The sequence below is a fragment of the Pseudomonas sp. GW821-FHT09D08 genome (assembly GCF_059416305.1).
This window is the reverse complement of record NZ_JBWKOX010000001.1, coordinates 172,252-632,160: the sequence shown is the minus strand read 5'-3', so window position 1 is coordinate 632,160 and position 459,909 is coordinate 172,252. Positions and strand designations below refer to the sequence as shown.

General features: G+C 61.9%; 381 protein-coding genes, 1 tRNA gene, 9 pseudogenes and 2 riboswitches (2 of these 393 cut by a window edge). Of the genes and pseudogenes, 181 read left to right on the top strand and 210 right to left on the bottom strand.

The genetic code is table 11. The features are described from left to right. The 4 genes from AC07OP_RS02625 to metE form a co-directional block, all read left to right on the top strand. Positions 1–430, top strand: the 3' portion of a protein-coding gene (locus AC07OP_RS02625; protein ID WP_495101660.1) for a phosphodiesterase. The gene continues 404 nt to the left of window position 1, outside the view; 430 of the gene's 834 nt are visible here — the last part of the coding sequence; its start codon lies beyond the left edge, outside the window; its stop codon occupies positions 428–430. Positions 431–580: 150 nt separating this feature from the next. Beyond that, on the top strand, positions 581–1,900 hold the full coding sequence (locus AC07OP_RS02620; RefSeq protein WP_495101659.1) for an OprD family porin: 1,320 nt from the start codon (positions 581–583) through the stop codon (positions 1,898–1,900). A 314-nt stretch (positions 1,901–2,214) separates the two neighbouring features. After that, on the top strand, positions 2,215–3,003 hold the full coding sequence (locus tag AC07OP_RS02615) for a M12 family metallopeptidase (RefSeq protein WP_495101658.1): 789 nt from the start codon (positions 2,215–2,217) through the stop codon (positions 3,001–3,003). Between the two features lie 165 nt (positions 3,004–3,168). Further along, entirely contained in the window at positions 3,169–5,457 is a 2,289-nt protein-coding gene (gene metE, locus AC07OP_RS02610) for a 5-methyltetrahydropteroyltriglutamate--homocysteine S-methyltransferase (protein WP_495101657.1), read from the top strand. A gap of 87 nt (positions 5,458–5,544) precedes the next feature. Here the strand turns inward: metE and AC07OP_RS02605 are convergent, their stop codons facing one another. After that, on the bottom strand, positions 5,545–7,404 hold the full coding sequence (locus AC07OP_RS02605) for a sigma-54-dependent Fis family transcriptional regulator (protein ID WP_495101656.1): 1,860 nt from the start codon (positions 7,402–7,404) through the stop codon (positions 5,545–5,547). A 309-nt stretch (positions 7,405–7,713) separates the two neighbouring features. On the opposite strand from AC07OP_RS02605, the gene AC07OP_RS02600 reads away from it, so the two are divergent. Genes AC07OP_RS02600 through AC07OP_RS02590 form a run of 3 tightly spaced genes read left to right on the top strand, consistent with a single transcriptional unit; the run spans position 7,714 to position 10,837 of the window. After that, positions 7,714–8,691 carry a thiamine pyrophosphate-dependent dehydrogenase E1 component subunit alpha gene (locus tag AC07OP_RS02600; RefSeq protein WP_027606545.1) on the top strand — a complete coding sequence of 326 codons (978 nt, stop codon included), beginning with the start codon at positions 7,714–7,716 and terminating at the stop codon, positions 8,689–8,691. A 26-nt stretch (positions 8,692–8,717) separates the two neighbouring features. Next, positions 8,718–9,737, top strand: a complete 1,020-nt coding sequence (locus tag AC07OP_RS02595; RefSeq protein ID WP_495101655.1) for an alpha-ketoacid dehydrogenase subunit beta — start codon at positions 8,718–8,720, stop codon at positions 9,735–9,737. After that, positions 9,734–10,837, top strand: a complete 1,104-nt coding sequence (locus AC07OP_RS02590; protein ID WP_495101654.1) for an acetoin dehydrogenase dihydrolipoyllysine-residue acetyltransferase subunit — start codon at positions 9,734–9,736, stop codon at positions 10,835–10,837. The genes AC07OP_RS02595 and AC07OP_RS02590 overlap by 4 nt, the downstream gene beginning before the upstream one ends. Positions 10,838–10,889: 52 nt before the next feature. Here AC07OP_RS02590 and AC07OP_RS02585 read toward each other — a convergent pair whose 3' ends face one another. Further along, positions 10,890–11,777: a helix-turn-helix domain-containing protein gene (locus AC07OP_RS02585; RefSeq protein ID WP_495101653.1), complete on the bottom strand. Its 888-nt coding sequence runs from the start codon at positions 11,775–11,777 to the stop codon at positions 10,890–10,892. A gap of 138 nt (positions 11,778–11,915) precedes the next feature. On the opposite strand from AC07OP_RS02585, the gene AC07OP_RS02580 reads away from it, so the two are divergent. Genes AC07OP_RS02580 through AC07OP_RS02565 form a run of 4 tightly spaced genes read left to right on the top strand, consistent with a single transcriptional unit; the run spans position 11,916 to position 16,151 of the window. Then, complete coding sequence (locus AC07OP_RS02580; RefSeq protein ID WP_495101652.1) at positions 11,916–13,274, top strand: glutamine synthetase family protein; 1,359 nt, start codon at positions 11,916–11,918, stop codon at positions 13,272–13,274. A gap of 22 nt (positions 13,275–13,296) precedes the next feature. Beyond that, complete coding sequence (locus AC07OP_RS02575; protein WP_027606540.1) at positions 13,297–14,385, top strand: polyamine ABC transporter substrate-binding protein; 1,089 nt, start codon at positions 13,297–13,299, stop codon at positions 14,383–14,385. Beyond that, positions 14,382–15,677, top strand: coding sequence for an NAD(P)/FAD-dependent oxidoreductase (locus AC07OP_RS02570; RefSeq protein WP_495101651.1), 1,296 nt, complete (start codon positions 14,382–14,384; stop codon positions 15,675–15,677). Before AC07OP_RS02575 ends, AC07OP_RS02570 begins: the two co-directional genes overlap by 4 nt. 57 nt (positions 15,678–15,734) lie before the next feature. After that, positions 15,735–16,151, top strand: coding sequence for an SRPBCC family protein (locus tag AC07OP_RS02565; RefSeq protein WP_495101650.1), 417 nt, complete (start codon positions 15,735–15,737; stop codon positions 16,149–16,151). Positions 16,152–16,427: 276 nt separating this feature from the next. Here the strand turns inward: AC07OP_RS02565 and AC07OP_RS02560 are convergent, their stop codons facing one another. Beyond that, positions 16,428–17,822, bottom strand: coding sequence for a sensor histidine kinase (locus tag AC07OP_RS02560; protein ID WP_115486281.1), 1,395 nt, complete (start codon positions 17,820–17,822; stop codon positions 16,428–16,430). Further along, positions 17,800–18,483, bottom strand: a complete 684-nt coding sequence (locus AC07OP_RS02555; RefSeq protein WP_027606536.1) for a response regulator transcription factor — start codon at positions 18,481–18,483, stop codon at positions 17,800–17,802. The genes AC07OP_RS02560 and AC07OP_RS02555 overlap by 23 nt, the downstream gene beginning before the upstream one ends. Before the next feature lie 324 nt (positions 18,484–18,807). Between AC07OP_RS02555 and AC07OP_RS02550 the strand changes: the two genes are divergently transcribed. Continuing rightward, positions 18,808–19,713 carry a hypothetical protein gene (locus AC07OP_RS02550; RefSeq protein WP_495101649.1) on the top strand — a complete coding sequence of 302 codons (906 nt, stop codon included), beginning with the start codon at positions 18,808–18,810 and terminating at the stop codon, positions 19,711–19,713. A 98-nt stretch (positions 19,714–19,811) separates the two neighbouring features. Here the strand turns inward: AC07OP_RS02550 and AC07OP_RS02545 are convergent, their stop codons facing one another. Next, positions 19,812–21,035, bottom strand: a complete 1,224-nt coding sequence (locus tag AC07OP_RS02545) for a multidrug effflux MFS transporter (protein WP_043293615.1) — start codon at positions 21,033–21,035, stop codon at positions 19,812–19,814. Between the two features lie 92 nt (positions 21,036–21,127). Here AC07OP_RS02545 and pdxR point away from each other — a divergent pair, with 92 nt between their 5' ends. Then, on the top strand, positions 21,128–22,612 hold the full coding sequence (gene pdxR, locus AC07OP_RS02540; protein ID WP_495101648.1) for a MocR-like pyridoxine biosynthesis transcription factor PdxR: 1,485 nt from the start codon (positions 21,128–21,130) through the stop codon (positions 22,610–22,612). Here the strand turns inward: pdxR and AC07OP_RS02535 are convergent. Continuing rightward, on the bottom strand, positions 22,542–23,450 hold the full coding sequence (locus tag AC07OP_RS02535; RefSeq protein WP_010211026.1) for a MurR/RpiR family transcriptional regulator: 909 nt from the start codon (positions 23,448–23,450) through the stop codon (positions 22,542–22,544). The genes pdxR and AC07OP_RS02535 overlap by 71 nt on opposite strands. A 284-nt stretch (positions 23,451–23,734) precedes the next feature. Between AC07OP_RS02535 and AC07OP_RS02530 the strand changes: the two genes are divergently transcribed. The 13 genes from AC07OP_RS02530 (at position 23,735) to AC07OP_RS02470 (ending at position 39,028) form a co-directional block, all read left to right on the top strand. Then, positions 23,735–25,672 carry a bifunctional 5-dehydro-2-deoxygluconokinase/5-dehydro-2-deoxyphosphogluconate aldolase gene (locus AC07OP_RS02530; protein WP_495101647.1) on the top strand — a complete coding sequence of 646 codons (1,938 nt, stop codon included), beginning with the start codon at positions 23,735–23,737 and terminating at the stop codon, positions 25,670–25,672. A 101-nt stretch (positions 25,673–25,773) separates the two neighbouring features. Further along, positions 25,774–26,667: a myo-inosose-2 dehydratase gene (gene iolE, locus AC07OP_RS02525; protein WP_141157497.1), complete on the top strand. Its 894-nt coding sequence runs from the start codon at positions 25,774–25,776 to the stop codon at positions 26,665–26,667. Then, on the top strand, positions 26,664–27,452 hold the full coding sequence (gene iolB, locus AC07OP_RS02520; RefSeq protein WP_065927950.1) for a 5-deoxy-glucuronate isomerase: 789 nt from the start codon (positions 26,664–26,666) through the stop codon (positions 27,450–27,452). The genes iolE and iolB overlap by 4 nt, the downstream gene beginning before the upstream one ends. 23 nt (positions 27,453–27,475) lie before the next feature. After that, a complete protein-coding gene (locus AC07OP_RS02515; RefSeq protein WP_495101646.1) occupies positions 27,476–28,291 on the top strand; it encodes a TIM barrel protein in 816 nt (271 codons plus the stop codon). A 10-nt stretch (positions 28,292–28,301) separates the two neighbouring features. Then, complete coding sequence (gene iolD / locus AC07OP_RS02510) at positions 28,302–30,233, top strand: 3D-(3,5/4)-trihydroxycyclohexane-1,2-dione acylhydrolase (decyclizing) (RefSeq protein WP_495101645.1); 1,932 nt, start codon at positions 28,302–28,304, stop codon at positions 30,231–30,233. A 19-nt stretch (positions 30,234–30,252) separates the two neighbouring features. Beyond that, positions 30,253–31,263 (top strand): bifunctional inositol 2-dehydrogenase/D-chiro-inositol 1-dehydrogenase, encoded by a 1,011-nt coding sequence (gene iolG / locus AC07OP_RS02505; protein ID WP_027606528.1) that lies wholly within the window; start codon positions 30,253–30,255, stop codon positions 31,261–31,263. 239 nt (positions 31,264–31,502) lie between these two features. Then, positions 31,503–32,531: a Gfo/Idh/MocA family protein gene (locus AC07OP_RS02500; protein WP_495101644.1), complete on the top strand. Its 1,029-nt coding sequence runs from the start codon at positions 31,503–31,505 to the stop codon at positions 32,529–32,531. A gap of 127 nt (positions 32,532–32,658) precedes the next feature. Further along, on the top strand, positions 32,659–32,835 hold the full coding sequence (locus AC07OP_RS02495; RefSeq protein WP_162844258.1) for a hypothetical protein: 177 nt from the start codon (positions 32,659–32,661) through the stop codon (positions 32,833–32,835). 48 nt (positions 32,836–32,883) lie between these two features. Further along, a complete protein-coding gene (locus AC07OP_RS02490; RefSeq protein ID WP_027606526.1) occupies positions 32,884–33,819 on the top strand; it encodes a sugar ABC transporter substrate-binding protein in 936 nt (311 codons plus the stop codon). Between the two features lie 65 nt (positions 33,820–33,884). Then, on the top strand, positions 33,885–35,438 hold the full coding sequence (locus AC07OP_RS02485; protein WP_495101643.1) for a sugar ABC transporter ATP-binding protein: 1,554 nt from the start codon (positions 33,885–33,887) through the stop codon (positions 35,436–35,438). A gap of 58 nt (positions 35,439–35,496) precedes the next feature. Further along, positions 35,497–36,519, top strand: a complete 1,023-nt coding sequence (locus tag AC07OP_RS02480) for an ABC transporter permease (protein WP_024076018.1) — start codon at positions 35,497–35,499, stop codon at positions 36,517–36,519. A gap of 325 nt (positions 36,520–36,844) precedes the next feature. Further along, positions 36,845–37,249, top strand: a complete 405-nt coding sequence (locus tag AC07OP_RS02475; protein ID WP_003191666.1) for a TraR/DksA family transcriptional regulator — start codon at positions 36,845–36,847, stop codon at positions 37,247–37,249. Between the two features lie 96 nt (positions 37,250–37,345). Beyond that, on the top strand, positions 37,346–39,028 hold the full coding sequence (locus AC07OP_RS02470; RefSeq protein WP_495101642.1) for a methyl-accepting chemotaxis protein: 1,683 nt from the start codon (positions 37,346–37,348) through the stop codon (positions 39,026–39,028). A gap of 81 nt (positions 39,029–39,109) precedes the next feature. Here the strand turns inward: AC07OP_RS02470 and AC07OP_RS02465 are convergent, their stop codons facing one another. The 3 genes from AC07OP_RS02465 to AC07OP_RS02455 form a co-directional block, all read right to left on the bottom strand. Further along, positions 39,110–39,346 (bottom strand): DUF2789 domain-containing protein, encoded by a 237-nt coding sequence (locus tag AC07OP_RS02465; RefSeq protein WP_027606523.1) that lies wholly within the window; start codon positions 39,344–39,346, stop codon positions 39,110–39,112. A gap of 72 nt (positions 39,347–39,418) precedes the next feature. Beyond that, positions 39,419–39,649: a hypothetical protein gene (locus AC07OP_RS02460; RefSeq protein ID WP_065927941.1), complete on the bottom strand. Its 231-nt coding sequence runs from the start codon at positions 39,647–39,649 to the stop codon at positions 39,419–39,421. A gap of 115 nt (positions 39,650–39,764) precedes the next feature. Continuing rightward, positions 39,765–40,031: a hypothetical protein gene (locus tag AC07OP_RS02455; RefSeq protein WP_115486272.1), complete on the bottom strand. Its 267-nt coding sequence runs from the start codon at positions 40,029–40,031 to the stop codon at positions 39,765–39,767. A 416-nt stretch (positions 40,032–40,447) separates the two neighbouring features. Here AC07OP_RS02455 and AC07OP_RS02450 point away from each other — a divergent pair, with 416 nt between their 5' ends. Beyond that, entirely contained in the window at positions 40,448–40,897 is a 450-nt protein-coding gene (locus AC07OP_RS02450; protein ID WP_065941180.1) for a hypothetical protein, read from the top strand. Between the two features lie 133 nt (positions 40,898–41,030). Next, on the top strand, positions 41,031–42,047 hold the full coding sequence (locus tag AC07OP_RS02445; protein ID WP_495101641.1) for an ABC transporter substrate-binding protein: 1,017 nt from the start codon (positions 41,031–41,033) through the stop codon (positions 42,045–42,047). A gap of 83 nt (positions 42,048–42,130) precedes the next feature. Here the strand turns inward: AC07OP_RS02445 and AC07OP_RS02440 are convergent, their stop codons facing one another. Together AC07OP_RS02440 and AC07OP_RS02435 are read right to left on the bottom strand one after the other, a co-directional pair. Then, positions 42,131–44,257, bottom strand: coding sequence for a TonB-dependent receptor (locus AC07OP_RS02440; protein WP_495101640.1), 2,127 nt, complete (start codon positions 44,255–44,257; stop codon positions 42,131–42,133). Between the two features lie 95 nt (positions 44,258–44,352). Then, positions 44,353–44,742: a DUF2946 domain-containing protein gene (locus AC07OP_RS02435; protein ID WP_495101639.1), complete on the bottom strand. Its 390-nt coding sequence runs from the start codon at positions 44,740–44,742 to the stop codon at positions 44,353–44,355. Positions 44,743–44,835: 93 nt separating this feature from the next. On the opposite strand from AC07OP_RS02435, the gene AC07OP_RS02430 reads away from it, so the two are divergent. The 4 genes from AC07OP_RS02430 (at position 44,836) to AC07OP_RS02415 (ending at position 48,751) form a co-directional block, all read left to right on the top strand. Then, positions 44,836–45,273, top strand: a complete 438-nt coding sequence (locus tag AC07OP_RS02430; protein WP_027606517.1) for a DUF3995 domain-containing protein — start codon at positions 44,836–44,838, stop codon at positions 45,271–45,273. A gap of 116 nt (positions 45,274–45,389) precedes the next feature. After that, positions 45,390–47,891, top strand: a complete 2,502-nt coding sequence (locus AC07OP_RS02425) for a TonB-dependent siderophore receptor (RefSeq protein ID WP_495101638.1) — start codon at positions 45,390–45,392, stop codon at positions 47,889–47,891. Between the two features lie 91 nt (positions 47,892–47,982). Further along, entirely contained in the window at positions 47,983–48,312 is a 330-nt protein-coding gene (locus tag AC07OP_RS02420) for a hypothetical protein (protein WP_065941186.1), read from the top strand. Between the two features lie 178 nt (positions 48,313–48,490). Next, positions 48,491–48,751, top strand: coding sequence for a hypothetical protein (locus AC07OP_RS02415; RefSeq protein ID WP_495101637.1), 261 nt, complete (start codon positions 48,491–48,493; stop codon positions 48,749–48,751). A gap of 267 nt (positions 48,752–49,018) precedes the next feature. Here AC07OP_RS02415 and AC07OP_RS02410 read toward each other — a convergent pair whose 3' ends face one another. Further along, positions 49,019–49,963 (bottom strand): GGDEF domain-containing protein, encoded by a 945-nt coding sequence (locus AC07OP_RS02410; protein ID WP_115486266.1) that lies wholly within the window; start codon positions 49,961–49,963, stop codon positions 49,019–49,021. 116 nt (positions 49,964–50,079) lie between these two features. Then, the gene (locus AC07OP_RS02405; RefSeq protein WP_166655323.1) at positions 50,080–50,220 is read right to left on the bottom strand and encodes a hypothetical protein; all 141 of its coding nucleotides are present in this window, start codon (positions 50,218–50,220) and stop codon (positions 50,080–50,082) included. Positions 50,221–50,442: 222 nt separating this feature from the next. Here AC07OP_RS02405 and AC07OP_RS02400 point away from each other — a divergent pair, with 222 nt between their 5' ends. The 4 genes from AC07OP_RS02400 to AC07OP_RS02385 are packed head-to-tail and all read left to right on the top strand — an operon-like array spanning position 50,443 to position 52,275. Then, the gene (locus AC07OP_RS02400; RefSeq protein ID WP_141157508.1) at positions 50,443–50,754 is read left to right on the top strand and encodes a YXWGXW repeat-containing protein; all 312 of its coding nucleotides are present in this window, start codon (positions 50,443–50,445) and stop codon (positions 50,752–50,754) included. Between the two features lie 38 nt (positions 50,755–50,792). Then, positions 50,793–51,371: an RNA polymerase sigma factor gene (locus AC07OP_RS02395; protein ID WP_495101636.1), complete on the top strand. Its 579-nt coding sequence runs from the start codon at positions 50,793–50,795 to the stop codon at positions 51,369–51,371. Then, on the top strand, positions 51,368–51,793 hold the full coding sequence (locus tag AC07OP_RS02390) for a hypothetical protein (protein WP_065941190.1): 426 nt from the start codon (positions 51,368–51,370) through the stop codon (positions 51,791–51,793). The genes AC07OP_RS02395 and AC07OP_RS02390 overlap by 4 nt, the downstream gene beginning before the upstream one ends. Then, complete coding sequence (locus tag AC07OP_RS02385) at positions 51,790–52,275, top strand: periplasmic heavy metal sensor (protein ID WP_495101635.1); 486 nt, start codon at positions 51,790–51,792, stop codon at positions 52,273–52,275. Before AC07OP_RS02390 ends, AC07OP_RS02385 begins: the two co-directional genes overlap by 4 nt. A 22-nt stretch (positions 52,276–52,297) precedes the next feature. Here AC07OP_RS02385 and AC07OP_RS02380 read toward each other — a convergent pair whose 3' ends face one another. Next, positions 52,298–52,660: an NUDIX hydrolase gene (locus AC07OP_RS02380; RefSeq protein ID WP_495101634.1), complete on the bottom strand. Its 363-nt coding sequence runs from the start codon at positions 52,658–52,660 to the stop codon at positions 52,298–52,300. A 127-nt stretch (positions 52,661–52,787) separates the two neighbouring features. Here AC07OP_RS02380 and AC07OP_RS02375 point away from each other — a divergent pair, with 127 nt between their 5' ends. The 3 genes from AC07OP_RS02375 to AC07OP_RS02365 all read left to right on the top strand — a co-directional run bounded on the left by AC07OP_RS02375 (position 52,788) and on the right by AC07OP_RS02365 (position 55,191). Next, complete coding sequence (locus tag AC07OP_RS02375; RefSeq protein ID WP_495101633.1) at positions 52,788–53,768, top strand: Gfo/Idh/MocA family protein; 981 nt, start codon at positions 52,788–52,790, stop codon at positions 53,766–53,768. A gap of 19 nt (positions 53,769–53,787) precedes the next feature. Beyond that, on the top strand, positions 53,788–54,417 hold the full coding sequence (locus tag AC07OP_RS02370) for a ribonuclease T2 family protein (RefSeq protein WP_495101632.1): 630 nt from the start codon (positions 53,788–53,790) through the stop codon (positions 54,415–54,417). Positions 54,418–54,603: 186 nt separating this feature from the next. Beyond that, positions 54,604–55,191 carry a LysE family translocator gene (locus tag AC07OP_RS02365; RefSeq protein ID WP_495101631.1) on the top strand — a complete coding sequence of 196 codons (588 nt, stop codon included), beginning with the start codon at positions 54,604–54,606 and terminating at the stop codon, positions 55,189–55,191. Here AC07OP_RS02365 and AC07OP_RS02360 read toward each other — a convergent pair. From AC07OP_RS02360 to gloB, 9 genes are all read right to left on the bottom strand, one after another. Beyond that, positions 55,133–56,020, bottom strand: a complete 888-nt coding sequence (locus AC07OP_RS02360; protein ID WP_495101630.1) for an AraC family ligand binding domain-containing protein — start codon at positions 56,018–56,020, stop codon at positions 55,133–55,135. The genes AC07OP_RS02365 and AC07OP_RS02360 overlap by 59 nt on opposite strands. A gap of 73 nt (positions 56,021–56,093) precedes the next feature. Then, a complete protein-coding gene (locus tag AC07OP_RS02355; protein WP_495101629.1) occupies positions 56,094–59,540 on the bottom strand; it encodes a hypothetical protein in 3,447 nt (1,148 codons plus the stop codon). A 177-nt stretch (positions 59,541–59,717) separates the two neighbouring features. After that, positions 59,718–61,331: an ABC transporter ATP-binding protein gene (locus AC07OP_RS02350; protein WP_495101628.1), complete on the bottom strand. Its 1,614-nt coding sequence runs from the start codon at positions 61,329–61,331 to the stop codon at positions 59,718–59,720. A gap of 1 nt (position 61,332) precedes the next feature. Continuing rightward, a complete protein-coding gene (locus AC07OP_RS02345) occupies positions 61,333–62,352 on the bottom strand; it encodes an ABC transporter permease (RefSeq protein WP_027606501.1) in 1,020 nt (339 codons plus the stop codon). Between the two features lies 1 nt (position 62,353). Continuing rightward, a complete protein-coding gene (locus AC07OP_RS02340; protein ID WP_027606500.1) occupies positions 62,354–63,430 on the bottom strand; it encodes a microcin C ABC transporter permease YejB in 1,077 nt (358 codons plus the stop codon). Then, entirely contained in the window at positions 63,431–65,275 is a 1,845-nt protein-coding gene (locus AC07OP_RS02335) for an extracellular solute-binding protein (RefSeq protein ID WP_108574350.1), read from the bottom strand. It lies immediately after the preceding gene. Beyond that, on the bottom strand, positions 65,272–67,101 hold the full coding sequence (locus tag AC07OP_RS02330; protein ID WP_115486255.1) for an extracellular solute-binding protein: 1,830 nt from the start codon (positions 67,099–67,101) through the stop codon (positions 65,272–65,274). The genes AC07OP_RS02335 and AC07OP_RS02330 overlap by 4 nt, the downstream gene beginning before the upstream one ends. 144 nt (positions 67,102–67,245) lie before the next feature. Continuing rightward, positions 67,246–68,661, bottom strand: a complete 1,416-nt coding sequence (locus tag AC07OP_RS02325; RefSeq protein WP_027606497.1) for a lytic transglycosylase domain-containing protein — start codon at positions 68,659–68,661, stop codon at positions 67,246–67,248. A 98-nt stretch (positions 68,662–68,759) separates the two neighbouring features. Then, positions 68,760–69,527, bottom strand: a complete 768-nt coding sequence (gene gloB / locus AC07OP_RS02320; protein ID WP_495101627.1) for a hydroxyacylglutathione hydrolase — start codon at positions 69,525–69,527, stop codon at positions 68,760–68,762. Positions 69,528–69,592: 65 nt separating this feature from the next. On the opposite strand from gloB, the gene AC07OP_RS02315 reads away from it, so the two are divergent. The 5 genes from AC07OP_RS02315 (at position 69,593) to AC07OP_RS02295 (ending at position 74,720) form a co-directional block, all read left to right on the top strand. After that, positions 69,593–70,351: a class I SAM-dependent methyltransferase gene (locus AC07OP_RS02315; protein ID WP_115486254.1), complete on the top strand. Its 759-nt coding sequence runs from the start codon at positions 69,593–69,595 to the stop codon at positions 70,349–70,351. A 45-nt stretch (positions 70,352–70,396) separates the two neighbouring features. Further along, a complete protein-coding gene (gene rnhA / locus AC07OP_RS02310) occupies positions 70,397–70,849 on the top strand; it encodes a ribonuclease HI (protein WP_003173571.1) in 453 nt (150 codons plus the stop codon). 82 nt (positions 70,850–70,931) lie between these two features. Continuing rightward, positions 70,932–71,672: a DNA polymerase III subunit epsilon gene (dnaQ, locus tag AC07OP_RS02305; protein WP_193603541.1), complete on the top strand. Its 741-nt coding sequence runs from the start codon at positions 70,932–70,934 to the stop codon at positions 71,670–71,672. Positions 71,673–71,874: 202 nt separating this feature from the next. Next, positions 71,875–74,130, top strand: coding sequence for an Orn/Lys/Arg family decarboxylase (locus AC07OP_RS02300; protein ID WP_098479715.1), 2,256 nt, complete (start codon positions 71,875–71,877; stop codon positions 74,128–74,130). A gap of 20 nt (positions 74,131–74,150) precedes the next feature. Then, positions 74,151–74,720, top strand: coding sequence for a GNAT family N-acetyltransferase (locus AC07OP_RS02295; protein ID WP_027606492.1), 570 nt, complete (start codon positions 74,151–74,153; stop codon positions 74,718–74,720). Here AC07OP_RS02295 and AC07OP_RS02290 read toward each other — a convergent pair. Then, the gene (locus AC07OP_RS02290; RefSeq protein ID WP_495101626.1) at positions 74,717–75,610 is read right to left on the bottom strand and encodes a LysR substrate-binding domain-containing protein; all 894 of its coding nucleotides are present in this window, start codon (positions 75,608–75,610) and stop codon (positions 74,717–74,719) included. The two genes, AC07OP_RS02295 and AC07OP_RS02290, sit on opposite strands and share 4 nt — an antisense overlap. Positions 75,611–75,791: 181 nt before the next feature. Between AC07OP_RS02290 and AC07OP_RS02285 the strand changes: the two genes are divergently transcribed. Next, on the top strand, positions 75,792–76,136 hold the full coding sequence (locus AC07OP_RS02285) for a hypothetical protein (protein WP_074846394.1): 345 nt from the start codon (positions 75,792–75,794) through the stop codon (positions 76,134–76,136). 63 nt (positions 76,137–76,199) lie between these two features. On the opposite strand, the gene AC07OP_RS02280 is transcribed toward AC07OP_RS02285, so the two are convergent. Then, positions 76,200–76,436 carry a hypothetical protein gene (locus AC07OP_RS02280; RefSeq protein ID WP_065927911.1) on the bottom strand — a complete coding sequence of 79 codons (237 nt, stop codon included), beginning with the start codon at positions 76,434–76,436 and terminating at the stop codon, positions 76,200–76,202. A 226-nt stretch (positions 76,437–76,662) separates the two neighbouring features. Between AC07OP_RS02280 and AC07OP_RS02275 the strand changes: the two genes are divergently transcribed. Then, a complete protein-coding gene (locus AC07OP_RS02275; protein WP_495101625.1) occupies positions 76,663–77,220 on the top strand; it encodes an NADPH-dependent FMN reductase in 558 nt (185 codons plus the stop codon). A 116-nt stretch (positions 77,221–77,336) separates the two neighbouring features. Here AC07OP_RS02275 and poxB read toward each other — a convergent pair whose 3' ends face one another. Together poxB and AC07OP_RS02265 are read right to left on the bottom strand one after the other, a co-directional pair. Next, positions 77,337–79,061: a ubiquinone-dependent pyruvate dehydrogenase gene (gene poxB, locus AC07OP_RS02270; RefSeq protein WP_115486249.1), complete on the bottom strand. Its 1,725-nt coding sequence runs from the start codon at positions 79,059–79,061 to the stop codon at positions 77,337–77,339. Positions 79,062–79,138: 77 nt separating this feature from the next. Beyond that, on the bottom strand, positions 79,139–80,371 hold the full coding sequence (locus AC07OP_RS02265) for an NADH:flavin oxidoreductase/NADH oxidase family protein (protein WP_368962119.1): 1,233 nt from the start codon (positions 80,369–80,371) through the stop codon (positions 79,139–79,141). Between the two features lie 71 nt (positions 80,372–80,442). Between AC07OP_RS02265 and AC07OP_RS02260 the strand changes: the two genes are divergently transcribed. Next, on the top strand, positions 80,443–80,847 hold the full coding sequence (locus tag AC07OP_RS02260; protein ID WP_027606485.1) for a MerR family transcriptional regulator: 405 nt from the start codon (positions 80,443–80,445) through the stop codon (positions 80,845–80,847). 40 nt (positions 80,848–80,887) lie between these two features. Here the strand turns inward: AC07OP_RS02260 and AC07OP_RS02255 are convergent, their stop codons facing one another. Both AC07OP_RS02255 and AC07OP_RS02250 read right to left on the bottom strand, forming a co-directional pair. Next, on the bottom strand, positions 80,888–81,382 hold the full coding sequence (locus AC07OP_RS02255; protein ID WP_003235539.1) for a DUF934 domain-containing protein: 495 nt from the start codon (positions 81,380–81,382) through the stop codon (positions 80,888–80,890). Further along, positions 81,366–83,024: a nitrite/sulfite reductase gene (locus tag AC07OP_RS02250; RefSeq protein ID WP_495101624.1), complete on the bottom strand. Its 1,659-nt coding sequence runs from the start codon at positions 83,022–83,024 to the stop codon at positions 81,366–81,368. The genes AC07OP_RS02255 and AC07OP_RS02250 overlap by 17 nt, the downstream gene beginning before the upstream one ends. Positions 83,025–83,446: 422 nt before the next feature. Between AC07OP_RS02250 and AC07OP_RS02245 the strand changes: the two genes are divergently transcribed. Beyond that, positions 83,447–84,514 carry an ABC transporter substrate-binding protein gene (locus AC07OP_RS02245; RefSeq protein WP_495101623.1) on the top strand — a complete coding sequence of 356 codons (1,068 nt, stop codon included), beginning with the start codon at positions 83,447–83,449 and terminating at the stop codon, positions 84,512–84,514. Here AC07OP_RS02245 and AC07OP_RS02240 read toward each other — a convergent pair. Together AC07OP_RS02240 and metH are read right to left on the bottom strand one after the other, a co-directional pair. After that, entirely contained in the window at positions 84,511–84,729 is a 219-nt protein-coding gene (locus tag AC07OP_RS02240; RefSeq protein ID WP_027606482.1) for a DUF2970 domain-containing protein, read from the bottom strand. The genes AC07OP_RS02245 and AC07OP_RS02240 overlap by 4 nt on opposite strands. Before the next feature lie 52 nt (positions 84,730–84,781). Continuing rightward, on the bottom strand, positions 84,782–88,492 hold the full coding sequence (gene metH, locus AC07OP_RS02235) for a methionine synthase (RefSeq protein ID WP_495101622.1): 3,711 nt from the start codon (positions 88,490–88,492) through the stop codon (positions 84,782–84,784). A 165-nt stretch (positions 88,493–88,657) separates the two neighbouring features. Between metH and AC07OP_RS02230 the strand changes: the two genes are divergently transcribed. Both AC07OP_RS02230 and nfuA read left to right on the top strand, forming a co-directional pair. Next, positions 88,658–90,949 (top strand): fatty acid cis/trans isomerase, encoded by a 2,292-nt coding sequence (locus AC07OP_RS02230; protein ID WP_495101621.1) that lies wholly within the window; start codon positions 88,658–88,660, stop codon positions 90,947–90,949. Between the two features lie 93 nt (positions 90,950–91,042). Continuing rightward, positions 91,043–91,627: a Fe-S biogenesis protein NfuA gene (nfuA, locus tag AC07OP_RS02225; protein WP_017136914.1), complete on the top strand. Its 585-nt coding sequence runs from the start codon at positions 91,043–91,045 to the stop codon at positions 91,625–91,627. A gap of 250 nt (positions 91,628–91,877) precedes the next feature. On the opposite strand, the gene cobM is transcribed toward nfuA, so the two are convergent. The 4 genes from cobM to AC07OP_RS02205 all read right to left on the bottom strand — a co-directional run bounded on the left by cobM (position 91,878) and on the right by AC07OP_RS02205 (position 93,988). Then, a complete protein-coding gene (cobM, locus tag AC07OP_RS02220; RefSeq protein ID WP_495101620.1) occupies positions 91,878–92,624 on the bottom strand; it encodes a precorrin-4 C(11)-methyltransferase in 747 nt (248 codons plus the stop codon). A 70-nt stretch (positions 92,625–92,694) separates the two neighbouring features. Further along, complete coding sequence (locus tag AC07OP_RS02215; RefSeq protein WP_495101619.1) at positions 92,695–93,087, bottom strand: cobalamin biosynthesis protein; 393 nt, start codon at positions 93,085–93,087, stop codon at positions 92,695–92,697. After that, positions 93,084–93,788: a CbtA family protein gene (locus tag AC07OP_RS02210; RefSeq protein WP_027606476.1), complete on the bottom strand. Its 705-nt coding sequence runs from the start codon at positions 93,786–93,788 to the stop codon at positions 93,084–93,086. The genes AC07OP_RS02215 and AC07OP_RS02210 overlap by 4 nt, the downstream gene beginning before the upstream one ends. Positions 93,789–93,799: 11 nt before the next feature. Further along, a complete protein-coding gene (locus AC07OP_RS02205) occupies positions 93,800–93,988 on the bottom strand; it encodes a CbtB domain-containing protein (RefSeq protein ID WP_027606475.1) in 189 nt (62 codons plus the stop codon). Positions 93,989–94,085: 97 nt separating this feature from the next. Then, positions 94,086–94,290: riboswitch (cobalamin riboswitch) on the bottom strand. A 42-nt stretch (positions 94,291–94,332) separates the two neighbouring features. Continuing rightward, positions 94,333–94,532, top strand: a riboswitch (cobalamin riboswitch). A gap of 90 nt (positions 94,533–94,622) precedes the next feature. Here AC07OP_RS02205 and cobW point away from each other — a divergent pair. The 4 genes from cobW to AC07OP_RS02185 all read left to right on the top strand — a co-directional run bounded on the left by cobW (position 94,623) and on the right by AC07OP_RS02185 (position 101,332). Further along, positions 94,623–95,684, top strand: coding sequence for a cobalamin biosynthesis protein CobW (gene cobW / locus AC07OP_RS02200; protein WP_065941219.1), 1,062 nt, complete (start codon positions 94,623–94,625; stop codon positions 95,682–95,684). 3 nt (positions 95,685–95,687) lie between these two features. After that, entirely contained in the window at positions 95,688–99,449 is a 3,762-nt protein-coding gene (cobN, locus tag AC07OP_RS02195; RefSeq protein WP_495101618.1) for a cobaltochelatase subunit CobN, read from the top strand. Between the two features lie 228 nt (positions 99,450–99,677). Beyond that, positions 99,678–100,676, top strand: a complete 999-nt coding sequence (locus tag AC07OP_RS02190; protein ID WP_495101617.1) for a magnesium chelatase ATPase subunit I — start codon at positions 99,678–99,680, stop codon at positions 100,674–100,676. Positions 100,677–100,729: 53 nt separating this feature from the next. Continuing rightward, positions 100,730–101,332: a vWA domain-containing protein gene (locus tag AC07OP_RS02185; protein WP_495101691.1), complete on the top strand. Its 603-nt coding sequence runs from the start codon at positions 100,730–100,732 to the stop codon at positions 101,330–101,332. A 125-nt stretch (positions 101,333–101,457) separates the two neighbouring features. On the opposite strand, the gene AC07OP_RS02180 is transcribed toward AC07OP_RS02185, so the two are convergent. Then, the gene (locus AC07OP_RS02180) at positions 101,458–102,405 is read right to left on the bottom strand and encodes a DUF1853 family protein (protein ID WP_495101616.1); all 948 of its coding nucleotides are present in this window, start codon (positions 102,403–102,405) and stop codon (positions 101,458–101,460) included. Positions 102,406–102,551: 146 nt separating this feature from the next. Here AC07OP_RS02180 and AC07OP_RS02175 point away from each other — a divergent pair, with 146 nt between their 5' ends. From AC07OP_RS02175 to AC07OP_RS02130, 10 genes are all read left to right on the top strand, one after another. Then, positions 102,552–103,442, top strand: a complete 891-nt coding sequence (locus tag AC07OP_RS02175) for an NAD(+) kinase (protein WP_003217892.1) — start codon at positions 102,552–102,554, stop codon at positions 103,440–103,442. Beyond that, complete coding sequence (locus AC07OP_RS02170) at positions 103,439–104,413, top strand: metallophosphoesterase (RefSeq protein WP_495101690.1); 975 nt, start codon at positions 103,439–103,441, stop codon at positions 104,411–104,413. The genes AC07OP_RS02175 and AC07OP_RS02170 overlap by 4 nt, the downstream gene beginning before the upstream one ends. After that, entirely contained in the window at positions 104,410–105,279 is an 870-nt protein-coding gene (locus tag AC07OP_RS02165; protein WP_495101615.1) for a rhomboid family intramembrane serine protease, read from the top strand. The genes AC07OP_RS02170 and AC07OP_RS02165 overlap by 4 nt, the downstream gene beginning before the upstream one ends. Before the next feature lie 14 nt (positions 105,280–105,293). Beyond that, positions 105,294–105,554, top strand: coding sequence for a YeaC family protein (locus AC07OP_RS02160; protein WP_027606465.1), 261 nt, complete (start codon positions 105,294–105,296; stop codon positions 105,552–105,554). After that, positions 105,551–106,381, top strand: a complete 831-nt coding sequence (locus AC07OP_RS02155) for a DUF2797 domain-containing protein (RefSeq protein ID WP_495101614.1) — start codon at positions 105,551–105,553, stop codon at positions 106,379–106,381. The genes AC07OP_RS02160 and AC07OP_RS02155 overlap by 4 nt, the downstream gene beginning before the upstream one ends. Positions 106,382–106,394: 13 nt before the next feature. Further along, entirely contained in the window at positions 106,395–109,052 is a 2,658-nt protein-coding gene (pepN, locus tag AC07OP_RS02150) for an aminopeptidase N (RefSeq protein WP_169898220.1), read from the top strand. Positions 109,053–109,200: 148 nt separating this feature from the next. Further along, complete coding sequence (locus tag AC07OP_RS02145) at positions 109,201–109,917, top strand: helix-turn-helix transcriptional regulator (RefSeq protein WP_495101613.1); 717 nt, start codon at positions 109,201–109,203, stop codon at positions 109,915–109,917. A 51-nt stretch (positions 109,918–109,968) separates the two neighbouring features. Beyond that, complete coding sequence (locus tag AC07OP_RS02140; protein ID WP_495101612.1) at positions 109,969–110,304, top strand: nuclear transport factor 2 family protein; 336 nt, start codon at positions 109,969–109,971, stop codon at positions 110,302–110,304. A gap of 15 nt (positions 110,305–110,319) precedes the next feature. Beyond that, entirely contained in the window at positions 110,320–111,423 is a 1,104-nt protein-coding gene (gene zapE / locus AC07OP_RS02135; RefSeq protein ID WP_495101611.1) for a cell division protein ZapE, read from the top strand. Positions 111,424–111,596: 173 nt separating this feature from the next. Then, complete coding sequence (locus AC07OP_RS02130; protein ID WP_027606459.1) at positions 111,597–112,088, top strand: GNAT family N-acetyltransferase; 492 nt, start codon at positions 111,597–111,599, stop codon at positions 112,086–112,088. Between the two features lie 102 nt (positions 112,089–112,190). On the opposite strand, the gene AC07OP_RS02125 is transcribed toward AC07OP_RS02130, so the two are convergent. From AC07OP_RS02125 to AC07OP_RS02110, 4 genes and pseudogenes are all read right to left on the bottom strand, one after another. Next, positions 112,191–112,400, bottom strand: a complete 210-nt coding sequence (locus AC07OP_RS02125) for a hypothetical protein (RefSeq protein WP_092488644.1) — start codon at positions 112,398–112,400, stop codon at positions 112,191–112,193. A 144-nt stretch (positions 112,401–112,544) separates the two neighbouring features. Further along, positions 112,545–114,756: pseudogene (locus AC07OP_RS02120) on the bottom strand (TonB-dependent siderophore receptor). Positions 114,757–114,870: 114 nt separating this feature from the next. Next, the gene (locus tag AC07OP_RS02115) at positions 114,871–116,628 is read right to left on the bottom strand and encodes a phosphoethanolamine transferase CptA (protein ID WP_495101610.1); all 1,758 of its coding nucleotides are present in this window, start codon (positions 116,626–116,628) and stop codon (positions 114,871–114,873) included. Positions 116,629–116,788: 160 nt separating this feature from the next. Further along, positions 116,789–116,968 (bottom strand): DUF6026 family protein, encoded by a 180-nt coding sequence (locus AC07OP_RS02110; RefSeq protein ID WP_256097793.1) that lies wholly within the window; start codon positions 116,966–116,968, stop codon positions 116,789–116,791. 226 nt (positions 116,969–117,194) lie between these two features. Between AC07OP_RS02110 and gnd the strand changes: the two genes are divergently transcribed. From gnd to AC07OP_RS02095, 3 genes are read left to right on the top strand one after another with little or no spacing between them, the layout of a single operon-like run. Beyond that, positions 117,195–118,223: a phosphogluconate dehydrogenase (NAD(+)-dependent, decarboxylating) gene (gene gnd / locus AC07OP_RS02105; protein ID WP_223841635.1), complete on the top strand. Its 1,029-nt coding sequence runs from the start codon at positions 117,195–117,197 to the stop codon at positions 118,221–118,223. Continuing rightward, positions 118,220–119,743, top strand: a complete 1,524-nt coding sequence (gene zwf / locus AC07OP_RS02100; protein ID WP_495101609.1) for a glucose-6-phosphate dehydrogenase — start codon at positions 118,220–118,222, stop codon at positions 119,741–119,743. The genes gnd and zwf overlap by 4 nt, the downstream gene beginning before the upstream one ends. Continuing rightward, positions 119,740–120,564: an HAD family hydrolase gene (locus tag AC07OP_RS02095; RefSeq protein ID WP_495101608.1), complete on the top strand. Its 825-nt coding sequence runs from the start codon at positions 119,740–119,742 to the stop codon at positions 120,562–120,564. Before zwf ends, AC07OP_RS02095 begins: the two co-directional genes overlap by 4 nt. A gap of 65 nt (positions 120,565–120,629) precedes the next feature. Here the strand turns inward: AC07OP_RS02095 and AC07OP_RS02090 are convergent, their stop codons facing one another. Further along, entirely contained in the window at positions 120,630–120,890 is a 261-nt protein-coding gene (locus tag AC07OP_RS02090) for a hypothetical protein (RefSeq protein ID WP_032887053.1), read from the bottom strand. 343 nt (positions 120,891–121,233) lie between these two features. Between AC07OP_RS02090 and AC07OP_RS02085 the strand changes: the two genes are divergently transcribed. After that, the gene (locus AC07OP_RS02085) at positions 121,234–122,559 is read left to right on the top strand and encodes a sigma-54 dependent transcriptional regulator (protein WP_115486227.1); all 1,326 of its coding nucleotides are present in this window, start codon (positions 121,234–121,236) and stop codon (positions 122,557–122,559) included. A 75-nt stretch (positions 122,560–122,634) separates the two neighbouring features. Here AC07OP_RS02085 and fapF read toward each other — a convergent pair whose 3' ends face one another. The 7 genes from fapF to AC07OP_RS02050 all read right to left on the bottom strand — a co-directional run bounded on the left by fapF (position 122,635) and on the right by AC07OP_RS02050 (position 128,650). Further along, entirely contained in the window at positions 122,635–123,939 is a 1,305-nt protein-coding gene (gene fapF, locus AC07OP_RS02080; RefSeq protein ID WP_115486226.1) for a fibril amyloid transporter FapF, read from the bottom strand. Positions 123,940–123,988: 49 nt separating this feature from the next. Further along, on the bottom strand, positions 123,989–124,732 hold the full coding sequence (fapE, locus tag AC07OP_RS02075; RefSeq protein WP_115486225.1) for a fibril amyloid subunit FapE: 744 nt from the start codon (positions 124,730–124,732) through the stop codon (positions 123,989–123,991). A gap of 38 nt (positions 124,733–124,770) precedes the next feature. Next, on the bottom strand, positions 124,771–125,451 hold the full coding sequence (fapD, locus tag AC07OP_RS02070; protein ID WP_495101607.1) for a fibril amyloid maturation endopeptidase FapD: 681 nt from the start codon (positions 125,449–125,451) through the stop codon (positions 124,771–124,773). 61 nt (positions 125,452–125,512) lie between these two features. After that, positions 125,513–126,259, bottom strand: coding sequence for an amyloid-like fimbrin subunit FapC (gene fapC, locus AC07OP_RS02065; protein ID WP_495101606.1), 747 nt, complete (start codon positions 126,257–126,259; stop codon positions 125,513–125,515). A gap of 67 nt (positions 126,260–126,326) precedes the next feature. Beyond that, a complete protein-coding gene (gene fapB / locus AC07OP_RS02060) occupies positions 126,327–126,878 on the bottom strand; it encodes a fibril amyloid subunit FapB (RefSeq protein WP_495101605.1) in 552 nt (183 codons plus the stop codon). Continuing rightward, positions 126,878–127,327: a fibril amyloid chaperone protein FapA gene (gene fapA, locus AC07OP_RS02055; RefSeq protein WP_495101604.1), complete on the bottom strand. Its 450-nt coding sequence runs from the start codon at positions 127,325–127,327 to the stop codon at positions 126,878–126,880. The genes fapB and fapA overlap by 1 nt, the downstream gene beginning before the upstream one ends. Positions 127,328–127,654: 327 nt before the next feature. Continuing rightward, a complete protein-coding gene (locus tag AC07OP_RS02050) occupies positions 127,655–128,650 on the bottom strand; it encodes a FecR family protein (RefSeq protein WP_495101603.1) in 996 nt (331 codons plus the stop codon). Positions 128,651–128,792: 142 nt separating this feature from the next. Here AC07OP_RS02050 and AC07OP_RS02045 point away from each other — a divergent pair, with 142 nt between their 5' ends. Further along, positions 128,793–129,062, top strand: a complete 270-nt coding sequence (locus AC07OP_RS02045; protein ID WP_495101602.1) for a PepSY domain-containing protein — start codon at positions 128,793–128,795, stop codon at positions 129,060–129,062. Positions 129,063–129,082: 20 nt separating this feature from the next. On the opposite strand, the gene AC07OP_RS02040 is transcribed toward AC07OP_RS02045, so the two are convergent. Further along, positions 129,083–134,242: a dermonecrotic toxin domain-containing protein gene (locus AC07OP_RS02040; RefSeq protein ID WP_495101601.1), complete on the bottom strand. Its 5,160-nt coding sequence runs from the start codon at positions 134,240–134,242 to the stop codon at positions 129,083–129,085. A 180-nt stretch (positions 134,243–134,422) separates the two neighbouring features. On the opposite strand from AC07OP_RS02040, the gene AC07OP_RS02035 reads away from it, so the two are divergent. Further along, the gene (locus AC07OP_RS02035; RefSeq protein ID WP_065941243.1) at positions 134,423–135,457 is read left to right on the top strand and encodes an Ldh family oxidoreductase; all 1,035 of its coding nucleotides are present in this window, start codon (positions 134,423–134,425) and stop codon (positions 135,455–135,457) included. 40 nt (positions 135,458–135,497) lie between these two features. Here AC07OP_RS02035 and AC07OP_RS02030 read toward each other — a convergent pair whose 3' ends face one another. Next, a complete protein-coding gene (locus AC07OP_RS02030; RefSeq protein ID WP_032887039.1) occupies positions 135,498–135,818 on the bottom strand; it encodes an ElaB/YgaM/YqjD family protein in 321 nt (106 codons plus the stop codon). 165 nt (positions 135,819–135,983) lie between these two features. Between AC07OP_RS02030 and AC07OP_RS02025 the strand changes: the two genes are divergently transcribed. Beyond that, positions 135,984–136,238 (top strand): hypothetical protein, encoded by a 255-nt coding sequence (locus AC07OP_RS02025; protein ID WP_003190904.1) that lies wholly within the window; start codon positions 135,984–135,986, stop codon positions 136,236–136,238. Here the strand turns inward: AC07OP_RS02025 and AC07OP_RS02020 are convergent. Then, a complete protein-coding gene (locus AC07OP_RS02020; protein WP_495101689.1) occupies positions 136,210–137,130 on the bottom strand; it encodes a LysR family transcriptional regulator in 921 nt (306 codons plus the stop codon). The two genes, AC07OP_RS02025 and AC07OP_RS02020, sit on opposite strands and share 29 nt — an antisense overlap. A 91-nt stretch (positions 137,131–137,221) precedes the next feature. On the opposite strand from AC07OP_RS02020, the gene AC07OP_RS02015 reads away from it, so the two are divergent. Further along, positions 137,222–138,148 carry a carbon-nitrogen hydrolase family protein gene (locus tag AC07OP_RS02015; protein WP_495101600.1) on the top strand — a complete coding sequence of 309 codons (927 nt, stop codon included), beginning with the start codon at positions 137,222–137,224 and terminating at the stop codon, positions 138,146–138,148. A 27-nt stretch (positions 138,149–138,175) separates the two neighbouring features. Here the strand turns inward: AC07OP_RS02015 and AC07OP_RS02010 are convergent, their stop codons facing one another. From AC07OP_RS02010 to AC07OP_RS02000, 3 genes are read right to left on the bottom strand one after another with little or no spacing between them, the layout of a single operon-like run. Continuing rightward, positions 138,176–138,727 carry a GNAT family N-acetyltransferase gene (locus AC07OP_RS02010; RefSeq protein ID WP_495101599.1) on the bottom strand — a complete coding sequence of 184 codons (552 nt, stop codon included), beginning with the start codon at positions 138,725–138,727 and terminating at the stop codon, positions 138,176–138,178. Positions 138,728–138,734: 7 nt separating this feature from the next. Further along, positions 138,735–139,196 carry an LEA/WHy family protein gene (locus AC07OP_RS02005; RefSeq protein ID WP_065927877.1) on the bottom strand — a complete coding sequence of 154 codons (462 nt, stop codon included), beginning with the start codon at positions 139,194–139,196 and terminating at the stop codon, positions 138,735–138,737. A 13-nt stretch (positions 139,197–139,209) separates the two neighbouring features. After that, positions 139,210–140,637, bottom strand: coding sequence for a nucleobase:cation symporter-2 family protein (locus AC07OP_RS02000; protein ID WP_027606435.1), 1,428 nt, complete (start codon positions 140,635–140,637; stop codon positions 139,210–139,212). Between the two features lie 233 nt (positions 140,638–140,870). Here AC07OP_RS02000 and AC07OP_RS01995 point away from each other — a divergent pair, with 233 nt between their 5' ends. After that, entirely contained in the window at positions 140,871–142,496 is a 1,626-nt protein-coding gene (locus tag AC07OP_RS01995; protein ID WP_027606434.1) for a methyl-accepting chemotaxis protein, read from the top strand. 75 nt (positions 142,497–142,571) lie between these two features. On the opposite strand, the gene AC07OP_RS01990 is transcribed toward AC07OP_RS01995, so the two are convergent. The 5 genes from AC07OP_RS01990 to AC07OP_RS01970 are packed head-to-tail and all read right to left on the bottom strand — an operon-like array spanning position 142,572 to position 147,686. Continuing rightward, positions 142,572–143,549, bottom strand: coding sequence for a 2-hydroxyacid dehydrogenase (locus AC07OP_RS01990; RefSeq protein WP_115486217.1), 978 nt, complete (start codon positions 143,547–143,549; stop codon positions 142,572–142,574). Beyond that, positions 143,546–144,844, bottom strand: coding sequence for an MFS transporter (locus tag AC07OP_RS01985; protein WP_065927874.1), 1,299 nt, complete (start codon positions 144,842–144,844; stop codon positions 143,546–143,548). Before AC07OP_RS01985 ends, AC07OP_RS01990 begins: the two co-directional genes overlap by 4 nt. Positions 144,845–144,889: 45 nt before the next feature. Further along, positions 144,890–145,831, bottom strand: a complete 942-nt coding sequence (locus tag AC07OP_RS01980) for a sugar kinase (protein WP_495101598.1) — start codon at positions 145,829–145,831, stop codon at positions 144,890–144,892. Continuing rightward, positions 145,824–146,606, bottom strand: a complete 783-nt coding sequence (locus AC07OP_RS01975) for a sugar phosphate isomerase/epimerase family protein (protein WP_495101597.1) — start codon at positions 146,604–146,606, stop codon at positions 145,824–145,826. Before AC07OP_RS01975 ends, AC07OP_RS01980 begins: the two co-directional genes overlap by 8 nt. A gap of 60 nt (positions 146,607–146,666) precedes the next feature. Then, entirely contained in the window at positions 146,667–147,686 is a 1,020-nt protein-coding gene (locus AC07OP_RS01970) for a LacI family DNA-binding transcriptional regulator (RefSeq protein WP_495101596.1), read from the bottom strand. Positions 147,687–147,921: 235 nt separating this feature from the next. Between AC07OP_RS01970 and AC07OP_RS01965 the strand changes: the two genes are divergently transcribed. From AC07OP_RS01965 to AC07OP_RS01955, 3 genes are all read left to right on the top strand, one after another. Further along, the gene (locus tag AC07OP_RS01965) at positions 147,922–149,901 is read left to right on the top strand and encodes a hypothetical protein (RefSeq protein WP_495101595.1); all 1,980 of its coding nucleotides are present in this window, start codon (positions 147,922–147,924) and stop codon (positions 149,899–149,901) included. Positions 149,902–150,110: 209 nt separating this feature from the next. Next, positions 150,111–152,111 (top strand): carbohydrate-binding protein, encoded by a 2,001-nt coding sequence (locus AC07OP_RS01960; protein ID WP_495101594.1) that lies wholly within the window; start codon positions 150,111–150,113, stop codon positions 152,109–152,111. Positions 152,112–152,325: 214 nt separating this feature from the next. Further along, a complete protein-coding gene (locus AC07OP_RS01955) occupies positions 152,326–154,599 on the top strand; it encodes an autotransporter outer membrane beta-barrel domain-containing protein (RefSeq protein WP_495101593.1) in 2,274 nt (757 codons plus the stop codon). A 52-nt stretch (positions 154,600–154,651) separates the two neighbouring features. Here AC07OP_RS01955 and AC07OP_RS01950 read toward each other — a convergent pair whose 3' ends face one another. The 5 genes from AC07OP_RS01950 to AC07OP_RS01930 form a co-directional block, all read right to left on the bottom strand. Then, entirely contained in the window at positions 154,652–155,251 is a 600-nt protein-coding gene (locus AC07OP_RS01950; protein WP_115486211.1) for a LysE family translocator, read from the bottom strand. Between the two features lie 39 nt (positions 155,252–155,290). Further along, entirely contained in the window at positions 155,291–156,145 is an 855-nt protein-coding gene (locus tag AC07OP_RS01945) for an AraC family transcriptional regulator (RefSeq protein WP_495101592.1), read from the bottom strand. Between the two features lie 71 nt (positions 156,146–156,216). Further along, positions 156,217–156,858: a DUF1345 domain-containing protein gene (locus AC07OP_RS01940; RefSeq protein WP_053135146.1), complete on the bottom strand. Its 642-nt coding sequence runs from the start codon at positions 156,856–156,858 to the stop codon at positions 156,217–156,219. A 91-nt stretch (positions 156,859–156,949) separates the two neighbouring features. Next, positions 156,950–160,039, bottom strand: coding sequence for a multidrug efflux RND transporter permease subunit (locus AC07OP_RS01935; RefSeq protein ID WP_495101591.1), 3,090 nt, complete (start codon positions 160,037–160,039; stop codon positions 156,950–156,952). 12 nt (positions 160,040–160,051) lie between these two features. Then, complete coding sequence (locus tag AC07OP_RS01930; protein WP_405125912.1) at positions 160,052–161,209, bottom strand: efflux RND transporter periplasmic adaptor subunit; 1,158 nt, start codon at positions 161,207–161,209, stop codon at positions 160,052–160,054. Between the two features lie 171 nt (positions 161,210–161,380). Here AC07OP_RS01930 and AC07OP_RS01925 point away from each other — a divergent pair, with 171 nt between their 5' ends. The 4 genes from AC07OP_RS01925 (at position 161,381) to AC07OP_RS01910 (ending at position 165,096) form a co-directional block, all read left to right on the top strand. Next, entirely contained in the window at positions 161,381–162,082 is a 702-nt protein-coding gene (locus AC07OP_RS01925; RefSeq protein WP_065906561.1) for a response regulator, read from the top strand. Between the two features lie 3 nt (positions 162,083–162,085). Continuing rightward, the gene (locus tag AC07OP_RS01920) at positions 162,086–163,390 is read left to right on the top strand and encodes an ATP-binding protein (protein ID WP_495101590.1); all 1,305 of its coding nucleotides are present in this window, start codon (positions 162,086–162,088) and stop codon (positions 163,388–163,390) included. Positions 163,391–163,448: 58 nt separating this feature from the next. After that, a complete protein-coding gene (locus tag AC07OP_RS01915) occupies positions 163,449–164,219 on the top strand; it encodes a class I SAM-dependent methyltransferase (protein ID WP_495101589.1) in 771 nt (256 codons plus the stop codon). A gap of 91 nt (positions 164,220–164,310) precedes the next feature. Then, positions 164,311–165,096, top strand: coding sequence for a sulfite exporter TauE/SafE family protein (locus tag AC07OP_RS01910; protein WP_027606416.1), 786 nt, complete (start codon positions 164,311–164,313; stop codon positions 165,094–165,096). A 12-nt stretch (positions 165,097–165,108) separates the two neighbouring features. Here AC07OP_RS01910 and AC07OP_RS01905 read toward each other — a convergent pair whose 3' ends face one another. Next, positions 165,109–166,347, bottom strand: a complete 1,239-nt coding sequence (locus AC07OP_RS01905; RefSeq protein WP_495101588.1) for an acyl-CoA dehydrogenase family protein — start codon at positions 166,345–166,347, stop codon at positions 165,109–165,111. A 268-nt stretch (positions 166,348–166,615) separates the two neighbouring features. On the opposite strand from AC07OP_RS01905, the gene sfnG reads away from it, so the two are divergent. Then, a complete protein-coding gene (gene sfnG, locus AC07OP_RS01900; RefSeq protein WP_027606414.1) occupies positions 166,616–167,701 on the top strand; it encodes a dimethylsulfone monooxygenase SfnG in 1,086 nt (361 codons plus the stop codon). Here sfnG and AC07OP_RS01895 read toward each other — a convergent pair. Next, positions 167,697–168,146, bottom strand: a pseudogene (locus AC07OP_RS01895) (GNAT family N-acetyltransferase); the annotation flags it as partial. The gene sfnG and the pseudogene AC07OP_RS01895 sit on opposite strands and share 5 nt — an antisense overlap. 94 nt (positions 168,147–168,240) lie before the next feature. On the opposite strand from AC07OP_RS01895, the gene AC07OP_RS01890 reads away from it, so the two are divergent. Continuing rightward, positions 168,241–169,827, top strand: coding sequence for a RimK family ATP-grasp domain-containing protein (locus tag AC07OP_RS01890; RefSeq protein WP_495101587.1), 1,587 nt, complete (start codon positions 168,241–168,243; stop codon positions 169,825–169,827). Between the two features lie 32 nt (positions 169,828–169,859). Here AC07OP_RS01890 and map read toward each other — a convergent pair whose 3' ends face one another. Next, positions 169,860–170,615: a type I methionyl aminopeptidase gene (map, locus tag AC07OP_RS01885; RefSeq protein WP_092357841.1), complete on the bottom strand. Its 756-nt coding sequence runs from the start codon at positions 170,613–170,615 to the stop codon at positions 169,860–169,862. After that, positions 170,615–170,815 carry a ParD-like family protein gene (locus tag AC07OP_RS01880; protein WP_027606410.1) on the bottom strand — a complete coding sequence of 67 codons (201 nt, stop codon included), beginning with the start codon at positions 170,813–170,815 and terminating at the stop codon, positions 170,615–170,617. The genes map and AC07OP_RS01880 overlap by 1 nt, the downstream gene beginning before the upstream one ends. A gap of 248 nt (positions 170,816–171,063) precedes the next feature. Between AC07OP_RS01880 and ilvA the strand changes: the two genes are divergently transcribed. Together ilvA and AC07OP_RS01870 are read left to right on the top strand one after the other, a co-directional pair. Further along, complete coding sequence (gene ilvA / locus AC07OP_RS01875; RefSeq protein WP_108574331.1) at positions 171,064–172,086, top strand: threonine ammonia-lyase, biosynthetic; 1,023 nt, start codon at positions 171,064–171,066, stop codon at positions 172,084–172,086. A 233-nt stretch (positions 172,087–172,319) separates the two neighbouring features. Beyond that, positions 172,320–172,589 (top strand): DUF1652 domain-containing protein, encoded by a 270-nt coding sequence (locus AC07OP_RS01870; RefSeq protein ID WP_027606409.1) that lies wholly within the window; start codon positions 172,320–172,322, stop codon positions 172,587–172,589. Positions 172,590–172,650: 61 nt separating this feature from the next. Here AC07OP_RS01870 and AC07OP_RS01865 read toward each other — a convergent pair whose 3' ends face one another. From AC07OP_RS01865 to AC07OP_RS01820, 10 genes are all read right to left on the bottom strand, one after another. Continuing rightward, complete coding sequence (locus AC07OP_RS01865) at positions 172,651–172,920, bottom strand: DUF2790 domain-containing protein (protein ID WP_495101586.1); 270 nt, start codon at positions 172,918–172,920, stop codon at positions 172,651–172,653. 84 nt (positions 172,921–173,004) lie between these two features. Beyond that, positions 173,005–173,943 (bottom strand): carbohydrate kinase family protein, encoded by a 939-nt coding sequence (locus AC07OP_RS01860; RefSeq protein WP_495101585.1) that lies wholly within the window; start codon positions 173,941–173,943, stop codon positions 173,005–173,007. 12 nt (positions 173,944–173,955) lie between these two features. Next, entirely contained in the window at positions 173,956–175,437 is a 1,482-nt protein-coding gene (gene xylB / locus AC07OP_RS01855) for a xylulokinase (protein ID WP_495101584.1), read from the bottom strand. Positions 175,438–175,569: 132 nt separating this feature from the next. Continuing rightward, complete coding sequence (locus AC07OP_RS01850) at positions 175,570–177,051, bottom strand: mannitol dehydrogenase family protein (RefSeq protein ID WP_495101583.1); 1,482 nt, start codon at positions 177,049–177,051, stop codon at positions 175,570–175,572. A 15-nt stretch (positions 177,052–177,066) separates the two neighbouring features. Beyond that, positions 177,067–178,170: an ABC transporter ATP-binding protein gene (locus AC07OP_RS01845; RefSeq protein WP_495101582.1), complete on the bottom strand. Its 1,104-nt coding sequence runs from the start codon at positions 178,168–178,170 to the stop codon at positions 177,067–177,069. A gap of 23 nt (positions 178,171–178,193) precedes the next feature. Next, complete coding sequence (locus AC07OP_RS01840; protein WP_115486197.1) at positions 178,194–179,024, bottom strand: carbohydrate ABC transporter permease; 831 nt, start codon at positions 179,022–179,024, stop codon at positions 178,194–178,196. A 10-nt stretch (positions 179,025–179,034) separates the two neighbouring features. Then, positions 179,035–179,925 (bottom strand): carbohydrate ABC transporter permease, encoded by an 891-nt coding sequence (locus tag AC07OP_RS01835; RefSeq protein ID WP_051429369.1) that lies wholly within the window; start codon positions 179,923–179,925, stop codon positions 179,035–179,037. Between the two features lie 134 nt (positions 179,926–180,059). Next, positions 180,060–181,370: an ABC transporter substrate-binding protein gene (locus AC07OP_RS01830; protein WP_495101581.1), complete on the bottom strand. Its 1,311-nt coding sequence runs from the start codon at positions 181,368–181,370 to the stop codon at positions 180,060–180,062. Between the two features lie 193 nt (positions 181,371–181,563). Continuing rightward, on the bottom strand, positions 181,564–182,469 hold the full coding sequence (locus AC07OP_RS01825) for an AraC family transcriptional regulator (RefSeq protein ID WP_065941271.1): 906 nt from the start codon (positions 182,467–182,469) through the stop codon (positions 181,564–181,566). Between the two features lie 72 nt (positions 182,470–182,541). Continuing rightward, a complete protein-coding gene (locus tag AC07OP_RS01820) occupies positions 182,542–183,831 on the bottom strand; it encodes a glycosyltransferase (protein WP_495101580.1) in 1,290 nt (429 codons plus the stop codon). Between the two features lie 159 nt (positions 183,832–183,990). On the opposite strand from AC07OP_RS01820, the gene tpx reads away from it, so the two are divergent. The 7 genes from tpx (at position 183,991) to AC07OP_RS01785 (ending at position 196,865) form a co-directional block, all read left to right on the top strand. After that, the gene (tpx, locus tag AC07OP_RS01815) at positions 183,991–184,491 is read left to right on the top strand and encodes a thiol peroxidase (RefSeq protein ID WP_027606397.1); all 501 of its coding nucleotides are present in this window, start codon (positions 183,991–183,993) and stop codon (positions 184,489–184,491) included. 232 nt (positions 184,492–184,723) lie between these two features. Beyond that, positions 184,724–186,022 carry an MdtA/MuxA family multidrug efflux RND transporter periplasmic adaptor subunit gene (locus tag AC07OP_RS01810; protein WP_495101579.1) on the top strand — a complete coding sequence of 433 codons (1,299 nt, stop codon included), beginning with the start codon at positions 184,724–184,726 and terminating at the stop codon, positions 186,020–186,022. After that, a complete protein-coding gene (locus AC07OP_RS01805) occupies positions 186,019–189,120 on the top strand; it encodes an MdtB/MuxB family multidrug efflux RND transporter permease subunit (protein WP_495101578.1) in 3,102 nt (1,033 codons plus the stop codon). The genes AC07OP_RS01810 and AC07OP_RS01805 overlap by 4 nt, the downstream gene beginning before the upstream one ends. Continuing rightward, positions 189,117–192,224 carry an efflux RND transporter permease subunit gene (locus AC07OP_RS01800; protein ID WP_108574322.1) on the top strand — a complete coding sequence of 1,036 codons (3,108 nt, stop codon included), beginning with the start codon at positions 189,117–189,119 and terminating at the stop codon, positions 192,222–192,224. The genes AC07OP_RS01805 and AC07OP_RS01800 overlap by 4 nt, the downstream gene beginning before the upstream one ends. Further along, entirely contained in the window at positions 192,221–193,786 is a 1,566-nt protein-coding gene (locus AC07OP_RS01795; RefSeq protein ID WP_495101577.1) for an efflux transporter outer membrane subunit, read from the top strand. The genes AC07OP_RS01800 and AC07OP_RS01795 overlap by 4 nt, the downstream gene beginning before the upstream one ends. 181 nt (positions 193,787–193,967) lie before the next feature. Further along, complete coding sequence (locus tag AC07OP_RS01790) at positions 193,968–196,064, top strand: putative bifunctional diguanylate cyclase/phosphodiesterase (protein ID WP_495101576.1); 2,097 nt, start codon at positions 193,968–193,970, stop codon at positions 196,062–196,064. A 54-nt stretch (positions 196,065–196,118) separates the two neighbouring features. Further along, positions 196,119–196,865: an SDR family oxidoreductase gene (locus AC07OP_RS01785; protein ID WP_065941277.1), complete on the top strand. Its 747-nt coding sequence runs from the start codon at positions 196,119–196,121 to the stop codon at positions 196,863–196,865. A 123-nt stretch (positions 196,866–196,988) separates the two neighbouring features. Here the strand turns inward: AC07OP_RS01785 and mapR are convergent, their stop codons facing one another. The 3 genes from mapR to AC07OP_RS01770 all read right to left on the bottom strand — a co-directional run bounded on the left by mapR (position 196,989) and on the right by AC07OP_RS01770 (position 200,308). After that, a complete protein-coding gene (gene mapR / locus AC07OP_RS01780) occupies positions 196,989–198,398 on the bottom strand; it encodes a GntR family transcriptional regulator MpaR (protein ID WP_065941278.1) in 1,410 nt (469 codons plus the stop codon). Between the two features lie 76 nt (positions 198,399–198,474). Further along, positions 198,475–199,884: a cytochrome c oxidase accessory protein CcoG gene (gene ccoG / locus AC07OP_RS01775; RefSeq protein ID WP_495101575.1), complete on the bottom strand. Its 1,410-nt coding sequence runs from the start codon at positions 199,882–199,884 to the stop codon at positions 198,475–198,477. A gap of 184 nt (positions 199,885–200,068) precedes the next feature. Next, the gene (locus tag AC07OP_RS01770) at positions 200,069–200,308 is read right to left on the bottom strand and encodes a DUF3203 family protein (protein WP_495101574.1); all 240 of its coding nucleotides are present in this window, start codon (positions 200,306–200,308) and stop codon (positions 200,069–200,071) included. A 120-nt stretch (positions 200,309–200,428) separates the two neighbouring features. On the opposite strand from AC07OP_RS01770, the gene AC07OP_RS01765 reads away from it, so the two are divergent. Further along, positions 200,429–200,920 (top strand): MgtC/SapB family protein, encoded by a 492-nt coding sequence (locus AC07OP_RS01765; protein WP_495101573.1) that lies wholly within the window; start codon positions 200,429–200,431, stop codon positions 200,918–200,920. On the opposite strand, the gene AC07OP_RS01760 is transcribed toward AC07OP_RS01765, so the two are convergent. Beyond that, the gene (locus AC07OP_RS01760) at positions 200,898–201,074 is read right to left on the bottom strand and encodes a hypothetical protein (protein WP_168209022.1); all 177 of its coding nucleotides are present in this window, start codon (positions 201,072–201,074) and stop codon (positions 200,898–200,900) included. The two genes, AC07OP_RS01765 and AC07OP_RS01760, sit on opposite strands and share 23 nt — an antisense overlap. A gap of 204 nt (positions 201,075–201,278) precedes the next feature. Here AC07OP_RS01760 and AC07OP_RS01755 point away from each other — a divergent pair, with 204 nt between their 5' ends. The 4 genes from AC07OP_RS01755 (at position 201,279) to AC07OP_RS01740 (ending at position 210,162) form a co-directional block, all read left to right on the top strand. Next, positions 201,279–203,267, top strand: a complete 1,989-nt coding sequence (locus AC07OP_RS01755) for an alpha-1,4-glucan--maltose-1-phosphate maltosyltransferase (protein ID WP_495101572.1) — start codon at positions 201,279–201,281, stop codon at positions 203,265–203,267. A 95-nt stretch (positions 203,268–203,362) separates the two neighbouring features. After that, the gene (treS, locus tag AC07OP_RS01750) at positions 203,363–206,710 is read left to right on the top strand and encodes a maltose alpha-D-glucosyltransferase (RefSeq protein WP_495101571.1); all 3,348 of its coding nucleotides are present in this window, start codon (positions 203,363–203,365) and stop codon (positions 206,708–206,710) included. After that, the gene (gene glgB / locus AC07OP_RS01745; protein WP_495101570.1) at positions 206,707–208,944 is read left to right on the top strand and encodes a 1,4-alpha-glucan branching protein GlgB; all 2,238 of its coding nucleotides are present in this window, start codon (positions 206,707–206,709) and stop codon (positions 208,942–208,944) included. Before treS (AC07OP_RS01750) ends, glgB begins: the two co-directional genes overlap by 4 nt. A gap of 51 nt (positions 208,945–208,995) precedes the next feature. Continuing rightward, positions 208,996–210,162: a GGDEF domain-containing protein gene (locus AC07OP_RS01740; RefSeq protein ID WP_495101569.1), complete on the top strand. Its 1,167-nt coding sequence runs from the start codon at positions 208,996–208,998 to the stop codon at positions 210,160–210,162. An 8-nt stretch (positions 210,163–210,170) separates the two neighbouring features. On the opposite strand, the gene AC07OP_RS01735 is transcribed toward AC07OP_RS01740, so the two are convergent. From AC07OP_RS01735 to AC07OP_RS01710, 6 genes are all read right to left on the bottom strand, one after another. Beyond that, the gene (locus AC07OP_RS01735) at positions 210,171–212,357 is read right to left on the bottom strand and encodes a hybrid sensor histidine kinase/response regulator (protein WP_495101568.1); all 2,187 of its coding nucleotides are present in this window, start codon (positions 212,355–212,357) and stop codon (positions 210,171–210,173) included. Between the two features lie 172 nt (positions 212,358–212,529). Further along, entirely contained in the window at positions 212,530–213,381 is an 852-nt protein-coding gene (locus tag AC07OP_RS01730; protein ID WP_092488588.1) for a CAP domain-containing protein, read from the bottom strand. Between the two features lie 81 nt (positions 213,382–213,462). Next, on the bottom strand, positions 213,463–214,788 hold the full coding sequence (locus AC07OP_RS01725; RefSeq protein ID WP_141157580.1) for an MFS transporter: 1,326 nt from the start codon (positions 214,786–214,788) through the stop codon (positions 213,463–213,465). Between the two features lie 57 nt (positions 214,789–214,845). After that, entirely contained in the window at positions 214,846–216,039 is a 1,194-nt protein-coding gene (gene lhgO / locus AC07OP_RS01720) for an L-2-hydroxyglutarate oxidase (RefSeq protein ID WP_115486179.1), read from the bottom strand. A gap of 108 nt (positions 216,040–216,147) precedes the next feature. Next, a complete protein-coding gene (locus tag AC07OP_RS01715) occupies positions 216,148–216,858 on the bottom strand; it encodes a FadR/GntR family transcriptional regulator (RefSeq protein WP_115486178.1) in 711 nt (236 codons plus the stop codon). Between the two features lie 38 nt (positions 216,859–216,896). Further along, entirely contained in the window at positions 216,897–218,120 is a 1,224-nt protein-coding gene (locus AC07OP_RS01710; protein ID WP_495101567.1) for an MFS transporter, read from the bottom strand. A gap of 113 nt (positions 218,121–218,233) precedes the next feature. On the opposite strand from AC07OP_RS01710, the gene AC07OP_RS01705 reads away from it, so the two are divergent. Further along, a complete protein-coding gene (locus AC07OP_RS01705) occupies positions 218,234–219,118 on the top strand; it encodes a LysR family transcriptional regulator (protein WP_495101566.1) in 885 nt (294 codons plus the stop codon). Positions 219,119–219,173: 55 nt separating this feature from the next. Further along, on the top strand, positions 219,174–219,839 hold the full coding sequence (locus AC07OP_RS01700; protein ID WP_092488582.1) for a GNAT family N-acetyltransferase: 666 nt from the start codon (positions 219,174–219,176) through the stop codon (positions 219,837–219,839). A gap of 221 nt (positions 219,840–220,060) precedes the next feature. On the opposite strand, the gene AC07OP_RS01695 is transcribed toward AC07OP_RS01700, so the two are convergent. Then, complete coding sequence (locus tag AC07OP_RS01695) at positions 220,061–220,654, bottom strand: TetR/AcrR family transcriptional regulator (RefSeq protein WP_065941291.1); 594 nt, start codon at positions 220,652–220,654, stop codon at positions 220,061–220,063. 72 nt (positions 220,655–220,726) lie between these two features. Between AC07OP_RS01695 and AC07OP_RS01690 the strand changes: the two genes are divergently transcribed. Further along, positions 220,727–221,326: an NAD(P)H-dependent oxidoreductase gene (locus AC07OP_RS01690; protein ID WP_495101565.1), complete on the top strand. Its 600-nt coding sequence runs from the start codon at positions 220,727–220,729 to the stop codon at positions 221,324–221,326. Between the two features lies 1 nt (position 221,327). On the opposite strand, the gene AC07OP_RS01685 is transcribed toward AC07OP_RS01690, so the two are convergent. Both AC07OP_RS01685 and AC07OP_RS01680 read right to left on the bottom strand, forming a co-directional pair. Continuing rightward, a complete protein-coding gene (locus AC07OP_RS01685) occupies positions 221,328–221,717 on the bottom strand; it encodes a hypothetical protein (protein WP_065941293.1) in 390 nt (129 codons plus the stop codon). Between the two features lie 32 nt (positions 221,718–221,749). Further along, complete coding sequence (locus AC07OP_RS01680; protein WP_495101564.1) at positions 221,750–223,006, bottom strand: 3-phosphoshikimate 1-carboxyvinyltransferase; 1,257 nt, start codon at positions 223,004–223,006, stop codon at positions 221,750–221,752. 313 nt (positions 223,007–223,319) lie between these two features. Between AC07OP_RS01680 and AC07OP_RS01675 the strand changes: the two genes are divergently transcribed. Continuing rightward, on the top strand, positions 223,320–223,949 hold the full coding sequence (locus tag AC07OP_RS01675; RefSeq protein ID WP_065941295.1) for a lytic polysaccharide monooxygenase auxiliary activity family 9 protein: 630 nt from the start codon (positions 223,320–223,322) through the stop codon (positions 223,947–223,949). A 7-nt stretch (positions 223,950–223,956) separates the two neighbouring features. Here AC07OP_RS01675 and AC07OP_RS01670 read toward each other — a convergent pair whose 3' ends face one another. After that, complete coding sequence (locus tag AC07OP_RS01670) at positions 223,957–224,511, bottom strand: UPF0149 family protein (protein WP_495101563.1); 555 nt, start codon at positions 224,509–224,511, stop codon at positions 223,957–223,959. A gap of 185 nt (positions 224,512–224,696) precedes the next feature. Here AC07OP_RS01670 and AC07OP_RS01665 point away from each other — a divergent pair, with 185 nt between their 5' ends. Continuing rightward, entirely contained in the window at positions 224,697–225,509 is an 813-nt protein-coding gene (locus AC07OP_RS01665) for a crotonase/enoyl-CoA hydratase family protein (RefSeq protein ID WP_495101562.1), read from the top strand. A gap of 5 nt (positions 225,510–225,514) precedes the next feature. Further along, the gene (nudC, locus tag AC07OP_RS01660; protein ID WP_495101561.1) at positions 225,515–226,348 is read left to right on the top strand and encodes an NAD(+) diphosphatase; all 834 of its coding nucleotides are present in this window, start codon (positions 225,515–225,517) and stop codon (positions 226,346–226,348) included. Here the strand turns inward: nudC and AC07OP_RS01655 are convergent. The 3 genes from AC07OP_RS01655 to AC07OP_RS01645 form a co-directional block, all read right to left on the bottom strand. Beyond that, the gene (locus tag AC07OP_RS01655) at positions 226,316–227,095 is read right to left on the bottom strand and encodes a TSUP family transporter (RefSeq protein ID WP_115486169.1); all 780 of its coding nucleotides are present in this window, start codon (positions 227,093–227,095) and stop codon (positions 226,316–226,318) included. The genes nudC and AC07OP_RS01655 overlap by 33 nt on opposite strands. Before the next feature lie 117 nt (positions 227,096–227,212). Next, positions 227,213–227,929, bottom strand: a complete 717-nt coding sequence (gene pcsA, locus AC07OP_RS01650; protein WP_027606368.1) for a phosphatidylcholine synthase — start codon at positions 227,927–227,929, stop codon at positions 227,213–227,215. A gap of 148 nt (positions 227,930–228,077) precedes the next feature. After that, a complete protein-coding gene (locus AC07OP_RS01645; RefSeq protein WP_495101560.1) occupies positions 228,078–229,004 on the bottom strand; it encodes a class I SAM-dependent methyltransferase in 927 nt (308 codons plus the stop codon). Between the two features lie 191 nt (positions 229,005–229,195). On the opposite strand from AC07OP_RS01645, the gene mdeB reads away from it, so the two are divergent. Beyond that, a complete protein-coding gene (gene mdeB / locus AC07OP_RS01640) occupies positions 229,196–231,874 on the top strand; it encodes an alpha-ketoglutarate dehydrogenase (protein WP_495101559.1) in 2,679 nt (892 codons plus the stop codon). A gap of 56 nt (positions 231,875–231,930) precedes the next feature. Here the strand turns inward: mdeB and AC07OP_RS01635 are convergent, their stop codons facing one another. The 5 genes and pseudogenes from AC07OP_RS01635 to AC07OP_RS01615 form a co-directional block, all read right to left on the bottom strand. Beyond that, positions 231,931–233,268, bottom strand: coding sequence for an MFS transporter (locus AC07OP_RS01635; RefSeq protein WP_495101558.1), 1,338 nt, complete (start codon positions 233,266–233,268; stop codon positions 231,931–231,933). Between the two features lie 148 nt (positions 233,269–233,416). Beyond that, the gene (locus AC07OP_RS01630; RefSeq protein ID WP_495101557.1) at positions 233,417–234,352 is read right to left on the bottom strand and encodes an EamA family transporter; all 936 of its coding nucleotides are present in this window, start codon (positions 234,350–234,352) and stop codon (positions 233,417–233,419) included. A 133-nt stretch (positions 234,353–234,485) separates the two neighbouring features. Then, entirely contained in the window at positions 234,486–235,106 is a 621-nt protein-coding gene (locus tag AC07OP_RS01625; protein WP_495101556.1) for a LysE family translocator, read from the bottom strand. A 339-nt stretch (positions 235,107–235,445) separates the two neighbouring features. After that, positions 235,446–236,543, bottom strand: coding sequence for a methyl-accepting chemotaxis protein (locus tag AC07OP_RS01620; RefSeq protein ID WP_495102645.1), 1,098 nt, complete (start codon positions 236,541–236,543; stop codon positions 235,446–235,448). A gap of 195 nt (positions 236,544–236,738) precedes the next feature. Then, positions 236,739–236,927, bottom strand: a pseudogene (locus tag AC07OP_RS01615) (PAS domain-containing protein); the annotation flags it as partial. Between the two features lie 247 nt (positions 236,928–237,174). Between AC07OP_RS01615 and AC07OP_RS01610 the strand changes: the two are divergent. Next, positions 237,175–239,373, top strand: a complete 2,199-nt coding sequence (locus AC07OP_RS01610; RefSeq protein ID WP_495102592.1) for an OsmC domain/YcaO domain-containing protein — start codon at positions 237,175–237,177, stop codon at positions 239,371–239,373. A gap of 65 nt (positions 239,374–239,438) precedes the next feature. Here AC07OP_RS01610 and AC07OP_RS01605 read toward each other — a convergent pair whose 3' ends face one another. Then, entirely contained in the window at positions 239,439–240,605 is a 1,167-nt protein-coding gene (locus AC07OP_RS01605; RefSeq protein WP_495102593.1) for a cystathionine gamma-synthase, read from the bottom strand. Then, on the bottom strand, positions 240,602–241,978 hold the full coding sequence (locus AC07OP_RS01600; RefSeq protein ID WP_141157597.1) for a pyridoxal-phosphate dependent enzyme: 1,377 nt from the start codon (positions 241,976–241,978) through the stop codon (positions 240,602–240,604). Before AC07OP_RS01600 ends, AC07OP_RS01605 begins: the two co-directional genes overlap by 4 nt. A 246-nt stretch (positions 241,979–242,224) precedes the next feature. Here AC07OP_RS01600 and atzF point away from each other — a divergent pair, with 246 nt between their 5' ends. The 3 genes from atzF (at position 242,225) to AC07OP_RS01585 (ending at position 245,346) form a co-directional block, all read left to right on the top strand. Beyond that, the gene (gene atzF / locus AC07OP_RS01595; RefSeq protein WP_495102594.1) at positions 242,225–244,021 is read left to right on the top strand and encodes an allophanate hydrolase; all 1,797 of its coding nucleotides are present in this window, start codon (positions 242,225–242,227) and stop codon (positions 244,019–244,021) included. Positions 244,022–244,023: 2 nt separating this feature from the next. Further along, positions 244,024–244,725 (top strand): GntR family transcriptional regulator, encoded by a 702-nt coding sequence (locus tag AC07OP_RS01590; protein ID WP_495102595.1) that lies wholly within the window; start codon positions 244,024–244,026, stop codon positions 244,723–244,725. A 405-nt stretch (positions 244,726–245,130) separates the two neighbouring features. Continuing rightward, a complete protein-coding gene (locus AC07OP_RS01585; RefSeq protein WP_003173733.1) occupies positions 245,131–245,346 on the top strand; it encodes a TOBE domain-containing protein in 216 nt (71 codons plus the stop codon). Between the two features lie 54 nt (positions 245,347–245,400). Here AC07OP_RS01585 and AC07OP_RS01580 read toward each other — a convergent pair whose 3' ends face one another. Next, positions 245,401–246,546 (bottom strand): MalY/PatB family protein, encoded by a 1,146-nt coding sequence (locus AC07OP_RS01580; RefSeq protein ID WP_495102596.1) that lies wholly within the window; start codon positions 246,544–246,546, stop codon positions 245,401–245,403. A gap of 78 nt (positions 246,547–246,624) precedes the next feature. After that, on the bottom strand, positions 246,625–247,476 hold the full coding sequence (locus AC07OP_RS01575; protein ID WP_370671275.1) for a LysR substrate-binding domain-containing protein: 852 nt from the start codon (positions 247,474–247,476) through the stop codon (positions 246,625–246,627). A 243-nt stretch (positions 247,477–247,719) separates the two neighbouring features. On the opposite strand from AC07OP_RS01575, the gene AC07OP_RS01570 reads away from it, so the two are divergent. From AC07OP_RS01570 to ggt, 7 genes are all read left to right on the top strand, one after another. After that, entirely contained in the window at positions 247,720–248,541 is an 822-nt protein-coding gene (locus tag AC07OP_RS01570; RefSeq protein ID WP_495102597.1) for a transporter substrate-binding domain-containing protein, read from the top strand. 13 nt (positions 248,542–248,554) lie between these two features. Further along, positions 248,555–249,289 (top strand): amino acid ABC transporter permease, encoded by a 735-nt coding sequence (locus tag AC07OP_RS01565; protein ID WP_495102598.1) that lies wholly within the window; start codon positions 248,555–248,557, stop codon positions 249,287–249,289. Then, a complete protein-coding gene (locus AC07OP_RS01560) occupies positions 249,279–249,962 on the top strand; it encodes an amino acid ABC transporter permease (RefSeq protein ID WP_115486151.1) in 684 nt (227 codons plus the stop codon). The genes AC07OP_RS01565 and AC07OP_RS01560 overlap by 11 nt, the downstream gene beginning before the upstream one ends. Then, positions 249,949–250,773, top strand: coding sequence for an amino acid ABC transporter ATP-binding protein (locus tag AC07OP_RS01555; protein WP_141155080.1), 825 nt, complete (start codon positions 249,949–249,951; stop codon positions 250,771–250,773). Before AC07OP_RS01560 ends, AC07OP_RS01555 begins: the two co-directional genes overlap by 14 nt. A gap of 16 nt (positions 250,774–250,789) precedes the next feature. After that, a complete protein-coding gene (locus tag AC07OP_RS01550) occupies positions 250,790–251,386 on the top strand; it encodes a cysteine dioxygenase family protein (protein WP_065941315.1) in 597 nt (198 codons plus the stop codon). A 39-nt stretch (positions 251,387–251,425) separates the two neighbouring features. Continuing rightward, the gene (gene metC / locus AC07OP_RS01545; RefSeq protein WP_495102599.1) at positions 251,426–254,128 is read left to right on the top strand and encodes a cystathionine beta-lyase; all 2,703 of its coding nucleotides are present in this window, start codon (positions 251,426–251,428) and stop codon (positions 254,126–254,128) included. A gap of 92 nt (positions 254,129–254,220) precedes the next feature. Then, the gene (gene ggt, locus AC07OP_RS01540; protein ID WP_414887254.1) at positions 254,221–255,945 is read left to right on the top strand and encodes a gamma-glutamyltransferase; all 1,725 of its coding nucleotides are present in this window, start codon (positions 254,221–254,223) and stop codon (positions 255,943–255,945) included. A 90-nt stretch (positions 255,946–256,035) separates the two neighbouring features. On the opposite strand, the gene AC07OP_RS01535 is transcribed toward ggt, so the two are convergent. The 3 genes from AC07OP_RS01535 to AC07OP_RS01525 all read right to left on the bottom strand — a co-directional run bounded on the left by AC07OP_RS01535 (position 256,036) and on the right by AC07OP_RS01525 (position 258,929). Continuing rightward, entirely contained in the window at positions 256,036–256,557 is a 522-nt protein-coding gene (locus tag AC07OP_RS01535; RefSeq protein ID WP_495102646.1) for an AAA family ATPase, read from the bottom strand. After that, positions 256,554–257,117 carry a nicotinamide riboside transporter PnuC gene (gene pnuC, locus AC07OP_RS01530; protein ID WP_065941319.1) on the bottom strand — a complete coding sequence of 188 codons (564 nt, stop codon included), beginning with the start codon at positions 257,115–257,117 and terminating at the stop codon, positions 256,554–256,556. Before pnuC ends, AC07OP_RS01535 begins: the two co-directional genes overlap by 4 nt. 177 nt (positions 257,118–257,294) lie before the next feature. Beyond that, complete coding sequence (locus AC07OP_RS01525) at positions 257,295–258,929, bottom strand: methyl-accepting chemotaxis protein (RefSeq protein WP_495102600.1); 1,635 nt, start codon at positions 258,927–258,929, stop codon at positions 257,295–257,297. Between the two features lie 229 nt (positions 258,930–259,158). Here AC07OP_RS01525 and AC07OP_RS01520 point away from each other — a divergent pair, with 229 nt between their 5' ends. Continuing rightward, a complete protein-coding gene (locus AC07OP_RS01520; protein WP_065941752.1) occupies positions 259,159–259,989 on the top strand; it encodes an undecaprenyl-diphosphate phosphatase in 831 nt (276 codons plus the stop codon). Continuing rightward, positions 259,986–260,369, top strand: coding sequence for a DUF1294 domain-containing protein (locus AC07OP_RS01515; RefSeq protein WP_092359431.1), 384 nt, complete (start codon positions 259,986–259,988; stop codon positions 260,367–260,369). Before AC07OP_RS01520 ends, AC07OP_RS01515 begins: the two co-directional genes overlap by 4 nt. Here the strand turns inward: AC07OP_RS01515 and AC07OP_RS01510 are convergent. Further along, positions 260,352–260,714 carry an MmcQ/YjbR family DNA-binding protein gene (locus tag AC07OP_RS01510; protein ID WP_027607908.1) on the bottom strand — a complete coding sequence of 121 codons (363 nt, stop codon included), beginning with the start codon at positions 260,712–260,714 and terminating at the stop codon, positions 260,352–260,354. The genes AC07OP_RS01515 and AC07OP_RS01510 overlap by 18 nt on opposite strands. Continuing rightward, on the bottom strand, positions 260,711–261,619 hold the full coding sequence (locus tag AC07OP_RS01505; RefSeq protein ID WP_027607907.1) for a LysR substrate-binding domain-containing protein: 909 nt from the start codon (positions 261,617–261,619) through the stop codon (positions 260,711–260,713). Before AC07OP_RS01505 ends, AC07OP_RS01510 begins: the two co-directional genes overlap by 4 nt. A gap of 126 nt (positions 261,620–261,745) precedes the next feature. Here AC07OP_RS01505 and AC07OP_RS01500 point away from each other — a divergent pair, with 126 nt between their 5' ends. Then, on the top strand, positions 261,746–262,357 hold the full coding sequence (locus AC07OP_RS01500; RefSeq protein ID WP_115486145.1) for an FMN-dependent NADH-azoreductase: 612 nt from the start codon (positions 261,746–261,748) through the stop codon (positions 262,355–262,357). Positions 262,358–262,597: 240 nt separating this feature from the next. After that, the gene (locus AC07OP_RS01495) at positions 262,598–263,635 is read left to right on the top strand and encodes an alpha/beta hydrolase family protein (RefSeq protein ID WP_108574471.1); all 1,038 of its coding nucleotides are present in this window, start codon (positions 262,598–262,600) and stop codon (positions 263,633–263,635) included. Here the strand turns inward: AC07OP_RS01495 and AC07OP_RS01490 are convergent. Together AC07OP_RS01490 and AC07OP_RS01485 are read right to left on the bottom strand one after the other, a co-directional pair. Further along, positions 263,629–264,804, bottom strand: a complete 1,176-nt coding sequence (locus AC07OP_RS01490; protein ID WP_495102601.1) for an MFS transporter — start codon at positions 264,802–264,804, stop codon at positions 263,629–263,631. The two genes, AC07OP_RS01495 and AC07OP_RS01490, sit on opposite strands and share 7 nt — an antisense overlap. 300 nt (positions 264,805–265,104) lie before the next feature. Beyond that, positions 265,105–266,691, bottom strand: coding sequence for an ABC-F family ATPase (locus AC07OP_RS01485; RefSeq protein ID WP_027607903.1), 1,587 nt, complete (start codon positions 266,689–266,691; stop codon positions 265,105–265,107). Between the two features lie 512 nt (positions 266,692–267,203). On the opposite strand from AC07OP_RS01485, the gene AC07OP_RS01480 reads away from it, so the two are divergent. From AC07OP_RS01480 to AC07OP_RS01470, 3 genes are read left to right on the top strand one after another with little or no spacing between them, the layout of a single operon-like run. Continuing rightward, the gene (locus AC07OP_RS01480; RefSeq protein WP_495102649.1) at positions 267,204–267,488 is read left to right on the top strand and encodes a hypothetical protein; all 285 of its coding nucleotides are present in this window, start codon (positions 267,204–267,206) and stop codon (positions 267,486–267,488) included. After that, complete coding sequence (locus AC07OP_RS01475) at positions 267,478–268,809, top strand: ABC transporter ATP-binding protein (protein WP_115486142.1); 1,332 nt, start codon at positions 267,478–267,480, stop codon at positions 268,807–268,809. Before AC07OP_RS01480 ends, AC07OP_RS01475 begins: the two co-directional genes overlap by 11 nt. Positions 268,810–268,813: 4 nt before the next feature. Beyond that, positions 268,814–269,524 (top strand): sulfotransferase family protein, encoded by a 711-nt coding sequence (locus tag AC07OP_RS01470; RefSeq protein ID WP_115486141.1) that lies wholly within the window; start codon positions 268,814–268,816, stop codon positions 269,522–269,524. 263 nt (positions 269,525–269,787) lie between these two features. Here the strand turns inward: AC07OP_RS01470 and AC07OP_RS01465 are convergent, their stop codons facing one another. Continuing rightward, positions 269,788–270,363 carry a hypothetical protein gene (locus AC07OP_RS01465; RefSeq protein WP_495102602.1) on the bottom strand — a complete coding sequence of 192 codons (576 nt, stop codon included), beginning with the start codon at positions 270,361–270,363 and terminating at the stop codon, positions 269,788–269,790. Positions 270,364–270,412: 49 nt separating this feature from the next. After that, positions 270,413–271,651, bottom strand: coding sequence for an MFS transporter (locus AC07OP_RS01460; RefSeq protein ID WP_495102603.1), 1,239 nt, complete (start codon positions 271,649–271,651; stop codon positions 270,413–270,415). A gap of 155 nt (positions 271,652–271,806) precedes the next feature. Between AC07OP_RS01460 and AC07OP_RS01455 the strand changes: the two genes are divergently transcribed. After that, complete coding sequence (locus AC07OP_RS01455) at positions 271,807–272,619, top strand: class I SAM-dependent methyltransferase (RefSeq protein WP_027607899.1); 813 nt, start codon at positions 271,807–271,809, stop codon at positions 272,617–272,619. Between the two features lie 137 nt (positions 272,620–272,756). Here the strand turns inward: AC07OP_RS01455 and AC07OP_RS01450 are convergent, their stop codons facing one another. Further along, on the bottom strand, positions 272,757–273,143 hold the full coding sequence (locus AC07OP_RS01450; RefSeq protein WP_115486138.1) for a TIGR03067 domain-containing protein: 387 nt from the start codon (positions 273,141–273,143) through the stop codon (positions 272,757–272,759). Between the two features lie 333 nt (positions 273,144–273,476). On the opposite strand from AC07OP_RS01450, the gene lpxO reads away from it, so the two are divergent. Next, entirely contained in the window at positions 273,477–274,376 is a 900-nt protein-coding gene (gene lpxO, locus AC07OP_RS01445; RefSeq protein ID WP_253489828.1) for a lipid A hydroxylase LpxO, read from the top strand. 18 nt (positions 274,377–274,394) lie between these two features. On the opposite strand, the gene ligD is transcribed toward lpxO, so the two are convergent. Then, positions 274,395–276,869 carry a DNA ligase D gene (gene ligD / locus AC07OP_RS01440; protein WP_495102604.1) on the bottom strand — a complete coding sequence of 825 codons (2,475 nt, stop codon included), beginning with the start codon at positions 276,867–276,869 and terminating at the stop codon, positions 274,395–274,397. Positions 276,870–276,893: 24 nt separating this feature from the next. Beyond that, complete coding sequence (gene ku, locus AC07OP_RS01435) at positions 276,894–277,733, bottom strand: non-homologous end joining protein Ku (protein WP_495102605.1); 840 nt, start codon at positions 277,731–277,733, stop codon at positions 276,894–276,896. Positions 277,734–277,917: 184 nt separating this feature from the next. On the opposite strand from ku, the gene AC07OP_RS01430 reads away from it, so the two are divergent. Then, positions 277,918–278,232, top strand: coding sequence for a hypothetical protein (locus tag AC07OP_RS01430; RefSeq protein WP_495102606.1), 315 nt, complete (start codon positions 277,918–277,920; stop codon positions 278,230–278,232). Positions 278,233–278,244: 12 nt separating this feature from the next. Then, positions 278,245–279,402, top strand: a complete 1,158-nt coding sequence (locus tag AC07OP_RS01425; RefSeq protein ID WP_495102607.1) for a PQQ-dependent sugar dehydrogenase — start codon at positions 278,245–278,247, stop codon at positions 279,400–279,402. Positions 279,403–279,444: 42 nt separating this feature from the next. Here AC07OP_RS01425 and AC07OP_RS01420 read toward each other — a convergent pair whose 3' ends face one another. Both AC07OP_RS01420 and AC07OP_RS01415 read right to left on the bottom strand, forming a co-directional pair. After that, positions 279,445–279,924, bottom strand: coding sequence for a nuclear transport factor 2 family protein (locus AC07OP_RS01420; protein WP_495102608.1), 480 nt, complete (start codon positions 279,922–279,924; stop codon positions 279,445–279,447). 54 nt (positions 279,925–279,978) lie between these two features. Continuing rightward, a complete protein-coding gene (locus AC07OP_RS01415; RefSeq protein ID WP_495102609.1) occupies positions 279,979–280,542 on the bottom strand; it encodes a TetR/AcrR family transcriptional regulator in 564 nt (187 codons plus the stop codon). Between the two features lie 125 nt (positions 280,543–280,667). On the opposite strand from AC07OP_RS01415, the gene pssA reads away from it, so the two are divergent. Next, positions 280,668–282,011, top strand: a complete 1,344-nt coding sequence (pssA, locus tag AC07OP_RS01410) for a CDP-diacylglycerol--serine O-phosphatidyltransferase (RefSeq protein WP_281112724.1) — start codon at positions 280,668–280,670, stop codon at positions 282,009–282,011. A 136-nt stretch (positions 282,012–282,147) separates the two neighbouring features. Further along, positions 282,148–285,888 (top strand): hypothetical protein, encoded by a 3,741-nt coding sequence (locus AC07OP_RS01405; protein WP_495102610.1) that lies wholly within the window; start codon positions 282,148–282,150, stop codon positions 285,886–285,888. Positions 285,889–285,930: 42 nt separating this feature from the next. On the opposite strand, the gene efeO (AC07OP_RS01400) is transcribed toward AC07OP_RS01405, so the two are convergent. From efeO (AC07OP_RS01400) to efeU, 4 genes are read right to left on the bottom strand one after another with little or no spacing between them, the layout of a single operon-like run. Next, the gene (efeO, locus tag AC07OP_RS01400) at positions 285,931–286,749 is read right to left on the bottom strand and encodes an iron uptake system protein EfeO (RefSeq protein ID WP_065941337.1); all 819 of its coding nucleotides are present in this window, start codon (positions 286,747–286,749) and stop codon (positions 285,931–285,933) included. A 25-nt stretch (positions 286,750–286,774) separates the two neighbouring features. Continuing rightward, positions 286,775–288,079, bottom strand: coding sequence for an iron uptake transporter deferrochelatase/peroxidase subunit (gene efeB, locus AC07OP_RS01395; RefSeq protein WP_405125887.1), 1,305 nt, complete (start codon positions 288,077–288,079; stop codon positions 286,775–286,777). A gap of 14 nt (positions 288,080–288,093) precedes the next feature. Beyond that, a complete protein-coding gene (efeO, locus tag AC07OP_RS01390) occupies positions 288,094–289,296 on the bottom strand; it encodes an iron uptake system protein EfeO (protein WP_495102611.1) in 1,203 nt (400 codons plus the stop codon). A 10-nt stretch (positions 289,297–289,306) separates the two neighbouring features. Next, positions 289,307–290,152 carry an iron uptake transporter permease EfeU gene (gene efeU / locus AC07OP_RS01385; RefSeq protein ID WP_368960879.1) on the bottom strand — a complete coding sequence of 282 codons (846 nt, stop codon included), beginning with the start codon at positions 290,150–290,152 and terminating at the stop codon, positions 289,307–289,309. A gap of 168 nt (positions 290,153–290,320) precedes the next feature. Here efeU and AC07OP_RS01380 point away from each other — a divergent pair, with 168 nt between their 5' ends. Next, positions 290,321–291,337, top strand: a complete 1,017-nt coding sequence (locus tag AC07OP_RS01380) for an AraC family transcriptional regulator (protein WP_495102612.1) — start codon at positions 290,321–290,323, stop codon at positions 291,335–291,337. Positions 291,338–291,364: 27 nt separating this feature from the next. Here AC07OP_RS01380 and AC07OP_RS01375 read toward each other — a convergent pair whose 3' ends face one another. From AC07OP_RS01375 to mexE, 4 genes are all read right to left on the bottom strand, one after another. Further along, positions 291,365–292,612, bottom strand: coding sequence for an MFS transporter (locus AC07OP_RS01375; RefSeq protein ID WP_495102613.1), 1,248 nt, complete (start codon positions 292,610–292,612; stop codon positions 291,365–291,367). A 298-nt stretch (positions 292,613–292,910) separates the two neighbouring features. Continuing rightward, entirely contained in the window at positions 292,911–294,326 is a 1,416-nt protein-coding gene (locus AC07OP_RS01370; RefSeq protein WP_065941342.1) for an efflux transporter outer membrane subunit, read from the bottom strand. Continuing rightward, positions 294,323–297,502 (bottom strand): efflux RND transporter permease subunit, encoded by a 3,180-nt coding sequence (locus tag AC07OP_RS01365; protein WP_065927735.1) that lies wholly within the window; start codon positions 297,500–297,502, stop codon positions 294,323–294,325. The genes AC07OP_RS01370 and AC07OP_RS01365 overlap by 4 nt, the downstream gene beginning before the upstream one ends. 15 nt (positions 297,503–297,517) lie before the next feature. Continuing rightward, on the bottom strand, positions 297,518–298,759 hold the full coding sequence (mexE, locus tag AC07OP_RS01360) for a multidrug efflux RND transporter periplasmic adaptor subunit MexE (protein ID WP_027605656.1): 1,242 nt from the start codon (positions 298,757–298,759) through the stop codon (positions 297,518–297,520). 257 nt (positions 298,760–299,016) lie between these two features. Between mexE and AC07OP_RS01355 the strand changes: the two genes are divergently transcribed. Next, the gene (locus AC07OP_RS01355) at positions 299,017–300,714 is read left to right on the top strand and encodes a hypothetical protein (RefSeq protein ID WP_495102614.1); all 1,698 of its coding nucleotides are present in this window, start codon (positions 299,017–299,019) and stop codon (positions 300,712–300,714) included. Between the two features lie 75 nt (positions 300,715–300,789). Here AC07OP_RS01355 and AC07OP_RS01350 read toward each other — a convergent pair whose 3' ends face one another. Genes AC07OP_RS01350 through AC07OP_RS01340 form a run of 3 tightly spaced genes read right to left on the bottom strand, consistent with a single transcriptional unit; the run spans position 300,790 to position 304,873 of the window. Continuing rightward, positions 300,790–303,000, bottom strand: a complete 2,211-nt coding sequence (locus tag AC07OP_RS01350; protein WP_495102615.1) for a GMC family oxidoreductase — start codon at positions 302,998–303,000, stop codon at positions 300,790–300,792. After that, positions 302,997–303,509: a sorbitol dehydrogenase gene (locus AC07OP_RS01345; RefSeq protein WP_495102616.1), complete on the bottom strand. Its 513-nt coding sequence runs from the start codon at positions 303,507–303,509 to the stop codon at positions 302,997–302,999. Before AC07OP_RS01345 ends, AC07OP_RS01350 begins: the two co-directional genes overlap by 4 nt. Further along, positions 303,506–304,873, bottom strand: coding sequence for a cytochrome C (locus AC07OP_RS01340; protein WP_495102617.1), 1,368 nt, complete (start codon positions 304,871–304,873; stop codon positions 303,506–303,508). The genes AC07OP_RS01345 and AC07OP_RS01340 overlap by 4 nt, the downstream gene beginning before the upstream one ends. Before the next feature lie 263 nt (positions 304,874–305,136). Here AC07OP_RS01340 and AC07OP_RS01335 point away from each other — a divergent pair, with 263 nt between their 5' ends. Beyond that, positions 305,137–307,149 (top strand): McrB family protein, encoded by a 2,013-nt coding sequence (locus AC07OP_RS01335; protein WP_495102618.1) that lies wholly within the window; start codon positions 305,137–305,139, stop codon positions 307,147–307,149. Next, entirely contained in the window at positions 307,146–308,477 is a 1,332-nt protein-coding gene (locus AC07OP_RS01330; RefSeq protein ID WP_495102619.1) for an McrC family protein, read from the top strand. The genes AC07OP_RS01335 and AC07OP_RS01330 overlap by 4 nt, the downstream gene beginning before the upstream one ends. On the opposite strand, the gene AC07OP_RS01325 is transcribed toward AC07OP_RS01330, so the two are convergent. After that, positions 308,441–308,968, bottom strand: coding sequence for a sterol desaturase family protein (locus AC07OP_RS01325; RefSeq protein WP_495102620.1), 528 nt, complete (start codon positions 308,966–308,968; stop codon positions 308,441–308,443). The two genes, AC07OP_RS01330 and AC07OP_RS01325, sit on opposite strands and share 37 nt — an antisense overlap. Positions 308,969–309,087: 119 nt before the next feature. Beyond that, positions 309,088–310,002, bottom strand: a complete 915-nt coding sequence (locus AC07OP_RS01320) for a LysR substrate-binding domain-containing protein (RefSeq protein WP_495102621.1) — start codon at positions 310,000–310,002, stop codon at positions 309,088–309,090. 105 nt (positions 310,003–310,107) lie between these two features. Between AC07OP_RS01320 and AC07OP_RS01315 the strand changes: the two genes are divergently transcribed. Beyond that, a complete protein-coding gene (locus tag AC07OP_RS01315) occupies positions 310,108–310,920 on the top strand; it encodes a phytanoyl-CoA dioxygenase family protein (protein ID WP_495102622.1) in 813 nt (270 codons plus the stop codon). Positions 310,921–310,999: 79 nt separating this feature from the next. Next, entirely contained in the window at positions 311,000–311,968 is a 969-nt protein-coding gene (locus tag AC07OP_RS01310) for an ABC transporter substrate-binding protein (RefSeq protein WP_495102623.1), read from the top strand. Between the two features lie 47 nt (positions 311,969–312,015). Here AC07OP_RS01310 and AC07OP_RS01305 read toward each other — a convergent pair whose 3' ends face one another. Genes AC07OP_RS01305 through AC07OP_RS01290 form a run of 4 tightly spaced genes read right to left on the bottom strand, consistent with a single transcriptional unit; the run spans position 312,016 to position 316,637 of the window. Continuing rightward, positions 312,016–312,486: a response regulator gene (locus tag AC07OP_RS01305; RefSeq protein ID WP_495102624.1), complete on the bottom strand. Its 471-nt coding sequence runs from the start codon at positions 312,484–312,486 to the stop codon at positions 312,016–312,018. After that, positions 312,483–314,798, bottom strand: a complete 2,316-nt coding sequence (locus AC07OP_RS01300) for an ATP-binding protein (protein ID WP_495102625.1) — start codon at positions 314,796–314,798, stop codon at positions 312,483–312,485. Before AC07OP_RS01300 ends, AC07OP_RS01305 begins: the two co-directional genes overlap by 4 nt. Before the next feature lie 10 nt (positions 314,799–314,808). Then, complete coding sequence (locus AC07OP_RS01295; RefSeq protein ID WP_495102626.1) at positions 314,809–315,462, bottom strand: response regulator; 654 nt, start codon at positions 315,460–315,462, stop codon at positions 314,809–314,811. Beyond that, positions 315,459–316,637, bottom strand: coding sequence for a sensor histidine kinase (locus AC07OP_RS01290; protein ID WP_495102627.1), 1,179 nt, complete (start codon positions 316,635–316,637; stop codon positions 315,459–315,461). Before AC07OP_RS01290 ends, AC07OP_RS01295 begins: the two co-directional genes overlap by 4 nt. A 167-nt stretch (positions 316,638–316,804) precedes the next feature. Between AC07OP_RS01290 and AC07OP_RS01285 the strand changes: the two genes are divergently transcribed. Next, complete coding sequence (locus tag AC07OP_RS01285; RefSeq protein WP_495102628.1) at positions 316,805–317,323, top strand: SgcJ/EcaC family oxidoreductase; 519 nt, start codon at positions 316,805–316,807, stop codon at positions 317,321–317,323. 598 nt (positions 317,324–317,921) lie between these two features. Further along, positions 317,922–319,253 carry an ABC transporter substrate-binding protein gene (locus tag AC07OP_RS01280; protein ID WP_495102629.1) on the top strand — a complete coding sequence of 444 codons (1,332 nt, stop codon included), beginning with the start codon at positions 317,922–317,924 and terminating at the stop codon, positions 319,251–319,253. A 10-nt stretch (positions 319,254–319,263) separates the two neighbouring features. On the opposite strand, the gene AC07OP_RS01275 is transcribed toward AC07OP_RS01280, so the two are convergent. The 6 genes from AC07OP_RS01275 to AC07OP_RS01250 form a co-directional block, all read right to left on the bottom strand. Further along, positions 319,264–323,190: a hypothetical protein gene (locus AC07OP_RS01275; RefSeq protein WP_495102630.1), complete on the bottom strand. Its 3,927-nt coding sequence runs from the start codon at positions 323,188–323,190 to the stop codon at positions 319,264–319,266. Positions 323,191–323,342: 152 nt separating this feature from the next. Then, positions 323,343–324,974 (bottom strand): dipeptide ABC transporter ATP-binding protein, encoded by a 1,632-nt coding sequence (locus AC07OP_RS01270; protein WP_495102631.1) that lies wholly within the window; start codon positions 324,972–324,974, stop codon positions 323,343–323,345. Then, positions 324,971–325,855 carry an ABC transporter permease gene (locus tag AC07OP_RS01265; RefSeq protein WP_141606339.1) on the bottom strand — a complete coding sequence of 295 codons (885 nt, stop codon included), beginning with the start codon at positions 325,853–325,855 and terminating at the stop codon, positions 324,971–324,973. Before AC07OP_RS01265 ends, AC07OP_RS01270 begins: the two co-directional genes overlap by 4 nt. A gap of 3 nt (positions 325,856–325,858) precedes the next feature. Then, entirely contained in the window at positions 325,859–326,809 is a 951-nt protein-coding gene (locus tag AC07OP_RS01260; RefSeq protein WP_495102632.1) for an ABC transporter permease, read from the bottom strand. After that, positions 326,806–328,419 carry an ABC transporter substrate-binding protein gene (locus tag AC07OP_RS01255; protein WP_495102647.1) on the bottom strand — a complete coding sequence of 538 codons (1,614 nt, stop codon included), beginning with the start codon at positions 328,417–328,419 and terminating at the stop codon, positions 326,806–326,808. The genes AC07OP_RS01260 and AC07OP_RS01255 overlap by 4 nt, the downstream gene beginning before the upstream one ends. A gap of 44 nt (positions 328,420–328,463) precedes the next feature. Then, the gene (locus AC07OP_RS01250) at positions 328,464–330,896 is read right to left on the bottom strand and encodes a TonB-dependent receptor plug domain-containing protein (protein ID WP_495102633.1); all 2,433 of its coding nucleotides are present in this window, start codon (positions 330,894–330,896) and stop codon (positions 328,464–328,466) included. Positions 330,897–331,401: 505 nt separating this feature from the next. Between AC07OP_RS01250 and AC07OP_RS01245 the strand changes: the two genes are divergently transcribed. From AC07OP_RS01245 to AC07OP_RS01185, 13 genes and pseudogenes are all read left to right on the top strand, one after another. After that, positions 331,402–334,272: a PAS domain-containing sensor histidine kinase gene (locus tag AC07OP_RS01245; RefSeq protein ID WP_495102634.1), complete on the top strand. Its 2,871-nt coding sequence runs from the start codon at positions 331,402–331,404 to the stop codon at positions 334,270–334,272. Between the two features lie 2 nt (positions 334,273–334,274). Continuing rightward, positions 334,275–334,904 (top strand): response regulator, encoded by a 630-nt coding sequence (locus tag AC07OP_RS01240; protein WP_027605683.1) that lies wholly within the window; start codon positions 334,275–334,277, stop codon positions 334,902–334,904. A gap of 268 nt (positions 334,905–335,172) precedes the next feature. Continuing rightward, positions 335,173–336,252 carry a methyl-accepting chemotaxis protein gene (locus AC07OP_RS01235; protein WP_495109902.1) on the top strand — a complete coding sequence of 360 codons (1,080 nt, stop codon included), beginning with the start codon at positions 335,173–335,175 and terminating at the stop codon, positions 336,250–336,252. A 13-nt stretch (positions 336,253–336,265) separates the two neighbouring features. After that, entirely contained in the window at positions 336,266–336,634 is a 369-nt protein-coding gene (locus AC07OP_RS01230) for a response regulator (protein ID WP_027605685.1), read from the top strand. Between the two features lie 33 nt (positions 336,635–336,667). Continuing rightward, positions 336,668–336,985 (top strand): STAS domain-containing protein, encoded by a 318-nt coding sequence (locus AC07OP_RS01225; protein WP_027605686.1) that lies wholly within the window; start codon positions 336,668–336,670, stop codon positions 336,983–336,985. Positions 336,986–336,989: 4 nt separating this feature from the next. Continuing rightward, positions 336,990–339,122, top strand: coding sequence for a chemotaxis protein CheA (locus AC07OP_RS01220; protein WP_495102635.1), 2,133 nt, complete (start codon positions 336,990–336,992; stop codon positions 339,120–339,122). A 23-nt stretch (positions 339,123–339,145) separates the two neighbouring features. Continuing rightward, positions 339,146–340,666: pseudogene (locus AC07OP_RS01215) on the top strand (MCP four helix bundle domain-containing protein); the annotation flags it as partial. Positions 340,667–340,726: 60 nt separating this feature from the next. Further along, positions 340,727–341,443 (top strand): annotated as a pseudogene (locus AC07OP_RS01210) (methyl-accepting chemotaxis protein); the annotation flags it as partial. A 123-nt stretch (positions 341,444–341,566) separates the two neighbouring features. Next, complete coding sequence (locus AC07OP_RS01205; RefSeq protein ID WP_405125875.1) at positions 341,567–342,079, top strand: chemotaxis protein CheW; 513 nt, start codon at positions 341,567–341,569, stop codon at positions 342,077–342,079. A gap of 105 nt (positions 342,080–342,184) precedes the next feature. Continuing rightward, positions 342,185–342,709: a chemotaxis protein CheW gene (locus AC07OP_RS01200; RefSeq protein WP_495102636.1), complete on the top strand. Its 525-nt coding sequence runs from the start codon at positions 342,185–342,187 to the stop codon at positions 342,707–342,709. Positions 342,710–342,731: 22 nt separating this feature from the next. Next, positions 342,732–343,535, top strand: coding sequence for a CheR family methyltransferase (locus tag AC07OP_RS01195; RefSeq protein ID WP_495102637.1), 804 nt, complete (start codon positions 342,732–342,734; stop codon positions 343,533–343,535). After that, a complete protein-coding gene (locus AC07OP_RS01190; RefSeq protein WP_065941360.1) occupies positions 343,528–344,013 on the top strand; it encodes a chemotaxis protein CheD in 486 nt (161 codons plus the stop codon). Before AC07OP_RS01195 ends, AC07OP_RS01190 begins: the two co-directional genes overlap by 8 nt. 32 nt (positions 344,014–344,045) lie before the next feature. Beyond that, positions 344,046–345,116, top strand: a complete 1,071-nt coding sequence (locus AC07OP_RS01185; RefSeq protein WP_495102638.1) for a protein-glutamate methylesterase/protein-glutamine glutaminase — start codon at positions 344,046–344,048, stop codon at positions 345,114–345,116. An 86-nt stretch (positions 345,117–345,202) separates the two neighbouring features. Here AC07OP_RS01185 and AC07OP_RS01180 read toward each other — a convergent pair whose 3' ends face one another. The 9 genes and pseudogenes from AC07OP_RS01180 to oxdA form a co-directional block, all read right to left on the bottom strand. Then, on the bottom strand, positions 345,203–345,766 hold the full coding sequence (locus AC07OP_RS01180; protein WP_115486301.1) for a TetR/AcrR family transcriptional regulator: 564 nt from the start codon (positions 345,764–345,766) through the stop codon (positions 345,203–345,205). 58 nt (positions 345,767–345,824) lie between these two features. Continuing rightward, on the bottom strand, positions 345,825–347,465 hold the full coding sequence (locus tag AC07OP_RS01175) for an AMP-binding protein (protein ID WP_495102639.1): 1,641 nt from the start codon (positions 347,463–347,465) through the stop codon (positions 345,825–345,827). 95 nt (positions 347,466–347,560) lie between these two features. Further along, positions 347,561–347,800 (bottom strand): annotated as a pseudogene (locus AC07OP_RS01170) (methyl-accepting chemotaxis protein); the annotation flags it as partial. A gap of 15 nt (positions 347,801–347,815) precedes the next feature. Further along, a pseudogene (locus tag AC07OP_RS01165) lies at positions 347,816–348,493 on the bottom strand (PAS domain-containing protein); the annotation flags it as partial. A gap of 355 nt (positions 348,494–348,848) precedes the next feature. Further along, positions 348,849–350,108 (bottom strand): GTP-binding protein, encoded by a 1,260-nt coding sequence (locus AC07OP_RS01160; protein ID WP_495102640.1) that lies wholly within the window; start codon positions 350,106–350,108, stop codon positions 348,849–348,851. Then, the gene (gene nthB / locus AC07OP_RS01155) at positions 350,105–350,767 is read right to left on the bottom strand and encodes a nitrile hydratase subunit beta (RefSeq protein WP_027605698.1); all 663 of its coding nucleotides are present in this window, start codon (positions 350,765–350,767) and stop codon (positions 350,105–350,107) included. The genes AC07OP_RS01160 and nthB overlap by 4 nt, the downstream gene beginning before the upstream one ends. A gap of 40 nt (positions 350,768–350,807) precedes the next feature. Then, positions 350,808–351,392: a nitrile hydratase subunit alpha gene (nthA, locus tag AC07OP_RS01150; RefSeq protein ID WP_495102641.1), complete on the bottom strand. Its 585-nt coding sequence runs from the start codon at positions 351,390–351,392 to the stop codon at positions 350,808–350,810. Positions 351,393–351,476: 84 nt separating this feature from the next. Beyond that, positions 351,477–352,991: an amidase gene (locus tag AC07OP_RS01145; protein ID WP_495102642.1), complete on the bottom strand. Its 1,515-nt coding sequence runs from the start codon at positions 352,989–352,991 to the stop codon at positions 351,477–351,479. A gap of 277 nt (positions 352,992–353,268) precedes the next feature. Next, a complete protein-coding gene (gene oxdA / locus AC07OP_RS01140) occupies positions 353,269–354,327 on the bottom strand; it encodes an aliphatic aldoxime dehydratase (protein WP_495102643.1) in 1,059 nt (352 codons plus the stop codon). 241 nt (positions 354,328–354,568) lie between these two features. Here oxdA and AC07OP_RS01135 point away from each other — a divergent pair, with 241 nt between their 5' ends. Beyond that, positions 354,569–355,504: an AraC-like ligand-binding domain-containing protein gene (locus AC07OP_RS01135; RefSeq protein WP_027605702.1), complete on the top strand. Its 936-nt coding sequence runs from the start codon at positions 354,569–354,571 to the stop codon at positions 355,502–355,504. 173 nt (positions 355,505–355,677) lie between these two features. Here AC07OP_RS01135 and AC07OP_RS01130 read toward each other — a convergent pair whose 3' ends face one another. Further along, complete coding sequence (locus tag AC07OP_RS01130; protein ID WP_495102644.1) at positions 355,678–356,259, bottom strand: helix-turn-helix domain-containing protein; 582 nt, start codon at positions 356,257–356,259, stop codon at positions 355,678–355,680. A gap of 156 nt (positions 356,260–356,415) precedes the next feature. On the opposite strand from AC07OP_RS01130, the gene AC07OP_RS01125 reads away from it, so the two are divergent. Then, positions 356,416–357,309 carry a DMT family transporter gene (locus AC07OP_RS01125; RefSeq protein ID WP_115486097.1) on the top strand — a complete coding sequence of 298 codons (894 nt, stop codon included), beginning with the start codon at positions 356,416–356,418 and terminating at the stop codon, positions 357,307–357,309. 224 nt (positions 357,310–357,533) lie between these two features. After that, positions 357,534–359,342 (top strand): ABC transporter ATP-binding protein, encoded by a 1,809-nt coding sequence (locus AC07OP_RS01120; protein WP_108574451.1) that lies wholly within the window; start codon positions 357,534–357,536, stop codon positions 359,340–359,342. Between the two features lie 452 nt (positions 359,343–359,794). Here AC07OP_RS01120 and dapA read toward each other — a convergent pair whose 3' ends face one another. The 4 genes from dapA to AC07OP_RS01100 all read right to left on the bottom strand — a co-directional run bounded on the left by dapA (position 359,795) and on the right by AC07OP_RS01100 (position 362,517). Then, complete coding sequence (gene dapA, locus AC07OP_RS01115; protein ID WP_495101535.1) at positions 359,795–360,658, bottom strand: 4-hydroxy-tetrahydrodipicolinate synthase; 864 nt, start codon at positions 360,656–360,658, stop codon at positions 359,795–359,797. Positions 360,659–360,980: 322 nt separating this feature from the next. Beyond that, a complete protein-coding gene (locus AC07OP_RS01110; RefSeq protein WP_495101534.1) occupies positions 360,981–361,460 on the bottom strand; it encodes a VOC family protein in 480 nt (159 codons plus the stop codon). 33 nt (positions 361,461–361,493) lie between these two features. Next, positions 361,494–361,886, bottom strand: coding sequence for an ester cyclase (locus AC07OP_RS01105; protein WP_495101533.1), 393 nt, complete (start codon positions 361,884–361,886; stop codon positions 361,494–361,496). A 10-nt stretch (positions 361,887–361,896) separates the two neighbouring features. Next, positions 361,897–362,517, bottom strand: a complete 621-nt coding sequence (locus AC07OP_RS01100) for a LysE family translocator (protein ID WP_141606513.1) — start codon at positions 362,515–362,517, stop codon at positions 361,897–361,899. A 300-nt stretch (positions 362,518–362,817) separates the two neighbouring features. Between AC07OP_RS01100 and AC07OP_RS01095 the strand changes: the two genes are divergently transcribed. After that, entirely contained in the window at positions 362,818–363,186 is a 369-nt protein-coding gene (locus tag AC07OP_RS01095; RefSeq protein ID WP_115487452.1) for a hypothetical protein, read from the top strand. A 414-nt stretch (positions 363,187–363,600) separates the two neighbouring features. On the opposite strand, the pseudogene AC07OP_RS01090 reads toward AC07OP_RS01095, so the two are convergent. The 3 genes and pseudogenes from AC07OP_RS01090 to AC07OP_RS01080 all read right to left on the bottom strand — a co-directional run. Then, positions 363,601–364,035, bottom strand: a pseudogene (locus tag AC07OP_RS01090) (methyl-accepting chemotaxis protein); the annotation flags it as partial. A 105-nt stretch (positions 364,036–364,140) separates the two neighbouring features. Next, a pseudogene (locus AC07OP_RS01085) lies at positions 364,141–364,824 on the bottom strand (PAS domain-containing protein); the annotation flags it as partial. Positions 364,825–364,955: 131 nt separating this feature from the next. Next, entirely contained in the window at positions 364,956–365,810 is an 855-nt protein-coding gene (locus tag AC07OP_RS01080; protein ID WP_495101532.1) for an AraC family transcriptional regulator, read from the bottom strand. Between the two features lie 117 nt (positions 365,811–365,927). Between AC07OP_RS01080 and AC07OP_RS01075 the strand changes: the two genes are divergently transcribed. The 4 genes from AC07OP_RS01075 to AC07OP_RS01060 are packed head-to-tail and all read left to right on the top strand — an operon-like array spanning position 365,928 to position 369,184. Then, a complete protein-coding gene (locus AC07OP_RS01075) occupies positions 365,928–366,116 on the top strand; it encodes a DUF1656 domain-containing protein (RefSeq protein ID WP_027608439.1) in 189 nt (62 codons plus the stop codon). A 10-nt stretch (positions 366,117–366,126) separates the two neighbouring features. Beyond that, on the top strand, positions 366,127–367,035 hold the full coding sequence (locus AC07OP_RS01070; protein ID WP_495101531.1) for an efflux RND transporter periplasmic adaptor subunit: 909 nt from the start codon (positions 366,127–366,129) through the stop codon (positions 367,033–367,035). Continuing rightward, positions 367,035–368,990 carry an FUSC family protein gene (locus AC07OP_RS01065; protein WP_495101530.1) on the top strand — a complete coding sequence of 652 codons (1,956 nt, stop codon included), beginning with the start codon at positions 367,035–367,037 and terminating at the stop codon, positions 368,988–368,990. The genes AC07OP_RS01070 and AC07OP_RS01065 overlap by 1 nt, the downstream gene beginning before the upstream one ends. Then, entirely contained in the window at positions 368,987–369,184 is a 198-nt protein-coding gene (locus AC07OP_RS01060; protein ID WP_495101529.1) for a hypothetical protein, read from the top strand. Before AC07OP_RS01065 ends, AC07OP_RS01060 begins: the two co-directional genes overlap by 4 nt. Positions 369,185–369,269: 85 nt before the next feature. Here AC07OP_RS01060 and AC07OP_RS01055 read toward each other — a convergent pair whose 3' ends face one another. Both AC07OP_RS01055 and AC07OP_RS01050 read right to left on the bottom strand, forming a co-directional pair. Further along, entirely contained in the window at positions 369,270–369,491 is a 222-nt protein-coding gene (locus tag AC07OP_RS01055) for a DUF6630 family protein (RefSeq protein WP_065941720.1), read from the bottom strand. 74 nt (positions 369,492–369,565) lie between these two features. Then, a complete protein-coding gene (locus AC07OP_RS01050; RefSeq protein WP_495101528.1) occupies positions 369,566–370,204 on the bottom strand; it encodes a hypothetical protein in 639 nt (212 codons plus the stop codon). A gap of 199 nt (positions 370,205–370,403) precedes the next feature. On the opposite strand from AC07OP_RS01050, the gene AC07OP_RS01045 reads away from it, so the two are divergent. Next, positions 370,404–370,886: a DUF2867 domain-containing protein gene (locus tag AC07OP_RS01045; RefSeq protein WP_495101527.1), complete on the top strand. Its 483-nt coding sequence runs from the start codon at positions 370,404–370,406 to the stop codon at positions 370,884–370,886. Positions 370,887–370,929: 43 nt separating this feature from the next. Here AC07OP_RS01045 and AC07OP_RS01040 read toward each other — a convergent pair whose 3' ends face one another. Next, positions 370,930–371,859, bottom strand: coding sequence for a LysR family transcriptional regulator (locus AC07OP_RS01040; protein WP_065941782.1), 930 nt, complete (start codon positions 371,857–371,859; stop codon positions 370,930–370,932). Positions 371,860–371,995: 136 nt separating this feature from the next. On the opposite strand from AC07OP_RS01040, the gene AC07OP_RS01035 reads away from it, so the two are divergent. Further along, entirely contained in the window at positions 371,996–372,388 is a 393-nt protein-coding gene (locus AC07OP_RS01035) for a RidA family protein (protein ID WP_065941717.1), read from the top strand. A 98-nt stretch (positions 372,389–372,486) separates the two neighbouring features. After that, positions 372,487–373,356: an AraC family transcriptional regulator gene (locus AC07OP_RS01030; protein WP_141157612.1), complete on the top strand. Its 870-nt coding sequence runs from the start codon at positions 372,487–372,489 to the stop codon at positions 373,354–373,356. 44 nt (positions 373,357–373,400) lie between these two features. Here AC07OP_RS01030 and AC07OP_RS01025 read toward each other — a convergent pair whose 3' ends face one another. The 6 genes from AC07OP_RS01025 to AC07OP_RS01000 all read right to left on the bottom strand — a co-directional run bounded on the left by AC07OP_RS01025 (position 373,401) and on the right by AC07OP_RS01000 (position 379,201). Further along, positions 373,401–374,294 carry a LysR family transcriptional regulator gene (locus AC07OP_RS01025; RefSeq protein WP_495101526.1) on the bottom strand — a complete coding sequence of 298 codons (894 nt, stop codon included), beginning with the start codon at positions 374,292–374,294 and terminating at the stop codon, positions 373,401–373,403. 42 nt (positions 374,295–374,336) lie between these two features. Further along, entirely contained in the window at positions 374,337–375,362 is a 1,026-nt protein-coding gene (locus AC07OP_RS01020) for an alpha/beta hydrolase (protein ID WP_495101555.1), read from the bottom strand. A gap of 77 nt (positions 375,363–375,439) precedes the next feature. Next, positions 375,440–376,510 carry an alpha/beta hydrolase gene (locus AC07OP_RS01015; protein ID WP_495101525.1) on the bottom strand — a complete coding sequence of 357 codons (1,071 nt, stop codon included), beginning with the start codon at positions 376,508–376,510 and terminating at the stop codon, positions 375,440–375,442. A 1-nt stretch (position 376,511) separates the two neighbouring features. Then, positions 376,512–377,606, bottom strand: a complete 1,095-nt coding sequence (locus tag AC07OP_RS01010) for a (R)-mandelonitrile lyase (protein ID WP_495101554.1) — start codon at positions 377,604–377,606, stop codon at positions 376,512–376,514. Between the two features lie 89 nt (positions 377,607–377,695). Then, positions 377,696–378,685 (bottom strand): aldo/keto reductase, encoded by a 990-nt coding sequence (locus tag AC07OP_RS01005; protein ID WP_495101524.1) that lies wholly within the window; start codon positions 378,683–378,685, stop codon positions 377,696–377,698. A gap of 159 nt (positions 378,686–378,844) precedes the next feature. Continuing rightward, positions 378,845–379,201 (bottom strand): VOC family protein, encoded by a 357-nt coding sequence (locus AC07OP_RS01000; RefSeq protein WP_098479378.1) that lies wholly within the window; start codon positions 379,199–379,201, stop codon positions 378,845–378,847. 103 nt (positions 379,202–379,304) lie between these two features. Between AC07OP_RS01000 and AC07OP_RS00995 the strand changes: the two genes are divergently transcribed. Continuing rightward, positions 379,305–380,048, top strand: coding sequence for a class I SAM-dependent DNA methyltransferase (locus AC07OP_RS00995; RefSeq protein WP_495101523.1), 744 nt, complete (start codon positions 379,305–379,307; stop codon positions 380,046–380,048). Positions 380,049–380,087: 39 nt separating this feature from the next. Here AC07OP_RS00995 and AC07OP_RS00990 read toward each other — a convergent pair whose 3' ends face one another. The 4 genes from AC07OP_RS00990 to AC07OP_RS00975 all read right to left on the bottom strand — a co-directional run bounded on the left by AC07OP_RS00990 (position 380,088) and on the right by AC07OP_RS00975 (position 385,576). After that, the gene (locus AC07OP_RS00990) at positions 380,088–380,813 is read right to left on the bottom strand and encodes a hypothetical protein (RefSeq protein ID WP_495101522.1); all 726 of its coding nucleotides are present in this window, start codon (positions 380,811–380,813) and stop codon (positions 380,088–380,090) included. Positions 380,814–381,065: 252 nt separating this feature from the next. Beyond that, positions 381,066–381,758 (bottom strand): methyl-accepting chemotaxis protein, encoded by a 693-nt coding sequence (locus AC07OP_RS00985; RefSeq protein WP_262382219.1) that lies wholly within the window; start codon positions 381,756–381,758, stop codon positions 381,066–381,068. A gap of 978 nt (positions 381,759–382,736) precedes the next feature. Continuing rightward, complete coding sequence (locus AC07OP_RS00980; RefSeq protein ID WP_495101521.1) at positions 382,737–384,899, bottom strand: TonB-dependent siderophore receptor; 2,163 nt, start codon at positions 384,897–384,899, stop codon at positions 382,737–382,739. 185 nt (positions 384,900–385,084) lie between these two features. Then, positions 385,085–385,576, bottom strand: a complete 492-nt coding sequence (locus AC07OP_RS00975) for an Lrp/AsnC family transcriptional regulator (RefSeq protein WP_027606753.1) — start codon at positions 385,574–385,576, stop codon at positions 385,085–385,087. A 121-nt stretch (positions 385,577–385,697) separates the two neighbouring features. Between AC07OP_RS00975 and AC07OP_RS00970 the strand changes: the two genes are divergently transcribed. Continuing rightward, a complete protein-coding gene (locus tag AC07OP_RS00970) occupies positions 385,698–386,732 on the top strand; it encodes a histone deacetylase family protein (RefSeq protein WP_495101520.1) in 1,035 nt (344 codons plus the stop codon). Positions 386,733–386,799: 67 nt separating this feature from the next. Next, complete coding sequence (locus tag AC07OP_RS00965; RefSeq protein WP_495101519.1) at positions 386,800–388,206, top strand: amino acid permease; 1,407 nt, start codon at positions 386,800–386,802, stop codon at positions 388,204–388,206. A gap of 12 nt (positions 388,207–388,218) precedes the next feature. On the opposite strand, the gene AC07OP_RS00960 is transcribed toward AC07OP_RS00965, so the two are convergent. From AC07OP_RS00960 to AC07OP_RS00865, 20 genes are all read right to left on the bottom strand, one after another. After that, entirely contained in the window at positions 388,219–390,762 is a 2,544-nt protein-coding gene (locus tag AC07OP_RS00960) for an autotransporter family protein (protein WP_495101518.1), read from the bottom strand. 245 nt (positions 390,763–391,007) lie between these two features. Then, entirely contained in the window at positions 391,008–391,769 is a 762-nt protein-coding gene (locus AC07OP_RS00955; protein WP_065941701.1) for a PIG-L deacetylase family protein, read from the bottom strand. Positions 391,770–391,946: 177 nt separating this feature from the next. Continuing rightward, positions 391,947–392,606, bottom strand: a complete 660-nt coding sequence (locus AC07OP_RS00950) for a glycosyltransferase family 2 protein (protein WP_141157623.1) — start codon at positions 392,604–392,606, stop codon at positions 391,947–391,949. Then, a complete protein-coding gene (locus AC07OP_RS00945; RefSeq protein WP_495101517.1) occupies positions 392,603–393,202 on the bottom strand; it encodes an SAM-dependent methyltransferase in 600 nt (199 codons plus the stop codon). Before AC07OP_RS00945 ends, AC07OP_RS00950 begins: the two co-directional genes overlap by 4 nt. Further along, the gene (locus AC07OP_RS00940) at positions 393,199–393,957 is read right to left on the bottom strand and encodes a PIG-L deacetylase family protein (RefSeq protein ID WP_141157625.1); all 759 of its coding nucleotides are present in this window, start codon (positions 393,955–393,957) and stop codon (positions 393,199–393,201) included. The genes AC07OP_RS00945 and AC07OP_RS00940 overlap by 4 nt, the downstream gene beginning before the upstream one ends. Beyond that, a complete protein-coding gene (locus tag AC07OP_RS00935; RefSeq protein ID WP_495101516.1) occupies positions 393,954–394,952 on the bottom strand; it encodes an acyl-CoA dehydrogenase family protein in 999 nt (332 codons plus the stop codon). Before AC07OP_RS00935 ends, AC07OP_RS00940 begins: the two co-directional genes overlap by 4 nt. Position 394,953: 1 nt before the next feature. Next, positions 394,954–397,113, bottom strand: coding sequence for a glycogen debranching protein GlgX (gene glgX / locus AC07OP_RS00930; RefSeq protein ID WP_098479386.1), 2,160 nt, complete (start codon positions 397,111–397,113; stop codon positions 394,954–394,956). A gap of 130 nt (positions 397,114–397,243) precedes the next feature. Continuing rightward, positions 397,244–397,513 (bottom strand): DUF2934 domain-containing protein, encoded by a 270-nt coding sequence (locus AC07OP_RS00925; protein ID WP_065941695.1) that lies wholly within the window; start codon positions 397,511–397,513, stop codon positions 397,244–397,246. Positions 397,514–397,537: 24 nt separating this feature from the next. Then, positions 397,538–400,288: a malto-oligosyltrehalose synthase gene (locus AC07OP_RS00920; protein WP_495101515.1), complete on the bottom strand. Its 2,751-nt coding sequence runs from the start codon at positions 400,286–400,288 to the stop codon at positions 397,538–397,540. Beyond that, on the bottom strand, positions 400,285–402,369 hold the full coding sequence (gene malQ, locus AC07OP_RS00915; protein ID WP_495101514.1) for a 4-alpha-glucanotransferase: 2,085 nt from the start codon (positions 402,367–402,369) through the stop codon (positions 400,285–400,287). The genes AC07OP_RS00920 and malQ overlap by 4 nt, the downstream gene beginning before the upstream one ends. After that, a complete protein-coding gene (gene treZ, locus AC07OP_RS00910; RefSeq protein WP_495101513.1) occupies positions 402,366–404,111 on the bottom strand; it encodes a malto-oligosyltrehalose trehalohydrolase in 1,746 nt (581 codons plus the stop codon). The genes malQ and treZ overlap by 4 nt, the downstream gene beginning before the upstream one ends. Positions 404,112–404,130: 19 nt before the next feature. Next, on the bottom strand, positions 404,131–405,687 hold the full coding sequence (glgA, locus tag AC07OP_RS00905; protein ID WP_115487426.1) for a glycogen synthase GlgA: 1,557 nt from the start codon (positions 405,685–405,687) through the stop codon (positions 404,131–404,133). A 523-nt stretch (positions 405,688–406,210) separates the two neighbouring features. Then, entirely contained in the window at positions 406,211–407,164 is a 954-nt protein-coding gene (locus AC07OP_RS00900; RefSeq protein WP_495101512.1) for a D-2-hydroxyacid dehydrogenase family protein, read from the bottom strand. Positions 407,165–407,190: 26 nt separating this feature from the next. Beyond that, positions 407,191–408,192 (bottom strand): alpha/beta fold hydrolase, encoded by a 1,002-nt coding sequence (locus AC07OP_RS00895; RefSeq protein ID WP_027606737.1) that lies wholly within the window; start codon positions 408,190–408,192, stop codon positions 407,191–407,193. Between the two features lie 44 nt (positions 408,193–408,236). Continuing rightward, complete coding sequence (locus tag AC07OP_RS00890; RefSeq protein ID WP_495101553.1) at positions 408,237–408,674, bottom strand: YqaA family protein; 438 nt, start codon at positions 408,672–408,674, stop codon at positions 408,237–408,239. A gap of 9 nt (positions 408,675–408,683) precedes the next feature. Next, positions 408,684–409,130, bottom strand: coding sequence for a DUF411 domain-containing protein (locus tag AC07OP_RS00885; protein WP_115487423.1), 447 nt, complete (start codon positions 409,128–409,130; stop codon positions 408,684–408,686). 81 nt (positions 409,131–409,211) lie between these two features. Next, positions 409,212–409,670: an SRPBCC family protein gene (locus tag AC07OP_RS00880; RefSeq protein ID WP_065927329.1), complete on the bottom strand. Its 459-nt coding sequence runs from the start codon at positions 409,668–409,670 to the stop codon at positions 409,212–409,214. Positions 409,671–409,748: 78 nt separating this feature from the next. After that, positions 409,749–411,743 (bottom strand): methyl-accepting chemotaxis protein, encoded by a 1,995-nt coding sequence (locus AC07OP_RS00875; RefSeq protein ID WP_092484838.1) that lies wholly within the window; start codon positions 411,741–411,743, stop codon positions 409,749–409,751. A 156-nt stretch (positions 411,744–411,899) separates the two neighbouring features. After that, positions 411,900–413,432, bottom strand: coding sequence for a M91 family zinc metallopeptidase (locus AC07OP_RS00870; protein WP_495101511.1), 1,533 nt, complete (start codon positions 413,430–413,432; stop codon positions 411,900–411,902). A 157-nt stretch (positions 413,433–413,589) separates the two neighbouring features. After that, the gene (locus tag AC07OP_RS00865; protein ID WP_495101510.1) at positions 413,590–414,585 is read right to left on the bottom strand and encodes an aldo/keto reductase; all 996 of its coding nucleotides are present in this window, start codon (positions 414,583–414,585) and stop codon (positions 413,590–413,592) included. Positions 414,586–414,701: 116 nt separating this feature from the next. On the opposite strand from AC07OP_RS00865, the gene AC07OP_RS00860 reads away from it, so the two are divergent. After that, positions 414,702–415,613: a LysR family transcriptional regulator gene (locus tag AC07OP_RS00860; protein WP_495101509.1), complete on the top strand. Its 912-nt coding sequence runs from the start codon at positions 414,702–414,704 to the stop codon at positions 415,611–415,613. On the opposite strand, the gene AC07OP_RS00855 is transcribed toward AC07OP_RS00860, so the two are convergent. Continuing rightward, positions 415,610–416,515 carry an AraC family transcriptional regulator gene (locus AC07OP_RS00855; RefSeq protein ID WP_169899559.1) on the bottom strand — a complete coding sequence of 302 codons (906 nt, stop codon included), beginning with the start codon at positions 416,513–416,515 and terminating at the stop codon, positions 415,610–415,612. The genes AC07OP_RS00860 and AC07OP_RS00855 overlap by 4 nt on opposite strands. A gap of 101 nt (positions 416,516–416,616) precedes the next feature. Here AC07OP_RS00855 and AC07OP_RS00850 point away from each other — a divergent pair, with 101 nt between their 5' ends. From AC07OP_RS00850 to AC07OP_RS00830, 5 genes are read left to right on the top strand one after another with little or no spacing between them, the layout of a single operon-like run. Continuing rightward, positions 416,617–417,177 carry a carboxymuconolactone decarboxylase family protein gene (locus tag AC07OP_RS00850; protein ID WP_065927334.1) on the top strand — a complete coding sequence of 187 codons (561 nt, stop codon included), beginning with the start codon at positions 416,617–416,619 and terminating at the stop codon, positions 417,175–417,177. 40 nt (positions 417,178–417,217) lie between these two features. Then, positions 417,218–418,279 (top strand): acyl-CoA dehydrogenase family protein, encoded by a 1,062-nt coding sequence (locus AC07OP_RS00845; RefSeq protein WP_495101508.1) that lies wholly within the window; start codon positions 417,218–417,220, stop codon positions 418,277–418,279. Further along, entirely contained in the window at positions 418,276–419,079 is an 804-nt protein-coding gene (locus AC07OP_RS00840) for an ABC transporter ATP-binding protein (RefSeq protein WP_495101507.1), read from the top strand. The genes AC07OP_RS00845 and AC07OP_RS00840 overlap by 4 nt, the downstream gene beginning before the upstream one ends. Next, positions 419,066–420,265: an ABC transporter substrate-binding protein gene (locus AC07OP_RS00835; protein WP_495101506.1), complete on the top strand. Its 1,200-nt coding sequence runs from the start codon at positions 419,066–419,068 to the stop codon at positions 420,263–420,265. Before AC07OP_RS00840 ends, AC07OP_RS00835 begins: the two co-directional genes overlap by 14 nt. After that, positions 420,262–421,023: an ABC transporter permease gene (locus tag AC07OP_RS00830; protein ID WP_115487416.1), complete on the top strand. Its 762-nt coding sequence runs from the start codon at positions 420,262–420,264 to the stop codon at positions 421,021–421,023. Before AC07OP_RS00835 ends, AC07OP_RS00830 begins: the two co-directional genes overlap by 4 nt. A 56-nt stretch (positions 421,024–421,079) precedes the next feature. On the opposite strand, the gene AC07OP_RS00825 is transcribed toward AC07OP_RS00830, so the two are convergent. Continuing rightward, entirely contained in the window at positions 421,080–424,613 is a 3,534-nt protein-coding gene (locus AC07OP_RS00825) for a TraB/GumN family protein (protein WP_495101505.1), read from the bottom strand. Positions 424,614–424,955: 342 nt separating this feature from the next. Here AC07OP_RS00825 and AC07OP_RS00820 point away from each other — a divergent pair, with 342 nt between their 5' ends. Further along, a complete protein-coding gene (locus AC07OP_RS00820; protein ID WP_027606724.1) occupies positions 424,956–425,144 on the top strand; it encodes a hypothetical protein in 189 nt (62 codons plus the stop codon). Between the two features lie 8 nt (positions 425,145–425,152). Here AC07OP_RS00820 and AC07OP_RS00815 read toward each other — a convergent pair whose 3' ends face one another. Next, positions 425,153–425,533: a fe2+ zn2+ uptake regulation protein gene (locus AC07OP_RS00815; RefSeq protein WP_495101504.1), complete on the bottom strand. Its 381-nt coding sequence runs from the start codon at positions 425,531–425,533 to the stop codon at positions 425,153–425,155. Between the two features lie 236 nt (positions 425,534–425,769). Here AC07OP_RS00815 and pvdQ point away from each other — a divergent pair, with 236 nt between their 5' ends. The 3 genes from pvdQ (at position 425,770) to AC07OP_RS00800 (ending at position 429,563) form a co-directional block, all read left to right on the top strand. Next, positions 425,770–428,058, top strand: a complete 2,289-nt coding sequence (gene pvdQ, locus AC07OP_RS00810; protein ID WP_495101503.1) for a bifunctional acylase PvdQ — start codon at positions 425,770–425,772, stop codon at positions 428,056–428,058. Positions 428,059–428,270: 212 nt separating this feature from the next. Next, positions 428,271–428,344: transfer RNA gene (locus AC07OP_RS00805), tRNA-Cys, on the top strand. A 166-nt stretch (positions 428,345–428,510) separates the two neighbouring features. Further along, on the top strand, positions 428,511–429,563 hold the full coding sequence (locus AC07OP_RS00800; RefSeq protein WP_495101502.1) for a putative phage abortive infection protein: 1,053 nt from the start codon (positions 428,511–428,513) through the stop codon (positions 429,561–429,563). Positions 429,564–429,658: 95 nt separating this feature from the next. Here AC07OP_RS00800 and AC07OP_RS00795 read toward each other — a convergent pair whose 3' ends face one another. The 3 genes from AC07OP_RS00795 to AC07OP_RS00785 form a co-directional block, all read right to left on the bottom strand. Further along, positions 429,659–429,907 (bottom strand): DUF6124 family protein, encoded by a 249-nt coding sequence (locus AC07OP_RS00795; protein WP_495101501.1) that lies wholly within the window; start codon positions 429,905–429,907, stop codon positions 429,659–429,661. 552 nt (positions 429,908–430,459) lie between these two features. Then, positions 430,460–430,717, bottom strand: coding sequence for a hypothetical protein (locus tag AC07OP_RS00790; protein ID WP_495101500.1), 258 nt, complete (start codon positions 430,715–430,717; stop codon positions 430,460–430,462). Then, a complete protein-coding gene (locus AC07OP_RS00785) occupies positions 430,718–431,254 on the bottom strand; it encodes a GNAT family N-acetyltransferase (RefSeq protein ID WP_495101499.1) in 537 nt (178 codons plus the stop codon). Positions 431,255–431,407: 153 nt separating this feature from the next. Between AC07OP_RS00785 and AC07OP_RS00780 the strand changes: the two genes are divergently transcribed. The 4 genes from AC07OP_RS00780 to AC07OP_RS00765 all read left to right on the top strand — a co-directional run bounded on the left by AC07OP_RS00780 (position 431,408) and on the right by AC07OP_RS00765 (position 434,748). Then, complete coding sequence (locus AC07OP_RS00780) at positions 431,408–431,566, top strand: hypothetical protein (RefSeq protein WP_167361111.1); 159 nt, start codon at positions 431,408–431,410, stop codon at positions 431,564–431,566. Positions 431,567–431,847: 281 nt separating this feature from the next. After that, positions 431,848–432,456, top strand: coding sequence for a LysE family translocator (locus tag AC07OP_RS00775; protein WP_065941675.1), 609 nt, complete (start codon positions 431,848–431,850; stop codon positions 432,454–432,456). A 315-nt stretch (positions 432,457–432,771) separates the two neighbouring features. Then, entirely contained in the window at positions 432,772–433,779 is a 1,008-nt protein-coding gene (locus tag AC07OP_RS00770) for a GlxA family transcriptional regulator (RefSeq protein ID WP_421148126.1), read from the top strand. 48 nt (positions 433,780–433,827) lie between these two features. After that, a complete protein-coding gene (locus AC07OP_RS00765; RefSeq protein WP_495101498.1) occupies positions 433,828–434,748 on the top strand; it encodes an ADP-ribosylglycohydrolase family protein in 921 nt (306 codons plus the stop codon). Positions 434,749–434,853: 105 nt separating this feature from the next. Here the strand turns inward: AC07OP_RS00765 and AC07OP_RS00760 are convergent, their stop codons facing one another. From AC07OP_RS00760 to AC07OP_RS00750, 3 genes are read right to left on the bottom strand one after another with little or no spacing between them, the layout of a single operon-like run. Then, on the bottom strand, positions 434,854–436,113 hold the full coding sequence (locus tag AC07OP_RS00760; protein ID WP_495101497.1) for an NAD(P)/FAD-dependent oxidoreductase: 1,260 nt from the start codon (positions 436,111–436,113) through the stop codon (positions 434,854–434,856). A gap of 3 nt (positions 436,114–436,116) precedes the next feature. Then, entirely contained in the window at positions 436,117–437,055 is a 939-nt protein-coding gene (locus AC07OP_RS00755; protein ID WP_065927386.1) for a dihydrodipicolinate synthase family protein, read from the bottom strand. Between the two features lie 40 nt (positions 437,056–437,095). After that, the gene (locus tag AC07OP_RS00750; RefSeq protein WP_495101496.1) at positions 437,096–438,022 is read right to left on the bottom strand and encodes a 4-hydroxyproline epimerase; all 927 of its coding nucleotides are present in this window, start codon (positions 438,020–438,022) and stop codon (positions 437,096–437,098) included. Positions 438,023–438,233: 211 nt separating this feature from the next. Between AC07OP_RS00750 and AC07OP_RS00745 the strand changes: the two genes are divergently transcribed. After that, positions 438,234–438,995 carry a PAS domain-containing protein gene (locus AC07OP_RS00745; protein WP_495101495.1) on the top strand — a complete coding sequence of 254 codons (762 nt, stop codon included), beginning with the start codon at positions 438,234–438,236 and terminating at the stop codon, positions 438,993–438,995. A 105-nt stretch (positions 438,996–439,100) separates the two neighbouring features. Continuing rightward, positions 439,101–441,164 carry a maltose alpha-D-glucosyltransferase gene (gene treS / locus AC07OP_RS00740; protein ID WP_027606711.1) on the top strand — a complete coding sequence of 688 codons (2,064 nt, stop codon included), beginning with the start codon at positions 439,101–439,103 and terminating at the stop codon, positions 441,162–441,164. A gap of 47 nt (positions 441,165–441,211) precedes the next feature. Here the strand turns inward: treS (AC07OP_RS00740) and AC07OP_RS00735 are convergent, their stop codons facing one another. Then, a complete protein-coding gene (locus tag AC07OP_RS00735) occupies positions 441,212–441,907 on the bottom strand; it encodes a response regulator (RefSeq protein ID WP_495101494.1) in 696 nt (231 codons plus the stop codon). Between the two features lie 3 nt (positions 441,908–441,910). Continuing rightward, on the bottom strand, positions 441,911–443,329 hold the full coding sequence (locus AC07OP_RS00730) for an ATP-binding protein (RefSeq protein WP_495101493.1): 1,419 nt from the start codon (positions 443,327–443,329) through the stop codon (positions 441,911–441,913). 114 nt (positions 443,330–443,443) lie between these two features. Here AC07OP_RS00730 and AC07OP_RS00725 point away from each other — a divergent pair, with 114 nt between their 5' ends. The 3 genes from AC07OP_RS00725 to AC07OP_RS00715 are packed head-to-tail and all read left to right on the top strand — an operon-like array spanning position 443,444 to position 449,111. Next, positions 443,444–444,613: an efflux RND transporter periplasmic adaptor subunit gene (locus AC07OP_RS00725; RefSeq protein WP_495101492.1), complete on the top strand. Its 1,170-nt coding sequence runs from the start codon at positions 443,444–443,446 to the stop codon at positions 444,611–444,613. Positions 444,614–444,615: 2 nt separating this feature from the next. Then, positions 444,616–447,729, top strand: coding sequence for an efflux RND transporter permease subunit (locus AC07OP_RS00720; RefSeq protein WP_495101491.1), 3,114 nt, complete (start codon positions 444,616–444,618; stop codon positions 447,727–447,729). Then, the gene (locus AC07OP_RS00715; protein ID WP_065941664.1) at positions 447,726–449,111 is read left to right on the top strand and encodes an efflux transporter outer membrane subunit; all 1,386 of its coding nucleotides are present in this window, start codon (positions 447,726–447,728) and stop codon (positions 449,109–449,111) included. The genes AC07OP_RS00720 and AC07OP_RS00715 overlap by 4 nt, the downstream gene beginning before the upstream one ends. A 21-nt stretch (positions 449,112–449,132) precedes the next feature. Here the strand turns inward: AC07OP_RS00715 and AC07OP_RS00710 are convergent, their stop codons facing one another. From AC07OP_RS00710 to AC07OP_RS00675, 8 genes are all read right to left on the bottom strand, one after another. Beyond that, positions 449,133–452,456 (bottom strand): SMEK domain-containing protein, encoded by a 3,324-nt coding sequence (locus tag AC07OP_RS00710; protein ID WP_495101490.1) that lies wholly within the window; start codon positions 452,454–452,456, stop codon positions 449,133–449,135. A gap of 158 nt (positions 452,457–452,614) precedes the next feature. Then, complete coding sequence (locus AC07OP_RS00705) at positions 452,615–453,817, bottom strand: dipeptidase (protein WP_495101489.1); 1,203 nt, start codon at positions 453,815–453,817, stop codon at positions 452,615–452,617. Positions 453,818–453,819: 2 nt separating this feature from the next. Next, on the bottom strand, positions 453,820–456,108 hold the full coding sequence (locus AC07OP_RS00700) for a TonB-dependent receptor (protein WP_495101488.1): 2,289 nt from the start codon (positions 456,106–456,108) through the stop codon (positions 453,820–453,822). A gap of 26 nt (positions 456,109–456,134) precedes the next feature. Then, positions 456,135–457,169 (bottom strand): ABC transporter substrate-binding protein, encoded by a 1,035-nt coding sequence (locus AC07OP_RS00695; protein WP_495101487.1) that lies wholly within the window; start codon positions 457,167–457,169, stop codon positions 456,135–456,137. Continuing rightward, the gene (gene metC, locus AC07OP_RS00690) at positions 457,166–458,368 is read right to left on the bottom strand and encodes a cystathionine beta-lyase (protein ID WP_495101486.1); all 1,203 of its coding nucleotides are present in this window, start codon (positions 458,366–458,368) and stop codon (positions 457,166–457,168) included. Before metC (AC07OP_RS00690) ends, AC07OP_RS00695 begins: the two co-directional genes overlap by 4 nt. Further along, the gene (locus AC07OP_RS00685; protein ID WP_495101485.1) at positions 458,365–459,042 is read right to left on the bottom strand and encodes an amino acid ABC transporter permease; all 678 of its coding nucleotides are present in this window, start codon (positions 459,040–459,042) and stop codon (positions 458,365–458,367) included. Before AC07OP_RS00685 ends, metC (AC07OP_RS00690) begins: the two co-directional genes overlap by 4 nt. Continuing rightward, on the bottom strand, positions 459,032–459,775 hold the full coding sequence (locus AC07OP_RS00680) for an amino acid ABC transporter permease (RefSeq protein ID WP_495101484.1): 744 nt from the start codon (positions 459,773–459,775) through the stop codon (positions 459,032–459,034). Before AC07OP_RS00680 ends, AC07OP_RS00685 begins: the two co-directional genes overlap by 11 nt. Next, positions 459,768–459,909, bottom strand: the end of a protein-coding gene (locus AC07OP_RS00675; protein ID WP_495101483.1) for a transporter substrate-binding domain-containing protein. 656 nt of this gene lie beyond the right edge of the window; 142 of the gene's 798 nt are visible here — the last part of the coding sequence; its start codon lies off the right edge, out of view — the gene reads right to left on this strand; its stop codon occupies positions 459,768–459,770. Before AC07OP_RS00675 ends, AC07OP_RS00680 begins: the two co-directional genes overlap by 8 nt.

Here is a 459,909-nt window from a genome sequence, read left to right as displayed (position 1 = left end):
GCTGGACAGCCAATTGCACTGGTTGGACGCGCAACTGGCACGACGCCCGGACGCGCCGACGTTGCTGATCCTGCACCATCCACCGTTTATCAGCGGCATCGGCCATATGGACCGCGAACCCTTTATTAACGCTGCGGCGCTGGAAGCAGTTGTGTCTCGCCACCCGCAAGTGGAACGCCTGCTGTGCGGGCACCTGCACCGACCGATGCAACGACGCTTTGGCGGCAGCCTGAGTTGTGTGTGCCCCGGTACTTCCCATCAGATTGTGCTGGACCTGCAGGACGCCGCGCCCGCGCATTTCAACCTGGAACCGGCGGGGTATCTGTTGCATCGCTGGGATGCGCAACAGGGCCTGATCAGCCACAACGGCGTGTTCGGGGATTACCCGGGGCCGTACCCGTTTTATGACGCTCATGGATTGATTGACTGAGGTTTACGGAGGTTTCACTTCACTCAACTCGCTAACAACTAAGCAACTGAATAACCGTTAACGCCCCGGCCAACGTCACGTTTGGCCGACGGCATCCTGCTGCCCATTTTTTGCGCCCGGAACCTGGATTCCGCGCCGGAGTTCGTCCTGATGAAAGCCACGTTGAACGTATTAAGTGTATTGACCGGCGGCCTGGGCATTGCCCTGAGCCCCTTGGCGTCCGCTGACTTTTTGAGCGACAGCAAAGCCAACTTGAGCATGCGTAACTTCTACTTCAATAACGACAACCGCGACGGCACGGCGGCACCGTCGAAGACCGAAGAGTGGGGCCAGGCCTTTATCCTCAACTACCAGTCGGGCTTTACCGACGGCACCGTCGGTTTTGGCCTGGACGCCATCGGCATGCTCGGCGTGACCCTCGACAGCAGTGCCGCGCGCCATGTCGGCAGCTCGATGATCCCTACCGAAGACGGCAAGGCCACGGATAACTGGGCCCGTGGTGGCGCGACCGCCAAGGCGCGCTTTGCCAAGACCGAAGCGCGCTACGGCTACCTGCGCCCGAACCTGCCGATCCTGGTGAGCAACGACGGCCGCCTGTTGCCGCAGTCGTTCGAAGGCGGGCAGGTCACCAGCAAGGACATCGACAACCTGACCCTGGTCGGCGGCCAGCTTGAGCACACCACCGGTCGCGGCTCCAGCGACCGCAGCGGTCTGGCAGCGGCGGGCGGTACCCGGGAGAGCAATAAATTCACCTACGCCGGTGCAGACTACCAACTGACCAAGGACCTGATGGTCCAGTACTACTACGCCAACCTCGAAGACTATTACCAGCAACACTTCGCCGGGTTGATCCACGTATTGCCGCTGGGCGAATACGGCTCATTGAAAACCGACCTGCGCTACTTCAAGACCAGCGCCGACGGCAAAAACAGCAGCGCCGCCGGCCGTGCCGAAGGCTACAAGCTGGGCGGCTATACCAAGAACGGTAACGGTGAAATCGACAACAACACCTGGAGCGCCGCGTTCATCTACTCCCTGGGCCCGCACGCGATCACTGCCGGTTACCAGCAAGTCTCGGACGACAGCAACTTCGCCCAACTCAACCAGGGCGGCCTGGTGAACAAAGGCGAGGGCGGTGCCAGCCTGTACCTCTACACCGACCGTACCGTGCAGACCTTCATCCAGGCCGGCGAACGCACCGCCTTTGCCCAGTACGCCTACGACTTCGCGTCGCTGGGTGTACCCGGCCTGAAGGCCTCGGTCATGTACCTCAAGGGCGACCACATCCTCACCACCAGCGGCAACGACGCCAGCGAGTGGGAGCGGGACATCTCGTTGGATTACGTGGTGCAGAGCGGCACATTCAAGAACGTCGGGTTCGGCTGGCGGAACGGCGTGTCACGCAGTGAAGTGGCGCGGGACCAGGACCAGAATCGGGTGTTTGTGAGTTATTCGATTCCGTTGATGTAAGCGCAAGGCAGTAACCGCCCCCGCCACCTGTGGCGAGGGCGCTTGCTCCCGTTCGGTTGCACCGGTGTGCCTGCTGCACCTCGGTGTCTGGTTCTGGGGCGGCGGATCAGCAGGGTGGCAGCGTTTACCTGGCTCAACCGCAGCTGGGGCTGGCGCTGGTGGGGTGTGCGTATTTCATGTTTTACGCGTTTACCTGCACGTGATTGCGCCCTGAGATGAGGGGTTGAAATGGGCGGTTGTACTTCACGCGGAACCGTTGGCGCTCTCGGCACCAACTGTTCATTGTGGCAAAAAGCCGGACAACCACGGAGATCATGATTGTGATGACAGGAATCAATACTCAGCCATTTATACCGCCTTCTTACGCCCAGCCGAATGATGACACTGGCCAGAAACAGCCCGTCGACGCACCGGTTTTATCCAGGAGCAAGCGTGGGGTGGCCCTAAAGACTGCGTTGTGGCCACAGTTTTCGACGGTCAGGATTTCTCTGATGGGGATGACCAAGGAACAGGAAAAATTCACCAAGGACAACATCAACAAATGGGCGCCGTATATCAACCTGAAACTGGAGTTCACCAAAGAGCTCGATGGCGATATCAGAATCAAGGCAGATAATGACGTCAGCGGTGGGTATTCCTATTTCGGCACGGCAGGCAAACAAACCGTGGGCGCTGGTGAGCCTACGATGGAAATCGGCTTCAAGGGCGGGTTTAATGAATTCAACGCTGGCACGGTATTACATGAGTTCGGCCATGCATTGGGTTTAGTCCATGAGCATCAGCACCCGGACAATACACTCGACCTGGATTTTGACCGGATTCGCACAATTTACGCAGCGACAAATCAGCCTGGCTCGGTTGATGAAAACTTTGCCCCATTCGATTCGCGGGATGTTGTCAGCTCCGCCTATGATCAAGCCTCCATCATGCACTACAGCATTCCAGAGACCTATCTAAACAGCGGGCATCGTGTCGAGGAGGGGAATGAGTTGTCAGAAGGCGACAAGCAATTTGCGCGCGAGCTCTATCCCATCCCCCGGCCTCCGGTACCGCCTCGTTGGTGGAACCTTTACAACGGACACGTCCCTTCTTCGCGAGCCTGAGCTGATCCCCATTCAGACATCACCCAATGCGCCACTGTGAAAAGGGCGGGGTTGCACCTGATGATCATGAATTAAATTTGTGTTCGTATAAAATAAAATGAGTTTGTCTCACTATGATTGATTGCCGACAATGGCTCCCATCTCAACAGATTGGAGTTTTTTGTCATGGCAGTCGCTCATTCCCTCGGATTTCCGCGCATTGGACGCGATCGTGAACTGAAAAAAGCGCAGGAAGCGTTCTGGAAGGGCGAGTTGGACGAAGCCGGCCTGCGTGCCGTCGGCCGCGAACTGCGCAAGGCCCATTGGGACCTGCAAAAGCAGGCCGGTATCGAGTTGCTGCCCGCCGGTGATTTTGCCTGGTACGACCAGGTGTTGACCCACTCGCTGATGTTCGGTGTGATCCCCGAGCGTTTCCGTCCAGCTGACGGCAACGCCACCCTGCACACGTTGTTCGGCATGGCCCGTGGCGTCAGCGACAGCTGCTGCGGCGGTGCCCATGCCCAGGAAATGACCAAGTGGTTCGATACCAACTACCACTACCTGGTGCCTGAATTCAGCGCCGACCAGCAATTTCACCTGGGTTGGGAGCAGTTGTTCGAAGAGGTGCAGGAAGCCCTCGACCTGGGCCACACCGTCAAGCCGGTGGTGATCGGCCCACTGACCTACCTGTGGCTGGGCAAGGCCAAGGGCGGTGACTTCGACAAGCTCGACCTGCTTGAGCGTCTGCTGCCGTTGTACGGCCAGATCTTCCAGCGCCTGGCCGACCTCGGCGTGGAATGGGTGCAGATCGACGAGCCGATCCTGGTCCTCGACCTGCCGCAGGAATGGAAGAACGCGTTCGAGCGTGCCTACAACCTGATCCAGCGTGACCCGCTGAAAAAGCTGGTGGCGACCTACTTCGGCGGCCTGGAAGAGAACCTCGGCCTTGCCGCGAACCTGCCAGTGGATGGCCTGCACATCGACCTGGTGCGCGCGCCGGAGCAGTACCCGACCATTCTCGACCGCCTGCCGGCTTATAAAGTGCTGTCCCTGGGCGTGGTCAACGGCCGTAACGTCTGGCGTTGCGACCTGGAAAACGCCCTGGCCACCTTGCAGCACGCCCATGAAAAACTCGGTGATCGCCTGTGGGTGGCGCCATCCTGCTCGCTGTTGCACAGCCCGGTGGACCTGGGCCGTGAAGACCAGTTGGATGCCGAGCTGAAAAGCTGGCTGGCGTTCGCTGTGCAGAAGTGCGCCGAAGTGGCGGTGCTGGCGCAAGCCGTCAACCAGCCTGAAGCGCCCAACGTCCTCGCTGCCCTGGCCGAAAGCCGCGCGGTGCAGGCGGCCCGCGCGGCCTCGCCGCGTATCCACAAGCCTGCGGTACAGGCGCGGGTGGCGGCGATTACCCGCCAGGACAGCCAGCGCCAGTCGCCGTTTACCCAGCGTATCGAGAAACAACGTGCGGGCCTGAACCTGCCGCTGTTCCCGACCACCACCATCGGTTCGTTCCCGCAGACCGCGTCGATCCGCCTGGCGCGCCAGTCGTACAAGGCTGGAAAGTTGAGCGAAGCCGAATACGTCGAAGCCATGCACAGTGAGATTCGTCACGCCGTCGAGGTGCAGGAAAACCTCGGCCTGGACGTGCTGGTGCACGGTGAAGCCGAGCGCAACGACATGGTCGAGTACTTCGCCGAGCAGTTGGACGGCTACGTGTTCACCCGCTTCGGCTGGGTGCAGAGCTACGGTTCGCGTTGCGTGAAACCGGCGGTGATCTTCGGCGACCTGAGCCGCCCGAAGGCGATGACGGTGGAGTGGATCCGCTACGCCCAGGGCCTGACCCGCAAGGTGATGAAGGGCATGCTGACGGGCCCTGTGACCATGCTGATGTGGTCGTTCCCCCGCGAAGACGTGAGCCGCGAAGTGCAGGCCCGCCAACTGGCCCTGGCGATTCGCGACGAAGTGGTCGACCTGGAAGCCGCCGGCATCCAGATCGTGCAGATCGACGAAGCCGCGTTCCGCGAAGGCTTGCCGTTGCGCCAGGCGCACTGGCAGCACTACCTGGACTGGGCCACCGAAGTGTTCCGCCTGTGCGCATCGGGTGTGCGCGATGAAACCCAGATCCACACGCACATGTGCTACAGCGAATTCAACGATGTGATCGAGTCCATCGCCGCCATGGATGCCGACGTGATCACCATCGAGACCTCGCGCTCGGACATGGAGTTGCTGGACGCGTTCGAAGCCTTCGCCTACCCCAACGACATCGGCCCGGGCGTCTACGACATCCACTCGCCACGGGTGCCGGATGCCTCCGAAATGGCCAACCTTCTGCGCAAGGCTGCAAAGCGGATTCCTGCCCAGCGCCTGTGGGTGAACCCGGATTGCGGGTTGAAGACGCGGGGGTGGCCGGAGACGGAGGCGGCGTTGATTCATATGGTCACCGCGGCTCGCCAGCTACGCGCTGAGTTGGCTTGATATCGTAAAAAATGTGGGAGGGGCGTTCTATCTCTTAACTGACTGACATTAGGGCAAGCCCCCTCTCACATGGTTGACCCCGTTGTGTCAGTGCTTGCCGGGCATGTCGATGCCCAGTTGGTTGACTCGGCGGTACAGGGTGGCTCGGGAAATCCCCAGCGCCTGCGCCGTCGGCAACGGCTTCCAGCGATGCCGGATCAAGGCATCCAGCACCACCTGCCGTTCCGGGCTGACGCTGTGTTCGGCCAGCGTCTCGACCTGCTCCCCACGCACTTCCACCGGCAAGTCTGCCAGCTGGATGGTGCCGCCTTCACACACCGCACAGGCATACGCCAGCACATGGTGCAGCTGGCGCACATTGCCCGGCCAGGCATAGCCCAGCAGGCATTCCAGCGCGGCCTGGCCGATGCCCACCGAGACGCCGCTGCCGCGCGCTTGCTGCTCCACCAGCCGGTTGATCAATGCCAGTTTGTCACTGCGCTCGCGCAGCGGCGGCAGGCAGAAGCGTGCGCAGCCGAGGCGGAAGTACAGGTCTTCGCGAAAGCGCCCGTCGCTGACCAGCACGGCCAGGTCGCGGTGGCTGGCGCAGATCACCTGGATGTCCACCGTGCGGGTCTTGGCCCCCCCCAGGGGCGCGACTTCACCCTCGGCCATCACCCGCAGCAGGCGCGTCTGCAACGCCAGCGGCATATCGCCGATTTCATCGAGGAACAAGGTGCCGCCATCGGCCTGCACCAACAGCCCCGGCATGCCTTTGCTGGAGGCCCCGGTAAAGGCGCCGGCCACGTAGCCGAACAGCTCGCTTTCAATCAGGTTCTCGGGGATCGCCGCGCAGTTCACCGCGACAAAGGGCCCCGCACGCCGGGCGCTGCGTTCGTGCAGTTGGCGGGCGAAAACTTCCTTGCCGGCGCCGGTTTCCCCCTGCACCAGCACCGGCAGGTTGCGGTCCTTCACGCGCACGGCCAGGCGCAGGTGTTCTTCCACCCGTGGGTCGACCTGGGTGTGCGCAACGGGCCGTGCCGGTCTGCGGCGCGGCGCGTTGACCCGCACGTGCAGCACGCCAGGCTCGCCCAGCCATTGCAGGTGTTGGGTCGATTGATCGGTGGCCGCGCGCAATGCATCCAGATCGAACACCTCGCCGATATGCGCCGGCACCTGGCCGAAACGCCGGCGCAATGCCTGGCGCGCCTTGCTGTTCAGGGCGTGCAGGCGCCCGTCCTGATCCCAGGCCAGCAGCAGGTCGGGCTGGCTGTCCACATAGCCCGGTGTGCTGTGGGCCTGGAGCACCCAATGCTCGCGGGCGCTGTGCATGAAGAAGGCGTTTTCGATGGCCTGGGCACTCTGGGCCACCATCTGCCGCACCAGGTGCTGGCTGCGCCGGTCATCCGGGGATTTGAGCGCCGAGGCATCCATCACCCCCAGCAGGTTGCCCTGGGGGTCGAAGATCGGCGCGGCGGAGCAGGTCAAACTGATGAAGGCGGCGCGGAAGTGGTCGCGCTTGTGCACGGTCACTGCGGCTTTGCTGGTCAGCACCGTGGCCACGCCGCAGGTGCCTTCCTCGGCTTCCGACCAGCAGGTGCCGAGGTACAGGCCGGCTTTGCGGCAGTCGCTGCGAATGGTGCTGTCGACGCGGTGGTCGATGGTTTGGCCCTGGGCGTCGGTGAGCATCACGCAGTAGTCGGCGTGGCGCACCCGGTGGTGCAGTTGCCCGACTTCTTCGCCGGCGATGCGCATGAACAGCTCGGCGCGTTCGCGGCATTCCTTGAGCAAGGGTTCGGTAAGGATACGGGGCCCCTGCAGCGAGCCGGGGTCGAGGTGGTGTTGTTCCATGGAGCGCCGCCAGGAATCGAAAATCAGCGACGGCACCGGCGCCTGGGGCAGGCGATCGGCATTGCGGACCACGCGACTGACGCAGTCGACGTGCTCCCTGGAGTTCGCGGCGAGCATAAGGCCTCCGGTTCTCGATCTTTGTTGTTATGCCCGCCATTAAGCGCCCGTGGGCGCGAGGGGACAAGGGCGACCTGACCAACAGCCCCGCGTGAGACGCGGCGTCTCATTTCGGCCGAGACGCCGCCTGCACAGTGCAATGCGCCGTCTCATTCTGCACAGGCATACCGTCCCGGCACAACCGCACGGCACTGCTCTGGATCAAGGCTTTGCCAGGTTTCATCGCACCTTGGCACAGGCTGTGCTGAACCACTTGCAGCTGGCCGCAGCCAGCCTTTTGTGTGTCGAGACAACCTGGAGAACAACAAGATGTCCACCCACCTGTCCACCGATCAATTGCTGCATGCCTACACCGTGATGCGCACCATCCGTGATTTCGAAGAGCGCCTGCATGTGGAATTCGCTACCGGCGAGATCCCCGGTTTCGTGCACCTGTATGCCGGCCAGGAAGCCAGCGCAGCCGGGGTCATGGCCCACCTCAACGATGAAGATTGCATCGCCTCCAACCACCGTGGTCATGGCCATTGCATCGCCAAGGGCGTGGATGTGTTCGGCATGATGGCCGAGATCTACGGCAAGAAAACCGGCGTGTGCGGCGGCAAGGGCGGTTCCATGCACATCGCCGACCAGGAGAAGGGCATGCTCGGCGCCAACGGCATTGTCGGGGCCGGTGCGCCGTTGGCAGCAGGCGCCGCGCTGGCCTCCAAGCTCAAGGGCAGCCAGGGCGTGGCGGTCGCATTTTTCGGCGACGGCGGCTCCAACGAGGGCGCGGTGTTCGAGGCGATGAACCTGGCGTCGATCATGAAACTGCCGTGCCTGTTCGTGGCCGAGAACAACGGCTATGCCGAGGCCACCGGTTCCGGCTGGTCGGTGGCGTGCAAGGACATTGCCGAGCGGGCGGTGGGCTTCGGCATGCCGGGGGTGATTGTCGATGGCAATGACTTCTTTGCCGTGCACGCGGCGTTGGGCGTGGCGGTGGAGCGCGCGCGCCAGGGCGACGGGCCGACCTTGGTGGAAGTAAAGCTGAGTCGCTTCTACGGCCACTTCGAAGGCGATGCACAAACCTATCGTGGCCCGGACGAGGTGAAGAACCTGCGCGAATCCCACGACTGCCTCGCACTGTTTCGCCAGCGCTGCAATGCCGAAGGCTGGCTTGACGCGGCCCAATTCGAACGTATCGACGGCGAGGTCGCACAGTTGATCGACGACGCCGTGCGCCTGGCCAAGTCCGATCCCAAGCCTCAGGCCGCCGACCTGCTCAGTGATGTCTACGTCGCCTACCGCTAATAACTACAAGACTCGGAGAGAATTTCATGGCTCGCAAAATCAGCTATCAGCAGGCAATCAACGAAGCCCTGGCCCAGGAAATGCGCCGCGACCAGAGCGTGTTCATTATCGGCCAGGACGTCTCCGGCGGCACCGGCTCCCCCGGCGAGCAGGACGCCTGGGGCGGTGTGCTGGGCGTGACCAAGGGCCTCTACCCGGAGTTTCCGGACCGGGTACTCGATGCGCCGTTGTCCGAAGTCGGCTACGTCGGCATGGCCGTCGGCGCCGCCACCCGTGGCATGCGCCCGGTGTGCGAGTTGATGTTCGTCGACTTTATCGGCTGCTGCCTCGACCAGTTGCTCAACCAGGCCGCCAAGTTTCGCTACATGTTCGGCGGCAAGACCACCACGCCGCTGGTGGTGCGCGCCATGTACGGTGCCGGCCTGCGTGCCGCCGCCCAGCATTCGCAGATGCTCACCTCGATGTGGACGCACATTCCCGGGCTCAAGGTGGTATGCCCGGCCACGCCCTATGACGCCAAGGGCATGCTGATCCAGGCGATCCGCGACAACGATCCGGTGATCTTCCTTGAACACAAGATGCTCTACAGCTTGCAAGGCGAGGTGCCGGAAGAGCTGTACACCGTGCCGTTCGGCGAAGCCAACTTTGTGCGCGAAGGCCGCGACGTGACCCTGGTGACCTACGGGCGCATGGTGCATATCGCCCTGGAAGCCGCTGCCAACCTGGTACGCCAGGGCATCGACTGCGAAGTGCTGGACCTGCGCACCACCAGCCCGCTGGACGAAGACAGCATCCTCGAGAGCGTGGAGAAAACCGGGCGCCTGGTGGTGATCGATGAGTCCAACCCGCGCTGTTCCATCGCCACCGACATCAGTGCGTTGGTGGCCCAGCAGGGCTTCTCGTTCCTGCGCGCGCCGATCGAGATGGTCACCGCGCCGCACACGCCGGTGCCGTTTTCCGATGCGCTGGAAGACCTGTACATCCCCAACGCCGCGAAGATCGAGGCCGCGGTGCTGAAGATCGCCGACAAGAGGAACGCCGCATGATCCATACCTTGACCATGCCCAAGTGGGGGCTGTCGATGACCGAAGGCCGCATCGACGTCTGGCTCAAGCAGCCTGGCGACCGGGTGGAGAAGGGCGAAGAAGTGCTGGACGTCGAGACCGACAAGATCTCCAGCAGCGTCGAGGCGCCGTTCAGCGGTGTGTTGCGCCGCGTGCTGGCGCTGAGCGACGAGACCTTGCCGGTGGGCGCGCTGCTGGGGGTCGTGGTGGAAGGTGAGGCCAGCGAGGCGGAGATCGATGCGGTGATCGAAAGCTTCAACGCCGGGTTCGTCTCAAGCAGCGCCGAAGCCGAAGCCACCGGGCCGAGTGCGCAGAAGGTCGAGGTGGGCGGGCGTTTGCTGCGTTATCTCGACCTGGGCGAGGGCGGTACGCCGCTGGTGCTGGTGCATGGCTTTGGCGGCGACTTGAACAACTGGCTGTTCAACCAACCGGCCCTGGCCGCCGAGCGCCGGGTGATCGCCCTGGATTTGCCGGGACATGGCGAGTCGGGCAAGCATCTGCAAACCGGTGACGCCGAAGAGCTGAGCCAGGCGGTGCTGACCTTGCTCGATCACCTCAAGCTCGAACGCGTGCACCTGGCCGGGCACTCCATGGGCGGCTTGGTCAGCCTGACGCTTGCCGGCCAGGCACCGGCGCGCATTGCCTCGCTGACCCTGATCGCCAGCGCCGGGCTGGGGGCGGACATCAACGGCGATTACCTGCAAGGTTTCACCGAAGCCAATAACCGCAACGCGCTCAAGCCGCAACTGGTGCAACTGTTCAGCGACCCGGCGCTGGTGACGCGGCAGATGCTGGAGGACATGCTCAAGTTCAAGCGATTGGAAGGGGTGGATCAGGCGATGAGGCAACTCAATGCCCAACTGTTCGAGGGTGGGCGCCAGCGCCTGGATTTGCGCAACGTGGTGGGGCGGCAACCGAGCCTGGTGATCTGGGGCAGTGACGATGCAATCATCCCGGCCGACCATGCCCAGGGGTTGGAGGCCCAGGTGGAGATTCTGCCGGGGCAGGGGCATATGGTGCAGTTGGAAGCGGCGGAGCGGGTTAACCAACTCATGGCAGCCTTCCTCAAATCTCAGCCTTGAAATGCAATCCAATGTGGGAGGGGGCAAGCCTCTCCCACATTTTCAGATGCATTCAAAGTGAGTGCTTTAGGGTTTCGCTCGGCAGCTCTTTGAACAACGCGCGGTAGCTGTTGGAGAACCGCCCCAAATGCCAGAACGACCAGTTCATCGCCACCTCGGCCACGGTCGTTCCGGCACCGCTCAACAATTCCCGCCGTGCCCCGTTCAACCGGCGCAGGCGCAACCACTGCGCCGGGCTCATCCCGGTGTAGGTCTTGAACCCTTGCTGCAACTGGCGCAGCGGCACGCCAGCAATCCGCGCCAGTTCCAACAGGTTGACGGTTTCGTCCGGCGTATCCGCCGCCCACTCGCCTATGCGCGCCATCAAGCGGCGTTCTTCACTGCGCTTTTGCAATGAGCTGCGATCCAGGCACACGCAGGCGTTGTCGAGGATGAACAGGCAGTCGTCGAGCAACTGTCGGGTGAGGGACACCGGGTCGATGTCCGTGGACAAGCGCGTCAGGGTGCCACTGAGCCAACGGCTGAACAGCGCGTTCTGCTGGCAGGCCAGCGGCGCCATGAACAGGCCTTCCAGCGTCTCCACATCCAGGCCGTGGCGCTGCACGAATTGCGGGCCGAACACCACCGCCACTTCGCGGTAGTTTTCCGGGGTGATCCAGGTGTTGCGGCTTTCGCCATTGAGCAGATACAGCGCGTTGTCGCTGCCATCGAAACAGAACGCCAGCGCGCCCGGCGGTGCGTTGAAGTGCTGCTCCACACGGGTGTTCATGCTCTCTTCGTACACCTGCACACCGTGCAGGTCGAGGTAGCGGACGCGCCCGGCAAAATGCCCCGGGGACATCTGCTGGTACTGCTGCACCCAGCCGGGTGTCGCACGGCATTGGGTGGCTACATCAGCGGTGGTGAAGGCCTGTACGCGCAAAGCGGTTGCCTGGGTCATGGGTGATCCGTACGCACTCTATTGGTGCGTTGTGCTGCGTGCAAAGTGGATAGATGGCCTGTGAAGGCTGGCCCAAGATAGACCTCAATGCGCCGCGAGTACAAGGCGGCGCAGCACCTACCCCATGACGAGGTCCTTATGAACGCCCCCTTCGATCAGCTGCACACCTGGCTGAAAGAACACAAGATTACCGAAGTCGAATGCGTGATCAGTGATTTGACTGGCATCGCACGCGGCAAGATTGCGCCCACCAACAAGTTCCTGCATGAGCGAGGCATGCGCCTGCCGGAAAGTGTGTTGCTGCAAACGGTAACCGGGGACTTTGTCGACGACGAGATCTACTACGACCTGCTGGACCCGGCCGACATCGACATGATTTGCCGCCCGGTATCCAACGCGACCTACGTGGTGCCGTGGGCCATCGAGCCCACCGCGATTGTGATCCACGACACCTTCGACAAGCATGGCAACCCCATCGAACTGTCGCCGCGCAATGTGCTGAAGAAAGTCCTGCAGCTTTACACCGACCGGGGCTGGCAGCCGATTGTCGCGCCGGAAATGGAGTTCTACCTGACCCAGCGCTGCGAAGACCCGGACCTGCCGCTGAAAACCCCTATCGGCCGTTCCGGCCGTGCCGAAACCGGGCGCCAGTCGTTCTCCATCGATGCGGCCAACGAGTTCGACCCGCTGTTCGAAGACGTCTACGACTGGTGCGAAGCCCAGGGCCTGGACCTCGATACGCTGATCCATGAAGACGGCCCGGCGCAGATGGAAATCAACTTTCGCCACGGCGATGCCCTCGACCTGGCCGACCAGATCACAGTGTTCAAGCGCACCCTGCGCGAAGCCGCGCTCAAGCACAATGTGGCCGCCACCTTCATGGCCAAGCCGGTGGCCGACGAGCCGGGCAGCGCCATGCACCTGCACCAGAGCGTGGTGGAGATCGCCACGGGCAAACCGGTTTTTGTCGACGCCGACGGCAACATGAGCCCGCTGTTCCTGCACCATATCGGCGGCCTGCAGAAGTACATCCCCAAGTTGTTGCCGATGTTCGCGCCCAACGTGAATTCGTTCCGCCGCTTCCTGCCGGACACCTCGGCGCCGGTCAATGTGGAGTGGGGCGAAGAAAACCGCACGGTCGGCCTGCGCGTGCCCACCTCGAGCCCGGATGCGATGCGCGTGGAAAACCGCCTGCCGGGCGCCGATGCCAATCCCTACCTGGCCATTGCCGCCAGCCTGCTGTGTGGCTACCTGGGGATGATCGAACAGATCGAACCCAGCGCCCCGGTAGAAGGCCGCGCCTATGAGCGCCGTAACCTGCGCCTGCCGTTTACCCTCGAAGACGCCCTGGCGCGGATGGAGGACTGCGACACGGTCAAGCAGTACCTGGGCGACAAGTTCGTGCGCGGCTACGTCGCGGTCAAGCGCGCCGAGCACGAGAATTTCAAGCGGGTGATCAGTTCCTGGGAGCGTGAGTTCCTGCTGTTGAGCGTTTAAAAAACACAAAAGGGGTGTCGATATGCGTCTTGTGAACAAGCTTCTTCCGCTGGCCCTGGTGGCCGCGTTCAGCGGTGCCGGCCAAGCCGCGCCGACGGTGAGCGTCTACAACTGGACCGACTACATCGGCGAGACCACCCTGGCGGATTTCCAGGCCAAAACCGGGATCAAGGTGATCTACGACGTGTTCGATTCCAACGAAACCCTGGAGGGCAAGTTGCTCGCCGGTCGCACCGGCTATGACGTGGTGGTGCCGTCGAACCACTTCCTGGCGCGCCAGGTAAAGGCCGGCGCGTTCCTCAAGCTCGACCGTTCGCAGTTACCCAACTTCAAGAACCTCGACCCCAAGCTGCTCAAGCTGCTGGAGAAAAACGACCCGGGCAATGCGCACTCGGTGCCGTACCTGTGGGGCACTAACGGCATCGGCTACAACGTCGACAAGGTCAAGCAGGTGTTAGGTATCGACCATATCGACTCATGGGCGGTGCTGTTCGAACCGGAGAATCTCAAGAAACTCAACCAGTGCGGCGTGGCCTTCCTCGACTCGGCGGATGAGCTGTTCCCGGCGATCCTCAACTACATGGGCAAGGACCCGCGCAGTGAGAACCCCGAGGACTACCAGCAGGCCGAGGCCAAGCTGTTGACGCTGCGGCCGTACATCACCTACTTCCATTCCTCCAAGTACATTTCGGACCTGGCCAACGGCGATATCTGCGTGGCGTTCGGCTATTCCGGCGATGTATTCCAGGCGGCCAACCGCGCCAAGGAAGCCAGGAACGGCGTGAATATCGCCTACTCGATTCCCAAGGAAGGCTCCAACCTGTGGTTCGACCTGCTGGCGATTCCGGCCGATGCGAGTCACCCAAAAGAAGCCCATGCCTTCATTAACTACCTGCTCGACCCTGAAGTGATCGCCAAGGTCAGCGCCTCGGTCGGTTACGCCAATGCCAACCCGGCGGCGAAGGCGTTCATGGCCCCGGAACTGGTGAACAACCCCGAGGTGTACCCGTCCCAGGCCGTGCTCGACAAACTCTATATTTCCACCACGCCGACCCCGGCGACCATGCGCCTGATGACGCGCGCCTGGAGCAAAGTGAAGACCAACAAATGACCCCATCCAGCGACCACGCCCGTTCCTACTACCTTGCCTCGGCGAATGCCATGCCGGAGCGCCCGGCACTGGGCGCCGACCTGAGCGCCGATGTGTGTGTGATCGGCGCTGGTTTTACCGGGGTCAACACCGCTATCGAACTGGCCCAACGCGGGCTCTCGGTGATCCTGCTGGAGGCCCGGCGTATCGGCTGGGGCGCCAGCGGGCGCAACGGCGGGCAGTTGATTCGCGGGATTGGCCACGATGTGTCGGGGTTCGCCAAGTACCTGGGCGAGGAGGGCGTGCGTTACCTGGAACGGGCCGGGATCGAGTCGGTGGCCCTGGTGGGCGAGCGCATCCGCGAGCATGGGATCCACTGCGATTTGCGCTGGGGATTTGCCGAGCTGGCCAACACCCCGGCGCAGTTCGCTGCGTTCAAGGGCGAGCAGGACAGCCTGGCGCGCCTGGGTTATGTGCATGAAACCCGCCTGGTGGGCCCGCAGGACATCCGCGACGTGGTGGATTCGACGCAGTATGCCGGCGCCTTGGTGGACATGGGCTCCGGGCACCTGCACCCGCTGAACCTGGTGCTCGGCGAGGCGCAGGTGGCCGAGTCCCTTGGGGTGCGGATCTTTGAGCACACCGACGTGCTGGAACTGATCCACGGCGACACGGTGCAGGTGCGTTGCGCTGGCGGCACGGTACGCGCGGCCAGCCTGGTATTGGCCTGCAATGCGCACCTGGAGGAACTGGAACCGCGCCTGAGCGGCAAGGTGCTGCCGGCGGGCAGCTACATCATCGCCACCGAGTCGCTGTCGGTTGCACAGGCCAATCAGTTGATCCCGCAGAACCTGGCGCTGTGCGACCAGAAAGTCGGCCTGGATTACTACCGGTTGTCCGCCGACCGTCGCCTGTTGTTCGGCGGCGCCTGCCATTACTCGGGGCGCGATCCCAAAGACATCGCGGCCTATATGCAGCCCAAGATGCTCAAGGTGTTCCCGCAACTGGCCGACACCGCCATCGCGTTCCAGTGGGGCGGCAGGATCGGCATCACCGCCAACCGTTTCCCCCAGGTCGGGCGGCTCAAGCAATACCCGAACGTGTTCTACGCCCAAGGCTATTCCGGGCATGGGCTCAACGTGACCCACTGGTGCGCGCGGCTGTTGGCCGAAGGCATACACGCGGGCCACAGCCATGGCCTGGATGTGTTCAGCCAGGTGCCGCACATGACCTTTCCCGGCGGCAAGGCGTTGCGCTCGCCGCTGCTGGCGTTGGGAATGGCGTGGCATCGCTTGCGGGAATTGATGCATTGAAGCCCGGGGCATGGCAGGCTGTGCACGACGTTTTACTACGACTTTTGGAGATTTAGCGTGCCAACAGCATCTGCAGTGATTGAAATCCCGGTATCGGCCGAGACGGTCTGGCACTTGGTGGGTGGCTTCAACAGCCTGCCGGACTGGCTTCCGTTTATCGCCAAGAGCGAGCCCGGTGAAGGTGGCCGCGTGCGCCATCTGACGACCGCCGACGGCGGTGTGATCGTCGAGCGTTTGCAGACCTTCGATAACGTCGGGCGTACTTACAGCTACACCATTGAAGAGTCGCCGTTTCCGGTGAGTGCTTACCTGGCGACGTTGCAGGTTGAGGCGCTGACGGAGTCGTCGGCGAAGGTGACGTGGTCCGGTGTGTTTACCCCGGCGGCGGGTACTACGGAGGCGGCGGTGGAAGAGCTGTTTGCCGGCGTGTACAGCGGCGGGCTTGAGGCGCTGCGGGCCAACTTCCCGACCTGATTCGATCTACCCGGCAATGCAAGGTATCTACACAACTTTCAGCGACTGGCGAGTTCCCCTGTGGCGAGCGGGCTTGCCCTAATGCCCGTCAGTTAAGGCTTTTTGTAGGAGCGAGCTTGCTCGCGAAAAACTCACAGGCGCCGCGTTTATTCAGGAGGCACGCGTTATCGTTGACGTTTTTCGCGAGCAAGCTCGCTCCTACAGGAGGCGATGTACGCTTACTGACTGGCATTTGGGCAAGCCCCCTCCCACAGTTTGACCTCACTGGCTTATGGATCAGGCTTCGGGCATCAGTTGCTGGCGGCACTCCAGCACCAGGCGCGCGCCGCCTTGCTCGCTGGTGCCCACTTCCAGCTTGAACCCATGCAAGTTGATGATTGCGGCCACAATCGACAGGCCCAACCCAAACCCGCCTTGCTGGTCGCCTTCATCCACCCGATAAAAGCGTTGGAACACCGCATCGCGTTCCGCCGCCGGTATGCCGGGCCCGGAGTCGTGCACTTCGATGCGCGTGCTGCCGGCATCGTTGAGCCCCCGCAGGATCACTGCGCCGCCCGCTGGGGAGAACTTGATGGAGTTGCTCAGCAGGTTGGCCAGGGCTTCGAACAACAGGGCGCGGTCGCCGGTGATCCATGGCAGGGACTCGGGGACTTCGAGTCGCAACTGCAATTCGCCTTCCTCGGCCAGGGGCAGGTAGAAGTCATGTAACTCGCGCAGCAGCGGCAGCGGGTCCATCACCAGGAAACCGGAACGGCGCTGGTGGTCTTCCAGCTCGGAGATACGCAGCAGCCCGCGAAAGCGCGCCATCAGGGTGTCGGTCTCGGCGATGGCATCGTCCAGTTTCACCGCGTAGCCGGAGTCCTGCTCGGCCTCCTGGCGGATGCGGTAGAGCTGCGCGCGCAGGCGGGTCAATGGGGTGCGCAGGTCGTGGGCGATGTTGTCGCACACGCCCTTGACCTCGTTCATCAGTTTCTCGATGCGGTCGAGCATGGCGTTGACGATGGCCGCGAGCATGTCCAGTTCGTCACGCCGGTTGGACAGCGGCAAGCGGTGGGTGAGGTCGCCGGCGACGATGGCTTCGGCGCTGGCCTGGATCCCGCGGATCCGGCGCAGCGGGCGGCGGCGCAACAGATGCCAGCCGGCGGCGCCGGGGATAATGGTCAGGGACAGCGCCCACAGCAGGGCATGCCAGATGATCCGTGTCACACCGAACAGCGAGCCATTGGCGCGCACCAGTACCAGCCAGCGGCCGTCGTCGGTATGGGTGGCGACGGCGTCGCAGCTGTCCTTGGGCAGTTTGGGGTCGTCGGAGTCGACGCAATTGGCCAGGGTGTGGATCTTGCCGTCCAGCGGCAGGTCGGAGGGAATCGCGCGGATCGGCCCGCTCAAGGGGCGGAACTGCTCATCGAACAGGCCGTAGGCGTCCACGCCCTTCATGTCGAAGGTCATGCTGGTGGTCAACGCTTCCACCAGTTCTTCGCCGTCGAAGCGCTGGAACAGGTGCTGGCGTTGCATCAGCGAATGGCGCGACAGGTCACTCAGGTAACCCGAGACCTCGTAATACAGCACCCCCATGAGGATGCAGCTCCAGGCCACGAACAACGAACTGTAGAGCGCCAGCAAGCGGCTGCTGGATGAACGCCAGCCCTTAGAGGGGTTCAGCAATGACATAACCGGAACCTCGTACCGTGCGGATCAGCGGCGGGAGGCCCGGTGGATCGATTTTCTTGCGCAGGCGGCCGATGTGCACGTCGATCAGGTTGGTGCCCGGGTCGAAGTGATAACCCCAGACTTCCTCGAAGATCATCATCCGCGACAGGATCTGGCCGGTGTTGCGCATCAGGAATTCCAGCAGTTTGTATTCGGTGGGCAGCAGGCTCAGGGGCTGGTCGGCGCGGCTGGCTTCGCGGCTGATCAGGTTCAGTTCCAGGTCGGCCACGCGCAGGGCGGTTTCGAATTCCTTGACCGTGCTTTTGCGGCGCAGCAGCACTTCGACACGAGCGGCCATTTCGTCCGAGGCGAAAGGCTTGGTCAGGTAGTCATCACCGCCGGCGCGCAGGCCACGCACGCGCTCGTCGACGTCGGAGAGGGCACTGATCATCAGGATCGGCGTCGATACGCCGATGGTGCGCAGGGTGGTGACGATGGCCAGGCCATCGAGTTCCGGCAGCATGCGGTCGAGGGTGATCAGATCGTAATCACCACTCACGGCGCGGACCAGGCCTTCGCGGCCGTTGTCCACCCAATCTACGTCCAGTCCATGGCTACTCAGCTCGGCGACGATCTCGCGGGCCGTTACGGCGTCATCCTCGATGGTCAAAATGCGGGTCATAGGATTACCTGGTGAGCGATTCACACTAGAAGTGGGGGCATTTTGCCAAGAAATGGCTGAACGCTTCCTAAATAAAACTTCATGTTGGCAAAACTGACACAACTTTCATGGCGGGTACCGGCCGGGGAGCAATCTCCTTCCACAGGGAATGCATTACGCCCGCCTGCAACAGCCATTTCTTGCAAGTTGCATGGTTCAGGCAAGTTCAATTTACTTAACCTGTTGAAATGCAACGGATTTAATTTTCAGCGCGACTGGCATGCTGCCTGCACTGTCTCTTTTGAGACTTGTAACACTATTTTTCCTGCCGGGAGCAAAACAACAATGATCACATCGTCATCCACGCTGCAAGAGTCGAGCGCGCGCTCCGGGGTTTCCTGGGGGGCTATCTTTGCCGGGGCCGCTGCGGCGGCTGCGTTATCCCTGATTCTGGTATTGCTGGGCTTCGGCCTGGGTTTCTCGGCGGTGTCGCCGTGGGCCGACAGCGGCATCAGCGCCAAGGGGCTTGGCATTTCCACGATTGTCTGGCTGGCCTTTACCCAGATCGTTGCCTCGGGCCTGGGCGGTTATATCGCCGGCCGGTTGCGGGTGAAGTGGGCCAATATGCATGGCGATGAGGTGTACTTTCGCGACACCGCCCATGGTTTCCTGGCCTGGGCAGTCGCCACGCTGATCACTGCCGTGCTGGTGGTCGGTTCGGTCAGCAGTGTCGTCACCGGCGGCGTGAAAGCCGGTGCCAGCGTGGCAGCCGGTGCGGTCAGCGGTATCACCCAGGCCGCAGGCAGCGCAGCCAAAGGCGTCAACGGCGGCGATTTTGACTACTACGTCGACAGCCTGTTTCGTGACGATCGCCCGGTTGCCGTCAGTGATGACGCTGCCCATGGCGTGGTTGCGCGCATTTTCACCCGTACCCTGAGCAATGACGGCCAACTCGCCCCTGAAGACCGTGCCTACCTGGCCCAGTTGATCAGCCAGCGCACCAACCTCAGCCAGGCCGATGCCGAAGCGCGTATCGACAAAGTCTACGGCGACGCGCGTAAAGCGGTGGAAGACGCCAAGCTCAAGGCCAAGCAAGCCGCTGAAACGGCCGCCAAAGTCGCCGCCTATACCTCGCTGTGGACCTTTGTCGCCCTGTTGATCGGCGCTTTCTTTGCCAGTTTCGCTGCAACCTTTGGTGGCCGTCGCCGCGATGCCGTGGTGTACGTCGAAACCGAAACCTACGTTCGTTAATTCAAGGAGAACACCATGCGCTCATTACTTCTGTGGTTCCTCGGCGTGCCGATCCCGGTGATCATCCTGATCGCAATTTTCATGCACTGATCCCGGGCTCAGCTCGGCCTGATGTGGGAGGGGACAAGTTCCTTCCCACATTTGGGTTTGTGGAGTGTCAGCCAGGTTGCTGCCAACAGTGCGCTGGCAACGGCGGTCATGATCACCAGCGGCTGCGACGTACCGTCGGACAGCAGCCCGGTGGCCCAACTGCTCACGGCAGTGAGGAACATCTGGGTAAAGAAGAACAACCCCGATGCGGTTCCCGCAATCGCACCGTACGGCTGCAACACCGACAGTTGGCACGCCGGAATCACCATCCCCACCGACACCATGATCACCACCATCGGCAGCACGATCGCCAGCCATTGCCCCGGCATGGCGGTAGTGGCCGCCGCAAGTATCACACTGCCCAGCACGTTCAAGCCGATAGCGGCATGGATCAAACGGTCCGGCTCGAAGCGCCGCACCAGCCTGCGGAACAGGTTCGCGCCGAGCATGTAGCCGCTGATGGTCGCCGCGAACACCAGTGCATAGGCCGTGGCCGACAGGTGAAAGCCCCGCTGCAGCAGCGCCGACGACTCACTGATAAACGGGAAATAGGTGCTGTACACGCAGCCGATCGCCAGGGAATAGCGCAGGAAATAGCGGTCGCGCAGTAACTGGCCGTAGAGGCGCAGCAGGTTGCCCGGCGGCGCGGCGGCGACATCGGCCGGGCGGGTTTCGGGCAGGCGACGGTACACCACGAGGTAGAGCACTGCACCGATCACGCCGAGCAGTACAAACAGGCCGCGCCAGTCGATGAAGGGCAACATCAGGCTGCCCAGCACCGGTGCGGCCATCGGGGACACGGCCATGGCCATGGAAATCAGGCCGAGCAAGCGTGCCTGTTCATCGCGATCGAAATAATCGCGCACGATCACCCGGCCGATCACGGTGGTGCAGCATCCGCCCAGGGCCTGGAACAGGCGGGCGATGATCAGCACACCGATGCTGTCGGCCAGGGCGCAGGCCACGGTAGCCAGCACGTACAGAAACAGCCCCGCCAACAATACGGGACGGCGGCCGAAACGGTCGGTCAACGGGCCGCTGATCAGCAGGGAGATCGCCGAACCGAAGGTGTACAGCGTCAGGGTCAGTTGCAACTGGCTGTCGCTGGTCTGGAAGTAGTCGGCCATGGCGGGCAGGGCAGGCAGGTGCATGTCCAGGGTGATACGTGGCAGGCCGATCAGCACGGTCAGCAGTATCAGCCAGAACCACGGGGAGAGGGCGCGTTGCGTCATGGGAGGCTTCTGTGCAAGGAGTAGAGCCCGGACTCTAGCGGCTTTGTGGTTTAATCCTCAGGGCCGCTTATGGCAAAAATGATTGGACCACTATGAGCCGAGGAAAAACCCCTTCCGCCCTGGACCTGCCGCGCCCCGACAGCTTGGACATGGGAAAGCAGCAAGGGGCCTACGAGGCCCTGCGCGCAGCGATCCTGAGCCGACAGCTGCCGGCGGGCAGTCGCTTGCCGTCCACCCGCAGCCTCGCCGAACGCTGGCAATTATCCCGTGGCACCCTGGAGGCGGCATTCGACCGCCTGCACAGCGAAGGCTATGTGCAACGCGTGGCCGGCTCCGGTACGCGTGTGTGTGCGGTGATCCCCGAGCAATTCATTGCGGCACCCGCGCCCCGTGCCATGCCGCGTCGCGAAGTGGTCGTCGATCGCCCGGACGCCGGCGTGCAGAGCCATGTGCCTTTTGTCGCGCGACGACCGGACGCCAGCCTGTTTGATCTGAAGGCCTGGGCCCGCTGTGTTTCCCGGGGACTGCTATCGGCAGGGCCGGGGGCGCTGGAGGCGGGCCATCCCGCCGGGCTGCCGGAACTGCGCGCGCACATCGCCGACTACCTGCGCAGCTATCGCGGCATGCACTGCGAGGCGGATGAAGTGATCGTCACCAGCGGCATTCGTCACGCCCTTGACCTGATCGCGCGCACGCTGCTCAAGCCCGGTGACACGGCCTGCGTCGAAGACCCCGGCTATCCACCTGCGCGCCGCCTGTTCGGGCTGGCGGGGGCAGAGGTCCAGGCGATTGCGGTCACGGCCGAAGGGCTGGATACCGCGCAACTCCCCGACACGGCGCGCCTGGCCTACGTCACCCCGGCCCATCAGGCACCGCTGGGCATGACCCTGTCGGTGTCGCGCCGCCTGGCGCTGCTGGACTGGGCTGCCCGTGCCGAGGCCTGGGTGGTGGAAGACGACTACGACAGCGAATACAACTACCACAGCGCACCGCTGGCGGCGCTCAAATCCCTGGACGCCCATGACCGCGTGATCTACTGCGGCAGCTTCAACAAAAACCTGTTCCCCGGTTTGCGCGTCGGCTTCATGGTGGTGCCCAAGGCACTGCGCCCGGCCTTGCTGCGCACCCTGCAACTCACCGGGCAGTCGGTGGGCGTCAGTGATCAGTCGGGGTTGCTGGAGTTTCTCGGCAGCGGCGCTTTCGTGCGCCACTTGCGGGCTTCGCGCCAGGCCTATCAGGCGCGGCGCGATGTGTTGCTCGACTGCCTTGGGTCGCACTGTACGATCAGTGGGCAGCAGGCCGGATTGCATTTTGTGTTGTGGTTGCCGAGCGGTGTCGAGGAAGGCGAATTCTGTGCGCGTGCCGCGCAAGCCGGGCTGACGTTACAGCCTCTGGGCACGTTCTGCGTCGAGGCGATCCTGCCGCCGGCGGTCATCATCGGCTACACCGCGTTGACCCTGGCGCAGATCCGCTTTCACGGGCGTGCGTTAGCCCAATTACTGCCGGTCAGTCATCAAACCCGACCTGCTCGTGAATCTCATCCACCTTCAACTCCAGCCGGTACGCCACGGCAATAAACAACGCCTGGCACAGGCACAAGGTGGCGCTCAATGAACGGAAGGCAAACGACGAGCCTTCATTCACCAGCAGCACCGCGTTGGCCCGCTTGGCCAGGGGCGACAGGTTGCTGTCGGTGATGATCAGGGTCTTGGCCTGATGGTGCTGGGCGATCCGCAGGCAGTGCTGGGTCTCTTTGCCGTAGGGCGTGAAGCTGATGGCGATTACCAGGTCATTGGCTCGCACGCTGCGCATCTGCTCGCGATAGCTGCCGCCCAAACCGGAAATCAGGTGAATGCGCTTGTTGGTGTGCTGCAGGTTGTAGACCAGGTAGTCGGCCACCGCGAACGACCGGCGCACGCCGACCACGTAGATGTTGTCGGCGTTGACCACCAGGTCGACGGCCTTGTCGAAGGCCACGTCATCGAGCTCCAGCCCCAGGCGCTCGATACCCGACAGGGTCGCGTTGACGCACTCGCGGGCCAGGTCGCCGCCGCTGGCTTTCTGCGACTTGTTGGCGATCATGCTGCGGATGCGCTGCTGGTAGTTCTGCACCGGTGTGGTCTTGTGGGTGTAGGCCTCGCGAAACAGCGCCTGCATCTCACTGAACCCACTGAAGCCGAAACGCTGGGAAAACCGCACGATCGCCGAGGGGTGCACTTCGCATTCGCGGGCGATGTCGCTGATGCGGTCGACCATGATCCGGTCGCTCTGCTGGCTCATGTAGCTGGCGATGCGCTTGAGCTGGCGCGGCAGGCTTTCGTATTCGTCGGTGATCAGCTGCAACAGGCGTTCGGCGTTGATCGGAGGGCTGGCGATGGTGTCTTCCAGGGTGGTCTCGGGATCGGTGCGGGACATGGGCAATCCTTCTGGCGTGTTCTTCTGATGCGCTGATGGGTGGCGCAAGTCTACAGGGTAGGCGCAAAAAAATACCCCGGCATCACGGCCCGCGTGGCCTGCTGAAACGATGCACGGCGGCTGGCGTGCCCCTATGCTGACGTATTGGAAAAAATATTCCACTAAAAATAATTCTGGAATAAATATTGATTGCTGCCGCCGGACGTTCTAGTCTGCTCCCACCAAGAGCGTTTGCCGTCGCCACGGCGGCACAACGCAGGCTGATAAAAATAACAGGAGCCAGCATGGGCCAGACTCGTTTTGCCAGTGGGCGTCAATTGGATCTGATTTGCCTCGGGCGCCTGGGCGTCGACCTCTACGCACAGCAAGTAGGTGCGCGGCTTGAGGACGTGTCCAGCTTCGCCAAATACCTCGGCGGTTCCTCCGCCAATATCGCGTTCGGCACTGCCCGGCTGGGGCTCAAGTCGGCGATGTTGAGCCGGGTGGGGGACGACCATATGGGCCGTTTCCTGGTGGAATCCCTGGCCCGCGAAGGGTGCGATGTCAGCGGCATCAAGGTCGACCCGGAACGCCTCACCGCCATGGTGCTGCTGGGCCTCAAGGACCGCGAAACCTTCCCGCTGGTGTTCTACCGCGAAAACTGCGCCGACATGGCCCTGCGCGCCGAAGACGTCAACGAAGCCTTTATTGCCTCGAGCAAAGCCTTGCTGATCACCGGCACGCATTTCTCCACCGACGGCGTGTACAAGGCCAGCCTCCAGGCCCTGGACTATGCGGCCAAGCACAACGTCAAGCGCGTGCTGGATATCGACTACCGCCCTGTGTTGTGGGGCCTGGCGGGTAAGGCTGACGGTGAAACCCGGTTTGTCGCCGACCAGAACGTCAGCCAGCATGTGCAGAAAATCCTGCCGCGTTTCGACCTGATCGTCGGCACCGAAGAAGAATTCCTGATCGCCGGCGGCAGCGAAGATCTGCTCACCGCCCTGCGCACCGTGCGTGACCTGACCCCGGCGACCCTGGTGGTCAAGCTCGGCCCGCAAGGCTGCACGGTGATCCACGGTGCAATTCCGGCGCGCCTGGAAGAGGGCGCCATCTACCCTGGCGTGCGGGTTGAAGTGCTTAACGTGCTGGGCGCCGGCGATGCCTTTATGTCGGGCTTCCTCAGCGGCTGGATCAATGACGCCAGCGATGAGCGTTGCAGCCAGTTGGCCAATGCCTGTGGCGGTCTCGTAGTCTCGCGCCACGCCTGTGCGCCGGCCATGCCGACCCCGGCCGAACTGGATTACCTGTTCAACAGCCCGGTGCCGATCACCCGGCCTGACCAGGACGCGACCCTGCAACGCCTGCACCGCGTCACTGTGCCGCGCAAAGCCTGGAAACAGCTGTTCATCTTTGCCTTCGATCACCGCTGGCAACTGGTCGACCTGGCGCAACGCGGCGGCCAGGACCTGACCCGCATCAGCGAGATCAAGCAGCTGTTTATCCAGGCCATCGAACGCGTGGAGAAAAAGCTCGCCGAGCAGGGCGTCGAAGCCGATGTGGGCCTGTTGGCCGACCAGCGCTTCGGCCAGGACGCGCTCAATGCCGCCAGCGGGCGCGGCTGGTGGATCGCGCGTCCGGTGGAGGTGCAGAACTCGCGGCCCCTGGCGTTCGAACATGGCCGCTCGATCGGCAGCAACCTGATTGCCTGGCCCCAGGAGCAGGTCATCAAGTGCCTGGTGCAATACCACCCCGACGACGAGCCCATGCTGCGCCTGGAACAGGAAGCGCAGCTCAAGGCGGTGTACGAGGCGTCGGTGACCAGCGGCCATGAACTGCTGCTGGAGGTCATCCCGCCCAAGGATCATCCGTCCACTTACCCGGACGTGCTCTACCGCAGCCTCAAGCGCCTGTACAACCTGGGCATCTACCCGGCGTGGTGGAAGATCGAGGCACAGTCGGCCGAGGACTGGAAAAAGCTCGACGAACTGATCCAGGAACGCGACCCGTACTGCCGTGGCTTGGTGTTGCTGGGCCTGAATGCCTCGGCCGAATGCCTGGCCGCCGGCTTCCAGCAAGCCAGTCAGAGCAGCACCTGCCGTGGGTTTGCCGTGGGCCGCACGATCTTCCAGGAACCGAGCCGTTTGTGGATGGCGGGGGAGATCGATGATGAGACGTTGATCCAGCAGGTCCAAGCGACCTTTGAGCAGTTGATCAACGCCTGGCGCAGTGCCCGAGGCTGAACCAAGTTCTTAATTTGAAATGCAATCCAATGTGGGAGGGGCTTGCCCCCTCCCACAGAAAGCAGATCTCAGTGATACCAGAAAATAATAAAGGTGCAGCCATGCCCGCAATCCGAATTGGCATCAACCCGATCTCCTGGAGCAACGACGACCTTCCGGCCCTCGGTGGTGAAACCCCGCTGAGCACCGCCCTGAGCGAAGGCAAGGAAATCGGCTACGAAGGTTTCGAGCTCAACGGCAAATTCCCCAAGGACGCCAAGGGCGTCGGCGACGTCCTGCGCCCCTATGACCTGGCGCTGGTCTCCGGCTGGTACTCCAGTCGCCTGGCCCGTCGTTCGGTGGCCGAAGAAATCGAGGCCATCGCCGGCCACGTTGAACTGCTGAAACAAAACGGCGCCAAGGTGCTGGTGTACGGCGAGGTGGCCGATTCGATCCAGGGCTCGCGCATTCGCCTGATCGAACGTCCTCGGTTCCACAGTGAACAGGCCTGGCAAGACTACGCCGACAAACTTACCGAGCTGGCGCGTTTTACCCTGTCCCAGGGCGTGCGCCTGGCCTACCACCACCATATGGGCGCGTACGTCGAATCGCCTGAAGACATCGATCAGTTGATGGGCCGTACCGGGCCGGAAGTCGGCCTGCTGTTCGATTCGGGCCACTGCTACATGGGCGGCGGCGAACCCATCGAGGTGCTGCGCAAGCATATCGACCGCGTCTGCCACGTGCATTTCAAGGACGTGCGCAAAGCCGTGGTGCAACTGGCACGCAACCAGATGTGGAGCTTCCCCGATTGCATCGTCAACGGCACCTTCACCGTGCCCGGTGACGGCGATATCGACTTTGCAGAGTTGCTCGATGTGCTGCTGGCCGCGAAATACGCGGGCTGGCTGGTGGTGGAAGCCGAGCAGGATCCGGCCGTGGCGCCCAGCTATGTCTATGCAAAAAAGGGTTATGACACGTTGCGTACGCTTCTCAACGAGAGGACCAAACCATGAGCTTGCTGGTAAAGAGCAGCAAACGCGGACAAACCATGGTTGCCCTGGAAGAGGGCCGCCTGGAGTACGTAGGCTTTGCCGCCTACCGCCTGAGCCTGGGTGAAACCCTGCCGGTCACCGCCGGTGATCAGGAGTTGTGCCTGGTGCTGCTCAGCGGTCGGGTCAATATCGAAGGCGAGGGCTTCAACTGGCAGAACCTCGGTGATCGCCAGTCGGTGTTCGAGGACAAATCGCCGTTCGCCGCGTACCTGCCGCCGGGTACCGACGCCCAGGTCACCGCGTTGAGCGACGTGCAGATTGCCGTGTGCGCCGCGCCGGGTGCGCCGGGTTTCGAGCCACGCCTGATCCGTCCTGAACAGTGCAAGCGCAGCGTACGCGGCAAAGGCGCCAATACCCGTTACGTGTGCGACATCCTGCCGGATACCGACCCGGCCCATTCGCTGCTGGTGGTGGAAGTGCGCACGCCGTCCGGGCATTCGTCGAGCTACCCGCCGCACAAGCACGACACCGACGACCTGCCGCACCAGAGCTTTCTCGAAGAGACCTACTACCACCAGATCAATCCGCCCCAGGGCTTCGTGTTCCAGCGGGTGTACACCGACGACCGCAGCATCGACCAGGCCATGGCCGTGGAAAACAGCGACTTGGTGGTGGTGCCCAAGGGCTATCACCCGGTCAGCGTGCCGTATGGCTACGAGTCTTACTACCTGAACGTGATGGCCGGCCCCAAGCGTGCCTGGCATTTCCACAACGACCCGCAGCACAGCTGGCTGCTGGACCTTTAAACGGTGTTGGACGGAGAACAACAATGAAGTCGCTTCTACGCTTTGCCCTCAACCGTATGGTCGCGCCCAACCTGTCCCTGCCGGATTTCATCCAGCTGGCCGTGGCCTTGAAATGCGATGCCATCGAGATTCGCAACGACCTCAAGGATCGCCAGATCGAATACGGCGCCCCGGCCGGCCGCGTGCGCGAATTGTGCGCGGCCCAGGGCATCACGGTGCTGTCGATCAACGCGCTGTACCCCTTTGATGTGTGGAATGACGAGCGCCGCGCCCAGGCGATAGCGCTCGCCACCTATGCCCGCGAATGTGGTGCGCAAGGCTTGGTGATGTGCCCGTTCAATGAACCCGGCGACACCCGCAACGAAGCCCAGCGCGCCGCCGGTTTGCGCACCGCGTTGAGCCAGCTGGCGCCGATCCTGCGCGAGTACGGGATTCTCGGGTTTATCGAGCCCCTGGGCTTTGAAGAATGTGCCATGCGCCGCAAGCGCGTGGCGGTGGATGCGATCCAGTCCATCGGCGGCCTGGATGTATTCCGCCTGGTGCACGACACCTTCCACCACCACCTGGCCAGCGAGCATGAGTTCTTCCCGGAACTGACCGGGCTGGTGCATATCTCCGGCGTGGAAGACGCCCAGGCGCCGCTCAATTCGATCCGCGACGGCCACCGCGTGCTGGTGGGCGAGGGCGATATCCTCGGCAATGCCGCGCAGATCGACACCTTGCTCAGCAGCGGTTACAGCGGCTACCTGTCGTTCGAACCGTTTGCGACAAGCGTGCACGAGCTGGCGGATATCCAGCAGGCCTTGGGGGCAAGCATCGCCCACCTGCAGAAACGATAAGGGGCGCGACATGACCACCACCCGACTGACCATGGCCCAGGCCCTGGTAAAGTTTTTGGACAACCAGTACATCGAAGTCGATGGCGTGCAGAGCAAGTTCGTCGCCGGCGTGTTCACCATTTTCGGCCACGGCAATGTGCTGGGCCTGGGCCAGGCCCTGGAGCAGGACAGCGGCGACCTGGTGGTGCATCAGGGTCGTAACGAGCAGGGCATGGCCCATGCCGCCATCGGTTTTGCCAAGCAGCACCTGCGCCGCAAGATCTACGCCTGCACCGCCTCCGTCGGCCCAGGTGCGGCGAATATGCTCACCGCTGCGGCGACCGCCACCGCCAACCGTATCCCGTTGCTGTTGCTGCCCGGCGATGTCTACGCCAGCCGCCAGCCCGACCCGGTGCTGCAACAGATCGAGCAGTTTCACGACCTGAGCATCAGCACCAACGATGCCTTCCGTTCCGTGAGCAAGTACTGGGACCGCATCAACCGCCCCGAGCAACTGATGACGGCGGCGATTCATGCCATGCGCGTGCTCACCGACCCCGCCGAAACCGGCGCGGTGACCCTGGCGCTGCCCCAGGACGTGCAGGCCGAGGCCTGGGACTACCCCGATTACTTCCTGCAAAAACGGGTGCACCGTATCGACCGCCGCCCGGCCACCGACGCAATGATCGGCGATGGGGTGGCGGCTTTCCGGGGCAAGCGCAAGCCGCTGATCATCTGCGGTGGCGGCGTGAAGTACTCTGGTGCGAATGCTGCCTTGCAAGCCTTTGCCGAGCGCTTTGATATTCCTTTCGCCGAAACCCAGGCGGGCAAGAGCGCGGTGGTCTCCAGCCATCCACTGAACGTGGGCGGTATCGGCGAAACCGGCTGCCTGGCCGCCAACCTGCTGGCGCCCGAGGCCGACCTGATCATCGGCATCGGCACCCGTTACACCGACTTCACCACCTCGTCGAAATCGCTGTTCAAGCATGCCGAGGTGAAGTTTCTCAACCTCAATATCAGCCCCTGCGACGCCTTGAAACTCGACGGCGTGCAGGTGCTGGCCGACGCCAAGGTCGCCCTCGAAGCGCTGGCCGATGCCCTTGGTGATTACCGTTCCGGCTGGGGCGAGCAGATCGCCGACGCCAAGGCGCAGCTGGACGCCGAAGTGGACCGTGTGCATCAGGTCGAGTACCACGGCGATGATTTCGTACCGGAAGTCGACGACCACCTGGACCGCGCCGTGCTGCGTGAATTTATCGAACTGACCGGCTCGTGCCTGACCCAGAGCCGGGTGCTCGGCGTCCTCAACCAGAGCCTGGCCGACGACGCGATCATCGTCGCCGCGGCCGGTAGCCTGCCCGGCGACTTGCAGCGTGCCTGGCGCAGCAAGGGCGTCAACACCTACCACGTCGAGTACGGTTATTCGTGCATGGGCTATGAGATCAACGCCGCCCTCGGCGTGAAGCTCGCCGAGCCGACCAAGGAGGTCTATGCGCTGGTCGGCGATGGCTCCTACATGATGCTGCACTCGGAGCTGGCCACCTCGATCCAGGAGCGCCGCAAGATCAACGTGGTACTGCTCGACAACATGGCCTTCGGTTGCATCAACAACCTGCAGATCGGCAACGGCATGGACAGCTTCGGCACCGAGTTCCGCTACCGCAACCCCGAGAGCGGCAAGCTCGACGGCGGCCTGGTGCCGGTGGATTTCGCCATGAGTGCGGCGGCCTATGGCTGCAAGACCTACAAGGTCAGCACGGTGGAGCAGCTGGAAGCGGCCCTGGCCGATGCGCGCACGCAAAGCGTCTCGACCCTGATCGACATCAAGGTGCTGCCCAAGACCATGGTCCACGGCTACCTGTCGTGGTGGCGGGTGGGGGTGGCGCAGGTGTCCACCAGCGAACGCACCAACGCGGCGGCAAAAAAACTCAATGAACACCTGGCCAAGGCCCGGCAGTACTAATAACAAGAGGAGCGTTTGTATGTCTTTGAAGCTTGGTGTAATCGGTACCGGCGCCATCGGCCGTGATCATATTCGTCGTTGCAGCCAGACCCTGCTCAACAGCCAGGTGGTGGCGGTGACCGACATCAACCTTGAGCAGGCCGCCAAGGTGGTCGCGGAGTTGAAGCTGGATGCCGAGGTGTACGCGGATGGCCATGGGCTGATCAACTCGCCGCAGGTCGAGGCGATCCTGGTCACGTCCTGGGGCCCGAGCCACGAGGAGTTCGTGCTCGCCGCCATCGCCGCCGGCAAACCGGTGTTCTGTGAGAAGCCCCTGGCGGTGACGGCTGAAGGCTGCCGCAGGATCGTCGACGCCGAAGTGGCCTACGGCAAGCGCCTGGTGCAAGTGGGCTTTATGCGCCCCTATGACGAAGGTTATCGCGCCCTCAAGGCGGTGATCGACAGCGGCCAGATCGGCGAGCCGTTGATGCTGCACTGCGCGCACCGCAACCCGACGGTGGGCGAGAACTACAAGACCGACATGGCGATTACCGACACCCTGATTCACGAGCTGGATGTCCTGCGCTGGCTGCTCAACGACGACTACGTGTCGGTGCAGGTGGTGTTCCCGCGCAAGACCAGCAAGGCCCTGGCCCATCTGCGCGACCCGCAGATCGTGCTGCTGGAAACCGCCAAGGGCACCCGTATCGATGTGGAAGTGTTTGTGAACTGCCAGTACGGCTACGACATCCAGTGCGAAGTGGTGGGGGAGACCGGCATCGCCAAATTGCCGGAGCCGTCCCAGGTACAGCTGCGCAGCGGTGCCAAGCTGTCGAATGCGATCCTGATGGATTGGAAGGACCGTTTTATCGGGGCCTATGACGTGGAGTTGCAGGCCTTCATCGATAGCGTGCGTGCTGGTCAAGTCGGTGGGCCGTCGGCGTGGGATGGCTTTGCAGCGGCGGTGGCGGCGGATGCGTGTATCGAGGCCCAGGGCAGTGAGCAGATCGTCAAGGTCAGCCTGCCGGATCGCCCGCACTTCTACGGTTAACACTCGGTCAATGTGGGAGGGGCAAGCCCTAATGCCAGTCATTTAAGGCTTTTTGTAGGAGCGAGCTTGCTCGCGAAAAACTCACAGGCGCCGCGTTCATTCAGGAAGCACGCGTCATCGTTGACGTTTTTCGCGAGCAAGCTCGCTCCTACAGGAGGCGATGTACGCTTAACTGACTGGCATTAGGGCAAGCCCCCTCCCACAGTTGATTGGTTTCCAATTCAATTCAGGAGTTGATCATGAGAATCGGACTTGTCGGCTATGGCCACGGAGGGCGCTTCTTTCATGCGCCGCTGATTGCAACTTTGCCGGGGGCGACGTTTGTCGGTGTCGTCACCCGCTCACCCGAACGTCGCCAGCAACTGGCAACCGACCACCCCGGCGTCCAGGCCTTTGACAGCATCGGCCAGATTGTCGAAGCCGGTGTCGATGCCCTGGTGATTTCCACCACCCTCAAGGGCCGTCCGGCGTTGGTGCTGGAAGCCATCGAGCACGGCGTGGCGGTGGTCAGCGACAAACCCTTTGCCGCCAACGCCGAACAGGCCCAGGCGCTGATCACGGCCGCCGAGCGCCATGAGGTGTTGCTCAGCGTCTACCAGAACCGGCGCTGGGACTCGGACTACCTGACCCTGCGCAAATTGATCGACGCCGGTGCCCTGGGCGAGATCACCCGCTTTGAATCCCGCGTCGAGCGCTACAGCCCGCAGGCCGTGGGCAATGCCAGCGGCGGCGGCTGGCTGCGCGACCTGGGCAGCCACCTGGTGGACCAGGCGCTGCAACTGTTCGGTCCGGTGGACCGGGTCTTTGCGCAGTTACAGTTCACCCCTGAATACCCCACTGTCGACCACGGCTTCTTTGTCTCCCTGACCCACGCCAACGGGGTGGTTTCCCATTTGTGGGGCAACGCCCTGCAGAACAGCCAGGCCCCGCGTTTTCGCGTCAGTGGCACCTCGGGTTGCTACACCGTGGACGGGCTGGATGGCCAGGAAGAGGCGCTGATGGCCGGCAAGTCGCCGAAAACCGAGGGCGAGCACTGGGGCGCAGAAGAACATCGCCGTTGGGGCTGGTTCGAACAGGGGCCGGAACGTGAGCGAGTGCCGTCGGAGAAGGGCTGCTGGACCCAGTTCCATCGCCAGTTGCAAGCGGCGGTAAACGGGCAGGGCCCGTTGCCCGTGGACGCTTATGACGCGCTGGAAACCACGCGTATATTGGACGCCGCACGCCTCAGCGCCGAGCGCCAGCAGGTGGTTTCAACAAAAATAGAATAAAATTCTAAAACAGGTTGATATGGAAATTATTTTCCAATAAAGTCTTTTCCAGGTTGCATAAAGTACGTTCGGACTCGATTCGCACGACTCAACAAAAACAAGATCAAAAACAACCAGGTACCGTCAGATGAAAATCTTCAACGCTGTACTGCGAGTTTTACGCCCTGCCCACACGCCCCGCGGCCTGCCCCGCGCCCGGCCGTTCTACTTCTCCTTCCTTAATGTGCTGTGCGTCGAAAACCAGGGCGCCCTGGTCTGCTGCATTCCAGGCGCACCGGTCGTACGCGTGCCTGCCGAGCTCTGATAAACGCAACGTCCAAAAAACCAACAAGAAAGTGGAGACAGACCGTTCATGAAGACCCCGATCCGTTTTACCGCGCTGGCTTTATCCATGCTGCTGGCCAGCGGTGTTGCCAGTGCCGCCGACATCAAGGTCGGCGTGAGCATGTCCGCCTTCGATGACACCTTCCTCACTTACCTGCGCGAAGACATGGACAAGCAGGCCAAGTCCTATCCCAAGGGTGACGGCGTGCAGCTGCAGTTCGAAGACGCCCGTGCCGATGTGGTCAAGCAACTGAGCCAGGTGGAGAACTTCATCAGCCAGAAAGTCGACGCCATTATCGTCAACCCGGTCGACACGGCTTCTACCAAGAACATCATCAATGCCGCGACCAAGGCCGGCATCCCGCTGGTGTTCGTCAACCGCCGTCCCGACCAGAAGGACTTGCCCAAGGACGTGGTGGCTGTGACCTCCGATGACGTCGAGGCCGGCAAGCTGCAAATGCAATACATCGCTGAGAAACTTGGCGGCAAGGGCAAGATCGTGATCCTGCTGGGCGACCTGGCGAACAACTCCACCACCAACCGCACCAAGGGCGTGAAGGAAGTGTTGGCCAAGTACCCGGACATCAAGATCGAACAGGAACAGACCGGTATCTGGCTGCGGGACAAGGGCATGACCCTGGTCAACGATTGGCTGACCCAGGGCCGCGAGTTCAATGCGGTGCTGGCCAACAACGATGAGATGGCCATCGGTGCGTCCATGGCGCTGAAATCGGCCGGCAAGGAAAAGGGCAGTGTGCTGATCGCGGGGGTCGACGGTACGCCGGATGGCTTGAATGCGATCACCAAGGGTGACATGGCCGCGTCCGCGTTCCAGGACGCCAAGGGCCAGGCGGTGGGCTCGGTGGAAGCGGCGCGCAAGATGGCCAGGAAGGAACCGGTCGAGCAGAACGTGATCATCCCGTTCCAGCTGATCACCCCGGAAAACGTCGCCACGTTCAAGTAGCCCTGACATAACAACAATGAACCGGCAGGGCGGTCGTGCCCGCCCTGCTGATGGAGTACCGTCTTATGCTCGCTCAAGCCACTGTCTCGCAGCCTCCCGGGATCCAGCCGTTGCCGCTGGACGAACCCTACCTGTTGGAAATCGTCAACATCAGCAAAGGCTTTCCCGGCGTCGTGGCCCTGGCCGACGTACAACTGCGTGTTCGCCCCGGTACGGTGCTGGCGCTGATGGGCGAGAACGGTGCGGGCAAGTCGACCTTGATGAAAATCATCGCCGGCATCTACCAGCCCGACGCCGGTGAAATCCGCCTGCGCGGCAAGCCCATCGTGTTTGACACGCCGCTGGCGGCGCAGAAAGCCGGGATCGCGATGATCCACCAGGAGCTCAACCTGATGCCGCACATGAGCATCGCCGAGAATATCTGGATCGGCCGCGAGCAGCTCAACAGCCTGCACATGGTCAACCACCGCGAAATGCACCGCTGCACCGCCGAGTTGCTGGCGCGCCTGCGCATCAACCTGGACCCCGAGGAACACGTGGGCAACCTGAGCATCGCCGAGCGGCAGATGGTCGAGATTGCCAAGGCTGTGTCCTATGACTCCGACATCCTGATCATGGATGAACCGACATCGGCCATTACCGAGAAGGAAGTGGCCCACCTGTTTTCGATCATTGCCGACCTCAAGGCCCAGGGCAAAGGCATCGTCTACATCACGCACAAAATGAACGAAGTGTTCGCCATTGCCGATGAAGTGGCGGTGTTCCGCGACGGCCAGTACATCGGCCTGCAACGCGCCGACAGCATGAACAGTGACAGCCTGATCTCGATGATGGTGGGGCGTGAGCTGAGCCAGTTGTTCCCGGTGCGCGAGACGCCCATTGGCGAGCTGCTGCTGTCGGTGCGCGACCTGCGCCTGGACGGGGTATTCAAGGGCGTGTCGTTCGACCTGCATGCCGGTGAGATCCTCGGCATCGCCGGGCTGATGGGCTCGGGGCGTACCAATGTGGCGGAAACCATTTTCGGCATCACCCCCAGCAGCGGTGGGCAGATCACCCTGGATGGCGAGGCGGTGCGCATCAGCGACCCGCACATGGCCATCGAAAAAGGCTTTGCGCTGTTGACCGAGGACCGCAAGCTCAGTGGCCTGTTCCCCTGCCTGTCGGTGCTGGAAAACATGGAAATGGCCGTGCTGCCGCACTATTCGGGCAACGGTTTTATCCAGCAGAAAGCCTTGCGCGCCCTGTGCGAGGACATGTGCAAGAAACTGCGGGTGAAGACGCCGTCCCTGGAGCAGTGCATCGACACCCTGTCCGGCGGCAACCAGCAGAAAGCCTTGCTGGCGCGCTGGTTGATGACCAACCCACGCTTGCTGATCCTCGATGAACCGACCCGGGGCATCGACGTAGGGGCCAAGGCCGAGATCTATCGCTTGATCGCCTTCCTCGCCAGCGAAGGCATGGCGGTGATCATGATTTCCTCCGAGCTGCCTGAAGTGCTGGGCATGAGCGACCGGGTGATGGTGATGCACGAAGGCGAACTGATGGGCACCCTGGACCGCGCCGATGCGACCCAGGAAAAAGTCATGCAGCTGGCCTCCGGTATGACCGCGGTCCACTGACGAACAGCCGCGCGGGCCTGCGGTTGGCCCGCGCCATAGAATAAGAAGGTGATTGGCTATGAACGCAATAACGGACAACAAGCCTGCCACGGCCCCGGTCAAGCACCGTCGGCGCTTGCCCACCGAGCTGAGCATCTTCCTGGTGCTGATCGGCATCGGCCTGGTGTTTGAGCTGTTTGGCTGGATCGTGCGGGACCAGAGCTTCCTGATGAACTCCCAGCGCCTGGTGCTGATGATCCTGCAGGTGTCCATCATCGGCCTGCTGGCCATCGGGGTGACCCAGGTGATCATCACCACGGGGATCGACTTGTCGTCGGGCTCGGTGCTGGCGCTGTCGGCGATGATCGCCGCCAGTTTGGCGCAAACCTCCGACTTTTCCCGGGCGGTGTTCCCTTCGCTGACGGACTTGCCGGTGTGGATTCCGGTGGCGATGGGGTTGGGTGTGGGGCTGCTGGCGGGGGCGATCAACGGCAGCATCATCGCCGTCACCGGTATTCCGCCGTTTATCGCGACCCTGGGCATGATGGTCTCGGCTCGTGGCCTGGCGCGCTACTACACCGAAGGCCAGCCGGTGAGCATGCTCTCGGATTCGTACACGGCCATCGGTCATGGCGCGATGCCGGTGATCATTTTCCTGGTGGTGGCGGTGATCTTCCATATCGCCCTGCGCTACACCAAGTACGGCAAGTACACCTACGCCATCGGCGGCAATATGCAGGCGGCGCGGACCTCGGGGATCAACGTCAAGCGCCACCTGATCATCGTCTACAGCATCGCCGGGTTGCTCGCCGGTCTGGCCGGCGTGGTGGCCTCGGCACGCGCCGCCACCGGCCAGGCGGGCATGGGTATGTCCTATGAGCTGGATGCGATTGCCGCCGCGGTGATCGGCGGCACCAGCCTGGCGGGCGGGGTAGGGCGTATCACCGGTACCGTGATCGGCGCACTGATCCTTGGGGTGATGGCCAGCGGGTTTACCTTTGTCGGGGTGGATGCGTATATCCAGGACATCATCAAGGGCCTGATCATTGTGGTGGCGGTGGTGATCGACCAGTACCGCAACAAGCGCAAGCTCAAGCGCTGAGTTGCAAGCTGCAAGCTGCAAGTTCGATGAGCTCTACAGCTTGTCGCTTGCAGCCTGCGGCTTATAGCTGCTGTACGAACTTTCCTGCTATAAACGCACTCCGATGACCATTCGCCAAGCCCGTCCTGGTGCCTTTGGGGGTTATATCGGAAAAAATGCCTGTCATTTCAGTTGCTGTGCCCTCAAGTCGGCCTTAGACTGCCGCCCCTCGTAAATTGAGTGCCGGGTGGCGCTTGGAATGGATGGCGCCTTTCCGAGACCTGCAGGGGTCGACCGGAACGCTCCCTTATTCGCCTTAATGCACGTATTTTTTATAGAGAAATCAATGACAAAGGAAAAGTTGCTGGCCATGCCGGCGGATGACTACATGAATGCCGAACAGCACGCTTTTTTCGAGAAGTTGCTGCAGGACATGAAGGTGGAACACCACGAGCGCATTGAGCAGAACCGCATCGCCATTGAAAGCCTGGACACCCCGGCCGACCCGGCCGACGCCGCGTCCGTTGAAGAAGAACGCACCTGGCTGGTCAACGCCATCGACCGCGACCAGCGCATGCTGCCGCAGCTCGAGCGTGCACTGGAACGCATCAAGGAAGACTCCTTCGGCTGGTGCGATGACAGCGGCGAGCCTATCGGCCTCAAGCGCCTGCTGATCAGCCCGACCACCAAGTACTGCATCGAAGCGCAAGAGCGCCACGAGCAGATCGACAAGCACCAGCGCCAAGCCTGATGCGCTGAAGCTGGGGGATCGCCTGGGCGGTTCCCCGGAGAAAGACCCGTTACGCCCCGTCTATTGATCTGCTGCAAGCTACCCCACTAAAGGCCCATGGATAATGGCTGGATAGTGGCGTTTAATGCAGGGACAAAAATGACAAACAGTGGGGTAAAGACAATGGCTGGAGATGGATCTCTGATGGGCGCAGCAGTGCCACCGCAACCGGTGGTGCGCGGTTTGCCCGGCTGGTTGATGCCGCTCCTGCAGAGCGCCGCCCTGGTGCTGGTACTGCTGGGCCTGACGTTTGCCAGCCTGCCGATCTACCTCTGCCTGCCCATTGCCTTGCTGGTGATCTGGCTGCCACGCCTTATGAACCGCACCTCCCGCACGGCACCGCCCGCTACTGCCGATGCCATTGGCGAGCTGACCCGCGATCTGTCGTATACCACCAGCCACAACGCACTGTCCGCTGCCGGCGTCGCCTATTCGGTCAAGCAACTGGCGGCTCGTGTGCAATCGCAATTGGGCGCGGCCAAGCAGATCGTCAGCAGTGCGGAGGTGATGATCAGCACTGAAAAGGTCACCTCCCAACTCAGTCGCGAGGCCCTGCAGGCGGCCAGCCAGGCCCATCAGCGCAGCACTGAAGGCCGTGAAGTGCTGGCCCAGTCGATCATTCGTATGCATCAGCTCAGCCAGCGCGCCAATGCCAGTCGGGAGTTGATTGAAGCCCTGAGCCAACGCAGTGAAGAAATCCAGCGGGTGACCCTGGTGATTCAGTCCATCGCCAGCCAGACCAACCTGTTGGCGCTCAACGCCGCGATTGAAGCGGCGCGGGCTGGTGAGCACGGTCGCGGGTTCGCCGTGGTGGCGGATGAAGTGCGTGGGCTGGCGGGCCGCACGGCCACGGCCACCGATGAAGTCGGGGTGATGGTGGCGGATATCCAGCAACGCACTGCCCAGGTAGTTGAGCAGATTCGCCAGCTCTCGGCAGACTTGCACACCGGTGTCGAGCAGGTGGAGCACGCGGGCGAGCACCTGGAGAACATTGCCGGCCTGGCGGCGGGCGTGGAAGGCCAGGTCAATGAAATCGCCCAGGGCACCGACACCAACCGCGCCCAACTCGACAGCCTGTTCCATGCCGTGGAGCAAATGCGCAGCGATCTTATCGTGAGCGACCAGCAGACCCGCCAGTTGGCCGATGCCGCTGTGCAGATGGAAGGGCAGGCCGAAACGATCAGTGAGCGCCTGGCGGAAGTCGGGCTGGATGACTATCACCAGCGCATCTACGACCTGGCGCGCGAAGGCGCGAGCCGGATTGCCGCGCAATTCGAAGCCGATGTACAGCAGAACCGCATCAGCCTGGATGACTTGTTCGACCGCAGCTACACCTTGATCCCCAACACCAGCCCGAGCAAGTACCACAGCCGTTTCGATGGTTACACCGACCAAGTGCTGCCGGCCATCCAGGAAGCGCTGTTGCCACGCCATGAAGGTTTGGTGTTTGCCATTGCCTGCACGCCCCAGGGCTATGTGCCGACGCACAACAAGGCGTTTTCCCAGGCGCTGACCGGCGATGCTCAGGTCGACGCGGTGCAGAACCGCACCAAGCGCAAGTTCGAAGACCGCACCGGGATCCGCTGCGGCAGCCACCAGCAAGCGATGCTATTGCAGACCTACACCCGCGATACCGGCGAGTTGATGCACGACTTGTCGGTGCCGATCATGGTCCGGGGGCGGCATTGGGGTGGCCTGCGCCTGGGGTATAAGCCGGAGGGAGCGAAGGCTGCGGGCTAGGGCGTGTTGTTGTCTGTGAGGCGGGGAAATACCAGCTGCCTGGCTAGCGCTATTGCGCCCAGGCAGCCGGCATTGTGTGGATTACTGCGGTTGATGCAGGCGCTGGTTCAGCTCATCCACCGCCATGGCCCAATCGGCGTCTTCACGCAGTTCTTCCTTGAGGAACTGTGCCTGCTGCGGCGTCCAGAACGGCGCGTCGATCAACTTGACGTCGTCACTCAGCGGGTGCGCGACAATGAAGGCGTCGATAGCTTCGGGGGTTGAGTCCAGGCCCAGTTGTTCAAATAACGTTTCGAGTGTCGGTATTGGCGCGTCCATGTCAGTCTCCGTGCGGGTTTCGGGATCGTTATGCATGGGAGGCTTGTGGCGCGGTAGAGTTCGATCGGATTGTCAGGAGGTCAGTGCCCCTGAATCCACTGCAGCCTTGAGTGCCTGGGCGGATTCTTTTCCGGCGCTGGCGGCAGTATCGAGGGTCTTGAACCAACGGTCTTTTTCGACCTGGTGCGTGGTGACGGTGGTCAACGGCGGCTTGGCGCGCATCACGATCACTGCTTGAAACTCACCGTCTACTTCCCTTGCGTCGCCATGGATGAAAAATTCGCCAATATCAAATTCCGTCACGTATCGCCTTCCCTTCGAGGTAACCAACAGCACTGATGAAACCTGGCCCGTGCGGGGGCAAATTCCAATGGACAGGCCAGTATGGCAGTTGTTGAAGGGCGGCGGCGCAGTAAAGTCATCCGGGTGACGAAACGATTCCGCCGTGCAGTGAGGCCTCCAGCCGCTTGGCCAGTTCGCAGGCCTCGATGTGGTCGCTGCGAAAGCCTTTGATCCTGCCACTGGTGACTTCGCGGATATGGAAGAAGTTTCTTCCGGCGGGTACAACTTGGTAAAGAACCGAATTGGGGTACCCGTTGGGACTGCGTAAGCAGTAGTATTGCTGTTCGTCCTGACATGATGAGCGAGTGCGGGAAGACGTAGCGTCGTATTGGCGTCGTTGCATGGTCAGCTCCTGTCGATCGATCTTGTTGACCCACCAGCAGCGTTACAGGTGGTTTTGACCCGTGTCGCTGTTTTAGTATTGTTGTCGGCAGTCGGCGTCTGGTTCCACGCCGAGATGTTTTTGTTTATATGAGCTGTCGGAAACTGCGTTTTTAATAGTGTTATTCTCTGAAGCGGGTCGACCGGTATTCTCCGGTTATTGAACCTGTGATTTCCTGCGATGCCTGATGTCCCTGCACAAGGTCAATCGTGCATGCCTGTCCGGGGCTTTGGGCGCAGCAACGGGGTCTTCTTCAGTTTTTCAATGAATGTGTTGTGTGATCGTGCCGAGATGGCCGTTTCTTTGTGCTGCCCGCTCTGGCGGTCAGTGCTTTATTTCGATGTGGGGGCGTTTCCTTGGCAGTCAGTAATCTGGATATGCACGCGTTGTTCGTGCTGGGTGATTTGCGCGCAAAGTTGGTCAAGCAGTTTCAATCCCGTTTTGTTTACATCACCGAGCAGACGCCGGAAGGTATCTATATCGCCGAAATCGATACCGAAGCGGCAATGGTTGTGGATGACAAACCCCGTCTGGAGCTCAAGGTGGGCGACCACTTCCGTGCTGCGGTATTGCCCAGTCGCGAAGGTGGCAAGTTCGAACTCAAGTTCCGCGACATCAAGTTGACGGTGTATGGCTTGGGCGACTATGCCTTTGTGTCCTCGCCCGAGGGCCAGGGCATCGTTTTCAAGGAAGGCCACAGTGTGATGCTGGTGTTTGCCGCCAATGAACAACTGCAGGAAGGCCTGACCAAGACCCTCAAGGCCGTGACCGGCAAGGCCGCCAAATGGCGCAAGGGTGAGCTGGTGACGTTCAAGGCCAGTGAATAATCGGTAAATACTGCGAACATCTCCTATCTCCCGGAACCTCTACTACAGTTGAGTTGACTTAACTATTCAGAGGCTTCGCGCATAGGCAGCAAAGCCGTTCGTTGTTTGCTGCGACATCGCGAGGTGCAAGGGCATGAAAGGATTGAGAACGCTGTTGGCTGCATCGCTGACGACCCTGGGTCTAGCAGTGGCTTCGCTGCCCGTTTCGGCCGCGCCAGCGCCGGTGCACTTTGCCGACCTGAACTGGGAAAGCGGCAGCCTGATCACCGAAATACTGCGGGTCATCGTCGAGAAGGGCTACGACTTGCCCACCGACACCTTGCCCGGTACCACCATCACCCTGGAAACCGCCCTGGCCAAGAACGACATCCAGGTCATCGGTGAAGAGTGGGCCGGCCGCAGCCCGGTGTGGGTCAAGGCCGAGGCCGAAGGCAAGGTCGTGGGCCTGGGGGATACGGTCAAGGGGGCCACCGAAGGGTGGTGGGTGCCCGAATACGTGGTCAAGGGTGATCCGTCCAAAGGTATCAAGCCCCTGGCACCGGACCTCAAGAGCGTGAAGGACCTTGCGCGCTACAAGGACGTGTTCAAGGACCCCGAATCCCCAGGCAAGGGGCGCTTCCTCAACAGCCCCATCGGCTGGACCTCGGAAGTGGTCAACAAGCAGAAGCTCAAGGCCTATGGCCTGGATGACAGCTACGTGAACTTCCGCAGCGGTTCGGGAGCTGCACTGGATGCCGAAATTGCCTCGTCCATCCGTCGTGGCAAACCGGTGTTGTTCTACTACTGGTCGCCGACGCCGTTGATGGGGCGCTACAAGCTGATCCAGCTGGAAGAGCCACCGTTCGATGCCGAGGCCTGGAAGACCCTGACGGATGCGGATAACCCCGATCCGAAGCCCACTCGGTCGTTGGCATCCAAGCTGAGTATTGGCGTGTCCACGCCGTTCCAGAAGGAACATCCGCAGATTGCCGGGTTTTTCGAGAAGGTCGAGTTTCCGATCGAGCCGCTGAATAAAGCCCTGGCGACCATGAGCGAGAACCACACCGCGCCCCGGGAGGTGGCCCAGGCGTTTCTCAAGGAGCATCCTGAGGTGTGGAAGGCCTGGTTGACCGAGGATGTGGCGCAGAAGGTCGAAGCCAGCTTGAAGTAAGCACGGCGCTTATTGCTGAGCGGAGATCAAAAATAATGTGGGAGAGGGCTTGCCCCCTCCCACATGTTGTTTGCAGTGTCGCTTCAGAATCTGGTTTGCACCGCCAGCTCGAATGTCCGTGGCGCTCCCAGGTAATACGCCGGGGACACATGGGCAAACTCGGCATACACCTCATTGGTCAGGTTGCGCACCCGGCCGGTCACCGAGGTGTGTGAATCCACCTGATAGCGCAGGAACGTCCCGAACAGCGTGTAGGCCGGCACCGTCTGGGTGTTGGCATTGTCCGCATACACCTCGGCGACGTAGCGCGCATCCACGCCGCCTTGCCAGTCCTCGGCAAAGTCATAGGTCAACCACAGGTTGCCGACGCGCCTGGGCACGTTGGTCGGTGTATTGCCCTTGCGCGAGACCACCTCGCCACTGGCGATTTTCTCGTTGAACTCATCGTATTCGGCATCCACCCAGGCGACGTTGCCTTCCGCCAGCAGCCTGGGCGTGATGCGCAATGAACTGGCCAGCTCGATGCCCTTCGATGACTGCGCGCCGACCGGGATGCTCGTGGTCGGGTCCTGCGGGTCGGTTACGGCAAAGTCCTTGCGTTCGATCTTATAGACAGCAACGGTGGCCGAACCACGGCCGTCCAGATAGTCGAACTTGCTGCCCATCTCCCATTGTTTGCCGGTCGACACATCGAACACCTGGGTGGTTGTACTCGGTTGTTCAGCGGCGGTGCTGTATTGCACGTAGACATTGGCCGATGGGATGAACTGGTAAGTCAGGCCGACGCGACCGGTCACCGGTTCCCAATGGCGCTTGACGTGCCGTGGGTTGGTGGCCGTGATCGCGCGGTGGTTGGTCACATCCAGGTCGATGGCGTCGTAACGCAGGCCGCTCAGCAGCGAGAGTTTTTCGGTAAGGCCCAGGCGGTTTTCCACGAAAAGCGCCTTGGTGGTGACCTCATTGGTCTTGTCCTTGCCAAAATTCTCCCGGGTACGCGGGATGTCGTAGAAGTGCCCGGGGTTGAAGCCGTTCGGGTCCACGGTGCTGTTACCCGGCACATTCAGCGGCGTGTTGGTGGTGCTGTTGACCTTGTACTCAAAACCGCCGGACCAGGTGGTCGACAGGCCGAACAGACGGTCGTCATGGCGCAGTTCGAACTGGTTGCCGTGCTGTTCGCCCTGGTGGCGCACCTGGTAGGCGGTCGAGCGGTTTACCGCACTGTTGCTGGCGTTGTATTGGTAGGTTTCCAGGTTGCGGTAATCGCGCTGGCTGTCGAGGTGGTAGAGCGTATTTTTCAGCGTCGTGCTGTCGTTGATCCGGTAGTCGATGATCGAGCGCGCCCAGATCGTGCGCTGCTCGTAGCGGCCGTCGGCGACGTTGTAGTTGTTGAAACGGTTGTGTTTGTCGATCTTCAGCTCGCCGGCCTTGGGATTGAGCACCGGCGTGCCCCAGTAAGGGCTGTCTTCCTGTTCATCCTGGTATTCCAGGGCCAGGGTATGGGACAGGTCGGGGGTGAGGTCGCTGAGCAGGGAAAACGCCAGGCTCCAGGCCTCACGCTGGTCGCGGTCGATGTAGCTGTGGTTGGTGTTGCGGCTCACATCCAGGCGCGCGTAATGCTGCACTTCGGCGCCGGGCTCGGTCAGCGCGTGATTGACGCCGAATGCCATGCCGGTGGTGTCGTAGCTGCCATAGGTGAGCTGACCTTCGGCGGCCTGCTCCTCACGGGTGGCCAGCTTCGTCACATAGTTGAGCGAGCCGCCGACGGAGCCGGCGCCGTTGATCAGGGAGGAGGGGCCGCCCACCAGTTCCACGCGGTCATAGATCCAGGCATCCACGGGGCGGGCCAGGCCGGTGGCGACATTGATACCGTTGAACATCTGGGTGATCTGGCTGCTGGTAAACCCACGGTAAGAGACAAACCCGCCAAAACCCGGCGGCGCGCTGGCGTTGACGCCGGGCAGGGTGTTGGCGGCATCGCGGAACGTCTTGGCGCCATGGCGTTCGATGTCGTTGCGATTGGCGATGGCCACTGATGCCGGGGTTTCCCGCACGCTCAGTCCCAGCCGCGACGCCACGCCGCTGGATTGATCCAGGGTGAGGCCGGGTTCGGCAGTTGATTCGCCATCAATGGTGGTCGGAGCCAATTCGAGGGCCCAGGCGCAGACAGGCAGGCAGCCGAAAAGGCCCGCCAACAGGGGTAGATGTTTCATGGTTGAATCCTGAAAAACTTGGCTTGAAAACAACGCACGGCCGTCCGTCATTCCGTGTGGAACCGGTGGTCAGTGCAGATTGGAAAGCAAAGGGATCAGGCGAAGGCGGGCGGCGCGCGCGGGTTAGCCGTGGGCCAGGTGAAGCAGGCAGGGAGGTCAGCAGCCAGCACGACGGCCGGCGGTGGCGCATGGGGTTGTGGCAACACCGCCACATTCACGCTGGAACTGAGCGCCGGGCCCATGCCGCCGGTGGAGCACAGCGGGCAACCGAACGCCTTGGCCAGCGTCGGCAGGTTCTCATCGCTGGAGTTGGACGGCGTGGGCGCCTGGGTACGCGGGTCGACGGTACAGAACTGCCCGCCGATGCCATTGAGCTGCATCCCCACCATCTGCCCGTGACCGATACTGCAGGCGAACACATTGAACAGGACGCAGCAATAGAGCATCCAGGCAATGAGCGAGCGGTCGGCGCGGGCGAGTTTCATGGGGCGGCACTTTACCATCAGCCGCCGACGAAATGCCTGCAAAAAATCCCAGGGCGACTATCCTGTTTCGCACCTTTTCTGGGAGCGCCCGCCATGAGCTTTGTCATCGCACGCTGGATCGTCGGCATTTTTACCTGCATCAGCATGGTGCACCTGTACTGGGCTGCCGGCGGCAAACTCGGCAGCCTCGCCGCCATCCCCCAACTGCCCGGCGAATTCGCCAGCGGGCCTCGCCTTGCATTCAGGCCCTCGGCGCTGGGTACCTTTCTGGTGGCGATGGGCTTGGTCGGCATTGCGCTGCTGGTGTGCCTGCGGGCCGGGCTGTACTTTTCGGCGGTCTCCCATGCGGCGTTGCAATGGGGAATCAGCGCGATTGCCCTGCTGATGTTTGCCCGCGCGATTGGGGATTCGGAGTTGGTGGGGTTTTTCAAGAAAGTCGGCGGGTCACGGTTTGCGCGGTGGGATACGTGGTTCTATTCGCCGTTGTGCCTGGCGTTGGGGGTGGGGTTGTTGGTGGTGGCGTGGGGTTAATGAGGGAAACACAACACACCGATCTACGCCGCTCAAATAAAAACTGCTCTCATCCTTGCCCGATTTGCCGACCTGGCCGTCATGGTTAATAGAACCTCTATTACCCAGGATTTCCCATGTCGCGCCTTGCTCGCCCCTTGCACCCACTGGCCCTGTCAGTGGCGTTGGCTTTCGCCGCCGTGCCGTTGCTGAACGTCCAATCCGCCTTCGCCGAAGAAAGCCGCAGCGCTGTACGCAGTTTCCAGATTCCGGCCGGTGACTTGAGCCAGGCGCTCAACAGCCTGGCCGAGCAGGCGGGCCTGGTATTGGCGTTTGATGCGAGCCTGGCACGCGGCAAACGCAGCAACGGCTTGAGCGGGCAGTACGCCACCGACGTGGCGCTGACCCAGTTGCTCGCCGGCAGCGGCCTGCAGGCGCTGAAGCTCTCGGCCGACCGCTACCGCCTGGAAGCCATCCCGGATAACGGCGGTGCCATGGAGTTGCAGGCCACCACCATCAGCGGCGCGTACCAGGCCGAAAGCCCTACCGGGCCGGTGTCCGGTTATGTGGCTACGCGCAGTTTGTCGGGCACCAAGACCGATACCGCGCTGATCGAGACTCCGCAGTCGATTTCCATCGTCACCAAAGACCAGATGCGTGCGCAGAACGCCGAGAGCCTCAACCAGATCCTGCGCTACAGCGCCGCGGTCATCCCGGAAACCCGCGGTGCCACGGCGTCGCGTCTCGACCAATTGACCATTCGTGGGTTTGCCCCGGCCACTTACCTCGACGGCCTGCGCATGCCGTCGAGCCGTGATGCCTTGCCGCAAAAGGATGCCTTTGACCTGGAGCGCGTCGAAGTGCTGCGCGGCCCGGCGTCGGTGCTGTACGGGCAGGGCACGCCGAGCGGAGTGATCAATATGGTCAGCAAGCGCCCGCTGGATACGCCCTTCCATGAAGTGGGCGTCGAATACGGCACCTTTAACAAAAAGCGCACCACCTTCGATTTGAGCGGGCCGCTTGACGATCAGGGCGTGTACTCCTACCGGGTGGCGGGGCTGTTCGACGATGCCGATGGCCAGGTCGAACACACCGAAACCCGTCGCCAATCGTTGTCCAGCGCGTTCACCTGGCGGCCGGACGAAGACACCTCGCTGACCTTGCTCGGGCATTTCCAGAAGGACCCCAAGGGCGCGTCCTACGGTTCGGTGCCGGCCTGGGGCTCGGTATTGCACAGCCCGACCGGGCGCAGCATCGACGTGGACTTCTACGACGGCGAAAAGAACTTCGAGAAAAGCGATCGCGAGTACTACTCCATCGGCTGGGCCTTCGAGCATCACCTCAACGATGTCTGGACAGTGCGCCAGAACGCGCGTTACCTGCGCAGCGAAGGGCGTTATCGCAGCCTCTACAGCAACTACCTGATGGCGGATTACCGCACCATTCGACGTTCCACCATTGCCAGTGACGTCGACATGGATGCCTACACCCTCGATAACCAGGTGCAGGCCAAATTCGACACGGGCCCACTGCAACACACCCTGCTGATGGGGCTCGACTACCAGAACACCAGCACCGACACCCTGTTGGGCTCAGGGACGTATACCGCCGGGCCGACCCTGGATATTTTCAACCCGGTCTATGGCGCGGCGGTGCCGGTACCGGCGTACACCACCGACGGTACGTCGCGCAGCGAACAGACCGGGGTCTATCTGCAAGAGCAGATGAAGTGGGACAAATGGGTGTTGTTGCTCGGCGGTCGTTATGACTGGGCCAGCACCGACAGCACCACCAAGACCTTGCGCACCGGGACCAAGAGCCAGTCCTCCCTGGACAGCAAGGCCTTTACCGGGCGTATTGGCCTGGTCTATCTCTTCGATAACGGCCTGGCGCCGTATGCCAGCTATGCGGAGTCGTTCAACCCGCAGTCGGGCACCGGTTACGGCGGTTCGGTGTTCAAGCCGACCGAAGGCAAGCAGTATGAAATCGGCATCAAGTACCAGCCGCCGGGCAGCAACAGCTTTATCACGGCGGCGATCTTCGACCTGCGCCAGACCAACGTCCTCACCACCGACCCGGACCCCACCCACCTGTGCGGCAGCGGTCGCTGCCAGAGCCAGGACGGCGAAGTGCAATCCCGTGGTTTTGAACTGGAAGGCAAGGCCAGCCTTAATGACAACCTGGACATCACGGCGGCCTATGCCTACCTGGATAACCGCATCAGCAAGTCCAATAACACCGTGCGTTACGCCCCCATCAGCGATATCGGCGTAGGCCCGGCCATCAACGCCGAGGGCACCACCACCTACGCGGTACCGCGCCACACGGCGTCGGCGTGGGCCGACTACACCTTCCATGATGGCAACCTCAAGGGCTTCGGTGCCGGCGCGGGTGCGCGGTATGTCGGTTCGTCCTGGGGCGATACCGCCAACACCTTGAAGGTGCCGGGCTACACCCTGTTCGATGCGGCGGTGCACTACGACATTCCGAACATCGCCAACCTCAAGGACAACCTGCGCCTGGCCCTGAACGCCACCAACCTGGCGAATAAAGAGTACGTCGCGTCGTGCTATTCCTACTCGTGGTGCTGGTACGGCTCGCAGCGCACCGTGCAGGCGAGTGCGACCTACCAATGGTGATGGCACGACGATAAGGCAATTTAATGGCCCCTCTGTAACAAAATTCTCGCCAGAATCGCTTTTATTTTCAGGTGGTTAGGTGAGGAAGCAAATGCGCACTGTTGGAATCATGCTGATCGCCTGCTCCCTGGCCGGCGGCGCGGCTGCCGTGCAGGCACGGGAGCTGCGCGAGGGTGACAAGTACATGTGCAGTTGGGGCGCCGGCACGGCCGCCAGGGCCCAGGAACTCAAGCTGTCGGGGGTGTCGCTGTACGCGGCGCGGCAGAAGATCCAGACCATCAAGTTCAGTAAATCCTGGATGCGCATGATGGCCATGGGCATCACCGAACAGACCTATGACAGTCGTTCACGGCTCAAGCCTGAAGCGATTCGCCAGAGTTTCTATCAGGATTGCGTGCGTTACAAAGTGGCACGCAAGTAATCGAGTGCAGGCTTTACAAAACCACGACAAACCGATGTTTCTATTTGCATACAATTGCTCCCTTGGTAGAGGAGGCAGGTATGCACACGCTTATTCGCGCCGCGACGCCGGTCCCGGGAGGGGGCTGCCCGAGGCGCTCCAGGTTTGCTGTCAAAACAGAGCCGGGCAGGGTAAGCCCGTGACCCCGGCAACCCCCCCTTCATCCAACAGCCTGCGCTATTTTGCGCTTGGCGTGCTCTGCGTGGCGGGGTTGCTCGGGGGCTATTTCATGCAGCTCAATGCCAAGGCGGATCGCCAGCGCGAAGAAGCGGCCGAGCGTTTGGCACTTTGCCGGCAGGTTGAGCGGGTCGCCAGTGTGGCCACCTCCGCGGGTCTGGAACTTCGCGATACCTGCAAGCAATTGGGGGAGAGCGGGTCGAAGAGTGTCACGCCGCCTTAACTAATAACCCTTTTTTATAAGTGGAAATATTGGCGGTAGTTGCACCAAAAAGTGGCACTTATATGCGTCGCTACCTTAAAAAACATGTGGTTATTTAAGGACTTACAATGCTTTTAATCCGACGAAAGGATATAAAATTTTCTTGTTACAGCTTTTTACACTGGTTACTATAGCCGGGCGTTCACCTCCCACGGTTTATGCATTTTTAAATCCCAAGTTTCCATCAGCTACTTGGGATTTTTTTTGCCTGGAATTTAACCCCCGGCGTCAAACTTCACCTTCTGCAAACTCCGCACGCATCCGCCCGTTGCGTTTGGCCCGGTAGAGCAACTTGTCGACATCTTCGACAAAACCCAGCATCGGGCTGTCGGGTTTGACGATGCGCGTACCTACGCCCAGGCTCAGGGTCAGCAGGTTCGACACCGCTGAAAAGCCATGATCGATCTGTTGTTGGCGGATCAGGTGCAGGCAACGTCCGGCGACCTGTTTGGCCGACGCCGCGTCGGTTTCCGGCAACAACCACACAAACTCCTCACCGCCGATGCGAGCGATGAAGTCCCGCGGCCGGTTGGCGGCCAGTGACAGGGTATGCGCGACCTGGCGCAGGCATTCGTCGCCCTTGATGTGGCCATAGTGGTCGTTGTACTGCTTGAAAAAATCGATATCCAGGATGATCAACGACAGCGGCAACTGGCTGCGCTGGGCGCTGGCCCATTCGCGTTCGAGCACGGTGTCGAACATGCGTCGGTTGGCGATGCCGGTCAGGCCATCCTGGTAGGAATATTCCTCGAGTTGCTTTTGCAGGCGCACCAGGTGTTCTTCGGTCTTCTTGCGTTCGCTGATATCGAACATAAAGCCGATCAGCGCCTCGACTTCACCGTCCTTGCGCACCACATGCACCACGTCGCGGATCCATACGTAGTCGCCGTTCACCGTCAGGGCCCGGTAATCCGCTTCATGGTCCACCCCGGCACGGGATTGCGACACGCAGAAATTCACCACGTATTCGCGGTCATCGGGGTGCATGCGCGAGACCCAGTCGTCGACGCTGACCCAGCTTTGCGGGGTCCAGCCCAACAGCGTTTCGATCTGCGGGCCGATATAGCTGAAGGTCATGCTCTGCCAGTCGATACGCCACGGGATGGCCTTGGTCGATTCCAGCAGCGTGCGGTATACGTCGCTGTCGGGCTGGCTCGGAGGGGCAATGCTCATGGTGGACGGCTCGAATGATGGCTAAGTGCCCAGAGCGTCGTGTGATCGACGGTGGGAGTCAAGCGCTTGCCGAGGCAGCAGACGAGAGGTCGTGTGACGGGCATGGCGGCGGCCAGCTAGCCAATGACAGCATGGCTGGGCGCATCCACTGCGCCGTAATAACGCCAGCAGCAATGACGGTGCTCCGGCACGATCACGCAGCCGCTGAGGCTGACGATCAGCACAGCGGCAACCAGCAGGGTAAGTCGACGGTACATGGTGTTTCCTCTTGGGTTGGCCGGGGTTAATCCTTCAACGCGGCAACCGGCGAAAATCCGTCGCACGCCTTTCAAACATTTCATCAAGCCCCGCCAGCCCCTGAGCAATACTGGTCTCGCCCCCTGCTGAAAAAATCTGCGCAGCCCGCGACGGATTTTTGCGCACGCGCCGTTCAACCCATCAGCAACCTGCACTTTCGCGGGTTGCATGGAGGAGTTGCCATGAGAGCCCTGGCCACATTGCGTTTAACCGTGCTTGTTCCGCTGGCCTTCGCCGCGTTTGTCAGCACCCCGACGTTTGCCCAGACCGACATCATCATTCAGCAGGCGCCGCCGCCTCCACGTGTGGAAATGATCCCGGCCGAGCGCCCCGGCTATGCCTGGGACCGGGGCCACTGGCGTTGGGAAGGGCGCGGTTACGGCTGGGTGCCGGGCCACTGGCAGCCGGTAATGCGCCATGCGCGCTGGGAGCCTGGCCATTGGGAAGCCCATGGCCCGAACTGGTACTGGCGCGAAGGGCATTGGATCCGCTGACCCCTGACCCCTGACCCTTGGCCCTGAGAACTGCCCGATTGAACGAGACTGATCCGGACGTTGAGCTGCTGGCGCGTATCGGCAATAACGAACCTGCCGCCGTCAACGAAATGGTGACGCGCAAGCTCCCGCGTTTGCTGGCGCTCGCCAGTCGGATCCTGGGGGACGCCGACGAGGCCAAGGACGTGGCCCAGGAAAGTTTCCTGCGCATCTGGCGCCAGGCCGCCCACTGGCGCAGTGGCGAGGCGCGTTTCGACACCTGGTTGCATCGGGTCGCGCTGAACCTGTGCCACGACCGCTTGCGGCGACGCAAGGAGCGCCCGCTGAGCGATGAGGCGGCGGTGGAGGTGGCAGACAGCTCGCCATCGCCTGAAGAGCAACTGGAGACCCAGGACCGCAGTGCACGCATGGCCGCCGCGTTGGCGGCCTTGCCCGAACGCCAGCGCGAAGCCATCGTGTTGCAGTACTACCAGGAGCTGTCGAACATCGACGCCGCGGCCCTGATGAATATCAGCGTCGAGGCACTGGAGAGCCTGCTGTCGCGGGGCCGACGCCAGTTGCGCAGCCAACTTGCCGATACACCCGGGCTCGCCCGCCCAGGAAGGGGAACATCATGACACCCGAACGCTTTGTGTACCTGGCCGACGTCTATGGGGCGGACCTGCGTCGCTGGCCCGCGGCAGAACGGGCAACGGCCCAGGCGCTGCTCGACAACGGCAACGTCCATGCCCGTGTAGCCTTGCAGCAGGCGCGTTGGCTCGACAGCCAGTTGGACAGCCATCAACTGGCGTTCCCCGACCCGGCGTTGGTCCGGCAGATCCGCCAATCCGCCCCACGCTCATTCTGGTCACGCTATGCCAACTGGTTATCGCCCGCCGGCCTTGTCGGTGCGGGCATTGCCGGCATCGTCACCGGGATGCTGGTGGCGTCCATGAGCGTGCCGCTGCCGATGTTGTCCTCCGACGTGCTGCCCAGTGTCTTTGATCAGGGCGACGCGGAAGTCGTCTTCAGCGTCAACGCCGAGGAAACCGAACAATGACCGCCAGATCCCTGAAACCGTGGTTGTTTGTCTCGATCCTGCTCAACGTATTTTTGATCGGTGGGGTGGGCGGCGGTCTCTACCACTGGATGGCCAACGCCCGGCCTGCCGAAGTGGTGGTTAACCAACACGGCCTGCGCCAGGCGATGGTCAAGTTGCCGCCGGAGCGGCGCAGGGAACTGCGCCAACTGCTGCGCCGCAATCGCGACGACAGCCAGCCGCTGATCATGGCCGGGCGTGAGGCGCGGCTGGGGGTGATCAAGCAATTGGAAGCGCCAAGCCTGGATCGTGAGGCGTTGGTAGCGGAACTGGCCAAGGCACGGGAGGCCGATATGGCGCTGCGGGCGTTGGTGGACGGTACCTTGGCGCAGTTCGCCGGCACCTTGCCTCAGGATGAGCGACAGAAGCTGGTAGAGACCTTGTACATGCGCGGACAGGCGAAGGCTCAAGCCAAGTCGGCAGGCATCAAGCCTCGGTCGTGAGTTGCGAGCCCCTCATGCGGTTTTACAGGCGACGCAGAAAGGATTTGACGATGTGCCGCGTGGCGTCGGTGGTGTCCAGTTCGTCCACGGCGCCATAGGCGTGCCACTGGCAGTCGACGATTTCGTTCAGCGGCCGTGCATCCGCGATATTCACCACCGAGGCTTCAAACACATGGTGCACGGTGTCGCGGGCCTTCAGCTCCTGCAAGTACAGCAGCCCGTCCACGTTCAATCCGGTTTCTTCTTCCAGCTCCCGTTCGGCCGCACCGACCGGGCGCTCGTCCCGCTCCACCTTGCCGCCCGGCAAGGCCCATTTTGACCTGGCCTTGCGCACGAAGAGGATATGCCCCTCGTGTTCGCAAATGACCGTTGCGCGTATTTTCATCGTCTGTGCCCCCGCAGCGGGATGAATGTCATAAAAGTGTAATGCAATTGTCATGCTAAGTGGTTATGGCGCGCCGCGGTGGGGATGTGGATACTGCCCGATTGATGAAAACGGACGAGGAAAACAGATGAGCAGCGTACGTTGGGGCATGATCGGGTGTGGCAGTGTCACTGAATTGAAGAGTGGACCCGCTTTCTACAAAGCGCCAGGTTCGGCGCTGGTGGCCGTGATGGGGCGGCGCGAGGAGGCCGTGCGCGATTATGCATCGCGCCATGGGATTGCCCGTTACTACACCGACGCCCAGGCACTGATCAACGACCCCGAAGTGGACGCCGTGTACATCGCCACGCCGCCCGACAGCCACCTGGAATACAGCCTGATGGTGGCGGCGGCCGGCAAGCATTGCTGTGTCGAGAAGCCGATGGCGCTGAATGCCGAACAGAGCGCGCTGATGCAGCGCACTTTCGAGCGTGCCGGGCTGCACCTGTTTGTTTCCTACTACCGGCGCTCGCTGCCACGCTTCCAGCAGGTGCGCGCGTGGCTGCAGGACGGGCGCATCGGCACGTTACGCCAGCTGACCTGGACCCTGTGCAAGCCGCCGGCCGTCGAAGATGCCAGCGCCGCCAACTGGCGCACCGACCCGGCCATTGCCGGTGGCGGCTACTTTGCCGACCTGGCCAGCCACGGTTTCGACCTGTTCCAGTACCTGGCCGGGGATATTGTCGAGGTCGCGGGCTTTACCGCACGACAGGCCGGGCACTATGCCGCCGAGGATGCCGTGACGGCCTGCTGGACCTTCAGTTCGGGCGCGCTGGGCATGGGCTGCTGGAACTTCGTCGCCGACCGCCGTGAGGACCGGGTCGAGTTGATCGGCAGCCGTGGGCGCATCCAGTTCTCGGTCTTCGAAGACCAGCCGCTCCACCTGGAGGGCGAGACCAACGAGGTGCTGGAAGTGCCATGCCACCCGCATATCCAATGGCACCACGTAGTGGCCATGAACGCGCATATTCGCGGCGAAGCCGAGCATCCGTCGCTGGCCATCGAGGCGTTGAAGACCGATCGGATCCTGGACAAGGTCCTGCAACGTAATCCCAATCTGCCGGGATGATTTTCCAAGGAATAGCAGAATGAAATACTGGATGGTCCTGTGGCTGGCACTTGCCACAACGGCGATGGCGGCCCCGCGTAGCCAAGGGACGCCTGGGGAATTTGATTTTTATGTGTTGTCGCTGTCATGGTCGCCGACCTTCTGCCTGACGCACCCGGACAACGAGCAGTGTTCGGGCAAGGGCTACGGCTTTGTGCTGCACGGCTTGTGGCCGCAATACGCGCGGGGAGGGTGGCCGGCGACCTGCGCGCCGCAATCGCGCTTGAGCCGCGAAGAGATGGACAAAGGCGCGGCGCTGTTCCCGACGCGCTCACTGCTCACCCACGAATGGGCCAAGCACGGCACCTGCAGCGGGCTGGAACCCTTGGCGTACCTGGAGAAAACCGATGCGGCGCTGGGCGTGGTTGCCATCCCTGCGCAACTGCAACCGTTCAACACGCCACCGTCGTTGCCGGCCCGCGAGATCGAAGCGCTGTTTCGCGAAAGCAACCCGCGCATGGGCAACCATGGGCTGGCGGTGATCTGCAAAGGCAAGGTGCTGTCGGAGGTGCGTGTGTGCCTGACCAAGGACCTGGCCTTCGCCGGTTGCCCGCGCAGTGTGAAAACCCAATGCCGTGATGGTGAAATTCGCATCCCCACGCAGCGTTGAACGCCGGCATCCACACACCTTTGCCCAAGCCACTGCACTAGGTCGAGATCCTGGCTGAGGATGGGCGGGTGTGTGGCGTCGAAGACTGTGTGATCCACGCCCCAGGGTGATTTTGTTCAATACCGATTTGACCCGGCCTTATACCGTGGAACCCAGTTTACGCCTCATCATAAAAAGGGAACCGCAATGAGCTTGATCATTTCCATGGCCGCCTTCGCCCTGGCCACGTCCATCACGCCGGGACCGGTCAACGTGGTCGCCCTGAGTTCAGGCGCGCGCTTCGGTTTTGTCGCCAGCCAGAAGCATGTGTTTGGCGCTGCCGTTGGCTTTACCTTGCTGTTGGTGCTGATCGGCCTGGGACTGCACGAGGTGCTGGTGCGCTGGCCCATCCTGACCCAGTTGATCCAGTGGGGCGGGGTCGCGTTCCTGCTGTACATGGCCTGGAAACTGGCGGTGGATAACGGCCAGCTCGACGCGGATGGCAGCGCGACGGCGCCATCCATGCTCTACGGCGCCATCATGCAGTGGCTCAACCCCAAGGCCTGGCTGGCCTGTGTGGCGGGCATGGGCCTGTTTGTGGCCGACGGCGATGGGCGGCAAGTCTGGCTGTTTGCCAGTCTCTACCTGGTGATCTGCTACCTATCGGTGGCGTGCTGGGCCTATGCCGGGACCTTTCTACGCCGTTACCTGGACAATCCCCAAGGCGTGCGCCTGTTCAACCGCTCGATGGCCGCGTTGCTGGTGGCCAGTGTGGGTTATTTGCTGATGGCTTGAGCACCTCGCGGTATTGCCCGGGGGTGGCGGCGAAATGTTGCTTGAAGGTGCGCTGGAAGTGCGCCTGGTCGGCAAAGCCCGCAGCGAGGGCCACATCGGCGATCAACTCGCCATTGCGCAACCGGGTGCGGGCAAACTGGATGCGTTGGTTGACCAGAAACGCGTGGGGCGTGAGCCCGTAATACTGCTTGAAGGCGCGGATCAGGTACGACGGCGACAGTTCGGCCGCCAGGCAGATGTCGTCGAGCTTCAACGCCTGGGTGCAGTGCTCGCGGATGTACTCGGCGGCCCGCTCCAGCTTGTGGTTGACCTCGCGCACCGGTGTGGGTGAAGGGTTCAGGCGCTGCTGGACTTCAGTGAAGTAGCTCACCAGTGCGCTCTGCTTTTGCAGCAATTCGGCCTGCTCGTTCACCAGCATCCGGTACAACGCCAGCAAGCCGCTGTACAGCAGCGGGTCACGGGTATACGGCGTATTGAAAGCGCGATAACCCTGGTCGGTGCTGAAGCCCAGTTGGTACTGTAATTCGGTCAGCCAGGGCGTATCGAGGTAGAGCATGTGATAGGACCAGGGCTGGTCGTGGATAGGGTTGCAGGCATGCACATCGCCGGGGTTCATCAACACCACGGTGCCGGCGCTGATCTGGAATGTATCGGCGCCGTAATGGTAATAGCTGCGCCCGGTGGTGATCGCGCCGATGGAGAAATGCTCATGGGCGTGACGGGTGTAAGTGACCTTGCGCCCGTCGGCGATGGTGCGCGCTTCGATGAACGGCAGGCGCTCGTCGCGCCAGAAGCGCGGTGCGGCGGGGAAAGGGGCGGGCGGTGTCATGGGCGCGACTCCAGGGCAGTCAAGATCAGAAACGGATCGTTGCACAGACCCTGGCGTTTGGGTAGCCGATGACTTAATAGGGTTTCAGATTGTGCAAACGCTCGTTTCGGTGTTTGTTGATCAGCAGGACCTTTTCCACATTGTTGAGGTTCTGCGTGGACTCACTCAGATCCCGGTGGTTACTGAGCAGGCACTGGTCAACGACCATCCTGGCAATCGCTTCGAGTCGTGCCGATTGCCAGGACTTCGGTATGGGGGCGGGGTCACCCTGGGTATCCGTTATGAGGGTGGTGTCCAGGGGATGGAGCAGGACCTGCGAACTGGCGCCCGCCACGGGTTCGGAACCGGTGAGATAAGCACTCCAGTCGATCTGCAACTGAACAGGGCCTGGGGCGACCGGGTCATTCAGCAGGCCGGATGGCGGGTTGGCCAGCTGCGTGACCAGCATCTGCCTGGGAAGCAGTTGCAGCAGGTAGCGATCCCGCTGGTAGCGAACACGCAACAGGCATCCAAAATGTGCGGTGATCATCGTGTCCCGGGCTGTGGGGGACGGTTTGCGCAGCAGGTACAGTTCGATGTTTCCTTGCTCCAGGCTGACGCGCCTGGGCAGCGGCAGGCAGGACAGCAGGTAGGCACTGTACACGATATAGCTCTCACGGATGGATTCGAGCGCGGCGTGGAAGTTTTCATCAGCGTTGTGGTCCTTGAGTGTTCTCAAGGGCGGCGAAAACCTGTTGACACGTACCTGTGGCTGAATCGCCCTCCAGCGTTCCATGTGCTTTAACTCACCGGCCAGATACAGTTCGGCCAGGGAAAAGGAAATATCCTGGGTGCTGACTTGCGGATAGCGAATACCGGGTGGAAGGAAGGGCGCCGGCATGAACACGGTTTTGTCCAGGTGAGCGTTATCCGGATAGACCTCACGCAGGTACCTCAATGCCGCCTCCTTCTGATCCGGATAGGGGGTGTGCAGTGAGCCGAAGGCATCGTTGAGTGTGCGCTTCTGTTTCTCATAGGTGCGCACGGCGAGCTCGCCTTTAAAGGGCAGGTCCGTGTCCGTCGCATCCACCACGCCATTGGCACGCGCCCAGTCGAGGACGGGATCGACCGTAGGAGGCAGCGCCCAGAATTCCCGGTTGAGCGTCGTGGCAGGGTTATGGACCAGCGTCATGATGTTCTCAAGTGTCATGTACCGGCTGGCGCCAGGGGTTTTCAGCTCGATGAAATCGACGAACTGCTTGAACACGACCCAGTTCTGGTTACACAGGTAAGGCAAGGTTTCGGGGATGTTGCGTACGAGCAATTGTGGCGCGCTGCCACTGAGCAGCAAATGCGCGGCCAGTGGGGCCCCCTCCAGCAGCGTCTGGCGCAGGAGGGCTTCCAGATTGCTGCGCACCAGTGCGCAGTTGTCACCCCAGTAGTAATCGGTGTCGATGGCCAGCCCGCCGACCAGGTTGCGTTGTGTGCCGGCCTGTTCGTCCAGGCTCAGAATCAACGCGCTGAGCAAGAGTGTCTGCCGGCGCTGCTGCGGCGTTGTGCCATGCACTGCGGCATCGGACCAGATGACGAGGGTGTTCAGGCGCTCGACCAATAGCTGGCTGCGCGGGCTCTGCACCATCTGGTTCAGCAGCATGTCCGCTTCGGCGCGGATCCTGGGGGCGCTTTTGCCCGCCCAACAAGGTTCGCCGAGCCACTTGAACAGGGGCGCTCCATGCGCCTGTGCAAACGCCTGTTGCGCTTCGTATACCTGTCGGCGTTGTGTGCTGGATAAGGTCAGCAATGACGGCTGCGGCTGGCCCAGGCCCTGCCAGTAGTTGCCCAGCCGGGGTGTCGCAGCCCTGACGGCCCTCAGGTAGTGCGCTGCCTGTTGGGCCTGGTCCGCTGTCTTCACTTCGGGCATGCGCAGGAATTTCATCAACTGCTTGAGGGTGGCCTTCATATCGCTGCGCAGCTCGCCGCCCAAGCGTTTGGCCAGCTCCTGCAAGAGCGTGAGATAGTGCTTGAGCGCTGGACTGGAGACGATATCGTCCGTGAGGTTTCTGCGCCTGCCGTCCCTGTCGTCCGCGCCTACATACCCCTCTTCAGTCAGCAGGACCAGCGCCTTTTCGTCGTCGATACCGCGTTTCACGCAAATGGCGACAAATGATCTGTGCTTGATCATCATCAGCAGTTTTTCGGCGCTCTCCTCCAGCAACTGGTAGAACATCGAGTCAGTGTCCAGCTCGACCGTATCGTCGAGCTCAACCTTTTCATCGGCTTGTTTGCCAGCGCTGACGCGCTCCAACTCTGTCTGCAGGCGATTAAAGTTATTCAGGGCGCTCAGGCTGTTTTGTTTGCGCTTGAGCCATTGCGCATCCTGGGCCGCTTCACTGCAGTACGGCTGCCCAGGCACGGATGACTGGCGCAGGCGCGTGATCAGGGCGTGCACATCGCTGGCCTGGAGGGGGACCTCGATGGCGTAGAAGTGCATGAGCTCTGCCAGGCTCAGGCTGTTATTGGAGGCTACCTGTTCTCCCAGCAACGATGCATATTGCGCCAGTCGAATCAGCCGACCCGCCACTGGCGCACCGCCCAGGTGTGTACGCAGGCTGATGCTGATCCCCTGGAGCTCTGCGGATGAGGCACGCAGGGAATGATCCTCGCCGGAATAAATAAAGTATTCATCGGGGCCCAGCGCAGTTGGGAACGTCTGCGTGAACTCGATCGAATTGATCACGCTCTGCAGTAATTGCGCGGCTTCTTTCAAGGTGTGCGCTACGAAAGAGTCAGACCTCAGCGTGAGGCGCTGGCGGTAAGCGAGGTAGCTGTCATGGGGTTCATCCGTGGCTGCCGCGCTGGCCATGCATTGCTCGAGGTTATCGGCCAGTTGCAGCAAGTCCAGGTGCTGGGCGTGCATTTCATGGCGTGTCGCCGACTGCGCGCGGCCATTGTCACCCATCGTTGGAAAGGCATGGTAGGCCTGCAGCTCATCGACAATCATCCGTGCCTGGATCTGGTTTTTGGGCAACGTGTAGCCGTAGAACGCCAGCGTCAATTCGAGTGGCAACTCAAACGTACTGTGGCCGTTTGGCAAGTCGATATAGGGCACGCCCAGTTGGTTGGGATCAATGATCTCGCAGATGCCCAGGATCGGCGCGGACACTTCCAGCCAACCTGGGTCGTCATGAAGATGAAAGGCCCTGGAAGTCAGTTGGTCCTCGTGAATGACATTGGCGTGCAGGGAGCTTCCCATGACCTTGATGCTTCGATACTCCAGGTGCTGCGCGTCGGCCCATGCCAGGAACACGCTCTGGTTGATAGCCTTGCCGAACAGCACCATCCATTGGCCAAGCCTGGAATTGCGGTCGACCGCGATCAACGCGGGAGGCCCCAGCAGCGTCCAATTGTGCGGTACGGCAGGTGACAGCAGTGCAACCAGGCTGTTGATCAGCTTCAGATCATCCTGGGTGGCAAACAAGACGGGGCTGGCAGGCAGTGGCTCGGTCGCCGCAGCGGCAATCAGCGGGGCAAATTCGTACATGAATGAAGTTCCGTTTCAAGGTTGCCCAAGAAAACGCTCTTGAGCGGAGCTTCATGGTCGAGGGTTTTTACCTGCGCTTGATAGCCTGCGTCATCCCGAGTTGCTGTAGGTCGAGTAGGCGGCCACGGTGATCCAATGGCGAGGCATGCCCACGCAGGAGGTGGGCGTGCTCATCGCTCAGAGGCGCTCCGGGCAGGGCACCAGAAAGGCCGCTTCCAGCAGTTGACGCGTATACCCATGCTGCGGATCAGCGAAAATCGCTCGCGCATCGCCCTGTTCCACCACCTGCCCGTGCTTGACCACCATCAACTGGTGACTGAGCGCCTTCACCACCGCCAGGTCATGGCTGATAAACAGGTAGGTCAGGTTGTACTTGGCCTGCAGGCTGCGCAGCAATTCCACCACTTGCCGTTGCACGGTGCGATCCAGCGCCGAGGTCGGTTCGTCCAGCAGGATCAGGCGCGGCTTGAGCACCAGTGCGCGGGCGATGGCGATGCGTTGGCGTTGGCCGCCGGAGAACTCATGGGGGTAGCGATGACGGGATTCAGGGTCCAGGCCCACCTCCTTGAGCGCCGCGATAATCGCCGCTTCCTGCTCGGCCGCTGTGCCCATCCTGTGGATGCGCAGGCCTTCGCCGACGATCTCGCTGACGCACATGCGTGGGCTCAGGCTGCCGAACGGGTCCTGGAACACCACCTGCATTTCCCGGCGCAACGGGCGCACCTGTTGCTGGGTCAGCGTGTCCAACTGCTGGCCTTCGAAACGAATCCCGCCCTTGCTGGCAATCAAGCGCAGGATCGCCAGGCCCAGGGTGGATTTGCCCGAGCCGCTTTCGCCGACGATGCCCAGGGTCTGGCCCTGGGGCAGGCTGAAGTTGATCCCGTCCACCGCCTTGACGTAATCGACGGTGTTGCGCAAGAAGCCCTTCTTGATCGGGAACCAGACTTTCAGGTCATCGACTTCCAGCAACGGCGGGCCGACGTCGTTGCTGGCCGGGCCACCGCTGGGTTCCGCCGCCAGCAATTCCTGGGTGTAAGGGTGTCGGGGCGACTGGAACAACGTCTCGCACTCTGCCTGCTCGACGATGCAGCCTTGCTGCATCACGCAGACGCGGTGAGCAATGCGCCGCACCAGGTTCAAGTCATGGCTGATCAACAGCAAGGCCATGCCCAAACGCGCCTGCAACTCCTTGAGCAACTCCAGGATCTTCAACTGCACGGTGACGTCGAGGGCCGTGGTCGGTTCATCCGCGATCAACAACTCTGGCTCATTGGCCAGGGCCATGGCGATCATCACCCGCTGGCGCTGGCCGCCCGACAGTTCGTGGGGCAGGGCCTTGAGCCGTTTGTGCGGCTCGGGGATGCCCACCAGTTCCAGCAGTTCCAGGGTGCGCCGGGTCGCGACCTTGCCGGTCAGACCCTTGTGCAGGCCGAGCACTTCGTTGATCTGCTTCTCGATGCAGTGCAGCGGATTCAACGACGTCATCGGCTCCTGGAAGATCATCGCGATGCGGTTGCCGCGAATATGCCGCAGGGTCTTTTCCTTCAGGGTCAGCAGGTCCTGGCCGGAATAGGTGATGGTGCCGGACGGATGCCGGGCCAGCGGGTAGGGCAGCAGGCGCAGGATCGAGTGGGCGGTCACCGATTTGCCGGAGCCGCTTTCGCCGACCAGGGCCAGGGTTTCGCCGCGCTTGATATCGAAGCTGACGTTGTTGACCACACGGTGGTGATGCGCGCCCGTGACGAACTCGACGGAGAGGTCGCGGATTTCGATCAGATTGTCCTGATTCATCTCATTTCCTCGGGTCGAAGGCATCGCGAGCGGACTCGCCGATAAACACCAGCAAACTCAACATGATCGCCAGCACGGCAAACGCGCTCATGCCCAGCCAGGGTGCCTGCAGGTTGGATTTGCCCTGGGCCACCAGTTCGCCCAGGGACGGCGAACCGGCCGGGAGGCCAAAGCCGAGGAAGTCCAGGGCGGTCAGGGTGCCGATGGCGCCAGTGAGGATGAACGGCATGAAGGTCATGGTCGAGACCATGGCATTGGGCAGGATATGGCGGAACATGATCGCGCCGTTCTGCATCCCCAGTGCCCGCGCCGCACGCACGTATTCGAGGTTACGCCCGCGCAGGAACTCGGCGCGCACCACGTCCACCAGGCTCATCCAGGAAAACAGCAGCATGATCCCCAGCAGCCACCAGAAGTTCGGCTGCACGAAGCTGGCGAGGATGATCAGCAGGTACAGCACCGGCAAGCCCGACCAGATTTCCAGGAAACGCTGCCCGGCCAGGTCGACCCAGCCGCCATAGAAGCCCTGCAAGGCGCCGGCGATCACGCCGATGATCGAACTCAGCACGGTCAGGGTGAGGGCAAACAGCACCGACACACGGAAGCCATAGATCACCCGCGCGAGCACATCGCGGCCCTGGTCATCGGTACCCAGCAGGTTGACGCGCGAAGGCGGCGCCGGGGCCGGTACCTTCAGGTCGTAGTTGATGCTCTGGTAGCTGAACGGGATCGGCGCCCACAGGGTCCAGGCGTCCTTGGCCTTGAGCAGTTCCTGGATATACGGGCTCTTGTAGTTGGCTTCCAGGGGGAATTCGCCGCCGAAGGTGGTTTCCGGGTAGCGCTTGAGCGCCGGGAAATACCAGTCGCCGTCGTAGTGCACCGCCAGTGGCTTGTCGTTGGCGATCAGCTCCGCGCCCAGGCTCAGCCCGAACAGGATCAGGAACAGCCACAGCGACCACCAGCCACGCTTGTTGGCCTTGAACCGCTCGAACCGGCGGCGATTGAGGGGGGACAGGTTCATCTCAATGCTCCCGGCTGGCGAAGTCGATACGCGGATCGACCAGGGTGTAGGTGAGGTCGCCGATCAGTTTCACCACCAGCCCCAGCAGGGTGAAGATAAACAGCGTGCCGAACACCACCGGGTAGTCGCGGTTGATCGCTGCTTCAAAGCTCATCAGGCCCAGGCCGTCGAGGGAGAAGATCACTTCCACCAGCAACGAGCCGGTGAAGAAAATCCCGATGAACGCCGACGGGAAGCCGGCGATCACCAGCAGCATCGCGTTACGGAACACATGGCCGTAGAGCACGCGGTGGTTGGTCAGGCCCTTGGCCTTGGCGGTGATCACGTATTGCTTGTTGATCTCGTCGAGAAAGCTGTTCTTGGTCAGCAGGGTCATGGTCGCGAAGTTGCCGATCACCAGCGCGGTGATGGGCAGCGCCAGGTGCCAGAAATAGTCGAGCACCTTGCCGCCCCAGCTCAACTCATCGAAGTTGTTGGACGTGAGCCCACGCAAGGGGAACCAGTCGAAGTAACTGCCGCCGGCAAACACCACGATCAGCAGGATCGCAAACAGGAACGCCGGGATCGCATAACCGACGATGATTGCCGAGCTGGTCCACACATCGAAGTGGCTGCCGTGGCGCGTGGCCTTGGCGATCCCCAGCGGGATCGACACCAGGTACATGATCAGCGTGCTCCATAACCCCAGGGAGATCGATACCGGCATCTTTTCCTTGATCAGGTCGATGACCTTGGCGTCACGGAAAAAGCTGTCGCCGAAATCCAGCCGGGCGTAGTTCTTGACCATGATCCACAAGCGTTCCGGCGCCGACTTGTCGAAGCCGTACATTTTTTCGATTTCCTTGATCAGCGCCGGGTCCAGGCCCTGGGCGCCACGGTAGCTGCTGGAGCCGGCCACCGAGACTTCGGCACCGCCGCCGGCAATGCGGCTGGTGGCGCCTTCAAAGCCTTCGAGCTTGGCGATCATCTGTTCCACCGGGCCACCGGGGGCGGCCTGGATAATGATGAAGTTGATCAGCAGGATCCCGAACAACGTCGGGATGATCAGCAACAGGCGGCGAACAATATAGGCCAGCATTTAATCGCCTCCGCTCGCCGCATCGGCGCTCGTGTCGGTAGCCGTTTCCAGGGTGACGGCAGGTTTTACGTTGGGTTTTGCCCACCAGGTGGCGGTGCCCACATCATAGCGTGGCGGGGTTTTCGGATGGCCGAGGTGGTCCCAGTACGCCACGCGGAAGGTCTTGATGTGCCAATTGGGGATCACGTAGTAACCGAACTGCAGCACACGGTCCAGGGCCTTGGCATGGGCGATCAGGCTGTTGCGCGAGTCGGCGTCGATCAGTTCTTCCACCAACTGGTCGACCGCCGGATCCTTGAGGCCCATGTAGTTGCGGCTGCCGGGTTTGTCGGCACTGGAAGACTTCCAGAATTCCCGTTGTTCGTTACCCGGCGAGGTGGATTGCGGGAAGCTGCCCACCATCATGTCGAAGTCCCGGGAACGCACACGGTTGACGAACTGCGAAACGTCCACCCGGCGGATCACCAGGTCGATGCCCAGGTCCGCCAGGTTGCGCTTGAACGGCAGCAGGATGCGCTCGAACTCGGTCTGGGCCAGCAGGAACTCGATGGTCACCGGTTTGCCCGTGGTGTCGACCATCTTGTCGTCGACGATGCGCCAGCCGGCCTCCTGCAGCAGTTGGTAGGCCTCGCGTTGCTGGGTGCGGATCATGCCGCTGCCGTCGGTTTTGGCCGGCTCGAAGGCCTGGGTGAAGACTTCGGCGGGGATCTTGTCGCGCAGGGGTTCGAGGATTTTCAGCTCATCCGGGCCGGGCAGGCCGGTGGCGGCCATTTCGGAGTTTTCGAAGTAGCTGCGGGTGCGCGTGTAGGCGCCGTTGAACAGCTGTTTGTTGCTCCACTCGAAGTCCAGCAACAGGCTGATGGCCTTGCGCACGCGCACATCCTGGAACATCGGCTTGCGCGTATTGAACACAAAACCCTGCATGCCGGTGGGATTGCCGTTGGGGATTTCTTCCTTGATCAACCGGCCCTCGGTCACGGCCGGAATGTTGTAGGCATTGGCCCAGTTCTTGGCGCTGAATTCCAGCCAGTAGTCGAACTGCCCGGCCTTCAACGCTTCCAGGGACACGGTGCTGTCGCGGTAGTAGTCGGTGATGCGGTTGTCGAAATTGTAGAAACCCTTGGTGATCGGCAGGTCCTTGGCCCAGTAGTCCTTGACCCGCTCGTAGCGGATCATGCGCCCGGCCTTGACCTCGGCCACCTTGTACGGCCCGCTGCCCAGGGGCACCTCGAGGTTGCCCTTGGCAAAGTCCCGCGTGGCCCACCAATGCTTGGGCAGTACCGGCAGTTGCCCGAGGATCAGCGGCAATTCGCGGTTGTTGGTGCGCTTGAACTTGAACAGCACCCGCAATGGGTCTTCGGCGACCACTTCATCCACATCGGCGTAGTAGGTGCGGTAGATCGGCGAGCCTTCCTTCATCAGTTCCTGGAAGGTGAACACCACGTCTTCGGCGTGGATCGGGTGGCCGTCGTGGAACCGCGCTTCGGGCCGCAGGTAGAAACGCACCCAGCTGTTGTCCGGGGCTTTTTCGATCTTGCCGGCGACCAGGCCGTATTCGGTGATCGGTTCGTCCAGGCTCTGCATGGCCAGGGTGTCGTAGATCAGGCTGATGTTGTCGGCCGGCACGCCCTTGCTGATAAACGGGTTGAGGCTGTCGAAGCCGCCCATGCTCGACTCGCGGAAGGTGCCGCCCTTGGGCGCATCCGGATTGACGTAGTCGAAGTGCTTGAAGTCGGCGGGGTATTTCGGCGGCTCGTTGTACAGCGTCAGCGCGTGTTGCGGCGCGGCGTGGGCCGTGGTGCACAGCAACAGGCTGCCGAGCAGTACGTTGCGCAAATACATCATTGGGCTTTCTCCGAAGCTTTCAGCCACCACGCGCTCAGGCCCAGGCTGTAGGGCGGCGTGGTGACAAAGGCGAACCGGTTGCGGTACGCCAGGCGATGATAGTTGAGGTACCAGTTGGGAATGCTGTAGTGCTGCCACAGCAGCACCCGGTCCAGGGCGCGGCCGGCGGCCAGTTGTTCTTCGCGGGTCTGCGCCGCCAGCAGTTGTTCCAGCAGGTGATCGACAACGGGGTTGGCGATGCCCGCATAGTTCTTGCTGCCCTTGATCGCGGCCTGGCTGGAGTGGAAGTACTGCCACTGTTCGAGGCCGGGGCTCAAGGTCTGGTTGAGGGTGATCAGGATCATGTCGAAATCGAATTGATCCAGGCGTTGCTTGTACTGGGCGCGGTCGACGGTGCGCAGGCGTGCGTCGATGCCGATGCTGATCAGGTTCTCGACATAGGGCTGCAGGATGCGCTCCAGGTTCGGGTTGACCAGCAGGATCTCGAAGCGCAGCGGTTGCCCGTCCTTGTTGAGCAGGCGTTGGCCCGACAGCTTCCAGCCGGCTTCGCCCAGCAGCGCCAGGGCGTGGCGCAGGGTTTCGCGGGGGATGCCGCGCCCGTCGGTCTGGGGCAGGCTGAAGGCTTGGGTAAACAGGTTGGGCGGCAGTTGGTCGCGGTAGGGGGAGAGCATCAGCCATTCATGGCCGGTTGGCACCCCGGTAGCGGCGAATTCGCTGTTGGGGTAATAGCTGAGCGTGCGTTTGTAGGCGCTGCTGAACAGGGTGCGGTTGGTCCACTCGAAGTCGAACATCAACCCCAGGGCTTCGCGCACCTTGGTCTGGCTGAAGGTCGGGCGCCGGGTGTTCATGAACAGGCCCTGGCTTTGGGTCGGGATCTGGTGGGCGATCTGCGCCTTGATCACTTCGCCACGGTTCACCGCCGGGAAGTTGTAGCCATTGGCCCAGTTCTTGGCCTGGTGCTCGATATAAATGTCGAACTCGCCGGCCTTGAACGCTTCGAAGGCCACATCGCTGTCGCGGTAGAACTCCACCTCGACCTTGTCGTAGTTATAGAAACCCTGGTTGACCGGCAAGTCCTTGCCCCAGTAATCCTTGACCCGTTCGAACACCAGTTGGCGTCCAGGGGTGACCTTGCTGATACGGTACGGCCCGCTGCCCAGGGGCGGTTCGAAGGTGGTCGCCTTGAAGTCGCGGTTTTTCCAATAGTGCTGAGGCAATACCGGCAATTCGCCCAGGCGCAGGATCAGCAACGGGTTGCCGGCGCGCTTGAATACAAAGCGGATGCGGTGAGGGTTGAGGATGTCCACCCGCGCCACTTCCTGCAGGTTGGTGCGGTACTGGGGGTGGCCTTCGGTCAGCAGGGTGCGATAGGAAAATGCCACGTCATAGGCCGTGATCGGCTTGCCATCGTGGAAGCGCGCCTGCGGACGCAGGTTGAACACGACCCAGCTGCGGTCCTCGCTGTATTCCACCGACTGGGCAATCAGCCCGTAGCTGGAGGTGGGCTCGTCGCCGGACGGCGCGTACTGGCCGGTGCCGACCATCAACGGCTCGTTCAGCTCATTGACGCCGTATTGCAGGAAGTTGGGGGTGGAAACCGGGCTTGAACCCTTGAACGTGTAGGGGTTGAGGGTATCGAAGGTGCCAAATGCCATGACCCGCAAGGTCCCGCCTTTCGGCGCTGCAGGGTTTACCCAATCGAAGTGGGTGAATTTGGCCGGGTACTTGAGCGTGCCGAACTGCGTGTAACCGTGGCTCTCGGTTATTGTCGCGTTCGCACCAAAGCTCAAGGCCAGACTTATTAGTAGAAGGAGGGGACGCTTCAAGTCAGGGATCCGATCCAGGCGGCTTGGGCTTTATGATCGGTACAGTAACAGCTTGTTCCGGATGGAAAAAGCCAGTCGGGATGATGTAGAACCAATGTGGGAGCAAGCCCCCTCCCACATTGGTTCTCCGGGGTTCTTGAAACCTTAGCGCGGCCCGGAAACCACCAGCATCTGCCCCGGCTTCAGCGCCTGGCCAGTACGGGGGTTCCAACGCTTGAGATGTTGCATCTCGACGTTGAAGCGCTTGGCGACGATGTACAGCGAGTCGCCTTTCTTGACCTTGTACTGCACCGGCTTCTTGCTGTCGGCCTTGGCCACCAGCTTGCGGGTGTCCTGCATCACCAGGGTCTGGCCGACCTTGAGGGCCTGGCCGTTGAGTTTGTTCCAGCGCTGCAGGTCATGCACGTCGACCTTGTTCGCCTTGGCGATCAGCGTGAGGTTGTCGCCACTGCGCACCTTGTAGCTGCGGGTGCGGCCGGCCACCCGGGCGGTCTCGACTTCGTCGAACACCTGCTTTTTCGGGCGCATCGCCAGCAATTCTTCCGGCTTCATCGTCGAAAGGGTGCTGGTGAGCAATTGTGCCTTGGAGCTCGGCACCAGCAGGTGCTGCGGGCCATCCAGGGTGGTGCGTTGCTTGAGCGCCGGGTTGAGCTGGAACAGTTCGTCTTCGTCGATCTCGGCCAGCGCGGCAACCCGCGACAGGTCCATGCTTTGCTTGACCTCGACCACTTCGAAGTACGGCGTGTTGGCAATCGGGTTCAGGTTGACGCCATAGGCCTCGGGGGCCAGCACCACCTGGGACAGCGCCAGGAACTTGGGCACATAGTCCTTGGTTTCCTGGGGCAGGGGCAGGTTCCAGTAGTCGGTGGGCAGGCCGAGCTTCTCGTTGCGCTCGATGGCCCGGCTCACCGTGCCTTCGCCGGCGTTATAGGCGGCCAGGGCCAGCAGCCAGTCGCCGTTGAACATGTCGTGCAGACGGGTCAGGTAGTCCAGGGCGGCGGTGGTGGAGGCGGTGATGTCGCGGCGGCCGTCGTAGGCGCGGGTCTGGCGCAGGTTGAAGTAGCGCCCGGTGGAGGGGATGAACTGCCACAGGCCGACGGCATCGCTGCGCGAATACGCCATCGGGTTGTAGGCACTTTCGATCACCGGCAGCAGCGCCAGCTCCAGGGGCATGTTGCGTTCTTCAAGGCGTTCGACGATGTAATGAATGTAGAGGCTGCCGCGTTCACCGGCGTTCTCCAGGAAGGACGGGTTGCTGGCGAACCACAGGCGCTGTTGCTCGATGCGCGGGTTGACACCCACGTTGTCCTGCAATTGAAAGCCCCGGCGCATGCGTTCCCAGACATCCTGGGGCACTTCTGGAGCAGGTTTCTCTGAAAGCCAGATGACGGGTTTCTGTTTGATCTTGGCGGCAAGGTTGGGCTTGGGTTGCACGGTGGATTGTGCGGCGAAATTTGTCGATTGGCAGCCCGCCAGCGTGGCGGACACAGCCACCGCCACAGCTTGAGCCAGGCGGGTCAATGCGTCTGAATGGTTGGCTTTACGAATAGATGACGACATTGGCTGGAAGTAAGTTCCGGGCAAAAATGTCGGGCGATTCTAGAAAGCACTTTGGTTCCGGTCAACCATTCAGAAATTACGTATCAGATTGCATCCCTTTAGAACTTATCTTTCCACGCCCTCAAGCTAGCAAATACCTCGGCCCCAGAGCGGTTGTCACGACCATTCCGTTCGTCCGCTTTTTGTTTAACGGATGTTTCAGAGGTACGCAGGAAGGGGTTGGTGCGCTTTTCCAGGGCCAGGTTGGACGGCAGCGTCATCTCGCCGCGGGCCCGCAGCTGACGGACGTTTTCCACCCGTTCGGAGATGTCGGCATTCTGCGGTTCCACCGCCTGGGCAAACTTGAGGTTACTTTGTGTGTATTCGTGGGTGCAGTACACCAGGGTATCGGCGGGCAGGGCGGCCAGGCGCTCGAGGGAGGTGTGCATCTGTTCCGGCGTGCCTTCGAACAGGCGGCCACAACCGGCGGCGAACAGGGTGTCGCCACAGAACAGCACGCCCTGGTGGTAGAAGGCGATATGGCCCAGGGTGTGGCCGGGCACGGCATAGACGTCGAAGTCCCAGCCCAGCACGTTGATGCGGTCGTTATCCTGCAGCGCGATGTCCCGCGCCGGGATCGTCTCGTTGGCCGGACCATACACCTTGGCGTCGCTCACCCGCTTGAGTTGCTCGACACCGCCGACATGATCGTGGTGATGGTGGGTAATCAGGATGTCGCTGAGGGTCCACGTCGGGTTTTGCTCGAGCCAGGCCAGTACCGGCGCGGCATCGCCGGGATCGACCACGGCACAACGTTGGGTCTGCGGGTCCTGCAGCAACCAGATGTAGTTATCGGTGAAGGCGGGCAGGGCACTGATCTGTATCATTCTTCGATTCGCCAAGCTGAACACATTGGTGCATCTTAGAACGTCTAGGCGAGTTGGAGAATGCAATGACTGATAAAGCGTTCGCCCAGGCCGATCCTGAGTGGCTGGCCCTGATCGGCGCAGCCCGTGAATGGCTGTCCGGGCCCATCGGGCAATTTTTGCTGGATGAAGAGCGGCGCATGCTCGAAGACGAGTTGGGTCGTTTCTTTGGCGGCTACCTGGTGCATTACGGTCCGTCGGCCCAGACCCCGCCCGCCGCGCCCCAGGTGCAACGCAATGTGCGCCTGGGCGCGCCGTTGCCGGGGGTGGAGATTGTCTGCGAAGAACAGGCCTGGCCATTGAGCGAGCACGCCGCCGATGTGGTGGTGTTGCAGCATGGCCTGGATTTCTGCCTGTCGCCCCACGGTCTGCTGCGTGAAGCGGCGAGCAGCGTGCGCCCTGGCGGCCATTTGCTGATTGTCGGCATTAACCCTTGGAGCAGTTGGGGCCTGCGCCATGTATTCGCCCATGATGGCCTGCGCCAGGCGCGCTGCATCTCGCCATCACGGGTCGGGGACTGGCTGAACCTGCTGGGCTTCGCGCTGGAGAAACGCCGCTTCGGGTGCTATCGTCCGCCGCTTGCCTCGGCCAAGTGGCAAGGCCGCCTGGCCGGTTGGGAACGTCGCGCGGGCGCCTGGCAACTGTCGGGTGGCGGCTTCTATTTATTGGTGGCGCGCAAGATCGTGGTCGGGCTGCGGCCGGTGCGCCAGGTGCTGCGCCAGCCCATGGGCAAATTGGTGCCGATGCCGATGGCCAAGGTCAACCGCAAGCAAAGCGAACCGTAAAAACTTTTTTGATTTCAGACCTGCCCGTCTTGATGGATGTAACCGATGACCGATAGCGTAGAACTCTTCACCGATGGCGCCTGCAAGGGCAACCCCGGCCCCGGCGGCTGGGGCGCCTTGCTGGTGTGCAAGGGCGTAGAGAAGGAGTTGTGGGGCGGCGAAGCCAACACCACCAACAACCGCATGGAGCTGATGGGCGCCATTCGCGGCCTGGAAGAACTCAAGCGCCGCTGCAACGTGCTGCTGGTCACCGACTCGCAATACGTGATGAAAGGCATCAACGAGTGGATGGTCAACTGGAAGAAGCGCGGCTGGAAGACCGCGGCCAAGGAGCCGGTCAAGAATGCCGACCTGTGGCAATTGCTCGATGAGCAATGCAACCGCCATGACATCACCTGGAAATGGGTGCGCGGGCACATCGGCCATCCGGGGAACGAGCGCGCCGACCAGCTTGCCAATAGAGGTGTGGACGAAGTGCGGGGCTACAAGCAGAGCTGATGCTGGCTGACGTGTTAACATCGCGCTCCTTGACCCACACCACACTGCACACCACACCGTTGAGAGCTGAACCCTGATGGCGATCCGATCTGTTGTACTCGATACCGAAACCACCGGCATGCCGGTGACAGACGGCCACCGGATCATTGAAATCGGCTGTGTCGAACTCATGGGTCGGCGCCTCACCGGTCGTCACTTCCACGTCTACCTGCAACCGGACCGCGACAGTGACGAAGGCGCCATCGGCGTCCACGGCATCACCGACGAGTTCCTCAAGGGCAAGCCGCGTTTCGCCGAAGTGGCCGATGAGTTCTTCGAGTTCATCAACGGCGCCCAGTTGATCATCCATAACGCGGCGTTCGACGTCGGCTTCATCAATAACGAGTTTGCCCTGATGGGGCAGATGGATCGCGCGGACATTTCCCAGCACTGCTCGATCCTCGACACCCTGATGATGGCCCGTGAGCGTCACCCGGGCCAGCGCAACAGCCTCGATGCCTTGTGCAAGCGTTATGGCGTCGACAACTCCGGCCGTGAACTCCACGGCGCCTTGCTCGACTCCGAGATTCTCGCCGACGTTTACTTGACCATGACCGGCGGGCAGACCAGCCTGTCCCTGGCCGGCAACGCCTCCGACGGCAGTGGCTCGGCGGAAGGCTCGGGCAACCGCCCTTCGGAAATCCGCCGCCTGCCGGCCGATCGCAAGCCCACCACCATCATTCGCGCCAGCGAGCAGGATATGGCCGAGCATGCGGCGCGGTTGGAGGCGATTGCCAAGTCGGCGGGTGCGCCGGCGTTGTGGACCCAGCTAACACAACAATAGCCCTGCGTAGGTATGATCAAAATGTGGGAGGGGGCTACACCCTGATGGCGGTGTATCAGCCAATAAAATATGAGCTGGCATACCTACATCGGGAGCAAGCCCCCTCCCACAGTTGATCTCCGTTGCTTTCAGAATCTTCATTCGCGTCATCGTCCCCGAGCTTCTACCCTTGAGTGCATAGCCCTCAGGACTACACGCCCTCATGTACAAAGACCTGAAGTTCCCCGTGCTTATCGTGCACCGCGACATCAAGGCCGACACCGTTGCCGGTGACCGGGTTCGCGGCATCGCCCGGGAGTTGGAACAAGAGGGCTTCAGTATCTTTTCCGCCGTGGACTACGCCGAAGGCCGGCTGGTGGCGTCGACCCATCACGGCCTGGCGTGCATGCTGATCGCGGCCGAAGGCGCCGGTGAGAATACCCACCTGCTGCAAAACATGGTCGAGCTGATCCGCCTGGCGCGCCTGCGAGCGCCGAACCTGCCGATCTTTGCCCTGGGCGAGCAGGTCACCCTGGAAAACGCCCCGGCCGATGCCATGAGCGAACTCAACCAGCTGCGCGGCATTCTCTACCTGTTCGAAGACACCGTACCGTTTCTCGCCCGTCAGGTGGCCCGTGCTGCCCGCACTTACCTGGATGGCCTGCTGCCGCCATTCTTCAAGGCGCTGGTGCAACACACCGCCGACTCCAACTATTCCTGGCACACCCCCGGCCATGGCGGTGGCGTGGCCTATCGCAAAAGTCCGGTGGGGCAGGCGTTTCATCAGTTCTTCGGGGAGAACACCCTGCGCTCGGACTTGTCGGTCTCGGTGCCCGAACTGGGCTCGCTGCTGGATCACACCGGGCCCCTGGCCGAAGCCGAAGCCCGTGCCGCGCGCAACTTCGGCGCCGACCATACCTTTTTCGTGATCAACGGCACGTCCACCGCCAACAAGATCGTCTGGCACTCCATGGTCGGGCGCGATGACCTGGTGCTGGTGGACCGCAACTGCCACAAGTCGGTGTTGCATTCGATCATCATGACCGGTGCCATCCCGCTGTACCTGTGCCCGGAGCGCAACGAACTGGGCATCATCGGTCCGATTCCCCTGAGCGAGTTCAGCCCGGAATCGATCCGCGCCAAGATCGACGCCAGCCCCTTGACCCGTGGCCGGCCCCCCAAGGTGAAGCTGGCCGTGGTCACCAACTCCACCTACGACGGCCTGTGCTACAACGCCGAGCTGATCAAGCAGCAATTGGGCAACAGTGTCGAGGTGCTGCACTTCGACGAAGCCTGGTATGCCTACGCGGCGTTCCACGAGTTCTTTGCCGGCCGTTACGGCATGGGCACCTCCCGTACCCCGGACAGCCCGCTGGTGTTCACCACCCACTCCACCCACAAGCTGCTGGCGGCGTTCAGCCAGGCCTCGATGATCCATGTGCAGGACGGCGGCGCGCGCCAACTGGACCGCGACCGTTTCAATGAAGCCTTCATGATGCACATCTCCACGTCGCCGCAGTACAGCATCATCGCCTCCCTGGACGTCGCCTCGGCGATGATGGAGGGCCCGGCCGGGCGCTCGCTGCTGCAGGAAATGTTCGACGAGGCCCTGAGTTTTCGCCGCGCCCTGGCCAACCTGCGTCAACACATTGCCGCCGAAGACTGGTGGTTCTCCATCTGGCAGCCGCCGTCGGTGGCGGGCATCGACCGCGTCGCCACCGCGGATTGGCTGTTGCTGCCGCAGGATGACTGGCACGGCTTTGGTGACGTGGCCGAAGACTACGTGCTGCTGGACCCGATCAAAGTGACCCTGGTGATGCCCGGCCTCACCGCCGGTGGTGCCTTGAGCGAGCGCGGGATTCCCGCCGCAGTGGTCAGCAAATTCCTCTGGGAACGCGGACTGGTGGTGGAAAAGACCGGGCTGTATTCGTTCCTCGTGTTGTTTTCCATGGGCATCACCAAGGGCAAATGGAGTACCTTGCTCACCGAGTTGCTTGAGTTCAAGCGCAGTTACGACGGGAATGTCAGCCTCGCCAGTTGTTTGCCATCGGTGTTTGCCCAGGGCCCGGCTCGCTATCAGGGCCTGGGTTTGCGCGACCTGTGTGATCAATTGCACGGCTGTTACCGCAGCAACGCCACCGCCAGGCACCTCAAGCGCATGTACACGGTGTTGCCGGAAATCGCGATGAAACCCGCCGACGCCTACGACCAATTGGTAAGGGGCGAGGTAGAGGCCGTGTCCATTGATGCCTTGCCAGGACGCATTGCAGCCGTGATGCTGGTGCCTTATCCGCCGGGGATTCCGTTGATCATGCCAGGCGAGCGCTTTACCGAGTCGACCCGGTCGATCATCGACTACCTGGCGTTTGCCCGGACGTTCGATAGCAGTTTCCCCGGTTTTGTTGCCGATGTTCACGGGCTACAACACGAAGATGACGGCAGTGGTCGTTGTTACACCGTCGATTGCATCAAGGGTTAAGGATGTTTATGCAAGCTGTAATGAACCCGAAGTATCCAGGGCTCAGTGTGCGGGTCGCCGACGAGGGCTTCGACGCCTACGTGTGGGGCAATGATTTCAGCTTTGAGGTCAGTGCCTATGGCGTGCCGGAGATGGGCAGGCGGGTCGATCAATGGCCCGTGGAGCGCATCGTGCCGTACCGCAAGTGCTATGGCATCGACCCGGAAGAATTCGCCAGTTTTCGCGATGCGCCGGACAGTGCGATCTTCATGGCCTACCTGGATGATCGTGCGGTCGGGCATATCGTGGTCAGCACCAATTGGAACGGCTTTGCCCACGTTGACGAACTGGCGGTGGCCTTGCCTGCCCGTCGGCACGGGGTGGCCAAGGCGCTGCTGGATGTGGCGCAGTTCTGGAGCCGCAAGAAAAACCTGCCGGGCATGATGCTGGAGACCCAGAACAACAACCTGGGCGCCTGCCGACTGTATGAGCGTTGCGGCTACGTGATGGGCGGGATCGACCACCTGCGCTATCGCGGCATCGACCCGCAAACCCGTGAAGTGGCGATTTTCTGGTATCGGTTGTTCAAGACCGACGCCGAGCGGCGTTAACTCTCCAGCAGGCCCTGGGCCTTTTGCGTGACGATCTCCAGTAACGCATTCAGCGCAGGCGAGGTCACGCCATCCTTGAGTGTCAGCGCATACAGGCTGACCAGGATCGGCGGCGACACCGGGCATGTATCCAGGCCCGCCTCGCGTGCGCCAAACGCGGTGAACGGGTCGACAATCGCCAGGCCTTCGCCGGCTTCCACCATGCTGCGCATCATCTGGTAGGTCTGTACCCGCGTCTGCACCACCGGCAGCGGGCGCAAGGCTTGCAGCTTGGCGTCCAGCAGGCGGCTGAGCGGGTCGTGTCCTTCGAGCCCGATCATTGCTTGCCCGGCCAGGTCCTGCAGCGCAATGTACTTCTGCTTGGGCTTGAGCCAGCCGTGGGGCGCCAGCAATTGCAATTTGCCTTGGGCCAGCACCGTGCTGTGGATTTGCGGGTGTTCCGGGTCATGCAGGCTCAGGCCCACCTCGGCCTCGTGCAGCAGCAGGCTGCGCACGATTTCCCGGGTTGGCTGGCTCGACAGGTTGCACGGCGTGTCCTGGAAGCGTCGGCGCAGCAGCGCAACGCTCTGGGGCAGCAGTTGATTGGCCAGGGGCGGCGTGCACAAGGCGCGCAACGTGGGGGCGTGATGGTGTTTCAAGCGGCTGGCCAAGCGTTGCACCGGTTCCAGGGCTTCGTACACATGGGCCATTTCTGCCTGCAACTCCAGGGTTTCCCGTGTCGCTTGCAAACGCCCGCGGACACTGGCAAACAGCATGAAGCCCAATTGCCGCTCGGCCTCCTTGAGTGCCGCGTCTACATCGCCCACGGGAAGTTGCAACCATTCGGCGGCGGTGCCGAGGTGTCCGGTCTGCAGTATGGCCTGAATCACTTCGATATGACGTAAACGCATGGCCGGAGTCTATGTGCAGCGCCGTGGGGATTCAATGGTGCATGCCGTCGTGCGCAAAAAAGACGGTGTGGGTCGTGTACATCGCTGGCGTTCAGCCAGGACCTCACTAGAATGGCGAGTCTGATCATCAACGACCAATGCCGATTACCGGCACATACAACAAAAACAGGTCTGGTCTCATATGCCTCTGCCCTCGACAGTTCTCGGGGTAACGGTCAAGCAACTGCTGGTCCTGGTGACCGTAGGGTGCGTGGCTGCTTATCTCTTCAGCAATCACGATGAATCGGCCCCGGAAAACCTCACGCTTGAGGCATTTATCCGTGCCCAGGAGCAAGTCGCCGCGCAGGTCGGCACAGTGCTGGGCATGACGCAGGTCAAGCAGGTGGTGGCGTATCCGGGGTACAACTCGCCGGGCTACAGGCGGGTGATGTACGCGGTGGAAGGCGAGCGGGGCCGGTTGATGGTGACGCTCAAGCAAGTGGACGGTGAGTCGGGGCTTGAAGTGACGGAAATTCGCAGCCCGTGACCGCCCGGCCCAGTCGATGCCGTCAATGGCCGGGACTGAGCAGGTACGCCTGGGCGATCAAGCTTATGAGGCGAGGACGGTCTGCGATTCGCGGACGATAATGGTCCCCGACTGAATCAGCTTGAACTCATCGCCTTCGAGTTTTTCTACCCGGTCGCCAATGGCCAGCTTGTAGGTGGTGGTGGGTGCCGAGCCAGCCAGGTCGCCTTGCGCCGGGTTGGATTCCTGGAACTCATGCACCGAATACACGCGTCCTTCTGCGTCTCTGGCATGAAACTGTCCGACTAGTACTGCTGCCATCTGTTTAGAACCTCTGGAGATAAACACTCAATTCGCGGTGCTGTAGACCGTCATAAAGAGGGGGAGTTTACCTATTGAAAAAAAATACTATTCGCTGACATTTTCAGACAGTTCCTACGCATCAAATCGCGGGCCGAACGTCTGGAGGATTATCAAAACCTTCTGGTGAACGCACTGCGAAGCCTTTATAACTACAAGCTCCCTTAGTCAGACGTCGAGAAACCCAATGAGCAAGGTCTATACGATTGCCGTCCTGGTTGGCAGCCTGAGAAAAGACTCGATCAACCGCAAGGTCGCCCTGGCATTGGCCGAACTGGCCCCTGCCAACCTGAAGTTGAGCATTGTGGAAATTGGCGATTTGCCGCTCTACAACGAGGACATCGATGGGGCATCACCGCCCGCAGCCTACAGTACTTTCCGTCAGCAGGTACGTTCATCCGACGCGGTGTTGTTTGTGACGCCGGAGTACAACCGCTCCGTACCCGCGCCATTGAAGAATGCGATTGACGTCGGCTCCCGTCCGTATGGCCAAAGCGCCTGGAGTGGCAAGCCGGGAGCGATCATCAGCGTATCGCCGGGCGCCGTTGGCGGTTTTGGCGCCAACCACCATCTGCGTCAGTCCCTGGTGTTCCTCGATGTGCCATGCATGCAGCAGCCGGAAGCCTACTTGGGCGGAGCGGGCAGCGTGTTCGACGACGCCGGCAAGGTGTCGGAAAAGACCAGGCCGTTCCTGCAGGCATTTATTGATGCCTACGGCAAATGGGTAGAAAAACAGGCAGCTTGAATCGGCTCTCGCCGTTCAGTTAAGGCTTTTGTAGGAGCGAGCAAGCTCGCTCCTACAGGAGGCGATGTACGCTTAACTGGCTGGCATTAGGGCAAGCCCCCTCCCACAGTATTGGATCAGCGCAACCAGTTAGTCCGCGCCAACTCGATCACTTCATCTCCACGCCCACTCATCACCGCCTTGAGCATGTACAGGCTGAACCCCTTGGCCTGTTCCAGCTTGATGCTCGGCGGCATCACCAGTTCCTGGGTGGCCGTCACCACATCCACCAGCACCGGGCCATCGTGGGCCAGGGCGCGGCGCAGGGCCGGTTCCAGGTCTTCGGATTGCTCCACGCGAATGCCGAGGATGCCCATGGCGTTGGACATGGCGGCGAAGTCCGGGTTTTTCAGCTCGGTGCCCGCATCCAGGTAGCCCGCAGCCTTCATTTCCATGGCGACAAAGCCCAGGGACGAGTTATCGAACACGATGACTTTGACGGGCAGTTTCAACTGCGCCAGTGAAATGAAATCCCCCATCAACATGGCAAACCCGCCGTCGCCGGACATTGAGATCACCTGGCGCCCAGGGAAGGCCGCCTGCGCACCGATCGCCTGGGGCATGGCATTGGCCATGGAGCCGTGGTTGAACGAACCGATCAGGCGACGCTTGCCATTCATCTTCAGGTAGCGCGCCGCCCACACGGTCGGCGAGCCCACGTCGGCGGTGAAGATTGCATCGTCGTCCGCCAGTTCGCTGAGCAGGCGCGCCACGTATTGCGGGTGGATCGGCCGGTTGGCCTTTGACGGTTGCGCCAGGTCGTCCAGGCCTTGGCGGGCTTTTTCGTAGTGCTTCAGAGAGGTCTCGAGGAAGCTGCGGTCGGTCTTGCGGGTCAGGCGCGGCAGCAGCGCGTCGAGGGTCTCGCTCACATCGGCAGCGATGCCCAGGTCCAGCGTGGCGCGACGGCCCAGGGCCTGCGGGTTGCGGTCGACCTGGATGATTTTGGCAGCGGTGGGGTAGAACTGGCGGTACGGGAAGTCAGTGCCGAGCATGATCAGCGTGTCGCAGTCGAGCATGGCGTGGTAGCCGGAGCTGAAGCCGATCAGGCCGGTCATACCCACATCAAATGGGTTGTCCCATTCCACATGCTCCTTGCCGCGCAGGGCGTGCACCACCGGAGCCCCCAGCGTGTCGGCCAGGGCCACCACTTGATCGTGGGCACCGGCGCAGCCACTGCCGCACAGTAGGGTGACTTTCTCGCTGTTTTCAAGGATCTCGGTCAGGCGCTGCAGGTCCTGTTCCGCCGGCAGGGTACGCGGTGTGTGCAGGGCCGGCCAGGGCTTGAGCTTGTCTTCGACTTCCAGCAACGATACGTCCCCCGGAATCACCACCACCGCCACGCCGCGGTTGAGGATCGCCGAACGCATGGCGCGGTGCAGCACGTGCGGCATCTGTTCGGGGTTGGTGACCAGCTCGATAAAGTGGCTGCACTCCTTGAACAGTTCCTGGGGATGAGTCTCCTGGAAGTAATTCAGGCCGATCTCGGAGGAGGGGATTTGTGCGGCAATCGCCAGCACCGGCACATGGTTGCGATGGCAATCGAACAGGCCATTGATCAAGTGCAGGTTGCCCGGCCCGCAGCTGCCAGCGCATACGGTCAGTTCGCCAGTGGCTGCAGCTTCGGCACCGGCAGCGAAGGCGGCGACTTCTTCGTGACGTACATGCATCCACTCGATGCTGTCCATGGTACGCAGGGCGTCGGTGAGGCCGTTGAGGCTGTCGCCGGTCAGGCCCCAGATACGCTTGATCCCCGCCTGTTCAAGGGTGGTCGCCAATTGCTGGGCCAGGTTGATTTTCGCCATGAAGAACTCCAATCGTCAGTGAGGTTAAAAGCTGCTGATCAATAGGGGACAGTTCGATCACGGCGAATGCTCCGCTTTTAATGTGAAGATTGCGTCATGGCCGCGCGGTATTGCCGGGTGCGCCGAGCGATAAACCATTGGTCACACGCCAGCGCCAGCCATGGCACGACATTGGGTTTAGGCAGTCGGCCACGACTCAGGCGGCGCATCTGGTCCCGCACCACGGCCAGGGTGGCGAGGGCGGCCAAGGGTTTGCGTTTCCAACTGATCGGCTTGAGTTGCGGGTTGAGGTCGCGACCCTCGTGCCAGTGCTTGATCAGTTGCGGTTCCAGGGTCAGGGCGGTAGCGATGCCGGCCATGGCGATACCGCTGTCCAGCACTTGTTGCACGATGGGCAGGCGGCGAATGCCGCCGGTGACCATCAGCGGCATCTTGGCGATGGTCGCCAGTTCCTTGGCGAACTCCAGGAAATACGCTTCGCGGGCCAGGGTGCGGCCGTCCCGTGCTTCGCCTTGCATGGCCGGGGCTTCGTAGCTGCCGCCGGATAATTCCAGCAGGTCGATGGGCAGCGGGTTGAGCAGCTCGACCACGGCGCGCGCGTCGTTGGCGTCGAAGCCGCCGCGCTGGAAGTCGGCCGAGTTGAGTTTGACCGCCACACAGAATGAAGGACTGACGCTGGCACGCACGGCGTGGATCACTTCCAGCAGCAGGCGTGCGCGGTTTTCCAGGGGGCCGCCCCAACGGTCAGTGCGTTGGTTGCTGAGTGGGGAGAGAAACTGGCTGAGCAGGTAGCCGTGCGCGCCGTGGATCTGCACCCCGGTGAACCCGGCTTTCTCGGCCAGGCGTGCGCTGGTGGCGAAGCGTTTGATCACGTCTTGAATGTCGTCTTCGGTCATGGCCCTGGGCTTGGCGAACATCTTCGAAAAGCCGCCGAGGTCCAGTGCAATCGCGGAGGGCGCCAGGGCCTGCTGGCCGAGGTTGGCCATGGTCTGGCGCCCCGGATGGCTGAGCTGTACCCAAAAGTGCACGCCCTTGTCGCGGGCCACGGCGGCCCACTCGCGAAAGCTGTCCAGGTGCTGTTCGTCTTCGAGGGCAACGCCGCCGGGACCGGTCATGGCGCGGCGGTCGATCATCACATTGCCGGTCAGCAGCAGGCCGGGCTCGCCGTCCGCCCAGGTCTTGTACAACTGCTTCAATTCGCGGGAGGGCGCCTGTTGCGCATCCGCCATGTTTTCTTCCATCGCCGCCTTGGCGATACGGTTGGCGAGGACTTGGCCATTGGGCAGTTGCAAGGGTTCAAAGGGTGACATGGGTTGACTCCTGAGCAGGGGAGGCCTCAGGCTAAGCTTAAAGTTAACTTTAATGTCAAGCAGGCGTTTTGATGAATATTGGAGAGCTGGCAAAACAGAGCGGGCTGGCGGCGTCGCGTATCCGCTTCTATGAAGCCGAAGGGCTGATCAGCCAGGTGGGGCGCCAGGCCAATGGCTATCGCCGTTATGCACCGGAGGCCTTGCAGACGCTGCGCTTGATTCAGAGCGCGCAGCAGGCCGGTTTCACCTTGCAGGAACTCAAGGCGCTGATGCCGGCCCCAGGCGAGCACAAGCGCGCCGAGCTGATCGAGGCGCTCGAGCGCAAGGTCGAGCAGATTGAAGCGATGCAGGCGCAACTGGCGCACAGCAAGGCGCAGTTAGTCGGGGTGATCGACGCGGTACGCGCGCAACCGGAAGGTGTGCCGTGTTCGATGGGGCAGAAGCAGGTGCTAGCGTCGATCAAGCTCAACTCATAAAAAAGCCCTGGCATGCCAGGGCTTTTTCATGTGTGCAGACTCAGCGACGACGGAACAGCGGCAGCGGTTCATCCGTTGCAGCCTGGTACGTCACCGAGAAGTCCTTGAGGCTTTCCAGTGCTTCGTACGGGTCTTTGTCGGCGCGCAAGGCGAAGGCATCGAACCCGCAACGGCGCAGGTAGAACAACTGGTCGCGCAGCACGTCGCCAATGGCCCGCAGCTCGCCTTTGTAACCGTAGCGGTCACGCAGCAGGCGTGCGTTGGAATAGTTGCGACCGTCGGTGAAGGCCGGGAAGTTCAGGGCGATGACCTGGAAGTGCTCCACGTCAGCGCCGATCTCTTCGGCTTCTTCATCGGCGTCCAGCCACACACCCAGGCCGCCGTCGCGGGCCTTGAGCGCGTGGCCGTGTTCGCGCCACAGCGCCAGCGGCACGATCAGGTCGTCGCAGTTGGAGATGCCGTCGAAGCTCGCATCCTTGGGCAGCAGGTGCCAGGTTTCGTCGAGGACTTCGTTGTTCTTAATGATTCGCTGCATAGACGCGCTCCTTGAACAGGTCAATGCCGATGCGCTGGTAGGTGTCGATGAAACGCTCATCTTCGGTGCGCTGTTCGATGTACACGTCGATCAGCTTGCCGATCACCTCGGGCATGGCTTCCTGGGCGAAGGACGGGCCGAGGATCTTGCCCAGGCTCGCATCGCGGCTGGCGCTGCCACCCAGGGACACTTGGTAGAATTCTTCGCCTTTCTTGTCCACGCCCAGGATGCCGATGTGGCCGACATGGTGGTGACCACAGGCGTTCATGCAACCGGAGATGTTCAGGTCCAGCTCGCCGATGTCGAACAGGTAGTCCAGGTCGTCGAAACGGCGCTGGATCGATTCGGCAATCGGGATCGACTTGGCGTTGGCCAGGGAGCAGAAATCGCCGCCCGGGCAGCAGATGATGTCGGTCAGCAGGCCGATGTTCGGCGTGGCGAAACCGCCTTCGCGCAGTTCGCCCCACAGGGTGAACAGTTGGCTCTGCTCAACGTCCGCGAGGATGATGTTCTGCTCGTGGGAGGTGCGCAGCTGGCCGAAGCTGTAGCGCTCGGCCAGGTCGGCGACGGCGTCCAGCTGCTTGTCGGTGATGTCGCCCGGTGCAACACCGGTCGGTTTCAGCGACAGGGTCACGGCCACATAGCCCGGCTTTTTGTGCGCCAGGGTGTTGCGGGTGCGCCAGCGCGCAAAGCCCGGGTGCTGCTGGTCGAGCGCGGCGAGCTCGGCATCCTGATTGCTCAGGGCCTTGTACTCGGGATCGACGAAGTGCTTGGCCACACGGTGCACTTCGGCGTCGGTCAGGGTGGTCTGGCCGCCGCGCAGGTGCTCCATCTCGGCCTCGACTTTCTGGGCGAACACCTCAGGGGTCAGCGCCTTGACGAGGATCTTGATCCGCGCCTTGTATTTGTTGTCACGACGGCCGTAGCGGTTGTAGACGCGCAGGATGGCGTCGAGGTAGCTCAGCAGGTCCTGCCATGGCAGGAACTCGTTGATGAACGCACCCACCACCGGGGTACGGCCCAGGCCGCCACCCACCAGGACACGGAAACCCAGCTCGCCGGCCGCGTTGTACACCGGCTCCAGGCCGATATCGTGTACTTCGATGGCGGCACGGTCCGAGGTCGAGCCATTGATGGCGATCTTGAACTTGCGCGGCAGGTAGGCGAATTCGGGGTGGAAGGTGGTCCACTGGCGGACGATTTCACACCACGGGCGTGGGTCGATCAGCTCGTCGGCGGCAACCCCGGCGAATTGGTCGGTGGTCACGTTGCGCAGGCAGTTACCGCTGGTCTGAATGGCGTGCATCTGCACGGTGGCCAGTTCAGCCAGGATGTCCGGCACATCTTCCAGGGCCGGCCAGTTGAACTGCACGTTCTGGCGGGTACTGATGTGGGCATAGCCTTTGTCGAAGTCGCGGGCAATCTTGGCCATCATGCGGGTCTGGCGCGAAGTCAGTTGGCCATAAGGCACGGCCACCCGCAGCATCGGCGCAAAGCGCTGGACATAAAGGCCATTTTGCAGGCGCAGAGGGCGGAACTCTTCTTCGCTCAGTTCACCTGCTAGGTAGCGTCGGGTCTGATCACGGAACTGCTTGACGCGGTCCTCGATGATGCGCTGATCGTATTCGTCGTATACGTACATATAGGTCCTGTTCTCGGCAAATCTGCGCGCACGGCCGCGCACTCCCAACGGAGCCGGCGCACGATACCAGTTTGCGTTTATGCGCAAAAGTGATGTTTGAGTATATGCACATAACCAAAATGACTAATGAGAAAGGTTATCGCGATACCCACATTTGTCATGCGGGCAATCGTGAACTTTACTGTGAGCGTGTTTGAGTGCAATCACCTATAAAACCGACAAGAGGCGATGCAATGAGCAATCCGACCAAAGCCCGTAAACCTGACAGTACCGTTGATGCCTGGGCCATTCTGTTCCTGATCATTCTGGTGGTGGGAACGGCCGTATTCTGGGTCAGCCACCAATAAAGGACGTTGATTGAGCCTCGATTGGTTCAGGCATTGCCACTATCATGGCGGCCTATTTTCGAGGCTCAAGCATCCATGTTGAAGGTGTTGATTACGTGTGTCTGGTTGCTGGGATCGACGTGTGGGGCGATGGCTCATGCAACGTCGGTGGTGTTTCTCAATCCGGGCATGTCGACGGAAACCTTCTGGGTCAGCTACGCGCAATTCATGCAGGCCGCCGCCAAGGACCTCGGCCTGGACTTGCGCGTGCGTTATGGCGAGCGTGATGCCGACAACACGCTGGCCCAGGCGCGTGAGGTGCTGCAAGGCAGCCAGCGGCCCGATTACCTGGTGCTGGTGAATGAGCAGTACGTTGCTCCGCAGATCCTGCGCATGGCCGAAGGCAGCGGTGTCAAGCTGCTGCTGGTGAACAGCGCGCTGACCTCCGATCAGGCGCAATTGCTGGGAACCCGCCGTGGCATCCGTTTGATCGGCAGCCTGGTGGCTGACGATGAACAGGCTGGTTACCTGATGCTCCGTGATCTGTTGCGCCAGCACGGTCCGGTTGCGCCGGGCGAGCCCCTCGACCTGTTGGCGTTTTCCGGGACCAAGTCCACCCCGGGGGCGCAATTGCGTGAGCGCGGCATGCGTCGGGCGCTGGCCGAGCATCCCGAGGTGCGCCTGCGTCAGTTGGTCTACGGCGAATGGAACCGCGAACGCGCCTTCGAACAAGCGAAGCAACTGTTCAAGCGCTACCCGCAGACGGCGCTGGTGTGGTCGGCCAACGATCAGATGGCGCTGGGCGCCATGCAGGCGCTGCAGGGCAGTGGGCGGTTACCGGGCAGGGACGTGCTGTTCAGCGCGCTCAACAGCTCGCCGGAGATCCTGCAGGCACGCCTGGATGGACGCTTGTCGTCCCTGGTCGCCGGGCATTTCACCGTGGGCGGCTGGGCCATGGTGTTGGTCCATGACGATGCCAAGGGCCTGGACATTGGCGCCTATGGCGGACGCGACCGGCAGTTGGCGCTATTCCAATTGATCGATGCCGGCCAGGCGCGGCGCTTGTTGGGGCCGACACCCTCGGTGGATTTCCGCGCGTTGTCCGCCCAGGGCAAGCCCGTGTCCTACCGTTACCCGTTCAGCCTGCACCTGCTGTTGCGCTAGACGCCGGCCAGGTGCAGCACCAGCTTGACGATGCCGAACAGCGTCAAGGCGAACACCGCCGTGAACAGAATGCCCAGGATCACGAAGTGGCTGGGCTTGCCGTGGGTGAAGTCGCGCGCGCGATTCTTGCCGCTCTGCACGCCAAAGGCGGCGGCCATGACGCTGTGGAGCATCTGCCAGAAGGTCGGCGGCTTGTTGTTGACCGGATCGTCCATACATCCCTCGACACAAGGTGTGTGAGGGACAGCATAGACAATCCAGGCCGGCTTAGTTGTCGTAGCCCAGGTTCGGCGCCAGCCAGCGCTCGGTCACGGCCAGGTCCTGGCCCTTGCGCGCGGTGTAGTTGGTCACCTGGTCCTTGTCGACCTTGCCCACGGCAAAGTACTGCGCCTGCGGGTGGGCGAAGTACCAGCCGCTGACGGCCGCCGCCGGGAACATCGCGTAGTGCTCGGTGAGGAACACGCCGCTGCGCCCAGCGTGCATTTCGCGGGCCTCGGGGTCGAGCAGTTGGAACAACTGGGCTTTCTCGGTGTGGTCCGGGCACGCCGGGTAACCGGGGGCAGGGCGGATACCGCTGTACTGCTCCTTGATCAGCGCTTCGTTGTCCAGTTGCTCGTCCTTGGCGTAGCCCCAGTGTTCCTTGCGCACCTGCTGGTGCAGCCACTCGGCACAGGCCTCGGCCAGGCGGTCGGCCAGGGCCTTGACCATGATCGAGTTGTAGTCGTCGCCCGCGTCCTGGTAGGCCTTGGCCACTTCCTCGGCGCCGATGCCGGCGGTGGTGATGAAGCCCCCGATGTAGTCGGTCACGCCGCTGTCCTTGGGCGCGACGAAGTCGGCCAGGGAGAAGTTCGGCTTGCCGTCAGTCTTGATGATCTGCTGGCGCAGGTGGTGCAGCCTGGCAATCGGCTGGCCGTCTTCACCGTAGACTTCGAGGTCATCGTCCTGCACCTGGTTGGTCGGCCAGAAACCGAATACCGCGCGGGCGCTGATGAGTTTTTCGTCGATCAGCTTCCTGAGCATTTCCTGGGCGTCGGCATACAGCGCGGTGGCGGCTTCACCCACCACTTCATCGGTCAGGATGCGCGGGAACTTGCCGGCCAGGTCCCAGGAGATAAAGAACGGTGTCCAGTCGATGTACTCGGCCAGGACGTTGAGGTCGATATTGTCCAGCACCCTTGAGCCGGTGAAGGTGGGCTTGACCGGCGTGTAGCTGCTCCAGTCGAACTGCGGCTTCTTGGCGATGGCCGCCGGATAGCTCAGGCGCTCGGTGCGCGCGCTGCGGTTGGAGGTGCGCTCACGCACGTCGATGTATTCCAGGCGGGTCTTCTCGACGAAGCCGGCCTTCAATTCCTTGGACAGCAGCTGCGTGGCCACGCCCACCGCACGGGAGGCGTCGGTGACGTAGATCACCGCGTCGTTGCTGTACTTGGGCTCGATCTTCACCGCCGTGTGCGCCTTGGAGGTGGTCGCACCGCCGATCATCAGCGGCAGGTGAAAGTCCTGGCGCTGCATCTCGCGGGCCACATGCACCATCTCGTCCAGGGACGGCGTGATCAGGCCGGACAGCCCGATAATGTCGCACTTCTGCTCCTTGGCCACCTGCAGGATCTTCTCCGCCGGCACCATCACGCCGAGATCGACGATGTCATAGCCGTTGCAGCCGAGTACCACGCCGACGATATTTTTGCCGATGTCATGCACGTCGCCCTTCACCGTGGCCATCAGGATCTTGCCCTTGGCTTCCGGCTTGTCGCCTTTTTCCAGCTCGATGAACGGGATCAAGTGGGCCACGGCCTGCTTCATCACGCGGGCGGATTTCACCACCTGGGGCAGGAACATCTTGCCGGCGCCGAACAGGTCGCCAACGATGTTCATGCCGGACATCAGCGGGCCTTCGATCACCTCGATAGGGCGGGCGAACGACAGCCGCGATTCTTCGGTGTCTTCGACGATGTGGGTGGTGATGCCCTTGACCAGCGCGTGTTCCAGGCGCTTGTTGACCGGCCAGCCGCGCCACTCTTCGGTCTCGGCTTCTTTTACGCTGCCGTCGCCCTTGTACTTGTCGGCGATGGCGAGGAGGGCGTCGGTGCCTTCCGGGGTGCGGTTGAGCACCACGTCTTCCACGGCATCGCGCAGCTCGGCCGGGATCTGGTCGTAGATCTCCAGCTGGCCGGCGTTGACGATACCCATGGTCAGGCCGTTGCGGATCGCATACAGCAGGAACACCGAGTGGATCGCCTCCCGCACCGGGTTGTTGCCGCGGAACGAGAACGACACGTTGGACACGCCACCGGAGGTCAGCGCATACGGCAGCTCGTCGCGGATATAGGCGCAGGCGTTGATGAAATCGACGGCGTAGTTGTTGTGCTCTTCGATGCCGGTGGCGACCGCGAAGATGTTCGGGTCGAAGATGATGTCTTCGGGTGGGAAGCCGACTTCATCCACCAGGATGTCGTAGGAGCGCTTGCAGATTTCCTTCTTGCGCGCTTCGGTGTCGGCCTGGCCGGCCTCGTCGAAGGCCATCACCACCACGGCGGCGCCGTAGCGTTTGCACAGCTTGGCGTGGTGAATGAACTGCTCGACGCCTTCCTTCATGCTGATGGAGTTGACGATGCCCTTGCCCTGGATGCACTTGAGGCCGGCTTCGATCACTTCCCACTTGGAGGAGTCGATCATGATCGGTACGCGGGAGATGTCCGGCTCGCCGGCAATCAGATTGAGGAAGGTCACCATGGCCTTCTTCGAATCGAGCATGCCCTCGTCCATGTTGATGTCGATCACCTGGGCGCCGGCTTCCACCTGTTGCAGGGCGACTTCCAGGGCTTCGGTGTAGTTGTCTTCACGGATCAGGCGGGCGAAACGCGCAGAACCGGTGATATTGGTGCGCTCGCCGACGTTGACGAACAACGAGCTGCGATCAATGGTGAACGGCTCCAGGCCCGACAGGCGACAGGCCTTGGGGATGTCCGGGATGGTGCGCGGCGCGTAGCCGGCCACGGCCTTGGCGATGGCTTCGATATGGCCCGGGGTGGTGCCGCAGCAGCCGCCGACGATATTGAGGAAGCCGCTCTGGGCGAACTCTTCGATGACCTTGGCGGTTTCCGACGGCAATTCGTCGTACTCGCCGAATTCATTGGGCAGGCCGGCGTTGGGGTGCGCGGACACATGGGTGTTGGCTTTGTTGGACAGCTCTTCCAGGTACGGGCGCAGCTCGCTGGCGCCGAGGGCGCAGTTCAGGCCCACGGAAATCGGCTTGGCATGGGCCACCGAGTTCCAGAAGGCTTCGGTGGTCTGGCCCGACAGGGTGCGGCCGGAGGCGTCGGTGATGGTGCCGGAGATCATGATCGGCAATTCGATACCGAGCGTTTCGAACACACCCTGCACGGCGAAGATCGCGGCCTTGGCGTTGAGGGTGTCGAAGATGGTCTCGATCAGGATCAGGTCGGCACCGCCCTCGATCAGGCCTTGGGTGGCCTCGGTGTAGTTCTCCACCAGTTCATCGAAGGTAACGTTGCGGTAGCCGGGGTTGTTCACATCGGGCGACAGCGAGCAGGTGCGGCTGGTCGGGCCGAGGACGCCGGCAACGAAACGCGGCTTGGCCGGGTTCTCGGCGGTCTTGGCATCGGCGATCCTGCGCGCCAGGCGTGCGCCTTCGACGTTCAATTCATAGGCCAGCTCTTCCATGCCGTAGTCGGCCATGGAGATACGGGTGGCGTTGAAGGTGTTGGTTTCGAGGATGTCGGCACCGGCATCCAGGTAGGCCTTCTCGATCCCGCCGATCACGTCCGGGCGGGTGAGCACCAGCAGGTCGTTGTTGCCCTTGACGTCGCTCGGCCAGTCGGCGAAGCGTTTGCCGCGGTAGTCATGTTCTTCCAGTTTATAGCTCTGGATCATCGTGCCCATGCCGCCGTCGAGGATCAGGATGCGTTCCTTGAGGGCGTGGTGAAGGGCTTGCAGACGAGCGCTACGATCGGACATGGGACTACTCTGGTCAGGCATTACGGAGGGCGTGGATCATAACAAACCTGTGCGGATTTGCGGCATGCCGGGGTTTTGCATGAATATCGCTCATGTTGAGCGGGTGCATGGCCCGGTAGAATCACCGCCACTTTAAATCGCACGCATTGAATCGGGACTGGATACATGTCACTTCGTCTTATCGTCAGCGCCGTCCTGGCATTGATAGCCAGCAGCGCTCTGGCAGAAGGTCCCGCTCCGGCGATCTCGTATACCCGCGACATCCAGCCGATCTTCACCGAGAAATGCGTGGCCTGCCATGCGTGCTATGACTCCGCGTGCCAGCTCAACCTGGGCAGTGCCGAGGGCGCGGCGCGCGGTGCGACCAAAGTGCCGGTCTACGACGGCGAGCGCAGCCAGGCCACACCCACCACGCGCTTGTTCTATGATGCCTTCGGCAAGCAGGCCTGGCAGCAGAAGAGCTTTTATTCGGTACTCGACGCCCAGGGCAGCCAGGCCGCGTTGATGGCGCGCATGCTGGAGCTGGGGCATACCGCAGCGCTGAAGCCCAATGCCAGGTTGCCCGAAGAGATCGTATTGGGCCTGAACCGCGAAAACATGTGCGCCACACCCGGCGAGTTCAACGCCTACGCCGGTGCCCATCCCAAGGAAGGCATGCCGTTGGCGGTCACCGGCCTGAGTGACCAGCAGTACCAGACCCTGCAACGCTGGCTGGCCTCCGGTGCACCGATTGACCAGCAGGGCGTGGCCCCCAGCGCCCGTGAAGCCGCACAGGTGCTGCAATGGGAGAACCTGCTCAACGCCCCCGGCGCGCGGGAAAGCCTGGTGGCCCGCTGGTTGTTCGAGCACCTGTTCATTGCGCATCTGTATTTCGAAGACGGTGAGCCTGGGCATTTCTTCCAGTGGGTGCGCTCGCGTACCCCCAGCGGCCAGCCGATTGACCTGATCAATACCCGCCGCCCCAATGACGATCCCGGCACCCGCGTGTACTACCGTCTGTGGCCGGTGGAAGGGGTGATCGTCCACAAGACCCACATCACCTACCCCCTCAGCGCGGAGAAAATGGCGCGGGTCAAAGCCCTGTTCTACAGCGGCGACTGGCAGGTCAGCGCCTTGCCCGGCTACGGCCCTGGCCGGCGGGCCAACCCTTTCGAGACGTTCGAGGCGATTCCGGCCCAGGCGCGTTACCAGTTCATGCTGGATAACGCCGAATACTTTGTGCGCACGTTTATTCGCGGGCCGGTGTGTCGCGGGCAAATTGCCACGGACGTGATCCGCGACAATTTCTGGGCGTTGTTCCAGGCGCCCGACCACGACCTGTACATCACCGATGCCCGCTATCGCGGCCAGGCCACGCCGTTGCTGGCGATGCCAGGGCAGAATGACGACGTGGGCAGTGTGCTCAGCCTGTGGCTCGAATACCGCGATAAGCGCAACCAGTACGAAGCCCTGCGGCGAGATAGCTATGCCGAGTTGCCGGCGCCCAGTTGGTCGACCCTGTGGGCCGGCAATGACAATGCCCTGTTAAGCATCTTCCGCCACTTCGACAGCGCCTCGGTCAATAAGGGCCTGATCGGTGAAGTCCCGCAGACACTGTGGTTGTTCGACTATCCGTTGCTCGAACGCACCTATTACCAACTGGTGGTCAATTTCGATGTGTTCGGCAACGTATCGCACCAGGCCCAGACCCGGCTGTACTTCGACCTGATCCGCAACGGTGCCGAGCAGAACTTCCTGCGCCTGATGCCGGCCGATAGCCGCGATGCCTTTATGGATGATTGGTACCAGAACAGCGGCAAGATCAAGCTGTGGTTGGATTACGAAGCCATCGACGACGACACGCCTACCGCCTTGCACCTGGATAAAAAGGACCCCAAGCGCGACTTCGCCAACCAGTTGCTTGCCCGCTACGGTGACCTGAATGCCAGCCCGGATCCGATCAACCGTTGCGGGGGCGCGTTTTGTTCGCGCGACGGTATCGACCCGGCGCTGCAGGACGCCGAACAGGCGCTCAGCCGCCTGACTTCACGCCCGGCGGCGGGGCTCAAGGTGATTGACCAGTTACCCGAAGCGACGATGCTGCGCGTCGAAACCGCCAGCGGCAAGCGCGCGGTCTACAGCCTGCTGCGCAACCGCGCTCACAGTAACGTGGCATTTCTGCTGGGTGAGGCTTACCGCTATCAGCCGGGCCTGGACACGCTGACCCTTTACCCTGGAGTGCTCAGCAGTTACCCGAACTTCATGTTCAACATCCCTGCCCAGGAAGTGCCCGAATTCGTCGCCGAAATGGAGCGGGCCAAGGACGCCAATCGCTTTGAGAAAATTGTCGACCGCTGGGGCGTGCGCCGCAGCCACCCGTTGTTCTGGCAGTATTTCCACGATTTGTCCCAGTACATCCGCGAGACGACGCCGGTGGAAGAAGGGGTGCTGGATATGAACCGTTATGAAAACCTCTGACAGAGGCGAACGTCTTTTCCGACAAAATTACTAGGACTTTGTACCTGCGTAATATTTTGGCGTAAACTGCCGGCAAGCCTGTGAGGAGTTTCCATGACTGCCATAACCATTACCGACGCCGCCCACGATTACCTGGCTGACCTGCTGTCCAAGCAGAACACCCCGGGAATCGGCATCCGCGTCTTTATCACCCAGCCTGGCACCCAGTACGCCGAGACGTGCATCGCCTACTGCAAGCCCGGTGAAGAGAAACCTGAAGACACCGCCCTGGGGCTGAAAAGCTTCACTGCGTATATCGACAACTTCAGCGAAGCCTTCCTGGACGATGCCGTGGTCGATTACGCCACCGACCGCATGGGCGGCCAATTGACCATCAAGGCGCCCAACGCCAAGGTGCCTAACGTCAATGCCGACAGCCCGGTCAACGAGCGCATCAACTACTACCTGCAAACCGAGATCAACCCGGGGCTGGCCAGCCATGGCGGTCAGGTGAGCTTGATCGATGTAGTGGAAGACGGGATCGCCGTATTGAAATTCGGCGGCGGCTGCCAGGGTTGCGGCCAGGCGGACGTGACCTTGCGTGAAGGCATCGAGCGGACCCTGCTGGAGCGTATTCCGGAGCTCAAGGGCGTCCGTGACGTGACAGACCACACGCAGAAAGAAAACGCCTACTACTGAGTAAGGCGTTCACTGCGAACAAAAAACGGCGCCCGTGAGCGCCGTTTTTTATTGTTAAAATTCAAGCAGTTATGCCATCTATCTAACAAGTAGGATTAAGTGTGGGAGGGGGCTTGCTCCCGATAGCGGTGCCTCAGTCGACTCATGAGCAGGCTGACACACCGCCATCGGGGGCAAGCCCCCTCCCACATTTTGTTTTGTATTTAGCTATTTAAATCAATGGATTGCTTTGATTTTTTGAAGTAAATAATCAAGGCCGATAAAGGTGCGCATGCCCGGCCCGATACAACGACGACTCACTGAAACTGTCACTCGCCAGTACTCGACCCACCACAATCAACGCCGTACGCCGAAAGCCCTTGGCGGCGACTTTGTCGGCAATATCGCTGAGCGTGCCGACCGCCCAATCCTGATCCGGCCATGTCGCCCGGTGCACCACGGCAATCGGGCAGTCCGCGCCATAGTGCGGCAGCAGTTCGGCGACGATCTTCTCCAAATGATTGACCCCCAGGTGAATCGCCATGGTCGTGCCATGTCGGGCCAGGCTGTCGAAGTCTTCCCCGGCCGGCATGCGGGTTTTATTGGCGTAGCGGGTCAGGATCACGCTTTGGGCGATGTCCGGCAGGGTCAGTTCGGTCTCCAGCAAGGCTGCGCAGGCGGCCACCGCCGTGACGCCGGGAATGATCTGAAAGGGGATGCCCAACTCACGCAAATAACGGATCTGCTCGCCAATCGCGCCATACAGGCTCGGATCGCCGGAGTGCACCCGTGCCACGTCTTGGCCATTAGCGTGGGCGGTCTTGATCAGTTCGATAATCTGTTCCAGGTGCAGTTCAGCGCTGTTGACCACTTGTTGCGCCTGATGACCTTCCAGCACCGCCGCCGGCACCAGTGAGCCGGCATAGATGATCACCGGGCAACTGCGGATCAGGCGTTGGCCTTTGACGGTGATCAATTCCGGATCGCCGGGGCCGGCGCCGATGAAGTAGATGGTCATGGAGAATTCCTGTGGAAAAACGGGCGAGCATGAAGATTGCTCATGATCGGGAATGGCGATTATCGGGATTTTAGCCGGCGCAGGCCAATGCAAAGGTGGCCTGGGCGGTTTTCTGGCGGGTGATCATCAAGCGGGCAGGGCCGCCGCAGAGCTGTTCGGCCAGGGCTAGGGCGGCACTTTCGGCGACGCCGTAACAGCCGGTATGGGCAAACGCGACCGCCGATTTGTGGCTCAGCCGGGCTTCGTAAACGGCCAGTTGCCCGGCGCTGAAGCACTGCAAGGGCAGGTCGAGCAGTCGGGCCAGGGCGAGTAACCCTGGCTCGTTCTGTTTACGGTCGATGCTGGCCAGTGCGGTGACACGCTGGCGCTCGACCCCGCCCTCGGCCAGGGCGCTGTCGAACAGGCCCAGCAGGGTGTCTACATCACAACCCCGCTGGCAACCCAGGCCGACCACCAGGGTCATGCCGAGTATTGATCGTCGCGGTTACGGCGGAACAACCAGGCACTGATCAGGCCCAGGGCCAGCCAGAACGCCACGTTGGTCAACTGCGAAGCGATCTTGAACTGCGCTTCGAGGGCTTCCGGCGCCAGCATCGAATGGGTTTCCGGCTGCGGTGCACCGATCACATGCGGCACCACCAGGATCGCCGCGCCCAAGACTTTCAGCAGCCAGTTGCGACCAAACACGATCAGCGCAATCCCGGCCGCCGTGGAAGCAGCAGTGCCGATCCACCAGATTTGCCGTTGCGCCAGGTCGGCGGCGGCAGTGCCCGGCAGCTCCGGCGGCAGGCCCAGGGTGGGCGCCAGCACAAAAGTCGCGTAACCGGCCAGGCCCCACAGCAAGCCTTGGGCCGTGCGGGTCGGTGCGCGCAGGGTGTAGAGGCCGGCCAGCATCAGGGCGAAGCCGACGGCCACCACCAGGTTGCCGCCGGTGGTCGACAGCACGCGCTGCCAGCCGTCTTCCGGCTCCCAGGCTTCGGCGTCGTGGGAGTGTGCAGCGGCGCCAGCGGCGTGCTCATGCACGACTTCGGTCGCGGCCGGGGCTTTTTCAAAGGTTTCCGCCTGCAGAATCAGCGGAGCGACCCAGAAGCTTTGCAGCAGGGTCAGCAGCAGGGCGGCCAGCAAGCCGGTGAACCCTGCGGTTTGCGCAATACGCTTGATCATGTCGGCAGGCCTCAGTGGCACGGGAACGCGGCGCTGTGGCGGGTATCGTGGGCAGCGTTGTGCACCGCCTCGATATGGGAGAAACCGGCGAAATACACCAGGCACGCGCCAAGGATCGACGCGCCGATGGCGGCGGTCAGGCGTTGGCTGAGGGTGGCGGAGCTGCTGGCGGTGTGCGAGGTGCTGCTGATGATCGACATGGCGCGTCCCTTTCAGGTGTCAGGGTGACACGAGCGCATGCAAACCCCGCGAGCCAGGCACGCAGGGTTTTAACAGCGCCCGCCCACCGCGGGTTTGTTATTCGATGTTATTCGGGCCGGTCTCCGGGCTTGCGAGGGACACTGGGTCTATAAAACGTCGCCTTCCCATGCCGTACAGGCACAGTGGATCTGACGCTTCACTCGCTTACCGTTGCGGGGGCAGCACCGGACTCGTCATGACGCCATGACTCACCGGTTTCCCGTTTCACCCTGTGAAGGGCACCCGAAACAAGATGTGTAGGAGAGCATGGGCCGGGGACGGTAGTCAAATGCGGCGAGCCCCTGTAGCCTTGCACCCTCGAGGTTCTTCGGCCCAGGCCGAAGCTAAGAAGGGAACGCGGTCCAAGCCGCGGCTGCCCCCGCAACTGTGAAGGGTTTATCTGACTGCCACGCCACTGCCACTGCGGCGGGAAGGCGCAGTCGGCGCCGGTCGCAAGACCCGCAAGCCCCAAGCCAGGAGACCTGCCTCGCCACCGATTTTCCAATTCAACCGGGCGGGGTGATCCGGTGACGAAATCCGCTTCTGCGCGCCGCAGGGCCCATCGTCCCGTATGCCCGCCCCAAAGGGCATCCGATGAAAACACTGGCCAAACTCCCCGTCACCATCGTTACCGGCTTCCTTGGCTCGGGCAAGACCACCTTGCTGCGCCATATGCTCGACAACGCCCAGGGCCGTCGCATTGCGGTGATCGTCAACGAATTCGGCGAACTGGGCATCGACGGTGAGATCCTCAAGCAGTGCTCCATCGGTTGCACCGAAGAAGAGGCCAACGGCCGCGTGTACGAGCTGGCCAACGGCTGCCTGTGCTGCACCGTGCAGGAAGAGTTCTTCCCGGTGATGCGCGAACTGGTTGCCCGTCGCGGCGACCTCGACCATATCCTCATCGAAACCTCGGGCCTGGCCCTGCCAAAACCCTTGGTACAGGCCTTCCAGTGGCCGGAAATCCGCAGCGCCTGCACGGTTGATGCGGTCATCACCGTGGTCGACAGCCCGGCCGTGGCCGCCGGCACCTTTGCCGCGTTCCCGGATCAGGTCGACGCCCAGCGCAAGCTCGACCCGAACCTGGACCATGAATCGCCGCTGCACGAGCTGTTTGCCGACCAGTTGGCCAGCGCCGACCTGGTGATCCTCAATAAATCCGACCTGATCAGCGCCGAAGACCTGGCCCGTGTGCGCCTGGAAGTCGCCGAAGAACTGCCGCCGGCGGTGAAGATCATCGAAGCCAGCAGCGGTCGCCTGCCGTTGGACGTATTGATCGGCCTGGGCGCGGGGTCCGAAGAACATATCGACGCTCGCCATAGCCACCACGATCATCACCACGAAGGTGAGGAAGATCACGATCACGACGCCTTCGATTCCATCTCCATCGACCTGCCCCAAGCCGACGAAGCGCTGCTGCTCGACGCCCTGAACCAATTGGTGGTTCAGCACGGCATCCTGCGGGTCAAGGGCTTCGCCGCCATCCCGAACAAGCCGATGCGCCTGCTGATCCAGGGTGTGGGTACGCGTTTCGACAAGCACTTCGACCGTGCCTGGGGCGCCGACGAAGCGCGCATCACGCGGCTGGTGCTGATCGGCCAGGAGCTGGACGCGGCGGGCCTCGAAGCGCAACTGCGCGCCGCCCTCAGCGTTTAACCCATGCACCTGCTCAGGACTCAGCCCGGTGGTTTCGTCGCGGACGACAATATTGCCGACCTTGGCCAAACGCCCGCCGAACTGGTGATCCTGTGCAGCGGCGATTCCAGCCTGGCGCTGCTGGCCGAAGCGGCCCAGCAGTTGCCCGAGGATTACCCCAGCCTGCGCCTGGCCAACCCTATGCAGGTGCAGAACCACGCCTCGGTCGATTTGTATGTCGATGAGGTGCTGCGCCACGCCAAGGTCATCCTGATTTCCCTGCACGGCGGCATCGGTTATTGGCGCTACGGCATCGAGCGCCTGGTGGAGCTGGGCGAGCGCGGCGTTACGCTGATCCTGGTGCCGGGGGATGACCGCCCGGACCCGGAACTCAGCGGCCTGAGCACGGTGAGTGCCGAACAGCGCGACCGCCTGTGGCACTTCCTGCGCCAGGGCGGGCTCGCTAACGCGCTGGATTTTTTCCACTGCCTGGCCAGCGGCTACCTGGACCGCGATTACCCGTGGGCCGAGCCGCAGACCTTGCCGCGCACCGCGATCTATCACCCGCACAAAGCCAACCCTCGCCTCAATGACTGGCAGACCGATTGGCACGCGGAGTGGCCCGTGGCGGCGGTGCTCTTCTACCGCTCCCACTTGCAGGCGGCCAATACCGGTTTTATCGATGTGTTCTGCCAGCGCTTGCAGGCGGCGGGCCTTAACCCGTTGCCGATGGCGGTGGCCAGTTTGAAAGAGCCCGGCTGCCTGACGGTGGTCGAGGACCTGCTGGATGAGGTCGGCGCGGCGGTGATCTTGAACACCACCGGTTTTGCCCAATCCAGCCCCGAAGCCCCGCATCTGCGGCCGTTTCGCCGCAATATCCCGGTGATCCAGGCGATCTGCGCCCAGGATAACCAGCCGGGCTGGCAGGCCAGCGAGCAAGGCCTGGGCCCGCGCGACCTGGCGATGCACATTGCCTTACCGGAGCTGGACGGACGGATTATCAGCCGGCCGATCAGCTTCAAGGATCTGGCCTGGCGCAGCGAGCGCAGCCAGTCGGACGTGGTGTGCTACCGCGCAGCGCCCGAACGCATGGATTTCGTCGCCGAACTGGCGCGCCGTTGGGTCGAGCTGGCACGGGTGCCGAATGGGGATAAACGCATCGCCCTGATCCTTGCCAACTACCCGACCCGCGACGGCCGTATCGGCAATGGCGTGGGCCTGGACACCCCGGCTGCCGCGCTGAATATCCTGCGTGCCCTGCAGGCCGAAGGCTATCCGGTGCCGGATCAACTGCCTGAGAGCGGCACTGCGCTGATCCATGACCTGCTCGGCGGCGTCACCAACGACCTCGACAGCCTCGACCTGCGCCCCTGTCATCAAAGCCTGGGCCTGGACGACTACGAGGCGATGTTCAAGCGCTTGCCTGAACCCAACCGCCAGGCGGTGCTGGAGCGATGGGGCGCGCCGCACAACGATCCAATGTTCCGCGACGGCCGCCTGATGATCGCCGGCCTGCGCCTGGGCCAGACCTTCGTCGGTATCCAGCCTGCGCGCGGTTACCAGGTGGATGCCAGCGCGGTGTACCACGACCCGGACCTGGTGCCGCCCCATGGCTACCTGGCGTTCTACTTCTGGTTGCGCCACACCTACGGCGCCCATGGCGTGATCCATGTGGGCAAGCACGGCAACCTCGAATGGCTGCCGGGCAAGGGCGTGGGGCTCTCGGAAAACTGCTGGCCGGATGCGCTGCTGGGGCCGCTGCCGAACATCTACCCGTTTATCGTCAACGACCCGGGCGAGGGCGCCCAGGCCAAGCGGCGCACCCAGGCGGTGATCATCGACCACCTGATGCCGCCGCTGACCCGCGCCGAAACCTACGGGCCGCTGCGGGACCTTGAGCTGTTGGCGGACGAATATTACGAAGCCCAACTGCTCGACCCACGCCGGGCCCGCGAGCTGCAAAAAGACATCCTCAAGCTGGTGCGCGAAACCCGCATCGACCAGGAGCTTGAATTGGATGGCGACGCCGATGCGGCGATCTGGCTGCCGCGCCTCGACACCTACCTGTGCGACTTGAAGGAGTCGCAGATCCGCGACGGCCTGCACATCTTTGGCGAATCCCCCGTGGGCCGCTTGCGCATCGACACCTTGCTGGCCTTGCTGCGCATCCCCCGGGGCGACGGCCGTGGCCCGCAATCGAGCCTGCTGCGCGTGTTGGCCAAGGCGTTCGCGCTGGGTTTTGACCCCCTGGACTGCGCCCTGGCCGAGCCCTGGACCGGGCGACGCCCGGCGGTGTTGCAGAAGATCGATGGGCAGCAGTGGCGCACCGCCGGGGATACCCGCGAGCGCCTGGAACTGTACGCTGCGCGACTGATCGAGCAGGCGCTGGAAGGGGCGGTCGAGCAACTTGAAGAGCCTGGCTGGGAGGATGTGAAGGCAGTGATAGAAAGCCTGCGCATCGTCGTGGCGCCGCGCTTGGACGCCTGCGGCCCGGCGGAGATGCACGGCTTGCTGGAGGCCCTCGGCGGGCGCTTTGTCCCGGCCGGCCCAAGCGGTGCGCCAAGCCGTGGGCGCCTGGATGTGCTGCCTACCGGGCGCAATTTCTTCACCGTCGATGTGCGCAACCTGCCCACCACCACCGCGTGGCGCATCGGCTTCCAGTCCGCCAACCTGATACTTGAGCGGCACCTGCAGGACCACGGCGATCACCTGCGCCAGCTCGGCCTGTCGGTGTGGGGTACAGCCACCATGCGCACCGGGGGCGACGACATCGCCCAGGCCATGGCGCTGATGGGCGTGCGGCCGGTGTGGGCCACCGGCAGTCAGCGGGTGGATGATTTTGAAATCCTGCCCATCAGCCTGTTGGACCGCCCGCGCGTGGACGTCACCTTGCGCGTGTCTGGGTTTTTCCGCGATGCCTTCGCCAACCTGATCCGCCTGTTCGACGCGGCGGTACAGGCGGTGGCGGCCCTGGATGAGCCGGACGACATGAACCCGCTGGCCGCCAGGGTGCGCAGTGAGCGCGCGGCATTGCTGGCCTCCGGCCTGGATGCGGAGGCGGCGGCGAAACAGGCCGGCTGGCGCATCTTCGGGGCCAAGCCCGGTGCCTATGGCGCGGGCGTGCAGGGCGCCATTGACGGGCGCCTGTGGCAAAGCCGCGAGGACCTGGCCGAGCTCTACCTGAATTGGGGCGGCTACGCCTATGGCGGCTCCGACGAAGGCACCGCTGCCCGCGCACAGTTTGCCCAGCGCCTGAGCCAGGTGCAGGCGGTGTTGCAGAACCAGGATAACCGCGAGCACGACCTGCTCGACTCCAACGACTACTACCAATTCCAGGGCGGCATGCTCGCCGCCGTGGAAACCCTGAGCGGCGACAAGGCCGCCAGCTATCACGGCGACCATAGCCAGCCGGACCTGCCGAGGATTCGCACCTTGAAGGAAGAGCTGAACCGGGTGATCCGTTCCCGCGCCGCCAACCCCAAGTGGATCGAAGGGGTGAAGCGCCATGGCTATAAAGGCGCGTTCGAAATGGCCGCGACCGTGGACAATCTGTTCGCCTTCGACGCCACCACGGCGCTGATCGACGATCATCAATATGCATTGCTCGCCGACGCCTACCTGCTGGACCCTGACACCCGGGCCTTTGTGCAGCAGCACAACCCCGCGGCGCTGCGCGATATGACCGAGCGCATGCTCGAAGCCCAGCAGCGTGGCCTGTGGCAGGAGCCGGGGGCGTACCGCGAGGCGTTGGAAAACCTGTTGCTGGATATAGAAGAAGACAGCTAGAGCGCGAGATGTGGCTTGTTGTGGCTGGCGGGCTTGTTGTGGTGAGCGGGCTTGCCCCGCGCTGGGCTGCGAAGCGGCCCCAAAAACATAGTCCCGGAGCTACCTGGCACACTGCAGCGCTCCTATTGGGGCTGCTTCGCAGCCCAGCGCGGGGCAAGCCCGCTCACCACAAGTAGCTTGCTCATGACCGGGTGATTACTTGTACAGCAGAATTTAAAGAGAGAACGGATGACCGATATTCCCCATTTCCCGCTGTCCGCCGTGGTCGCTGCCGACGACCTGAAACTGGCGCTGTGCCTGACCGCCATCGACCCGAAGATCGGCGGTGTGCTGATCGAAGGCCCGCGTGGCATGGCCAAATCCACCTTGGCCCGTGGTTTGGCGGATCTGCTGGCCAGCGGGCAGTTCGTCACCTTGCCGTTGGGCGCCACCGAAGAGCGCCTGGTGGGTACCCTGGATCTGGATGCCGCGCTGGGCGAAGGCCGCGCGCAGTTTTCCCCTGGGGTGCTGGCCAAGGCCGACGGCGGCGTGTTGTATGTGGATGAAGTCAACCTGCTGCCCGATCACCTGGTGGACCTGTTGCTCGACGTTGCCGCCAGCGGCACCAACCTGATCGAACGCGACGGCATTTCCCATCGCCATTCGGCGCGCTTTGTGCTGATCGGCACCATGAACCCGGAGGAGGGCGAGTTGCGCCCGCAACTGCTGGACCGCTTCGGGTTCAACGTGGCGCTGAGCGGGCAGACGGTGCCGGCCGAGCGTGGGCAGATCATCCGGCGTCGCCTGGATTTCGACAGCGACCCCACCGCTTTCTGCACGCAGTGGGCCGAACAACAGGCGGCGTTGCGCGAGCGCTGCACCCAGGCGCGGGCGCAGTTGGACAGTATCGAACTGGATGATCAGGCCTTGGCGCAGATCACCGAGCGTTGCTTTGCCGCCGGTGTCGACGGCTTGCGCGCCGACCTGGTCTGGCTGCGGGGCGCCCGGGCCCATGCGGCGTGGCGGGGCGCGGATAGAATTGCCGAAGAAGACATCGAAGCGGTGGCGGAATTTGCCTTGCGCCACCGTCGCCAAGAGCAATCCCCACCGGCCAGCCCACCCCATCAAGGGCAATCGCCGGCACCCTCGGACACGTCGCCCGGCCAAGGCCAATGGGGCGACATGCCCGCGCCGGCCCTGCCCACGGGCACGCGCCGAGACGTGCCCAGCTGGCCAAAAAAGCCCTAGGCATTCGCCCCCGACCTGACGCGGGGGCGGATGCCCGGCCCAAGGCGGGGCGACTGGACAACGGCAGGCAGGGCAAGGCACGCAGCGCACAGCAGGGTTCGATCAACTGGCCGGGAACCTTGCTCGGCGGCCGGCCGCACTCCCATGGAGACCTGCGCTACCACCTGCGCAGCCGCTCGGCCCATGAGTTGTGGCTGGTGATCGTGGATGCGTCGGCGTCCACCCGGCGGCATCGTGCATTAACCGACGCCAAGGGCTTGCTCGCCCAGCTGTTTGACGACGCCTACCGGCAACGGGCGCGCATGGCGTTGTTGACCGCCAGCGGCCAGGCACCGAAGTGGCAGGTACAGGGGTTGAAAGCTGCGAAAGGCCTGGCGGGCTGGCTGGATCAGTTGGGCGCGGGCGGTGGTACGCCGTTGCTGGCGGCGCTGACCGAGGCCGCGCATTGGCTGGTGGCGCGGCGCAAGCGTTATCCGGCCGAGCAGCAGCGTGTACTGGTGATTACGGATGGGCGCCTCAAGGATATCGGCGGGTTGCCGTTACTGGCGTGTGCGGGGGTGCTGGTGGATCTCGAGCGCGGGCCGATCAGGTTGGGGCGGGCCCAGGAACTGGCGGTGGGGTTGCAGTTGGATTACCGGCATATCGATGAGGTGTAGTGGCGGTACCACCGCCATCGGGGGCAAGCCCCCTCCCACATTTGATCGAGTACACCCTTTGGAATGCGGTCAGTGTGGGAGGGGGCTTGCCCCCGATGAGGCCCTCACATACACCACACACTCCATCAGCCAGCCCCCGGCACATTCGGCCAAAGATCCGCCACCAGGAACAAGCGCTCGGCTTCCTCCCAATCCTCGCCGTTCTGCACCATGCGCACCAGCAACTGCGCAGGCGCCATCGGATCAAGGTCTGCCAGCCAGGCCTGCATCTGTGCTTCACTCCACACTTCATCCGCCGAGTAGTGCGCCGGCGCCAGCCACGCGTGCCGGGGCAATGGTTGCCAGCGACCTGGCGCGCTGGCGCTGACAAAATCCCGCCAATCACGTTGATGCAACCAGCGCCCGCGCAAATGCTGCGGATGGGCGCCGTGGGGCGGTTCGGCCAGCCCAGGCCAGGGATAGAGCAAATACCCGCCGAGCCACAGGTGCGCATCAAACCGCTGAATATCCAGGGCCGCCAACACCTCGCGGCTTTCTGCCCGCGCCGAGATCGGCAGTTGATGCTGGGCCAGGTGCGCCAGCTTGCGGTCCAGTCGGTCATGGCAGCCTGGGCCCAGCCACTGCGCGGTGTCTTGGCCGTTGCCGTCCTGCGGGCCCAGGTAGAGTTTGATCGCCAATTCCAGGTGATGCACGCCATCGCGGTCGCGCAGCAGCATGTCCAGCTCGCCCAGGGTGTGCCCGGCGCGGCGGATCGGCAGGTTGGCGGCGAGCAGTTCCACCCCCGGCGCATGCTGCACGGCGAACTGCCACAGGCGTTCGTAGTACAGGCCCAGGCGCCGGGTGCGTGACAGGCTCAACCAGTGCTGCAAGGCACGGCTGTCCCGGTCGAGTGCACGTAGCCAGTGTTCAAGGAGGTCGGGCGCCTGCACCCAGTCACTGCCCGCCAGCGGGTGGCGCTGTGGCCACGGTGTCTGCGCGAGCATCGGTGGGGCGAGCATCACCCACGCCAGGTCGCGCACCTCGGGGTGGCGCAGCTGGCGGGGCAGGTTGTGCAAATCCGGGAACACAGTCATGGTCCGAGCATAGCCTTTTAACCGTTGCGCAGGGGGCTGAGAACCGTTGTCATCCAGGCTTCACGGCGACAAAGGATTTTGCCTGAGCCAGCCTTTCGCCCATAATCGTTTCTTTTTTGCCCCACCCCCAATCCCGCAGGAGCCCCATGGAGCAATTTCGCAATATCGGCATTATCGGTCGCCTGGGCAGTACCCAGGTGTTGGACACCGTCCGCCGGCTGAAAAAATTCCTGCTGGAACGCCACCTGCATGTGATCCTCGAAGACACCATCGCCGAAATCCTCCCCGGCCACGGCCTGCAAACCTCTTCGCGCAAGATGCTCGGCGAAGTCTGCGACATGGTCATCGTGGTCGGCGGCGACGGCAGCCTGCTCGGCGCGGCCCGGGCCCTGGCGCGGCATAACGTGCCGGTGCTGGGGATCAACCGTGGCAGCCTGGGGTTTCTCACCGATATCCGCCCCGATGAGCTGGAAGTCGAAGTGGCCAAGGTGCTCGACGGCCATTACCTGGTGGAAAACCGCTTCCTGCTGCAGGCCGAAGTGCGCCGCCATGGCGAAGCCATCGGCCAGGGCGATGCGCTCAATGACGTGGTGCTGCACCCGGGCAAATCCACGCGGATGATCGAATTCGAGCTGTACATCGACGGCCAGTTCGTGTGCAGCCAGAAGGCCGACGGCCTGATCGTCGCCACCCCGACCGGCTCCACCGCCTACGCGCTGTCGGCCGGTGGCCCGATCATGCATCCCAAGCTCGATGCCATTGTGATCGTGCCGATGTACCCCCATATGTTGTCCAGCCGACCGATTGTGGTCGATGGCAACAGTGAGCTGAAAATCGTGGTGTCCAAAGACATGCAGATCTACCCGCAAGTCTCCTGCGACGGGCAGAACCATTTCACCTGCGCCCCCGGTGACACCATCACCGTGAGCAAGAAGGCACAGAAGTTGCGCTTGATCCACCCGCTGGATCACAACTACTACGAAGTGTGCCGCACCAAGTTGGGCTGGGGCAGCCGCTTGGGGGGTGGAGGCGACTGATGCTCGATCCCGCGCGTAGCTACGACCTGATTGGTGACGTGCACGGTTGCGCTCATACCCTTGAGCACTTGCTCGACCAGATGGGTTACCACAAGGAGGGCGGCACCTGGCGCCATCCTTCGCGCATGGCGGTGTTCCTCGGCGATATCATCGACCGTGGCCCACGCATTCGCGAGGCGCTGCATATCGTCCACGACATGGCCGAGGCCGGCCAGGCGCTGTGCATCATGGGCAACCACGAGTTCAATGCCCTGGGCTGGGCCACACCGGCGCCGCCGGGCAGTGGCAGGCAGTTCGTGCGCGAGCACACCCCACGGCATGAGCGGCTGATCCACGAGACCCTGACCCAGTTCGAGCAGCACCCGGCCGACTGGCACGACTTCCTCGCCTGGTTCTACGACATGCCGCTGTTTGTCGATGCCGGGCGCTTCCGCGTGGTGCATGCGTGCTGGGACGACGGCTTTATCCAGCCGCTGCGCGCGACGTTCCCGGATGGCTGCATCGACCAGCACTTCCTGCAGGCCGCCGCCGTGCCCGGCAGCTTTGCCTGCAATGCCTTCGACCGCCTGTTGCGCGGCACCGATATGCGCCTGCCGGATGGCCTGACGCTGACCGGTGGCGATGGCCTGACGCGCTCGTTCTTCCGCACCAAGTTCTGGGAAGACGACCCTAAGACCTACGGTGACATCGTATTCCAGCCCGACGCACTGCCTGAGCCGGTGGCGCGCACGCCATTGTCGCCCCATGAAAAGAATTCCCTGCTGCGCTACGGCGCCGACGAACCCTTGCTGTTCGTCGGCCATTACTGGCGCAGCGGCAAACCGGCGCCGATCCGCCCGAACCTGGCGTGCCTGGACTACAGCGCAGTGCTGTACGGCAAGCTGGTGGCGTACCGCCTGGACCAGGAAACCCGCCTGGATCCGCGTAAATTCGTATGGGTCGACGTTGAGCGACCCGAGGTGATTGTATGAGTGCCGTGCCCGTATTGCGCTTGCCGTTGAGCGTCGACCTGGGCGGTTTCGTGAAACTGCTGCAACGCATGCAAGTGCCCCATCGCGTCAGCGAGGAAGCCGGCGAGCAGGTGTTGTGGGTGCCCGAGACCCTCATTGACGACGTGCGCGTGCTGTACCAGCGCTTTCCGGCCGGTGATCCGGACCGGCAACTGGATATTCCCGAACAGGCGCCGGTCACGCGTCCCGGCTTTGCCCAGCAGGTGCGCCATAGCCCGGTCACGGCGCTGGTGCTGCTGGCGAGCATCATCGTCGGCGCCGTGACCTTGCTCGGGGAAAACCTGCAGGCCATGAGCTGGCTGACCTTCCTGCCGTTCCGGGTGGTGGGCGAGTACATCCAGTTCACGCCGTTCGCCGACATGTTGGCTTCCGGCCAATGGTGGCGGCTGTTCACGCCGATGCTGATCCACTTCGGCATCCTGCACCTGGCCATGAACGGCATGTGGTACTGGGAGCTGGGCCGGCGTATCGAAGTGCGCCAGGGCAGCATCAACCTGCTGGGCCTGACCCTGTTGTTCAGCCTGGTCTCCAACTACGCGCAATATGCCTACGGTGGCCCCGGCCTGTTCGGTGGCTTGTCCGGGGTGTTGTATGGCCTGCTCGGGCATTGCTGGATCTTTCAACTGCTCTCGCCCAACCCGGCCTATCGCTTGCCCCGTGGGGTGCTGGTGATGATGCTGGTGTGGCTGGTGTTGTGCCTGTCGGGGCTGGTGTCGATGATCGGCTTCGGCGAAATCGCCAACGCTGCCCATGTCGGCGGCCTGGTTATCGGTTGCCTTACCGGTTTGCTCGGCGGTTTGTATAACCGTCGCAAATCCTCTCTTTGATAAGGAAGAGCCTTATGTCCTCTTTTGCTGAAATGATCGAAAACATCACCCCGGACATCTACGCGAGCCTCAAGCTCGCCGTGGAAATCGGCAAGTGGTCCGATGGCCGCAAGCTCAGTGCCGAGCAGCGCGAACTGTCCCTGCAGGCCATGATCGCCTGGGAGATCCAGAACCTGCCGGAAGACCAGCGCACCGGCTACATGGGCCCGCAGGAATGCCAGTCGAAATCGACCACCGTGCCGAACATCCTGTTCAAGTCGGATGCGATCCATTGATTGAAATTGGTCGCGGTGCAGTCAGCAAAATGTCGGCGCAACTCGGTGAGCCGACCGTTCAATATGCGTTTCGCCTGGGCGATACCGAGGTGCCGGTCAACCCCCTGATCGGCACCCATGTACGCCTGGAATACCTCGGTGCCATCCATTGCAGCCATTGCGGCCGCAAGACCAAGACCAGCTTCAGCCAGGGCTATTGCTACCCGTGCATGACCAAGCTGGCCCAGTGTGACCTGTGCATCATGAGCCCCGAGCGTTGCCATTACGACGCCGGCACCTGCCGCGATCCGGGCTGGGGCGAGACATTCTGCATGACCGATCACGTGGTGTACCTGGCCAATTCGTCGGGCATCAAGGTCGGCATCACCCGTGCCACCCAATTGCCGACGCGTTGGCTGGATCAGGGCGCCAGCCAGGCGCTGCCGATCATGCGCGTGGCCACGCGCCAGCAATCCGGATTTGTCGAGGATGTATTGCGCAGCCAGGTGGCGGACAAGACCAACTGGCGTGCGTTGCTCAAGGGCGACGCGGCGGCGGTGGACCTCAAGCAGGTGCGCGACGAGTTGTTCGCCTCCTGTGCTGATGGCCTGCTGCAATTGCAGGAACGCTTCGGCCTGCTGGCCATCCAACCGGTAACCGACCTCGAACCGTTGGAAATCCGCTACCCGGTGGAGCAGTATCCAGCCAAGATCGTCAGCTTCAACCTGGACAAGAACCCGATTGCCGAAGGCACGCTGCTGGGGATCAAGGGCCAATACCTGATCTTCGACACCGGCGTTATCAATATTCGTAAGTACACGGCCTACCAGCTCGCCGTGCATCAGTAGAAGGATGCCACCCATGCGCACCGAACAACCGAAGATGATTTACCTGAAGGACTATCAGGCGCCGGACTACCTGATCGAAGAGACGCACCTGACCTTCGAGTTGTTCGAGGACCACAGCCTGGTCCACGCGCAGCTGGTGATGCGCCGTAACCCTGAGCGTGGCGCCGGCCTGCCGCCGCTGGTACTCGACGGCCAGCAACTGGAGTTGCTGACCGTCAACCTCGGCGACCAGGAACTGAGCGAGGCTGACTACCAGCTGACGGACAGCCACCTGACCCTGCATCCGACCCGCGAGACCTTCACGGTCGACACCAGCGTGCGCATCCACCCGGAAACCAACACCGCCCTGGAAGGCCTGTACAAATCCGGCAGCATGTTCTGCACCCAGTGCGAGGCCGAGGGCTTCCGCAAAATCACCTATTACCTCGACCGCCCCGACGTGATGAGCACCTTCACCACCACCGTGATCGCCGAGCAACACCGCTACCCGGTGCTGCTCTCCAACGGCAACCCGATTGCCAGCGGTCCTGGTGAAGACGGCCGCCACTGGGCAACCTGGGAAGACCCGTTCAAGAAACCCGCCTACCTGTTCGCGCTGGTGGCCGGTGACCTGTGGTGTGTCGAAGACAGCTTTACCACCATGACCCAGCGTGAAGTGGCGCTGCGCATCTACGTCGAGCCGGAAAATATCGACAAGTGCCAGCACGCCATGACCAGCCTGAAAAAATCCATGCGCTGGGACGAAGAAACCTACGGCCGCGAGTATGACCTCGACATCTTCATGATCGTGGCGGTCAACGATTTCAACATGGGCGCCATGGAGAACAAGGGCCTCAATATCTTCAACTCCAGCGCGGTGCTGGCCCGCGCCGAAACCGCCACCGACGCCGCGCACCAGCGGGTCGAGGCGATCGTCGCCCACGAATACTTCCACAACTGGTCGGGCAATCGCGTGACCTGCCGCGACTGGTTCCAGCTGTCGCTGAAGGAAGGCTTTACCGTGTTCCGTGATTCGGGCTTCTCCGCCGACATGAACTCCGCCACGGTCAAGCGCATCCAGGACGTGGCCTACCTGCGTACCCACCAGTTTGCGGAAGATGCCGGCCCCATGGCCCATGCGGTGCGCCCGGACAGCTTTATCGAGATCTCCAACTTCTACACCTTGACCGTGTACGAAAAAGGCTCGGAAGTGGTCGGCATGATCCACACCTTGCTCGGTGCCGAAGGCTTCCGCAAAGGCAGCGACCTGTACTTCGAACGCCATGACGGCCAGGCCGTGACCTGCGACGATTTCATCAAGGCCATGGAAGACGCCAACGGCGCCGACCTCAGCCAGTTCAAGCGCTGGTACAGCCAGGCCGGCACGCCACGCCTGGCGGTGAGCGAGTCCTACGACGCTGCGGCCAAAACCTACAGCCTGACCTTCCGCCAGAGCTGCCCGGAAACCCCGGACAAGGTCGAGAAACTGCCGTTCGTGATCCCGGTCGAGCTGGGCTTGCTGGACGGGCAGGGCGCGGGCATGGCCTTGCGCCTGGCCGGTGAAGCCACGGCCGGCGCCACGTCCCGTGTGATCTCGGTGACCGAAGCCGAGCAAACCTTCACCTTCGTCGATATCGCCGAACAGCCGTTGCCGTCGCTGCTGCGCGGCTTCTCGGCGCCGGTGAAACTGAGCTTCCCGTACAACCGCGACCAACTGATGTTCCTGATGCAGCACGACAGCGACGGCTTCAACCGCTGGGATGCGGGCCAGCAACTGTCGGTGCAGGTGTTGCAGGAACTGATCGGCCAGCATCAGCAGGGCCAGGCGTTGCAGATGGACCAGCGCCTGATCACGGCCTTGCGCAGTGTGTTGAGCGACGAAAGCCTGGACCAGGCCATGGTTGCGGAAATGCTGTCGTTGCCGGGCGAAGCCTACCTGACGGAAATCAGCGACGTCGCGGACGTGGATGCCATCCACGCCGCGCGTGAGTTTGCGCGCAGGCAACTGGCTGACAACCTGCATGAGCCGCTGTGGTTGCGTTACCAGGCCAACCGCGAACTGTCCAAGCAGACGCCTTATGTGGCGGCGGCCGAGCACTTCGCCCGGCGGGCCTTGCAGAACATCGCGCTGTCGTACCTGATGCTCAGCGGCAAGCCCGAAGTGCTGGCGGCGACCCTTGAGCAGTTCGATACCAGCGACAACATGACCGAGCGCCTGACCGCGCTGGCGGTGCTGGTGAACTCGCCGTTCGAAGCGGAGAAGGCCCAGGCGCTGGCGGTATTTGCCGAGAACTTCAAGGACAACCCGTTGGTCATGGACCAGTGGTTCAGCGTGCAGGCCGGCAGCCCATTGCCGGGTGGGCTGGCGCGGGTCAAGGCGTTGATGGAGCACCCGGCGTTCACGCTCAAGAACCCGAACAAAGTGCGGGCTCTGATCGGCGCGTTTGCCGGGCAGAACCTGATCAACTTCCACGCCGCCGACGGTTCGGGCTACCGCTTCCTGGCGGACCTGGTGATCCAGTTGAATGCCTTCAACCCGCAGATCGCTTCGCGCCAGTTGGCGCCGCTGACCCGCTGGCGTAAATACGACAGCGCGCGCCAGGCGTTGATGAAGGCGGAGCTGGAGCGCATTCGTGGGTCGGGTGAGTTGTCCAGCGATGTGTTCGAGGTGGTGAGCAAGAGTCTTGCTTAAATAAACCGCTTCGGTAAAAAAAAACGGCCTGTTCAGGCCGTTTTTTTTGCCTGGGAGCTTCGTTCAAGGAGCGCTTTTTTGCTGCTGACGTTTCCTGGCAGAAGGCTCTGCTAAGCTGCGGCACTTTTCCTTATTCGGTGGGATCAACGTGTCACGTACCACTCGTTTACTGACGTTGTTGCAGGCCCTGCGGGGCAAGAAACGCCCGGTGACCGCCGCCATGCTGGCGGCGCAATTGGAGGTGTCCGAGCGTACGCTGTACCGCGACATTGCCGAGTTGACCGCCCTGGGCGCGCCGATTTTCGGCGAGGCCGGGGTAGGGTATGTGCTGCGCAGCGGCCTGTTTTTGCCGCCCTTGATGCTCAACGCCGAAGAAACCGAAGCGATCGTGCTGGGCTTGCGTTATGTGGACCAGCGCGGCGATGACGTGCTCAGCCGTGCCGCCGCCAACGCCTTGGCGAAAATCGCCGATGTGCTCGACCCGGCGGCGCAGGAAGCCTTGCGCAACCCGACGTTGCTGCCCGGCCCGCCAGGGTTTGGCTACCCGGAAAACCGCGTGCCGCTGGATGTATTTCGCGAAGCGATTCGGCATCAGGACAAGTTGCAGATCGACTACGCGGATGCCAGCCAGACCCAGAGTCAGCGCCTGATCTGGCCCCTGGCCCTGGGATTTCTCAATGAGGTGCGGGTGATCGTGGCCTGGTGTGAGCTGCGCGGCGCGTATCGCACCTTTCGCACCGATCGTGTGGCGAGTGCCGAGGTCGTCGGCGAACGTTATCCGGGGCGGCGCAGCGACTGGCTGCGGGCCTGGCGCAAGCTGATGGAGCAGAATCAATCCGGGCCGTTCACTCCTGACAAAAACTGACACACCCCTGGCTTAGCATGCAGCTACAACCACCTGAACAGGAGCTTTGCCATGTCCCCGCCTGAATTGGCCCCCGCCATCGCCGCCTATATCGCGGCGACCAATACCCGCGACACCTCGGTCATTGCCCAGTGTTTTGCCGACGATGCCAATGTGTTCGATGAAGGCCAGCACCAGGTGGGCACCGCCGCTATTGCACGCTGGATGGAAGACACCGGGCGCCGCTACCAGCCGCGTGTCGAGGTGCTCAAGGTGCAGCACCGTACCGGCAAGGTGCTGGTCAGCAATGTGGTCTCCGGCAATTTTCCCGGCAGCCCGCTGGAGTTGCGCTACACCTTTCGCCTGGACGCGCAGGGCAAGATTTCACGGCTGGACATCTCCCTGTAGGTCATAATCGCGGGCATGACTTTCGACTCGCCCCTCGCTGCTTACCAACACGCCATTACCCAACAGGGTTTCGTTGCCGACGACGCCCAGCGCCGGGCGGTGGATGCCCTGCAAGCCTGTCATGCGGCCTTGCATCAAGGCCGTTCGCCCGTGACTGGCGTTTACCTGTGGGGGCCGGTGGGGCGCGGCAAGACCTGGTTGATGGATCAGTTCTACCAAAGCCTGCGGGTGCCCGCGCGGCGTCAGCATTTTCACCACTTCATGGGCTGGGTGCATCAGCGTCTGTTCCAGCTCACCGGCACCCATGACCCGTTGCAGGCCCTGGCGCGGGAGCTGAGCCGGGAGGTGCGGGTGTTGTGTTTTGACGAGCTGTTCGTCAATGACATCGGTGACGCGATCATCCTCGGCCGGCTGTTCCAGGTCATGTTCGAGGAAGGTGTGGTGATGGTCTGCACCTCCAATCAACCACCGGCCCAGCTGTATGCCGATGGCTTCAATCGGGAGCGCTTCCTGCCGGGCATTGCGGCGATTGAGCGGCATATGCACGTGGTGGCGGTCGACGGTGGCGAGGATCATCGCTTGCATCCAGGTGTGGGCCGGCAGCGCTATTGGGTGAACCAGCCCGATGCGCTGGCGAACGTGTTCGCGCAATTGGCCGAAGGGCAGGCGGTGAGTCGTGGCCCGGTCACCGTCGGCCATCGTTCCATCGTGTGCGTGCAGGCCAGTGACAGCGTACTGTGGTGCCGCTATGCCGACCTCTGCGAACAACCCCTGGCGGCAATGGATTTCATGCTGCTGTGCGACCGCTTCAAGGCGATCCTGTTGGGGGACGTGCCCAACCTGAGTGCGCAACAGCGCCCAGGCCGGATTTCCCGCGGCACCGAGGATGGGGTCGAGCGCGTGGTGGCCGGTGATCGCGAGTTGCCGCAGTTGTCGGTGTACGACGACAGTGTGCGTCGCTTCATCGCCTTGGTGGACGAGTGCTACGACCGCAAGGTGCCGTTGTTCATCGACGCCCAGGTGCCGCTGGAGCGCCTGTATACCGACGGTTACCTGGCGTTTCCTTTCCGTCGCACCCTGAGCCGGTTGCAAGAAATGCAGCTGCAGCGCTTCGGCTGAGGCCTGTACGAAAAAAGCCCTGAATGGGCACTTTGGGTTTTTTTAGTGCCAAAGCCTTCGCGCTTTCGGGCGCACATTTGTAGTTAATCTCCTTCATCTGGTGCTGACTCCACGCTTACAATCGTGCCCCTCAAAGGGAACAGATTCCCTTGTAGTCGTGATCGAGGACGGAAATGGACACCCCAGATATCCTGGTGCTGCAAGCCAGCTACACCAATCCTGTACATGCCGAAGCCATTGCCAAGGTGCTTAACCATTACGCCGAAGACCCCATGGGCGGCGGCCATAGCCTGCCAGCCGACCTGCTGGAGCAACTGCCGGCCGAGTTGGCCAAGCGCCCCCATGCGTTCAGTGTGCTGGCGTTTGTCGGCGGTGAGCCGGCGGGTCTGGTGAATTGCTTTGAAGGGTTTTCCACCTTTGCCTGCCGCCCCTTGGTCAACGTTCACGACGTGGTGGTAATGAATGAGTTTCGCGGCTTGGGGCTGAGCCAGAAGATGCTGCTGAAGGTCGAGGACATCGCCCGCCAGCGTGGTTGCTGCAAGATCACCCTGGAGGTGCTGGAAGGTAATGCCGTCGCCCAGTCGGCGTATCGCAAGTTTGGTTTTGATGATGCGAAGTTTGATCCGGCCCATGGGCGCATGTTGTTCTGGAACAAGCCGCTTTAATAAATAACCGGCGAAAAAAAGGGCGCCAGCAGAGGGCGCCCAATAAACCTTTGCCAACGGAGCGGAATGGCCCAGGGTGTTGCGGATTAACTAACGATTAACTTAACTCTTGGGTTGTTCCTGTTCGGTCGTATTGGTGTTCGGTGTCTTGCCGTCGGCGGACGCCGTTTGTTCAGTCGTGCCGTGAAGCGTTTGCTGCGTGAAGGTGAAGTTGTTGTAGAACTCCTTCGAGCGCTCCGAGCCGCCTTCGGCAAACGCGGCGGCGGAGCCCAGGGTCATCAGGCTGGCAAGCATCAAGGTCGAGAGTTTCATCTGTGTTTACTCATTAAGTGTGATCGGTTATCTGCTCTGTCCTTGATCAGAATCGTGGGGCGATTCTGGTGTGATCTTATTAAGTGGGAATTAACGCGAGAAACATCCGAAGTTAACAATATCGTTAACTTCGGATGGCGGGCTTTAAAGCTTCCAGTCCAAGGCCAGCGTAATGGCGCGTGGGTCGCCCCAATACACGCCGTTATAAAAGCCGACGCGTTCGTAATACTTTTTATCGAATAGGTTGTTGACGTTAAGCGACGCTGAGACGTGCTCGTCGAATTGATAGCGGGACATCAGGTTGACCACCGTGTAGGCCTGTTGTGTGATCTTCGCCCGTTCGGTCACCGGTGTGTTGCCGACGCGTACCCCCGTAGGTCGATCGCTCCAATCGTAAATGTCGCTCTGCCAGTTCACCGCACCGCCGACCGTGAGATTGCGCCATGCCCCCGGCAAACGGTAGGCGCTGGAGACTTTCAGCAGGTTCAGCGGCTGCCCGGTGTTGTTGCGTTTACCCGAGCCGTTGACCGAATGGGTGTAGGTATAACCGGCCGTCAGGTTCCAATCGGGCAGGACTTCCCCGGCAGCTTCCAATTCGAAGCCGTTGACCTTGTTACCTTTGCCGCCGGACTTGTAGTACTCCTCGCCGGTGGTCGGGTTTCGCGGCACCGAATCGTCCCGCTCTGCGACGTTGTCCTGGGTGCTCCAGAAATACGCCGCCGCCAGGTTCAAGCGTTCATCGAGCACGCTGCCCTTGAGGCCGACCTCATAGTTGCTGCCCACCACGGGCTCAAGGTACTTCTTGCTGGCATCCTTGAGGCTTTGTGGCTTGAAGATGTCGGTGTAGCTCGCGTAGACGGTGTACTCCGGCGTCAGGTCGTAGAGCAGGCCGGCGTAGGGCGTCCACATATCATTGTGGGTCTGGCTGTTTTTGCCGGCGGCGGTAAGCTGGTCGTTGGCATCGTATTGGGGGGCGGCGCTTTTCAGTTCCCAACTGCCATAGCGGCTGCCCAGCACCGCATGCAAGCGGTCGGTGAGGCTCAGTCGCGTGGCCAGGTAGCCGGCCTTCTGTTGCTTGCTGCTGTGCTCGCCCTTGAGGTCGGTGACGGTGTCGCCGAACTTGGCGATCCCGCCCATGTATTTCCAGTCTTCGATGGTGTAGTAGCTGGCGGGTAGGTTGCTGCGCATCACGGGGGAGACGTCCCGCTGCGTGGCCTCGCCATAGCCCATCATCAGTGCATGTTCGCGGCCCAGCAGTGCATAGCTGCCGGCGAGGTTGAGGTCGACCGCCTCCATTCTGGAGGTGCCACGCATATGGCTCGCCCAGGCGGTCATCGTTGGGGAAGCCCGCGCCGCCGTAGTACACCTTGCCGTCCGTGTCGCTCTGGCGATGGGTGTAGGCGGCCTTCACGTGCCAGTCGCCGCCCAGCCGATGGTCGAGGGTTGCGAAGGTGGTCTTGTCTGTCAGCGGCCAGGAACTCCAGTGCGCCGCCATATTGGTGGAACGCGACAGTCCGGCCTTGCCGCCCTCGCTGTTCCAGTACGGCACGGTGCCCCAGGAGGTGCCCTGGACCTGCTTGTTCTGGTAATCGAAACCTACGGCCAGCACGGTATCGTCGGAAAGATCGCCTTCCAGGATGCCGTAGCCGACCGCCCGCTGCAGGCCATAGTTGTCGCGGAACGATTGGCTGTCACGGTAGGCCAGCACCGTGCGTCCGCGCAGCTTGCCGTCGAACGCCAGCGGGCCGCCCACGTCCACGTAGCTGTAATAGTTGTCATGGCTGCCGGCGCTGACGCCGGTTTTCGCCTGCCATTGGGCCGTCGGGCGCTTGCGCACCATATTGATGGTGGCCGAGGGGTCGCCGGCGCCGGTGGTCAAGCCCGTGGCACCGCGTACCACCTCGATGTGGTCATAGATGATGGTATCGGCGTCGGACTTCATGTAGCCGAAGGTATTGAGCATCCCGTCAATCTGGAAGTTGGTGATGCCGTAGCCGCGGGAGGAATAGGACACGCGGTCGGAGTCGTTGTGCTGGACGTTGATCCCGGTGGTCTGGCGCAGCACGTCGGTCAGCGTGTTGAGATTGAAATCATCCATCTGCTGGCGAGTGATCACCGAGATCGATTGTGGGGTTTCCTTGACCGACAGGTTCAGGCGGGTGGCGGTGCTCATCGAGCCGGTGGTGTAGGCACCGGTGTGTTCGGTGGTGGCGCCCAGGCCTTCGGCGGAGATGTTGGTCGCGCCGAGTTCGAGCGGGGTGTGTTCGGGGTCGGTTTCAGCCAGCAGGTCCGGGCTCAGGGCGGCGCCGCACAGGCCGAGCGTGAGGGTCATGGAGCGGGTAAAAGGCGCGAACATCGCGGAAGACTCCTTGTCGTCTTTGCGGCCACCCCGGAAAGGGAAGGCCTTGGCTCAAAGACGAAAGGAGCGGGGGAACTTTAGGGCTAAACGAGAATGATTGTTATCTTTCTGTTACAAGGCCGGCGGTTCCTGCAGGACCACATCGGTCGGATTGGCCTTTTTCGGCTTGATCAGGCTGAAGTCGATCAACGCCTTCTGCTGGCGCATATAGGGGTTGCCGATCAGTTGCGGGCGGGGTTTGAAGCTGTCGCTCACCAGGCTTTTGCTGCGGTCGAGCTCGTTGAAACTGAGCCCGGCCAAGTCGGCCCAGGTGTGGATCAACTGCGAGCTGGTGTAAGGGCGTTGCAGGTCGCCGGCGAAACTCCAGTCGTGGGTTTCACGCCATTTCGGTGAGGCGTAGGCCATGAACGGAATGGTGTACATCGGTGCCGTCGGCTTGCCTTCGTTACGCCCCAGGGTGGCGTGGCCGGCGGAATCGAACACGTCTTCGCCGTGGTCCGACAGGTACAGCAAAAAGCCGTTGGGATCGGTCTTGGCGTAGTCCTTGATCAGGCTCGACACCACGAAATCGTTGTACAGCACCGCATTGTCGTAGCTGTTGTAGGTGGGCAGTTGATCGTCACTGATCCCGGCAGGTACACCCTGGCGGTCGGTGAATTTGTCGAAGGTCGGCGGATAGCGGTACTGGTAGCTCATGTGGGTGCCGAGCAGGTGCACCACGATGAACTTGCGCTCGGCCGGGTCGGCCAGGGCCTTGGAGAATGGCTCCAATACATCGCCGTCGTATTGGCGGGCGTTCTGGTTGCGGTTGTTGTTCAGGTACACCTGCTCGTCGGCCTGTTCGGAAAAGGTCGTGAGCATGGTGTTGCGCTTGGTCATGGTCTGCTGGTTGGTGATCCAGTAGGTCTTGTACCCGGCCTGTTTCATCACGCTGACGATCGACGGTGTCTTGAGGTAAAGGTCGGGGTTCTCCTCGTCGGCGAACGTCAGTACCTGTTGCAGGGCTTCGATGGTATAGGGGCGCGGGGTGATGACGTTGTCGAACACCGCCAGTTGGTCGCGCAGCTTGTCCAGCTCCGGCGTGGTGTTGCGCGGATAACCGTAGAGACTCATGCGCTGACGGTTGGTGGACTCGCCGATCACCAGCACCAGGGTCGACGGCTGGCCGGCCATGGTGTCCTTGAGGTTGGTCAAGGGCGCGATCTGGCTGGCGCTGTCGAGCATGCCTTGCATGTTGTCCAGTTGTTCGGTGTAGCGGCGGTAGGCAACGATCATCTGCCAGGGCACGGCCGGTTCGATGCGCGATTCGAAGCGGTCGATGGCGTCGTCCAGGGTGTCGCTGCGGGCAATCTGCTTGACCAGCGGGTAACCGATGATCGCCACCAGGATCGCCGTGGCCGCCACCAGGGCCTGGCCGCGCGGCAAATACACCGGGCGTACCCGGGTCCACAGGAAAATAGCTACGGCGGTGTGGGCAATGAACGCCAGCACGATCCACCAGGCGAAGTATTGGGTGGCGTACTCGCCGGCTTCGGAGATGTTCGACTCGAACATGATGAAGATGACGCTTTGGGAGAATTCCTGCTGGTAGATAAAGAAGTAACCCAGGCTGGCCATGGAGCAGGCCCACAGCACCACGCCGATCAGGGCAGCAAGCAAGCGCGTCCGGCGGGGGAATACCAGCAGGGGTGCGAGCCATATCGCACTCATGAAGAAGGCTTGGCGAAAACCACTGAAGCCGGAAGTGCCGCTGAGTTGGATCAGCAGTTGGGTAATGCCGGAGAAGTACCAGAAAAACACGAATAGCCAGGCAAGACCGGCCCAATCAAAGCCTTTCGCAGACGTGGTGCTGCGTTCGAACATTGCCATCCAGCGCTCCAACCCGGTAATTTTTCAGTCGACGCGCAGGGCTGCACGCAACAGAGGCCACCCTTGCATGGGATGGCCCTTGGGGGCGGGAGTATCGGGAAGGGCATGTGAAAACTTTGTGAGATTTATGTAGCCGTTATCTTACAAAGTGATGACGGGCTCAGCAGAGCGCGGGCTGCGCACCGGAAGGCTGGTCCAGCTGGGCCTGAATGATATGGGCACGCAGGCGCATGACCTCAAGCTGCAACTGATCGCGTTCGTCTTTCAACTGGCGCAATTCATCGCGACGGAGTGTGACGTAGAGGGTCTGTGGAGGACGGGTCATCTGTGCTGTGCTCATTGCTTGCCTCGCAAATAGCCGGTGTGTCGCGGTGTGCCAGAACGCTTGAGTCGAGGTTCTCGGCAACAGTCGGAAGCAATTCTGAATTCTTTTTCACATCAATGGAACTTTTTTATTTTTGGTGGTCGTGTGACTTTCGGGGGCGTGATGGTGAAACGATGGCAACTTTTTCCCATGAAACTACACGGATCTGCCCTGGACTAACCCTCATTAGCCTCATTGCGCTATAAACTATGTCACACATTTATTCAGTAGTTGGGAGCATCAGCACATGCAACTGGGGATTATCGGACTAGGCCGCATGGGCGGGAATATTGCACGGCGCCTGATGCTCAATGGGCATACCACCGTTGTTTACGACCGTAACGAAGCATTTGTCAAAGGTTTGAGCGAAGAGGGCGCCACCGGCGTTGCCGACTTGAAGGCCCTGGTGGCCGGGCTGCAGAAACCGCGTGCCGTCTGGGTGATGTTGCCGGCAGGCGACCCCACCGAAAACACCATCAATGAACTCAGTGAGCTGCTGGAAGACGGTGACGTGATCATCGACGGCGGCAACACCAACTATAAGGATGACGTACGTCGCGGCAAGGCCCTGGCGCAAAAGGGCCTGCACTATGTCGATGTCGGTACCTCCGGCGGCGTCTGGGGCCTGGAGCGTGGCTACTGCATGATGATCGGCGGCGACACCGAGACGGTGCAGCGCCTCGACCCGATCTTCGCCAGCCTGGCGCCGGGCCTGGGCAACATCCCGCGCACCAAGGACCGTTCCGCGTCGGCTGACAAGCGTGCCGAGCAGGGCTACATCCACGCCGGCCCGGCGGGCTCCGGGCATTTCGTCAAGATGATCCACAACGGCATCGAGTACGGGATGATGCAGGCGTTTGCCGAAGGTTTTGACATCCTCAAGACCAAGAACTCGGAAAACCTGCCCGAAGACCAGCGCTTCGACCTCAACGTTGCCGATATCGCCGAAGTCTGGCGCCGTGGCAGCGTGGTCTCGTCCTGGTTGCTGGACCTGACCGCCGACGCCCTGGCCACCGACCCCAAGCTGGACGGTTACTCCGGTTCCGTGGCCGACAGTGGCGAAGGCCGCTGGACCATCGAAGCCGCCATGGAACAAGCCGTGCCGGTGCCGGTACTGTCCACGTCGTTGTTCGCGCGGTTCCGCTCGCGCCAGCAGAGCACCTACGGTGACAAGATGCTGTCTGCCATGCGCTTTGGCTTTGGCGGCCACGTGGAGACTTCCAAAAAATGACCGCCAACGGCAAGAAACTCAAGGCCGAACCTGCTCCACCCACCACCCTGTTTCTGTTTGGCGCCCATGGCGACCTGGTCAAGCGCCTGCTGATGCCGGCGCTGTACAACCTCGGTCGTGATGGCTTGCTGGGCGATGGCCTGCGTATCGTTGGCGTCGATCACAACGCCATCAGCGATGCCGACTTCGCCAAGAAACTCGAGGATTTTATCCGCACCGAGGCGGCGAGCAAGGTCAAGGGCAATGGGGATAACGCCCTCGATCCGGCATTGTGGGCGCAACTGGCCAAAGGCATCAGCTACGTCGAGGGCGATTTCCTCGATGACAGCACCTACGCCGACATCGGCAAGAAGATCGCCGGCAGCGGTACCGGCAACGCGGTGTTCTACCTGGCCACCGCACCGCGCTTCTTCAGTGACGTGGTGCAGCGCCTGGGCAGTGCCGGCCTGTTGACGGAAACCGATGACAGTTTCCGGCGCGTGGTGGTCGAGAAGCCCTTCGGCTCCGACCTGGCCACCGCCGAAGCGCTGAATGCCAGCCTGCTCAAGGTGATGAGCGAGAAGCAGATCTATCGCATCGACCATTACCTGGGTAAGGAGACGGTGCAGAACATCCTCATCAGCCGTTTCTCCAACGTGCTGTTCGAAGCGTTCTGGAACAACCATTACATCGACCACGTGCAAATCACCGCCGCCGAAACCGTCGGCGTGGAGACGCGAGGCAATTTCTTCGAAAAAACCGGCACCCTGCGCGATATGGTGCCCAACCACCTGTTCCAGCTGCTGGCGATGGTGGCCATGGAGCCCCCGGCTGCCTTTGGTGCCGATGCGGTGCGTGGTGAAAAGGCCAAGGTCATCGGTGCGGTACGCCCGTGGTCCCTGGAAGACGCGCGGGCCAACTCGGTGCGCGGGCAATACACCGCGGGCGAAATCGCCGGCAAGCCGCTGCCCGGCTACCGCGAAGAAGCCAACGTCGCTCCCGACAGCAGCACCGAGACCTTCGTTGCCCTCAAGGTGATGATCGATAACTGGCGCTGGGTCGGCGTGCCGTTCTACCTGCGTACCGGCAAGCGCATGAGCGTGCGCGATACCGAGATCGTGATCTGCTTCAAGCCGGCGCCCTATGCGCAATTCCGTGACACCGAGGTGGACGAGGTCAAACCCACCTACTTGAAGATCCAGATCCAGCCCAACGAAGGCATGTGGTTCGACCTGCTGGCGAAAAAGCCCGGGCCGACCCTCGACATGGCCAACATCCAGCTGGGGTTTGCCTACAAGGACTTCTTCGAGATGCAACCGTCGACCGGGTACGAAACCCTGATCTACGACTGCATGACCGGCGACCAGACCTTGTTCCAGCGCGCCGACAACATCGAAAACGGCTGGCGTGCAGTGCAACCGTTCCTCGATGCGTGGAAGGAGGACGACGGGATCCAGACCTACAAGGCCGGTGAAGACGGGCCTGCAGCGGCTGACGAATTGCTGGCGCGCGATGGCCGCACCTGGCACTCGCTCGGATGAGTGATGCAGCGATTCATCCCATCCGTTTTATCCTCAGCGACGTGGACGGCACCTTACTGCATCCGGATCACCGTCTGAGCCAGCGCACCGCCGATGCGGTGAGCGCCCTGCGCGCGGCCGGGGTGTTTTTCAGCCTGGCCAGTGGGCGACCACCCAAGGCCATGCTGCACCTGATCGAGACATTCGGGATCGATGTGCCGGTCGCAGGCTTCAACGGTGGCACCTTGATCAACCCGGATGGCAGCATCCTGGTTGCCCACCATCTGCCGGCGGAGGCGGCGCTGGTGACCTTGGCGCTGTTCTCGGCCGAGCCGGATGTGGAAGTGTGGGTGTTTGCCGACGGTGACTGGCTGCGCCGTGGTCCGCCAGGGCCGGTGGAACCGCGCGAAGTCCATGGCCTGGGGTACGGGCCGGTAGTGGTGGAGAGTTTCGAGCCCTACCTGGAGCGTATCGACAAGATCGTCGCCGCGAGCAACAACACCCCATTGCTGGTGACGTTGGAAGCGCAATTGCAGCCCAAGGTCCAGGGCTTGGCCCAGGTGTCGCGTTCGCAGCCGATTTATTTGGATGTGACGGCCATGCTGGCCAACAAGGGCGAGGCGTTGAAGACGCTGGCGGCGCATCTTGGGGTGCCGCTGGAGCAGACGGCGGCCATCGGGGATGGGGGTAATGATCCGGCGATGTTTCAAGTGGCGGGGTTGTCGATTGCCATGGGGCAGGCGGAAGAAGCCGTCAAGCGTCAGGCCAGCGTGGTCACCGGCAGTAATGTCGAGGATGGCGCTGCCGAAGCAATCGAGCGGTTTATTCTCACGGCGCGATAAACCTCTAACGTTGTACTGCGCAACTTGCGACCACTGTTTTGCAGTGATCGCAAGTTAGCTGCTATTTACTTCGGCATGGCCCAGGACTGCAACTGGTAGCCATCTTTGTCGAGCTCGGCTCGGGCTTGCAACAGCAAGTCTTCCAATTGCGCCGGGTCGCTATAGGTGTTCGACGACAGTTGTTTGCTGCCGATACGGGTATTGGTGCGGTCGATGACACTCAGGCTCAGGGCGCCGTTGCCGTCGTGCCAGGCCACGCATTGAAAGGGCTGGAAAGCACGGTCTGCGATCAAAAGAGCTTCGTTGATGCGGAGCGGGGCGTTCATGTGGGTCTCTCTCTAAATGCCCATTCAAGTGAGTACCGGCGGTTGGGCTGACCGTGCGGCGGGTTACTTGTACTGATGCGCGATGACGGGGTGCGGGTCACATGTTAGAGCAACAAATTTCAACTTTTCCTGATTGATGTCATGTAAGCGGCTGTTTTGAAAGCTGAATGAAAGTTTTAGCGCGGCGCAACTTTTTAGCTCAATGCATTGTTTGATGGCTTTTTACCGGCTGTTATAGCGAAATGGTACAAGGCCTGCGTCAAGATCTTGCTAGTGTTAGCGCTGGTCGTCACAACACATTGTTTCTAAATAACTTTAACAATTTTGACGCCAAGGAATAGTCATGGTTGTTACACCCGTGCAGCGCCGCTTACTCGTGGTTGACCCCTGTGACGACTGCCATGGCTTATTACCCGGTTTGCGCACGGCAGGCTGGGAGGTCGACAGCTGTGCCCTGGAGGCGGTAGGTGACCGATCCTGTGATGTCGGTTTGCTGCGGCTGCAGCCTTACCATCTGGAGCGTCCGGAAGCGGTCAAGGAACTGATTGGCCGCAGCGGCACCGAATGGATTGCTGTGCTCAGCCAGGATGTATTGCGTTTGCAAAATGTCGGTGATTTTGTCTGCGAGTGGTTTTTCGATTTTCATACCTTGCCTTTCGATGTGTCTCGGGTCCAGGTCACCTTGGGCCGGGCATTCGGCATGGCACGCTTGCGCGGCAAGGGGCACACTCCGGTCGATGAGCCCGAGCATGAGCTGCTCGGTGACAGCCGCCCGATTCGCGAATTGCGCAAGTTGTTGTCCAAGCTGGCGCCCACGGAGTCCCCGGTGCTGATCCGTGGCGACAGCGGCACCGGCAAGGAGCTGGTGGCCAAGACCCTGCACCGCCAATCCCAGCGCCATGCCAGGCCCTTTGTCGCGATCAACTGCGGCGCCATTCCCGAACACCTGATCCAATCCGAACTGTTCGGCCATGAGAAGGGCGCGTTTACCGGTGCCCATCAACGCAAGGTCGGGCGCATCGAAGCGGCCCATGGCGGCACCCTGTTCCTTGATGAAATCGGCGATTTGCCCATGGAACTGCAAGCCAACCTGCTGCGCTTTCTCCAGGAAAAGCAGGTCGAGCGGGTCGGTGGCAGCCAGCCGATTCCGGTGGACGTGCGGGTGTTGGCGGCCACCCACGTCGACCTTGAAGCGGCCGTCGCCAAGGGCGCTTTCCGCGAAGACTTGTACTACCGGCTCAATGTGCTGCAGGTGGTCACCGCGCCCTTGCGCGAGCGCCATGGTGATGTGGCGATGCTGGCCAACCACTTTTCACGCTTCTACAGCCAGGAAACCGGCCGCCGCCCCCGCAGCTTCAGCGATGACGCCCTGGTGGCCATGGGGCAACACCCGTGGCCGGGCAATGTGCGCGAACTGGCCAACCGCGTGCGCCGCGGCCTGGTACTCGCCGAAGGGCGCCAGATCGAAGCCGCCGATCTGGGATTGCTGGGCGAACAGGCAATTTCGCCACCCATGGCTACACTGGAAGACTATAAGCACCGTGCTGAACGCCAGGCGCTGTGCGATGTGCTCAATCGGCACAGCGACAACCTGAGTGTCGCGGCCCGTGTGCTGGGGATTTCCCGGCCGACGTTCTACCGGTTGCTGCACAAACACCAGATCCGCTAGGGCGGGTAAACCGAAAAGCCCCGCAACGACCCTTATCGTTGCGGGGCTTTTCCTTGTGTGCCTATAGGCGTCGGCTTAGAAGTAATACGGGAATTTCAGGCTGAACGTAAAGTCCGGCGCATCGTCCGTCATGCCGATTGCCAGGTTCGGCACGATGGTCAGGTTATCCGACGCGGCAATGGTCATCCCCACGTTGAAATAACCGGCGTTGGCATCGCTGGAAACCACCGATTGCCAGTCGCCGCCGTTGGGCTTGAGCCTGCTCTTGCGTTGCACCAGGTCGGACACCGAGAACGACATACTCATCTTCTCGTTGAGGGCAAAGGCCACGCCGACCCCGACCTGGAAGCTGTCGCCCAGGCTGACCTTGCCGCCGACCTTCTGGTTGACGTCACTGCTGATGTCATCGAAGGATTCTTCGAAGTTATGGGTGTAGGACAGCGAGCCGAATAACACGGCAGGGTCGAAGGTCTTGACCAAGGAAATGCCCGGTGTGATCGACCACACGCCATTGCCCGTAGGCAGGCTTTCCGGCACGAACAGGTTGTCGTTGCCGGGTGTATTGATCAGCTTGATACCAAACGGTTCTTTGCCGGTGGGCGCCTTGACCCGCACCGACACCACGGCATCCGGCAGGGTGGGGGTTTCGTCGAGGAACTTGTAGGCCACGCCGAAGTTGACGTCGCCGATGGTCGGGTCGCGGGTGACCGACTGTTCCGATGTGGCGGTGCCGTTGTTGCCGGCACCGGCAGACTGGTAAGTCGACTCGCGGTACACCACCGGCACGTTCACGTCGAACTGCCAACGGTTATCGACGTTATAGCGCCCGGTCAGGTCCAGGGTCCAGTTATCGGACTTGATCCGGTCCAGGTTGATATTGCCGAGGAAAATCGAGTCCAGCGCCAGGAAGCCGTTGAGGGTCAGCTGACGGGCGTCGTAACGGGCATAGGTAACGCCGGTTTCGAAGCTGAACTTACCGTTGCCGAAAAAGCCGCTGGCTTCGTTGTAGAGGTTACTGACGCTTTGCGCCGGGGCCGAATCATCCTTGAGGGACTGGCCGTAGGAACTGCCGCCGCCCCCCGCCCCACCGGAAGCCGCCGCGGCCCCCGTGCCCGCGACGGTGGTGCCGTTGGCTTTTTGAAAGTCTGCCGGCGACTTGGCCAAGCGTTTGGGGGCCGGGGTGGCCGGTTGGTCTTCGACCTGACGCACGCGCTGCTCCAGCACGGCCAGCGCTTTTTGCTGCACTTCGTACCGCTGCTTGAGTTCCAGAAGTTCCTGTTTGAGGGTTTCGATGTCGCTGTCTGGCGCTGCATACAGAACGGATGCGGGCAAGAGCGTACTTAAACAGATCACAGCACGGAGCGATAACGATCGATGCATGAAATAAGCCGTCCTTTTCTAATGCGTAAGTGTCGACGGTCAGCGTAGTTCAATAACCGAGCGTGCGTAGGGCTTTGAGTTGATCCAGATTGCAGTTCAATGCACCGTTGTTCAAACCGTTATTGTTCATCACGACGTTAAGTTGGGTCATGTTGTTGACGAAGTTAGTGTTGCCGGTCAGCACCGTGCCTTGCAGCACATTCCCGCCGCCGATCTGCTGCAGGCTGTTGCCCTGGTTGTGGTTGGCCTGGATCGCCATCTGCAAGCCGCCGTTGTTGGCCGACACGCTCACGCGGCCTGCCGCGCTGTCACCGGTAACGGTGCCGCCGGCGACCAGCACTTGCCCTGATTGCACGATGTTGGAGGGCGCAAAGCCGTTCTCGACGGTGATACCCACATTGTTGTAGGCGGTGTTGCCATCGCCGGCGGTGCGCACGCTTTGTGTCACACCCTGGCCAGTGCCCAGGCCGGCGCCGCCGGTAACCGTGCCGGTGCCGGTATTCGGGTTCGTGCCGTTGCCGGTCGAGCCGGTGGTTTGTACATAGAATTGCGGGGTAACGGTCGACGAATCGATCTGCATGCTGGCCTTGCCGGTGATGCTGTCACCCACGGCGTTGGTCCAGGTGCTGCTCATGACAATGCCGAAGCTGATGATTCGCCCCGGCATCACGTAACGACCGCGCAGGTCGGCCATTTCCGAATCCTTGAGTTCGATGGGTTTGAACCCCGACGAAGCATAAGCGGGCATTGAGGCTGCCAGACACAAGACCGTCAGCCAACGGGAAGTGTTCATCTTTTGCTCCTGGAGCGTCCTGCCCCTTATTGCGCTTCTTAGAAGAAGTCGCTCTGGATAAAACCGAAATCCATCAACTCGGCATCACCTACGGGCCTGAACTGGTTCAACTGGTTCTTGGCGGTCAGTGGTGTGGGTGGGTCGAGCAGGGCATTGGCCTTGTCATAACCCTCACCCAGCACGGCGAACACGATGCCGTTCCAGCCCTTGACGAAGTCATCATGGGAATAGCGCTTATGGCCCAGTACCGGGTCGCCGATATAGACCCAGTCCTTGTCGGCCCGCTGCATCACCACGAAGTGCTTGTAGCCACGAATTTCCAGCAGCACCACCACGGGGATCTTTACGGTGACCAGTGTTTCTGGCGCGATTTTGTAGCCCCGGGCACGCATGCCGATGCTTTCGAGGTAGCGTTTCATGTCCAGCATGGAAAAGCCCTGGGTACGTACCAGGTCCTGGTCGGCATTGACCAGCATGCCTTTGATGACGTGATCTTCGTCTACATCCAGCCAATAACCCTGGCGCAGAATGGTAGCGAGTGCCGCAGCACCGCAGCTGAAGTCGGTTTTCTGTTCCACCAGGTTGGCGAACCGGCGCTCACGAATACTCTCGACCTTCTTGTAGATCACTGCACCGCCAGGCAGGGCGGAGATCGCCATGGTGCCTGCCCAGGTCGGGCCGGTGAGCAGCATCAGGAGGGTGAGGGTCGCGAGGCGCATGATCATGTGACCTGCTGGACACTGGAATAAAAAAGGGCCTTGTTGCCAAGGCCCCGCTGGATCAGAAGCGCACGCCGCTGGCGCAGACGCTGCAACCTTGACCGATCGACAGGCTGTTGCTGCCTTGGTTGCCCGAGCCGGATTGCAGGTTCACACCCACGTTGCCGGAGTTGCGGTTAACCGAGTTGTCGAGGCTGGAGTTGTTGGACACATATTGGGCTTTGCTGCCATGGCCATACCCGTAGCTGGTTGCGGCAGTGTTCAGGTAGCTGTTGGCGAGCGAGTTTTGCTCGGTGTTGGCGGCCGCTGCGATGTTTTTGCCATCAGCGGTGGTGATTGCCAGGTTGTTTTTACCCTGGTTGCCTTGACCGGCCTGGCCGTTGTAACCCAGGTTGCCGGAGTTACCGTTAAGGGAGTTATCCGCAGAGGCGTTGTTCTGGGTGCCTTTGTTGACGAAGTTGTTCAGCGCGCTGTTTTGATTGACATCGACAACCGCGAATACCGTTGCAAAGTCACCTTTGGCACTGGAGATGGCGCCGGAGTTGTCGGCCTGGTTACCACTGCCCGACTGAACGTTGACCCCAGTGTTACCGCTGTTGCCATTGACCGAGTTATCGGCAGAGGCATTGTTTTCGGTCTTGGTGTCATCGAACTTGTTGCCGCCGCTGTTTTGTACATCGGTCACCACAGAGGCAACCACACCGGTGGGTTGAGGTGCAGGGTGCCAGCCACCACCTGCTTGAGCAGCAGCAGCCATGAGTGCGGCCAGAGCGAAAACCAGTGGTTTCAGAGCCATTTGAGGTTTCATGGTGTTTCTCCTTGCTTCTAATTAGTTGGTTAAGTGTTGGTACGGTCTAACGAGGGCTACCAAGCGTTTACTTGATAGTGATGCCCAGGGTGTTAGCCACTCGGTTCCCCACCCCGGCACTCTGGTTCACCTGAATCACTCCTCGGCTGCCTGTGAAGGCCTGGTCGCTTGTAACGACAAGGCGGCTGCCAGTGGTGGGGGTGAGCCCTGAGTCGGTTGCCAGCGTCGTGGTGTTCTGTTGCAACAGGACGCTGTCATCGATGCTTTGCGGGCCAGGGTTGATGCTGATCCGCACGGCATTGATCGTTTGGTTATTGGCCCCGGCGGACTGGTTGATGCCCAGTACACCGTTGCCGTTGGTAAATGAGCTGCCCTGGATCGCCGCCTTGGCGTTCAGGGACGGGTCGACCTTGCCGTCGAGGCGCTGGATGTTGACGTTGGTGGCCTGGCCACCGAGCGCGATGGCGCGGCTGTTGGACATTTGTTGCTGGTTGCCGGCCGCCTGGTTGATCGACACGACACCTTGGTATTGTTGGCCGCTGTTGTGGATCACCGCCGTGTCGTCGGCGAATGCCGGGGCGCTGGTCAGCAGGGCGAGAACGAGCAGGGAACGATTCATCACTTGCCCCCCAGCATGCTGCCGATGTTGTTCAACGGCGCCATGCCGCGCTGGACCGAGTCGCTGATCTGCCCGCCCATGCTGCTGCCCGCACCGTGGCCCGCGGCGGAACCGGCCCCCAGGGTGGACATGCTGTTCTGTGTGGCGTGCACGCCGGTCAAGGTGCCGTTGGTCTGAACTGCGCGGACAATGCTTGAGCCGCTGCTGATGCCGCCGATATCCCTATCACTGAGCTCGCCGGTGGCGCCGATGATGTCCCGGCTGGGGTTGGCGTTGGCGGTGGTGGGGTAGGGGTCTTTACCGAAGGCGGCGCGGCCGTACATATGAGCCTGCACGTTGCGCCCTGTCACGATCACGCCATCCTCTGCAAAGCTGGGAACACTGATGCCGACGCTGAGTACACAGCTGATCAGCAGCACGTTCATCGAACTTTGAGTGAGTGTGGCCATGGCGGCATTCCTTATTCGTCGCGCTGACCCTAAACAGCGCTGCAAGGGATAGAGCAGAAGCCGTGCCGATTTTTATTTATTGTTGTTATTCAATAGGTTGTAGTTATTTGTGGGCAAAGTGATGTCAGTGCTGTTTCAGCGCTGAGACACCTGCTGCCCAGGTATACACACAGCGCCGTACCACAAACGATTCACCCCGCTGTATCAGCGCTGTAACACCGCGTATGACAAAACGATGAATCCGCATGGCACGGGCGGTCCAGAGGCGTCGAGTGTTTCAAAAATGGACACTTCAGGCGCAACGACGCCCGAGCCGGGGGGGCAAGCTCAGCCTTTGGGGGATTTACGCGGGATGGAATTGAGTACGGGGTTGCCATCCTGGTTCTGGGTCAGGTAGACCGGCAAAACCTTGGGCAAGGAGGGGATGAGGTTATTGACCTCGGTGATGTTGTAGATGCCGCCGATGCGAATTGTCCCGGTGTTGGCGTCTGCCAGCATCACCGGTTTGTTCAGGTAGCGGTTGATCAACGGCAACGCATCCACCAGCGCCAGGTTGTCGAGCACCAGCTTGCCCTGACGCCAGGCCAGGGCACGGTCATTGGCGGTGATTGCCTGTACGCGCGGCGTTGCATCGCCCTGTTGGTAGCTGGCCTGCATGCCCGGCGTCAGGGGCACGCTGCCGTGAATCCGGTCGCTGGTAATCTGCACCGAGCCTTCGAGCAACATCACCCGCACCTGGTCTTCATACTTCCAGACGTTGAACTGGGTGCCCGTGACGCGCACCTGGCCTTCGCCTGCGCGCACGATAAATGGATGGGTGCTGTCATGGCTGACTTTGAAGAACGCCTCGCCCTTGTTCAACGTGACGCGGCGCTGATCCTTGTAGTTGCTGTAGACCAGCTCGGTGCCCAGGTTGAGTTCCACCTCGCTGCCGTCGCCCAGGGTGACCTGGCGTAAGCCATTGGCGGCCTGGAAGCGCTCATAGGAACTCGGCAGCCAGCCGGCTTCCCAGCCAGTGAAGGCGGCCAGAGGCAAGGCGACCAGGCAGATCGCCGCCGCTACCGCGTAGGTGCGCAGCCGGCTGCGCGGCTTGAACGGCACCACCACCGACGGGATCTCGTGGCGCGGCAGGTGGTCGGCGACGTCCCAGATTTCCAGCATGGCCGCGTATTCAAAGGCGTGCAGCGGATGGGAGTCATGCCATTGCGCAAAAGCCTGACGTTCATCCGCGGTGCAATCACTGGCGTGCAGGCGCATGCACCAATGCGCGGCAGCGTCGGTGATGGCGTCATATTCGGCTTCTGAAACGGACTTTTCGCTCATTAACTCATCCTGATTTCGCACATTCTAACCTCCCGAGGTGGACCGCGAGAACAGGCGTCATGGCGATTGCACATCAATTGGAACTTATTCTTATTTGCCAGGACCTAAAAAATTCAGGACATTCCCACAATGGAGTACGAATATGCTGAAGAAAACCTTAGCCGCCCTGTGTGCAACCACTGCGCTGCTCAGTGCCGGCGCCGCTATGGCCGATAAGCCCGGTGCGGGCTGGATCACCATCGAAAAGGCGATTGAAATGGCCAAGACCAAGGCCGGCTACATCGAAGTCTATGCGGCCGAAGCCGATGACAACGGCTATTGGGAAGTCAAGGGCCGCAAGTCAGACGGCACCGTGTATGAAGCGCGCATCGATGGCGCTTCGGGCAATATCCTGCGTGACCAGAAAGACTGATAGACCCGCCGGGAGCCTGTTCAGGCTCCCGCATCCAGTTCCCGGCCGAGTTGGCTGATCATGTAGGTCACCGAGTCGGCATTCGCCAGAATGGTATCGATACGTTTATCGGCGTCGCTCATGAAGATGGCACGGGCATCACTGAGGGTGCGAGTGCCGGTGGTGCTCAGCACCTTGTCCTTGGCCGGTGTGGTCCCGCGATTGCTGCCGAAGTCTTCCCATGCCTGGGAAAAGTCGTCCCAAGTCTTGAACAGCAGGGCGGCGGGCGTGAGGGTGGATAAGGCGGTCTCGCGCAAGTCGGCCAGGTCGGTCTGCATCGGCCTGGCGCCGCGGATGCTGACATTGATCAGGTCGTGGAACGGCCGCATGCTGTCCAGGTAGGCCAGGTCTTCGGTCAGGGATTTCAGGTGCGTGATCTCGTGGATCAATACGGTCGCCCGCGCATGGGCCGAGATATTGAACGGCGTATTCAAACGGTTTTGATAATTGTCCAGCGGCGGGTCGAAGAAGCGGTCGAGCAGGTAGATTTTCTGCTCCGCGTCCTCAGGCAGCACGAAGGCAAAGGTGTTGTGTGCACTGTAGCGATGGGTGCCGGCGACAAAACGCTGTGAGTCGGGACCGATCAGGGTGTGATTCGTCAACTCATCGAGCAGTTCGTCGACGCGTCGCTCGACTCTTTGCACTTGATCGGAGGTCAGCGTGACCACGCCGAACAACTCGCTGAAAAACCGCCCCGCGCGGCTGTTGGGGTCCAAATGCGTGGCAAAGTGCAGGAGGTTGCGCTTGCAGTTGACCGCATAGTACGTCGCGACATTGAGCGCTTCATCGATGCACTGGGCTTTCCAACTCGACAACGCCGCAATTTCCCGCATGCCCGCCGCTTCGATATTGATGGCATCGCGCTCGGCCGCCCGTGTTTGCACCCTGCCTGTGTAGCGACTCAAGGTTTTTCCGTAGCGTGGATGATGTCGATCCAGGTCCAGTGTCCAGCCGCCCTGGGCATGGTGTTGTACATAAGGGCCGTGCAATTCGCCGTTGCTCAGGCGCCAGCGTTGCCCGGCTTTTTTCACGGGGTAGACCTTGCCCGCCACCGCCACAAAATTGCGGCTGCCAGCCTCATCCTGGTAAGGGCTGTCGGGCGAGGTTTGCTTCAAATCGGCCAAGGCCACCCCATGGTTTTCGAACGCTTGTAAATGGGTACGCCCGGGAGCGGTCAGGTCCAGGTCGGCCAAGGTGCCTGGGGCAGGCGGTGCAGCGTGCAGCCATTGCTCCAGGTCGGCCGGCCTGGCGGGTGAGGGCGGCGTAAAGGCCTTGTCCATGTCCCTGCGCAAGGAGGCCAGCTCGGCCACCCCGGCGGCAAAGGTCTTGAGCGCGTGTTGCCAGCGATGTTGCTGCAGGTCTTCAGCGGAGGCCTTGAACAATTCATAGCTGCGCCACACCACCAGCGGATAGGCGAGCTTGCCGGCGAGCAATTGCAGGCCCTTGGGGATTTCCTCGCTGAACAGGCTGGTGACCGCGTCCCATTGGGTGCTGCCCAATCGCTCGAACTGGCGGGCCAGCATCCGCAGCAGCATCTCGCTATTGTCATCGAACAACTGGTTCAGCAGGTTGCCGCCGATGGGCGATACGCCAAGACGAATCTCGGACAATCCCTGGCTCCAACGCTCGCCCAGCAAGTTGCGGTAAGTCGCTTGATGGGGCGCGTCCAGCTGCCCGACTATCCAATCCTGCAGTGCGCCCGGGGTGGTGAACTCATGGAGCAGCGCGGCTTCATCCGCGTATTCGCGCAATAGATGCCTGGGACTGTAGGGCGCGTACAGGACCAGTGGGCCGCGGGCGCCGGCGGCCGGCCCGATCAGGTAGCAGCCCAGCGCCTTGACCCGCGCCGCGCCCTCGGTGGCGATCAACTCAAGCGGACGAACGATCGCGGTCGCGCCACCCACGGCGGCCCGCGCCACTGCATCGGGCATGTCGAAGGCTTGCTGGATAAAGCCCCAGGCCGAGGCGGACAGCCGCTCATCGAGGGTTTGCCCATGGGCGTATTGCAGCAATTGCCAGGGCAATTGCCGGCAGAACAATCGACGCCGTTCGCGGGCCTCTTCGGTCTGGCCCTTGAGAAGGGGGCTGAGCCGGGTCTGGTAGAGGCGTTTCAAGTCCAGCTGGCGCACCAGTTGCACGATGGCATTGCCGTCCAATGCCGCCGGCAGCGGCGTGGCGGTACGCGAACGTGGCCGTATGGCGTCGCCACTGAGTTCGGGCAAGTGCCGCAAGGCAAAGTCCGTGAGGGTCTGGGCGTTGCCTTTCAGGTCGATACGGCCAGGTATCAATACGTTATCCGGATTGACCACTTGCCCCGGAAAACGCGCATTGAGCAGTTCCGCAAGCACTCGCCGGGCTTCATTGCGCATCGGCGTGATGCTGTGCAGGTAGTCACGTGCGTCCGGTGCGCTGATGCGGTATTGCTCCAGCAGTTCGGCGTGGAGGATTTGTTCATGGGGCGGCGCCATGCCCAGCCCTACCGGCAGCGCTTGCTGGCGGACCAGCGCATGCGCGATGGCGATGGCCCTGGGCAGGTTGCTCGGTGGCGGGCGGCGGATCAGGTTGTCCATGCCGGTCTGCAAACGCACGGCCTTCAGTCCCATCGAGAACAGATGATTGATCTCGTCACGGGTAAAGTCGCTGTAGGTCTGTTGCCGGTCATGCAGCAGGTGATCGTCGATACGCAGCAGTGGGCCGAGCTGACAGGCCTGATGGGGCACGCGCTTGGAGACGCGCAGGTTTTCCATCAGGGGCAGTCGCCGTCGGGGATCCTGCAGGCGTTGCTCCAGGTCATCGCGCAGGGCCTTGATCGATGCGAAGGCTTCATAGCCGCCATGGGGCGTCCACAACAGCGCCATGCCCGAATGCACGTTGTCCAAGCCGCCACGTTCGGTCAATACAAAACAATTGGCCAGGGCATGGGGCGTGGCATCCGAGCCGATGCGGACAGTCAGGCCGAACGCGTCCGGGATAAAGCCGTTCAAGCCATGGCGGGTGAGGCGGGTCATGCTGTCGGCCTGGAGCGTGCTGTCCAGCAACGCCAGGCCGGCGGGCGACAGGCTCTTGTTCAGCGCCCGCAGTTGCGCTTCGCCGTTCAGGCCTTGCAGCATGCCCTGGCTCAGGTGCGCCTGGTTATTCTCCAGCAGCACATTCGGCAAGCTGCGCAGGTCATTGCGGGCAAACGTGCTTAAGACCTGGTCGATGATCGCGTTGAAGGTCGCGAGGGTCAGGTTGTTCAGTTTGTACGCGGCACCGGCGCTGCGCCTGCCGTAGAACCAGGTGAGGTAGGACGCGCGCAGGGCATCGGCTTGCCTGGCCAGGCGGGCGATAAAGTGCTCGACCATGCTCGAAGACGCCTGGGGCAAGCGCTCTTCGCGCTCCTGGGCCTGGGTGGGGTAGGTATTGATGTAGACGTCTTCGGGCTGCAGGTCCAGGTTTCGTCTGCTCAACTCCACCTGCAGGGCATGGGCGGCCAGGGTGCGCAGGGTTGGAAGTTGGCTGCGCTCCCGTGCCATTGCCGCCTCGACCGCCTGCAGGCGTTGCAGGTGCAGCCTGGCTTTTTCCGCCTGGACGGTGGAGGGGCGGCCATTGCCGCTGCTAATCGGATGGACGGACCAGCGCCCGTCGCTTTCCTGCTCCAGCAACCGACTGTCGAGCATGCTGCGTATGTCCAGGGCGCTGTCGAGCAGGGCGGCCAGGTCGACGTTGCCTGCACTGCGCCGATAAAGCCCGAGCGCATGCTCAAGGTTACCGAGCTGTTTGGCGACGATGTCCTCGACCGTTTCCTGGAACACATCGCCGGCGACAGGTGTTCCGGTCACCTGGATGTGATCCATGCCGACGAACACGCTGCGCTCATCCATGGACAGGAAATTGAGCAGCTCGTCTTCGTGCCCCGCGGTCTTGAGCATGGCCAGCAGGGTGTCGTTGAGTTCCTTGAGGTCGGCGAGTACCTGCAAGCCACGGGATTGGGTGTAGAGGTACGCGTGGGCAGTGCTGATCATCAGGGTGCTGGCCAGCTCGACGTAATGCTGAAAAGGCGCATGCACCCGCACTTTTTCGATGTTCAGCTGGCTGTCAACGGCTTTGCGCGCGGCTTGGTCCGGAAGGAATACCGTGCGCAGCCGCAGGCTTTCAGCGCTGCTGAGGATCGTTGCCTGGTGCTTGAACAACAGGTCGGCGCGAAACTTGTCAGCCATGACCCGGCTGAAGAAGCGCACGCGCGACTGGCCATCCTTGAAGTCTTCGTTCCAGTAGGTTTGCAGCAGGCTGTTCAATAACTTCGAAAGAATGCTGGCGGTTTGTTCGACCACGCTGTCCCAGCGCTGTTGCTCCTGGGCCAGTTGCTCGGCGCTGAAGGCACGGGTGTCATGCCCGATGTTGAAATACGTGTGGGTCTGGTCCGTGGGCCAGGCCTGCTGCACATAGAAGCGCAACAGCGCATCCCGCAACGGCTCGGAGGCGACCCAGTGCATGTCCTCGGCCGTGGCCGCACGGCGGAAGAAGTTCACCCGGGTGTTGCTCTGGTTCACCCCTGGAAAATAGGTGCGGGCCATGATGCCGAGCAAGGTGTCGAGCATCTCGCGCAGGCTGGGGAGTTTGCGCAGCTCGGCGAACATCGCCAGCACATTTTTCTGCTGGGCCGCGAGGATCACGCGTTCCTGGTCCTCCATCACTGCGCCCTGGATCACGGCGGTGGTGACTGTCAGTCGGGTGTGTGCCGGCAGCGCATCACGTTCGCCGATCGACAGGAACCCCAGTAGATCGGCACGGTACTGCGGTTGCGCCAGGCGGTCGCCGAGTGCATCGAGCAGCCCTGCGTGGCTCGCGAACAGCTCCAGGCCGCCATAGGGCGTATAGAGCACGGCCTTGGCCTCGTCAGGTGTCGGGCTCATCATGAAGGCACCGGCCAATGGGATGGCAGCTTGGCCGGCGAGGCCCACCAGCAGCCTTTCCACCCGCATGGGATAGCCGTTTTCCGTCGGTGCCATGCGTATCGCGTCAGTGGCGTAATACAGCGTGTTCAGCCAATCAAGGTCCTTGACGGTGAACCCGAGCGCACGCTCCCGTTCCGTCGGCTCCTTGCGTCGGTCCGGGCGCAACAGCTCTTCGAAGAAATAGGGCGGGGTGACGTTTGCCATGCTGCACTCTCCATCGGTATGGCGCGTAGGAGGCTCCAAAGTAGGTGCAGGCATCACGTGGAGGGCGGTAGATAACTGGTGCAGATCGCAAGCGCCCGTTGACAGCAGGCACGGCAGGCGTTGTTTAATCATCGGCCTGGATTCTTGTTGTCTCTTCCAATTATAAAATCGGAGCTACAGATGCCTGCCCAGTCCCCGATAGTCGACAACGCCACAGCCCTCATCGGTTTCAACGACCTGGTGAGGTTGCTGAGTGCGGTATTCGTGAAGCACGGCACCGCGCCGGAAGTGGCCGAAATCCTGGCGCGCAATTGCGCCAGTGCCGAGCGCGACGGTGCCCATAGCCACGGCATTTTCCGCATCCCCGGTTATCTCAGCACGTTGGCCAGTGGCTGGGTCAATGGCAAGGCGGTGCCGGTGGTGACGGATGTGGCGTCCGGTTTCGTGCGGGTGGACGCCGGCAACGGATTTGCCCAGCCGGCCCTTGAAGCGGCGCGCGCGCTGCTGGTGGATAAGGCCCGCAGTGCCGGTATCGCACTGCTGGCGATCCACAATTCCCATCACTTCGCGGCCTTGTGGCCGGATGTCGAACCCTTCGCCGAGCAAGGATTGGTGGCGCTGAGCGTGGTCAATAGCATGACTTGCGTGGTGCCCCATGGCGCCGACCGGCCGCTGTTCGGCACCAACCCTATTGCCTTTGCCGCGCCGCGTGCCGACGGCTTGCCGATAGTGTTTGACCTGGCCACCAGCGCCATCGCCCACGGCGATGTGCAGATTGCCGCGCGCAAGGGCGAGCGCTTGCCGCCGGGCATGGGGGTCGACAGCCTCGGCCAGCCCACCACCGACCCCAAGGCTGTGCTGGAAGGCGGCGCGTTGTTGCCCTTTGGCGGGCACAAGGGCTCGGCGTTGTCGATGATGGTCGAATTGCTGGCGGCGGCCCTGACGGGAGGTAACTTTTCCTTCGAGTTCAACTGGGCCGATCACCCCGGCGCACGTACGCCCTGGACCGGGCAATTGCTGATTGTGATCGATCCGAGCAAAACCGCCGGGCAAAGCTTCGCCGAGCGCAGCCAGGAACTGGTGCGGCAGATGCATGCGGCGGGATTGCGGCGCTTGCCGGGGGATCGACGTCATCGCACACGGGCGAAGTCGTTGGAGGAGGGCGTGGTGGTGGATCTGGAAGCGCTGAACCAACTGCGGGACTGGGCTACGTAGCAGTTGACGAGGCTCGTCAGCTGCTACGGGCATGTGTCGGTCAGTTACGGCGACCCAGCAGCAGGCCAACCACCAGGCCAAAGCCCGCGGAGATGGCCACGGTCTGCCATGGATGGCCACCGATGTAGGTTTCGGTGGCATCGACCACCGGCTTGCTGCGCTCGCGCACGTTGGATACCGAGTCCAGTGCCTGCTTGAGTTTGATGGCGACCTGTTCGCGCAGGGTTTCGCCTTCTTCGCCCACCAGGGCAGCGCTGCTTTTGAGCAGCTTGTCCGATTCTTCGATCAGGGCCGTCAGTTCACTGAATGCTTGATCCTTGATTTGATCTTCAACAGCTTGGGCGGCAGTTTTGCGGGCCATGGGTGTGACTCCTTGCAGGTGAATGTGACAGTGAACAATGGAGTGCCGGGCGGTGGCAAAAGTTGCAGTTTTTTTGCCGGGTCGGCACTGGCGAACGAAATCCGAATCCGGAAAATTCGGCCTACAGTGTAAGATGTCGACTATTTGTGCAGCAGGAATTTCAACATGAGCTTCAATCTCGCCAACAAAACCCTCGCCGAGCGCGCCGAGCTGGAAGATGAAAAGTCCCGCCTCTACGACCTGTGGCAAACCAACCTGGGCAAGGCCAAGGGCGAAGCCGCGCGGTTGTTCGGTGAGCGCGCCAAGCGCAAGGGCAAGTGGGCCGAATGGGTCCGCGCCGAACTGGACGGCATGTCGCCGCCGGAGTTTTCCAACATGGTGCGCAGCGAAGTCAACAAGTTGATGGCGGCGGCGAAGTAAAACCGGCGGCAATCGCTTCGCGTACTTTAAGCAACATCGGATCAAGCTGGGCCTGGGTGCGCCAACCCAGTTCCACCGGGTAGCGCGGCAGCGCCAGCGGGCAGGGCAATACCCGCAGGCCGGTCATCTCGGCGATGGCCTGCGCCGCATGCCCGGGAATGGTCGCCACCGCCTGGCTGCCCTTGAGCAGAAACGGCAGTGCGGCAAAATGGCTGGTTGAGGCGCACACCTGACGGCTCAGGCCCTGCGCCGCTAGCCCTTCGTCGGTGATGCCGATGAACCCGCCTGACGACACCAGCACATGCTCGCGGGTGACAAATTCATCCAGGCTGAGGCTGTCCTGGCCCGGCGCCAAACTGCGTGGGTCCACGACGCAGCGATAATCCCCCTCTCCCACTACCTGCCGACTCAATCGGCTTTGCGCAAAGCCGCCCGCAGTGATTGCCAGGTCCAGGGTGCGATCGAGCAGGGCGCCGGCGACGATCTGGCTGTGGGTCTGGCGAAAGATCACCCGCAGCTTCGGCAAGCGCTGTGCGATGGCGTCCATCAAGCGGCGGCCATAGGCAATCTCGAAGTCGTCGGACAGGCCCACCACCACCGAGCGGCCTTGATAGTTCGGGTTGTCCGGATTGACCATCGCCAGGCTTTGCCGACAGCGCTCCAGCGCCTCGCTGATCACCGGTTTCAATTGGTTGGCCCGCAGCGTCGGCGCCAGGCCACGGCCGGTGCGCACGAACAGTTGGTCGCCATAGACGTCGCGCAGGCGTCGCAGGCCTGCACTGATGGCCGACTGCGTGACTCCCAGGCGCAACGCCGCGCGGCTGGCGCTGGACTCATCGTGCAGGGCTTCGAAGGTTTTCAGCAGGTTCAGGTCGACCTGGGCGATATTCATCTGGCTCATATCATTCAGCACTGAGGTGGGCTTTATTCATGATCGAGCCTGGCGAGAGAATGGGCAACCCCCCTTATCTGGAGTGATCGTGATGCCCGTTTCTACTGTGGCGGCCCTGCAAATCGGTTCCCTGCCTGGCGGCAAGGCCGACACCCTGGCGCAAATCCTCGCCTATGAAGACGAGATCCTGCGCAGCGGCGCGCAATTGGTGGTGATGCCCGAAGCGCTGCTCGGTGGCTATCCCAAAGGTGAAGGATTCGGCACCCAATTGGGCTATCGCCTGCCCGAAGGCCGCGAAGCCTTTGCCCGCTACTTTGCCAACGCCATCGATGTGCCGGGCGCCGAGACCGAGGCCCTGGCCGGCCTGTCGGCGCGTACCGGCGCCAGCCTGGTGCTGGGTGTGATCGAGCGCAGTGGCAGCAGTTTGTATTGCACGGTGTTGTATGTCGAACCCACCGGCGGCCTGGTGGCCAAGCACCGCAAACTGATGCCCACCGGCACCGAACGGCTGATTTGGGGCAAGGGCGACGGCTCGACCTTGCCGGTGATCGACGCGGCGGTAGGGCGTATCGGCGGTGCGGTGTGCTGGGAAAACATGATGCCGCTGCTGCGCACCGCGATGTACGCCAAGGGCGTCGAGGTATGGTGCGCGCCGACGGTGGATGAGCGCGAGATGTGGCAGGTGAGCATGCGCCATGTGGCGCATGAAGGGCGTTGCTTTGTGGTCAGCGCGTGCCAGGTGCAGGCCTCGCCCGAGGCACTGGGCATCGAGGTCGCCAACTGGCCTGCAGAACGCCCGTTGATCGCCGGCGGCAGCGTGATTGTCGGCCCCATGGGCGACATCCTCGCCGGGCCACTGGTGGGGGAGGCCGGGCTGCTGACGGCGCAGATCAACACCGATGACCTGGTGCGAGCGCGGTACGACTATGACGTGGTGGGGCATTACGCCCGCCCGGATGTGTTCGAGCTGGTGGTGGATGAGCGCGCCAAGCCAGGTGTGCGCTATATCACCGACTGAAAGCCGGTGGAAATGTGGCAGGGCCCCTCAGCGTTTAGAGGATTGGTTTTCCAGCCATTCCTCGCGGGTCATTTCCCAGATATCCCGTGGGAAAGTGCCTGCCACAAACTCACCTTCATCCGTCCTGATCAAACGCATGCCCGTGCGCTCGGAAATACGCCGCGAGCCCAGGTTGGGTGCGGCCTTGGGCGCCCGCAACACAGGGCGCTTGAGCACGCCGAACCAGTAGTCGGTCACCGCCGTGCTGGCTTCGGCCATCAACCCTTGCCCCTGCCATTGCGGCCCCAGCCAGAACCCGCGGTTGTTATCCTGCTCGTCCATCAAGCTGACGTTACCAATCAACTGTCCAGGCGCGCTTTTCAGGCGCAGCGACCAGTGCCATTCCTCGCCACGGGCCATGGCGGGTAAGGCGATGTGCTCCAGGTAGGTGCGCGCGCCGTCAGCCGGGTAGGGCCACGGCACCAGGGCGTTGAGGTAACGCACCACGTCCCAATGCGCGAATTGCTGCTGGATCCCTTCGGCATCGTCCAGGGTCAGCGGGCGCAGGATCAGGCGTTCGGTAAAAAGTGTCGGTTGCATGGTGTCATTACCAGGTCGCGGTATTCGGCAAGTCCAGCGTGCCACGGTCTACAAAGCGCATCGTGCCGAACAGCCCGCCCGCCAGTTTGCCCCGCAGCACGTAGGGCAGGTTGTTCAAGCTCTGGGTCTGGCTCAGGCCCAAGGTCTGGCGCAGCACGGAAAACGCCGAAACACTCACCGGCACCATCAGCACGGTCTCGGAAAAACGCGGGATGCTGCCGCGCTGGTCACTCACCCCCGACGCCAGCGGCCGACCGTTGACCTCCAGGTCGAGGGCCACGCCGTTGTAGTCGATCGCCGTTTCATTGGGGTTCTGCACCCGCAGTTTCACGGCGAAGCGCACTTCCAGGTCCTGGCTTTGCAGCGGCTCGATGCCCACCACATTGATATTCACCGGGTCGCGGTTGGGGAACAGCGCACAGGCGCTCAGGCTCAGCAGTAGCAGCGATAGAACCATGAGCTTGCGCATGCAAAGGGTGCTCCTATTTCGTGACGTCCGGGTCCTGCATCACTTTGAGGGTAGAGGACTCCGGATCAAATTCATCTTCTTCCAGCTCTATGAACGCTTCCGGCAGGAAAATGTTCAGCAGGATTGCACAGAACGCGCCCACGGTGATCGGCGATTCGAAGATGTTGTGCAGCGCCTTGGGCAGGTCGCGCAACACTTCCGGCACGGCGGCCACGCCCAGGCCCATGCCCAGGGAGATCGCCACGATCAGCACATTGCGGCGGTGCAGCCCGGCTTCGGCGAGGATCTTGATGCCGGCCACGGCGACGGTGCCGAACATGATCAGGGTCGCGCCGCCCAGCACCGGCTTGGGCATCAGTTGCAGCACCGCGCCGATCATCGGGAACAGCCCCAACAGCACCAGCAGGCCGGCAATGAAGTACGCCACGTAGCGGCTGGCCACGCCTGTCAACTGGATCACGCCGTTGTTCTGGGCGAACGTCACCATCGGCAGGCTGTTGAAGGTCGCCGCCATCGCCGAGTTGAGGCCGTCGGCCAACAGGCCCGACTTGATGCGCTTGATGTACAGCGGGCCCTTGACCGGCTGTTGGGAAATCATCGAGTTGGCCGTCAGGTCACCGGCCGCTTCCAGGGGCGAAATCAGGAAGATCACCGCCACCGGGATAAACGCCACCCAGTCGAACGAGAAACCGTACTTGAACGGCACCGGCACGCTGATCAGCGGCACCTGGGGCAATGCCGCCATATCGACGCGGCCCAGGTACCAGGCCACCACAAAGCCCAGGGCCAGGCCGATCACGATCGAACCCAGGCGCAGGAACGGGTTATTGAAGCGGTTGAGCACCACGATGGTCAGCAGCACCAGGGCCGCCAGGCCCATATTGCTCGCCGCGCCCAGGTCGCTGGCGCCAAAGCCGCCGGCCATGTCGGTAACGGCCACCTTGATCAGCGACAGGCCCATCAGGGTAATGATGGTGCCGGTCACCACCGGGGTGATCAGCTTGCGCAGCTTGCCGATGAACTGGCTGAGCACCACTTCGATAAACGCCGCGAAAAAGCAGATGCCAAAGATCGTCGAGAGGATCTCATCGGTGCCGCCACCCCGGGCCTTGACCATGAAACCCGCGCTGAGAATTACGCTGATAAACGAGAAACTGGTGCCTTGCAGGCACAGCAGCCCCGAACCGATAGGGCCGAACGTGCGCGCCTGGACAAAGGTGCCGAGCCCCGACACAAACAGCGCCATGCTCACCAGATAGGGCACTTCGCTTTCCAGGCCGAGCACACCACCGACGATCAGCGTCGGGGTGATGATGCCGACAAAACTGGCCAGCACATGCTGCAACGCGGCAAATATCGCCGCACTGAAATGCGGGCGGTCCTCGAGGCCGTAGATCAGGTCGGATTTATAGCGGGGGCGGGGGGCTTGAGCGTCAGACAAAATGAGGGCTCGGGTCAGAAAATGGAGGCGCAGGATGCCAGAAACGGCCCGGCGTCAGAAGTGTAAAAAAATATTTATAAAGACCCTGCATAAAACCCCGATTCCTGCCGATACTGCTTATAGGCCCATCTATCAAAAACAACAGTGATGGCCGGTGTCAGGCAGTGTGTTGACGCTGGCTGATCGTTTCGTGGCATGGACGCGCGCCGCCACTCCATATCGAGATCGCCCTTATGTCGCTCCGTCACCTGAATATCGCCCCTCGCGCTTCCCTCGGTTTCGCCTTCATCGCCCTGTTAGTGGTGGTGTTGGGCGGGTTTGCGGCCAACCGCATGACGTTGATCCGCCAGGCCTCGGTGGACATGAGCAGCAACCAGCTGCCCAGCGTGACGTACCTGGCCCAGATGACGGAGAACGTCCTGCGCATGCGTATCCTGTCATTTCGAGTGCTGGTCAACCGCGAGCCAGCCGGCCTGCAGGAAGCCGAAACCCGCATCGGCGTGCTGGTCGACAAGGTCAAGACGGCCCAGGCCGGCTACGCGGCATTACCCGCCGGTACTGAGGAAGCGGCGTTGTACAAGACGTTTGTCAGCACCCTGGATAACTACTTCAAGGCCCAGGCGGACATGCTGGCGCTGTCCAAGCAAGGCGACGTCGAGCAGATGCGCACCCTGATCAATACCCGGATCAAGGAAGGCACCGATCAGATGGGCGAGCAGTTGAACAAGCTGATTGCGATCAATGCCGCCAACGCCAAGCAAGCCAGCGACGCAGCAGGGCACAGTTACACCAGCGCCATCACCGGGATTATCGTGGTCTCGGTCAGTGCTGCACTGCTGACGGTGCTGCTGGCCTGGCTGCTGACCCGCAGCATTGTCACGCCGTTGCGCAAAGCCGTTCAGGTGGCTGAAACCATCGCCGGTGGCAACCTGACCAGCGTCGTTGAAGATAATGGCAACGATGAACCCGCGCGCCTGATCAACGCCCTGTCGACCATGCAAACCAACCTGCGCCAGACTATCCAGCACATTGCCGGTTCGGCCACGCAGTTGGCCTCGGCGGCGACAGAGTTGAGCGCCGTGACCGAGGAAGCGTCCCGGGGCCTGCAGCAACAGAACAATGAAATCGACCAGGCCGCCACGGCGGTCAACGAGATGACCGCGGCGGTGGAAGAAGTGGCGCGCAATGCGGTGTCCACCTCCGAGGCCTCCAACCAGTCCAACCAGGCCGCGCGGTCGGGTCGCGACCGGGTGATGGAAACCGTCGGCGCGATCCAGACCATGACCCAGGACGTCCAAAACACCGCCGCGATGATCGAAGGCCTGGCCACCCAGGGCCGTGACATCGGCAAGGTGCTGGACGTGATCCGCGCGATTGCCGAACAGACCAACCTGCTGGCGCTCAACGCCGCCATCGAAGCGGCCCGCGCCGGTGAAGCCGGCCGCGGCTTTGCGGTGGTCGCGGATGAGGTGCGGGCCCTGGCTCATCGCACGGCGCAGTCGACCCAGGAAATCGAGAAGATGGTCGCCGGCATCCAGAACGGTACCGGTGAAGCGGTGCAGTCGATGCAACAGAGCAACCAGCGCACCCAGGACACCCTGGAAATGGCCCGCGCCGCCGGCGTGGCCCTGGAGCAGATCACCCAGTCCATCAGCCTGATCAACGAACGCAACCTGGTGATCGCCAGCGCGTCGGAAGAACAGGCCCAGGTCTCCCGCGAAGTGGACCGCAACCTGGTGAACATTCGCGACCTGGCGACCCAGTCGGCGGCGGGCGCCAACCAGACCAGCGCCGCCAGCCACGAGCTGTCGCGCCTGGCGGTGGATTTGAATGGGATGGTGGCGAGGTTCGTTATCTGACCCACTTTTTGCAATGCAATCAAATGAGGGAGGGGGCTTGCCCCCTCCCTCATGTGTTCTGTGTGGTGTCAGAAGCTATTGCTTCCAGGCCCCTGGGTTCACCAGATTCTTGGGTTTTTCACCCGCCAGCGCCTGCAACAGATTATCCACCGCACATTTGGCCATCGCCTCCCGCGTCTCATGGGTCGCGGAGCCGATATGCGGCGTCGCCACCACGTTGTTCAAACGCAGCAACGGCGAGTCGTGGCTGAGCGGTTCTTTCTCGAACACATCCAACCCCGCCGCCCGTATGGTGCGTTGCTGCAATGCCTCGACCAACGCCGCCTCGTCCACCACCTTGCCCCGCGAGATATTGATAAAGATCGTCTCCGGGCCCATCAGCGCAAACTGCTCGGCGCCGATCAGCTTCTCGGTTTCAGCCGTGAGCGGCAGGGTCAGGCAGACAAAATCGGCTTGTTGCAGCAAATCGTTAAGGCTGCGGTACTGCGCACCAAAGCGCTGTTCCACCGCTGGTTTGGGCGAATGGCTGTGGTAGAGCACCGGCATGCCAAAACCGAAATGCCCGCGCTGGGCCAAGGCTTCGCCAATGCGGCCCATGCCGATGATGCCCAGGGTCTTGCCATGCACGTCGCTGCCGAAGTGTGACGGGCCGATATTCTTGTTCCACTGGCCGGCGCGCACCATGTCGGCCAGCTCCACCACACGCCGGGCGGTGGCCAGGATCAGCGCGAAGCCGGTGTCGGCGGTGGTTTCGGTGAGCACGTCCGGGGTGTTGCTGAGCAGGATGCCGCGCCGGGTCAGGTAGTCGATAGCGTAGTTGTCGACCCCCACGGACACGCTGGCCACGGCTTCCAGTTGCGGCGCGAGGTCGAGCAACCCGGCATCCAGGCGCAGGCTGGCACCCAGCAGGCCGTGGGCGGTAGGCAGGGCATCGCGCAGCTTGGCCAGGCCGGTCTCGTCCAGTGCGTCGATCAGGGTGACGTCGCACTGTTCATGCAGGCGCGCCATCAACGGTGCGGAGAGCTTCTTGTACAGAACCACAGACTTTTTCATGGGGTTTTCACCTTCAATTCGAGGGTCGAGATGGGCGCGCGTTCACGGTCACTGGCGCCGGGCTTGAGGAAAATCGTCAGCACCACCGACAGCATCAGTGCGCCGCTCATCAGCAGGTACGAGGCGCCGGGCGAGCCGGTGCTGCTATTGAGGTAACCCACCAGGTAGGAACCGCCGAACGAGCCGAGGGCGCCCATGCTGTTGATCAGCGCCATGGCGCCACCGGCGACGTTGGCGGGGAGGATTTCCGGGACGATGGCAAAAAACGGCCCGTACGGCGCATACATGCAGGCTCCGGCAATGACCAGCAGGGTGTAGGACCACCAGAAATGTTCGGCGCCCAGGGCGTAGGAGGCATAGAACGCGATGGAGGCAACCAGCAGCGGCGGCCATACGAAGCGCTTGCGCTTTTGCAGTTTGTCCGAGCCCCACGACACCGCCAGCATGGCGATCACGGCGGCGAGATAGGGCAGGGCCGAGAGCCAGCCGGCTTCGACCATGTCCATCTGCAGGCCTTTCTTGAGGATCGACGGCAGCCACAAGACGAAGCCGTACACGCCGATGCTCCAGCAGAAAAACTGCAGCGCCAGGATGATCACCTTGGGCGAACGGAACGCTTCGGCGTAATTCTTCACCGCCTTGATACCGACCTGTTCGGCGGCCAGCGCGCTTTCCAGGTCTTTTTTGTGCTGCTCGCTCAGCCACTTGGCGTCCGCGGGTTTTTCATCCGCCAGCTTCCACCAGATAAATGCCCACAGCACCGCCGGCAGGCCTTCGATGATAAACATCCAGCGCCAGCTGAAATGCTGCACCAGGTAGCCGGACACCACCGACATCCACAGCATGGTCACCGGGTTGCCGAGGATCAGGAAGGTATTGGCCCGCGAGCGCTCGGCACGGGTGAACCAGTGGCACAGGTACACCAGCATGGCCGGCATCACGGCGGCCTCGACCACGCCGAGCATGAAGCGAATGACGATCAGCATGTAGGCGTTGGACACCACGCCGGTCAGGGTGGCCAACCCGCCCCAGAGGATCAGGCTGACGAAAATCAGCTTCTTGACGCTGCGCTTTTGCGCGTAGATCGCACCCGGCACCTGGAAGAAGAAGTAGCCAAGGAAAAACAGTGCACCCAGCAATGACGACATACCGGGGGTGATCATCAGGTCCTCGGCCATCCCGGAGGCGGCGGCAAAGCCATAGTTGGCGCGGTCGAGGTAGGCCAGGCTGTAGGTGATAAAGACGATGGGCATGATGTACCACCAACGACGGGTGGCGAGTTTCACGGTGTCCATAAGGTTGCTCCTGAGCTTGTTGTAGTTGTGGCAACAGGGTGTGGGTCAAGCGACGGATCGGGTGGGTAATTCGGAGCGGGTGGGCAAGCCTTCCATATCGCCGCGGCTTTGCACGGCGCGGCTGCCGATCCAGTTGCCGCGTTGTACCGCCTCGGGGAAGCTGAGGTTTTCCAGCAGAGCGCTGATCATGCCCACGGCAAAGCCATCGCCGGCGCCGACGGTGTCCACCACCTTGTCCACGCGCACGGCGGCGACAAAGCCCTGGTCCAGCTGGGTGCGGAAGTAGGCGCCGTCCGGGCCGAGCTTGATCGCCACGGCTTCGGCGCCCTGGTCGAGGTAGAACGCGGCAATATCCGCCGGGTCGTCGAAACCGGTGAGCAGACGGCCTTCGCCCAGGCCCGGCAGGACCCAGTCGGCGAGACCGGCGAGGGCGTTGATTTCGCGGATCATCTGTTCCTGGCTGGCCCACAGCGACGGACGCAGGTTTGGGTCGAACGACACGCTGCCACCGGCTTTGCGCATCTGCGTCATCAGCTCTACGGACAGCTCGCGGGTGGCCTCGGACAACGCCGGTGGAATGCCCGTGGCGTGCAGATGGCGGGCTTGCAGCAGCGCCGGGCTGATGGCGCCGATGGACAGATGGCTGGCGGCCGAACCCTTGCGGAAGTACTCCACCTGCGGGTCATCACCGGCTTCTTCGCAGGACTTGAGCTGAAAGCCGGTGGGGTGCAACGGGTCGATCGCCACATGCCGGCAATCCAGGCCTTCTTTTTTCAGCGTGTCGACCACAAAACGCCCGAGGGAATCATTGCCCACCCGGCTCAGCCAGGCGACGTTGAAACCCAGGCGCGACAGGCCGATGGCGACATTGCTGTCGGCGCCGGCAATGCGTTTGTGAAACTGTGCCACCTGGGCCAGGTCGCCGGTCTGCTCGGCGACAAACATCGCCATGGTTTCGCCGAACGAGAGGATATCGATCTCAGACATGGGCATTCTCCCCACGGGGTTGGCCAAGGAGGGTGAGGGCTGCCACCTGTTGCGCGGTGACGTCGACCAGGTCATCGCCCTGCAACGGGAATTCCACCGCCCGTGTAATGCCTTGAGTCATGTGGGTGAGCAGTTGTTCCCACAGATGCAGGTCGGTGGCGCCGGGCGGCAGCGCCACCAGCTTGCCGTCCGCGCGACGGGCCACGGCCTTGCAGTGCAGGTAGTCGACGTGCCGGCCGAGCAGGCGTGCGGCGGTCAGGGCGGATTGGTCCTGCCATTGCCAGTTGCCGATATCGAAGGTCATCTTTACCGTCAGACCCAGGCGTTCGACCTCGGTGAAGAAGCGCTGCATCGGCTCGATCCGCCCGCCGTGCAGGGTCTGGTCGTTTTCCACCAAGAGCTTGACCGGATGGCGGGCGAGCAGGGCGTGCAGGCTTTCCAGGTCGTTGGTATCGGTGAAATAACCGAGGGAGACTTTCAGCCAGCGCGCACCAAAGGCCTGGGCACGGTCCAGGGTTGCGTTGAGGTCGGCATTCGGCTGGGCGCGGCCGGCGACCCACAATTCCAGAGGCGATGAGAACACACACTCCAGGCCTTGCTCGGCGGCAGCCTGGGCCAGTTGTGCAGGTTGCTCGCTGGTCAGCAGTTCTTCGCGCCACTCGATGCGCCGGGCACCGGCGGCGGCCAGCAACTCGACAAAACTCAATTGGCCTTGCTGGCGGACCAGGTCGGCGCCGTAGCTGGAAAGGCTGATGGAAACGGGGTATTTGTGCATTGTTGTTTACCTCTGAAACCGGTTTCATTTTTTCACGTTGTGAAGGTTGAATCGACTCTGCTACGTGTAAGGACGCTGGGTCGAACCTCGAATGATCAACTGGGGCAAAAAGTCCAGGGTGCGGGTCGGTTCGGTGTCACCGCGCAAGCGCTTGAGCAGGCAGTCGAACGCACTGGCGCCAATGGCTTCGGTGGGTTGGGCGAGGGCGGTGATGCCGTTGCCCACCAGCGGGTACCAGTCCAGGTCATCCAGGGCGATCAGCCCCACGTCGTCGAACAGCTTGCAGTCCAGCGCCTTGAGCGCACGGGTGCAGGCCAGTGTGGCGACGCCGTTGGCACAGAACACCGCCTTGGGGCCGGGTTTGGCGAGAAAGGTTTGCAGGCGTTGTTCCAGCCCGTCATCGAGCGCCAGCACCGCGCCGGTCAGCGCCGGGCGCCGGGCGATTTCGCCCTTGAAGCTGTCCAGGCGTTCCTGCCGTGAACTGGTGCCATCGCAGGCTTCGCTCACCAGCAATACATCGCGGTAACCCTGCTGTTCCAGGTGTTCCACCGCCATGCGCACCGCCGCCGGGTTATCCAGCCCCACCAGGTCGCTGTGCAGCGGCTCGACCTTGCGGTCCACCAGCACCAGGGGCATTTCCCGTTGCAGTTCCAGCAATTGGTCGAGGTGATGGCCGAGGGTGTTCACGATCAGCCCTTCGATGTTGTACGAGCGCAGCGCCGCCAAATGCTGGCGTTCCTGCTCGTCATCGCGGTCGGTGTTGCACACCACCAGGCTGTAGCCGTGCCGGCGACAGGCGGTTTCGACGCCGTGCATCACGGCAATGGAGTAGGGGTTGCGGATATCGGCCACCAGCATGCCGATCAGGCGGGTGCGGCCACGTTTCAACCCGCGGGCCATCTGATTGGGGCGATAGCCGAGTTGTTCGATGGCGTGTTCGATGCGCAGGGCGATGGCATCGGAGAGCAGGGCGCGGTCCTCGCCGATAAAGCGCGACACGCTGGCCTTGGAGACCCCGGCGTGTTGGGCGACGTCGAGCATGGTGACGCGGCTGCGCTGGGCGGCGGAAAATGGAGTCACGACGGTTGGACCTTTTTATTGGAGTCAAGGGATCCAGCGACCGTGAGACAGGTCCTGAAACCGGTTTCAGCAGACACCATCAGGGGCTGTCTCGTCAAGGGCCGGTGGCAATTGTCTTGCCCCTCGTGCTGATCGAATCCGACGAGTGGCAAGGGGTACCTGTTACTTTTGACAGTATCCGCTGCGGGTGTTTGAGCGCTTAATTCTCTCCAGGATTCTTGGGAGGGAAGAGAAAATGCCCAGCTCACTCAAAGCCGCCGCCCAACCCAGTGTACTGTCTACCCCGGGGGGGCAGGCCAGGGTATTACCGCCTTTCGACGAGGTGGTGGGGGTCGATCCTGCCGACCCGGAAGGGCTGATTCCTCTGCCGGTTTCGTTGCAGCCCCTGGAGTGCCGTATTCCCCAGTGGGTGCCAGGCCCTTCAATCGGAAGGACCCATACCCTCACGCTATTGTGGCGTGTGCGCGGTGTGGAAGTCGAAGCTGATGCGCAGTCTTTCACCGGGCCGCTGGATCCGGCGCTTTTCCCGTACTCGTTGTATGTCCCTGCCGATTTCATGCGGGAAATCGATGCGGTGGTGGAAGCTTTTTACACGGTGACAGATGAGCGCGATGACGTGACGCCATCTTTCCCGTTGACGTTGACGGTGGATAACAATCCGCCGAGGTTTCAGGATCCGGACGACAAGGCACGTTTTGTTGACCCAGCCATAGAAGCGTCCGGGATCACGGAAGCCGTGCTGGCCGCCAACCCATTTATCGAAGTCGAGGTGCCGCCCTACATCGGCCGTGCAGGTCGTGACAGCATCGGGTATTACCTGAGCAACACCACGCCACCGTTTCCGCCCATCCAGAACGGCAGGCCGGAATTCCCCCTGATCACCGACCCACTGATTCTCAGGATTCCCGCCGAACACTTTCGCGGCCTCAGTAACGGAATCGCCTATTTGCACTACCGCTTATATGATCGTGCCGGGAACTTTACGTTGGCGCTCAGTGCGCCGATGGACTTTCAGGTCAACCTCATTGCTGATCCGAGCAACTTGCCTGCGCCTGATATTCGTCCGCCGGCCTATCTTGATTTTCTGATCAAGCGTGATGATGCACGTGCGATTGTCGCAGCGCGGATTCCCCGTGAGTACGATGATTTTGCAGCGGGCGACAGTGTCGTGATGGTCTGGGACGGTCGCCCTGTTCTGCCGGCAATACCCATCACCAGGTTCCCATTTCCGGTCGAGATACCCTGGACTATCCTGCGCGGGCCCGACCCTCTGGCACGCACCGAGGTGCAAGTCCGGTATGAGATTCATCGTGCGGGGCGCCCGCCAATGCCATCGCCGTCGAGTTTTTTCTGGGTCGACCTGACTATTGCCGGACAGGACCACCCTAACGCGCCGGCGCTGCTCAATACCACGCTGGCGCTGGTGGATGTGTTCGGCAAAGGCTCCGGATTACACAATGAACTCGATTTTCGTGATGCGACTGCGGGCGCTGAGGTGTGGGTTCGTCTCTATCAGAACCCGGTGGCTGGAGAGCGGCTGGAGCTGTATTGGAACGGTACGGGGCCAGTGGCTCACTATGATGTGCAGCCAGGGGATGTGTTCGATCAGCCGGTGCAGTTCACGGATGTGCCCGGCAGGGTGATTGTCGAAGGTGGTAACTTCCCGGACTTGCCGGTGCATTACACCACCAGTAACGGAGTGAACGAACAACAGTCAGACGCTACACCCGTCAATGTTCATGCCGCACCGTTAATTAAGTTCGATGCGCCATTGATACAACATACCCTGCATGGCGGTGGTAACTATCTTACTTGTGAATCTCGACCTGCTATTTGTCATGGCGTGTATTGGTTTATACGCGATGACAGCCGATTTCAATCGGGGGATGAAATCCGGTTTTTTTGGCAGGGCTATTCAAGTAATAACTGGGAAAACCCCATTCCCGACACTGACTTCAGCGTGACGGTCAATTATGTCGCGAACGGTCAAGCGGTCAGGGTGTGGCCGTGGGAGACGAAGATTGAACCGATGCGTATCTATGCATCGGCAACCGCCGAGTTCTTTGTGATTCGACGGGGGGCGCTGATCGGCCAGTCTGCCCCGGGGCTCGTGCGTATTGATCGCGGGATCTCCGGCAGTGGAAGGATTTGCCAGCCGGGCGACGTCGGCTTTTGTGATTCGCTGGACGATGAGTATCCGGACAGTCATGGATGATTGCCGGGAAGGTGAAATCAACGGGGTTATTTGAGTGAACCTGTATCCATTACCCAGCCGTCGGCACTCTTCGGTTGTGGCATTACTTAAACTTTTTTTAGTAAGCGAGGGGTGGAGTAAAGAATAAAAAGTTGCACACGTTGTGTGGCTCTATGAGCGTCGTCGGACGCTCCGCAGAGTAATCTTTTATACTAAAGAGAGTAGCTCGCATGAAAAAAATAGTTCCCAAGTCGAAAGAAAAAGGTGTGGGGCCGGCAACGGTTCCCATTGTGCTCCCTGCACCGATTATTCACGGGCTTGTTGACCCGGACGAGTACCCGGGTCTGGTGTCCAGAGAAGCCGCCGATAGAAACTTTCTTGAAGTGGATATTGAAGTGTGGTCTCCCGCTTCGACCAATCCCGCCAGGTCCGATACCCTGGATGTTCATTTGGACGATATCGGTGATTTCCAGAGTGGGCGCATCAGCAGTGAATCGATATTTTTCACGGCGCCCATTCCGCTGACTTATACGGTCAATATTCCGCGGCGATTCCTCACTGAAGGCGCCCACACTCTCAGCTACAGGGTAATCCTGGCCTCCCTGAATGACTCAGGCTCCTTTGAAGCGCCACTGCGGATTGATCGAACCGCTCCCTACGACAGCATTCCCGACGGGCCTCGCCGTTTGACCCTGCCGCCTGGCTGGACAGGCAGCGTCACACAGGCGCTTCTGGATGCAAACCCCACGGGCGTGCCCTTCGGCATTCCGGCGTATGCCGCGGAAGGGGCTGATCCAGGTGACAGATGGCGCCTGTACTACGGCGACTCAATGGAGGTGATCGCTGAGGGGCCGGTGTTCCCTGACAGGGTGGTGCGCTTCACCCAGGCTCTGGCCGATGCGGCGGATGGCCCGCGTAAGTTGGTGTACCGTTTGCTCGATGTCGCCGGCAATATCAGCGATCCTTCGTTTGAGCTGCCTATCTCTGTGGCGTTGCGGCCTGCGCCAGTACTCGAGCCGGCAGGTGTGAGGGATGCCGTCTCCTTGACGGGCGTGGGTGACCGCCTGATTGATCGTCGCGATACCGCAGCCTCTGCCGGTATGTTTGTGATTATTCCGAGTTACGACGCTGACCGTACGCTGGACCAGCTTCTGGTGCGCCTCACCACCACCCATGGCACTCGGGACGTGGGGCCCTACGCACTGGGTGGGTCCCCACTGCCTTACAACTTCCACGTGGACTTTGCGACGCTGGTCGCCTTGTACGGTACGAGTACCGGTAGCATCAACTTGAGAGTGGAATATGCGGTGGTGCGAGGGGGGATGACGTATATGGTACCCACGCCTACCAATATCGAGCTCGAACTGCAGGTGGGCGGCCCGATCAACCCTTGGGAGCCGGAATTGATCAATCCCAACCTGCCACTGCCGATCCTGACGGGGCGCGGTTCCGGACTGACCAACGAATTGGATGAGCGCGACTCACAGATGGATGCCGACGTCGTGGTTCGCCTGTGGAGTGCAGCTCCACTGCCTTCGGCACAAGCGTTCGATATCGTGCTGTACTACCAGAACGAACAGGTCGATCGCAAGTCGGTGGACCCGTCGACGGCCATGCCAGGTGATGAGATCCCTATGGTCGTACCGTGGCCATACATCCTTAAGCATTCCAATAACCTAATCCCATTGCGCTATGAAATCGCGATCGCGGCTACCCACAACCGGGTTTCATCACCGCACCAGGACATCAACGCCAATGCCAACGTGATTGCGTTCCCTCCACCCAGGGTCACAGGGGCTTTGCCTGAGCTCCCGGGTGCGCCAGCAGAAATCGTGTGCAATACGTTGCAAGGGCCGAACCGTGAGGTGCATGTATTTGTGCCCCCTCATGAACAGTTGGCGGTCGGGATGATTGTCACGGTGAATTGGACGGGCTGCAGTGACGATGAAGGCAAGGATGCCATTACGGGTGCGACCGGGCAGTTTCCGTTCGGTCCGCTGAACTTCGAGCAGACTCGAGTGGGCTTCACGGTCCCCGTCAGGCCCTATGCGACCTACGTGAAACCCATCAATGCGGCGGCGTACGATATGGGGTCGGTCCATATCACCTACAGCGTACCCGTCATCGGTGTCCCGTCCCCCGTCGTTTCCGCCGAAGCCATCCTGTTGGTGAGAGGCGTGCGGCCAGGTCTGGTCTACTGTGACAGTTCACCTTGGCCAGGTTCCAGCTGAGCGCCGGCGTGGTGGTACTGGAAAAGAGGAGCCTGGCTCCTCTTTTTTATTGGCTACCGAAACGTCGGGCAACTCACCTGGTAATCAAAGAAAAATCCTACATACCTGTTCCCTCCTCCTCACTAATCTGCGCCCCGTCATGACCTGGGCCTATCTCGCTTGGTGCCGGTCAATTCGTTCCCTTTCGGGAAGGTTCTTCACGGGTATACATGCAATGACTATCGATGCACAGTTCAAAAAACATCCTTTGGCGCTGGCGCTCCAGGCGCCTGCTGTCGGCTTCCTGTTGCTGGGTGCCACATTCACCCATGCCACCACGACATTACATCCGGGCATGGACCGCACCATTGAGGCGGGTGCGCGTGTTGATGACTGGGTCATCAGCGAGAATGCGCACCTGACATCCAACGGTGCCGAACTGCGTCAATCCCGAGTGTCTGCCGGTACGCTGACCCTCAATGCCGGTACCAAGGCGCAGGACATTTACGCGACCCAGGGTGCGCAGATCAACCTCGATGGTGCCACGGTAGAGGCGCGCAGCTCTGCCGCCTTTGCTATCAACCTGCAAGGCAGCAGCGCCCACATCAGGGGCAGCCAGGTCATCAATAACAATGGTATCGGCCTTGTGGCTGCACGTAACTTCCTCACGGATGAGGGGTCGACAGCCACTGTTTTCGACAGCACGATCATCGGCTCCACTGAAGGTGCGCGGGCCACTGCGTTCAGCCAACTCAACTTCTTTGACTCGGATGTCATTGCTACTGATGAAAATGGCATCGGCGTGTTATTGCTGGGCGGGGCTGCGAACGCTGTCGGCAGCTTCATTACCGGTGGCGAGAATGGTGTACGCCTGAGTTATGAAAGTGCGGACTTGAACAACAGCAGCCTGGTATTGAACGGCTCTCATGTCGAGGGCCGCAATGGCGCGGCACTGTTGGTGGAGGGCGATGCATACGGCGCGACCGACGCGGATATCCATGTCCTCAACGGTTCGACCTTGAGCGGTGGCAACGGCAATATCCTGGAAGTCACCGGCGGTTCCTCCGCCAACATGAACGTTGACCGCAGCCTCCTGGTGGGTGACATCGTGGTCGAAGACGGCAGCAGCGCGAAGGTGCAGCTCAACAATGGCTCCTGGCTGACCGGCCAGTTGAAGAACGTGGCCGAGTTGAGCGTGAACACCGCGTCCAACTGGATGCTGGTGGGCGACAGCAATGTCGACGCCTTGAAGATGGGCGGCGGCACCGTACACTTTGGTGGGCCGGATGAGTTCTACCAGTTGGACGTGAAGAGCCTGGAAGGCAATGGCACCTTTGTCATGCACACCGACTTCTCCACCCACCAAACCGACTTCCTGAACGTGGAAGGCAAGGCCGAGGGTAACCATAGCCTGTTGCTGGACGCCACCGGTTCGGAACTGGCCAGCGGCCAGCCGATCAAGGTGGTGCACACCGAGGGCGGCGATGCCCACTTCTCCCTGGTGGGCGACACCGTGGACATCGGCGCCTACGCCTATGGCCTGCAGAAGGATGGCACCGACTGGCTGCTTGACCCGACGCGTCGCGGCACCAGCACCAGCGCCCATTCGGTACTGGCCTTGTTCAACAGTGCGCCGACCGTTCTGTACGGTGAGTCGTCCCTCCTGCGTACGCGGATGGGGGAATTGCGTTTCGGCGATGGCAAGGACAATGGCCTGTGGATGCGCAGCTACGGCAACAAATATGAGGTCGCCGCCAACAAGAACGGTGCCGGGTATGCGCAAACCCAGAAGGGCTTCACCCTGGGCGCCGATGCGCCGTTGTCCAGCGGCGATGGCCAGTGGCTGGCGGGTGTGATGGCCGGTCACAGCACCTCGGACCTGAATCTGAACCGCGGCAGTAAAGGCGAGGTCAAGAGCTACTACCTGGGCGCCTATGCCACGTGGCTGGATGATGAGAGCGGTCTGTATTTCGATGGTGTCGCCAAGCTCAACCGTTTGCACAACGAGGTCAATGTGACCATGAGCGACGGCAAGAAAGCCAAGGGCAGCTACACGCAAAACGCGGTGGGCGTGTCGGCGGAATTCGGTCGCCATATCCAGCTGGATGAGGATTTCTTCGTCGAGCCTTACGGCCAGTTGTCGGCAACCATCACCCAGGCACAGAGCTACGAGCTGTCCAACGGCCTGCAGGCCAAAGGTGATCGCTCCAGTTCCGTGGTCGGTAAGGTGGGCGTGACGGCTGGCAAGAACATTCAGCTGGACAGCGGCAGTGTGTTGCAGCCGTACCTGCGCACCGCGCTCGCCCATGAGTTCGACCAAAGCAACAAGGTGTTCGTCAACGATCAGAGCTTCAACAATGATCTGTCGGGCTCGCGGATCGAGCTGGCGGCTGGCGTGGCGATGTCTGTATCGAAAAACGTCAAGCTGCATGCCGACGTCGAAACCAGCAAAGGCAAGAAGATCGATCAGCCGTGGGGTGTCAATTTCGGCCTGCGTTACGACTTCTAAGGCACGCACTCACTTGAACAGGGGAAGCTTCGGCTTCCCCTTTTTTTCGCCTTCAGATCAGTGCGCCCAGCCAGGTCGACCCCAACAAGAGCAAGGCCATGCACCGGTTGAAGCGTTGCATGGCCTGCGCCGAGCGCAAGACCCGGCTGGATCCCGCGCCCAGCACGGCCCAGGCGCCGAGACAAGGCAGCGATATCAGGAAAAATACCAGGGACAGCGTGAGGACCTGGCTCTGGCGTTCAGTGCTATTGCCGGCAAACACGCTGACCACCGCCACGGCCATCATCCAGGTTTTCGGGTTGATCAGTTGCAGGCTGGCGGCACCGGTCAAACCCAGGCGTTTTTGCGTCGATTGCGCATCGACCGCCTGTGCCGGTGCGCTGAAAATCTGCCACGCCAGGCAGCTCAACCAGGCGACCCCAACCCATCGCATCGCCGTTTGCACGCCGGGCCATTGCACCAGGGATTGTCCAACGCCTGACCCCACCAGCAGCACGAGCCCCGCCGCCCCGGCGCAGGCGCCTAGAATGATCGGCATGGCAGCCTTGAGACCGTAGCGGGCGCTGTTGCTCAGCACCAGGATGTTCGTGGGGCCGGGTGTGATGGAGGCGACGAAGGCGAACAGCATGAACGGCAGCAAGGTGGACAGCATGGCGGGGGACTCCGGTAAACCAATTGATGGAGTCGATCTTTACAAGCCGGCGCCTTGCGTGTCTGGAAGGTTTGAGCAGCGCTTGCGGTACGCGGCGGGCGTGAGGCCGTAGGCGCGGACGAACCAGCGGCCCAGGTGGCTCTGGTCGGCGAAGCCCAGGGCAATCGCCACGTCTGCCGGTTGTTCGCCCTTGGCCAGCAAATACCGGGCGCGGGCCAGGCGCAGTTGCACCAGGTAGGCGTGGGGCGGCAGGCCGAAGGCGCTCTTGAAGGCGCGGGTCAGGCGAAAGCGGTCGACGCCGCACGTCAAGGCCAGTTCGTCCATGCCCACGTCTTGCTGCAGGTGAGCATGCAGATAGTCCCGCGCCCTAAAGGCCACCTGCGGCAAGCGCGGGTCTTCACGGTAGCGGGTGCGCCATTGGAGTTGGGCGGTAAGGCACTCCAGCAATTGGTCCATGGCGCGCTGGCGCACGATGCGCAGTTCGCCGCTGTGCAGGGTCTGGAACGCACGGCTGGTGGCCAGTGCCAGGCGCGGGTCGCTGGTCAAGGTGCTGGTAAACCCCAGTTGACTGTTGAGGGGCGCCTCTTCGAACACCGCACTCACTTCCCGCGCCAGCCACTGCGGGTCGAGGTACAGCATATGGTAGGTAAAGCCGTCAGCGGTGGGGGCGTCGCCGTCATGCAGTTCGCCGGGCTCCACCAGGAACACCTGGCCGGGCACGCTGTTGTGCCGGGTGCGGCGGCAGTTGAACTGCTGCACCCCTTGTTCGGTGACGCCGACCAGGTAGCTGTCATGCCAGTGGGGGTCATAGGCGTGACCCTCGAAATGCGCGCGCAGGGTCTCGATGCCGGTGTCGGCGTCCTGGGACAAGTCGATCCAATTGTGCGCGGCCATAAAACACCAGCATGCATGTGTAAGGGTATTAGCGCCTGCCGGCCCCCTGGCGTCTAGAAGGTTTGTGCAGCCTAGCCGAACAGCCCGGCGGCGATGTTGATCGAGAACCCCAGGATTGCCGTATTGAACAGAAAGCCGATCAGCGATTGCCCCAGCACCACCTTGCGCATGCCGCGGGTGGCGACGCCGACGTCAGAGGTTTGCACCGCCACGCCGATGGTGAAGGAGAAATACAGGAAGTCCCAGTAGTTCGGCGTCAGCAACCCTTCGGCAAACCGCAACGCCGGTTCCTTACCGTTCCAGGTGTAATACAGGCGCGCGTAATGCACGCTGAAAATCACCCCGATCAACAACCATGAACCGATCACCGTCAGCCCGGTAAACCCGTAGTGCAACAGGCGCTCGGAAGTGGCCAGGTCTTTGCTGCCCACCAGTTCGAAGGTGATGGTGGCCAGGCTCGCGATGGCGGCAATGCACACGGTGAAAAGCACCAGCCCGGCGTTTTCGTCCTCGATTTCGGCGATGCGCTTCACATCGTCGGCCCTGGCACGGCTGGTCAGCCACAGCATCAGCACCAGGTAAGTCCAGACCCCGGCGTTCCAGCCGATGAGGATTTTGCTGGCGAGGGTGTCGGCCGGCGCCAGGATGCCGACGGCAAGGCCGAGCACAGCGGCGGCGGAGAGGCGAGGGTGGGTACGGGCTAGAAAAGGCATGGCAGCTCACAGATGGTTACCTGTGAGCACCTTAGCGCATTTTTGTTGTGGCAAGCGGGCTCGCCACCGTTACAGTGTCCCCCCAAAAGCCTTAGCGCTTTTTGCGCACCAGCTTCATGACCACCACAAAGAACACCGGCACAAACACCACCGCCAGGGTCGCGGTGATCATCCCGCCGATTACCCCTGTACCAATCGCCTGCTGGCTCGCCGAACTGGCACCGGTGGCAATCGCCAGCGGCACCACGCCGAGGATAAACGCCAGCGAGGTCATGATGATCGGGCGCAACCGGAGCCGTGCGGCTTTCAGGGTGGCGTCGATCAGGTCTTCGCCCTGGTCATACAGGTTCTTGGCGAACTCGATGATCAGGATCGCGTTCTTCGCCGACAAGCCGATGATAGTGATCAGGCCGACCTTGAAAAACACATCGTTGGGCATGCCCCGCAAAGTCACCGCCAGCACTGCGCCGAGCACGCCCAGCGGCACCACCAGCAACACCGACGTCGGGATCGACCAGCTTTCATACAGCGCCGCCAGGCACAGGAACACGATCAGCAGCGACAGGCCCAACAGGATTGGGGCCTGGGAGCCGGACAAACGTTCCTGCAACGACAACCCGGTCCACTCCTGGCCCAGGCCTGCCGGCAATTGGCTGACCAGGCGCTGGATTTCCTCCATCGCCTCGCCGGTGCTGTGGCCGGGTGCGGCCTCGCCGGAAATGGCGATGGCAGGGTAGCCGTTATAGCGCGTCAGTTGCGCCGGGCCCTGGGTCCATTTGGCTTCGACAAACGCCGACAGCGGTACCATCTTTCCATCCTTGTTGCGCACGTGGATCTTCATCAAATCCGCCACCTGGCTGCGCTGGTCGCCTTCGGCCTGCACCACCACGCGCTGCATGCGGCCCTGGTTGGGGAAGTCGTTGACATAGGCCGAACCGATGGCCGAAGACAGCACATTGCCCACATCCGCAAACGAGACGCCCAGCGCGTTGGCCTGCTTGCGGTCGACTTCCAGCTGCACTTGCGGCGCCTCGGCCAGGGCGCTTTCGCGCACGTTGGCCAGGATCGGGCTTTTTCCGGCGGCGTCGAGCAATTCGGTACGCGCCGCCATCAAGGCTGCATGGCCTACACCGCCGCGGTCCTGCAAGCGGAACTCGAAACCGCTGGAGGTGCCCAGGCCGTCCACCGGGGGCGGCAGGATTGCATAGGCAATCGCGTCCTTGAGTTCGCTGAAGGCCATGTTGGCGCGGTCGGCAATCGAGGCGGCGGAGTCATCGCTGCCGCGTTCCGACCAGTCCTTGAGCGTAGTAAACGCCAACGCCGCGTTTTGCCCGGAGCCGGAGAAGCTGAAACCCATGATCATGGTGGTATCGCCCACCCCAGGCTCGCCGGCGTTGTGCGCCTCGATCTGTTCGGCCACCTGCACCGTGCGGTTCTTGCTCGCACCCGGCGGCAGCTGGATATCGGTGATGGTATAGCCCTGGTCTTCCACCGGCAGGAACGAGGAGGGCAGGCGGCTGAACATCAGCCCCAGGCCCACCAGCAGCACCAGGTAGATCAGCAGGTAACGGCCGCTGCGCTTGAGGGCATAGGCGACCCAGCCTTCGTAGCGGTCGGTGAGCTGCTCGAAGCGCTTGTTGAACCAGCCGAAGAACCCACCCTTGGCATGGTGCTCGCCCTTGGCGATCGGTTTGAGCAAGGTGGCGCACAGGGCGGGGGTCAAGGTCAGGGCGAGGAAGGCCGAGAACAGGATCGAGGTGGCCATCGACAGCGAGAACTGCTGGTAGATCACCCCCACCGAGCCGGCCATGAAGGCCATCGGCAGGAACACCGCCACCAGCACCAGGGTAATGCCGACGATGGCGCCGGTGATCTGGCCCATGGCTTTCTTCGTCGCGTCCTTGGGCGACAGGCCCTCGGTGGCCATGATCCGCTCGACGTTCTCCACCACCACGATGGCGTCATCCACCAGGATGCCGATGGCCAGCACCATGCCGAACATGGTCAGCACGTTGATCGAGAAGCCCAGCAACAGCATGGTGGCGAAGGTGCCCATCAGCGCGATCGGCACCACCAGCGTCGGGATCAGGGTGTAGCGCACGTTCTGCAGGAACAGGAACATCACCGCGAACACCAGGGCCATGGCTTCGAGCAGGGTGTAGACCACCTTGGTGATCGAGACCTTGACGAACGGCGAGGTGTCGTACGGGATCTTGTACTCCACATTGGCCGGGAAATAGCGCGACAGCTCGTCCATCTTCGCCCGCACCAGGGTCGCGGTGTTCAGCGCATTGGCCCCGGGCGCCAGTTGCACGCTGACGGCGGTGGACGGCTTGCCGTTCAGGCGCGTGGAAAACTGGTATTCCTGACTGCCCACTTCTACCCGCGCCACATCGCCGATGCGCACGGTGGAGCCGTCCGGGTTGGCCTTGAGCACGATATCGGCGAATTCCGCCGGCGTGGACAGCTGGCCCTTGACCAGGATCGCGGCGGTGATTTCCTGGGTCCTGGTACCCGGCAAGTCACCGATGCTGCCGGCCGAGACCTGGGCGTTCTGTGCGCTGATCGCGGCATTCACGTCGGCCGGCGTGAGGTTGAAGCCGATCAGTTTCTGCGGGTCGATCCAGATGCGCATGGCGCGTTCGGCACCGTACAGCTGGGCCTTGCCGACCCCGTCCAGGCGCTTGAGCTCGTTCATCACGTTGCGCGCCAGGTAATCGCTGAGCGCCACATCGTCGAGCTTGCCGTCGTTGGAGGTGAGGGTCACCAGCAGCAGGAACCCGGCGGAGACTTTCTCCACCTGCAAACCTTGCTGGGTCACAGCCTGGGGCAGGCGCGGCTCCACCGCCTTGAGGCGGTTTTGCACATCGACCTGGGCCATTTCCGGGTTGGTGCCGGGCTGGAACGTGGCGGTAATCGTTGCCGAGCCGAGGCTGCTCTGGGATTCGAAATACAGCAGGTGATCGGCGCCGTTGAGCTCCTGCTCGATCAGGCTGACCACGCTTTCATCCAGGGTCTGGGCCGAGGCGCCCGGGTACACCGCGTAGATTTCCACCTTCGGCGGCGCGACGTTGGGGTACTGGGCCACCGGCAACTGCGGGATGGCCAGCAAGCCGGCCAGCAGGATAAACAGGGCGACCACCCAGGCGAAGATCGGGCGGTCAATAAAGAACTGCGGCATTGTCAAAGATCCTTATTGGCCGGAAGCCTGGGCAACGGGTGTAGGGCTGTCATCGACCTCGACTTTTTCACCCGGGCGCGCGTGCTGCAGGCCTTCGACGACGATACGGTCGCCGGGCTTGAGGCCATGGCTGACCACCCAGCGGTCGTCGATCACCGCACCCAGTTCCACCGGCTGCAGGCTGACGGTCTGCTCGGCGTCGAGCAGCAGCACCATGGGGATGCCGGCGCTGTCGCGGGTGATGGCGCGTTGCGGCACGCTGATTCCCTGTTTGTCGACGGCCTGCTCCAGGCGGACCCGCACGAAGCTGCCGGGCAACAGGTCGAGGTCCGGGTTGGGGAACTCGCTGCGCAGGATGATCTGCCCGGTGCCCGGGTCTACGCTGATCTCGGCGAACAGCAACTTGCCCGGCAGCGGGTAGAGGCTGCCATCGTCCTGGATCAACGTGGCCTTGGCCTGGTCCTGGCCGACCTGCTTCAAGCTGCCGGCGCGGAAGGCGCGGCGCAGGTCGTTGAGCTCGCGGGTGGACTGGGTGAGGTCGGCGTGGATCGGGTCCAGTTGCTGGATGATCGCCAGGGGCGTGGCTTCGTTCTGGCCCACCAGTGCCCCTTCGGTCACCAGGGCGCGGCCGATGCGCCCGGAAATCGGCGCGGTCACGGTGGCATAGCCCAGGTTCAACCTGGCGCGCTCGACGGCGGCCTTGTTGGCGGCGACTTCGGCGTTGGTCTGGCGCAGGTTGGCGCGGGCGTTGTCGTAGTCCTGGCCGCTGATGGCATTGCCTTCCACCAGCTGGCTGTAGCGCTGCTCTTGCAGGCGCGCCTGGAACGCATTGGCCTCGGCCTTGCTCAGGTTGGCCTGGGCGCTGTCCAGGTCAGCCTTGAACGGTGCCGGATCGATGCGAAACAACACGTCGCCCTGTTTGACGTCATGGCCTTCCTTGAACACCCGTTGCATCACCACCCCGGCCACCCGTGCGCGCACTTCGGCGATGCGCGGCGCGGCGATGCGTCCGCTCAATTCGCTGGTGATGGAGAGGGGCTTGGCCTCAAGGGTTTCGATGCGCACTTTGGCCAGGGGCATTGGCGGCGCCTCGTCGGCCGATTGGTCACAGGCACTCAGGGCCAGCGTCAGGGCCAACAGGCAAAATGGCGCAAACAGATTCTTCGACATGCTCTTATCCCAATATTGACTGGCGCATCCTAAAGGCACCTGCGCCGTGGTGCTGTGAAGCTGTGTAGGTCGTCTGTGAAGAAATGTAAGGTGCGGCGCGCGGGGCGCCGAGGGCGTATATCCTTGCACAATCCTGCAACACACCAACAAACCGCATTATTTGGAAACACCATGCCCAACATCCTCCTGGTGGAAGACGACGCCGCACTCTCCGAGCTGATTGCCAGCTACCTGGAACGCAACGGCTACCACGTCAGTGTGCTCAGTCGTGGCGACCACGTCCGCGAGCGCGCGCGCCTCAACCCGCCGGACCTGGTGATCCTCGACCTGATGCTGCCCGGCCTCGACGGCCTGCAAGTGTGCCGCCTGCTGCGCGCCGACTCGGCGGGCCTGCCGATCCTGATGCTCACCGCCCGCGACGACAGCCACGACCAGGTGCTGGGCCTGGAAATGGGCGCCGACGACTATGTGACCAAACCCTGCGAGCCGCGTGTGCTGCTGGCGCGGGTGCGCACCTTGCTGCGGCGCAGCAGCCTGTCCGAGCCTCAGGTGGCCAACGACCAGATCCTGATGGGCAACCTGTGCATCGACCTGTCGGAGCGCACCGTGACCTGGCGCGAGCAGGCGGTGGAGTTGTCCAGCGGCGAATACAACCTGCTGGTGGTACTGGCCCGGCACGCGGGCGAGGTGCTCAGCCGCGACCAGATCCTGCAACGCCTGCGCGGTATCGAGTTCAACGGCACCGACCGCTCGGTGGACGTGGCCATTTCCAAGCTGCGGCGCAAGTTCGACGACCACGCCGGTGAAGCGCGCAAGATCAAGACCGTATGGGGCAAAGGCTACCTGTTCAGCCGTTCCGAGTGGGAATGCTGACCGATGTTTCGTGTACTGCTACGCCTTTACCTGATCACCATCATTACCTACAGCGCGGCGATCTTCCTGATTCCCAAGCTGGTGATCCAACTGTTCGAGCACCGTTACCTGGACTACAACGTCGAGCAGTCCCGAGGCATGCAGAAGCTGATCGTCAAGCAGTACCTGCGCGCGCCGGTGGAGCGCTGGTCCCAGGTGACCGAGCAACTGGGACGTGACTTCGCGCCCCTCAAAGTGCAATTGCTGTTGCGCCAGGACGCCAGCTACACCGCACAGGAAGCCAAACTGCTGGAGCAGGGTAAACCCGTGATTCACCTGGGGGAGTGGGGCTGGATGGAGGACATCAGCTCGCCGCTCAACGAGCAGTTCGTGGTCAAGCTGACTGTTCCCCCGGACCCGCTGGACATGAACCTGTTGTACTGGTCGATGAATGTGCTGATCGGCGCCGCGTTGCTGGCCTGCCTGCTGTTCTGGCTGCGTCCGCACTGGCGCGATCTCGAACGCCTGAAAAGCACCGCCACGCAACTGGGCAAAGGCAACCTGGCCGAGCGCACACACATCCCGGCCAGCTCCAACATCGGCAGCCTGGCGGCGGTGTTCGATACCATGGCCGACGACATCGAACACCTGCTCAACCAACAGCGCGACCTGCTCAACGCGGTCTCCCACGAACTGCGCACCCCCCTTACGCGCCTGGATTTCGGCCTGGCCCTGGCGCTGTCGGAAGACTTGCCGGAGGCCAGTCGCGAGCGCCTGCATGGCCTGGTTGCGCATATTCGCGAGCTGGATGAATTGGTGCTGGAGTTGTTGTCCTACAGCCGCCTGCAAAACCCGGCGCAATTGCCCGAGCGTGTGGAGGTGGTGCTCGATGAGTTTATCGACAGCGTGCTGGGCAGTGTCGATGACGAACTGGAAAACCCCGAGATCGTCATCGATGTAGCACTCGACTGCGCTGTGGAACGCTTCAGCCTCGACCCGCGCCTCACCGCCCGTGCCCTGCAGAACCTGCTGCGCAATGCCACGCGTTACTGCGACAAGCGCATTCAGGTGGGCGTCAAGGTCTGCGCCAACGGCTGTGAAATCTGGGTGGATGACGATGGCATCGGCATTCCGTTGGACCAGCGCGAGCGTATCTTCGAGCCTTTTTACCGCCTCGACCGCAGCCGCGACCGCGCCACCGGTGGCTTTGGCCTGGGGTTGGCCATCAGCCGGCGAGCCCTCGAGGCCCAAGGCGGCACCCTGAGCGCACTGGCCTCGCCGTTGGGCGGCGCACGGTTCCGGGTGTGGTTGCCCACGGCTGCCGATTAGAAAATCTCCTGGGGAAGGCGCACACTGTGCCCCCGCTTTACCCGAGGAGAGATTGGCAATGACTGGTGTCCACACGTCTGCTCAACAAGGTTTCTCTACCCAGGCCGCCACCTACGCCCAGGGCCGGCCGAATTATCCCAGGCAACTCACGGGCTGGCTCACGGATGTACTCGGCGTCGATGGGCACTCACGGGTGATCGACCTGGGCGCCGGCACCGGCAAGTTCACGCGCCTGCTCAGCACCCTGGCACCGACGTTGATCGCCGTCGAACCGGTGCAGGCCATGGGTGCGCAGTTGACCCGGCTGTTGCCGGACGTGCGCCTGGTCAACGGCACCGCCGAAGCCATCCCCCTGGAAACCGCCAGCGCCGACGCCGTGGTCTGCGCGCAAGCCTTTCACTGGTTCTCCACCCAGGCCGCGCTGGCGGAAATCCACCGCGTGCTCAAGCCCGAAGGGCGCCTCGGGCTGGTGTGGAATGTGCGCGATGAGTCGGTGGACTGGGTGGCGGCGATCACTGCGATCATTACGCCCTACGAGGGTGACACCCCGCGTTTTCACTCCGGACGCTGGCGTGAAGCCTTCGACGGCAAGTATTTTTCCGACCCCGAAATGACCTGTTTCCCGTATAGCCACGTCGGCAGCCCCCAGGAAGTGATCATGGATCGCTTCCTCTCCGTGAGCTTTATTGCTGCGTTGCCCGAGGCTGAAAAAGCCCTTGTGACCGAGCAGTTGCGTGGCTTGATCGCCAGCCATCCGGCCCTGAAGGGCCGCGACACGGTGGCGTTTCCTTATCAGACCCAGGCGTATGTCTGTCGTCGACTGTCATAAAAGGCATAAAGTCAGATCATATTGATATAAGTCGTTATAAGAAAAATCGCTATCCTGCGGCCAGAAATTTATAAGGCCGCGGGTAGCGTTGATGGAAGTGGGTAACTTTGGTTTTGTAATTGCGGGCCTGATCGTTGGTTTTATCGTCGGCATGACCGGTGTCGGCGGGGGCTCCTTGATGACCCCGATCCTGTTGTGGTTCGGCATCAACCCGGCCACGGCCGTGGGTACTGACCTGCTGTACGCGGCCATCACCAAATCCGGTGGTGTGCTGGTCCACAGCAAGAACAAAAACATCGACTGGACCATCACCGGCTGGCTGACCCTGGGCAGCGTGCCTGCGGTGTTGCTGACCCTGTGGTTCCTCGCCAGCCTGCACACCGACCCCAGCGCCATGAACGCGGTGATCAAGCAGGCCCTCGGCGTGGTGCTGCTGCTGACCGCCCTGGCGATCCTGTTCAAGCAACGCCTGCTGGCATTCGCCCAGCGCCACGCGGGCGATCATTACCATATGAACCCGCGCAACCTGAATGCCCTGACCGTGGTGACCGGGGCGGTGCTGGGGACCATGGTAGCGCTCACCTCCATCGGCGCCGGCGCCCTCGGTACGGTCGCCCTGTTTATCCTCTATCCGTTCCTGGCCACGCGCCGCCTGGTCGGCACCGAGATCGCCCACGCCGTGCCCCTGACCCTGGTGGCGGGCCTGGGCCATGCCGGCATGGGCAATATGGACTGGCACCTGCTGGGCTTTCTGTTGATGGGGTCGCTGCCGGGCATTTACTTCGGCAGCCACATGACCGGCAAGGTCCCGGACGGCGTACTGCGCCCGTGCCTGGCGATCATGTTGATGACCATCGGCTACAAATTGGCCTTTTGAACCCGCCCAGCCTCAGGCTTTCGCCGGGCCATTGCCGATCTGCCACACAAACGGCGGCTCGGTGCGATTGATCACCCAGTCCCCCACGATCCGCGCCTTGTAGATCACCGGGTTGTGCGACGACACCGTCCGCGCATTGCGCCAATGGCGGTCGAGGGACTTGCCCTGGCGCACATCCGACGCCCCCAGGGCGTTGAACAACTCACTGGTGGCGCGCTGGATCAGCTCCGACACCACCACTTGCGCGGTGGCTGACTCGATTTCGGCCGCGACGTTGGCTTCGCGCTCGGCGACTTCATCCCCACCGAACCGCGCCAGGTACGCCCGTTGTGCTGGCACCGCAGCCTTCAACGCGCTGGCTTCGGCGGCGTAGACCAACGCGGCGACTTCGCCCACCACCTGCTGGATCTGGGCATCCTGGCTGACGTGCTGGGCATTGCCATGGCTGTAGATGCGCTTGCGGCTGCGCACCTGGTGGGCCACATCGCGCAACGCGGCACGGCCGATACCGGCGAGGCTGGCCAGCAGGACAAGTTGGTAGAACGCGGTCTGGTATTTGAAGCGGGTCGCAAAGTCGATGACGTTTTCCGCCTCCACCACCGCATCGGTAAAGCGCGAGGTGCCGCTGCCGGTGGTGCGCTGGCCAAAGCCGTCCCAGTCATCGCTGTGCTCCACGCCGGGTTGGCGTGCGCGGGTGGCGGCGATCACATCGCCGCCGGTGTCGCTGCGCTGGGCGTACACGTCGATCCAGTCGGAGAAAATACTGCCGGTGCTGTAGAACTTTTCACCGTTGAGTTTCCACTGATCGCCGTCCGGGCTGACCTTGGTGACAACGTCGCCGATGGCCACGGTGCCGATTTCGGTCCAGGCGCAGCCGACGATGTCGCCGTCGACAAAGCGCTTGAACCACAGGTCGCGGCCGGCACTGGGCGGCGCATTCAGGCGGTCTTCGGCAAAGGCGAAATGCCCGCGCAGGGCCTGGGGCACGTTGGAGTCGGCCTCGGCCAGTTCAATCAGCAGTTCGAACAACTGCGGCAGCGACGCACCGCCACCGCCATATTCCACCGGCACTCGCACCGCGCCGAAGCCGGCCTCCTTGAGCCACTGGATCGGCTCATGGGGCAGGGCGCGGGTTTGTTCGCGCTCCACCGCGCCAGCGGCGATGCGCTGGAAAATCGGACGAAAGCGCGCCGCCAGCGTGGGGTAGTCGACGCCGACAGACAACGGGTTGATAACGTGGTGTTCGGTCATGAGCAAGGCTCCGGGGCAGTGATCGGTGCCGGGAGTGATTGCACACTCCGTGCCGGGTGCCAGGGCCAATGTTTACGGGGGGATGCGCGCTGTTTACTGTTGCTCCAGCAACAGCAAACCGACAAAGCGTTGCAATCCCTGACATTGGCATTCCAAGCTTCCCAGCCCCGAATTCGTGTCGCAACCCTTGTGGCGCGGGCGTTTGCCCGCGTCTGGCACGCTTGCTGCTCAACCCCTCAGTACATTCCTTAGTGCGAGGTACCGTTCGATGAGTCAGCAAGCCGTGAAATTTGCCTATTGGGTGCCCAACGTCAGCGGTGGGCTGGTGGTCAGCAAGATCGAACAACGTACCCACTGGGGCATCGACTACAACCGCAAACTGGCGCAATTGGCCGAGGAAGCCGGCTTCGAATACGGCCTGACCCAGATCCGCTTCACCGCCGGCTACGGCGCCGAGAACCAGCATGAGTCCGTGGCGTTCAGCCATGCCTTGCTGGCCGCTACCACCAGGCTCAAGGTTATCGCCGCGATCCTGCCCGGCCCATGGCAACCGGCGCTGGCGGCCAAGCAACTGGCGACCATCGACCAGCTCACCAATGGCCGCATTGCGGTGAACATCGTCAGTGGCTGGTTCAAGGGCGAGTTCCAGGCCATCGGCGAACACTGGCTGGAGCACGACGAGCGCTATCGCCGTTCCGAAGAATTCATCCGCGCCCTCAAAGGCATCTGGACCCAGGACGACTTTACCTTCAAGGGCGACTTCTACCGTTTCAACAACTACACCCTCAAGCCCAAGCCCCTGGGCCAGCCGGAAGTGTTCCAGGGCGGCAGCTCGCGGGCCGCACGAGACATGGCGGCGCGCGTGTCGGACTGGTACTTCACCAACGGCAACACCCCGGAAGGCATCAAGGCCCAGGTCGATGACATTCGCGCCAAGGCCGCCGCCAACAACCATTCGGTCAAGGTCGGCGTGAATGCGTTCATCATCGCCCGCGACACCGAGGAAGAAGCCCGCGCCGTGCTCGCAGAGATCATCGACAAGGCCGACCCGGACGCCGTGAACGCCTTTGGCGACGCGGCCAGGCAGGCCGGCAAGGCATCACCCGAAGGCGAGGGCAACTGGGCCAAGTCGAGCTTTGAAGACCTGGTGCAGTACAACGATGGCTTCAAGACCAACCTGATCGGCACCCCGCAGCAGATTGCCGAGCGCATCGTCGCACTCAAGGCAGTGGGCGTGGACCTGGTGCTGGCGGGCTTCCTGCACTTCCAGGAAGAAGTGGAGTACTTCGGCAAACGTGTATTGCCGCTGGTGCGCGAGCTGGAAGCCAAGGCCGGGATCAAGCAGGTGGCCTGACCAGGGTTTTCTCCAGGCGCAGGGCCGGGGTGTGGTCTGCGTAGTAGTCGTTGACCTGGGCGAAACGCCGGTAGCCGTTGCGTTCATACAGCGCCAGGGCGCCGCGGTTGTCGGTGCGCACCTCCAGGCGCAGGTGGGCGCACCCGTGCGTCACCCCGCAGGCCTCGACATGGCTGAGCAACTGCTTGCCCAGCCCGAGGCCGCGTGCGTGCTCGGCAATGGCGATGGAATACAGGCGCGCGAACACGCTGCCACGACGAAACAGCACCAGCGCATAACCGAGCAACTGCCCGTCCTGTTCCGCCACCAGCAACTGGCCGTGGGCGCGGCTGATCATCCAGTGAAAACTGCGCGATGAGAGCCGGTCGGTGGTGAAACACTGGTGCTCCAATGCCACTAATGCCGGTATATCACCGGGTAATGCAATGCGAGAGAAAAGAGCCATATAACCGCCGTAAAAGTTGCGTAACGAAACGGGACTTCCCTAAAAGATCGTGCTTAATAGAAAAGGTCGAGTTCTCTAAAGCGGATCAAATATTATGTCGGCGGTACAAGGTCATTGGCGTGAAGTATCCGAGCAAATCGTCGCGGCGACAATAACATCGAAGGGCTTTTTTTCTTCGCCGCCTCGAAGTAACAGTCAAGTGGTGATCATTGTTGAACGCAAGGAAGATTGGGCCTCCTACTTTCCCAGCGAAGACATCGTCACCGCTCAGGAGTACCTGGAGCAAACCCGCCAGAACGAGTCAGGCAAGCGGGTGCAGGTGATCAACCTGTGCCGCAGCTACAAGTACCTGGGGCACGGCTACTACTGCTCGTTGCTGGCCGAAGCGCGCGGACACAAGGTGATTCCTTCGGTGCGCACCATCAGTGAGCTGACCAGGAAGTCGCTGTACGGCCTGGCGCTGGACGACTTGGATAAAACCCTTGATAAAGCCTTGAGTCATCACCTCTACAGTAATACCGAAGGGTTTACCCTGACACTTTACTTCGGCAGGACCACTATAGAGCCGTTGCAGGAATTGGCCCGCCAGTTGTTTGAAACATTCCCATGTCCGATCTTGTTAGTTGAGTTCAGAAAACATAACGGTTGGCATATCGTAGGGGTCAAGTCCGGCGTATTGCACAAGTTACGCGACGACCAGGAAGATCAATTCGCCCACGCCCTCGATAACTTCAGCCGCAGGATCTGGCGCCAGCCCCGTTCACGGCGCCTGGCCCGTTATGACCTGGCGATCCTCCATGATCCCCAGGAGCAATTGCCGCCGTCCAACGCCCGTGCCTTGGAGAATTTCATCCGCGTCGGCAAGGGCCTGGGCATCGATGTGGAACTGATCGAGCGCAAGGACTACGCGCGCCTGGCCGAATACGACGCCTTGCTGATCCGCGAGACCACCAGTGTCGACAACCATACCTACCGCTTTGCCAAAAAAGCCGAAAGTGAAGGCCTGGTGGTGATGGACGACCCGGCGTCGATCCTGCGTTGTACCAACAAGGTCTACCTTACCGACCTGCTCAACAGCCATCAGTTAGGTATGCCTGCCACCGAGATTCTCTACAAGGAACGACCGCAGGACTTTGAACGGGTCGGCGAGCGCCTCGGGTTTCCGCTGGTGTTGAAGATTCCCGACGGGTGTTTCTCCCGTGGCGTGATCAAGGTCGAAAGCCAGGCAGCCTTGCTCAAGGCCACCGCCGAGTTGTTCGAGCATTCGGTGCTGCTGCTGGCCCAGGAATTCTTCTACACCGAGTATGACTGGCGCATCGGCGTACTCAACCGCAAGCCGATCTTTGCCTGCCAGTACTTCATGTCCAAGGGCCATTGGCAGATCTATAACCACAAGGCCATCGGCCAGGCCATCAACGGCGAATGCCGCACCCTGGCTGTCCATGAAGCGCCCCGGGCGGTGGTGGAACTGGCGGTGAAGACCGCCAACCTGATCGGCGACGGCCTCTATGGTGTGGACCTCAAGCAGTCCGGCGACAAGGTGGTGGTGATCGAGGTCAACGACAACCCCAACCTCGATGCCGGCATCGAAGATGCCTACCTGCAGGACGACCTGTACAGCCTGGTGTTGGAAGAGTTCGTGCGGCGCCTGGAGTTGAAACGCCAGGGCCAGGTCTGGTGAGGTTCAAGGCGGTATCTACGGCGGTGGGTGAATCAAGGGCGGGTTTGCAAGGTCAGCACTTCAAAGCCATCCGCCGTCACCGCCACCGTATGCTCCCACTGCGCCGACAGGCTGTTGTCCTTGGTCACCACCGTCCAGCCGTCTTTCAGGCTGCGCACCTTGGCGCCGCCCTGGTTGAGCATCGGTTCGATGGTGAACACCATGCCTTCACGCAGTTCCAGCCCGGTGCCAGGGCGGCCGAAGTGCAGGACCTGCGGTTCTTCATGCATCTGCTTGCCGATGCCGTGGCCGCAGTATTCACGCACCACGCTGTAGCCATTGGCCTGTGCATGGCTCTGGATCGCATGGCCGATATCACCCAGGCGCGCGCCGGGCTTGACCTGGCGGATCCCGGCCCACATCGCCTCGAAAGTCATGTCCACCAGGCGCCGCGCCTTGGGCGCGACGGTGCCGATCATGTACATCTTGCTGGAATCGGCGATAAAGCCGCCTTTTTCCAGGGTGATGTCGATGTTGACGATGTCGCCGTCCTTGAGGATTTCCTTGGCGCTGGGCATGCCATGGCACACCACCTCGTTGATCGAGGTGTTGATGGAGAAGGGGTAGTCGTATTGCCCGAGGCTGGCGGGGCGGGCTTTCAATTCGTTGCGGATAAAGGCTTCGACGGCGCTGTCCAGTTCCAGGGTGGAACGGCCGGCGGCGACAAAACCGTCGAGCATGTCGAACACTTGGGCCAGCAGGCGTCCGGACTCGCGCATCACAGCCAGTTGGGCGGCGGTCTTGATCATCAGCTGCGCCCCCGGATCAGGTCGGGCTTGTCCAGCAACAGTTTGTTGATCAGCTCGTGGTAGGGCAGGCTGGGATTGAGTTCGGCGAGCAGGCCGACCTTGATCCAGAACTCGGCCTGGGCGTTGATGGAGCGGTCCATGGCCGCACTGGCCAGCCGGAGTTGTTCGTGCAGTTGGTCGCTGATCTTGACGATGCCCATGAGGTTCACTGTAGTGGTTGGATATACGAATCGTATATGTTTCATATGTCGTCAGTAAACATGATGTTGACTTGATCCGGATGGCCGGTTAATTTCCAGGCATGACCTATCCAGCCTTCCGCAGCCAGCCAAGCATTATTACCGCCATTCCTCATTTGGCGGGATAGCACACGGCTGCACCCCAACCCGCCTTATAGGCGGGTTTTGTTTGTTCCGTCTCCAGGGCCTTTAAAAACCAGGAGACACCCATGAGCACGTGCCCCGCACCGCCTACCGCTGATACGGCATTGCTTGAACACTATGTGAAAAAGATCCTCGCCGCGCCGGTCTATGACCTCGCGGTGCGTACGCCCCTGCAAGCCGCGCCGGCACTCTCGGCAATGCTCGGCAACCAGGTGCTGCTCAAGCGCGAAGACCTGCAACCGACCTTTTCCTTCAAGATTCGCGGCGCCTACAACAAGCTGGTGCAGCTTACCGGCGCGCAGAAAGCGCGCGGTGTGGTGACGGCGTCGGCGGGTAACCATGCGCAAGGCGTGGCACTGGCGGCGAAGACGCTGGGGCTCCAGGCGCGGATCGTGATGCCGTGCAGCACGCCGGAATTGAAGGTGCTGGGCGTGCGCTCCCGGGGCGCCGAAGCGGTGCTGCACGGCGAGAGCTTCCCGTTTGCCCTGGCCCATGCGCTGCAACTGGCCGAGATGTCCGGCTGCACCTTCGTTTCGCCCTTCGATGACCCGGAAGTGATCGCCGGCCAGGGCACGGTGGCCATGGAAATCCTGCGCCAGCAACAAGGCCCCTTGGACGCGATCTTCGTGCCCGTGGGCGGCGGCGGCCTGATCGCCGGCATTGCGGCCTACGTCAAATACCTGCGGCCCGAAGTGCGCATCATCGGGGTCGAGCCCGAAGGCTCCAGTTGCCTGCTCGCCGCGCTGCGGGCCGGGGAACGGGTGGTGTTGCCGAGTGTCGACGGGTTCGCCGATGGCACCGCAGTCGCGCAGATCGGCGCCTATGGCTTTGAGATCTGCCGCGATTGGGTCGACGAAGTGATCACCGTCAGCAATGACGAACTGTGCAGCGCGATGAAGTTGATCTATGACGATACGCGTTCCATCACCGAACCTTCCGGTGCGCTGGCGGTGGCGGGGGTTCGCAAGTACGTGGCCAGTCGTGGGGTGAGTGGACAGACCTTGGTCGCGGTTAACTCAGGTGCAAATATCAACTTTGATAGTTTGCGATATGTTGCTGAAAGAGTGGCGGCACAAGCTGCAGTTTAATTCGAAGCGTGGGGTTAAACGATTAATCGAAGCGGTTCGACGATGATTTAACTGAGGTGACCTAAGCTATATAAATTCCTACATTGCTTATGAAGAAAAGTTACAACAAAAACGGAATTTGCCGAGTAGGCTGGTAAAGGTAAGCGTCTTCCAGGGCTGGCGAGACGTGGCAGGCACGCGCCTGCAGACTTATAACAATCGATTGGCAAGTCTCAAAAAAGGAGAGGTTGGCCATGCTTTCGGAATTAGAACTTCGCAGCATTATTGAAGGAAGTTTCCTGCCTAAACGGTGCGAATGCACCAAAGCCGAAGATGCTTCGCTGACGATCAAGGTCTATGACGACCGCGACCGTGACCGGGTGGATTTGGAAGTCAAAGGTATAAACGCCGACAAACTCGACAGCAGTCGAGCTATTTGCAACCTCATTACCGGGTTGCGTGAAGACCTCAAGCACAGCCATGCACCTGTCCAGCAGCGGGCCGGAGGGCGCGGTTACTACTGATTGTTAGTCATGAACGGTGGGCCTGGTAAATGCCAGGCCCAATGCTGCTTATAGTTGCCCATCAATTCTGGAAGTCGCAGGCTTCGGACATTTTGCGGTAGCTCACGTCTTCCACTTTGCCCGCCTTGTCCAGGAACTTGATATCCGCGTTGATGACTTTGCAGTCGTTGGTCGGGGTTTCGTTCATGGCCAGGACCTTGGCAATGTTCATCGGCATGCCGTAATGGTAAGGCACGGGTTTGACCGACTGGGTTTGATCGTCAGCCTGGGCCAGGCCCGACACTGCCGCCAGCGCCAGGGCGCCGCCGAGCATTAAGGTGTGCAGTTTCATGGTGGTGCTCCGCAAGTGAGTGGAATTTCACTCTCGACTTGCGGGATTAACCATCGATTAATTTTTCCCTGGCTGACAAAACCTTCATCCAAGCTGCTGGCGATACGGCAAGTCCGGCCCGGTCTTGCCGCACGTCAGTGCCGCAGCGCGGATGGCGAAGCCGAGCATGGCGTCGATCTGCGCGCGGGTGAGTTGTTGCAGGCCTTGCACCGAGTCCAGCTGGTGCTCGGTCAGCCAGGCAATCAATGCGGCCTGGAAGGTATCCCCGGCACCCACGGTATCCGCCATCACCACGCGCTGTGCCGGTTGCGACCAGGTGCCATGCTGACGGCTGAACACACTGGCGCCATCGCCGCCACGGGTGAGGAACACCAGCTGGCAACGGTGTTGCAGCCAGCCCTGCAGCACGCTTTCCGGCGACTGGCCGGGGTAGAGCAGGTGCAGGTCTTCGTCGCTGACCTTGATCAGGTCGGCATGCTGGGCCAACTCAGCGACACGGTCGCGCCACAGCTGGATATCCGGCTGCGGATTAAGGCGCACGTTGGGGTCGAGGCTGATCAGGCGCTTGCCGCTTTCGCGCTGGACCAGGTTCAGCAGAGTGTCGCCGATCGGTTGCACCACCAGGGAGAACGAGCCGACATGCAGCCCGCGCACCTCATCGCCGAGGACCGGCAAATGGGCCACTTCCAGCAGTCGGTCGGCGCAGCCTTCACCCCGGAAGTTGTACTGCGGTGAACCATCGGCGCCCACCGCGACCATCGACAAGGTGGTCGGCGCGGCAAACTCCACCAAGAACTGCTCGCTGACGCCTTCATCCCTGAGCACCTGCAACAGCCGGCGCCCGAGGAAGTCGCTGGACAGGCCGCCGAACAGCCCGGCCTCGACGCCCAGGCGGCGCAAACCCACCGCGACGTTGAACGGTGAACCACCGGCAATTGCCTTGTAAGTGACCTTGGAGGCCTGCCCGCTGGCATCTTCCTCGCTGAAAAAATCAAACAGCGCTTCACCACACACCAGATACATAGTCGTTCGCTCTTAAAGGGTTGCCACGTGCTGTTGATAGCGTTCGTAAGCCAGTTGGTAGGCGCTGACATTGGCCGCCACCGGCAGGGTACGGCTGGCGAGGTCGACGCTCACGCATTTGTCGCACAGGCTGGCCAGGGACTCGCCGGACTGGCTCCACGCCGCCTGGATCGCCGCGCCCAGGGCGGCGGCTTCGCTTTGTTCGGTGCAGATCACTTCGGTATTCATGATATCGGCGACCATCTGCCGCCACACCGGGCTCTTCGAACCACCGCCGATCAGGCGGATGCTCTGGCTTTGCAGGCCGGTGTGGCGTAGCAGGTCGAGGCCGTAGCGCAGGCCGAAGGTGGTGCCTTCGACTACGGCGCGGCACAGGTTGGCACGGGTCAGGTTGGTCATGGTCAGCCCATGCAGGCTGCCGGTGGCGTGGGGCAGGGCGGGTACGCGTTCGCCGTTGAGGAACGGCAGCATGCTGACGCCATCGGCGCCAATCGGGGCTTGCTCGACCAGTGAGTTGAAGGCGTTGAGGTCCAGCTCGAACAACTCGCGGATCACCCCGGTAGCGTTGGTCAGGTTCATGGTGCAGATCAACGGCAGCCAGCCGCCGCTGGACGAGCAGAAGGTGGCGACCGACGCCTGGGGGCTGACATTGGGCTGGTCGGCGAAGGCATACACGGTGCCGGATGAGCCCAGGCTCATGGTGATCACACCGGGGGCGATATTGCCCGTGCCGATGGCGCCCATCATGTTGTCGCCGCCGCCGCTGGACACCCTGGCATTGGGGTTGATGCCCAGGCGTTCGGCGATGGCCGGCAGGATCGTGCCTACGCTTTGATCGGCTTCGATCAATGTCGGCAGCGCAGCTTCGAGACGGCCGCTGGGGTCGATATGCTTGAGCAGCGCCATATCCCAGGTGCGGGTGCGCACGTTGAAGTAACCGGTGCCCGAGGCATCGCCGTATTCGGCGACCGCGCGGCCGGTGAGCCAGTAGTTGAGGTAGTCGTGGGGCAGCAGCACATGGGCGATGCGCGCGAACACATCCGGGTGCTGCTCGCGGGTCCACAGCAGTTTCGACACGGTGTAGCCCGGCGCAATCGCCACGCCCAGGCGCTCCAGCGAGCCACTCTCGCCGCCCAGGTAGGCCAGCAGGCGCTCGTTCTCCGGCGCGGTTTCGGTGTCGCACCACAGCTTGGCCGGGCGCAGCACCTGGCCGCTTTCATCCAGCGACACCAGGCCGTGCTGCTGGCCGGATACGCCGATGCCGAGGATGTCCTGGCCGTCCACGCCGGCCTGTTGCAAGGCGCGGTGGGTGGCTTCGGTAAAGGCGTCCAGCCATTCCTGGGTGTGCTGCTCGCGACGGCCATTGGCGCCGCTGATCAGGGTGTGCGCGGCGGCGCCCAGGCCCAGCACCTTGCCGCTGGACGCGTCGAGGACGATGGCCTTGGTGCCTTGGGTGCCGCAGTCGATGCCGAGGAACAGGTTTTGCTGGGTCATGATGGAGTGCTCTGTAGGAGCGAGCTTGCTCGCGAAAATTTCACTGACGCCGCGTGTTTCCAGAGTGCCCGCGGCCGCTTCGCAGCCTGGCGCGGGGCAAGCCCGCTCACCACAGCAAGCCCCCTCCCACATTTAAACCGGTTTCTTCAGGAGGTTTTGTAGGGTTTCGGTGACGCCGTTATCACGCAGGCTCCCATAGCACCGCTCGAACGCTGCCACAAACTCAGGCGAGTTGGGAATAGCCGTGCCAAAAATCTCTTCCACTCCCAGCAGTCGCTGGCTGATCGACGCCTCGTCACTCACCAGCCCCTGGCAGAATTCCGCACGTGGGTCGGGGATTTTATAGCTCACGCCATTCTCATCCACACCCTTCAAATACAAGGCCCAGGCCGCAACGACCAGCGCCGCACGCTCGGTCTCGCGCCCGTCGGCAATCAGGCGGTTGATGGTCGGCACGGTGAACTTGGGAAACTTCGACGAGCCGTCCGAACACACCCGTTCCAGCTGGTCGGCAATCGCCTGGTTGGAGAAGCGGTCCACCAGGGTCTGCTTGTAGTCGGTCAGGTCGATGCCCGGTACCGGCGCCAGATTTGGCGTGACGTCGAGGTCCATGTAGGCGCGCATGTAGGCCACGAACAGCGGATCGTTCATGGTCTCGTGCACAAACCGATAGCCCTTGAGAAACCCCAGGTAGGTCAGGGCCAGGTGGCTGCCGTTGAGCAGGCCGATCTTCATCTCTTCATAGGGCGTCACATCGTCGGTGAATTGCACGCCGACCTTTTCCCACGCCGGGCGGCCGTTGACGAATTTGTCTTCCAGTACCCATTGCACAAAGGGCTCGCAGACCACCGGCCAGGCATCGTCGATGCCGTGTTCATCGTGCAGTTGCAGGCGGTGGGCGGTGCTGGTCATCGGCGTGATGCGGTCGACCATGGCGTTCGGGAAGCTCACATGGGCCTTGATCCAGTCATGCAGCTCGGCATCGTGCAGGGCGGCGAAGGCCAGCAGCGCCTTGCGCGTGACGGCGCCGTTGTGGGGCAGGTTATCGCAGGACATCACGGTAAACGCCGGGACGCCGGCCGCGCGGCGCTGGGTCAATGCCGCACAGATAAAGCCGAACACGGTTTTCGGCGCGCTGGGGTGCGCCAGGTCATGCTGGATCTGCGGCAGGTGGGCCATGAACTCGCCGTTGCTGTCGTCGATGCAGTAGCCGCCTTCGGTGATGGTCAGCGAGACGATGCGAATGGCGGGGCTGGCCAGTTTGTCGATCAGCCCCTGGGCGCCGTCTTCGGCCAGCAGCATGTCGCTGATCGAGCCGATCACGCGCACTTCGGTGTCGTCCGTGTCGCCCAGTTCGTACAGGGTGAACAGGTAGTCCTGGCCGGCCAGGTCGTCGCGGGCCTTGCGGTCTTCGCTGCGCAGGCCGACGCCGCAGATGCTCCAGTCCAGGCCCTCGCCGGTATTCATCAGTGCATCGGTGTAATACGCCTGGTGCGCGCGGTGGAAGCCGCCGACGCCGATATGGGCGATGCCCTGGGAGGTACTCGCAATGGCGTAGGCCGGCAGTTTGATTTCCGGCGCCAGTTGGGTGAGGTTCTGTTTATTCAGTTTCATCGCAAATCTCGCAAATCAGGCGGCAGCGCGCAGTGGACGGGCCACGGCAACACCGTCGGTGTCGAACAGATGGCAGTGCGCCGGATCCAGGTGCAGGTGCAGCGTCTCCCCATACTGGCTGGCCATATCGCCGCGAATCCGCATGGTCAGCGGCTCGCCGTTGGCGGTGATGACATGGCAGAAAGTGTCGCTGCCCAGGCGTTCGCCGACGTCGGCGGTGACGGTCAGGGTGGTTTGCCCAGGTGACGCGATTTCCAGGTGCTCCGGACGAATGCCCAGGGTCACCGCACTGCCCACGCTCAGGCTGGCGCCGCTCAACGGCAGGCTGATCAGGGTGCCGGCGTCCAGCTGCACCTCACAGCCCTGGCCGTCGACGCGGGTGACCTTGCCCTTGAGAAAGCCCATTTTCGGCGTGCCGAGAAAACCCGCCACAAACAGGTTGGCCGGCTGGTGGTACAGCTCCAGCGGCGAGCCGACCTGCTCGATACGCCCGCTGTTCAACACGACCACCTTGTCGGCCAGGGTCATGGCTTCGACCTGGTCGTGGGTCACGTAGATCATGGTCGCTTGCAGCTCTTTGTGCAGGCGTGCCAGTTCCAGGCGCATCTGCACGCGCAGGGCGGCGTCGAGGTTGGACAGCGGTTCGTCGAACAGGAAGATCTTCGGGTTGCGCACAATCGCCCGGCCAATCGCCACACGCTGGCGCTGACCACCGGAGAGTTGCTTGGGCTTGCGCTCCAGCAGCGGGCCCAGTTCAAGAATGCGCGCCGCTTCGTTGACCTTGCTCTCCACCAGCTGCTTGTCGACGCCGGCCAGGTCCAGGGCAAACGACATGTTTTTGCGCACGCTCATATGTGGATACAGCGCGTAAGTCTGGAACACCATCGCCAGGTCGCGTTTGGCTGGGGTCACTTCGGTGATGTCGCGGCCATCGAGTTCGATGGTGCCTTCGGTGACTTCTTCCAGGCCGGCGATCAGGCGCAGCAGGGTGGACTTACCGCAGCCCGACGGGCCGACGAAGACCACGAATTCCTTGTCGTTCACTTCCAGGTCGATGCCCCTGATGATCGAGAAACCTTCGAAGCCTTTTTGCAGATTCTTGATTTTGAGGTTGGCCATGATGGGCCCTCCGCTAGAAATTATTATTTAACTGCGCCGAAGGACAAACCGCGCACCAGCTGTTTCTGGCTGATCCAGCCAAAGATCAGGATCGGCGCACAGGCCAGGGTCGAGACGGCAGACAATTTGGCCCAGAACAAGCCTTCGGGGCTGGAGTAGGAGGCAATCAGCGCGGTCAAGGGCGCGGCGGTGGACGAGGTCAGGTTCAGCGACCAGAAGGCCTCGTTCCAGCACAGGATCAGCGACAGCAACACCGTGGAGGCCAGGCCGCCCTTGGCGATCGGCAGCAGCACCCGGACCATTTCCTGCCACAGGGTGGCGCCGTCCAGGCGCGCGGCTTCGAGGATGTCCTTGGGGATGTCCTTGAAGTAGGTGTAAACCATCCAGACCACGATCGGCAGGTTGATCAGGGTGTAGATGATGATCAGCGCGATGCGCGTGTCCAGCAGGCCAAAGCTCTTGGCCAGCAGGTAGATCGGCATCAGCACGCCCACCGGCGGCAGCATCTTGGTGGAGAGCATCCACAGCAGCGTGCTCTTGGTGCGTTTGGTTTCGTAGAACGCCATGGAGTAGGCGGCCGGCACCGAAATCAGCAGGCACAGGGCGGTGGCGCTGAATGAAATCAGCACCGAGTTCCAGGCATAGCTGAAGTAGTTGCTGCGCTCGTTGATGTGCAGGTAGTTCTCCAGGGTCGGCGTGAAGATGAACTGCGGCGGCGTGGCGAACGCGTCGATTTCGGTCTTGAAGCTGGTCAGCACCATCCAGAAGATCGGGAAGAAAATCAGGATCGCGATGGCCCAGGCCAGGGTGCCGAGCAACAGGCTTTGCAGGCGACGGGATTGTTGAAGCGTCATGGCGCGGCCCTCAAGGCTTGTCAGTCAGGTTTTTGCCGATCATCCGCACCAGGATGATCGCCGCGATATTGGCGATGACCACGGCGATCAAGCCGCCGGCCGAGGCCATGCCCACGTCGAACTGCACCAGCGCCTGGTTGTAGATCAGGTAGGCGAGGTTGGTCGACGCGTAGCCGGGGCCACCGTTGGTGGTGGTGAAGATTTCGGCGAATACCGAGAGCAGGAAGATGGTCTCGATCATCACCACCACGGCAATCGGGCGGGCCAGGTGGGGCAGAGTCAAGTGCCAGAAAATCGCGATGGCGCCGGCACCGTCCAGGCGTGCGGCTTCCTTCTGTTCCTGGTCGAGGGACTGCATGGCGGTCATCAGCAGCAGGATGGCGAACGGCAGCCATTGCCACGACACAATGATGATGATCGACAGCAACGGGTAGTGCGCCAGCCAGTCCACCGGCTCGGCGCCGAAGAACTTCCACACGGCGGCGAGAATCCCCGACACCGGGTGGAAAATCAGGTTCTTCCAGATCAGCGCACCGACGGTGGGCATGATGAAGAACGGCGAAATCAACAGCACCCGGACGATGCCGCGCCCCAGAAACTCACTGGCCTCCAGCAGCGCACTGATCAACACGCCGAACACCACGCTGATCAACAGCACGCTGCCTACCAGCAACAACGTATTGGTGGCACCGGGCAGGAAACCCGAGTCGGTGATGAAGTAGGTGAAGTTCTCCAGCCCCACGAATTGGTTCTCGCCGGGGTAGAGCAGGTTGTAGCGGATCAGTGAAAAGTACAGGGTCATGCCCAGCGGCACGATCATCCACAGCAGCAGCAGGGCGACCGAGGGCGTGACGAGGAACCAGCCGGGGTTGGCCAGGCGGTTTTTGGCGGATGTATTCATGATAATCAAGGCCAGTCAGGTACAGGTGCGCAAAACCCCTGTAGGAGCGAGCTTGCTCGCGAAGGTATTTCAGGCGCATTGCGGCGTCGGATGTACCTTTTTCGCGAGCAAGCTCGCTCCTACAGGATCGGGGGTTACTTGGGGTAACCGGCCCGCTTCATTTCCCGCTCGGTGGTGGTCTGCGCGGCGGTCAGTGCAGCATCGACCGTCTGCTGACCGGTCAGCGCACCCGAGAAGAACTTACCGACCTGGGTGCCAATCGCCTGGAACTCGGGAATGGTCACCAACTGGATACCGATATACGGCACCGGCTTGAGGGTCGGCTTGGTCGGGTCGGCGACTTTCAGCGATTCCAGGGTCACCTTGGCGAACGGTGCGGCCTTCATGTACTCGTCGCTGTAGGTCGACTTGCGCGTACCTGGCGGCACGTTGGCAACGCCGTCGGTCTTGGCGACCAAGGCACCGTATTCCTTGGAGGTGGCCCAACTGGTGAACACCTTGGCGGCGTCCTTGGCCTTGGAGCTGGTCGGGATCGCCAGGCTCCAGGAATACAGCCACGATGTGCCCTTGTCGGTTTTTTCGTGGGGGGCAAAGGTGAAGCCCACATGGTCGGCCACTTTGCTTTGGGTCTTGTCGGTGACGAACGAGCCGGCGACGCTGGCATCGACCCAGATCGCGCACTTGCCGCTGTTGAACAGCGCCAGGTTTTCGTTGAAACCGTTGCTGGAAGCACCCGGCGGGCCGGATTTCTTCATGTTGTCGACGTAGAAGTTCAGCGCGTCCTTCCACTCGGGGCCGTTGAATTCAGGCTGCCACTTTTCATCGAACCAGCGCGCACCGTAGCCGTTGGCCAGGGTGGTGATCAGCGCCATGTTCTCGCCCCAACCGGCTTTGCCGCGCAGGCACAGGCCGTATTGCTCTTTGCTCTTGTCGGTGAGCTTGGCCGCGAATTCGCCGATCTGGCTCCAGGTCGGGTGCTCGGGCATACTCAGCCCGGCGTCCTTGAACAGGTCGGTGCGGTAGTAGGTGATCGAGCTTTCCGCATAGAACGGCAGGGCGTACAGCGAACCCTTGACGGACAGACCGTCACGCACGGAAGGGAATACATCGTCGAGGTCGTAGGACGCCGGCAGGTCCTTCATCGGCTCCAGCCAACCCTTGGCGCCCCAGAGTGCGGCTTCGTACATGCCGATGGTCAACACATCGAACTGCCCGCCCTGGGTGGCGATGTCAGTGGTCAGGCGCTGGCGCAGCACATTTTCTTCCAGCACCACCCAGTTCAGCTTGATCTCCGGATGCTCGGCCTCGAAGGTTTTCGAGAGCTTCTGCATGCGGATCATGTCGCTGTTGTTGACGGTGGCAATGGTCAGGGTTTGCGCGCCAAGGCTGACGGCGCTGAGGGTCATACAGGTAGAGGCAAGCAGAGCTTTTGCTGTGAACTTCATCGCGCACTCCATTTCCGCGCCCAGGGGCTACGGAAGGACAGTTATTGTTGTTGTGTCTTCCTACAGGGAGTCAGGAAGAGTGTGCGTTGATTACAGCCTTCAAATGGGGTTGTGACAAATCCTTGGGAACACTTGGACTGATACTTTTTTGCACTCGATGATCGTGCCCATGCTTACCTGGGAACGATCTCCATTAGGCCAGGTTCTGCTCGGTCAAGCGTTGTACCGCCAGGCGGCGGTAGTGAGAGGGGGTCATACCCTTGAGTTGCTGAAAGCGCCGGTTGAAGTTGGAGATGTTGTTGAAGCCCGACTCGAAACACACGTCCGTCACGGCTTTATCACCGTCAGCCAGCAATTCGCAGGATTTGCTGATGCGCAGCCGATTGACGAATTCGATAAACGTGCGCCCGGTCGCCTGCTTGAACACCCGGGAAAAGTACGTCGGCTTCATCCCCAGATGTTCCGCCACTTCCTCCAGGGGCAACTCGCGCGCGTAGTGGGCGAAAATGTAGTCCACCGCGCGGTTGGTGCGGTCGATGCTGTGTTCATCCGCCAATTGCGGCGTGGTGACGCCGGACAGCAACTGGTAGTCCTCACAGCTGCTCAACACTTCCAGCAAGATAAAGAAATGCCCCAGGCGCGCCATACCCTGGGCGTCTTCGATACGTTGCATCAGGGTCATGGCCTGGGCGATGGTTTTTTTGCAGCGAAACTCAATGCCGGACTGCGCGCGCTCCAGCAACGGTGCCAGCATTTTCAGTTCGGTAAAAATGTGGCTGCCCTGCTCGAACAGCTCATCGGTGAAGTTCACCAGCATGTCGCGCTTGGGCACCACTTCGTCTTCCTCCACCTGGCTGATCCAGTTGTGGGGCAGGTTGGGCCCTGTGAGGAACAGGCTTTCCGGATAGAAGTTGCCGATATAGTCGCCAATAAACACCTTGCCGGAACTGGCGACGATCAGGTGCAGTTCGTATTCCTTATGGAAATGCCAGCGCACCAGCGGGCAGGGGAAACCATGCTGGCGATAGATGATGGACAGACCGTTGTGATCGTCCATCAGCTCGTAGGAAGGGTCGGTGATTCGCGTTGCTCGGGTCATGCTGCCGTCGCTTTATTGTGGTTGCTGCTTGGGATAATGCCCCCTCGCGCATGACCTCGCCAGCGCCGCGGTTTACAGACTGCGGTTTTTCGCCTCGATCCACTGGGACATGTACTGCGTACTTTTATGCGCATGATGGCGCAGCATGCTGCCGGTGAAGTTGTGGCGGCGATGGGCGGCGAGGTGGTTGCGGCAGTGTTGCAGGCACTCCACCAGTGCAGGCCCGTGGACAGTGCGGTCATATCGGCCGGCAATCAGTTGGCGCCCATCCTGCTGGGCCTGGGTCCAGCGTTCGCGATCCTGATAAAGCGCCACGGCCGCCGCCGCCAGGGCTTCGGCGCATTGCTCGATAGCGCCGGGCCATGGCCGCTCATCGCCCATGGCCTCCGCGCCGATGGGGGTGGTGATGTTGGGCGTGCCGCACAGCATCGCATCGGCCAGCTTGCCCTTGATACCCGCGCCAAAGCGCAGGGGCGCCAGGCAGATGCGCGCGGCGCTCATCACTTGCAGGGCATCTTCGGCCCAGTTCATCACATGAAAGCCCTGCGCCGGGTTGTGCAGGGCAGTGGCCTTGGGCGGGGTATAGGCGCCGTAGATATGCAGTTGGGCGCCCGGCAATTGCTGGCGAATCAATGGCCAGACGCTGTTCTTCATCCACAGTACGGCGTCCCAGTTCGGCGCATGGCGGAAGTTACCGATGCTGAGGAAGTGCGCACGCTCTTCGAACGGTACGAAGGCCTCGGTTGGCGGCGTCATCATCAGCGGGTACCAGTGGAGCAGGGCGGCGGGCAGCTTGAACTGTTCGGTGAGCAGGCGAATTTCCACGTCGGAGATCATCAGGCTGATGTCGCAGCGGTAAATCGCGGCGAGTTCGCGCTTGGCCAGGTCGGTGTCGGCCATCAGTTGGAATTCCTCCTCCAGGGCCGGGGCGAACAGCGCGCTGAAGTCGTCGCTGCCCGGGTGGGCCTTGAGGTGCGCCTTGAGGCGCTGCTGACGGGCGTCACGCAGGCTTTGCAGGTCAGAGGTTTCCAGCACGCGCAGGGCGTCGGGGCAACACTTCTCCACGCGCCAGCCAAACTGTTCTTCCATCATGAAACGGTCGAACAGCACGATATCCGGGGCCAGGTCGCGGACAAAATCGTCGAAGCTGCTGTTATTGAGCTCGATCGCGCATTCGGCGATGCCCAGCGCCAGCAGGTCGGCCTTGTGCTCGCCCAGTGCTGCCGGGCTGCTGAAGGTAATATCCCAACCTTGTGTAAGAAAAGTTTCGAGAATCTGCATCATGTGCCCGCCCGCGGCCGAGGAACGGGGCTCCGGCCAGACATAACCAATGACCAGGACTTTGGTGGCGGGCTGATTCATCGACAACGGTTTCCTTGGAGGGCAGGCGCAAAGCGCGCAATTAAACCACAACCGTGTGGCATGACAATTTGTGTCTGGCGGTAGGTAGCCACGGTACTTTGTGGTTAACTTCCGCCTCTCGAATTCGTTTAACCAAAACCCAGCATAAGGATTCTGTTCATGGCTCAAGTCACTCTTCGCGGTAACCCTGTCCAGGTTGAAGGCGAATTGCCGAAAGTCGGCTCTGAAGCAGCAGACTTCACCCTGACCGCCGGCGACCTGTCGGATGCAACCCTGGCTACCTTTGCCGGCAAGCGCAAAGTGCTGAACATCTTCCCAAGCGTCGACACCCCGACCTGCGCCACGTCGGTACGCAAGTTCAACGCCCAGGCCAACGAGCTGAACAACGCCGTCGTACTGTGCATCTCCACCGACCTGCCATTCGCCCAGGCGCGTTTCTGCGGCGCCGAAGGCCTGGAAAACGTGAAGAACCTGTCGGACTTCCGTGACCCTGGTTTCGCCGTCGATTACGGCGTAGCGATTGCCGATGGCCCGCTCAAGGGCCTGACCGCCCGTGCGGTCGTGGTGCTGGACGAAAACAACACCGTGCTGCACAGCGAACTGGTTTCGGAAATCGGCCAGGAGCCGAACTACGAAGCGGCCCTGGCTGTTTTGAAGTAACTGTTGCGGCGCGTTACTGTCGTTTTGCAGTAACACCCGTAAGACATGATTGCGGCCTGGCCTAGTCCAGGCCGTTTTCATTTGTGGCTCAGACGTTTAGCGAAATAGCCTGCAGACTAAGCCGCAGAAGTTAAAAGTTGTAAGCCCAAGGTAAATAGCCGGTAAAGGCGCTTTTCTTAACGCGCTCCAGTGCTTATCTTTCAGCCTCCCGAAGAAGAAGCTCTCGCGCCCAATGGTTGATCACTCCATGCAATCCTCCCCCCGCAACTCCCGCCGCTGGCTGTTCGGCCTGCTCGTGCTGCTGGTTATCGCCGGCCTGTGCTGGAAATTCTGGCCAGGCGGCGCCGCCCACAAAGACGCACCGGCCGGGCATACCGGTAAAACCGGCATGGCGCGCCCGGGGTTCGGCGGGTCCACCGGCCCGGTGCCGGTGCGTGTAGCGCCGGCGGTGCTGGGGGAGTTCCCGGTGTACTACAAGGCCTTGGGCACGGTCACCGCGCTCAATACCATCAATGTGCGCAGCCGGGTGGGGGGCGAGTTGGTCAAGATCGCCTTTGAAGAAGGGCAGATGGTCAAGGCCGGCGACCTGCTGGCCGAGATCGACCCGCGCAGCTACCAGAATGCCTTGCTCCAGGCCCAGGGCACGCTGATGCAGAACCAGGCCCAGTTGAAAAACGCCCAGGTCGACGTGCAGCGTTATCGTGACCTGTACGCCCAGGACAGTATCGCCAAGCAGACCCTGGACACCGCCGAAGCGCTGGTCCTGCAATACCAGGGCACGGTCAAGACCAACCAGGGCGCGGTGGACGATGCCAAGCTCAACCTCGAGTTCACCAAGATCCGCGCACCGATCAGTGGCCGTGTAGGCCTGCGCCAGGTCGACGTGGGCAACCTGGTGGCCGCCAATGACACCACCTTCCTCGCGGTGATCACCCAGACCCAACCGATCAGCGTAGCCTTCACCTTGCCGGAAAACACCCTGGAAACCGTGCTCGCCCGTTATCACGCCGGTAACAAGCTGCCCGTGGAAGCCTGGGACCGTGGCGACGTCAAGCGGCAGGCCACCGGTGTGCTGCAAAGCCTGGACAACCAGATCGACGTCACCACCGGCACCCTGAAATTCAAGGCGCGTTTCGATAACAAGGACCAGGCGCTGTTCCCCAACCAGTTCGTCAACGTGCATTTGCTCGCCGATACCTTGCACAACGTGGTGCTGGCGCCGTCCGCCGCGATTCAGTTCGGCAACACCGGCACCTTTGTCTACAAGCTCGATGGCGACAAGAAGGTCAAGGTCCAGCCGCTGGTGGTGGGTGACACCGATGGCGACAACACCGTGATCAAGGAAGGCCTCGTCGCCGGCGACCGTGTGGTGCTGGAGGGCACCGACCGCCTCAAGGACGGCAGCGAGATCGAAGTGGTCAACGACAGCAGCGAAGTGCCGACCACCCCCACCGAACACCTGCAAGGCAAGCCTGCGGCTAAAGGGGAGACCGGCGCCAACGCCGGCAAGGCGCAAAAGGTCGGTTCATGAACCTGTCGCGGCTGTTTATCCTTCGCCCGGTCGCCACCACGCTGAGCATGCTGGCCATTGTCCTGGCCGGCATCATCGCGTATCGCTTGCTGCCGGTATCGGCCTTGCCCCAGGTGGACTACCCGACGATCCGGGTGATGACCCTGTACCCCGGCGCCAGCCCCGATGTGATGACCAGCGCGGTCACCGCGCCCCTTGAGCGCCAGTTCGGGCAGATGCCCGGCCTGACCCAGATGGCGTCCACCAGTTCCGGCGGCGCCTCGGTGCTGACCCTGCGTTTCAACCTCGACATCAATATGGATGTCGCCGAGCAACAGGTGCAGGCTGCAATCAATGCCGCCACCAACCTGCTGCCCAAGGATTTGCCGGCGCCGCCGGTGTACAACAAGGTCAACCCGGCGGATACCCCGGTGCTGACCCTGGCCATTACCTCCAAGACCATGCTGCTGCCCAAGCTCAATGACCTGGTCGACACGCGCATGGCGCAGAAGATCGCGCAGATCAGCGGCGTCGGCATGGTCAGTATCGCCGGTGGCCAGCGCCAGGCCGTGCGCATCAAGGTCAACCCCGAAGCCCTGGCGGCCAACGGCTTGAACCTCTCCGATGTGCGCACCCTGATCGCCGCGTCCAACGTCAACCAGCCCAAGGGTAACTTCGACGGCCCCACGCGGGTGTCGATGCTCGATGCCAACGACCAGTTGGTGTCGCCCCAGCAATACGCCGAGCTGATCCTGGCCTACAACAATGGCGCGCCTCTGCGCCTCAAGGATGTGGCACAGATCGTCGACGGTGCGGAAAACGAACGCCTTGCCGCCTGGGCCAATGAAAACCAGGCCGTGCTCCTCAATATCCAGCGCCAGCCGGGCGCCAACGTGATCGAGGTGGTCGACCGCATCAAGGCGTTGCTGCCGAGCATCACCGACAATCTGCCGGCCGGCCTCGATGTGACGGTCCTCACCGACCGCACCCAGACCATCCGCGCCTCGGTCACCGATGTGCAGCACGAATTGCTGATCGCCATCGCCCTGGTGGTGATGGTGACGTTCCTGTTCCTGCGGCGGGTCAGCGCCACGATCATTCCGTCGATTGCCGTGCCGCTGTCGCTGGTGGGCACCTTCGGGGTGATGTACCTGGCCGGGTTCTCCATCAATAACCTGACGCTGATGGCCCTGACCATTGCCACCGGTTTCGTGGTGGACGATGCCATCGTGATGCTGGAGAACATTTCCCGCTACATCGAGGAAGGCGAGACGCCGCTGGCCGCTGCGCTCAAGGGCGCCAGGCAGATCGGCTTCACCCTGATTTCCCTGACCCTGTCACTGATCGCCGTATTGATCCCGCTGCTGTTCATGGCTGACGTGGTGGGACGGCTGTTCCGCGAATTTGCCATCACCCTGGCGGTGGCGATCCTGATTTCCCTGGTGGTGTCCCTGACGCTCACGCCGATGATGTGCGCGCGTTTGCTCAAGCGCGAGCCCAAGGAAGAAGAGCAGAGCCGGTTCTACAAGGCCAGCGGCGCCTGGATCGATTGGCTGATCGAAGCCTACGGGCGCAAGTTGCAATGGGTGCTCAGGCACCAGCCGCTGACCCTGTTGGTGGCCATTGCGACCCTGGGCCTTACGGTGGTGCTGTACCTGGTGGTGCCCAAGGGCTTTTTCCCGGTGCAGGACACCGGGGTGATCCAGGGTATTTCCGAAGCGCCGCAGTCGATTTCATTCGCCGCCATGAGCCAGCGCCAGCAGGAATTGGCGCAGATCATCCTCACGGACCCGGCGGTGGAAAGCCTGTCGTCCTATATCGGCGTGGATGGCGATAACGCCACCCTCAACAGCGGCCGCTTGCTGATCAACCTCAAGCCCCACGGCCAGCGCGACTTGAGCGCGGCCCAGGTGATCACGCGCCTGCAACCGCAGATCGACAAGCTGGTGGGCATCCGCCTGTTCATGCAGCCGGTGCAGGACCTGACCATCGAAGACCGTGTCAGCCGCACCCAGTACCAGTTCAGCATGTCCTCGCCGGATGCCGACCTGTTGGCCCTGTGGAGCGGCAAGCTGGTGCACGCACTGAGCCAGATGCCGGAACTCACCGACGTCGCCAGCGACCTGCAGGACAAAGGCCTGCAGGTGTACCTGGTGATCGACCGCGATGCGGCCTCGCGCCTGGGCGTCAGTGTGTCGACCATCACCGATGCCCTGTATGACGCGTTCGGCCAGCGGCAGATTTCCACCATCTACACCCAGGCCAGCCAGTACCGCGTGGTCTTGCAGGCCCAGTCGGGGGAAACCCTGGGCCCGGCGGCGCTGAACCAGATCCATGTGAAGACCACCGACGGCGGCCAGGTGCGCCTGTCCAGCCTGGCCCATGTGGAACAGCGCCAGGCGCAGTTGGCGATTGCGCATATCGGCCAGTTCCCGGCGGTGATGATGTCGTTCAACCTGGCCCCCGGCGTTGCCCTGGGCAAAGGTGTGGAGCTGATCAACCAGGCGCAGAAGGACATCGGCATGCCGGTGGGCGTGCAGACCCAGTTCCAGGGCGCGGCCCAGGCGTTCGAAGCGTCGCTGTCGAGCACCTTGCTGCTGATCCTGGCAGCGGTGGTCACCATGTACATCGTGCTGGGTGTGCTCTACGAGAGCTATATCCACCCGATCACCATTCTCTCGACCTTGCCCTCGGCCGCGGTGGGGGCCTTGCTGGCCTTGCTGCTCAGTGGCAATGACCTGGGCATGATCGCGATCATCGGCATCATCCTGCTGATCGGTATCGTCAAGAAGAACGCGATCATGATGATCGACTTCGCCCTCGATGCCGAACGCAACCAGGGCCTGGACCCGCAGACCGCGATCTACCAGGCGGCGCTGCTGCGCTTCCGGCCGATCCTGATGACCACCCTGGCCGCCCTGTTCGGTGCAGTGCCATTGATGCTGGCCACCGGCTCCGGTGCCGAACTTCGCCAGCCCCTGGGCCTGGTGATGGTCGGCGGCCTGCTGGTGAGCCAGGTGTTGACGCTGTTCACCACGCCGGTGATCTACCTGTATTTCGATCGCCTCGGCCGCCGCTGGCGCAAAGAGCCGCAAAGCCTGGAGCCGGTTGAGTCATGAACCTGTCCGGACCTTTCATTCGCCGGCCGGTAGCGACCCTGCTGCTGAGCCTGGCGATCATGTTGCTGGGCGGGGTCAGCTTCAACCTGCTGCCGGTGTCGCCGCTGCCGCAGATCGATTTCCCGGTGATCGTGGTCTCGGCCAGCCTGCCCGGCGCCAGCCCCGAGGTGATGGCCTCCACGGTGGCCACGCCGCTGGAGCGTTCCTTCGGCGCTATTGCCGGCATCACCACCATGAGCAGTTCGTCGAGCCAGGGTTCCACCCGGGTGATCCTGGCGTTCGACTCCGACCGTGATATCAACGGCGCCGCGCGGGAAGTGCAGGCGGCGATCAACGCTTCGCGCAACCTGCTGCCCAGCGGCATGCGCAGCATGCCCACCTACAAGAAGATCAACCCGTCCCAGGCGCCGATCATGGTGCTGTCGCTGACCTCGGACGTGTTGCAGAAGGGCCAGCTGTACGACCTGGCCTCGACCATCCTCTCCCAAAGCCTGTCCCAGGTGCCGGGTGTGGGCGAAGTGCAGATCGGCGGCAGCTCCCTGCCGGCGGTGCGTATCGAGCTGGAACCCAAGGCCCTCGACCAGTACGGCGTGGCCCTGGACGACGTGCGCAACACCATCGCCAATGCCAACCAGCGCCGGCCCAAGGGCTCCCTGGAAGACAGTGAGCGCAACTGGCAGATCCAGGCCAACGACCAGTTGGAAAAGGCCAAGGACTACGAGCCGCTGCTGATTCGCTACCAGGACGGCGCCGCACTGCGCCTCAAGGATGTGGCGAAGATCAGCGACGGCGTCGAAGACCGCTACAACAGTGGCTTCTTCAACAACGATTCGGCGGTGCTGCTGGTGATCAACCGCCAGTCCGGCGCCAACATCATCGAGACCGTCAGGCAGATCAAGGCGCAACTGCCGGCGTTGCAGGCGGTGCTGCCGTCCAGCGTCAAGCTCAGCCTGGCCATGGACCGCTCGCCGGTGATCACCGCGACCCTGCATGAAGCCGAGATGACCCTGCTGATTGCGGTGGGGCTGGTGATCCTGGTGGTGTACCTGTTCCTCGGCAACTTCCGCGCCTCGCTGATTCCAACCCTGGCGGTGCCGGTCTCGCTGGTGGGCACGTTCGCGATCATGTACCTGTACGGGTTCTCGCTGAACAACTTCTCGCTGATGGCGCTGATCCTGGCCACCGGCCTGGTGGTGGACGATGCCATCGTGGTGCTGGAGAACATTTCCCGGCATATCGACGCGGGCGTGCCGCCGATGAAGGCCGCCTACCTGGGTGCCGAGGAAGTCGGGTTTACCTTACTGTCGATGAACGTATCGCTGGTGGCGGTGTTCCTCTCGATCCTGTTTATGGGAGGGATCGTCACCAACCTGTTCCGCGAGTTTTCCATCACCTTGTCGGCGGCGATCATCGTGTCGCTGATCGTGTCGCTGACGTTGACGCCGATGCTCTGCGCCCGTTGGCTCAAGCCCCACGTGAAAGGGCAGATGACCGGCCTGCAGCGCTGGAGCCAGAAGATCAACGACCGCATGGTGGCCGGCTACGCCACCAGCCTGGACTGGGTGCTGCGCCATCGCCGCCTGACCCTGCTCAGCCTGCTGCTGACCATTGGCGTGAACGTGGCGCTGTACGTGGTGGTCCCGAAGACCTTTATGCCGCAACAGGACACCGGCCAATTGATCGGCTTTGTGCGCGGGGATGACGGCCTGTCGTTCAGCGTCATGCAGCCGAAGATGGAAATCTTCCGCAAGGCGGTGCTCAACGATCCGGCGGTGCTCAGCGTGGCCGGCTTTATCGGCGGCAACAACGGTACCAACAACGCGGTGATGCTGGTCCGCCTCAAGCCCATCAGCGAACGCAAGGTGTCTGCCCAGGCGGTGATCGAGCGGCTGCGCAAGGATGTGCCGCTGGTGCCGGGCGGGCGTCTGTTCCTGATGGCCGACCAGGACCTGCAGTTCGGCGGCAGCCGTGACCAGACCAGCGCGCAGTATTCCTACATCCTGCAAAGCGGCGACCTGGCCGCGCTGCGCCTGTGGTACCCGAAAGTGGTCGCGGCGCTGCGTGAGCTGCCGGAGCTGACCGCCATCGACGCCCGCGAAGGCCGGGGCGCGGCCCAGGTCACGCTGATTGTCGACCGTGACCAGGCCAAGCGCCTGGGCATCGACATGGACATGGTCACCGCGGTGCTCAACAACGCCTACAGCCAGCGGCAGATTTCCACCATCTACGACAGCCTCAACCAGTACCAGGTGGTGATGGAGGTCAACCCCAAATATGCCCAGGACCCGATCACCCTCAACCAGATGCAGGTGATCACCTCCAGCGGCGCGCGGGTGCCGTTGTCGACCATTGCCCATTACGAGAACAGCCTGGCGGACGACCGCGTCAGCCATGAAGGCCAGTTCGCCTCGGAGAACATCGCCTTCGACATGGCCCCCGGGGTCACGGTGGAGCAGGGCACGGCGGCCATCGAGCGGGCGATTGCCAAGGTCGGCCTGCCGGAAGATGTGATCGCCAAGATGGCCGGCACCGCCGATGCCTTTGCGGCCACGCAGAAGGGCCAGCCGTTCATGATCCTCGGCGCGCTGGTGGCGGTGTACCTGGTGCTGGGCATTCTGTATGAGAGCTATATTCATCCGCTGACGATCCTCTCGACCCTGCCGTCGGCCGGTGTCGGCGCGATGCTGGCCATCTACCTGACGGGAGGGGAGTTCAGCCTGATTTCCCTGCTCGGCCTGTTCCTGTTGATCGGGGTGGTGAAGAAGAACGCGATCCTGATGATCGACCTGGCGTTGCAGCTGGAACGCAACGATGGCCTGGGCCCGCTGGAATCGATTCGCAGCGCCTGCCTGTTGCGTCTGCGACCGATCCTGATGACCACCCTGGCGGCCATCCTCGGCGCCTTGCCGCTGCTGCTGGGCACCGGCGATGGCGCGGAAATGCGCCATCCCCTGGGCCTGACCATCATTGGCGGCCTGATTTTCAGCCAGGTCCTGACCCTCTACACCACCCCGGTGGTTTACCTCTATCTCGACCGCGCGCGCCACCGCTTCAACGCTTGGCGCGGTGTGCGTACCGATGCTGCCCTGGACACTGCGCTATGACCGATTCAACTAACGCCAATGCACTGCGGGCTTCCGACACGGCACTCGTCCCTGTAGGAGCGAGCTTGCTCGCGAAAAAACGGCAGGCCCCGCGTTCATTCAGGCTCGGCGCGTTATCGTTAGCGACCTTCGCGAGCAAGCTCGCTCCTACAGTGGGGTTGGCGTTATTGCTCAGCGCCTGTGCCGTCGGCCCCGACTACCATCGCCCGGAAGTCACCGAGCCTGCGCAATTCAAGGAAGCCCAGGGCTGGCGCCAGGCCACACCTAGCGATTCCCTGGCCCGTGGCGCCTGGTGGGAGCTGTACGGCGACCGCCAACTCAACGACCTGGTGCTGCGCCTGAATAATTCCAACCAGACCGTGGCCCAGGCCGAAGCGCGTTTTCGCCAGGCCCAGGCCCTGGTGCGCAGCTCACGCGGGGCGTTTTACCCCAGCGTCGACCTGAGCGCCGGTAAAACCCGCGCCAGCCAGGGCACCGGCAGCAGCAGCGCCAGCCTCAGCAGTTCCAGCAGCGGGATCCGTGACACCCTCAATGCGCAGCTCGGCGTGAGCTGGGAAGCCGATATCTGGGGCAAGTTGCGCCGTGGCCTGGAGGCCAACGAGGCCAGTGCCGAAGCCAGCTCGGCGGATTTGGCCGCGATGCGCCTGAGCCAACAGTCGGAACTGGTGCAAAGCTACCTGCAACTGCGGGTCATGGACGAGCAGACCCGCCTGCTGCAAGCCACGCTGGACACCTACCAGCGCTCCCTGCAAATGACCGAAAACCAGTACCGCGCCGGTGTCTCCGGCAAGGACGCGGTGGCCCAGGCGCAAACCCAGCTCAAGACCACCCAGGCCAGCCTGATCGACCTGATCTGGCAACGCGCCCAACTGGAAAACGCCATCGCCGTGTTGATCGGCGAGGCACCGGCCAACTTCAACCTGGCGGTGAGCAAGGACATCCCGGCCCTGCCGCAGATTCCGGTCAGCCTGCCGTCGCAATTGCTTGAACGGCGCCCGGACATCGCTTCGGCCGAACGCTCGGTGATCGCCGCCAACGCCAATATCGGCGTAGCCAAGGCCGCCTATTACCCGGACCTGACGCTGAGCCTGGCCGGTGGCTATTCCAGCAGCACCTATGCCGACTGGATCAGCCTGCCGAACCGCTTCTGGTCGGTCGGGCCGAAACTGGCCATGACCCTGTTCGACGGCGGCCAGCGCTCGGCGGAAGTCGACCGCACCGTGGCGTCCTACGACGAAACCGTGGCCAAGTACCGCCAGACCGTGCTCGACGGCTTCCGTGAAGTGGAAAACTACATGGTCCAGCTTAAGGTGCTGGAAGACGAGGCGGTGGTCAGCAACGAAGCCCTCGAGGCCGCCCGAGAATCGCTGCGCTTGACCCAGAACCAGTACAAGGCCGGGCTGATTGCCTATCTGGATGTGGTGACGGTCCAGGCCACGGCGCTGAGTAACGAGCGCACCGTGTTGACCCTGTTGCAGAGCCGCCTGGTGGCCAGCGTGCAACTGATCGCCGCGCTGGGCGGTGGCTGGGATGGGCAGACGCCGATTGCCGAGAAGGATTGATCGATCGTTCCCATGTGCGTGGGAACGCAGTGTGTGGGTAATTTCAGTCAGTAGATTGGCGTCAAATTGCCACTAATGGCCCTCTGATAATTAATCAACTGTCCAAGAATTATTCTCGCTACAATCGCCCGCTTTGCCACTTGGCACGGGCGTTTCGGGTCCGTTGCCCACGAGAAGTCCCATGCTTATCGGTAGCTATTCCCCCTCGCTGGTCGTGATCTCGCTGTTTGTCGCGATCCTCGCTTCCTACACCGCCCTGGACCTCACCGGCCGCATCGCGACCGCTAAGGGGCGCGCCGTGTATTTATGGATAGCCGGCGGGGCCATGGCGATGGGGGTAGGCGTCTGGTCCATGCACTTTATCGGCATGCTGGCGTTGCGCCTGCCGTTTGCCTTGGGCTTTGATATCGGTATCACCGCGCTGTCGTTGTTGATCGCGGTATTGTCCTGCGGCTTTGCATTATGGCTGGTCAGCCAAGCGCGTTTGCCTGCCTGGCAACTGGCGTTTGGCGCGCTGGTCATGGGCAGCGGTATTGCCAGCATGCACTACACCGGCATGGCCGCGATGCGCATGACGCCGGGCATCGACTATGACCCCACGCTATTTGGCCTGTCGTTGCTGATCGCGGTGGTGGCGTCCGGCGCCGCGCTGTTGATTGCGTTCAACCTGCGTCGCAACACGCCTTACGTACGCCTGGCCCGTGGTGGTGCGGCGGTGGTGATGGGCTTTGCAATCGTCGGCATGCATTACACCGGCATGGCGGCCGCACGCTTTGCCGACGAGAGTTACTGCGCCGCCGTGCTGGACGGCTTGAGCGGCAAGGGCCTGGATAACCTGGTGTTGGTGACGACCCTGGCGGTACTGGCCATCGCGTTGCTGACGTCGTTGCTCGACGCGCGCCTGGAAGCCCGCACTGCGGTGCTTGCCGACTCCCTGACCCAAGCCAATCAGGAACTGACCCACCTGGCCCTGCACGATATGCTCACCGGTCTGCCCAATCGCACCTTGCTGGCCGATCGTATTCAACAGGCCATCGAGGCGGTAAAGGAGCAGGGCGGTTGCTTCGCCCTGATGTTCATCGACCTGGATGGCTTCAAGCCGGTCAACGATGCCTTTGGCCATCACATGGGCGACCAGTTGTTGCGCGAAGTCGGCCTGCGCCTGCGCGAAGACCTGCGCAGTCACGACACCCTGGCGCGCATCGGCGGCGATGAGTTTGTATTGCTGGTGCAGTTGACCCAGCCCGACGATGCCCTCGGCCTTGCCGAACGCCAGGTGGTGCTGATCAACCGCGCGTTCCAGGTGGCCGAGCATGAGCTGAAGATTTCCGCCAGCGTCGGCATCGCCATGTTTCCGGGCAATGGCAATACCCCCCAGGAACTGCTGATGAACGCCGACGCCGCCATGTACCATGCCAAGGGCATGGGCAAGAACGGCTACAGCTTCTTTGATGTGTCGATGAACACCAATGCGCGCAAGCAATTGCAGCTGCTGCAAGACCTGCGCAATGCCCTTGAGCACGAGCAGTTCCGGCTGTATTACCAGCCCAAGTTTGATGCGATCAGTGGGATCCCGGTGGGCGCCGAAGCGTTGGTGCGCTGGGAGCATCCGCAACAAGGCTTGTTGTTGCCGGCGACCTTTATCGAACTGGCGGAAAAAACCGGCCTGATCATCCCCATCGGCGAATGGGTGCTCAATGAAGCCTGTCGCCAAATGAGCCTGTGGTACGCCCAGGGTTATGAGCACTGGCGCATCGCGGTGAACTTGTCGGCGTTGCAGTTTTGCCACGCCGGGCTGGTCAACAGCGTGGCCGGCGCCCTGGCGCGGCACCGGTTGCCGGCCAACAGCCTGACCCTGGAAATTACCGAGACCACGGCGATGAGCGATGCCGATGCGAGCATGACGGTGTTGCAGCAGCTGTCGGACATGGGCGTGGACCTCTCCATCGACGATTTCGGTACCGGCTACTCCAGCCTGATGTACCTCAAGCGCCTGCCGGCCAACGAGTTGAAGATCGACCGTGGTTTTGTGCGTGACCTGGAACATGACAGCGACGACGCCGCCATCGTGTCTGCCATTGTTGCCTTGGGCCAGGCGCTGGGGCTGCGAATCGTCGCCGAAGGTGTGGAAACCGATGTGCAGCAGAGTTTTCTCACGCGGTTGGGGTGCAACTCCCTGCAAGGCTACCTGCTTGGCCACCCGTTGCCGGCGGACGGTTTCATGGACCATATCCAGCGCGGCGAAGACGCAGCCGCGCCTGACAAAAGCTGTGGGTGACGGTTAGTATCGGATCCAACCCTAAACACCAGGTTGGATCAGGAGACCGCACGCATGGACAAAGTCCTCATCATCACCGGGGGTAGCCGTGGTATCGGCGCCGAGACGGCATTGCTGGCTGCCCGCGAGGGCTATCGCCTCTGCATCAACTATCACTCCGATGAAAAAGCCGCCCACAGCGTGCTCGAGCAGGTTCGCGGCCTCGGTGCCCAGGCGATTGCGGTGCGCGCGGATGTCAGTATCGAAGATGAAGTGATTGCGCTGTTTCATCGTGTGGACGCCGAACTGGGCCGCGTCACCGCGCTGGTGAACAATGCCGGCACCGTGGGGCACAAGTCGCGGGTGGATGAGATGTCCGAGTTCCGCATCCTGAACATTCTCAAGACCAATGTGCTCGGTCCGATCCTGTGCGCCAAGCACGCGCTGCTGCGGATGTCGCCCAAGCATGGCGGGCAGGGCGGCAGTATCGTCAACGTGTCTTCGGTGGCCGCACGCCTGGGTTCGCCGGGTGAGTACGTCGACTACGCCGCATCCAAGGGCGCACTCGACACCTTCACCCTCGGCCTGTCGAAAGAAGTGGCGGGCGAGGGCATCCGCGTCAACGCGGTGCGCCCCGGCTACATCTTCACCGACTTCCACGCCCTGAGCGGCGACCCGGACCGGGTCAGCAAGCTCGAGTCCGGTATTCCCATGGCCCGTGGCGGGCGGCCGGATGAAGTGGCGGAAGCGATTATCTGGTTGCTGTCGGACAAGGCTTCGTATGCCACGGGGACTTTTCTGGATTTGGGTGGCGGTCGCTAGATCATGCAGTGCCTGCACCGGCGCCATCGGGGGCAACCCCCCTCCCACACTTGAGAGTATTCACAGCCCAAAATGTGGGAGGGGGCTTGCCCCCGATGGCGTCAGAAAGCGCAACGCCATCCCTCAAAACGACCGCACAATCCGCCCCAACGTTTCCATCGCCTTCTCCGAGGCCTCGGTCCACGGGCTGCCGTAGTTCAGGCGAATACAGTTGCGAAAGCGCTGGGTCGCCGAAAAGATCGGCCCCGGCGCAATGCTGATGCCTTGCGCCAGCGCCATCTGGAACAACTTCAACGAATCGGTCTGCTCCGGCAATTCCAGCCACAGGAAATACCCGCCGGCCGGCTGGCTCACCCGTGTCTGCGCCGGGAAGTAGCGGGCGATCGCCGCCAGCATGGCGCTTTGCTGTTCTTCCAGGGCATAGCGCAGTTTACGTAAGTGGCGGTCATAGCCGCCGTGTTGCAGGTAGTCGGCAATCGCCGCTTGCGCCGGCATCGAGGGGCACAGCGAGGTCATCAGCTTCAAGCGCTCGACCTTCTGCGCGTAGCGCCCGGCCGCCACCCAGCCGACGCGATAGCCCGGCGCCAGGCTCTTGGCGAAGGAGCCGCAGTGCATCACCAGGCCTTCGGTGTCGAAGGCCTTGGCCGGCTTGGGTGCCTGCTGCCCGTAGTACAGCTCGGCGTATACGTCGTCCTCGATCAACGGCACTTGGTGGCTACGCAGCAGTTCCACCAGTGCCTGTTTTTTCGCTTCCGGTAGCGTCGCGCCCATGGGGTTCTGGAAACTGGTCATGGTCCAGCAGGCCTTGATCGGGTAGCGCTCCAGGGTTTGCGCCAGGGCGTTGAGGTCGATGCCGTCGCGCGGGTGCACGGGGATTTCCACCGCCTTGAGCTTCAGGCGTTCCAGCACTTGCAGGCAGGCGTAGAACGCCGGGGCCTCAATGGCCACCAGGTCGCCCGGTTCGGTGACCGCTTGCAGGCACAGGTTCAACGCTTCCAGGGCGCCGTTGGTGATCAGCAGCTCCTCCATGGGCAGCATCAGGCCGCCGACCATATAGCGCAGGGCAATCTGCCGACGCAGTTGCGGGTTGCCCGGCGACATATCGGTGACCACCAGGCGCGGGTCCATCTCGCGGCTGGCGCTGGCCAGGGAGCGGGCCAGGCGCGGCAGCGGGAACAGCATCGGGCTGGGGAAGGCCGAGCCGAAGGGCACGGTGTTGGGGTCTTTGATCGAATCGAGTACCGAGAACACCAGTTCGCTGACATCGACTTCGGTGGACTCATGCACCTGCTCGCTCACCACCGGCTCCGAGAATGGGCTGGGTGCATGGGTGTTGACGAAGTAGCCGGAGCGCGGCCGTGCCCGGATCAACCCGCGCCGCTCCAACAGGTAGTAGGCCTGGAACACCGTGGACGGGCTGACGCCATAGGTCTGGCTGGCATAGCGCACCGACGGCACACGCTGGCCGGGGCCGAGCACGCCGGAGCGGATCAGTTCTGCGATGTCGTCGGCGAATTTTTCGTAGCGTTTCATGTTGGCCTTAAACAAATAGGTAATATGAGTGCAGCCCCTCTCACATTTGATCGGCATCATTTCCGACAGCGAGGTCTCAGCGGTTCAGTGGTGCCACAAAGCGGCTGTCGGCGGCGCTGTAGATCCACGGCTCGTCCACATCCGAAACCTTGAAGCGCACTGTCTGCGAACTGCTCGCCGGCTTGTCGGCCAGCAACGCCACCGACACCGGCACATCGACGATTTCCCCCGGTGCCAGGCTGATCTCGATCTTGCCTTGCAGTTGGAAACCCTCTGCATCCAGCAGTTCCACCCGGTATTCCTGGCGCTGCTGTGTCTTGTTGATGACCTTGAGGCTGTAGATGTTTTCGATCTGGCCCTGGGCGTTCTCGCGGAACATGCCACGGTCCTTGGTCACGTCCAGCGACACCATTGGCCGCTCCACCAATGCCACCACCAACGCCGCAATCATCACCAGCAGCACCGCACTGTAGCCGATCAGGCGCGGCCTGAGCAGGTGGGTCTTGCCGCCTTGGAGTTGATGCTCGGAGGTGTAGCTCACCAAGCCCCGCGCATAGCCCATCTTGTCCATGATCGAATCGCAGGCGTCGATACACGCTGCACAGCCGATGCATTCCATTTGCAGGCCGTCGCGGATGTCGATGCCGGTGGGGCAGACCTGCACGCACAGCTGGCAGTCAATACAGTCGCCCAGGCCGACAGCGGCTGGCGTGACCTCGCGTTTACGCGGGCCGCGATGCTCGCCACGGGCGCTATCGTAGGAAATGGTCAGGGTGTCTTTATCGAACATCACGCTCTGGAACCGCGCATACGGACACATGTGCATGCACACCGCTTCACGCAGCCAGCCGGCGTTGATGTAGGTGGCGGCGGTAAAAAACAGCACCCAGAACAGACTCACGCCGCCCATTTGCCAGGTCAGCAGTTCGGCGGCCAGGGGGCGGATCGGCGTGAAGTAGCCGACAAAGGTCAGCCCGGTGAGCACGCTGATGCCCAGCCACAACGTGTGTTTGGCCGAGCGTCGCGCGAGTTTGTTCAGGCTCCAGGGCGCCGCTTGCAGCTTGATACGCTGGTTGCGCTCGCCCTCGGTGACCTTTTCGCACCACATGAACAGCCAGGTAAACGAGCTTTGCGGACAGGTGTAGCCACACCACACGCGGCCGGCGAACACCGTAATCGCAAACAGGCCGAAGGCACAGATGATCAGCAACGCCGATAACAGGATGAAATCCTGGGGCCAGAAGGTGGCGCCGAAAATATGGAATTTGCTTTCGGCCAAGTCCCACAGCACGGCTTGCCGCCCACCCCAGTTCAGCCACACCGTGCCGAAAAACGCCAGGAACAGAAAGCCCGCGCCAGCCACGCGCAAGGTGCGGAACAGGCCGGTGAAACTGCGGGTATGGATCAGGTTGTCGCTGGATTTGGCCTTCACCTTCTTTGGGTGGATCGGCTCAAAGGTTTCCACGGTTGGGATTCGTTCGCTCATGGTCGTTCGCTCATCAGCCTCCATCAGGCCGATGAACTATGCGCGCCGGTCTGTTTGCGTAACAGACTCAGGTATGGCGATAAAAAGCGGATCAGATGGGCTTTGGCGATACACCTGCGTCAATGTGCTGCACCCCATGGCGCTTGAGGTGCAGCCAGCTCTGGCGCGTGCTGATACAGATCAATTAAATCAGCGAACCAGGTTCTTCAGCCTTTACATGCTGGCGCCCATCATGGGCACCTGCCACCGTCAGGGCGTCGGCCTCGGCTTCGGTGATATAGATCCGCTCGGCCGCCAGTTCCACGTACGACATGGATTTGTCGGTGTCGGTAACGATATTGACCCGGGTCGCCGGCACACTCTGTTCCTGGCCGTTCTCATCGAGCCTGAAGTAGCACAACTGGTTTTCGATACGTATTGTCATGTCGATCTCCTTTTCATGGGCTGTGTAAGGTTAGGGTTCGGCGATGCAGGCGCGTTCAAGGCAACTGACTGGCGGTCGCCGCTGTCCATCCTTCATCAATAAAGACAAAGGACAGTGTTCATGGACGCCTGGTGGAATGAAGTGTGGCAAACCCTGCAGGCCGAATTTGCCGATATCGGCGACGCCCGACAGCTCACCCAGATCACCGTGCGCCTGGTGATCGCCGCGATCCTGGGCGGCATTCTCGGGTTCGAACGCGAGAGCAAGGGCAAGGCCGCCGGCGTGCGCACCCACATGCTGGTGGCCTTGGGCGCGGCGCTGTTTGTCATGGTGCCGCAGATGTCGGGTAATCAGGCGGATGCCATGAGCCGCGTGGTACAGGGTGTGATTGCCGGGATTGGGTTCCTGGGCGCCGGCACCATCATCAAGGGCAAGGATGATGACGAGGGGCATGTGAAGGGCCTGACGACGGCTGCCGGTTTGTGGATGACCGCTGCGATTGGGGTCTCGGCCGGATTGGGTCGGGAATCGACAGCGGTACTGAGTACCTTGTTGGCCTTGGCGGTGTTCAGCGTGATGCCAAAAATCGTCAAGCGATTTGAGAAGGACTGACGATCACCGGCGGCATGGTCGTCGGCGGTTCCTCTACCGGTGGCGGTTCATTTTCCGGCGGTTCCTTCTCGGGAATCGGCTCGGGCTCCGTGGGGGGCAAGGTCGGGTTGTCGATATTCGGGTCTGGGGTTTCTGCCGGGATCGGGATATTCATCGGTGTGGCCTCCTTTGTGCTTTGCTCTGTTGGTGGACATCCGCCGGGGCCAATTGATTCCCCGCCCAATGGCGGTAGATCCAGCTGAACTTTTAACCCAGGCCCAAGCTCGGACCTATAGCGGCCCTGCTCAGGGAGAGCGCGGCCGTATCGGAATTCGGATCAAGCAAAGAGCGTCCACAGGGCGTAAGGGGAAGATGCTCGATGACTGCTGAAACACTGGCTCCAGAAGACTCCATATTGCCGCTGTCCCAGGCGCTGTTGCTGCCCAGGATCGCGATCGAAAGCACTTCACCCGTGATCGACGGCGGCGAATTTGCCGTCAAGGCTGTGGTAGGCCAACGGGTCAACGTCACCAGCAAGGTATTCGCCGATGGCCACGACAAGCTGGCCGTACTGATCCGCTGGCGCCCGCTGCATGAAGAAAGCTGGCACAGCGTGGTCATGAACGACGTGGGCAACAATGGCTGGGAAGGGGCGTTTACCGTTACCGTCCAGGGCCCTCACGAATACTGCATCGAAGCCTGGATCGATACCTTCGCCAGCTTCTGCTATGAACTGCGCAAAAAACATGAAGCCGGGGTGCCGGTCAGCCTGGAATTGCAGGAAGGCCGCAGCCTGGTGCTGCAGGCCGCCGAACGCAGCGACAACGAACTGCGCGACCGCCTGATGCTGTTGCACCACGAACTCTCCGGTTTGCTGGAAACCGAGCAGGTCGCGCTGTTTTTGCACGAAGACAGTGCACACCTGATGACCCAGGCCGACCACCGCGCCTATTTGAGCATCAGCACCGTCTACCCGATTGATGTGGAGCGCGAGGCGGCGCAGTTTGCCAGTTGGTACGAGCTGTTTCCCCGTTCGATCACCGACGATCCGGCCCGCCACGGTACCTTCAACGACGTGCACTCGCGCTTGTCGATGATCCATGACATGGGGTTCGACGTGCTGTACTTCCCGCCGATCCACCCGATCGGGCGCAGCCACCGCAAAGGCAAGAACAATTCCCTGACCGCAGGCCCCGATGATCCGGGCAGCCCCTATGCCATCGGCAGCGAGGAGGGCGGCCACGAGGCCATCCACCCGCAGTTGGGCAGCCGTGATGACTTCCGGCGCCTGGTCAAGGCCGCCGCCGAGCATGGCCTGGAGATCGCCCTGGATTTCGCCATCCAGTGCTCCCAGGACCACCCGTGGCTCAAAGAGCACCCGGGCTGGTTCAACTGGCGCCCGGACGGCACGATCAAATATGCCGAGAACCCGCCGAAGAAGTACCAGGACATCGTCAACGTCGACTTCTATGCCGCGGATGCGATCCCAGGCTTGTGGACCGAACTGCGCGACATCGTGGTGGGCTGGGTGGAAGAGGGCGTGAAGACCTTTCGCGTCGACAACCCCCACACCAAGCCGCTGCCCTTTTGGCAGTGGCTGATCGCCGATGTACGGGCAAAGTATCCCGAGGTGATCTTCCTCGCCGAAGCCTTCACCACCCCGGCGATGATGGCGCGCTTGGGCAAGGTCGGTTACTCCCAGAGCTATACCTACTTCACTTGGCGCAATACCAAGGCCGAACTGGCCGAATACCTGGCGCAATTGAACGAGTCGCCGTGGCGCGAATGCTACCGGCCGAACTTCTTCGTCAACACGCCGGATATCAACCCAGGCTTCCTGCATGAGTCCGGGCGCCCAGGTTTCTTGATCCGCGCCGCGCTGGCCACCATGGGTTCGGGTCTGTGGGGCATGTATTCGGGCTTTGAGCTGTGTGAAGCGGCTCCGGTGCCGGGCAAAGAGGAATACCTGGACTCGGAGAAATACGAGATTCGCCCTCGGGACTTCACCGCACCCGGCAATATCATCGCCGAGATCGCCCAGCTCAACCGCATCCGCCGCCAAAACCCGGCCTTGCAGACCCACCTGGGCCTGAAGCTCTACAACGCCTGGAACGACAATATCCTGTACTTCGGCAAGCGCAGCGAGGATGGCAGCAACTTCATTCTCGTAGTCGTCAACCTCGATCCGTTCAATGCCCAGGAGGCCCACTTCGAGTTGCCGTTGTGGGAATTGGGCCTGCCGGACGATGCGCACACCCAGGGTGAAGACCTGATGAACGGCCACCGCTGGACCTGGTATGGCAAGACCCAGTGGACTCGGCTGGAGCCGCAGATGCCGTTCGGGATCTGGCGCATCAGCACCTCCTGAGCCTGGTGAAGATCAACATGTGGGAGGGGGCAAGCCCCCTCCCACATTGACCCGGTTCAGTCTGCACGATTTTTCGAGTATTTCAGGAGTTTCCAATGGCGAAGAAACCCAAGGCTGCCACCTTCATCAAGGACCCGCTCTGGTACAAGGACGCGGTGATCTACCAGGTTCACGTCAAATCCTATTTCGACTCCAACAACGACGGCATCGGTGATTTTCCCGGCCTGATCGCCAAGCTCGACTACATCGCCGACCTGGGCGTCAACACCATCTGGCTGCTGCCGTTCTACCCCTCGCCACGCCGCGATGACGGCTATGACATCGCCGAATACCGAGGCGTGCACAGCGACTACGGAACCATGGCCGATGCCCGGCGCTTTATCGCCGAAGCCCACAAACGCGGGTTGCGGGTCATCACGGAGCTGGTGATCAACCACACCTCCGACCAGCACCCGTGGTTCCAGAGGGCACGCAAGGCCAAGCCGGGTTCGGCGGCGCGGGACTTCTACGTGTGGTCCGATGACGACCAGAAATACGACGGCACTCGCATCATTTTCCTCGACACCGAAAAGTCCAACTGGACCTGGGACCCGGTCGCCGGCCAGTACTTCTGGCACCGTTTTTATTCCCACCAGCCGGACCTCAATTTCGACAACCCGCAGGTGATGAAAGCCGTGCTGTCGGTGATGCGCTACTGGCTGGACATGGGCATCGACGGCCTGCGCCTGGACGCCATCCCTTACCTGATCGAGCGCGATGGCACCAACAACGAAAACCTGCCGGAAACCCACGACGTCCTTAAGCAGATCCGCGCCGAGATCGACGCCCATTACCCCGACCGCATGCTGCTCGCCGAGGCCAACCAATGGCCGGAAGACACGCAACTGTATTTCGGCGACCGCAAGGGCGATGACGGCGACGAATGCCACATGGCGTTTCACTTCCCGCTGATGCCGCGCATGTACATGGCGCTGGCCCAGGAGGATCGCTTCCCGATCACCGATATCCTGCGCCAGACGCCGGAGATCCCCGCCAATTGCCAATGGGCGATCTTCCTGCGCAACCACGATGAGCTGACCCTGGAAATGGTCACCGATAAAGAGCGCGACTACCTGTGGAACTACTACGCCGCTGACCGCCGCGCACGCATCAACCTGGGCATTCGCCGGCGCCTGGCGCCCTTGATGGAGCGCGACCGTCGCCGGGTCGAGTTGCTCAACAGCCTGCTGCTGTCGATGCCCGGCACGCCGACCCTGTATTACGGCGACGAAATCGGCATGGGCGACAATATCTACCTCGGCGACCGCGATGGCGTGCGCACGCCGATGCAATGGTCCATCGACCGCAACGGCGGTTTCTCCCGCGCCGACCCGGCCAGCCTGGTGCTGCCACCGATCATGGATCCGCAATACGGCTACCTGTCGGTCAACGTCGAAACCCAGGCCCAGGACCCGCACTCGCTGCTGAACTGGACTCGCCGCATGCTGGCGGTGCGCAAGCAGTCCAAAGCGTTTGGGCGCGGCAGCCTGAAAATGCTCTCCCCAAGCAATCGCCGCATCCTGGCGTATACCCGCGAATTCACCGGCGAAGACGGGCGCAACGAAATCATCCTGTGTGTGGCCAACGTCTCGCGCAGCGCCCAGGCGGCCGAGCTGGACCTGTCGGCCTTTGCCGGCATGGTCCCGGTGGAGATGCTCGGCGGCAATGCGTTCCCGCCCATCGGTCAATTGAATTTCCTGCTGACCCTGGCGCCGTATGGCTTCTATTGGTTCGTGCTGGCGGCGGAAAACCAGATGCCCAGCTGGCACGTGGAGCCGGCGCAAAGCATGCCGGACTTCACCACCCTGGTGCTGAAAAAACGCATGGAAGAGCTGCTCGACGAACCCTGTCGCACCGCCCTCGAACGGACCTCGCTGCCTGCCTGGCTGCCCAAGCGCCGTTGGTTTGCCGGCAAGGACACCGCCATCGACAGCGTGCGCATCGCCTACGGTGTGCGCTTTGGCGACCCGCAGCACCCGGTCTTGCTCAGCGAGCTGGAAGTGACCGCCGGTGGCCAGGTCAGCCGTTATCAGCTGCCGTTCGGTTTTCTTGGCGAAGATCAGTTCACCAGCGCCTTGCCGCAACAGTTGGCCCTGGCCCGCGTACGGCGGGTGCGTCAGGTCGGCCTGGTGACGGACGCCTTCAGCCTGGAGCATTTTATCCGCGCGGTGATCCAAGGCCTGCAGGCCGGTACCGTGTTGAACGGCAGCGACGGCGACCTGCGTTTTGAAGCCACGCCACACTTGGACACGCTGCAACTGACGGACGAGTCGCCGGTGCGTTACTTGTCTGCCGAGCAGTCCAACAGCTCGGTGGTGGTGGGCGAGAGCCTGGTGCTCAAGCTGATCCGCAAAGTCAGCGCCGGGGTGCACCCGGAGCTGGAAATGAGCGCCTACCTGACGCAGGCGGGTTACCCGAATATCTCGCCGCTGATGGGCTCGGTGATTCGCCATGATGGCGCCGGCCAGGACAACCTGCTGATGATCGCCCAGGGCTACCTGAGCAACCAGGGTGACGCCTGGAGCTGGACCCAGAACAACCTGGAACGTGCGATTCGCGATGAACTGGCCGAGGCCATCTCCGAGCAGGAACAGCATTACAACGCACTGGGCGAGCTGGCGGACTTCGCCGGGCTGCTCGGCCAGCGCCTGGGTGAAATGCACGGGGTACTGGGTGCCAAAACGACCAATAAGGACTTCAAGCCCGAATCGACCAGCGCCAAGGATACCCAGGCCTGGGCCAAGGACGTTGGCGCGCAGATCGACCGTGCATTGCAATTGCTCAAGCTGCATCAAAGCCAATTGAACCCTGCCGATCAGGCGCTGGTCAGTGAATTGCTGGCGCAGAAAAAAGCCATCGGCACGCATGTCCAGGCGCTGGCGAAAGCCACCTTGGGCGGCCTGCGCATTCGGGTTCATGGTGACTTGCACCTGGGCCAGGTGCTGGTGGTGAAGGGCGATGCCTACCTGATCGACTTTGAAGGCGAACCGGCGCGGCCGCTGCATGAACGGCGCGACAAGCACAGCCCGTATAAAGATGTGAGCGGCGTGTTGCGCTCCTTTGACTATGCGGCGGCCATGGCCTTGAACGTGCAAGGGGTGGATCACTCGCCCGCAGCGGACCAGGCGCGCAGACGCGTGACCGATCGTTACCTGAAAGAGGCCCGCCAAGCATTTATCCAGGCTTATCAGGCCGCTGCGTCTACACTGGCGCATGACTGGCAGGATGCCAAGGGCCAGGACGCAGCGCTGACGTTGTTCAGCCTGGAGAAGGCCGCGTATGAGGTAGCGTACGAAGCGGAAAACCGCCCGACCTGGTTGCCGGTGCCCCTGCAGGGCTTGCACGGGTTGTTGAGCGGGATTACATCTAAATCGAACACTGCACGCGGTGGGGAGACGTCATGAGCTTTACGAATAAAGAACCGCTGCAACCTAAGTTGACAGCCATGCCGGCGTCCAAGGACGTCGAAGCGTTGGTGCGCGCCGAGCACCACGACCCGTTTTCCATTCTCGGGCCACACGATGACGAGCAGGGCGGGCAATTTATCCGCGCGTTCCTGCCGGAAGCCTTGAGTGTCCAGGTGCTGAGCCGCGATGGCGGTGAACAGATCGGCAGCCTGGATGCGACCCAGGTGCCGGGCCTGTTCGTCGGGCAGTTCAACACCCGCCAGGCGTACTTGCTGAAAATCCAGTGGGCCGGTGGCGAGCAGATCACCGAAGACCCTTACAGCTTCCAGCAACTGTTGCTGGGGGAGATGGACCTGTACCTGTTCGCCGAAGGCAACCACCGTGACCTCAGCAGTTGCCTGGGGGCCCAGGTGACCAGCGTCGATGGCGTAGACGGCGTGCGTTTTGCCGTGTGGGCGCCGAATGCGCGGCGGGTTTCGGTGGTGGGAGACTTCAATATCTGGGACGGCCGCCGCCACCCGATGCGCCTGCGGCATCCTTCGGGCGTGTGGGAAATCTTCATTCCACGCCTGCAACCTGGCGCCGCCTACAAGTACGAAATCCTCGGTGCCCACGGGATTCTGCCGCTCAAGGCCGACCCGATGGCGCTGGCGACCCAGTTGCCACCCGATACCGCCTCGAAAGTCGCCGCGCCGTTGCAGGTGGACTGGCAGGACCATGAGTGGATGCAAGCGCGGGTCGAGCGCCAGAAGGCCACGGCGCCGCTGTCGATCTACGAGCTGCACGTGGGCTCCTGGCAGTGCGAGCTGGACGAGGCCGGCGAAGTGGCGCGCCAGTACACCTGGCGCGAGCTGGCCGAGCGGTTGGTGCCGTATGTGCAGCAACTGGGCTTCACCCACGTCGAATTGATGCCGATCATGGAACACCCGTTCGGCGGTTCGTGGGGTTACCAGGCGCTGTCGCAGTTCGCACCGACGGCGCGTTTTGGTTCGCCGGAGGATTTCGCCTATTTCGTCAACGCACTCCATCAGGCCGACATCGGCGTGATCCTCGACTGGGTGCCGGCGCATTTCCCCACCGACACCCACGGCCTGGCGCAATTCGACGGCACTGCGTTGTACGAATACGCTAACCCGCTGGAAGGCTTCCACCAGGACTGGGACACGCTGATCTACAACCTGGGCCGCACTGAGGTCCACGGCTTCATGCTGGCCTCGGCGCTGCATTGGCTCAAACACTTCCACATTGACGGGCTGCGCGTGGATGCGGTGGCGTCGATGCTGTACCGCGACTATTCGCGCAAGGCCGGCGAATGGGTGCCCAACCGCCATGGCGGGCGCGAGAACCTGGAAGCCATCGACTTCCTGCGCCACTTGAACGACGTGGTAGCACTGGAGGCGCCCGGCGCCCTGGTGATCGCCGAAGAGTCCACCGCCTGGCCCGGCGTCAGCCAGCCCACCCAACAGGGCGGCCTGGGCTTCAACTACAAGTGGAACATGGGCTGGATGCACGATTCTTTGCATTACATCCAGCAAGACCCGGTCTACCGCGCCCACCACCATAACGAGCTGAGCTTCGGCCTGGTGTATGCGTGGTCCGAGCGTTTCATCCTGCCGATTTCCCACGATGAAGTGGTGCACGGCAAGCACTCGCTGATCGACAAGATGCCCGGCGACCGTTGGCAGAAGTTTGCCAACCTGCGCGCCTACCTGGCGTTCATGTGGATGCATCCGGGCAAGAAGCTGCTGTTCATGGGCTGCGAATTCGGCCAGTGGCGCGAGTGGAACCACGACCAGCAACTGGACTGGTACTTGCTGCAGTACGCCGAGCACAAAGGCGTGCAAAAGCTGGTGGGAGACTTGAACCGCCTGTATCGCGAGGAACCGGCCCTGCACGAGCAGGACGATGCCCCCCAGGGTTTCCAATGGCTGATCGGCGACGATGCGATCAACAGCGTCTACGCCTGGCTGCGCTGGAGCAAGGATGGCAAGCCGGTGCTGGTGGTGGCCAATTTCACCCCGGTGCCCCGTGAGGCCTACAAGGTGGGCGTACCGTTCGGTGGGCGTTGGAGCGAGGTAATCAACAGCGACGCCGACACCTACGCGGGTTCCAATTATGGCAATGGCGGTGGCGTGTTCACCGAGGATGAGCCACGCCATGGGCAACCGGTGTCGCTGTCGTTGAACCTGCCGCCGTTGGGGGTGCTGATTTTGCGGCCTGAGGCGAGTTAACGGCTCTACCTTGCTGGATTCAGTTGTCCACGCTGCTGGCAGGGTGCCACAATGGCGCCTTTGTCATGGCAGTCGAATCGAGCACATTTCATGAATGGCCTTGAGCGTGAGCAGGACCAGGATTGCGTTATAGAGGAGCAGGTGCGAACCGACCGTTTGCACCAGTTGTTTCGCCAGTCATTTGCAGCCATTTTCGGCAGCTACATGGCAGCCGCCATGCTCTGCTGGCTGTGCTGGGAGCGCTTCGATCACACGTTGATGCTGGTGTGGCTGGTGCTGCTGGGTGCCTCGTCGCTGCTGCGGGTCAAGATGTTCCTGGACTGGTTCCGCTGCCCCAACAGCGAACGCACCCCGGACCGCTGGGAGCGCCGCTACTGGGTCACGCTGGTACTGTCCGCGAGCATTTGGGGGGCTGGGGCACTCGCGCTGATGCCCCCCGATGATCGGTTGTCCCAGGCGCTGGTGATGCTGTTCACCGTGGGGATGTCGGTCAGTGCGGTGTCGTGTTATTCGGCCTATCGCTATATGACTCTGGTGTCCATCGGCCTGGTGTTGCTGCCGTGCACCCTGTGGCTGTTGTTCCAGCCCACATCGATGCAAGTGGGTATCGGTATCGCGGTCCTGGTGTTTTCCACGTTTGTGGCCAGTGCCACGCGCAAGTTGTCCGATGCGCTGGAGAAAGCCTTTCGCCTGACCCGGCAAATGGAGCGCGCCCACAACATCTCGACCCGTGCCGCGCAGACCGATGAGCTGACCGGCCTGATGAACCGCCGGGCATTTTTCGAACATGCGCAATTGCTGTATGCGCAATGCCGCCATAACCAGCAGCCGCTGTGCGTGCTGATGATGGACATGGACCACTTCAAGCAAATCAACGACACCTATGGGCACCAGGCCGGTGATCAGGTGTTGCGCCAGATTGGCGGGGTGATCAGTGCGTCGTTCCGCAAGGCTGATGTGTATGGCCGCTTGGGCGGCGAAGAGTTTGCGGTGTTGTTGCCCAATACGTCGTTGGACACCGCGCGCAATATTGCCGAGGACCTGATCAAGGCTATCGCCGGTTTGGCCGCCGAGCCGGTCAAGGGGCTGTCAGCCAGCCTTGGGGTGGCGTTCACCCATGCCGTGGACGAGGACTTGCACGGCCTGATGAACAGCGCCGACAAAGCGCTGTACCGGGCCAAGGCGCTGGGCCGCAACCAGGTGGCCGTGGCGGAGTAGGGCGCGGCTCAGTCCTTGTGCATGGCCTTGATCAATACCCGCGAAACCTGCTCGGCAGAGTAAGGCTTGGGCAGGAACTCGAAGCCGTCATAGCCATTGTCTGCCAGCTCTTCGCTGTAGCCCGAGGTCAGTATCACCGGCAGGTCCGCTCGACGCTGGCGCAACAGCTTGGCCATGGCGACGCCGGTGATACCGGGCATGACCACGTCGGAGAAGATCACATCGAAGGCACTCCCATCGTGCCCGGCAAGGGTCAGGGCCTGTTCGGCATCGGTCACCCAGGTGGCCTGGTAGCCCAGGTCTTGAAGAATCTGGCTGGCAAACCGCCCGATCTCCAGGTTGTCCTCCACAATCAGCACCCGGCACTGTGATGTGTCGTGGGACGAAGCCGGTGTTTCCTCGCAGGGGGGTGGCAGCGCTGCTTCGGCTTCGACCTGGGGCAGATACAAGGTGAATACGCTGCCTTGGCCGGGCGTGCTGGTCACATCGATATTGCCCCCCGACTGCTTGGCGAAGCCGAAGACTTGCGAGAGGCCCAGGCCGGTGCCTTTACCCACCGCCTTGGTGGTGAAGAACGGCTCGAAAATGCGTTCGACGGTGTCTTCGGGAATGCCGGGGCCGGTATCGGCGAGCGAAATGGCGACATACGCCTTACCCGACCCGGCGTCGCCGCGAATATGGGGCAACGGCTGTGCCCCGAGGACTTTCAGGGTCAGGGTGCCCTGGCCCTCCATTGCGTCCCGTGCATTGAGGGCGATGTTGATCAGTGCGGTTTCAAACTGGCTGGCATCGATCCGCGCAAAACACGGCTGCGAAGGCATCTCGACACGTACATGAATGCGCGCGCCTGTGACGCTCTCCAGCATCTCGCCAATGTTCTGTACGCGCTGGCCCACGTCGAAGACTTCCGGGTTCAGCGGTTGGCGGCGGGCAAAGGCGAGCAATTGGCTGGTCAACTTGCTGGCCCGCTCTACGGTATCCGCCACTGCGCCCATATAGCGCTGGCGACGCTGTTCCGACAGGTCTGGCTGACGCAGGAAGTCCACCGATGAGCGAATGATGGTCAGCAGGTTGTTGAAGTCATGGGCCACGCCGCCGGTGAGTTGGCCGATGGCTTCGAGTTTCTGCGACTGGCGCAGCGCGGCTTCGGCCTTGGCCAGCGCCAGGGTGCGTTCTTCGACGCGCTGTTCCAGCGTGGTGTTCAGTTCGGCATAGGCCGCCAGGCCCTTGCGCACATCGGCATCGGCACGCACGCGCTCGATATGCGCCCAGGAGCGCTCGGTGACTTCCCGCAACAGGGCCAGGTCGTAGGGTGACCAGGGGCGTGGGCTTTTGTCATGGACGGCCATCAGGGCGGTCAGGCGACCGTTCTTGATCAGCGGCATGCAGATCGTCGCCGTCACCCCCAGGGCCTGGAAGGTGGCGGACTCTGCGGGCGGCAACTCGCGCAGATTGTCGTGGATCACTAGGGGCTCGCCGGCGCGCAGGCATTTGACGGCCATCTCGCCGAACGCCGCCAGGCTGTAGCGGCCAATGATGCTGGGCGAGCCGGGCGCGGTCCAATTGTCTCGAATGGTAAAGCCGTCTTCATCGGCGTCCATGTCGGCGTAGGCGCAATTGCTCACCTGCAGGTGCTCGGCCAGCAAACGGGTGGTGCTGGTCATGATGGCTTCGGCATCGACGGCGTTGACCACCGCGTTGCCGATGGCGTCCAGCACCGCCAGGCGGCGTGCCAGGAACACCGTGGCGGTGGTCTCGGTGACGGTGTCGAGCATGCCGACCACCTTGCCTTGGGGATCGCGGATCGGGCTGTAGCAGAAGGTGAAGTACGCCTGCTCCCGCCTCGGGCCGCGTTCAATCACCAGGGGGAAGTTTTCGATATAGGTGGCGTGGCCCTCGAAGGCGGCGTTGGCGATGTGGCTGACGTCATCCCACACCTCGGCCCACACTTCGTTGAACGGGCGCCCCAACGCGTAGGGCTTGCTACCCAGGATCGGGATAAACGCATCGTTGTAGAGCGTGATCAGCTGCGGACCCCAGACAATCGCCTGGGGAAAGCTGGAGGCGAAGCACAGCGCCACGGTGGTCTTTAACACGTCCGGCCACTGTTCCAGCGGTCCTAGGGGCGTACTGGCCCAATCATGCTGACGGACTTGCTCAGCCATGTCGCTGCTGCTTTGCAGCCAATTCATCATTGGGAGAACACCTTGTATTCCGGAATCTTCAACGCGCCCGCAAGGATGTGGCGTAAAGCTACAGACCTGTCTGGTCGCTGCCAGTTCAGCACGATTATCCGCTAGATGGCATTTTGATGCTGTATTCGTTTGAAAGAGCGAAGGGCCGGGGGGGTGGGCGATTGCCCAACCCTTATTGCGTGCCGAATAAAGCGGTCCAGTAGATGCCCGCGTCACTCTTCGGGTCCATGGCATAGGCTGCGCCCAATTCGCGAAATTGCGGGTTCATCAGGTTGGCGCAATGACCCGGGCTGGCGAGCCAGCCGTCGACCACCTTGCGCGGGGTGTCCAGGCCGGCGGCGATGTTTTCGCCGATGTTTTTCGCGATATACCCGGCCAGTTCCGCGCGGTCGCCAGGCGTGCGGCCGTCGTGGTCCAGGTGGTCGAAGAAATTGCCGTTGGCCATGTTGCGCGTGTGGCTGTTGGCGGCCCCGGCCAGCGCCTCGTTCCACGACAATGGCGTGGTCGCGGTAAACGCCTGGGTACCGCACTGGCGCGGTTGCGTGCGGGCGGCATTGATCAGGTCGAGCAGCTTGCGGCCTTCGGTTTGCCAATCGCCCAGGCCGCTGGACAGCAACGGGCGGGCCAGCACGATGCGCCAGTCCTGGCCGCTGTTGCTCACGCCGATGTCGACGAATTGCGGGTCCAGCACCACCCGGCAGAAACTCTCGCGTACGGCTTTCATGGCTGCCTGGGCGTCCTTGGGCCCGGACAGGCTGATGGCCTGCACATTGACCATCGGGTACGCGGCACGGGCCAGGGCCTGCTGCAGGTCGCCGACGTTACTGGCCGGCAGCACCAGCCGTGTATCGTTGGCCAGCGGTGGCAGTTCCTGGGAACCCTGGTCGCCGCAGCGCTGCACCTGGCTGCGGTACTCGTTGATCTGTTGCACCAACTGACTTTCTTCATTCGCCATCGCGCTGGCGCAGAACACCGTACTGGCGGCCAGCGTCGTAAGACCCATCATCAATGACAGAACGCGCATGGACGTTACCCTTGAGCTTGAAAGTGCCCATGATGCGCGATGTGGGTGCGTCCATGCACCCGTTGGTCCGAACTTTTTTGCTCAGTTCTTGAATGCAGAGTGTTTGCGGCCCTGGTCGCACAAGGCAAATACCACCACCAGCAGCGCGGATATACCGAGGATGATCACCACGCCATCGGTGGAGTGGGTGGCCGATGCCGCCACCATCGACAGGGCGCCCAGCGGCGCCAGGCCACCGGCGATGGCCGTGCCGATTTCGCGCCCGGTGCCGAAGCCCGAAGAGCGGGTCTGGGTCGGGAACTGGCGGCTGAGGAACGAACCCTGTGGGGCAAACATCATCGGCGCCAGGATGCCGGTACCTACGCCGATGGCGATGTAGATCATCAGGCTTTCGCCGGTATTGAGCAGGGCCAGGAACGGGTAGGCGAACAGCAGCGAGCAGACCCCACCGAGGATCAGCACCAGCTTGCTGCTCCACTTGTCGCAGAGCCAGCCGAAACACGGCACGGCGACGATGGCGATCAGGCTGGCGATGGTCACCGACAGCGAGGTGACGTGTACATCCACGCCTTTGAACTGGGTCAGGTAGGCCAGGGAGAAGGTCTTGAAGATGTAGCTCAGGGCGTTGTAGCCAATGGCAACGAAGAACACCACGGCGAGGCCCTTCAGGTCGTTCTTGAACAAGGCTTTCAGGGGCGAAGCCTTGGCCTTGGCGGCTGCTTTGGTCAGTTCCTTGAACTCGGGGGTTTCCGGAATGCTGTTACGCACCCACAGGCCGACGCCGACCAGGACGATGCTGCAGATAAACGGAATGCGCCAGCCACCGGCCAGGAGGAACTCATTACCGTTGATGGTCAGCAGGTACACGGTAAGCGACGACAGCAACAGGCCCAGGTTCAGGCCCAGTGCGGGCCACGCACCCTGGCTGCCGCGCTTGCCCTGGGCGGCGTGTTCGTAGGAGGTGACTGCCGCCCCCGACAGCTCGGCACCGGCGCCCAGGCCCTGGATGATGCGGATGAACACCAGCACGATCGGTGCCCAGATGCCGATGGAGGCGTAGCTGGGGATCAGGCCGATCAGCGTGGTGCACACGCCCATCAGGCAGAAGGTCAGCACCAGTACCTGTTTGCGCCCGAACTTGTCGCCCAGGTAGCCAAACAGGATGCCGCCGAACGGGCGTGCAATAAAGCCGATGGCGAAGGTGGAGAAGGCCATCAGCGTGGCTGCCTTCGGATCGCTGTTATCGAAGAAGATCTTCGAGAACACAATGGCCGCCATGGTGGCGTACAGGTAAAAGTCGTACCACTCCAACATCGAGCCAAAGATGGTTGCCGCTGCGACTTTGCGCAGGCGTTTGCGCGTTTGCTCGGGCGTTTCGGTGCCGGAGAGGGGGGCGGATGCCGTCATGCTGTACTTCCTTCTGGTTCTTTGTAGTTATTGTCAAATGGACGTGTGGTGCGGGGGTTACTCGGGCGTGAACAGGCGGTCGGCGATCATCGCGCCGATCGGCATGGCTGATGTGGCGGCCGGCGAGGGCGCGTTGCAGACGTGGAGCATTCGCGGGGTCTGGGCGAACAGGAAATCGTGCACCAGGCTGCCGTCGCGCATCACGGCCTGGGCGCGGATGCCGGCTTCGTAGGGCAGCAGGTCGTCGAGGTTCAGCGACGGGCAATACTTGCGGCATTGCTCCAGGTAGCCGGACTTGAACAGCGAATTCTTCATCTCGGTGGTGCCTGAACCGAGGTTTTGCCAAAGGGTTTTCCAGAAGCCGGGGAAGCTGGCGTACTGCGCCACGTCGCGCCAGTTGACCGAGAACTTGCGGTAGTTCTCGCGACCCAGGCCCAGCACGGCATTCGGGCCGACGGTCACGCTGCCGTCGATCATGCGCGTGAGGTGCACGCCGAGGAACGGCAGCTGCGGGTCTGGAATCGGGTAGATCAGGTGGTTGACGATGTTGTTCTTGGCGGCCGGCAGGCGGAAGTACTCGCCGCGAAACGGGATGATCTGGTGGTCGATCTTCACCCCGGCCAGCCGCGCCAGACGGTCCGACTGCAGCCCGGCGCAGACCACCAGGTGGCGCGCCTGCCATGTTTCGCCGTGGGTGTTGATGGTGACGTGATCGCTGTTTTCGCGGATGCCGGTGACGGTGCGCTCCAGGCAGATCTCGCCACCGCTGCGGCGGATCACTTGGGCCATGGTCTCGCACACCTGGCGATAATCGACGATGCCGGTGGCGTCCAGGAACAGCCCGCCCAGGCCGACGATGTTCGGTTCACGCTGGCGCAATTGGTCGGCATCCAGGCGTTCGACCTGCATGCCGTTGAGTTGGGCGCGGGCATACAGCGCTTCCATTCGCTGCATTTCCAGGGGGCTTGAGGCCACCAGCAGCTTGCCGCAGACCTCGAACTTGATGCCGTGCTCGGTGCAGAACTGCTTGGTGGCTTCGGCGCCGCGCTTGCACAGGTCGGCCTTGAGGCTGCCGGGTGCGTAGTAGATGCCCGCGTGGATCACACCGCTGTTGTGGCCGGTCTGGTGCCTGGCCAGCACCGGTTCTTTTTCGAGGATCACCAGGGACGCACCGGGCTGGCGCTTGAGCAGTGCCATCGCGGTGGCGAGGCCGACGATGCCGCCGCCGATAATGCAAAAGTCGTGAATCATTGCGGGTACCTAGGGTTGCCCATTTTGGTCTGCTTATCAGGTTGTCAGACTAATGGTTTTGTTAAAAAAATGGCGTGTCCGGGACACGCTTCAAACGGGTGGAATCCTTCAGTGCTTGGCCGGCAACTCCAGGCTCAGGCGCCGCGCCGCCGCACGCAGGTGGGCCTCGGCGTTGGCGGCGGCGCGCTGGGCGTCACCGTCGGCAATGGCCTGATAAAGCAGTTGGTGTTCCTGGGTGGCATCGGCAGAACCGGTCACAAAGCGTGACGCGGAGTTTTCCCAGGCGGTCTTGCGCGCGCTGGCCAGTTGGCTGCGCAGGAAGTCATGGAAGGCTACGAAGTAGTCATTCTTGCTCGCGTCAGCGATGGCCCGGTGGAACTCCACGTCGGCCAGGGCGGCGGCTTCGAAGTTGTCGCGTTTGTCCTGCATGTCCTGCAAGGCGCTTTTCATGCGTACCAGATCGGCGTCATCGCGGCGCTGGGCGGCAATCGCGGCGGCCTGGGTCTCGATCCACAGGCGCACTTCAAACATCTGCGCCAGGTCGGGGCGCCGTCCGTTCGGCAGGGGAAAGCGGAATACCGTGCCGGCAGGCGTCTGGGAAATGAACGAGCCCAAGCCCCGGCGCGCGGTGATGACACCGTCGGCCTTGAGCTGGGCAATGGCCTCGCGCACCACGGAGCGGCTGACGTTGAGCTGTTCGGCCAGTTGCTGTTCGGTGGGCAGGCGCGATTCGGGCGGTAGCTCGCCGGCGTCGATTTCTGCGCGGATCGCACTGACAACCCGCACGACAAGCGAATCGGGACGTTGAAGCTCAAGCATGGGGCAACCTTGGTGATCAGGTTGTCAGACAATAGTCGTTACGATTTTAGCTTGTCAATGTTTGCGTGCTGCGGGCTGTTCACGCGACCTCTTGCTATGGCCAGGGCGAGCAGGATCAAACCGGCGGCGACGCCAAAGGTTGTGTGCAGGCCATCTGCGACTGATTGCGGGGTGCCATGGGTGACATCAGGGGTTGCCCAGGCGAACACCGTGCCCAGTGCCGATGCGCCGCCAATCAGCCCGAGGTTGCGCGACAGGTTCAGCCAACCCGAGAGCGTGCCTCGGTTGGTGCCCTGTGCGGCCTTCATCACGGCGGTGTTGTTGGCGGTCTGGAACAGGCTGTAGCCCGCCGTCAGGATCACCAGCGAACCCAGGTAGGCCGGCAGTCCTGAGGCCAGCGCCAGCAGCAGCGCACCGCCGAGCAGGGTGCCCAGCCCCGCGAAGGTCATGTGCCGGCTGCCCAGGCGGTCGGTGAGGCGACCCGCCGGTACGCCGGTCAGCGCCGCGACACACGGCCCGACCGCCATGGCCAGGCCCATCCATTCAGGCGCGAGCCCCAGGCCTTGGGACAGATAGAACGGCCCGACCACAAAGGTGGCCATGATCACCGCGCTGACCAACGCGCTCATGACCAGGCGACTGCGCAACGAAGCGTCCTCCAGGGCGCGCCAGAACCCGGCCTGTGCAGGCAATCGCCCGTGGCGGCGATCAAGGGGCAAACAGCGCCAGGCAAGGACGAAGGCCGCTAACCCCAGGGGCGCACCCGCCAGAAACAGGGCCCGCCAACCCCATAGGCTCACTAACACCCCACCGACACTTGGCCCCAGTGCCGTGCCGACTGCCGACAGCGTGCCCAGCAGGCCCATTGCGCGGCCGGTATGCTCCGGAGGCACCGTATCACCGACCATTCCCAGGGCCATGGCCATCATCACGGCGGCACCGAGCCCTTGCAGCGCGCGTGCGGCAATCAGCCCATTCAATGTCGGCGCCGCACTGCACAGCCCGCATGCCAGCGCGAACAGCAATAACCCGGCGAGCAACAGCCGACGCCGGCCCAGGCGGTCGCCCAGGCGGCCCGCACTCACGATCACCAGCGTGATCGCCATCAGGTAGGCCAGCACCACCCACTGCACGGCATGAAACGACGCATCGAATGCCTGTACCAGGCTGGGCAGGCCGACATTGGCGATGCTGGTGCCGAGGGCGGCGAGCAACATGGACAGCGACAGGCTGGCAAGGCCGCCGCGTGAAGACGTATGCATGGAAGATTCCTTGGGTGGACGCAACTGTCACAAATCTACGGCCTGGCCTAACATGGCGGAAGACGCAGGGTTTGCAGTTAATACCTGCGTCAAACGCCTGCTAAGGAGCGCCCATGCCCGACTTTAATCTGCTGATCACCCTGGATGTCTTGCTGGCCGAAGGCAGTGTCGCCCGAGCGGCCAAGCGCTTGCAGTTGAGCCCCTCGGCCATGAGCCGGGCGCTGGCGCGCTTGCGCGAGACCACCGGCGATCCGCTGTTGGTCCGCGCCGGTCGCGGGCTGGTACCGACGCCGCGGGCGCAGGCATTGCGTGAGCAGGTCAGCCGCCTGGTGCAGGACGCCCATGCGGTGCTGCGCCCGGCACACGCCCTGGACCTGGCCCAGGTGGAGCGCACCTTCACCTTGCGCACCAGTGAAGAGTTCGTCGAAAACTTCGGTCCCGCGTTACTGGCGCGCATCGCACGGGACGCGCCTGGTGTACGCCTGCGTTTCGTCAGCAAGACCGACAAGGACAGCAGGTTGCTGCGCGAAGGCAGCGTCGACCTGGAGACCGGTGTGGTCGACCCCGACGCCAGCCCCGAAGTGCTGACCCAGGCGCTGTTTCGCGACCGTTTGATTGGCGTGGTGCGCAGCGGCCATCCCTTGAGCCAGGGCGACATCAGTGCCGAGCGGTTTGCCCAGGGGCGGCACGTCTACGTCTCGCGGCGCGGGCAGGAGCGCGGCCAGATCGACGATGGGCTTGAAGCCCTGGGCTTGACGCGGCAGATCGGCACCGTCGTCGCCGGGTTCGCCACGGCCATCGCCCTGGCCCGCGACACCGACCTGATTGCCAGCGTGCCCGAACGCTACACCGCCCATCAGCGCGAAGGCCTGTACAGCTTTGCGTTGCCGTTGACGCTGGCACCGTTCACCGTGGCGATGCTCTGGCATCCGCGGCTGGATGCCGACCTGGCCCACCGCTGGTTGCGCGGGTGTGTGCGTGAGGTGTGCGGGCACTGAACGGCCTGCAACAGGTACAATCGCCGCTGCCTTGACGCGAAACCCAGGAATCTGCATGTTCAGCCTTACCCGCTACACCACTCCGTGCCCCGAGCCCATCAATGCCCAGATCCTGCAGATGGTGGTGGACAACCTCACCGACATCAGCAGCGTCGCGCTGCCGCCGAGCAACCTGCTCTACAACATTTACCAATACGCCATCGGCTTTGAGGTGCACCTGTACCTGGAGGCAGTGGGCGGGTCGAAGGGGATTGCCGTTGAGTTGATCGTGGCGATGCTCGAGGAGCAGGTGATTGGCTTTTGCCTGTATCTGCCGGTGAAGGATGATCCTGAGGCCTGTGGCATCGCCTTCATGGCGGTGCAGGCCGGTTTCCGGCGCCAGGGTGTGGCGCGCGGGATGATGGCGGACGTGCTGGCGCGCTATCCCCATGCCGAGTTGGCCTGTGCCGTGGAGAAGGTAGCGGCCTTCGAGGCCATGGGGTTTCAAGTGCGGGGTGCGCGGGGCACCCAGGTGTTGATGAATACCCGGGACTACGGCACCGATGGCTTGATGGGCGTGTTGGATGTGGCGGCGATCTATAGTTCGCTGGAGGTACGCCAGATCCATACCTACCTGCTGCAAAAACACGGCAAGCGGGCGATGGTGGATGCCGAGAAACAGCGTGATCGGCACCTCGATCAACTGGCCCGCAAGGTCCAGCTGTTTGTGGCAGGGCGTTAGCCTGGCCTGGTTGGCTTTTTTTGTGGTGAGCGGGCTTCTGTGGTGCGCTTGCCTCTGTGGTGGGCGGGCTTGTTGTGGTGAGCGGGCTTGCCCCGCGCTGGGCTGCGAAGCGGCCCCAGAAACAGCCCCGGAGCTGCCTGGCACACTGCAGCGCTCTTATCGGGGCCGCTTCGCAGCCCAGCGCGGGGCAAGCCCGCTCACCACAGAAGCTTCTTCAGCCTTCAACGCCGTGCGCGGTTGACCATTGCCAGGATGGTCGCCAACAGCTCATCTTGCGCCTCTTCGCGGCTGATCTCGCCACTGGCCGCAGCGTAGGACAACGCTTCCGCAGCGCCCAGCATCGCCCGTAATCCCGGCTGTGAAACCTGGCCAAAGGGCCCCAGCGCGTCGCGGCATTTGTCGAGAAAAATCGCCTCGTACTTACGCTTGAGCGCTTCCAGCTCCGGCGAGCTGCTCAGTGCGGCGATCACCCCCGGAATTTCCCGGCCCTGCAATAACACGCAATCGACATAGCACGAGGCGATCACCCCGGCGCGTTCTTCCAAGGTCGCGCGGCTGGCGTCGAGGGCTTCGGCAAACACCTGGGTCTGACGCGCGTCGAAGTCTTCATACAGCGCGGCGAGCAGCCCGGCACGGGTGACGAAATGGTCGTAGACCACCGGTTTGGTGACGCCGGCCAATTCCGCCAGGCGGCCCAGGGTCAGGGCTTCGGTGCCTTCCTCGCGCACCAGCTGCCAGGCCACCTCCAATAACTGACGCAGGCGATCTTCACGGGACAGGCGACGACGTGGGGCAGGGGATTCAGGGCTTGACATGCTTATATACCAAAAGTAACTTGATGGCGTTAACTTACCAAAAGTAGCTTAAACCCAAAGGGAGTCAAAGTCATGCACGCACTCATCGTCGTTGCCCATCACGACCCACAATCCCTCACCCACGCCGTGGCCGCGCAGGTGGCTGCCGGCCTGACTGCTGCGGGCCACACCTTTGAAATCGCCGACCTCACCGCCGAAGGCTTCGACCCGCGCTACACCGCCGCCGATCACCGGGTACACCGCACCCAGGCCATGCCCCCGGCCGACGTGCTGGCGGAACAGGTGCGCATCGAGCGCGCCGATGCCCTGGTGCTGGCGTTCCCGATCTACTGGTGGTCGCTGCCGGGCCTGCTCAAGGGCTGGGTCGACCGTGTGTTTGTCAACGGCTGGGCGATCGACTACGGCCCGGATACCCCGGTGGTGAAAAAACTGCGGCATTTGCAGGTGCACTTGCTGGCCCTCGGCGGCGCGGATGACAGCGCGTTTGACCGTCATGGCTACGCCAAGGCGATGCGCACCCAAATCGACTACGGCATCTTCGATTACTGCGGGGCGAAGGTGGTGTCGTCCGAGCTGTTGCTGGATTCGGAAGGCGGCGCGGCCCCGGCGCATCTGAAGACGGCGAAAGCGATCGGGCAAAGGCTGTTCGAGGCCGAGACGGTTGCCGGTTGATTCAACCTTCGCGAAACAGGTCGTGGGCGTCCAGCAGGCGGTAGGCAATTTCCGGGTTTTTCTCCAGGCCCCGGCGAATCGCCGCCGGGATCGCTTGCCGGGTCTTGCGGCACATGCCTGGCAGCTCGTCGATAACGATCTGGATGCCGCGCATGCTCTTGACCTCGGTGTGCCCCGGCGCGATATGCACGCGGATGCCCAATAACTCGTGCATCCGCTGTTGCATGCGCTCCAGGTCTTGCAGGCTTTGCAGGTTTTCCAGGCGCTCGACCAGGCGTTTTTCTTCCTGGCGCGTCAGGCTGAGGATGCGCAGGTCGGCGCCGGGCGCCTCCAGCAGTTGTTCACGGTCGCAGACGCAGGCGCCGGGTGGGCAGGGTTGGCGAATGGTCATGATCCTTACCTCCCCATTCCGGCGCGGGCGAGTCAGTCGCTCAACGCGACCCCCAGGCTGCCCAGGGCCTTCCAGTACCCAGGATAGGTCTTGGCCACGCAGTCCGGGTCCTGGATGCGGATCCCCGCGATTTTCAACCCCGCCAGCGCAAAGCACATGGCGATGCGGTGGTCGGCATGGGTGTCGATCAAGGCGTTGCACGACGTGCCGGCCAGCCCAGGGTCGGCCGCGACCAGCAGATCATCGCCTTCAATGCTGGCGAGGCCCGGACGGATCGCGTTGAGGCCGTCATGCAGGGCCTGTACGCGATCGCATTCCTTGACCCGCAGGTTGGCCAGCTCCGTGAAGCGCACCGGGGTGTTGTTGAAGGCAGCCAGTACTGCCAGGGTCGGGATCGCGTCCTGCATCTGCGAACCCACCACGGTGGCCTGCATATTCGGGAACTGCGCGATCACCGCCTGGGCCTTGGCGTCCGGTTGGGTGAAGGCGTGGGCGGCCACGCCGATGTCGATACGGCCGCCGGTCAACACTTCGGCAGCCCACAAGTAGGTGGCGGCGGACGCGTCGGGTTCGATCAGGTAATCATGGGCGGTGTAGCCGCTGGGGGCCACGCGCCAGGTGGTGTCGTCGACCACATCGACCTGGGCACCGAAGGCCCGCATGCAGTCCAGGGTCAGGTCCACGTAGCCACGGGCGCCGATGTCCTTGCCGGTCAGTGCCACTTCAATCGGCGCTTCGCCGCACGCAGCCAGCATCAGCAGGGCCGAGACATACTGGCTGGACAAACCGCCGTCGATCTCGAAGCGCCTGGCCTGGACCTTGCCCACGCCGTGCACCGTCACCGGCGGGCAACCGGTCGGGCTGTCGACCCGGATACCGTTCTGGCCGAGGGTGGCCAGCAACGGGCCGATCGGGCGTTTTTGCATATAGTCGTCGCCGTCCAGTACCACGGTGCCTTGCACGGTAGCCACGGCGGCCGTCAGGAAGCGCATCGCGGTGCCGGCATTGCCGAGGAACAGCGGCTGCGCCGGCAATTGCAGCTTGCCGGTGCCGGTGACCACGAAGGTGGTGTCGTCCGGCTCGTCGATGGTCACGCCCATCTGGCGCAGGGCCACCGACATATGCCGGGTGTCATCGCTCTTCAAGGCGCCGCTCAGGCGGCTGGTGCCCTTGGCCAGGGCCGCCAGCAGCAGGGCGCGGTTGGTAATGGATTTGGAGCCGGGGGGCGCGACCTTGCCGTTCAGGGGGAAGTTGGGCGGTGTAACGGTCACGGTTTTCTGCGAACTCAAGGTGCAAGGCTCCTGGTCAAGGCAAGGTGGCTGGCGCGGCCAACGGGCGGACCCGAATAATCGGGCATAGATGCAGTGCTTGTCGAGCGGGGAATCAACCACCGTGGGTTGTTACAGGACAAGGCCTGTAGGCAGATGGCCCTTGCCTAGGTAGGCGTACGCCCGAACCAGGCGCAGGACAACTGCGTCCCCTTAATGAAATGCAGGAGGCGTGCAGTGTTGCCCGCATAGCCGCCTGCTGGACAAGCCTGGGTGATGGGGTAAGTTCAGAACGTTCCCCACCCGGGGCGTTTTCAATCATGGAGTGAATGAAATGAACAAACCTCAAACACAACTTCGGCACGGACGTGTCGTCACCCCCGCCAGCCGAGGCTCGGTTGCAGTAGAGCGCGGGTTGCTGGGCAATTGGCAAGTCAATGAAATGGAAGGTGGCAAGAACTTCCCCGCGCTCGCGGCCGGACCGTTTCCTGCGCCGTATGAAACCGACGATCAAAGCGTCACGCCGCCTGCCGATGGGCATATTCTCAGTGGCGGCAAGACCGACGAGCGCGACTGCATCAACTTCACCGACGAGGAAATGAGCAAGAAGCTCAACACACCATTCACCTGGCCACTCCTGAATGTAGAGGCCGGCCAAGTGTTCAAGGTGCAATGGGAATACACCGCCGCCCACGTCACCCGTGGTTATCGCTGGTTCATCACCAAGGACGGCTGGGACGCCAGACAGCGCATCAGCCGTGCCCAGCTCGAAGCCTCGCCGTTCCACGAAGACTTCTACCCCCAGGTGCCGTACTACCAGCATGCCGACGAATTGAAGGCCAAGGTCGAGCATCAAGTGACACTGCCCAAGGGCAAGAAGGGGCGGCATGTGGTGGTGTTGCTGTGGATCGTCGCCAACACCGGTAACGCGTTCTATCAGGCGTTTGACCTGGACTTCAAATAAGCCCGGATCAACGCCGGCTCAGCCAGTAATCATGTAGCGCCCGTGCAGCGGGTTCGATTTCTCGGGCTCGCTGCTGATGGGCGTCTACATCCAGGTCGGCCGGCAACTCGAAGTTGTCCTGCTCGGCGCACCAGGAGATTTTCTCCAGCTGTGCGGCCTGTTCGGCCGGCAGTTGCGGCCAGTTGCCGATCGCCGCGCCACGGATATAACCAAAGCACCATTCCTCGGCGAGGGTCACGTCCTGGCCCTGGTGTTCGGTTGCATCGAAGCGTGCCTTGAAGCCCTCGGCGTCAGTCGCCAGTTGACCGGCCAGCAGGTTGATATGACGCACGCACAGGTCCAGGAACTGCTTAGCCTCTTCGGCGTTTTCCCACTCTGGGTTCTGCCCGCCCCAGATCGCCGGGAACCACTCTGCAATATCCACCTGTGCCGGGCTGGACACCAGCGCGGTGAAATAGCCGTCGAGTTCGGCCAGGTTCAGCACCGAATGGTCGTCGCCGTATTTCAACAGGGTTTCTTCGATGAATTCGAAATCGGCGGGGGCGAGGGGTTGGGCGTGCATGGGCATATCCTTTAAACGTCGAGCGCCGCTGATGGGGCGGCTTAAAACGCGAAGGATGGCGTGTGCCGGGGCTTTTATCCAGCGTCTTTTCCATCGCCGTTGCCAGTCCCGCTTTTGGCCGATGCGCCGTCACGTACCCTTGTTATAGTTCGGGCCTTATCACTCGCCAGCCAGGGATCACTGCCATGTCCGAATACCAAGCTTTCGTCGTCGAACTCACCGACAACGTTGCCCATGTGCAGATCAACCGCCCGGAAAAGATCAACGCGATGAACGCGGCGTTCTGGACCGAGATCATCGACATCTTCCAATGGATCGAAGACACCGACGCCGTACGCGCCGTGGTGCTCAGCGGTGCCGGCAAGCATTTTTCCTCGGGCATCGACCTGATGATGCTGGCCTCGGTGGCCAACGACTTCGGCAAGGATGTGGGCCGCAATGCGCGCCTGCTGCGGCGCAAGATCCTCGAGCTGCAAGCCTCGTTCAACGCTGTCGATAACTGCCGCAAGCCGGTACTGGCGGCGATCCAGGGTTACTGCATCGGTGGCGCCATCGACCTGATCAGCGCCTGCGACATGCGCTACGCGGCTGAAGACGCGCAATTCTCGATCAAGGAAATCGACATCGGCATGGCCGCCGACGTCGGTACCCTGCAGCGCCTGCCACGCATCATCGGCGACGGTATGCTGCGTGAGCTGGCCTACACCGGCCGCCCGTTCGGTGCCGAGGAGGCTCGCAGCATCGGCCTGGTCAATCGCGTGTACGCCGACCAGGACAGCCTGTTGGCCGGGGTGTTCGAGATCGCCCATGAAATCGCCGCCAAGTCGCCGATTGCGGTCACCGGCACCAAAGCCATGATCAGCTACATGCGTGACCATACGGTCAATGACGGTCTGGAATACGTTGCCACCTGGAACTCGGCTATGTTGCAATCCAACGACCTGCGCGTGGCCATCGCGGCCCATATGAGCAAGCAGAAACCCGAATTCGTGGATTGACTGACATGACCCCAGGCTGGATTACCACAACGCTGCTGGACAACGACGCCCCCGGCGGCTGGGCCGTCGCCCGCAGCCGCGACGGCTTTTTGCATGATGCCAACGGCCCGCTGTTCCCTCGGGAATGGCTCAAGCGCCAGGAGCTATCGGTGTTTGCCGAACACGGCATCGGCCACCTCGACGGTGAGCCGGTGTACCTGCTGGAACTCGACGCGGCGGGCGAAGTGCCGGGTTGCAGCTGGCAGGGCCTGCGCGGCTTCATGCTGCAAGGTGATCATACCCTCTACAAAGTGCTGGGCTACGCCGCGCAGATCGGCACCTGGGCGCGGGAGCATCGGTTCTGCGGCAGTTGCGGCCAGGCCATGGTCCAGGTGCCACGGGAGCGGGCGATGTATTGCCAGGCCTGCGACCTGCGCAGCTACCCACGGATTTCGCCGAGCATGATCGTGCTGGTGACCCGTGGCGACGAGATCCTGCTAGCGCGCTCGCCGCGTTTTGTCACCGGGGTCTACAGCACCTTGGCCGGCTTTGCCGAGCCGGGCGAGTCGGCCGAGGACTGCCTGATCCGCGAGGTGCGCGAAGAAGTGCAGGTGGAGGTCAGGAACATCCAGTACATGGGCAGCCAGTGCTGGCCGTTCCCCCATTCGATGATGCTGGGCTTCCATGCCGAGTACGCCGGTGGTGACATCGTGCCCCAGGCCGACGAGATCGAGGACGCGCAGTGGTTCAGCATCCACGACCTGCCGCCGCTGCCGGCGTCACGCTCGATTGCGCGCTACCTGATCGACCTCTACCTGGCCCGTCGCCTAGGCCACGCTGAACCAGTGCTGCCAGGCTAGGCGCACGGTCAGGCCGAGGACCACGGTGATAAACACCGGGCGAATGAATTTGGCGCCGCCGCTGATCGCGCTGCGGGCGCCAAAGAATGCGCCACCCATCACCGACACGCCCATCGCCAGGCCGACAATCCAATCCACCGAGCCGTTGAAGATAAACACCGACAGCGCCGCCGCGTTGCTGACGAAGTTCATGCTGCGCGCCACGCCGCTGGCCTTCACCAGGTCGATGGGGTGCAACAGCAGGGTGCTCACGGTCCAGAACGCACCGGTGCCGGGGCCCGCCACGCCGTCGTAGAAGCCCAGGCCGAAACCCTGGGTGCCTTGCCATTTCTTCTTGATCGGCGCGTCGGCGTCCAGCGGTGCCTTGGGCGTGCCACCAAACAGCAAATACACGCCGCAAGCGAATACGATCACCGGCAGCATTTTGTTGAGGGTTTCGGCGGGCAGGTAGTGGGCGACCACCGCACCGGCCAGTGCGCCGATCAAGGTGCCGACGATGGCATGCACCCACTGGCGCGGGTGGAACAGCTTTCGACGGTAGAAGGTGAAACTGGCCGTGGCCGAACCGAAGGTGGAGCTGAGCTTGTTGGTGCCCAGTACCAGGTGGGGCGGCATCCCAGCGGTGAGCAGCGCCGGGGTGGTAAGCAGGCCGCCGCCGCCGGCGATGGCGTCGATAAATCCGGCGATAAAGGCCACGACGGCGAGAATGGCGAGGGTGGTGAGGTCTACGCTGAGTTCGAATGGCATGGGAGGGCTTATGGTTGGCAGGGCGCTGTGCGAAGGGGCGCCATCTTACCCGCCTGATGTGCGCAGAACCAACTGTGGGAGCAAGCCCTCTCCCACAGTTGAACGGTGTTCATCTGGCTATTTGTGGGTTCCCATCCACTCCAGCGCCGTGCGCCACACGCAAATCCCGAGGAAGTACGCGGACATCACCGACCACAACCCAAACGTCCACGGGTTGGTGTTGGGATAATCCACCACCATCAAAAAGCTGCAGAGCAACCAGATGGTGGTCACTGCGATATTGATCGGCATGAAGCGCTTGACCCGGAACGGGTGCAGGAACTTCATCGGCGTCACGGTCAGCAAGGCCAGGCCGATCACGGTCAGCAAGGTGACCCAGGCGTCCGGCTGGATGATGTATACGCACAAGGCCACCACGTTCCAGGCGGCGGGGAAGCCGACGAAGTAGTTGTCCTTGCTCTTCATGTTCACGTTGCAGAAGCAGAATAGCGATGAAACCAGGATCACCGACACCGTGAACAGGTGGGTAAAGTCCGGCAGGTCGATATAGCGGTAGATAAACAGGGCCGGAATAAACACATAGGTGAGGTAATCAATCACCAGGTCCAGTACCGAGCCGTCAAAGCTGGGCAATACCGTGCTGACATTCACCCGTCGCGCCAGGGAACCATCCACGCCGTCTACTACCAGGGCCAGGCCCAGCCAGAGCAGGCAGGCCTTGGGGGAGTTTTCCAGCAGCGCCAGGGTGGCCAGGAAGGCCAATACCACACCGGTGGCGGTAAAGCCGTGGGCGCCCCAGGCTTTGATTCTGGCTACATGCAGGGTCGATATCACGGGCGGTTCTCCAAAAGGTGAAACGGGGCAGCCGACAACGTGACGCTGTCGAGTCTGGCCGGGGAATGCAGGTATCGACCGGGAAGGGGGTCATAAGGTTCACCGCCCGGCGCATCACATAGCGTAGCAAGCGTAGGACGTTTCGGCATCAGCCTTGGCGAAACACCAGCGCCTTGAGGCCGCTTTGCGCGTCGATATCCGGAAACTCCGGCGGGTTTTCCAACCGTTCAATAAAGCGCAGGCCCGGTGCTTCGCGGGTGACGCCGTCGATCAGGAAGTCTTCGCCGAAGGCCGGGTCGTTCATGCACGCCAGGACAGTGCCCTGGGCCGTGAGCAAATCCGGCAGGCGGCGCAGTACGCGCTGGTAGTCCTTGGTCAGCAGGAAGCTGCCTTTCTGAAAGGACGGCGGGTCGATGATCACCAGATCATAGGGGCCGCTGTGGGTGACCTTGGCCCAGGATTTGAACAGGTCGTGGCCCAGGAAGGTGACCTTGCTCAGGTCATGGCCGTTCAGGCGGTGGTTATCGCGGCCACGGCTCAGGGCGCCACGGGCCATGTCCAGGTTCACCACGTGGCTGGCGCCGCCCTCGATGGCCGCGACCGAGAACCCGCAGGTGTAGGCAAACAGGTTGAGCACCCGCTGGCCCCTGGCCTGTTCGCGCACCCAGTTGCGGCCGTAGCGCATGTCGAGGAACAGCCCGCTGTTCTGCTTTTTGCCCAGGTCGATCAGGTAACGCAGGCCGCCTTCGGTGATGGTCAGCTCGTCGATGGCTGCGCCCACCAGCCATTCCGTGGTGCTTTGCGGCAGGTAGCGGTGTTGCAGCGCCACGCTGTGGGCGCCGGATTGGCCCCAGTCGAAGTCGATCAACAGCTGTTTCAACCCCTCCAGGTGGGGCGCTTCGGGCTCTTTGAACAGCGCGACCAGCACCACGCCTTGCAGCCAGTCCACAGTCAATTGCTCCAGGCCCGGCCAGCAGCGGCCACGGCCATGGAACAGGCGCCGGGTTTCAGCCGGCGGGCTGGCCAGGACGGTGAGCAGGTGGGCGTGCAGGGTAGCGAGTGCGTCTGGGTTCATCGTTGAGCGTCGGTCATTGAGCGGGCGGCATTTTAAACACACTGGTGAGGTTTCGGGTTGTTTGAGCACAACGTGCTGGGAAAAAGCCCATGGGCAGTGATTCATGCTCAAAATTCTATAAACCGCGCCTGATAACAGGCAAAAAATCCTCAAGCGCCGACATAAACTGGAAAAAAAGCCCGGAGGTGCCCATGAACGGTTTCGCGAGTGCAGTGAATCACACAGCCCTGGATCAACCAGAGCTCGACGAATGGCGTGACGCGCTGGCGTCGCTGGTAGCCAATGCCGGCCCTGAGCGCGCTCGGCAGATCCTCGACCTGCTGGCCCGCCACGCCAGCGCCCCGTACATCGACTGGAAACCCCGGCACGGCACGCCCTACATCAATAGCATCAGCGTCGAGCAGCAACCGGCGTTTCCCGGCGACCTGGCCACCGAAGAACGCCTGGCCTCGCTGGTACGCTGGAACGCCCTGGCCATGGTGGTGCGGGCCAACCAGGCCTATGGCGAACTCGGTGGCCACATTGCCAGCTACGCCAGTGCGGCGGATTTGTTCGAGGTGGGTTTCAATCACTTTTTCCGCGCCCGCAATCTCGACTTTGGCGGCGATCTGGTGTTCTACCAGCCTCATTCGGCCCCCGGCATTTATGCGCGCGCCTTCCTTGAAGGGCGTTTGAGCGAGGACGACCTGGCCCACTATCGCCAGGAACTCGGTGGCGCCAAGGCCGGGGCGCGTGGGCTGTGCAGTTACCCGCACCCATGGTTGATGCCGGACTTCTGGCAGTTCCCCACCGGTTCCATGGGCATTGGCCCCATCAGTGCTATTTTTCAGGCACGCTTCATGCGCTATCTGCAGCATCGTGGCCTGCAGGACACCGCCGAGCGCCATGTGTGGGGTGTCTTCGGCGACGGCGAAATGGACGAGCCGGAAAGCATGTCGGCCCTGACCCTGGCCGCGCGCGAAGGCCTTGACAACCTGACCTGGGTGGTCAACTGCAACCTGCAACGCCTCGACGGCCCGGTGCGTGGCAACGGGCGGATCATCGACGAGCTGGAGGCGTTGTTCGCGGGGGCGGGGTGGAACGTGATCAAGTTGGTCTGGGGTTCGGACTGGGACCCCTTGCTCGCCAAGGACGCCGACGGCTCCCTGGTCAACACGTTGTCGAGCACCGTGGACGGTCAATTCCAGACCTTCGCCGCCAAGGACGGGGCCTACAACCGCGAACACTTCTTCGGCCAGAGCGCGGCGCTGGCCAGCCTGGTCGAGGGCATGAGCGATGAGCAGATCGACCGCCTCAAGCGTGGCGGCCACGACATGGTCAAGATCCATGCCGCCTATCATGCGGCGCGCCGGGTCAAGGGCAAGCCCACGGTGATCCTGGCCCAGACCAAAAAAGGCTTCGGCATGGGCGAGGCCGGGCAGGGCAAGATGACCACCCACCAGCAGAAGAAGCTCGATCGCGAGGCGCTGCTCGCGTTCCGCAACCGCTTCCAGTTGCCGCTGAGCGATGAGCAGGCCGAGTCGCTGAGCTTCTTCAAACCCGCGGATGACAGCCTTGAGTCGCGCTACCTGCATCAACGGCGCAGGGCCCTGGGCGGCTACGTGCCCAGCCGTAGCCAGGCCGCAGAGCCAGTGAGCGTACCGCCCATGAGCGGTTATGCCGGTTTCGCCACGGCGGCCGACGGCAAGGAAATGTCCACCACCATGGTCTTCGTGCGCATGTTGAGCAACCTGCTCAAGGACAAGGCGCTCGGGCCGCGCATCGTGCCCATCGTGGCGGATGAGGCGCGCACCTTCGGCATGGCCAACCTGTTCAAGCAGATCGGCATCTATTCCAGTGTCGGCCAGCGTTATGAGCCGGAAGATATCGGCTCGATCCTCAGCTACCGCGAGGCCACCGACGGGCAGATTCTTGAAGAAGGCATCAGCGAGGCCAGTGCCATCAGTTCCTGGGTCGCGGCGGCCACGAGCTACTCGGTGCATGGCCTGCGCATGCTGCCGTTCTACATCTATTACTCGATGTTCGGCTTCCAGCGCGTCGGCGACCTGATCTGGGCCGCCGCCGACCAGCGCGCCCGTGGCTTCCTGCTCGGTGCCACGGCCGGGCGCACCACCCTCGGCGGTGAGGGCTTGCAGCACCAGGACGGCAGCAGCCACCTCACCGCCGCCACCGTGCCGAACTGCCGCGCCTACGATCCGGCGTTTGCCGGGGAATTTGCGGTGATCCTCGACCACGGCATGCGCCAGATGCTGGAACAGGATGTGGACGAGTTCTACTACGTGACCCTGATGAACGAAAACTACCCGCAGCCAAGCCTGCCCGCAGGCGTGGAGGCAGCGATCATCAAGGGCCTGTATCGCCTGGAAGGCGCCGCCGACGCCAGGGTACGCCTGCTCGGTTCGGGCACCTTGCTGCGTGAAGCCCAGGCCGCCGCGCGGTTACTGGCTGAGGATTGGCACGTGGCGAGCGAGGTGTACAGCGTGACCAGTTTCAGCGAACTGGCGCGGGAGGCGCGGGAAGTGGAGCGCTGGAACCGCCTGCATCCGCAGGCCGGCAAGCGCGTCAGTCACCTGAATGATTGCTTGCCGGCAGGTGCGCCGGTGATTGCCGTGTCCGATTACGTTCGGGCGGTCCCGCAGATGGTCGCGTCCTATCTGGACTCCAGCTACACCGTGCTCGGCACCGATGGGTTCGGCCGCAGTGATACACGAGCGGCGCTGCGGGATTTCTTTGAGGTGGATCGGCATCACATCGTGCTGGCGGCGCTTACCGCGTTGGTGGAGCAGGGCAGCCTTGAGCACCAGGTATGCCAGCAGGCCATTGAGCGGTATGGCTTGCTGGCGGATCGCGATGCCTCCTGGACCTGTTAGCCCCCCTGCGCAGCTGTAGCCCCAGCATGGCTGCGCAGGCCACGACTCGAATGTGTTTAACGCGAGAGCAGCGGTGCTGCGCTTTTTTCCTCGGTGCCCACGTCATGCAGGGAAATCCTCGACGTCTCCGGCAATGCCAGCCCGCCGGCCAACGCCAGCAACGCCACGGCAATCAGGTAGAACGCCGGTGACAAGTTGCTGCCGGTGGTGCTGATCAACCAGGTGGCCATCAACGGCGCGGTGCCGCCGAAAATCGTATACGCCATGTTGTAAGTAATCGCCGAAGCGGTATAGCGCGTGCGGGTCGGAAAGGTCTCCGACAGCAACGCCGCCGTCACCACACCGCACAATACTGCGCCCACCGCCAGCAACATCACGCCGACAATGGACGCCGTGAAGGACCCGGAACTGGCCATCAGGAACGACGGGTACACCACCACCATCAACAGTACGCACGCCGTCATCACCGTGGCCCGACGCCCCACTCGGTCTGAATACAGCCCCGCCAGCGGGCAGATCGCCGCAGCGAAAATCAACGCGATCAGCGACACCAGCAATGCCATCGCCCGACTCAGCCCGCCGGCCACTTGCAGGTACGTCGCGAAGTAGGTGGTGAACATATAAAACGACAGTGCCGTCAGTGACACAAAAGCGCCCAGGCAGCAGATCGCCGCACCATGGTTGCGCAGGGTTTCCTTGAGCGGCGAGTGGGCCACCGCATGCTCCTGCTTCACGGCCTGGAAGGCCGGCGTCTCATCCAGTTTCCAGCGCAGGTAAAGGCCCACCAGGCCCAGCGGCGCTGCGATCAGGAACGGCAGGCGCCAGCCCCAGCTGCCCATGGCCTCGGCGGACAATGACGCTTCGAGTGCGTACGCCACCACGGCGGCGGCGGCGAAGGCGGAGAACGTCGACACCGGCACGAAGCTGCCGTACCAGGCGCGTTTGTCCCGGGGCGCGTGCTCCATCAGGTAGGCACAGGCACCGGCGTATTCGCCGCCGGCGGAGAAGCCCTGGGCACAGCGGATCAGCGACAACAGGATCGGCGCCGTGACGCCGATGGCGGCGTAGGTGGGCAGCAGGCCGATCAAGGTGGTGGCGCCTGCCATCAGCAGGATGGTCATGGCCAGGGTGCGCTTGCGCCCGATACGGTCGCCGAGCATGCCGAAGAAAATCCCGCCCAGGGGCCGGAAGGCGAAGGCGACGGCGAACACCGCGAAGGTTTTGAGCAAGGCCGCGCTGGCATCCCCGCTGGGGAAGAACTGTTGGGCGATGGTGGTGGCGAGGAAGCCGTACACGGCGAAGTCAAACCATTCGACGAAGTTACCGATGCCGGCGGCAATGATGACCTTGCGCAGGGTTTGGGGGCTTACCTGTTCGGTGGAGGGGCTCGTCATGGGGAAGGCCTCGGAAGGGGTCGGGGATGCTGGATTATCCGGGGAGGGTGTTGGGCGGCCGGGCTCAAAAGAGTCGTCCGCGTAGTCAGTAGCGACCGGGTGGGATGGGGGAGGCAGGAATTGGGCCAGATCAGGCGGGGATTTATCGTTACCGGGCAGACTTGCGATAGGTCAGCAGCACAATCCCGGTCACCACGATGACGCCGCCGACTATCTGGCCGGCGCTGAGCATTTGATCGAGCACGACCCAGCCCATCAACAGCGTGGCCAGCGGTTCAATGTTCATGACCGGCGCATTGCGCGGCATGTCCAGGCGCGGGACCGACATGAACAGCACGATAAAGCCGGTGCCATACAGCACCACCAACGTCGCGAGCGCCAGCCAGCCGGTACCCGTGGCCGGCGGGTTCAGGCCGCCGGGAAGGGCGCCGCTGAGGCCGGCGAGGTTGACGCTGCTGAACACGATGAAGATCGTCAGCAGGCTGCGCACGGAGCCGCGTACCTGGGACAACTTATGGTCGGTGATCCACAGCGCGCAGGCGAACACGAAGGCGGCGCAAAAGGCCAGGCTGACGCCGAGCAGCCATTGCGGGCCGATATCGGCACTGCTCGAGAGGCGGCCGGGTACGTCCAGCACAAACACCAGGCCCACCAGGATCAAGCCCATCAGCAAGGCGGTGCGCGCCGTCGGACGTGGGCCGCCGAATGCCCAGGTGAGCAGGGCGAGCAAAATCGGGAACACGTTGCCCACCAGCAGCGCCAGTGCCACCGGCACGCGGGCGACGGCGGAGTAGAGGCACAGGCTCTGGGTGGCGATAAGCAGGCCCAGCAGCACTTGCCAGCGCCATGCACCCGCCGGCAGGCGCAGGCTTTGGCGTTGCCACAGCACCAGCACGGCCAGCACCAGCAAGGTGCCGCCCGAGCGCAGCAGAATGGCCAACAGCACACCGGCGCCATCATCGAAGGCGACCCGAGCGGCGATGTGATTGCCGGCGAAGGCACAGCCCATGCAGAGCAGAATCAACACGGCAATGGGGCGGGAGAACAGGGCGGGGGCAGTTTGCGTCGGGGCAGGCGGAGTCATGCTGGGGCTCGGGTGGTTGGCGCCATCGTCGGGGATGGCGATTTATTTTTAGGTTGTCGTACAACTTCGCGACGGGGTGATTTGTAGCGTGTTTGCGCCGAGGGAGCAAGGAGGGATTTGGTCTGGAAAAAACTCAGCGCCTGCTGAGCGCGAGCTTTGCGGCAAACAGCAAGAAGATCACACCGGTGGTGCGATCCATCCATTGGATGACCTTTTCGCGGCGCAGGAACCCGGACAGCGACTGCGTGGCGCCGATCAATACCAGCGACCACAGCAGCCCGAGCAGTACATGGATGCTCACCAGGCCGAAGGTCCAGGCAATCAGCGAATGCCCTTGGGGGATAAATTGCGGCAGGAACGACACGTAGAAAATCCCCACCTTGGGGTTCAGCACATTGCCCAGCATGCCCTTGATAAACCAGTTGCCGCCGGGCTTGCGGTCGTCTGCGGCCGGTGCCAGTGAGCGACGCGGACGCACCAGCATGTTCAGCCCCAGCCAGGCCAGGTAAGCCGCGCCGCAGTACTTGAGCAGGTTGAACGCCATCTCCGACACCGCGATCAACGCGCCCAGGCCAAAGGCAACCGCGGCGCCCCACACCAGGCAACCCGCGTTGATGCCCAGCGTGGCCTGCAGCGCCTGGCGCTTGCCTTCCACCGTGGCGGTGCGCAGGACCAGGGCGGTGTCGAGCCCGGGCGTGAGGGTCAGCAGGGTGGCGGCGAAGGTGAAGGTGATGAGGTTGTCGGCGATGGACATGAGCGGGCTTCATGCAGAGGGATGAGTGGGCGTTAACCCAAGCTTGGCATGAGTGGTTATCTTGTGGCGAGCGGGCTTGTTGTGGCAAGCCGGCTTGTAGTGGTGGGCAGGCTTACTATGGTGAGCGGGCGTGTTGTGAGTGACCGGGCTTGTTGTGGTGAGCGGGCTTGCCCCGCGCTGAGCTGCGAAGCAGCCCCAAAACCAGGCACTGCGGTTTGTCTGATGGAACGCAGTGATCTTGATCGGGGCCGCTTCGCAGCCCAGCGCGGGGCAAGCCCGCTCACCACAACAAGCCCGCTCACCACAGTAAGCGGGCTTACTAGAGAAGCTTGTCTGCCTTCAGCGGTTGAAGCGCTCAACCAACGCGTATTGGGTGGCCGCGGTATTGGTCAGTTCCTTGCTCAGGTCCGTGGATTGATGGGCTTGTATCGAGGTCTGGTCGGCCAGTTCGGCGATGGTGGTGATGTTGCGGCTGATCTCCTCGGCGACGGCGCTTTGTTCTTCGGTGGCGGCGGCGATCTGGGTGGTCATGTCGGTGATATGCGACACCGCTTCGCTGATCCCCACCAGGGCCTGGTCCGCTTCCAGCACCCAGGTCACGCCTTCCTGGGCCTGGCGTTGGCCGTTTTCCATGCTTTGCACCGCATTGCTGGAGGATGCCTGGAGCTTGGTGATCAGCCCATGGATCTGGGTGGTCGATTGTGACGTGCGCTGGGCCAGTTGGCGCACTTCGTCGGCTACCACGGCAAAGCCTCGGCCTTGTTCGCCGGCCCGCGCCGCTTCGATTGCGGCGTTGAGGGCGAGCAGGTTGGTTTGGTCGGCGATGCCTTTGATCACATCCACCACGCTGCCGATTTCGTCGCTGTCCCTGGCCAGTTGCGCCACGGTCACCCCGGTCTCGCCGACCATGGTGGACAGACGCTCGATGGCTTCACGGGTATCGCGCGCCACTTCGCGGCCGCGCCCGGTCAGCACGTTGGCCTGTTGGGTGGCGTCGGCGGTGCGTTGTACATGGCTGGCGACTTCCTGGGTGGTCGCGGCCATCTGGTTGACGGCTGCCGAGACCTGTTCGGTTTCCACGCGTTGGCGGTTCAGGCCTTTGGCACTGGCGGTAGCCAACTGGTCGGATTGCCCCGCCAGGGTACTCAGTTGTTCGGCGCTGTCCTGCAGGCGGGTGAGGCAGGTTTTCAGGCGCGCGGTCTGGCTGAGAAACGCGGTTTCCAAACGCGACTGTGGGCCGCGTGCGTCACTGTACATCTGCGCGATCAAGGCATCCGACGTCGAGGGTTCGACCCCCTCCAACAAACGCAGGGTACTGCCCTGGCGCCAGTGTGAGCACAGCAGGCCCACCGGCAGCGCGACCGCCACGGCCACTGCGACGGCCACCGGTGCACTGAGGAACAGCCCGGCGACGCTGCCAGCCACACCGGTGGCCATGTACGGCACGCAACTCAGTGCCGCCGGCAGCCAGGCATCCTGGCGCGGCACGCCCGGCTTGCCTTGGCTCAGACGCCGGTAGAGGGCCTGGGCGCGGCGGATTTCATCGGCCGTGGGCTTGACCCGCACCGACTCGAAGCCAACGACCCGGCTGCCGTCGAAGATCGGCGTGACGTAGGCATTGACCCAATAGTGATCGCCGTTTTTCGAGCGGTTCTTGACGATGCCCATCCACGGCAGGCCTTGCTTGAGCGCACTCCACATGTGCGCAAAAACGGCGGGTGGCACGTCGGGGTGACGCACGATGTTCTGGGGCGCGCCGATCAGGTCGGCGCGTTCAAAGCCGCTGATATCGACGAAGGCGTCGTTGCAGTAAGTGATCATCCCTTGAACATCGGTGGCGGAGATGAGTTTTTGCGAAGGCGCGAGTGAAATCTCGCGCTGTGTTACAGGCTGGTTGTTGCGCATTCCGACTACTCCCTGGTTGCACACAGTCCATCGGCGGCATTGTGCAGAAGATTAATGCGCATGGCTCATTTCGCCAGCCACTGGTCAAAAGCCTGAAACTTCCCGATGAAAAACCTCATAATGGCGGCCATTTTTGTTTAGCCCGTTATTCTGGTGTGCCCCCATGGAAATCAAGGTCAACTTTCTCGACAACCTCCGGCTTGAAGCCAAGTTCGACGACTTCACGGTGATTGCCGACCAGCCTATTCGCTATAAAGGCGATGGCTCGGCACCGGGGCCGTTCGATTATTTCCTGGCCTCGTCGGCGTTGTGCGCGGCGTACTTCGTCAAGTTGTACTGCAGCACGCGCAACATCCCCACGGACAATATTCGCCTGTCGCAGAACAATATTGTCGATCCGGAAAACCGCTATAACCAGATCTTCAAGATCCAGGTCGAGTTGCCGGCCGATATTTCCGATAAGGACCGCCAGGGCATCCTGCGTTCCATCGACCGTTGCACCGTGAAGAAAGTGGTGCAGGCCGGGCCGCAGTTCGTGATCGAAGAAGTGGACAACCTCGACGCCGATGCCCAGGCCCTGTTGATGCCGGGCGCGGGCAGCGAGGCGGGCACTTATATTGCCGGCAAGGACCTGCCGCTGGAGCAGACTATCGCCAACATGTCCGGGATCCTTGCCGGCCTGGGCATGAAGATCGAGATCGCCTCGTGGCGCAATATCGTGCCGAACGTGTGGTCGCTGCATATCCGCGACGCCCATTCACCGATGTGCTTTACCAACGGCAAGGGCGCGACCAAGGAGGGCGCCCTGGCGTCGGCGTTGGGCGAGTTCATCGAGCGGCTCAACTGCAACTTCTTCTACAACGACCAGTTCTGGGGTGAGGAACTGGCCAACGCGACGTTCGTGCATTACCCGGACGAACGCTGGTTCCAGCCGGGCCCGAATGACGAGCTGCCCGACGAAATCCTCGATGCCTACTGCCTGAAAGTCTACAACCGCGACGGCGAGCTGCGCGGTTCGCACCTGTTCGACACCAACTCCGGCAACGAAGCGCGCGGCATCGTTTCGCTGCCATTCGTGCGCCAGTCGGATGGCGAGGTGGTGTATTTCCCGTCCAACCTGATCGAGAACCTCTACCTCAGCAACGGCATGAGTGCCGGCAACACCCTGGCCGAGGCCCAGGTGCAGTGCCTGTCGGAGATTTTCGAGCGGGCGGTGAAGCGCGAAATCATCGAGGGCGAATTTGCCCTGCCGGACGTGCCGGCTGACGTGCTCGCGAAGTACCCGAGCATCCTGGCGGGTATTGCAGGCCTGGAAGCCCAGGGTTTCCCGGTGCTGGTCAAGGACGCGTCCCTGGGCGGCGAATTCCCGGTGATGTGCGTGACCTTGATGAACCCGCGTACCGGCGGCGTGTTCGCCTCGTTCGGTGCCCACCCGAGCCTGGAGGTGGCGCTGGAACGCAGCCTCACCGAACTGCTGCAAGGCCGCAGCTTCGAAGGCTTGAACGACCTGCCGCAGCCGACCTTCGAAGGCCAGGCGGTGACCGAGCCGAACAACTTCGTCGAGCACTTCATCGACTCCAGCGGTGTGGTGTCGTGGCGCTTCTTCAGCGCCCAATCGGACTACGAATTTGTCGAGTGGGACTTCTCAGGCGAAGGTGAGGACTCCAATGTCCAGGAAGCCGCGACCCTGTTCGGCATCCTCGAAGGCATGGGCAAGGAAGCCTATATGGCGGTGTACGAACACCTCGGTGCAACTGCCTGCCGCATCCTGGTGCCGGACTACTCGGAAATCTACTCGGTGGACGACCTGATCTGGGACAACACCAACAAGGCGCTGTTCTTCCGCGAGGACATCCTCAATCTGCATCGTCTGGACGAAGCTGAACTGCAAGGGTTGGTCGAGCGCCTGATCGAAAGCGAGCTGGACGACTACACCGACATCACCACCCTGATCGGCATCGAGTTCGACGACAACACGGCCTGGGGCCAACTGACTATCCTCGAATTGAAGCTGCTGATCTTCCTCGCCTTGCAGCAGTACGAGGAGGCCAAGGAGTGCGTGGAGATGTTCCTGCAGTACAACGACAACACCGCCGAGCGTGGCCTGTTCTACCAGGCGTTGAATGCGGTGCTGGAGATGGAACTGGACGACGACCTGGAACTGGCGGACTACGAAGCCAACTTCCGCCGCATGTTCGGCAATGAGCGGATGGACGCGGTGATCGGCTCGGTCAACGGCAGTGTGCGCTTCCATGGGCTGACGCCGACCAGCATGAAGCTGGAAGGGCTGGACCGGCATTTGCGCTTGATCGAGAGCTACAAGAAGCTGCATTCGGCGCGTGCCAACATAGTCCAGGTGTAACGCATACCCAATGTGGGAGGGGGCAAGCTCCCTCCCACAGTTGATCTATGTTTTCTGGGGGGGATTTATATCCTGGCCAAGGCCTGGGCGAGGTCCGCCCGTAGATCCTCCACGTCCTCAACCCCCACCGACAACCGCACCAGCCCGTCGCCAATCCCCAACTGCGCACGGGTCGCCGCCGGGATGCTGGCGTGGGTCATGATCGCCGGGTGTTCGATCAGGCTTTCCACACCGCCCAGGCTCTCGGCCAGGGCGAAGAGCTTGACGGTTTCCAGGAAGCGCGTGGCGCCGGCCAGGTCGCTGTTCAAGTCCACCGAGATCATCCCGCCAAACCCGCGCATCTGCCTGCGTGCCAGTTCGTGCTGCGGGTGGGACGCCAGGCCTGGGTAATAGACCCGGGATACCTGCGGTTGCCGTTCCAGCCAGGTGGCGAGGTCGAGGGCGTTGCTGCAATGGCGCTCCATGCGCAGCGCCAGGGTTTTCACGCCGCGCAGGGTGAGGAAGGCGTCGAACGGGCCGGCGATGGCGCCGACCGAGTTTTGCAAAAAGCCCACGCGCTCGGCCAGTTCGGGGTTGTCGCCGACGATGGCGATACCGCCGATCACATCGGAGTGGCCGTTGAGGTATTTGGTGGTGGAGTGCACCACGATGTCGAAACCCAACTCCAGCGGGCGCTGGATCCACGGGCTGGCGAAGGTGTTGTCGGCCACGCAGAGAATGCCGCGGCTGCGGCAGATCCGGGCGATGGCGGCGAGGTCGGTGAGGCTCAGCAGCGGGTTGCTCGGGGTTTCGACCCAGACCATGCGCGTGTCGTCCTGCAAGGACGCTTCGAACGCCGCCACATCACTCAGGTCGACAAAGCTGAAACGGTGCCCGGCACTGCGCTGGCGCACCTTGTCGAACAGGCGGAAGGTGCCGCCGTAGAGGTCGTTGCCGGACACGATATGGGCGCCGGCATCCAGCAACTCCAGCACCGTGGAGATCGCCGCCAGCCCGGACGCGAAGGCAAACGCCTGGCTGCCGCCTTCGAGGTCGGCCACGCAGCGCTCCAGGGCAAACCGCGTGGGGTTGTGGGAGCGGCCGTAGTCGAAGCCCTTGTGTACGCCGGGGCTGTCTTGCAGGTAGGTGGAGTTGGCGTAGATCGGCGGCATCAGCGCGCCCGTGGTCGGGTCGGGTGACTGCCCGGCGTGGATCACACGGGTGGCAAACGCGCTTTTATCGGGCTGGCTCATGCAAGGGATCTCCGCAGGTGGTTGAGCAGGTCGACGCGGGTGATCAGGCCGTGAAAGCCCGCCGCGTCGGCAATGATGGCGACCAGGCCGCGATCCAGTTCAGCCTGCAATTCGGCCAGGCTGGCGCCGGGGGCCAGGGTGTGGACTTTGTCGCTCATGGCGCTGGCGACCATCATGGAGAAGTCCGCCGCATCATGGTGCAGGCCCAGCAGGATGTCGGACTCATCGATCACCCCCACCAGTTCGCGGCCGTCCACCAGCACCGGCAGTTGCGACACGTCCGCCAGGCGCATGCGCTGGAAGGCGGTGAGCAGAGTGTCGTCGGGGCTTACGCTGATCACGCGGCCATCTTCGAAGCGCCGCGCGATCAAGTCGCGCAGGTCGCCGTAGTGCTTGTAGTGCAGCAGGCCCGCATCGGTCATCCATTGGTCGTTGTAGACCTTCGACAGGTAGCGGGTACCGGTGTCGCAAACGAAGGTGACCACGCGCTTGGGCACGGTTTGTTCGCGGCAATAGCGCAGCGCGGCCGCGAACAGAGTGCCGGTGGAGGAACCGCCGAGAATGCCCTCGGCCTTGAGCAGCTGGCGGGCGTGGTCGAAGCTGTCTTCATCGCTGATGGAGTAGGCGTGGCGCACGCTGGACAGGTCGGCAATCGAGGGGATGAAGTCCTCGCCGATGCCTTCCACCGCCCACGAACCGGGTGTTTCCAGCTTGCCGCTGCGGCTGTATTCGGCCATCACCGAACCCACCGGGTCGGCGAGGACCATTTCCAGGTCGGGCTGTACCCGTTTGAAGAAGCGCGTCAGGCCGGTGAGGGTGCCGGCCGAACCGACACCCACCACGATCGCGTCCACGTCGTGTTGGGTCTGTGCCCAGATCTCCGGCGCGGTGCTGGTCTCGTGGGCCAGGGGGTTGGCGGGGTTGTTGAATTGGTCGGCGAAGAAACAGCCGTCAATCTCCTTGGCCAGCCGCGCGGCCATGTCCTGGTAATACTCGGGATGGCCCTTGCCCACATCGGAACGGGTGATATGCACCTCGGCGCCCATGGCCTTGAGGTGCAGCACTTTTTCCGTGGACATCTTGTCGGGCACCACCAGCACCACCCGATAACCTTTCGCCCGGCCCACCAGCGCCAGGCCCAGGCCGGTGTTGCCGGCGGTGGCTTCAATAATGGTGCCGCCGGGGCGCAGGCGGCCGTCGCGTTCGGCAGCGTCGATCATGGCCAGGCCGATGCGGTCCTTGATGGAACCGCCGGGGTTCTGGGATTCAAGCTTGAGGAACAGCGTGCAGGGGCCGGTATCGAAACGGCTGACCCGAACCAGCGGCGTGTTGCCGATCAGTTCGAGTACGGCAGGGCGGGGGAGCGTGGGCATGTCGTCACCTGAAGGCTTAGGGTGGGGGACAGCAAATGGCAGAGCATGGTCTGGAACAGTAGGTCGGTATTGGCGCGGTCGCAACCGAGGGGTCGGTTGAATGTCTTTTTTTGGCGCATGGACGATGCCCGGGTGCGCTATCTAAGCGCACGTTGCGCGGCGATACCTGCGTAATCACTGGCAGAGTGACCTGGCGTGGGCTTTGCTTTAGATAAATCCAAACTTGGATACAAGATGGAGTTTCCCATGCACAACGTTGTTGGCTGGACCCTCGGTGAATGGCAGGCTGCTTACCGCAGCGGCACGATCACGCCGGACATTTTGCTCACCCTGGCCGCGCAATACCCCGCCGAGGACAGCGCCTGGATCGCCCGCGCTCAACCGCAGGCATTGGCCGAGCAACTGGCGCAGTTGAGCGAACGATTGGCAGCCCAGGGCGGCGATATGACCCGGCTGCCGTTGTATGGCGTGCCGTTTGCGATCAAGGACAACATCGATGCGGCCGGCTGGGATACCACTGCCGCCTGTCCCGAATTTGCCTACCGGGCGACGCAGGATGCCTCGGTCGTGCAGAAGCTGCGCGCCGCCGGCGCGATCCTGATGGGCAAGACCAACCTCGATCAGTTCGCCACCGGCCTGGTGGGCACCCGTTCGCCGTATGGCGCGGTGGGCAACAGTTTCAATGGCGATTACGTCAGCGGCGGCTCCAGCTCCGGCTCTGCGTCGGTGGTCGCCCGTGGGCTGGTGGCGTTTTCCCTGGGCACCGACACGGCGGGCTCCGGGCGCGTACCAGCGGGGTTCAACAATATCGTCGGGTTGAAGCCGACCAAGGGGCGTTTGTCCAATACTGGCCTGGTGCCGGCTTGCCGCACGGTGGATTGCGTCTCGGTGTTTGCCTTGACCGTGGAAGATGCCGAGACCGTGGCGCACGTTGCGGCGGGATACGACGCCAGCGATGCCTATTCCCGCGCCAACCCCAACACGGCGCCAGTGGCGGTGGGCGCTTCGATCAAGCTGGCCATCCCGGCGGCCCTGGAGTTTTTCGGCGATACCCAGAACCAGGCCGTGTTCGAACACGCGGTCGAACACTTCAAGGCGCTGGGCGCGGTGATCACCCCGGTGGATTTCACTGCGTTCAAGGAACTGGCGGACCAGCTGTACTTCGGCCCCTGGGTCGCCGAACGCACCGTCGCCCTGGAAAGCATGCTGGACAACCAGCCCGAGGCAATCAACCCGGTGGTGCGCGGCATTGTCGAAAATGGCCGCCAGTACAGCGCCTGCGACGCCTACAAAGCCGAATACCTGCGAGCCGAACTGAGCCGCCGCATCAATGACAGCCTGGCCGGTTTCGATGCCTTGCTGGTGCCGACTTCGCCAACCCTGCGCACCATGGCCGAGATGGCGGAAGAGCCGGTGCGCTACAACTCGCAGTTCGGCTACTACACCAACTTCACCAACCTGGCCGACCTCTCGGCCCTGGCGCTGCCGGCCGGTATCCGCGCCGATGGCTTGCCCAGCGGCATTACCTTGCTCGCACCGGCCTGGCATGACACGGCGCTGGCGCACCTGGGCAAGCGCTGGCAAGCCAGCCTGGAGCTGCCTTTGGGCGCCACCCAGCGCTATCTGCCGTCACCGTCCGCACCCGCCCAAGCCCCCGGCTGCGTGCGCGTGGCGGTGGTGGGTGCACATCTCACCGGCATGCCACTGAATGTCCAACTGACGACGCGTAACGCGGTGCTGGTGGAGCAAACCCTGACGGCCGACACTTACCGCCTGTACGCGCTGCCGGGCACGGTGCCGCCCAAGCCAGGGCTGGCCAAGGCGGACAGCGGTCGGGCGATCATCGTCGAGCTGTGGGACATGCCCCTCGCACGCTTTGGCGAGTTCGTCGCCGAGATCCCCGCGCCGCTGGGGATCGGCAACCTGCTGCTGGCCGATGGGCGCAGCGTCAAAGGCTTTATCTGCGAGCCTTGGGCCCTGGCCGATGCCCTCGACATCACCGAGTTCGGTGGCTGGCGCGCCTTTATTGCGAGCCGGGGCTGAGCATGGGGGCCAAGACACGCCCCGACAGCCTGGCCGAGCAGGTCTACGCGCAGCTCAAGGCGGATATTTTCGACTTCCGCCTGCTGCCGGGCGATCGTTTCAGCGAAGGCGAGGTGGCCGAACGCATGCGCGCCAGCCGCACGCCGGTGCGGCAGGCGCTGTATCGCTTGGAGCGGGAAGGGTATGTGGAGGTGTATTTTCGCAGTGGCTGGCAGGTGAAGCCGTTCGATTTCGCCTACTTCGAAGAGCTCTACGACGTGCGCATCGTATTGGAACTGGCGGCTGTCGGCCGGTTATGTGCGATGGATGAACCGAACCCGATGCTGCAAGCGTTGCAGGCCACCTGGCAGGTGCAGGAGGACGAGCGCCTGGAGGACGCCCAGGCGGTATCGGCGCTGGATGAGCGTTTTCATTGCGCGTTGGTGGAAGCCTCCGGCAACCGTGAAATGGCGCGCATGCACTACGCCATCACGGAGCAGATCCGCATCATCCGGCGGCTCGACTTTACCCAGGCGCCTCGCATTGCGGCGACGTACGAAGAGCATGGGCAAATACTTGCTGCCATCGTGCAACACCAGGCTGACCAGGCGCAGCGCCTGCTAAAACGGCACATCGAACTGAGCAAGCAGGCGGTGCGCGAGATCACGTTGCACCGGTTGCATACGGCCCGACAGGTGGGGGGTGCAGATGTCCTGATGCCCTGAGCTTCTGTGGTGAGCGGGCTTGCCCCGCGCTGGGCTGCGCAGCAGCCCCAATCAGGCTCCCTGTGTTCTGTCAGGTAACCGCAGCGCCTGGTTTTGGGTCTGCTTCGCAGCCCAGCGCGGGGCAAGCCCGCTCACCACGGGTTACGAGTAGTCCTCAGATCACGTGAGCACGTGGCGGTGCGCTCTCGAATGCGTTATTGGGTGAGCCTGCGCAAGCTGTCGGGGCTCGGCAGCTGCTCCTGGAGGAGCAAATCGTTGATCGGCTGTTGGTGCAGCAATAACTTGTATATTTCCATATGGAATAAATAAAGAGTTATATATTCCTTTTAATGTTCTGCGTGATAGCGCACTTTGAAGGCCTGCGCATTCGTGCGGATTGACCCAACAGCCAAAAGGAAAGCCGACATGACCATTAAAGCGATCAACGTGCGCAACCAGTTCAAGGGTGTGATCAAGGAAATCCTGCTGGGGGAGGTTGTGTCCGAAATCGACGTGCAAACCGCGTCCGGCATCGTCACTTCGGTGATCACCACCCGCTCGGTGCGTGACCTGGAGTTGAAGGTGGGCAGCGAAGTAATTGCCTTCGTGAAGTCCACCGAAGTGTCCATCGCCAAGCTGTGAAGCCCACCGGATGTGGGAGCGCTGCTCCCACATTCATAAAGCCTACGACGGCCCTCAGCGCTGTTGCAGCGCACGCTCCATACGTTGCAGACCCTCTTCCAGCAAGGCCCGTGGGCAGCCGAAGTTCAGGCGTACGAACTGTTGGCTGTCGTCACCGAATTCGATCCCCGCACTCAGCCCGACCTTGGCCTGCTCCAGGAAGAACTGCTGTGGGTCGTCCAGGCCCAGGGCGCTGCAGTCCAGCCAGGCGAGGAAGGTGCCTTGCGGCGCATGCATCACCACGCCGGGCAAGCGGGTTTGCACGGCGTCGAGCAGGTAATCGCGGTTGGCTTGCAGGTACTGCTTCAGCGCGTCGAGCCATGCGCCGCACTGGCTGTAGGCGGCGCGGGTGGCTTCCAGGCCCAGGGGGCTGACGCTGTCGACCATGCCGCAGCGGGCCTGGTTGAAGCGTTCGCGAATCTCGGTGTTCTGGATCACCGCAAAGCAGGTCTTCAAACCGGCCACGTTGTAGGCCTTGCTCGCCGACATCAGCGTGATGGTGCGCTGGGCAATCTCAGGGCTGAGGCTGGCGGTGGGGATGTGGCGGCGGCCGTCGAAGCACAGTTCGGCGTGGATTTCGTCGCTGATGATCAGCGCGCCGTTTTCCAGGCAGGCGGTGGCCAGGGCCAGCAGTTCTTCACGGGGGAAGACCTTGCCGATGGGGTTGTGCGGGTTGCTCAGCAGCAGTGCGCCAGCGCCGGTCAGGGCCTCGCGCAGGGCGGGCATTGGCGTGATGTATTCAGCGCCGCGCAATTGGAACGGTACTTCGATACGCGGCAGGTTCCAGTGGCCGGGCGCCAGGCGAATCGGCCGGTAGTTGGGGGTTTGCAGCACCACCGGCTGGCCCGGTTGGACGAAGGCGTGCAGCGCCATGTTGAAACCAGGTTCGACGCCGGGCAGGAACAGCAGGTCGTCGGGCTGCACGCGCCAGGCGTACTTGGCCCACAGGTCGGCCACGATGGCCTCGCGTACATCCGGGCCGGCCACGCTGTAGCCGAGAATCTGCTGGTCGAGGCGCGCGTGCAGGGCCTGCAGCACGGCGGGCGGCGCGGCGATGTCCATGTCGGCGATCCACATCGGCAACACATCGGCCGGGTAGCGATTCCATTTGGTGCTGCCGGTGCCGAGGCGGGGGTGGATCGTATCGAAGTCAAAGCTCATGAAGGGGCTCGTGTCAGGGAGGGCAGGCGGGAATGGCGATGATTCTAACGGGATAAAATCCAGATGCCAGCCCCGTCTTTACAGGCCCTGGCTGCCCCGAATCAAGTCATACGCCTTGCGCGCAATCGGGTTCGCCGTATTCGGCCGAATCCACAGGTAATACGTGACCTCCGGCAACCTCGGCAACCCATCCGTTTCGCCCAGCACGCGCATGTCCGGGCCGAGCATTTCCATGCTGCGCGGCGTCACCCCCAGGCCCGCGCGAGTGGCCGCTTTAATCCCGATCAGGTTCGACGCCAGGTACGCCTGGCGCCAGGGAATATTCGCCCGCTCCAGTGCTTCCAGTGCGTAACGCCGGTAGATGCTCGGCTCATCCACCAGGATCAGCGGCAGCGGCTCGCTGGGCTGGTGAATGTACTGCGCCGAACAGATCCACCACACCGGCGACGTACGCAGCGCAAAGCCTTCCAGGTTCGGGTCGGCGCGGGTGGAAATCACCATGTCCACCTTGCCCCGGTGCAGGTCGTCCATCAGGAACGGACTGCGGCCCACGTCGATCTCCAGGCGCAGGCGCGGCGCCGAGCGGGCGATATGACTGAGGATCGGCGGCAGGATGGTGTCGGCAATATCGTGGGGCGAGCCGATGCGCAGCACACCGCTCAGGCTGCTCTCGCGCAGGGAATTCAATGCATCGTCATTCAGCGCCAGCATCTGCCGCGCATGGCGCAGCAGTTGCAGGCCGGGCTCGGTCAGTTGTTTTTGCCGGCCGCGCTTTTCGAACAGGCTGACCCCCACTTGCTGCTCCAGGCGCTGCATATGCTGGGTCACGGACGACTGGGTGCGCGCCAGGTGCGTGCCGGCTTCGGCGAAACTGTGGTGGTCGACCACGGCGATAAAGGTGCGCAGGAGTTCAAGGTCGAGGGTCGACATGGCCATTTCCAGGGGCGGTTTTATATCAAGGACGTGAAGTTAAACATTACAGATATTTATGCTTTTCTGAAGATTATTTTTGCGTGGGCCAATAAATAAAGGGTTATGCCAAAAACGAAGGCGGGGCAGACACGGCAAGTTATAACGATATGAGATATTTGCATTTCCGTTGCCCCCGTACTCTCCCTAGCATGCCCCTCCATCAGGTCGGGGTACGCCGATCATTCGCCAGGGGGAAGTCCAATGATGTTGAAGAAATGGTTGCCGGTGGCCCTGGGGTCGATGATCGCCCTGGGCGGCAGTGTGGCGGCGCAGGCCGATGCGACCCTGGACAAGATCGAGCAGCGCCATGTGCTGGTGGTGGGCGTGTTGTTGTCCGGCGGGCCGTTTGGCAGCATCGATCCGGCCACGCAGCAGCCCAAGGGCTTGAACGTCGACCTGGCCAATGAGCTGGGCCGTCAACTCAAGGCCGAGGTGCAACTGGTGCCGGTATTGCCGGCCAATCGCGTGCAGTTCCTGCAGCAGGGCAAGGTCGACCTGCTCATCGCCAATATGGAATGGACCGCCGAACGCGGTGAAATTCTCGGCTTCGTGCCGACGCCGTTCTACCGCGTCGGCGGTGCGGCTGCGGTGCTCAAAGACAGCCAGATCACCCGCTGGGAAGACCTCAAGGACCAGCCCGTGTGCACCTCCCAGGGCAGCAGCTACGTCAAGCCGCTGACCGGGTTCGGCGCGCAGCTCAAGGCGTTCAAGAGCTCGTCCGAATCGCTGCTGGCCCTGCGGGGCAACAACTGCGTCGCGGCGGTGCACGACTCTACCCTGATCAACCCGTTGATCAACGACAGTGCCGAATGGAAGGACTACCGCGTCCTCGGCCCGGAACTCAACCCGGCACCGTCTGTGATCTGGAACCGTCGCGGCGAGAATGACACCCAGGCCAGGCTCGATCCGATCGTCAAGGAACTGCACCGCAGCGGCTGGCTGATCGAGGCCCAGACCCGCAACCGCATCAGTCCGGCATCGCCGGCCCTGGTGGAGTTGCAGAAACAGTTCAAGGGCGCCTGAGCCGGCAATGGAGATGAGCCATTGGCTTGAGCTGTGCGTCCATTGGGCCGCCGGCATTGGCCTGAACTACACCTTCCTGCTCGACGCCTATCAGCGCGGCAGCCTGGTCCAGGGCGCGCTGACCACCGGCCTGCTGTGCCTGTTCACCATCCTCGGCAGCCTGCTGGCGGGGATCACGCTGGCGGCGATGCTGACTTCAGGCAACCCGTGGCTGGCCAAGCCGGCGCGGGTGTTTGTGGAGGTCACGCGCAACACGCCGACGCTGGTGCAGCTGTACTGCGCGTTCCTGGTGTTGAACATGCTGCTGACCCAGGCGGTCGGCGCGGCCAACCCGCTCACGCCGTTTGCCTGGGTGGTGATCGTGATCTCGCTGCACAAGGGCGCGTTCCATGCCGAGGCCTTGCGCGCCGGCATAGAAGCGGTGCCGGCCGTGACCCTGGAGGCCGCCAGCTCCCTGGCCTTCAGCCGCCGCCAGTTGCTGTGGAATGTGCAGTTGCCCCTGGCGCTGCGCTTCGCCTTGCCATCGCTGATCAACAACCTGATCGACCTGGTGAAGATGACCGCCGTGGCCTCCGCGATTGCGGTGGGCGATATCACCTACGCAGCGATCATGATCTGGACCCAGAGTGACAACGTGCTGGAGCTGATGCTCCTGATCCTGAGCTTTTTCGGCCTGCTGAGTTTTATCGTCAATTGTGTGGGGCGCTGGCTTGAAGCGCGCCTGAGGATGCCCGGCTATGGCCATTGATTCATTTCCCGTGCTGTCGGCGTTGTGGCAGTGGTCGCCGGCGCTGGTGGCCGGTTTTGGCCAGAACATTCTGATCAGCCTGCTGGCGATCGGCATGGGTTCGGTGCTGGGCCTGTTGATCGGTGCATTGGCATTGTCGCCCCTGGGCTTTGTGGCGCGGCTGTGGGTGCAGGTGTTTCGTAATGCGCCATGGCTGGTGCTGATCTACTTCACCACCTATGTGTTCCCGTTCGAGATCCGGATCGGCAGCAGCTACGTGTCGTTCCCCGATTGGATCAAGGTCACCCTCGGCCTGGCCTTGCCGGCCAGCGCCAATGTCGCGGAAATCTTCCGGGGCGCCATCGGTTCGATCCCCAGCACCCAATGGGAAGCCGCGCGGTCCCTGGCGTTCACCCGTGGCCAGCTGTTTCGCTCGATCATCCTGCCGCAGTGCTTCAAGCGCATGTTGCCGCCGTGGATGAACCTCTACGCGGTGGTCACCATGGGCACCGCGCTGGCCTCGCTGGTGGGTGTGCATGATGTGATCGACACCGCGCAGATCGCCAGCAACACCGTGAACATGACCGGCTTTACCGTGGTGATCTACCTGAGCCTGTTGGTGCTGTTCTTTGCCTACTGCTACCCGATTTCCCGCCTGACCCAACACCTGGAGCGCCGTTATGCCTTCTACTGAACCCCTGGTGAGCCTGCGGGATGTGCACTTGTCGTTCGGCGCCAACCCGGTGCTCAAGGGCATCGACCTCGACGTGCTGCGCGGGCAGGCTGTGTCGATCATCGGCCCGTCGGGCTCGGGCAAATCCACGATCCTGCGATGCATCACCGGGCTGTTGCAGCCCCAGCGCGGCAGCATTCGCGTGGACCAGACCCAGGTCGACAGCCTGGTCCAGGAAGCCCAGCGCATCGAGCTGCGCAAGCGCGTCGGCTTTGTGTTCCAGCAATACAACCTGTTCCCGCACTTGTCGGTGCTGGAAAACCTGGTGATCGCCCCGCGCAAGGTGCTCGGTCGCAGCCGTGCCGATGCGGAAAAAGACGCGCGGGCGCTGCTGGCCAAAGTGCGTATGGAGCACAAGGCCGATGCGTACCCGGGCCAGTTGTCCGGCGGCCAGCAGCAGCGCGTGGCGATTGCCCGCGCCCTGGCGATGCGCCCGGAGCTGATCCTGTTTGACGAAGTGACCTCGGCGCTCGACCCGGAAACCGTCGGCGAAGTGCTGACGGTGATCCGCGAGTTGACCGAAGAGGGCATGACCTGCGTGCTGGTCACCCATGAAATGCGCTTCGCCGAAGAGATCAGCGACGTCGTGTACTTCACCGAAAACGGCGTGATTGTCGAGCATGGCAGCGCCACGCAGATCTTCCAGAACCCGGGCAACGAACGCACCCAGACGTTCCTGCGCCATGCCTTGGGCGATTCGGGGCGCCGTGGCCCCATCCACCATGACCCGTACCTGTTGACCCATTTGAGCCGTTACAGCCTGTCAGTCTGATAAGAGGAAAACCGTGATGAGCAACGCAAACCGTGCCGCCGTGATCGAGGCGTTTTTGCAGCAGATCCGCGTCATCAACCAGCGCGGCGTAGACCGCGCGGCCCTGGTGGACATCGTCGGCCTGCTGGAGCAATTGGCCGAGCGCCGCGACCTGTTCAACTTCGAGGCATTCCCCGCACCTGTGCCAGGGCAGGGCAGCACCGCGTTCCGCTATCGCCTGAACGACGACGGCGATACGCCGACCCTGTACCTCAACTCGCTGTTGCCGGGCAAAAGCACGCTGCCGCACAACCATGAGACCTGGGCGATCATCAGCGCGGTGGAGGGCCAGGAGATCAACTACGTCTATGCACGCAATGATGAAGGTCGCGAGCCGGGCTTCACCACCCTGAGCCTGGAGAAAGAAGTAATTGTGCAGCCGGGCACGTCGATCTCGTTCCTCGGTGAAGACCTGCATGGCATCAAGGTTGAAGGTGAGCAGGCAACGTTGCATTTCCACCTGTATGGCTTGCCGCTGGAATCCCTCAATGGCCGCTACGGCGTGGACGCGGACGGCCGCATCCTCAACTACAACGCCTCGCAGATGGCGCCGTCGATCAAGGCTTATGCCTGAAGCGTTGCAGCCACTTTTCTCTTAATTGTTGGGACTTCCATGAGCCAGACCATCACCCCACGTCAACTGCAGCAATGGCTGTTCGACGGGCAGGAAATCGCCGTGTTCGACGTGCGCGAGCACGGGCAATACGGCGAAGCCCACCTGTTCCATGGGGTGAACCTGCCCTATAGCCGCCTGGAGCTGGAGGTACGCCGCCTGGCGCCCAACCCGCAGGTGCGGCTGGTGATCTATGACCAGGATGGCGGCGAGGTGGCGGCGCTGGTTGCCGCGCGTTTGCAGGCGCTGGGCTACCGCCGCGTGCATGTGCTGGAGGGTGGTGCCGAGGGTTGGCAGGCGGCGGGGTTGCAGCTATTTGCCGGTGTGCATGTGCCGTCCAAGGCCTTTGGTGAGTTAGTGGAAGAGGCCAGTCACACGCCCCATGTCACTGCACGCCAGCTGGCGGATTGGCAGGCGCGCGGCGAGCCGCTGGTGGTGCTGGACGGACGACCGTTCGAGGAGTACCGCAAGATGACCATCCCCGGTTCCATCTGCTGCCCCAACGGTGAGCTGGGCTACCGCGTACAGGACCTGGTGCCGGATGAAAGCACGCCCATCGTGATCAACTGTGCAGGACGCACCCGCAGCATTATCGGCGCCCAGACCCTGATCAACCTGGGCCTGAAAAACCCGATCTATGCCCTGGAAAACGGCACCCAGGGCTGGTACCTGGAAGATTTCCAGCTGGAACATGGCAGTACGCGGCGCTATGCCGATCAGGTCAGCACTGACCTGGCTCGGCAGCGCCTGGCTGCGCGGCAATTGGCCGAGCGGGCAGGGGTGGTGACGGTATCGGCGGATCAGGTTCGACAATGGGCGGATGACGCGCAGCGCAGTCTGTTTTTGTGTGATGTGCGCACTGCTGAAGAGTTTGCCGCGGGCAGCTTGCCGGGCGCGCAGCATACGCCGGGCGGGCAGTTGATCCAGGCCACCGACCTGTATATCGGCGTGCGCCAGGCACGCATCGTGCTGGTGGACAGCGATGGCGTGCGTGCGCCGATTGTCGCCAGTTGGCTGCGTCAACTCGGGCACCAAGCCTATGTGCTGAGCGGCGGTATCGACAGCGGCCTGGTATTGCCGGTGTTGCCTCCAGTGGCGTATCAGCCGTTGCCGCTGATCAGCGCCCAGGCCCTGGCGCTGGAATTGAGCGATGTGAACCTGATCGACCTGCGCCCGAGCATGGCCTACCGCAAGGGCCATATTGCCGGGTCCCGCTGGTCGATTCGTGCGCGGCTCAAGACCGACCATCGTCCCTTGGTGCTGGTGGCAGATGACCCGGCATTGGCGGCCTTTGCTGCAGAAGGCCTGTCGGCCAGGTTGCTTGACGGTGGCTTCGCTGCCTGGGTCTCGGCCGGCCTGCCGGTCAACCAAGACCCGCAGACGCCGCCCGACGCCGAGTGCATCGACTTCCTGTTTTTCACCCACGACCGTCACAGCGGCAACAAGGACGCCGCGCGCCAGTACCTGGCCTGGGAAATCGGCCTGCTCGCGCAAATGAGCGAAGCGGAAATCGCCAGCCTCAAGCCATTGGCACCTGTGTCGCGGGTGCGCACGCGCTTGATCCATGCCGCGCGTACCGAAAAAGGCCACGGCGGCCGCGCCGTCAACGTACCCGTCACGCGCCTGAGCACTGTGCTGTTCGACAACCTGGCGCAGATGCGCGACGCCCGTGCCCGCCGCGACAGCGAACGGGTGCTCAGCTACGGCGCGCGTGGCAACCCGACCTCCCATGCGCTGGAAGACCTGGTCACCGAGCTGGAGGGCGGCTTTCGTACACGGCTCTACGGCACGGGCCTGGCGGCAGCGGCCCAGGTGTTCCTGGCCTACCTGCGCCCCGGCGATCATGTGCTGATCACCGACGCGGTGTATTCCCCGGTGCGCAAGCTGGCACGGGAATTCCTCCAGCCGTTCGGCATCGAGGTCGGCTACTTCGCACCCGATGGCAAGGGCCTGGAAGCGCAACTGCAAGCCAATACCCGGCTGGTCTACGCCGAAGTGCCGGGCTCACTGTTGTATGAGCTGTGCGATCTGCCGGCGATTGCCGCGTTGTGCAAGCCACGCGACATCCTGCTCGCCGTCGACAACACCTGGGGCTCGGGCTACCTGTACCGGCCACTGGCGTTGGGCGCGGATATTTCGATCATGGCCCTGACCAAATACCTCGGCGGCCACAGCGACGTGATGATGGGCAGCGTGTGCACCACACCAGCGGCCTGGCCGGCGCTGGGCAGGATGAGCGACACCTTCGGCAACGCGGTGAGTGCCGACGACGCCTACCTGATCCTGCGCGGCGCCCGCACCCTGGCCTCGCGCCTGGATGTGCACGAACGCCAGGCCGTGCACATCGCCCTGTGGTTGCAGGCGCAACCCCAGGTCAAGCGCGTGTTCCACCCGGCCTTGCCCGGGCATCCGGGGCATGAGTTGTGGCGTCGGGACTTCACCGGCAGCAATGGCTTGGTGTCGTTTGAACTGGTGAATGCCGAGGCCGCTTACGTCGAGCGGTTTATCGACGGCTTGGAGCTGTTTGGCCTGGGCTCTTCGTGGGGCGGCTATGAAAGCCTGGTCATCGTGGCCGACACCCGCGACCGCGACAGTGCGGCCGACCGTGCGTTGAACCCGGTGGTGCGCCTGCATATCGGTCTGGAAGATGTGGCCGCGCTGATCGAGGATCTGCAACGCGGCTTTGCATGTGCCGTTCTGTGACCGACAGGTTCTGTAATAAAAACGCCATTGCGCTGGGGATTAAATTCGGGACGGGCTATTTTGGTGCATCTCAATAACTAGAGTAGCCATGGATGAAATACCAACCCTTCAGCCGCACCTTAATTGCCACCGCCCTGGTGTTGACCGTCAGCGGCGTACAGGCCGCTTCCCAGGCCCCGGTGGCCGGTGAAAATGGCATGGTGGTGACCGCCCAGCATTTGGCCACGCATGTCGGCGTGGATGTACTCAAGGCCGGCGGCAACGCGGTGGATGCGGCGGTGGCGGTCGGCTATGCGCTGGCGGTGGTGTACCCGGCGGCGGGTAACCTGGGCGGCGGTGGGTTCATGACCGTGCAACTGGCGGATGGGCGCAAGACCTTCCTCGACTTCCGCGAAAAAGCCCCGTTGGCGGCCACCGCCGATATGTACCTGGACAAGGCCGGCAATGTGGTCGAAGGCTTGAGTGCCAAGGGACACCTGGCGGTCGGCGTGCCTGGCACCGTGTCCGGCATGGAGCTGGCCCTGAGCAAGTACGGCACCCTCAAGCGCGCCCAGGTGATTGCCCCGGCGATCAAGCTGGCGGAAAACGGCTTTGCCCTGGAGCAGGGCGATATCGACCTGCTGCACACCGCCACCGGCGAGTTCGAAAAAGACAAGGATATGCGCGGGATTTTCCTGCACAACGGCCAGCCGCTGCAGGTCGGCCAGAAGCTGGTGCAGAAAGACCTGGCCAGGACCCTCAAGGAAATCTCCGCCAAGGGCAGCGACGGTTTCTATAAGGGTTGGGTCGCCAAGGCCCTGGTGGATTCCAGCCAGGCCGGCAAGGGCATCATCACCCAGGCCGACTTGGACAAGTACAAGACCCGCGAACTGGCGCCCATCGAGTGCGACTACCGCGGCTACCACGTGGTCTCGGCACCGCCGCCAAGTTCGGGCGGCGTGGTGATCTGCCAGATCATGAACATCCTCGAAGGTTACCCGATGGCCGACCTGGGCTATCACTCGGCCCAGGGCCTGCACTACCAGATCGAAGCCATGCGCCACGCCTACGTGGACCGTAACAGCTACCTGGGCGATCCGGATTTTGTAAAGAACCCGATCGAGCATCTGCTGGACAAGAACTACGCGGCCAAACTGCGTGACGCCATCGAGCCGCAAAAGGCCGGGGATTCCCAGGCAATCAAGCCGGGTGTGTCGCCGCACGAAGGCAATAACACCACGCACTACTCGATCGTGGACAAGTGGGGCAACGCGGTCTCTGTCACGTACACCCTTAACGACTGGTTCGGTGCGGGCGTGATGGCGAGCAAGACCGGGGTGATCCTCAACGATGAAATGGACGACTTCACCGTCAAGGTCGGGGTGCCGAACATGTACGGCCTGGTGCAGGGGGAAGCCAACGCCATCGCACCGGGCAAGGCGCCGCTGTCGTCGATGAGCCCGACCATCGTGACCAAGGACGGCAAGGCCGTGATGGTCGTCGGTACGCCAGGTGGCAGCCGCATCATTACCGCGACCCTGCTGACCATCCTGAATGTCATCGACTACAAGATGAATATCCAGGAAGCCGTGGACGCGCCGCGTTTCCACCAGCAATGGATGCCGGAAACCACCAACCTGGAGACCTTCGCGGTCAGCCCGGACACCCAGAAGATTCTGGAAAGCTGGGGCCACAAGTTTGCCGGGCCGCAGGACGCCAACCACTTGGCGGCGATCCTGGTGGGCGCACCGTCCCTGGAGGGCAAGCCGGTGGGTAACAACCGCTTCTATGGGGCGAATGACCCGCGGCGTAATACCGGCCTGTCGCTGGGCTACTAACCCCCCCTAAAACCAAACACCGCGTCCTGTCTGGCAGGCTGCGGTGTTTTTATTGGGGCGGCTTCGCCACCCAGCGCGGGGCAAGCCCGCTCACCACAACAGCTGTTCTACCGCAGCAAACGCGGCGGTGCGGCGCTCCTCCCAACCCCCCCTGATGACCACCACCGCCTGTCGATGCGCCTGCATCCACGCCAGGCTGTCCTGGAAAAACGCCTGGCGGTCGGCCAGTTCCGGTTGGCAGCGCTGGCCGTCGGCGGTCCATTCCACATCATCCGGCGACAGCAGCAGGTGCAGGTCGTAATGCCGCGCCAGCAGTTCGTCGTCGAGCCATGCCGGGTAGTCGCCGAACAGGGTCTGGCTCCAGAGTCTGTTGGTCAGCAGGTGCGTGTCGAGGACCAGCAGGCGCGGCTGCCGGGCGCGGGCGGCATCTTCCCAGGCCAGTTGGCCGTGGGCGATGGCCGGGATATCCCCCAGGTGGGTGTCGCGCTGGTGCCGGTCGATGAAATACCGCACGTACTCACCGACCATCAGCCCACCGAAATGCGCGTGCAGCTCGGCAGCCAGCCAGCTTTTACCGCTGGACTCGGGACCGGCCAGGACCACCACCTTCATGCGCGTAACGCCGGGTCGGCGCGCCATTCACGCCAGCCTTGCACGGCGATCACGGTGAACAGGGCATAGAGCGCAGCGGTGAGGTACAAGCCTTTGTAGAGGAACAGTCCGACAAAAATCACGTCCACGGCAATCCACAGCGGCCAGCATTGCACGCGTTTCTGCGCCATCCACAGTTGCGCCACCAGGCTGAAACCGGTGAGGGCGGCATCCAGCCAGGGTTGCGCAGCGTCGGTCCAGTGCGCCATCGCAGCGCCCAGCAGCAGGCTGCCGACCGCACCGATGGCCATGCTGGTCATGATTGCCGGCCAACCCAGGCGGGTGACCTGACGCCCTTGCCTGACCTCGCCGGCGCGGGTCCACTGCCACCAGCCGTAGACTTGCAGGGCGGCGTAGACCACTTGCAGCAGCATGTCGGAATAAAGCTTCACGTCATAGAACACCCAGGTGTACAGCAACACCATCACCAGGCCGATGGGCCAGCACCAGGGGTTTTGCTTGACCGTCAGCCAGACAGCGATCACCCCCAGGGCGGCGGCGAACAGTTCAAGCCCGGACATGGCGGTTCCTTGGGAGAGTGGGAGAGGGCGGGGATTGTAACCAGAGGCCAGCAATCTTCAAAACACAGTAAGGCAAATGTGGGAGGGGGCTTGCCCCGATAGCGGAGGGTCAGCTGCACATATGCAGACTGATGTATCGCCATCGGGGGCAAGCCCCCTCCCACATTTGGAGCAGTGTTAGACCTTGAACTGGCGCAAGAGGCCGTCGAGCTGCTCGCTCAGCCCGCGTAAATGCACGCTGGCCACGTTGGACTGCTCGGCCGCCATTGCGGTGCTGTGGGACAGGCTCGCAGCCTGGGTGACGTTCTGGTTGATGTCTTCCACCACATGGGCCTGTTGCAGGGTAGCGCTGGCAATCGAGGCATTCAAACCGTTGAGGTTGTGCAGCGCCTGGCCGATGGCGGTAAGGCTGGCACCGGCCTGGCCGGCTTGTTCGATGGTCAGTTGCGAGGCGCTGTGGCTGTCGCTGATCACCTTGACCGCAGCTTCCGAGTGACCTTGCAGGCGCTCGATCATCGCCTGGATCTCGGCGGTGGATTTTTGCGTGCGCTGGGCCAGCAGGCGGACTTCATCGGCCACCACGGCAAAACCACGGCCTTGTTCCCCGGCGCGCGCCGCTTCGATGGCGGCGTTGAGGGCCAGCAGGTTGGTCTGGTCGGCGATGGAGCGGATCACTTCCAACACACCACCGATCTGCGTGCTTTCGCTGGACAAGGTGCGGATCACTTCCACGGCCTGGCTGATGGTGGTGGAGAGCTGGTCGATCTGCTGCAGGCTGCTGTCGATATTGACCTGGCCTTGCTGGGCCTGGGCCTGGGCATCGCGCATTTCGCTGGCGGCGTGTTCGGCGTTCTTGGCCACGTCCTGCACGCCGTAGGTGACTTCATTGATGGCGGTGGCCACCAGTTCCATCTGCTGGGACTGCTGCTGGCTGCGGTCGTGGGCCTGGGTCGCGTTGTTGCCCAGTTCCGTGGAGGACTGGCCCAGGGCGTTGGCGCACACCTGCAACTGGCTGACGACCTGGCGCAGCTTGGCCGTGAAACTGTTGAAGTGCTGGGACAGTTGGGTGACTTCGTCGCGGCCGTGGGTATCGAGGCTGCGGGTCAGGTCGCTTTCGCCGCTGGCGATATTGCCCATGGCGTTCACCGCATCCTGCAGGGGGCGCACGATGCTGCGGGCAATCAGCGAGACCAGCAGGGCCATCACCAGCGCGATGCCCAGGCCGATTAACGAGGTTTTCCATACCTGGCCGCTGAACTCGGCTTGCACATCGTCGACGTACACGCCGGAGCCGATGATCCAGCCCCACGGCTCGAACAACTGGATATACGAGGTTTTCGCCACCGGCGCCTCCGCACCCGGCTTCGGCCAGCGGTAGTTGATGATGCCGGCCCCCTTGGCCTTGGCCAGGATCACGAACTCGTTGAACACGGCAAACCCGTCGGGATCGCGGATGGCCGAGAGGTTCTGGCCGTCCAGCTTGGGGTTGGCCGGGTGCATGATCATCACGGGGGTGAGGTCATTGATCCAGAAATAGTCGTCGTGGTCATAGCGCAAGCCGCGCACCGCGCTCAGGGCTTGTTTTTGCGCGGCTTCGCGGGTCATCACGCCGGTGGTTTCGAGGCTGTGATAAAACGTCAGGATCCCGCTGGCGGTCTGGACCACGTGCTGGGTCTGCTGGCGCTTGGCCTGGTACAGGTCGTCGTGGATCTGCTTGAGCATCAGCAAACCCAGGGCCATCAGCATCAGCACGGCGACGATCAGGATCATCCAGAGGCGTCGGCTGATCGACATATTGCGCAAACTGTTCATCGTCCTGTCACTCCGGGCTTTTTATAATTGTGGGCGTCGCATCGACTTTTACGCCTTGTCTGATAGGCTTTCGGCCTGAAATCGCAAAACCTGAGTACTGCCTGATTTTTCACAGAATTTTTGCAGGCCGGCATTGACCATGGTCAACACCGGGCACTTGAGTGCGCTCGTCAGTGAACCATTAAAAGATTGATAAGGCATGCCACCGCGCATGACCTTTGGGGGAAGCATGGATTTTTGGACCGCCATTCAGGCATTGATTCTTGGCGTCGTGGAGGGGCTTACCGAGTTCCTGCCGATCTCCAGCACCGGACACCAGATTATCGTCGCCGATTTGCTCGACTTCGGCGGCGAACGCGCCATGGCGTTCAACATCATCATCCAGCTGGGTGCGATCCTTGCGGTGGTCTGGGAATTCCGGCGCAAGATCCTCGATGTGGTCACCGGCTTGCCGACCCAGCGCAACGCCCAGCGCTTCACGGTCAACCTGCTGATCGCGTTCCTGCCCGCCGTGGTGCTGGGGGTGATCTTTGCCGACCTGATCCACCATTACCTGTTCAACCCGATCACCGTGGCCACCGCGTTGGTGATCGGCGGCATTGTCATGCTGTGGGCCGAACGCCGCGAGCATGAAGTGCACGCCGAAAGCGTCGATGACATCACCTGGAAAGACGCGCTCAAGGTCGGTTTTGCCCAGTGCCTGGCGATGATCCCGGGTACGTCGCGCTCCGGCTCGACCATCATCGGCGGCCTGCTGTTCGGCCTGTCGCGCAAGACCGCCACCGAGTTTTCGTTCTTCCTGGCCATGCCGACCATGGTCGGTGCGGCGGTGTACTCGGGCTACAAATACCGCGACCTGTTCCAGCCGGCGGACCTGCCGGTGTTCGCCATCGGCTTCGTCACCTCGTTCATCTTCGCGATGATCGCGGTCAAGGGCCTGCTCAAGTTCATCGCCAGTCATAGCTACGCGGCGTTCGCCTGGTACCGCATTGCGTTCGGCCTGCTGATCCTGGCGACCTGGCAATTCGGCTGGATCGACTGGGCAGCGGCCAAGGCATGATGATTCAGCATCCGCGCTTGAAAGCGGCGATCTTTGTGCTGCTGTGCGCGGCGCCGCTGGTGGGGTCGGTATTGGTGTGGCAACGCGGCGAAACCGTGATCCCGCTGGTGGCCTATGGGGTGGTCAGCGTGATCGCGTTTTTCCTGTATTGGAGCGACAAGCGCAAGGCTCGCACCGACAGTTGGCGCACTCCGGAAAACATCCTCCACGCCGTGGAACTGGCGGGCGGCTGGCCGGGGGCGCTGATTGCCCAGCAGGTGTTCCGGCACAAGACGCGCAAGGTGTCTTACCAGGTGCTGTTCTGGGTGATCGTGTTGCTGCATCAGGTGTTCTGGCTGGACCAGTTGTTCCTCGGCGGCACGCTACTGTCCGTTCTCTAGCAGCAACCCGACCTGCGTGCGCTTGGGCAGTTTGCTCACCACCAACTGGTGGGAGCGCTGCAACAGGCTACGCAGTTCCTCGGCGCCCAGCGGGTAGGGCGTGTTCATGATGATCCACTGCGCGCGTGCCAGGTACGGCGCCGGGTGGATGCCGGGACGGTCCACATGGCCGAGGAACAATTCCTTGTCGACCTTGAACGCCAGCGAGTCGCCGCGCAGATTCTGCAGGGCGAACATCTTGTTGCCGGCGATCGAGAACACCCGCACGCCGCCCCATTTGTAGTCTTCCCGCGCGCCGGGCAGGCTCAGGCAGAACGTCGCGACCTGTGCTTCGGTCATTTTCATAGCAGGCGGTCTCCGCAGCTTTTGAAGCCTTCTTCCAGGTAATCGATCCAGGCGCGAATCGCCGGCAGCACGCCACGGCGATGCGGGTAGACGGCCTGCAGCCAGCCGCCCGGCAATGACCACTCCGGCAGCAACTGTACGAGCCGGCCGCTGGCCAGTTCTTCTTCGCAGTACATCATCGGCAGCACGGTAAAGCCCAGGCCCATGATGGCGCTGGCCTTGCGTACGTTGAAGTCATCGACGCCCAGGCGCGCTTCCATCACCAGGTCGTGGGGGTTGCCTTCGGGATCGAGGATGCGTTGGTGCACCATGCGGTCAGCTTCCAGCGCGCCGAGTATCGGCAGTTGCTTGAGGTCGTCGAGGCTGTTGATGTGCCGACCGTGCAAAAAGTTCGGGCTGGCGACCAGGGCCGTCTGGGCGGGGCGCAGGCGCTTGGTGACCAGCAGCGGGTCTTCATCGCCCAGTTCGCGCACGCGCAGCGCCACATCGATGCCTTCGGCTACCAGGTCGACACGGCGGTTGACCAGGGTCATCTCCAGCTGCACCTGGGGGTGGGCAGCCAGGAAACCCGCGACCACATCCGGCATCATGTTTTGCGCCAGGCCCACCGGACACGTCACCCTCAGCCGCCCACGGGGTTCGCTGGACATGCTGGCGACGGCCTCGTCGGCCATTTCCGCTTCGAGCAGCATCGCCTGGCAGTGGCGCAGGTAGCGCTCGCCGACGGCGGTCAGGGTCAGTTGCCGCGTGGTGCGTTGCAGCAGGCGCGCGCCGAGGCGTTCTTCCAGCTCGGCAATGCGCCGCGACAGCCGCGACTTGGGAATGCCCAACAGCCGCCCGGCCGCCGCAAAGCCGCCGGCTTCGACGACTTTGGCAAAATAGTAGAGGTCGTTGAGGTCTTGCATGGTCAGCCTATTGTCCTGTCAGTGGGACAAACTATCGCATTTCAGGCGTCTTATCGACTATTGGTTTCATGCGTAGCATCCCCTCCATCTGATCGCCACTGTCGATCCCACACTCGGAGATCCACCATGAAACTGTTGCACATCGATTCCAGTATCCTCGGCGACAACTCGGCTTCCCGGCAGCTCAGCGCTGGCGTGGTCAAGGCCTGGCAGGCGGCGGAGCCAGGTGTGGAAGTGACCTACCGTGACCTCGCCAGCGAAGGCATCAACCACTTCTCCGGCGCGACCCTGGGCGCCCTGGGCACCGCCGCCGAATTGCGTGACGCCGCACAACAGCACGAGGCCGACCTGAGTGCCAACAGCCTGGCCGAATTCCTCGCCGCCGACGCCGTGGTGATCGGTGCACCGATGTACAACTTCACCATTCCAACCCAGTTGAAAGCCTGGATCGACCGCATCGCCGTTGCCGGCCAGACCTTCCGTTACACCGAAGCGGGCCCTGAAGGCCTGTGCGGTAACAAGAAAGTCGTCATTGTGTCCACCTCCGGCGGCATGCATGTCGGCCAGGCAACCGGTGTGGCCCACGAGGAATACCTCAAAGTGATGCTGGGCTTCCTCGGCATTACCGACATCGAATTCGTCCGCGCCCATGGCCTGGCCTACGGTGATGAAGTGCGCAGCAAATCCCTGAGCGACGCGAACGTGCTCATCAACGAACAATTGTTCGCTGCTGCGTAAGGCTTGTGTAAATTTCGCCTCTGCTCGGTTTCAATCCGAAGCCGGGCGCCTAAACTCTGTATTCTTGTCGCCTGAAACGACCGGAGTACGGAGTTTTTTCGTTTACCCGCTGTCATTACTTTGGCCCAGGTTATGCACGCATGGGTTTATCACCCGATGCGAGTGCCTTGAACCATGGACTTTTCATATAGACATGCCGCGGGTGTTGAACGTGGTCACGCAGCAAAGGTGGACATCCTCATGATGCGTCTTTGTGCTGTTATGGTTCTTTCCCTGCTCGGCGGCCTGATTTCAGTGCACGCCGCGCCCGCGCCGCACCCCCATTGGAGTGTGGGCTTCCACCGCATGAGCTTTCTCGACCCGCTGGACCTGCAGCCGATGAAAGCCGTGGCCTTCTACCCGTCCACCGACGATGAACACAGCACGCAACTGGGTCCCTACCACGTCGCCGCCAGCGAAGATTCCAAGATCGCCATTGGCCGCTTTCCGATGTTGATGCTGTCCCATGGCAACACCGGTACGCCGCTGGCCCTGCATGACCTGGCCACCTCCCTGGCGCGCAAAGGCTTTGTGGTGGTCGCGGTGTTGCATCCCGGCGATAACTATAAGGACCACAGCCGCCTGGGCACGGTGAGTAACCTGTACGGCCGGCCGATCCAGATTTCCGAAGCGATCACCGCGACCCTGGCCGACCCGATGCTGTCGCCGTTCGTCAACGTCGATCAGGTGGGCGTTATCGGCTATTCGGCCGGTGGCGAAACCGCGTTGATCCTGGCGGGAGCCAAGCCGGACTTCGATCGCCTGCGCCGCTATTGCCAGGAACGCCCCGAAGATCGTGATGCCTGCACCACCAAGGGCGAACTGGTGGTGGACCGTGACGACCTGCAACCGCAATCCGACCCGCGCATTCATGCCTTGATGTTGATGGCGCCGTTGAGCCTGATGTTCGGCCGCCACACCCTGGCCGACGTGCATGTGCCGGTGCTGCTCTACAGCGGCGATGGCGACAAGCTGGTGGCGGTCGACAAGAATGCCGCCGCCCTGGCACGCAAACTGCCGGAGCCACCGGACTTCAAGCTGCTGGCGGGGGCAGGGCACTTCGTGTTCATGGCGCCGTGCGACAGCGACCAACTGGCCGCGATGCCGGCCATCTGCACCGATGCGGACGGCGTCGACCGTGAAGGCATCCACCGCGACCTGATCTCCGAGGCCGGGCGTTTTTTCAGCCACACCCTCGGCCAGGCTACCCGCGCCGGTTTGCAGACCGCCGATCAGTAAGCGCGGCGCTTGAGCAGCAAGGTCACGCCCAGCGCCGTGACCGATAACAGCGCTGCGCAGAAGAAAATCCAGCTGTAACCCAGGTTCAGCGCCACGGCGCCCATCAACGGCCCGGCAATCGCCAGGGCCAGGTCGAAAAACACCGCATAGGCACTCAGGCCGGCACCGCGGCTGCTGTTGGGCACCTGCTTGATGGCCTCAACGCCCAGCGCCGGGTACACCAGCGACAAGCCAAAGCCGGTCAGCCCTGCACCGATCAAGGCTACGCCGGTGGACGGTGCCAGCCATAGCAGTGTCAGGCCCAGGGTCTCGATGATCATGCAGGCAATCGCCGCCCTGAAGCCGCCAAACCGGCTGATCGCGGAGATGAACAGCAGCCGCGAGAGGATAAAACATACGCCAAACACCGTGAGGCAGTACGCCGCGCCGGCCCAGCCGCGATTGAGGTAATACAGGGTGATAAAGGTGGTCAGGGTGCCGTAGCCGATGGATGCCAGGCACAGGCTGGCACCAAAGGGTGCGATGCGCCCGAACACCGCCCAGAACGGCAGGCGCTCGCCGCGCACCACCGGCACCGAGGGTTTATTGCGGATCAGCACCAGGCCCAGCGCCGCCAATACCGACAGCGCGATACCCAGGCTGGTGTAGCCATATTCGGCGACCATCACCACTCCGAGCGGCGCGCCGATGGCGATGGCGCCGTAGGAGGCAATGCCATTCCACGAAATCGACCGCGCCGTGTGCTCCGCCCCGACCTGGCCCATGCACCAACTGATGGTGCCCACGCCGATCAGGCCCTGGGCCACGCCCAGCAACAGCCGGCCGAGGATCAGAATCCCCAGGCTCAGGCTGGGCAGGTTGTCCACCAGGGTGGCGAAGAACGTCAATACTCCGCTGATCAGGATGCCCGCCAGCCCCAGCACAATCGCGCGCTTGGTGCCGACGTTGTCGGACATGCGCCCGGCCATGGGGCGGCTGAGCAGGGTCGCGAGGTACTGCGAACCAATGGTGATCCCGGCCACCACCGCGCTGAAGCCCAGTTGCTCATGGACATAGCCCGGGATTACCGCAATCGGCAGGCCGATGCAGATAAAGGCGATGAAGGTGTAGAACACGATGGAGACGATCTGCAGGGTGATCGACAGGGAGGAGGGGGCAGCGTTGGACATGAGCACTCGTTCGCGGGCGGGCGGTGAATGCATCATGGCAAGGGCTTGGGGGAAAAGGAAGCAGGCTAACTACTTTGGCTGAGAAACCGGCTTACTGTGGCGAGCGGGCTTGTTGTGGTGAGCGGGCTTGCCCCGCGCTGGGCTGCGCAGCAGCCCTGAAAACGAACACCGCGTTTTGCCTGGCAGAATGCGGTGTTTTTTATTGGGGCTGCTGCGCAGCCCAGCGCGGGGCAAGCCCGCTCACCACAAAAGCCCGTTCACCACAACGAGCCTGTTCCCCAGGGTTTCACGTCGCTACTGTTAGAACACCACGCCCTGGCTGCGCAGGTAGTCGTCGTAGGTGCCGCTGAAGTCGATCACGCCGTTGGCGCTCAACTCGATGATGCGGGTGGCCAGGGACGATACGAACTCACGGTCATGGCTGACGAAAATCAGCGTGCCCGGGTAGTTCTCCAGCGCCAGGTTCAGCGCCTCGATGGATTCCATGTCCAAGTGGTTGGTCGGTTCGTCCATGATCAGCACGTTCGGCTTTTGCAGGATCAGCTTGCCGAACAGCATGCGGCCTTGCTCACCACCGGAGATCACCTTGACGGACTTCTGGATTTCATCGTTGGAGAACAGCATACGACCCAGGGTGCCACGGATCATTTGCTCGCCTTGGGTCCACTGGCCCATCCAGTCGAACAGTGTGACGTCGTCTTCGAAGTCGTGGGCGTGGTCCTGGGCGTAGTAGCCCAGTTCCGCGGCGTCGGTCCACTTGATGCTGCCGGCGTCCGGGGTCAGTTCGTTGACCAGGGTGCGCAGCAGGGTGGTCTTGCCGATACCGTTCGGGCCGATGATCGCCACGCGCTCGCCGGCTTCGATCTGGAAGCTGAAGTCCTTGAACAGCGGCTTGCCGTCGAAACCTTTGGCCATGCGCTCGACGATGACCGCCTGGCGATGCAGCTTCTTGTTCTGTTCGAAACGGATGAACGGGCTCACACGGCTCGAAGGCTTGACCTCGGCCAGCTGGATCTTGTCGATCGCCTTGGCGCGGGAAGTGGCCTGCTTGGCTTTCGAGGCGTTGGCCGAGAAGCGGCTGACGAAGGACTGCAGCTCGGAGATCTGCGCTTTTTTCTTGGCGTTGTCCGACAGCAGTTGCTCGCGGGACTGGGTCGCCACGGTCATGTACTCGTCGTAGTTGCCCGGGAACAGGCGCAGCTCGCCGTAGTCCAGGTCAGCCATGTGGGTGCACACGCTGTTCAGGAAGTGACGGTCGTGAGAGATGATGATCATCAGGCTGGAGCGCTGGGTCAGGATGTTTTCCAGCCAGCGGATGGTGTTGATGTCCAGGTGGTTGGTCGGTTCGTCGAGCAACAGCACTTCCGGGTCCGAGAACAGCGCCTGGGCCAGCAATACACGCAGTTTCCAGCCGGGGGAGACTTCGCTCATCGGGCCGAAATGCTGTTCCAGGGGAATACCCAGGCCCAGCAGCAGTTCACCGGCACGGGATTCGGCGGTGTAGCCGTCCATCTCGGCGAATTCGGTTTCCAGCTCGGCCACGGCCATGCCGTCGTCTTCGCTCATTTCCGGCAGCGAGTAGATACGGTCGCGCTCGGCCTTGACCTTCCACAGCTCCTCGTGGCCCATGATCACGGTGTCGAGCACGGTGAATTCTTCGTAGGCGAACTGGTCCTGGCGCAGCTTACCCAGGCGCACATTCGGCTCCAGCATGACCTGGCCACCGGACGGATCGAGGTCGCCGCCGAGGATTTTCATGAAGGTCGACTTGCCGCAACCGTTGGCACCGATCAGACCATACCGGTTGCCGGCGCCGAACTTGACCGAGACGTTCTCAAAGAGCGGCTTGGCGCCGAACTGCATGGTGATGTTAGCTGTGGAGATCAATTACTTTACCTATCAATGGGTTGCGAGCGTGGCGGCAGGAGCCTTCAGGCATGCATCAACAGCGACATCAAGGCGCGAAACCCGGTCGCTGAGCAAAAAATGGGGGATGTGTGTTGGAATTTGGCGCGCATTGTCGCATATGTCAGGCGACAGTTGTATGGCGGCCGACGACGGATGTCCAACACCTTCAGTATTGGCCCTGATAGCGCTGAGTTGGCCCTGCGCAAGCACATCGTTGCGGCCATCCAGGCGCCGGCGGCAGCCCGGTACCCGAAAGAATGAAGCTACGGCCTTGCCCTGGCACATTCTGTCGTGGCCTGAAGGGATTTAAGGACTATTACGCTACAGCACGGCGACATGATCATGATGGAGATGGGCCGCACGGCTCATCCGAACCACGCTGGGATCTCCCTGGGCGCTGACCCAGAGCTACCGGGCGAGGCGTATCAGGGCCTGGGCTCTTCGTCCTGGACGATGGCCGGGGATAAAGTGAAGTTTTCTGATGCGTTTCCTTGGCAAATGCTTTCTTTTTTACGAGTCAGACCCAGAGGACGACCATTCTGCTTTTTCTGGCGCCTGTGTTCTCTCCGGTGGAGAGCCTGCCAGCTTCCTCTCAGCCTCTGCTCATTGCCAATCCTTTAACTTTTGTGATTGAACAGGCGCGTGATGTTGTGATTTGGGGCAGAATGTCGGACTTCATCGGCTTGACAAAATACTTGGAGATCTCCTCGGTGTGTCTCTGGGCAGGATTTGCTTTCTTCCAAACCGCGTGTAAAGGTTTTGCAGATGTGTTCTGAGTTTTCAATACAGGTTAAAAGTGTCAGCAAGCATTTTCGAATATACGCCAGCCAGCGTGCGCGTCTGCTGCAGTTGTTCAGTGGGAAGAAGCACTATAAGGAGTTTGTGGCGCTAGATGATGTCTCTTTTATAATAAATAAAGGCGAGACAGTTGGTATTGTAGGTCGCAATGGGAGTGGAAAGTCTACGTTGTTGCAGATGATTTGCGGCACTCTTACCCCTACTGCCGGTGAGATAACTACACATGGCCGTATTGCCGCGTTGCTAGAGCTGGGGGCGGGTTTCAACCCCGAGTTCAGTGGGCGAGAGAATGTTTACATGAATGCTTCCGTACTTGGACTTTCCAATGCGGAAACTGCAGCACGCTTTGAGTCCATACTTGCCTTTGCAGAAATTGGAGACTTCATAGATCAGCCGGTCAAGAATTACTCCAGTGGCATGATGGTGCGGCTGGCTTTTGCTGTGGCTATTAATGTCGACCCGCAGATTCTGATTGTCGATGAGGCGCTGGCCGTGGGTGACGAGCTCTTCCAGCGCAAATGCTATGCCCGGATCGAGGCTATCAAGGCCCAAGGTGCAACCATTTTGTTTGTTTCCCATGCCAGTAATACGGTTGTGGGCCTGTGTGACCGGGCGATTCTGCTCGATGGTGGTAAAAAAATCAGTGAAGGCACACCCAAGTCAGTGGTGGGCAAGTATCAGCGGCTGCTGAACGCTCCTGCCGACAAAGCCAGAGTCATGCGCGAACAAATGTTGGCTGGTATCGAGAGTTCACCAAGTCCCGAGTTGACTGAGCCTGGAGAAGTGGAGGAGCCCTGTCAGGAAATGGCGGGATATTTCGACCCGCACCTTGTTTCCAAGACTGTGCTGTCTTACGAATCGCGTGGTGCATTGATCTCTGATCCTCAGTTACTCAACATCCAAGGGCAAAAGGTCAATTGTCTCAAGGCAGGAGAAACCTATCGCTATACCTACCGTGTGAGCTTTGATCGTGATGCTAGGAATGTCCGTTTTGGTATGCTGATCAAGACTCCGACTGGTGTGGAGTTGGGTGGTGCTACCTCAGCCAAGCAGGTCGCAGAGGGCATCGGTGCTGTTTCATCCGGTTCCGTGCTGTCGGTGGAGTACAGTTTTGTCTGCCGCCTCAATGAGGGATTGTATTTTCTCAATGCTGGCGTATCCGGGGATTGTGGTGAGGGATTCCACCATCTTCATCGTGTCGTCGATGCGTTGTGCTTTCGTGTGAGGGAGGAAAGCAAGCAGTTCGGGCTTGGCCTGGTGGATTTCTCATGTGTGCCGGAATGGTCTTTGGTAGAGTGATCGGATGTTAAGGTTTATTGGAATTGGTGCCCAGAAAAGCGGCACCAGTTGGTTATACGAGGTGTTGAGCAAGCATCCAAGTGTAAGCTTCCCAGCTGGTAAGGAAGTTCACTTCTGGGATGCTCACTACCTGAATGGTGTTGACTGGTACAGCAATTTGTTCTGTGAGGAGCGCTGCAATGGCGACATCACTCCAGCCTATGCGATTCTGCCACTCGACCGGATTCGTGAAGTGCACCAATACTTTCCAAGCTTACGTATCGTTTATCTGATGCGAAACCCGATCGAGCGAGCATGGTCTTCTGCCAGGATGGCTCTGCGCCGCGCCGAAATGGAGTTTTCTGAAGCGTCCGATCAATGGTTCATTGATCATTTCAAATCCCAGGGATCGTTGCAGCGTGGTGACTACGCCAATTGCTTGAGAAACTGGATGTCGGTCTATCCTCGTGAGAGCTTTTTGATTTCTCGCTACGAAACCATTGTGTACGACCCCGTTGGCTTCGCCAACAGGGTACTGAGTCACATTGGCCTGGGTGAGTTTTTCTCCGAGACTCATCGTCCCGAGTTATCTCGGCCGGTCTTTGAGGGCTATAAATCTGCTATCCGACCGGAATTGTTGCAAGTGTTGCATCGGCTTTATGCTGACAAGATCGATGCATTGGGCGAGCTGCTTGAGGCTGACTTCTCAGATTGGAAGAACAAGTGTTGGTGCTGATTGAAAACTGACTCACCCTGCCGATTGGTAATTGACACAGGACGGATTGCTGATTTTTGCCCCAGCAATCGGGGAAGCTGAACAGCAGTGTTCGTTGACGACGACAGGAGGCTTACATCACGCCAGATTGCTGTCTGGTGAGTGCGGCGCTTTTTTCCTACCCGATAGCCGCTCAGTCTCATTATGTCCGGCAGCGCCCTAAGAACCATCGCTAGAAACACCAGGTTCAACGCCAAAACCAAAGCGTAAACGCCTGCCGCCTCTCAGCAATTGAACACAGGCGCATAACGCTCTTCGCGTTTCTTGAAGTGAATCGGGGCCATAGGGACTTTTTCACCGTTGACGAATATGTCCGGGAAGGTGAGCGTGAAATCATCCATGTCGCCTTGGCCCAAGGCTGTCCCTTTGAACTCGCTGTGGAATGTTTTCCTGGGGTCGAAACCGGTTCTGAGTTGTTCAATGGTGACAGGATAGCTTTGCCCATTCGCCAGGGTGACCGTGACAACGGGCGACGCTGCACTGACCCAAAGCGTCGAGCCGGCCTGTTTGATGGCTGCTGTGCTATTGGATGGGTAGAGCCGTCCGAACAGGCGCAGTTCAGCCGCGGTCGAGCGCTGGTTACCCGGCCAGCTGGATGTGCCGGGTGGCGCAACATAGACCAGCACATGAACCCAGTTGAGTTCTTCTGCCAGTGGGGCATAGCTCATCGCCGCTTTCGGGCCGGGGCAGGTGCGCGAAAGCAGGGCGTTGCTGCCCACCGTCGACTCCGGATGCAGATAGGGCCCCGTGCTGCATCCTGCCAGCAGAAGCAATAGCGGATACAGGATGTAGTTCTTCATAGGGGCAACTCCATTTGCTGTTTGGGTTCGGCGCACAGTGTCGCTTATATCAGGCGGCAGATGCGTGAGGCGCGAAGAAGGGTTTGGCCAGCGTCTCCGGCATCGCCAGCCATAACAGCGCCAACGCGACGCCCGCCACCCCGGCCAGGGTGAGGAAGGCCGCATTGTAGCCGGCCTGCTGCACCACAAAACCGGCCAGGCTGCTGCTCAAGGCCGCGCCCAGCCCAAATACCGTGGACAGCGCCCCCAGGCTGACGTTGAAACGCCCGGTGCCCTGGGTCAGGTCCTTGACGATCACCGGGAACAGCGCGCCGAAGATCCCCGCGCCGATGCCGTCGAGCATCTGCACGGCCACCAGCCAGTAGGGATCGCTGGACAGGGTATAGAGCACGCCACGCAGCGGCAGGATCATGAAGCCGAACAGCAACAGCGGCTTGCGCCCCCACACGTCGGCCTTGCTGCCCACCAGCCAGGCCATCGGCACCATCACCAATTGTGCGGCGACGATACAGGCCGAGGTCAATGGCGTGGCCATCTGCAGGTTGATCTGCGAGAGCTTCTGGCTGACCAGTGGCAGCATCGCCGCATTGGCCAGGTGGAAGAGGGCGCAGCAGACGGCAAACAGCAATAACGGCCGGTTGGCCAGCAAGACCGCAATGCCGGACGGCTGCTCATGGTCGCTGTGGTGGGCAGGGTCGAAGCCCCGGGCTACCTCATGGTCGATCGCCTTGGCCGAGACGCAACTGACCGCCACGACACTGGCCACCGCCATAAAGGCCATCAGGTAGAACACCACCACGGGGCCGAACAGGTACGCCAGGCCACCGGCCAACAGCGCCGCCACAGCGTTGCCGGCGTGGTTGAAGGTTTCGTTGCGCCCGGTGCGCCGGGTGAACGCACGTGGCCCGGTAATGCCCAGGGAAATCGCGGAAATCGCCGGCGCGAACACCGAGGCGGCGATGGCACTGGCCGCCTGGGTCAAGGCAACCAGGCTGAATGAACTGACGAAGGGCAGCAACAGGCAACTGCCGGTCACCAGCAGGGCGGCAACGGCAATCACCGCGCGTTTGCTGCGCGTGCGGTCGATCAGGGCACCCGCCGGGCCCTGGGTGATCAGCGCGGCGATACCTGCCAGGGTCATGACTACGCCGATACTGGCCGGATCCCATTTGTGCACCGCCAGCAAGTAGATGGCCAGGTATGGACCGAGGCCGTCGCGCACATCCGCCAGGAAAAAATTCAGGCTGTCCAGGGACAGGGTATTACGCAGGTCGGCGTGTGTGGCCATGATCAGGACTTCGCAGGGGGGCGTTCAAAGGCTGAACACTCATTGCGCTAGTGACCTGCGCGCAGTTCATTTAGTTTCGCCTGCTGCTGGGGTTTTAATCTGCGGGCTTGTGGCTTATTTTCTTTGCCTCGCCGTATGACTTATCTGGAGACGCAATGGACATGCCCTCAGCTCAACAGGCGATTGCCTGCAACAAGGACGCCTGGGATCAATCCGCCGACCTGCACAAAACCACCGAGACCTGGAGCGCCCTGCTTAACGGGGTCCGCGACCCTGGGTTTTCGTGTCTGGACCCCACCCTTACCGGGCTGTTGCAAGACATCGGCGTTGCCGGCAAAGAGGTGGTGCAGGTGTGCTGCAATAACGGCCGCGAAAGCCTGTCGCTGTTTGGCCTGGGCGCGTGCTCGGTGGTCGGTGTGGATCAATCCCGGGCGTTCCTGCAGCAGGCCCGTGAGCTTGCCGACGTTTCGCCCCACAACCCGGAATTCATCGAAAGCGATATCCACCAGTTGCCATCCCGCTTGCACGAGCGCTTCGACATTGCCTTGGTGACCATCGGCGTGCTGGGCTGGATGCCGGATGTGGCGCTGTTCATGCGCCATGTTGCGAGGACCTTGAAACCCGGTGGCACGCTGGTGATGTATGAAACCCACCCGTTTCTGGAAATGTTCGACCCGCGCGCGCCAGACCCACTGTTGCCGGCCAGTTCGTACTTCCAGCGTGAGCCTTTTGTGCTGCAGGAGTCGATTGTCTATGAGGGGCAGGGCGAAGTGGCGGGGCCGACCTCCTATTGGTATGTGCACACCCTGGGGGATGTGGTGAGCGCGGCGATTGCTGCGCAATTGCAGATCGACCATCTGCAGGAATATGCCCACTCCAATCGCGAAGAACTTTACGACCAGTACGAGCACCAGCCTGCCCAGTTGCCCCTGTGCTTCACGCTGGCCGCCACCAAGCGTCCCGCCTGAGCCGATTCGCACCAGGCAAAAAAAAGCCCGCGCACTGGCGGGCCAAGGGATTTACTGGAGTAGGTAGGCTTCACCCTATAGGGCTGAAAGTGAAGGCTTTGTGAAAATGCTGTCGCGCGTTCGGATGGCGTACAGCATCACGCGCGGCGCACGAAAGTGCGCATGGTTTGGCCTGGGCCGGTACTGAACACGATGGGCCTGGGCATACCTTCATCCGCCGCAATGAACGCAAATGAATCCCCCTCAAGGCGATAACTGGCGGGCAAGTGCTTGCCGGCGTCATCGCCCAGGGCGTCCACCCAGGTAATGCTTTTGGGAACCGTGCTGCTGTCCAGGAAAAACCGACCCGCCAACAACACTTCGCCACTGACGGTCTTCACTTCGAAACGATCGCCGCTGATAGTGGTTAAAGCGCCCGGAGCGCTGTGGGCATCGATGGGATTGAGTACGCCACTGTCTTCAAGTGAGGTTTGCTCCCAAACGCCTTGAAGGGTTTGACTATCCGGATCTGAAAGGGCTGACATACAAATTCCTTTTTGCTGAGGGGGTAATTGCCGGACGTTGCCGGCGGTGCTGCCTTTTACCATCTTTCGCCGTTCGATGATCGGTGGTTGCCGTGCCCCAAGGCCGGCCGTCGAGGCGTTTGCCCGGCACATTCACTAGACAGGTTTTCACAATTCTTGATTAACTTTTGGTTACAAACTGTGGCTAAATAACTGCCACGGACCACGTATCGGGACATTATTCAGCCGGTCGTGCCAATTGTGTGAATTGTGATTTCAGACGCTGCTATCCATCCTCAGCCGTTGTGGGCGCGCAGGAGCAGCCTGTTTTCTTCTGACATGTGACGAAATCCCTTGAAACTCATCATTGTTGTTCTTTACGTTGCCTCCATTGCGTATGTACACCTGCGTGGTCGGGTGCGGCATAAGCTGGGCCGCCAACTCAGTGATCATTCGACCTTCCTGGCACCGATCAACTGCTTCCTTTACCTGTTCTCCAAACTGCCCGGCCGCCCTTATTTATCACCCAGCGATTTTCCCGAACTGAGCCCGCTGCAAGAGCACTGGGAAGAGATTCGCCGGGAAGGCCAGGCTCTGATGCGTGCGGGCGAAATCAAACGCTCCGACCAATACAACGACGTAGGTTTCAACTCGTTCTTCAAGTCCGGCTGGAAGCGGTTCTACCTGAAATGGTATGGCGACAGCCACCCCTCGGCGATGAAGCTGTGCCCGCGTACCACCGAGCTGGTGCAGGGCATCGGCTCGATCAAGGCGGCAATGTTCGCCGAGTTGCCGCCGGGCTCCAAGCTGGTGCGCCACCGTGACCCGTATGCCGGTTCCTACCGTTACCACCTGGGCCTGGACACGCCGAATGATCCGGGCTGCTACATCAATGTGGACGGCGAAAGTTACTACTGGCGTGATGGCGAGCCGGTGATGTTTGACGAGACGTATATTCACTACGCTGAAAACACTACACAACAGAACCGCATCATCCTGTTCTGCGATATCGAGCGCCCGATGAAATACCGTTGGGCCGCCGCCTTCAACCGCTGGTTCAGCCGCACTGTGATGGCGGCCGCAGGCTCGCCCAATGACGCCGGCGACAAGACGGGTGGGCTCAACCGCGCGTTTACTCGCCTGTACACGATCCGCCTGCGTGGCAAAGAACTGAAAAAGCGCAATCGCACGCGTTACTACTTGGAAAAGTGGGCGATCTTCGCTGCCCTGGCGGCTCTCTTCCTGCTGATCTGAAGCCGGTCCGGGCGCCACTCACTTCGGTGGCGTGGCGTCTAATTGATCCCACATCTTTCTGTTGATTTTTTGCCGATTGGCGTAGCCCGCCCACGGGTCTTCCTTCAAGCCTTGCAAGCGTTCCAGCACATTGGCCACCGTCCATTGCTGGGCGCTGCGCAAGCCTTTGAGCTCTTCACGACTTACCGGTACCGACACGGGCAGGCCCGGCCGTGCGCGTACCGAATAGGCCGCCACTGTGCTGGCGCCACGGGCATTGCGCAGGTAATCGATGAAGATCTTGCCTACGCGGTTTTTTGGCCCGGAGGTGGCGGTAAAACGCTCGGGCAACTGCCGGGCCATGAACTGGGCGATGGCTTTGGCAAAGGCTTTTAGCGTGTCCCAGCCATCCCGCCGCGCCAACGGTATGACCAGGTGCAAGCCTTTGCCGCCGCTGGTCTTGACGAAGGCTTCCAACCCCAGCTCGTCGAGTACCGACAAGGTGAGCTGAGCGGCTTCCAGCATGGTTTTCCAGGGCAGCGCCGGGTCCGGGTCAAGGTCCAGCACAAACAGGTCCGGGGTTTCGATCTTGTCCGAAGTGGCGCCCCAGGTATGCAGTTCGAGAGTGCCCATCTGCACGGCCCCAATCAGCGCTTTCGTCGTGTCGATCTCCATCAGGCGCGCATGGCCCGGGTCCAGTGCCGGGTCCAGTTGCTTGATGTTCGGAATCGCCAGGCGTTCCGAGTGCTTCTGGAAGAACTGCTCGCCCTCGATGCCTTCCGGAGCCCTGAGCAGGGACACGGGGCGATGGCGCAGGAAGGGCAGGATCCATTCGCTGATGCCTTCGTAGAACTGCGCCAATTGCTGTTTCTGCGTGCCGCTTTGCGGGTCGATGACGCGGTCGGGGTGAGTGACCTTCACCCCGCTGGCTCGCCCGGCCGCCGGTGCTTTCAGGGTTTTGGCCGCGCGGGGCTGCTCCCGGATGACCTGCGCGGCGGGTTTGTCCGTGCGCAAGCCCATGAACGCTGCCTGGCGTACCACGCCCTCTCGGGTCCATTGGGCAAACTGCACCTCACCGACCAGCGTCGGCTCTACCCAATGCACGCCGCGCGCCTGGGTGCTGGTAAGCGGTTTTGCCAGGGGCGACGCCGCGCGTTCCAAAGGCTTGAGCCGGGCATGGATATTTTTCAGTGAGGCCTGGTCGAACCCGGTACCCACGCGCCCGGCATAGACCAGCGCGCCATCGGCATGGACGGCCAGCAGCAGCGCACCAAAACCGCTGCGTGATCCCTGGGGGCGGGTGTAGCCGACGATCACGAACTCCTGGCGCAGGCGACATTTGAGCTTGATCCAATCGGTACTTCGACTGGAAACGTAGGGGCTGCCCTTACGCTTGCCGATCACGCCTTCCAACGCCAGCTCGCATGCGCTTTCGACGATATCGCGCTGGTTGGCTGCAAATGCTTCGGAAAAACGCAGCAGTTTGCTGCGGCTGCCGGACAAGGCGTCTTTGAGCGCGGCGCGTCGCTCCTCGAGTGGCGCCTGGCGTTGATCGCTGCCGTTTAAAAATGGCGCGTCGAACAGGTAGTAGACGATGTCCAAGCTGCGGCCGAGCTCAAAGGCATTTTGCAGTGCCTGGAAGTCCGGCAGGCCGTCGTCATTAAGGCTGACCATCTCGCCATCGAGCCAGCTGTCCTTGAGCTTCAGGGCCTGCAGGGCCTTGACCTGGCGTGGCAGGCGCTCGGTCCAGTCATGGCCATTGCGGGTAAACAGGCGTACCTCGCCGCCGCGGATGCGGGCGAGCATGCGGTAACCATCGAACTTGATCTCGTAGTGCCAGTCGCCTTCGGGCGCGCGGTCTACCAGGGTTGCCAGTTGCGGGGCGAATTGTTCGGGGAGGGCGGTTGCCCGCTTCTGTGGTTTGGCGCGAGGCTTGGCCTTGGGTTCACCGACCGAGGCGTTACTGAGGACGCTCTTTGGCTGGGCCTGGACAATATCGTATTCGGCGGCGGGGCGTGCCTGCTGGTCTTTTTCCTTGATCAGCAGCCACTGCTCCTTGTCGCCGCTGCCCTTGAGGCGCGTACGTACCAGCGCCCAGTCACCGGAGAGCTTTTCACCGACCAGGGTAAATTTGAGTTTGCCGGCGGCATAGGCCTTGTGCGGGTCCTCATGGGGTTGCCAGATGCCGCGGTCCCACACGATCACATCGCCGGCGCCGTACTGGCCGGCCGGGATGCTGCCCTCGAAACCGCCATAGCTCAGGGGATGATCTTCAACGTGCACGGCCAGGCGTTTCTGGCTCGGGTCCAGGCTCGGCCCCTTGGGCACTGCCCAGCTGAGCAGCACCCCGTCAAGCTCAAGACGGAAGTCATAGTGCAGGTTGCGCGCGTCGTGCTTCTGGATCACGAAGCTCAGGGCCGATGCCTTGGGCTTACGACCCGGTGCGCGGCCTGATGGCTCGGCGGTGACCTCGAAATCGCGTTTACGGTTGTATTCGCTCAGGGGCTTGGCCATGTGGTTCTCCCGCATACGTCAGGCTCAAGAGGCCTTTTTGCCGGCTTTTTTCGCGGCCGGTTTTTTCGTCGTCGGCTTGCCGGCCAGGCTGCGTTTGAGCAGCTCGGTCAGGTCGATCACATCGGCGGACTTGCGTTCCTCGCTGCCTTCCTGGGATTCGACGTCTTCGATCTTGCCGGCCTTGGCTTTCTTCGCCACCAGCGCCATGATTTTTTCCTGGAAACTGTCGCGATAGTCCTCGGGCTGCCAGTCTGCGCTCATGTCTTCCACCAGGCGCCTGGCCATGTCCAGCTCGCCCTTGGCCAGGCTGGGTTTGGTCACCTCGCTGGGCAGTTCCAGTTCATCCAGGCTGCGCACTTCAGCCGGCCAGCGCAGCATCACCAGCACCAGCGCCGACTCCAGGGGCATCAGTGCCGCCAAGTGTTGCTTGGTGTGCAACACCACGTTGGCCAGGGCGACCTTGCGGGTTTTCTTCAAGGTTTCGCGCAGCAGTGCGTAGACTTTGCCACCGCGTTTATCCGGGGCCAGGAAGTAGGGCGTGTCGATGTTCTGCAACGGAATCTGGTCGCTGGCGACAAACGCGATGATTTCGATGGTCTGGGTCGACTTGGGGTGGGCCGAGCGGATCTCATCTTCGCTGAGTACCACATAGCGGCCTTTCTCAAACGCTACGCCCTTGACGATATTCTCCTTGGTGACCTCCTTGCCGGTGGCCTTGTTGATGCGCTTGTAGCCCACCGGGTCCATGCTGCGCTTGTCCAGCCAGTCGAAGTCCACGCCCTGGGCGGACGTGGCCGAGACCAGCGATACCGGAATATGAACCAGGCCGAAACTGATGGCGCCTTTCCAGATTGCCCGTGGCATACGTACGATTCCTTAAGAAGAAGCTGTGTTCGGGTGACTCGACGGCCGCGTGAAAAGTTTCCCCGGGCAGATGCGCGGACAGATCGTGTTACACCTGATGAGAAACTATTTAGTTACGAAAGCCGAACCCAGGGCGTAGCGTGGTATCGAAAGCACGTACTCCTCGCCCCAGAGAGGCTTTGTCATGAATAGTTGTGTGCGTCATCTCGCGGTGCTGGTGTTAGGCCTGGCACTTGGGCCATTTGCCCACGCGCAAAACCTGCCCGGCAGAAGCGATTCCAATAACGGCCCGATACACCGGGCCAATCCCAACAGCATGCAGGGCACTCAACCCAATACGCCGGCGGTGCGTGGTATTCAGACCGTGCCGACGCCGCGCACACCGACCCTGGAAAACGGTGGTATCGGCAATCGCTATCCGCAACGCGATGCGGCCCCCAGCCGTCCAGCCACCGACACCAAAGCCCCCACCTATGATGCCAACGGCAATCGCCGGTAAGGACGCTGTCTTATGTTGATACGCAAAACCCTGCTCGCCACCCTGTGCGCCACCACGCTGCTTGCGCAGACGGCCGTTTATGCCGCCGATGGGCAGCAGTTCCCCAGTGAACAAGGCAGCATCACCGCGACCCCGATCGTCAAAGGCCTCGATCACCCGTGGGCCGTGGCGTTTCTACCCGACCAGCAAGGGTTCCTGGTGACCGAGCGTCCGGGCCACCTGCGCTTTGTCAGTCCGGACGGCAAGCTGTCTGCGCCGTTGACCGGCGTGCCCGAGGTGTGGGCCAAGGGGCAGGGCGGTTTGCTCGATGTGGTGCTGTCACCTGACTTCAAACAGGACCGCATGGTCTACCTGACGTATGCCGAAGGCGGCGGCAAGGGCGGCACGGCCGGCACCGCTGTGGGTCGCGGGCGCCTGGCAAAGGACATGAGTGGCTTGACCGATTTCAACGTGATCCTGCGCCAGGAGCCGAAACTCTCCACCGGCAACCACTTCGGTTCGCGCCTGGCCTTCGACCGCGATGGCTACCTGTTCGTGACCCTGGGGGAAAACAACGACCGCCCGACCGCCCAGGACCTGGACAAGCTGCAGGGCAAAGTCGTACGGATCTACCCGGATGGCCGCGTGCCCGATGACAACCCGTTTGTCGGTCAAGCCGGGGTACGTCCCGAGATCTGGTCCTACGGCCAGCGCAATCCGCAAGGGCTGGCGCTGAACCCATGGAGTGGCACGCTCTGGGAAAACGAACACGGGCCGCGCGGCGGTGATGAAATCAACATTATCGAGCGGGGCAAGAACTATGGCTGGCCGCTGGCGACTCACGGCATCAACTATTCGCTCACACCGATTCCCGAGGCCAAGGGCAAGACCGCAGAAGGCACCGTGGCGCCCCATCATGTGTGGGAGAAATCACCGGCCATCAGTGGCATGGCCTTCTACGACGCCGACCGGTTCAAGGCGTGGCAGCACAACGTGTTCATCGGTGCGCTGGCCAGCCAGGAACTGATTCGTCTGCAGTTCGATGGCGACAAGGTTATCCATGAAGAGCGCTTGCTGGGCGGCTTGAAGGCACGCATTCGCGATGTGCGGCAGGGGCCGGATGGCTTTCTATATGTGCTGACGGATGAGGACGATGGCGTGCTGTATCGAGTGGGCCTCAATCAGGATTGAGCAATGAGCCGCAAGCTTGAAGTTTCAAGCTTGCGGCTTCAGTCAAAGCCCGAGTTCGGACAACCCCGGATGCTCATCCGGGCGCCGTCCCAGCGGCCAGTGGAACTGGCGTTCGCTCTCCTTGATCGGCAGGTCGTTGATGCAGGCAAAACGATTGGCCATCAGGCCATTCTCGTCGAACTCCCAGTTCTCATTGCCATAGGAGCGGAACCAGTTACCCGAGTCGTCGTGCCATTCGTAGGCATAGCGCACGGCGATGCGGTTGTCGGTAAAGGCCCATAGCTCCTTGATCAGCCGATAATCCAGCTCCCTGGCCCATTTGCGCGTGAGAAAGCCCTTGGCCTCTTCGCGGTTATGGGCGAATTCGGCGCGGTTACGCCACTGCGTGTCCAGGGTGTAAGCCAGCGACACCCGATGCGGGTCGCGGGAATTCCAGCCGTCTTCGGCCAGGCGCACTTTTTCAATCGCCGACTCACGGGTAAACGGCGGCAAGGGCGGACGTGTTTCTGCGGTAGATGACATCAGGCGGCTCCTCAAAACCATACAGCGTTATCGAAAGTTGCCAGGCGTGTGCGTTCACAGTCCCAATAACGTTCGCGCCATGCATTGCGCATTATCAGCAGCTGTTGAATCACCCATGACCAGGGCAACGGTAATGGCGCCATCGATCAGGATCAGCAGTTGCGCGGCCTGCCGTTCGGGGTCGGGGGTACCATGTGCTTGGCACAGTTCGAGTGTGTACTCGAACAGTTTCTGTTTATGGGCCTTGGCCAGCAGGCGGACCGGGTCGTGCGGGTCGCCGGTTTCACCACTGGTGTTGATAAAGGCGCAGCCGCGAAAATCCGCCGAGCCGAACCAGGCCTTGAGCGCGTCGAACAGCGCGAGCAAGCGTGCGCCGCTGCCATCGACGCGCTCCACTTCGCCGCGCAGCCAGTGCATCCAGCGCTCGTCACGGCGCTGCAGGGCCGCGATCACCAACTCATCTTTATTGGCGAAGTAACGGTAAATGCTTTTTCGCGAGACGCCGGCGGTTTTCACCAGGAAGTCCATGCCGGTGGCGGCGATGCCGTGGCGATAGATCAACTTCTCGGTGACGTCGAGGATAATGTCGCGGGTTTCATTCTGGGTCATGTCGTTCATGGCTGCTAAAGTAGAATGATCGTTCTTCTTGGTCAACAGGAATTTTACTCTCTGCCACTGCGAGACCTGAGCACCCCCATGGTGTAAGCTCGGGACCTCTTCGGATTCGACCCATTGCGAGCCTTATGCCGTCGTTCTTCAAACGCTCCCTGTTGCCCAAACTGCGCGGTTTTCCCCTGACTCCCGACGCCATTGACGTGCTGTCCGGCGCTGACGCGTTCCGTCGCTGCCTGCTGGAGAACATCGCCACGGCCACCCGCCGCATCTACATCGTCGCGTTGTACCTGCAGCAGGACGAGGCAGGGCAGGAGATCTACGACGCCCTGCACGCCGCCAAAGCCGCTCGGCCGGAGCTGGACATCGTGGTGGTGGTCGACTGGCTGCGCGCCCAGCGCGGGCTGATCGGCGCCGGCAAGCAACCGGGCAACAGCGCCTGGTACCAGGCCATGACGCAGCGCCATGCCAGTGAAGTGCCGGTGTACGGCGTACCGGTGCAAACCCGCGAGCTGTTCGGCGTGCTGCACCTCAAGGGCTTTGTGATCGATGACAGCGTGTTGTACAGCGGTGCCAGCCTGAACAACGTGTACCTGCACAAGTTCGATAAATACCGCTTCGACCGTTACCACCTGATCCACAGCCAGCCCCTGGCGGATTCCATGCAGCACTTGGTGGAACACGGCCTGGTGGCCTCCAAGGCCGTGCACCGCCTCGACCTGCCGAACCCGCCGACCACCCGCAGCCTGCGCAACGACATCGGCGACCTGCGCAGCCGGCTCAAGCACGCGGCCTACGACACCACGGCAGGGCAGTTGCCCAACGGCCACCTGTCTGTCAGCCCGTTGCTCGGCGTGGGCAAGAACAACCCGTTGAACCGCGTGATCCTCGAACTGATCGCCAGCGCCCGGCACCAACTGACCATCTGTACGCCGTACTTCAACCTGCCGCTGCCGGTGACCCGCGAAATCAACCGCGCCCTGGCGCGTGGGGTGAAGGTCGACATCATCGTCGGCGACAAGACCGCCAACGATTTCTACATCCCGCCCAGCGAACCCTTCAAGGTGATCTCGGCACTGCCGTACCTGTATGAAATCAGCCTGCGCCGCTTTGCCAAGCGTCATCAACCGGTGATCGACAGCGGCCAGTTGAACCTGCACCTGTGGCGCGACGGCGACAACACCTACCACCTCAAGGGCATGTGGGTCGATCAGCGCTACACCTTGCTCACCGGCAACAACCTCAACCCACGGGCGTTTCGTCTCGACCTGGAAAACGCCTTGCTCGTCGATGACCCCCAAGGCCAATGGCTGGAGCCGCGACGCACGGAGCTGGCGCAGATTTTCCAGCACACCACGCGGATCGAGCGTTACCAGGATTTGCAAACCCTGGTGGATTATCCCGAGGCCGTCGGCAAGTTTTTGCGCCGGGTCAGCCGTGTACGAATCGAGCGGTTGTTGTACCGAATTCTCTAGTAACGGGTGCGTTGCGGCAGGCTCGATGTGTTGAGACTTTGCCTCTGCAGCGCCTTGGGCGTGTGCTGTACGTTGGCTATTGACTGTTCTAAGGGACGAGAACTCTCGCCGTTCAATTGGCCAGGGGTTAATAGATATGTACACCACTCGATTCAGCAGTACTGTCCCGGCGCTCGGTGAGTTCCAGGCGCCCTCCCAGGCGGCGGTGTTGCACCCTGTCGCGGTCCCTGACAGCCGGTCCAAACGTGCTGTATCCGATACCGTAACGCCACGGCGCCATTTCCCCGGCGCCGCTGTCGCCGCTGCCGCGGATACCACGTTGCACAAACGGCTGGTTCAGTGGCTGACCACGGGCAGGCCGCCCGAAAGCCTTATCCCGCCCAACGCGTCCATCGCCCCCTTTCTCCAGCTATACAACGCCGCAATCACTGAACCGGCCGTGCAAGCCTGGTTTGAAGCCAAGGGGTTGAAGCTGTCGACCGTGCGGGTGTTTCGAGATTCGATGGCAGGCATGGTGACACGTGAAGGCAAGGATACCTTTGAGCGGTTTACATTAACGGATGGTTCGGGCTGGTGGGAGGTCAGTACAAAGATCCGCGCCATCCAGCAGGTTCTTTCTCCCAATGACCTGGGGGTGCCAGTTGCTATAAGCCCCACCCAAAGCGCAGTGCCACGTGACGTGGTGCTGGATTTCTACGGCGTAAGGCCGCCGCTCAATGAGCGGGCCTCGGCGGCATTGGGCACGCAACTCAAGCGCGAGGGATGGCCCGCGATTTCGTCCTCCTTGCGTGACCAGTGGGAGAAACAGTTCAAGCACCTGCTGCAACAGAACGATGACCAGGCAGTGCGCAGGCAATTGGTTGGCCAATTGCAGCCGATGATCGAGGGCAAGGAGGGCGGGGAATCACTCAAGCTGGATGATCATACGGTCTCCATTGCGAGGGGATCGACCCTGGATCAACTCAGCCAAGAGCCACGAAAGCAGTTCAATGCCTTTTTGGCGACGCCGACCTTCCAGGATTTCCTGGCGAACGTGGGGGACGCGGGAGAGGGCCGCGCATACCGGTTGTCCGAGAGGGCCCTGCAGATGCGCAACGCTGCCGGTCAATGGCAATCGCTGCAGGCGTATTTCGACGAGGAAATCCAGAAAACCCTGGCCACCGGCAGCGAAGAAGCACAACAGTCGGCTCGCCAGATGAACGCGAATCTCGATGATTTGCTGCGGATGAGTGGCAAGACCGGGAATGCCCTGTACAGCACTCGCACCTATGACGCGCGGCAGGCGTTGGCGTTTTATGCCCCTGATGCGCCGCAGACCGTGAGTGACGTGCGTGCCACATTGAGTTGGTTCAATACGTCGTTCCCGCCGCCGCTGCCGGCAGGCGATTACGCGGTCATGCTGCCCTATGAGCAGAGCGTGGGCGCCGCGTTGTCGGCCGATGATCGCGAGGTGTTGAAAGGCATGGCGCCAGCGGTGGTGGCATTGCTTGGACGCTTTACCGGCGCCAGTGTGGTCGAGCAATCGCCCCATGATCCTGATCGCCGTCTTGCCGACTTTTTCGATTCGCCATCCTGCATCGCCAAGGCCGACGAATTGGCCAAGCGCCTGAAGCTTTACGCCGTGGCCGACGGTCAGCCCTTGAGTAAAGCCAAGCGCCATCAACTCCTGGCGGCAGCGCTGAAGCTGAGTGTGAACGCACCAGTGCCCGGGCGGCCAGGCGTAGTGGCCGGGTATTGGCTTTACCAGCCAGGCAACCTGGGCCGCACGCTCCAGGATGTGCGTCAGGACGTGGAAAAACACCTGGAAAGCAAGGGGGTCGATGCCACGCTGTCGTCCCTGTTCGCCCACCTGTTCCTGGCCCAGTCTGCACCGGAGATGCTGATCAAGGCCGATCCGGGTGTGCCGACGGAGGCCGCGCAGGCCTTCAACCGTGACCCGCAAAGCATCAAGATCGGCTCCACGGGCTGGCTGGAAATGCGCCTGGGCTGCGCAATAGCCGATGCGCTGTCCGGCGCGGGCAGTTCGCGATTGATGAACCTTACGCAAATCACGGCGCTCTCGCGCCTTGACGCGGGTGGTGCAACACAAGAGGCGCTGCTCAAGACCCTGGCGATCAGGCCCTTGTTGGACTGGGCGATCATGACCGGCATTTTCCCCATGACCCACGACAATCAATATTCTCCAGGGGATTATCAGGCCGCGACACAGGCTTTTACCGCGCGGGAGAAGCAGATCCGCGAGGCCTTCAGCACACTGACGAAAGAACCGCCGACTCAGCGCAGCTTGCTGATCGAGCGGCTGCTGTCGTTGTTCCCGGAAATGACCGCCGATGAACTGCGTGGATTCAGGCTTGAACTGGACACGGACGTGCCTTTTGAACCTCGCCAGCATGCGCATCTGGAATCCCGTCGGCCGTTGCTGACCGATGTCATTCTGACGGAGCAGGTCCGCGATGACCCGTTGCTGGCCGTCGATCATTGGCTCAATGCACGGATCAATGGGGAGCGACGCTACCGGTTCATCCATCCCAGGATTTCCCAGGCAACGTTCGAGGCGCGCATCAGGCAGGTGCCAGAGATCGCCCCATTGGTGGCGGCCGCTGTCGATCAGCACATTGCCGATACCCGCGTGGCTCAGGCTACTGCGCTGAAACTGATGATTGCCCAGTTGCCCGCGCAGGAACGTCTGGCGCTTGAGTCAGGCAACATAGAGTTTTTCACCGTACGCCAGGAAACCGGGGAAGCCCTGGAGGACGATCAGGGCCCCGACTCCAAGGTCGACGAACACTGTGGCAAACATGGCCTGCTGCTGCGCTATGAAACGGGCGCGGTCGAGCCAAGGTTCGGTTACTACGAGGTGTTCCCGCGATCAATGCAGATGGTCAAGCGCACCGATTTGCCTTATCGGTTGAAGCTCGATGGTACCGTCGAAGAAGGCCGCAAGCCCCACGGGCCATTTGCTTATGTGCGCAGGCCGTTCCGGCTGGGGACTGAGCAAGCCTTCGATGTGAAGGCCTACCGTTCAGGTTCGCCGCCGCGTACGGGGGCCAAATCGAAGGTGATTATCGAGAAAGTACCCACAGAGCTGCCGCCGACGCCGCAGCTACGCCCTGGGGATAGGGCGATCCGGCGTGTGCCCGATACCTTTGCTTCAACCAAAACCCAGCAAATTGTCAGCGCTTTGCTGGCCCACAGTTTTGACGGCAAGCGAGAGGCGCTGATTGAGTTTGCCAACCAACCCACGGGTTTACAGAGCCGACGCACCTATCCGTTTACCTCCGGCAGTCAGCTGTTCAACGCCGAGAACGCCCGTATGATGCTGAGCCTGATCCCGTTTGTGGGGGCGATTTCAGATGTTGCACACGGCAATGTAAAGGATGGACTCAAGGGCTTGCTGATTGATTTCGCGTCGTTCGCCGCCACAGGGGGGCTGAGTGGGGTGAGCCGATTTTTGCGCGGCGTAAAAAAGCTGGTGCTGTTCAATGGCAAGTCATTCAGTCTGCCAGGGCTCAAAGGCACCGCACCGTTGCTGCGTAGCCTGTTCAATCCCCTGGACGGTACGATTGACGTGTTCAAATCCGGGTCGAAAACCGTTGATGCGCTACGCAAAATCAGGAACGGTGAAGTCGCTCGCCTGGCGCCCGGTCTCTATATGCCGACCACGGCATTCGAGAAGTGTCGTTGGGCGGTGGGCGTACAAGGTTGCCTCTTCCCGGGAGGCATTCGATCGTTCAAGGCTGTGTCGGGCGCTCGAACAGGCAACGTGGGGGATCTTGAAGTCCAGGCGATCCAGAAAAACGCCGGGTGGTATGTGATCAATCCCAGCTCTGGCGAGCCTGAGGGTGCACCTTTGAAGCATTTCAGGGTTCGGGACTGATAGGGGCCGCCCAGGCTCGTTGCGAGCCTGGACAGCCACGGATCAGTTCAGGCCCAGCTTGCCACGCAGGGTCGACAGGTCTTCGGCCAGGGTGTTGACCGGACCCACCAGTGCCTTGCGGTCGTTTTCCTTGACCTTGTCATAGGTCTCGAAGCCGCCGTCCTTGGTCTTGTACTTGGCCAGGATCTTGTCCACGCTGGCGAAGTTCTTGTCGACCTTGGCCAGGAAGGCCTTGTCCTGTTTCTCGATCTGGCCACGGAACAGGTCGACGATTTTCTTCGCGCCGTCGATGTTGCCCTGGAAGTCATACAGGTCGGTGTGGCTGTAGCGGTCTTCTTCACCGGAGATCTTGGTGGCGGCAACTTCTTCCAGCAACGCAGCGGCACCGCCGACGACTTTCTCCGGCGGGAAGGTCAGGCCGTCGACACGGGTTTTCAGGTCGTTGACGTCAGTGTTGAGCTTGGCCGTCAGGGCTTCCAGGCCTTTGGTGGTGTTCTGGGAGAACAGCGCGTACTCGATGCGGTGGAAACCGGTGAAGTCTTCGGCGGTCACGCCTTTTTCGTGGTCATCGACCCGGGAGTCAATCGACGCATCCAGGTCGCTGAACAGCTCGGCGATCGGTTCGATGGACTCATAGTGCACGCGGGTCGGCGCGTAGAGCTTCTTGGCGGTGGCCAGGTCGCCTTGGTTGATGGCGTCGGTAAAGGCCTGGGTCTGAGTGACCAGCTCGCCGATTTCTTCGGTGACGTAGATCTTGTAGTCCGACACCGGGCCTACCAGGTCCAACGGCGCGGTAGCGGCAAACGCTGCCAGCGGCGAAAGGGTCATTAACAACGACAACGCGATAGTCGACTTCTTCATGGGACGTGTTCCGCTCTGGTTTGTTTTAGGTGTGGGCAGTGGTTTGAAAAGGCGTTGCAGCGAGCAGCGTGCGCCCGATGAAATCCTTAGGTCCGGTGACCCCCGGCAAGGTGAAGAAATACCCGCCGCCGACCGGTTTGAGGTATTCCTCCAGGGGCTCGCCGTTGAGCCGGGTTTGCACGCTGATAAAGCCTTTCTCCAGGTCAGCCTGGTAGCAGATGAACAACAGCCCCATGTCCAGCTGACCGTTTTTATTGACGCCGTTGGAGTAGTTGAACGGCCGACGCAGGATCAGGTTGGCCTGGGTCTGCGGGGTGCGCGGGTTGGCCAGGCGGATATGGGCATCGAGCTTGGTCAGCTTGCCTTCCGGGTCCTTGCTGTAGTCGGGCACCTGGGATTCTTTCTGGCCATCCATGGGCGCGCCGCTGGTCTTCACGCGGCCGATGATGCTTTCCTGCTCTTGCAGCGGCGTGCGGTCCCAGCGTTCGACGAAGTTGCGGATGATGCGCACCGCCTGGTAGCTGCCATGGGCGGCCCAGCTGGGTTCGTCGCTGCCGGGTTGGACCCATACAATCTGGTCCATGGCCTTGTTGTCGTTGGAGTTCGGGTTGGCCGAGCCGTCGCGGAAACCCAGGAAGTTACGCGCGCTTTGTGCCGGTTCGCCGGGCTTGGCCGGTGCCTGGGGCGGCACGCTGCCTTCCTGCTTCCAGCGCACCAGCAGCAGGTCGGGCAGGTTTTTCACGATGTCGCGCAGGGCGTGGATATTGGTGTCCGGGGTGTTGGAGCTGAATTGCAGGCTCAGGTCGCCGTGGCACTGCGCCGGTTCCAGCGCATCGTTGGGGAAGCCCACCATGCGGATCAGGCGCTTGGGTTTGACGGCGGCCAGGCCGAAGCGCTCATCGAACAACGATGCGCCGACCGACACGGTGATGGTCAGGTTATCCGGCGTGACCACCGGGCCGAGGATGCCGGAATCGGTGGGCGGCAGTTTCGGGTCGACCTGGGGCACGGTGCCACCGGTCATCAGGAAGCCGATGCGCTCGTTCAAGGTGCGGAACAGGCGCTCCAGGTCTTCGCGGTCACTGGCCAGGACGTCGAACGCCACGACCATGCCGCAGGCCGGGCGTGGGGTGACGATGCCGCTCTGGTGCTGGCCGAAAAAATCGTGGTGGTCCTGGGTCTTGTCGCTGCGCGGTGCGGTGGTGACTTGCTCGGCGGCGGCGGCCATGGCCGGACAGGTCAGGGTGCTGCCGGCGATGGCGGCACCGGTGGCGGCCATGCCCAGGAGGACACGGCGACGTTGGGCTGAAAACTGTTCTGAATCACTCATGTGTGCGGTCGTCTTCACTGCAGGCCGGAAAGGCCAAGGGCGGGGTCGATTCCATCGAGTGCGGCGGCCAGAGCCTTGGCCTTGTCGGCGATCTGCTTGCGCTGATCGGCGGTAACGCTGTCGTACGTGGCATAGCCCTTGTCGAGCTTGAAACCCTGGAGCTCGGTATCGAAGGCGGCGAGGGCGCTGTCGACTGTCGGCAGCAGGTCGGCGGCGGACTTGGTCAGCAGCGGACGCATCAGCTCGACCACCTTGTGCGCGGCCTCCAGGTTGGCGGCGAAACCATTCAGGTCGACATGGCTGTAGCGCTCTTCTTCACCGCTGATGGCGCGTACATCCGCCAGGCTGTTGAGGTTGCGCACCACGATGCTCACCAGTTGTTCCGGCGGCAGCGACTGCGCCAGCAACTGCTGTTTGAGGCGGGTGACATCGCTCACCAGGCGCTGCGCAATCGGCCCCAGGTCATCAAGGCTGCGTTGCTGGAACAGGCTGTATTCGAGGCGATGGAAACCGCTGAAGGCCGGGTCTTGCTCGCGTTTTTCAAAATAATCGGCACGGGCGTTGATGGCGTTGTCCAACTCGGCCAGTCGCTGCGAGGCCGGGGCCAGACGTTGGTAAGCCTCACGGGCCGGCACATACAGCGCTTGTGCCTGAGCCAGGTCACCGGCGTCGATCGCCTGTTGCAGGGCGGTCACGGCCTTGACCAGGGCACTGCCCTGGCTGCTCAGGTACACACGAAACTCCGACAGCGGGCCGATAAACGCCACCATCGACGGCTTGGCCTTGGCCTGGGCGTCGGATTCTGCGGTTGGCGTCACATGCAGGGTGCCGCGCGGGTTGCTCAGCAGGCCACAGGTAATTGCATAGTCGCCAGGCAGCAGGTTGGCGTTGATCACCTGGCTCAGGCCGGGGGCGATGTTTTCGCGCTCTTCGACCACCAGCACGCCGTCGAGGATTTCCCACTCCACCGCCCGGTCAGAGCGGTTGATGATGCGAAAGCTCGCCCGGCCGGCCGGCACCGTCAGTGCATTGGGCTCGCAGGCATGGCCATGGATGGTCACGGCGATTTCATCGTGGTTGGTCTGGCGCTTGCTGGCCGCCAGCTGCGAGGCGTAATAGAACAGGCCACCGGCGGCGATCATCACGACCACCGAGCCGGCCACCGCCCAGCGCAGGGCGCGGGGGGGCGAAGCGGGTTGAGGCGTTGGGTTGGACAAGAGACGGTCCTTACTGGCTGGAAACGGAAGAAGGGCTGGCGGCAGGCTTGGCCGGTGCCGCGGGCAGGAAAAACATCACCAGCGCCACCACCAGATAAACCAGATAGGCGCCCAAGGTGCTGATGGTCGGCGCTTCCTGGTAGCCGAACATGCCGGCCAGCACTGAGCCCAGGGGGCTGTCCATCGGCAATGCGGCGCTGAAATCGAACAGCACGGTCTGCCAGTGGTTCCACACGCCCGCTTCATGCAGGGCTTGCACCGAATTGGCGAGGATGCCGGCGGCGACCACGAGGATGAACAGGCCGGTCCAGCGGAAAAATGCACCGAGGTTCAGGCGCATGCTGCCGGTGTAGATCAGGAAGCCGACGATGATCGCCAGGACTAGGCCGAGCAGGGCGCCAATCGGTGCGCCTGGGCCTTCGCTCTGTTGGAACACCGCCAGCAGGAAGAACACGGTTTCCAGGCCTTCACGAGCGACGGCGAAGAACACCATGAGGATCAACGCCGTGACCTGGTGTTTGGAACCGGTCAACGCCTGATCGAGGGAGGCATGCAGCGAATGTTTGATGGAGCGCGCGACCTTGCGCATCCAGAACACCATGGAGCTGAGGATGCCCACGGCGACCAGGCCGACGATGCCTTCGAACAATTCCTGCTGTTTCTGCGGAAACTCGGCACTGACCAGTTCAAGGCCACCGCCCACCAGCAAGGCCAGGGCCGCGGCGAGGAACACGCCGATCCACACCGCCGGCATCCACTGGCCGCGGCCGGTTTGTTGCAGATAACTGGCGATGATGCCGACGATCAGCGCGGCCTCAATGCCTTCGCGCAGCATGATTAAAAAGGGAACAAGCATCGGGCACCGCAGCTTAAGTAGGTAGGAAGCTAAGTTGTAACATAATGATACTCATTGCTAAACAGGAAAACTTGACGTTTGCTGAACAATGGCTGAACGGTGGTGGCGAATCGCAACCCACCTTATGATGCACGGCATCTCGAGTGCCGCCGGATTGCCCAATCTCCCATGTCGGAAAAAGACACCATCTCCATCCACCTCGTGCGCGAAGCCTTGTTGCAGAGCTGCGCACCGGGGCCGGCCACCGTCGAAGCCTTGAGCAAGGTCGGAATCGATCCGGCATTGCTGGAACAGCCCGTGGCCCGCGTTCCGGCGACCGCCTACGCCCGTTTGTGGCGTCTGCTGGCCAGGCGCATGGACGATGAGTTCTTCGGCATGGACCCGCGCAAGCTCAAGTCCGGTAGCCTGGAGTTCCTCTGTCGCGCCGCCATTGCACAACCCAGCCTGGCAGCGGGTCTGCACACCGGCCTGGGGTTCCTCTCGCTGATGCTGGAACACCTGCCGGCCCAGTTGGTGCGCCAACAGAGCCTGGCGGAAATCGTGTTGCTCGAACCCGAGCCGGCGCCCAAGCGCGCATTCACCTATTTCACCTACTGGATGATCGTGCACGGCGTCGCCTGCTGGCTGGCAGGCCGGCGCATCCCGATCCTGGCCATCGAACTGCGCTGCCCGCAGCCGGACTTTTGCGATGACTACCAGGTGATGTTTTCCGACAACCTGCGTTTTGATCGGCCACGCACCCGCATGATCTTCTCCGCCGACTGCCTGGACCTGCCGATCAAGCGCAGCCCGGAAGAACTCAAGCGCTTCCTCGCCCACGCGCCGGCCAACATCCTGGTCAAATACCGCAACCCCGACAGCCTGGCTACGCGCATCAAGCACGACCTGCGGCAAATGCCTCCCGACACCTGGCCTGAGACCGAGGGCCTTGCGGCCACGCTGTGTATCTCCGCTTCCACGCTGCGCCGCCGCCTGGCGGAAGAAGGGCAGAGCTATCAGGGACTCAAGGACAGCGTGCGCAAGGAGTTGGCGATTGTGTGGCTGGCCGAACCGCAGATCAGCTTTGCCGAGATCGCGGCGCGGTTGGGGTTTGCCGATACCAGTTCGTTTTATAAGGCGTTTCGCAAGTGGGTGGGGTCCAATCCTGGGCATTACCGCAGTTTGATTCTTAATGATCAAACGTAGGGTGTAAGAGCGTGTATTTGGGGGGATTCAAGCTTCTTGTTTTTTTAAATGGGTTTTTCGACCACCTAACAGCAATGTTGCGCTGACACCCAATAAACCAATAAAGCAAGAGGCTGCAACTATCATCAAACTTGGTGAGAACCCATACGCATCTAATAATCCACCGAAAATAGTATAGGAGACGCCGATAATGACTGAGTTGACCAGGTTTGCAACAGAGAGGCAGGATGCTCGGATGTGTGACTCAATATTGTCATGAATATAGGTTTCGTATGAGGTTTCATATATGGCAGGGAGCGACATGATTAGAAGGAAGCTCGCGACCGAAGTGGTTGTACCGATATTCAATGAAAGAATGAAAAGAAGAAAGGTGGTAATAAGTGTGGTAGAGAAAGCAATTATGCCGAGAGAAAAGCGAGAACAAAAAAAGCCAGCAGCCATGAACATTAATGCCGATAGGGCTTCAACAGCAGCATAAATGCCAGCGATGATAGGTATCTCTAAACCCTGCATGGAAAAAAAGGGTTGGCCATAGATGAACAAGGGGATCGTTGAAAGCTCGAATAAAGCATATCCAATAAACAAAGGTATAAGAAATGCGCCTTTTTTAGACCGAAAAAAATTAATCAGCGAGGTGAGATGTCCCTCCGTTTTTTCATTACTTTTGTGAATTTTTTTATTCAAATTCAGTGAGAAGGCCGGGAGCTTCATTTCGGGAATGAATGTCACAACAACAGCTCCAATGAGCTTTGATAACGCAAAACAAATATAAACACTGTTCCAAGACCATGTGTCTTGTAATACGCCACCAAGCAGCATAGATAAGCCTAATGAAATCGCACCAATGGCACGGGCGCGTGAGAGTATTTTAGGATACTCTTCGGCGCGATGCTGGGCCAGTAAGTTATCATACAGTAATGCCCTGTCCGAACCGGAACCCATGGCAATGCTGGCGCCGAACAGACAAAATATTATGGCGAAAGGAATAAAGGAGGAAAATAGCAGAAATCCAATGCCGCTTATAAACAGCCCTAAAAAGCCGAGTATGAGAGAATATTTACGACCATATCGATCCGCGAGCAAACCGGATGGGATTTCTAACGCTACGGAAGAGAAGAATAAAAAAGATTGAAGAATGCCTATTTCTCCTTGTGTGATTCCAAGTTGCAGCAGATAAAGTACAAACAGGCTTCTTTGGACATCTATGTTCATAAAAATTGATAAGGAGTAATATAGGTTGTCGTGCTTGTCTTTGAGTGGGGTCAGGGTGCTCATTTTTATTTGAATGTCTGTCTTTCAAACTGAAGATATTTGAAGCTTAAGGTGCATGCATTTATTTTAGAAGACCTCATTTTCTGTATTGCAGAAGAAGTGGCAGCTGCAATAAAAAGCATGTACTCCTGATTGCCAGGTGTAGCGCGGTATTAGGAAACTACCTACGAAGGACTTCTTGTTTCACTTACAGAAGTAACTTTCAACATTTTAGGACGCTACAAACAAAAAAGCCCCATGACCAAACGGACCACGGGGCTAAAAATTGGCTGGATGCGACCAACCAAAGGAGCTCTTTACGTTACTTCGCAGTCGCCACGACGGTGTCCGGCTTCCAGCCACCCCCCAGCGCCTTGTAGATCGCCACAATCCCGCGATACAGGTCCACTTCGGCCTGGGCCTGGGAGTCTTCGGCGGCCAGGCGTTCGCGTTGGGCGTCGAGCAGGACGAGGAAGTCCACGGTGCCTTCGCGGTAGCGGATCGCGGCGAGGTCGGCGGCGGCGCGGCTGGATTCGCTTTGGCGGATCAGCGAGACCAGGCGTTGCTGACGCTTGCCGTAATCGCTGAAGGCATTTTCGGACTCTTCCAGCGCCAGCAGTACTTGCTGCTCGTAGGTCGCCAGGGCGCCATCGGCTTCGGCGTCTGCACCCCGCAGGCGGGCGCGGACGCTGCCCAGGTCGAAGGCGGCCCAGGTGATGCTCGGGCCCAGGGCCCAGGCATTTGCGGCGGATGAGCCGATCTGCGAACCGCGCCCGGCGGTGAAGCCGAGGAACCCGCTGAGGCTGACCCGTGGGAACAGGTCGGCCTTGGCCACGCCGATACGCGCGGTGGCGGCGGCCAGTTTGCGTTCGGCGCTGAGGATGTCCGGGCGCCGTTGCAGCAGTTGCCCCGGGTCACCGATCGGCAACGCCTTGGCAATCGCCGGCAGGTCTTTCGGGCTCAGGTCCACGGTCAGCTTGTCGGGGCGCTGGCCGAGGAGGGTGGCGATGCGGTTGCGCTCACGCACCTGTTCGGCCTGCAGTTGCGGCACGCTGGCTTCCACTGCGGCGAGGCGTGCGTCGGCGCGCTCCACGTCGAGTTGGTCACCCACACCGGCATCCCGCAGGCTGACGGTGATGGTGCGCGAGTCCTGCTGGTTCTTCAGGTTGTCGAGAGCGATGCGTTCACGCAGTTGCGCGCCGCGCAGTTGACCGTAGGCGTCCACCAGTTCGGCAATCAGGGTGACTTGCAGTTGGTACAAGTCGGCCTCGGCGGCTTGCTGGTCGGCGTCGGTGGCTTCCAGGTTGCGCTGGATGCGCCCGAACAGGTCCAGCTCCCAGGCCATGTCCAGGCCCAGGTCGTACCGCTCGGTCTTGACCCGGCTAGTAGTCTGGCCGGGGATCTGGCCCTTGCCCTGGTCGCTGCTGACGCGGCTGGTAATGGTCGGCATGGCGTCATTGCTGGCGTCATCGCGGATTGCACGGGCAGCACGCAGACGGGCAAACGCCACGCGCAGATCACGGTTACCTTGCAGCGATTGCGTGACCAGCTGGTTGAGGGTCGGGTCGTCGAACTGCTGCCACCAGATGCCTTCGAACTTGGCATGGTCATATTGCTTGGCGTCCGCGGCGGCGGTGATGTTCGCCGCCTCCGGGGTCTGGGTCTTGTAGTCCGGGCCCACGGCACAGGCGCTCAGCGCCAGGACCAGCAAGCTCGGCAGGAATACTTTCACACTCATTGCTGTGTCTCCAGCTTCAAGGCCTTGGCCGCTTTGCGCGCTTCGCTGCGCTCCACATAGCGACGGATCAGTACGTAGAACACTGGTGTCAGCAACAGACCGAAGAAGGTCACCCCGATCATCCCGGAGAACACCGCCACGCCCATGGCATGACGCATCTCGGCACCGGCGCCGCTGGACAACACCAGTGGCACCACACCCATGATGAAGGCGAACGAGGTCATCAGGATCGGCCGCAGACGCAGGCGGCAGGCTTCCAGTACCGCAGCGAGCGGGTCGAGGCCTTCCTGCTGTTTGTCCTTAGCGAACTCGACGATCAGAATCGCGTTCTTGCACGCCAGGCCCACCAGTACGATCAGGCCGATCTGGGTGAAGATGTTGTTGTCGCTACCGGAGATGATTACCCCGGTAATGGCCGACAGCAGCGTCATCGGGACGATCAGGATCACCGCCAGCGGCAGGCTCCAGCTTTCGTATTGGGCGGCCAGGACCAGGAACGCCAGCAGTACGCAGAGCGGGAACACGAACAGCGCGGTGTTGCCCGAGAGGATTTGCTGATAGGTCAGGTCGGTCCACTCGTAGGTCATGCCGTTGGGCAGTTCATCCTTCAACAGTTTTTCAATCGCCGCCTGGGCCTGGCCGGAGCTGTAGCCTGGTGCCGCGTTGCCGTTGATTTCGGCGGTGATAAAGCCGTTGTAGTGCATCACGCGGTCCGGCCCCGAGGTGTCGCTGACCTTGATGAAGGTCGCCAGCGGGATCATCTCGCCCTTGTTGTTGCGTACTTTCAGCTGGCCGATCTGGTCGGCGTCCTGGCGGAACTGTTGTTCAGCCTGCACGTTGACCTGGTAGGTACGCCCGAAGCGGTTGAAGTCGTTGGCATACAAGGAACCGAGGTAGACCTGCAGGGTGTCGAAGATGTCGCTGATCGCCACGCCGTGGGTCTTGGCCTTTTCGCGGTCGATGGCGGCATCGACCTGGGGCACGTTGACCGTGTAGCTGGTGAACAGGCCGAACAACTCGGGCACGCCACGGCTCTTGGTGATGACGTTCTGCACTTCTTTGTACAGCTCGTCATAGCCCAGGTTGCCACGGTCTTCGATCTGCAGGCGGAACCCGCCGATGGTGCCCAGGCCCTGTACCGGCGGCGGTGGGAAGATCGCCATGTAGGCTTCTTCGATGTTGGCGTACTGGCCGTTCAGCGCACCGGCAATCGCACCGGCAGACATGCTCGGGTCTTTACGCTCATCGAACGGCTTCAAGGTCACGAACACAATGCCGCTGTTCGGGCTGTTGGTGAACCCGTTGATCGACAGGCCGGGGAACGCAATCGCAGCTTCCACACCGGGCTGCTTCAGGGCGATCTCCGACATGCGCTTCATCACGTTTTCGGTGCGGTCCAGGCTCGCAGCATCGGGCAGTTGGGCGAAGGCCACCAGATATTGCTTGTCCTGGGCCGGTACGAAACCGGTCGGGGTGTGGGCAAACCCGAAGAAGGTCAGCACCATCAGGCCGGCGTACACGAACAGGGCAATGCCCGTGCCGCGAATCACCCGGCGTACGGTACTCACGTAGCCATGGCTGGACTTTTCGAAAAAGCGGTTGAAGGGACGGAACAGCCAGCCACCGAGGAGCTTGTCGAGGACCTTCGAGAAACGATCCTTCGGTGCATCGTGACCGCGCAGCAACACGGCGGCCAGGGCAGGGGACAGGGTCAGCGAGTTGAACGCCGAGATCACCGTCGAGATCGCAATGGTCAAGGCGAACTGTTTGTAGAACTGCCCGGTCAAGCCACTGATAAACGCCGCTGGAATGAACACCGCACACAGCACCAGCGCCGTGGCGATGATCGGGCCGGTCACTTCGCTCATGGCCTTTTCAGTCGCCGGGAATGGCTCCAGGCCCAGCTCGATATTACGTTCGACGTTCTCCACCACCACGATGGCGTCGTCCACCACGATGCCGATGGCCAGTACCAATCCGAACAGCGACAGCGCGTTGAGGGAGAACCCGAACAGGTGCATCACCGCAAAGGTCCCGATCAACGAGACCGGCACCGCCACCAACGGAATGATCGAGGCGCGCCAGGTCTGCAGGAACAGGATCACCACCAGCACCACAAGGATCAGCGCTTCGAACAGGGTGTGCACCACCGCTTCGATGGAACCGCGCACAAAGATCGTCGGGTCATAGGCGATGCGGTAATCCATGCCGGCCGGGAAGCTCTTTTTCAGCTCGGCCATCTTGGCGCGCACATCGTTGGAGATGTCGATGGCATTGGAGCCGGGGCGCTGGAAAATCGGAATCGCGACGGCCGGCTGGTTGTCGATCAGCGAGCGCAGTGCGTATTGGCTCGACCCCAATTCGACCCTGGCAATGTCCCTGAGGCGCGTGATTTCACCGTTGGCGCCGGCGCGGATCACAATGTTCTCGAACTCTTCCTCGGTGACCAGGCGACCCTGGGTGTTCACCGACAACTGGAAGCTGGTGTCCGACGGTGCAGGCTGGGCGCCCAGGGCACCGGCTGCCACCTGGCGGTTCTGCTCGCGGATCGCGGTGACCACATCGGTGGCGGTCAGGTTGCGCGAGGCGGTCTTGTTCGGATCCAGCCAGACACGCAGGGAGTAGTCGCCCATGCCGAACAACTGCACGTCGCCGACGCCGCCCAGGCGGGCCAGCTCATCCTTGATATTGAGGATCGCGTAGTTGGACAGGTACAGCATGTCGTAGCGCTGATCCGGGGAGGTCAAGTGCACCACCATGGTCAGGTCGGGGGAGGCCTTGTCCACGGTGATACCGATGCGCGTCACTTCCTCAGGCAGTTTTGGCTGAGTCCGCGTCACCCGGTTTTGCACCTGCACCTGCGCATTGTCCAGGTCGGTGCCCAGGGCGAAAGTGATGGTCAGGGTCAGCTTGCCGTCGGCCGTCGATTGCGAGGACATGTACAGCATGCCCTCGACGCCGGTGATGGCTTGCTCCAGCGGCGCGGCCACGGTTTCACCGATGACCTTGGGGTTGGCGCCCGGGAAGTTGGCGCGTACCACCACGGTCGGCGGAACGACTTCCGGGTATTCGCTGATCGGCAATTGGAACAGCGAGATCGCACCGGCGATCAGGATCAGCAGCGACAGCACAGCTGCGAAGATCGGTCGTGAAATGAAGAACTTGGAAAAATTCATCTTGAGTCGTATCCCTTAACCGCGTGGAGACGCAACGGCTGCGAGCTTGGGCGCGGTTTTTTCCGGCGCCACTTGCTCCAGGTTGCTGGCTTCAAGCGCTTGTCGTTGTTGGGCCAAGGCGGCGAGGGTTTCCTTGCTGGCCATCGGAATGGTTTCCGGGGCGACCGGCGAGCCGGGGCGTGCGCGTTGCAGGCCCTTGACGATAATGGTGTCGTCCTTGTTCAGGCCGCTGCGCACGATGCGCAGGCCTTCGATCTTCGGCCCCAGTTCCACCGCGCGATACGCCGGCTTGTCGCCTTCCATCACCAGCACGAACTTCTTGCCCAGGTCGGTGCCGACGGCCTCGTCGTTGATCAGTACGGCGGAGTAGGTACCGCTGCCGACCAGCTTCAGGCGCGCATACAGGCCAGGGGTGTATTCGCCCTTGCTGTTATCGAACACGGCGCGCCCACGGATGGTGCCGGTGGCCGGGTTGACCTGGTTGTCGACGAAGTTCATCTGGCCCAAGTGCGGGTTGCCGGTTTCATTCGACAGGCCCAGGTACACCGGGGTGGTCGCACCACGGCGGCCTTGGCGAGCCAGCTCGGTGTACTTGAGGTACACACGTTCATCGGCGTCGAAGTAGGCGTAGACCTTGTCGGTGGAGACCACGCTGGTCAGCGCGGTAACGTCGGCGGTCACCAGGTTGCCGGCGGTGATTTCCGCACGGCTGACGCGGCCGCTGATCGGCGAAGTCACGCGGGTGAAGCTCAGGTTCAGCTTGGCCAGGTCCAACTGCGCCTGGATCCCGGCGACGGCGGCGCGGGCTTCCTGGGCGGCGGTGGTGCGCGAGTCGGCCAGTTCGGCGGAAATCGCATTGCTCTGGCGCAGGCGTTCGCCGCGCTGGGCTTCGTTGTCGCTGCGGGTGGCGGCGGCTTTGGTTTGAGCCAGTTGGGCTTCCAGGCGGCGCACTTCGGCCTGGAACGGACGCGGGTCGATCTGGAACAGCAGGTCGCCTTTCTTGACCAAAGCGCCTTCGGTGAAAGCGACTTGGTCAATCTGGCCAGAGACCCGTGGACGAATCTGTACGGTTTCGGGCGCTTCCAGGCGACCGGTGAATTCATCCCACTCGTTGACCGGCTGCTCAAGCACCTTGGCCACGCTGACCTTTGCCGGTGGCATGGCGGCCGCTTGGTCCGGGGTCTTGCCGCACGCGCTCATCACCACCACGGCCAGGATCGCCAGGGGGAAGCGCAAATGTTTGAGTGACTGTTCCATGAGGTGCATCCGCCAATGTATTTGAGATGGGCGGATCATGCGCGGCGACGCGGTATGTCACGAATCGAATGAAGCAAAGGTAACTATCATTCGGAATGATATAAGCGCGGGATTAGCCCTCTAGCATGGGGCTTTCGTTAGGGGGCTATCAATGGGCGTGATGACAAAGGACTGTTGCACAGCGTGCAAGCAACGTCGATTTCGGCAGCCGTATGGTTACTATGACGCACGCCGTTATTTCGACCAGGAAGTCATTCATGACCATGCTCCAACCGTCGCTGCGTAAGAATCTCAGGATACAGAGCGACACCTTTTCGCTTTCGCTCAGCCAGACCCTCACAACCTTGTCCGAGCGAATCACCCAAGCTCAAGCGACAGTCACCTACATCAACGGCCTGAGTACCCGCAGCGCCGAAAGGGAACGCCTCGAGGCCCTGGCACCGACCCTGGCGCGCGTGCAGAAGTGCCTGCAGAGGTTCAAACAGCAGAAAAACAAAGGGTACGGGCTCGGTTGGCTGCTCAACCCTTTGGATACGCGTCAGGCGTCCCGTGAACTCAAGGCCGCCCGGCTCAAGCATGAGCAGGCTGTATTGGCGTTCGATGAGCCAACCGTCACTGCGAAGCGCGCCAGTGACATCGACCAGCACAACCGCGACGTCGCCGCCCAGCGCGAGGAACAGCTCAGACTCAAGGCGCTACTGGAGAAGCTGATTAAAGCCCAGCGTCAGTTGAATGACTTCAAGTTGGCGGCGACGAAGGCATTGGCCGCCGCAAGCGGGGACGGATGGCTGGCTCCTGATTTCGCCATTACCTTCGCCCGCGTCATAGACTTTGTGCGCAAGGTAGATATGCCACAGGCCCATCACTATCTGGCACAACTGGTATTTCAAAAAACACCGGATAAGGCAGCCTATGGCGCGTTGCGCACGCGGGCCGAAGCTATTCGCAAACGCGCCAATCGGGATCACTTCGGCGTCGCGGTGACGGGCGGCTTTCCCAACATTGTTGCGGCTTGCGCCAGCCTGGCGGCGGCCAACATGCACAGCGGCCCAGCCAGTGAGCTGCTGCAATGTCGTCAAACCGCCGATCAGTGGCAACTGTTGAGCCAATTGGCAACGTCACCCACTCACCTGTCCAACGATGTGCTCTGGGCGATCTACTGGGCGATGTTTCAGTGCGAACAGGAAATGGCCAGGTTCCTGAACAGCGCGGCGGCTATTGAAGATCTTTTGAATGGTCGGTTCAGTGCCTATGTCGAACACTGGCTCACTGGCTGGGCATCCAAACAGATCCCGCAGTTCGGCTACCCCATGTCCCAGTCTTTCCTCGGCACGTTACAACTGGCGGGTACCCCCGAAGAAAGCCGCTTGGGTGCCGATCTTGGCGTAATCATTTCATTGAATATTGGTGGTCTGGTCTGTCGCAAAACCGTGCTTTTGCAAGCCAAGCGGGCAAAGGACTGGGTTGCCGATGTCGGCAGTAGAAAAGGCCAGTTACCCAAGCTCTCCACGTTGCAGCGGGGAGGGTATTACCTGTTCTATCACGAGTCGGCGAACCTACAATTGGCCTGCGCTGTTCCAACGGTCAGCTCTGCCCAAGCGTTGGAGCAGTTGTTGCTCACGGCGGGTAAAAAGCCGGATGGCACTTACCTGCCCGTGGACGTGCGCGAGACGGGGTGGGATTGGGCGAGCTTTATCAGTTTTGGTCTATGTGACGCCCATTCGGACATCGGTGAACCGTTCGAAACCATTGATGAGGCGCTGCAGATTCTGGGCAGTGGCGAGACCGGTGAGCTTCCCCTGCGCCTGTTCATGATCGCTATCGAAGATGAGGAGTACGTTTATGAGCTTGCGCAGCGCGTGCGTGAGCACTATGTGGACCTGCACATGCCGCTGACTAAGAAAGAAAGGAAACAGCTGGGTGGGGACGAACTAGAGCACCATCACGGTATGTGAAATGCCGAGGACCTGCCTGGCATTCGCTTTAGAGCACCAGGGCTGCGAGCCAGCTTCACTCGCAGCCCCTGGTTTTTACACGGTACCGAACCCCACCTGTACCGTCAGCGCCCCCTGGTTATCCCCCAAGCCAATGCCATAACGCCCCTCCAGATCATCGTTGATACACAGCTGCAATTCCCCGGTCTGCCCCGCCGGAATCTCCGCCAGGTCACCCACCAGAAACGGTGTCCCGCTGCTGCTCACCCGGCCAATCAGCGCCCCCTCATTGGCGCCCGGCAAGGTGTAGCCCGCCTTGGCGATCAGCCCGGGGCTGCCGTTGCCATCGACCAGGCCGCCCACCGGGCTGGCCAGCCACTTGCCGCTGACATACCGCACCAGGCGCGGGCTCGGGCCGCTGATCTGCACGCCGGTGCCTTGCCATGGCTGGTTGGCCTGCACCTGTACCGTCGCGGCCTTGAGCTCGTTGCACAGGGTGTCGCCGGCTTGGATCGACAGGGCGGCGATGGTCAGGCTCGGGTTGGAGGTGCCGGTGGTGGGGAACACGCCATCACCCACCAGGAACAGGTTGTTGTGGTCCCAACTGCGTTGGCTCTTGTCCACCACCGAGGTCTTGGGGTCGTCCCCCATGCGGTAGGTGCCCATCAAATGCCCGGCCCCCTGGAACGAATAGGATTGCCCTTGGTAGATGAACACCCCGGGCGGGATGTCGGCAGTCAGTTCGGTAGCCCCAAGCAGTTCGGTGATGACATGGCTGGCCAGGATCCGCGCCTGTTTGAAGCCTTCCTTGGTGTAGTCGGACAGGTCGTAGTGGATTTCCGGGCGCGGGATGCCCAGGCGGTCCTTGTATTGGGCGGAAGGCACGATATAGCAGTTGGCGTTATTGGGATCTTCCTCCACTTGCTCCACCAGGAAACCTATCCGAAATTGCCGGGTAAGCAGGTTGTTCAGCTGCTGCACCAGCGCCGTGCCGAACAGCACCTGGGGCGCGCCCGGGGTGTTTGGCAGCGGGTTGGTCTTGCTGACGTTGGTGCCATCGATCAGGTCGGCGACGGTGGTATAGGGATCGCCGATCGGCCAGTTGAAGCCCTCGTTGCCGATTTCGATCCGCCAGGCCGCGCGCTGGCTGCGGAAGGCGCCGTCGCGCAGGCTTTCGATGCCGGAGGTGGACACCGGGCCGCGATACGGGAACACCGTCTTGCCCTCGGGCATCAGGCCCCAGGCCAGGTAGATCGGGTGGTCCGCCAGGCTGCGCCCGACCTGGCCGCTGCTGTTGGCCACGCCGTTGGGCCAGGCGCTGTTGGTGGAATTGAGCAGCAGCTTGGGCGTCTCGATGGCATGGGCGGCGATCACATAACGTTGCCCCACGGCCACACCGGTGCCGGTCGGTGGCCCATCGCCGAGTTGGTACTGGATGAACTCGATACCGCTGATGCTGTTGTCCGCCGCCACGGTGACCTTGCTCGCCACGGTCTTGTACAGCACCCGCACATTGCCGGTGTTGAGGGCGTTGTTCATGGTCACCGTGGCATCGTACTTGGCCTGGATCGGGCAGATCGGCGTGCAATTGGTGTTACCCGCGCACACCCGTCGCCCGGCATACGGCTGGGAGTTACGCCCGGCCGGCGTCGGGCTGACCACCAGGGGCAGGCCCTCGAACGACTGGCCCTGCACCGCGCTGACGAAGCTGCCATCGACCAGCGACAGCGGGATGCTGGTCATCGGGTATTCATAGTTGGCCGGGAAGGTAATGCCCAGGTACGCCTGGTCGGCCACGTTCGCGGCCACACCGATTTCCGCCTCCGCACGGCAATAGGCGCTTTGCAGGTCGTTGTAGCTGATCGGCCAGTCCACCCCCACGCCGTACAGGGATTTCATCCGGAAATCATTCGGCAACATACGCAGGCAGGTGGCGACCCAATGCCAGGTGGTACCGCCGCCCACGCGCTCATAGGTACTGGTGAACGGCAGCGGGCCTTTTTGTACCAGGTAGCTGATGTCGGGGTTGTTCCAGCCGTTGATCAGGTCGGCGATGGTCGCGCGCGGTGCGTTCTGTTCGGCGGGGTTGCGCGCCGGGCTCAGGGTGCTCACCGGCGGGTAGGGTGATTCGGGCGTCTTCAACGTCGCGGTATAGAAACGCTCCAGGTACTGGTTGCGATTGGGCGGAATCTCCGGCCCCGATTCCAGCACCAGCACTTGCACCCCGGCCAGGCCCAATTGATAGGCAATCAGGCTGCCCGCAAGGCCCGCACCGACAATCACCACATCTGCTTGTTCGCTACTCATGACGATGCTCCTGGCTGCGTGCTGGCGTTAACCCCGGTGAAGTCTTCCAGGCTGGGCGGCGGGCTGTTCCAGTAGCCGAAGAAGAACTCGCTGTAGCCCATGGGGTGGGCCTGGGCAATACTCCACGCCCAGCTCTGGGTGTAGGCCTCGTCACTCACCACGGTTTGCTCGTCGACCGGGAACGCGCCCTGGGTATACGGCTGGTACCACACGCCCAGCAGCCAGAGCTTCATGATCGCGCGTGCCACCTGGGCGGTTTGCGTGGGGGCTGGCTGGCCGTTCTGCATCAGGATCGCGGTACCGATTTGCTGCGGTGTCGCCTGCTCGGCCGCCAGCGCGGCGTACTGGGCCAGCAGGGCGCTGAGCACGCTTTGCCCGACACGCGGGCCGATGAAGTTGAGAAAGGTGCTGGGCAGGCCGATGGGGTCCACCGAGGGCGCCAGCAGTTCCTGGTCGATGCCGGTGAGCACCACGCTCAGGCCAGTGAAATTGTCCAGGTCGGTACTCATGGCTGACTCCTTGTCGCACCGGTGGATTGGGCGCGCTCGAGCAGGTAGGTGAAGTCCGCGAAGCTGGTGCGCGGCGACTGGGTCACGTGGGTGGCGGCATTGCCGTGACAGGCGATGCAGCTGGACGACGCCTGGGGCACGGTGCCCTGGATATAGGTCTCCAGCGTGGCATTGGCGAGGAACGACGGTGCCGGGTTGCCCAGCGGTCGGGTTGCGGAGATCTGGCACGGCGGCTGGCCGCTGAGCGTCGGCCACTGGGTGCTGATCAACTGGTAGTTGGCCCATACGCTGTTGGGATTCACCGTGCGCAGCAGAGTCTGGTAGGTGGTGTTGAGGGCCTTGGCTTCATCCGTCAACGGTATCTCGCGCACGATCTGCGAGGGCGTGGCCTTCACCGCCGGGTTCCATGGCCGGGGCGGCGGCTGGTTGACCGCGGCCTGGCTGCTGGCGTTATAGAACAGGTACGGACCTTTGCGCTCGGCGGGCGGCGTGGTCTTTTCCGGCACATTGTCGACGTGCTCGAAGGTCGACCACACCCACTGCGGCGCGCTGGTGGTCTTGTGCACGATATGCAGGCCCACCAGCCCGACCGGCTCGGCCACGCAGGACTCGGCCACCACCGGCCCCTTGCTCGGGTCGCTGTTGCCCGGCGTATACACCAGGGCATCGACACTATGGAAGCTGGCGGGATTGTCGTTGCCGTCCAGCACCTTCCACGAGGCCTTGACCATCAGCGAACCCACCTCACTGGTGTTCGGGTTACCGCAACTGAACGCCACCGCATTGGTCGGGCTGGCGGCAAAAAACGCCTGTTGGCCCTGGATGCTGTAGAGGCCGTTGTTGACGATGCCGTCGAACATGGCTTGGTTGACCACGATTTCATTGCGCGTGTACACGCCACTCTGGTCCACCAGAGGGCCGCTTTCAAACGGCTGGATAAACTCGTCGAGCACATCCGGAACCTTGCCCATCTGTTGCAGCAAGCGCCCGGAACCCTTGCCTTCACAGGCTTTCGGCACCCTGGCGGGCGCATGAAAAGGCAGCGGCTTCTGCCCTTGGGCCAGGAATATCTGATAGCTCTCCTTATAGCTTTCCCACACGGTGGCCGCGTCCTGCTGGCCGATCTGCACACCGCTATTGGGTTGACCCGTATCCAGGGCCGGCCAGTTCAACGCAATGAACGTCTGCCACGACATTTCATCGAAGTTGGCTTGCAGGCTGTCGAGAGAGAAGGGCGGGGTCGCCGTGACATCGAAGGGTATTTGCGTAGACAACGTGGGGGCCGCGACGACCAGGGGGCTCAGCAACGCGCCAAACAGCGCACAGCCGAACCCGGGCCGGGGGCGATGGGTTTCCATTCTCATCGGTATCTCCTAGGCATCAGGCGCCAGGAGACAGTGGGTCCGTCATGGACTCTTCAATGCGCCTCCTGGCACGGGCTAGAGCGTAGATAAGGTTGGCGACGCAGGTGTATGGGCGGCTAGATTTGTTCGTAATAAAAACAATCGCCAAGGAGGCTCTCGGGGGAGGGAAGCGTCTTTCTTGCAAACATTTCGTTTGGCCACTATCCAGGCCTTAAGCAGTGATGGCAGTATGAAATTACTTTCAAGGGAAGGAATTTCAGCAAGTGGTGCCAACCAATTTCACTCGTGACCAATTCGCATGCCTGAGCGAATGGCACGAAAAGGTCTTCGACAAGACCGATACCACCCACCGCGACGCTTACAGCCAACTGCGCAACGCCTATGACATCACCAAGCGGTGGGCTGAGACGTTACAGGAGCGTCTCTTCCCCCAGGGCTCCACTAAAACCATTCGCCGACCCATAGACCAGTGGAACAGAAAGTTCGTGGCCTACAACTGGTCGCGTATCTATCCGTACGCGGATGCGCCCGTGGAGCTGGCCTACACCGTAGGCATCGACGCCGTTGACGGTTTCTTCGTCAAGATCGATCTGGTCGACGCCAAAATCGACGATGCCTCCCTGCGCAGGCGATACGACGAAATCCGTGGGCCTTACCACGACTCGCCGATTGTTGCGCTCATGTCGGCCGAAGAAGGCCTGGCGATAGGCCTCTCGGGAATCATCGAGTGGAGCGCACACGCCATCAACCATTTCCCAATCGGGTACAACCAAGTGGCCGAACAACTGGGTTTGATTACAACGCCGAACGCGGCGCAACTGTTGCCACATTTTCAGTGCTGCAAGGATTTCAGAGAACGGCAGCCAAAGTGGAGCAGCGAAATGACGCAGTTGTTTGTGCGTCTTGCCATCGCGGTGCATGGGTTGGGTTTTGACTGGTGGGCCACAAAAGCCACCAACACGCAGTTGGTATTTGGCGGGAAAGAAAAAAGCGCCATTCGGGGATCGACAATGGGGGCATTGTTTGTGCGCTTTGATTGTGTCGAAGTCCGATGGTTGGCGTTTGACGGCCTGGATGCCGTTCCGCTGAACCAGAAGTTGAGCCCTGAACTGGTGGCATTGGTTGAAGCGGCCAATGCGCAGAAACAGGGCGTTTCGGCAAAACGAGGCCAGCGTTCCAGCCGCATTGGCTATTGGCCGGATCAGTACCGCATCGAAGAGGTTGTCGACATGGAAGACGACGTGTTGCTGGGTGACAGTGCGCTGTCTGAGGCCAATATCATCACCCGCAATCAAATCTATTTCGGCCCGCCCGGCACGGGTAAAACCTGGACCTTGCAACGTCTGCTCGAGGCCGACTACCCTGCGCAACGCTTCGAATTCGTCACCTTCCACCAGTCCTACGGCTACGAAGAATTTGTCGAAGGGCTGCGCCCGGTGATTTTCGACAGCACCGCTGCTCATGCGGATGCGGCCACCACCGGCGACGTTCGGTATGAGATTAAACCGGGTGCTTTCTTGCGCCTGTGCGAGCGGGCCAGGAAGGACCCTGCGCATCAATACGCGATGGTGATCGACGAAATCAACCGAGGCAACATCAGCAAGATTTTCGGCGAACTGATCACCTTGATCGAACTCGACAAGCGAGAAGGTAGGGTCAATTCGGTGACACTGACGCTGCCCTATTCAGGCAAGCCGTTCAGCGTGCCTTTGAACGTCGACGTGATCGGCACGATGAACACCGCCGACCGTTCGTTGGCGTTGGTCGATACCGCATTGCGCCGCCGCTTCGAGTTCATCGAACTGATGCCGGATCCCCGTGTATTGAAGGGTGTCACGGTGTCCAAGGACGATCACCAGATTGACCTGGAACAACTGTTGACCGCCCTGAACATGCGCATCGAAGCGTTGTATGACCGTGAGCACACCATCGGGCATGCCTATTTCACGCCATTGAAAGGCATGTCCTCGGAGCAGCGTTTCGAGGCGTTGGCCACGCTCTTCAGAACCCGGATCGTCCCGCTGCTGGAGGAGTACTTTTTCGACGATTGGCAGAAAATCAGGCTGGTACTGGGCGACAACCAAAAGAAAGCGCCTGAGCTCCAGTTTGTACGCGACGTTGAGTCGGGCAGAGGTGCCACGAACCTGTTTGGTTCGAGTTATGAGTGGGACGAGTATGCGCTGCGGCCGCGCTATAGTCTGAATGCTGACACCTTCAACACACCGCAGGCGTACATCGGTATCTATTCGACGCTATTCAAGCCTGTCGCTGAATGAGTGCCGTACAGATCTTTGAGTACGGCAGGCTGGCGGAGTCTGGCGACGGGGTGAACGCAACGGTAATCCCCAGGCGCGTATTTGCCTGGCTGGAGGAGCAATGCCTGAAAGCCGGCGAGCACGCACCTGCCTGGCTCAGACTGACCAGCCGCCGAGGGCAGCGCGTGATCCAGGTGACCAGCTACGTGGGGGTACTGCGCGCGCCTTGCGGTTTCCAGATCGAGATCCTGCCCAAGATCGGCCGCGACACATCAGCGGCCCTGGCGCGCCGGAAACTGATCGAGATGCTCAAGTGCCTGCGCGGTTTTCGGCACCTCAAGACGCTGAATGCCGATCTTCAGGCTGACCGAATGCCGTTACTCGAGGTGTTCCTGCAACAGTTTCTCGAGACGGCCAGGCATGTCGTCAGGAAAGGGCTGCGAAGCGATTACACCGCCCGGCAAGCCAACTTATCCAGCCTGCGCGGCAAACTGGTAATGGCGCGTCACCTCTCACAGAACCTGGTGCGGCGCGACCGGTTCTTTACCGAGCACGATGAGTTCACTCCGGACCGTGCTGAAAATCGCCTGATTCATGCGGCCTTGCGCAAAGCACTGGGTATGTGCAGCGCGCCCGCCAATCAGCGTCTGGCGCGCGAGTTGTGTTTTGTTTTTGCTGATGTGCCGCTGCCCACCGATGTGGCGCAGGACTTCAAACGCATCCGGCTGGATCGGGGCATGGCATATTACGAACCTGCCCTTGAATGGGCGCGGCTCATTCTGCAGGGCAACAGCCCCGTACCGGGCGCCGGCCAGCATCACGTGCCGTCGTTGTTGTTTCCGATGGAGGCGGTTTTTGAGGCCTATGTGGCCAAGCATCTGGCACGCCAGTTGGAGGACGGCTTTGGCCTGAAAACCCAGGTCAGCCGCGAGCACCTGGTGGTGCACAAGGACGAGAACTGGTTCCGCCTGAAGCCCGACCTGCTGGTTCAGGAGGGTACGCAGCCGCGAATGGTGCTCGACACCAAATGGAAATTATTGGATAGCGCCAAAGGCAACCGTTTCGAGAAGTACACGCTCAGCCAGGTCGACTTCTACCAGCTCCATGCGTACGCCCACCTCTACTTGAAGGACGCAGGGCACGCCGTTCTGATCTATCCATGGACAGAGTCGTTCCGCGAACCCTTGCCCGTGTTCGATTTCAAGAGCGCCGAGGGCTTGAAACTCTGGATCCTGCCGTTTTGCCTTGAGCGCAGTAAATTGCTGCTCCCCAAGGCATCCCCCCTGGGGAGATTTATCAGCATTGAGGGGGCTCAGGCCGGCTCTGCATCCGCCTCAACCCGAATATAAGTGCGAAACACATGGTCCCACAGCGGCGAAGACACACCGAAGTTCTTCTCGATGCCTTTGCGATGGTGCAGATCGTGATTGGCCACCAGTCCCGGAATAAATCCATAGGCCCAGTGCTGGGGGCGGTGCATCACGTAGTGCAGCGAGATGTAGACGAAATAGCCCGTCACCGCGCCGATAAACGCCGAGGTAAGGCCGGTGGACCAGGCGAGCAGCAACAGCACGGCGAAGGTCGAACTGGTTTTCCAGCTGGACACGCCGATGTAGGCCAGCACGTCGATATGGTGGGTCCAATGCTCGCGGCGATACAGTGAGTGGAACAGGAAACGGTGCGCCGAATACTCCACCAACGTCCAGGCCAGCAGGCCAGCAAGGGAGAGGGCAAGGTCAAACGGCGCAAGGTAAAGGGCAAGGACAACGAACAGCGGAACGGTAAAAAAGTCGAGGTAATAAGCGACTGACGACATCAGCCATTTATTTGAAGCAGCCATGTGCGGAATATCCCTGTAGTGCGCGATGGATGAATGGAGGCGCGAGTGTCAGCTTTCGCGGCTCTGCACACAACTGGCAGCGTGGGCACCGGTGACAGGATGAGTGTTGCGTCACATCGTCAAAACGTCGCAAACGGTTGTCGCTGTGAGAACCATGCCAACGCGTGCGCCTTGAACGCCTCGGCGGGCGGTGTCAACGGGTAGCGCTGATCGTAGGCCAGCACGATACGTTGCGCAGGCAGCTGCTGTTTGATCGGCCGGCACACCAGCGGCTGGCCGTCGTAGCTGTGGTCGCCGAAGGGGCGGGTGTAGGTGAGCGCCACGCCGAAACCATTGGCGACCAGGCTGCGCTGGAATTCGAAACTATGGGTGGGCTGAACGCTGGCGGGCACCAGGCCAAAAGCGTTGAACAGGTCGAGGATGTGCTGCCAGCTGTGGATCTGGTCCATCACCACCAGGTTGCAGGCACTGAGCGCGGCCATGTCCACCTGCCTTTCTGCCGCGAGCGGATGATCTGCCGCCAGCAGGGCGTGGGCGGTCAGTTGGCAGAGTTCGACGCGCTCCATGTTGGCCGGCAAGCCCAGGTCGTAGGTCAAGGCCAGTTCCAGGGCCCCTTCGCCGAGCCGTTTGCCCAGGTATTCAAACCCGCCTTCGCGCATATCCACCCTGACCCGAGGCGAGACTTGCTGCAGGCGCTTGAGAATTTGCGGCAAGCAATACGGCGCGAGGTCCGCATAACAGCCCAGCACCAGGTCCCCGGCGAAGTCATCGGCTTGGCTGCCGATGTCCGCGAACGTCTGCGCCTCGGCAAGCACACGCTTGGCCTGGGCCATGACGGTGCGCCCAAACGGCGTCAACGACACGCCCAGCCCGCGCTGGCGAACGAACAGCGGTTGCCCGTAAAGGGCTTCCAGCTCGGTGATCGCCGTGGAGATGGACGGCTGGGAAACATGCAACTCTTCAGCCGCCAGGGTGAGGTTGCCGTGCTTGGCCGCCGCCAGGGCATAGCGCAATTGTCGCAAGGTGAAGTTCATAGGATTTTCTTGGGTGATACATCAAGACTTATTATTTTATCTTAATTGGTCGTCATGGAATATTGGCCCTGCACACCTTTCATCTTGTTAAGGGAGTACCCGGCCATGACCCACAGCTCATACACCGTTGACCAAAAAGACATCGACGCCTTCCAGCGCGATGGCGCGGTGTGCCTGCGAGGCATCTTCAGCGATTGGACCGCGCAGATCGCTGCGGGCATCGAGCGCAACCTCGCGGAGCCTGGCGTGTACGCAAGCCGCTACATCGAGCAGGGCGGGCAGTCCGGCGGTTTTTTCGACGACTATTGCAACTGGCAACGCATCCCCGAATTTCGCGCGATCATCGAGCAGTCGCCGGCCGCCGCGATTGCCGCGCAGGTGATGCAGTCACGCACAGCACAGTTTTTTCATGACCATGTGCTGGTCAAGGAGCCCGGCACGCAAAAAGCCACGCCTTGGCACCAGGACATCCCGTACTACTTCGTCGACGGCAGCCAGTCCGTGAGTTTCTGGATTCCCGTGGACCCGGTACGCGAGTCAACCCTGCGGCTGCTGCCCGGTTCCCATCGCTGGGATAAAGGCATCCGGCCGGTGCGCTGGGCCGACCATAGCGACTTCTACCAAGGCGCGGATGACTACCGCGACGCACCGGACCCGGACGCGGAGGAGGGCATGCCGGTGTTGGAATGGGAAATGCAGCCGGGTGACGCGGTGCTGTTCGACTTTCGCACGGTGCATGGCGCCCGGGGCAATGGCTCCGCACAGCGTCGACGGGTACTTTCGTTGCGCTGGGTCGGGGATGATGTGCGCTACCTCGAACGTCCGGGGCGTACGTCCCCACCTTACCCAGGCCACGCCATGCAAACTGGCCAGCGCTTACGCGAAGACTGGTTTCCAACGATCCATACAGCTGGCTGACACATAACTTTTAGAGCGTAATTTCGCTGACATCTGCCCATCCCTGATCTGACCCTTTCACTGCATAGGTGCATCAATGATGAAGCTGAATAAAAACGTGATGGCATGGCTGCTTTCTTGCGGGCTGTTAGCGGGCAGCGCCACGACCCAGGCTGCCGGATGGTGCGAATCCGGCAAACCGGTGAAGTTCGCCGGCCTGAACTGGGAAAGCGCGATGCTGCTGACCGATGTGCTGCAAACCCTGCTCAAGGATGGCTATGGCTGCGCGGTCGACACCTTGCCGGGTAACTCCATCACCATGGAGAGCGCGCTGGGCAGCAACGACATCCAGGTGCTGGCCGAGGAGTGGATCGGGCGCAGTGAGGTGTGGAACAAGGCGGCGGCCAGCGGCAAGGTGGTGGGCGTCGGCGCCCCCATCGTGGGCGCCACTGAAGGCTGGTACGTGCCGCGTTACCTGGTGGAAGGGGATGCCAGGCGCGGGCTGAAAGCCAAGGCCCCCGAGCTGAAGAAGATTGCCGACCTGGCGCAGTACGCCCAGCTGTTCAAGGACCCGGAAGAACCCGGCAAGGGCCGCTTCTACAACTGCCCGGCGGGCTGGACGTGCGAGCTGGAAAACAGCGAGATGCTCAAGAGCTATGGCCTTGAAGCCAGCTACACCAACTTTCGCCCGGGCACCGGCCCCGCGTTGGATGCGGCGGTGTTGTCGAACTACAAGCGCGGTGAACCGATCCTGTTCTACTACTGGACGCCGACGCCGCTGATGGGGCAGGTCGACCTGGTCAAGCTGGAGGAAAAACCGGGCGTGGACAAGAAGATCAGCATTCAGGTCGGCTTGTCCAAAGCGTTCCATGAACAGGCACCGGAGCTGGTGGCGGTGCTGGAAAAGGTCAACCTGCCGATTGACCTGCTCAACCAGAACCTGGCGCGGATGACCAAGGAGCACATCGACTCTCCCAAGCTGGCCAAGCTGTTCTTCAAGCAGCACCCGGAGATCTGGCATGGCTGGGTGAGTGAAGCGGCGGCGAAGAAGATCGAAGCGACGTTGTAGGGCGTTCCCGAAGGCAAGGAAGCTTTTTTCTCCCCACAATCGGCGCCCTAGCGGCGGCGGACCGCCGTTGAACCGCTGCGTTGCAACAACTCAATCCGGTCCGCCGGCACCAGCGTGCGCAACGTCTTGTACAGCACCCGGGTTTCCAGCAGGTTCCATACCCGCAGCATGGTTTCCAGCGCGTCCAGGGGTTTGCTGATGAAGTCCCGGGCGCCCAGGGCCAGGGCGCGCAGGCGTGTGTCGCGGGTGGCGTCGGCAGTGAGCACCAGGATCGGCAGGTATTCACCCTGGGGGATGCGCCGGTTGAGTTGCTCCAGCACGGCAAAGCCGTCGAACTCCGGCATGTGCAGGTCGAGGATCACCAGGTCCGGCTCGAAGCTGTTGAACAATTCCAGGGTGCGCAGCGGCTGGGTGCTGCTCAGCACGTTGGTCAGCCCTTCGCGCGCCAGCAGTTGCTCCACCAGGTCGAGGTTCGGCCGTTGGTCGTCGATGATCAGGATACGCAGGTCGAGGTTCACGCGGGCTCCGGAAAAGCTTGGTCGAGGTGGGCGAGAAACGCCGGCACGTTGATCGGTTTGTTCAATACGGCAGTTGCACCGGCGTCCTGCAAGGCCTGGCGGGTAAGGTCGCTGGCGTCGGCGGTGATCATCAGCACTGGTGTGTCGCGGGTGATCGGTGACTGACGCAGGCGTTGCAGCACCTTCAAGCCATTGATGTCCGGCAGCGACACATCCAGCAGAATCAGCTGTGGCGCATGCTGCGCGGCGAGGTCCAGGCCCAGTTGGCCTTGCATGCTCGACAGCAGGCGTATGCCGGGCCGACGTTGCAGCAGGGTTTCGATCAGCGCCAGGCTGGAGAGGTTGTCCTCGATGCACAACACCTTGCCCTCGAAGGTGCTGACGACGGGAGCAGGGCGCTTCAATTCGGTGTCGATGCCGGGCGTGGCAATACTCTGGGCGTGGGCCACGCGCACGAAGGGCAGTTCCAGGGTGAAGCGCGAGCCGACGCCGGGCTGGCTCTGTACCTTGAGTCGGCCGTCCATGTTTTCCAGCAGGCTTTTACTCAGTGCCAGGCCCAGGCCGCTGCCTTCCACATTCGGGTCGGCCCCCAGGCGTTCGAAAGGCTTGAACAGTTGCCCCATATGATCGGCGGCGATGCCATTGCCGGTATCGCACACGGCCACACGGATCCGTTGGTCGTGGATATCGACCTCAAGGCTCACCTGGCCATCGCGCCGGTTGTATTTGATCGCATTGGACAGCAGGTTCAGCAGCACCTGGGTCAGGCGCTGGCGGTCGGCAACGATGCCCGTATCCGCCGCCAGTGCCGGCAGCGGCCGCAACTGCACGCCCGCGTCGGCGGCCATGGGCGACACCAGCGTCAGCGCCTCTTGCAAGGCGCCCGCCAGCGGGATCGGCACGATATTCAACGCCAGGCTTCCGGCCTCGATCTTGGCGATGTCCAGCACTTCGTTGATCAGCGTGAGCAGGTGCTGGCCGGCGCGCAGGATATGACCGACGTCGGCTTTTTGCGCCTTGGGCGCGTCCATGTCCAGCAGTTGCGCAAAGCCCAGGATCGAGTTGAGCGGGGTCCGCAGTTCGTGGCTCATGCGCGACAGGAATTGGCTTTTGGCGCGGCTGGCGCGTTCGGCTTCCTCGCGGGCGGTGCGCAGGGCGATCTCCGCCGCGCGGCGGTCGGTGATGTCGCGGGTGATCTTGGAAAAACCGCGCAGGGCGCCGGTGCCGTCGTACTGCGCCGTGATCACCACGCTGGCCCAGAACCGCGTGCCGTCCTTGCGGCAGCGCCAGCCTTCTTCGGTGTAATCGCCGTTGTGGGTGGCCTCGCGCAACGCCATGTCCGGGTGCTGCGGGCATTCCTGGGGCAGGTAGAACAGCGAGAAATGCTGGCCGATGATCTCCTGTTCGGTATAGCCCTTGATCCGCTCGGCGCCGTTGTTCCAGCTGGTGACATGGCCCGCCGTGTCGAGGGCGAAGATCCCGTAGTCCTTGACCCCATCGATGATCAGCCGCAAGCGTTCTTCGTTGTCGCGCAAGGCGCGTTCGCGTTCGGCCAGCAACAGTCCGGCCTCCACCAGGCTGGTGCCCAACTGGCCGATTTCGTCTTTTTCCGGCGGCTGTGGCAGCAGCGGCGAGCCCAGGGCCAGGCGCTGGGCGTTGCGCTGCACATTCTGCACCCGGGCGACGATGCCCTTGGACAGAAACAGCACCGCGACAATCGCCCCGAACAACCCGCAGATCGCCGCCAGCCAGGTCGACAGCAACAAGCGTTGGCGGGTTTCGGAGGCGGCGGCGCTGCGCTCGGCCAGCAACGACGCCTCAAGGGTAAGCATGGTGCTGATGTGTTGGCGCAGGGCGTCGAGGATGTGCTTGTTGCTGATCAGGATGGCACTGATGGACTCCGGTGTGGCGCCGCTGTCCTTGAGCATTTCCTCCAGCCCGTCGACCTTGCCGTCGATCAGCGGCTTGATCGCGCTGAGCTGCTCGCGCACCCGTGGATCGCGTACGTTGCGGTCCAGTCGGCGCAGGGCTGACTCGATCTGGGGCTTGGCGTTCAGGTAGCTGGGCAGGAAGTCTTCGCGGCGGGTGAGCAGGTAACCGCGCACACTGGCGGCGGCTTCCGCGAGCAGGGTATGCACGGCCTGGATATCGCTTTGCACGCGTAAAACCCGGCGCACATCCTCTTCGGCACGGGCGGTCTGGCGTTCCGTGGTGTAGATCAGCACCAGGGACAGCAACAGCACCACCAGTGGCAGTGAAATCACCACCAGCGCCTTGCCGCGCAGCGGCAGGTCGGCCCAGCGCTTTCTCATTTGGGCCGCCTCATGTGGGTGTCACCAGGCCCAAGGCGATGCCCCGCACGGCGGCCTGGGTACGGTCAGCCGCGCCGAGCTTGCCGATCACCCGCTCGACATGGGCCTTGGCCGTGCCGGTGGTAATGCCCAGGTGTTCGCCGATGGCGCGGTTGCTCATGCCGTTGGCGACCAAGCCGAGGACCTGGCGTTCCCGTGGGGTGAGCGGTTCGCCGGGGGCGGCACCGCTGGCCTGGCGTTCGGTCATGCGCCGCAACAGCCGCGCGCTGACCGCCGTGTTGAGCGCCTCGCCACCGGCGGCCACGTGTTGCAGCGCCTGGATCACCTCGGCGCGGCTGGCATCTTTAAGCAGATAGCCCACCGCACCGGCATTCATGGCCGCCTCCAGATACTCGGGGCTGTCGTCCATGGTGAACATCACCACCTTCACCACCGGCAGGCGTTGTTGCAGCAAGCGTGCGGCGCCCAGGCCATTGAGCCCGGGCATGCGAATGTCGAGGATGACAATATCCGGCAGCAGTTGCTCACACAACTCCACCGCTTGCAGGCCATCGCTGGCCTGGCCGACCACCTCGAACTGCGGGTGGCCGGCCAGCAGGGAGACAAAGCCGGTGCGCGTGACTTCATGGTCGTCCGCCAGCACCAGGCGCAGGACGTGGGTCATTGGGGGACTCCAATCAAGTGCGCAGGCACGCGCGCGTGCAGCCGGGTACCGCCGTCGACGGTGCTGACGCAGGTGAAGCTGCCGCCCAACAGGCTGGCGCGCTCCTGCATGGTGGCGAGGCCCAGATGCTGGGCGTCATCCGCTGATGGCTCTGCCTTGAAGCCTCGGCCATTGTCGTCCAGCCGCAGGGACGCCTGGTCGTCGTGCAGCGTCAGGGCCAGTTGCACCTGGCTTGCGCGCGCATGCTTGAGCACATTGTTGATGGCTTCCTGGCCGATCCGGAACAAGGCGATTTCCACCTGGCTGGGTAAGCGCGCCTCACAGTGCGCGTGCCACACCACGTTGATGCCGGCGTCACGCAGGCGGTCGGCCTCCTTATCGAGGGCTTTGAACAAGCCGAAATCATCCAGCACCGTAGGACGCAGGCCCGCAATCAGTTGCCGGCCCTCGCCAACCGAGTGTTGGGCCAGGGTAAGAATCGCCTCCAGGTCGGCGGCCAATGCCTCCGGCAGCGGCGGACAGCGCCCGGCAAAGCCTTGCAGCCGCTGGTGCAGGCCCGCCAGGGTTTGCGCCAGGCCATCGTGGAGGTCGTAGGCGACGCGTTTGCGTTCGTCTTCCTGGGCGCGGAGCAAGCGGTTGACCAGGTCGGACAGGGTTTTGTCGCGCAGCTTGAGGGTGCTCAGCAGCCGGTCGTTTTCCAGGTGGGCGGCCAGCAACGTGGCGAGCAGTTGCAGGGATTCGCTGTCTTCGTGCTCCGGCGCCCGCAGGCTGACGCTATTGCCCAGCACCAGTACACCAAAGGCATCGCCGTCACCGGCGCGCAACGGCACTTGCAAGACGCTGGGCACGTCCTCGGATGGCCGCTCCTGCCAACACGCCGTGCGCAGGCTGCGGTCGGCGAGGGCGGCCAGGCCGCCCAAGCGCGACGGGGTGCCATGGCGGGCGCTGGTATAGGCGATGCCTTCGGCATCCCACTCCTGCAGCAGCCCGTGGTCCATGGCCAGAAACGCGCAGGCCCGCGCGAGCACGCGTTCGCGCATGGCGTCGGGGGCGAGTTGGCGCAATTCCTGGCCGGTATCCACCAACAGCCGCAGGCGCGCCGTACGACTTTGCGATTGGCGAAAGTGCGCGCGCATGGCCAGGGCGCTGCCGGGATCATGGGGCGTGTCATGCATGGGTGATGCTCCATTTTTTGCTGCGGGCGCGAGGGTAGCTATTAAACAGGGGCGGACACCTTGGGCGCTATCTGCCAAATGGCATAGGTAAATACCTCCGGTTGGCCGATGGCGGCCGGCGGGCAGCTTGGCAAAGTGGCCGCAACGACGACCACTGGAGTATCGCCATGAAATTCAAGATCGCCCCGATTGCCCTGATATTTGCCCTGGGCGTACCGTTTGTTCACGCCGCCGAGACGGCCCCGTATGTCTACCGTGAAGTCGCCCAGGCGCCGGCCAACGTCAAAGACCGCGAGATTGCCGGTTTATTCGACCGCTGGAACAGCGCCCTGCAGACCGGCAACGTGAAATCCGTGGTCGACCTCTACGCGCCGGGCGCTGTGTTGCAGCCGACCGTGTCCAACCAGGTGCGCACGACGCCGGAGCAGATCACCGACTACTTCGACCACTTCCTGGCGCTCAAGCCGGTGGGCCAGATCAACTACCGCGAGATCCGCCAGCTGGGCAGCAACGTGGCCATGGACAGTGGCGTCTACACCTTCACCCTGACCGAGTCGGATGGCAAGGTGCGTCAGGTGCAGGCGCGCTACACCTTCGTCTATGAGCAGGTGGGTGGCCAGTGGAAAATTCTTAACCATCATTCTTCGGCGATGCCTGAAGTCCAGGCCAAGCACGCCAAGCAGTAATGGTTGGAGGGAAAATGCCCATCCCTTGCCGGGGGTGGGCATTTTTTTGTTGGGGCTGGGAGATTGTTCCTGTGACGGCTCGGGAGCCGGCGCCTATCCAACTGCTGCCCTGCGACCTAAATGTGGGAGGGCGCTTGCCCTAATGCCAGTCAGTCAAGGGCGAACACCGTACCTGTGGCGAGGGCGCTTGCTCTTATTAACTTAAAATAACTTACTGATTTTAAAGGGGTAAAATTTCACACTGAAGTCTTGAGTCCTGCATAAATAATTTCAGGCGAGCGCATGCTTGTGGTGAGCGGGCTTGTCCCGCGTTGGGCTGCGCAGCAGCCCCAAAACCAGGCGCAGAGGAGTGTCAGATACACCACATTTGTCTTCATCAGGGGCGCTTCTCACCCCAACGCTGACGACCGAGCGCAGTGTTGGTGGCGCAACAGCGGTTCAATAAAGTGTTCGATTGTCCTGGTCGTGAAGGGTGACCGGTACAGCGCCAACCCTCGAATGTGAGGGCTTCCAGGCTTGGCATGAATTGTGTTGTGACCCGATTGGCGCTGACCCGACAACGGGAGGGAAACCTCACCTTTCATAAGAAACCACACCCATGCACAACGTCTTGCAACGCACACTCATCGCCAGCCTGCTGGCACTCGGCGCCTTGGGCGGGCCGGTGGCCCAGGCCGCCAATGATCAACAGTTCATCCCGCTGGCCACCTACCGGGTCGGCGCCTATGCGTCCAGCGGCATTCCGTGGTGGGCGGGGGAGATTGATTACTTCCGCTACATCAACGAGGTCGAAGGCGGCGTGAACGGCGTCAAGCTGGTCTGGCAGGAATGCGAGACGGAGTGGAAGACCGACCGCATCATCGAATGCTACGAGCGCTACAAAGCCGGCCTGGACGGCGCCCCCACCGGGTTCTTCTTCACCCACAGCACACCGGCCTCCTATGCGCTGATGGACCGTGCCGCCATTGACCACATCCCGCTGATCGACGGCGCCGGCGGGCGTACCGAATCCACCGATGGCCGCGTGTTCCCCTACGCGTTCCCGCTGTTGCTCAACTACTACGGCCAGGCGTCGGTGGGCATCAACTACATCGCCCAGCGCGAAGGCGGCCTGGACAAGCTCAAGGGCAAGAAGATCGTCACCGTCTACCACGACTCCGCCTACGGCCGCGAAACCCAGGCGGCCATGCAGTTGCTGGCGCAAAAGTACGGGTTCGAGAACATCCAGATCCCCGTGGCCGATCCCGGCAACGAGCAGTCGACCCAGTGGCGCCAGGTGCGGCAGATCAACCCGGACTGGGTGTTCCTGCGCACGTGGGGCGTGTCCACTCCCGTCGGCATCAAGACTGCCGTGCGCTTTGGCATCCCCGTGGACCGCCTGATCGGTGATGTCTGGGCCGGCTCCGAAGCCGACGTGATACCCGCCGGCACCGCCGCCAAAGGCTACCAGGCGCTGGCGCCGTTCCCCGGTGGCGACAGTTTCGAGATCCATAAAAAGCTCAAGCAGTTCATCCTCGATCCCGGCAAGAGCAACCTCAAGGACCCCAGCTACTTCGGCAAGGTCTACTACAACATCGGCCTGATCAACGCCGCGATCGCCGTCGAAGCGCTGCGCACCGGCCAGGCCAGGTTCGGCAATCGCGCGCTGAACGGCGAAGAAACCCGCTGGGCGTTCGAGCACCTGGACATCGACGCCGCGCGCCTCAAGGCCATGGGTTTCGACGGTCTGCTGGCACCGTTGAAGCTGTCCTGCGCCGACCACGAAGGTGGTGGTTCCGCCCGGGTGCAGCAGTGGGATGGGCAAAAATGGGTGCTGGTGACCGACTGGCTGCAGGCCGACCGCGCCACCTTGCGTCCGTTGATCGAAGCCAAGTCGGCTGCGTATGCACAGGAGAAGGGCATTGTGGCGCGTGATTGTTCGGCTGAATGAACTAATGACTTTAGTGGAAATGCACCGGTTTATAAGTGATAACTCTATCGACATAATGCGCCGGTTGTCCCACTTCAGCTACGTTAATGCTCATGGTGCTACCGTGGTTTTTTTGAATTTGTGGTGTTATTTTCCCGATAAAGCGATCTCGTAATATATCGTCTGCTGTTTGCTCGATGAGTGAGTTCCTGGCGTTAGGGTACGCACTTCGTGCCGCCTGCATTACCGTATTTCGCTTGTTGGTCATAGTGGTAGATCCGAAGTCCATAGTCACTTCACCTTCAAAAGCCTTGACTGGTCGCCGGAGTTCTCGCTGAAGCAGTCGGCCAAAAGAGCGACTTCCGCCCTCGCCGGAGTAGCAAACCAATAGTCTGATGTTGTTGTAGTTGGACGGATTAACACCCTTGCTCTGTAACAAAGAAAGCAGCTCTTTAGCAGAGTAAGGCTTGTTGTCAATAACGATTTCGGTGCCGCGCGCCAATACTTTATCAACGAAACCACGAGGGCGTCCGTGCGCAACGATATTAAGACGGTCAAGTTTTTTGTACTCGTCAACATAAGTGTGTATTTCGTTAGCGATCATTCTAAGGTCTTTCATGGGGTTCACCTTAATAAGGTTGTCAGCCCCAAGGCTTTGGTCGAGCCTGTTAGGTGGCGAGGCCGCTGCTGAAGGACTGTTTGAAACCGGACTGGGTGCTTGCGCTGAAAAGTTATTTATTGCTTTGCCGTAAGCGCGGTCTTTGGCTGCGTCATAATGAAACCAGTCGCCTGTTTTTTTATCGCGTATGGCAGTCGCTTTGATCCGTTCAGCGCTCGCGCCTACCTGATAGGTGCCTTCAGCGACATCCGATCTTTTGACGAACTCTCTGAACTGCGCATTGTTCATCCCGCTTTGTTGCAGTTGGCGGGTATTCGCGAACTTTGCGCCGGCCGAAGCGGGCCCATTACTGGCGGGCAGGCTCGGGGTTTTTCCCAGCACGCCGCGGCCAAATGACTTGCTCGTCGTGCCTGCTGCCCTTGACAGTCCGGACCTGCCTGCTGCCCTGGTCAGTCCGGATGCGGCTCGTCCGGCCGCGGCTGCGCCGTTGGGGAAGGCTGCAGCTGTCAGGTAGAGGATGCCGTCAGAAAGCACATCGCCAAGTGCTTCCAGAAAGTTACCTTTGGAAAGGTTCTTGATGGGGTTGGCTCCCGGTATGAGTGCCAGGATGATCCCTTGTATTACCTCCTCCTTGGCGGTTTCTTTATCAAATGTGGTGATTTCCTTGGTCAGCTCAAATAATTCATCGAATGTGTACACGGAGATGCAATAAGCAGTAACCCGTTCGCTGATATAGTTGCTGCGTGCACTGTTGAGCGAGTCCGGTGTGATGACAGGCAAGGGGCTGGCTGCTTGTTTGGAAGCCTGCTCCGACGTCGGAGGACGCTCATGAATCATGGTGTTTTTCCAGACTTGGTCACTACTCTTAAGGTCTCTGATCCACTCGCCTTGCAAACCCTCCTTGAAGTTTTTTTTCAAGTCGTCACGTTTGGTTATTTTCCCTTCCTGAGTTGACATTTCATAAAATTCAAATTTGCCATCACGCTCGGTCTGGAAAATAAGTGATCGCTTGCCCTGTGGTTGTGTTGGTGTATTGTCTTGACTATGAATGCTTCCGCCGGGGTAGTACCTTATTGACTTTGTGACTTCGCCTTCAGTGAAAATGCGCAGTTTGCCGAACTCAAGGTTTTTCCGGTCTTCCGTAGGGAGGCTGGCAATCTGATTTTTTATAATCGTGGCGCATGCATCGAGATACTGTTTTTTGTAGGTGTTAAATAGTCTCTCATGTTTGGTCTTAGGCGCAGGCAAACTCGAAAGTTGATTGATCATGCTAGTGGAGAAGCGAGCGTCATCGGACACCCAATTTGAGTATCTACTTATCGTAGGATTGGACAGGTAAAAATCCAAGAGTGAAAAAATCGGTTGTGTAGGACTGGCGAGGTTTCCACTGTTACGTCCTCTAGGGCTGTTATCCCTGAAGCAAGGAAGGTCGTAAGGTAGTTCTACGCCGAACTTTTCCTTGAGTTCCGCCAATGCAACATCTCGCTGGGTGGGCACCTTGGCGGTAAGGTTTTCGAGCGCAGTTTGCAATACCTTTACTTTGTCCTGAAATGCTTTTTGGGTCTGCTCGATTTGCGCTTGAGGATAGTCGCCGTCTTCCCGGGGGGTGAGCTTGCCGTGTAGTTTCCCCCATTCGATCAGCGCCAGGCGCGAAGTCTCGCTCTGAATCGCCTGGCCTGAAGAGGAAATCGGGTCCTTGGCATCCTGTGCCGACACCTGAGCAAAGGTCATTTGCGCTGTGATGCCAGGGCTGTAGGCTTCGATGCGCGCTACGGCTGCCTTCAACGCCACCCACGCGGTCGACCCGTAAGTCACGTTGTTGGGAATATTTTTTACCAGCAGTTCCGGCGCTGCACGTGCCAGCAGCAGGTGCGCGGCAACAGGGGCCATTTGCGCCGATACCCGCTTGAGCTTTATCAGGTGGTCGGCGAGCCCCTGTTTGATCGTTTCAAGAGGCTTCCCATTGAAACGATCGTCTGCCAGGTTATATCCAGCCACATGGTTGAGCTGCGGACGAAACATGCTCTCCTGGTCCAGGGTTGTCGCGATAGCGGTCAAGACCCAGTCATGGGGAGAAGTGGTTTGCCATTGCTCGCCCATCTTTTCTTTCAGGGCCGATTCGAGTTCAGCGGCTTTGGGCGTTTTGAGTATTTTCTCTATGACTTTCACAGGATCGCGAAATTCTCGCGCCGAAAATTGCATATTTTTCGTCAGGTAACCCAACGCGCCTCGTTTGTCCGGCAGTGATGTTCCATCGTTGATCAGGTCTGGCAGTTTGAGGTTGTAGCCAAAGTGGCTGTAAACCGCTTTTTGTTCGTATTCCCCCAGCGGCACTGGCCAGGACAGCGCGCCGCCCAGATTGCCGAGCTTGGCCACCGGCAGCGGTGGGGCATTGATGACAGCCCTGAAATTATCGCGTTCGTCCGGTGTTTTTGGCGGGATCCAGTTGTTTGCAAGAATAAACGCCTCGAGGGTAGGCGACGAGGTGTGGCCCAATTCGCTCAGCCGGCCGTATGACGAATCCGGATCCACATTCATGGTTGTGCTTTTCAACGCGGCTTCGATTTGGCGAGATCCGCTGTTCGCCAGTTGCGTCAACTTTCCTGACAGTACGTGGATATCCGCAAGATCCCCCAATGCGGTTTTTTCCGCATCCAGTTTGTCCAGGCTGACAGCCACCGCCGCCTGACTTTCTGCAACGTTGGCGGCGTTTTTTTTGAAAGCCGGGTTCTGCTGCAACTGATTGGCTCGCGCAGCAGTGGCATTGCCATCTTCGCCATAAAAATTCGCCACGACCTCAAACGGCGCGGAGGAGGGCGCAGTGCCCGGCGTTACTTCCACAGGGTTTTTACCCGCCGCCACGACGTCTATAGCGCGCAGCAACGGCGCAACGACGGTGTCCCATAACGGGTCTTTATCAGCGGCCCTGAACGTTTGGCGCCGACCACCGGCAGTTGCGGTGAAATGACCGAAGGAACTGATCGACAGCGGCTTGGAAAGATCGATGTTCTTGTGCCAGGCCCAGTCCACGAACTGTGGATTTTTAAGCAGCTTGTGCAGGTGTGTCCACCACTGCCCGAAGGTCGATTCAGGCGGGATGTCGTCGAGTTTGTCGGTGCCGTCAAATGAAGGCCCGGTCTTCGCGATGTTATGCAGGGCCTTGGCGAAAACCAGTGCAAGGTCTTTGTCCCCCTTGGCTGCAGGTGTTTCGTAAGGGGCTTCGTCGGGCGTGTGTGCAGCAGTGCTGTCTTCTGCTGATGGGAGAGGCGTGGCGCCCTCCGGAGGAAGCGGCAGTCTGGTTTCGATATCCTGGCGTGCACCGGTTGCTGATAGGGTCATTAAGGTTTATCTCCCTGCCTTACTCAAACATGGGCGCCCGGCTCTGGTTCGATCGACCGGGCTCGTAGCCTGAGTGAGCAGTGGTGACGTTTGATTCCACACAAGAGTGTTATCGATTGCTTCCTTCCTGGGGCTGCGCGACGCAATCAGGCTCAGGCGGCGCTTGCCGTGACGTGACGGCCAGGGATGGCCGCAATCAGTTCACGGGTGTAGTCGCTGGCCGGCTGGTTGAAGATGCGTTCCACCGAGCCCTGTTCAACCACGCGGCCATTGCGCAGCACCAGCACCTCATGGGCGAAGTTGGCCACCACTGACAAGTCGTGGGACACCAGCACATAGGCGATGCCCATTTCCCGTTGCAGCTCTTCCAGCAGGTCAAGGATGCGCGCTTGCACCGACACGTCGAGGGCGCTGACCGGTTCATCCAGCAACAGCAGGTCGGGTTTCAACGCCAGGGCCCTGGCGATGGCGACCCGTTGGCACTGCCCACCCGACAGTTCACGGGGCAGACGATCGAGGAAGCTCACCGGCAGGTGCACGCGGCTGATCAACGCCCGCGCCGCCTGTTCCAGGGCGGCGCCCTTGAGCAAGCCAAACGACACCAGCGGCTCCACGATGCTGTCGAACACGGTGAAGCGCGGGTCCAGCGCCGCGAAGGGGTTTTGTTGCACCAGTTGCAGGCGTTGGCGCAACGGGCGGAAGTCGCGCCAGCTCAGGTCGGTGACGTCTTGCTGCTCGAACCGCACCCGGCCCTGGGTCGGCTTCTCCAGGCCCAGGGCGATACGCAGCGCGGTGCTCTTGCCTGAGCCGGACTCGCCGACGATGGCCAGGGTCTGGCCGGGGTAGACCTCCAGGCTCAGATCCTCCAGGGCCACGAAGGTCGAGGCTTCTCCCTTGACCTTGGGCAGGGCAAACGTCTTGCCGACATTGTGCAGGCTCAGGATCGGCTCACGTCCCAGGTCGAGGTTGAGCAACGGTTCACGCCGCCTGGCGAAGGCGGGTGCGGCGGCGATCAGCGCGCGGGTGTAATCGTGGCTGGGCTGCGCGAGGATCTGTCGTGGCGGACCTTGTTCCACCACCTCACCCTGTTGCATCACCAGGATACGGTCGGCACGGTCGAGCGCCACGCCCAGGTCATGGGTGATGATCAGCAGGGAAATGCCGCGTTCACTGACCAGGCGCTGCAAGTGGTCGAGGATCTTGCGCTGCACGGTCACGTCGAGGGCGCTGGTGGGTTCGTCGGCGATGATCAGGCGTGGGTTGCCGGCCAGGGCGATGGCGATCAGCACGCGCTGGCGCATGCCGCCGGAGAGTTCATGGGGGTACTGGCGCGCGCGCAATACCGGGTTGTCGATGCCCACCTGTTGCAGCAGCTCGACAATGTCGGCGTCGACAGCGGGGTAGCGTTTGCCCTTGGCGAGTATCAGCGCCTCGGCGATCTGCTGGCCGATGCGCAGCGTGGGGTTGAGGCTGACCATCGGGTCCTGGGGCACCAGACCGATGGTGCGCCCGCGCAGCTTGCGTTTCTGGCGTTCGCTGGCGTGGGTCAGGTGGTGGCCATCCACCCACAGTTCACCGGCGCCGATCTGCGCATTCTCGGGCAGCAGGCCTAGGATCGCATTGGCCAGTGTGGATTTGCCCGAGCCGGACTCGCCGACAATCGCCACGGTCTCGCCCTGGGCGAGTGAAAACGACAGGTTGCGCACCGCCGGAATGAGCTGGCCGCCGGAACGGTAGTCGACACTCAGTTGGCGCACATCGATTAAAAGCGGCTGGCTGCTCATCGCTGGATCTCCTCGAACGTGCGGGCGATATGGTTGAGGCTGAACACCACGGCCACCAGGAACAGGCCGGGCAGCAAGGACACCCACGGTGCAGTGATCAGAAAGTGGCGGCCGTTGGCGATCAGGGTGCCCCATTCCGCCGCCGGGGGAGCGGCGCCGAAACCGAGAAAACTCAAGCCTGCGGTGGCGAGGATCGCGGCGCCGAAATCCAGGGTTGCCAGCACCGCGACCGGGCCCCAGGCGTTGGGCAGGATGTGCCGCAACAAGGTGCGGCCCCAGCTGGCACCGCCCAGGCGTGCGGCTTCGACATAGGGCAGGGTTTTCACCCGCAGCACTTCGGCGCGGGTGGTGCGGGCAAAACCCGGAATGATGCCGATGCCCACGGCAATCGCCACCGGCACCGTACCGAAGCCGATGGCCGTGACAATCGCCAGGGCCAGCAGCAGGCCGGGCAGGGCGAGCAGCACATCGACAAAGCGCATGATCAGCGCATCGATACGGCCACCGGCAAACCCGGACAAAATGCCCAGCCCCAGCCCGCCCACCAGTGCGATGCCGACGGCCAGGGAGGCGGCCAGCACTGACAGGCTGGCGCCGTAGACCACGCGGGTAAACAGGTCGCGGCCCAGCTCATCGGTGCCGAACCAGTGGGTCAGGTTGGGGGCGCTGAGTTTGGCGGCGGGCGCGGTGGCGTAAGGGTCGAAGCTGCTCAGCAACTGCGGCGTCACGGCCGCGACCAGCGAGAACAGCACCACCAGCACCGCCAGGCTGAACCCTGGGCGGCGCAGCAATGGCAGGAGTGTCGCCGTTGCGCGTTGTAAGGGGCTGCGGCGGCGCCAGAGTGTTTCGCTGCGGATCAGTTTCCGGGTAAGCGTCGTCATGGTCTAGGACACCTTGGGCGTGTGGGAGATGCGCGGGTCGAGCCAGGGGTAAAGCAGGTCCACCAGCAGGTTCACCAGGACAAATGCCGCCGCCGAGACCGCGACGATGGCCAGCACCACCGGAATGTCCTGGCGCAGCACCGCTTCCTGGGCCAGGCGGCCGATGCCGGAGCGAGCGAAGATGGTTTCCACCAGCACCGCGCCGGACACGGTGTTACCCACCTGCAGGCCGATCAGGGTGAGGATCGGCAGCGCGGCGTTCCTGAACCCGTGGCGCGCCTGCACCTGGCCCCGGCTCAACCCCTTGGCGTAGGCGGTGACGATATAGGCCTCTTTCCACACGCCCTGGAAGCTGCGTTGCAGCACCTGGGCGTACACCGCTGCGCTGGGAATCGCCAGGGTGACCGCCGGCAGCACCAGGCTTTCAACCCCACGGCTGCCGGTGGCGGGAAACCAACCCAGGCCAAACGCAAACACCTGGATCAACAGCAGGCCCATCCAGAACACCGGCACCGAAAAGCCCAGGGACGGCAAGCGCGCGAGTGCCTTTTTCAACGGTTGCCAGCGGATATACGCGGTGAGGTAAGCCAGGCCGATACCGCCGAGCAGCGAGAGCACAATCGCCAGGCCGGCCAGGGAAAGGGTCTGGGGAAGGCGCTCGGCGAGCAATTCGGCCACCGGGCGATTGAGTGACAGCGACTGCCCGAAGTCCCCGTGCAATGCCCCCAGCAGCAGGTCGATATATTGCTCGAACAGGCCTTTGTCCAAGCCGTAGTAGGCGCGCGCCTTGGCCAGGTCTTCCACCGACAGGGTGTCGGCTTCCATGCCGGACGCGCTGAGCATGATCGACAAGGTATCGCCCGGCAGCAGATAGAGGATGAAGTAGGAGATGCTATAGGCCCCCCATAGCACCAGCAGCGCCTGGCCGACCCGGCCGATCAGGTAGCGGCTCATGGCGTGCCGACCTCGATGTCGCCCAGCAGGGCGAAGCCTTCGGCGGTCCAGCGGAAGTTTTTCACCTTGGGCGACGTCGCGGCCTGCCACACGCGCTCGTACACCGGGAACGCCGAGCCTTCGTCGATCAGCAGGTCCTGCAAGTCGCCGTAGGCTGTCGCCCTTTGAGCGCTTTGGGTGGCGGTGATGCCGGCATCGAACAGGCCCTTGGCTTTTTCCAGGGTCGGCGCTGCGTAGAGGTTGGTGGCCAGGGTCGAGCTGTTGGCGGTGCGAGGGTCGAGGATGGTCTGCAGGATGATCGGATCGGCGCGGGTCATGTAGGTGCTGGTCAGGTCATAGTTACCGGCCGAGTTGTTGGCAACCCATTCGGCGCGAGTGACCACGTTGAGCTTGACCTCGATACCGACCTTGCGCAGTTGGTCCTGGAGCAGCACATCCCCGGCAGTTTCCGCCGGGGTGATGTTGTAGCTCAGGCTCAGGCGCTTACCGTCTTTGTGCCGGTAGCCATCGGTGCCCTTGGCCCAGCCGGCCTGGTCCAACAGGCGCTCGGCACCCGCGGGGTCGTAGGCCAGCTTGGCGCCCTGGCTTTTGAAGTAGGGCGTGGTGACGTCGTAGATACCGTCCACCACCGGGAATTCGGCGTTGTACACGGTGCTGGCGTAGCTCTTGCGGTCAATGGCCTTTTGCACCGCCAGCCGTACTTGCTTGTCGGCCAGTGCCCGCTCGCCGCGGGTGTTGGGGTACAGGTTCAGCGCCGGCCCCGGCAGCGAGCGGCTCTGGATGGTGGCGCCCTTGGATTGGAACAGTTTCAGGTCGACTTCCGAGAACGGGTTGCGGGGCCACAGGATGTCGGCCTTGCCTTGCAGGAACAGGCCGTTACGCACGCTTTCCTCGGGGATGTAGGTGACGTCCACCGCCTCCAGGTGCGCTTCGCCCTGGTTTTTCATATTCGCCGACGCCCAGGCGTACCCCTTGCGCTTGGTCAGGTGCGCGCCGACTTCCGGGGTGTAGCTGGCCAATACGAACGGGCCGGTGCCGATGATCTTGCCGAGCGAACGCTCCTTGACGCTCAGTGCGTAGGAGGCCGGTGCGAGGATCGCCAGATTGGTGGTGGAGGTCGCCTGCAGGAAGCCCGCATTGGGCTTGGCGAGCACCAGCTTGACGGTCAAGTCGTCGACCACTTCGGCGCGATCAAAGCCCGCCAGGTACGTCGCGCCGAAGGTGGCCGGCAGCTCGGTCGCCAGTGCCTTGTTGCTGTCAAAGGCGGTTTTCACGGCCTTGGCATCGAAGCGCTCGCCATTGCTGAAGGTGACGTTGTCGCGCAAGTGGAAGGTGTAGGTCAACGCGTCGTCGCTGACTTCCCAGCTTTTCGCCAGCCAGGGAATGATCCTGCCGGTCTGCGGATCCTGGTCGGTGAGGGATTCGGCGATATTGCGCAGCAGCACCCGGTGTTCGAGCCAGTAGACCTGGAACGGGTCGACGCTGACCAGGGTGGTGTTGTCGCCAAAGAAGGCGATGTTCAAGGTCTTGCCGGCCTGGCTGTCAGTGCCCGCAGGCGAGCAGGCGGCCAGGCTCAACGCCAGGGCGCAAGGGGCCAATAGACGGCTCATCAAGTTGGAGGTGTTCAATGGGATGCCCTCGTATGGCGATTGGCTTAGAAGTCGTAGGCCAGCTTGGTGTACCAGTAGCCGCCGCCGGGGTAGAACGGCGGGTTACCGTAGGGCGCCAGGCCCAGGTTGCTGTAGACGGCGTGCCGGTCGGGGCGCACGTCGAAGATGTTGGTGCCGCCGATGCTGACGGTGATCTGGTCGACGAAGGTGTAGCTGACGTCCAGGTCGGTGATCCATTTCGCACCGAAGCTGCGGTCGCCGGAGGGGTTTACCGCCAGGGTCTTGACCGCGCCGTAGCGGCTGGTTTGCAGGTTCACTGCGAGGTCCTCGACCTTCCAGTTGGCGCCCAGGATCCATTTGGTCTTGGGCGAGGCCTCAGTGAGATCGCCTTCGCGGTCGCGGCCCACCAGGGTGACGCCGGAGTTGGCCAGCGCACTCGGGGTGTCTCGGGTGCCTTCGATGGTGGTCTTGTTCCAGTTGAAGCCCAGGCTCCAGCGCACATCGCCCCAGGCCTCCAGCGGCGTGGTGTGGTCGGCGACCACGTCCAGGCCACGGGTGCGGGTATCGAAGGCGTTGGTGTAATAGTTGACCCAGGTCCCCGAGGGCACGCCTTGGGCGCTGAGGATGCCGTTGATCACGCCGTTGCCCTGGTCGTAGATATTGCTGGTCAGGGCGATGCGGTCGTCGATGTCGATCAGGTAGGCGTCGGCGGTGACGCTGGTGCGCGGTGCCGGCTGCCAGGTCAAGCCCATCCCGAGGTTGCGTGACTTTTCCGGTTTGAGGTCGTCGCCACCCAAGGCCTTGGCCAGGTTGCTGCCCGACGGGGTCAGGCGGGTCACGGCGGGCACCACGTTGCCGTTCACATCGGTAGCCACCCGGTTGTCGGCCACGGTGTAGCCGATCTGGGTCAGGGACGGTGCACGGAAGCCGGTGCCGACGGTGCCGCGCACGGCGACGCTGTCGGTCAACTCGTAGCGCGAATTCACTTTGAGGCCGAAGGTGTTGCCCGAGTCATCGTCGTAATGTTCGATCCGCCCGGCGACGTCGAGAAACCAGCGCTCGGTCAGGTCGAAGCCCAGGTCCAGGTAGCCGGCGTAGTTGTTGCGGATCAGGCTGACTTCATCCTCCGGGCGAATCGTTACCGCCGCCTGTGCGCCCGACGCCGCCGGGTACGTGCCGGTGATATAGGCCTCGGGGTCACCGGCGAAGGTGCTGAAATGTTCCCAGCGATGCTCCAGGCCGGCCGACACCTGCACCGGCGAGGTCAGGTTGAACAGGCTGTCGTAGCGGCGGGTAAAGTCCAGGTTGTTCACCCACTGCTCGAAACGGAAGGTGGCCAGGTTGTCGAACCTGGTCGGCGACGCGGTGCCCAGGGACGGGTTGATATTCAGGTCGCTGGAATGGTGGACGTTGTTGCGTCCGTAGGTGGTGCTCAGGTCCCAGTTCCACTCGGCCGCCTGGCCCTTGCCGCCGAACAGCAGTTGGTAGTCGCGGTCCTTGATGTTGTTCAGCGGGTAGTAGCCGTCGGGGAACACCTCGGGCACGGCGGCCCGGCCGGTCGGCAAGCGGAAGTAGTTGGCGGCCTCGGCATCGCGCTCGCCGTAGGTGGAGAACGAGTAGAGCGTCAGGTCTTCCAGGGGCAGTTCGGCGTTGTAGGCGAGGTTGAAGGCCTTCAGGTCCGGGTCGCCGTTCTTGATTGCCACGCGGTCCCAGGCCGCTTCCCTGGCCGGGTCGTTGAAGGCGCGCACGCTGCTGTCGGCCTTGTCGTTCCAAGAGGCCTCGCCGCGTTTGCGGGCGTCGGCGGAGAGGTGGAAAAACCCGCCGTCGCCCAGCTTGAAACCCTGGTCGCCGGCCACCTTGATCGTTTCCCCCTGGCCGGAAAACAACTGGCCGTAGCTGGTTTCCAGGTGCCCGCCGCTGTGGCCGGCCTTGAGGATGATATTGATCACCCCGGCCACGGCATCCGAACCGTACTGGGCCGCCGCACTGTCTTTAAGCACCTCGATATGGTCCACCGAACTGACCGGGATCAGGTCGATGTCCACCGCATTGGCTCCGCTGTTGTCGATCGACCCGCGCTGGCCGGTGGCGCCGTTGTGCCGGCGTTTGCCGTTGACCAGCACCAGGGTATAGGCCGGGCCGAGGCTGCGGTTGCTCAGCGGACGCGTCACCGAGTTGTAGCCGGCGATATTGGTGCCGAAGTTGAACGACGGCAGCAGCTTCGCAATCGCCTCGGACAACTCGGCGCGCCCGGTCTTGAGCAGCTGTTCGCTGTTGATCACGTCAATCGGTGCCGGGCTGTCGGCCACGGTGCGTTGCTGGCCACGCAAACCGGTAGAAATCACGGTCACCGTATCGAGCTTGGCCTCGTCGGCGGCGGCTTCGGCGAAGGAGGGCGCACCGGCCAGCAGCAGGGAACTGGTCAGCAGTGACAGGTGGAATCTTTTGCGGGGTAGGGGGAAGGCGATGTCTGGCATGTCGGAAAGGGTCCATGCAAGCCTGCAGGAGGCTCCTGGTGATCGGGGGTACGTCCTCCGCCAGGCATGGGGTCGGTCTGTGGAATGAAGATATCTCTATAAAAAATCGTGGGGAAAGTCTTTTTTGGAATAAGCTAATTATTAGATATTGTTATCTTGCGAATTTATAAGATCATCTATTTTTATTATGTGCAGGGCCTTGGCGTGGGTTGAGTGTTCGACATCCAAAACATCCACGTGGGGTGGCATGCCGGAGGCCGGCGTGAGGATTCCTTGCGGCTGAACGTAAATCTTTAGTCTGGCTGGCGCCGGCTGTAAATGAGACTACGATAGTCTCCATCAAGTGCCGGGCAATGCTATCCATAGGGTGTTGTTTTTGTGGGCACCCGTTGGGCATACATTCAATTGAATGGGTTTCAGGCTTTTATGGAGCGAGCCAGCACGGACTGATGAAGTATTTACGCTGGGTTTTTCATCGTAAGCGTGAACGCATGCAGGAGCGGTAATGGCAGACAAGGATGTGCTGCAAACCCTTGAAGGTGTGCTGGATTGCCTGTCGGGCGCGGTTGTGGTCCTGGATCGATCTGCCCGGGTCGTGTTGGGCAACCCTGGGTTTTCAACGTTGCAGTGCCAGAACGGCGTCCCTCCCGAGACGACCACTGAGTTTCTCTCCTTGCTGCGCCCCCAGGACAGCCGGCTTTTTTATGCGGCACTGGAAAAGGCCGATGGGCGATCCCGGGTGTGTTTCGAGGCGACCGCGAGGCAGTCCGGCCGGTTGAACCTGTCGATGACACCGTGGCGCGACGACTATTTTATTGTTGAAATCCTTCCCCTGCCTGGGCCCCCAACCGCGCATTCCCACAGCGAGCGCTTCTCCGAGATCCCCCTTGAAGCCATTTTCGATTCCTCCGGCACCGGCTTGGCGCTTGTGTCACTGGACGGTCGTTGGCTGAGGGCCAACAGCGTCATTTGCAGGCTGCTTGGCTACAGCGAGGCACAGCTGCAAAACACCACGTTCATGGCATTGACCCACCCCGAAGACCGCGAAGTGGGCAAGCAGCTGATAGAAGAGTTGAAGGGCGGTACACGGCAGGGCGCCACCTTGCATAAACGCTACATCCACCACGACGGCCAGGTTGTCTGGGTGCGCCTGACCGTGGGGCTGGTGCGGGACGACCAGGGGCAGCCGATCTGTTTTGTCTCCCAGCTGGAAGACATCACCGAGAACTGGCAGCTTCGCGAAACCTTGCTGGGCAGCGAGCTGAAATTCCTCACCCTGGCGGAGAATTCACCCAACATCATTGTGCGCTACGATCGCAACCTGTCGCGTACGTACGTCAACCCGACGTTCCTGCTCTTGACCGGCATGTCTTATGACGAAGCCATAGGCGCCGGCCCCGAGGAGCAGCCCGGCGATTACCTCGACCATCTGCGCCATGTGGCATCCACAGGCCAGACCGCTCAATTCCTCAACAGTTGGCCGGCCGGCCCCGGTGGTGAAGCGGTGAGTTGTGTCGTCAGCCTGATGGCTGAGCGCAGCCCATCCGGTGAGGTGGCAGGCGTGCTGGCACTGGCCCACGACATCACTGAGTTGCGCAAACAGCAAGTGCTTGAGGACGCACGTCTGCGCATCTTCGAAACAATGGCCACGGGCGCCTCACTGGACGAAACCCTGGGGTTGCTGGTGAGTTATCTTCAACTGGCCTTGCCTCACTGCTCCTGTGGCGTCGTGCTTGCTGACCCGCAAAGCCCCGGCTCGGGGGAGTCCATGGCTTCTTCCCCAGGCTGGTACGAGCCCATCCTCGGCAATCAGGGGCAGGTCCTTGGGGCTTTCGCGTTGTCGCGCTCACCCGGTTCTGCGCTGGACGAGAGCGACCGGCAGCGCGTGCGCCAGACCTGTCACATTGCCGCGATTGCCATCGAGCGCTGGCGCTCCGAATCCTTGCTCAGGGAGCGCGAGCGCCGCTACCGGGATATTTTCGACCATACCCTGGACATGCTGTGCCTGCTGGAGGCTGCGCCACGGGGTGAGCTGCGCTGTGTCGAGGTCAATCCGGCCCTGTTGCAGGTGCTTGGGAAACCCCATGGCGAGGTTATTGGCGAGGCGCTGGCGTCGATATTTGGCCGGCTCAACGCGGAAAGAATCCAGGCACTCCATGACCAATGCAGGGCCACCGAACGGGTGGTGGAGTCTGAGGAGGGCATGGTGCTGCGCAACGAAGTGCGCAACCTGCACTTTACCCTGGTGCCGGTGGCCGACTCGGGGCGCGAGGGCCAGCGGGTGTTGGTGATCGGTCGTGATGTGACCCATTTGACCCGGGCCCGGCAGAAAGAACTGGAACGCCAGCACGACATCAACGCACTGGTGGAAAACAGCCCGGACGCCGTCGCGCGCTTGAGTGTTTTCGGGGAGGTGCTCTACGTCAATGCGCAGTTGCGAAAATGGGTGGGCGGGGCCTGGCCGGAACTGATGGGCATGCCCATGGATGAAGTGGTGCCGCTGAACGCCCAGTCCCAGCTTTTTCGAGAATTGGTGGCCCAGGTGATTCGCCAGAACAAAGCCACGGAACAGGAGTTCTTATTGTCGGGTTTGAAAACCGCGCCCAAGGTGGTGTTGATCCACTTTGTTCCCGAGGTCGACGGCCAGCGGGTCGTCAGCGTGCTGGCCGTCGGGCGCGATATTTCCAAGCTGCGCGCGGCGGAGCGGCGCCTGGCCAATTCCAACGCGCAATTACGCGACCTGTCGACCCGCCGGGAAACGGCGCGGGAAGAGGAACGCAAACTGATTGCCAGGGAGATCCATGACGAACTGGGCCAGCACCTGACGGCGCTGCGCATGGGCATCTCGTTGCTGAGGTTTCAGTTCGGCACCGATATGCCTGAACTCACCCCTCAGGTCGAGCGGTTGATGGTGCTGACCGACAAGACCATCCAGGTGGTGCGCAACGTGTCCACGAGCCTGCGCCCCTCCGCGTTGAACCTGGGGCTGGTGTCCGGTCTTGAATGGCTGACAGCCGAATTCGTTACCTTGACCCAGGTCCCCTGTGCGTTGAACCTGCCGCTGATTGCCCTGAACCTTCCGGATAGCCACGTGACCGCGGCGTTTCGCATCGTGCAGGAATCGCTGACCAATATCGCGCGTTATGCCGAAGCGACACAGGTCAGCGTCACCCTGAGCCCGCAGGAGACCCACTGGGTGCTCGAGGTCCAGGATAACGGCAAGGGCTTTGACCCGGATGCCGTCGGCCGCCAGACCCTGGGCTTGGCCGGCATGCGTGAGCGCGGCCTGATGCTGGGCGGCAAAGTGATCATTTTCAGTCATCCTGGGCAGGGCACTACGGTCCAGGCGTTCATTCCGATGCACAAGGATAGGTAGTGATGATTCGCATGCTGATCGCCGATGACCACACCATCATGCGCGAGGGGCTCAAGCAGTTGTTCTCGCTGGTCGCCGACGTGCAGGTGGTGGCCGAAGCCGAGAGTGGCACGCAACTGATCGAACTGTTGCGCCAGGTCGAGATCGACCTGCTGCTGCTCGACATGAATATGCCGGGTATCAGCGGCGAGATTCTGATTGCCCGCCTGCATGCCCAATACCCGAGCCTGCCGATTCTGGTATTGAGCATGCATAACGAAATCCATATCGCGCAACGGGCATTACGTGCCGGTGCACTCGGCTACCTGACCAAGGATCGCGATCCCGAAACCCTGTTGGTCGCGATGCGTCGAGTGGTCAGTGGCCAACGCTACCTCGACCCCGGGCTGGCGGAACAGATCGCGCTGCAAAGCAGTGGCTTGAAGCAGCAGACCTTTGTCGAGAGCTTGTCCGATCGTGAGTTCCAGATCCTGCGCCTGCTGGCGCACGGCATGAGCGTCAACCAGATCGCCGAGCAGTTGGTCATCAGTAACAAGACGGTCAGTACCCATAAGACCCGGCTCATGGAAAAGATGGGGTTCTCCTCCACCGCCGACATTGTGCGTTTCGCCATGACCCTGGGTATTTCGTGAAGCGTGTACGGGGGTAGGGATTTTCCTAGGCGGTTTTCCAGGATCCCTACCCCAGAATAGGGATGCTCCGATGGTGGCAGTGCCATTATCGGGCCAGTATCTCTTTCAAGCAGTCGAATGGCCGGTCAGGTCGTGACGACATGCCTTGACAGGGAGACAGACCGTGAGCGCACCGACACCACCCCCTTCCGCTGCTTTGACCCTGTTTCCGGTTGCGTTCGCGGGGCTGCTGGGCGGGCTTGCGATTGCCTGGAGCGAGCGCTTCAGCATGGTGTCGCTGGCCGCTGGTGGCGCCTTGTTTACGTTGTGTATCGGCATGGGCCTGTGGGCAAACAGCAGGTCCCAGGCGCAGTGGCGTGGCCTGCAACAGCAGCTCGATCAACCGGCATCCATTGCTCCGACGCTGGCCGTCGATAACGGCCTGGCGCAGGTGTGCGTCAGCGTGCTGCCGATCTGGTCGCGGCAGATAGAAGCGGCGCGTTCGATCAGTGAAACCTCGATTCTCAGCCTCAGCGAGCGTTTTGGCACGCTGTCATCCAACATCAGCCACAGCGTCTCCAGCAATGGCGGCCAGGACGCTTCGCAACAATTGGTCGACTTGCTGGAGGTCGGCCAGCGTGACCTCAATTCCATCGTCGTGGCCCTGCGCGCCGCGCTCACCAATAAGGAGAATGAGCTCAAGGAAGTCATGCAGCTCTCGAGCTTCACCGAGCAGCTTCAGCAGATGGCCAAGTTTGTCGGCGACATCGCCAGTCAAACCAACCTGCTTGCCCTCAACGCGGCTATCGAAGCTGCGCGAGCCGGGGAGGCGGGGCGAGGGTTTGCGGTGGTCGCCGATGAAGTGCGCAAGTTGTCGAGCATGTCCGGCGAGACCGGGCGCAAGATCAGCGAAACCGTGATCACCGTCAATGCCGCCATCGCCCGCACGGTGCAGATGTCCCGCCACCACGCCGAACAAGACACCTTGACTCTCGCCGATTCGGAGCGCGTGGTGTCGGAGGTTATCGAACATTTTCGCGCAACCGCCCAGACCATTGTGCGCAACAGCCATGACGTACAGCAGCAGAGCGCCAATGTCGCCGACGAGATTGCCCAGGTGCTGGTTGCCCTGCAGTTCCAGGACCGCGTCAGCCAGATGCTGACCTTGATTACCCGCGACCTGGACAAGTTGCAGCAGCAGTTGGACGAACGTCATGAGTCGAGCCTCAGCGGACAGTCCCTGGCGCCGATGAGCAGTGACCGTTGGCTGCAGGAGCTGTCAACGGCCTACACCATGCCGGAGCAGCACGCCATTCATGGTGGTAAAGCGCCTGCCCAGGCCGATGCCAACGAAATCACGTTTTTCTAGAGGAGTTTTTCCGATGAGCAAGACCATTCTGATCGTCGACGACTCGGCCTCCATCCGCCAGGTGGTGAGCATCACCCTCAAAGGCGCCGGTTACGACGTGATCGAAGGCTGTGATGGCAAGGACGCCCTGAGCAAACTGGACGGCCGCAAAATCCACCTGATTGTCAGTGACGTGAACATGCCCAACATGGACGGCCTCAGTTTCGTCAAGGCGGCCAAGCTGTTGCCGGCCTACAAGTTCACGCCGGTCATCATGCTGACCACCGAAGCCAGCGATGCGATGAAGCAGCAAGGCCAGGCTTCCGGCGCCAAGGCCTGGATGGTCAAGCCCTTCCAGCCTGCGCAAATGCTGACCGCCGTCTCCAAGTTGATCCTGCCATAGCGATGACCAGCGACCGCTGGCCAGGAGGTTTACATGAAAAGCGCCGTCCCGATGCTACGTCGAATCCAGGTCATGGAAGGCCCCCTGACGATCTACACGGCTGCCGAGCAAAAGGACGTGCTGTTGTCGTTGTTTCCCCTGGCCCATGAAGTCGAGTTGGACCTGTCCAGTGTCGATGAACTCGACAGTGCCGGTTTGCAGCTGTTGATCCTCATCAAGCGCGAGTCTCTCAAGGAAGGCACCCAGTTGTTGCTGAGCAACCCCAGCTCGACGGTGAGCGAAGCCTTTCGCCTCAGCGGCCTTGACGACTACTTCACCAATGCGAGTTTCACCCAGTCGGTCGGAGCGTAAGCGTATGAACATGGATGACGTGCTGCAGACGTTCATTGCCGAAAGTCGCGAGCTTCTGTTGCAAATGGAAGATGCGCTGCTGCAGATCGAGAAGTCGCCCCAGGACCTGGACACCATCAACGGCCTGTTCCGCGTGGCCCACACTATCAAGGGGTCGGCCGGCCTGTTTGGCTTGATGCCGATCGTTGAGTTCACCCACGTCGCCGAAAGCGTGCTGGACCGGGTGCGCAGCCTGGAAGTGCGCGTCGACGAGGCGTTGAGTGCGTTGTTCCTCGACGCCCGTGACCATATCGGCCAATTGATCGACCTGCTGGCCGAGGACGGCAATCTGGATCGCCTGGATGAACCGGTGCGGGCTCAGGGCCAATCTATCATTGAGCGGCTGTCGCTGTATCTGGACGCGGCGGTCTCGACCCCGGCGCCGGCCCTTCAAGCGCCGGCGCCGGCGGATGAGCCAGGCGCCAGTCCCGGCCATTGGCATTTGTCGCTGCGCTTCGGCCCGGATGTGTTGCGCAATGGCATGGACCCCTTGGCGTTCCTGCGTTACCTGAGCACGCTGGGGCGTTTGCTGCACACCGTTACCTTGTTCGATGGGTTGCCGCCCATGACCGCCATGGACCCGGAAACCAACTACCTCGGGTTTGAACTCGCACTGGCCAGCGACGCGTCCCTGGAGGTCATCGATGGCGCCTTTGATTTTGTCCGCGAGGACGCGCTGGTTCGCATCCTTGCACCGAATGCCACGGTGCAGGCGTGTCGGACCCATCTCGACGGCTTGCCGGAAGACAACGCCACGCTGGTCGAGCTACTGGTGCGTTGCGGCACATTGACCGAGGCCCAGGCCTTGCTCGTGACCCAGGACGCCGAGCAGGCACCGGTCGAAACGCGCAGCGAGCCTGATGTCCAGGAGTCGACAACGCCGCCGGTCAAGGCCGGCAAAAGCGCGGCGAGCAACGAAGGCAACCTGATTCGGGTCGATGCCGCAAAGCTGGACCAACTGATCAACCTGGTCGGCGAGCTGATCATTGCCGGTGCCGGCGCCAACCTGGTGGCGGTACGCAGTGGGATTGGCGAGATGATCGAATCCACCAGCTTGTTATCGCGGCTGGTCGAGGAAGTCCGCGACTCGGCGCTGACCCTGCGCATGGTGCAGATCGGCGCAACCTTCACGCGGTTCCAGCGCGTGGTGCGGGACGTCTCCAAAGAGTTGGGCAAGGACATCGTGCTGCACATCGGCGGCGGTGAGACCGAGCTGGACAAGACCGTCGTCGAACGCATTGGCGACCCGCTGACCCATTTGGTGCGCAATGCCATGGACCACGGCATCGAACCGGCGTCGACGCGCCTCCAGCGGGGCAAGCCGGCCCAGGGCACGGTACGCCTGAATGCCTATCACGAATCCGGCAGCATCGTGATCGAGGTGTCCGACGACGGCGGTGGCCTGGCCAAGGACAAGATCCTGGCCAAGGCCCGTGAGCGTGGCCTGGTAGGCGAGGCCCAGCAGCCGTCGGACAAAGACATCCTGAATCTGATTTTCGAGCCGGGATTCTCCACCGCCGACCAGGTCAGCAACCTGTCCGGGCGTGGCGTGGGCATGGACGTCGTGAAGCGCAATATCACGGCGTTGCGCGGCAGTGTCAGCCTCGAGAGCGAAGTCGGGCAGGGCACCACGGTGTGCATCCGCCTGCCGCTGACGCTGGCGATCATTGACGGTTTCCTGATCGGCGTGGGCAAGGCTTCTTACGTGATTCCGCTGAACATGGTGGAGGAGTGCATCGAGCTGGCCCCTCAGCGGGGCACCGAAACCGGCTACCTGGACCTGCGGGGCGAGGTGCTGCCGATCCTGCGGCTGCGCGACATGTTTGATGTGCAAGAGCCTGGAGGCAACCGGGAAAACGTGGTCGTCGTGCAATACGCAGGCTTGCGTGCCGGCCTGGTGGTCGATCGCCTGCAGGGGGAGTTCCAAACCGTGATCAAGCCACTGGGCAAAGTGTTTGGTGATGCCCATGGGCTGGGCGGGTTCACCATCCTCGGAAGTGGAGCCGTTGCGCTGATCCTGGATATCCCGAATTTGCTAGGACAGGTTGCCAAGGAAACCCCCCATCGTTCGATCCCAAGCCCTTTATCGACTCATTGAAGCGTCATCAGGAGTGCCTCACCATGACTGTTATCAGAAATATCATGTTGCTGGTTTTCACAGCCATGCTGGGTGTCTTCGTGTTGGGTGGCACCAGCCTGTACCTGGCCGGTGAAATCAATACGAGCGCCAGCTATGCCAACGTCAATACGGTGCCCAGCCTGCTGGAGATCGACCGCGCCGCCGCGGCCTTCACTGACTTGCACGCCTTGCAATGGCAACGTTTGAACGAGCCAGACAAAAACAGCGTGGCGGCTTACGCGGCCAGCGTGGCGCAGGATTTCAGTGCCGTTGGCAAAGCCCTGGATCGCTATCAGGCCGAGTTGACCTCCGACGAGCACGATGCGGCGTTGTTGAAACAACTGCGCGGCCATTTGGCTGAGTTTGCGGCGTTGCAGACGCACTTCGACAAGCTCATCGATGACGGTGACCAGGCCTCGGCCCGTGCATTGATCGAGACCAGCCAGCCCCTGCAGACCGCCGTGCTCGCGGCGATCGGCGAGCTGCGTGAATACAACCTGGAACTGGGGCGCAAGGGCCAGGTGCTCGCCACCACCACCGAGAAGAACGCACGCACCCTCATCCTGCTGGTGAGCGGCCTGACCCTGGTGGCTACCCTGCTGATCGGCGTCTTGCTGGGGCGCAATCTGATGCGCCGGCTCGGGGCGGAACCTACCGTGGTGCAAGCCTATGCGGCACGCCTATCGGCCGGCGAATTGAATGCCAAGGCGACGCTCAGGGCCGGAGACACCACCAGCCTGATGGCGAGCATGCAGCAGTTGGGCGCGAACCTGCATGACTTGATCGTGGAGATGGACCGTATGTCCAGTGAGCACGACAAGGGCGAGATCGATGCACAGATCGATGCCGGCCGCTTTCATGGCAGTTACCGCTCCATGGCCCAGGGCATCAACGATATGGTCAACGGCCACATCGCGGTGAAGAAAAAAGCCATGGCCTGCATACGCGCCTTCGGTAACGGTGATCTGTCTGCGCCCCTGGAACAATTCCCCGGCAAAAAAGCCTTTATCAACGACAACATCGAGCTGTTGCGCAGCAACATCCTGGCGCTGATCAATGAAATGCAGCACATGTCCAGCGAGCATGAAAAAGGTGACATTGACGTGATGATCGATGTCGAGCGCTTCGCGGGTTCGTACCGGGATATCGGCCAGGGCATCAATGACATGGTCAACGGCCATATCAACGTGAAGAAAAAGGCCATGGCCTGTATTCGCGCGTTCGGCGAAGGGGATTTGTCCGCGCCCCTGGAGCGTTTCCCTGGCAAGAAAGCCTTTATCAATGAAAACGTCGAGCAACTGCGCGCCAATATCCTGGCCCTTGTGGAAGATACCAGCGAGATCAGCGACAGTGCGCTGATCGGCAAGCTGGACACCCGCCCTGACGCCGCCCGGCACCAGGGCGATTTCCGCCGCATCATCCTCGGTATCAACGGTTCTCTGGACGCGATCATCGTACCGATCACCGAGGCCATGGAGGTGCTGTCGGCGATGGCCGCCGGCGACCTGACTCGCAGCATTACCGGCGACTACCAGGGCAAGTTCCTGGAGCTGAAGCACTCGGTCAATGGCACCGTGGAAAAACTCTCGGAAATCATCGGCGAAGTGCGCGGCTCGGCGGACTCGCTGTCGAGTGCTTCGGAAGAGATCTCCGCCACCGCCCAAAGCATGGCCCAGTCGGCTTCCGAGCAGGCGGCATCGGTCGAACAGACCTCGGCGTCGATGGAGCAAATGTCGGCGTCCATTTCCCAGAACACCGAAAATGCCAAGGTCACCGACGGCATGGCGGGCAAAGCCAACAAGGAAGCCTCGGAAGGCGGTCGAGCCGTGAAGGACACCGTGGCGGCGATGAAAACCATTGCCGAAAAAATCGGCATCGTCGATTCCATTGCCTACCAGACCAACTTGCTGGCGCTCAACGCGGCAATCGAAGCGGCACGGGCCGGCGAGCATGGTAAAGGCTTTGCGGTGGTCGCGGCCGAAGTGCGCAAACTGGCGGAGCGCAGCCAGATTGCCGCACAGGAAATCAGTGAGGTGGCCAAGAACAGCGTGGCCTTGGCCGAACGGGCGGGCAACCTGCTGGACGAGATTGTGCCGTCGATTGCCAAGACCTCCGACCTGGTGCAGGAAATTGCGGCGGCCTCGGAAGAACAATCCATCGGTTCCGAACAAATCAACAGCGCGATGTCGCAGATGAGCCAACTGACCCAGCAAAACGCGTCGGCCTCCGAGGAGCTGGCGGCGACGGCCGAGGAAATGAGTGGCCAGGCCGAGCAGTTGCAGGAACTCATGGGGTTTTTCACCGTGCAAAGCAAACGTGCCGGGCGCAATGTCTCGATGCCGCAGATCAGCCGAGCCATGTCCACCCAGGACCTGGACAGTCGCTCCTCGGACGGTGGTTTCGTCCGCTTCGGGAGTTGACCCATGGGCACCTCAGCGGGCATGCAGGGCGCTGTCGAAGCTGCGCCGCCAGTGGATGAACCCTTGCAGTACCTGACCTTCCTGGCGGCCGAGGAGATGTACGCGGTCAATACCCTGAGTGTTCGTGAAATCATCGAATACAACCAGGTGACCAGCGTACCGATGATGCCGGAATTCCTGCGGGGGGTTATCAACCTGCGCGGTTCGGTGGTGCCGGTCGTGGACCTCAAGGCGCGTTTCGGCAAGGGCACGACGGTACTGGGTAGTCGCACCTGCATCGTCATTCTTGAGGCGGCGAAGGAGGGCGAATCCCAGGTCCTGGGGGTGGTGGTGGACTCGGTCAGCGAAGTGATCGAGATACTCGAGATCGATATCAAGCCCGCTCCGGCGTTCGGCAATCACATTCGCACCGACTTCATCGGGGGGATGACCAAGGTGCGAGGCGAGTTCGTCACGCTCCTTCAGATCGAGCATGTGCTGTGTGTCGATGAGATAGCCGGCCTGATCGCTGTCTAGGTATCTCCCCGGCGGATAGAGCTGTTGTGGTGAGCGGGCTTGCCCAGCGCCGGGGTGCGAAGCGCCCCTGATGAAGACGAAAACGTATGTGACCCGAGGTGAATCATGGCCCCACCCATCGACAGTCCAGGCAATGCCAGCGTCTCGAGCCCGAGCCAGTACCTCACCTTTGTGCTGGGGGAGGAGATGTTCGCCGTGGGCACGCTCAACGTTCGGGAAATCATCGAATACGGGCCGATCACCAGCGTGCCGTTGCTGCCTCCCAGCATACGCGGGGTGATTAACCTGCGCGGCGCGGCGGTGCCCGTGCTCGACCTGGGGGTGCGCTTTCGCGGCGAACGCACGGTGCAGACTCCAAGGACCTGTTTTGTGATCCTTGAGGTACAGGCCAATGCCCAGCGCAAGCCGGTGGGCATCATTGTCGATGCGGTCAGCGAGGTCCTGGAAATCGCCGACCAGGACATCGAACCCTCATTGAATTTCGGCACCGATGTCAGGGCCGACTTTTTACTGGGCATCGGCAAACTGGAGAGCGGTTTCGTGCTGTTGCTGGACATCGGCCGCGTGTTGTCCCTGGAACAGGTCGATGCGCTGGTCAACCTTGAGTCTTCGCTACCTTCGATCGCCTGAACAGGCTTGGGGGAATGTCCTGATGAACGTGATCCTCTCTGACGCCGAGTTCATGCAGTTTCGTGACCTCATTTATCAAATCGCCGGCATCAGCCTGTCCGATGCCAAGAAACAGTTGGTGAGCGCTCGCTTGGCCAAGCGACTGCAGGTGTTCAAGCTCAATACCTACGGCGCTTACTACAAGGTGCTGATGAAGGACAGCGTGGAGTTGCAGGTAGCGGTGGACATGCTGACCACCAACGAGACCTACTTTTTCCGTGAGCCCAAGCATTTTGATTTCCTGCGCGATGTCGCGTTGCCCGAGCTGCGGGGCAGCGGGCCGTTGCGCATATGGAGTGGCGCCTGCTCGACCGGCGAAGAACCCTATACCCTGGCGATGGTGCTGGCGGACAACCTCGCCGGCCGGCCCTGGGAGATTGTCGCGTCGGACATCAGCAGCCGGGTATTGGAAAAAGCCCGCCTTGGGCGTTATCCCCTCGACGGCATACGCGGCATCCCTGAGGCGCTGTTGAACAAGTATTGCCTCAAGGGCGTGGGCGCCAACCACGGTTGTTTCATGGTCGACCCGGCGCTGGCGGCGAAGATCGATTTCCAGTCGATCAATCTGAATAACCCGCTGCCGAAACTGGGGATGTTCGATGTGATCTTCCTGCGCAACGTGATGATCTATTTTGACAACGACACCAAAGTGCAGGTGGTCAAGCGCCTGGTCAGTCACCTCAAGCCGGGTGGGTACTTTCTGGTCAGCCATTCGGAGAGCCTCAACGGCATCACCGATGAGCTGCGGCTGGTCAAGCCTTCCATCTACCGGAGGCCGCATGCCTGACAGTCGACCGCCCAACGAGGTGTTCCTGAATCCCGGCGAGTGGTTTTTCGGCTCGGGTGCGATTCGCCTGCGTACGGTGCTGGGATCATGTGTTGCATTGGTGTTCTGGCATCCCCGGCGCTTGCTGGGGGGCATGTGTCACTACCTGCTGCCACAGCGCGCCGTGACCAAACAGGGCGTCCTGGATGGTCGCTACGGCAACGAAGCCTTTGAACTGTTGCTCGCTCGAATACAGTCGATCAAGGCCCTGCCGACGGAGTTCAGGATCAGCGTATTCGGCGGTGGCAACATGTTTCCCGGGCTTGTGCGCTCGGACAATGATTACGTCGGCCAGCGCAATGTCGAACAGGCCATGCGCCTGCTCGATCTGCATCAGTTGCGGTGTCAACACTTCCATGTGGAAGGCGTGGGTTATCGGACGATTGTGTTCGATCTGGCCAACGGCGAAATCGAACTCAACTACCTGGCCTTGAAGTGAACCCCCAGCAGCCCTCATGGAGAACGTGCGACATGAGCCTTATCAAAGTGCTGATCATTGATGATTCCGCTGTGGTACGTCAGGTACTCACGGCGACCCTGGGGCAAGACCCCGCTATCGAGGTTATCGGCGCGGCGGCAGACCCGGTGTTCGCCATGGACAAAATGAACAAGCAATGGCCGGATGTGATTGTGTTGGACGTGGAGATGCCACGGATGGATGGCATCACGTTCCTCAAGAAGTTGATGGCCGAACACCCCACGCCCGTGGTCATCTGCTCCACGCTGACCGAAAAGGGCGCGGCCACCACCATGCAGGCACTGGCGGCCGGCGCGGTCAGCATTGTGACCAAGCCACAACTCAACCTGCGCCAGTTTCTCACCGACAGTGCCGATGAATTGGCGGGGGCCGTCAAGGCCGCCGCGCGGGCCAACATGAAGCGCATGGTGCCTTCCAGCGAACGCGCTCCCGCCAAGCTGACGGCTGACGTCATATTGCCGGCGGGCACCCAGGCAATGGCGCGCACCACCGAAAACATTGTCGCCATTGGTACGTCCACGGGCGGCACCCAGGCCCTGGAGTTGGTGTTGACCGCCTTGCCCAGGGTCTGTCCGGGCATCGTCATCGTGCAGCACATGCCCGAACACTTCACCGCCGCGTTTGCCGAGCGCCTCAATCGACTGTGCGAGATCGAGGTCAGGGAGGCGAAGAACGGTGACCGGGTTGTCCCCGGTTGTGCACTGATTGCCCCCGGTGGCCGGCACATGGTGCTCAAGCGCAGCGGTGCCCAATACCAGGTGGAAATTGTCGACGGACCTCCGGTCAGCCGGCATCGACCTTCCGTTGATGTACTGTTTCGTTCGGTGGCCCGCAGTGCCGGCGGTAACGCGCTGGGGATCATCATGACGGGAATGGGCGACGACGGCGCCCGGGGCCTGAAGGAAATGCACGACAACGGCGCCCGCACCCTGGGCCAGGATGAAGAGTCCTGCGTGGTGTATGGCATGCCCAAGGAGGCGTTCAAGCTCGGCGCGGTGGAGCGTGAGGTGCCCCTTGAGCTGATCTCGGCGGCGATTCTGCAATCCATGCACCAGCGGCGCTGACGGTTCGCGGTTCTGTGCTGATTGATAAGGCGCTCCGGCAATCCGCCTCGGGCCAGCCTGGGGTTTCAGTATGGGTCATGGTGGGCTCAGGGCAGGGAATCAATGGCCTGTAACACCGCACAGGCAATGGTCTTCGTAATCGTTCGCCGCTGGGCGTTATCGAGCATCGGGCTTAACCAGGTGGGTAGACTGTTCAGCATGGGCAAAATGGCCGTGAGCGCGCCCTCGCGCAACGGCCCGCCCGGTGGATGGCCTGCCTGGCCGATCAGATCCATTATTTCCGACTCATAGGCACGCCGCAGTTGCTGGACGTTTGCCTGCATCGAGTCGCCCAGGCAATTGGCGTCCATGACCGCGAGCTTGAAGTGTCCGGTCATGTGTTCATGCAATTGAAGGTGACGGTCGATCAGTTGGGCCAGGCGTTGATCGGGTGCCAATCGGCGATTCTTGATGCCGTGCACCTGGGACAACAGGGTTTGATACAGCTCCATCAGCAGTTCGTAAAGCAGCGCCTCTTTGCTTTCCACATGGTGATAAATCGCCCCCGGGCTTATACCAACATGCGCGGCGAGTTCACGCATGCTGACCTGGTTGAAACTGCGCTCCTTGAATAACTCCGAGGCTTTGCGCTGGAAGTCTGATCGGTTCAGCACACGCTTTGCCTTGGATTGCGCGCACGCCTGGCGCTCCGGCACACCGGCCACGGGTTCATGCCCCCGGCGCCTGCTGCCGGGCAATTTCCTGATTGCGCAGGATAAAGCGCTGCAACTTGCCACTGGGGGTCTTGGGGAGTTGCTCGACGAACTCCACTTCCCGGGGATAGGCATGGGCGGCCAGGCGCTGCCGTACATGCAGCCGCAGTACTTCGGCCAGCTCGGCGCTGGGCTGGTACTGGCTGTCGAGCACGACAAAGGCTTTGATCAGCTCGGTGCGTTGCGGGTCGGGTTTGCCGATCACCGCCGCTTCGATCACCGCCGGGTGTTCGATCAGCGCGCTCTCGACGTCGAACGGCCCGACGCGGTAGCCGGACGTGGTGATCACATCATCGTTGCGGCCGACGAAGCTGATACTGCCGTCGTCATTCAGCTCCACACTGTCGCCGCTGAGGTAATAGCGCCCCACAAAGGCCCGGGTGGGCATACCCAGGTAGCCGTCGAACCAGCACAGGGGCGAGCGTTCGCGATCCACCGCCAGGACGCCCGGCTGACCCGCCGGCAATTCCCGATGCGCGTCGTCCAGCACGACGATGCGGTAGCCGGGCACCGCATAACCCGCCGAGCCCTCACGGACCGGGTGACGCAAACCATGGTGATTGCACAACACCATGCCGATTTCCGTCTGGCCGTAATGATCGTGAATGGTCACACCGAGTTGCTCGGCAAACCAGCGGATCACGTGCGGGTTGAGCGGCTCGCCGGCACTGCTGACGGCACGCAGGCGGTCGCGCACGGCGTCGGCGAACGTTGCCCCCTCGGCGATCAGCAGGCGGTACGCCGTTGGGGAGCCGGCCAGATTGCTGATGGCGTACTTGGCAATGACTCGGCACGTACTCTCCACCGTAAAAGGGCCGTTGTAGAACAGCGTGGCATGACCACAGGCCAGCGGGCCGGTCACCGCGTAATACAGGCCATAGGCCCAGCCGGGATCGGCCAGGTTCCAGAACCGGTCGTCCTGCTGCAGGCCAATGGAGTCGCGCATATAACCCTTGAAGGCGAGAATGGCGCGCAACGGCACTTCCAGAGGCTTGGCCGGCCCCGTAGTACCCGATGTGCACATCAGCAGGAATGGCGCGCTGGCGTCCAGCAGTACCGGTTCGCACTCGACGTCTGGGCCGTCCAGGATGCTCCAGAACGGATAATCGCTGGGGTTCTGCGGGCCCCCGCCGGTTACGATCACGCTTGGGCAGTTGCCGATCTCATCCAGCTTGGGACGGTTCTGCACATCCGTCACGATCCAGCGCGCGTTGGAGCAGCCCAATCGTTGCTCGATCGCCTTGGGACCAAATGCGGTGAAGAGCGGTTGATAGACCGCGCCCACCCGCCAGGTCCCCAAGATGGCAATCAGCAGTTCAACCGTGCGCGGCATCAGGCCGGCGACGCGGTCGCCCGGTTTTACCCCTTGCTCACGCAAGAAATGGCCGAAGCGGGCGGCGCTGGCCTGCAATTGGCTGAATGTGTATTGGGCGGCGCTGCCATCCTGTGCTTCGCAATACAACGCCACGGCGTCGTCGTGGGCGTGCCGGTCGCAGCATTCGACGCAGGCGTTCAGGGCAGTCAGGTCACCTTGCAAAGCCAGTTCGGCGGTCTGCTGGTAATTGAAGGATGTGGCCACAGCTTGATAATCACGCATAACGATACCTGGTTCTTATTGTTGGGTTTGTACTGCCACTGGTTGCGCTGCTCGCGACTCGACCCGTGGCGCTAGCTGTCCATCATGTCGGCCGCTTGCTGGGTCGCCTGGCTGGTGCGGGTCGCCAGCTTGCGCACTTCATCGGCGACCACCGCGAACCCGCGTCCGGCGTCGCCAGCGCGGGCGGCTTCAATGGCGGCGTTCAAGGCCAACAGGTTGGTCTGGCTGGCGATGCCCTGGATGGTGGCGACAATGTGCGTCAGCTTGCGCAGGGTCTCCTGCATCACTCGGTGCTGGTGTTCCTGAGCCTCACGCATGCTGTTTTCTTCATGGTGGGCATGGATATCGGTGATGGCACCCACCACCCTTTGCGGGGAACCGTCCTCTGCGCGGCGGGTTTGCCCACGGCCGCGAAACCAGCGGTAATTGCCACTGCTGTGCTTGAGCCGATAATCGACATCAAAGGGTGTTTTGCCGCTGCGGTCTTCGACGTGGGCGACAAACGCCGCGATTGCCCGTGCGCTGTCGTCTGGATGCAAGCGTGAGGTCCAGCTTTCCAATGTGTTGGGAAATTCCTCAACCGTGGTGTACCCCAGCAGTCGCCGCATTTGCGAAGACCACCAGATGGTGTTGTTCGGGTTCGCCGGGTCACCCGCCACCACCTCAATGTCCCAGAGCCCGTCATGGAGCATTTCACGGGAAATCTCGAAGCGTGTGGCCGCCAGTTCGAGTGACTCTTCGTGCAGGCGCTGTTCATGAATGTCACGCAGGCTTCCGCCGATGGCGACCGGTACCCCTTGCGCATCCCGGCGCGCCACACCGCTGATCCTGCACCAACGATAGTCACCGTCTGAGGCAAGGGCCATGCGTACGTCCAGCGCAAAGGGCGTTCGCCCGCTGCGATCAGCCAGGTGCCGGGCCAGCGCGTCGAACAGGCGTTGCCGGTCCGTCGCGTGCAGGTGCTCGTTCCAGCGGCCAAGTTGATCAATACCTTGGGTCGGGATCGACGCGGACCCTGTCCACCTCATGGCCCACTCCGGTGCGGGTGCAGCCATACCTGCCGGTTGCAGTTCCCAAAACAGTTCACCTGCGCCTTGGGCGATAAGTGCCCAGCGCGCCTCCTGCTCCTGTAAAAGCGCGTCGCGGCGGGCCAGGTGCTCGGTCAATTGGGTGGCTTCCAATGCCAGCGCGTGTGTCTGTGCTTTCAGGGCTCGCCGCTCTTGCAGCAATGTCTCGACGCCCGCCAGGATGCGTCGCAATAACGGGTTGCTCGACGACAGCGGTGTACTCGCCTGGTCAGGCTCATCCAGTCTGTCGGCAAGCGGAGCCAATACCCAGCGGCTGGTTCGGCTGAAAAAGAGCATGGGGCACCTCTATCTCGGATCAAATGGGGGCAATCGCCATGGGCTGTGTGGGGGTGCGGGCAAGGGCCTGTCGGTCAAAGGCGGTCGCCCCCGGCAGTGCCTGCCAGGCCAGTGGGCCGGCGGCGATTTCCTGGGCGCTCAGCAGGCAGTGGTCGAGCTCGCGCTGTAACGCGTCGGTGTCGAGGCCCTGGCCGATAAACACCAACTCCTGCCGGCAGTCGCCGACCACGCTGTCCCATTTGGCCCTGATGCCCTGCAGCCGGTATTCGTCCCGGGGCCATTGCGACGGCTCGATGAAGTTCCACCAGCGCCCGACATAGTCCCATTGGAACCGCTTGCCGCTTTGCACCAGCAGGCCGGTTTCCAGGTGGCGGCTGGCGAGCCAGAAGTAACCTTTGCTGCGCAGCAATCGCCCGTTGCTCCAGGGCTGCTGGAGAAAGTCGAGCAACCGTTGCGGGTGGAAAGGCGCGCGCTCACGGTACACCCAGGACGTCACGCCATAGGTGTCCGACTCGGAGACCGGCGCGTCGGTCGCCTCCATTTTCCGCATCCAGCCCGGCGACGCCGCGAGGCTGGGTAAATCAAACAGATGGGTGCCGAGGAGGCTGGCTGACGGGATATTACCGTGGGCCATCGGCATGATCCGCGCCGTCGGGTTAAGCCCCGTGAGGATCGCCTGCACGGCCTGATACTGCGCTGCATCGATCAGATCCAGCTTGTTGACGAGAATGACGTTGGCGTACTCCACCTGTTCGATCAGCAGATTGGCCAGATGGCGCTTGGGCGCGTCCGGCGTAGCGTCATCCCGGTCAACGGTGTGCGGCGATTCGAGCAGTTCCTGGAAACGACTGCCATCGACCACCGTCACCAAGGTGTCCAGGCGCGCCAGTTCGCTGAGGCTGAAGCCATCAGCGTCAAGGAAGGCGAACGTCTCCGCGACCGGCATCGGCTCGGAGATCCCCGTGGACTCAATCAGCAGGTAATCGAAACGCTGTTGGCGTGCGAGCATACTGATCTGCTCGAGCAAATCGGCGCGCAGGGTGCAGCAGATACACCCGTTGCTCATCTCGATCAGCTCATCGCGACCACGGTGCAGCGCGACATCGCGCTGCACTTCTTCGGCATCGATATTGACTTCGCTCATGTCATTGACGATGACGGCCACGCGCAGGCCTTCGCGATTGCGCAGGATGTGGTTGAGCAGGGTGGTTTTGCCGGCGCCGAGGAAGCCCGAAAGGACCGTCACCGGCAGTCGGCTTGCCTGGGCGCCGTCTGTCATGGGTTCACCGCGCGCGGGCCGGCGGCCTTGTCCAGGTAGCTTTCGAACAGGTCGACCACCACAAAACCCTCATCGGCCGCATCTCCCCACAGGTCCTTCACGGCGAACTCGACGTGGTAGGTGGGTTGATGGGCTGCGCTTACATCGCCATGGCCGATTGCGTCGGGGAACGGCCATTTCTCTGACGTGCGGTGCAGGACCACGCCTTCCTTGCCGCGCACGTAGGCGGGCATGCGGATGTGCCCAGCCACATATTCGTCTCGCACCACCACCCGATCCCCCACCTCGAAGGGCGGCCGCCCCGTGATCGCCGGGCGGCCCTCGGCATGGGCGGGATTCGCCAGCTTGAAGTGGGAGCCCAAGGCCTGATCAAGCTCCGCCTGGGTGATCACGCCGGTTTCGACCAGCAAGGTGGCGGTCGCGATGACGTAGCGTTCGTAGTACTGGGTGCCGACATGCTGGCGCACATCCAGGCGTTCGACGGCGTGACGCACTTCGTCCACGCTGAACTTTTTCAAGTGGTCGGCACCGATGAACATCAAGCTGTAGGCCAGATGCTCCCAGTCCTGCTTGAACACCTGTTTGTAGCTCAGGCTGTTGATGGTGTGGGGGACTTTTCCAAAGCCTTGGAAACCGCCGAGATCGTGAAAGCCATCCATAATCAAAACTCCGGGAGTGAACGATGATGAGGTGTTGTTTTCAGCCCACGCGGGGCAGGGCGACGCCGATCAGCACGTCTTTGGTCACCAGCGCTTGAAGCTGCTCTTCGTTCATGTGTTCTGAGCCTTCCGGCCTGACCGGCAGCACCAGGTAGCGGCTTTCGGCGCTGGTGTCCCAGACCTTGACCACCATGTCCCGGGGCAACTCCGTCCCCAGCTCGCGCAGTACCGTGCGCCCCTCCCGGACCAGGCGTGCGCGGAACTCGAAACCCTTGTACCACTCCGGTGGCAGGCCGAGGACCGGCCAGTTGGTGCAGGAGCACAGGCTGCAGACAATCACGTTCTTCAGCGTCGGCGTGTCCTCCAGGGCGACGATGTATTCGCCCTGGGGGCCGGTGTAGCCGAACTGGGCGCAGGCCGCAGTGCCGTCCTTGAGCAACAGTGCCCGGAACTGCGGGTCGACCCACGCCTTGGCCACCACACGGGCGCCGTTCTCGGGGCTCCAGCCGTGCTCCATCAATTGCGTGAGCTGCTCGACATAGCCCTCCGGGATGAGTTCCTTGCTCTTGAGGACTTGAAACAATGCCCAGGCTCTTTCGCCGGGCGTTGAAGTAGCTGTACTCATGGGGTCATTCCTATCAGTCAACACGGTGGTAAAGTCATTGGATTTCTTATTGTTCTACGGGCGCCGGCGGCGCCCGTAGACGGCTCAGAGCGTGCGCCAGTCCACGGAGGCTTCAAACGCCGCCGCAGCCTGGTACAGGGTGCCTTCGGCATAGTGTTTGGCGACCAGCATCAGCCCGACGGGCAGGCCGTCGACCCGCCCGCATGGAATCGACAGGGCGGGATGCCCGGTGATGTCCTGTGGCGCGGTGTTGCCGATCATTTCCAGCGCGCGCGCCACGTACTCAGTGATCGAGCAGTCCGCCGGTGGATGGGGTTGGGCAATGATCGGTGTGGTCGGCATCACCAGCAGGTCGTAGGTCTGCAGCGCCTTGTCATAGCCCTGCCGGGCAAAGCGCGCGAGGTTTTGCGCCTTGGCGTAATAACGTCCGTTGTAGTGGTTCAGCCCGTACTGGCCGACGAACATGCACAGCTTGAGCGACGCGGACAATTGGTCGGCCTGCTCGCGCCAGCCGACCTGTTTGTCCAGCAGGCCGACATCGTAGAGGCCTTTCCAGTTAAAGCCCGCGCCGTTGCCGTGCATCATCTGCATGGTCAAGCCTTCGCAGCCGATGGGGTGCCACAACGAGCCCGCCAGGTTGTGCTCGGGAACGGACACCGCCTCGACCTGCGCGCCCAACGCCTCGAGACGGGCGATGGCATCACGCACTTTCTCGGCGACGCGAGGGTCCTGGTTGGCCAGTGCGAAGCCCTCTTGTAACACACCGATTTTGAGCCCGCGCACGCCCCTCGTCAGGTAGCTGTGATAGTCGTCGACTTGCGGCGCAGCCTGGCGCGGGTCAAGCCCATCCGCGCCGGCCATGGCTTGCAGCATCAGCGCGTTGTCGCGCACGTTGGCGGTAATAGGGCCGACATGGTCGATCGTGGCTTCAATCGCCATGACCCCGGAGTAGGGCACCAGGCCGTGGGTTGGCTTCATGCCGTAGGTGCCGCAGAAGGACGACGGGATTCGGATGGACCCGCCTTGATCACCGCCAACGGCCATGTCCACCTCTCCGGCCGCGACCAACGCCGCACTGCCCGATGAAGATCCACCGGCGGCATAACCGTGACGATGGGGGTTGTGCACGGGGGCAGGGTCAGAGGTATGACTGCCGCCGGACAAACAGTAATGTTCACAGGTGGCCTTGCCCAGGATCGTCGCCCCGGCATCCAGCAGGCGCGTGACCACGGTGGCGTCGAATGACGGCACGAAACCGGCCAGCGGCGCGGCGCCGTTCATGAGCGGCACGCCTGCCAGGGCGATGTTGTCTTTCAGCGCGACGGTTTTGCCGGCCAGCAGGCCCTCCCGGGCCCCGTTCACTTCGGCCCGGTAGTACCAGGCGTTCAACGGGTTTTCCTTGTCCGAGGGGCGATAGCCCGAACTGCGTTCGTAGCGTACGGGCGGAACGAAATCAGGCAGCTCATCGACCAGGTCGTACGCGTCGAAACTCGGTTGCATCAGGTCCAGGTACTGCGCAGCCTGCTCCGGCGTCAGCTGCATGTGCAACTGGGTGGCGAGGTCCTGCAGTTGATCAAGCGTGGGTCGAATAATGGCCATGATTTTCCTTGATGTCATCGATGAGCGGCGGAAAGACTTGAGACTGTTCAAACACTTCCAGCACTGTCGGGGTCGGATCATTCCGGGTCGTAATGGAGAACAAATTAGGCCTCTTTTGCCACTGCGGCTTGGTTGAACAGGACACTCGCTTGGCTGAACAGGACAGCTCAGCGCGGTGCCACTTCATGGTCAGATGCCTGTCAAAAAGTGGCCCCGACCCCATGCGCTAGAGATGAGGGCCAAAAAATAATCGGGACGAATGGGGCGGTGCCGAGTGTCAGCTTTGCGCGACACCTGCATCACGCAACATGCCGGTCTGCGGGTGGCAGTTGATGTACTCGAACAGCTGGCTCTTGGCGTCCGAGACCGACACTTCGTGGTACAGCCGCAACTTCACCAGGCCGGCCGCCACACGGAAGAAGGTGACGAAGATGCGCAGGTGGGTGGGATGGGATTCGGCCCAGCGTTCCAGTTTCTCGACCGAGCGCCAGTGGCCGATGTTGTAGCTCATGTCGAGGAAGTTGCCGTCGAGGTCGATATTGCGCACGAATCGATTGCTGTAGCAGCCCAGGGGGGCACCGTTATCGCGCAGGAAATCCATGCCGTCCTGCAATGTCGGCAAGATTTCGTCGAGGTACAGTGAACGCTCGTCAGCCTCGGCGTCAGCCCAATCCTGGCCGGAGCGAATCAGCGCGATGTTGTCATGGCCCATGACGATGACGCGGCCACCTTTGGCCGGGTCTCCCAACACCACCTTCAGTTCGCCCGTGGGGCTCATCCAGTCGGTCTGGGACGTCGGGAAACGATCGCGCATCGAGCCCCAGTAACCGTGCTCTTCGATCTCGCCGCTGGTGGAGTCCATGATCGCGCCCACCCCCGGCAACTGCGTCTGGAACGCATAGAGGGTTTCGAACTGCTCGGCACGCGGCGCGGTGATTTCGCGAAAATAACCCAGGCCGTCGTTCAGGCGATCCGGCGATGCCCACCAGTCATTGACGGGCGGTGATCGCAACCAGCGACAATAGGCCGCGGCGTCCTTCCAGTAGCCGACGATCATCAGGTTGTCGTAGCCACTGTTGTCCGTGTGATGGGTCAAGTCGTGGGTCTGCGGGCCGTCGGGCAGGCTGAAGCTGCCGACGATGTCGCGCATGGCCTTAAGGGCACGCTCACGCTGCGCCTCACCGCGAAACTGCACGCCCAGGTAGGCCATCGCTACCTGCTTCAATTGTTCGCCAGCGCGGCCGACCCACATAGGGAAGGGCGGCTGGTAGTCCTCGGGCACCCGGCGGGACAACGTCCGTGGGCATCTAAGGTGTTTGTCGATCGCAGATTCCATGGGCGGCTCCTTGTTTTTTTCAGGTTCAGGCGTAACGGGCTGGACAGGCTGTGAGGTCATAGTCAGGCAGGTACGAACCGCCTCGCTTTGTTCGCCAGGACAACCGTTTGGTTGGAAAAGACAGATGCCCGATGCCAGGGCTCAGGCGCGATAAAGGGGGCTGGGCGTGGTCTGAATTTTGCTTTCCAAGATCGACCGGCAGCGTGTCGCTGCTTCAAGTCGTTGCATTAAGGTGAGTGCCATGGCTCAGAACAATCACTATTCCACCCTTGCCGTTTCGCAACCGCGTCGCTTCGATTACTGGAAAGAAGTGGTGTGTCGCCATTGTCTTATGGCTGACAGCAAACCCTCGACCCAGAGCGATTTCAACGGAACGCTCCAGGTCTCCGGCGTAGGGGCGTTGGATGTCTCCAGGCTGTCGTCCCCGCTGCACCATTGGGTCCGTTCCGAGCGGCATTTACGCAGTGGCCCCGCCGACGACCTGTGGCTGGGCTTTACCCTCAATGGGTATGGCGAACTTGAGCAAGAGGGGCGCAAGGCCACACTGGGTGCGGGTAATTTGTTCCTTTATGACGCAACCCGACCGTTCCGATTCAGCCTGGGGGGGAGCGAAAACCACTTGATGCGCATCCCTCGGCAGTTGCTGACCGAGCGGTTGCCGCGTGTGGCGGAATGCACCGCAATGGTGCTGGATGACCGCCGCCCCGGCGTGGTGCCGCTGCGCGAGATGCTGCGCCAGATGGCGAACACTCCCGTGCTTCTGGAGGATGGAGGCATTTGCAATCGTTACTCCAACACGATAATCGACCTGCTCGTGATCAGCCTGGAACTCCAGGACCTGAAGACCACTCACCAGGAGCTGGATCTGTACGCGCGGATAATGACCTACATCCAGCACCACTTGAGCGACCGAGAACTGTCGATCGAACTGATCGCCCAAGCCCACCACGTGTCCACCCGCACGGTGACCCGTGCATTCGCCCGTCATCAGAAAAGCCCGGTCGCGGAGATCTGGAAAGAACGGCTGAATGCCAGTCGCGCGGCGATCGAGTGCGGCCAGGTGCGCAGCGTTTCCCAAGCCGCACTGGACTTCGGTTTTTCCGATTTCTCCCACTTCAGTCATGCTTTTCGCAAGGCGTTTGGGGTTGCGCCGCACACGCTCTTGACGCGCAACTGATGGGCCCCCAAAAAAAAGGCGGGGGTTATTGGCGTCCTGCTCGATAAAATGGACGAGATGAAAGGGTTAAGTTGCTAGCGATCCCCCTGCCGATTCAAGCCCGAGTTCCGGCCGACGCAGCCTCGCCAGGGCTCGGCAGCTACGGATTTGACAGGCGTCAAGGTGCTCCCACCTCAGGAATGCTCGATCACCATCACTGCCGTGGTGTCCGCCTCAAGTGCCTCGAACACATGCGGCACATTCGCCAGGTAGCTGATGTAGTCGCCGGCGTTGAGCAACACCGGGCCACTCGCCGGGCCGATACGTGCACTGCCACTGCACAGCACCACATGCTCTACGGTGCCCTGCGGGTGAGGCTGAGACAGACGAACTTCGCCGGGCTGCACCTTGAGTCGGTAGATGTCGCGCTGTACGCCAGCCGGGCAATCGGCAAGCAGGGTCGCTGCGTAATGGGCCGTCTCGGCATAGGCGGTCATGCCCTCGTTGGCGCGAATCACCCGCAGGGCCTGCCGGGGTTGCTCGAAGAACCGGGTGACTTGCAAGCCCATGGCCATCGCCAGCGACCACAAGGTTTCGATGCTGGGGTTACCGATGCCCGACTCCAATTGAGACAAGGTCGACTTCGCTACCCCGGCGCGCTTCGCCAGCTCGGTCAAGGAAAACCCGGCGGCCAGGCGCTCGCGCTTGATTGACAGCGCCAGCAGATCGATTCGAGTCAGATTATTTTTCGGCAGGTCGTTCGTTATATCGGTCATTTGTTTTGTAAACCATCCCTAAATGGGTTGACGCTCTTGGGTACCATGTTCAGTATATCGGCCATACGTTCATTATAAAGTTGTATTTGCCAGCCTATTTCCCCGCGAACGGTGGCTTGGGCCATGGCGATGTCGATAGCAAGGAAGCCGTGAGTGATGAAGTCGCAAACCCGTGGGACGCTCGAAATGATCTCGGCCATGGTCATCTCCGGCACAGTCGGCTGGTTCGTCGTCATGTCGGGGCAGAGCCCGGAGGCGGTGGTGTTCTGGCGTTGCCTGTTCGGCGCCCTGGCGATGCTGGTCGCGTGCCTGGCGCTTGGGGTGCTGCGTCGCTCCCGGATCACTGCCCGGCAATTCCTTCTGGTGTGCCTGGGCGGGGTGGCGCTGGTCCTCAACTGGGTGCTGCTGTTCGGTGCCTACACCCATTCCTCTATTGCCATTGCCACGGTGGTCTACCACGTTCAGCCGTTCATGCTGGTCGGCCTGGGTGTACTGTTTTTTGCCGAACGCCTCAGCATCGCCAAGGTCGGCTGGCTGCTGTTGGCCTTCGCCGGGCTGCTGTTGATCGTGTCCGCCAAGGGCCGTGGGCAGGCCACCGGCGCCGACTACCTGCTGGGCGTCTGCCTGGCCCTGGCTTCGGCCTTTTTCTATGCCGTGGCGGCGGCGATCACCAAGCGTCTCAAGGATTTGCCCGCGCACCTGATCGTGCTGATCCAGATGGTGGTCGGCGCGCTGGTGCTGGCACCGTTCGTGGACTTCACTGGGGGCGAAACGCTCAAGGGCGCCTGGACTTACCTGATCATTATCGGGGTGGTCCATACCGGGCTGATGTCGACCCTGCTGTACAGCGCCATCCAGAAAATCCCCACGGCGCTGGTCGGGGCACTGTCGTTCATCTATCCGATTGTCGCCATCCTGGTCGACTGGGTAGCCTTCGCCCATCCCCTCAGCGCCCTGCAGGTGATGGGCGCAGGCGCGATCCTGCTGGCGGCGGCGGGCATGAATTTTGGCTGGTCGCTGGGCCGCGCGGGGCGTCAGGACGTGACCTAAGGTCGGGCGCCCAACCGCCATCGAGTCAAAAGACGTCACGCCAACCACTGGCGACGACGCACCTGGGAAGAACATCGATGAATACGCGTGGTTCTGGTGTCACGGCCTGTCATAATCCGGGGCGCGCCTGGATCCGGGAGCGAGTGGCGCAGTGACCAGCCCATATCCATGGCTCTCGGCCGTCCGGCCTGATTTCACCCCCCCTCAAGGAGTCCGTGCCATTCATGGTGCTGTTCAATCGATTGAGCGCGTTTTCGACCCAGGCGCGCAGAGCACTGGGACTGGTGTGGGAAACCTCGCGGCCACTGTTCACGGGGCTGTTGCTGGCGACGATTGTCGCCGGACTGCTGCCTGCACTGGCCGCCTGGATTGGACAGCGCATCGTTGATGGCGTGGTCCACGCCATGCAGGTTCATGCGGCCGGCAGCCAGGCCCCCGTGTGGCCGGTGATGCGCTACGTGCTGGCCGAGGCCGGTGTGCTGGCTTTGTTGGCGGCGGCGCAACGGGCGCTGTCGATGCAGCAGTCGCTGTTGCGGGTGAAGCTGGGCGTGAAGGTCAACCTGATGGTCCTGGAGAAAGCCCAGACCCTTTCGCTGCTGCAATTTGAAGACGCCGAGTTCTACGACAAGCTGGTGCGCGTGCGCCAGGGGGCTTCGACGCGCCCGCTGAGCCTGGTGACCAAAGGACTGGGGTTGGTGCAGAACCTCATTTCGCTGGTCAGCTTTGCTGTCCTGCTGGTGCACTTTTCGCCGTGGGCCCTGTTGATTCTGGTGGTCGGTGCGTTGCCGGTGTTCTTCGCCGAGACGCATTTTTCCGGCAATGCGTTTCGCCTGTTCCACCGGCGTGCACCGGAGACGCGCCGGCAGAACTACCTGGAATCCTTGCTCTCCCACGAGTCCCATGCCAAGGAGGTCAAGCTGTTTGGCCTGGCACCGCTGTTCCTCCAGCGCTATCGCGACAACGCTCAGCGCTTGTATACGGAGGACCGCCAATTGACGCTGCGCCGCGATGCCTGGGGCTTCGCATTGGGCCTGCTGGGCACCGCAGCGTTTTACCTGGCCTACGCCTGGGTGGTACTCGACACCGTGCGTGGCCAGACGAGCCTGGGCCAGATGACCATGTACATCGTGCTGTTCAAGCAGGGGCAGGCCGCAATCACCGCCAGCCTCAGCGCCATTGCCGGGCTGTACGACGACAGCCTGTTCCTCTCGGACCTGTATGAATACCTTGAAACCCCCGTGATCACGCCGCGCGGCCGGCTCACCGAGGGCGCGCGCCCTGGCGATGGCTTGCGCTGCGAGCAGGTGGGGTTCACCTACCCAGGCGCCGGATCCGCCGCGCTGCGCAATATCAGCCTGCACCTGGCACCGGGGAAAAGCCTGGCCCTGGTGGGTGAAAATGGTTCCGGCAAGACCAGCCTGATCAAACTGCTGACCCGTCTGTATACCCCGGATGAAGGCCGCATCCTGCTGGATGGCAGTGACCTGCAGGAATGGGACGAACACACCCTGCGCCAGCGCATCGGCGTTATTTTCCAGGACTACATCCGCTACCAGATGAGTGTCGGCGAGAACCTCGGCGTGGGGGACGTCGATGCCCTGGACGACCAGGCCCGCTGGCGCAGCGCTGCCACTCAAGGCGTGGCGGCGGAATTTATCGAGCGCTTGAGCCATACCTATTCAACCCAGCTGGGACGCTGGTTTGGAGGCCAGGAACTGTCCGGGGGGCAGTGGCAGAAAGTGGCCTTGTCGCGGGCGTACATGCGTCAGGATGCCGATCTGCTGATCCTCGATGAACCCACTGCCGCGCTGGATGCCGGGGCTGAAGCGGCGGTGTTCGAGCACTTCCGTGAGCATGCCAGGGGCCGCATGACCCTGCTGATTTCCCACCGTTTTTCCAGTGTGCGCAGTGCGGATCACATTATTGTGTTGGAACGCGGGCAGATTCTGGAGGAGGGCAGCCATAACCAGCTGATGGCTGCGAGTGGACGTTATGCCGAGCTGTTCGACGTTCAGGCGCGGGGCTATCGCTAGAAGACCCAGCGCCGCGTGTCTGCCGATCCCTTCAAATGACCTGTACAGATCGAGCTGGCGCCATTCAATTTGCACGCGGGACGCGAGCATCCGCTGTTCATCTGCACGCGCCAACGCGACCAGTCCCGGGTCTGGACCTCGGCGTTGTTCCTCACGCTTGCTTAAGGTCGCCGTGTTCGAGCCCGTTCGAGAGCGCGCAAAGAACCCTGTGGCGAGCGGGCTTGCCCCGCGTTGGGCTGCGCAGCAGCCCCAAAACCAGGCGCAGAGGCGTGCCTGATACACCGCATTCGTCTTCATCAGGGGCTGCTTCGCAGCCCAGCGCGGGGCAAGCCCGCTCACCACAGGTGACGAGTAGTCCTCAGATCACGTGGGGTGTGGAGGTGCAATCTCGAATGCGTTATCGGGTGAGCCTGCGCAAGCTTATTGTAGTGAGCGGGCTCGCTCACCACGGGTTACTGGGCCTTGCGTGAAAGCCTTTGCAGCTTTGCGATGACCGCCTCGGTTGCCCGCTGCATCGGCGCCCGCAACTCACTGTCGATCAAACCCTCCAACGCCAGCGCGGCTTTCACCGGCGCCGGGTTGGGCTCCATGAACAGTGTGTTGATCAACGGCACCAAGCCAAGGAACGTCGCCCGCGCCTCAGCCAACTGGTTATCCCGCACCTGCTGCCACAGCGCCACAAACTGTTCGGTGCACACATGGGCCGACGCGGCAATCGCACCGCTGGCACCCAGGCACAGCGCATTGAAGATCTGCAGGTCCTCGCCACACAACACATCGGCCTCACGGCTGGCCAACACCGCCAGGGTATTGCCCAGGTTGCCGCCGCAGTCCTTGATCGCCACGATCTGCGGGTGCGCGACGATGTTCAGCAAGGTCGCCTGCTCGAAGGTCACGCCGGTACGGTAGGGAATGTCGTAGAGAATGATCGGCACGCTGGACGCGTCGGCCACCGTGCGAAAGAACGCTTCAAGGCCAGCCTGGGAAGGACGGATGTAACTCGGCGCCGGCACCAGCAAACCCGCCAGCGGGCGCTTGAGGACCTCGGCCTGGAATTGCAGCAGCTCAATCTGGTTGTTGCCCGCCAGGCCCATCACCACACGGTGGGCGGGCACCTGCTGCAATACCGCATCCAGCACCGCCAATTGTTCCTGGCGGCTGAGCGATGCGGCTTCGCCGGTGGTGGTGCACACCATGATCCCGGCCACGTGCTTGTCCAGCAGGTGGCTGACCAGGCGGTGCAGGCCGACAAAATCGATGGCGCCGTCCTGGAACGGCGTGACTACGGGAACCCAGATACCTTGAAACGATGACATGCACTTTCTCCTGATGATTGACCGTTTGAGTCACCGTCAGAAAGGCATGGGCAATTGTGCAAGGGGGAGGGAGTCCGCGCTCAATGTCCTGTCAGCTCATCTGACGGGACAGCGCGCCCCGGTCACATGAGCGACTGTTTCTTCGATTTGAGGGCGTGCGCCACGCAACCTTGCGCCTTGGCAATCAAGCCAATGACGGAAAGGTTAACCACTGAGGTTGCGGACATAAGCTGACACACCCATGAAGACTGGGGCTATCTTCATGGAATATTACGAGGTGTGTCAACTTCCCCCGTGGCTTGAATGCATCGGTGCAGGTGGCTCAGCCTTTTATCGCGGCTTCAATCGCCGCAATGTCGATTTTGGTCATGGTCATCATCGCGTCGAAAGCACGTTTGGCTATTGTCGGGTCAGGGTTGGCCACCGCATCGGTCAACACCCGAGGCGCGATCTGCCACGACAATCCCCACTTATCCTTGCACCAACCGCAGGCGCTGGCCTGGCCGCCGTTGTCAATAATAGCGTTCCAGTAGCGATCGGTTTCGCCCTGGTCATCGGTGGCGACCTGGAAGGAAAACGCTTCGCTGTGGGGGAATATCGGGCCGCCATTGAGGCCGATGCACGGGATGCCCATCACGGTGAATTCCACCGTGAGCACATCGCCCTGTTTGCCGGACGGGTAGTCACCGGGGGCCAGGTGCACGGCGTCGACCGTGCTGTCGGGGAAGGTGCTGGCGTAGAAGCGCGCAGCCTCCTCGGCGGTGCCGTTGTACCAGAGGCAGAGGGTGTTCTTGGGTTTCATGATCGGTCTCCACGGACAATGGGTCCATGGAGTTTAGACGGCCAACTGCCGTTCGATCGCCGCCTTGTCGATCACCGACCAGACCTGGGCGATTTTGCCGTCGACGAACGTGTAGAAAACGTTCTCCGAGAACGCCACCTTGCGACCATTGATCGCCAGCCCGAAAAACTCGCCCCGGGGCGTGACATTGAAGTTCAGCCGGCTGGCGACGGTGGGCGGATCGGCGATCAGCAACTGGATGTTGAACACCAGGTCGGGGATCTCGCGAAAGTCGCGCTCCAGCATCGCGCGGTAGCCCTCCAGGCCGACCACCTCGGCGTTATAGGCCACGTCCGGGTGGACGAAGTCGCCCAGGCGGTTCCAATCCTGCCGGTTGAGGCAGTCGATGTAGCCGAGGTACAGGTCGGCAAGTTGGTTGCGGGTCATGTTTTTTTCCTCAAGCCCTGCGCGCGGTCAACAACACCGTCGCCGCCGCCGACAACAACCCCGCACAGCAGCGATTGAATATCCGCTTGCCACGCGGCTCGGCAAACCAGCGGCGCATGTGCAGGCCCATATAGGCGTAGAGGCTGATGGCGATCCATTCCAACACCAGGAACAGCGCGCCCAGCACGGCGAATTGCGGGGTGATGGGTTGGCCGGGGACCACGAATTGCGGGAGGAACGCGGTGAAGATCAGGATCGCCTTGGGGTTGCCTGCCGCCACCAGAAACTCCTGTCGCGCCAGTGCCCATAGGCTCACCTTGGCGGTTACCGATTCCGCCTCCGCCTGGGGATTTGCGCGCCACAGTTGAAACGCCAGATACAACAGATACGCCGCGCCCAGGATCTTGATCGCGTAGAACAACAACTCCGACGTCTGCAGCACCACCGCCAAGCCTGCGGAGGCGAGGGCGATCATCCCGGCGAACGCCAGCAGACGGCCGACACCGGCCAGGCACGAGGTGCGGTAGCCGTAGCGCGTGGCGTTGCTGACGGACAGCAGGTTGTTCGGGCCGGGCGCCATGTTCAGGGCGAAGCAGGCGGGGAGGAACAGGGCGAGGGTGGCGAGGTCCATGGCGGCTCCGGTTTTGGACGGACGGGGACCGTCGAGGATAAGGGGAGTGGAGGTGGTTGGACAATGTGCGCGCTGGGGGCCAAAAGATGCCAGTGCGCGTTGAGCAGGTTGGATTTAAAGAGAAGCGGGTACCAGATCGATTCCGGTCAGGGGGATGTAGTTTTCCATTTGCTTGAGTCTGGCTTGATACCTCTATGCTTGGACGGAGCGCTTTCGGCCAAAAGCGGACTGTAGACAGATAGCTGCTGGCATTCCTACGCTGGCATTCTAGTAATCACACAACGCTAAAAAGGAACATTCATGTTGGTCATTCAAATTGATCGGGATAGCGTGCATGCAGGGGATGATCTGGAAAGTCGTAGGACATCAATCAGGCTTGATCCAGCAGTAACACTGCGTGCTTTGTTCGAAGCGATCCAAGGTATGGGTTACCTGCCTGGCATCAGTGGAGGCAAGGCGACGTGGATTATTTGTTCGTCTGGCAAACATATAGGTGTTTTAGCTCAGCAATGGCCAGAAACTAAATTGTTAATCCCCGCCGAGAGCTCCCTGAGTCAGTATTTTGGGGATACCGAACCTCGCCTTCTGTTCAGATATTGGTGCCAGGCAGATCCAGACCATGTCTTTTCACAGATCAAAGCTGGAAATGAACCGCCGTCTCGATTTTAGGACTGGCGGGGGCTGAATCGCCCCTGCTTCTGTAGACGCCTTCGAGCCTCAAGGAAGCGCTGCTAAGCCTGTGAAACTGTCCGCTTCTGGCCGATACTTGCCGATGAGTTTCCCTATCGTCCATCGTCAGGCTGCTGGGTTCGCATCCAGTGAGGCAGCTTTCGATCCTACCCGGGCGTTACCTGCCTTCCGATCGACGATACTGAAAATCTGCCGCTCAGCAGAGGCACCAAGCTCTCCGAAGACAAGCTCCCCTTTAGTCGCTGGTTTTTGCATGAATCCCAGGCGTTGAATCTGGGCTAGGCGTACAGCAAATAGTTCATTTGCATCCAACCCTCAAAAGACAGCCCCACAGTGGCCACCATCGATTGCTATGTCATCGCTCTCGAATTCGCCTGCGCCACTGCGGGCGAGCTAAGCCACCTGATTGGCAAACCTGCCCACCGCGTCGACCACCCGCTTGGCGCCGTCCTGAATTTCCACAATGACCTGGCCTGCCTGCGTGGCGAGTTCAAGACCTTGCTCTGCCTGGGATTTGCTGTTGGCCATTTCGGCGACGGTCTCATCCACCAGTTTCTGGTTCTGCAGCACCACCGAGGCGATTTCTTCCGTCGCCGTGCTGGTGCGTCCGGCCAGTTGCCGCACTTCATCAGCCACTACCGCAAAGCCTCGGCCTTGCTCGCCTGCACGGGCGGCTTCAATCGCGGCATTCAATGCCAGCAGGTTGGTTTGCTGGGCAATACTGCTGATGGTCTGAATGATCGAACTGATCAGCAGTGACTGTTTTCCGAGGGCTTCGACTCCGCCGGCGGCCGCCTGCATATCAGCGGCGATTTTATGCATGGTATGCATCGTGTCGTTGACCACCACGGCTCCGCGCTCGGCACTGACATCGGTCTGCCGGGAAATTTCAAATGCGGTTTGCGCCGCGCCACTGACTTCCTGTTCCCGGGCAACCTGGTCGGAGACCACCGTGGCGAACTTGACCACCTTGCACAGTGCGCCTTCAGTGTCATACACCGGGTTGTAGGTTGCTTCCAGCCACACGGTCTGGCCGCGGCTGTCAACGCGTTCAAATCGACCGGCTACAAACTCGCCCCTGTTCAGGGTTGCCCAGAAATCCTTGTAGTGCTGCGACGAGGTTTCCTCTGGTCTGCAGAAAATCCGGTGGTGGCTGCCTTTGGCTTGTTCCAGGCTGTAGCCCATGGCGTGCAGGAACTGTTCATTGGCGGTGATGACATGCCCGGAGAGGTCGAACTCGATCACCGCCGTCGAGCGCAGCAACGCCTGGATGAAAGAGGTGTTTTCCGAGGCTTTTTCTACCCGGGCGGTAATGTTCGTTGCATAGCAGGTGACATGACTCAACTGGCCGCTCGCATCCGTGATCGGCTGCCAATGTGCATGCAGCCATATCAATGAGCCGTCGGCATGCAGGTAGCGGTAATCGTCGGTAATGGACTTGCCAGCGGCGACCGCCGCTCGAAAATTATGAAAGCAGGGCAGCTTGGAGACGTACTGCGGGACGATCTCGGCCATGGCACGGCCTCGAAGTTGCTCCGGGGTGTAGCCCAACGACTTGGCAAAGTTGTCGTTGCATGCGGTGATCTTGAATGTCGAGTCGATGCTCAACGTCAGCATTTCACGGTTCAGGCCATCGAGCAGTTGGCGCAGTTCCAACAGCTCGGCTGCCTGGGCGTGAAGCTGGTTCTTGGCTTTTGTATTGAACATGGGAAACCGCCTCCTTGGGTTACATCCAGCCTATCGGCACGTCATTCTGCAAATTTAGACCGTTCGACGGGTAAAGCTTCATCAGCCAACCGGGATCCCCGCTGATGTGTTGCGGTCCGCCGCATGTACCGCGCCGGCGGCGAGCCCAGTGTCTTGCGAAACATGCTGATGAACGAACTGACCGACTCGTACCCGAGGGCTTCGGCGGTGCGTTGCACGGATTCGCCCTCGGCCAGGCTCTGCAAGGCCACGATGATTTGCCATTGCTTGCGCCATTGGCCAAAGGTTAGCCCAGTTTCGCTTTTAACCAAGCGCGCCAGGGAGCGCTCGCTCATGGCGACCTCGCGTGCCCATTGGGCCATGGTGCAGCGATTTGACGGGTCCTTGGCCAACCCCCGTGCGATGAAACGCAGCTGCGTTGTGGCCGGAAGCGGCAGGTATAGCTGTTCCGAGGGGGCCAGTTCCAACTGTTCGAGGAGCACGCTCGCCACGCGTGCATTGGCAGACGCCGGCGGATAGTCCTGGGCTTGGGCGCTCAGATGCAGGATCAATTCCAGGACCAGCGGTGACAGCACCAGCGTGCAGCATGTGTGCGGTAGCGCGGCCGCACCGGGCTCGACGAACAGATAGCCGATCTTGCCGTTGGCGGTCACCCGGTTGCTGTGGGCAATACCGCCCGGAATCCATACGCCGAACCCCGATGGCACCATCCACACGCCATCCTCTACGGTGCATACGATGCCGCCGTGATACGCCACTACCAGTTGGCCTTTGCGGTGCGTATGGACGGGGAACTCGGTGTCGTTTCCCTGGCTCCCCAGCATCAACGCCACTGCGGGCTGGTCGAAACTGTCCAGTTCGAATTGATCCACCCCGTAGAGACGTGTCTCGTCCATGTCGCTCCACCTCGATTGTCTGAATTTGATTATATCTTGGCAGCATACTCAATATCGGCACGGCCTTGCAGTCCCTACCATCGTCAGCAAGGCCATTGCCGACTGCGAGATTCAACGATGCTGAGCGAAATCACGATTGCCCACCTCTACCTGCCGCCTTTCTTGCTCTACCTGGGCGTTACCGCAGTGGTTTACGCACTGTTGGAGCGGATCATGCGGCCCTGGCTGGACTGGGCCTGGCACCCGAGCATGGCGCGTTTCTGCATGTCGTTGATCGTTCTCTCGATCCTTGTGCTGAAGTTTTGAGGCGCGGGCGATGACGATCAAACACCTGCTCAAGACCCTCGTCACCCTGGTGCTCGGCTTGACCGCGCTATTGTTGTGTACGCAGTTGTGGCGCGCCTATGAGCTGGCCCCCTGGACACGGGACGGGCGGGTCAGCGCGCAAGTCATCCGTATTGCCCCCGAAGTGTCCGGCCAGGTTGAACAACTGCTGGTCGAGGACAACCAGTGGGTCGCCAAGGGCGCGTTGCTGTACCAGATCGACCGCAGCGCCTATCTGCTGGCCCGGCAACAGCGAACGGCCGAGCTTGCCGAGGCGCGCAGCGTGTTCGAACAGCGCCGCTCACAGCTCAGCCGTCGCCAGCAACTCGGCGATGCCATTGCGCGGGAGGAGACCGACAATGCGACCCGGGACCTGGCGGTGGCCAGGGCGCGGGTGGACGCGGCCCAGAGCCAGTTGGACCACGCGCAGCTGGATCTGCAGCGCACGACGGTTCGTTCACCGGTCGACGGATACGTGACCCAGCTGCGGCTGCAGCCGGGTGACTACGCGGCGGCGGGCGATACCAATATCTTTGTGGTCGACAGCCATAGCTTCTGGGTCACCGCTTACTTCGAGGAGACCAAGCTATCCGGTGTTCGCGTGGGGGCCGCGGCGTCCATCAAGCTCATGGGCTTTGCACCGCTGCTTGAAGGGCATGTGGCGAGTCTCGGCAGAGGCATTGCCGACGGCAACGAGCTGCGCAGTAACAGCGGCTTGCCCCAGGTGGCTCCGACGTTCAGCTGGATACGCTTGGCCCAGCGTGTGCCGGTTCGGATTGAGCTGGACAAGGTGCCACCGGGCGTGGAGCTGGCGGCGGGAATGACCGCGAGTATCGAAGTCGCCGAGGCGGGGGCCGCCCCCCATTGGCGGCTTACCCAGTGGCTGCAGGATTTCATGTGATGGCCCGCGCACTGCGAATGCTCGGGGCATGGTCGCCCGAGACCTCGGGGTATGTGCTGCGCAGTCTTGCGGCGGCCACATTGGCCCTGTGGCTGGGCTTCCAATTGCACCTGGAGGCGCCGTTCTCGGCGGCTTCGACCGTGTTGCTGCTGATCCATCCGCTGCAGGGCGCGGTGGTCGGCAAGGGCTTCAATCGCGTACTGGGAACCCTGGTGGGGTTGCTCGCCGCCCTGGTCCTGACCGGCCTGTTCGCGCAAAAAATGCTGCTGTTCATCCTCGGGGTCGGGGTGTGGCTCGGCCTTTGTGTCGGAGCCATGACCGTGCTTCGGCACTACCAGGCCACGGCGGCAGTGGTCGCAGGCTATACGGTTTGCCTTGCCCTGGGCCCGGCCATTGTCGCCCCGCAGCAAGGTTTCGAGCATATCGTGGCGCGGGGCACAGCCGTGGTTCTCGGGGTGTTGAGCCTGAGTCTGGTAGCGACGTTGTTCAGCCGCAAGACCGTCGAGTCCAAACTGAACAAGGCACTTGAGGACATCGCCGCCCGTACCTTGGGATTGCTGGCCTTGCGAATTGAGGGGGAGCAGGGCGCGCAACTGGCTAGTGTGCAGGGCCAGTTGGCCATCGATGTGGGTAAGGTGGACGAGCTTCTCGGGATCGGCCGAGGTGAGTCGCGCCTGATCCGTTCCAGGCTTGCGACTCTGCAGGCAGGGCTTGCGTATGTGCATGGGGTGATCCTGGACGAGTCACCGCTCAACCACGGTGGCTTGCCTTCCCTCGTTCGAATGGGCGCGCAACTGCAACAGCTGGCCGACGCAAAACCGGGTTTTTCCGTGGCAGCCGAGCATGTCCGAGAGATGCAGCACCGCCTCGCCCAGGCCCATGAAAACTGTCAAAGCCAGCAGTGCTTGAGTGAACAATTGGCAGACCTGTCCAGCGCCTTGCTGAGCTTTGCCTGCCTTGAGCGCGCGCCCCGGACGCCGGCCCGCGCCGTGGGGTTCCACCGTCATTACGGCGACGCGCTGCGTAACGGTCTACGCGCCCTGGCGGCCACGCTTGCAACCGCTGCGGTCTGGTACCTGACCGCCTGGGACCAGGGGCCAACCTTGCTGGCAGTGTTGGGCCCGTGCTGTACCTTGCTGGCCACCAGCCCGGCGCCCGCTCAAGGCATCGGCCGTTTCTTCGAGGGGACGCTGTACGGCATCGTAACGGCAGCGGCGTGCAAGTTCCTGGTGTTGCCGCACATCAGCGGGTTCGCCTTGCTCAGCATCGTGCTGATCGCCTTCTGGACCGTCGGCATTCATGCCACCACCCGGCCGCGCCACGCCTTGCAGGGCATTGCCTACCTGATCGCGTTCAACACCCTCGTCGGCACCGGCGGCACGGCCCAGTACGACTTCACTGACTTCGCCAATCAAGCGCTCGCCTGGCTGGTAGCGCTTGCCATCTGCCTGCTGGCCTTCCAGCTACTGCCGGGGAAATCCGCCCGCCATGTACACGTCCTGACCCAGGCGCTGCACAGGGACACCCGGCGCTTACTCCGGCACTGGCACCGCATGGACCTGCTCAAGTGGCAGGCCCGGCAACAGCACCGATTGGTCGCCTTGCAGACCCTCTTGGGCGCTGGTCACCAACCGACGGGCGGCGCCGGCTCCGTGTCCCTTCAATTGAGCCGCCGGCTGCTGACTTTGCAACGCCAGACACGGGAGCTGGAACCTGAATCGGCAATCGCCAAATGTGCGCAAAGGGGCGAGCGGCGTATTTCACGGTATGCCTCCACTCCCGCGATCAGCGCGGCTCAGGCACGTCGGACGTCGAGATCGTTGACCCGGCTGGGGGCTCACGCTCTGGCGGCTGGCTACCAGGAGTTAGCCAGGCTGCTCGACACCTATTCAAGCATTACCAACGCGGATATCCGCATCCATTCCAGTTCAAACAACCAAGGTGAGATGAAATGAAGCAACTCCTTATCTGGACGCTTTTCGGCATGATCGCGTCGACGCCATGGGCCGTGCAGGCATCGGACGGGGCTGAGGCGCTGGCGCGCTGGCAGCAGCAATTCAAGCAGGAGCAAAAAAAGCGGGCTGAACGCCCGAGGGGGGATCAGGGCTCCAGGTCCAAGGCCGCAATGACCGGGAAAGGGAAAACCTGATCGGATAGCGACCGGGGCAGGGACATTCATCGGGCGAGGGTTTGATTGAGCAGGTTTTGCAGAAGCCCCTCACCCCGCCGCAGAGTCAGAAGCTCTCAAGACGCACGTGGATTCCCGCTCGTCCAGCCAGCTCGATAACGTCTTCCAGTCGATCCGCGTCAACAATGAAACCGTCGTAATTTTCACCTCCGGAGTCCAGGTGAAGAAACCGTTTACCGAACCGGGCGAGCCACTGATCAAAGAGGTTGGTTTCCTCGGGAGGAGGCATAGTAAAGCGTCCACCAAACAATCGATCCAAAATGCCCATGTCTGTCCCTGTATGAGTGTGAGGAAAACCATTGAGTCAAGTGCAACTGCCGTTCAACAACTGTCCCGGGACGATCAAGGCAAGGACGCTGGGGTCACGGTGTACCAGCCCGACGGCGTTTTGGCACACACCTGCGGTCTCAGCGGCGTTTCTACGGTGGTGTCGGCCTGGGTGGAGAGCTGGCGGACGGCAATCACGCAGCCGGCCTTGAACGTGCTGATTTTCATCATTTGAAGTTCCATTTCATAGTCTTTACCGGGCTCGGGGATAAGCGTGACGGGCGCTGGAAAGCAGGATAGCTGCGATCCCCCCATGGCGAACCCGGCAATAAAGGGTTTGCCGGCCGGGATGACATGTTCGTCAAACACCTTGGGCGATTGATTGATGGCTTTGCTCGCCTTGCTGGCAGGCATGCCAATCACGCTGTTCTGGCGGTCTGTCGCCCGGAAAGGGTAGAGCCCCGCCGAGTCGACATGGGCTGTTTGCCATCCGGCTTCTTCGGGGGTTTTGGTCAGCAGGGACTCGTTGTAGAACATCTCGCAGGTCTGGCCACTGATAAAGCCGGCGTGGGTGGTGTCACCGGTGATCAGGCGGACACGCGCGGTAGTGGTCGGGTCATATCGGCTGATGTGTGCTTCGTTGCGAACGTCGGTCTTGGTGGTGGCGCAGCCGATCAGCGTCAAGCTGACGGCCAGGGGAAACAGTAAACGCATGGGTAACCTTCAGATCCTGTGAGGGTTGGACGCAGCAACCATACTATGGCGGGGATATGTTCGCCCACTTGCGATACACGGGGGAAGGGACAGGGAGGGGGACGTTCATGGCGGCTGTACATTGCCGTAACATAGCCGCATAGCACTCAGCCTTGGATGTTATCGGGAATGAAAATTGGCCCACTGGACGGGATGAAAATTGCCTATCACATCACCAGCTCACACGTTGCGTGCACTGTCGGAGCTCGATTACTACCACATTAGGTCGGTTCAGCTCCCCGTTGAAATCACCATGCTTGACGCGTGGAACATCACAACGGCTGAGCCGGGACTGGCCATGCGGCTGGCTTTCCGAATAAGGGACGCAATTTCTTCGTTATTCGGTGTGAAGCGAATCGGCGGGTTCTCCGGCGTTGCGCGAAAAACGGTACACGCAGGCGAACACCTGGATTTCTTTCTAGTGGAGCATAGCGCCTCCGATATCCTGGTTCTTACCGAGCGTGACAGGCATCTGGATGTCATGATCTGCCTTTCGATAACAGATCGTGTGCTCACCATCACATCATCGGTCGTCACGCATAACCTCTATGGACGCATCTACATGTTACCGGTAGGGCTCGCCCATAAAGTGATCGTCAGTAGTCATCTGCGCCGACTGAAGAGAAGCCTTGAAAGGCAGTAGAGGTTGGTTGTTCCGGTCGATCAGCGAACCCTACACGCGTCCATCAGCATCCATCCTGTCGCCCACTGACAGGCGCATGCACGGCCAGCAACTCAGCCACCCATTCGATAAACACGCGCAGCTTGAGGCTGATATGCCGGTTCGGCGGAAAGGCCACGTAAAGCGGCATCGGATCAAGGTGCCAGTCCTTGAACAAGGGCACTAATTCGCCCCGGTCCTCGAAGGCTTTTGACATGTAGCTGGGCAACCACAGCACGCCAAGGCCCGCCAGGCCGGCGGCGAGGTAGGCATTGCCATCATCGACCGCCAGGGCGTAGCGGCCCTTGATCTGGAGACTTTCCTGGTGCTTGCGCATGGCATAGGGCAAGGGTTTGCCGGTGCGTGCCCACAGGAAACCGACGATACGATGGTTGGCGTCTTCCAGTTCCCGTGGGTGGGCGGGCGTACCTAAGCGTGCCAGGTAGCTCGGGGCGGCAAACACGCCGAGCGCCAGGTCGCCTACCCGCCGGGCCATCAGGGATTGGTCGGTGAGTTCACCGCCGCGCACCACGCAATCGACGTTCTCATCGATCATATCGACGATACGGTCGCTGACGCCCATGTCGATCTGGATGTCCGGGTAGCGCGCGTAAAACCCAGGCAACGCGGGGACGAGGATCATGCTGGCCAGTGGGCTCGGCACATCCACGCGCAGGCGGCCTCTGGGCAGGGTTGCCGCGCCGGACAGGCTGGTCTCGGCGTCGTCCATATCGGCCAGCAGTTGCAGCACGCGTTCGTAGTACACGGCACCGTCGGCCGTGACGTTGACTTTGCGCGTGGTGCGGTTAAGCAATTTGACCCGCAGACGTGCCTCCAACTGCTGCACCAGTTGCGTCACGGTGGTCTTGCTCATGTGCAGGGTCTCGGCGGCCTTGGTGAAGCTGCCGGCCTCCACCACGCGAGCAAATGCCTGCATTGCATCAAAACGGTCCATGACGGCCTCGGCGATCGATTGTTTGGGTTTCACAAACAGTGCTGGCTAAAGTTGCTGGTTTATCGTCCTGGCACAAGCCCCTAGAGTCTGCCTACCGCTAATTACGGGTCACCTCGACCCTTTGAGAGAGGCATTCATGACGCAGCGTAATGTGGTTTTTCCGCCTGGACGCCAGGCGCTGTATGAGCGCAATCGCTATTCACCGGCCATTAAGTCCAATGGCTTTTTATTCGTGTCGGGGCAGGTCGGCAGCCATGCAGACGGCTCGCCCGAGCCCGATCTGGAGGATCAGGTCCGCCTGGCGTTCAACAACCTGAATGCGATCCTGGGGTCTGCCGGCTGCACCTTTGACGATGTGATCGACGTGACGGTGTTTATCGTCGATCCCGAATCCAGGTTCGAGACGATCTGGAAGGTGGTGCCGGAGTTCTGGGGCGAGGCGCCGCACCCGACGCTGACTGGCGTGGGGGTTACGTGGCTGTATGGGTACCAGTTCGAGATCAAGGTGATTGCCAGGCTTCCTTTGTGAATCCGTGCTGGCACATCCACCTCAGCAAGCACGGCTAGGCGCAGGCTGTCGGTATAGTTGATCCTATCGTCCAACGCCTATCCCGGAGCTTGCAACCCGTGTCTGACTTGCCAGGCAACGCCGCCTACACACAGCGCTTCGACGCCGTACTCGCTTATATCGACGCGAATCTTGAAGGTGACTTGTCGGTGAAGACGCTGAGCGAGGTGGCGCATTTTTCGGTGTTTCACTTCCATCGGCAATTCACCGCGTTCGTGGGCATGCCGGTTGCGCGCTATGTGCAACTGATGCGCCTGCGCCGCGCGGCACATGACTTGTCTTCCCGCGCTGATTATTCGGTGCTGGAGGCGGCGCTGGGGGCCGGCTTCGAAAGTCCTGAAGCCTTTGCCAGGGCGTTCAGGCGAGCGTTCGGCATGGCGCCGAGCACATTCCGGAAACGACCGGATTGGCAGCTCTGGCGCGGGGTATTCAGCGTCCCTTACTTTTCCAGGAGCATCATTATGCAGGTACGAATTGTGGAGTTTCCTGCGGTCAAGGTGGCCGCATTCGAGCACCGCGGGGCCCCAGGGCGCGTGAATGAAAGCGTGCAGACATTCATTGCGTGGCGCATGCACAGCGGGCAGTCGCCGGTGGCTTCAAGTCGCAGCTTCGGTATTCCTTTCGACAACCCTGATACGACCCCGGCCGACGAGTTCCGGTTTGCCATTTGCGGCGAGATTCACCAGGCGCTGGCCGCGAATGAGTTCGGCGTCACTGAACGCGTCATCCCCGGCGGGCGCTGTGTGGTGGTGCGTCATGTGGGTTCGCCGGATCACATCGCAGAGTCGATCTATCCGATCTACCGCGACTGGCTGCCTGGCAGCGGCGAGGAGCTTCGGGACCAGCCGTTGTTTTTCGAATACCTGAGCATTTTCCCCGAGACACCGCAGGATCAATGGCAGACCGATATTTATGTGCCGTTGCAGTAGCGGCGCTTTACCGCCGCCAAGCATCGCGGCGGATGCCATGGGGCTCAAGCCGTATAGCGCAGCGCATCGATCACCACCCCCAACGCCGACGATTGCTCACGGCGGTTAGGATAGTAAAGGTGGTAACCCGCAAAGGGTTGGCACCAGTCCTCCAGCACCCGCACCAGGCTGCCGTCGGCCACCTCGTTCAACACCATGTCTTCCGGCAGGAACGCCAACCCGCAGCCTGCAATTGCGGCACGCAGGATGGGCAAGCTGCTGTTGAAGGTCCATTGGCCTTCGACTCGGGCCTTGAGTTCGTGACCGTCTTTTTCAAAGTCCCATTGCAGCAGGTTGCCGTGGGTGGGCAGGCGCAGGTTGATGCAGTTGTGCTCGGCCAGGTCGCGGGGCACTGTCGGCGTGGGCCGTTGCCTGAAATACGTCGCGGCGCCCACGACCGCCATGCGTAACGCGGGCCCGATCGGTACGGCAATCATGTCCTTGGCCACTTGATCGCCCAGGCGCACGCCGGCGTCATAGCGCTGCGCGACGATGTCGGAAAGCGCGTAGTCAACGGTGATTTCGACGTTGACATCCGGATAGTCGGGCAGCACCTTCAGCAACTTCGGCCACAGGATATTGTTCGCCGCATGTTCGGAGGCGGAGATCCGCACGGTGCCCGCCGGGGTGTCGCGAAACGCGCTGACCGCCGTCAATTCCAGCTCGATTTCCTCGAAGCGCGGTGCCATGGTCAGGTACAACCGCTGGCCCGCCGCGGTGGGCGATACGCTGCGGGTGGTGCGGGTCAGCAGGCGCACGCCTAGACGTGCTTCCAGCGCGCGCATGGTGTGGCTGAGGGCCGACTGTGAAACACCCAACTGTGCGGCGGCGCGGGTGAAACTGCCTTCGCGGGCGATGACCACGAAGGCTTGCAGGTCGTTGAGATTGGCGCGGGACATTAATGAGTGCCTCTCATGCGGAGGGCATGATTATGCGCGCGATCACAGGGTTCTCCCATAGAACGAGGTTAACTTGCCAAGTGCTGCGTCGACGTACGTGGGCACCCAGTAGGTCTCGATGTGGGTGGCGCCGTCGATGATGAACATCTCCTTGTCCGTGGTGCCGGTAGCCTTGGGGAACGCATCCTGGGTCATATAAAGGCTGTCGGCCTGGCTGCCGGCGATCATCAGCAACGGTTGATGGATCAGCTCGATCCGGTCGGTCGCGTCAAAGCGCATCAGGTCCAGCAGGCTGCTGGTGGTGTATCTGAAGGTCGAGTTCGGATGCGCGTGGGTCTTCCAATAGTACGCATAGCCCTGGCGATACAAGGCGAAGGGCAGCTTGGCGATCTGCTCGTCGGTAAGGTTGGCATCACCGGAATAGAGCACTGCGCCACCGGCCGCTTCCTGGGCGCGCGCGGCAGAAGCTTGTTGCAGGCGTTGCTCGACGCTGTCCAGTTGCGAGTCGTTGTAGCCATTGCGACGGACCCGGCCGGAGTTGAACAGGCTCACGGTCGCTACCGATTTGAAGCGTCTGTCGGTTGCAGCGGCCGCCAACGAATAGCCACCGCCGCCACAGATACCGAGCAGGCCCAGGCGCGTGCTATCGACGCCGGCGAACTGAGCGATGAAATCCGCCATGCCGTGGATGTCCTCGATGCGGTTCGCCGGCTTGTCCACACTGCGCGGCTGCCCGCCACTGGCGCCCTGGTAGGCCGCATCGGCGGCGATGGTGATGTAGCCCTGTGCCGCCAGGCGCTGGGCATACAAACCGGCGACTTGTTCTTTTATCCCGCCGTTGGGGTGCGCGACCACCACCGTCGGATAGGCCTTCCCGGCATCGTAGTGGGCCGGTGTGTAAACGTTGGCCGCGATGTCCAGCCCGTTGAGCTTGTAGGTGACCGGATGAATGTTGACCTGGCCGGGCTGGTTTTGGCTGATGGCCCCGTCGTAAGCCAAGGTGAACGGGTTTTTTTTGTAGTCTGCGGCCAGGGCTTCACCGGCTGAAAGCCCGACCAGTGCGACCATGAAGGTGTTTTTCAGTATGTTCACATGATGCTCCTGAGTCATTAAAAGCGGCTGCTCGCAAGGGCTGAGCGCGTGGGTCAATCCAGGTGCCTGGTCTTGAGGAATTGCGACACCAGGTCGGCGATCTGCACGTTGTTCAAGTCCGACATGGGGAAGTGGGTATTGCCCTTGATGCCGATTTCCGGCAAGTGGATCAGCGTTACGTCGCCGCCGTGTCGGTTTACGGCATCGCGCCACAGCCGTGCCATTTTCAGGCGCGCGCGCCAGCTGTCCTGGGCCGGCAGGTCAACCGGCTGTTCCGGGATGTTGTCGCCGTAGACGATCAGGATCGGGATCCGCGTGAGCGCTACGAATTGGTCCAGCGGCATCGCTGTGCCTTGCACCGTGTCGAAGGCGCTGGGAATCGGCGCGGGCACTTCACCTTGAGGAAAGATGAAGCTGCTGCCCGGCTCGAACGCAACGATGGCCTTGACCTTGTTGTTCTTGATCGCCGTCAACCAGCCAGGCCCGCCACCTTGCGAGTGGGTGAACAGGAGGCCGGGGCCGATTTTGTCAAACACCGCCGACACACCGTCAGACACCACCTCCATGTCGAACGGCCCGGTATTGGGCGTCATCGCGCGGAAGAACTGTTCACGGGTCTGCGCATCCCGGGCAACCTGCACACCCTCGAAATAGTTGGGCCACAGGCCGATGCGGAATTGGTTGAACCAGAGCTGTTCGTCCGGCGTCGGTTTGAGTGTGCTCTCGACCATGCTGCGACCGGCATTGCCACGGCGCGGCTGGTCGATCAGGTACACACCGAACTGGCGGCGCAGGAAGAGGTTCTGGAAGCCTTCGCGACCGTCGGCGGTAGTTTCCCAGGTCTTGGAAAATTGGCCGGCGCCGTGCCACATGACGATAGGCAGTGGCCGCGCATTCACCGGGATTTGGTAGAAGGTGTAGGCGTGGTCGCCATGGTAGGTCTGGCCGTCAGGGCTCATGGGCGAACGTGGGTTGAAGGTGCCGGGGGCGCTGGCCATCGTGCCGCCGGCGGCGAAGCTGCCTTGTTCCTGGATCATCAAGGCGGCGTTGCCTGCCGGTTGGGTACTACAACCGGCCAGCACACTCAGCAGGGTGAGACTGAGCAAGTGTTTTCCAGGTGCCATGTCAGCCTTCCTTAGCCGCAAGTGCTTGCGTAAGTGCAGTATTTGCACGTTGCGCCGCGTGGGTATCGTCATACGGTTCCAGCCCCTCGATGACCTGGCGCAGTTGTGCCGCACTCAGCCCCACCCGCAGGCTTGCCAGCATGTGCGAACGCAACTGCGCTTCCACGCCTGGCGTTGCGGCCAGTGCCGCTACGGTGGCCAGCTCACGGCTTTGCCAGTCGAGGTTGTCACGCTCGAAAATGTCGCCGAACAGGTGGGTTTGCAGGAACTGGTTGATGACCGGGGCAAACTCGAACACCGGGCCGTTGACCGGGCCACCGGAGAGGCGGGTTTGGTTGGCCGTCCCCACCTTGAGCAGTGCTTCACCGCTTGGAATGGCCCGGCTCGGTGCGCGCCCTGGCGCATCGTGGATGCCACGCTGTCTGCGCGCTTGCAACACCCCCATCAACTCATTCAATGCATTGAGGCTGCGCGGGAAACCGACGTAGGCGTAGAGCTGCACCAGGATTTCCTGGGTCTCGCTGATGGTCAGTCCCGCGTCCAAACCTTGGTTCAGGGCGTTGTTGAGCCTGGGCATGTCGCTGGTTGCCATGGCGGCGGCGATCGGTGGAATCGCCTGTTGCCTGGCCGACAGGGTGTCTGAGGCGGGAAGGGCGCTGGTCACCGCAGGCAGTTGCCCTTGGTATTGCGCGTCCGAGACTTGTTCCGCCCAGGTGACCGCCTTGCCGTCCTCGGCTTCGGCGATGGCGATATGGGTCATCGTCGTGGTGGCCGTCGCCCCATGCCAGTGTCGGGTGTGCGGCGGGATCCAGACACTGTCACCGGCACGGATTTCTTCGCGTACGCCGCCGTCTTGCTGCACATAGCCGACGCCTTGGGTGACGATCAGTGTCTGCCCCAGCGGATGGGTATGCCAGGCCGTGCGTGCACCGGGTTCGAAGGTGACGGTACCGCCGCCGGCACGGGCGGGAAGCTCGCCCTTGAACAGGCCGTCGACCCATACCGTGCCGGTGAAGTTTTCTTCAGCTCCCTGGATTGAAGGTTGGGAGCCGGCTGGGGTAATGCGGATTTCGCGGGCGCAGGTTTCGCCGGCCATAAGGGAAAAGGCAACCAGTGGGGCGATCAGTCGATTCATTGAAAGTGCTCCTCCGTAAGACGCAGTGAGGGGTGAGCGTTGCTCATTCCCTATCGGCCCACGCGGGCCTGGAGGGCCTCGGGGTAGCGGTCACCTTCTATGGGGATTTGCACAAGTGCCGCATCAATCGCCGTGAGTTCGGCGGGTGTAAGCGTGATGCTGGCGCCACCGAGGTTCTCTTCCAGGCGATGCAGTTTGGTGGTACCGGGAATCGGCACGATCCACGGTGCCTGCGCGAGCAGCCAGGCGAGGGCGACCTGCGCCGGTGTGGCCTCTTTACCCTGTGCAATCTCGCGGATCAGCACCACCAGCCCTTGGTTAGCGTGCAGGGCTTGCTGGCTGAAGCGCGGCACGATGCTGCGGAAGTCGTCGCTGCCGAACGTGGTGTCTGCCGCCATCGCACCGGTCAGGAACCCCTTGCCCAAGGGACTGAAGGGCACGAAGCCGATGCCCAGCTCTTTGAGCGTCGGCAGAATCTCGTGCTCAGGCTCGCGCCACCACAGCGAATATTCACTTTGCAGCGCCGTTACCGGCTGCACTGCATGGGCCCGCCGAATGGTTTGTGCGCCGGCTTCCGAGAGGCCGAAGTGCTTGACCTTGCCTTCCCAAATCAACTCCTTGACCACGCCGGCAACCTCTTCGATGGGCACGTCGGGATCAACCCGGTGCTGGTAAAGCAAGTCGATGTAGTCGGTCTTCAACCGGCGCAACGAACCTTCGACGGCGATACGGATGTGCTCCGGACGGCTGTTGAGAATCTGTTGTTTGTTGTCCGATCCGAAGGTGAAGCCGAACTTGGTGGCGATCACCACTTTATGGCGCACCGGTGCCAGTGCTTCGCCGACCACCCGCTCATTAAGGTAAGGGCCGTAGACCTCGGCGGTGTCGAAAAAAGTCACGCCACGGTCAACCGCCGCACGGATCAGCGAAATGGCCTGACGGGTGTCTGTTGCCGGGCCGTAGCCGTGGCTCAGGCCCATGCAGCCCAGGCCCAGGGCGGATACTTCAAGTGAGCTGTTTCCGAGTGTGCGCTTATGCATGTCGATCTCCCCGTGTGATGGTCAGGCCGCACCCAGCAAGGTGGACTGGGTGCGAAACCGCTGGGGAAACAGTAGGCGTGCGCTGGCATGAGCACTAGACGGGTAAATCGGCAAGGGTTTATGAGTGCTGCTCATCAATCCATGGCGGCAGAGGGTAACCTACGGTTGAGCGGTCCACACCGCCAGTTCATAACCATCCGGGTCAATGAAGTGAAACCTGCTGCCACCGGGGAACGAAAAGGTCTCGCGGCTGATCACGGCGCCTGCGGATTTGAGCCGCTGCTGCGTGCCTTCAAGATCATCCGCGTAAAGGATCACCAGCGGGCCACCCGGTCGAACGGGCTCTGCGGTAGTGAACCCGCCGGTCAGCCTGCCATCGCTGAACTCGGTGTAGGTGGGGCCGTAGTCGACGAATGTCCAGCCGAACACTGCGCCGTAGAAGGCTTTGCTGCGGGCGATATCGCCCACGTTGAACTCGATATTGTCGATCTGTCGGTCTTGACCGCGAACGCTCATGGTTGCCTCCTTGGCGGATGGTTGAGGGGCGAGTGTAGCGGTTTACACCCGGGACTGGGTTACCATGCCGACGCGAAATTCCCGCCGAACCCTCTGGCCACTTATGTCCTCCAACGCGCTGTACACCGACCTGTCCATCTACTACGACCTGATGTGCGCCGACATCGACTACCGCGCGCAGAGCCACAGCGTGCGTCGCCTGCACCAGTTGTTCGGCAATGACGGGCGCCGCCATCTGGACCTTGCCTGCGGCACCGGGCCCCATGTGCGCCACTTCCTCGACTTCGGCTACCGCAGCAGCGGCCTGGACATCAGCCAACCGATGCTGGACCTCGCCCAACTGCGCTGCCCCGAGGCACCGTTCAGCCGCCAGGACATGGCCGGTTTCCAGGTGGACGAACCGCAAGACCTGATCACCTGCTTCCTGTACTCGACCCACTACAACCCCGGGCTCGCGCAACTGCGCGCCTGCCTCGCCAGCGTGCACGACGCACTCGCCGACAACGGCGTGTTCTGCTTCAACGCAGTGGACAAACTGCATATCGACAACCGCTTGCTGGTACGCCATAGCGTGGAGTTTGAAGGCAGTCATTTCACCTTCGGCTCCGGCTGGCATTACCGCGGAGAAGGGGAGCAGCAGGCACTGCGCCTGAGTATCGAGAAGACCACGGCGGGGGTGACCCAGGCCTGGCAGGATGAGCACACCATGGTGGCGCTGAGTTTCACGGAGTTGCAGGCGCTGTTACAGCCGTATTTTGAGGTGCAGGTGTTCGAGCATGACTATGAGCGGATCACGCCCTGGGCGGGCGTGACCGGGAATGCGTTGTTTGTGTGTGTGAAGCGTTAAAAGCCTAGCTACGGCGATGAAACCATCTGAATGAGGTGTTCAGATTGAAAACCACCACACTACAAATTTGTTGGGTCTGTCGACCGTAAGCGCTTTTACTTTTAGATCTTTGGCCGCCTCATCCCAGTAAATGACTGAGTATTCGTATGCAAATACAGTTCCGTCCGAAAGGGTTGTATGTAAAGTTTTGTCCAAGGAAACACTCGCTTTAACTTCTGCTTGCTCCTCGGCTGGCACTTTAGGGATGGTTATGGTACCGGCTATGTCTGCGTCGACCTTGATTTTAGCTGTTCTATCGTTGTTATAAACAATTGCCACGCCCGTGATGATTACTTGTGTTTCGTGCTCGTTTTTTAAAGAGGCCAGTGTTTCAGCATTCTCAGGGCTATTTATTTTTTTTATAAGTCCGTAAGTGTCAATATTCCTGTAAATTAAATAAGTGCCGGTCAAGTAGTTGTCAGTTTCAATTTTTATTTCGGTTTTTCCCGCTTTTTTTGCTGAGACCTTAGCGTTAAGCGCCGCTTTTCTTGCTTCTTCGGAGTACAGAGACGTTGATAAAACCAAGGGGAAATCCGTAATGACTAAACGAGATTTTGGGTCGAATTTATTCTTGCTTTGAGTGTTTATTACCCCAACAGAGTAAATGGGAGCAGAGAATGCCTCAGTTGTACGCCAGTAAGCACCATTGACGTTCAAATAGGGGGTTTGTGTCGAACATCCTGCCAGCAAAGCAAACCACATCAAGGTTATGATTTTTATGTTCATCGCTGCTCCCTGTTTTTTATTTTTTGCTGCGGATTCGAAGAGTTTGATTGCAGCCAGAGTGTAGAGTGAGCAGGGCATTCAGCAAGTAATGCGTGTAAAAAATCTGAGGGCCGGATTTGCCCTCTACGAGCTGAGCGGTCTGCTTAGCCTGCTACCGGATTTTCTAAAAAACACCTGAGGTTGGTTGCCGCGTTCAAGTGAACGAACGCGGCAATGTGGACATATAAAACGCTTGGGTAATTTGCTGCGACCCTATTGATGAAACCGCCTCCCCAACGCATCCAACCGCACCGCAATCGGCGGCAGCTGCTCGCTGCTCCTGGCCAGCATCTCCACGTCGTCAGCGGTGTTTTGCGCAATGCTCTGCACCGATTGCAAGCGCCCGACAATCTCCTGATTCGCCGAGGTCTGTTCGCGTGTGGTGGAGACAATCCGCCCATTCAGCGCATCGATCTGGGTAATGTCATTGCCCACCGCTCGCAGCATTTCCACTGCCAGCTGACTGTCCTCCACACACCGTTCCACGCCCTGGCGGCTGTCGTGCATGGCTTCCACGGCCTGGCGGCTGCCTTGCTGCAGGCCTTCGATGATGGTTTTGATTTCCTGGGTGGAGACGGCGGTGCGTTGCGCCAGGCTGCGCACTTCGTCGGCGACGACGGCGAAGCCGCGGCCTTGTTCGCCGGCGCGGGCGGCTTCGATGGCGGCGTTGAGGGCGAGGAGGTTGGTCTGGTTGGCGATGCTGCTGATGACTTCCAGTACCGAGCCGATTTGTTCGGCCTGGACCGCCAGGCCTTGGACCGTGTGGTGGGTGCCTTCCAGGCGTGTGGCCAGTTGGGTGATTTCGTGTTGGGCGCGGCCGACGCTTTCCTGGCCACGCAGGATTTGTTGGCTGGCGACGCCCGCGTGTTCAACCGCTTCTTCGACGTGCACCGTAATGTGGCCCATGGCGTCTTCCATGCGCTGCATGGAGTCGGTCATTTGTGCGATTTCGGCCAGTTGGTGGCGAGCGCCTTTTTCCAGGGTACCGCTGGCGTGGGCCAGTTCCTGGCCGAGTTGGCCGAGTCCGTGGGAGTCGCGGGCGACGCCGTCGATGAGGTGGGTGATTTGTTGCAGGAAATGGTCAAAGCGCTTGGCAAGGGAGACGTGCACCTTGCCTTCACCTTTGGCGCTGTCCACGGTGAATTGGGTGGTGACGGCGAGCATTTTTTCCAGCATTTCCTCGCTTTCCACCGCCTCGGCCTGGCTGTTTACCGCGAGGTAGAGCAGGGCGATGGTTTCCATCACGACGTAGAAGGCGTGGACAAACACCATGGTCCAACCGCCGTGATGCGCCATCACGAACACCGGGAAGCCTTGATGCTGCAACGCATGGAACACCACGTGGTGCACGGCAATCGTCAGGGCGGCCACCAGGATCGGCAGCCAGTCTCGATAGAACGTCAGCACCGCCAGCAGCGCGAAAATCCCGAAGTGTGCTTCGATCACACCCTGGGCCTGGTTGATGTGCAGCGCCGCCATGACCATCAAGCCCGCGCCCAATGCGCAACGCATCACCCGTGTGCCGCCGATAGCGCGGTAGAGCGCGGTGAGCACCGTGCTGGTGCCTCCTCCCACGACAATTGCCTGGGTCAGGGTGTCGTGCCAGAACGCGAGCCCGACGGAGAACAGCGTCATCAGCCAGATCAACGCCAGCATGATGCGGTCGGCCTTGCGGTAGTGCTCCAGGAAACGTGCGCGTGCGGGCATTCACTCTTACTCCATGTGGTCTGGCAAGAATCAAAGCATGCGGCGTGCCACTACGGCCCGCGTTCAGGCACTTTGCGGGTGCAGGGAAACCAGAAAGCTTATCGGCTTTGGGGGAGGGGACTTTAAGCGCGAATGCGTTCGCCGAGCGGCTGCCCGAGCGGGCAGCCGCCAGGTGGATCAGAAGCTGTACTTGGCCGTCAGCATCATGTTGCGTGGGGTGCCGTAGGCGTCGCCGCCATAGCTCACGGAGTTGGCGATGCTGGAGTAATAGCGGCGGTCGAAGATGTTGTTGGCGTTGAGCTGCAGGTCGAGGTGGTCGTTGACCTTGTAGCCGGCCATCAGGTCGGTGACGGCGTAGGCGCCCTGCTGGAGGCGGTAGGTGCTGCCGTCAGCCAGCTTGACGTCGTTGTACAGGCGGCTTTGCCAGGAGATGTTGCCGCCCACGCGCAGTTTCTCCAGCGGGCCCTGGAAGTTGTAGCGGGTGGTCAGCTTGAACAGGTGCTCCGGAACGTCCGTGTCGTACTGCTTGTTGACCTTCTGCGGGTTGGCTTCATCCTTGATGGTGTGGGTACGCGCGTAGGTGTAGCCACCGCCGACCTGCCAGTTCTCGGTCAGTGCGCCTTGCAGTTCGAAGTCGATCCCCTGGCTGCGAATCTCGCCCGAGGCCTCATAGCACTCCGTCTGTGGGCAGTTTTGCACGGTCACCTGGGTGGCGCGGTTTTCCTGGTCGACACGGAACAGCGCCACGCTCGCATTCAGCGCGCCACCCAGGTATTCGCCCTTGATTCCGACCTCGTAGTTCTTGCCGACAATCGGCTTGACCGGGGTGCCGGAGGTGTCCTTGGCGCTCTGCGGTGTGAAGATGTCGCTGTAGCTGACGTACACCGAGTGATGATCGTCCAGCTCATAGATCAGCCCCGCGTAGCGGGTGAGGTTGCGGGTGACGTGATAGTCGCCGTCGTTGCTGCCATGGGCATCGTAGTCGTACCAGTCCAGGCGCCCGCCGAGGATCAGCTTCAACGGGTCCGCCAGGCTCAGGCGCGTGGTCACGTAGACACCGTCCTGGGTGGTGACCTCGCGATCGTCCGTGGTGTGGACGAAGTCCGGTTTGCCAGCGGTGAGGGGCCAGTTGGTGTTGTAGGGGCTGTAGTTGTGGGTGGTCATGTCGTAGATGCGTCGGCTGGCGCCCACCACCAGTTCATGGGTGCGCCCGAATGCCTGGAACGGGCCGCTGGCAAAGGCGTCGACGCCGGCCTGGTTTTCATCGTAGGCGGCCTGGTAGACCGTGCGCGCCAGGGTGTTGTTGACCCAGCGCGACTGGTAGGAGCCGGAAAACAACGCGTTCTGTTCGGCGTAGTTGGCGTTGACCTGAAGCTTCCAGTCATTGGCCAGGCGCTGGCGCAGTTCGGCGAAGACCGTGTTGATTTCCTGGTCCTTGTTCTCCCAGTCGGTACCGGGATTGTAGGAGCGCGGCAGGTCCAGGTGATGGCCGTCCTGGCCGATCATCGACGAGCCCCAGAAGTAGTTGGTCTTGTCCTTCTGGTTCGAGAAACCGAGGGTGAGGGTGGTGTCTTCGCTCAGGTCGGCTTCGGTGACGGCATAGAACAGGCCGTGATAGGACTCGGCATTGTCGATGAAGCTGTTGGCGTCGCGGTAGGAGGTGACCACCCGGCCGCGCCAGGTGCCGCTGTCATTGAGCGGGCTGGAGGCGTCGAGCTCGCCACGGTAGTCATCCCAACTGCCGGCGGCGCCGGTGAGGGTGACTTTCTGTTCGTCCAGCGGCCGCTTGCGGACCAGGTTGATGGCCGCCGACGGGTTGCCCGCACCGGTCACCAGGCCGGTGGCGCCACGCACGACCTCGACACGGTCGAACATCGCCAGGTTCGGCTGGGCGCCTACGGAAACGCCGTTGTAGCCGCTGGGGATGCCGTCGTACATCAGGTTGTCGATGTCGAAACCGCGTGAGGTGTAGGACTGCCGGCCTGGGCCGCTGGAATAGTTGAGGAACAACCCAGGCGTGGCATTGACCACGTCGTTGATGCTGGTCATCCCCTGGTCATCCATGCGCTGGCGTGTGATGACGGTGACGGCCTGCGGGGTTTCACGCAGGGTGAGGGGCAGTTTGGTCGCGGTTTTCATCGCGCCGGTGGTGTAGGACTGCGTACCCTCGGTGGTTTCGCCCAGTTGCTGCTCGCCGGAGATCCGGGTCGCACCCAGTTCCAAGGTGGTTGCCGGCGTTTCAGCGTCGGCGGCGAAGGCCGCGTGCGAGGTGGCGAGGCACACCGCCAAAGCGATCAGACTGGGTGTAAAACCTTTACCGCCGTGTTGTTGCACAGACATGGAACGGACTCTCCCCTAAGTGCCGTCCGTGGCGAATAATAAATCTGTTGATAATTATTCGCATTAGTTTGGCAGGTTAAGCCTGTCGAAAAAAGCCTTGGGGAAGAATTAGTTAACGAATTTTTCACATATTGAGGGCAGGCGTTTGGCCATTACCTGACGCCGGCGAGTGCTTTTTTGTGTGTTCAATCGCGTTTCGGAATGGCCATCCGACTCGTCGCTTTCACCTCGCGCAGCGCCAGGCTCGACTGGATCGACGCAATCCCCAGCTGCCGTCGCAGCACGCTTTCCACAAACTCGCTGTAGCTGTCCAGATCCTCCGCCAGCACCTGCAAGAGGTAATCCGCGTCGCCGGTGATCTTGTGGCACGCCAGCACCTGAGGAAGCTCCTTCACCACTGCTTCGAACGCATCCGGCGCGTGGTCGGTGTGGATCGCAAAACGCACATGCACAAACGCCATGATGTCCAGGCCGAGCAGCTTGCGATCGAGGTTGGCCTGGTAGTCCTTGATCACGCCTTCTTCCTCCAGGCGTTTGCGCCGACGCCAGCAGGGGGTAAGGCTCAGGGCCAGGCGCTCGCTCAGTTGGGCGTTGGAAATACTCGCGTCTTCCTGCAGCAGGGCGAGGATGGCGAGATCGGTGTCGTCCAGAACGACCTGCTTGGTTTTATTTTTCATATTTGGCTGTAACCAGGGTAAAAACACCCGATAAAGCTATCAGTGCAAGAAGTAAAAGCAAAGAAAGCCCTGCGCAGCCAGAACAAAATAGACCCTGTCTTTTACTGGCGGATGTATCCAAATGCTGACTGTTTTTAGTGATGACCACCGTTTGCACCACGGCACCGAACTCAAGGATGGTGTGCTCAAGCCCTCGTTCGAACAACCCAGCCGCGCCGACACCGTGCGTGACCGCGTCCGGCACGTCGGGCTGGGCGATATCATCGTGCCGCGCAGCTTCGAGCGCGCCTGCTACGTCAACGCCCACAGCGAGCGCTACGTCAGCTTCCTCGAAACCGCCTGGGCCGAATGGACCGCCATCGGCCGCCGCCATGACGCGCTGCCGCTGGTGTGGCCGGTACGCGACCTGGCCAATGAGCAGGTGCCGGACTTCATCGACGGCAAGCTGGGTTTCTTCGCCATGGACGCCGGCTCGCCGATCACTGCCACCACCTGGCAGGCGGTCAAGACCAGCGCGGACATCGCCCTCACCGGTCTGGCGCTGATCGACGAGGGCCATCACAGCGCCTTCGCCCTGTGCCGCCCACCGGGGCACCACGCGGCCCGCGAATACATGGGCGGTTATTGCTACCTCAACAACGCCGCGATTGCCGCGCAACAGGCCATCACCCAAGGTGCCAAGCGCGTGGCGGTACTGGATGTGGATTTCCACCACGGTAACGGTACGCAGAATATTTTCTACGACCGCGCGGATGTGCTGTTCATCTCCCTGCACGGCGACCCGTCGGTGTCCTATCCGTACTTTTCCGGCGCCGACAGCGAACGCGGCGCAGGTGCCGGGGAGGGCTTCAACCTGAACTACCCCTTGCCGAAAAACACCACGTGGGGCCAGTACAAAACCGCGCTGATCCACGCCTGCCAGCAACTCAAACACTTCGCCCCCGAGGTGCTGGTGATCTCCCTCGGCGTCGACACCTTCAAGGACGACCCCATCAGCCACTTCCTGCTCGACAGCCAGGACTTCCTCAGCATGGGCGAGATCATCGCCGGGGTGGGCGTGCCGACGCTGTTCGTGATGGAAGGCGGCTACATGGTCGACGAGATCGGCATCAACGCCGTCAACGTCCTGCACGGCTTCGAAAGCAAGACTGCCTGACCTGATAACAACACTCGCTCGATTCTTTTTTCTGCCAAAACTCAAAAACATAACAAGAGGTTTTGTGATGAAAACAACCACGTCCGGGCTGTGTGAAAAGCCTGCGTTGCAACGCACCCTGAGCAACCGCCACATCCAGCTGATGGCCATGGGCGGTGCGATCGGCACCGGCCTGTTCATGGGCTCCGGCAAGATCATCGCGTTGTCCGGCACCTCGATCATCCTGATCTACATGATCATCGGGCTGTTCGTGTACTTCGTGATGCGCGCCATGGGTGAGCTGCTGCTGTCCAACCTCAACTTCAAGAGCTTCGCCGACTTTGCCGGCGCGTACCTGGGCCCGCGTGCGGCGTTCTTTCTCGGCTGGTCGTACTGGCTGAGCTGGAGCGTGGCGGTGGTGGGGGACGCGGTGGTGGTCGGCGGGTTTTTCCAGTACTGGTTCCCCCATGTGCCGGCGTGGATGCCGGCGGTGGGCATGCTGTTGACGCTGTTCGCGTTGAACGTGCTGACGGTCAGGCTGTTCGGCGAAGTGGAATTCTGGTTCGCGATCATCAAGATCATCGCGGTGCTGACCCTGATCGGCGTGAGCGTGGTGTTGATCGCCAGCTCGTTTGTCTCGCCCACCGGGGTCACGGCCTCCGTGAGCCACTTGCTGGACAAACAGGCGGCGTTTCCCAATGGCCTGTTCGGTTTTTTCGCCGGCTTCCAGATGGCGATCTTTTCCTTTGCCGGCACTGAACTGATCGGCACCGCAGCCGCCGAAACCCGAGCACCGGAGAAGACCTTGCCCAAGGCGATCAACTCGATTCCGCTGCGCATCATCCTGTTCTACGTGCTGGCCCTGGCGTGCATCATCGCGGTCACTTCGTGGCAACAGGTGTCGCCGAGCAAAAGCCCGTTCGTGGAACTGTTCCTGGTGGCGGGCTTTCCAGCGGCGGCGGGGATCGTCAATTTCGTGGTGCTGACCTCGGCGGCCTCGTCGGCCAACAGCGGGGTGTTCTCCGCCAGTCGCATGTTGTTCGGCCTGGCCGACCTTGGGGACGCGCCGGGTATCTTTGGGCGCTTGTCGAAAAGCAGCGTGCCGTTTACTAGCCTGGCCTTCACCACCTTGCTGATGCTGCTGGGCCTGGTGTTGCTGTTTGTGGTACCGGAGGTGATGACCGCCTTCACGATTGTGTCGACGGTGTCGGCGATCCTGGTGATTTTCACCTGGTCGACCATCCTCGGGTCCTACATTGCCTACCGCAAAAAACGCCCGGACCTGCACGCCAGATCTCTCTACAAGATGCCTGGCGGTGTGCCGATGGCCTGGTTTTCCCTGGCATTCCTGGTCTTCGTGTTGGGCCTGCTGGCGTTGCGGCCGGATACACGTCTGGCGCTGTGCGTGATGCCGGCCTGGTTTATCTGGCTGGGCATTGCCTTTCAGTTTTCACGCTTCAAGGCGGCCGGGGTGGTCAATCCCGGCCACAGGTGATTCGCTGGGTACTCAGAACTCCATTCTCAGGCCAATCGTGCCCTGGCGGCCGTTGGAGGTGTTGCTGTCCAGGTTGCGGTTGTAGCCCACCTCGCCGTACAGGCTGATGCCCGTGGCCACCTTCAGCGTGGCGCCGGCGCTCAAGTCCAGGGTGGTGGACTTCTGCTCGGTGTCGATCGCTGTCACATCGTTGAAGGTGACGGTGTTCTGCCCGGCACTGGTGTGCCAGACATTCGCCCGTACGTAGGGTTGAAGCGGCATGCTGCGGACCTGATAGTCACCGCGCAGGCGTACACCCAGACGGCTGGTGACGGTGGTGTCGGCGTCATAGGAAACGTCGGAGATCCCGTCGTTTTGCTTATCCAGTCTGGTCTTGCCGACGATCAGTTGCGCCTGGGGTTCAACCACCCAGTTACCCATCCCGGCAAACGGCCAGCCGACTTCGGCGGACGCCGTGACATTGTGCCCTCGGGTGTCCATCTTCACGCCACGATCCGACTCGTTATTGCCGTCGAAGCGGGTGCCCATCAATACCAGATCGAGGTAGGCCTGGTTGGCGCCGATCAGCGTCCAGTAGACCCCCAGGCTGTCGCCGCGCAAGGTGGTCTTGCCGGCGTCCTTGCCCTGCCAGCCGTCGTTGAAGCCTTTGACGTTGCCCTTGAGGGTGCTGTGGCCGACAAAGAACCCGCTGCGTTGGGTCAGGCCATTGTCGTAGGTGCTGGCGTACAGGTCTGTACCCACCTGGAAGCCGGTCACCGAACTGTCGAGCGATGGGCTGACCGTCCCGGTGAAGCTTTGGCGCGTGCTGTTGCCGTAGGTCCGCCCCCAGCCCGAAGTGAATGGGCCGGTGTGCAACTGCTGGCTTTGGTCACCCATACGCTGGTGGAAGGTGCCGAGCATGCCTTGCACGAGTTGCTGTGCGGCTGGAAACAACGCGGCGTAGATCGGCACTTCCGGACGGTAAATGGGGATCGGTTTTATGTCTGGATTGGGCGGCAGCGGTGGTTCACCGGGAACGGGCACCGGTAACGGCACGATAATCACCGGGTCAGGCGGCACCACGGGGATCGTCGAGCGCAGGTAGTAGTTTTCTGCCGTGCCAGCCGTCACGCCGCCCTTGAACAAGTAGTAGTTATACGCACCGGCGGATACCGGGCCGGCCAACGTAAACGCGTTGCCACTGCCAGACGCGCCGTTGAGGGCCTGCACCACCTGGATGCCGTCCTGCAGGGTGGCCGCACCCGCGCCGCCGAGGTTGGTGACACTGATGGCCGTGGTCCCGGCGAGGGTGCCCTGGTTGATGATCAGTTTGTCGCTGGGGGAATCGTCCGCACCCAAGGCGCTTTGCAGCGCAAGCCGCCCGTTGTCGCCGGTGTAATTGCCATTGATGGTCAAGGTGTCGCTGGTCCGGGTGTTGTCGGTGGTCATGTTGAGGGTGCCACTGTTGGTGACGTTCACCCGTTGCCCGGCCGTAAACGAGTCGATCACTCCGGTTCTGATCAACAGTTCACTGGTTCCGTCGATGGTCAGGCTACCGGTACCGGTGGCGCTGTCACCCAGTTTCAGCGTTCCGCCCAGGGTCAGCTGCGACTGGTTGTCCAGGCGGATGTTTTCCCAATTGGGAAACAGGCCTGGATCGCCGGCCTTGGTATTGTCCAGTGTGAGCGTGTCGATACCCAGGCCACCGTCGATCAACTGCGCCGCGGCCAGTTGGGTGTTGACCAGGTTTTGCAGCACCGCCGTGTCGTCACCGGCGCCCAGCAGTACGAACGAATGCAGGTTGCCACCAGTCCATTCGAAGTCATCGTTGCCAAAGCTGAGGAGTATCTGGCCGTTGACGTCGCCACCGGACACCGCCACGTGATCGTTGCCCCCGCTGACACTGATGTTGCCGCCGACAAAGGCCGTGCCCGAGATCAGGATGGTGTCGTTGCCGAAGCCGGTCACCAGGTTGCCGATGATGCTGCCACCCACCATATCGAACAGGTTGTTGTCGAGCTTCATGTCGACCCGGCCAATGCGGCCGCCGCTCATCCTGGCCCGGTCGCCATCCTCGAAGGCTCCGGTTATGGTGCCGCCACTCATGTTGAAGTCGTCCAGGCCATCGCCCTGGGCCAGTGAGGCAATGGTGCCGCCGCTCTGGGCGTAGCTGTCAACGCCTGCGCCCTGGCTGACGGCGCCGGCCTGGCCGCCGCTGATCTGCGCCACATCCGCCCCCGAGCCCTGGCTGACGCTGCCGGTGATGCTGCCCAGGTTGAGCCGGAAAATATTACTGCCATCGCCCTGGTTGAGGTTGCCGTCGATCCCGGCGCTCGGCCCGTTCACATCCACCAGATCGTTGCCGGCGCCGTAGGTGACATTCCCGGTAATCCGCCCCGTGGCGCTGAGGTTCAGGGTGTTGTTGCCCGCGTTGTCGGTAAAGCCCGGTGCCGTGCCGCTGTCGCAGGAAGAAAGGTCATCGCCGGCGGTGTTGCTGATGGTGCACGCCCCGTAAGACGCGGGCGTCAACGTCGCCAAGGCAATCAGGTACAGCAGGGTCAGAGTCCGTGAGCGCATGATCCATCCTCGTGCGAGGGGAAAGTTGCCCCGGCACCGGCAAAGGCCGGTGCCGGCCAGACCATGACAACGTGACGCGATACGGATCAGGGACGACGGGTTACCTGTTCGAAAACACCGGCCAATGCAAGGGGTTGGCATGGCTTTCTCGACTGCACCTCAAGCTGTGCAGCGCTTTTTGCACCATAGCCACCCATCCTGCGGGCCGCCACTGTCAGAAATAACAGGTATAGACGAGTGGAGGATTACGCAAACACAATCTCGTAAGGCTCGCGCATACGCTCCAGCAGCACTTGGGCCAATATGGGCGCCAGGCCGATCTGCGGATCGCCCGCCAACTGGCTGGCATACGCATGGACGGCGTGGAGCTTGCGCGCCACGGTCCAGGTGTCCAGGCGTACCTTGCGCGCCCGTTGCCAGGGGATCGTCGCACCCTCGCGGGCGGGGCAGTGCCAGGCCCAGATCGGCAGTTCATAGAGTTGCGCGCCCACCAGGCTGCAGGCGTTGGCGCTGGCACGGCCGACGGCCTCATGGTCGTCATTGCCGTCGTTGCGCCAGGTGGAAAACACCACGTCGCCCGGTTGCAGGTAGCGCGCGATGAATTGGCTCAGTTGCGGCTCGCGAGCGGCGAGGGCGTTGTCGCAGAAACCGCCGCGAATCCACTTCAGGCTGTGCAAGGGCATGCCCAGGCGGCGCAGCGCCTCGGCGCTTTCCTGGGGCCGCACCACACTTAGGCGGCTGGCCGGCCATACGTGGGAACCCGGGTGGCTGGCACTGCCGTCCGTGATGGAGATCATTTGCAGGGGGTGTTCCAGGGTGCTGAGCAATTGCAGTAGACCGCCGCAGGCCACCACCTCGTCGCCGGGATGCGGCGCGATGATCACCACGCGCGCGCCAGCGGGCACCAGGGAGGCGGTAGAGATAGGCGGGATTTGCGCCAACTGCGGTGCGCTGTTCCAGATTTGCGCGGGGCCGCGACGGCCTTCACTGAGGGAGGCAGGCTTCATGGGCGTTACGTCCTTGTCGGTTGATGCTGGGTCGTGCCCCGTTGACGGGACGACTCTATTTATTCACCACAGACTCCGCCGTGGTGTATGCGTGGTAATCCAACCCTGAATTACCAGCAAGGCGTCATCAGCATAGACAAGGATTGGTCGCTTTTACATTTTGCAATGTCGTTTTTTTCAAGACGCGCACATCAGGCTCTTCAAATAATCGCCGAACCCGCCTTGGGCACGGGCCTCCAGGCGCGCGCTGGTGATGACTTGCGGGGCGTGGCTCCAGGCGATGGACGCCCCGCAGCGTTCGAGGTCGCGCACCAGTTGCACATCTTCGTGACAGGCCAGCGGTTCGAACCCTCCGGCGCGCACATAAGCCCCGGCACTGATGCCCAGGTTGGCGCCATGGATATGCCGGTGGCCGTCACGGGCGTGGTACGCCGCCTGGTAACGGATCTGCGCCGCCGGGTCGAACCCTTCGCTCCAGGCGTCGACGGTCACGGTGCCGCACACCGCGTCGGCGCCCAGCGCCAACTGAGCCACCAGCCAATCGGGGGCCACGCGGCTGTCGGCGTCGGTGCATGAGATCCAGCGCGCACCCTGGTTGAGCAGGTGTCGCGCACCCACCCCGCGCACATGGCCCACGTTGCGCGCCTGCACCTCCAGGCGCTGCACCGGGAACCCTTCGGCAATCGCCGCACTGGCGTCGCTGCAACTGTCGAGCAGCACCAGGATCTGCACCGCTTCACCCAGCAGGCCTGGGTGACTGGCAGCCACCAATGCGGCCTCCAGACACTCGCCGAGCAGCGCCTCTTCGTTATGTACCGGGATCAGAATGCCGATCATCGCAGGCCCTCAAGGGTGGCAACCGAAGTGCCGTCACGGCTCCACAGGTCGAGTAGAAAGTCGGGTTCGTGGTGGGTGGCGACCAGGGGCATCCCCAGCCGCTCATGGAGCAGGGCATGCACCTGTTCGGCGGTCTGCGGGCACCCGTCGATCGTCGGGCGCCAGTGGCAGGCCAACACCTGGCCGCTGGCGGTGAGGCTGCCGAGGGCGCGATCGATCAAGCGGCACAGGTCATCGCGGTCGAGGTAGTAGCACAGCTCGCTCAAGACGATCAGATCGAATTCGCCGGTCGGCCATTGCCCAGGCAGGCGGCTCTGCTCCACCTGGGCATGGGCAAAGCCCAGCAAGCGGCTGCGTGCCAGGGCGACGGCGGCCGAGGCGGTGTCGCAACACAAAAGGTGATCACAGCGCGGGGCCAGCTCGAAGCTCAATTCGCCATTGGCGCAACCGGGCTCGAACACCGAGGCGTAGCGCGGCCGGGTCAACAGCGCCAGGGTCAGCGCCCGTTTGCGACGCTCGTACCAGCGTTGGCGAAAGGCCCAGGGGTCGTCGTTACCGTCAAACAGTTGATCGAAATACGGTGTCGCCACACTCATACGAATACCACTTCAAAAGGTTGTAGCAGACGCTCCACCACATAGGGCGCCAGCACCGGCGGCAGGCCGATCTGCGGGTCACCCTCCAGCTGGCTGGCGAACGCATGGATGGCGTGGCGCTTGCGCGCGACGGCTTCACAGGTCAGGGGGATTTTGCGGGCACGGTGCCACGGCACTTGGCTGTTCTCGGGGGACGCCCAGTGCCAGGTCCACACCGGCAGCTCATAGAGGGTCGCACCCACCGCGTGCGCCGCCCTGGCGCTCGCGCGGCCCACGGCCTCATGGTCGCAATGGCCGTCTTCGCGCCAGGTGGTAAACACCACATCCGTGGGCTTGAGGTGGCGCTGGATAAAGGCGCTGAGCTGCTCCTCTCGCGCCGCCACCTGGCTGTCGCTGAAGCCGGCCCGCAACCATTTCAGGCTGTGCAACGGCACACCGAGGCGATGCAGGGCCTGGGCCGACTCCTGGGGGCGCACCACGCTCAAGCGCTCCACCGACCAGTGGGTGGAACCGGGGTGACTGGCGCTGCCATCGGTGACCGAAATCAATTGAATGGGCCGGCCCAACTCGGCCAAGCCCTGCAACAGGCCGCCACAGCCCAGCACCTCGTCATCCGGGTGCGGGGCGATGATCACCGCGCGGTGGCCCTCGGGCACCAATTGTTCGACGCTGATCTGCGGCAGTTCGGCCATCAGCGGCGAGTCCTGCCAGCGCTGCAGGGGCGTGCCCTGGCCGACGATAGGGTTGGGTTTCATAACTGCCACCTCCCTGTGGGTTCGCCGGCGACCAGTTCGCCGAGGCCGGCCAGGTCGCGTTCGGCATGGCTCTGGCGGACATACACCGGCAGGTCCGCCATCAACTGGGCGAAGTGCGGATCCTTGCAGTACGGACCCGCGCCCACGGCTCGACCGACATGCCGCATGACCTGCTCGACGGTGTCCTCGATGCACGCGCGCACCTGCTGGGCCTGGTGCCGGGCATTGGCCCTGGGGTAGCGATCGATCTGTTCAGCGCTGGCCCGCAGCACACAGGCCGCGCTGTTCAAGGCGCTGTCGACCGCGCCCAGGTGGGCGAGGGCGTGGGGCTCCGAGCGCTTGCTACAGTGATCGCGCAACACCTCGGCCAAGCGTTGTGCAGCACCGTACCAGCAGGCGGCGATACCGATGCCGCCTTGCCAGAACCCGGGACGCCCGAGGTAGTCGCCGGGGCCGCCCACGGCAAGGCCATGGGCGCCGTCAAAGACGACCTCGACGCTGCCGGTGGCGGCCATGCCCACGGCATTCCAACCGTCGTGGGTGACCGTGATGCCCGGTTGGTCCATCTGCACCGCCACCAATTGCTGGCCGCCTTGTTCATCCCACGCCGTCAGCAAACCATGGCTGAGCACCGCCGCCCCGGAACACCAGGCTTTACGCCCGTCCAGACGCAGGCGATGGCCCTCGCAGCGCACCTGCACCTTGGCATTCGGCGGTTCTGCGGCCCACATGCCCCACAGACTGCCCAAAGGCGGCGCCGGGCTGCGCAGCTCGGCAATGATGGCCAACGCATCGGTGTGGCCTTCGAACAGCTTGCACAAGCGCAGGTCATGGCCTGCCACCTGTGCCAGGCGGCTGAACCGCCCGAGGGTGTCGCCGCTGCCAGGCAGCGGCAACTGATCGAGGCCTTCCTCCTGAAGTGCCCTCAAGGCCTTGGCCAGGGCCTGCGTGTCCGCATAGCCCTGGAAGCCTTGAAGAAATCCATGCAGTGCCATGTCACACCTCGTCGTCACGCTGCAGTTCGAACAGCAGCAGCGAGCGGCCGGTCACACCGTACTCGTGGTCGAACTCGAAGCGTTCCTGGCCACGTACCGCCGGCTCGTTGGTGTCGAGCATGCAGGTCCAGAACTCACCCTCCGGCACCGGCGGCAGGCGGAAATTGACCACGTCGTGGTGGGCGTTCACCACCAGCAACAAGGTGGCATCGGCACCGGCGCGGCGAATCCCGGTTTCCTGGGCGCGGCCATCCATCAGCATGCCCAGGCAACGGCCGTGGCTGTCTTCCCACTGTTCGGTGGTCATCTCGGTGCCAGCCGGCGACAGCCAGGTGACATCCTTGACGCCGATGTCCTCGTTGTAGTCGCCCACCAGGAAGCGCCCACGACGCAGGATCGGGTAGGCCAGGCGCAGCTTGATCAGGCGCTTGACGAACTTGAGCAACGCCTTGCCGTCCTCGTCCAGGTCCCAGTTGACCCAGCCGATCTCGCTGTCCTGGCAGTAGGCATTGTTGTTGCCGTGCTGGGTCCGCGCGAACTCGTCACCGGCCACGATCATCGGCGTGCCCTGGGCCAGCAGCAGCGTGGCGAAGAAGTTGCGCATCTGGCGCAGGCGCAGTGCGTTGATTTCCGGGTCGTCGGTGGGGCCCTCGACGCCGTGGTTCCAGGACAGGTTGTTATTGCTGCCGTCCTGGTTGTTTTCGTCGTTGGCTTCGTTGTGCTTGTCGTTGTACGACACCAGGTCATGCAGGGTGAAACCGTCATGGGCTGTGATGAAGTTCACCGAACTGTACGGGCGCCGGCCACGGTGGTTGAACATCTCGCCCGAGGCGGTCATGCGCCCGGCGAAGTCCGCCAGTTGGCCGTCATCGCCTTTCCAGAAAGCCCTTACGGTGTCGCGGAAACGGTCGTTCCACTCGACCCAGCCCGGTGGAAAGTTACCTACCTGGTAGCCACCGGGGCCGCAGTCCCAGGGCTCGGCAATCAGTTTGAGCTGGCGCAGCACCGGGTCCTGGCGGCAGGCCACGAGGAAGCTGTGGCGTTCATCGAAGCCATCGCGGTAGCGGCCGAGGATGGTCGCCAGGTCGAAGCGGAAGCCGTCGACGTGCATCTCGTTGGCCCAGTAACGCAGGGAGTCGGTGACCATTTGCAGCACGCACGGATGGCTCAGGTCCAGGGTATTACCGGTGCCCGAATCGTTGATATAGAAGCGCTTGTCGTCCGGCATCAGCCGGTAGTACGAGGCGTTGTCGATGCCGCGCATGGACAGGGTCGGGCCGCGCTCGTTGCCTTCGGCGGTGTGGTTGTAGACCACGTCGAGGATCACTTCCAGCTTCTGCTCGTGCAGGTGCGCAACCATCTCCTTGAACTCGGCGATCTTGCCGCTGGCCAGGTAGCGCGGGTCGGGGGCGAAAAACGCAATGCTGTTGTAGCCCCAGTAGTTGGTCATGCCTTTTTCCAGCAGGTGCTGGTCGTTGACGAAGGCGTGCACCGGCAGCAACTCCACCGAGGAGATGCCCAACTGGCGGATGTGCTTGAGCACATCATCTTCCATCAACCCGGCACAGGTGCCGCGCACGTCTTCGCCCACCGAGGGGTGGCGCATGCTGATGCCGCGCAGGTGGGTTTCGTAGATGATCGTACGGTCCCACGGCACCCGCACCGGCTGGTCGTTGCCCCAGGTGTGCGCCGGGTCGATGACCTTGCACTTGGGCACGAAGGGCGCGCTGTCACGCTCGTCGAAACTGAGGTCGTCGTCCGGGTGGCCGATGGTGTAGCCGAACAGCGCTTCGGACCATTTGAGTTCGCCCACCAGCTGTTTGGCGTAGGGGTCGATCAGCAATTTGTGGTGGTTGAAGCGATGACCATTGGCCGGGTCATACGGCCCGTACACACGGTAGCCGTAGATCAGCCCTGGGTGGGCGTCGGGCAAGTAGCCGTGAAAAATTTCGTCGGTGTATTCGGGCAATTCGATGCGCTCGAGTTCCACTTCGCCGGTGTCGTCGAACAGGCATAGTTCGACTTTCTCGGCGTTGGCCGAGAACAGCGCAAAGTTGACACCCAGGCCATCCCAGGTCGCGCCGAGGGGGAAGGGCAAACCTTCACGAATCCGCGACGGCTCGCTGCCCGGCGTCGAAGGGGTCTTATGGGGTTTGCTCATTGAGTTGCTCCTGCAAGGCTGTTTTTTCGGGCCGAACGCGGCCGTGCTGACGAGTTTTCAGCGGATGATAAGAAGAGTGAAATCACCTTTTGCCGACCGCGCCGGCAAAAGGTCGATGGCGCCGTGCGCGTTAAGCCTTGGGCTTTTTCGGCGCGGGTGGCTTCTTGGCCGCCGGCGGCGCCGGCTTGCTCGCGGCTGGCGCCGCTGGCTTGGCCTTCGCCGCAGGCTTGGGGGCGGTCTTGGGCTTGGCGGCGGGCTTGGGTTTGCTCGGCGTCAGCGCTTCGGCTTCGGCCAGCTTGCGCGCCATCTCCCAGTGGCGAGCGTCTTCCCCGTGGGGTTTGCCTTCAGACTCCCAGATCTGATGCGCCAGTTCGCGTATGCGTTTGTCTTCAGTACTCATCACAATGCTCCTCACAGAAAATTTTCAGCTTTCTTGATCATCAGGATTGATAAAGACATTGACCGGGAAATCCCCCAGGGCAGTGCTGATCAACAGCTCCTTGTCTGGTGTGACTGCGCCTGTATGAAAAAGTCCCTTCCAGTTTTGCGTTGGTGCGGCGAACGGTAATTTCACCCGTGTATCGCCCCAAACCCGCGCATTGATCTGGGGGCGCACACCGTTTTCAAGCAGCTCATGGGACCAGCGTGGCACCACCACCAGCACGCGTTTGCCCTGGTGTTCGCGGCAGAATGCGACCACCCGCTCGGCGTGTTGGCCGACCACTTCCAGCGCTGTATAGCGGCCACTGCGGAACACCTGCGGATGGGCCTTGCGCAAGGCCAGTACCTGGGCAATCAAGGTTTGCTTGATACGCCCGTCCCGCCAGTTGAACAACAGTTCGCCGATATCCGGCGGGGTATTGAGTGCCTGTTGCCGCGCGGTGAAATCCACCGGGCGACGGTTGTCCGGGTCCACCAGGCTGAAGTCCCAGAACTCATCGCCCTGGTACAGGTCCGGCACACCCGGCACGGTAAGGCGAAGCAAGGTTTGCGCCAGCCCATTCAGTGCGCCGGCGGGGGCGATGGCCTGGGCGGCGTTATTGATCGCACTGCGCAGGGGCCGACCTTCCTCCGTGAGCAGCAGGCGGGTAAGAAAAGCCTCGACACCCTGTTCATAGGCCTCATTGGGCGCGCTCCAGCTGCTCTGCAACTTGGCTTCGCGCAGGGCTTTTTGTTGCCACTGCCACAGGCGCTGGTGATAGCCCTCGAAGTCCTCGGCCTGGTCCAGCGGCCAACTGCCCAGCAATACCTGATACAGGATCAGCTCGTCGCCGGCCGACGGTGTGGTCGCGTCGTCGCGCAACGGCGCCGCCAGGGTACGCCAATGCTCCACGTGCTCGACGTACCACGGCGCACACTCGCTGAGCACGGCCAGGCGCGCGCGGGTATCTTCGCCGCGCTTATGGTCATGGGTGGCGGTGGCCAGCAGGTTGTCGGGGAAGGCCTGCAAGCGCTGTTGGTTGATGGCATGAAACTCGGCCAACGGCGCGCTGAACTGCTCGGTGCTGAAGCCCACATCGTTGCGCGACAGCAGCACGGCCGAGCGATAGAACGCGGTGTCTTCCACAGCCTTGGCCGCTGCCGGCGAGGTCAGTTGCTGGAAGCGCACACAGGCATGCTTGAGCATCTTGCGTTCGCGGCCCACCGGGCGATTGCGCCAGGGTTGGCCGCCGAGCCAATTTTCCAGATGCTCGAGCACCGGCCAGTCGCCCTCGCCAAGGGTCGTGCGGGCGCCGTCCATGGCCTGCTGGAACACCTTGTCGTCATCTGCGCTGCGACCACGGGCACTGATATAGGTGCGGTACACCGGGAAGTGCACGATCAGTTCCTGCAATGCGCGACGGATCGCGCCGAGGGTCAGGTCGCGGGTCATCACGTCGTCGCGGGCCACTTGCAACAGGGCCTGGGCCACGCTTTCAAAGTCGCCGCCCAGGGAGCCGTTGAGGATTTGCTGGCGGGCCAGGCGCGCCTCTTCGATAAACGCCGAGGGCCGTTCGCTGTGGCGTGTCCATAACTCGGCCAGCGGCGCAAACCCCTCGGGATGGTGTTGCAGCAGCGACAACTGGTTCATGAATTCGTAGCCGGTGGTGCCGTCCACTTGCCAGTCTTCGCGAAGGGTTTCCCCCTCGCCGAGGATTTTTTCGACGAAGATCGGCAAGTGCCGTTCGGGCGACAGCGAATCCACCCGACGACGCAGCTTGCGGCAGTAACCGCGCGGGTCGGCCAGGCCGTCGATGTGGTCGATGCGCAGGCCATCCACCAGGCCTTGGCTGATCAGTTCGAAGATCTTGCCGTGGGTGGCTTCGAACACCGCCGTGCGCTCCACGCGCAGCCCGCCCAGTTCGTTGACGTCGAAGAAGCGCCGCCAGTTGATATCGTCCGCCGCCGTGCGCCAGCTGGCCAGGCGGTAGGCCTGTTGCTCGAGCAACTGGTGCAGGCGCTTGAAGCCCTCGGGCGTGCGTCCGTCGAACTCGCTCAGTCGGCGTTCGATGAGCTCGAGGACTTCGGTGGCACGCTCGGCCAATGCCTGCTTTAGCCAGGCGGCTTCGGCGTAGGCGTCATCCTGATAGGCCAGGGCGCTGAAACGGTCGGCCAGGGGTTTTAGCAGCTCGTCGGTGCCGAGGATCGCCGCGTAATCCCGTGGGCAGATCGGGAAGCGGTGTTCGTAATGCTCAACATGAAACGCGCCGTGGGCGGCATCGAAATGCAGCGTCAGCGTGCCGCTCTGCAAGGCTTCGCCGTAGTCGCTGCCGAGGAAGGGCATGAGCAATTGGCCCTTGAGCAGCGGATCGGGGGAGTGCCACTGGATATCGAAGAATTCGCTGTAGGGGCTCAGCCGGCCCCATTCCAACAGGTCCAGCCACCAAGGATTGTCAGCGCCGCCCACGGCCATATGATTGGAGACGATATCGAGGATCAGCCCCATATCGTGCTCGCGCAGGGCCGCGACCAGGCGACGCAGGGCCGGTTCGCCTCCCAGCTCGGGGTTAACGCTGGTGGGGTCGACCACATCGTAGCCGTGCATGGAACCGGCACGCGCACTCAGCAAGGGCGAGGCATAGAGATGGCTGATGCCGAGCTGGGCGAAGTAAGGCACCAGTGGCACCGCATCGTCCAGGGTAAAACCTTTGTGGAATTGCAGGCGCTGGGTCGCGCGCAGGGGCAGGGCTTTCATCGGTCACGCTCATAGGCTTGGTTACGCGCGACGGCCAGCAGTTCAAGGCGGCGCGCGGCACCGGCGTTGTCGAGCAGGCTGGAGGCCTCGCCCGGCAGACGGCGGCGCCAATTGGGGTGGGTGTCGGTGGTGCCGGGTAGGTTGGCCTGTTCTTCCAGCCCCAGGGCGTCTTCCAGCGGCAACAGCACCAGCGGCGCTCGGGTGTGGCCGAGGTAGCGCACGCTGGCGTCGATCATATGGTCGGTTTCATTGCGGATCTCATCGACGAAGTTCTGCGGGTCCTGGCTCAAGGCCTGGCGCAGCGCCTGGCGTTCACGCAGGCGGTGTTCGCTCCATTGCTCCACGGTGGGCGCATCGATCAGGCCCAACTGGACGTTCCAGTCGATATCGCGGCTGTGCCACCAACCGTTGAGGGTCGGCAAGTCGTGGGTGCTGGTGGTGGCCAGGGCGTTGTCCGGCCAGTCGAGGATCGGCTTGAACTGGCCATCGTGGCCCTGTTCGAACAACAGCACGCGCATGCCGAGGATCGAGCGGGCGATGAGTTTTTCGCGCAGCCCATCGGGCACTGTGCCGAGGTCTTCACCGAGCACGATCGCCTGGTGGCGGTGGGATTCCAGCGCTAGCAGGCGCAACAGGTCGTCCACCGGGTAATACAGGTAAGCGCCCTCACGCGGCGAGGCGTCCATGGGGATCACCCACAGGCGTTGCAGGCCCATTACATGGTCGATGCGCAAGCCGCCGGCATGGGCGAAGTTGGCCCGCAGCATCTCGATAAACGCGCGGAAACCGTTGCGCTTGAGACCTTCGGGCGAAAACGCGGAAATGCCCCAGCCCTGACCGGCGCGGTTCAGGATGTCGGGTGGTGCGCCCACGGTCAGGTCGGCCAGCAACTCATCCTGGCGGCTCCAGGCCTGGCTGCCACCGCCGTCGGCGCCGACGGCCAGGTCGGCGATCAAGCCCACACCCATGCCGCTGCCCTTGGCGGCTTGTTGGGCGCGCTCCAGGCAACGGGCGATCAGCCATTGGCCGAAGGCGTAGAAGCCGATCTCGGCGTGGTGCTCCTCGGCGAACGCTACCAGCGCCGGGCTTTGCGGCGAGCGCCACTCTTCAGGCCAGTGGCGCCAGTCAAGGTCCTCGCCTGCAGCGGCGCGCACTGCCTGCACGGCTTCGAAGCGACAATGATTTTCCAGCGCCTCGCCACCGGCCTGGCGAAAGCTCAGGAAGTCGGCATGCTGCGGGTGATGGCCGTGACGGAAGTCGTCATACAGAACGCGCAACAGCCGCTGTTTGGCCCGCGCAGCGGCCGGCCAGTCGATCAGGCTGTGCTGTTCCAGCGCGTGCAGCTCTTCTTCCAGGCCAAGGGCTTCAATCGCATTGCGCACTTCACGTTCACCGAGAATGCAGGCAGGCGAGGCGTACAGGCTGTTGAGGAACAGGCGGCTGGACGGCGAGTACGGGCTGTAGCGCTCGGTATCGGCGCTGAACATCGCGTGCATCGGGCTGATCGCCAGGGCATCGGCGCCGCGTTCGGCGGCGGAACGGACCAGGTGTTCCAGGGCCAGGGTGTCGCCGAAACCGCCATCGCCCAAGCGGCGCAGTGAATACAGCTGGGCGCTCAGGCCCCAGGCGCGGGCGGGGCGGTTGTCCACCGCTTCGGCCACGCTGTAGCAATGGGTGGGCGCGACCGCCAGGGTAAAGCTCTGGTTGTCGATCTGCACCTGGTGGTAGCCCAAGGCGATAACCCCGGGCAGCACGGCATCGCCGTCGAGGCGCAGTTCCAGGCTTTCGCCGTCTTCGAGGTTGACCCGGCACAGGGTGTCGGGTTCGAAGTAGCGCGCCAGGTCGAGGCCTTCACCGCTGTCGACGGTCATCAGGGGCGGCAGGTGTTTGTCTTGTTGCACCCGCTCCAATTCAAGCAGGCTGGCGTTGATGTCGGCATCGCTGTCGGCCGGGTGGCCCAGGCCTTTGAGAACCGCGCGCAGGGCGTCGGGTGTCACTCGTTGCGGGCGGCCGTTTGCGTCGATCCAATCGACGGCCAGGCCCGCGCGGCTGGCGAGGATTTCCAGGTTCGCTTCGCTCAAGGGTGCTCTCCAACAGGGGATAAGGTGACGCGGGCGCTGAAGGGCGGCAGTTGCGCACCTTGCAGGGCCGGCGTTTCGAACAGGACCGGCGCGGTGGCCGGGTGATCCAGCGGCGTGGCGCTCAGGTTCAGGTCGATCTGCAACAGGCTGCCGTTGCCCAGGCGCCAGCGCGCACTGACGGCGGCGTAGGCCAGCACCTGCGCGCCCAATGCCACGGCACCAGGCAAGTGCGGCACGATATGGCGATGGCGCAGGCCCAGCAGGTGGCGGTAGAGCTCGGCGTGTGGGGTGTCGGCGATCACCGGGGCCGATTGCGCGAATGTCGACAGCGCGTTGGGATCCGGGATACGTTCACGACGCTCGGGGTCATGGAACGCGGCGAAGTCGGCAAATTCATTGCGTCGGCCTTCGCGTACCGCTTCAGCCAGTTCACCGTGGTGGTCGGTAAAAAACAGGAACGGCTCGCTCGCGTTCGCCTCATCCCCCATGAACATCAGCGGAATCATCGGCGACAACAGCAGCAGGGCGGTTGCAGCCTTGAGCGCCTGGGGCGAGCAGAGCTGGTGCAGGCGTTCGCCCAGGGCGCGGTTGCCGATCTGGTCATGGTTCTGCAGGAATGCGACGAAGGCCGTGGGCGGCAAGTCAGCGCTCGGTTCGCCGCGCTCGTGGCCATGGCGGGTGGTGTGGCCCTGGTAGATGAACCCTTCGCCCAGGCACCGGGCAAGCTTGGCCGTGGGGTCCTGGGCAAAGTCGCTGTAATAGGCATCGGTTTCGCCGGTCAGCAACACGTGCAGCACGTTATGGAAGTCATCATTCCATTGCGCGTCGAAATCCTGCTTGAGCAGGCTGGCCTGGTTCAGCTCGTTTTCCAGGACCAGCCACACCTGCCGACCGGTATCCACCTGCTGGCGTACCCGATGCGCGAGTTCCTGGAGGAAGCCGGGGTTGTCGATGGCGTGCACGGCGTCCAGGCGCAGGCCGTCGAAGCGGTATTCGAGCAGCCACATCAGCGCGTTATCGAGGAAGAAATCCCGCACTTCGCGGCGCTCGAAGTCGATCCCTGCACCCCATGGGGTGTGCACGTCTTCCTGGAAGAAGCCTTTGGCGTACTGGCCCAGGTAATTGCCATCAGGGCCGAAGTGGTTGTAGACCACGTCGAGAATCACGGCGAGGCCGTGCTCGTGGGCGCTGTCGACGAGGTGCTTGAGTTGCTCGGGCGAGCCGTAGGAGGAGTGCGGTGCGTAGGGCAGTACACCGTCATACCCCCAATTGCGCTCACCGGGAAATTGCGCCAGTGGCATCAATTCAATCGCGGTGACGCCCAGCTCGGCCAGGCGTGGCAGGTGCTTTTCGACTTCGGCGTAGCCGCCCATCGCGCCGACGTGCACTTCGTAGATCACCGCTTCGTGCCAGGGGCGGCCTTGCCAGTTGGCGTGACGCCAGGTGTAGGCGAGCGGGTCGACCACCAGGCTCCAGCCATGCACGTCCGAGGCCTGGGCCCGGGACGCGGGGTCGGGAACATCCATTTCCCCATCGATGTTGTAGCGATAGCGCGTGCCCGCCGGGCACTTCACCTCAGTCTCGAACCAGCCATCTGCCTGGGGCAGCATGGCGATGGATTTACCGTTTTCCAATTCAACGCTGACATAAAACGCGTCTGGCGCCCACAAGGCAAAACGCGTGTGTTGCGCGTCCAGCATGATTGCGCCGTGGGGCCAGGTTTCCAAAGTCCGTAACGGCATCTATGAAGACCTCCCTTAATTATTTAGTCGATTTCCCCAAGGCCTTGGCCACCAGTTGTTCATACAGCTCGGCGTAGGGTTCCACCGCCTGGCACCAGTTGAAGGGTTGGGTCATGGCGCGGCTGCGCATGGCGTTGAGCAGGCCTTTATTGGCGAAGACCCGGAACGCACGGCTCAGGGCTTCTTCGTAGCTTTCTACGGTGGATTCATTGAACAGGAAGCCGGTGACGCCATTCTCGATGGTGTCCGCCAGCCCGCCAGTGTTGCGAGCCACGGGCAGCGAGCCGAAGCGCTGGGCATACATCTGGCTCAGGCCGCAGGGCTCGTAGCGCGATGGCATCAGCAGGAAGTCGCTGCCGGCGAACATGCGCCGCGCGTCGGTCTCGTTGAAGCCGATACGCACACCGACCTGGCCCGGGAAGCGCAGCGCCAGTTCACGCATGGCCTGTTCTTCTTCCGGCTCGCCGCGCCCGATAATGGCGATCTGCCCGCCGTTCTCGACGATAAAACTCGCCACCGCTTCGGTGAGGTCGAGGCCTTTCTGGTAGACCAGGCGCGAGACCACCGCGAACAGTGGGCCGGTGGAGTCATGCAGGCCGAACAGCTCGCGCACGTGGTCGGCGTTGATGGCCTTGCCTTCCCAGTCACCGATATTGAAGTTGTGGGTCAGGTGCGTGTCGGTGGAGGTTTCCCAGCTTTCATCGATGCCGTTGGGGATGCCACTGAGCAGGCCTTGCTGAGTCTTGGCGGCGAGGAAACCGTCGAGGCCGCAGCCGAATTCCGGGGTGGTGATTTCCTGGGCGTAGGTCGCACTCACGGTGGTGATATGGCTGGAGTACGCCATGCCGGCCTTGAGGAACGACATCTTGCCGTAGAACTCCATGCCTTCCTGCTGCAGCGCGTGGGGCGGGATACCCAGCTCCGGCGTCGAGGCCAGGCTGACCACGCCTTGATAGGCGAGGTTATGAATGGTGAACAAGGTCGGCGTGCGTGACCCACGCCAGTGCATATAGGCCGGGGCCAGGCCGGCGGGCCAGTCGTGGGCGTGCACCAGGTCCGGGCACCAGTGGATCTGGGCCAGGTTGGCGGCCATGTCGGCGGCAGCCAGGCCCAGGCGGGCGAAGCGAATATGGTTGTCCGGCCAGTCGCGGCCGTTGTTGGCGCCGTAGGGCGTGCCTTCGCGCTCGTAGAGCTCGGGGCAGATCAGCACATAGATGACCAGCCCGTCCTTGAGGTCCATGCGCCCGATCTTGCACGGCGGCAGCGCGGCGTGGCCACCCAGCTCACCGATGATATGGATCGGGTTGTCGCTTTCCATCACCTGCGGGTAACCGGGGATCAGGACGCGCACATCGTGCAAATGGGCCATGGCGCGGGGCAGGGCCGCGGACACGTCGCCCAGGCCACCGGTTTTCACCAGGTCGGCGAACTCGGAGGTGACGAACAATACCTTCTTGCGATTGGGATTATTACTCACGATCGGCCGCACAGTGTTGGGCAGGTCGGCCAATGACGTCGGCCCCTCTACCGCCTTACTAAAACGCTCTCCCTGAGTATCTACAGCGGCACTGATCATAGTTCTCTCCCAATGTTGGTTGGCTAATGGCCCGCTGCCACTAGCTCCGAAGACCGCATCCTGCGGCCAGGCGCACAAGCGCTATACAAGCTGGCAAGGCTTATGCCAGTTGCACGGTCGGCTTAAATAGAGTGGATGGACGGGCATCGGGTGTGAACCGCGTGCACTCGCCTTACCTTAAAACTGGACCTACGGCAGAGTTCGAAAGTTTAGATTTTTTGCGGGGTTTTTGTTTTGGAAGGGACCCATCGGTCATCAGTCTAGGACAGATTCCAGAGCCTGTAGGGTTTGTACGGGAATTTTGTAGGACAAAAAACTTGTAACCATATGCAATTGACGAAGGCGAGAGGTTGTAGTGAGCAGGCTTGCCCTGCGCTGGAGTGTGAAGCGCTCCCAAACAATTTGGCGGCCTGCCACCCCGTTGCCGGTTTTCAGGGCCGCTTCGCGCCCCAGCGCAGGGCAAGCCTGCTCACCACGAAGATTAAGCTCACACCATTAGTGCGGGCCGCACCTTATTGGTGCGTCAGCCCAGCACCCGAATGGGCGCGCCCTCGGCCCAGGCCTGGATATCTTCGATCATCTGCTCATAGAACTGCCGGTAGTTCTGCTCACTCACGTACCCCACATGGGGCGTGGCAAGTACGTTGGGCAAGTGTCGAAACGGGTGATCCACCGGCAGCGGCTCTTCGGCGTACACATCCAGCGCCGCGCCCGCCAGGCGACCAGTGGTCAATGCCTGCACCAGCGCCTGCTCATCCACAATCGGCCCGCGCGCGGTATTCACCAACCGGGCCGTCGGCTTCATCCAACTCAATGCCTCGGCGTCGACCAGGCCACGGCTGCGGTCGCTGAGTACCAAATGAATCGTGAGAATGTCGGCCTGCTCAAACAGCTCGCGCTTGCTGACCCAGGTCGCCCCGGCCTGCACGGCGCGCTCCGGCGTGAGGTTTTCACTCCAGGCAATCACCCGCATGCCGAATACCTGGGCAAACTGCGCGACCCTCTGGCCAATACTGCCCAGGCCGAGAATGCCCAGGGTCTTGCCATGCAGGTCGCCGCCCAGGCCCACCTGCCAGCCACCCGCGCGCAGTGAGTTGGCTTCGGCCAGCAGATTGCGGGTAGACGCCATGATCAGTGCCCAGGTCAGCTCCGGCGCCGCCTGCTTGTAGCTGTCGGTGCCGCACACCTGGATGCCCAGGGCCTTGGCGGCGGCAATATCGATGGCGGCATTGCGCATGCCGCCGGTCACCAACAACTTGAGGTTGGGCAAACCCTGCAACAGCGCTTGGTCGAAGGTCGAGCGTTCGCGCATGACGCAAATGACCGTGAACGCCTTCAAACGCTCAATCATCGTGGCGGTATCGGCCGGATAGTCGTGCAGGAAGTGCACCCGCCCCACGGCCTCCAGCGGCGACCAATCCACCACGCCACGGGCGACATTCTGCCAATCATCAATGACTGCGATCTGTACCGACATGCACGCGTGCCTCGAAAAAAGTTGGATTAAAGGGCGTTCAAGCCCTGCAACAGCGCCTGGTGAAACTTCGCCGGCTCTTCCATCTGCGGCGCATGGCCCAGGCCTGGAAACTCCACCAGTGTGGCGTGGGGAATCAGCTTGGCCACTTGCTTGCCCAATACCGCGTAGTTGCCGATCCTGGCCTTGACCGCCGGCGGCGCAATGTCTTTGCCAATGGCGGTGGTGTCGGCGGTCCCGATCAGCAACAGGGTAGGCATCTGCAGATGCTTGAACTCGTAGTACACCGGTTGGGTGAAGATCATGTCGTAAATCAATGCCGAGTTCCATGCGACCAGCGTATGCCCTGGGCCATTGCTCAGGCCGGCGTACATGTCGACCCAGCGCTCGTACTCCGGCTTCCAGCGTCCGACGTAATAGGTATTGAGTTGGTACTTGCGAATCCCCTCGGCACTGACTTTCTGCTCCCGCGCATACCATTGGTCGACGCTTAGCGTGGGCACGCCCAGGGCTTTCCAGTCTTCCAGGCCGATGGGATTGACCAGCCCGAGCTGCTCGGTCTGCTCGGGGTACATCAGCGCATAACGGGTGGCGAGCATGCCGCCGGTGGAATGGCCGAGCAGCGTGGCCTTCTGAATGCCGAGTTTTTCCAGCAGTTGGTGGGTGTTGAGGGCCAATTGCTGGAAGCTGTACTGGTAGTGGTCGGGCTTGCTGGAACTGCAGAAGCCGATCTGGTCCGGTGCAATCACCCGGTAACCGGCGTCGCTCAAGGCCTTGATCGTGCTTTCCCAGGTGGCGCCGCAAAAGTTCTTGCCATGCATCAGCACTACGCTGCGACCGTTGGGTTGCCCCTTGGCCGGCACGTCCATGTAGCCCATTTGCAGGGATTTACCTTGGGATTGGAATTGGAAATGTTCGAGGGGATAGGGGTATTGGAAGCCTTGCAGCTCAGGGCCATAGCTGGCGGCGAACGCCGGGGCGATGCTGGCCGTCAGCAGGCCGGCGATGCAAAAGGCACGGGATAGAGGCATGGGCGGGGCTCCGAACAGGGTGCTCGGATGCTGTTTGCGGGGGATTAACGGGGGATTAACACCCACTGCAAGGTCACGGCGGCGAGCACCGCGTATCGCAGGCCCTTGGCCAGGGTCACCAGCAGCAGGAACCGCCACAACGGCTCACGCATCACCCCGGCCACCAACGTCAGCGGGTCGCCAATGACCGGCAGCCAACTGAGCAGCAGCGTCCAATGCCCCCAGCGCTGGTAATGATGGCGGGCCTTTTCCAGCTGCTTGTCGCTGACCGGAAACCAGCGACGCTGCTTGAAGTGCTCCACCCAGCGCCCCAGCCACCAATTGACCAGCGAGCCGAGGACGTTGCCCAGGGTGGCGATACCCAGCAGCAGCCACAGGTTGTAGTGCCCGCTGATCAACAGGCCGACCAGCACCGCTTCCGATTGCAGGGGCAGTAACGTCGCCGCGCCGAATGCGGCAAGAAACAGCCCCAGGTAACCCATCGGCACCGATCAGTGCGCCGGGTAGTCCGCCACCACCACATCCTGGCCGTCGCGGGTCAGGCCGATGATTTGATAGGCCTCGGCATGGCCGTCCATTTCCATGCCGGGCGAGCCCATGGGCATGCCGGGGGCGGCGATACCCAGCAGGTCGTCGCGCTTGCGCAAGGCCAGTACCTGCTCGGCAGGCACATGGCCTTCGACGAACTTGCCGTCGATCACGGCGGTATGGCACGAGCCCAGGCGCGGGGCCACGCCCAGCCGCTGCTTGACCGCACTCATGTCGGCTTCGACATGGTCATTGACCTTGAAGCCGTTGCTTTCCAGGTGGCTGATCCACTTTTTGCAGCAGCCACAGTTGGCGTCGCGGTGCACATCGATGGGGATCAGGTCGGCGGCCTGGGCCAGGGTGGTGGTGAACAGCACTGAAAGCAGGGCCAATCGCAATGGGATTTTCATGGAGGTCTCGTCCAATACCGGGCAGTAAGCCGGGCATTCTCCCTGCTTTTATCCGTGGAACGTCGGGTTAATGTTTCAAAATTATACGGAGAGCGAGTTTTCCATCCGCTGCTTGAGCCGGTCCAGTGCAATCGCCGACAGCTCGATCATGCGTTCATGGAGGCTGGCCAGCTGCAATTCGGTTTCATAGGTCAGCACGCGCTTGAACAGGGTGCCGTCGCGAAAGGGTTGCAAAAAGTAGTGGATCGAGCCGTCGACGGCCAGTGAGGTGAACACCGTCTTGAACTCGTCGGGACGCCGGGCGATCTGCACGCGGTAGCTCATGGGCACGCGCACTCCGAGCAGGTCGATCATTTCGGTAAAGCGTGCGCCGGCGGGGAGGGGGCCGCTGGTGCCGGTGTCGGCACCGAGGGAAGTGGGGTGCCATTCGTGCCAGCGATCCGGTTGGGTCACATAGTCGTAGACGGCATCGATAGGGGCCTGGATAAAACGTTCCTGACTGATCCGATCCAAGCGGACCGACTGCTCGACAGCGCGCATGGCACACCTCCTGTGTGGCTGTGAACTGTCAGAATAGTCCCACTCCCGCACATTGCACGGGAGTGTTTCAGCCATTTATCAGCGCACCTTGAACCGGCCCATCAACGCAATCACCCGGCCATTGGCGTCCAGCAGGCTTTGTGTATTGGTTTGCGTGGCATGGCCGCTCTGCACCAGCTCTTCGACCATATGTCGGATATGCACCATGCTGCGGTTGATCTCCTCGGTCACCGCGCTTTGCTGCTCGGCAGCGGTGGCGATCTGGGTGCTGAGGTCATTGATATGGCTGACCGAACCGGCCATCTCGTCGAGGCCGGTGTTCACCCGTGCCGTGGCATCCGCCGCCGACTGGCAACTGGCCTGGGTGTTCTCCATGGCCGCTACCGACGAACTGACACCGGTGGTCAGGCGCGCAAGCATTTCATTGATCTGCGAAGTGCTGGCCTGGGTACGCGCCGCCAGGGCGCGGACTTCGTCGGCCACCACCGCAAAACCACGACCCTGCTCGCCGGCCCGCGCGGCTTCAATCGCGGCGTTGAGGGCCAGCAGGTTGGTCTGGCCGGCAATCGCGCCGATCACGCCGAGGGTTTCGGTGATGCGCGCGGCGTCCTGGCGCATGTTCTCGACGGTGTGAGTGGCACTGGCGACTTCGCCGATCAGTGCACTGACGCTGGTGGACGCTTCACCCACCACCACGCGGGAGCGGTCGGCGTGTTCGTTGGCGCGCTGGGTGAACGAAGCGGTTTGCGCCGCGTTCTGCGCCACCGTATCGGCGGTGGAGCTCATCTCGGTGATGGCGGTAACGGTCTGGTCGGTCTCCGAGGCGTGGCGCACCAGGATGCTGTTGGTGTGCGCCGAGGTTTGCTGCAATTGCTCAAGGCCCGATGACATGGCGCCGGTGGCCTGGGTTACTTCGCCGATCATGTCTTGCAGGTAGACGATAAAGCGGTTCACCGAATGGCCGATGGCACCCAGTTCGTCTTCGGCGCGGATGGTGATGCGCCGCGTCAGATCGGCATCGCCGGTGGACAGTGCATCGATGTTGGCCTTCAGGATTTTCATGCGCTGCACCAATTGGCGAATCGCATACACCGCCAGCAGCACCAGCAGCAACACCATGGGGATCTGCAACAGGGCCAGGCTGCCGAGTACGTCATCGCGTTGGGCTGTGATCAGCGAGGTGGGCAGGGCGGTGGCGAGGAACCACGGCGTGCCTTCGATGGGACGCATGTAGAAGGTGCTGGCCACGCCCTGGTTGTCGAACTCGTTGCGCTGCAAGGCCTGGTCGCGATGGGCCAGGGCCTTGCTGACCTGGGCGGCAAAGGCCGAGGTGCCGGTCAATTCACTGATGTTCTTCAACACCACCGGGCTGCTCAGGCGCGTGCTATTGCTGATGATCTTGCCGTCGCCTTCGACGATCAGCATTTGCCCGCCGATGTCCTTTTCCTTGCTCGCAACCAGTTCGTTGAAGAAGCCCAGGGTCACGTCGATGGTGGCCACGCCATACGCCGCGCCGTCACGCTGGATCGCCATGGCGCAGTTGGTACGCGGCTCCTGGCTGGCGTCGTCCTTGTAGGCCGCGGCCCAGGCACATTGGCCACGTGGCGACGCGAGGCCGCCCTTGTACCAGCTCTGGTCGTAATAGTTGGGGGCGGGGTCGCTGTTCCAGAAGGTGTTCACTGCCAGCTTGCCCGAGGCATCGCGGTGCCAGAAGGTGCTGTGCTTGTTGCGCCCCGGCGTGCGCTGGTTGGGCAGCGGCCAGATACCGCCACCGAAAACCTTCAGCTCACCATATTGGTCGACCAGGCCGGGCAGGACCTTGTCGATGGCATCGCTGTCGAGCAGGGGAATGGTCTGGGTGATGGTGCGTTGCTGGGACTGAACCTTGTTGAGTTCGCCCTGGATCTGCTCGGCCACCTCACTGATGCGGTTGAGCACCACCTGTTCCTCGGTATGGCGCAGCGTGGGCGCGACCAGTTGGCCGATGCCGACGACCGTCAACACGAACAACACCAGGACGAACAGCACCAGGAACAGGGTATAGCGGGCTTGAATGGAGCGCAGTGGGGGCATGGGGGTCGTCCTTACGAAGCGTTTATTGTCGGCGCGGCTGTTTTGGAGCTTCGTAGGGCTATCGGCGGGGAGTGGCACGTCTTTAGGTACCATGGTGCAAAGTTTGTTGGGCGGGCACATAGCGAGGCCGGCCGCCGGCTCGCTACGCCCGGCTCATCAGATGCCGTCGCCCTGATCACTGTGCTCGAATTTGTGTGTTTTTCTTAGCGGTTTACCCATCTCCTGGTTCAAGGCGTTCTCCATGAAAGGTCGCGGATTGACCGTGCTCGGCGGCGTAGACGGGTCGTTGTCGAGGTCTGCGGGTGTTGCGTTGCTGGGAATGCCAATGACCTGGCGTTCGTCATTTCGAACCGGCACCCACGCTCCGGATTGCAGCTGCTCCTGGTCTTTACCCTCGAGGAGTGTGCCGTTGGCGCCATTGAACGCATGGCCGTTTTCATGGAACAGGGTGGTGACGGGCGCTACGATGTTGGTGTGGTCAGTACTCTCAAGGACTGCGTAGGGGTCATAGGCGATCGAGGCATTCGTGGCGCGGGCGCCGGGAACGCCGTCCTTGAGGGTGCCGTATTGTGTCTCATCGATGTTTTCCTCTTCCTCGGATGTCTGGTTATCCGGCTCAACGCTGCCAAACTCGTAGCCGGTGTCGCCTAAGGTCACCTGCCTGATCTCGACCGTTGCGCCATTGATTGCTGCCAGCTCATCCATTTTGGCCAGGGCTTGCTGGCCAAGCGGCGAACTGCGTAGAAACTCGAGGTCATCGCTCACTTGCTGGTTGAATCCCAGCGTTCCTTCGGCCACGGTAAACGCTTGCTTGCCGGCGTTGCTGGGTTTGACCTCGGTGAAAGTCGACCCTTTGCTGCGGTCGAATCGGTCATGGGCATTGCCGTAAATCAGATCCTTGCGCCGGTTATTCCAGATACGGTCGCGGCCTTTGCCGGTGTAGAAGGTCGTGCGGTCATGCCCGATAAGATCATCATTGCCGTTGCCGCCATGGGCAACGGTGTGCCCGCTGCCGGCGTACAGTTGATCATTTCCATTACCCCCATCCAGGTAGCTCTGTTTGGTCGAGAGGCCAAATCCGGCATAGAGACGATCCTTGCCGTTATTACCGTACATCACGGCATTGCCGCTTCCGCCGATGATCGTGTCGTCACCGTCGTTGCCGGCTGCGAAGCCCAGGCCGCTGCCCAGTCGCAGCACATCGTTACCATTGCCGCCGTACACTCTGCTCCTGCCGCCTCCGGCCTGGATGTAGTCATGGCCATCGCCGCCTTCAATGTCCACCCGTAGCTTGACGCCATCGTTGATGATCACCGTGTCATTGCCGCCTTTGGTCTCGATCCAAAGGCCCTGTGGCGGGCCTTGTTTGACGTGATTGTCGAAAACATATGACTTGCCGTTGATACACACCTGCAGCCGGTTGCCCGGCCAGTTGCGCACGTGTACGCAATCCGCGTCGTCACCGGTTTCCAGCGTCAGCAGATTCAACTTGATCTTCGGGTTTTCGGGATCGGATGTGTCCCATACGATTAACCGGCCGAACTTGATATCGCCGTCGATATGAAGGGTATGGGAACGTTGATCGTAGATGCCTGGCGTCAGGTCGGCAGGCGGGTCATAGGGCGAAGCCTCAAGCGTGTTGCGAGCCTGGGCAGTGGGAACGGTGGAGGAGGTGGTTGCAGAGAGCATCAGCGAGTCCTTCACGAGTGTTGTCAGATATTCCTGATTGCCTATCAGGCCTTTCCATTACGTGGAGGCACGCGCCGAAACGTTCCCGATGCGGGAGCCGGTCGTGGTGCAGGATATTTCCTGGGCGCAGCCTCGACAGCTGCGCCCAGGTTGAGCGTTATTGGTGCACCAGCCCCATGGACGCCTCGGGGTAGCGTGGCCCCGCTGCAGCGCCCGACGGGAATACAGATGCCAGTGCCGCCAGCTCGGCCGGGCTGAGTGTGATGTCCAGGGCGGCGACGTTTTCTTCCAGATACTTGCGCTGCTTGGTGCCCGGAATGGGGATCAGGTAATCACCCTGTGCCAGTACCCAGGCCAATGCCAGTTGCCCGGCGGTCACGCCTTTTTCGGCGGCGAGGGCCTGGACCCGCTCTACCAGTCGCAGGTTGTGTGCAAAGTTCTCGCCCTGGAAGCGCGGGCTGGAGCGGCGGTAATCGTCTTTGGCGAAGTCATCCGGGCTTTTCAGGGCACCGGTGAGAAAGCCACGCCCCAGCGGGCTGTAAGGTACAAACGCGACACCCAGGCGTGCGCAGGCTGCCAGGCAGCCGTTGTCTTCCTGGTCACGGCTCCACAGGGAGTATTCACTTTGCAGGGCGCTGATCGGATGCACCTTGTGCGCACGCTCCAAGGTGGCGGCGCTGACTTCGCTCAGCCCCAGGTAACGCACCTTGCCTTGGGCGACCAGCTCGGCCATGGCGCCGACGCTTTCTTCGACGGCCACCTCGGGGTCGATACGGTGTTGGTAATAGAGGTCGAGGGTCTCCACGCCGAGGCGCTTCAAGGTACCGTCGATGGCCTGTCGAATATACTCGGGCCGGCCATTCACGCCGCGCACTTCTGGGTTCGACGGGTCACGCACAAAGCCGAACTTACTGGCCAGGAACACCTGGTTGCGCTTGCCGGCAATGGCTTTGCCAATCAATTCTTCATTGGTATGGGGGCCGTACATGTCGGCGGTGTCGAGCAAGGTGACGCCCAATTCCACGGCACGGTGCAGGGTGGCGATGGCCTCCCGGGTGTCGCTGCCCGAGGTGTAGAAGTCACTCATGCCCATGCAGCCGAGGCCGATGGCACTGACGTGGGGACCGTTCTTACCGAGTTGACGAGTGTGCATGGGTGCAGCTCCTGATGAGGTAGGACGCCATTGTTACCCTCGACAAAACCGGGATAAACCGGCTAAAAGCACTATCACTATTGGTAATTTCTAAATAATCCTTTTGGAGTCGGCCCTTGGATCGTTTTAACGCCATGCGGGTGTTTACCCGGATTGTCGAGTTGGGCGGATTCGCCAAGGCCGCCGACAGCCTGCAACTGCCGCGCGCGTCGGTGACCATCCTGATCAAGCAACTGGAGGCGCACCTGGGCGTGCAGTTGCTGCAGCGCACCACGCGCCAGGTCAGCCCGACCCTGGACGGCGCGGCGTATTACCAGCGCTGTGTACAGTTGCTCACCGACTTGGAGGAAACCGAAGCGGTGTTCTCCACCCGCCGCCAGAACCCACGCGGCACCCTGAGCGTGGATATGCCCTCGGGGATCGGGCGCCTGATTGTGATTCCCGCGTTGCCGGCGTTCACCGCGCGCTATCCGCAGATCGAATTGGACATAGGCTTGAACGACCGTCCGGTGGACCTGATCCGCGAAGGTGTGGATTGCGTGCTGCGCGGCGGTCCGGCGCTGGATGAGTCGCTGGTGGCCAGGCCTTTGGCAATGATGGACCAGTTGACCCTGGCGAGCCCTGGGTATCTGGAACGCATGGGCATACCGGCGGGCCTCGACGACCTGGCCAATCACCAGATGGTCGAGTATGTCTCCACGGCCAGCGGCAAGCGGTTCGGTCTGGAGTTCCTGATCGACAACGCCGTGCACTCGATCCAGTTGCCCAAGCGCGTGGCGGTCAACAGCTCCGATGGTTATTTCGCTGCGTGCGAAGCCGGCTATGGCCTGATTCAGGCGCCGCACTATCATGCGATGCGGCAACTGGCCGAGGGCCGCCTGGTGCCTGTGCTGGCGCAGTTGCCCGTGCCGACAATGGCGCTGACGGCGCTGTATCCGCCCCATCGCCAGTTGTCACAGCGGGTGAGGGTGTTCGTGGACTGGCTGGTTGAGCTGTGCCGACAGCCGGGCACCGGTTTGCACCGCTAGGCCTGGGCCTTGCGGTAAGCGCCGGGTTGCTGCCCGGTCACTTTGTGGAAGGCGCGGGTAAACGCCGCCACGGACTGATAACCCACCGCCACTGCGACATCCGCGACGGTCTGGTCCTGCTTGAACAATTGGCAGGCGTGGCGCATGCGCATCATCAGCAGCACCTGGCCGGGCGACTGCCCGCACAATTCAGTGAAGCGCTTGAAAAACGCCGAGCGCGACAAGCCGGTGCAGGCCGCCATGCTTTCCAGGGTCCAGGCATCTGCCGGGCGGGCGATCAAGTGTTCCAGCAGGTTCGCGAACGCCGGCTGGCGCCCCAGTGCGGCGAGGCCACCGAGTGCGTGGTTATCCAGCACTTGCTGGCGCAGTACATACAGAAACAACAGGTGGCACAGGCGCTCGAGCAAGGCCGCGGAAGGCGCCGGGTCGCGCTGGCACTCTTGCAGGATCAGCTCGAACAGATTGCGGGCGGCCGTCAGCGAGGGGTCGCCGGCTCGCAGGACGATCCACGCGGGCAGGGTGTCGACGATCATCGCCGACAAGCCCGACTGGAAGTGAAAGAACCCGCACACCAGCCCCACGCCGTCGCTGGCGCCGCTGTCCAGGGGCAGCATCGGGCGTCGCGGACATTCCTGCGCGCCGGCCGCCGTGGCTGCTCCGGACAATCGATACTCAAGGTCACGGAGCAGGAATACCGCGTCGCCGTTGTTCAACTCGACGGGCGCGGGTTCGCCAGCGATATGCAGCCAGCACTCGCCCTGCACGATCAGGTGGAAACTCGCACGCGCCAGGCCGTGGGTGCTGGCATGCCAATCGCCGCAATAGCGCCCGACATGGAACAGGCTGGTGTTGAGTTCGAGGCTGTCTAATAACCAATCGACAAGGGCACTGGAAGAATTCATCTAATGGAAAGACTCAAGAGCAAGTAATCGCTACTTTAGCCTATTGAGAGGATTTCTTATAACCAACAGACTGGATACACGACCCCTCAGGAGACCGCTCCATGTCCCGTGTACCGCTGCTCACTCCGCAAACCGCGCCACCCGCCGCCAAGCCGTTGCTGGAAAATGCGCTGAAAGCCTCGGGCTTCATCCCCAATCTGCTGGCCGTTTTGGCCAATGCCCCGGCGGCGCTGGAAACCTACATCACCGTCTCGGGCCTGAACGCCAAGGCCGAGCTGAGCCTGGCCGATCGCGAAGTGGTGCAGTTGATTGCCGCCACTACCCACGGCTGCGATTTCTGCGTCGCCGGCCACACCGCCGTGGCGCGCAACAAGGCCAAGCTGCCGGAAGAGGTGATCGACGCCCTGCGCCAGCGCGGCGAATTGCCCAATGCCCGTTATGAGACACTCGCTGCCTTTACCCGGGAAGTCATTGCCACCCGTGGCGATGTCAGCGATGCCGGTTTCGAGGCGTTCCGCGCCGCCGGTTACACCGAAGGCCAGGCCCTGGAAGTTATTTTGGGGGTGAGCCTGGCAACCCTGTGCAACTTCGCTAACGTGTTTGCCCGTACCCCGCTGAACCCGGAGCTGGCGCAATACCGTTGGGAAAAACCGGCCAGCTGAAGGGCGGGTGGCCCTGCTGCTTTGACAAGGAGAAACATGAATGCTTGACCCGATCTTGAGCCGTTGGCTCGATGTTCAAGCGCAGGCCCTGGATGTGGGCAGTTGCGATCCCCAGGAAGTGCTGCCACGGCTGGCAGAGGCCAACATACTGCGTATCGGTGTGCCAAAAGCCTTCGGCGGCCTGGGCGGCGATGTGGCCGGCGCCGTCGAGGCCATTGCCAATGTCGCCAGCCATTCGTTGGCGGCGGCGTTTGTGTGCTGGGGCCAGCGCTCGTTTATCGAGTATTTGCTGCAGAGCCCGAATGAGCGGCTGCGCGAGCAATTGCTGCCGGACCTGCTCAGCGGCAGGCTGGCGGGGGCCACCGGTTTGTCGAATGCAATGAAGTTCCTGTCGGGCATCGAGACGCTGCAGATCAGCGCCGAGCCGAACGATCACGGCTGGACCCTCAACGGTCGCCTGCACTGGGTGACCAACCTGCGCAAGAACGGCTTTGTCGCAGCGGCGGCGATTGAGCATGCCGGTGGCGGTGCGCCGTTTATCCTGGCTATTCCGGATTCGGTGGCGGGCTTGCAACGTTCCGGCGACCTGGAGCTGCTCGGCCTGCAATCGAGCAACACCGCCGCCCTGGGCCTCGAAGGCGTCGAGCTGAGTCGCGACTGGTTGCTGCACGAGGACGCACGCAAGTTCCTGCCGGCCGTGCGCCCGGCGTTCCTCGGTTTGCAGTGCGGTATGTCGATCGGCCTGGCCCGTCGCTCGCTGGCGGAAGTCGCCAACCATTTGGGCGCTGCACGTACAGTGTTGCGCGAAGAGCTAGAAGGGCTGCGCGGGACCTTAGATCACCTGGTGACCGAGCTGCAGAATGGCCTGCTCGCCGGGCGCTTCGCCGCCGAGCCGGTGGCGTTGTTCAAGTTGCGCATCGGCCTGGCCGAAACCGCCGCCAGCGCCGTGCAGCTGGAACTGCAGGCCAGCGGCGGCAAGGCCTACCTCACCGCCCATGGCAGTGGGTTTGCGCGGCGCTGGCGGGAGTCGGCGTTTGTGCCGATCGTCACGCCCAGCCTGGTGCAATTGCGCACCGAGTTGCAACGCCAGGCTAACCTGTGAGCCCGGTGGTATTGAGTGCCCTGGGCATTGGCCTGGGGTACGCCGGCGGCCCGGTGTTGCAAGGCTTCGACCTGCAATTGCAGCGCGGTGAAGTGGTGTCGATCCTGGGGCCCAGCGGGGTCGGCAAGTCCAGCCTGTTGCGGGTGCTCGCCGGTTTGCAGGCGCCCCAGGATGGCAAGGTCCAGGTATTGGGCGAGCCGTTGAGCGGCCCCCATCCACGTGTCGCCGTGGCATTCCAGGACCCCAGCCTGTTGCCGTGGTTGAGCCTGGAAAAGAACGTCGCGTTCGGCCTGGATTTCGCCCGCCAGCCGCACCTGGGTGCTGATGAGCGCCGCCGGCGCGTCGACCACGCCATCGCGGCGGTTGGCCTGGAGCACGCCCGCCAGCAATTTCCGGCGCAGCTGTCCGGCGGCATGGCCCAGCGTACTGCGTTGGCCCGTTGCCTGGCACGCCAGCCCCAAGTGCTGTTGCTGGATGAGCCCTTCGGTGCGCTGGATGAAGTGACCCGTGCCGATATGCAGCACCTGTTGCTCAAGGTCAACCGTGAGCAGGGTTCGGCGGCGGTGTTGATCACCCATGACATCGACGAAGCGCTGCTGTTGTCCGACCGCATCCTGCTGCTGGGCAACCGCCCGGCGCGGACGCTGGGCGAATGGCGTATCGACCTGCCGCAACCGCGCGAAGAACAGGTGGAAGCCATCGGTGCGCTGCGCATCGAGATTCTTAAAACCCTACGGCAGGCGAGCCGCCCTCAACCCCAACCCCTTGACCTGCCGGAGCCCAGCCATGTGCCTGGATGACCTGACCCACTCGCGCCGTGACTTTCTCAAACTTTCCGCGGTACTCAGTGCCGCCGGCGCCTTGCCGCTGCTGAGCAGCCTGCAGGCCCGCGCCGCCAGCGAGCCGGATGCGCCGGTGCGCATCGGCTACCTGCCGATCACCGACGCAACGCCCTTGCTGGTGGCGCATAACAACGGCCTGTTCGAAGCCGAAGGCATCAAGGCCGAGCGCCCGGTGTTGCTGCGCAGTTGGGCGCAGGTGATCGAGGCGTTTATCTCCGGGCAGGTCAACGTGATCCATCTGCTGTCGCCGATGACCGTGTGGGCGCGCTATGGCAGCCAGGTGCCGGCCAAGGTGGTGGCGTGGAACCATGTGGGCGGTTCGGGGCTCACCGTGGCACCGGGCATTACCGAGGTGAAGCAGTTGGGCGGCAAGTCGGTGGCGATCCCGTTCTGGTATTCGATCCATAACGTGGTGGTGCAGCAACTGTTCCGTGACAACGGCCTGACCCCGGTGGCGCGTGCCGCCGGCAGTGCGATCGGCGCCAATGAAGTCAACCTGATCGTGCTGCCCCCTTCAGACATGCCGCCGGCCCTGGCCAGCCAGCGCATCGACGGTTATATCGTCGCCGAGCCGTTCAACGCCCTGGCGGAGAACCTCAAGGTCGGGCGTGTGCAGCGGTTTACCGGCGACGTGTGGCGCAATCACGCGTGCTGCGTGGTGTTCATGCACGAACACGACCTGAACAATCGCCCGGAGTGGTCGCAGAAAGTCGTGAATGCGATCGTCAAGGCCCAGGTGTGGACCCGTGATAACCGCGCAGAGGCGGTGAAGCTGCTGTCCAAGGACGGCCCGAACCGCTACACGCCACATGCCGAGCCGGTGTTGAGCAAAGTCCTGGCGCCAGCCGCTGCCGACCGCGCGGCCTACCTGGCCGATGGCGCGATCCGGCATGCCAACTGGGACGAGCACCGCATCGACTTCCAGCCCTATCCATTCCCCAGCTACACCGAAGAATTGGTGCGACGCTTGAAGGACACGCTGATCGAGGGGGACAAGAAATTTCTCGCCGATCTGGACCCAGCCTTTGTCGCCAAGGATCTGGTGGATGACCGCTTCGTGCGCAACGCCATCCAAGCGGTGGGCGGCATGGGCACCTTCGGCTTGCCCGTGGGCTTTGAGCGGACCGAGGAGATTGGCGTTTGAACAACCGCAGAGTCCCGGGCTGGTTGCTCGGGTTGAGTGGCCTGGCCGGCCTGTTGTTGCTGTGGTGGCTGGGGGTGAAGGTGTGGGGCGATGGCAGCGGCCTGGCGGCGCGCTTTTCGCTGGAGGCCACCTTCAGCAGCCTGTGGGAATTGCTGGGGCGCGGTGAGCTGTATCTGCATATCGTCGTGAGCCTCAAGCGCATTTTCGTCGGGCTGTTCCTGGCCTTGCTGGTGGGGGTGCCGCTGGGGCTGCTGGTGGGCAGTTCGCGCAACCTGGAAGCGGCGACCACGCCGGCCTTCCAGTTTCTGCGGATGATCTCACCGCTGTCCTGGATGCCCATCGTGGTGATGCTGATGGGGGTAGGGGACCAGCCGATCTACTTCCTGCTGGCGTTTGCCGCGGTGTGGCCGATCATGCTCAACACCGCCGCCGGCGTGCGCCAGCTCGACCCGCGCTGGCTGCAGTTGAGCAGCAGCCTGAGCGCCACGCGCTGGGAAACCTTGCGCCGGGTGATCATCCCCGGCGTGGTGGGCCACGTGCTGACCGGCGTACGGCTGGCCATCGGGATCCTGTGGATCGTGCTGGTGCCGTGCGAAATGCTTGGGGTCAGCGCGGGGCTTGGCTATTACATCCTGGATACCCGTGATCGCCTGGCCTATTCGGAACTGATGGCGATGGTGTTGCTGATCGGGCTGCTGGGGTTTGCCCTGGATGCGCTTGCACGCGGGGTGCATCAGCGGTGGGTGCATGGGGAGTAAACAGCAAAAGGTAAGCCCCAGGGTAAATCGCCTTGGAGCTTACCTTTCTCCAGTGACTAGACTTTTATGTCGATTTGCATATCTCCAACCGTGTCATCGGTTTTGGACAGCGCTGCCGAGGTATCTCTTTGTTTGTCAGCCTTCCTGGCCACACTCTCGGCAATATCCGCTTTTTGATAGACCCCTATGCCGATTCCCCCGGTTAACTCGGCAATGCCAGGAACACCTTCGGCCGTGTTCATATGTGCTCTGCCCACCCAAACGACCGACTTGCCGCCAAGTTCATTTTTCATGACTTGCTTGGCGCCGTAGTAGTTGACTTCCTCAAGGCGCTGTTTGGATAGCGCTATATATTCCGGTGAAGTTTTGTCGAGGGTACTCAACCCGGAGAAATAACCTGGAGAGTCTGAGTGGCGCGTCAGGTAGCGATGTTCGAGCGGCATTATCTCTATGCCAAATTCTTCCGCTGCTTTTTTGAGTTCATCATAAAGTGTGGCGCCGCCCTTCCTTTTTGAAATGGTATGCGCCAGCGTTGTATCTGCGATCAAACCGTATGCATCGAGTGTGGCACCTTCCAGGAAGATGGTGTTGACGCCTCCTTCGTGGAAGGTTTTCATGGCGTCGCGCATTGCGATCAGGCTTGCAACTTCACTATGGCTTTCCCCAAACACCAGTACATTGGTTTTTTTCAACGCTTCAGCGATAAGTTCGTTGGGTGTCATCTTTTCGGTGATATCAGGAAGCGCCGGACGTGGAGGAATGTTGCCCGCCGCTACGTCTCGAAAATAGCCATTTTTTTCAAGTGTGAATTTTTCCCGGGTGAATTGGATTCTATTGGGTGTGAAGTGGTCTTCGATCAAGGCGCCATTGGTCTGGAGGCTGGTTGCATATTCATCCATGGGTAACGGAACCCTGGGCTGGATCACCCTATGAGCGGGGCGATGAGTCCTGTCGAGTGGATCGTAACGAAGTCCATCACGCGGCCGGGGTGACGGCGGCATTAACTCATTCAATGGGGAAAACTCGTCCAGCGGTGTGCCGTAAGGCTTCATCTTGACCGGATCGTAGGCATACCGTTGTCCATTGGACAGGATCGTGTCTGCCTCGTAGGCCTGGTCCGCGACCTTGAACGTGCCGCGTGTGATGGGGCCATGCTCGCGGCTGACGGCCTGGATCAACGTGCCGCTGGCGGCCTTGACCTTGTCCACGCCCTTGCCGATCACCTTGACGCTACCCTCGATGAAACTGCCCACTCCACTGACAGGATTGAGTTCACCGATGAGGGTGGTGCCAAGGATTCTGGCGACCTTGAGGGCCTTGGTCGCCGCGCTGGCCGCTTTGGCGCCGACTTTGGCCACTTTCGCTGCCGCACCCACTCCGGCGGTGACGAAACCGAAAATATCCATGCCCAGGTCGACTGCGCCATCCAGGTAGTTGCCATTCACAAAGTTCTGGATCGCCGATTTCAATGGAATCAGGTCCAGAAAAAACTCGGCGAGTTTCGATTGGGTTTCCATTTGCCGGTCGAAGGTGGTTGCGCCCTGGGCCTGCTTGACCACATCTTCGTTATCGATGTCCAAGTGTTGGACAAACGCGTCGGCGATGGCTTGCGTTCGGGGGCTGGAGAAACTGTTGGGAACGGGCAGTGGGTTTTGGGCTGGCGTGTTTTGTTCAAACGCTGTTTTAGCCATGCCTGTGGGTGTGAACGCCTCTATGGGGTAGATCCGGTTGGCGTTGCGCCCGCGCTCTTGGGTCAAGACGGTGTCGGGAACGCGGTTGACAGTGCCTTGCTTTAAATCCATTTCATAAACCGTTTGGCCAGTCATCCCCGTGGACTTGATCAATAACGTTTGGTTTTTTTCCGCCAGGGTTCGGCCGGTAAAGCCCGTATCCAGGGTGTAGGTATGGTTCTGATAGAACTCAAGTTTTCCATATTCCAGATTCTCTCGGTCTTCCACCGGAAGCTGGGTGATCATTTGCTTGATGGCCGTGGCGATACCCTTTTTGCGATCGTCCATGGCCTGGCTGAGTTCAGCGTCGAATACTTCCTTCACATCAAATTTGAGCGACTTGCCTCGAGTGGCGTCGACGATTCGATCGTCCGTCGTTTCCCACTGATACTGGTGCAGCCCGCTCATCGCGATATCCAGCAGCGAGTGTCGGCCAGCAGGCGCCCGATTGGGGTCATAGAGCGGTTGGGCGTAGGCCTGTGTGGTGTTCCTGACGGTCAGGAGTTTTTCTTCAAAAGGCACGTTCTCGCCAAACCGCTCCTTTAGCTTGGCCAGGGCAATTTCCTTGCGGCTGGGGATCGTGGCTTCGATCTGGTCGCTGGCCTCTACCCGCGCATCCGCCTGCAGGTTGAAGGCGCTTCTGACCTTTTCGATGTCGCTGGTGTTGTACCGAGCGGCCTCATCTTCAGAGAGCACGCCGTTGACGACGCCCCAGGTCCGCAACGCGGCGGCCTGTGCCTGCTGGGTCACGGCCAAGTCTTCCTGGCCGGTATCTTTGGCCTTCAGCATGACTTGGGCAAAGGTCATGCTGGGTACTTTGCCCGGTGTCTGCGCTTCTATCGTCGCTGCCGCGATGGAGAGGTTGACCCAGGCCGGGCTGCCATAGGTCAAGTTGGCGGGGAGGTCTTTGATCAGCAACTCGGGCGCCTTCCTGGCCAGTAACAGGTAAGCGCCGACCTTGGCCATTTCGGGCGTGGTGCGGTGGGTGCGACTCAAATGCGCGCTGAGGTGGCCGAACACCGCTGAAGCGGGTTTGCCCCAGTGGCTTTGCTGGGCCAGATCGAAGCCCGCCACCATTTTGGCGTGAGGTGGGGGCATGGATGGCGGGTCCAGGAACAGATTCATGGCGGCCAAGGTGTAGTCGTTCACGCTGGAGTCCGTGGCAATACCGTCCAACTCGCTCTGCAAGGCTTGGCCCAACGCCTGCGCGCGCGGCGTGGCAAGGAGCATTTCCAGCGCCATGGCCGGGTCCTGTGCGGCCTCGCTGGACAGTGGCTGGTTGCTGTTCAGGTACTCCAGCACACTCTGGCTTGCATCCATTCGTGGAAGATTTGGGTGTTGGGTCACAAAGCGCCTGGCGGCGTCCACCAGTGAACCTTGCCCATCGTCACTCAGGGGGATCGGCCAGGACAGTGCGCCGCCAAAGTTGCCCAGAGGGTGTTCCTGGGCTTTGCCGAGCACCGATTCCGACAGGACGGTCAGGGCAAAGTGGCTGGAGGGTATGCGCAGACCGGACGACCTGATGTAAGCGTCAAGCGTGACGGTTGTACGGGCTTCGGATGAGGAGGACTCAGGATGAATATCGATGGGCGTAGTTTTCAGCGCGTCCACGATGGCCTGGGGCGTTGCGTTCCTGCCCAGACGCGTGGCGATTTCGTTGAGTGCTTGCCCCAGGGTTCGCAGGTTCTGCTTATATCCCAGCGCCAGCGTCAATTCCGGATGGGCAGCCCGCTTGTGGCGATGTATCTGCACAGGCGTAGCAGGTTGGGGGCCGGACGATGACTGACTTTGGCTGTCTGCTGGGGAGGCAGGCAGAAAATGCGGAGGCTGTTGAATGGATACGGAGGAGATACTTTGCATCGGTGGGTACCTTTTTTGACGTATCAACAAAGGCGCCTGTCATAGGAGGTTCCCTGTTCCCCAGGCGCCCTTTTGGGTGCGGAAAACATCCGCTGGGGTTCCTCCTCGAAGGCATGCAGTGTGTAAGGCTGCATGTAGATGCTTGCGTGAAAGGTTACGATGCCCTCGTCCATTCAAAGGTGAAGCCCGCCGCCTCGGGGTGAGGGGGACACCGGACGAGCGAAAGCTTTTCATCACCTGTAACATAAGATCCCGTCGAGCCTGTGCATCCCGTCGCCGGGTATGTGCCTGGTGTGTTCGGCGATACACAGTGATTACATTCTTCCGGTTCAGGAACCCGTCATGACCCAAAAGCAACGCTTGAAATACTCGATCCTGATCGCCCTGGCGGTATTGGCGACGATGTTTGGCCTGTCCTACCTGCAGAACATCGGGTTTATCAGTGAGAAGACGTTCCAGACCATCGCCATCGCCGTCGCGGTCGTCGTGGTGGTGATCAACGGCATCATGCGCCGCAAGGTCAAGCTTTAAGGTCAGCCTCAGCTTCGAGCGTCGAGTACCTTGGCAGCCTCTTCATGGAGGCTGTAGCTTTTATCCGCGTTGAGGGTGATCACGCCTTCGCTGCACAGGCGCTTGAGCACTTCGCGCACACTCAGGAACGACAGCGGGATCCCCAGCTCCAGCAAATGGCTGTGCACGCCACGTACCCCCAGGGTGCGCTGGTTGTCGGCGGCGGTGAGCAGGGCGTCTATGACCTTCAGCCGGATCAGGCTGGTGCGCAGGCCGAAACACTTGAGCAGGTGGCGAATACGCTGGTTGCCTTGCTGTTCGGGGGTTTTGCCGAACGCTTGGGCGCCGTTGCCAAATTGGCTGTCGGCTGCGGATGAATGTCCGTCCGTGGGCACTTGCGGGTTGTACATGCAAAAACTCCTTATCAGAGCCTGATCAGGAAAATGATGGCGCTCTTAGTCAATAAGACGAACGAGCGTGCGAAATCATGAAGGGCGTGATGTAGAAAATTTGTCGGTATCGGTTTTGTCACATCTGCAACGCCTCGAATAAACCTGCTCCAGGGTTAAATTTTTCCCGGTTTTTTGCGTCCTTACGGTGGGGTGGTTACCCCTGTGAGGGTGTTCAATTTGACTGCGGAGTCTGTGTGATTATTTCCAACGGGTTGGCCAAGGTGTGCGTGACGGGGCTGTTGCTGGGGGTGAGCCTGGCTGCAACGGCACGGGAGTCGACAACGCAGGCGTCGGCGGATATCCGCCGCACCAGTTTCGGCGTGCCGCATATTCGCGCCAATGACGAGCGTGGCCTGGGCTTCGGTATCGGTTACGCCTATGCCCAGGACAACCTGTGCCTGCTGGCCAATGAAGTGGTTACCGTTAACGGCGAGCGGGCCCGGTACTTCGGCCCCGAGCAGTCGACCCTCGAAGAGCGCAACAACCTGGCCAGCGACGTGTTTTTCACCTGGCTGAATACTCCGGGCGCGGTGGCTGCTTTCTGGAAGGCGCAAAGCCCGCAGATCCAACAGCGCATGCAAGGCTACGTGGCCGGCTACAACCGTTACCTGAAAGAGCAGGGCGCACCCGCCCAGTGCCAGGCGGCCTGGGTGCGGCCGCTGGTGGTTGAAGACCTGGTGAAATTGACCCGCAGGTTGTTGGTGGAGGGCGGTGTTGGCCAGTTCGCCGAAGCCCTGGTCGGCGCCGCGCCGCCCCAGGTAACCGCGAGTGTGCAACCCAGCGCCAAGGCATTCGAATTGGCCGCCGCCAATCAACAGCGCTTCAGCCTGGATCGCGGCAGCAATGCCGTGGCGGTGGGGCGCGAACGCTCGTTCAATGGCCGTGGCATGTTGCTGGCCAACCCGCATTTCCCGTGGGTGGGCGGCATGCGCTTTTATGAAATGCACCTGACCATCCCCGGCCAGTTGGATGTGATGGGCGCCGCGCTGCCCGGCCTGCCGGTGATCAATATCGGCTTCAACCAGCATGTGGCGTGGACGCACACGGTGGATACGTCCAAGCACTTCACCCTGTATCGCCTGACGTTGGATCCCAAGGACTCCACGCGCTATATGCTGGATGGAAAATCCATCCCCCTGGAGAAAACCTCGGTGACGGTCCAGGCCCGGCAAGCGGACGGCAGCGTGAAGCCGGTAACCCACTCGGTCTACAGCTCGCAGTTCGGCCCCGTGGTGCAATGGCCCGGCAAGCTGGATTGGGACACTCACCACGCCTTCAGCCTGCGCGATGCCAACCTGGGCAACGACCGCGTCCTGCAACAGTGGTACGCCATGAACCGTGCCACGAGCCTCAAGGACCTGCAAACCTCGGTGCACACCCTGCAAGGCATCCCGTGGGTCAATACCCTGGCCGCCGATGACCAGGGCCAGAGCCTGTACATGAACCTGTCGGTGGTGCCCAACGTCAGCGCGGCCAAACTGGCGCAATGCAGCGACCCGCGTGCCGGCCTGCAGATGATCATGCTCGACGGCGCCCGCAGTGCCTGTGCCTGGGACGTCGACCCGCGCGCCGCCCAGGCCGGCATCTTCCCCGCCGACCAGTTGCCGCAGCTGGAGCGTAGCGACTACGTGCAGCACTCTAACGATTCGGCGTGGCTAGCCAACCCCAAGGCGCCGTTGACCGGCTTCTCCCCGGTGATCAGCCAGGACCACATCGGCCTCGGCCCGCGCGCACGCTTCGCCCTGCAACGCCTGCAATCCCTGGAGACGCAACCGATCAGCGTCGCCGACCTGCAAAATATGGTCATGGATAACGAGGTGTACCTGGCCGGGCAGGTCATGCCCGACCTGCTGGAGTTCTGCGCCAAACACCTCGGCACCGACGCGACTGCGCTGAAGTCGCTGTGCACCAGCCTCAACGACTGGGACCGACGCGCCAACCTCGACAGCGGCCTGGGCCTGGTGCACTTCATCAATTTGGTTGAAGACCTGCAGCAACTCCCCGATGCCTGGCGCGTCGCGTTCGACCCCGCCCAACCCCTCACCACCCCACGGGGCCTGGCCATCGAGCGTGCCCCCGTGGCCAAGGCCCTGCGCGAAGCCATGCTGGCCTCCAGCGCAGCCGTGGCCAAACTCGGCCTCAGCGCCGACAGCAAATGGGGCGATATCCAGGTCAGCGGCCAAACCCCGATCCACGGCGGCCCGCAGGAACTGGGGATCTACAACGCCATGCAAACCGTGCCCCGGGCCGACGGCAAGCGCGAAGTGGTCAGCGGCAGCAGCTACCTGCAGATCGTCACCTTCGACGACCAGGGGCCACACGCCCAAGGCGTGCTCGCGTTTTCCCTGTCCAGCAACCCGGCATCCCCCTACGCCAAGGACCAGACCCAAGCCTTCGCGCAGAAAAAACTCCGCCCACTGCCGTTCACCGACGCCCAGATCAAGGCCGATCCGCAGTACCAGCAGCAGCTCATCAAGGAGTAGGGCAGACGCGCAACCCCTTGATGCCAATACGAAATATTTTTGAAATCAAGGGGTTGCAGGCAAAAGCAAATGAGTACATAATGGCGCCCATCGAACGCAACGAAGCATTAAAAACTTCAATGTATTCAATGAGTTAGAGTAGAGGCAGGGCTCTATGGCCCACTCAATTTTTTATGCGGTGAATGCCAGCGACAAGGGCATTGATCGTTTGAGGCCGAGTAGCAAAATGGTTATGCAGCGGATTGCAAATCCGCCTACGCCGGTTCGATTCCGACCTCGGCCTCCACTCTTGAAAACCCCGTAGATTAACGTCTACGGGGTTTTTTATTGGGCGCGGGAAAGCTAATGCACTATTTGCGAAGTCCAGATTACTTCGATGGATGTGCATTCTTGCTGCATTCGCTGGTTTAAAATATATAGTCGATATTACTGTGCTTAACTAGGGATTTGAAATGAGCAAGTTTATGATGGAGTTGAAGCATAACTATTATTTTAGTAGGCGTGCGGCGCTATTGTTCTTATTTGAAAGGTTTATCTCTTGGGTGGACCGTGTTTTTACGTTTTTGGTTCCTGTTGTTATTGGTGTTGTTGCGGTAGTCTCTATTGTATCTGTCGCAGGGGCAGTTTATGTTCACTTTGTTGAAGGTGTCGATATTCCGTTGGTTGATTTAAAGAATACGGATACCGCCGCATATTGGGGGCAAATCGGTGACTTTGTAGGTGGTATATTAAACCCGCTTTTAAGTTTTACTGCACTCATGGCTGTGCTTTACAGTTTGCGCGCGCAAAATAAAGAGTTGGCTCTTGCACGGGCGGATGCTAAAGAAAATCAGCGCATCCAGGCTCAGCAAAGTTTGATATTTGAAAGGCAGAATTTTGAGTCCGTCTTTTTTCGGTTGCTTGATATACATTCACGGCTCGCCAGCGAAATGGAGATAGAAATAAACTCGACTGACTCACTGGGTAGAAAGCCACTCAATAAAATTACTGGCCTAAAAGCGTTTTCAAAAATTGAGTTTGATTATTTTCCGCGCGGGGAAGCTAGTGTGAATGTTGAAGTTTATAAAGAAAGGTTATTGCTCAGCAGTAGGGCGATGTCATCGCAACTTCATAATTCCCTTGCGCACTACTTTAGAAATTTGTATCAACTTCTGAAGCAGGTCGATGGATTTGGCCTGGATCCCTTGAGAGCTTCTAGACCTAACGCTAGGGCGAACATACGTGCGCTTATAAGCAATTATAGTGCCCAGAGAAATTATGCGAATATGCTAAGAGCTCAGCTAGGCTCCTCAGAGTTAAGCGTTATTTTTCTGAATTGTTTAACTGAAAAAGGCGAGGGGCTAAAATATTTTGTGGAGCGTTTTTCACTGCTAAAACATATGGATGCTCGAGTTTTTAGTGAGCATGACTCTGTACGTACAGATTTATTTGATGAAATGGCTTTTGCTGACTCCGAGGAGATTGATTCAAATAAGTTAAGAGGGCATTTGCGTTCGAGGAAGTGATTTTTAAATCGTAAATGGCATAAGTGGGGCGAATCACGCTCTCCGGCTTAAGGAGTGATGATCAGCCCCATCTTTTCCCATATTAAGCTCAATAATCAGGAATTTACTGGGCTTGACTTCTCAAGCGCAACATCCACTAGAAGTTTCGAATTTTCAATCAGCTGCGCCAATCCAAATATTTGAAGACGCTGCGTTCCACTAGAAGCAAATGCCTGTTCATTCGCCATAGCAGCCACTGACGCCAGTATTTCACTCGCATTCACTAATGCTTCTTCGGAACTCAACCCAGGTCTAACCTTAAAAACGCTGGTGAGAAGGTCGTCGTCATTTGGATTGGTTTTCATAGGACCCGCTCCAATGCGTTAGACATTGAGTGAGCATTCACCGCTGGGTGCCATTGCTCAGGTCTGATTTTGACTTGATCGACTGGATAGCTTTTATCTGTAGAAAACATCCTCTAGACCCTCGGAAAGTTAAGAGGCCACCACCGCCGTTGCGACACGGGTGGGTGGTGGACCATGCGAGGGTCGCAAACCGGTGTCCGAGGGTACCGGCCGGGCAAAAGCCCGCCTCACACGGTCCACCATAGATGCGGTAAACAGGCACAAAAAAAGCGCCTGCTACAGAGCTATGACGCTACCGCGCCTCAGACTACTTCAGGTTGCGACACCCGGCCACAGGATTTACTGCGGCGGCGAATCCTAGCCAAGTTACTTCCTATGGCTCAACCTCGTTAGATTGTGGGAAAAATCCGAAGCTCGATTGCGCGACGGTGCGCTCATCACATCTGGGGTTCTTTCAAATAAAAGCGTGGAGATTCACCACAACCGTGTGCCGGCGGTTACTGCCAGATTGGAACACTCAGCGTTGGTTTCGGGCTGCCCCGTCGTGTTGATTCAGCCAATCAACTCGGATCTGTTAATGCGCTGGCGCTTAACCTCACCTGCATACGCCGCTATTCTCTCCTGCTGAGCCTTCAGCAACGCACATATCTTCTGCAACGCCATTGTGTCACTCGACGCATTGCCATTCGCCGCCAGGGTGGTCAGTTCCATCACCGACCATCCAATAACGGCCGCTGCATCTTCCAGGTCGTAAAACAATTCCTGCTGGGCGGTTCTGGGTCCATCGAGGCCCTGTATTAACTCTTTCATCTACTTCTCCGCCTGGTGCTGATTCAGTTCAAGACCCATGACCACCATTCCTATTTCTGCCAAGTCCGTGCTGAAGGGAATTTCACCGATCCTTCGAAACCCAAACCCTGCGTAAAACCGCTGGGCATTTGAATTGCTCTTGAGCACGTCCAGCCACAGCAAGTGTTCCCCGCGCTGCACCGCCTGATCGTAGATAAACTGCAAAAGTTGCCTGCCATAGCCAAGCCCCGCGGCGGATTTTAGGAAGTAGATTTTTTGCAGCTCTGCACCCAGTTCACCGGTGATCGGTGCCGGCGTTGACCAGTTGACCTTGGCGAAGCCCAGGGGTGTACCACGTTCGTTCGAGGCGATAAGCCACGAATGACGGTCGGGCAGGTCAAGTGAACGGTTGAGTGAATCCCGTGAGAAATCCTGTTCGAGAAAGTCCTGCATGCCTGCGGGAGACCAGAGTGTCGAGAAATGCGCTTGATAGGTCTCGCAGCCGACCGCACGCAGGCTATCGAGATCGGCCTTGGTCGCTGCACGAATGTTGACCATGTTCTTCCCCCCGGTTAACGCATACCCAATGAATTGACGTGTATCCACCCCTACACAAACCCTACCAAGACGTTACACGAAACCCGTGACGGACTTCAGTTGCGGCGGTCTTACTTTACGTACACCCAACCTTGTAAAGCAGAGAGCGTTGTCATGAAGTTGAATTACCTAACCAAGGCGGCTGTTGTTGTCGCGCTGTTGTCGACCTTGTCGGGCTGCTGGATATTCATGCCGCCGGGCGGTGGCGGGGGTGGTGGCCACGGCGGTGGTGGTCATGGTCAAGGCGGCGGCCCTGGTGGCGGTCCGCGCTGACAGTCAGTCAACGGGAGGCAGGCCATGAACAATGGCCTGCCTCTTTTTTTGCCCCGGATAAATCCCAGGCAAAGAAAAGCCCGCGATGGGGAGCACGGGCTAAAAGGGATGTTCATTAGGAGCTGGGTTCACCATAAGGGGGCGTCTGTGAAAGCTTTGTGAAAACGCCGGAGCCATCTGAACCTGAAGTGTATGCCTCGATCCGTGCCTGGCTGTACGGGGCGCCGGGCGGCATAACCCACTACTGTCGCAGGCCTACCACACCGCTCGGATGCCGCACCATGTCCATGTCTACCAGCCTGCTGTCGGCCTTTGTGCTGTTCGCCTTCGTGTCCTCGATCACCCCAGGTCCGAACAACACCATGTTGCTTGCCTCGGGGGTGAACTTCGGGTTTCGCCGCTCGATGCCCCATGCGTTGGGGATCAGTATCGGCTTCATGCTGCTGGTGATTTCGGTCGGCCTGGGCCTGGGCGAAGTGTTCAAGGTGTTCCCGTGGGCCTACACGGTGTTGCGCTACGTGGGTGCGGCGTACTTGCTGTACCTGGCCTGGAAGATCGCCACGGCGGGCGGCATGTCCGATAGCAATGAGGAGCACGGCAAGCCCATGACGTTCTTGGGCGCGGCGGCGTTTCAGTGGGTGAACCCCAAGGCGTGGATCATGGCGCTGGGGGCCATCACTACTTACACCCCCGCCGAGGGTTATGTCACCAACGTGCTGGTGATCGCGCTGGTCTTTGCCGTGGTCAACCTGCCCAGCGTGTGCGTGTGGGTCGGATGTGGCAGCGGCTTGCGCAATGTACTGCGCGAACCGCGCTGGGTAAGGCTGTTCAACTGGTCAATGGCCGGGTTGCTGGTGCTGTCGCTGTACCCGATGCTGTTTGCCGGCTAGGCGCTAAACCGGCGAGATGGTCGCCAGCAGGCCGATGCCGATGGTCAGCACTAAAAAACCGAACAGGAAAATCGCCATCTTGGTCATAAGGCCTCCGAAGGGAAGGGGGTGGGGATGGGGGCCATTGTCCGCCCAGGCGGCGTTTCAATACAGGCGCAGATAGCAAAGAAAAAACCGTATCAGATGCGGCGGCGAGGTTTCTGCCACGGGCTTTTGGCGCCCGTGGTTTTTTCAAGATCAGTGCCTGAGACAGGCAGCGTTTTTCCCCCTAAGATGGCGCCCATTGCATCAACAATAAAAGTGGGCCAACCCTCGATGGAAAGACGCCAGTTCAGCGGTGGCATGAAAGGCAAGAACCTGCGCTACCTCAACGAAACCTCCCAGCCGGCATCGGTCACCCGCGTCGGCTTCCTGCTGCTCGAACATTTTTCCCTGCCGGCTTTCACCCAGACCCTCGACACCGTGGTCACCGCCAACCTGTTGCGACCTGATCTGTTCGCCACGCGCACCTTCGGTTGTGACGACGGGGAAGTCATCAGCGACCTGGGCCTGGTGATCCGCCCCGACGCGCGTCTCGATGCGCCCGCGCTGCAAGGCCTGGACCTGCTGGTGATCTGCGGCGGCTTTCGCACCGAACTCAAGGCTGACGACCAACTGATCCAACTGCTGCGGAGTGCCGCCGAGCAGGGTGTGAGCCTCGCGGGGTTGTGGAACGGCGCATGGTTCCTCGGCCGCGCCGGCCTGCTGCAGGGCTACCGCTGCGCCATCCACCCCGAACACCGTCCCGCCCTGGCGGAAGTGTCCAAGGCCACCCACGTCACCAGCGAACCCTACGTGATCGACCGCGACCGCCTCACCGCGTCGAGCCCCTCCGGCGCCTTCCACATGGCCCTGGACTGGATCAAAAGCTTGCACGACAAAGCCCTGGTCGAAGGTATCGAAGACATCCTAGCCTTCGAAGAATCGCGTTACCGGCGCATCAAACCCAGCGAAAACGTCAGCGTCAGCGCGCCCCTGCGCGAAGTGGTCAAGCTGATGGACGCCAACCTCGAAGAACCGCTGGAACTCGACCAGCTCGCCGTCTACGCAGGCCGCTCGCGCCGCCAATTGGAGCGCCTGTTCAAGGAGCAACTGGGCACCACGCCGCAGCGCTACTACATGGAACTGCGCGTCACCGAAGCACGCCGGCTGTTGCAGCACACCGAACTGTCACAGGTGGAGGTGCTGGTGGCGTGCGGGTTTGTCTCGCCGAGCCATTTCAGCAAATGCTACAGCTCGTATTTCGGATATCGCCCCTCCAAGGAGAAGCGGTTGGTCAAGTAAAGTGACTGCCGCTCCGTGCACTCCGGCATGATTTTTCAAGGAGGACCCATGTCTCTTACACGTTTGGATCGTTATCGCGGCAGTCTGCTGGGTTTGGCCTGTGGCGATGCAGTCGGGACCACGGTGGAGTTCATGCCCCGTGGCACATTTACTCCGCTCACCGATATGGTGGGAGGAGGGCCGTTCAACCTCAAGCCCGGCCAGTGGACCGACGATACATCAATGGCGCTGTGCCTGGCCGAAAGTCTGTTGCGCAAAGAGGGTTTTGACGCGGCGGATCAGATGGGCCGCTATCTGAATTGGTGGAAATGGGGCTATTTGAGTTCCACCGGCGACTGTTTCGATATTGGCCTGACCGTGAGTAAGGCGCTAACGGCCTATCAAGACAGTGCAAACCCCTTTTCAGGCTCTACGGACCCGTATTCCGCCGGAAATGGTTCGATGATGCGCCTTGCACCGGTGGTGTTGTTTTACTTTCCGGACCTTCAACGTATCCGCCATTACGCCGCTGAAAGCTCGCGCACCACCCACGCTGCTCAGGAAGCAATCGAGTGCTGCCTGGTGCTGGCCCAGGCAATCAGCAATGCGCTTGAGGGTATTTCAAAGGATCAGGTATTGCAGTTGGCGCATATGGACCTCGTGGCGGCCAACGTCGCCGCACTTGCGCAGGGCAATTACCTGGAGAAGTCCCGTGATGACATCGTCGGTACCGGCTACGCCGTGGCGTCCCTTGAGGCCGCACTCTGGTGCTTCCACCATACCGACAGCTTTGCGGCGGCAGTGCTGATGGCGGCCAATCTGGGCGATGACGCAGACACTACCGCAGCCATCGTTGGCCAACTGGCCGGTGCATATTATGGCGCCCAAGCGATTCCTGGCGGCTGGTTGGAAAAGCTGTGGATGCGCGAGGAAATCCAAGGCATGGCGGATGCCCTGTTGGCAGCTTCGACCGGTAGTCTCGTTCAGTGAAGCGAGCACCGCCTGCAAAACCATGAAGATCAAATGTGGGAGTTGTCGAGCTCACCACATGAAATAGCGTATGCAAGTTGCTGTGCTTGGACGTGGCGGTTCTTCTCAAAACCGCCCCAGTCGATACGCCCCTAGCGCCGGCAACCGCGAAAACACAGGCGCCCCCGACGCCATTTGCCCCACCATCTCCGCCGTCACCGCCGCCTGGGCCAGCCCCAAATGCTGATGCCCGAACGCAAGCAGCACCTTCCCGTCACACACCCGATCAATAATCGGCAGCGAATCCGGCAGCGACGGTCTGAAGCCCATCCACGGCGTCGCATCCTCTGCACTCAGGTCCTCACGGAACAGTCCCTGGCTTAACCGATGCAACTGCCACGCCCGCGCCATGTTCGGCGGGCGGTCGAGGCCGGCGAATTCCACGGTGCCGGCCAGGCGCAGGCCGCCTGTCATGGGCGTCATGATGAACTTGCGCTCCAGGGACGTGACGGCAAACGGTAGGCGCTGATGTTCATCGGGCAGCATCAGGTGATAGCCCCGTTCGGTGTCCAGCGGGACTTTTTTGCCGGTCAGGGCGGCGGTGAGTCCGGCCGAGTGGGCGCCACAGGCGATCAGGACCTGGCGGGCGGCAAAGGTGCCTTGATCGGTGCTCACGGTGACGCCATCGCCTTCAACCCGCGCATCCAGCACCTGGCGTTGGAGGAACTGCACGCCACTGGTCTTGGCGGCCTCCACCAATTCGCAGACCAACCGGTAAGGGTCGAGGAAGTGCCCTGTTCGCGGGAAATACAGGCCGCCCTGGATCTGCGCGCTCAATTGCGGGATAGCTTCACGTATGGCATCCCCCGACCAGAACTCCACCGCCACGTTTTGCGCCTGCATGCGCCGTTGCAACCCATCGATGGCCGCCCGGGAGTCGTTACGTTCGAACACCAGCAGCGAGCCGTCTTCACGCAACAATTGCGTGCGCTGGAGGCTGGCCAGCAACCGTTGCCAGGCGCCAAGGCTCGCTTCATTGAGCGCGCGAATCCCCGTCACCGTGCGCTGGTAACTCGCCGGGCGCAGGTTCAGCAGCAGGCGGATAAACCAGGGCAGGGCACGCGGCAGGTATTTCCAGTCCAGGCGTAGCGGGCCCATGGGGTCCATGAGCATGGCGGGCAAGCGCTTGAGGATCGACAGGTCGGCGATCGGGAACACCTGTTCGGTCGCCAGGTGCCCGGCGTTGCCGTAGGAGGCGCCCATGCCGGGCGCCTGCTGGTCGATCACCCGCACTTTCCGCCCCTGACGCGCCAGTTGCAGGGCGCAGGCAACGCCAATGATGCCGGCTCCGATTACGGCGATATCTGCAGGGTCAGGGTCGTGCATCCGCTACGCCTCTCTCGACCAGTTGGCATACCACTGGCGAAACAGCGCGTACTGGGTTTCGGCGTAACGCCGCTGGGCATCGCTGAGCACATCGGTCTCGTTGAAGTGCAGGGCGTAGCCCGTGTCGCCGTTAAGCACCATCAGATGCTTGTAATACAGCACCAGGTCGCAGCCTTCATCGAAGGACGACAACACCGCCAATGCCGCTTCCAGCTCCCGCGCCAGGCGCCGGGCCTTGGCATCGCCCTTGGCGGCTTGCTTGCTCAGGGCCACCAGGTGCAGCACTTCGCGGGGCAAGGCATTGCCGACGCCGGTGATCGCACCCGTGGCGTTGCAGTTGACGAAACCGTGCACCACTTGGGTATCGACGCCGACCATCAGGGTCACGCTGTCGTCCTGGGAGGTGATGTGCTCGGCGGCATAGCGCAGGTCGGCAGCGCCACCGAACTCCTTGAAGCCGATCAGGTTCGGGTGTTCGCGGCGCAGTTCGAAGAACAACTCCGCGCGGGTGGCAAAGCCGTAGTAAGGGCTGTTGTAGATCACCGCCGGCAGGTTGGGCGCGGCCTCGAGGATTGCCGAGAAATGCGCCTTTTGCGCGGTGGCGGACGCACCTCGGGACAGCACGCGCGGAATCACCATCAAGCCCTGGGCGCCGACCTTGGCCGCGTGGGCGGCGTGGGCCACCGCCTCGCGGCTGTTCACCGCACCGGTACCGACAATGGTCGGCACCCCGGCCGCCACCAGGCGCGCCACGCCTTCCTGGCGCTCGGCTTCGGTGAGCAACGGCCAGTCGCCCATGGACCCGCAATACACCACGGCGCTCATGCCGATATCGATCAACTCGCGGCCCTTGGCGACCAGCGCGTCGAAGTCCGGCTTGCGCGCGGCGGTGCACGGGGTCATCAGCGCGGGGACGCAACCGGTGAAGATGTTGTCGCTCATTGTTCTGGCTCCTTGCAGCGTTCAATCAAAGGGGTTGGGCTCAGATGCCCCAGGCAAACGGGTCTTGCTCGTCGATCAGCAAGGTGCTGTCGGCGGTCATGTAGGCGCGGCCGGTGACGAAGGGGATGACACGTGTGCCGTCCCATTCATATCGGCCTTCGAAGCGGCTGCCGGTGATGCTGGCTTGTACCCAGGTATCACCGGGGGCGAGTTTCCCATCGGCGGCCAGGCACGCCAGCTTGGCGCTGGTACCGGTGCCGCAGGGGGAGCGGTCGTAGGCTTTGCCAGGGCACATGACGAAGTTGCGGCTGTCGGCGTGGGCATCGTCGGCGAACAGTTCGACATGGTCGATCAGGGCGCCGTCTGCACCGTGGATGCCCTGGGCCTCGAGGGCCTTGAGCATCGCCCAGGTGTAGTCGGTGAGAGCGTCGACGTTGTCCATTGCCAGCGCCATGCCGTGCTCGGACACCAGGAAGAACCAGTTGCCGCCCCAGGCAATATCGCCCTGAACTGCGCCATGCCCCGGCACATCCACCGTCACCTGCTGGCGATAGCGATAGGCAGGCACGTTGCGCAGGGTCACGGCACCGTCGTCGTGCAAGGTCGCGGCCACCGGCCCCACCGGGGTGTCGAGGGTGTGCACGCCCGGCTGGATACGCCCCAAGTGGTGCAGGGACGCCACCAGGCCGATGGTGCCGTGGCCGCACATGCCCAGGTAACCGGCGTTGTTGAAGAAGATCACCCCGCAGGTGGCGCCCGGGGTAACGGGCGCGCAGTACAGCGCGCCGACCAGAACGTCATTGCCACGGGGTTCCAGCAGGCAGGCGCGGCGCCATGGATCGTGCTCCGTGCGCAGGTTTTCCAACTGGTCGGCGATGCTCGCGCCCTTGAGCGCGGGGAAGCCGGTCATCACCAGGCGCGTGGGTTCGCCGCCGGTGTGGGAGTCGATCACATGCAGTCGCTTCATAACGCGCTCCATCAATAAGATCTGTGGGCTGCCTTCTTGTGAGTGTAGGGATAGGCATGCAGTGGCCCTATCGTGAACGCGCAAGCGGGCCGGCGATTGATGTTTTTTGCCGGCATCGATGACGAAATCAGCACAGTTCGCCCTGCTCGACAGCACCCCGGGCATGGGGCAATCTGCTTGCCATCAGGGCGAAAGCCGGGGAGAGACACTCATGCTTCAACGCGCGTTTGCGAGCCTTTGCCAAGGAGCAAGTCCTCCCCACAGCATCGAGCAACTATTGGCCGGCGTAGCGCAATTGCTGCCGATGCTGGACGTGATCCCCAATGCCGCCATCTTCATCAAGGACCTGGAGGCCCGTTACGTCCTCGCCAACCGCACCCTGGTGCAGCGCTGCGGCCTCAAGCAGTTGCAACCGTTGCTGGGCAAGACCAGCGCCGACGTCTTTCCCGCACCATTGGGGCCGGGCTATACCGAGCAGGACCGGCGCGTGCTGCAGCAGGGTTTTGTGCTGGAAGACCAACTCGAACTGCACCTCTACGGCAGCCGCGAACCCGGTTGGTGCCTGACCCACAAATGGCCGCTGTACAACCACGAAGGCCGCATCATCGGCCTGGCCGGGATATCGGTCGACCTGCAATCGGCCAGCCAGACCCACCCGGCCTACCAACGCCTGGCTGCCGTGGACGAGCACATCCGCACGCACTTCAACCGCCGCGTCACCCTCGGCGAACTGACGCGCATCGCCGGGATTTCCGTGGCGCAACTGGAGCGCTACTGCAAGCGCGTGTTCCACCTGACACCCCGGCAGATGATCCAGAAAGTACGCTTGGAACACGCCCATCGGTTGCTGCACAGCGACATGCCGATCACCGAAGTCGCGCTGCAGTGCGGCTATACCGACCACAGCGCGTTCTCCCGGCAGTTCAAGGCATCGACGGGGTTTACGCCGAGGCAGTATCGGGAAACCTGCTGAGCGCCCGAGCCCCCGTTCAGGCACGCCACATTGCAATGCAACGAATGGCCCACCGAGCCCTCATATGTTCACGAGTAATGTTTAACCACGACAGGTACCAAGCTTATGACCGCGGCTGAAAACAACCATGTGAACTGGCTGGTGGAACAATCGATGCTGCACGCGGCACGCCAGCGCGCCAAGCTCTATTCGGGCCAGGGCCGGTTGTGGCAACAGCCGTACGCGCAGACCCGGCCCCGTGATGCCTCGGCCTTGTCGTCGGTGTGGTTTACCGCCTACCCGGCGTCGATTGTGACGCGTGAGGGCGGTACGGTGCTGGAGGCGCTGGGGGATGAGACGCTGTGGCATGCGCTGTCGAAGATCGGCATCCAGGGCATCCATAACGGCCCGCTGAAGAAATCCGGTGGCCTGACCGGCACCCGGCACACGCCGACCATCGACGGCAATTTCGACCGCATCAGCTTCGAGATCGACCCGCAGTTGGGCACCGAGGCGCAGTTGCAGGCGTTGACGCGCATGGCGGCGGCGCACAATGCGGTGATCATCGACGACGTGATTCCGTCCCACACCGGCAAGGGCGCGGACTTTCGCCTGGCGGAGATGGCCTACGAGGATTACCCCGGCCTTTACCATATGGTGGAGATCCGCGAGGAAGACTGGCCGTTGCTGCCCGAGGTAGCCGAGGGCCGCGACGCGCAGAACCTCAGCCCGGCCCAGGTGGACGCCCTGCGCGACAAGCACTATATCGTCGGCCAGTTACAGCGGGTGATCTTCTTCGAGCCCGGCGTCAAGGAAACCGACTGGAGCACCACGCCGGTGGTCATTGGCGTGGATGGCAAGCCGCGTCGCTGGGTGTACCTGCATTACTTCAAGGAAGGCCAGCCGTCGCTGAACTGGCTCGACCCGACCTTCGCCGCGCAGCAGATGATCATCGGTGACGCCTTGCACGCCATCGACGTGATGGGCGCGAAAATCCTGCGCCTGGACGCCAATGGTTTCCTCGGTGTGGAACGCACCCTCGATGGCACGGCCTGGTCCGAGAGCCATCCGCTGTCGATCACCGGCAACCAGTTGCTGGGCGGGGCGATTCGCAAGGCCGGCGGTTTCAGCTTCCAGGAGTTGAACCTCACGGTGGATGACATTGCGTCGATGTCCCATGGCGGCGCCGACCTGTCCTATGACTTCATCACCCGCCCGGCGTACCAGCACGCGCTGTTGATGGGCGATGCCGAATTCCTGCGCCTGATGCTGCGCGAAATGCACCGCCAGGGCATCGACCCCGGCTCGCTGATCCACGCGTTGCAGAACCACGATGAGCTGACCCTGGAGCTGGTGCACTTCTGGACCCTGCATGCCCACGACACCTTCCTTTACCAGGGGCAGACATTCCCCGGCAATATCCTGCGCGAGCACATCCGCGAGCAGATGTACGAACGCCTGGCCGGCGAGCATGCGCCGTATAACCTCAAGTTCGTGACCAATGGCGTGTCCTGCACCACCGCCAGCATCATCACGGCGGCGCTGGGCATTCGCGACCTGGAGGCGATCAGTGCTGCCGACATCCAACAGATTCGCCAGATCCATTTACTGCTGGTGATGTACAACGCCATGCAGCCCGGGGTGTTCGCCTTATCCGGCTGGGACCTGGTAGGCGCGCTGCCGCTGGCCGCCGAGGAAGTCGCGCACTTGATGCAGGATGGCGATACCCGCTGGATTCATCGCGGCGCCTACGACCTGGTGGACCTGAACCCGGACGCAGCATTGTCGGCCGGCCAGATGCCGCGCTCGAAAAGCCTCTACGGCAGCCTCAACAGCCAGTTGCAGGACCCGGACTCGTTCGCCTCGCAACTGCAAAAGATCCTCGCCGTGCGCCGCGCCTACGACATCGCCGCCAGCCGCCAGATACTGGTGCCCGACGTGCAGAACCCCGGCCTGTTGATCATGGTCCACGAATTGCCGGCCGGCAGAGGCACGCAAATCACCGCGCTGAACTTCGGCGCCACGCCGATCACCGAAACCCTGAACCTGCCGGATATCGCGGCGGGGATGGTGGTGGACATCATCAACGAACGGGTGGAGGGCGACCTGACGGCGGAGGGCGAGTTCACCATTACCCTGGATGCGTACGAGGGGTTGGCGCTGCGGGTTATCAGCAGCACGCCGATGTAACCTCAATCTTCCAAGCACCGAAGAACCCAATGTGGGAAGGGGTATTTTCAGGCCTGTGGCTGCTTTTCAGCCAACTGAAACCGATACCCCACCCCATACAACGACTCAATCGGCGTTTCCCCAGGACACACCTGTTCCAGCTTGCGCCGCAGGTTGCGGATATGGCTGTCCACCGTGCGGTCGGTGACCACGCGGTGGTCGGAGTAGAGGTGATCCAGCAACTGGTCGCGGGAAAACACGCGGCCGGCGGCGCGGGCGAAGGTGTTGAGCAGGCGCAGTTCCAGGGGCGTGAGGTCCAGCGCGATGCCGTCCAGCGAGGCCTGGTAGCGGGCTTCGTCGATCAGCAGGCGCGGCGCCCCGCTGCCCAGCAGCTGCGGGCTGCGGCGCAGGATGGCCTTGACCCGGGCCACCACTTCACGGGGGCTGAAGGGTTTGCAGATGTAGTCGTCGGCGCCCAGTTCCAGGCCGAGCAGGCGGTCCACTTCTTCGACGCGGGCGGTGATCATGATGATCGGCACCGCGCTGAAACCCCGCAGGTCCTGGCACAGCTGCATGCCGTCACGGCCGGGCAGCATCAGGTCGAGCAGGATCAACCTGGGCTCGTGGGCGCGCACGGCGGGCACCACGTGCAGGCCATTGTCCAGGCACCGGGTGGTATAGCCGGCGGACTCCAGATAGTCCCGCATCAGGGCGGCGAGCTTGGGTTCGTCTTCGACGATCAGGATCGGCGGCTCATCGTGCATGGTTCACAGGCTCCGGGGCAGGCGCAGGGTCAGCCACAGGCCGCCGTAGGGCGAGTGGTCGGCAATCAGGCTGCCATCGTGGGCGTTGGCGATGCTGCGGCAGATTGCCAGGCCCAGGCCGGCGCCGCCATGCTCGCGGTTGCGCGATGACTCGCCGCGGTAGAACCGCTCGAACAAGCGTGGCAACTGGCTTGCGGACACGCCCGGCCCGGAGTCGAGAAAGTCGATACGCACCGTGTCGCGGTCGACCCCCACACTGATGCGCAACCTGCCATTGACGTCGGTGTAGCGCAGCGAATTTTCCAGCAGGTTGGAAAACAATTGCTGCAGCCGACTGGCATCCGCCAGCAGCGCCACGGGCTCGCGCGGCAGCTCCAGGTCGAGCTGCAACTGGCGGGCGGCGAAGCGTTCTCGGTACATCGCCAAGCTGTTGTCGAGCACGTCGTTCAGCATGCATGGGGTCTTGCGGTAGGTCAGCGCACCGATATCCGCCAGGGACAACTCATACAGGTCATCCACCAGCTTGCTGAGCATGCCGACTTCGCCGAGCAGGGATTTCATCGTATTCGGGTCCAGGCTGCGCACACCGTCCTCGATCGCCTCCAGCTCGCCGCGCAGCACCGACAGCGGCGTGCGCAGTTCGTGGGAGACATCAGCCATGAACTCCCGGCGCATTTTTTCGTTGCGCTCCAGGGTATAGGCCAACTGGTTGAAGTCGCGGGCCAGTTGGCCGACTTCGTCGTGGGAGGCCACGGCCACGCGGCTGCTGTAGTCGCCGCCGGCCAGGCGGTGGGTGGCGGCGGCCACGCGCTTGACCGGCTCCAGCAGCGTGCGGGCGATCCACCAGGCAATCAGCATCGCCAGCAGCAGCGAGAACACGCCCATCACCAGGCTGGTGCGCAGCTGGTATTGCTGGAAGCGTTCGCCACCGGCCTCGGTCACGCTCTGGAACGGGGTCACGGCCAGCCAGCCCACGGTTTCGCCCGCGACCACAATGGGGCTCACCAGCGCATCCTCACCAATCGCGGTATAGCCGGTGACGCGCTTGCGGTCCTTGTCGAGCAAGGCGATGCGAAACAGCGCACCCGTCAAGTCCGAGGCCAGCGGTGTACGCAGGTCATGGGTGACCCGTTCTTCGTCGGGGTCTGGGCGCATGATGTCGAACCAGCGATCCGGGCGGTTGCGCATGAACGCCCAATTGCCTTCACGCGCATAAGCACTGGCCAGGCGCGGCACCACCGTGGCCATGCGCTCCAGCGCCTGTTCATTGATATAGCCAAGAAACCCGCGGCCAAAACTCCAGCCGGTGGCCAGGCCCATGCTGAGGATGACCAGCAGCACACCGGCCGATACGGCGACAAACAGTTTGGTGGAGATACTTAACTTCATGAACAAGGGCCGTAAAAGAGTGGACCCGCCCATTTAGGGCCCCAGGGAGGAAAGATTCAACCCAGGCGGGCAATCTTCAATTTTCCTGCACATTTGCCTAGCAGCATGACGGTAAGGCTTGCACCACCCCGTCTTGCAGAGGCAACTATGTCGACCAAACTTTTCGCCAAATACCTGGTAACCGCCGCGGTTCTCCTGTCGTTCATCATTCTGGTGCTGCTTGGCGGCTGCTCGGCCGGCGACCCTGCGCCCGCAGTCGCCACCCCCGTGGTCTCGGTGATCACTGTGCAGCCCAAGCGCCAGGTCATGACCACGGAGCTGGCCGGGCGCACCCAGGCGTTTATGGTCGCCGAGATTCGCCCGCAGGTCGGCGGTATCGTGCAGCAGCGCCTGTTTGTCGAAGGCGCCGAGGTCAAGGCCGGGCAGGCGCTGTACCAACTGGATGCGGCACCCTACAAGGCGGCATTGGCTGAGGCCCAGGCGAGCCTGGCCAAGGCGCGCGCCACCTTGAAGTCGGCACAGACCACCGCCGCGCGTAACGCCCGGTTGGTGACGATCGACGCCATCAGCCAGCAAACCAACGAAGACTCCCAGGCCACCCTGCTGACCGCCGCCGCTGACGTCCAGGTGGCCCAGGCCGACCTCGACACCGCCCGCATCAACCTGGCCTACACCCGCATCAGCTCGCCGGTGGCCGGGCGTATCGAGACGTCCACGGTCACTCCCGGCGCACTGGTGGTGGCCAATCAGGACACCGCACTCACTACCGTGCAGCAACTCGACCCGATCTATGTGGATGTGACCCAGTCCACCACTGAATTGCTCGCCCTCAAGCGCGACCTGGCCCGTGGCGTGTTGCAGGCCAACGGCGACGGCGAGGCGCGCATCAGCCTCAAACTGGATGACGGCAGCACCTACAACCACGACGGCCGCCTCAAGTTCAGCGGGGTCAGCGTCAACCAGGGCACCGGCACCGTGACCTTGCGTGCGGTGTTCGACAACCCCGAGCATGTGCTGCTGCCCGGCATGTACGTGCGTGGCGTGTTGGAGCAGGCCCGGGATGACCAGGCGATCCTGATCCCGCAAAAAGCCGTAAGCCGCAGCGCAAGCGGCGTGACCTCGGTGTTGCTGGTGGTTGACGGCAAGGTCGAGCAACGCGTGCTCAGCGTTGACCGCGCCGTGGGCAACCAGTGGTGGGTGACGGCGGGTTTGCAGGCCGGTGACCAGGTGATCGTCGAAGGTGGCCAGAAAGTCCGCGTCGGCACCGTGGTCCAGACCCAGGCCGCCGATGCCGGCGTCCTGGCGCAGGAGGGTTGAACATGGCACGTTTCTTTATCGATCGACCGATTTTCGCCTGGGTCATCGCCATCGTGATCATGCTCGGCGGCGCGTTATCCATCAGCCAGTTGCCGCTGGAGCAGTACCCGGACATCGCGCCGCCCACCGTGCGTATTTCCGCCACCTACACCGGCGCGTCGGCCAAGACCGTCGAAGACTCGGTGACCCAGGTCATCGAGCAACAGATGAAAGGCCTGGACAACCTGACCTATATGTCGGCCTCCAGCAGTTCGGCGGGCAGCGCCAGTATCAGCCTGACCTTTGGCGCCGGCACCGACCCCGATGTGGCGCAGATGCAGGTGCAGAACAAGCTGCAACAGGCCGAATCGCGTTTGCCGCAGTCGGTGCAGAGCGAAGGCCTGACCGTGACCAAGGGCGGCTCGGACTTCCTGATGATTGCCGCCCTGGCCTCGGATAATCCCAGCGTCACCGGCACCCAGATCGGTGACTACATCTCCAGCACCTTGCTCGACTCCATCAGCCGTATCGACGGCGTGGGCGACGTACAGACCCTCGGTTCGGGCTACGCCATGCGCATCTGGCTGGACCCGGCGCTGCTGGAAAAATACGCGCTGATGCCGTCGGACGTGAGCACTGCGCTGGAGGCGCAAAACACCGAGGTCTCAGCCGGCCAACTCGGCGCATTGCCGGCGGTGAAGGGCCAGCAACTCAATGCCACCATCAGCGCGCGCAGCAAATTGCAGACGGCCGAGGAGTTCCGCAATGTGGTGGTCAAGTCCGGCAGCGACGGCGCGGTCGTGCTGCTCGGTGATGTGGCGAGTGTGGAGTTGGGCAGCGAGAGCTATGACATCAACTCGGCCCTCAACGGCAAGCCGGCGGCCGCCATGGGTGTTCAACTGGCGGCGGGCGCCAATGCGCTGGAGGTGGGCGAGGCAGTCAAGGCCAAGCTCAAGGAACTGGCGCCGTTTTACCCCACCGAAATGCAATTGAAGAACGTGATCGCCTACGACACCACGCCCTTTGTGAGCCTGTCCATCGAGGAAGTGGTCAAGTCCCTGGGCGAGGCCATCGTGCTGGTGGTGCTGATCATGTTCCTGTTCCTGCAAAACCTGCGGGCCACGCTGATCCCGGCGATCACCGTGCCGGTGGTGTTGCTGGGTACGTTTGGCGTGCTGGCGTTGTTCGGTTACTCGATCAATACCCTGACCATGTTTGCCATGGTCCTGGCCATTGGCTTGCTGGTCGACGATGCGATTGTGGTGGTGGAAAACGTCGAACGGGTGATGAGCGAGCAGGGCTTGTCGGCCCTGGCGGCCACGCGTCAATCGATGGATGAAATCACCAGTGCACTGGTCGGCATCGCCCTGGTGCTGAGCGCGGTGTTTATTCCCATGGCGTTTTTTGGCGGTTCCACCGGGATCATCTATCGGCAGTTCTCGGTGACCATCGTCTCGGCCATGGTGCTGTCGGTGGTGGTGGCGATGACCCTCACGCCGGCACTGTGCGCCACGCTGCTCAAGCCGGGGCATGCGGTTCAACGGGGCTTCTTCGGTTGGTTCAACCGTTCCTTCGAACGCTGTTCCAGCGCCTATGAAGCGTTGGTCGGCGCTGTCCTGCAACGCTCATGGCGCAGCCTGGTGGTGTATGTGCTGATCGCCGCAGCCATGGCGGCGGGTTATGCCAGCTTGCCTACTTCGTTTCTGCCGGATGAGGACCAGGGCATTCTCATGGCGCAAATCCAGCTGCCGGTGGGCGCTACCGACAGCCGCACCCAGGCGGTGTTGCAGCAGTTCGAGGCGTACATGCTCAAGCAGCCGGAAGTCGAGGCGATGATCAGCATCAGCGGCCTGGGCATGGGCGGCAACAGCCAGAACACCGCACGGGCGTTTATTCGCTTGAAGGACTGGAGTGAGCGCTCGAACGATGCCGCCACGATTGCCCAACGTGCCACGTTGGCCCTGGCGAGTATTGGGGACGCCGATGTGTTCGTGATGCAACCGCCCGCCGTGCGCGGCCTCGGCCAGAGTTCGGGGTTTGATTTGCAGCTCAAGGACCTCGCCGGCCTTGGCCACGACGCATTGGTGGCGGCGCGCGAGCAGTTCATCGCGCTGGCCAGGCAAGACCCGCGCCTGCTGGGCGTGCGCAGCAATGGCCTGGACGATGCACCGCAACTCAAAATCAGCATCGATGACCGCAAGGCGGGGGCCCTGAGCCTGAGCACCAGCGACATCAACAGCACCTTGTCCACGGCGTTGGGCGGTACCTATGTGAACGACTTCCTCAACCAGGGCCGCGTGAAGAAGGTCTACGTGCAGGGCGAAGCCCGCACGCGGATGCAAGCGGCCGATCTGGACCACTGGTTCGTGCGCAACAGCAACGATGAAATGGTGCCGTTTTCGTCATTTGCCAGCAGTGCCTGGAGCTATGGCTCGCCGTTGCTGGAGCGCTACAACGGCACATCCTCCCTGGAAGTGGTCGGCGACCCGGCACCCGGTGTGAGCTCCGGCGCGGCGATGGACGCGGTGGAGGCGATTGCCCGGCAACTGCCCGATGGCATCGGCTACGAGTGGACCGGCCAGTCGTACCAGTTGCGTCTTTCCGGGTCCCAGGCGCCGTTGCTGTATGCGGTGTCCATCCTGTTTGTGTTCCTGTGCCTGGCCGCGTTGTACGAGAGCTGGTCGGTGCCGTTCTCGGTGATCCTGGTAGTGCCCCTGGGTATCGTCGGCGCGGTGTGGGCCACACGCTTTACGGGGTTGAGCAATGACGTGTACTTCCAGGTCGGCCTGCTGACCACCGTAGGGCTGGCAGCGAAGAACGCGATCCTGATCGTCGAGTTTGCCAAGCACCTGCAGGAGCAGGGCAACAGCCTGCGCGAGGCGACGCTGATCGCCGTGCGCCAGCGCCTGCGGCCGATCCTGATGACGTCCCTGGCCTTCATGTTCGGCGTGCTGCCCCTGGCCGTGAGCAGTGGCGCAGGTTCCGCCGGGCGCCGGGCCATCGGCACCGGTGTGCTGGGCGGCATGTTCAGCGCCACGGTGCTGGGGATCTTCTTTGTACCGCTGTTTTTTGTGTTGATCCGTCGCCGCTTTGGCCGTGTCAGCACGACGCCCATTGTCGAAAAAGGTGACGCATGACCCGCTTTCTCTTCCCGTTAGTGGCCGCAGTGGTCTTGAGTGGCTGCATCAACCTGGCGCCACACTACCAGCAACCCGAGGCACCGGTGCCTGGCGAATGGCAAGCGGGTGTGCAGGGTGAGGTGCCGGCCGACATCCAGTGGCAGCAGTTCTTTACCGACCGCCGCCTGGCACACCTGCAAACTCTGGCCCTGGCCAATAACCGCGACCTGCGCCTGGCCAGCCTGAATATCGAGAAAGCCCAGGCGCAATACCGCATCCAGCGCGCAGCAGCGTTCCCGACCCTCGACGCCAGCGTCAGCGGTACCCACAGCCGCACGCCGGGCTCGCTGTCCAGCAGCGGCACGGCCGTGACCAGCCACGACTACAGCGCGCAATTGGGCCTGAGCAGCTATGAGGTCGACGTGTTCGGCCGCGTGCAGAACCTGCAGGACGAAGCGCTGGAAGACTACCTGGCGCTGACCGAAACCCGGCGCAGCACGCAAATCAGCCTGGTGGCCGAAGTGGCCACCGCCTGGCTGACCCTGGCCGCCGACAACGAGCACCTGCAACTGGCCGAGCAGACCCTGGCCAGCCAGCAGTCCACCTACGAACTGACCCAGCGCAGCCACGCGCTGGGTGGCTCCACGGCGTTGGCCGTGGCCCAGGCGCAAACCACCGTCGAATCGGCGCGGGTCGATGTGGCCGAGTATCAGAGCCAGATCCTCCAGGACCGTAACGCCCTGCGCCTGCTGGTCGGCAGCGAAATCCCCGACGCCTTGCTGCCCGACGCCCACCTGCGATCGGCAGCGGCGTTGGTGCAGGTGCCGGCCGAGCTGCCGTCGAGCCTGTTGCAGCGGCGCCCCGACGTACTGGCGGCGGAGCACAGCCTCAAGTCCGCGAACATCGACATTGGCGCGGCCCGCGCGGCGTTTTTCCCCAGCATCAGCCTCACTGCGAATGCGGGCTCCGCCAGTGCGTCACTGTCCAGCCTGTTCAAGGCCGGCAGCGGCGCGTGGACCTTCGCCCCGAGCATCAGCCTGCCGATCTTCGATGCCGGCAGCAACCGCGCGACCCTGGATGCGGCCAAGGTCGAGAAAGAGATCCAGGTGCAGACCTACCAGCAAACCCTGCAAACCGCATTCAAGGAAGTCGCCGACGCCCTGGCCGTGCGCAGCACCCTGGACCAGCGTCTCACCGCCCAGCAAGCGCTGACCGAGGCGAGCCAAAAGAGCTACGACCTGTCCGACGCGCTCTACCGCGCCGGCTCGCAAAGCTACCTCGAAGCCCTGGATTCCCAACGCTCGCTGTACAGCGCCCAGCAGGACCTGATCACCCTGCGCCTGGCGGAGCAGAGTAATCGGGTGAGTTTGTATAAGGTGATGGGGGGAGGGTGGCAGTAGCGGTGAAAATGGGGAGCCCAGTTATTCCTCTGCCTGTTCGACTAGCGAGAGCGTTGTTTCATTCACGACAACGTGTTCTGTGTCAGTGACGCGTATCAGAAGGGTGTCGTCGGCACCCACAATGAGCTCACAGTTATCAAACACCTCCATTTGAATTGGGCAGCCTTTGGAGAACCAGTAACGGACCAAGGCGGTATTCAAACATTCATTCAGTTCCGGGAATTCAAGGCGGTGTCTGATGAGTAGGAACAGTTGTTCAAGGTTGTCCAGGAGCTGTTGTGAGTCCTTGAGCCCTATGCCAACGGCTGCAAGATAGGTGGCCTTAAAAAGGCAAGCGCACCGGCTTGCTCCCGTGGTCCGTGCCGTTAAATGTTCGGAAAACCGGGCCAGGCATGCTTCTGCGACAGACAGCCCATGCATGCCTTCACGCAGCGACAGCAGGGCACGCGTAAAGTACTCGATGATATTTCCAGCATCGCTGAGCAGCGGGTAGATCGAAAACAGCTTGTCACAGATGACGAGAAAACTAGTCGGGTCCCCGTTTTCCACACACAGTTCCAATGCTTGGCCCCACACCACCAGGCTCGATTGCAGAGCTTCAATTGAATACGGTGCGTTGACGTCGGCCCTGAGTACGGATGCAAGCGCTATGGCGGCAGGTACGTTTTTTTGCGACAGATACGCCGCTTGAACATAGAAAGTCATTTCCCTGCTCATGGTGAGGGCAGGGCCAGGGGCAATGACTTTAGCCAGGGACCGCTCTAAAACCGGCTTTAGCTCCAATACCGGCAGTGGCATGGCGAGTTTGGTGAAGGCAAACATGATATCCACCATCGCCCGCGTCATGCGCACGTGATCGGCCTGATTCAACCCAGGAAGATCAATGCCTTTCTTGATCTGCGCGGTGAGGGCAGGCAGAAAACGCACGGCGAGCGGTATGATTTCACACTTGATCGCACGGTTGTCTTCATCAGCCGTTGACAGGTCATTCGCGATTTTTAAGTAGAGCATTGCCAATAAGGCATTGACGTCGGGAGACATACCAAAATGCTCCTGAACAAGCCGGGTAGACTCCAGCACCTCAGCCAACCTATCCGGGTCACGCTCCTCCATTGCCCCTCGTGTGACGATGTCGATGGTGTCGACCCAGAACAGCTCAAATCTGTCATTTGGGTACTGTTTGAATTCGTTGAGGAACTGCGCGGCCTCAACGTTGACTGACCGCGCTAGCTCATCATTGATCTCTTTGGATGACGGGTCAGTGATCAAATGTGTATGCGCTTTGTGCAGTCTGTAACCCACCTCCTGATCCGTCGGAAAACGTTGTGCCAACGTCGCTAGCAACGCGTATGCCTGCTGGGTATGTTGAGGCGCAGATTTTTCAGTGCCGAGCTTGATCATTGCGTTGTAAAGCAAGCGCGCCAGCATGTACGGTGCCGATTTGTTTGGGGCTGGAGACTTGCAGGCGACCGAGGTAAGCATCGATAACAAACGCAAATAACCAGGGATATTAGTGGTGGTTTTTTTCAACGCATCAAGGGTTTGAAGCAGGTTGTGAGGGTTGATGGACCACGCCGATGTCAGGATGGCTTCAAGTGAAGGATCGGTCAGCACCGGCAACCCGCTGGGTCGCCTGGAGGCCTGGGCGAAAGGCATTTGAGTGCGCCACAGTTCATCGATAAAAAATTCACCGATAAGGTCCGGTTGCAGGACGCCTCTGGGAGGGCATTCTTCCAAGGCCCGTTTGATCGTAGGCGCCAATTGGTCGCTGGAAATCAGGGTAGCCAAATCTTTCCACAGCTGTAGTTGTTGGCTGTTCAACTGTTCGAATAGCTGCTCGTCGGACCTCAGTTCTCCAACGGTCGGCAAGCGAAACTTCTGGGATGAGTCGTCCTTGATAAGGAGGTACTTTTTTTCTTCCCCATCGAGCTGAACCACTATTTGATGATTCTCTTGAAGAATGTCCAGTCCGCGAGTCAGTGTTGCCAGTGCGATTAGTTGGACCAGTCCTGGAAATTGTTGTTGATCGGCGCACCTGGTTTCCCAATGACGCGCCTCGCGGTCCAGTACCGGTAGCAGCAGCTCCCGCAGGGCGGGGACTTGAGTTTCATGGGGCGCTCGGCTGAAAGCCCCTGCAATCAGTGCAATCAGCAAGGGTCGGCCCTCGCTGACCTGCTTGACCTGTGACCAGAATGGCGAGGAGGGTGGCGGCAGGGATTCCACTACCTCCGGTGCGCCTGCCTGCAACCATGTGCGTAACAGCGCAGTGGTATGTGTGTTCAGCGCATTTAATTCAAGCGGCGCTCGATAACAATGGTTTCTGATTAAAGTCGCGTTGAGACTTTCACCACCGACCAGCTCGTTCCACCAGTCAGCACTACCGTTGGCCTCGCGCTCCAGCAGCAACACACGCAGTTTCGTCGTCCGGCTTTCGCTCAGAGCGCAGCAATTGTTCAATAGTGACTTGAGAGCCTTAGCGTCTCGCGCCGCATAGTCGAAAATCAACAGGGTGGGGCGTTGCAACTGTTGCAGTTGCTCAACCTTCGGGAGATTCTTTGCGTCGGTAAATCCGCAATACCAGACGTCCCGATATTTGAGCTCCAACTCATGGGCCAGGCGCGTCTTGCCAATACCGGCGGGACCACATAGCGTCCACCACCTGAATGGCGCTGGGTCCGCCATAAAGACACCCAGCGCATCTAAGTCAGCACTACGCCCCAGCAGCGGAATCTTGCGTTCCGCAAAAAACAGCCAGCGAGGTGTAAACGGGGCACTTTCTGCCAATGAAGTTTCCGTTCTGATCAGCCATGTCGGCCGCTGTGCGGGGTCTTCGGACAGCCGATAGCTTTTGAGCAGTTCCAACACGGCCCGGACTTTGGCGGGCTCAAGCTTGGCGACTTTCTTGAGCAGGTCCTTGTAGTCGAGCACATCCTTCTTGCCGTTGAAGGTCAATCGGCTGCCCGTCACTTTATCAATGGAGGCCTGTTTGTAGCTGCGCTGCTTGTCGGTCAAAACATAGACGATGACCCGTTTGTAGGTGTCGTCCAGATCGTGTTTCAGGAACGTCTCCAGCGTGCCCTTTATCTTTTCAAGGTCGGTGGTACCGGTGACCTGGATACCGATGTGTTTGACGTCGTCCCCCAGATCAATGGCCGGGAAGCCCTCTTCCTCTTCATTCAGATTACGCAGGTCAGGCCAGCCCATGATGGTCTGGAACAGCGGAAGCACTATTTTCTCTGCGATCCGATGGATGTCGAACAGGCTCATTGCGGCGCTGGACTCGACACTTCTCACCAGCCAGACAAATTCCTCTCTGACCTCAAGCAGCAACTTCTGGTGATCCATAGAACGCCTTCATCCTTGAAAAATAGGGTGTGTTTCGACTCTGTAAGCGAGGCGAATCTACCGTTATCACACGTTGCTCTCAAGTCGTAGGACGAAGGGGGCTGGAAAAAGCCGCCCAAGGCGGCTTTTTCCAAGAGGTTGGATACCCGGGCGTTGAACTATGGCCGCCGCTGATCCTGCGCCGCCTGTAACACCCGCAGCAGATTCCCGCTCCAGATATTGGCCACCTGCTGTTCGCTATACCCGGCATCCAGCAACCGCTGGGTAATCACCGGCAACTGGCTCACATCGTCCAGCCCGCTTACGCCACCGCCGCCGTCCCAGTCGGCACCGATGCCGACGTGATCCGGGCCGGCCACTTCCAGCAGGTGCAACAGGTGCTTCATGAACACGTCGAGGCTGGCCTTGGGTTGGGCGAAGCGTTGGTTGAGGCTGTCGCGTTCCTGATAGAGCGCCTTGACCTGCTCCGGGCTGAGGGCGGCAAGGTTGTGGAAGCGTGCGCCGAGCGCGGCCATGGCTTTGTTGCGGTCCGGGTTGGGCGTGAGGGGGATCAGGTAGTCACTGTAGGCGTTGACCTGGATCACCCCGCCCTTGGCCGCCAGTTGGCGCACGCGGGCGTCGTCGAGGTTGCGCGGGTGCGGGTTGACCGCGCGGCTGCTGGAGTGGGAGGCGATGAGTGGGGCGCTGGACAGTGCCAGCATCTGGTCGAACACCGCGTCGCTGGCGTGGGACACGTCGAGCAGGATGCCCAGGCGGTTGGCCCGTTGCACCAGGTCGCGGCCCTTGGGGCTCAGGCCTTTCCATTCCGGCAGTGCGGTGGCCGAGTCGGCCAGGTCGTTGTTCATGAAATGCACCAGGCCGAGCATGCGCAGGCCTTGGCGGTAGTAAGTGTCGAGCAACTCGGGATCGGAGCTGAGCGGGTCGGCGTTTTCCATGCTGATAAACACCACGCGCTTGCCCTGGGCCGCAATACGCCGGGCGTCGGCGGCGGTCAGGGCCAGGGCGAAGCTGTCGGGGTTGCGGTCGATCACATCGCGGATGCGGGTGAGGGTGGCCAGGCCATAGGCGCTGGCGTAGGCGCGGCCCTCCTCGGTGCGTGGGCCCTGGGGGGTGTAGACGGCAAAGAACCCCCCATCCAGGCCGCCTTCGCGCATGCGCGGCAGGTCGACCTGGCTGCCGTCCTGGCGGTAGTCGTGGCGCTCGAGGATGTTCCAGCCGGGGCGGGTCAGGGTCAGCGGCGTGTCCAGGTGGCTGTCCAATACCAGCAGGCGTTGGTGCAGGGCCAGGGTGGCGGGGCTGACGGCGGTGTCGGCGTGGGCCAGCAGTGGCAGCAGGGCAAGCAGCAGCAGGCGCGTGTTCATGCTCAGAACTCCATGCTCAAGGTGCTTTGGAAGGTGCGCGGCGAACCCGGGCGGAACACGGCGGGGCCACTGGTGCTGGTGAGGATGTAGCCGAGGTAATCCTTGTCGAACAGGTTGTCGACATTGAAGCGCACCTTCACATTCTTCAGCGGGCCGTAGTGCAGGCGCTCGCCCCCTAGATCCAGGTAGGCGTTGTACAGGGTGTAGCCGGGCACCGATTCACTGTTGGTGAAGTTGCTGTAGCGCTCGCCGATATAACGTGCCGAAAAGTTCAGCAGTGCCCATGGCGCCAGCTCATAGGTAACCCCGGCTTGGGCCAGCCAGCGCGGGCTGTCGGGCACCTCGTTGCCTTTGATCGAAAGGCCGCCGGCGTCGTTCCGGAACGTGGAGGTGTTGTAGGTCAGGTTGCCGTTGAGCACCACCTTGTCGGCCAGGACCGGGGGTTTCCATTGCCCGCTCAGCTCGCTGCCGTAGGCCTGCACCTTGCCGACATTCTGGTAGTAGGTTTCCACCTGGCTGCTACCGGGCACGGCTGAGGCGAAGGCTTGCAGGCGGTTGTCGAAGTCGGTGCGGTACAGCGCCCAGGCCGCGTTGAAGGTCGGGCGGTTGATGCGATAGCCCACCTCGTAGTTCTTCGCCCGCTCCGCCTCCGGTGGCGGCGCGCTGGGGCTGGCCGCGCGGAAGATGTCGTCGGCGCCTCGGGGCAGGGCCATGTTTTCCGAATAGGAAGCAAATACCTGGGTGTCATCGGTGAGGTTGTAGACCAGTCCGGCCTGGGGCAGGAAGGCGTCGTTCCACTGGGTGGCCAGGCGCGGCTGGCGGTCGTTGATGTAGTCGCCGGCGTTGCGATAGCCCTCGATACGGTACTTGAGGTGCAGGCTCTTGAAACCGAACTGCAGGCGCAGGCGGTCGTCGAGCAGGGTCCAGGTGTCCTTGAGGTGGTACTGCAACGAATTGCGCGTAGAGCTGAAATCCCCTTGCAGGTGCACCGGTTCATTGAACAGCGGCTCGCCGGCCGGGCTGCCGTCGGTGAGGTTGTAGCGCGCCTGCTGGCGGTTGAACACATCGGTCTCGGCCCACACACCGGTGTCGATCTGGTGCTGGCCGATGTCCCATTGCAGCCCGGTGCGCCCGCCGAAGCGATGGCCGCTGAGGGACGACAAACCGTATTGCACGCCCCGTGGGGCAAACAGGCCATCAACGTTGCTTTCGGCGTTGTGCAGCGCCAGGGAAGTGGCGTAGGCCTCGGGGGACACGCCAAAGCCTTTCTTGGCCTCGTAGTAGAGGGTGGTGTAGTTGAGCAGGTCCGGGCGGATCTCGAACTGGCCGCCCAGGCTGTACAAGGTGTCGCGGCGCTGGTTCACCGCCTGTTTGTAGAACTGGTTGTAGTGGGTGTTGCTGTAGCGCACGCCGGGCACGCTCTCGGGTAAGTCGGGCAGGCTGCCGAGGTAGGCGAAGTAACGGCCCGAGCGACCGAACGGGTCATTGGCGCTGCCGTCGTACTGGGCGCTGCTCACGTAGGGCGAGTCGTAGTCGTAGAACGCGTTGTGCACGGCGCGCAGCCACACCTCGTCACGTTCACCGAAGCGATAGCGCACCTTGGCTTCCAGGTGTTCACGGTCGATGGTGCCGGGGCCGCGCCACAGGTCGCCGTCGATTTTCGAGCGGCTGAAATACGCCGACAGGCCCTGGTATTCGCCGCTTTGCAGCTTGACGAAACTGCGCCGCAGGCTGTCGCTGCCGAGGGTGTAGGACAGGCTGGCGCCCGGCTCGAGGGTGGGGTTGCTGGTCTGGTAATCCACATACGGGCCCAGGGACGCATAGCCCGATTGCGACACGTCGCCCGCGCCGGTGGAGGCGGTGACCCGCTCGGTGTTTTCATTGTCGACGTAGCGATAGATCGGGCTACCGCCGAACTGATCGGTACGGCCCAGGGGCACACCGTCGATGGAAAAGCCGATCTGCTGCAGGTTGAAGGCGCGCACGAATACCGAGTTGCCGAACTCATACAGGCCCAGCGCATCGTTGACCTGCACGTTGAAGCCGGGCAGCGCCTCGAGCATTTTCAGCCCCGAAGTGCCGGCCGGCGCCGACAGCAACGCCTGGTGCGAGATGCTCAGGGTATTGCTGATCTTGTCTTCGCCAATGGCGGCGCTGGCTTCAGTCACGCGGGCACCGACCACCTCGACTTTGCTCAGTTGCGGTTCGGTGGAATCGGCGGCCTGCGCCGCCCAGCTTGAATCGGCGACCAGCAGGCTGGCCAGCAGGATCTTGCGGTACTGAGCAATCATTGTCTGTCCTTGGCAAAGGTGTGGCGTTAAAGCCCGGCGTGGGCTTGGGCGAGAAACTCGGGCTGGGCCCACTCGTGCACGCTGAAGTCGTTCTGCAGGAAGCCGCGTTGCACCAGGAAGTCCTTCTTCAGCTCCAGGGCCGCCAGGTTCTGCGGCGCCAGGTTCGGTACAAAATCCAGCTCGGCGATGGCACGGCGGATAAACCCGGCGTCCGGCAGGAAGGTCACGCGGGTGAACAGCTCGGCGGCGGCATCGCGGTGCTGGTTGATCCAGTGCCCGGCGCGGATCGCGGCGCGCAGGAACGCCACGACCACCTGGGGATGCTCTTCGGCAAAGGCACGGTTGACGGTGGTGGCGTAGGGGCCGTTGTGGTTTTTCAGGGTCCAGTCCGGGTAGCGTTCCAGGTCTTCGATTACCGTGAATTCACCGCTGGCGAGCAGCACCGGCACGTGCCCGGCGGCGACATGCAGCGCATCCACACGGCCTTCGGCCAGGGCCTGCACCTCATGCCCGGGTTGGCCGTGCAGCCCATGCAGTTGCGACCAGAACGCCGAAGGCCGCACGGCCGGCAACAAGGTCTGCGGGTCGCCTTCGTCCTCCAGCTCGATCAGGCGCACTTGCGACGGCTCCAGCCCGGCCAGTTGCAGGGCATTGAACAGGCCATGCTCGGCCAGCGCCTTGAGCACATCGACCCGCGCCGTGTTGCGGCTCACCGGCACGCCGATGCGCTTGCCGAACAGGTCGGCGACCTGGCGGATACGCCCCTCGGCACGCACCAGGATCTGCCCGGCGCGTTGGGTGGCGGTGCTGGCCACCAGCAACGTATCGGCCTGGTCGGCGCGCGCCCACAAGGCCGGCACCGCGCCGCCGTCGCGAATCAAGCGGGCTTCGCCATGGGTGAAGTGCGGCAGCCAACCGAGGTTGTCGGGCAGTGAGCGCAGGTAGATCGCGTCGGCGCCGACGCGTTGGTATTCCTCGTCCAGCCAACCGAGTTCAACGGCAATATTGGACGCAACCAGCAGCGGGCAAATGCTGTAGTGGGTGGGCAGTGTTTGGCTCATGGCAGACTCCTTGGTGAATGGGGGGTGGTGCTCAGGCGTTCGAGGCCTTGTTGCAGGTCGGCGAGCAGGTCCTCGACCGCTTCAAGGCCCACGTGCAGGCGCAGCAGCACGCCCGCTTCAATCTGTGCCGAAGGGTGGCGTTGCTGTTGGCGAATCAGACTCTCGAAACCGCCCCAGCTGGCGCCCATGGCGAACAACTGCAGGCTTTCCAGGAAGGCCTTGGTTTGGGGCTCGAAATGCGGCTTGAGGACCACGCCGAACAGCCCGGTGGAACCGAGGAAGTCGCGCTTGAACAGCGCGTGCCCGATGGCCCCCGGCAGCGCCGGGTGCAGCACCTGGGCCACTTCGGGACGCTGTTGCAGCCACTGCGCGACGGTGAGCGCCGAGCGCTGGTGCTGGCGCAGGCGTACACCCAGGGTGCGCAGGCCACGCAGGCCCAGGTAGGCGTCGTCGGCGCTGGCGATATAGCCCAGTTGGCGGACGGTCTCGCGCACCGTCGAATACAGGGTTTCAGTGGTGACGATCACGCCGAGCATGGCGTCGCTATGGCCCACCAGGTACTTGGTGGCGGCATGAATCGAGATGTCCACGCCATGGGCGAACGCCTTGAAGAACAGCGGCGTGGCCCAGGTGTTGTCGAGCATCAGCAGGGCGCCGTGGGCATGGGCGACGCGGGCCAGGGCGGGAATGTCCTGGACCTCGAAGGTGCTCGAACCGGGTGCTTCGGCGTACACCAGGCGCGTATTCGGGCGCAGCAACCCGGCGATGTCGGCACCGAGCATCGGCGCGAAATACGTGGCCTCAATGCCATAGCGCGGCAGGATCTGGTCGAACACCTGGCGCGCATGCCAATAGCAATTGTCGGTCACCAGGATATGGTCGCCGGCCCGCGCCACCGCCAGCACCGCGCCGACAATCGCCGCCAGCCCGCTGGGCATGATCAGCCCGCGAAAGCCGCCTTCCAGCTGCGCCACGGCGTCTTCGAAGGCGGCGGTGGTGGGGTTGCCGTTACGGCCGTAGATATGCCCGCGATAGTGCGGGTCGGCGGCCTGTTGCAGGTGGTTTTCGAGAGTGCCGGTGTCGGGCCAGATAAAGGTCGAGCTGCGATACACCGGGGTGTTGACGCTGCCTTCGTGGCTGGCGGGGTCGCGTCCCAAATGGGTCAGCAGGGTATCGTCATGCATAGGGTCAGTGCTCATGTGCGCTCCAGCCGTTTGGCCAGGCGGGAGAGGGGGTAGATGTAGACAAAGAAGGCGATGAACACCAAGCCGTAGGCGGGCAGCAGCAGGTCGTTGCGCAGTTGCGTGGACAGGTGCGATTGCACGGTGGTCATCAGCTCTTCCACCCCCAGCAGGTTGGCCAGGGAGGTGGACATGGTCACCGCGCAATACAGGTTCATCCACGGCGCCATCAGGCTCGGCAGGGTCTGCGGGATGATCACGTGGCGCAACGCCTGGCCGTGATGCATGCCCAGGGCCTGGGCGGCTTCCCATTGCCCCATCGGCACCGCGCGCACGGCGCCGCGCACGATCTCCGAGACATAGCCCACAGCGGGCAAGGCCAGGCCCAGCGCGACCTTGAGCCAATCCGGCAATTGCCACCAGCGCCCGGCCCAGTGCACTTCATAGGGCAACAGGTAGGCCACGTAGAACATCACCACCAGCCACGGCAGGTTGCGCAGCAGGCGGCTCAGGTGCCCGGCACCACGGCGCAGGCGCGGCCGGGCGCTGACCTGCAGGCTGCCGAGCACGACACCGGCCAGTGTGGCCACCAGCATCGCGGTGACGCCCATCAGGATATTCAGGCCGAAGCCTTGCAGCAGTGCCGGCGCCCACTGCCACAACAGTGCGGGCCAGGACGGTTCAGGCAGCATCGGGCAACTCCTGGCCTGGCAGGCGAAGGTGGTTTTCCAGGCGGCGCAGCAGCCAACTGCTGGTGCCGATCAGCAGCAACCAGACCAGCAACAGCACCTGCATCATCTCGGCGACGTTGAAGTTGTCCGACCAGATTCGATTGCTCGCATAGAGCAATTCCGGCACCGCAATCGCGTAGGCAATCGAGGTCGACTTGATGGTTTGCACCACCGTATTGCCCATGGCCGGCAGGCTGTTGCGCAGCGCCAGCGGCAGCACGATATGGCGCAGTACCGTGGCGCCCTGCATGCCTAGGGCGGCGGCCGCGTCGAGGGTGGCGCGGGGCACGGCATCGATTCCGGCGCGCAGGTTCTCGGCCTGGAACGCGCCGCTGTGCAGGGCGATCACGATGATCGCCCATTGCGTGCCGTTGAGCAGCCGCACGCTGGTGTCGTCCGCCAGCGGCAGCCAGGCGCCGACGCCGAAGTAGAAAAAGAACAGCTGCACCAACAGCGGCGTGTTGCGAAACAACGCGACGTACCCCGCGCTCAACCGGCGCCACAGCGAGCGGCGCGAACCCAGGCCGGCAGCGCCCCACACACCGATCACCAGGGACAGGGCAATACTTGCCACCGACAGCAACAGTGTCAGGCCCAGGCCGAGCAGGAAGCGCTGGCGGTCCATCGGGTCCCACAGGATGCTCAGCGACAGGCCATGCTGTTCCAGCCACAGGCGCAGGTTGATCTCACTCATGGCTGGCTCGCGTATGCTGCTGCGCTACCCAGGCATTCGGCGCCAGGCCGTAGCGCTGTTCCAGGCCGATGATCACGCCCTGGGCATGCCAGCCTTCGACGATGCTCGACAGCGCCGCCAACAACGCCGGCTGG

Bases quoted from the DNA above. Each gene is read 5' to 3' on its own strand.
- AC07OP_RS00995 (WP_495101523.1), top strand. From the start codon at position 379,305: ATGTCCTCCAACGCGCTGTACACCGACCTGTCCATCTACTACGACCTG.
- AC07OP_RS01100 (WP_141606513.1), bottom strand. From the start codon at position 362,517: ATGGACCTCGCCACCCTCGCCCTGTTCCTCCCCGCCTGCTTCGCCCTG.
- AC07OP_RS01495 (WP_108574471.1), top strand. From the start codon at position 262,598: ATGATGCGTCTTTGTGCTGTTATGGTTCTTTCCCTGCTCGGCGGCCTG.
- AC07OP_RS01800 (WP_108574322.1), top strand. From the start codon at position 189,117: ATGAACCTGTCCGGACCTTTCATTCGCCGGCCGGTAGCGACCCTGCTG.
- fapA (WP_495101604.1), bottom strand. From the start codon at position 127,327: ATGGCCACACTCACTCAAAGTTCGATGAACGTGCTGCTGATCAGCTGT.
- AC07OP_RS02240 (WP_027606482.1), bottom strand. From the start codon at position 84,729: ATGGACGATCCGGTCAACAACAAGCCGCCGACCTTCTGGCAGATGCTC.
- AC07OP_RS00960 (WP_495101518.1), bottom strand. From the start codon at position 390,762: ATGCGCTCACGGACTCTGACCCTGCTGTACCTGATTGCCTTGGCGACG.
- AC07OP_RS01350 (WP_495102615.1), bottom strand. From the start codon at position 303,000: ATGAGTAGCGAACAAGCAGATGTGGTGATTGTCGGTGCGGGCCTTGCG.
- AC07OP_RS01010 (WP_495101554.1), bottom strand. From the start codon at position 377,606: ATGGCCGGCGAAACCTGCGCCCGCGAAATCCGCATTACCCCAGCCGGC.
- AC07OP_RS00825 (WP_495101505.1), bottom strand. From the start codon at position 424,613: ATGCAAAGTATCTCCTCCGTATCCATTCAACAGCCTCCGCATTTTCTG.
- AC07OP_RS02160 (WP_027606465.1), top strand. From the start codon at position 105,294: ATGTCCTCTTTTGCTGAAATGATCGAAAACATCACCCCGGACATCTAC.
- fapF (WP_115486226.1), bottom strand. From the start codon at position 123,939: ATGCATCGATCGTTATCGCTCCGTGCTGTGATCTGTTTAAGTACGCTC.
- AC07OP_RS01500 (WP_115486145.1), top strand. From the start codon at position 261,746: ATGAAACTGTTGCACATCGATTCCAGTATCCTCGGCGACAACTCGGCT.
- rnhA (WP_003173571.1), top strand. From the start codon at position 70,397: ATGACCGATAGCGTAGAACTCTTCACCGATGGCGCCTGCAAGGGCAAC.
- AC07OP_RS01770 (WP_495101574.1), bottom strand. From the start codon at position 200,308: ATGACAATACGTATCGAAAACCAGTTGTGCTACTTCAGGCTCGATGAG.
- AC07OP_RS02545 (WP_043293615.1), bottom strand. From the start codon at position 21,035: ATGACGCAACGCGCCCTCTCCCCGTGGTTCTGGCTGATACTGCTGACC.
- AC07OP_RS02535 (WP_010211026.1), bottom strand. From the start codon at position 23,450: ATGTCCCGCACCGATCCCGAGACCACCCTGGAAGACACCATCGCCAGC.
- AC07OP_RS01625 (WP_495101556.1), bottom strand. From the start codon at position 235,106: ATGTCCATCGCCGACAACCTCATCACCTTCACCTTCGCCGCCACCCTG.
- AC07OP_RS00975 (WP_027606753.1), bottom strand. From the start codon at position 385,576: ATGAAAAATAAAACCAAGCAGGTCGTTCTGGACGACACCGATCTCGCC.
- pssA (WP_281112724.1), top strand. From the start codon at position 280,668: ATGCCGTCGTTCTTCAAACGCTCCCTGTTGCCCAAACTGCGCGGTTTT.
- AC07OP_RS02580 (WP_495101652.1), top strand. From the start codon at position 11,916: ATGAACGCCCCCTTCGATCAGCTGCACACCTGGCTGAAAGAACACAAG.
- AC07OP_RS02030 (WP_032887039.1), bottom strand. From the start codon at position 135,818: ATGGCCCGCAAAACTGCCGCCCAAGCTGTTGAAGATCAAATCAAGGAT.
- AC07OP_RS01575 (WP_370671275.1), bottom strand. From the start codon at position 247,476: ATGTCGACCCTCGACCTTGAACTCCTGCGCACCTTTATCGCCGTGGTC.
- AC07OP_RS01670 (WP_495101563.1), bottom strand. From the start codon at position 224,511: ATGCACGCCCAACCCCTCGCCCCCGCCGATTTCGAATTCATCGAAGAA.
- AC07OP_RS02025 (WP_003190904.1), top strand. From the start codon at position 135,984: ATGAGCTTCAATCTCGCCAACAAAACCCTCGCCGAGCGCGCCGAGCTG.
- gloB (WP_495101627.1), bottom strand. From the start codon at position 69,527: ATGATACAGATCAGTGCCCTGCCCGCCTTCACCGATAACTACATCTGG.
- AC07OP_RS00775 (WP_065941675.1), top strand. From the start codon at position 431,848: ATGTCCATGTCTACCAGCCTGCTGTCGGCCTTTGTGCTGTTCGCCTTC.
- AC07OP_RS01940 (WP_053135146.1), bottom strand. From the start codon at position 156,858: ATGCCTTTTCTAGCCCGTACCCACCCTCGCCTCTCCGCCGCCGCTGTG.
- AC07OP_RS02130 (WP_027606459.1), top strand. From the start codon at position 111,597: ATGGACACCCCAGATATCCTGGTGCTGCAAGCCAGCTACACCAATCCT.
- AC07OP_RS01505 (WP_027607907.1), bottom strand. From the start codon at position 261,619: ATGCAAGACCTCAACGACCTCTACTATTTTGCCAAAGTCGTCGAAGCC.
- treS (WP_027606711.1), top strand. From the start codon at position 439,101: ATGACCGCGGCTGAAAACAACCATGTGAACTGGCTGGTGGAACAATCG.
- AC07OP_RS01655 (WP_115486169.1), bottom strand. From the start codon at position 227,095: ATGCCATTCGAACTCAGCGTAGACCTCACCACCCTCGCCATTCTCGCC.
- AC07OP_RS01280 (WP_495102629.1), top strand. From the start codon at position 317,922: ATGCACAACGTCTTGCAACGCACACTCATCGCCAGCCTGCTGGCACTC.
- AC07OP_RS01015 (WP_495101525.1), bottom strand. From the start codon at position 376,510: ATGGCACCTGGAAAACACTTGCTCAGTCTCACCCTGCTGAGTGTGCTG.
- AC07OP_RS01175 (WP_495102639.1), bottom strand. From the start codon at position 347,465: ATGCGTGATTATCAAGCTGTGGCCACATCCTTCAATTACCAGCAGACC.
- AC07OP_RS02440 (WP_495101640.1), bottom strand. From the start codon at position 44,257: ATGAAACATCTACCCCTGTTGGCGGGCCTTTTCGGCTGCCTGCCTGTC.
- AC07OP_RS02115 (WP_495101610.1), bottom strand. From the start codon at position 116,628: ATGGCAATGTTCGAACGCAGCACCACGTCTGCGAAAGGCTTTGATTGG.
- AC07OP_RS00990 (WP_495101522.1), bottom strand. From the start codon at position 380,813: ATGAACATAAAAATCATAACCTTGATGTGGTTTGCTTTGCTGGCAGGA.
- AC07OP_RS00725 (WP_495101492.1), top strand. From the start codon at position 443,444: ATGTCGACCAAACTTTTCGCCAAATACCTGGTAACCGCCGCGGTTCTC.
- AC07OP_RS01565 (WP_495102598.1), top strand. From the start codon at position 248,555: ATGAGCCATTGGCTTGAGCTGTGCGTCCATTGGGCCGCCGGCATTGGC.
- AC07OP_RS02345 (WP_027606501.1), bottom strand. From the start codon at position 62,352: ATGAACCTGTCCCCCCTCAATCGCCGCCGGTTCGAGCGGTTCAAGGCC.
- AC07OP_RS01825 (WP_065941271.1), bottom strand. From the start codon at position 182,469: ATGACCCGAGCAACGCGAATCACCGACCCTTCCTACGAGCTGATGGAC.
- AC07OP_RS01525 (WP_495102600.1), bottom strand. From the start codon at position 258,929: ATGAACAGTTTGCGCAATATGTCGATCAGCCGACGCCTCTGGATGATC.
- AC07OP_RS01990 (WP_115486217.1), bottom strand. From the start codon at position 143,549: ATGAAAAAGTCTGTGGTTCTGTACAAGAAGCTCTCCGCACCGTTGATG.
- xylB (WP_495101584.1), bottom strand. From the start codon at position 175,437: ATGACCCAGCAAAACCTGTTCCTCGGCATCGACTGCGGCACCCAAGGC.
- AC07OP_RS01190 (WP_065941360.1), top strand. From the start codon at position 343,528: ATGCCTGACAGTCGACCGCCCAACGAGGTGTTCCTGAATCCCGGCGAG.
- AC07OP_RS02340 (WP_027606500.1), bottom strand. From the start codon at position 63,430: ATGCTGGCCTATATTGTTCGCCGCCTGTTGCTGATCATCCCGACGTTG.
- AC07OP_RS01080 (WP_495101532.1), bottom strand. From the start codon at position 365,810: ATGGACGAGACACGTCTCTACGGGGTGGATCAATTCGAACTGGACAGT.
- mapR (WP_065941278.1), bottom strand. From the start codon at position 198,398: ATGAAACGCTACGAAAAATTCGCCGACGACATCGCAGAACTGATCCGC.
- nfuA (WP_017136914.1), top strand. From the start codon at position 91,043: ATGACTGCCATAACCATTACCGACGCCGCCCACGATTACCTGGCTGAC.
- AC07OP_RS01835 (WP_051429369.1), bottom strand. From the start codon at position 179,925: ATGAATACATCCGCCAAAAACCGCCTGGCCAACCCCGGCTGGTTCCTC.
- AC07OP_RS01055 (WP_065941720.1), bottom strand. From the start codon at position 369,491: ATGGGCATTTTGGATCGATTGTTTGGTGGACGCTTTACTATGCCTCCT.
- AC07OP_RS01590 (WP_495102595.1), top strand. From the start codon at position 244,024: ATGGGGGCCAAGACACGCCCCGACAGCCTGGCCGAGCAGGTCTACGCG.
- AC07OP_RS00780 (WP_167361111.1), top strand. From the start codon at position 431,408: ATGAAGTTGAATTACCTAACCAAGGCGGCTGTTGTTGTCGCGCTGTTG.
- AC07OP_RS02125 (WP_092488644.1), bottom strand. From the start codon at position 112,400: ATGAAACTCTCGACCTTGATGCTTGCCAGCCTGATGACCCTGGGCTCC.
- AC07OP_RS02275 (WP_495101625.1), top strand. From the start codon at position 76,663: ATGAGCAAGGTCTATACGATTGCCGTCCTGGTTGGCAGCCTGAGAAAA.
- AC07OP_RS01925 (WP_065906561.1), top strand. From the start codon at position 161,381: ATGCCCAACATCCTCCTGGTGGAAGACGACGCCGCACTCTCCGAGCTG.
- AC07OP_RS01070 (WP_495101531.1), top strand. From the start codon at position 366,127: ATGACGATCAAACACCTGCTCAAGACCCTCGTCACCCTGGTGCTCGGC.
- AC07OP_RS01610 (WP_495102592.1), top strand. From the start codon at position 237,175: ATGGAAATCAAGGTCAACTTTCTCGACAACCTCCGGCTTGAAGCCAAG.
- AC07OP_RS02380 (WP_495101634.1), bottom strand. From the start codon at position 52,660: ATGAAAATACGCGCAACGGTCATTTGCGAACACGAGGGGCATATCCTC.
- AC07OP_RS01820 (WP_495101580.1), bottom strand. From the start codon at position 183,831: ATGAATCAGCCCGCCACCAAAGTCCTGGTCATTGGTTATGTCTGGCCG.
- AC07OP_RS00800 (WP_495101502.1), top strand. From the start codon at position 428,511: ATGAGCAAGTTTATGATGGAGTTGAAGCATAACTATTATTTTAGTAGG.
- cobW (WP_065941219.1), top strand. From the start codon at position 94,623: ATGAAAACACTGGCCAAACTCCCCGTCACCATCGTTACCGGCTTCCTT.
- AC07OP_RS02350 (WP_495101628.1), bottom strand. From the start codon at position 61,331: ATGAATCAGGACAATCTGATCGAAATCCGCGACCTCTCCGTCGAGTTC.
- AC07OP_RS00890 (WP_495101553.1), bottom strand. From the start codon at position 408,674: ATGGGTTACCTGGGGCTGTTTCTTGCCGCATTCGGCGCGGCGACGTTA.
- AC07OP_RS02095 (WP_495101608.1), top strand. From the start codon at position 119,740: ATGAGTGATGCAGCGATTCATCCCATCCGTTTTATCCTCAGCGACGTG.
- efeB (WP_405125887.1), bottom strand. From the start codon at position 288,079: ATGAGTGATTCAGAACAGTTTTCAGCCCAACGTCGCCGTGTCCTCCTG.
- AC07OP_RS00695 (WP_495101487.1), bottom strand. From the start codon at position 457,169: ATGAGCCAAACACTGCCCACCCACTACAGCATTTGCCCGCTGCTGGTT.
- AC07OP_RS01935 (WP_495101591.1), bottom strand. From the start codon at position 160,039: ATGCCGCAGTTCTTTATTGACCGCCCGATCTTCGCCTGGGTGGTCGCC.
- AC07OP_RS01020 (WP_495101555.1), bottom strand. From the start codon at position 375,362: ATGGTCGCACTGGTCGGGCTTTCAGCCGGTGAAGCCCTGGCCGCAGAC.
- ku (WP_495102605.1), bottom strand. From the start codon at position 277,733: ATGCCACGGGCAATCTGGAAAGGCGCCATCAGTTTCGGCCTGGTTCAT.
- AC07OP_RS01490 (WP_495102601.1), bottom strand. From the start codon at position 264,804: ATGTCCAACGCTGCCCCCTCCTCCCTGTCGATCACCCTGCAGATCGTC.
- AC07OP_RS00685 (WP_495101485.1), bottom strand. From the start codon at position 459,042: ATGCTGCCTGAACCGTCCTGGCCCGCACTGTTGTGGCAGTGGGCGCCG.
- AC07OP_RS02490 (WP_027606526.1), top strand. From the start codon at position 32,884: ATGAAGACCCCGATCCGTTTTACCGCGCTGGCTTTATCCATGCTGCTG.
- AC07OP_RS01665 (WP_495101562.1), top strand. From the start codon at position 224,697: ATGTCCGAATACCAAGCTTTCGTCGTCGAACTCACCGACAACGTTGCC.
- AC07OP_RS01870 (WP_027606409.1), top strand. From the start codon at position 172,320: ATGCTTTCGGAATTAGAACTTCGCAGCATTATTGAAGGAAGTTTCCTG.
- AC07OP_RS00705 (WP_495101489.1), bottom strand. From the start codon at position 453,817: ATGAACACGCGCCTGCTGCTGCTTGCCCTGCTGCCACTGCTGGCCCAC.
- AC07OP_RS02585 (WP_495101653.1), bottom strand. From the start codon at position 11,777: ATGACCCAGGCAACCGCTTTGCGCGTACAGGCCTTCACCACCGCTGAT.
- AC07OP_RS01910 (WP_027606416.1), top strand. From the start codon at position 164,311: ATGGAAGTGGGTAACTTTGGTTTTGTAATTGCGGGCCTGATCGTTGGT.
- AC07OP_RS01715 (WP_115486178.1), bottom strand. From the start codon at position 216,858: ATGCTTGAGCTTCAACGTCCCGATTCGCTTGTCGTGCGGGTTGTCAGT.
- metH (WP_495101622.1), bottom strand. From the start codon at position 88,492: ATGTCCGATCGTAGCGCTCGTCTGCAAGCCCTTCACCACGCCCTCAAG.
- AC07OP_RS01375 (WP_495102613.1), bottom strand. From the start codon at position 292,612: ATGAGCACCCTGACCCCACTCAAAGACAAGCACGACAACCTATATTAC.
- atzF (WP_495102594.1), top strand. From the start codon at position 242,225: ATGCACAACGTTGTTGGCTGGACCCTCGGTGAATGGCAGGCTGCTTAC.
- ccoG (WP_495101575.1), bottom strand. From the start codon at position 199,884: ATGAGCGAACGAATCCCAACCGTGGAAACCTTTGAGCCGATCCACCCA.
- tpx (WP_027606397.1), top strand. From the start codon at position 183,991: ATGGCTCAAGTCACTCTTCGCGGTAACCCTGTCCAGGTTGAAGGCGAA.
- AC07OP_RS00855 (WP_169899559.1), bottom strand. From the start codon at position 416,515: ATGAATTCTTCCAGTGCCCTTGTCGATTGGTTATTAGACAGCCTCGAA.
- AC07OP_RS02530 (WP_495101647.1), top strand. From the start codon at position 23,735: ATGGGCCAGACTCGTTTTGCCAGTGGGCGTCAATTGGATCTGATTTGC.
- fapB (WP_495101605.1), bottom strand. From the start codon at position 126,878: ATGAATCGTTCCCTGCTCGTTCTCGCCCTGCTGACCAGCGCCCCGGCA.
- AC07OP_RS00730 (WP_495101493.1), bottom strand. From the start codon at position 443,329: ATGGGCGGGTCCACTCTTTTACGGCCCTTGTTCATGAAGTTAAGTATC.
- poxB (WP_115486249.1), bottom strand. From the start codon at position 79,061: ATGGCGAAAATCAACCTGGCCCAGCAATTGGCGACCACCCTTGAACAG.
- AC07OP_RS01135 (WP_027605702.1), top strand. From the start codon at position 354,569: ATGGCTCAGAACAATCACTATTCCACCCTTGCCGTTTCGCAACCGCGT.
- AC07OP_RS02260 (WP_027606485.1), top strand. From the start codon at position 80,443: ATGAATATTGGAGAGCTGGCAAAACAGAGCGGGCTGGCGGCGTCGCGT.
- AC07OP_RS02450 (WP_065941180.1), top strand. From the start codon at position 40,448: ATGCACGCGTTGTTCGTGCTGGGTGATTTGCGCGCAAAGTTGGTCAAG.
- AC07OP_RS02430 (WP_027606517.1), top strand. From the start codon at position 44,836: ATGAGCTTTGTCATCGCACGCTGGATCGTCGGCATTTTTACCTGCATC.
- fapD (WP_495101607.1), bottom strand. From the start codon at position 125,451: ATGCGCCTCGCGACCCTCACCCTCCTGATGCTGCTCACCGGCCCGACC.
- AC07OP_RS01980 (WP_495101598.1), bottom strand. From the start codon at position 145,831: ATGTCTGAGATCGATATCCTCTCGTTCGGCGAAACCATGGCGATGTTT.
- AC07OP_RS01185 (WP_495102638.1), top strand. From the start codon at position 344,046: ATGAGCCTTATCAAAGTGCTGATCATTGATGATTCCGCTGTGGTACGT.
- AC07OP_RS01810 (WP_495101579.1), top strand. From the start codon at position 184,724: ATGGTTGATCACTCCATGCAATCCTCCCCCCGCAACTCCCGCCGCTGG.
- efeU (WP_368960879.1), bottom strand. From the start codon at position 290,152: ATGCTTGTTCCCTTTTTAATCATGCTGCGCGAAGGCATTGAGGCCGCG.
- AC07OP_RS02480 (WP_024076018.1), top strand. From the start codon at position 35,497: ATGAACGCAATAACGGACAACAAGCCTGCCACGGCCCCGGTCAAGCAC.
- sfnG (WP_027606414.1), top strand. From the start codon at position 166,616: ATGAGTCAGCAAGCCGTGAAATTTGCCTATTGGGTGCCCAACGTCAGC.
- AC07OP_RS02375 (WP_495101633.1), top strand. From the start codon at position 52,788: ATGAGCAGCGTACGTTGGGGCATGATCGGGTGTGGCAGTGTCACTGAA.
- AC07OP_RS01200 (WP_495102636.1), top strand. From the start codon at position 342,185: ATGGCCCCACCCATCGACAGTCCAGGCAATGCCAGCGTCTCGAGCCCG.
- AC07OP_RS02090 (WP_032887053.1), bottom strand. From the start codon at position 120,890: ATGAACGCCCCGCTCCGCATCAACGAAGCTCTTTTGATCGCAGACCGT.
- AC07OP_RS02555 (WP_027606536.1), bottom strand. From the start codon at position 18,483: ATGACCCGCATTTTGACCATCGAGGATGACGCCGTAACGGCCCGCGAG.
- AC07OP_RS02560 (WP_115486281.1), bottom strand. From the start codon at position 17,822: ATGTCATTGCTGAACCCCTCTAAGGGCTGGCGTTCATCCAGCAGCCGC.
- AC07OP_RS01635 (WP_495101558.1), bottom strand. From the start codon at position 233,268: ATGACGAGCCCCTCCACCGAACAGGTAAGCCCCCAAACCCTGCGCAAG.
- zwf (WP_495101609.1), top strand. From the start codon at position 118,220: ATGACCGCCAACGGCAAGAAACTCAAGGCCGAACCTGCTCCACCCACC.
- AC07OP_RS02470 (WP_495101642.1), top strand. From the start codon at position 37,346: ATGGATAATGGCTGGATAGTGGCGTTTAATGCAGGGACAAAAATGACA.
- iolB (WP_065927950.1), top strand. From the start codon at position 26,664: ATGAGCTTGCTGGTAAAGAGCAGCAAACGCGGACAAACCATGGTTGCC.
- AC07OP_RS01515 (WP_092359431.1), top strand. From the start codon at position 259,986: ATGATGATTCAGCATCCGCGCTTGAAAGCGGCGATCTTTGTGCTGCTG.
- AC07OP_RS02005 (WP_065927877.1), bottom strand. From the start codon at position 139,196: ATGCGCAAGCTCATGGTTCTATCGCTGCTACTGCTGAGCCTGAGCGCC.
- AC07OP_RS00880 (WP_065927329.1), bottom strand. From the start codon at position 409,670: ATGCGCGCTGTCGAGCAGTCGGTCCGCTTGGATCGGATCAGTCAGGAA.
- AC07OP_RS02295 (WP_027606492.1), top strand. From the start codon at position 74,151: ATGAACCCGAAGTATCCAGGGCTCAGTGTGCGGGTCGCCGACGAGGGC.
- AC07OP_RS02250 (WP_495101624.1), bottom strand. From the start codon at position 83,024: ATGTACGTATACGACGAATACGATCAGCGCATCATCGAGGACCGCGTC.
- AC07OP_RS01860 (WP_495101585.1), bottom strand. From the start codon at position 173,943: ATGTATCTGGTGTGTGGTGAAGCGCTGTTTGATTTTTTCAGCGAGGAA.
- AC07OP_RS02425 (WP_495101638.1), top strand. From the start codon at position 45,390: ATGTCGCGCCTTGCTCGCCCCTTGCACCCACTGGCCCTGTCAGTGGCG.
- AC07OP_RS01345 (WP_495102616.1), bottom strand. From the start codon at position 303,509: ATGAGTACCGACCTGGACAATTTCACTGGCCTGAGCGTGGTGCTCACC.
- AC07OP_RS01450 (WP_115486138.1), bottom strand. From the start codon at position 273,143: ATGTCAGCCCTTTCAGATCCGGATAGTCAAACCCTTCAAGGCGTTTGG.
- AC07OP_RS02015 (WP_495101600.1), top strand. From the start codon at position 137,222: ATGCCCGTTTCTACTGTGGCGGCCCTGCAAATCGGTTCCCTGCCTGGC.
- AC07OP_RS02465 (WP_027606523.1), bottom strand. From the start codon at position 39,346: ATGGACGCGCCAATACCGACACTCGAAACGTTATTTGAACAACTGGGC.
- ggt (WP_414887254.1), top strand. From the start codon at position 254,221: ATGAAATACCAACCCTTCAGCCGCACCTTAATTGCCACCGCCCTGGTG.
- AC07OP_RS01430 (WP_495102606.1), top strand. From the start codon at position 277,918: ATGAATAGTTGTGTGCGTCATCTCGCGGTGCTGGTGTTAGGCCTGGCA.
- AC07OP_RS00785 (WP_495101499.1), bottom strand. From the start codon at position 431,254: ATGGTCAACATTCGTGCAGCGACCAAGGCCGATCTCGATAGCCTGCGT.
- efeO (WP_065941337.1), bottom strand. From the start codon at position 286,749: ATGAAGAAGTCGACTATCGCGTTGTCGTTGTTAATGACCCTTTCGCCG.
- AC07OP_RS02605 (WP_495101656.1), bottom strand. From the start codon at position 7,404: ATGCTCGCCGCGAACTCCAGGGAGCACGTCGACTGCGTCAGTCGCGTG.
- AC07OP_RS01270 (WP_495102631.1), bottom strand. From the start codon at position 324,974: ATGAGCAGCCAGCCGCTTTTAATCGATGTGCGCCAACTGAGTGTCGAC.
- AC07OP_RS02590 (WP_495101654.1), top strand. From the start codon at position 9,734: ATGATCCATACCTTGACCATGCCCAAGTGGGGGCTGTCGATGACCGAA.
- ligD (WP_495102604.1), bottom strand. From the start codon at position 276,869: ATGGCCAAGCCCCTGAGCGAATACAACCGTAAACGCGATTTCGAGGTC.
- AC07OP_RS02085 (WP_115486227.1), top strand. From the start codon at position 121,234: ATGGTTGTTACACCCGTGCAGCGCCGCTTACTCGTGGTTGACCCCTGT.
- AC07OP_RS01160 (WP_495102640.1), bottom strand. From the start codon at position 350,108: ATGACAGACGGCGCCCAGGCAAGCCGACTGCCGGTGACGGTCCTTTCG.
- AC07OP_RS01460 (WP_495102603.1), bottom strand. From the start codon at position 271,651: ATGGCCACACACGCCGACCTGCGTAATACCCTGTCCCTGGACAGCCTG.
- AC07OP_RS01700 (WP_092488582.1), top strand. From the start codon at position 219,174: ATGTTCAGCCTTACCCGCTACACCACTCCGTGCCCCGAGCCCATCAAT.
- AC07OP_RS01880 (WP_027606410.1), bottom strand. From the start codon at position 170,815: ATGGGCATCGTCAAGATCAGCGACCAACTGCACGAACAACTCCGGCTG.
- AC07OP_RS02165 (WP_495101615.1), top strand. From the start codon at position 104,410: ATGAGTGCCGTGCCCGTATTGCGCTTGCCGTTGAGCGTCGACCTGGGC.
- AC07OP_RS01600 (WP_141157597.1), bottom strand. From the start codon at position 241,978: ATGCCCACGCTCCCCCGCCCTGCCGTACTCGAACTGATCGGCAACACG.
- AC07OP_RS01645 (WP_495101560.1), bottom strand. From the start codon at position 229,004: ATGAACCCAGACGCACTCGCTACCCTGCACGCCCACCTGCTCACCGTC.
- pnuC (WP_065941319.1), bottom strand. From the start codon at position 257,117: ATGTCCGGGCTTGAACTGTTCGCCGCCGCCCTGGGGGTGATCGCTGTC.
- AC07OP_RS02445 (WP_495101641.1), top strand. From the start codon at position 41,031: ATGAAAGGATTGAGAACGCTGTTGGCTGCATCGCTGACGACCCTGGGT.
- AC07OP_RS00680 (WP_495101484.1), bottom strand. From the start codon at position 459,775: ATGAGTGAGATCAACCTGCGCCTGTGGCTGGAACAGCATGGCCTGTCG.
- glgX (WP_098479386.1), bottom strand. From the start codon at position 397,113: ATGAGCAAACCCCATAAGACCCCTTCGACGCCGGGCAGCGAGCCGTCG.
- AC07OP_RS02175 (WP_003217892.1), top strand. From the start codon at position 102,552: ATGGAGCAATTTCGCAATATCGGCATTATCGGTCGCCTGGGCAGTACC.
- AC07OP_RS00845 (WP_495101508.1), top strand. From the start codon at position 417,218: ATGCTTGACCCGATCTTGAGCCGTTGGCTCGATGTTCAAGCGCAGGCC.
- lhgO (WP_115486179.1), bottom strand. From the start codon at position 216,039: ATGATTCACGACTTTTGCATTATCGGCGGCGGCATCGTCGGCCTCGCC.
- AC07OP_RS01790 (WP_495101576.1), top strand. From the start codon at position 193,968: ATGCTTATCGGTAGCTATTCCCCCTCGCTGGTCGTGATCTCGCTGTTT.
- AC07OP_RS02020 (WP_495101689.1), bottom strand. From the start codon at position 137,130: ATGAATATCGCCCAGGTCGACCTGAACCTGCTGAAAACCTTCGAAGCC.
- AC07OP_RS02110 (WP_256097793.1), bottom strand. From the start codon at position 116,968: ATGAGCACAGCACAGATGACCCGTCCTCCACAGACCCTCTACGTCACA.
- AC07OP_RS01840 (WP_115486197.1), bottom strand. From the start codon at position 179,024: ATGACGCTTCAACAATCCCGTCGCCTGCAAAGCCTGTTGCTCGGCACC.
- AC07OP_RS02315 (WP_115486254.1), top strand. From the start codon at position 69,593: ATGACTGATAAAGCGTTCGCCCAGGCCGATCCTGAGTGGCTGGCCCTG.
- AC07OP_RS01405 (WP_495102610.1), top strand. From the start codon at position 282,148: ATGTACACCACTCGATTCAGCAGTACTGTCCCGGCGCTCGGTGAGTTC.
- AC07OP_RS01065 (WP_495101530.1), top strand. From the start codon at position 367,035: ATGGCCCGCGCACTGCGAATGCTCGGGGCATGGTCGCCCGAGACCTCG.
- AC07OP_RS01950 (WP_115486211.1), bottom strand. From the start codon at position 155,251: ATGCTGTCCACCTTGCTGCCGTTCATGCTGTTCGCCTTCGTCGCCTCC.
- AC07OP_RS00955 (WP_065941701.1), bottom strand. From the start codon at position 391,769: ATGAAGCCTGCCTCCCTCAGTGAAGGCCGTCGCGGCCCCGCGCAAATC.
- AC07OP_RS01475 (WP_115486142.1), top strand. From the start codon at position 267,478: ATGTGTTCTGAGTTTTCAATACAGGTTAAAAGTGTCAGCAAGCATTTT.
- pepN (WP_169898220.1), top strand. From the start codon at position 106,395: ATGCGCACCGAACAACCGAAGATGATTTACCTGAAGGACTATCAGGCG.
- AC07OP_RS01905 (WP_495101588.1), bottom strand. From the start codon at position 166,347: ATGACCGAACACCACGTTATCAACCCGTTGTCTGTCGGCGTCGACTAC.
- AC07OP_RS01035 (WP_065941717.1), top strand. From the start codon at position 371,996: ATGACGCAGCGTAATGTGGTTTTTCCGCCTGGACGCCAGGCGCTGTAT.
- AC07OP_RS02300 (WP_098479715.1), top strand. From the start codon at position 71,875: ATGTACAAAGACCTGAAGTTCCCCGTGCTTATCGTGCACCGCGACATC.
- AC07OP_RS01025 (WP_495101526.1), bottom strand. From the start codon at position 374,294: ATGTCCCGCGCCAATCTCAACGACCTGCAAGCCTTCGTGGTCATCGCC.
- AC07OP_RS00895 (WP_027606737.1), bottom strand. From the start codon at position 408,192: ATGCCTCTATCCCGTGCCTTTTGCATCGCCGGCCTGCTGACGGCCAGC.
- AC07OP_RS00965 (WP_495101519.1), top strand. From the start codon at position 386,800: ATGAAAACAACCACGTCCGGGCTGTGTGAAAAGCCTGCGTTGCAACGC.
- AC07OP_RS00750 (WP_495101496.1), bottom strand. From the start codon at position 438,022: ATGAAGCGACTGCATGTGATCGACTCCCACACCGGCGGCGAACCCACG.
- AC07OP_RS02620 (WP_495101659.1), top strand. From the start codon at position 581: ATGAAAGCCACGTTGAACGTATTAAGTGTATTGACCGGCGGCCTGGGC.
- AC07OP_RS02265 (WP_368962119.1), bottom strand. From the start codon at position 80,371: ATGTCACCCTTTGAACCCTTGCAACTGCCCAATGGCCAAGTCCTCGCC.
- metC (WP_495101486.1), bottom strand. From the start codon at position 458,368: ATGAGCACTGACCCTATGCATGACGATACCCTGCTGACCCATTTGGGA.
- AC07OP_RS00935 (WP_495101516.1), bottom strand. From the start codon at position 394,952: ATGGCACTGCATGGATTTCTTCAAGGCTTCCAGGGCTATGCGGACACG.
- AC07OP_RS00770 (WP_421148126.1), top strand. From the start codon at position 432,772: ATGGAAAGACGCCAGTTCAGCGGTGGCATGAAAGGCAAGAACCTGCGC.
- AC07OP_RS00865 (WP_495101510.1), bottom strand. From the start codon at position 414,585: ATGCACACTCGTCAACTCGGTAAGAACGGTCCCCACGTCAGTGCCATC.
- AC07OP_RS01675 (WP_065941295.1), top strand. From the start codon at position 223,320: ATGAACAAACCTCAAACACAACTTCGGCACGGACGTGTCGTCACCCCC.
- AC07OP_RS01145 (WP_495102642.1), bottom strand. From the start codon at position 352,991: ATGGCCATTATTCGACCCACGCTTGATCAACTGCAGGACCTCGCCACC.
- AC07OP_RS02180 (WP_495101616.1), bottom strand. From the start codon at position 102,405: ATGACTGTGTTCCCGGATTTGCACAACCTGCCCCGCCAGCTGCGCCAC.
- AC07OP_RS01285 (WP_495102628.1), top strand. From the start codon at position 316,805: ATGAAATTCAAGATCGCCCCGATTGCCCTGATATTTGCCCTGGGCGTA.
- AC07OP_RS02385 (WP_495101635.1), top strand. From the start codon at position 51,790: ATGACCGCCAGATCCCTGAAACCGTGGTTGTTTGTCTCGATCCTGCTC.
- AC07OP_RS02475 (WP_003191666.1), top strand. From the start codon at position 36,845: ATGACAAAGGAAAAGTTGCTGGCCATGCCGGCGGATGACTACATGAAT.
- AC07OP_RS01730 (WP_092488588.1), bottom strand. From the start codon at position 213,381: ATGCGCGTTCTGTCATTGATGATGGGTCTTACGACGCTGGCCGCCAGT.
- AC07OP_RS01945 (WP_495101592.1), bottom strand. From the start codon at position 156,145: ATGGCCGCGCACAATTGGATCGACTTGTCCCAGGACGCCGACACCGGC.
- AC07OP_RS01455 (WP_027607899.1), top strand. From the start codon at position 271,807: ATGGACATGCCCTCAGCTCAACAGGCGATTGCCTGCAACAAGGACGCC.
- AC07OP_RS02435 (WP_495101639.1), bottom strand. From the start codon at position 44,742: ATGAAACTCGCCCGCGCCGACCGCTCGCTCATTGCCTGGATGCTCTAT.
- AC07OP_RS00850 (WP_065927334.1), top strand. From the start codon at position 416,617: ATGTCCCGTGTACCGCTGCTCACTCCGCAAACCGCGCCACCCGCCGCC.
- AC07OP_RS02485 (WP_495101643.1), top strand. From the start codon at position 33,885: ATGCTCGCTCAAGCCACTGTCTCGCAGCCTCCCGGGATCCAGCCGTTG.
- AC07OP_RS01630 (WP_495101557.1), bottom strand. From the start codon at position 234,352: ATGACTCCGCCTGCCCCGACGCAAACTGCCCCCGCCCTGTTCTCCCGC.
- AC07OP_RS01235 (WP_495109902.1), top strand. From the start codon at position 335,173: ATGGTGTCGCTGGCCGCTGGTGGCGCCTTGTTTACGTTGTGTATCGGC.
- AC07OP_RS02290 (WP_495101626.1), bottom strand. From the start codon at position 75,610: ATGCGTTTACGTCATATCGAAGTGATTCAGGCCATACTGCAGACCGGA.
- AC07OP_RS01365 (WP_065927735.1), bottom strand. From the start codon at position 297,502: ATGAATTTTTCCAAGTTCTTCATTTCACGACCGATCTTCGCAGCTGTG.
- AC07OP_RS00720 (WP_495101491.1), top strand. From the start codon at position 444,616: ATGGCACGTTTCTTTATCGATCGACCGATTTTCGCCTGGGTCATCGCC.
- AC07OP_RS01110 (WP_495101534.1), bottom strand. From the start codon at position 361,460: ATGAAACCCAAGAACACCCTCTGCCTCTGGTACAACGGCACCGCCGAG.
- AC07OP_RS02245 (WP_495101623.1), top strand. From the start codon at position 83,447: ATGTTGAAGGTGTTGATTACGTGTGTCTGGTTGCTGGGATCGACGTGT.
- AC07OP_RS00790 (WP_495101500.1), bottom strand. From the start codon at position 430,717: ATGAAAGAGTTAATACAGGGCCTCGATGGACCCAGAACCGCCCAGCAG.
- AC07OP_RS01220 (WP_495102635.1), top strand. From the start codon at position 336,990: ATGAACATGGATGACGTGCTGCAGACGTTCATTGCCGAAAGTCGCGAG.
- AC07OP_RS02335 (WP_108574350.1), bottom strand. From the start codon at position 65,275: ATGATGTATTTGCGCAACGTACTGCTCGGCAGCCTGTTGCTGTGCACC.
- AC07OP_RS01930 (WP_405125912.1), bottom strand. From the start codon at position 161,209: ATGTCGAAGAATCTGTTTGCGCCATTTTGCCTGTTGGCCCTGACGCTG.
- fapC (WP_495101606.1), bottom strand. From the start codon at position 126,259: ATGAAACCTCAAATGGCTCTGAAACCACTGGTTTTCGCTCTGGCCGCA.
- AC07OP_RS00735 (WP_495101494.1), bottom strand. From the start codon at position 441,907: ATGCACGATGAGCCGCCGATCCTGATCGTCGAAGACGAACCCAAGCTC.
- AC07OP_RS02325 (WP_027606497.1), bottom strand. From the start codon at position 68,661: ATGTCGTCATCTATTCGTAAAGCCAACCATTCAGACGCATTGACCCGC.
- AC07OP_RS02365 (WP_495101631.1), top strand. From the start codon at position 54,604: ATGAGCTTGATCATTTCCATGGCCGCCTTCGCCCTGGCCACGTCCATC.
- AC07OP_RS01960 (WP_495101594.1), top strand. From the start codon at position 150,111: ATGAAAAAAATAGTTCCCAAGTCGAAAGAAAAAGGTGTGGGGCCGGCA.
- AC07OP_RS01995 (WP_027606434.1), top strand. From the start codon at position 140,871: ATGTCGCTCCGTCACCTGAATATCGCCCCTCGCGCTTCCCTCGGTTTC.
- AC07OP_RS00985 (WP_262382219.1), bottom strand. From the start codon at position 381,758: ATGGGCCACATTACGGTGCACGTCGAAGAAGCGGTTGAACACGCGGGC.
- AC07OP_RS02210 (WP_027606476.1), bottom strand. From the start codon at position 93,788: ATGATCAAGCGTATTGCGCAAACCGCAGGGTTCACCGGCTTGCTGGCC.
- AC07OP_RS02420 (WP_065941186.1), top strand. From the start codon at position 47,983: ATGCGCACTGTTGGAATCATGCTGATCGCCTGCTCCCTGGCCGGCGGC.
- AC07OP_RS02615 (WP_495101658.1), top strand. From the start codon at position 2,215: ATGATTGTGATGACAGGAATCAATACTCAGCCATTTATACCGCCTTCT.
- AC07OP_RS02205 (WP_027606475.1), bottom strand. From the start codon at position 93,988: ATGTCGATCATCAGCAGCACCTCGCACACCGCCAGCAGCTCCGCCACC.
- AC07OP_RS00755 (WP_065927386.1), bottom strand. From the start codon at position 437,055: ATGAGCGACAACATCTTCACCGGTTGCGTCCCCGCGCTGATGACCCCG.
- map (WP_092357841.1), bottom strand. From the start codon at position 170,615: ATGATCAAGACCGCCGCCCAACTGGCTGTGATGCGCGAGTCCGGACGC.
- AC07OP_RS01795 (WP_495101577.1), top strand. From the start codon at position 192,221: ATGACCGATTCAACTAACGCCAATGCACTGCGGGCTTCCGACACGGCA.
- AC07OP_RS02040 (WP_495101601.1), bottom strand. From the start codon at position 134,242: ATGGCAAACGTCACCCCGCCCTATTTCTTCGAAGAGCTGTTGCGCCCG.
- iolD (WP_495101645.1), top strand. From the start codon at position 28,302: ATGACCACCACCCGACTGACCATGGCCCAGGCCCTGGTAAAGTTTTTG.
- AC07OP_RS00745 (WP_495101495.1), top strand. From the start codon at position 438,234: ATGCTTCAACGCGCGTTTGCGAGCCTTTGCCAAGGAGCAAGTCCTCCC.
- AC07OP_RS02045 (WP_495101602.1), top strand. From the start codon at position 128,793: ATGCTGAAGAAAACCTTAGCCGCCCTGTGTGCAACCACTGCGCTGCTC.
- AC07OP_RS01785 (WP_065941277.1), top strand. From the start codon at position 196,119: ATGGACAAAGTCCTCATCATCACCGGGGGTAGCCGTGGTATCGGCGCC.
- AC07OP_RS01975 (WP_495101597.1), bottom strand. From the start codon at position 146,606: ATGCACAAATACCCCGTTTCCATCAGCCTTTCCAGCTACGGCGCCGAC.
- AC07OP_RS02140 (WP_495101612.1), top strand. From the start codon at position 109,969: ATGTCCCCGCCTGAATTGGCCCCCGCCATCGCCGCCTATATCGCGGCG.
- glgA (WP_115487426.1), bottom strand. From the start codon at position 405,687: ATGATCAGTGCCGCTGTAGATACTCAGGGAGAGCGTTTTAGTAAGGCG.
- AC07OP_RS01380 (WP_495102612.1), top strand. From the start codon at position 290,321: ATGTCGGAAAAAGACACCATCTCCATCCACCTCGTGCGCGAAGCCTTG.
- AC07OP_RS01310 (WP_495102623.1), top strand. From the start codon at position 311,000: ATGAAGCTGAATAAAAACGTGATGGCATGGCTGCTTTCTTGCGGGCTG.
- AC07OP_RS00875 (WP_092484838.1), bottom strand. From the start codon at position 411,743: ATGCCCCCACTGCGCTCCATTCAAGCCCGCTATACCCTGTTCCTGGTG.
- AC07OP_RS01125 (WP_115486097.1), top strand. From the start codon at position 356,416: ATGAAGTCGCAAACCCGTGGGACGCTCGAAATGATCTCGGCCATGGTC.
- AC07OP_RS02570 (WP_495101651.1), top strand. From the start codon at position 14,382: ATGACCCCATCCAGCGACCACGCCCGTTCCTACTACCTTGCCTCGGCG.
- mdeB (WP_495101559.1), top strand. From the start codon at position 229,196: ATGAACGGTTTCGCGAGTGCAGTGAATCACACAGCCCTGGATCAACCA.
- AC07OP_RS02050 (WP_495101603.1), bottom strand. From the start codon at position 128,650: ATGAGCGAAAAGTCCGTTTCAGAAGCCGAATATGACGCCATCACCGAC.
- AC07OP_RS01060 (WP_495101529.1), top strand. From the start codon at position 368,987: ATGAAGCAACTCCTTATCTGGACGCTTTTCGGCATGATCGCGTCGACG.
- iolE (WP_141157497.1), top strand. From the start codon at position 25,774: ATGCCCGCAATCCGAATTGGCATCAACCCGATCTCCTGGAGCAACGAC.
- AC07OP_RS01555 (WP_141155080.1), top strand. From the start codon at position 249,949: ATGCCTTCTACTGAACCCCTGGTGAGCCTGCGGGATGTGCACTTGTCG.
- AC07OP_RS01320 (WP_495102621.1), bottom strand. From the start codon at position 310,002: ATGAACTTCACCTTGCGACAATTGCGCTATGCCCTGGCGGCGGCCAAG.
- AC07OP_RS01865 (WP_495101586.1), bottom strand. From the start codon at position 172,920: ATGAAACTGCACACCTTAATGCTCGGCGGCGCCCTGGCGCTGGCGGCA.
- AC07OP_RS00920 (WP_495101515.1), bottom strand. From the start codon at position 400,288: ATGAAAGCCCTGCCCCTGCGCGCGACCCAGCGCCTGCAATTCCACAAA.
- AC07OP_RS01000 (WP_098479378.1), bottom strand. From the start codon at position 379,201: ATGAGCGTTCGCGGTCAAGACCGACAGATCGACAATATCGAGTTCAAC.
- AC07OP_RS02400 (WP_141157508.1), top strand. From the start codon at position 50,443: ATGAGAGCCCTGGCCACATTGCGTTTAACCGTGCTTGTTCCGCTGGCC.
- mexE (WP_027605656.1), bottom strand. From the start codon at position 298,759: ATGGAACAGTCACTCAAACATTTGCGCTTCCCCCTGGCGATCCTGGCC.
- AC07OP_RS02010 (WP_495101599.1), bottom strand. From the start codon at position 138,727: ATGCAACCGACACTTTTTACCGAACGCCTGATCCTGCGCCCGCTGACC.
- AC07OP_RS02255 (WP_003235539.1), bottom strand. From the start codon at position 81,382: ATGCAGCGAATCATTAAGAACAACGAAGTCCTCGACGAAACCTGGCAC.
- AC07OP_RS01120 (WP_108574451.1), top strand. From the start codon at position 357,534: ATGGTGCTGTTCAATCGATTGAGCGCGTTTTCGACCCAGGCGCGCAGA.
- AC07OP_RS00715 (WP_065941664.1), top strand. From the start codon at position 447,726: ATGACCCGCTTTCTCTTCCCGTTAGTGGCCGCAGTGGTCTTGAGTGGC.
- AC07OP_RS01040 (WP_065941782.1), bottom strand. From the start codon at position 371,859: ATGGACCGTTTTGATGCAATGCAGGCATTTGCTCGCGTGGTGGAGGCC.
- AC07OP_RS01985 (WP_065927874.1), bottom strand. From the start codon at position 144,844: ATGGACACCGTGAAACTCGCCACCCGTCGTTGGTGGTACATCATGCCC.
- AC07OP_RS02285 (WP_074846394.1), top strand. From the start codon at position 75,792: ATGCCTCTGCCCTCGACAGTTCTCGGGGTAACGGTCAAGCAACTGCTG.
- AC07OP_RS01470 (WP_115486141.1), top strand. From the start codon at position 268,814: ATGTTAAGGTTTATTGGAATTGGTGCCCAGAAAAGCGGCACCAGTTGG.
- ilvA (WP_108574331.1), top strand. From the start codon at position 171,064: ATGAGCACGTGCCCCGCACCGCCTACCGCTGATACGGCATTGCTTGAA.
- AC07OP_RS00925 (WP_065941695.1), bottom strand. From the start codon at position 397,513: ATGAGTACTGAAGACAAACGCATACGCGAACTGGCGCATCAGATCTGG.
- AC07OP_RS00945 (WP_495101517.1), bottom strand. From the start codon at position 393,202: ATGAGTGTGGCGACACCGTATTTCGATCAACTGTTTGACGGTAACGAC.
- AC07OP_RS00820 (WP_027606724.1), top strand. From the start codon at position 424,956: ATGACCCAAAAGCAACGCTTGAAATACTCGATCCTGATCGCCCTGGCG.
- nudC (WP_495101561.1), top strand. From the start codon at position 225,515: ATGACCCCAGGCTGGATTACCACAACGCTGCTGGACAACGACGCCCCC.
- AC07OP_RS01005 (WP_495101524.1), bottom strand. From the start codon at position 378,685: ATGCATAAGCGCACACTCGGAAACAGCTCACTTGAAGTATCCGCCCTG.
- AC07OP_RS01685 (WP_065941293.1), bottom strand. From the start codon at position 221,717: ATGACCATTCGCCAACCCTGCCCACCCGGCGCCTGCGTCTGCGACCGT.
- AC07OP_RS02515 (WP_495101646.1), top strand. From the start codon at position 27,476: ATGAAGTCGCTTCTACGCTTTGCCCTCAACCGTATGGTCGCGCCCAAC.
- AC07OP_RS01915 (WP_495101589.1), top strand. From the start codon at position 163,449: ATGACTGGTGTCCACACGTCTGCTCAACAAGGTTTCTCTACCCAGGCC.
- AC07OP_RS01250 (WP_495102633.1), bottom strand. From the start codon at position 330,896: ATGCCAGACATCGCCTTCCCCCTACCCCGCAAAAGATTCCACCTGTCA.
- AC07OP_RS02280 (WP_065927911.1), bottom strand. From the start codon at position 76,436: ATGGCAGCAGTACTAGTCGGACAGTTTCATGCCAGAGACGCAGAAGGA.
- AC07OP_RS02410 (WP_115486266.1), bottom strand. From the start codon at position 49,963: ATGAGCATTGCCCCTCCGAGCCAGCCCGACAGCGACGTATACCGCACG.
- AC07OP_RS02215 (WP_495101619.1), bottom strand. From the start codon at position 93,087: ATGACCCTGGTGGTCGGCCTGGGTTGCCAGCGGGGTTGTGATGTAGAC.
- AC07OP_RS00710 (WP_495101490.1), bottom strand. From the start codon at position 452,456: ATGGATCACCAGAAGTTGCTGCTTGAGGTCAGAGAGGAATTTGTCTGG.
- AC07OP_RS00980 (WP_495101521.1), bottom strand. From the start codon at position 384,899: ATGTCTGTGCAACAACACGGCGGTAAAGGTTTTACACCCAGTCTGATC.
- AC07OP_RS01585 (WP_003173733.1), top strand. From the start codon at position 245,131: ATGACCATTAAAGCGATCAACGTGCGCAACCAGTTCAAGGGTGTGATC.
- cobM (WP_495101620.1), bottom strand. From the start codon at position 92,624: ATGACCATCTACTTCATCGGCGCCGGCCCCGGCGATCCGGAATTGATC.
- AC07OP_RS01130 (WP_495102644.1), bottom strand. From the start codon at position 356,259: ATGACCGATATAACGAACGACCTGCCGAAAAATAATCTGACTCGAATC.
- AC07OP_RS00870 (WP_495101511.1), bottom strand. From the start codon at position 413,432: ATGCTCTCTGCAACCACCTCCTCCACCGTTCCCACTGCCCAGGCTCGC.
- fapE (WP_115486225.1), bottom strand. From the start codon at position 124,732: ATGAACACTTCCCGTTGGCTGACGGTCTTGTGTCTGGCAGCCTCAATG.
- AC07OP_RS01230 (WP_027605685.1), top strand. From the start codon at position 336,266: ATGAGCAAGACCATTCTGATCGTCGACGACTCGGCCTCCATCCGCCAG.
- AC07OP_RS02550 (WP_495101649.1), top strand. From the start codon at position 18,808: ATGATCACATCGTCATCCACGCTGCAAGAGTCGAGCGCGCGCTCCGGG.
- AC07OP_RS01420 (WP_495102608.1), bottom strand. From the start codon at position 279,924: ATGTCATCTACCGCAGAAACACGTCCGCCCTTGCCGCCGTTTACCCGT.
- AC07OP_RS00760 (WP_495101497.1), bottom strand. From the start codon at position 436,113: ATGCACGACCCTGACCCTGCAGATATCGCCGTAATCGGAGCCGGCATC.
- AC07OP_RS01620 (WP_495102645.1), bottom strand. From the start codon at position 236,543: ATGGCCACCGGTGTGGCTGGCAGCGTCGCCGGGCTGTTCCTCAGTGCA.
- AC07OP_RS01580 (WP_495102596.1), bottom strand. From the start codon at position 246,546: ATGAGCTTTGACTTCGATACGATCCACCCCCGCCTCGGCACCGGCAGC.
- AC07OP_RS01325 (WP_495102620.1), bottom strand. From the start codon at position 308,968: ATGGCTGCTTCAAATAAATGGCTGATGTCGTCAGTCGCTTATTACCTC.
- AC07OP_RS00815 (WP_495101504.1), bottom strand. From the start codon at position 425,533: ATGTACAACCCGCAAGTGCCCACGGACGGACATTCATCCGCAGCCGAC.
- AC07OP_RS01510 (WP_027607908.1), bottom strand. From the start codon at position 260,714: ATGAAAATGACCGAAGCACAGGTCGCGACGTTCTGCCTGAGCCTGCCC.
- AC07OP_RS01355 (WP_495102614.1), top strand. From the start codon at position 299,017: ATGACCATGCTCCAACCGTCGCTGCGTAAGAATCTCAGGATACAGAGC.
- zapE (WP_495101611.1), top strand. From the start codon at position 110,320: ATGACTTTCGACTCGCCCCTCGCTGCTTACCAACACGCCATTACCCAA.
- AC07OP_RS01740 (WP_495101569.1), top strand. From the start codon at position 208,996: ATGGCGCCTTTGTCATGGCAGTCGAATCGAGCACATTTCATGAATGGC.
- AC07OP_RS00940 (WP_141157625.1), bottom strand. From the start codon at position 393,957: ATGAAACCCAACCCTATCGTCGGCCAGGGCACGCCCCTGCAGCGCTGG.
- AC07OP_RS01805 (WP_495101578.1), top strand. From the start codon at position 186,019: ATGAACCTGTCGCGGCTGTTTATCCTTCGCCCGGTCGCCACCACGCTG.
- AC07OP_RS01710 (WP_495101567.1), bottom strand. From the start codon at position 218,120: ATGCATACGTCTTCACGCGGCGGCCTTGCCAGCCTGTCGCTGTCCATG.
- AC07OP_RS02370 (WP_495101632.1), top strand. From the start codon at position 53,788: ATGAAATACTGGATGGTCCTGTGGCTGGCACTTGCCACAACGGCGATG.
- AC07OP_RS02575 (WP_027606540.1), top strand. From the start codon at position 13,297: ATGCGTCTTGTGAACAAGCTTCTTCCGCTGGCCCTGGTGGCCGCGTTC.
- AC07OP_RS01765 (WP_495101573.1), top strand. From the start codon at position 200,429: ATGGACGCCTGGTGGAATGAAGTGTGGCAAACCCTGCAGGCCGAATTT.
- cobN (WP_495101618.1), top strand. From the start codon at position 95,688: ATGCACCTGCTCAGGACTCAGCCCGGTGGTTTCGTCGCGGACGACAAT.
- AC07OP_RS01570 (WP_495102597.1), top strand. From the start codon at position 247,720: ATGATGTTGAAGAAATGGTTGCCGGTGGCCCTGGGGTCGATGATCGCC.
- AC07OP_RS00765 (WP_495101498.1), top strand. From the start codon at position 433,828: ATGTCTCTTACACGTTTGGATCGTTATCGCGGCAGTCTGCTGGGTTTG.
- AC07OP_RS00885 (WP_115487423.1), bottom strand. From the start codon at position 409,130: ATGAAAATCCCATTGCGATTGGCCCTGCTTTCAGTGCTGTTCACCACC.
- iolG (WP_027606528.1), top strand. From the start codon at position 30,253: ATGTCTTTGAAGCTTGGTGTAATCGGTACCGGCGCCATCGGCCGTGAT.
- AC07OP_RS01095 (WP_115487452.1), top strand. From the start codon at position 362,818: ATGTTGGTCATTCAAATTGATCGGGATAGCGTGCATGCAGGGGATGAT.
- AC07OP_RS01705 (WP_495101566.1), top strand. From the start codon at position 218,234: ATGCCCGACTTTAATCTGCTGATCACCCTGGATGTCTTGCTGGCCGAA.
- AC07OP_RS01845 (WP_495101582.1), bottom strand. From the start codon at position 178,170: ATGGCCAACCTCAAAATCAAGAATCTGCAAAAAGGCTTCGAAGGTTTC.
- treS (WP_495101571.1), top strand. From the start codon at position 203,363: ATGGCGAAGAAACCCAAGGCTGCCACCTTCATCAAGGACCCGCTCTGG.
- AC07OP_RS02360 (WP_495101630.1), bottom strand. From the start codon at position 56,020: ATGACACCGCCCGCCCCTTTCCCCGCCGCACCGCGCTTCTGGCGCGAC.
- AC07OP_RS01340 (WP_495102617.1), bottom strand. From the start codon at position 304,873: ATGAGAATGGAAACCCATCGCCCCCGGCCCGGGTTCGGCTGTGCGCTG.
- AC07OP_RS01275 (WP_495102630.1), bottom strand. From the start codon at position 323,190: ATGACCCTATCAGCAACCGGTGCACGCCAGGATATCGAAACCAGACTG.
- AC07OP_RS01255 (WP_495102647.1), bottom strand. From the start codon at position 328,419: ATGAGCCGTCTATTGGCCCCTTGCGCCCTGGCGTTGAGCCTGGCCGCC.
- AC07OP_RS01830 (WP_495101581.1), bottom strand. From the start codon at position 181,370: ATGAAGTTCACAGCAAAAGCTCTGCTTGCCTCTACCTGTATGACCCTC.
- AC07OP_RS01370 (WP_065941342.1), bottom strand. From the start codon at position 294,326: ATGAGTGTGAAAGTATTCCTGCCGAGCTTGCTGGTCCTGGCGCTGAGC.
- AC07OP_RS01195 (WP_495102637.1), top strand. From the start codon at position 342,732: ATGAACGTGATCCTCTCTGACGCCGAGTTCATGCAGTTTCGTGACCTC.
- AC07OP_RS01300 (WP_495102625.1), bottom strand. From the start codon at position 314,798: ATGAGAAAGCGCTGGGCCGACCTGCCGCTGCGCGGCAAGGCGCTGGTG.
- metC (WP_495102599.1), top strand. From the start codon at position 251,426: ATGAGCCAGACCATCACCCCACGTCAACTGCAGCAATGGCTGTTCGAC.
- AC07OP_RS01415 (WP_495102609.1), bottom strand. From the start codon at position 280,542: ATGAACGACATGACCCAGAATGAAACCCGCGACATTATCCTCGACGTC.
- AC07OP_RS01890 (WP_495101587.1), top strand. From the start codon at position 168,241: ATGTCGGCGGTACAAGGTCATTGGCGTGAAGTATCCGAGCAAATCGTC.
- AC07OP_RS01760 (WP_168209022.1), bottom strand. From the start codon at position 201,074: ATGAATATCCCGATCCCGGCAGAAACCCCAGACCCGAATATCGACAAC.
- AC07OP_RS01265 (WP_141606339.1), bottom strand. From the start codon at position 325,855: ATGACGACGCTTACCCGGAAACTGATCCGCAGCGAAACACTCTGGCGC.
- AC07OP_RS01290 (WP_495102627.1), bottom strand. From the start codon at position 316,637: ATGCATGACACGCCCCATGATCCCGGCAGCGCCCTGGCCATGCGCGCG.
- treZ (WP_495101513.1), bottom strand. From the start codon at position 404,111: ATGCCGTTACGGACTTTGGAAACCTGGCCCCACGGCGCAATCATGCTG.
- AC07OP_RS00900 (WP_495101512.1), bottom strand. From the start codon at position 407,164: ATGTCGGTACAGATCGCAGTCATTGATGATTGGCAGAATGTCGCCCGT.
- AC07OP_RS02455 (WP_115486272.1), bottom strand. From the start codon at position 40,031: ATGCAACGACGCCAATACGACGCTACGTCTTCCCGCACTCGCTCATCA.
- AC07OP_RS01225 (WP_027605686.1), top strand. From the start codon at position 336,668: ATGAAAAGCGCCGTCCCGATGCTACGTCGAATCCAGGTCATGGAAGGC.
- AC07OP_RS02230 (WP_495101621.1), top strand. From the start codon at position 88,658: ATGTCACTTCGTCTTATCGTCAGCGCCGTCCTGGCATTGATAGCCAGC.
- AC07OP_RS02190 (WP_495101617.1), top strand. From the start codon at position 99,678: ATGACCGATATTCCCCATTTCCCGCTGTCCGCCGTGGTCGCTGCCGAC.
- AC07OP_RS01295 (WP_495102626.1), bottom strand. From the start codon at position 315,462: ATGACCCACGTCCTGCGCCTGGTGCTGGCGGACGACCATGAAGTCACG.
- glgB (WP_495101570.1), top strand. From the start codon at position 206,707: ATGAGCTTTACGAATAAAGAACCGCTGCAACCTAAGTTGACAGCCATG.
- AC07OP_RS02035 (WP_065941243.1), top strand. From the start codon at position 134,423: ATGCCTGCCCAGTCCCCGATAGTCGACAACGCCACAGCCCTCATCGGT.
- AC07OP_RS01920 (WP_495101590.1), top strand. From the start codon at position 162,086: ATGTTTCGTGTACTGCTACGCCTTTACCTGATCACCATCATTACCTAC.
- AC07OP_RS01965 (WP_495101595.1), top strand. From the start codon at position 147,922: ATGCCCAGCTCACTCAAAGCCGCCGCCCAACCCAGTGTACTGTCTACC.
- AC07OP_RS01050 (WP_495101528.1), bottom strand. From the start codon at position 370,204: ATGCGTTTACTGTTTCCCCTGGCCGTCAGCTTGACGCTGATCGGCTGC.
- AC07OP_RS00835 (WP_495101506.1), top strand. From the start codon at position 419,066: ATGTGCCTGGATGACCTGACCCACTCGCGCCGTGACTTTCTCAAACTT.
- AC07OP_RS01850 (WP_495101583.1), bottom strand. From the start codon at position 177,051: ATGAAACTGAATAAACAGAACCTCACCCAACTGGCGCCGGAAATCAAA.
- AC07OP_RS01240 (WP_027605683.1), top strand. From the start codon at position 334,275: ATGATTCGCATGCTGATCGCCGATGACCACACCATCATGCGCGAGGGG.
- AC07OP_RS01330 (WP_495102619.1), top strand. From the start codon at position 307,146: ATGAGTGCCGTACAGATCTTTGAGTACGGCAGGCTGGCGGAGTCTGGC.
- AC07OP_RS01735 (WP_495101568.1), bottom strand. From the start codon at position 212,357: ATGATGAATTGGCTGCAAAGCAGCAGCGACATGGCTGAGCAAGTCCGT.
- dapA (WP_495101535.1), bottom strand. From the start codon at position 360,658: ATGTCATCGTTTCAAGGTATCTGGGTTCCCGTAGTCACGCCGTTCCAG.
- AC07OP_RS02595 (WP_495101655.1), top strand. From the start codon at position 8,718: ATGGCTCGCAAAATCAGCTATCAGCAGGCAATCAACGAAGCCCTGGCC.
- AC07OP_RS01605 (WP_495102593.1), bottom strand. From the start codon at position 240,605: ATGAGCCAGCCCGATAAAAGCGCGTTTGCCACCCGTGTGATCCACGCC.
- AC07OP_RS01755 (WP_495101572.1), top strand. From the start codon at position 201,279: ATGACTGCTGAAACACTGGCTCCAGAAGACTCCATATTGCCGCTGTCC.
- AC07OP_RS01550 (WP_065941315.1), top strand. From the start codon at position 250,790: ATGAGCAACGCAAACCGTGCCGCCGTGATCGAGGCGTTTTTGCAGCAG.
- AC07OP_RS01695 (WP_065941291.1), bottom strand. From the start codon at position 220,654: ATGTCAAGCCCTGAATCCCCTGCCCCACGTCGTCGCCTGTCCCGTGAA.
- AC07OP_RS01560 (WP_115486151.1), top strand. From the start codon at position 249,279: ATGGCCATTGATTCATTTCCCGTGCTGTCGGCGTTGTGGCAGTGGTCG.
- pdxR (WP_495101648.1), top strand. From the start codon at position 21,128: ATGAGCCGAGGAAAAACCCCTTCCGCCCTGGACCTGCCGCGCCCCGAC.
- AC07OP_RS01425 (WP_495102607.1), top strand. From the start codon at position 278,245: ATGTTGATACGCAAAACCCTGCTCGCCACCCTGTGCGCCACCACGCTG.
- AC07OP_RS01725 (WP_141157580.1), bottom strand. From the start codon at position 214,788: ATGACGGCATCCGCCCCCCTCTCCGGCACCGAAACGCCCGAGCAAACG.
- AC07OP_RS01245 (WP_495102634.1), top strand. From the start codon at position 331,402: ATGGCAGACAAGGATGTGCTGCAAACCCTTGAAGGTGTGCTGGATTGC.
- AC07OP_RS00700 (WP_495101488.1), bottom strand. From the start codon at position 456,108: ATGATTGCTCAGTACCGCAAGATCCTGCTGGCCAGCCTGCTGGTCGCC.
- nthB (WP_027605698.1), bottom strand. From the start codon at position 350,767: ATGGATGGCTTTCACGATCTCGGCGGTTTCCAAGGCTTTGGAAAAGTC.
- AC07OP_RS01205 (WP_405125875.1), top strand. From the start codon at position 341,567: ATGGGCACCTCAGCGGGCATGCAGGGCGCTGTCGAAGCTGCGCCGCCA.
- AC07OP_RS01075 (WP_027608439.1), top strand. From the start codon at position 365,928: ATGCTGAGCGAAATCACGATTGCCCACCTCTACCTGCCGCCTTTCTTG.
- AC07OP_RS00970 (WP_495101520.1), top strand. From the start codon at position 385,698: ATGCTGACTGTTTTTAGTGATGACCACCGTTTGCACCACGGCACCGAA.
- AC07OP_RS02600 (WP_027606545.1), top strand. From the start codon at position 7,714: ATGTCCACCCACCTGTCCACCGATCAATTGCTGCATGCCTACACCGTG.
- AC07OP_RS02355 (WP_495101629.1), bottom strand. From the start codon at position 59,540: ATGTACGAATTTGCCCCGCTGATTGCCGCTGCGGCGACCGAGCCACTG.
- AC07OP_RS01520 (WP_065941752.1), top strand. From the start codon at position 259,159: ATGGATTTTTGGACCGCCATTCAGGCATTGATTCTTGGCGTCGTGGAG.
- AC07OP_RS01105 (WP_495101533.1), bottom strand. From the start codon at position 361,886: ATGACCCGCAACCAACTTGCCGACCTGTACCTCGGCTACATCGACTGC.
- AC07OP_RS02500 (WP_495101644.1), top strand. From the start codon at position 31,503: ATGAGAATCGGACTTGTCGGCTATGGCCACGGAGGGCGCTTCTTTCAT.
- AC07OP_RS01955 (WP_495101593.1), top strand. From the start codon at position 152,326: ATGACTATCGATGCACAGTTCAAAAAACATCCTTTGGCGCTGGCGCTC.
- AC07OP_RS01690 (WP_495101565.1), top strand. From the start codon at position 220,727: ATGCACGCACTCATCGTCGTTGCCCATCACGACCCACAATCCCTCACC.
- AC07OP_RS00950 (WP_141157623.1), bottom strand. From the start codon at position 392,606: ATGATCGGCATTCTGATCCCGGTACATAACGAAGAGGCGCTGCTCGGC.
- AC07OP_RS02390 (WP_065941190.1), top strand. From the start codon at position 51,368: ATGACACCCGAACGCTTTGTGTACCTGGCCGACGTCTATGGGGCGGAC.
- AC07OP_RS00795 (WP_495101501.1), bottom strand. From the start codon at position 429,907: ATGAAAACCAATCCAAATGACGACGACCTTCTCACCAGCGTTTTTAAG.
- nthA (WP_495102641.1), bottom strand. From the start codon at position 351,392: ATGAGTACAGCTACTTCAACGCCCGGCGAAAGAGCCTGGGCATTGTTT.
- AC07OP_RS01465 (WP_495102602.1), bottom strand. From the start codon at position 270,363: ATGAAGAACTACATCCTGTATCCGCTATTGCTTCTGCTGGCAGGATGC.
- AC07OP_RS02405 (WP_166655323.1), bottom strand. From the start codon at position 50,220: ATGTACCGTCGACTTACCCTGCTGGTTGCCGCTGTGCTGATCGTCAGC.
- AC07OP_RS02495 (WP_162844258.1), top strand. From the start codon at position 32,659: ATGAAAATCTTCAACGCTGTACTGCGAGTTTTACGCCCTGCCCACACG.
- AC07OP_RS01315 (WP_495102622.1), top strand. From the start codon at position 310,108: ATGACCCACAGCTCATACACCGTTGACCAAAAAGACATCGACGCCTTC.
- AC07OP_RS01535 (WP_495102646.1), bottom strand. From the start codon at position 256,557: ATGAAGGTGGTGGTCCTGGCCGGTCCCGAGTCCAGCGGTAAAAGCTGG.
- oxdA (WP_495102643.1), bottom strand. From the start codon at position 354,327: ATGGAATCTGCGATCGACAAACACCTTAGATGCCCACGGACGTTGTCC.
- metE (WP_495101657.1), top strand. From the start codon at position 3,169: ATGGCAGTCGCTCATTCCCTCGGATTTCCGCGCATTGGACGCGATCGT.
- AC07OP_RS01260 (WP_495102632.1), bottom strand. From the start codon at position 326,809: ATGAGCCGCTACCTGATCGGCCGGGTCGGCCAGGCGCTGCTGGTGCTA.